Source organism: Desulfoconvexum algidum (genome assembly GCF_055382125.1).
This window is the reverse complement of the sequence record NZ_AP042394.1, coordinates 4,610,412-5,071,784: the sequence shown is the minus strand read 5'-3', so window position 1 is coordinate 5,071,784 and position 461,373 is coordinate 4,610,412. Positions and strand designations below refer to the sequence as shown.

At 45.2% G+C, this 461,373-nt stretch carries 397 protein-coding genes, 4 tRNA genes, 3 pseudogenes and 3 riboswitches (2 of these 407 running past the window's edge); of the genes and pseudogenes, 185 read left to right on the top strand and 219 right to left on the bottom strand.

What is annotated here, in order from left to right; all coding sequences use genetic code 11:
- Both gcvT and ACZ45G_RS22950 read right to left on the bottom strand, forming a co-directional pair.
- Positions 1-769, bottom strand: the 5' end (the start) of a protein-coding gene (gcvT, locus tag ACZ45G_RS22955; protein ID WP_464172838.1) for a glycine cleavage system aminomethyltransferase GcvT. The gene continues 1,883 nt to the left of window position 1, outside the view; 769 of the gene's 2,652 nt are visible here — the first part of the coding sequence; the start codon lies at positions 767-769; the stop codon falls past the left edge of the window.
- A 191-nt stretch (positions 770-960) separates the two neighbouring features.
- Positions 961-1,821 carry a universal stress protein gene (locus ACZ45G_RS22950; RefSeq protein WP_464172837.1) on the bottom strand — a complete coding sequence of 287 codons (861 nt, stop codon included), beginning with the start codon at positions 1,819-1,821 and terminating at the stop codon, positions 961-963.
- A 144-nt stretch (positions 1,822-1,965) separates the two neighbouring features.
- Here ACZ45G_RS22950 and ACZ45G_RS22945 point away from each other — a divergent pair, with 144 nt between their 5' ends.
- The 9 genes from ACZ45G_RS22945 (at position 1,966) to cobC (ending at position 12,322) form a co-directional block, all read left to right on the top strand.
- The gene (locus ACZ45G_RS22945; RefSeq protein ID WP_464172836.1) at positions 1,966-3,135 is read left to right on the top strand and encodes a diadenylate cyclase; all 1,170 of its coding nucleotides are present in this window, start codon (positions 1,966-1,968) and stop codon (positions 3,133-3,135) included.
- A 59-nt stretch (positions 3,136-3,194) separates the two neighbouring features.
- A complete protein-coding gene (locus ACZ45G_RS22940) occupies positions 3,195-3,422 on the top strand; it encodes a hypothetical protein (RefSeq protein ID WP_464172835.1) in 228 nt (75 codons plus the stop codon).
- A gap of 421 nt (positions 3,423-3,843) precedes the next feature.
- Positions 3,844-5,592 (top strand): FAD-dependent oxidoreductase, encoded by a 1,749-nt coding sequence (locus tag ACZ45G_RS22935; protein ID WP_464172834.1) that lies wholly within the window; start codon positions 3,844-3,846, stop codon positions 5,590-5,592.
- A complete protein-coding gene (locus ACZ45G_RS22930) occupies positions 5,589-7,424 on the top strand; it encodes a 2-oxoacid:acceptor oxidoreductase subunit alpha (RefSeq protein WP_464172833.1) in 1,836 nt (611 codons plus the stop codon). Before ACZ45G_RS22935 ends, ACZ45G_RS22930 begins: the two co-directional genes overlap by 4 nt.
- The gene (locus ACZ45G_RS22925; protein ID WP_464172832.1) at positions 7,421-8,473 is read left to right on the top strand and encodes a 2-oxoacid:ferredoxin oxidoreductase subunit beta; all 1,053 of its coding nucleotides are present in this window, start codon (positions 7,421-7,423) and stop codon (positions 8,471-8,473) included. Before ACZ45G_RS22930 ends, ACZ45G_RS22925 begins: the two co-directional genes overlap by 4 nt.
- Positions 8,470-9,426, top strand: a complete 957-nt coding sequence (locus ACZ45G_RS22920) for a cation diffusion facilitator family transporter (protein WP_464172831.1) — start codon at positions 8,470-8,472, stop codon at positions 9,424-9,426. Before ACZ45G_RS22925 ends, ACZ45G_RS22920 begins: the two co-directional genes overlap by 4 nt.
- 66 nt (positions 9,427-9,492) lie before the next feature.
- A complete protein-coding gene (locus tag ACZ45G_RS22915; RefSeq protein ID WP_464172830.1) occupies positions 9,493-10,359 on the top strand; it encodes a mechanosensitive ion channel family protein in 867 nt (288 codons plus the stop codon).
- 238 nt (positions 10,360-10,597) lie between these two features.
- Entirely contained in the window at positions 10,598-11,722 is a 1,125-nt protein-coding gene (locus ACZ45G_RS22910; RefSeq protein WP_464172829.1) for a DVU_1551 family NTP transferase, read from the top strand.
- 3 nt (positions 11,723-11,725) lie between these two features.
- A complete protein-coding gene (gene cobC / locus ACZ45G_RS22905; RefSeq protein ID WP_464172828.1) occupies positions 11,726-12,322 on the top strand; it encodes an alpha-ribazole phosphatase in 597 nt (198 codons plus the stop codon).
- A 58-nt stretch (positions 12,323-12,380) separates the two neighbouring features.
- Here cobC and ACZ45G_RS22900 read toward each other — a convergent pair whose 3' ends face one another.
- A complete protein-coding gene (locus tag ACZ45G_RS22900; RefSeq protein WP_464172827.1) occupies positions 12,381-13,424 on the bottom strand; it encodes an XdhC family aldehyde oxidoreductase maturation factor in 1,044 nt (347 codons plus the stop codon).
- A gap of 165 nt (positions 13,425-13,589) precedes the next feature.
- A complete protein-coding gene (locus ACZ45G_RS22895) occupies positions 13,590-16,307 on the bottom strand; it encodes a molybdopterin-dependent aldehyde oxidoreductase (RefSeq protein ID WP_464172826.1) in 2,718 nt (905 codons plus the stop codon).
- 805 nt (positions 16,308-17,112) lie between these two features.
- On the opposite strand from ACZ45G_RS22895, the gene ACZ45G_RS22890 reads away from it, so the two are divergent.
- The gene (locus ACZ45G_RS22890) at positions 17,113-17,496 is read left to right on the top strand and encodes a response regulator transcription factor (RefSeq protein ID WP_464172825.1); all 384 of its coding nucleotides are present in this window, start codon (positions 17,113-17,115) and stop codon (positions 17,494-17,496) included.
- Between the two features lie 20 nt (positions 17,497-17,516).
- On the opposite strand, the gene ACZ45G_RS22885 is transcribed toward ACZ45G_RS22890, so the two are convergent.
- The 10 genes from ACZ45G_RS22885 to ACZ45G_RS22840 form a co-directional block, all read right to left on the bottom strand.
- Positions 17,517-19,007 carry an ATP-binding response regulator gene (locus tag ACZ45G_RS22885; RefSeq protein ID WP_464172824.1) on the bottom strand — a complete coding sequence of 497 codons (1,491 nt, stop codon included), beginning with the start codon at positions 19,005-19,007 and terminating at the stop codon, positions 17,517-17,519.
- Positions 18,994-20,469 carry a two-component system sensor histidine kinase NtrB gene (locus ACZ45G_RS22880; protein WP_464172823.1) on the bottom strand — a complete coding sequence of 492 codons (1,476 nt, stop codon included), beginning with the start codon at positions 20,467-20,469 and terminating at the stop codon, positions 18,994-18,996. The genes ACZ45G_RS22885 and ACZ45G_RS22880 overlap by 14 nt, the downstream gene beginning before the upstream one ends.
- Before the next feature lie 97 nt (positions 20,470-20,566).
- The gene (locus tag ACZ45G_RS22875; protein WP_464172822.1) at positions 20,567-21,490 is read right to left on the bottom strand and encodes a methylenetetrahydrofolate reductase; all 924 of its coding nucleotides are present in this window, start codon (positions 21,488-21,490) and stop codon (positions 20,567-20,569) included.
- Between the two features lie 38 nt (positions 21,491-21,528).
- Positions 21,529-21,915: a 4Fe-4S dicluster domain-containing protein gene (locus ACZ45G_RS22870; RefSeq protein WP_464172821.1), complete on the bottom strand. Its 387-nt coding sequence runs from the start codon at positions 21,913-21,915 to the stop codon at positions 21,529-21,531.
- A gap of 63 nt (positions 21,916-21,978) precedes the next feature.
- Positions 21,979-22,680 carry a hypothetical protein gene (locus ACZ45G_RS22865; RefSeq protein WP_464172820.1) on the bottom strand — a complete coding sequence of 234 codons (702 nt, stop codon included), beginning with the start codon at positions 22,678-22,680 and terminating at the stop codon, positions 21,979-21,981.
- 93 nt (positions 22,681-22,773) lie between these two features.
- Positions 22,774-23,445, bottom strand: a complete 672-nt coding sequence (locus ACZ45G_RS22860; protein ID WP_464172819.1) for a methylenetetrahydrofolate reductase C-terminal domain-containing protein — start codon at positions 23,443-23,445, stop codon at positions 22,774-22,776.
- A gap of 46 nt (positions 23,446-23,491) precedes the next feature.
- Positions 23,492-23,911: a cytochrome c3 family protein gene (locus ACZ45G_RS22855; protein WP_464172818.1), complete on the bottom strand. Its 420-nt coding sequence runs from the start codon at positions 23,909-23,911 to the stop codon at positions 23,492-23,494.
- A gap of 280 nt (positions 23,912-24,191) precedes the next feature.
- On the bottom strand, positions 24,192-25,382 hold the full coding sequence (locus ACZ45G_RS22850; protein WP_464172817.1) for an MFS transporter: 1,191 nt from the start codon (positions 25,380-25,382) through the stop codon (positions 24,192-24,194).
- A 14-nt stretch (positions 25,383-25,396) separates the two neighbouring features.
- Positions 25,397-26,104 (bottom strand): cytochrome c biogenesis CcdA family protein, encoded by a 708-nt coding sequence (locus tag ACZ45G_RS22845; protein ID WP_464172816.1) that lies wholly within the window; start codon positions 26,102-26,104, stop codon positions 25,397-25,399.
- A 115-nt stretch (positions 26,105-26,219) separates the two neighbouring features.
- Positions 26,220-26,567 carry a TraR/DksA family transcriptional regulator gene (locus ACZ45G_RS22840; RefSeq protein ID WP_464172815.1) on the bottom strand — a complete coding sequence of 116 codons (348 nt, stop codon included), beginning with the start codon at positions 26,565-26,567 and terminating at the stop codon, positions 26,220-26,222.
- A gap of 245 nt (positions 26,568-26,812) precedes the next feature.
- Between ACZ45G_RS22840 and ACZ45G_RS22835 the strand changes: the two genes are divergently transcribed.
- The 10 genes from ACZ45G_RS22835 (at position 26,813) to ACZ45G_RS22790 (ending at position 32,806) form a co-directional block, all read left to right on the top strand.
- Positions 26,813-26,938: a VOC family protein gene (locus ACZ45G_RS22835; protein ID WP_464172814.1), complete on the top strand. Its 126-nt coding sequence runs from the start codon at positions 26,813-26,815 to the stop codon at positions 26,936-26,938.
- 698 nt (positions 26,939-27,636) lie between these two features.
- Positions 27,637-28,146 carry a thioredoxin family protein gene (locus ACZ45G_RS22830; protein WP_464172813.1) on the top strand — a complete coding sequence of 170 codons (510 nt, stop codon included), beginning with the start codon at positions 27,637-27,639 and terminating at the stop codon, positions 28,144-28,146.
- 18 nt (positions 28,147-28,164) lie between these two features.
- Complete coding sequence (locus ACZ45G_RS22825) at positions 28,165-28,509, top strand: ArsR/SmtB family transcription factor (protein ID WP_464172812.1); 345 nt, start codon at positions 28,165-28,167, stop codon at positions 28,507-28,509.
- A 67-nt stretch (positions 28,510-28,576) separates the two neighbouring features.
- Positions 28,577-29,644, top strand: a complete 1,068-nt coding sequence (locus tag ACZ45G_RS22820) for a permease (protein WP_464172811.1) — start codon at positions 28,577-28,579, stop codon at positions 29,642-29,644.
- A 34-nt stretch (positions 29,645-29,678) separates the two neighbouring features.
- The gene (locus tag ACZ45G_RS22815) at positions 29,679-29,912 is read left to right on the top strand and encodes a thioredoxin family protein (protein WP_464172810.1); all 234 of its coding nucleotides are present in this window, start codon (positions 29,679-29,681) and stop codon (positions 29,910-29,912) included.
- 28 nt (positions 29,913-29,940) lie between these two features.
- Complete coding sequence (locus ACZ45G_RS22810) at positions 29,941-30,339, top strand: thioredoxin family protein (protein WP_464172809.1); 399 nt, start codon at positions 29,941-29,943, stop codon at positions 30,337-30,339.
- A 3-nt stretch (positions 30,340-30,342) separates the two neighbouring features.
- Positions 30,343-30,489, top strand: coding sequence for a hypothetical protein (locus ACZ45G_RS22805; RefSeq protein WP_464172808.1), 147 nt, complete (start codon positions 30,343-30,345; stop codon positions 30,487-30,489).
- 120 nt (positions 30,490-30,609) lie between these two features.
- Positions 30,610-30,984, top strand: a complete 375-nt coding sequence (locus ACZ45G_RS22800) for a rhodanese-like domain-containing protein (RefSeq protein ID WP_464172807.1) — start codon at positions 30,610-30,612, stop codon at positions 30,982-30,984.
- A 76-nt stretch (positions 30,985-31,060) separates the two neighbouring features.
- Entirely contained in the window at positions 31,061-31,810 is a 750-nt protein-coding gene (locus tag ACZ45G_RS22795; protein WP_464172806.1) for a sulfite exporter TauE/SafE family protein, read from the top strand.
- Between the two features lie 288 nt (positions 31,811-32,098).
- Positions 32,099-32,806 carry a cytochrome c biogenesis CcdA family protein gene (locus ACZ45G_RS22790; RefSeq protein WP_464172805.1) on the top strand — a complete coding sequence of 236 codons (708 nt, stop codon included), beginning with the start codon at positions 32,099-32,101 and terminating at the stop codon, positions 32,804-32,806.
- A gap of 159 nt (positions 32,807-32,965) precedes the next feature.
- Here ACZ45G_RS22790 and ACZ45G_RS22785 read toward each other — a convergent pair whose 3' ends face one another.
- Positions 32,966-34,705: an IS1634 family transposase gene (locus tag ACZ45G_RS22785; RefSeq protein ID WP_464172804.1), complete on the bottom strand. Its 1,740-nt coding sequence runs from the start codon at positions 34,703-34,705 to the stop codon at positions 32,966-32,968.
- Positions 34,706-34,792: 87 nt separating this feature from the next.
- Here ACZ45G_RS22785 and ACZ45G_RS22780 point away from each other — a divergent pair, with 87 nt between their 5' ends.
- The 3 genes from ACZ45G_RS22780 to ACZ45G_RS22770 are packed head-to-tail and all read left to right on the top strand — an operon-like array spanning position 34,793 to position 36,545.
- Positions 34,793-35,359, top strand: coding sequence for a (Fe-S)-binding protein (locus tag ACZ45G_RS22780; protein WP_464172803.1), 567 nt, complete (start codon positions 34,793-34,795; stop codon positions 35,357-35,359).
- Positions 35,360-35,396: 37 nt separating this feature from the next.
- Positions 35,397-35,900: a rhodanese-like domain-containing protein gene (locus ACZ45G_RS22775; protein WP_464172802.1), complete on the top strand. Its 504-nt coding sequence runs from the start codon at positions 35,397-35,399 to the stop codon at positions 35,898-35,900.
- A 12-nt stretch (positions 35,901-35,912) separates the two neighbouring features.
- Entirely contained in the window at positions 35,913-36,545 is a 633-nt protein-coding gene (locus ACZ45G_RS22770) for a cation diffusion facilitator family transporter (protein ID WP_464172801.1), read from the top strand.
- 6 nt (positions 36,546-36,551) lie between these two features.
- Here ACZ45G_RS22770 and ACZ45G_RS22765 read toward each other — a convergent pair.
- Positions 36,552-37,441, bottom strand: a pseudogene (locus tag ACZ45G_RS22765) (ISAzo13 family transposase).
- A gap of 437 nt (positions 37,442-37,878) precedes the next feature.
- Between ACZ45G_RS22765 and ACZ45G_RS22760 the strand changes: the two are divergent.
- From ACZ45G_RS22760 to ACZ45G_RS22735, 6 genes are read left to right on the top strand one after another with little or no spacing between them, the layout of a single operon-like run.
- Positions 37,879-38,352: a cation diffusion facilitator family transporter gene (locus ACZ45G_RS22760; RefSeq protein WP_464179997.1), complete on the top strand. Its 474-nt coding sequence runs from the start codon at positions 37,879-37,881 to the stop codon at positions 38,350-38,352.
- On the top strand, positions 38,349-38,798 hold the full coding sequence (locus ACZ45G_RS22755; protein WP_464172800.1) for a MauE/DoxX family redox-associated membrane protein: 450 nt from the start codon (positions 38,349-38,351) through the stop codon (positions 38,796-38,798). The genes ACZ45G_RS22760 and ACZ45G_RS22755 overlap by 4 nt, the downstream gene beginning before the upstream one ends.
- Positions 38,795-39,478: an OS_HP2 family (seleno)protein gene (locus ACZ45G_RS22750; protein ID WP_464172799.1), complete on the top strand. Its 684-nt coding sequence runs from the start codon at positions 38,795-38,797 to the stop codon at positions 39,476-39,478. Before ACZ45G_RS22755 ends, ACZ45G_RS22750 begins: the two co-directional genes overlap by 4 nt.
- Positions 39,479-39,528: 50 nt before the next feature.
- Positions 39,529-40,812, top strand: a complete 1,284-nt coding sequence (locus tag ACZ45G_RS22745; protein WP_464172798.1) for a TolC family protein — start codon at positions 39,529-39,531, stop codon at positions 40,810-40,812.
- Positions 40,809-41,990: an efflux RND transporter periplasmic adaptor subunit gene (locus tag ACZ45G_RS22740; protein ID WP_464172797.1), complete on the top strand. Its 1,182-nt coding sequence runs from the start codon at positions 40,809-40,811 to the stop codon at positions 41,988-41,990. Before ACZ45G_RS22745 ends, ACZ45G_RS22740 begins: the two co-directional genes overlap by 4 nt.
- A 12-nt stretch (positions 41,991-42,002) precedes the next feature.
- On the top strand, positions 42,003-43,703 hold the full coding sequence (locus ACZ45G_RS22735; protein WP_464172796.1) for an efflux RND transporter permease subunit: 1,701 nt from the start codon (positions 42,003-42,005) through the stop codon (positions 43,701-43,703).
- Here ACZ45G_RS22735 and ACZ45G_RS22730 read toward each other — a convergent pair.
- Positions 43,660-45,180, bottom strand: a complete 1,521-nt coding sequence (locus ACZ45G_RS22730) for a MarR family transcriptional regulator (RefSeq protein ID WP_464172795.1) — start codon at positions 45,178-45,180, stop codon at positions 43,660-43,662. The two genes, ACZ45G_RS22735 and ACZ45G_RS22730, sit on opposite strands and share 44 nt — an antisense overlap.
- A 297-nt stretch (positions 45,181-45,477) precedes the next feature.
- Here ACZ45G_RS22730 and ACZ45G_RS22725 point away from each other — a divergent pair, with 297 nt between their 5' ends.
- From ACZ45G_RS22725 to ACZ45G_RS22715, 3 genes are all read left to right on the top strand, one after another.
- A complete protein-coding gene (locus ACZ45G_RS22725) occupies positions 45,478-46,968 on the top strand; it encodes an efflux RND transporter permease subunit (protein WP_464172794.1) in 1,491 nt (496 codons plus the stop codon).
- Between the two features lie 232 nt (positions 46,969-47,200).
- Positions 47,201-47,605 carry a thioredoxin family protein gene (locus ACZ45G_RS22720; protein ID WP_464172793.1) on the top strand — a complete coding sequence of 135 codons (405 nt, stop codon included), beginning with the start codon at positions 47,201-47,203 and terminating at the stop codon, positions 47,603-47,605.
- A gap of 158 nt (positions 47,606-47,763) precedes the next feature.
- Entirely contained in the window at positions 47,764-48,612 is an 849-nt protein-coding gene (locus ACZ45G_RS22715) for an alkaline phosphatase family protein (protein WP_464172792.1), read from the top strand.
- 89 nt (positions 48,613-48,701) lie between these two features.
- Here ACZ45G_RS22715 and ACZ45G_RS22710 read toward each other — a convergent pair whose 3' ends face one another.
- The 11 genes from ACZ45G_RS22710 to ACZ45G_RS22660 form a co-directional block, all read right to left on the bottom strand.
- A complete protein-coding gene (locus tag ACZ45G_RS22710) occupies positions 48,702-49,184 on the bottom strand; it encodes a hypothetical protein (protein WP_464172791.1) in 483 nt (160 codons plus the stop codon).
- 843 nt (positions 49,185-50,027) lie between these two features.
- Positions 50,028-50,789: an MBL fold metallo-hydrolase gene (locus tag ACZ45G_RS22705; protein ID WP_464172790.1), complete on the bottom strand. Its 762-nt coding sequence runs from the start codon at positions 50,787-50,789 to the stop codon at positions 50,028-50,030.
- Positions 50,790-51,309: 520 nt separating this feature from the next.
- Positions 51,310-52,626: an ISKra4 family transposase gene (locus ACZ45G_RS22700; RefSeq protein WP_464179995.1), complete on the bottom strand. Its 1,317-nt coding sequence runs from the start codon at positions 52,624-52,626 to the stop codon at positions 51,310-51,312.
- Between the two features lie 330 nt (positions 52,627-52,956).
- Positions 52,957-53,970, bottom strand: coding sequence for an ion channel (locus ACZ45G_RS22695; protein WP_464172789.1), 1,014 nt, complete (start codon positions 53,968-53,970; stop codon positions 52,957-52,959).
- Between the two features lie 457 nt (positions 53,971-54,427).
- On the bottom strand, positions 54,428-54,874 hold the full coding sequence (locus ACZ45G_RS22690; RefSeq protein ID WP_464172788.1) for a hypothetical protein: 447 nt from the start codon (positions 54,872-54,874) through the stop codon (positions 54,428-54,430).
- Between the two features lie 4 nt (positions 54,875-54,878).
- Positions 54,879-55,349, bottom strand: a complete 471-nt coding sequence (locus tag ACZ45G_RS22685; protein WP_464172787.1) for a hypothetical protein — start codon at positions 55,347-55,349, stop codon at positions 54,879-54,881.
- Between the two features lie 264 nt (positions 55,350-55,613).
- Positions 55,614-56,021 (bottom strand): PilZ domain-containing protein, encoded by a 408-nt coding sequence (locus ACZ45G_RS22680; protein WP_464172786.1) that lies wholly within the window; start codon positions 56,019-56,021, stop codon positions 55,614-55,616.
- Positions 56,022-56,424: 403 nt separating this feature from the next.
- Complete coding sequence (gene surE / locus ACZ45G_RS22675) at positions 56,425-57,180, bottom strand: 5'/3'-nucleotidase SurE (protein WP_464172785.1); 756 nt, start codon at positions 57,178-57,180, stop codon at positions 56,425-56,427.
- Between the two features lie 14 nt (positions 57,181-57,194).
- Positions 57,195-57,482 carry an integration host factor subunit alpha gene (locus tag ACZ45G_RS22670; RefSeq protein WP_464172784.1) on the bottom strand — a complete coding sequence of 96 codons (288 nt, stop codon included), beginning with the start codon at positions 57,480-57,482 and terminating at the stop codon, positions 57,195-57,197.
- A gap of 233 nt (positions 57,483-57,715) precedes the next feature.
- Complete coding sequence (locus tag ACZ45G_RS22665; RefSeq protein ID WP_464172783.1) at positions 57,716-58,102, bottom strand: hypothetical protein; 387 nt, start codon at positions 58,100-58,102, stop codon at positions 57,716-57,718.
- A 503-nt stretch (positions 58,103-58,605) separates the two neighbouring features.
- On the bottom strand, positions 58,606-59,064 hold the full coding sequence (locus tag ACZ45G_RS22660; RefSeq protein ID WP_464172782.1) for a hypothetical protein: 459 nt from the start codon (positions 59,062-59,064) through the stop codon (positions 58,606-58,608).
- A 147-nt stretch (positions 59,065-59,211) separates the two neighbouring features.
- On the opposite strand from ACZ45G_RS22660, the gene ACZ45G_RS22655 reads away from it, so the two are divergent.
- From ACZ45G_RS22655 to istB, 4 genes are all read left to right on the top strand, one after another.
- Positions 59,212-59,658 (top strand): hypothetical protein, encoded by a 447-nt coding sequence (locus tag ACZ45G_RS22655; RefSeq protein WP_464171866.1) that lies wholly within the window; start codon positions 59,212-59,214, stop codon positions 59,656-59,658.
- Positions 59,659-59,736: 78 nt separating this feature from the next.
- Entirely contained in the window at positions 59,737-60,057 is a 321-nt protein-coding gene (locus tag ACZ45G_RS22650; RefSeq protein WP_464171865.1) for a hypothetical protein, read from the top strand.
- 9 nt (positions 60,058-60,066) lie between these two features.
- Positions 60,067-61,545, top strand: coding sequence for an IS21 family transposase (gene istA, locus ACZ45G_RS22645; RefSeq protein ID WP_464171864.1), 1,479 nt, complete (start codon positions 60,067-60,069; stop codon positions 61,543-61,545).
- Positions 61,542-62,267 (top strand): IS21-like element helper ATPase IstB, encoded by a 726-nt coding sequence (gene istB / locus ACZ45G_RS22640; protein ID WP_464172781.1) that lies wholly within the window; start codon positions 61,542-61,544, stop codon positions 62,265-62,267. The genes istA and istB overlap by 4 nt, the downstream gene beginning before the upstream one ends.
- Positions 62,268-62,754: 487 nt before the next feature.
- On the opposite strand, the pseudogene ACZ45G_RS22635 reads toward istB, so the two are convergent.
- A pseudogene (locus ACZ45G_RS22635) lies at positions 62,755-63,644 on the bottom strand (ISAzo13 family transposase).
- Between the two features lie 638 nt (positions 63,645-64,282).
- Here ACZ45G_RS22635 and ACZ45G_RS22630 point away from each other — a divergent pair.
- Both ACZ45G_RS22630 and ACZ45G_RS22625 read left to right on the top strand, forming a co-directional pair.
- Positions 64,283-65,599: an ISKra4 family transposase gene (locus ACZ45G_RS22630; protein WP_464179935.1), complete on the top strand. Its 1,317-nt coding sequence runs from the start codon at positions 64,283-64,285 to the stop codon at positions 65,597-65,599.
- Between the two features lie 116 nt (positions 65,600-65,715).
- Positions 65,716-66,042, top strand: a complete 327-nt coding sequence (locus tag ACZ45G_RS22625) for a hypothetical protein (RefSeq protein WP_464172780.1) — start codon at positions 65,716-65,718, stop codon at positions 66,040-66,042.
- Positions 66,043-66,501: 459 nt separating this feature from the next.
- On the opposite strand, the gene ACZ45G_RS22620 is transcribed toward ACZ45G_RS22625, so the two are convergent.
- The 8 genes from ACZ45G_RS22620 to ACZ45G_RS22585 form a co-directional block, all read right to left on the bottom strand.
- The gene (locus ACZ45G_RS22620; RefSeq protein ID WP_464172779.1) at positions 66,502-69,165 is read right to left on the bottom strand and encodes an MASE3 domain-containing protein; all 2,664 of its coding nucleotides are present in this window, start codon (positions 69,163-69,165) and stop codon (positions 66,502-66,504) included.
- Positions 69,166-69,350: 185 nt separating this feature from the next.
- Positions 69,351-70,712 (bottom strand): bacteriohemerythrin, encoded by a 1,362-nt coding sequence (locus tag ACZ45G_RS22615; RefSeq protein WP_464172778.1) that lies wholly within the window; start codon positions 70,710-70,712, stop codon positions 69,351-69,353.
- Positions 70,713-70,996: 284 nt separating this feature from the next.
- Positions 70,997-71,470, bottom strand: a complete 474-nt coding sequence (locus ACZ45G_RS22610; protein ID WP_464172777.1) for a hypothetical protein — start codon at positions 71,468-71,470, stop codon at positions 70,997-70,999.
- 320 nt (positions 71,471-71,790) lie between these two features.
- The gene (locus ACZ45G_RS22605) at positions 71,791-73,107 is read right to left on the bottom strand and encodes an ISKra4 family transposase (protein ID WP_464179935.1); all 1,317 of its coding nucleotides are present in this window, start codon (positions 73,105-73,107) and stop codon (positions 71,791-71,793) included.
- A 1,158-nt stretch (positions 73,108-74,265) separates the two neighbouring features.
- Entirely contained in the window at positions 74,266-74,832 is a 567-nt protein-coding gene (locus ACZ45G_RS22600; RefSeq protein ID WP_464172776.1) for a hypothetical protein, read from the bottom strand.
- 363 nt (positions 74,833-75,195) lie between these two features.
- Positions 75,196-76,473 carry a peptidoglycan -binding protein gene (locus ACZ45G_RS22595; RefSeq protein WP_464172775.1) on the bottom strand — a complete coding sequence of 426 codons (1,278 nt, stop codon included), beginning with the start codon at positions 76,471-76,473 and terminating at the stop codon, positions 75,196-75,198.
- A 12-nt stretch (positions 76,474-76,485) separates the two neighbouring features.
- On the bottom strand, positions 76,486-77,349 hold the full coding sequence (locus ACZ45G_RS22590; RefSeq protein ID WP_464172773.1) for a biopolymer transporter ExbB: 864 nt from the start codon (positions 77,347-77,349) through the stop codon (positions 76,486-76,488).
- Positions 77,350-78,420: 1,071 nt separating this feature from the next.
- Positions 78,421-79,293, bottom strand: a complete 873-nt coding sequence (locus ACZ45G_RS22585; protein WP_464172772.1) for a PEP-CTERM sorting domain-containing protein — start codon at positions 79,291-79,293, stop codon at positions 78,421-78,423.
- 1,489 nt (positions 79,294-80,782) lie between these two features.
- On the opposite strand from ACZ45G_RS22585, the gene ACZ45G_RS22580 reads away from it, so the two are divergent.
- Positions 80,783-81,613, top strand: a complete 831-nt coding sequence (locus ACZ45G_RS22580; RefSeq protein ID WP_464172771.1) for a prolipoprotein diacylglyceryl transferase — start codon at positions 80,783-80,785, stop codon at positions 81,611-81,613.
- On the opposite strand, the gene ACZ45G_RS22575 is transcribed toward ACZ45G_RS22580, so the two are convergent.
- Positions 81,556-83,799, bottom strand: a complete 2,244-nt coding sequence (locus ACZ45G_RS22575; protein WP_464172770.1) for a putative transposase — start codon at positions 83,797-83,799, stop codon at positions 81,556-81,558. The two genes, ACZ45G_RS22580 and ACZ45G_RS22575, sit on opposite strands and share 58 nt — an antisense overlap.
- A gap of 937 nt (positions 83,800-84,736) precedes the next feature.
- Here ACZ45G_RS22575 and ACZ45G_RS22570 point away from each other — a divergent pair.
- Together ACZ45G_RS22570 and ACZ45G_RS22565 are read left to right on the top strand one after the other, a co-directional pair.
- Positions 84,737-86,215, top strand: a complete 1,479-nt coding sequence (locus ACZ45G_RS22570) for a transposase (RefSeq protein ID WP_464172769.1) — start codon at positions 84,737-84,739, stop codon at positions 86,213-86,215.
- Positions 86,216-86,775: 560 nt separating this feature from the next.
- Entirely contained in the window at positions 86,776-87,030 is a 255-nt protein-coding gene (locus ACZ45G_RS22565) for a hypothetical protein (protein ID WP_464172768.1), read from the top strand.
- A gap of 29 nt (positions 87,031-87,059) precedes the next feature.
- Here the strand turns inward: ACZ45G_RS22565 and hrpA are convergent, their stop codons facing one another.
- A complete protein-coding gene (hrpA, locus tag ACZ45G_RS22560; protein WP_464172767.1) occupies positions 87,060-91,157 on the bottom strand; it encodes an ATP-dependent RNA helicase HrpA in 4,098 nt (1,365 codons plus the stop codon).
- Positions 91,158-91,307: 150 nt separating this feature from the next.
- On the opposite strand from hrpA, the gene ACZ45G_RS22555 reads away from it, so the two are divergent.
- From ACZ45G_RS22555 to ACZ45G_RS22535, 5 genes are all read left to right on the top strand, one after another.
- Entirely contained in the window at positions 91,308-92,627 is a 1,320-nt protein-coding gene (locus ACZ45G_RS22555; RefSeq protein WP_464172766.1) for a (Fe-S)-binding protein, read from the top strand.
- 138 nt (positions 92,628-92,765) lie between these two features.
- Positions 92,766-93,524 carry a ParA family protein gene (locus tag ACZ45G_RS22550; RefSeq protein ID WP_464172765.1) on the top strand — a complete coding sequence of 253 codons (759 nt, stop codon included), beginning with the start codon at positions 92,766-92,768 and terminating at the stop codon, positions 93,522-93,524.
- Entirely contained in the window at positions 93,521-94,390 is an 870-nt protein-coding gene (locus tag ACZ45G_RS22545) for a ParB/RepB/Spo0J family partition protein (RefSeq protein ID WP_464172764.1), read from the top strand. The genes ACZ45G_RS22550 and ACZ45G_RS22545 overlap by 4 nt, the downstream gene beginning before the upstream one ends.
- Positions 94,391-94,414: 24 nt before the next feature.
- A complete protein-coding gene (gene ispH, locus ACZ45G_RS22540) occupies positions 94,415-96,124 on the top strand; it encodes a 4-hydroxy-3-methylbut-2-enyl diphosphate reductase (RefSeq protein WP_464172763.1) in 1,710 nt (569 codons plus the stop codon).
- 44 nt (positions 96,125-96,168) lie between these two features.
- Positions 96,169-98,496 (top strand): DUF342 domain-containing protein, encoded by a 2,328-nt coding sequence (locus tag ACZ45G_RS22535; protein ID WP_464172762.1) that lies wholly within the window; start codon positions 96,169-96,171, stop codon positions 98,494-98,496.
- Between the two features lie 17 nt (positions 98,497-98,513).
- Here the strand turns inward: ACZ45G_RS22535 and ACZ45G_RS22530 are convergent, their stop codons facing one another.
- Positions 98,514-99,404, bottom strand: coding sequence for an acyltransferase (locus ACZ45G_RS22530; RefSeq protein ID WP_464172761.1), 891 nt, complete (start codon positions 99,402-99,404; stop codon positions 98,514-98,516).
- Positions 99,404-100,897, bottom strand: coding sequence for a sigma 54-interacting transcriptional regulator (locus tag ACZ45G_RS22525; RefSeq protein ID WP_464172760.1), 1,494 nt, complete (start codon positions 100,895-100,897; stop codon positions 99,404-99,406). The genes ACZ45G_RS22530 and ACZ45G_RS22525 overlap by 1 nt, the downstream gene beginning before the upstream one ends.
- A 291-nt stretch (positions 100,898-101,188) precedes the next feature.
- Between ACZ45G_RS22525 and ACZ45G_RS22520 the strand changes: the two genes are divergently transcribed.
- The 3 genes from ACZ45G_RS22520 to ACZ45G_RS22510 all read left to right on the top strand — a co-directional run bounded on the left by ACZ45G_RS22520 (position 101,189) and on the right by ACZ45G_RS22510 (position 115,754).
- Positions 101,189-113,218, top strand: coding sequence for a beta-ketoacyl synthase N-terminal-like domain-containing protein (locus tag ACZ45G_RS22520; protein WP_464172759.1), 12,030 nt, complete (start codon positions 101,189-101,191; stop codon positions 113,216-113,218).
- Between the two features lie 263 nt (positions 113,219-113,481).
- On the top strand, positions 113,482-114,378 hold the full coding sequence (locus ACZ45G_RS22515; protein ID WP_464172757.1) for an SDR family NAD(P)-dependent oxidoreductase: 897 nt from the start codon (positions 113,482-113,484) through the stop codon (positions 114,376-114,378).
- 71 nt (positions 114,379-114,449) lie between these two features.
- The gene (locus ACZ45G_RS22510; protein ID WP_464172756.1) at positions 114,450-115,754 is read left to right on the top strand and encodes a phospholipase A; all 1,305 of its coding nucleotides are present in this window, start codon (positions 114,450-114,452) and stop codon (positions 115,752-115,754) included.
- A gap of 87 nt (positions 115,755-115,841) precedes the next feature.
- On the opposite strand, the gene ACZ45G_RS22505 is transcribed toward ACZ45G_RS22510, so the two are convergent.
- The 3 genes from ACZ45G_RS22505 to ACZ45G_RS22495 are packed head-to-tail and all read right to left on the bottom strand — an operon-like array spanning position 115,842 to position 119,101.
- Positions 115,842-116,195: a cytoplasmic protein gene (locus tag ACZ45G_RS22505; RefSeq protein ID WP_464172755.1), complete on the bottom strand. Its 354-nt coding sequence runs from the start codon at positions 116,193-116,195 to the stop codon at positions 115,842-115,844.
- The gene (locus ACZ45G_RS22500; protein ID WP_464172754.1) at positions 116,195-116,680 is read right to left on the bottom strand and encodes a PaaI family thioesterase; all 486 of its coding nucleotides are present in this window, start codon (positions 116,678-116,680) and stop codon (positions 116,195-116,197) included. The genes ACZ45G_RS22505 and ACZ45G_RS22500 overlap by 1 nt, the downstream gene beginning before the upstream one ends.
- Before the next feature lie 48 nt (positions 116,681-116,728).
- The gene (locus ACZ45G_RS22495; RefSeq protein ID WP_464172753.1) at positions 116,729-119,101 is read right to left on the bottom strand and encodes an aminotransferase class III-fold pyridoxal phosphate-dependent enzyme; all 2,373 of its coding nucleotides are present in this window, start codon (positions 119,099-119,101) and stop codon (positions 116,729-116,731) included.
- A gap of 583 nt (positions 119,102-119,684) precedes the next feature.
- On the opposite strand from ACZ45G_RS22495, the gene ACZ45G_RS22490 reads away from it, so the two are divergent.
- Positions 119,685-121,028 (top strand): GGDEF domain-containing protein, encoded by a 1,344-nt coding sequence (locus tag ACZ45G_RS22490; RefSeq protein WP_464172752.1) that lies wholly within the window; start codon positions 119,685-119,687, stop codon positions 121,026-121,028.
- Between the two features lie 126 nt (positions 121,029-121,154).
- Here the strand turns inward: ACZ45G_RS22490 and ACZ45G_RS22485 are convergent, their stop codons facing one another.
- From ACZ45G_RS22485 to ACZ45G_RS22475, 3 genes are all read right to left on the bottom strand, one after another.
- Positions 121,155-122,402: a uracil-xanthine permease family protein gene (locus ACZ45G_RS22485; protein WP_464172751.1), complete on the bottom strand. Its 1,248-nt coding sequence runs from the start codon at positions 122,400-122,402 to the stop codon at positions 121,155-121,157.
- 144 nt (positions 122,403-122,546) lie between these two features.
- Positions 122,547-123,392 (bottom strand): mechanosensitive ion channel family protein, encoded by an 846-nt coding sequence (locus tag ACZ45G_RS22480; RefSeq protein WP_464172750.1) that lies wholly within the window; start codon positions 123,390-123,392, stop codon positions 122,547-122,549.
- 68 nt (positions 123,393-123,460) lie between these two features.
- Positions 123,461-124,273 (bottom strand): aldo-keto reductase family protein, encoded by an 813-nt coding sequence (locus tag ACZ45G_RS22475; RefSeq protein WP_464172749.1) that lies wholly within the window; start codon positions 124,271-124,273, stop codon positions 123,461-123,463.
- Positions 124,274-124,556: 283 nt separating this feature from the next.
- Between ACZ45G_RS22475 and ACZ45G_RS22470 the strand changes: the two genes are divergently transcribed.
- Positions 124,557-125,927, top strand: a complete 1,371-nt coding sequence (locus ACZ45G_RS22470; protein ID WP_464172748.1) for an APC family permease — start codon at positions 124,557-124,559, stop codon at positions 125,925-125,927.
- 26 nt (positions 125,928-125,953) lie between these two features.
- Positions 125,954-131,038, top strand: coding sequence for an AAA family ATPase (locus ACZ45G_RS22465; protein ID WP_464172747.1), 5,085 nt, complete (start codon positions 125,954-125,956; stop codon positions 131,036-131,038).
- A gap of 35 nt (positions 131,039-131,073) precedes the next feature.
- On the opposite strand, the gene ACZ45G_RS22460 is transcribed toward ACZ45G_RS22465, so the two are convergent.
- The gene (locus ACZ45G_RS22460; RefSeq protein ID WP_464172746.1) at positions 131,074-131,739 is read right to left on the bottom strand and encodes a response regulator; all 666 of its coding nucleotides are present in this window, start codon (positions 131,737-131,739) and stop codon (positions 131,074-131,076) included.
- A gap of 199 nt (positions 131,740-131,938) precedes the next feature.
- A complete protein-coding gene (locus ACZ45G_RS22455; protein WP_464172745.1) occupies positions 131,939-132,541 on the bottom strand; it encodes a GNAT family N-acetyltransferase in 603 nt (200 codons plus the stop codon).
- Positions 132,542-132,678: 137 nt separating this feature from the next.
- On the opposite strand from ACZ45G_RS22455, the gene ACZ45G_RS22450 reads away from it, so the two are divergent.
- The 7 genes from ACZ45G_RS22450 (at position 132,679) to ACZ45G_RS22420 (ending at position 141,018) form a co-directional block, all read left to right on the top strand.
- Positions 132,679-135,132 carry a DNA polymerase II gene (locus ACZ45G_RS22450; protein WP_464172744.1) on the top strand — a complete coding sequence of 818 codons (2,454 nt, stop codon included), beginning with the start codon at positions 132,679-132,681 and terminating at the stop codon, positions 135,130-135,132.
- A 221-nt stretch (positions 135,133-135,353) separates the two neighbouring features.
- Positions 135,354-135,824, top strand: a complete 471-nt coding sequence (locus ACZ45G_RS22445; RefSeq protein WP_464179993.1) for a GspH/FimT family pseudopilin — start codon at positions 135,354-135,356, stop codon at positions 135,822-135,824.
- 20 nt (positions 135,825-135,844) lie between these two features.
- Complete coding sequence (locus tag ACZ45G_RS22440) at positions 135,845-136,330, top strand: prepilin-type N-terminal cleavage/methylation domain-containing protein (protein WP_464172743.1); 486 nt, start codon at positions 135,845-135,847, stop codon at positions 136,328-136,330.
- Positions 136,327-136,896 carry a PilW family protein gene (locus tag ACZ45G_RS22435; protein WP_464172742.1) on the top strand — a complete coding sequence of 190 codons (570 nt, stop codon included), beginning with the start codon at positions 136,327-136,329 and terminating at the stop codon, positions 136,894-136,896. The genes ACZ45G_RS22440 and ACZ45G_RS22435 overlap by 4 nt, the downstream gene beginning before the upstream one ends.
- Positions 136,893-137,456, top strand: a complete 564-nt coding sequence (locus ACZ45G_RS22430) for a pilus assembly PilX family protein (protein WP_464172741.1) — start codon at positions 136,893-136,895, stop codon at positions 137,454-137,456. The genes ACZ45G_RS22435 and ACZ45G_RS22430 overlap by 4 nt, the downstream gene beginning before the upstream one ends.
- A gap of 33 nt (positions 137,457-137,489) precedes the next feature.
- Positions 137,490-140,600: a pilus assembly protein gene (locus ACZ45G_RS22425; RefSeq protein ID WP_464172740.1), complete on the top strand. Its 3,111-nt coding sequence runs from the start codon at positions 137,490-137,492 to the stop codon at positions 140,598-140,600.
- 16 nt (positions 140,601-140,616) lie between these two features.
- Complete coding sequence (locus tag ACZ45G_RS22420; protein WP_464172739.1) at positions 140,617-141,018, top strand: hypothetical protein; 402 nt, start codon at positions 140,617-140,619, stop codon at positions 141,016-141,018.
- 46 nt (positions 141,019-141,064) lie between these two features.
- Here ACZ45G_RS22420 and ACZ45G_RS22415 read toward each other — a convergent pair whose 3' ends face one another.
- Genes ACZ45G_RS22415 through thrS form a run of 3 tightly spaced genes read right to left on the bottom strand, consistent with a single transcriptional unit; the run spans position 141,065 to position 144,514 of the window.
- Positions 141,065-142,165 (bottom strand): class I SAM-dependent methyltransferase, encoded by a 1,101-nt coding sequence (locus ACZ45G_RS22415; RefSeq protein ID WP_464172738.1) that lies wholly within the window; start codon positions 142,163-142,165, stop codon positions 141,065-141,067.
- 5 nt (positions 142,166-142,170) lie between these two features.
- Positions 142,171-142,620 (bottom strand): VanZ family protein, encoded by a 450-nt coding sequence (locus tag ACZ45G_RS22410; protein ID WP_464172737.1) that lies wholly within the window; start codon positions 142,618-142,620, stop codon positions 142,171-142,173.
- On the bottom strand, positions 142,604-144,514 hold the full coding sequence (gene thrS, locus ACZ45G_RS22405) for a threonine--tRNA ligase (RefSeq protein ID WP_464172736.1): 1,911 nt from the start codon (positions 144,512-144,514) through the stop codon (positions 142,604-142,606). The genes ACZ45G_RS22410 and thrS overlap by 17 nt, the downstream gene beginning before the upstream one ends.
- Before the next feature lie 82 nt (positions 144,515-144,596).
- Here thrS and ACZ45G_RS22400 point away from each other — a divergent pair, with 82 nt between their 5' ends.
- Together ACZ45G_RS22400 and dapF are read left to right on the top strand one after the other, a co-directional pair.
- Positions 144,597-145,730, top strand: coding sequence for a ribonuclease D (locus ACZ45G_RS22400; RefSeq protein ID WP_464172735.1), 1,134 nt, complete (start codon positions 144,597-144,599; stop codon positions 145,728-145,730).
- A gap of 75 nt (positions 145,731-145,805) precedes the next feature.
- Positions 145,806-146,657 carry a diaminopimelate epimerase gene (gene dapF, locus ACZ45G_RS22395; RefSeq protein WP_464172734.1) on the top strand — a complete coding sequence of 284 codons (852 nt, stop codon included), beginning with the start codon at positions 145,806-145,808 and terminating at the stop codon, positions 146,655-146,657.
- On the opposite strand, the gene ACZ45G_RS22390 is transcribed toward dapF, so the two are convergent.
- Positions 146,650-147,234, bottom strand: a complete 585-nt coding sequence (locus ACZ45G_RS22390; protein ID WP_464172733.1) for an alpha/beta hydrolase family protein — start codon at positions 147,232-147,234, stop codon at positions 146,650-146,652. The genes dapF and ACZ45G_RS22390 overlap by 8 nt on opposite strands.
- 595 nt (positions 147,235-147,829) lie before the next feature.
- Between ACZ45G_RS22390 and ACZ45G_RS22385 the strand changes: the two genes are divergently transcribed.
- The 7 genes from ACZ45G_RS22385 (at position 147,830) to ACZ45G_RS22355 (ending at position 153,445) form a co-directional block, all read left to right on the top strand.
- A complete protein-coding gene (locus ACZ45G_RS22385) occupies positions 147,830-148,543 on the top strand; it encodes a YkgJ family cysteine cluster protein (protein WP_464172732.1) in 714 nt (237 codons plus the stop codon).
- Positions 148,544-148,981: 438 nt separating this feature from the next.
- Positions 148,982-149,605 carry a hypothetical protein gene (locus ACZ45G_RS22380; protein WP_464172731.1) on the top strand — a complete coding sequence of 208 codons (624 nt, stop codon included), beginning with the start codon at positions 148,982-148,984 and terminating at the stop codon, positions 149,603-149,605.
- A 251-nt stretch (positions 149,606-149,856) separates the two neighbouring features.
- Positions 149,857-150,267 carry a hypothetical protein gene (locus tag ACZ45G_RS22375; protein WP_464172730.1) on the top strand — a complete coding sequence of 137 codons (411 nt, stop codon included), beginning with the start codon at positions 149,857-149,859 and terminating at the stop codon, positions 150,265-150,267.
- 238 nt (positions 150,268-150,505) lie between these two features.
- Positions 150,506-151,660 (top strand): glycosyltransferase family 2 protein, encoded by a 1,155-nt coding sequence (locus ACZ45G_RS22370; RefSeq protein ID WP_464172729.1) that lies wholly within the window; start codon positions 150,506-150,508, stop codon positions 151,658-151,660.
- Between the two features lie 482 nt (positions 151,661-152,142).
- Entirely contained in the window at positions 152,143-152,607 is a 465-nt protein-coding gene (locus ACZ45G_RS22365) for a hypothetical protein (protein WP_464172728.1), read from the top strand.
- Between the two features lie 10 nt (positions 152,608-152,617).
- Positions 152,618-152,827 (top strand): hypothetical protein, encoded by a 210-nt coding sequence (locus ACZ45G_RS22360; RefSeq protein ID WP_464172727.1) that lies wholly within the window; start codon positions 152,618-152,620, stop codon positions 152,825-152,827.
- 117 nt (positions 152,828-152,944) lie between these two features.
- Positions 152,945-153,445 carry a hypothetical protein gene (locus ACZ45G_RS22355; protein WP_464172726.1) on the top strand — a complete coding sequence of 167 codons (501 nt, stop codon included), beginning with the start codon at positions 152,945-152,947 and terminating at the stop codon, positions 153,443-153,445.
- A 501-nt stretch (positions 153,446-153,946) separates the two neighbouring features.
- Here the strand turns inward: ACZ45G_RS22355 and ACZ45G_RS22350 are convergent.
- The 3 genes from ACZ45G_RS22350 to ACZ45G_RS22340 form a co-directional block, all read right to left on the bottom strand.
- A complete protein-coding gene (locus ACZ45G_RS22350; RefSeq protein WP_464172725.1) occupies positions 153,947-155,155 on the bottom strand; it encodes a (Fe-S)-binding protein in 1,209 nt (402 codons plus the stop codon).
- Positions 155,156-155,175: 20 nt separating this feature from the next.
- Positions 155,176-157,647 carry an FAD-dependent oxidoreductase gene (locus tag ACZ45G_RS22345; RefSeq protein ID WP_464172724.1) on the bottom strand — a complete coding sequence of 824 codons (2,472 nt, stop codon included), beginning with the start codon at positions 157,645-157,647 and terminating at the stop codon, positions 155,176-155,178.
- 210 nt (positions 157,648-157,857) lie between these two features.
- Positions 157,858-158,754, bottom strand: a complete 897-nt coding sequence (locus ACZ45G_RS22340; RefSeq protein ID WP_464179991.1) for a rhomboid family intramembrane serine protease — start codon at positions 158,752-158,754, stop codon at positions 157,858-157,860.
- A gap of 77 nt (positions 158,755-158,831) precedes the next feature.
- Here ACZ45G_RS22340 and ACZ45G_RS22335 point away from each other — a divergent pair, with 77 nt between their 5' ends.
- The gene (locus ACZ45G_RS22335) at positions 158,832-159,665 is read left to right on the top strand and encodes a fumarylacetoacetate hydrolase family protein (RefSeq protein WP_464172723.1); all 834 of its coding nucleotides are present in this window, start codon (positions 158,832-158,834) and stop codon (positions 159,663-159,665) included.
- Between the two features lie 11 nt (positions 159,666-159,676).
- Complete coding sequence (locus ACZ45G_RS22330; protein ID WP_464172722.1) at positions 159,677-160,495, top strand: epoxyqueuosine reductase; 819 nt, start codon at positions 159,677-159,679, stop codon at positions 160,493-160,495.
- 73 nt (positions 160,496-160,568) lie between these two features.
- On the opposite strand, the gene ACZ45G_RS22325 is transcribed toward ACZ45G_RS22330, so the two are convergent.
- Positions 160,569-161,045: a Spy/CpxP family protein refolding chaperone gene (locus ACZ45G_RS22325; protein ID WP_464172721.1), complete on the bottom strand. Its 477-nt coding sequence runs from the start codon at positions 161,043-161,045 to the stop codon at positions 160,569-160,571.
- A gap of 267 nt (positions 161,046-161,312) precedes the next feature.
- On the bottom strand, positions 161,313-162,761 hold the full coding sequence (locus ACZ45G_RS22320) for a diadenylate cyclase (protein WP_464172720.1): 1,449 nt from the start codon (positions 162,759-162,761) through the stop codon (positions 161,313-161,315).
- Between the two features lie 282 nt (positions 162,762-163,043).
- On the opposite strand from ACZ45G_RS22320, the gene ACZ45G_RS22315 reads away from it, so the two are divergent.
- The 6 genes from ACZ45G_RS22315 (at position 163,044) to ACZ45G_RS22290 (ending at position 168,447) form a co-directional block, all read left to right on the top strand.
- Positions 163,044-163,523, top strand: a complete 480-nt coding sequence (locus ACZ45G_RS22315; protein ID WP_464172719.1) for an MmcB family DNA repair protein — start codon at positions 163,044-163,046, stop codon at positions 163,521-163,523.
- 45 nt (positions 163,524-163,568) lie between these two features.
- Entirely contained in the window at positions 163,569-163,916 is a 348-nt protein-coding gene (locus ACZ45G_RS22310; protein WP_464172718.1) for a hypothetical protein, read from the top strand.
- Between the two features lie 348 nt (positions 163,917-164,264).
- Positions 164,265-165,422, top strand: a complete 1,158-nt coding sequence (locus ACZ45G_RS22305) for an iron-containing alcohol dehydrogenase (protein WP_464172717.1) — start codon at positions 164,265-164,267, stop codon at positions 165,420-165,422.
- Between the two features lie 91 nt (positions 165,423-165,513).
- Positions 165,514-166,383 carry an AraC family transcriptional regulator gene (locus ACZ45G_RS22300; RefSeq protein ID WP_464172716.1) on the top strand — a complete coding sequence of 290 codons (870 nt, stop codon included), beginning with the start codon at positions 165,514-165,516 and terminating at the stop codon, positions 166,381-166,383.
- A 260-nt stretch (positions 166,384-166,643) separates the two neighbouring features.
- Positions 166,644-167,042, top strand: coding sequence for a rhodanese-related (seleno)protein (locus ACZ45G_RS22295; RefSeq protein ID WP_464172715.1), 399 nt, complete (start codon positions 166,644-166,646; stop codon positions 167,040-167,042).
- A 157-nt stretch (positions 167,043-167,199) separates the two neighbouring features.
- Entirely contained in the window at positions 167,200-168,447 is a 1,248-nt protein-coding gene (locus tag ACZ45G_RS22290; RefSeq protein ID WP_464172714.1) for an MFS transporter, read from the top strand.
- Between the two features lie 107 nt (positions 168,448-168,554).
- Here the strand turns inward: ACZ45G_RS22290 and ACZ45G_RS22285 are convergent, their stop codons facing one another.
- Together ACZ45G_RS22285 and ACZ45G_RS22280 are read right to left on the bottom strand one after the other, a co-directional pair.
- A complete protein-coding gene (locus tag ACZ45G_RS22285; RefSeq protein WP_464172713.1) occupies positions 168,555-168,959 on the bottom strand; it encodes an NINE protein in 405 nt (134 codons plus the stop codon).
- 231 nt (positions 168,960-169,190) lie between these two features.
- Positions 169,191-170,102: a proline dehydrogenase family protein gene (locus ACZ45G_RS22280; protein WP_464172712.1), complete on the bottom strand. Its 912-nt coding sequence runs from the start codon at positions 170,100-170,102 to the stop codon at positions 169,191-169,193.
- A 608-nt stretch (positions 170,103-170,710) separates the two neighbouring features.
- On the opposite strand from ACZ45G_RS22280, the gene ACZ45G_RS22275 reads away from it, so the two are divergent.
- From ACZ45G_RS22275 to ACZ45G_RS22260, 4 genes are all read left to right on the top strand, one after another.
- Positions 170,711-171,496: a NifB/NifX family molybdenum-iron cluster-binding protein gene (locus tag ACZ45G_RS22275; protein ID WP_464172711.1), complete on the top strand. Its 786-nt coding sequence runs from the start codon at positions 170,711-170,713 to the stop codon at positions 171,494-171,496.
- Complete coding sequence (locus tag ACZ45G_RS22270) at positions 171,493-172,029, top strand: hypothetical protein (protein WP_464172710.1); 537 nt, start codon at positions 171,493-171,495, stop codon at positions 172,027-172,029. Before ACZ45G_RS22275 ends, ACZ45G_RS22270 begins: the two co-directional genes overlap by 4 nt.
- A 246-nt stretch (positions 172,030-172,275) precedes the next feature.
- Positions 172,276-174,135, top strand: a complete 1,860-nt coding sequence (locus ACZ45G_RS22265; protein ID WP_464172709.1) for an ATP-binding protein — start codon at positions 172,276-172,278, stop codon at positions 174,133-174,135.
- Positions 174,122-175,477, top strand: coding sequence for a sigma-54-dependent transcriptional regulator (locus ACZ45G_RS22260; protein WP_464172708.1), 1,356 nt, complete (start codon positions 174,122-174,124; stop codon positions 175,475-175,477). Before ACZ45G_RS22265 ends, ACZ45G_RS22260 begins: the two co-directional genes overlap by 14 nt.
- Positions 175,478-175,537: 60 nt before the next feature.
- Here the strand turns inward: ACZ45G_RS22260 and tyrA are convergent, their stop codons facing one another.
- Positions 175,538-176,680 carry a bifunctional chorismate mutase/prephenate dehydrogenase gene (tyrA, locus tag ACZ45G_RS22255; protein WP_464172707.1) on the bottom strand — a complete coding sequence of 381 codons (1,143 nt, stop codon included), beginning with the start codon at positions 176,678-176,680 and terminating at the stop codon, positions 175,538-175,540.
- A 123-nt stretch (positions 176,681-176,803) separates the two neighbouring features.
- Between tyrA and ACZ45G_RS22250 the strand changes: the two genes are divergently transcribed.
- From ACZ45G_RS22250 to ACZ45G_RS22240, 3 genes are all read left to right on the top strand, one after another.
- Positions 176,804-177,664, top strand: a complete 861-nt coding sequence (locus tag ACZ45G_RS22250) for a DMT family transporter (RefSeq protein ID WP_464172706.1) — start codon at positions 176,804-176,806, stop codon at positions 177,662-177,664.
- Positions 177,665-178,029: 365 nt separating this feature from the next.
- Complete coding sequence (locus ACZ45G_RS22245) at positions 178,030-179,334, top strand: B12-binding domain-containing radical SAM protein (RefSeq protein WP_464172705.1); 1,305 nt, start codon at positions 178,030-178,032, stop codon at positions 179,332-179,334.
- A 33-nt stretch (positions 179,335-179,367) separates the two neighbouring features.
- Entirely contained in the window at positions 179,368-180,516 is a 1,149-nt protein-coding gene (locus ACZ45G_RS22240; protein WP_464172704.1) for a beta-ketoacyl-ACP synthase III, read from the top strand.
- 174 nt (positions 180,517-180,690) lie between these two features.
- Here the strand turns inward: ACZ45G_RS22240 and ACZ45G_RS22235 are convergent, their stop codons facing one another.
- Genes ACZ45G_RS22235 through ACZ45G_RS22205 form a run of 7 tightly spaced genes read right to left on the bottom strand, consistent with a single transcriptional unit; the run spans position 180,691 to position 186,699 of the window.
- The gene (locus ACZ45G_RS22235) at positions 180,691-180,969 is read right to left on the bottom strand and encodes a phosphopantetheine-binding protein (RefSeq protein ID WP_464172703.1); all 279 of its coding nucleotides are present in this window, start codon (positions 180,967-180,969) and stop codon (positions 180,691-180,693) included.
- Positions 180,970-180,984: 15 nt separating this feature from the next.
- Complete coding sequence (locus ACZ45G_RS22230) at positions 180,985-182,295, bottom strand: ABC transporter permease (protein ID WP_464172702.1); 1,311 nt, start codon at positions 182,293-182,295, stop codon at positions 180,985-180,987.
- Position 182,296: 1 nt separating this feature from the next.
- Positions 182,297-183,064 carry an ABC transporter ATP-binding protein gene (locus tag ACZ45G_RS22225; protein ID WP_464172701.1) on the bottom strand — a complete coding sequence of 256 codons (768 nt, stop codon included), beginning with the start codon at positions 183,062-183,064 and terminating at the stop codon, positions 182,297-182,299.
- On the bottom strand, positions 183,048-184,061 hold the full coding sequence (gene darH, locus ACZ45G_RS22220; protein ID WP_464172700.1) for a BtrH-related acyltransferase DarH: 1,014 nt from the start codon (positions 184,059-184,061) through the stop codon (positions 183,048-183,050). The genes ACZ45G_RS22225 and darH overlap by 17 nt, the downstream gene beginning before the upstream one ends.
- Before the next feature lie 5 nt (positions 184,062-184,066).
- On the bottom strand, positions 184,067-184,489 hold the full coding sequence (locus ACZ45G_RS22215) for a DarG family dialkylresorcinol biosynthesis protein (RefSeq protein ID WP_464172699.1): 423 nt from the start codon (positions 184,487-184,489) through the stop codon (positions 184,067-184,069).
- A complete protein-coding gene (locus ACZ45G_RS22210; RefSeq protein ID WP_464172698.1) occupies positions 184,486-185,532 on the bottom strand; it encodes a beta-ketoacyl synthase N-terminal-like domain-containing protein in 1,047 nt (348 codons plus the stop codon). Before ACZ45G_RS22210 ends, ACZ45G_RS22215 begins: the two co-directional genes overlap by 4 nt.
- Positions 185,533-186,699: a beta-ketoacyl-[acyl-carrier-protein] synthase family protein gene (locus ACZ45G_RS22205; protein WP_464172697.1), complete on the bottom strand. Its 1,167-nt coding sequence runs from the start codon at positions 186,697-186,699 to the stop codon at positions 185,533-185,535.
- A gap of 232 nt (positions 186,700-186,931) precedes the next feature.
- Between ACZ45G_RS22205 and ACZ45G_RS22200 the strand changes: the two genes are divergently transcribed.
- Positions 186,932-187,495, top strand: a complete 564-nt coding sequence (locus ACZ45G_RS22200) for a methyltransferase family protein (RefSeq protein WP_464172696.1) — start codon at positions 186,932-186,934, stop codon at positions 187,493-187,495.
- Positions 187,496-187,623: 128 nt separating this feature from the next.
- Here ACZ45G_RS22200 and ACZ45G_RS22195 read toward each other — a convergent pair whose 3' ends face one another.
- The 19 genes from ACZ45G_RS22195 to ACZ45G_RS22105 all read right to left on the bottom strand — a co-directional run bounded on the left by ACZ45G_RS22195 (position 187,624) and on the right by ACZ45G_RS22105 (position 208,403).
- On the bottom strand, positions 187,624-188,142 hold the full coding sequence (locus ACZ45G_RS22195; protein WP_464172695.1) for a DUF4410 domain-containing protein: 519 nt from the start codon (positions 188,140-188,142) through the stop codon (positions 187,624-187,626).
- Positions 188,143-188,311: 169 nt separating this feature from the next.
- Positions 188,312-189,781, bottom strand: coding sequence for a B12-binding domain-containing radical SAM protein (locus ACZ45G_RS22190; protein ID WP_464172694.1), 1,470 nt, complete (start codon positions 189,779-189,781; stop codon positions 188,312-188,314).
- The gene (locus ACZ45G_RS22185; protein ID WP_464172693.1) at positions 189,778-191,163 is read right to left on the bottom strand and encodes a lipid biosynthesis B12-binding/radical SAM protein; all 1,386 of its coding nucleotides are present in this window, start codon (positions 191,161-191,163) and stop codon (positions 189,778-189,780) included. Before ACZ45G_RS22185 ends, ACZ45G_RS22190 begins: the two co-directional genes overlap by 4 nt.
- On the bottom strand, positions 191,160-192,422 hold the full coding sequence (locus tag ACZ45G_RS22180; protein ID WP_464172692.1) for a B12-binding domain-containing radical SAM protein: 1,263 nt from the start codon (positions 192,420-192,422) through the stop codon (positions 191,160-191,162). The genes ACZ45G_RS22185 and ACZ45G_RS22180 overlap by 4 nt, the downstream gene beginning before the upstream one ends.
- A gap of 36 nt (positions 192,423-192,458) precedes the next feature.
- Positions 192,459-193,175 carry a beta-ketoacyl synthase N-terminal-like domain-containing protein gene (locus ACZ45G_RS22175; protein ID WP_464172691.1) on the bottom strand — a complete coding sequence of 239 codons (717 nt, stop codon included), beginning with the start codon at positions 193,173-193,175 and terminating at the stop codon, positions 192,459-192,461.
- On the bottom strand, positions 193,172-194,353 hold the full coding sequence (locus ACZ45G_RS22170) for a beta-ketoacyl synthase N-terminal-like domain-containing protein (RefSeq protein WP_464172690.1): 1,182 nt from the start codon (positions 194,351-194,353) through the stop codon (positions 193,172-193,174). The genes ACZ45G_RS22175 and ACZ45G_RS22170 overlap by 4 nt, the downstream gene beginning before the upstream one ends.
- Positions 194,350-194,811: an acyl-CoA thioesterase gene (locus ACZ45G_RS22165; protein ID WP_464172689.1), complete on the bottom strand. Its 462-nt coding sequence runs from the start codon at positions 194,809-194,811 to the stop codon at positions 194,350-194,352. The genes ACZ45G_RS22170 and ACZ45G_RS22165 overlap by 4 nt, the downstream gene beginning before the upstream one ends.
- A gap of 8 nt (positions 194,812-194,819) precedes the next feature.
- Entirely contained in the window at positions 194,820-195,614 is a 795-nt protein-coding gene (locus tag ACZ45G_RS22160; RefSeq protein ID WP_464172688.1) for a lysophospholipid acyltransferase family protein, read from the bottom strand.
- Between the two features lie 6 nt (positions 195,615-195,620).
- Positions 195,621-196,994 carry a beta-ketoacyl-[acyl-carrier-protein] synthase family protein gene (locus ACZ45G_RS22155; protein WP_464172687.1) on the bottom strand — a complete coding sequence of 458 codons (1,374 nt, stop codon included), beginning with the start codon at positions 196,992-196,994 and terminating at the stop codon, positions 195,621-195,623.
- Positions 196,915-197,658, bottom strand: a complete 744-nt coding sequence (gene fabG, locus ACZ45G_RS22150) for a 3-oxoacyl-ACP reductase FabG (protein ID WP_464172686.1) — start codon at positions 197,656-197,658, stop codon at positions 196,915-196,917. The genes ACZ45G_RS22155 and fabG overlap by 80 nt, the downstream gene beginning before the upstream one ends.
- On the bottom strand, positions 197,655-198,968 hold the full coding sequence (locus ACZ45G_RS22145; RefSeq protein WP_464172685.1) for a beta-ketoacyl-[acyl-carrier-protein] synthase family protein: 1,314 nt from the start codon (positions 198,966-198,968) through the stop codon (positions 197,655-197,657). The genes fabG and ACZ45G_RS22145 overlap by 4 nt, the downstream gene beginning before the upstream one ends.
- Positions 198,965-200,572 carry a phytoene desaturase family protein gene (locus ACZ45G_RS22140; RefSeq protein ID WP_464172684.1) on the bottom strand — a complete coding sequence of 536 codons (1,608 nt, stop codon included), beginning with the start codon at positions 200,570-200,572 and terminating at the stop codon, positions 198,965-198,967. Before ACZ45G_RS22140 ends, ACZ45G_RS22145 begins: the two co-directional genes overlap by 4 nt.
- Positions 200,554-202,983 carry an MMPL family transporter gene (locus ACZ45G_RS22135; protein WP_464172683.1) on the bottom strand — a complete coding sequence of 810 codons (2,430 nt, stop codon included), beginning with the start codon at positions 202,981-202,983 and terminating at the stop codon, positions 200,554-200,556. Before ACZ45G_RS22135 ends, ACZ45G_RS22140 begins: the two co-directional genes overlap by 19 nt.
- Positions 202,980-204,197, bottom strand: a complete 1,218-nt coding sequence (locus ACZ45G_RS22130) for a beta-ketoacyl-[acyl-carrier-protein] synthase family protein (RefSeq protein WP_464172682.1) — start codon at positions 204,195-204,197, stop codon at positions 202,980-202,982. The genes ACZ45G_RS22135 and ACZ45G_RS22130 overlap by 4 nt, the downstream gene beginning before the upstream one ends.
- Entirely contained in the window at positions 204,190-205,161 is a 972-nt protein-coding gene (locus ACZ45G_RS22125) for an LpxL/LpxP family acyltransferase (protein ID WP_464172681.1), read from the bottom strand. Before ACZ45G_RS22125 ends, ACZ45G_RS22130 begins: the two co-directional genes overlap by 8 nt.
- The gene (locus ACZ45G_RS22120) at positions 205,158-206,324 is read right to left on the bottom strand and encodes a DUF2062 domain-containing protein (protein ID WP_464172680.1); all 1,167 of its coding nucleotides are present in this window, start codon (positions 206,322-206,324) and stop codon (positions 205,158-205,160) included. Before ACZ45G_RS22120 ends, ACZ45G_RS22125 begins: the two co-directional genes overlap by 4 nt.
- 12 nt (positions 206,325-206,336) lie before the next feature.
- Positions 206,337-206,516: a hypothetical protein gene (locus ACZ45G_RS22115; protein WP_464172679.1), complete on the bottom strand. Its 180-nt coding sequence runs from the start codon at positions 206,514-206,516 to the stop codon at positions 206,337-206,339.
- Positions 206,517-206,545: 29 nt separating this feature from the next.
- Positions 206,546-207,895, bottom strand: coding sequence for a phenylacetate--CoA ligase family protein (locus ACZ45G_RS22110; protein ID WP_464172678.1), 1,350 nt, complete (start codon positions 207,893-207,895; stop codon positions 206,546-206,548).
- 94 nt (positions 207,896-207,989) lie between these two features.
- The gene (locus ACZ45G_RS22105; RefSeq protein ID WP_464172677.1) at positions 207,990-208,403 is read right to left on the bottom strand and encodes a hypothetical protein; all 414 of its coding nucleotides are present in this window, start codon (positions 208,401-208,403) and stop codon (positions 207,990-207,992) included.
- A 279-nt stretch (positions 208,404-208,682) separates the two neighbouring features.
- Here ACZ45G_RS22105 and ACZ45G_RS22100 point away from each other — a divergent pair, with 279 nt between their 5' ends.
- Genes ACZ45G_RS22100 through ACZ45G_RS22085 form a run of 4 tightly spaced genes read left to right on the top strand, consistent with a single transcriptional unit; the run spans position 208,683 to position 210,813 of the window.
- Positions 208,683-208,955, top strand: coding sequence for a phosphopantetheine-binding protein (locus ACZ45G_RS22100; RefSeq protein WP_464172676.1), 273 nt, complete (start codon positions 208,683-208,685; stop codon positions 208,953-208,955).
- 22 nt (positions 208,956-208,977) lie between these two features.
- A complete protein-coding gene (locus ACZ45G_RS22095; RefSeq protein WP_464172675.1) occupies positions 208,978-209,925 on the top strand; it encodes a beta-ketoacyl synthase N-terminal-like domain-containing protein in 948 nt (315 codons plus the stop codon).
- Complete coding sequence (locus ACZ45G_RS22090; RefSeq protein WP_464172674.1) at positions 209,926-210,522, top strand: acyloxyacyl hydrolase; 597 nt, start codon at positions 209,926-209,928, stop codon at positions 210,520-210,522.
- Positions 210,523-210,567: 45 nt separating this feature from the next.
- Positions 210,568-210,813 carry an acyl carrier protein gene (locus ACZ45G_RS22085; RefSeq protein WP_464172673.1) on the top strand — a complete coding sequence of 82 codons (246 nt, stop codon included), beginning with the start codon at positions 210,568-210,570 and terminating at the stop codon, positions 210,811-210,813.
- Between the two features lie 25 nt (positions 210,814-210,838).
- Here the strand turns inward: ACZ45G_RS22085 and ACZ45G_RS22080 are convergent, their stop codons facing one another.
- The 6 genes from ACZ45G_RS22080 to ACZ45G_RS22055 form a co-directional block, all read right to left on the bottom strand.
- Positions 210,839-211,207, bottom strand: a complete 369-nt coding sequence (locus tag ACZ45G_RS22080) for an ApeI family dehydratase (protein WP_464172672.1) — start codon at positions 211,205-211,207, stop codon at positions 210,839-210,841.
- Between the two features lie 35 nt (positions 211,208-211,242).
- Positions 211,243-212,007: a hypothetical protein gene (locus ACZ45G_RS22075; RefSeq protein WP_464172671.1), complete on the bottom strand. Its 765-nt coding sequence runs from the start codon at positions 212,005-212,007 to the stop codon at positions 211,243-211,245.
- Between the two features lie 21 nt (positions 212,008-212,028).
- Complete coding sequence (locus ACZ45G_RS22070) at positions 212,029-212,727, bottom strand: LolA family protein (protein ID WP_464172670.1); 699 nt, start codon at positions 212,725-212,727, stop codon at positions 212,029-212,031.
- Positions 212,728-212,772: 45 nt separating this feature from the next.
- Positions 212,773-213,198, bottom strand: coding sequence for a hotdog family protein (locus ACZ45G_RS22065; RefSeq protein ID WP_464172669.1), 426 nt, complete (start codon positions 213,196-213,198; stop codon positions 212,773-212,775).
- Positions 213,199-213,434: 236 nt separating this feature from the next.
- Positions 213,435-214,088, bottom strand: a complete 654-nt coding sequence (locus tag ACZ45G_RS22060; RefSeq protein ID WP_464172668.1) for an NAD(P)/FAD-dependent oxidoreductase — start codon at positions 214,086-214,088, stop codon at positions 213,435-213,437.
- Positions 214,089-214,149: 61 nt separating this feature from the next.
- Positions 214,150-215,073 (bottom strand): MBL fold metallo-hydrolase, encoded by a 924-nt coding sequence (locus ACZ45G_RS22055; RefSeq protein ID WP_464172667.1) that lies wholly within the window; start codon positions 215,071-215,073, stop codon positions 214,150-214,152.
- Between the two features lie 305 nt (positions 215,074-215,378).
- Here ACZ45G_RS22055 and ACZ45G_RS22050 point away from each other — a divergent pair, with 305 nt between their 5' ends.
- Positions 215,379-217,922 carry an amino acid permease gene (locus tag ACZ45G_RS22050; protein ID WP_464172666.1) on the top strand — a complete coding sequence of 848 codons (2,544 nt, stop codon included), beginning with the start codon at positions 215,379-215,381 and terminating at the stop codon, positions 217,920-217,922.
- Between the two features lie 50 nt (positions 217,923-217,972).
- On the opposite strand, the gene ACZ45G_RS22045 is transcribed toward ACZ45G_RS22050, so the two are convergent.
- Positions 217,973-219,262: an MFS transporter gene (locus tag ACZ45G_RS22045; protein WP_464172665.1), complete on the bottom strand. Its 1,290-nt coding sequence runs from the start codon at positions 219,260-219,262 to the stop codon at positions 217,973-217,975.
- Positions 219,259-219,696 carry a PaaI family thioesterase gene (locus ACZ45G_RS22040; RefSeq protein ID WP_464172664.1) on the bottom strand — a complete coding sequence of 146 codons (438 nt, stop codon included), beginning with the start codon at positions 219,694-219,696 and terminating at the stop codon, positions 219,259-219,261. The genes ACZ45G_RS22045 and ACZ45G_RS22040 overlap by 4 nt, the downstream gene beginning before the upstream one ends.
- Positions 219,697-219,930: 234 nt before the next feature.
- On the opposite strand from ACZ45G_RS22040, the gene ACZ45G_RS22035 reads away from it, so the two are divergent.
- On the top strand, positions 219,931-220,131 hold the full coding sequence (locus ACZ45G_RS22035; RefSeq protein ID WP_464172663.1) for a hypothetical protein: 201 nt from the start codon (positions 219,931-219,933) through the stop codon (positions 220,129-220,131).
- A 50-nt stretch (positions 220,132-220,181) separates the two neighbouring features.
- Here the strand turns inward: ACZ45G_RS22035 and ACZ45G_RS22030 are convergent, their stop codons facing one another.
- The 5 genes from ACZ45G_RS22030 to parS form a co-directional block, all read right to left on the bottom strand.
- Positions 220,182-224,519, bottom strand: a complete 4,338-nt coding sequence (locus ACZ45G_RS22030) for an acyl-CoA dehydratase activase-related protein (RefSeq protein ID WP_464172662.1) — start codon at positions 224,517-224,519, stop codon at positions 220,182-220,184.
- Positions 224,516-225,496 carry a GTP 3',8-cyclase MoaA gene (gene moaA, locus ACZ45G_RS22025; protein WP_464172661.1) on the bottom strand — a complete coding sequence of 327 codons (981 nt, stop codon included), beginning with the start codon at positions 225,494-225,496 and terminating at the stop codon, positions 224,516-224,518. Before moaA ends, ACZ45G_RS22030 begins: the two co-directional genes overlap by 4 nt.
- 207 nt (positions 225,497-225,703) lie before the next feature.
- Complete coding sequence (locus tag ACZ45G_RS22020; protein WP_464172660.1) at positions 225,704-226,309, bottom strand: TetR/AcrR family transcriptional regulator; 606 nt, start codon at positions 226,307-226,309, stop codon at positions 225,704-225,706.
- A gap of 243 nt (positions 226,310-226,552) precedes the next feature.
- The gene (locus ACZ45G_RS22015; RefSeq protein ID WP_464172659.1) at positions 226,553-226,984 is read right to left on the bottom strand and encodes an RES family NAD+ phosphorylase; all 432 of its coding nucleotides are present in this window, start codon (positions 226,982-226,984) and stop codon (positions 226,553-226,555) included.
- On the bottom strand, positions 226,984-227,361 hold the full coding sequence (gene parS / locus ACZ45G_RS22010; RefSeq protein ID WP_464172658.1) for a type II RES/Xre toxin-antitoxin system antitoxin: 378 nt from the start codon (positions 227,359-227,361) through the stop codon (positions 226,984-226,986). The genes ACZ45G_RS22015 and parS overlap by 1 nt, the downstream gene beginning before the upstream one ends.
- Positions 227,362-227,903: 542 nt before the next feature.
- Here parS and ACZ45G_RS22005 point away from each other — a divergent pair.
- A complete protein-coding gene (locus tag ACZ45G_RS22005; RefSeq protein WP_464172657.1) occupies positions 227,904-231,008 on the top strand; it encodes a hypothetical protein in 3,105 nt (1,034 codons plus the stop codon).
- 176 nt (positions 231,009-231,184) lie between these two features.
- Positions 231,185-232,879, top strand: coding sequence for a DUF294 nucleotidyltransferase-like domain-containing protein (locus ACZ45G_RS22000; protein ID WP_464172656.1), 1,695 nt, complete (start codon positions 231,185-231,187; stop codon positions 232,877-232,879).
- 307 nt (positions 232,880-233,186) lie between these two features.
- Here the strand turns inward: ACZ45G_RS22000 and ACZ45G_RS21995 are convergent, their stop codons facing one another.
- Together ACZ45G_RS21995 and ACZ45G_RS21990 are read right to left on the bottom strand one after the other, a co-directional pair.
- The gene (locus tag ACZ45G_RS21995; protein WP_464172655.1) at positions 233,187-233,402 is read right to left on the bottom strand and encodes a hypothetical protein; all 216 of its coding nucleotides are present in this window, start codon (positions 233,400-233,402) and stop codon (positions 233,187-233,189) included.
- A 409-nt stretch (positions 233,403-233,811) separates the two neighbouring features.
- On the bottom strand, positions 233,812-234,615 hold the full coding sequence (locus tag ACZ45G_RS21990; RefSeq protein ID WP_464172654.1) for a substrate-binding domain-containing protein: 804 nt from the start codon (positions 234,613-234,615) through the stop codon (positions 233,812-233,814).
- A 529-nt stretch (positions 234,616-235,144) separates the two neighbouring features.
- Between ACZ45G_RS21990 and ACZ45G_RS21985 the strand changes: the two genes are divergently transcribed.
- A complete protein-coding gene (locus ACZ45G_RS21985) occupies positions 235,145-235,300 on the top strand; it encodes a hypothetical protein (protein ID WP_464172653.1) in 156 nt (51 codons plus the stop codon).
- A gap of 456 nt (positions 235,301-235,756) precedes the next feature.
- Here ACZ45G_RS21985 and ACZ45G_RS21980 read toward each other — a convergent pair whose 3' ends face one another.
- Both ACZ45G_RS21980 and ACZ45G_RS21975 read right to left on the bottom strand, forming a co-directional pair.
- A complete protein-coding gene (locus ACZ45G_RS21980) occupies positions 235,757-236,047 on the bottom strand; it encodes a helix-turn-helix domain-containing protein (protein WP_464172652.1) in 291 nt (96 codons plus the stop codon).
- Positions 236,040-236,225, bottom strand: a complete 186-nt coding sequence (locus ACZ45G_RS21975; protein WP_464172651.1) for a type II toxin-antitoxin system RelE/ParE family toxin — start codon at positions 236,223-236,225, stop codon at positions 236,040-236,042. The genes ACZ45G_RS21980 and ACZ45G_RS21975 overlap by 8 nt, the downstream gene beginning before the upstream one ends.
- A gap of 128 nt (positions 236,226-236,353) precedes the next feature.
- Here ACZ45G_RS21975 and ACZ45G_RS21970 point away from each other — a divergent pair, with 128 nt between their 5' ends.
- Complete coding sequence (locus tag ACZ45G_RS21970; protein ID WP_464172650.1) at positions 236,354-236,590, top strand: hypothetical protein; 237 nt, start codon at positions 236,354-236,356, stop codon at positions 236,588-236,590.
- A 42-nt stretch (positions 236,591-236,632) separates the two neighbouring features.
- Here ACZ45G_RS21970 and ACZ45G_RS21965 read toward each other — a convergent pair.
- The 7 genes from ACZ45G_RS21965 to ACZ45G_RS21935 form a co-directional block, all read right to left on the bottom strand.
- Positions 236,633-236,719 (bottom strand) — tRNA-Leu (locus tag ACZ45G_RS21965).
- A 143-nt stretch (positions 236,720-236,862) separates the two neighbouring features.
- Positions 236,863-237,639: a glutamate racemase gene (murI, locus tag ACZ45G_RS21960; RefSeq protein WP_464172649.1), complete on the bottom strand. Its 777-nt coding sequence runs from the start codon at positions 237,637-237,639 to the stop codon at positions 236,863-236,865.
- A 32-nt stretch (positions 237,640-237,671) separates the two neighbouring features.
- Positions 237,672-238,403 (bottom strand): L-threonylcarbamoyladenylate synthase, encoded by a 732-nt coding sequence (locus ACZ45G_RS21955; protein ID WP_464172648.1) that lies wholly within the window; start codon positions 238,401-238,403, stop codon positions 237,672-237,674.
- A complete protein-coding gene (purD, locus tag ACZ45G_RS21950) occupies positions 238,396-240,159 on the bottom strand; it encodes a phosphoribosylamine--glycine ligase (protein WP_464172647.1) in 1,764 nt (587 codons plus the stop codon). Before purD ends, ACZ45G_RS21955 begins: the two co-directional genes overlap by 8 nt.
- Entirely contained in the window at positions 240,156-241,115 is a 960-nt protein-coding gene (locus tag ACZ45G_RS21945; RefSeq protein WP_464172646.1) for a D-alanine--D-alanine ligase family protein, read from the bottom strand. The genes purD and ACZ45G_RS21945 overlap by 4 nt, the downstream gene beginning before the upstream one ends.
- A gap of 16 nt (positions 241,116-241,131) precedes the next feature.
- Entirely contained in the window at positions 241,132-241,626 is a 495-nt protein-coding gene (locus tag ACZ45G_RS21940; RefSeq protein WP_464172645.1) for an SHOCT domain-containing protein, read from the bottom strand.
- Complete coding sequence (locus ACZ45G_RS21935; RefSeq protein WP_464172644.1) at positions 241,623-241,994, bottom strand: DnaJ family domain-containing protein; 372 nt, start codon at positions 241,992-241,994, stop codon at positions 241,623-241,625. The genes ACZ45G_RS21940 and ACZ45G_RS21935 overlap by 4 nt, the downstream gene beginning before the upstream one ends.
- Before the next feature lie 215 nt (positions 241,995-242,209).
- Here ACZ45G_RS21935 and ACZ45G_RS21930 point away from each other — a divergent pair, with 215 nt between their 5' ends.
- From ACZ45G_RS21930 to ACZ45G_RS21920, 3 genes are all read left to right on the top strand, one after another.
- Positions 242,210-242,809, top strand: a complete 600-nt coding sequence (locus ACZ45G_RS21930) for a GerMN domain-containing protein (protein ID WP_464172643.1) — start codon at positions 242,210-242,212, stop codon at positions 242,807-242,809.
- Positions 242,806-244,839, top strand: a complete 2,034-nt coding sequence (fusA, locus tag ACZ45G_RS21925) for an elongation factor G (protein WP_464172642.1) — start codon at positions 242,806-242,808, stop codon at positions 244,837-244,839. The genes ACZ45G_RS21930 and fusA overlap by 4 nt, the downstream gene beginning before the upstream one ends.
- Before the next feature lie 189 nt (positions 244,840-245,028).
- A complete protein-coding gene (locus tag ACZ45G_RS21920) occupies positions 245,029-245,538 on the top strand; it encodes a hypothetical protein (RefSeq protein ID WP_464172641.1) in 510 nt (169 codons plus the stop codon).
- 106 nt (positions 245,539-245,644) lie between these two features.
- Here the strand turns inward: ACZ45G_RS21920 and ACZ45G_RS21915 are convergent, their stop codons facing one another.
- The 7 genes from ACZ45G_RS21915 to ACZ45G_RS21885 all read right to left on the bottom strand — a co-directional run bounded on the left by ACZ45G_RS21915 (position 245,645) and on the right by ACZ45G_RS21885 (position 254,404).
- Positions 245,645-247,318 carry a Na/Pi cotransporter family protein gene (locus ACZ45G_RS21915; protein ID WP_464172640.1) on the bottom strand — a complete coding sequence of 558 codons (1,674 nt, stop codon included), beginning with the start codon at positions 247,316-247,318 and terminating at the stop codon, positions 245,645-245,647.
- A 29-nt stretch (positions 247,319-247,347) separates the two neighbouring features.
- Positions 247,348-248,760, bottom strand: a complete 1,413-nt coding sequence (locus ACZ45G_RS21910; protein WP_464172639.1) for a M48 family metalloprotease — start codon at positions 248,758-248,760, stop codon at positions 247,348-247,350.
- A 33-nt stretch (positions 248,761-248,793) separates the two neighbouring features.
- Entirely contained in the window at positions 248,794-249,327 is a 534-nt protein-coding gene (locus ACZ45G_RS21905) for a DUF3334 family protein (RefSeq protein WP_464172638.1), read from the bottom strand.
- A 222-nt stretch (positions 249,328-249,549) separates the two neighbouring features.
- On the bottom strand, positions 249,550-250,479 hold the full coding sequence (locus ACZ45G_RS21900) for an ABC transporter permease (protein ID WP_464172637.1): 930 nt from the start codon (positions 250,477-250,479) through the stop codon (positions 249,550-249,552).
- A 67-nt stretch (positions 250,480-250,546) separates the two neighbouring features.
- Complete coding sequence (locus ACZ45G_RS21895; protein WP_464172635.1) at positions 250,547-251,599, bottom strand: ABC transporter permease; 1,053 nt, start codon at positions 251,597-251,599, stop codon at positions 250,547-250,549.
- Complete coding sequence (locus tag ACZ45G_RS21890; RefSeq protein ID WP_464172634.1) at positions 251,592-253,145, bottom strand: ABC transporter ATP-binding protein; 1,554 nt, start codon at positions 253,143-253,145, stop codon at positions 251,592-251,594. The genes ACZ45G_RS21895 and ACZ45G_RS21890 overlap by 8 nt, the downstream gene beginning before the upstream one ends.
- A 146-nt stretch (positions 253,146-253,291) precedes the next feature.
- Complete coding sequence (locus tag ACZ45G_RS21885; RefSeq protein WP_464172633.1) at positions 253,292-254,404, bottom strand: BMP family ABC transporter substrate-binding protein; 1,113 nt, start codon at positions 254,402-254,404, stop codon at positions 253,292-253,294.
- 772 nt (positions 254,405-255,176) lie between these two features.
- Here ACZ45G_RS21885 and ACZ45G_RS21880 point away from each other — a divergent pair.
- The 3 genes from ACZ45G_RS21880 to ACZ45G_RS21870 are packed head-to-tail and all read left to right on the top strand — an operon-like array spanning position 255,177 to position 257,284.
- Positions 255,177-255,626 carry a Crp/Fnr family transcriptional regulator gene (locus ACZ45G_RS21880; RefSeq protein WP_464172632.1) on the top strand — a complete coding sequence of 150 codons (450 nt, stop codon included), beginning with the start codon at positions 255,177-255,179 and terminating at the stop codon, positions 255,624-255,626.
- A gap of 17 nt (positions 255,627-255,643) precedes the next feature.
- Positions 255,644-256,096 carry an OadG family protein gene (locus ACZ45G_RS21875; RefSeq protein WP_464172631.1) on the top strand — a complete coding sequence of 151 codons (453 nt, stop codon included), beginning with the start codon at positions 255,644-255,646 and terminating at the stop codon, positions 256,094-256,096.
- Between the two features lie 51 nt (positions 256,097-256,147).
- On the top strand, positions 256,148-257,284 hold the full coding sequence (locus ACZ45G_RS21870; protein ID WP_464172630.1) for a sodium ion-translocating decarboxylase subunit beta: 1,137 nt from the start codon (positions 256,148-256,150) through the stop codon (positions 257,282-257,284).
- 125 nt (positions 257,285-257,409) lie between these two features.
- Here ACZ45G_RS21870 and ACZ45G_RS21865 read toward each other — a convergent pair whose 3' ends face one another.
- The 6 genes from ACZ45G_RS21865 to ACZ45G_RS21840 all read right to left on the bottom strand — a co-directional run bounded on the left by ACZ45G_RS21865 (position 257,410) and on the right by ACZ45G_RS21840 (position 262,891).
- Positions 257,410-258,096 carry a TIGR01621 family pseudouridine synthase gene (locus ACZ45G_RS21865; RefSeq protein ID WP_464172629.1) on the bottom strand — a complete coding sequence of 229 codons (687 nt, stop codon included), beginning with the start codon at positions 258,094-258,096 and terminating at the stop codon, positions 257,410-257,412.
- Positions 258,097-258,268: 172 nt separating this feature from the next.
- Positions 258,269-259,990, bottom strand: coding sequence for an FAD-dependent oxidoreductase (locus tag ACZ45G_RS21860; RefSeq protein ID WP_464172628.1), 1,722 nt, complete (start codon positions 259,988-259,990; stop codon positions 258,269-258,271).
- 173 nt (positions 259,991-260,163) lie between these two features.
- Positions 260,164-261,159 (bottom strand): J domain-containing protein, encoded by a 996-nt coding sequence (locus ACZ45G_RS21855; protein WP_464172627.1) that lies wholly within the window; start codon positions 261,157-261,159, stop codon positions 260,164-260,166.
- Between the two features lie 32 nt (positions 261,160-261,191).
- Entirely contained in the window at positions 261,192-262,334 is a 1,143-nt protein-coding gene (locus ACZ45G_RS21850; protein ID WP_464172625.1) for a DUF362 domain-containing protein, read from the bottom strand.
- Positions 262,331-262,603 carry a GIY-YIG nuclease family protein gene (locus ACZ45G_RS21845; protein ID WP_464172624.1) on the bottom strand — a complete coding sequence of 91 codons (273 nt, stop codon included), beginning with the start codon at positions 262,601-262,603 and terminating at the stop codon, positions 262,331-262,333. The genes ACZ45G_RS21850 and ACZ45G_RS21845 overlap by 4 nt, the downstream gene beginning before the upstream one ends.
- Positions 262,604-262,891: an integration host factor subunit alpha gene (locus ACZ45G_RS21840; protein ID WP_464172623.1), complete on the bottom strand. Its 288-nt coding sequence runs from the start codon at positions 262,889-262,891 to the stop codon at positions 262,604-262,606. It lies immediately after the preceding gene.
- 263 nt (positions 262,892-263,154) lie between these two features.
- On the opposite strand from ACZ45G_RS21840, the gene ACZ45G_RS21835 reads away from it, so the two are divergent.
- From ACZ45G_RS21835 to ACZ45G_RS21825, 3 genes are all read left to right on the top strand, one after another.
- Positions 263,155-263,820: a hypothetical protein gene (locus ACZ45G_RS21835; protein ID WP_464172622.1), complete on the top strand. Its 666-nt coding sequence runs from the start codon at positions 263,155-263,157 to the stop codon at positions 263,818-263,820.
- A gap of 68 nt (positions 263,821-263,888) precedes the next feature.
- Positions 263,889-264,572: a hypothetical protein gene (locus ACZ45G_RS21830; protein WP_464172621.1), complete on the top strand. Its 684-nt coding sequence runs from the start codon at positions 263,889-263,891 to the stop codon at positions 264,570-264,572.
- Positions 264,573-264,575: 3 nt separating this feature from the next.
- Positions 264,576-265,826, top strand: a complete 1,251-nt coding sequence (locus tag ACZ45G_RS21825) for an IMP cyclohydrolase (protein WP_464172620.1) — start codon at positions 264,576-264,578, stop codon at positions 265,824-265,826.
- Positions 265,827-265,936: 110 nt separating this feature from the next.
- Here ACZ45G_RS21825 and ACZ45G_RS21820 read toward each other — a convergent pair whose 3' ends face one another.
- The 4 genes from ACZ45G_RS21820 to ACZ45G_RS21805 all read right to left on the bottom strand — a co-directional run bounded on the left by ACZ45G_RS21820 (position 265,937) and on the right by ACZ45G_RS21805 (position 271,566).
- On the bottom strand, positions 265,937-268,069 hold the full coding sequence (locus ACZ45G_RS21820; RefSeq protein WP_464172619.1) for an acetate--CoA ligase family protein: 2,133 nt from the start codon (positions 268,067-268,069) through the stop codon (positions 265,937-265,939).
- A gap of 11 nt (positions 268,070-268,080) precedes the next feature.
- Positions 268,081-268,845 carry an enoyl-CoA hydratase/isomerase family protein gene (locus tag ACZ45G_RS21815; RefSeq protein ID WP_464172618.1) on the bottom strand — a complete coding sequence of 255 codons (765 nt, stop codon included), beginning with the start codon at positions 268,843-268,845 and terminating at the stop codon, positions 268,081-268,083.
- A gap of 131 nt (positions 268,846-268,976) precedes the next feature.
- Positions 268,977-269,522 (bottom strand): nucleoside-triphosphatase, encoded by a 546-nt coding sequence (locus ACZ45G_RS21810; protein WP_464172617.1) that lies wholly within the window; start codon positions 269,520-269,522, stop codon positions 268,977-268,979.
- Between the two features lie 58 nt (positions 269,523-269,580).
- The gene (locus tag ACZ45G_RS21805) at positions 269,581-271,566 is read right to left on the bottom strand and encodes a ribonuclease catalytic domain-containing protein (protein ID WP_464172616.1); all 1,986 of its coding nucleotides are present in this window, start codon (positions 271,564-271,566) and stop codon (positions 269,581-269,583) included.
- A gap of 92 nt (positions 271,567-271,658) precedes the next feature.
- Here ACZ45G_RS21805 and ACZ45G_RS21800 point away from each other — a divergent pair, with 92 nt between their 5' ends.
- Positions 271,659-272,354 (top strand): Smr/MutS family protein, encoded by a 696-nt coding sequence (locus ACZ45G_RS21800; RefSeq protein ID WP_464172615.1) that lies wholly within the window; start codon positions 271,659-271,661, stop codon positions 272,352-272,354.
- Between the two features lie 45 nt (positions 272,355-272,399).
- Here ACZ45G_RS21800 and mltG read toward each other — a convergent pair whose 3' ends face one another.
- The 10 genes from mltG to ACZ45G_RS21750 form a co-directional block, all read right to left on the bottom strand.
- Complete coding sequence (gene mltG / locus ACZ45G_RS21795) at positions 272,400-273,419, bottom strand: endolytic transglycosylase MltG (protein WP_464172613.1); 1,020 nt, start codon at positions 273,417-273,419, stop codon at positions 272,400-272,402.
- Between the two features lie 140 nt (positions 273,420-273,559).
- The gene (locus ACZ45G_RS21790; protein WP_464172612.1) at positions 273,560-275,644 is read right to left on the bottom strand and encodes an RnfABCDGE type electron transport complex subunit B; all 2,085 of its coding nucleotides are present in this window, start codon (positions 275,642-275,644) and stop codon (positions 273,560-273,562) included.
- A 72-nt stretch (positions 275,645-275,716) separates the two neighbouring features.
- The gene (locus ACZ45G_RS21785; protein ID WP_464172611.1) at positions 275,717-276,292 is read right to left on the bottom strand and encodes an electron transport complex protein RnfA; all 576 of its coding nucleotides are present in this window, start codon (positions 276,290-276,292) and stop codon (positions 275,717-275,719) included.
- Positions 276,293-276,304: 12 nt separating this feature from the next.
- Positions 276,305-276,913, bottom strand: coding sequence for an electron transport complex subunit RsxE (rsxE, locus tag ACZ45G_RS21780; protein ID WP_464172610.1), 609 nt, complete (start codon positions 276,911-276,913; stop codon positions 276,305-276,307).
- A 27-nt stretch (positions 276,914-276,940) separates the two neighbouring features.
- The gene (rnfG, locus tag ACZ45G_RS21775; RefSeq protein WP_464172609.1) at positions 276,941-277,522 is read right to left on the bottom strand and encodes an RnfABCDGE type electron transport complex subunit G; all 582 of its coding nucleotides are present in this window, start codon (positions 277,520-277,522) and stop codon (positions 276,941-276,943) included.
- The gene (locus ACZ45G_RS21770; protein ID WP_464172608.1) at positions 277,515-278,483 is read right to left on the bottom strand and encodes an RnfABCDGE type electron transport complex subunit D; all 969 of its coding nucleotides are present in this window, start codon (positions 278,481-278,483) and stop codon (positions 277,515-277,517) included. Before ACZ45G_RS21770 ends, rnfG begins: the two co-directional genes overlap by 8 nt.
- Before the next feature lie 15 nt (positions 278,484-278,498).
- Positions 278,499-279,767, bottom strand: a complete 1,269-nt coding sequence (locus tag ACZ45G_RS21765) for a 4Fe-4S dicluster domain-containing protein (protein WP_464172607.1) — start codon at positions 279,765-279,767, stop codon at positions 278,499-278,501.
- 66 nt (positions 279,768-279,833) lie between these two features.
- Positions 279,834-280,082 carry a cytochrome c3 family protein gene (locus ACZ45G_RS21760; RefSeq protein ID WP_464179989.1) on the bottom strand — a complete coding sequence of 83 codons (249 nt, stop codon included), beginning with the start codon at positions 280,080-280,082 and terminating at the stop codon, positions 279,834-279,836.
- 217 nt (positions 280,083-280,299) lie between these two features.
- On the bottom strand, positions 280,300-280,761 hold the full coding sequence (locus tag ACZ45G_RS21755; RefSeq protein WP_464172606.1) for a SoxR reducing system RseC family protein: 462 nt from the start codon (positions 280,759-280,761) through the stop codon (positions 280,300-280,302).
- Between the two features lie 72 nt (positions 280,762-280,833).
- The gene (locus tag ACZ45G_RS21750; protein WP_464172604.1) at positions 280,834-281,145 is read right to left on the bottom strand and encodes a hypothetical protein; all 312 of its coding nucleotides are present in this window, start codon (positions 281,143-281,145) and stop codon (positions 280,834-280,836) included.
- 148 nt (positions 281,146-281,293) lie between these two features.
- Between ACZ45G_RS21750 and ACZ45G_RS21745 the strand changes: the two genes are divergently transcribed.
- Positions 281,294-281,369: transfer RNA gene (locus tag ACZ45G_RS21745), tRNA-Asn, on the top strand.
- Between the two features lie 725 nt (positions 281,370-282,094).
- Here the strand turns inward: ACZ45G_RS21745 and ACZ45G_RS21740 are convergent.
- The 16 genes from ACZ45G_RS21740 to ACZ45G_RS21665 all read right to left on the bottom strand — a co-directional run bounded on the left by ACZ45G_RS21740 (position 282,095) and on the right by ACZ45G_RS21665 (position 299,336).
- Complete coding sequence (locus tag ACZ45G_RS21740; protein WP_464172603.1) at positions 282,095-283,387, bottom strand: COG3904 family protein; 1,293 nt, start codon at positions 283,385-283,387, stop codon at positions 282,095-282,097.
- A 274-nt stretch (positions 283,388-283,661) separates the two neighbouring features.
- Positions 283,662-284,249 (bottom strand): PEP-CTERM sorting domain-containing protein, encoded by a 588-nt coding sequence (locus tag ACZ45G_RS21735; protein ID WP_464172602.1) that lies wholly within the window; start codon positions 284,247-284,249, stop codon positions 283,662-283,664.
- Between the two features lie 37 nt (positions 284,250-284,286).
- A riboswitch (cyclic di-GMP riboswitch) is annotated at positions 284,287-284,359 on the bottom strand.
- 327 nt (positions 284,360-284,686) lie between these two features.
- Positions 284,687-285,316, bottom strand: coding sequence for a PEP-CTERM sorting domain-containing protein (locus tag ACZ45G_RS21730; protein ID WP_464172601.1), 630 nt, complete (start codon positions 285,314-285,316; stop codon positions 284,687-284,689).
- Positions 285,317-285,337: 21 nt separating this feature from the next.
- A riboswitch (cyclic di-GMP riboswitch) is annotated at positions 285,338-285,415 on the bottom strand.
- A gap of 734 nt (positions 285,416-286,149) precedes the next feature.
- A complete protein-coding gene (locus ACZ45G_RS21725; protein WP_464172600.1) occupies positions 286,150-286,833 on the bottom strand; it encodes a PEP-CTERM sorting domain-containing protein in 684 nt (227 codons plus the stop codon).
- A gap of 649 nt (positions 286,834-287,482) precedes the next feature.
- The gene (locus ACZ45G_RS21720; RefSeq protein ID WP_464172599.1) at positions 287,483-288,175 is read right to left on the bottom strand and encodes a PEP-CTERM sorting domain-containing protein; all 693 of its coding nucleotides are present in this window, start codon (positions 288,173-288,175) and stop codon (positions 287,483-287,485) included.
- A gap of 836 nt (positions 288,176-289,011) precedes the next feature.
- Positions 289,012-289,782 (bottom strand): fibro-slime domain-containing protein, encoded by a 771-nt coding sequence (locus ACZ45G_RS21715; protein WP_464172598.1) that lies wholly within the window; start codon positions 289,780-289,782, stop codon positions 289,012-289,014.
- 26 nt (positions 289,783-289,808) lie between these two features.
- Positions 289,809-289,886, bottom strand: a riboswitch (cyclic di-GMP riboswitch).
- Between the two features lie 320 nt (positions 289,887-290,206).
- Complete coding sequence (locus ACZ45G_RS21710) at positions 290,207-290,473, bottom strand: HGGxSTG domain-containing protein (RefSeq protein WP_464172597.1); 267 nt, start codon at positions 290,471-290,473, stop codon at positions 290,207-290,209.
- Positions 290,463-290,981, bottom strand: coding sequence for a hypothetical protein (locus tag ACZ45G_RS21705; RefSeq protein ID WP_464172596.1), 519 nt, complete (start codon positions 290,979-290,981; stop codon positions 290,463-290,465). Before ACZ45G_RS21705 ends, ACZ45G_RS21710 begins: the two co-directional genes overlap by 11 nt.
- 428 nt (positions 290,982-291,409) lie before the next feature.
- Positions 291,410-291,646 (bottom strand): hypothetical protein, encoded by a 237-nt coding sequence (locus tag ACZ45G_RS21700; protein WP_464172595.1) that lies wholly within the window; start codon positions 291,644-291,646, stop codon positions 291,410-291,412.
- On the bottom strand, positions 291,621-293,015 hold the full coding sequence (locus tag ACZ45G_RS21695; RefSeq protein ID WP_464172594.1) for an AAA family ATPase: 1,395 nt from the start codon (positions 293,013-293,015) through the stop codon (positions 291,621-291,623). Before ACZ45G_RS21695 ends, ACZ45G_RS21700 begins: the two co-directional genes overlap by 26 nt.
- Positions 293,005-293,853 (bottom strand): hypothetical protein, encoded by an 849-nt coding sequence (locus ACZ45G_RS21690; protein ID WP_464172593.1) that lies wholly within the window; start codon positions 293,851-293,853, stop codon positions 293,005-293,007. The genes ACZ45G_RS21695 and ACZ45G_RS21690 overlap by 11 nt, the downstream gene beginning before the upstream one ends.
- Positions 293,843-294,568 (bottom strand): KilA-N domain-containing protein, encoded by a 726-nt coding sequence (locus ACZ45G_RS21685; RefSeq protein ID WP_464172592.1) that lies wholly within the window; start codon positions 294,566-294,568, stop codon positions 293,843-293,845. Before ACZ45G_RS21685 ends, ACZ45G_RS21690 begins: the two co-directional genes overlap by 11 nt.
- A complete protein-coding gene (locus ACZ45G_RS21680) occupies positions 294,531-294,779 on the bottom strand; it encodes a hypothetical protein (RefSeq protein WP_464172591.1) in 249 nt (82 codons plus the stop codon). The genes ACZ45G_RS21685 and ACZ45G_RS21680 overlap by 38 nt, the downstream gene beginning before the upstream one ends.
- A gap of 115 nt (positions 294,780-294,894) precedes the next feature.
- Positions 294,895-296,118 (bottom strand): hypothetical protein, encoded by a 1,224-nt coding sequence (locus tag ACZ45G_RS21675; RefSeq protein WP_464172590.1) that lies wholly within the window; start codon positions 296,116-296,118, stop codon positions 294,895-294,897.
- Positions 296,119-296,235: 117 nt separating this feature from the next.
- A complete protein-coding gene (locus ACZ45G_RS21670) occupies positions 296,236-297,453 on the bottom strand; it encodes a tyrosine-type recombinase/integrase (protein ID WP_464172589.1) in 1,218 nt (405 codons plus the stop codon).
- Positions 297,454-298,082: 629 nt separating this feature from the next.
- The gene (locus ACZ45G_RS21665; protein ID WP_464172588.1) at positions 298,083-299,336 is read right to left on the bottom strand and encodes an alpha/beta hydrolase; all 1,254 of its coding nucleotides are present in this window, start codon (positions 299,334-299,336) and stop codon (positions 298,083-298,085) included.
- Positions 299,337-299,974: 638 nt separating this feature from the next.
- Between ACZ45G_RS21665 and ACZ45G_RS21660 the strand changes: the two genes are divergently transcribed.
- From ACZ45G_RS21660 to ACZ45G_RS21645, 4 genes are read left to right on the top strand one after another with little or no spacing between them, the layout of a single operon-like run.
- The gene (locus tag ACZ45G_RS21660) at positions 299,975-300,343 is read left to right on the top strand and encodes a response regulator (RefSeq protein ID WP_464172587.1); all 369 of its coding nucleotides are present in this window, start codon (positions 299,975-299,977) and stop codon (positions 300,341-300,343) included.
- A gap of 52 nt (positions 300,344-300,395) precedes the next feature.
- Entirely contained in the window at positions 300,396-301,625 is a 1,230-nt protein-coding gene (locus tag ACZ45G_RS21655) for a sensor histidine kinase (protein WP_464172586.1), read from the top strand.
- Between the two features lie 3 nt (positions 301,626-301,628).
- Positions 301,629-302,651: a sensor histidine kinase gene (locus ACZ45G_RS21650; RefSeq protein WP_464172585.1), complete on the top strand. Its 1,023-nt coding sequence runs from the start codon at positions 301,629-301,631 to the stop codon at positions 302,649-302,651.
- Positions 302,615-303,349, top strand: a complete 735-nt coding sequence (locus ACZ45G_RS21645) for a response regulator transcription factor (RefSeq protein ID WP_464172584.1) — start codon at positions 302,615-302,617, stop codon at positions 303,347-303,349. The genes ACZ45G_RS21650 and ACZ45G_RS21645 overlap by 37 nt, the downstream gene beginning before the upstream one ends.
- Positions 303,350-303,468: 119 nt before the next feature.
- On the opposite strand, the gene ACZ45G_RS21640 is transcribed toward ACZ45G_RS21645, so the two are convergent.
- Together ACZ45G_RS21640 and ACZ45G_RS21635 are read right to left on the bottom strand one after the other, a co-directional pair.
- Positions 303,469-303,690 (bottom strand): hypothetical protein, encoded by a 222-nt coding sequence (locus ACZ45G_RS21640; protein ID WP_464172583.1) that lies wholly within the window; start codon positions 303,688-303,690, stop codon positions 303,469-303,471.
- Positions 303,691-303,847: 157 nt separating this feature from the next.
- Positions 303,848-304,810, bottom strand: coding sequence for a sulfite exporter TauE/SafE family protein (locus ACZ45G_RS21635; RefSeq protein ID WP_464172582.1), 963 nt, complete (start codon positions 304,808-304,810; stop codon positions 303,848-303,850).
- Positions 304,811-304,955: 145 nt separating this feature from the next.
- Here ACZ45G_RS21635 and ACZ45G_RS21630 point away from each other — a divergent pair, with 145 nt between their 5' ends.
- On the top strand, positions 304,956-306,062 hold the full coding sequence (locus ACZ45G_RS21630) for a TOBE domain-containing protein (protein ID WP_464172581.1): 1,107 nt from the start codon (positions 304,956-304,958) through the stop codon (positions 306,060-306,062).
- Between the two features lie 238 nt (positions 306,063-306,300).
- Positions 306,301-307,269 (top strand): hypothetical protein, encoded by a 969-nt coding sequence (locus ACZ45G_RS21625; RefSeq protein WP_464172580.1) that lies wholly within the window; start codon positions 306,301-306,303, stop codon positions 307,267-307,269.
- A 144-nt stretch (positions 307,270-307,413) separates the two neighbouring features.
- On the opposite strand, the gene ACZ45G_RS21620 is transcribed toward ACZ45G_RS21625, so the two are convergent.
- The 3 genes from ACZ45G_RS21620 to ACZ45G_RS21610 all read right to left on the bottom strand — a co-directional run bounded on the left by ACZ45G_RS21620 (position 307,414) and on the right by ACZ45G_RS21610 (position 312,604).
- The gene (locus tag ACZ45G_RS21620; protein ID WP_464172579.1) at positions 307,414-310,563 is read right to left on the bottom strand and encodes an efflux RND transporter permease subunit; all 3,150 of its coding nucleotides are present in this window, start codon (positions 310,561-310,563) and stop codon (positions 307,414-307,416) included.
- Complete coding sequence (locus tag ACZ45G_RS21615) at positions 310,563-311,918, bottom strand: efflux RND transporter periplasmic adaptor subunit (RefSeq protein ID WP_464172578.1); 1,356 nt, start codon at positions 311,916-311,918, stop codon at positions 310,563-310,565. The genes ACZ45G_RS21620 and ACZ45G_RS21615 overlap by 1 nt, the downstream gene beginning before the upstream one ends.
- Positions 311,919-311,980: 62 nt before the next feature.
- Positions 311,981-312,604, bottom strand: a complete 624-nt coding sequence (locus ACZ45G_RS21610; protein WP_464172577.1) for a TetR/AcrR family transcriptional regulator — start codon at positions 312,602-312,604, stop codon at positions 311,981-311,983.
- A 333-nt stretch (positions 312,605-312,937) separates the two neighbouring features.
- Between ACZ45G_RS21610 and ACZ45G_RS21605 the strand changes: the two genes are divergently transcribed.
- On the top strand, positions 312,938-314,470 hold the full coding sequence (locus ACZ45G_RS21605; protein ID WP_464172576.1) for a glutamate synthase-related protein: 1,533 nt from the start codon (positions 312,938-312,940) through the stop codon (positions 314,468-314,470).
- A 103-nt stretch (positions 314,471-314,573) separates the two neighbouring features.
- Here the strand turns inward: ACZ45G_RS21605 and ACZ45G_RS21600 are convergent, their stop codons facing one another.
- From ACZ45G_RS21600 to ACZ45G_RS21570, 7 genes are all read right to left on the bottom strand, one after another.
- A complete protein-coding gene (locus ACZ45G_RS21600) occupies positions 314,574-316,598 on the bottom strand; it encodes an NAD(P)(+) transhydrogenase (Re/Si-specific) subunit beta (protein ID WP_464172575.1) in 2,025 nt (674 codons plus the stop codon).
- Positions 316,591-316,875 carry an NAD(P) transhydrogenase subunit alpha part 2 gene (locus ACZ45G_RS21595; RefSeq protein ID WP_464179987.1) on the bottom strand — a complete coding sequence of 95 codons (285 nt, stop codon included), beginning with the start codon at positions 316,873-316,875 and terminating at the stop codon, positions 316,591-316,593. Before ACZ45G_RS21595 ends, ACZ45G_RS21600 begins: the two co-directional genes overlap by 8 nt.
- Before the next feature lie 38 nt (positions 316,876-316,913).
- Positions 316,914-318,080 carry an NAD(P) transhydrogenase subunit alpha gene (locus ACZ45G_RS21590; protein ID WP_464172574.1) on the bottom strand — a complete coding sequence of 389 codons (1,167 nt, stop codon included), beginning with the start codon at positions 318,078-318,080 and terminating at the stop codon, positions 316,914-316,916.
- Between the two features lie 44 nt (positions 318,081-318,124).
- Positions 318,125-318,565 carry a hypothetical protein gene (locus ACZ45G_RS21585; RefSeq protein ID WP_464172573.1) on the bottom strand — a complete coding sequence of 147 codons (441 nt, stop codon included), beginning with the start codon at positions 318,563-318,565 and terminating at the stop codon, positions 318,125-318,127.
- A gap of 289 nt (positions 318,566-318,854) precedes the next feature.
- Positions 318,855-320,222 carry a sigma-54-dependent transcriptional regulator gene (locus ACZ45G_RS21580; RefSeq protein ID WP_464172572.1) on the bottom strand — a complete coding sequence of 456 codons (1,368 nt, stop codon included), beginning with the start codon at positions 320,220-320,222 and terminating at the stop codon, positions 318,855-318,857.
- Between the two features lie 20 nt (positions 320,223-320,242).
- Positions 320,243-321,895, bottom strand: a complete 1,653-nt coding sequence (locus ACZ45G_RS21575; RefSeq protein ID WP_464172571.1) for a sensor histidine kinase — start codon at positions 321,893-321,895, stop codon at positions 320,243-320,245.
- Positions 321,896-321,980: 85 nt separating this feature from the next.
- On the bottom strand, positions 321,981-322,712 hold the full coding sequence (locus ACZ45G_RS21570; RefSeq protein ID WP_464172570.1) for a 4'-phosphopantetheinyl transferase family protein: 732 nt from the start codon (positions 322,710-322,712) through the stop codon (positions 321,981-321,983).
- A gap of 148 nt (positions 322,713-322,860) precedes the next feature.
- Here ACZ45G_RS21570 and ACZ45G_RS21565 point away from each other — a divergent pair, with 148 nt between their 5' ends.
- From ACZ45G_RS21565 to ACZ45G_RS21555, 3 genes are all read left to right on the top strand, one after another.
- Entirely contained in the window at positions 322,861-323,523 is a 663-nt protein-coding gene (locus tag ACZ45G_RS21565) for a nitroreductase (RefSeq protein ID WP_464172569.1), read from the top strand.
- Positions 323,524-323,579: 56 nt separating this feature from the next.
- Positions 323,580-323,957 carry a DUF711 family protein gene (locus ACZ45G_RS21560; RefSeq protein ID WP_464172568.1) on the top strand — a complete coding sequence of 126 codons (378 nt, stop codon included), beginning with the start codon at positions 323,580-323,582 and terminating at the stop codon, positions 323,955-323,957.
- A 436-nt stretch (positions 323,958-324,393) separates the two neighbouring features.
- Positions 324,394-325,017 carry a class I SAM-dependent DNA methyltransferase gene (locus ACZ45G_RS21555; protein ID WP_464172567.1) on the top strand — a complete coding sequence of 208 codons (624 nt, stop codon included), beginning with the start codon at positions 324,394-324,396 and terminating at the stop codon, positions 325,015-325,017.
- 319 nt (positions 325,018-325,336) lie between these two features.
- Here ACZ45G_RS21555 and ACZ45G_RS21550 read toward each other — a convergent pair whose 3' ends face one another.
- Genes ACZ45G_RS21550 through ACZ45G_RS21535 form a run of 4 tightly spaced genes read right to left on the bottom strand, consistent with a single transcriptional unit; the run spans position 325,337 to position 330,099 of the window.
- The gene (locus ACZ45G_RS21550) at positions 325,337-327,109 is read right to left on the bottom strand and encodes a DUF6178 family protein (protein WP_464172566.1); all 1,773 of its coding nucleotides are present in this window, start codon (positions 327,107-327,109) and stop codon (positions 325,337-325,339) included.
- Positions 327,099-328,868 carry a B12-binding domain-containing radical SAM protein gene (locus tag ACZ45G_RS21545; RefSeq protein WP_464172565.1) on the bottom strand — a complete coding sequence of 590 codons (1,770 nt, stop codon included), beginning with the start codon at positions 328,866-328,868 and terminating at the stop codon, positions 327,099-327,101. The genes ACZ45G_RS21550 and ACZ45G_RS21545 overlap by 11 nt, the downstream gene beginning before the upstream one ends.
- Before the next feature lie 3 nt (positions 328,869-328,871).
- Positions 328,872-329,453, bottom strand: coding sequence for a nitroreductase family protein (locus ACZ45G_RS21540; protein ID WP_464172564.1), 582 nt, complete (start codon positions 329,451-329,453; stop codon positions 328,872-328,874).
- A 4-nt stretch (positions 329,454-329,457) separates the two neighbouring features.
- Positions 329,458-330,099, bottom strand: coding sequence for an XTP/dITP diphosphatase (locus ACZ45G_RS21535; RefSeq protein WP_464172563.1), 642 nt, complete (start codon positions 330,097-330,099; stop codon positions 329,458-329,460).
- Between the two features lie 185 nt (positions 330,100-330,284).
- Here ACZ45G_RS21535 and ACZ45G_RS21530 point away from each other — a divergent pair, with 185 nt between their 5' ends.
- Positions 330,285-331,574 carry a CBS domain-containing protein gene (locus ACZ45G_RS21530; protein ID WP_464172562.1) on the top strand — a complete coding sequence of 430 codons (1,290 nt, stop codon included), beginning with the start codon at positions 330,285-330,287 and terminating at the stop codon, positions 331,572-331,574.
- Between the two features lie 9 nt (positions 331,575-331,583).
- On the opposite strand, the gene ACZ45G_RS21525 is transcribed toward ACZ45G_RS21530, so the two are convergent.
- A complete protein-coding gene (locus tag ACZ45G_RS21525) occupies positions 331,584-333,746 on the bottom strand; it encodes a hybrid sensor histidine kinase/response regulator (protein WP_464172561.1) in 2,163 nt (720 codons plus the stop codon).
- Positions 333,747-333,981: 235 nt separating this feature from the next.
- Between ACZ45G_RS21525 and ACZ45G_RS21520 the strand changes: the two genes are divergently transcribed.
- From ACZ45G_RS21520 to ACZ45G_RS21505, 4 genes are read left to right on the top strand one after another with little or no spacing between them, the layout of a single operon-like run.
- A complete protein-coding gene (locus ACZ45G_RS21520; protein WP_464172560.1) occupies positions 333,982-334,674 on the top strand; it encodes a GntR family transcriptional regulator in 693 nt (230 codons plus the stop codon).
- Positions 334,674-336,299 carry a glycerol-3-phosphate dehydrogenase/oxidase gene (locus ACZ45G_RS21515; RefSeq protein ID WP_464172559.1) on the top strand — a complete coding sequence of 542 codons (1,626 nt, stop codon included), beginning with the start codon at positions 334,674-334,676 and terminating at the stop codon, positions 336,297-336,299. The genes ACZ45G_RS21520 and ACZ45G_RS21515 overlap by 1 nt, the downstream gene beginning before the upstream one ends.
- Before the next feature lie 60 nt (positions 336,300-336,359).
- Positions 336,360-337,913, top strand: coding sequence for an FGGY-family carbohydrate kinase (locus ACZ45G_RS21510; protein ID WP_464172558.1), 1,554 nt, complete (start codon positions 336,360-336,362; stop codon positions 337,911-337,913).
- Entirely contained in the window at positions 337,910-339,601 is a 1,692-nt protein-coding gene (locus ACZ45G_RS21505; RefSeq protein WP_464172557.1) for an FAD-binding oxidoreductase, read from the top strand. The genes ACZ45G_RS21510 and ACZ45G_RS21505 overlap by 4 nt, the downstream gene beginning before the upstream one ends.
- Before the next feature lie 17 nt (positions 339,602-339,618).
- On the opposite strand, the gene ACZ45G_RS21500 is transcribed toward ACZ45G_RS21505, so the two are convergent.
- Both ACZ45G_RS21500 and ACZ45G_RS21495 read right to left on the bottom strand, forming a co-directional pair.
- Positions 339,619-340,860: an HD domain-containing phosphohydrolase gene (locus tag ACZ45G_RS21500; RefSeq protein ID WP_464172556.1), complete on the bottom strand. Its 1,242-nt coding sequence runs from the start codon at positions 340,858-340,860 to the stop codon at positions 339,619-339,621.
- Between the two features lie 13 nt (positions 340,861-340,873).
- Complete coding sequence (locus tag ACZ45G_RS21495; protein WP_464172555.1) at positions 340,874-342,079, bottom strand: DUF294 nucleotidyltransferase-like domain-containing protein; 1,206 nt, start codon at positions 342,077-342,079, stop codon at positions 340,874-340,876.
- A gap of 110 nt (positions 342,080-342,189) precedes the next feature.
- Here ACZ45G_RS21495 and ACZ45G_RS21490 point away from each other — a divergent pair, with 110 nt between their 5' ends.
- The 4 genes from ACZ45G_RS21490 to ACZ45G_RS21475 all read left to right on the top strand — a co-directional run bounded on the left by ACZ45G_RS21490 (position 342,190) and on the right by ACZ45G_RS21475 (position 346,280).
- Positions 342,190-342,606 carry an ATP-binding protein gene (locus ACZ45G_RS21490; protein WP_464172554.1) on the top strand — a complete coding sequence of 139 codons (417 nt, stop codon included), beginning with the start codon at positions 342,190-342,192 and terminating at the stop codon, positions 342,604-342,606.
- A 39-nt stretch (positions 342,607-342,645) separates the two neighbouring features.
- On the top strand, positions 342,646-343,737 hold the full coding sequence (gene aroC / locus ACZ45G_RS21485; protein ID WP_464172553.1) for a chorismate synthase: 1,092 nt from the start codon (positions 342,646-342,648) through the stop codon (positions 343,735-343,737).
- Between the two features lie 89 nt (positions 343,738-343,826).
- Entirely contained in the window at positions 343,827-344,090 is a 264-nt protein-coding gene (locus tag ACZ45G_RS21480) for a hypothetical protein (RefSeq protein WP_464172552.1), read from the top strand.
- 72 nt (positions 344,091-344,162) lie between these two features.
- Complete coding sequence (locus tag ACZ45G_RS21475) at positions 344,163-346,280, top strand: LOG family protein (protein ID WP_464172551.1); 2,118 nt, start codon at positions 344,163-344,165, stop codon at positions 346,278-346,280.
- Between the two features lie 30 nt (positions 346,281-346,310).
- Here the strand turns inward: ACZ45G_RS21475 and ACZ45G_RS21470 are convergent, their stop codons facing one another.
- From ACZ45G_RS21470 to ACZ45G_RS21460, 3 genes are all read right to left on the bottom strand, one after another.
- Positions 346,311-347,555 (bottom strand): EAL and HDOD domain-containing protein, encoded by a 1,245-nt coding sequence (locus ACZ45G_RS21470; RefSeq protein ID WP_464172550.1) that lies wholly within the window; start codon positions 347,553-347,555, stop codon positions 346,311-346,313.
- The gene (locus ACZ45G_RS21465) at positions 347,552-350,047 is read right to left on the bottom strand and encodes a glycogen/starch/alpha-glucan phosphorylase (protein ID WP_464172549.1); all 2,496 of its coding nucleotides are present in this window, start codon (positions 350,045-350,047) and stop codon (positions 347,552-347,554) included. The genes ACZ45G_RS21470 and ACZ45G_RS21465 overlap by 4 nt, the downstream gene beginning before the upstream one ends.
- A gap of 87 nt (positions 350,048-350,134) precedes the next feature.
- Positions 350,135-350,443 (bottom strand): isoamylase early set domain-containing protein, encoded by a 309-nt coding sequence (locus tag ACZ45G_RS21460; RefSeq protein ID WP_464172548.1) that lies wholly within the window; start codon positions 350,441-350,443, stop codon positions 350,135-350,137.
- A 333-nt stretch (positions 350,444-350,776) separates the two neighbouring features.
- On the opposite strand from ACZ45G_RS21460, the gene ACZ45G_RS21455 reads away from it, so the two are divergent.
- The 4 genes from ACZ45G_RS21455 to ACZ45G_RS21440 are packed head-to-tail and all read left to right on the top strand — an operon-like array spanning position 350,777 to position 361,422.
- A complete protein-coding gene (locus ACZ45G_RS21455; RefSeq protein ID WP_464172547.1) occupies positions 350,777-355,294 on the top strand; it encodes an amylo-alpha-1,6-glucosidase in 4,518 nt (1,505 codons plus the stop codon).
- A 1-nt stretch (position 355,295) separates the two neighbouring features.
- Positions 355,296-357,860 carry an alpha-glucan family phosphorylase gene (gene glgP / locus ACZ45G_RS21450; RefSeq protein WP_464172546.1) on the top strand — a complete coding sequence of 855 codons (2,565 nt, stop codon included), beginning with the start codon at positions 355,296-355,298 and terminating at the stop codon, positions 357,858-357,860.
- Positions 357,861-357,914: 54 nt separating this feature from the next.
- On the top strand, positions 357,915-359,414 hold the full coding sequence (locus ACZ45G_RS21445) for a glycogen synthase (protein WP_464172545.1): 1,500 nt from the start codon (positions 357,915-357,917) through the stop codon (positions 359,412-359,414).
- The gene (locus ACZ45G_RS21440; RefSeq protein WP_464172544.1) at positions 359,380-361,422 is read left to right on the top strand and encodes an alpha amylase C-terminal domain-containing protein; all 2,043 of its coding nucleotides are present in this window, start codon (positions 359,380-359,382) and stop codon (positions 361,420-361,422) included. Before ACZ45G_RS21445 ends, ACZ45G_RS21440 begins: the two co-directional genes overlap by 35 nt.
- A 61-nt stretch (positions 361,423-361,483) precedes the next feature.
- Here the strand turns inward: ACZ45G_RS21440 and ACZ45G_RS21435 are convergent, their stop codons facing one another.
- Positions 361,484-361,753, bottom strand: a complete 270-nt coding sequence (locus tag ACZ45G_RS21435) for an RNA recognition motif domain-containing protein (RefSeq protein WP_464172543.1) — start codon at positions 361,751-361,753, stop codon at positions 361,484-361,486.
- A gap of 334 nt (positions 361,754-362,087) precedes the next feature.
- Between ACZ45G_RS21435 and ACZ45G_RS21430 the strand changes: the two genes are divergently transcribed.
- Both ACZ45G_RS21430 and ACZ45G_RS21425 read left to right on the top strand, forming a co-directional pair.
- Positions 362,088-362,291 carry a cold-shock protein gene (locus ACZ45G_RS21430; protein ID WP_464172542.1) on the top strand — a complete coding sequence of 68 codons (204 nt, stop codon included), beginning with the start codon at positions 362,088-362,090 and terminating at the stop codon, positions 362,289-362,291.
- 219 nt (positions 362,292-362,510) lie between these two features.
- Positions 362,511-362,843 (top strand): STAS domain-containing protein, encoded by a 333-nt coding sequence (locus ACZ45G_RS21425; protein ID WP_464172541.1) that lies wholly within the window; start codon positions 362,511-362,513, stop codon positions 362,841-362,843.
- A gap of 16 nt (positions 362,844-362,859) precedes the next feature.
- Here the strand turns inward: ACZ45G_RS21425 and ACZ45G_RS21420 are convergent, their stop codons facing one another.
- Positions 362,860-363,780: an adenylate/guanylate cyclase domain-containing protein gene (locus ACZ45G_RS21420; protein ID WP_464172540.1), complete on the bottom strand. Its 921-nt coding sequence runs from the start codon at positions 363,778-363,780 to the stop codon at positions 362,860-362,862.
- Positions 363,781-364,056: 276 nt separating this feature from the next.
- Here ACZ45G_RS21420 and ACZ45G_RS21415 point away from each other — a divergent pair, with 276 nt between their 5' ends.
- Complete coding sequence (locus tag ACZ45G_RS21415; RefSeq protein WP_464172539.1) at positions 364,057-364,899, top strand: thioredoxin domain-containing protein; 843 nt, start codon at positions 364,057-364,059, stop codon at positions 364,897-364,899.
- 33 nt (positions 364,900-364,932) lie between these two features.
- Here the strand turns inward: ACZ45G_RS21415 and ACZ45G_RS21410 are convergent, their stop codons facing one another.
- The 3 genes from ACZ45G_RS21410 to ACZ45G_RS21400 form a co-directional block, all read right to left on the bottom strand.
- Complete coding sequence (locus ACZ45G_RS21410) at positions 364,933-365,268, bottom strand: antibiotic biosynthesis monooxygenase family protein (protein ID WP_464172538.1); 336 nt, start codon at positions 365,266-365,268, stop codon at positions 364,933-364,935.
- A 246-nt stretch (positions 365,269-365,514) separates the two neighbouring features.
- Positions 365,515-366,525, bottom strand: a complete 1,011-nt coding sequence (locus ACZ45G_RS21405; RefSeq protein WP_464172537.1) for a tetratricopeptide repeat protein — start codon at positions 366,523-366,525, stop codon at positions 365,515-365,517.
- A 9-nt stretch (positions 366,526-366,534) separates the two neighbouring features.
- The gene (locus ACZ45G_RS21400; RefSeq protein WP_464172536.1) at positions 366,535-368,541 is read right to left on the bottom strand and encodes a class I adenylate cyclase; all 2,007 of its coding nucleotides are present in this window, start codon (positions 368,539-368,541) and stop codon (positions 366,535-366,537) included.
- Between the two features lie 115 nt (positions 368,542-368,656).
- Between ACZ45G_RS21400 and ACZ45G_RS21395 the strand changes: the two genes are divergently transcribed.
- Positions 368,657-370,222, top strand: a complete 1,566-nt coding sequence (locus ACZ45G_RS21395) for an HDOD domain-containing protein (protein WP_464172535.1) — start codon at positions 368,657-368,659, stop codon at positions 370,220-370,222.
- Positions 370,223-370,318: 96 nt separating this feature from the next.
- Positions 370,319-370,606: pseudogene (locus ACZ45G_RS21390) on the top strand (ArsC family (seleno)protein); the annotation flags it as partial.
- A 105-nt stretch (positions 370,607-370,711) separates the two neighbouring features.
- Here the strand turns inward: ACZ45G_RS21390 and ald are convergent.
- Both ald and ACZ45G_RS21380 read right to left on the bottom strand, forming a co-directional pair.
- Positions 370,712-371,824, bottom strand: coding sequence for an alanine dehydrogenase (gene ald, locus ACZ45G_RS21385; RefSeq protein WP_464172534.1), 1,113 nt, complete (start codon positions 371,822-371,824; stop codon positions 370,712-370,714).
- Between the two features lie 37 nt (positions 371,825-371,861).
- Entirely contained in the window at positions 371,862-373,262 is a 1,401-nt protein-coding gene (locus ACZ45G_RS21380) for an aminotransferase family protein (RefSeq protein ID WP_464172533.1), read from the bottom strand.
- Between the two features lie 314 nt (positions 373,263-373,576).
- Between ACZ45G_RS21380 and ACZ45G_RS21375 the strand changes: the two genes are divergently transcribed.
- Entirely contained in the window at positions 373,577-373,870 is a 294-nt protein-coding gene (locus ACZ45G_RS21375; protein WP_464172532.1) for a hypothetical protein, read from the top strand.
- A 71-nt stretch (positions 373,871-373,941) separates the two neighbouring features.
- Here the strand turns inward: ACZ45G_RS21375 and ACZ45G_RS21370 are convergent, their stop codons facing one another.
- The 4 genes from ACZ45G_RS21370 to ACZ45G_RS21355 are packed head-to-tail and all read right to left on the bottom strand — an operon-like array spanning position 373,942 to position 376,681.
- The gene (locus ACZ45G_RS21370; protein WP_464172531.1) at positions 373,942-374,487 is read right to left on the bottom strand and encodes a 2-oxoacid:acceptor oxidoreductase family protein; all 546 of its coding nucleotides are present in this window, start codon (positions 374,485-374,487) and stop codon (positions 373,942-373,944) included.
- Entirely contained in the window at positions 374,487-375,311 is an 825-nt protein-coding gene (locus ACZ45G_RS21365; protein ID WP_464172530.1) for a 2-oxoacid:ferredoxin oxidoreductase subunit beta, read from the bottom strand. The genes ACZ45G_RS21370 and ACZ45G_RS21365 overlap by 1 nt, the downstream gene beginning before the upstream one ends.
- Before the next feature lies 1 nt (position 375,312).
- Positions 375,313-376,467 (bottom strand): 2-oxoacid:acceptor oxidoreductase subunit alpha, encoded by a 1,155-nt coding sequence (locus ACZ45G_RS21360; protein ID WP_464172529.1) that lies wholly within the window; start codon positions 376,465-376,467, stop codon positions 375,313-375,315.
- Positions 376,451-376,681, bottom strand: coding sequence for a 4Fe-4S dicluster domain-containing protein (locus ACZ45G_RS21355; protein ID WP_464172528.1), 231 nt, complete (start codon positions 376,679-376,681; stop codon positions 376,451-376,453). Before ACZ45G_RS21355 ends, ACZ45G_RS21360 begins: the two co-directional genes overlap by 17 nt.
- A 201-nt stretch (positions 376,682-376,882) precedes the next feature.
- On the opposite strand from ACZ45G_RS21355, the gene ACZ45G_RS21350 reads away from it, so the two are divergent.
- The gene (locus ACZ45G_RS21350) at positions 376,883-377,728 is read left to right on the top strand and encodes a glycosyltransferase family 2 protein (protein WP_464172527.1); all 846 of its coding nucleotides are present in this window, start codon (positions 376,883-376,885) and stop codon (positions 377,726-377,728) included.
- Here the strand turns inward: ACZ45G_RS21350 and ACZ45G_RS21345 are convergent.
- A complete protein-coding gene (locus tag ACZ45G_RS21345) occupies positions 377,723-380,257 on the bottom strand; it encodes a DUF342 domain-containing protein (RefSeq protein WP_464172526.1) in 2,535 nt (844 codons plus the stop codon). The genes ACZ45G_RS21350 and ACZ45G_RS21345 overlap by 6 nt on opposite strands.
- On the bottom strand, positions 380,254-381,000 hold the full coding sequence (locus tag ACZ45G_RS21340; protein ID WP_464172525.1) for a response regulator: 747 nt from the start codon (positions 380,998-381,000) through the stop codon (positions 380,254-380,256). Before ACZ45G_RS21340 ends, ACZ45G_RS21345 begins: the two co-directional genes overlap by 4 nt.
- A gap of 356 nt (positions 381,001-381,356) precedes the next feature.
- Between ACZ45G_RS21340 and ACZ45G_RS21335 the strand changes: the two genes are divergently transcribed.
- The 5 genes from ACZ45G_RS21335 to ACZ45G_RS21315 all read left to right on the top strand — a co-directional run bounded on the left by ACZ45G_RS21335 (position 381,357) and on the right by ACZ45G_RS21315 (position 386,833).
- Positions 381,357-382,118: a DUF6125 family protein gene (locus ACZ45G_RS21335; RefSeq protein WP_464172524.1), complete on the top strand. Its 762-nt coding sequence runs from the start codon at positions 381,357-381,359 to the stop codon at positions 382,116-382,118.
- A 49-nt stretch (positions 382,119-382,167) separates the two neighbouring features.
- On the top strand, positions 382,168-383,721 hold the full coding sequence (locus ACZ45G_RS21330; RefSeq protein ID WP_464172523.1) for an acyl-CoA carboxylase subunit beta: 1,554 nt from the start codon (positions 382,168-382,170) through the stop codon (positions 383,719-383,721).
- A 17-nt stretch (positions 383,722-383,738) separates the two neighbouring features.
- The gene (locus tag ACZ45G_RS21325; RefSeq protein ID WP_464172522.1) at positions 383,739-383,954 is read left to right on the top strand and encodes a hypothetical protein; all 216 of its coding nucleotides are present in this window, start codon (positions 383,739-383,741) and stop codon (positions 383,952-383,954) included.
- 92 nt (positions 383,955-384,046) lie between these two features.
- A complete protein-coding gene (locus ACZ45G_RS21320; RefSeq protein WP_464172521.1) occupies positions 384,047-386,062 on the top strand; it encodes a pyruvate carboxylase subunit B in 2,016 nt (671 codons plus the stop codon).
- A gap of 93 nt (positions 386,063-386,155) precedes the next feature.
- On the top strand, positions 386,156-386,833 hold the full coding sequence (locus ACZ45G_RS21315; protein ID WP_464172520.1) for a zinc ribbon domain-containing protein: 678 nt from the start codon (positions 386,156-386,158) through the stop codon (positions 386,831-386,833).
- 175 nt (positions 386,834-387,008) lie between these two features.
- Here ACZ45G_RS21315 and ACZ45G_RS21310 read toward each other — a convergent pair whose 3' ends face one another.
- From ACZ45G_RS21310 to rplU, 7 genes are read right to left on the bottom strand one after another with little or no spacing between them, the layout of a single operon-like run.
- Entirely contained in the window at positions 387,009-387,518 is a 510-nt protein-coding gene (locus ACZ45G_RS21310) for a type I restriction enzyme HsdR N-terminal domain-containing protein (protein WP_464172519.1), read from the bottom strand.
- A 12-nt stretch (positions 387,519-387,530) separates the two neighbouring features.
- On the bottom strand, positions 387,531-389,093 hold the full coding sequence (gpmI, locus tag ACZ45G_RS21305; protein WP_464172518.1) for a 2,3-bisphosphoglycerate-independent phosphoglycerate mutase: 1,563 nt from the start codon (positions 389,091-389,093) through the stop codon (positions 387,531-387,533).
- Positions 389,080-389,508 (bottom strand): ribosome silencing factor, encoded by a 429-nt coding sequence (gene rsfS, locus ACZ45G_RS21300; RefSeq protein ID WP_464172517.1) that lies wholly within the window; start codon positions 389,506-389,508, stop codon positions 389,080-389,082. Before rsfS ends, gpmI begins: the two co-directional genes overlap by 14 nt.
- Entirely contained in the window at positions 389,505-390,164 is a 660-nt protein-coding gene (gene nadD, locus ACZ45G_RS21295; RefSeq protein WP_464172516.1) for a nicotinate (nicotinamide) nucleotide adenylyltransferase, read from the bottom strand. Before nadD ends, rsfS begins: the two co-directional genes overlap by 4 nt.
- 3 nt (positions 390,165-390,167) lie before the next feature.
- Positions 390,168-391,163 carry a GTPase ObgE gene (obgE, locus tag ACZ45G_RS21290; RefSeq protein ID WP_464172515.1) on the bottom strand — a complete coding sequence of 332 codons (996 nt, stop codon included), beginning with the start codon at positions 391,161-391,163 and terminating at the stop codon, positions 390,168-390,170.
- On the bottom strand, positions 391,160-391,414 hold the full coding sequence (gene rpmA, locus ACZ45G_RS21285; protein WP_464172514.1) for a 50S ribosomal protein L27: 255 nt from the start codon (positions 391,412-391,414) through the stop codon (positions 391,160-391,162). The genes obgE and rpmA overlap by 4 nt, the downstream gene beginning before the upstream one ends.
- A 14-nt stretch (positions 391,415-391,428) precedes the next feature.
- Entirely contained in the window at positions 391,429-391,740 is a 312-nt protein-coding gene (rplU, locus tag ACZ45G_RS21280) for a 50S ribosomal protein L21 (protein WP_464172513.1), read from the bottom strand.
- Positions 391,741-392,106: 366 nt separating this feature from the next.
- Here rplU and ACZ45G_RS21275 point away from each other — a divergent pair, with 366 nt between their 5' ends.
- From ACZ45G_RS21275 to ACZ45G_RS21255, 5 genes are all read left to right on the top strand, one after another.
- The gene (locus ACZ45G_RS21275; RefSeq protein ID WP_464172512.1) at positions 392,107-392,652 is read left to right on the top strand and encodes a hypothetical protein; all 546 of its coding nucleotides are present in this window, start codon (positions 392,107-392,109) and stop codon (positions 392,650-392,652) included.
- Positions 392,653-392,676: 24 nt separating this feature from the next.
- Entirely contained in the window at positions 392,677-392,922 is a 246-nt protein-coding gene (locus ACZ45G_RS21270; protein ID WP_464172511.1) for a hypothetical protein, read from the top strand.
- A gap of 30 nt (positions 392,923-392,952) precedes the next feature.
- A complete protein-coding gene (locus tag ACZ45G_RS21265) occupies positions 392,953-394,917 on the top strand; it encodes a hypothetical protein (protein WP_464172510.1) in 1,965 nt (654 codons plus the stop codon).
- A complete protein-coding gene (locus ACZ45G_RS21260; protein ID WP_464172509.1) occupies positions 394,914-395,828 on the top strand; it encodes an ATP-grasp domain-containing protein in 915 nt (304 codons plus the stop codon). The genes ACZ45G_RS21265 and ACZ45G_RS21260 overlap by 4 nt, the downstream gene beginning before the upstream one ends.
- A gap of 62 nt (positions 395,829-395,890) precedes the next feature.
- Positions 395,891-397,030 (top strand): hypothetical protein, encoded by a 1,140-nt coding sequence (locus ACZ45G_RS21255; protein ID WP_464172508.1) that lies wholly within the window; start codon positions 395,891-395,893, stop codon positions 397,028-397,030.
- 65 nt (positions 397,031-397,095) lie between these two features.
- Here the strand turns inward: ACZ45G_RS21255 and ACZ45G_RS21250 are convergent, their stop codons facing one another.
- The 4 genes from ACZ45G_RS21250 to ACZ45G_RS21235 form a co-directional block, all read right to left on the bottom strand.
- Complete coding sequence (locus ACZ45G_RS21250) at positions 397,096-400,320, bottom strand: Npt1/Npt2 family nucleotide transporter (RefSeq protein ID WP_464172507.1); 3,225 nt, start codon at positions 400,318-400,320, stop codon at positions 397,096-397,098.
- Positions 400,320-401,177 carry a formylglycine-generating enzyme family protein gene (locus tag ACZ45G_RS21245; RefSeq protein ID WP_464172506.1) on the bottom strand — a complete coding sequence of 286 codons (858 nt, stop codon included), beginning with the start codon at positions 401,175-401,177 and terminating at the stop codon, positions 400,320-400,322. The genes ACZ45G_RS21250 and ACZ45G_RS21245 overlap by 1 nt, the downstream gene beginning before the upstream one ends.
- A 130-nt stretch (positions 401,178-401,307) precedes the next feature.
- Complete coding sequence (locus tag ACZ45G_RS21240; RefSeq protein WP_464172505.1) at positions 401,308-402,732, bottom strand: adenylate/guanylate cyclase domain-containing protein; 1,425 nt, start codon at positions 402,730-402,732, stop codon at positions 401,308-401,310.
- Between the two features lie 79 nt (positions 402,733-402,811).
- The gene (locus tag ACZ45G_RS21235; protein ID WP_464172504.1) at positions 402,812-405,181 is read right to left on the bottom strand and encodes a GAF domain-containing protein; all 2,370 of its coding nucleotides are present in this window, start codon (positions 405,179-405,181) and stop codon (positions 402,812-402,814) included.
- A gap of 278 nt (positions 405,182-405,459) precedes the next feature.
- Here ACZ45G_RS21235 and ACZ45G_RS21230 point away from each other — a divergent pair, with 278 nt between their 5' ends.
- The 10 genes from ACZ45G_RS21230 to ACZ45G_RS21185 all read left to right on the top strand — a co-directional run bounded on the left by ACZ45G_RS21230 (position 405,460) and on the right by ACZ45G_RS21185 (position 416,968).
- A complete protein-coding gene (locus ACZ45G_RS21230; protein ID WP_464172503.1) occupies positions 405,460-406,638 on the top strand; it encodes an aminotransferase class I/II-fold pyridoxal phosphate-dependent enzyme in 1,179 nt (392 codons plus the stop codon).
- Positions 406,635-407,612: a glycosyltransferase gene (locus ACZ45G_RS21225; RefSeq protein WP_464172502.1), complete on the top strand. Its 978-nt coding sequence runs from the start codon at positions 406,635-406,637 to the stop codon at positions 407,610-407,612. Before ACZ45G_RS21230 ends, ACZ45G_RS21225 begins: the two co-directional genes overlap by 4 nt.
- 139 nt (positions 407,613-407,751) lie before the next feature.
- Positions 407,752-409,755, top strand: coding sequence for a bifunctional UDP-4-amino-4-deoxy-L-arabinose formyltransferase/UDP-glucuronic acid oxidase ArnA (arnA, locus tag ACZ45G_RS21220; RefSeq protein ID WP_464172501.1), 2,004 nt, complete (start codon positions 407,752-407,754; stop codon positions 409,753-409,755).
- A complete protein-coding gene (locus ACZ45G_RS21215) occupies positions 409,748-410,662 on the top strand; it encodes a polysaccharide deacetylase family protein (protein ID WP_464172500.1) in 915 nt (304 codons plus the stop codon). Before arnA ends, ACZ45G_RS21215 begins: the two co-directional genes overlap by 8 nt.
- Positions 410,659-412,308, top strand: a complete 1,650-nt coding sequence (locus ACZ45G_RS21210; RefSeq protein ID WP_464172499.1) for a phospholipid carrier-dependent glycosyltransferase — start codon at positions 410,659-410,661, stop codon at positions 412,306-412,308. Before ACZ45G_RS21215 ends, ACZ45G_RS21210 begins: the two co-directional genes overlap by 4 nt.
- 17 nt (positions 412,309-412,325) lie before the next feature.
- Positions 412,326-412,697, top strand: coding sequence for an SMR family transporter (locus ACZ45G_RS21205; protein ID WP_464172498.1), 372 nt, complete (start codon positions 412,326-412,328; stop codon positions 412,695-412,697).
- 70 nt (positions 412,698-412,767) lie between these two features.
- Positions 412,768-413,949 (top strand): LPS export ABC transporter permease LptF, encoded by a 1,182-nt coding sequence (lptF, locus tag ACZ45G_RS21200; RefSeq protein WP_464172497.1) that lies wholly within the window; start codon positions 412,768-412,770, stop codon positions 413,947-413,949.
- Between the two features lie 2 nt (positions 413,950-413,951).
- Positions 413,952-415,028 carry an LPS export ABC transporter permease LptG gene (gene lptG, locus ACZ45G_RS21195; RefSeq protein ID WP_464172496.1) on the top strand — a complete coding sequence of 359 codons (1,077 nt, stop codon included), beginning with the start codon at positions 413,952-413,954 and terminating at the stop codon, positions 415,026-415,028.
- Between the two features lie 446 nt (positions 415,029-415,474).
- Entirely contained in the window at positions 415,475-416,464 is a 990-nt protein-coding gene (locus ACZ45G_RS21190; RefSeq protein WP_464172495.1) for a hypothetical protein, read from the top strand.
- Between the two features lie 192 nt (positions 416,465-416,656).
- Positions 416,657-416,968, top strand: a complete 312-nt coding sequence (locus tag ACZ45G_RS21185) for a DUF5076 domain-containing protein (protein WP_464172494.1) — start codon at positions 416,657-416,659, stop codon at positions 416,966-416,968.
- Positions 416,969-416,977: 9 nt separating this feature from the next.
- On the opposite strand, the gene ACZ45G_RS21180 is transcribed toward ACZ45G_RS21185, so the two are convergent.
- Positions 416,978-418,210 (bottom strand): radical SAM protein, encoded by a 1,233-nt coding sequence (locus ACZ45G_RS21180; RefSeq protein WP_464172493.1) that lies wholly within the window; start codon positions 418,208-418,210, stop codon positions 416,978-416,980.
- A gap of 236 nt (positions 418,211-418,446) precedes the next feature.
- On the opposite strand from ACZ45G_RS21180, the gene ACZ45G_RS21175 reads away from it, so the two are divergent.
- The 6 genes from ACZ45G_RS21175 to ACZ45G_RS21150 all read left to right on the top strand — a co-directional run bounded on the left by ACZ45G_RS21175 (position 418,447) and on the right by ACZ45G_RS21150 (position 424,990).
- The gene (locus tag ACZ45G_RS21175) at positions 418,447-419,466 is read left to right on the top strand and encodes an ATP-grasp domain-containing protein (protein ID WP_464172492.1); all 1,020 of its coding nucleotides are present in this window, start codon (positions 418,447-418,449) and stop codon (positions 419,464-419,466) included.
- Complete coding sequence (locus ACZ45G_RS21170; RefSeq protein ID WP_464172491.1) at positions 419,423-421,174, top strand: ABC transporter substrate-binding protein; 1,752 nt, start codon at positions 419,423-419,425, stop codon at positions 421,172-421,174. Before ACZ45G_RS21175 ends, ACZ45G_RS21170 begins: the two co-directional genes overlap by 44 nt.
- Positions 421,175-421,263: 89 nt before the next feature.
- Positions 421,264-422,238 carry an ABC transporter permease gene (locus tag ACZ45G_RS21165; protein ID WP_464172490.1) on the top strand — a complete coding sequence of 325 codons (975 nt, stop codon included), beginning with the start codon at positions 421,264-421,266 and terminating at the stop codon, positions 422,236-422,238.
- 61 nt (positions 422,239-422,299) lie between these two features.
- Positions 422,300-423,193: an ABC transporter permease gene (locus ACZ45G_RS21160; RefSeq protein WP_464172489.1), complete on the top strand. Its 894-nt coding sequence runs from the start codon at positions 422,300-422,302 to the stop codon at positions 423,191-423,193.
- A 4-nt stretch (positions 423,194-423,197) separates the two neighbouring features.
- Positions 423,198-424,172, top strand: a complete 975-nt coding sequence (locus ACZ45G_RS21155; RefSeq protein ID WP_464172488.1) for an ABC transporter ATP-binding protein — start codon at positions 423,198-423,200, stop codon at positions 424,170-424,172.
- Positions 424,169-424,990: an ABC transporter ATP-binding protein gene (locus ACZ45G_RS21150; protein WP_464172487.1), complete on the top strand. Its 822-nt coding sequence runs from the start codon at positions 424,169-424,171 to the stop codon at positions 424,988-424,990. The genes ACZ45G_RS21155 and ACZ45G_RS21150 overlap by 4 nt, the downstream gene beginning before the upstream one ends.
- Here ACZ45G_RS21150 and ACZ45G_RS21145 read toward each other — a convergent pair.
- The 7 genes from ACZ45G_RS21145 to ACZ45G_RS21115 form a co-directional block, all read right to left on the bottom strand.
- Entirely contained in the window at positions 424,977-426,668 is a 1,692-nt protein-coding gene (locus tag ACZ45G_RS21145) for a hypothetical protein (RefSeq protein WP_464172486.1), read from the bottom strand. The two genes, ACZ45G_RS21150 and ACZ45G_RS21145, sit on opposite strands and share 14 nt — an antisense overlap.
- Before the next feature lie 130 nt (positions 426,669-426,798).
- Positions 426,799-427,956, bottom strand: a complete 1,158-nt coding sequence (gene dsrP / locus ACZ45G_RS21140; protein WP_464172485.1) for a sulfate reduction electron transfer complex DsrMKJOP subunit DsrP — start codon at positions 427,954-427,956, stop codon at positions 426,799-426,801.
- 11 nt (positions 427,957-427,967) lie between these two features.
- Entirely contained in the window at positions 427,968-428,792 is an 825-nt protein-coding gene (dsrO, locus tag ACZ45G_RS21135; protein ID WP_464172484.1) for a sulfate reduction electron transfer complex DsrMKJOP subunit DsrO, read from the bottom strand.
- Complete coding sequence (gene dsrJ, locus ACZ45G_RS21130; protein ID WP_464172483.1) at positions 428,789-429,184, bottom strand: sulfate reduction electron transfer complex DsrMKJOP subunit DsrJ; 396 nt, start codon at positions 429,182-429,184, stop codon at positions 428,789-428,791. Before dsrJ ends, dsrO begins: the two co-directional genes overlap by 4 nt.
- Positions 429,184-430,836, bottom strand: a complete 1,653-nt coding sequence (gene dsrK, locus ACZ45G_RS21125) for a sulfate reduction electron transfer complex DsrMKJOP subunit DsrK (RefSeq protein WP_464172482.1) — start codon at positions 430,834-430,836, stop codon at positions 429,184-429,186. The genes dsrJ and dsrK overlap by 1 nt, the downstream gene beginning before the upstream one ends.
- A 3-nt stretch (positions 430,837-430,839) precedes the next feature.
- Positions 430,840-431,847, bottom strand: a complete 1,008-nt coding sequence (gene dsrM / locus ACZ45G_RS21120; RefSeq protein WP_464172481.1) for a sulfate reduction electron transfer complex DsrMKJOP subunit DsrM — start codon at positions 431,845-431,847, stop codon at positions 430,840-430,842.
- A 53-nt stretch (positions 431,848-431,900) separates the two neighbouring features.
- Positions 431,901-432,416, bottom strand: coding sequence for an RsbRD N-terminal domain-containing protein (locus tag ACZ45G_RS21115; protein WP_464172480.1), 516 nt, complete (start codon positions 432,414-432,416; stop codon positions 431,901-431,903).
- Positions 432,417-432,692: 276 nt separating this feature from the next.
- Between ACZ45G_RS21115 and ACZ45G_RS21110 the strand changes: the two genes are divergently transcribed.
- A complete protein-coding gene (locus ACZ45G_RS21110; protein ID WP_464172479.1) occupies positions 432,693-433,892 on the top strand; it encodes an adenylate/guanylate cyclase domain-containing protein in 1,200 nt (399 codons plus the stop codon).
- A gap of 635 nt (positions 433,893-434,527) precedes the next feature.
- Here ACZ45G_RS21110 and ACZ45G_RS21105 read toward each other — a convergent pair.
- The 8 genes from ACZ45G_RS21105 to ACZ45G_RS21070 form a co-directional block, all read right to left on the bottom strand.
- Complete coding sequence (locus tag ACZ45G_RS21105; protein ID WP_464172478.1) at positions 434,528-434,851, bottom strand: hypothetical protein; 324 nt, start codon at positions 434,849-434,851, stop codon at positions 434,528-434,530.
- A gap of 287 nt (positions 434,852-435,138) precedes the next feature.
- Positions 435,139-436,281 carry a hypothetical protein gene (locus tag ACZ45G_RS21100; RefSeq protein ID WP_464172477.1) on the bottom strand — a complete coding sequence of 381 codons (1,143 nt, stop codon included), beginning with the start codon at positions 436,279-436,281 and terminating at the stop codon, positions 435,139-435,141.
- Between the two features lie 298 nt (positions 436,282-436,579).
- Complete coding sequence (locus tag ACZ45G_RS21095) at positions 436,580-436,942, bottom strand: hypothetical protein (protein ID WP_464172476.1); 363 nt, start codon at positions 436,940-436,942, stop codon at positions 436,580-436,582.
- 8 nt (positions 436,943-436,950) lie between these two features.
- Positions 436,951-437,127, bottom strand: coding sequence for a hypothetical protein (locus ACZ45G_RS21090; RefSeq protein ID WP_464172475.1), 177 nt, complete (start codon positions 437,125-437,127; stop codon positions 436,951-436,953).
- Between the two features lie 66 nt (positions 437,128-437,193).
- The gene (locus ACZ45G_RS21085; protein ID WP_464172474.1) at positions 437,194-437,886 is read right to left on the bottom strand and encodes a hypothetical protein; all 693 of its coding nucleotides are present in this window, start codon (positions 437,884-437,886) and stop codon (positions 437,194-437,196) included.
- A gap of 25 nt (positions 437,887-437,911) precedes the next feature.
- Positions 437,912-438,163 (bottom strand): DUF6538 domain-containing protein, encoded by a 252-nt coding sequence (locus ACZ45G_RS21080; RefSeq protein WP_464172473.1) that lies wholly within the window; start codon positions 438,161-438,163, stop codon positions 437,912-437,914.
- Between the two features lie 111 nt (positions 438,164-438,274).
- Positions 438,275-438,367, bottom strand: a tRNA-Ser gene (locus ACZ45G_RS21075).
- An 8-nt stretch (positions 438,368-438,375) separates the two neighbouring features.
- Positions 438,376-438,463, bottom strand: a tRNA-Ser gene (locus tag ACZ45G_RS21070).
- Positions 438,464-438,600: 137 nt separating this feature from the next.
- Between ACZ45G_RS21070 and ACZ45G_RS21065 the strand changes: the two genes are divergently transcribed.
- The 13 genes from ACZ45G_RS21065 to ACZ45G_RS21005 all read left to right on the top strand — a co-directional run bounded on the left by ACZ45G_RS21065 (position 438,601) and on the right by ACZ45G_RS21005 (position 451,475).
- Positions 438,601-439,050: a hypothetical protein gene (locus ACZ45G_RS21065; protein ID WP_464172472.1), complete on the top strand. Its 450-nt coding sequence runs from the start codon at positions 438,601-438,603 to the stop codon at positions 439,048-439,050.
- Between the two features lie 7 nt (positions 439,051-439,057).
- Positions 439,058-440,725: an arginine--tRNA ligase gene (argS, locus tag ACZ45G_RS21060; RefSeq protein ID WP_464172471.1), complete on the top strand. Its 1,668-nt coding sequence runs from the start codon at positions 439,058-439,060 to the stop codon at positions 440,723-440,725.
- A 3-nt stretch (positions 440,726-440,728) separates the two neighbouring features.
- Positions 440,729-441,487 carry an SPOR domain-containing protein gene (locus ACZ45G_RS21055; RefSeq protein ID WP_464172470.1) on the top strand — a complete coding sequence of 253 codons (759 nt, stop codon included), beginning with the start codon at positions 440,729-440,731 and terminating at the stop codon, positions 441,485-441,487.
- Positions 441,488-441,502: 15 nt separating this feature from the next.
- On the top strand, positions 441,503-441,787 hold the full coding sequence (gatC, locus tag ACZ45G_RS21050) for an Asp-tRNA(Asn)/Glu-tRNA(Gln) amidotransferase subunit GatC (protein WP_464172469.1): 285 nt from the start codon (positions 441,503-441,505) through the stop codon (positions 441,785-441,787).
- Between the two features lie 49 nt (positions 441,788-441,836).
- Positions 441,837-443,309: an Asp-tRNA(Asn)/Glu-tRNA(Gln) amidotransferase subunit GatA gene (gene gatA / locus ACZ45G_RS21045; protein WP_464172468.1), complete on the top strand. Its 1,473-nt coding sequence runs from the start codon at positions 441,837-441,839 to the stop codon at positions 443,307-443,309.
- An 18-nt stretch (positions 443,310-443,327) separates the two neighbouring features.
- Positions 443,328-443,513, top strand: coding sequence for a hypothetical protein (locus ACZ45G_RS21040; RefSeq protein WP_464172467.1), 186 nt, complete (start codon positions 443,328-443,330; stop codon positions 443,511-443,513).
- Positions 443,510-445,414 (top strand): DNA mismatch repair endonuclease MutL, encoded by a 1,905-nt coding sequence (gene mutL, locus ACZ45G_RS21035; protein ID WP_464172466.1) that lies wholly within the window; start codon positions 443,510-443,512, stop codon positions 445,412-445,414. The genes ACZ45G_RS21040 and mutL overlap by 4 nt, the downstream gene beginning before the upstream one ends.
- Before the next feature lie 183 nt (positions 445,415-445,597).
- A complete protein-coding gene (locus ACZ45G_RS21030) occupies positions 445,598-447,247 on the top strand; it encodes an FG-GAP-like repeat-containing protein (RefSeq protein ID WP_464172465.1) in 1,650 nt (549 codons plus the stop codon).
- Positions 447,248-447,452: 205 nt separating this feature from the next.
- Entirely contained in the window at positions 447,453-448,499 is a 1,047-nt protein-coding gene (locus ACZ45G_RS21025; protein WP_464172464.1) for a hypothetical protein, read from the top strand.
- 52 nt (positions 448,500-448,551) lie between these two features.
- Entirely contained in the window at positions 448,552-448,728 is a 177-nt protein-coding gene (locus ACZ45G_RS21020; RefSeq protein WP_464172463.1) for a hypothetical protein, read from the top strand.
- A 270-nt stretch (positions 448,729-448,998) separates the two neighbouring features.
- Complete coding sequence (locus ACZ45G_RS21015) at positions 448,999-450,219, top strand: hypothetical protein (protein ID WP_464172462.1); 1,221 nt, start codon at positions 448,999-449,001, stop codon at positions 450,217-450,219.
- Between the two features lie 762 nt (positions 450,220-450,981).
- Complete coding sequence (locus ACZ45G_RS21010) at positions 450,982-451,236, top strand: ISAs1 family transposase (protein ID WP_464172461.1); 255 nt, start codon at positions 450,982-450,984, stop codon at positions 451,234-451,236.
- Positions 451,237-451,313: 77 nt separating this feature from the next.
- On the top strand, positions 451,314-451,475 hold the full coding sequence (locus ACZ45G_RS21005) for a hypothetical protein (protein WP_464172460.1): 162 nt from the start codon (positions 451,314-451,316) through the stop codon (positions 451,473-451,475).
- Positions 451,476-451,627: 152 nt separating this feature from the next.
- Here ACZ45G_RS21005 and ACZ45G_RS21000 read toward each other — a convergent pair whose 3' ends face one another.
- Complete coding sequence (locus tag ACZ45G_RS21000; RefSeq protein WP_464172459.1) at positions 451,628-452,275, bottom strand: hypothetical protein; 648 nt, start codon at positions 452,273-452,275, stop codon at positions 451,628-451,630.
- A gap of 33 nt (positions 452,276-452,308) precedes the next feature.
- Positions 452,309-453,760 carry an Asp-tRNA(Asn)/Glu-tRNA(Gln) amidotransferase subunit GatB gene (gene gatB, locus ACZ45G_RS20995; protein WP_464172458.1) on the bottom strand — a complete coding sequence of 484 codons (1,452 nt, stop codon included), beginning with the start codon at positions 453,758-453,760 and terminating at the stop codon, positions 452,309-452,311.
- A 170-nt stretch (positions 453,761-453,930) separates the two neighbouring features.
- Between gatB and ACZ45G_RS20990 the strand changes: the two genes are divergently transcribed.
- The 6 genes from ACZ45G_RS20990 (at position 453,931) to amrB (ending at position 458,460) form a co-directional block, all read left to right on the top strand.
- Positions 453,931-454,122, top strand: a complete 192-nt coding sequence (locus ACZ45G_RS20990; protein WP_464172457.1) for a DUF2065 domain-containing protein — start codon at positions 453,931-453,933, stop codon at positions 454,120-454,122.
- Positions 454,122-455,189, top strand: coding sequence for a tRNA preQ1(34) S-adenosylmethionine ribosyltransferase-isomerase QueA (queA, locus tag ACZ45G_RS20985; RefSeq protein WP_464172456.1), 1,068 nt, complete (start codon positions 454,122-454,124; stop codon positions 455,187-455,189). The genes ACZ45G_RS20990 and queA overlap by 1 nt, the downstream gene beginning before the upstream one ends.
- Positions 455,190-455,220: 31 nt before the next feature.
- Positions 455,221-456,351 (top strand): tRNA guanosine(34) transglycosylase Tgt, encoded by a 1,131-nt coding sequence (gene tgt, locus ACZ45G_RS20980; RefSeq protein ID WP_464172455.1) that lies wholly within the window; start codon positions 455,221-455,223, stop codon positions 456,349-456,351.
- A gap of 2 nt (positions 456,352-456,353) precedes the next feature.
- Positions 456,354-456,710 carry a hydrogenase maturation nickel metallochaperone HypA gene (hypA, locus tag ACZ45G_RS20975; protein ID WP_464172454.1) on the top strand — a complete coding sequence of 119 codons (357 nt, stop codon included), beginning with the start codon at positions 456,354-456,356 and terminating at the stop codon, positions 456,708-456,710.
- A gap of 104 nt (positions 456,711-456,814) precedes the next feature.
- Positions 456,815-457,483, top strand: a complete 669-nt coding sequence (hypB, locus tag ACZ45G_RS20970) for a hydrogenase nickel incorporation protein HypB (protein WP_464172453.1) — start codon at positions 456,815-456,817, stop codon at positions 457,481-457,483.
- A 47-nt stretch (positions 457,484-457,530) separates the two neighbouring features.
- Positions 457,531-458,460, top strand: a complete 930-nt coding sequence (gene amrB / locus ACZ45G_RS20965; RefSeq protein WP_464172452.1) for an AmmeMemoRadiSam system protein B — start codon at positions 457,531-457,533, stop codon at positions 458,458-458,460.
- Here the strand turns inward: amrB and gltX are convergent.
- The gene (gene gltX, locus ACZ45G_RS20960; RefSeq protein ID WP_464172451.1) at positions 458,445-459,848 is read right to left on the bottom strand and encodes a glutamate--tRNA ligase; all 1,404 of its coding nucleotides are present in this window, start codon (positions 459,846-459,848) and stop codon (positions 458,445-458,447) included. The two genes, amrB and gltX, sit on opposite strands and share 16 nt — an antisense overlap.
- Before the next feature lie 213 nt (positions 459,849-460,061).
- Here gltX and rpmF point away from each other — a divergent pair, with 213 nt between their 5' ends.
- From rpmF to ACZ45G_RS20940, 4 genes are all read left to right on the top strand, one after another.
- On the top strand, positions 460,062-460,247 hold the full coding sequence (gene rpmF / locus ACZ45G_RS20955; RefSeq protein WP_464172450.1) for a 50S ribosomal protein L32: 186 nt from the start codon (positions 460,062-460,064) through the stop codon (positions 460,245-460,247).
- Positions 460,248-460,275: 28 nt separating this feature from the next.
- A complete protein-coding gene (gene acpP / locus ACZ45G_RS20950; RefSeq protein ID WP_464172449.1) occupies positions 460,276-460,509 on the top strand; it encodes an acyl carrier protein in 234 nt (77 codons plus the stop codon).
- Between the two features lie 39 nt (positions 460,510-460,548).
- Positions 460,549-461,013: a ribose 5-phosphate isomerase B gene (gene rpiB / locus ACZ45G_RS20945; protein ID WP_464172448.1), complete on the top strand. Its 465-nt coding sequence runs from the start codon at positions 460,549-460,551 to the stop codon at positions 461,011-461,013.
- 109 nt (positions 461,014-461,122) lie between these two features.
- A protein-coding gene (locus tag ACZ45G_RS20940; RefSeq protein ID WP_464172447.1) for a serine hydroxymethyltransferase crosses the window boundary here: on the top strand, positions 461,123-461,373 show its 5' portion. It continues 1,000 nt past the right edge of the window; the window shows 251 of its 1,251 coding nt (coding positions 1-251); its start codon is at positions 461,123-461,125; the stop codon falls past the right edge of the window.

The following is a 461,373-nucleotide window of genomic DNA, read 5'->3' as shown; positions in this document are numbered from 1 at the left end:
GGGGGATTTCATTTTTTTCATGGTCGCAGCCCAGCTCATGGCCGTACAAGGGCAAAGCGGCTTCCAGGCGCAGGGTGTCCCGTGCTCCGAGACCAATGGGTGCTGCCCCTTCTTTCAAAAGCCGATCCCAGATTTCGAGGGCCTGGCTGTTTTCAACAAAGAGTTCAAATCCCAGGGGCTCTCCTGTATACCCGGTGCGGGCAAGGTCTACCCGGGCAGATCCAATATGGACTGTGGCCAGGTGGTTTCTGGCCGGTTCTGGCAAATTCCCCTGGGTGATGATCTTTTCAATAATGGTTTTTGAGGCCGGTCCCTGGAGGGAGATCATGGCGGTTTCAAAGGTTTGATCCACCATCGTGACTTCCGGGAAATCTTTGAGGTGGCTTCGGAAATGGGCCAGATCTTTTTCCCGGTTGGAGGCATTGACCACCAGAAGATATTCATCTGTTTTAAACCGGTATAGATAGGCGTCGTCAATGGCGCCCCCGGCCTCATTCTGGATAAGGGTATACTGGCTTTCAAAGAGATCAAGGGCGGCGGCATTATTGGTCAGTACATGCTGTAAAAAGGCCAGGGTGTCCTGACCTTTAAAGATAAGTCTGCCCATGTGGGATACATCAAAGATACCAGCTCGCTGTCGGCAGTCCATATGTTCTTTGATGATGCCGTCTGGATATTGAATGGGCATTTCCCATCCGCCGAATTCGACCAGGGTTCCGGAAAGTGCCTGGTGTTTTTCAAAAAATATGGTTCTCAGCAGTTCGCTCATAAGGGCTCCCACACATATAGTGTATTATTGATTCTTGTATTATCATTAAAATAGAAAACCGTAGTCCAAACTTAAGGGTCTGTCAATAATTAACAGGTTCGGGCAGGGGCAATCTCGAAAATTCCATAAAAAGGGGAATGGAAAACTGTGGGTGTGTTGGGACTGTCTACGTTAATGTAAAAAAACTTGGTTTAATAACAAATCCAAAGGGCTGCATCCTTAAGTTCCTTAAAGAGTGTTGAGCAGACCGGGCCTTTGAAAAGGCGCATGAAAAGATTTTTTTCCTTTCCAGAGCGGCCCAGGGCCACTGCGGCATATTGTTCTTTATCCACGGCATCAAGGATTTCTTTTGCAGCATCGCTTGATGACGATAGCGGGTTTCGAATCAATTCTTCGGGCACTCCGTGTCCGAGCAGGATTTCCCTGCTTTTTTTCAGTATGGAGTTTGCATCGGTCATTTCTTGGGAAATCAAAATATCCACACGATGTTGTTTTTCCAGCCCCACAACAAACCCCACGTGATCGGCCATCCGAAACGATGTTTCCGACCCGTCAAGGTAAAGAAGAACATTTTTTCTATCGGAATGGGATGACTGGCAAAGCCAGACCGGAAATGTAAAAGATTGATTGAAAAGATCCGTGCTGAAACTTTGCTCAAATGCCTCTTGCAGCATTGACAGGCCTCTGCGCCCGACAACAACTGCATCATAATTCCCTTTTTCGCCTTCCTGGATGATCTCGCCTACTGTGGAAAATTCTCTTTTTTTGAGTTTTGAGAAAATATTATCAGGAGAAAATCCCAGGCTGGCAAACTCTTTTCTGGCATCTGAAAGGGCTTTTTCCCCTATGGCTGCGGCCTTTTTTTCCTGTTCTTTTTGCCGGCGGTCTGTTTCAAAGTTTCTTTCCTTTCCCCATACAGCCGGAGGTTTGGCAAGGGAATAAAACAAGGTGGACTTGATATTTTTTTTATCAGAAAAGAAATTTGCGACAAACTGGACGCCAAAGAGTGCACTTTTTTTTTCAGAAACAGCAATTAAAAAATGTCTATCCATTGTGACCTCCCATGAAAAATTATACACTTGGTATCAAATTGTCCTGTGACCCCTGAAGGTTAAGAGAGTAACACGTTCGGTTTTTAAGTGGCAAGGAAAAACAAAGCATGGTAATGTTTGGCGATACATTGGGGAGGGGGAAATATGAATTTATGGGCAATATTATCCAACATCAGATTGCCGGATATGCTGGATATCCTTTTTATCACCATCATCGCGTATCAATTTTATGTCTGGTTCTGGGGAACACAAGCCTTCAAAGCCATTGTCGGGATTGTTGCGTTGAGTGGTGTTTTTATTATCGCCAACGCATGGGGGCTTTTTTTGACCACATGGGTCTTCCAGATATTATGGCAGGTGTTTGTCATTCTTTTGATTATTTTGTTTCAAAAAGAAATTCGCCAGATACTCGAACGGTTTAATCCGCTGAAAATATTTGGGATAAGGCAGGAATCAATATCAAACGACTGGATCCCCGGACTTGTCAATTGGGCCTTTGCAGCTGCTAAAAAAAAACTGGGTGCGGTTATTGTTTTTGAACGGTCTGAACGGGTCTTTGACTTGATCACCAAGGGTATTGTCATGGAATGTGACCCCCTTCCTGAAATTTTATATTCCATTTTTAATAAAGAATCTCCCCTCCATGACGGTGGAATCTTAATTTCAAACGGGAAAATTATAAAGACTTCCTGTTATCTGCCGCTGTCTGTTCGGGAAGACCTTCCCCAGGAATGGGGAACGAGGCATCGGGCCGCCCTGGGACTCTCAGAACAATGTGATGCAGGCGTTCTGATCGTTTCTGAAGAAAGAGGGGAAATCTCTGTTTTTATGAATAAAACCATTCAAAAAATCGAGGACCCAGAAGCCTTATCAACACTCTTGGCTGGGATGACCCCTGAACAAAAAGAGCAGCACCACAGCATAAAAGAAACCATAAAATTCTGGTTTACCCGGCGCTATAAAATTAAGGCCATTATTTTTACGGCGGTTTTTGTTCTGTGGCTGGTTCTTGCCGGTCAGCAGAATTTTGAAAGGGAGATTGAGATATCCATGCGGTATAAAAATATACCGGCCAATCTTGTGGTGGCCCAACCCCTTGATCAGAAAATTATCATAACCTGCCGGGGATTGAGAAAAGATGTCAGTTTGCTCAATGAGAATAACAGCAATGCTTTTATGGAGTTATTATCCGCACAGCCCGGGGTTTCCTCTTACAATATGAATCCTCGCAATATAAATCTTCCCAACAACAGGGTCCAGGTGGTTAATATTACCCCCTCCAAGGTTGAAATTACCTTGGTCAAAAAAGAATAGTCAATGGCGAAATCCGGGTTTGGGACGGACCCTGCCAGGAGGTGTTCTCCCCGGTTTGGGTGGCAACAGATGCAGACCCCAAGCCGTTTTTTATCGGTGAGTATCTGATGTTGACAGAAAAACAGGCCGTTAATGCCCTGTCCTTTGGGATGCCATGGGAGGAAGGGGTTTTCCTGACACCGGTGGCGGAAAAAGGCAAAATAGATTATTTACAGGCCCTTTGTCTGTCAGGAAGCAGTTTTTGCGCCATAGAATATGGATTATCGGGTAATCGGCTGTCCTTTTGAGACCATCTGTTGATACACCGGGATCGCTGTAACCCACAAAAGGAGCTTGACTTCGTTGGGGTAAACCCGTAATAATTTCTGAAGACCTCCTGTTGGCAGATGAAACGGAAATAGTGAATGTCTGGCGGAAGGCGGTTCTGGTAGGACTTTTTTAAAAAAAGACATTGCTTTTCTCTTTGATCACAACAAATAATTGAACCGAAATTATCCCATTGTTCACTCGGAGATTAGCACAAATCAATAAAAATTAAAGTGTTTCTTTTCGGTTTTGACCAAAAGCGTCGGAAGGTGATCGGCTTAAGGGGGAGCTTATTATTGGAATTGTGGATGCCCTTGTTAAAAAAAAGGCTTTCCAATCCCCCATATTGTGGTTAAAAATATAGAATGAATATGAAAACAGATACAAAGGGGAGAGAATGAATTGAATCCAACAGACATTAAAGATCCCGAATATTTTCATTGCGTGATTGATTGCCAGTTCGCTTGTCCCGCACATACCCCGGTTCCCGAATACATACGGCTCATCGCTGAAAAAAAGTATGCCGATGCCTATATGGTCAACTGGGAGTCAAATGTTTTTCCGGGGATTCTGGGCAGGGTGTGTGACAGGCCCTGTGAACCGGCCTGCCGGCGAGGCCGGGTGGAAGATGCGGCCGTGGCCATCTGCCGGTTGAAACGGGTTTGTGCCGACAATAAGGGCGATATAAGGGACCGGTTGCCGAAAATTCCCAAGAAAAAAAACGGAAAAAAAATTGCCCTGATTGGAGGCGGTCCTGCCTCTCTCACTGTGGCCAGGGATCTTTTGCTCTTGGGGTATACCATTGATCTTTATGATGACCAGGCATCGGGCGGCGGGTTTATCAGAAGCCAGGTGCCTTCCTTTCGGCTGCCCAAAAAAGTTCTGGACGAAGAGGTAAACTATATTCTCAATATGGGGGTCAACACCTATTTTAATACCTATATCTCCAGCATGAAAGATTTTCTGGACAAGGATTATGATGCCGTTTTTATCGGCACCGGAGCCCCCAGGGGACGTGACCTTGAACTGCCGGGCCGGCAGGCGGGAGGGGCTTTTATTCATATCGGCATCCAGTGGTTAGCATCGGTGCAGTACGGACACATCAAAAAAACCGGCTTCACCACCCTTGTTATCGGTGGCGGTAACACGGCCATGGATTGCTGCAGAACCGCCCGCAGGGTTGGCGGGGAAACGGTTAAGGTTGTTATTCGGGGGGGCCGTGACCGGATGAAGGCCTCTGCCTGGGAGATTGAAGATGCCATAAGTGAGGATATCCCCATATTGGAGTACCTTTCGCCAAAAGAATTTGTGGTGGAAGATGGTCGGTTGACCGGGATGAATTTTGAGCACGCTCCCGGCGGTCCGGCACCTGATTCGAAGCTTGTTTTTATTCCCTGTGATGAGGTGCTGCTTGCGGTTGGACAGCAGAACTCGTTTCCCTGGATTGAAAAAGAGGTGGGGATTATCTTTGATGATGCGGGAAGGCCCCAGGTCGATACGCTTACCTTTCAGTCCAATGTTGACAAGATTTTTTTCGGAGGAGATGCCGCCTTCGGGCCCCAGAATGTCATCACCGCCGTGGCCCATGGTCATGAAGCAGCCGTGTCCATGGATCTTTACTGCAAGGGAGAGGACCTTACCAAAAGACCCCTTCCCTTTACCACCCTGGACGGTCAGAAGATGGGACTCCACGATTGGATGTATCACAATGAGGTTTCCGAGGAGGAGCGGCAGGCGGTTCCCATGGTGTCAAAGGTTAAATCCATTAAGGACAGGCTGATGGAAGTTGAACTGGGTTTTGACCAAAAAATCGGTTTTACCGAAGCCCGGCGGTGTATTAATTGCGATATCCAGACTGTTTTTTCCGCCAAGGATTGTATCGAATGCGATGCCTGTGTGGATGTCTGCCCCACAACCTGTATCAACTTTATCGAAAACCAGGATGAGGATGCATTGCGAGCCTCTCTTGCCATTCCGGCCAACAACAGGTCCCAGGCGCTGTATGTCTCGGACCTGCTGCCCACGGGCAGGGTCATGGTCAAGGACGAAAATGTCTGCCTTCACTGTGGACTTTGCGCGGAGAAGTGTCCGACCACGGCCTGGGACATGCAAAAATATACCTACAATACAGCAAAGGCAGGGCAAAAATGATGAAAATTGAAGGTGTTAATGACTTTGTGATCCGGTTTGCCAATGTAAATGGATCCGGTTCCGCCAGTGCCAACAACCTTTTTGCCAAGGCGATTTTTCGGCTGGGGGTGCCGGTCAGTCCGAAAAATATTTTTCCGTCCAATATCCAGGGCCTGCCCACCTGGTATGAGGTGCGGGTCAATGAACAGGGCTATCTGGGACGTCGGGGGGGGTATGATTTTATTGTGGCAGTCAACGGGCAGACCCTGAAAAAGGACTATGAGGATCTTGCACCGGGCGGTTATTTTTTCTATGATTCCACCCGGTCGCTCCCTGATGATTTTTTGCGGGAGGATATCACCCTTATCGGTATCCCCTTAACCCAGATTTGCATCCGAGAAATTGAGAATCCAAAGCTCCGGCAGCTGCTCAAAAATATTCTCTATGTCGGGGCCCTGGCCCATCTGCTGGACATGGATTTTTCCGTGCTCACCGATTCCATCACCCGGCAATTTAGTAAAAAACCCAAATTGGCAGAACCGAACATCCATGCCCTGGAATTGGGATTTGAATATGCGGCCCAACATTTTGCCGATACCTGCAAATTGTCGGTGAAACGCAGCAAGAAACTCACCCGTCATATGCTGATGGACGGCAACACGGCTACGGGTTTAGGTGCTGTGTACGGCGGTGCAACCGTGGCTGGCTGGTATCCCATCACCCCGTCCACCTCTGTGATTGAAGCCTTTGACAAGTTTAGTAGCCGGTATCGGCTGGATGAATCCGGTAAAAAAAAGGCCGCCATTATTCAGGCAGAAGATGAGCTGTCTGCCCTGGGGATTGTCATAGGCGCATCCTGGAACGGGGCCCGCGCCTTTACCGCCACATCGGGCCCGGGGGTTTCCCTGATGAGTGAGTTTTTAGGGCTTGCCTATTTTGCAGAGGTCCCCGTGGTGCTGGTCAATGTCCAGAGAACCGGACCCAGCACCGGAATGCCCACCCGGAGTCAGCAATCGGATGTGCTGATGTGTGCCTATGCCTCCCATGGGGACACAAAACAGGTCCTGCTGTTTCCCTGTGATCCAAAGGAATGTTTTGAGATGTCGGCGGACAGTTTTGACCTGGCGGAAAGGCTTCAAAGTCCGGTGATACTCATGAGCGATCTGGATCTGGGCATGAACGATCATGTCTGCTTGCCCCTGGAATGGGATGACAATAGGCAATATGACCGGGGAAATGTGCTGGACGCGGCGCAGCTGGAAGCCATGACCGAACGTTGGGGTCGGTATCTGGACCGTGACGGTGACGGACTCTGCTACAGAACAATTCCCGGCACCCACCCCACCCTGGGGGCCTATTTTACACGGGGATCCTCCCATGACGAATATGCTGTTTATACAGAGGACAGTGATGCCTATGAACGCTGTATGAACAGGCTCACCAGAAAATGGCAGACGGCGAAAACCCTTGTCCCAAAGCCCCATATCAAAATATCGGACAAGGCCGGCACCTGTGGGGCTGTTTTTTTCGGAACGAGTACCCACGCGGCCTATGAAGCCGTGGACCAGCTGAAAGAGCAGGATATCATCGTCAATACACTACGGATTCGGGGCTTTCCTTTCCAGGATGAGGTCATGGATTTTGTTGACAGCCATGACCAGATATTTGTCATCGAACAAAATAGGGACAGTCAGATGCGCACCCTTCTGGTCAACGAGTGCGGGTTTTGCCCGGACAAATTGTTCCCCATCACCAATATCGATGCCCTGCCCATAACGGCCACCCTTATTGCCCGGTCTATCCAAGAAAAATTATCCACCCAAGTCCCCCCCCATCAAGGAGGTGTAAAATGAAGTCCCGCCGCTCCAGTTTTCGTCATCCCGACCTTCCCAAGAATGATCTCGGGTATACCCGGCGCGATTATGAAGGGGGAGATTCCACCCTCTGCGCCGGTTGTGGCCATGATTCCATCAGTAATGCCATCATCCAGGCCTGCTATGAGCTTTGTTTAGAGCCCCACAGGGTGGTCAAGATGTCGGGTATCGGGTGTTCTTCCAAAACACCGGCCTATTTTTTAGGCAAATCCCATGGGTTTAACTCGGTCCATGGCCGGATGCCCTCCATTGCCACGGGGGCCAACCTGGCCAACCGGGATCTTCTGTATCTGGGGGTTTCCGGTGACGGGGATACCGCTTCCATCGGCATGGGACAATTTGTCCACATTGCCCGGCGGAATCTGAACATGACCTATATTGTGATGAACAACGGCTGTTACGGGCTGACCAAGGGACAGGACTCGGCAACGACGGATCGGGGGTCTTCCAGCCGAAAAGGGCAGCCGAATCCATTTGAATCCATAGATCTGTGTGAGCTGGCCATTGCCCTGGGGGCCGGGTTTGTTGCCCGGGGATTTTCAGGGGACAAGGCCCAGCTGGTTCCCCTGTTGAAGGCCGCCATGTCCCATCGAGGTTTTAGTATGGTGGATGTGATTTCTCCTTGTGTAACCTTTAACAATACCGCCACCTCCACCAAAAGCTACCAGTGGGTTCGAGACCACATAGACGCCACCTCAACCTTTGACTTTATCCCCCCCCGGCAGGAAATCACCACTGAATATGAACCCGGTACCACCCAGGCGGTTACCTTTCATGACGGGAGCGTATTTCACCTGCACAAAAGCGATGATTCCCATAATGTCACCACCCGGCGAGCGGCCATTGATGCACTGGAATTACAACGGGAAAAGGGGCATCTGCTCACGGGCATCCTCCATCTGAATGAAACCCTTGAGGACACCCATGAAATCCTTAAGACCACGGACACCCCGCTGAATATCCTGACAGAAAAACAGTTGTGCCCCGGAGATAAGGCGCTTCAAGAATTGATTGAAACCTATAGATGACCCCTGAACTATTGGAACCTGAAATATTGAAGGGTAAAAGAACCGAGGTCAAGGAGCGCCAGAGAGCCGCTGAATCCGTTGTTAATATCGGCCTGTTCTTTAACACCATCCTTGCCGTTGTGAAAGTTTTTTCCGGTATTCTGGGGCATAGTCAAGGGCTGCTTGCCGATGGCATCAATTCCGTGTCCGACGTTATGTATTTTGTTGTGGTCAAGATCTTTGTTCGTCTGTCGGGAAAGCCTGCCGATTCTGAACACCCCTATGGTCATCATCAATTGGAGAGTATTGCGGCCCTGGTGGTGGGAGCCTTTGTTATTACCACGGGGGCGGCCATCTTTTGGGATTCGGTGAATTCAGCATTCGATCTTTTCGTGGGGGCCCCCCAGCAAAGGATCAGAATGTTTGCACTGGTGGTCGCCCTGGCCACGATTGTTTCAAAAATTTTTCTGATGCTTCACGCAAATCGTATCAGCCAAAAAATTAATAATATGGCCATCAAAGCCCTGGCCAGGGATCACCGAAACGACATTTTTGCTTCCATGGGTGCCGTGATTGGGATTCTTTTGAACCTGTTGGGCATCTCCTGGGGGGACCCCGTCGCAGGGGCTGTGGTGGCGATAATCGTCGCGAAAACAGGGATGGATATTCTTCGGGAAGCGTCTTCAGATCTCATGGACGATGTTCCCAGCAAGGAGATTGCGGCTCAGATTTATGACCTTCTTGATGGAGTGGGGGAAATTAAAGCCATCGAAGACATCCATGCACACAGGTTCGGTCCCTACCTGGTGGTGAATCTGACCATTGGCATTGATGGCGATTTGACGGTGAGACAGGGGGACCATATTGCCAGCACAGTGGAGAACAAGCTCATATCCGGTCTTGAAATGCTGCGCAAGGTGTATGTGCACTACCACCCTGCGCAGATGATTGAACCCACAGATGAACCTTCTTAGAACCAGCGCTTCCGTTTGAAATAAAACATTCCACATCGTTATCAAATTTGATGAAAAGGAAAACACATGGTATCAAAAATTTTTACCACCATCGATGTTCAGAAAATAACCACGCTTGTCATCGGCTATATTCCGAATCTGATGAGTGCCTTACTTCTTCTCTTCTTGTTCTGGCTGGCAAATAAACTTATCCAAAAAACCCTTGATGCCACATTGAACCGGATGAAAATTGAGCGGCAGGCCATCAATTTGCTGCTTCGGGGCGCCAGAACCGGCATTTATATTTTTGCCTTTTTGTCCATATCGGATCAGCTGCAGATTAACATTAAATCTTTGCTGGCAGGGGTCGGGGTGATGGGGCTGGCCTTGTCTTTTGCGGCCAAGGACACGGTGGGAAATCTTATATCCGGGATTGTCATCATCATCGACAGGCCGTTCAAGGAGGGTGACTGGATTGTAATCGGCGACATGCATGCGACGGTGACACAGATCCGTTTGCGCACAACGGTTTTGACAACCTTTGACAACGAGACCGTGGTGGTTCCCAACCAGCAGATGTCACAGGAGCGGATTATCAATTACACAATGACACCAAGGATTCGGGTTAAAGTTTCAATTGGCATTGCCTACAAGGAAGACATTGATGCGGCAAGGGCAATCTTGCTGGCACTGCCACAAAGCGATGGCCGGATCCTGAAAAAGCCTTCCCCTGTCGTGATTGTCACGGGGCTGGATGCCAGCAGTGTCAACCTGCAGCTAAGATTCTGGGTTGAGGACCCTGTAGAGCAATATGCATTTTTCTGGGAATACACCGAAAAAAGTAAGAAAGCCCTGGATGCCGCCGGCATAGAAATTCCCTTTCCCCATCTTCAGCTGTTTGTGGAAAAAACCGAGGGAATAAAGTATTTGGCACCTTCACGAAAAGACACGTAGATCCCGTTTGCAGGATAGGATTTTCCGGTTATCATAAGCGTTTCACAGGACTGTTTCACCATCAAAACGGTCGCCACGGCAGGCAGACATTATTTTGTGTTGCACAACTTCTGTTTTTGTGATTTGGTTCAATGGATGAGATTCATTTAACCAAAACAGACCTTAACAGAGTCTCTTAAACGACAAACAAATTTTTTATACCTTTTAATAGCGTTAATCAAAGAGATGGAAATTTACATTGAAAAACAGTAAGAACATATCAGCGATCATTCCCGTGGCCGGTCTCTCTTCCAGGATGAAGGCCTTTAAACCGCTTTTACCCCTGGGGAAAAGATCCATCCTTGAAACATCTATAAATTTGTTCAAGCAGAACGGCATAGCCGAGATTCTGGTGATAACAGGCCACAGATCAGCGGATCTTGAGAATCGCATCGCAGCAATGGAGGCAACCTGGATCTACAATTCCGACTTTCACCAGGGCATGTTTTCAAGTATCTTGACCGGGGTTAAAAATTTAAATAAGGAGTGTGATGCCTTTTTCCTGCTGCCCGCAGATATTCCAGCCATCAGGGCAAATACAATCCAACAGATGCTCAGGGCCTACAGGAGTGGAAATAAAAAAGTTATTTACCCCGTATTTGAAGGCTTAAGGGGCCATCCACCGCTCATATCGACCCAATTCAAGGAAACAATTGAAAACTTCAGCCAGGATGGGGGCCTGAGGGTCTGCCTTTCAGATCTTGAAGAAAATGCCATGGATCTTAGGGTGTGTGACAAAGGGATTCACATGGATGCGGATACCCGGGAAGATTACCAAGCGGTGCTTACAAAACATGAAAGAATCAACATCCCCGAACCTTGCGAGTGCATCTGCCTGCTTGAGAATAGTCCCTTGGCCGATGAAGGCGTCATAAGGCATTGCATGAAGGTTGCTGAGATCGCTGTCAAAATCGGCTCCAATTTTGATAATGACCCGCCCCTGTTTGATATGAATCTCATTGAGGCAGCAGCACTTCTCCATGACATCGCAAGAAAAGCACCGGCCCATGCCGTAAAAGGTGCCGAGATCCTCAGAAACATGGGATTTTCAGATGTTGCAGATATCGTTTTTGAGCACATGGATTTAAGGACAACTCTCGCCACTCCTTTAAATGAAAAAGAGATTGTCTATTTTGCTGACAAACTTGTGGTCAAGGATCAGCTTGCCATGGATTTTGAAAAACGATTCAAAGAAAAAAAGATGCTTTACTCTACCAATGCCGACGCTGTTGAGGCCATCAACGCCAGACTTGAAACAGCCTTGATAATCAAGGAAAAGCTGTCAAGAATTTTAAATAAAGAGATGATGGAGGTTCTGCAATAGAAGATGATTTATTTACTCAGACATGGTGAAATAACGGGTGCATCCACAAAACGCTTCATTGGCCAGACAGATGTGGGCCTTAGTCGGGCAGGCCTTGCCCAGGCCGGTTTCTGGCAAGACTATTTTTTAAAGATTCACATTGGCCGGGTTTTCACAAGCCCGCTTTCAAGGGCTGTTCGTACGGCCAAGATTGTATCCGGCCTTGAAATGAATCAGATCACGGTAAAGGATGAATTAAAGGAGATAGATCTTGGTCAATGGGATGGAAAGACATTTAAACAGATAAAAGAGAAATATCCGGACCAGTGGACAAAAAGGGGCAATGACCTGACAGGTTACAGGCCGCCCCTGGGAGAGAGCTTTTCCGACCTTTATGAACGAATTATTCCGGTTTTCCATGGAATATCATCCGAAAATCCAGGCAATATTCTCATTGTTGCCCATGCCGGGGTAAACCGGATGATCCTGTGCAGCCTGCTGAACAAGGATCTGAAAGACCTCTTTACCATCCCCCAGAAGTATGGGTGTTTGAATATGATCGGAAATGAGAAAAACAAGCTTCAGGTTCAAGAGGTCAATCTTGTTCCGGGAGAATTATAGATTCCCATTTGACACGGGGTAGGGCTTTCCCTGTTTGAAAGCCCCGGTCAGGAGATACTTATATGGCCAGAAAACGGGCCTGGATAAGTTCTGCCACAATGCTCACCGCAATCTCCTGGGGGGTCTGGGCCCCGATGGAAAGCCCGATGGGGGCGTAGACCTTGTCCAGCCTCTCCTGGGAGACACCCTGAGTTAGCAGATAATCAAAAATAACTTTTTTCTTGGATTTACTGCCGATCATGCCGATATAGGTGGCAGGGGTTTTAATGGCCTGCTTGAGTATCCTGCGATCGTAGATATGGCCCCGGGTCATGACCACGATATAACTGTCTTTGCCAATGGGAAATTTGTCAAAACAATTCTCAAAATTTTCTACAACATATACTTTGGCCATGGGGAAACGCTCTTTATTGGCAAATTGGCTGCGGTCGTCCATGACAATGATTTTGAATCCTGTTGTGTGGGCAAGCCTTGCCGTTTCGATTCCCAGATGCCCTGCCCCAAGGATGTAAAGGGTTCCGTTGAATTGGGCCGGCTCCACAAAAAAGGTTCCCTCTTCAAGGTTGATAAGACCCGGAGATCGCATCAGCTCAGCCTGTTCAGACAGTCTGACCATTGTCTGTTCGGTAAGCTGTAAACCACCCGTGCACTGGCTGCCCGAGATAATACAGCGCTGCATGTCAAAATTTTCACGGTTTTCACTGTCCAGCCGGCTGACCATGAAACCATCCCCGGTCTGACCCAGCATATTCAGAAAGCTTGCAAAGATCTCAAGATTGTCTTCACTCGCAGGCAGATACTCCAAAAGAAGGGTTATATTGCCGCCACAGACCATGTCCATGTCCGCGTATTCCTTGGAATCCAGGGTAAACTCCTGGATGAAAGCGCCTCTCCTGTTCTCAAATAATTTTTCGGCAAGCTCCTGCACACGGGCTTCCACCCACCCTCCGCCAATGGTGCCGCTAATATGGTCATCTTCATGGACAATCATTTTTGTTCCAGCAGATCTAGGTGCCGATCCCTGCTTGCTCAATATGGTGGCCATGACCACAGCTTTGCCCTGTTTTAAACTATTGTAAAGCTCTTGAATGTTCTTGCGCATCTTTGACTCTTTTTTTCTTTGCGTGTTCTCGGGTTTAAAAAAAGATTCTTAACAGATTTTTTTCCCTTATACAACACGGGGCGACTTCGCCGTGTGTCGAAGTCGCCCCGTGCTGATTTTTTTATGCAACCTTGTTAATTTGGCGTATATTATCGGTAACGCATGCTACTTGGGCATTGCTGCCAAGATTTTTTCAGGAAGGGCAGGCAGATCCCTGACCCGTGCACCGCAGGCGTTGTTGATCGCATTGATGATTGCTGCATGGGGAGCGGTCAGGGGCAGCTCGCCCGTTCCGGCTGCGCCAAATGGGCCGCGCTCACGGGGGGTCTCGATATACATGATCTCCAGATTATCAGGGATCTGTTTGATATACGGAAAACCCGCTCCGGTAAGGGTGGAGTGTTTTTTGATGTCTTCATAATCTTCGCTAAGGGCAAAACCGACCCCCTGGGCCACACCACCGTAGATCTGACCATCAACAATCAGCTTGTTGTTGATGCATCCGACATCGGCAGCAACCAGGATACTCTCAACCGTGGTTTTACCGGTTGCAACTTCAACGGCAACTTCTGTCTGGAATACGCCGTACATGTAGCCTGCAAGGGGATCTCCCTGGGCATTTTCATCACAATTGGTGCAAGGTGCTGACCATTTGCCGTGGAACTTGGTGTCAATACCGTCGGCCTTCATCTCATCATAGTTTCGGAAGGTGCTGTCTGGTTTTTGGGCTGCAGCAACCAGGGCCTGGCAACCATTGAGGATGGCCTGCCCGACAACCATCTGGGAACGACTGCCGCCGGCAGGACCGGCATTGGGGCAGACGCTTGTGTCGTTCATGACAAGCCGGATCTGATCCGGTGTGATTTTCATGGGCCGCAGGGCCTCATGGGCTGTACCGAGAACCCCGCTGTCAGCTCCCTGGCCATGGTCCTGCCAGGTGGCAAAGACCGTTATCGTATCGTCGGCATTAAGCTCGACATCAATCTCAGCAGTATCTGGCCCGTCAAGACCGCAACCGTAAACGCCGACGGCAACGCCCACGCCTCTCTTCATCTCCGGTGTGGAGTTGGCAACGGCTCTTTTTTTGGCAGCCTCGTACCTGGGACGAACCAGGTCAATTAAATCGGGCAGGGAGTGGGCGTCCGGCTCGCATCCCGTGGGAGTTGTGGAACCTTTGCGGTAAACGTTCTTATATCTGAGTTCCAGGGGGTCCATGTCCATCTTTTCCGCAAGCTCATCAATGAGTACCTCGGAGGGGAATTCAATCTCCGGCGCGCCGTAGCCCCGGAAGGCGGCTCCCCAGCAGTGGTTGGTGCAGACGGTGCGGCCTTCACCCCGCATGTTGGGAATATTATAACCAGCGCCGATGAACTGGGCGCCCCGGAGGGTGACCAGATCCCCGAACTCTGAATAGGGACCGTGGTCAACGGAAAAGTCGGTCTCCAGCCCCAGGAATTTCCCTTGCTTGTCGGCGGCCAGGCGCACATTGGTAAAGAACGGAGAGCGTTTGCCGGTATATTGCTGTTGCTGTTTGTAGGTGTATTCAAGATAGCAGGGCCTGCCTGTGGCAAGGGCTGCAACACCTATCATGGCTTCCATGGTCGGGCTGAATTTGTACCCAAAGGTGCCGCCGGTGGGGTTCTGGACCATGATCATATCTTCCGGCTCAACACCGATACCCGGGGCGATCATGTACATATGAAGATACAGACCGATGGATTTGGAATGGATCACCAGCTTGCCGTCCTCGTTCATATAGGCGAAACCCACATCGGGCTCGATGGGCATATGGGGCTGACGGCTTGTATAGTAGTCACCCTCCATGACATAATCGGCCTTTTCGAATATGGGAGCGGTATCCTCGCCTTTGGCAAGTTTCTGGGTATAATAGACATTGGGCGTTCCGGGATGGATCTCGATGGCGTCGTCAGCCATGGCCGCCGGAGCACTCATGTACTCGGGCAGCGGCTCAAGCTCAACCTTGACCATTGCGGCGGCAGCGTCCGCATGCTTTTTGGTGTCGGCGCATACAAGGGCGATGGCGTCACCATATTGAAAGATCTTTTCATCACAGAGAATGGGACGGTCCCAACCGTCGCCCTTGTTGGTGGGGAAGGTGATCAATCCTGAGATGCGGTTCTTGCCCTTGACATCCTTATGGGTAAGTATCTTGTGAACCCCGGGCATTTTTTCAGCTTCAGCGGTATCGATGGAAAGAATATTGGCATGGGAGACTTCTGCCTGGACCATGGCGATCTGCAAGGTGTCCTCGGGCATGAGAATTCCCTGATCCGCGCCGAACATCCATGTGCCCGTGACCTTTGCAACGGATGAGGGGCGAGGCATGCTGCTTCCCCATATGCGACCATCCGCAGGGATTTTGAAGGCAAGCTCCTCCTCGGTCATCTCACCGCGCAGCACCTTGCCTGCGTCAATGACAGAATCAACAATCTGCTTGTAACCTGTACAGCGGCAGGCATTCTTATATTTCTGGAACCAGTCGCGGATATCTTCACGGGAAGGATTTGGGTTGGAATCAAGAAGTGCCTTGGATGATACAATGAATCCAGGGGTACAGAATCCGCACTGGGCTCCGCCGTGGGCTATCCAGGCAAGCTGAATGGGGTGAAGGTTGTCAGGCGTACCAATACCTTCGATGCTGGTGATGGATGCACCATCGGGAACACGGGACATTTTTGTAATGCAGGAACGGATCAGCTTGCCATCCATGATAACATTACATGCTCCGCACTGGCCTGAGTCACAGCCGACCTTGACCCCAAGAACCATGAGCTGCTTGCGCAGTACCGTGGACAGGGAGTCTTTCGGGTTAACCAAAATCGTTCTGGGAATTCCATTAACATTGAGTGTCTTTTTTAACATTTAGGTTACTCCTTTATGGTTGAAATAAATTTTTGATATAATCAGTAAGGCACAATTGCACTTCTGAAGGTAATAAAGATATTTATGCAAATCCCCAACAACACCTCAGCACTTTCCAAACGGACAGGCAGGGTAGTGGCACTCAGGACAGTTCTCGCAGAATCCACCATGGCCAAGGGCCACGATATCCTGGACTGGAACAGTTTTCATGTTTTCTCCTCTATGAACCAACTCTTTTAATCAGAAGAGTTTGTCATGAAATTTCAATTTACATCATTGGCCCTTTCCAGGGATCGTCATCATGAAATTTTTTGTGATCATCGTTCAGACTCGTGAGGGTACAAGCCCTGTTATTCAAGTTCCATCCGAAACAAAACCTCTCAATAATTTAGATAGACCCATCGTTATATTTTGTCAAACTTTTTACTATTAAAGTATACTTATTGGGTATAAGCGACTTATAATAACCAAAAACAACCAAAAATAAGGAAAAGGCCGTCCCAACAGAGGTCCAAATTTACTGAATCAGCATTTCCGAAATTCCGATATGTTTTTCCAATTGGATAGGAATGAAGGGGGTGTCTTCCTTTGATTTCCAATTCACACAGTCTGGCAGGCGCTTCTGCCATGGACCTTGAAAAATCCGATATTCTAACCCTTTCCTGAAATCTTCTATCTGCTTTGTCGGGGGCGTTTCAGTTGTTTTGGCAGCCTCTGTCAATATTACAAATGGTATCGACACGGATTTATTATCATGTTATAAATTAAAACCATATTGGGGTAATAATATAAAGCGAGGATGAGTATGAGTACAAAAAGAATTTTGGTAGTGGATGATGAGCCGGATTTTGTCGCAGTCGTTAAAGAAAACCTTCGGCATGAAGGATATGATGTGGAAGTGGCATACAATGGCATTGAAGCCCTTGAAAAAGTGAAAGCCAACCCACCGGATGCCATCGTATTAGACGTAATGATGCCTGAAAAAAATGGGTATGAAGTCTGCACGGAACTTAAACATGACGATCGATACTGTGATATACCGATAGTTCTGCTGACGGCTGTTGCAGAGAATGTAACCTCCAGCCGCTATTCCCATTCAAGTGGTATAGATATGGACGCAGATGATTTTCTGTCAAAACCGGCATCACCGGAAGAGATATTGAAAAGTCTAAAAGCACTGATGGACTGATTAAATTATAGACGCAGGCATCAGTCTTTGTCTGCTGGCAAAAGCACGGTAAACTCACTGCCTTTGCCAACCTCGCTTTTGACAAAGATTTTTCCATTCAAGGCATCAACAAAGGCTTTGGCAATGGGAAGTCCTAATCCTGTACCATTAATGAAACGGGTGTCATCATCTTTAATGCGATAGAATTTTTCAAAAATTTTATCAAGATGCCGCTGTTCCATACCAAACCCATTGTCTTTTACGATCACCCGGATATCGGTATCCTTGGTATCAACTGAAACTAAGATGGTTCCCTTCTCCGGGGTATATTTTATGGCATTTTCAATCAAATTTCCAAAAACACTTTCAAGGGCAATGGGATCAGCGACCACCGGCGAAATTTTTTCTGCGGCAATATTGAATCGAATGGTCTGCTGCTTGTCTTTGGCCTTGCCTGCTAGAAATTCGACAATCTTCCCGATCATATCATCCAAATGGATCTTGACCTGTACCTGACCTTTATTTCCGGTTTCAATTTTTGAAATATCCAAAAGATCTGCGATCATGGTGATCAGGCTTTTGGTTTTTTCTTTTGCCCGGCCAAGGATGTATTGGCTGGCATCGGATGTGTCAAGATCATTGGCTTTGAGAACCATGGCAAGCTGTTCGTGAATGACCGATAACGGAGACCTCAGTTCATGGGAAACCTTGGCCACAAATTCAGTTTTGAGGCGATCAAATACTTTGATGGCTGAAATATCTGACAATGTCACCACCGCACCCATACACTCGCCATCTTCGCCCTCAATGGGCCTTGCCCGGGCAAGGACATATCTTTCTTCCGACAATGAAAATTCATAATTTTCCAGGGGCTTGCCGTCTGTCAAGCTACATCTGGAAACCCCCATGATATAATCACAAAGACCTTTATCAGCAATATAGTGTTCGATTTTTTTCCCGACGCACAGATCCTGTGAAAGGCCCAGATATGTTTTTGATAAAGGGTTCATAAGCACAACCTGACCGGACAAATTGGTGACCAGCAGACCATTGGGCAGGGTTTCAAGAATGGTCCTGATACGGCTTTGCTCCGTTTCAAGATCTGCCAGGTTTCGCTGCTGCTCAAGTTTTAAGCATTCTGCCTGCCGGGTAAGACGTATCTTTTCTATGGCCCTTGTAACATTAATTCTCAGCTGATCCGGCGTAAACGGTTTGGATAAAAAATCATACGCCCCCTTTTTCATGGCTTCAATTGCGGTTTCAACCTTACTGAACCCGGTGATCATGATCACAAGGACCGATTCGTGGGTTTTCCTGATCCGGGTTAAAACCTCAAGCCCATCCATACCGGGCATCTTGATATCACAAAGCACAATAGAAATTTTATTTTGTTCAAGAATTTCAAGCCCGGCTTTGCCGCTTTCAGCAATGAAGACTTTGCAGCCCATGTGCTGAAGAATTCGTTCACACCCGTCACGGATATCTTTTTCATCATCTATGACCAGAATGTCAATGGCATTATTGGTTTCCACTAGTACCGCCTTTTATGTCCGGGGGAAACAGCAACAACTCAATGTTGAATGTTGTACCGCAGCCGACCTGGCTTTCTGCATTAATTTTCCCCCCATGGTCTTCAACAATCCGGTAGGCCAGACTCAACCCAAGCCCTGTCCCTTTTCCCTGCTCTTTGGTTGTAAAAAAGGGATCAAATATTTTTAATAAAATTTCTTCCGGGATTCCGGTTCCAGTATCCCTGATTTTAATCATCACCCGGTCTTTTAAAGGCCCCAGTCGCGTGGAAATTGATAACACGCCTTCCCCATCCATGGCATCGGCAGCATTAAGGATAATATTCATAAAGACATGCTTTATTTTTTGAATATCAACCGGAATAAAGGGAAGGGATTCCTGAAAATCCTTTTCAATTGTAATATTTTGAAAAAGGGTTTGGTCTTCAACAAGCAATAAAGTTTTTGTCAAGGCATGATTAATATCCTGAAGATGCATTTCATTACCGGTTTGCCTTGAAAATTTCAACAATTCTTTCACAATATTGCTGCACCGCTGTGCATCTCGGAAAATCCGTTTCAAATCATTTTTTGCACCGACGGGCAGGTCGTATTCTTCCATGACAAGCTTTGTGAATAATGTAATACCGCCCAGGGGATTGTTTAATTGGTGAGCAATGCCTGCGGCAAGTTCCCCGAGAGAAGACATTTTTTCGGCCTGTAGCAGCTGGACCTGGGTTTTCTCAAGTTCAGCCTCCATTTTTAATGTATCCCTTAAATCATGAAAAAATCCAAGGGTTGCCGCTTCTTTCTCATCATGGTAGACAATGGCTGCATTCAGATTGATGGGAATGAATTCCCCTGTTTTTTTTTGAATATTCACCCGAAAGGATCGAAGTCTTCCTTTTTCTCCATATTCATCGCTTCTGAGCATGCGCATGACCTGTCTTGCTCCGTCATTGGGATAAATATCCCGAATATCCTTTTTTCCGACCACTTCATCCACTTCATACCCGGCTATTTCACAAGCTGCATCATTAAAAATCAGGATTTTTCCCGTCATATCCGACGCAATAACCCCGTCCACCGCACTTTTGATCAATCTATTTAAAAATTCATCGGACTGGTGAAGTTTTTTCTCCATCTTTTCCATGGTAGAGACTGGAAACTCCATGATGACAAGAGAAATGATTTTTTTGTTTGAAAAAATCGGATATGAATACAGGTAAGATAATCTTCCAGGAGAACAGGGTTCGTCATGGCATTTTTTTATGGCGGATTTACCTGTTTCAAGAACTTCTTTGGCCGGACAATTATAACAGGGGATTTTTCGATTGTAGAGTGCTTTATAGCAGAGTTTTCCCTGTATAAGTGATCCGGGGTCAGTCCGGTCCCGGTTGCCGGACAATATTTTAAACTCCGGGGAGATAACAATAATTGATGGCTTGATGGAATCAATAGCTTTTATCAGCAGATCCTGTTCCATACCAATCCTCTTATGGGGTCCTTATTAAACTTCAGGTCTTGGTAAGACCTTTACATTATTATCATAACACCATGATCCTAAATCAACAACGGCCTTATTAAACTTCAGGTCTTGGTAAAACTTTTGCCCTTTCAGCAATTTCCGGAACCTTGTGCTCCCATCCAATGGCCATTAAATGAACACCGGCCACCCCTTTCATTTCTTTAAATTCTTCGATTTGTTCACAGGCAATTTTAATCCCCTCATCCGCCACTTTTTTTCTGTCAACACCCTCAAGGCGCTTGATGGTCTCGTCGGGCACATCCATTCCCGGTACTTTGTCTTTCATGTATTTGGCCATACCAAGGGTTTTCAGGGGGGTTATGCCCGGGAGAATATATACTTTTTCTGTCAGTCCCATATCGTTGGCCATTCTTATCCATTCCCTGATCCTTTCCATGTTGTACACACACTGGGTCTGGATAAAATCCGCACCGGCAGCCACTTTCTTTGCCAGACGATGGATACGCCACTCAAACGGCTGGGCAAAGGGATTTGCAGCAGCCCCGATAAACATTTTCGGTGGTTCATCAATCTCATCCCCGCCAAGGAATTTGCCCTCATCCCGCATTTTTTTTACCATGCCAACAAGCTGGATAGAGTCAATATCAAATACGCCTTTGGCATTGGGGTGATCCCCGAATTTCTGGTGATCGCCGGAAAGACAGAGTATATTCCGAAGGCCAAGGGCATATGCCCCCAATATATCTGACTGCATGGCCAGGCGGTTCCTGTCACGGCAGACCATCTGGTAATTAGGTTCGAGGCCTTCGGCGGCCAGAATCAGAGCTCCGGCCCAACTGGACATCCTGACCATGGCGGTCTGATTGTCGGTAATGTTGACCATGTCCACCATCCCTTTGAGTGGTGCGGCTTTTTCCTTAATGACCTGAATATTGCTGCCCCGTGGTGGTCCAAGTTCTCCGGTAAAAGCAAAATGACCAGCGGTTAATATTCTTTCAAATTTACTTCCTGATTTCATTTTCAATGATCCTCATAATTTTTTTTATCAACAGCATTTTATTCTTTGTCATATTGTGGATAAACACCCTGACTTCTACAGATTCGCCTGGCCAGTGCAATCATTTCGGGTATATCAATTCCCATGGGACAGTAACAACGAGTGCACAAAACGCATCGTTCCCATACAATATCCCTTATTTCCCCAAGATCCAATTTGTCCACATTTCCTTTTTTTTTATATAACACACCCACTGAATTTAAAAATTTATATGACGGCATGTATTTGGGATCTTTATCATGGCTCATAAATAAAAAACAACTCTCCGCACAAAGGGAGCAGTGGGCACATGCCTTTAATGACAATTTCATCTTTGTCTTTTTTTCATCCAGTATGGCGCGTATTTCCTCGCTGTTAACGCCGGCAGTATTTTTTTTTCTAAACATTCAATTCTCCGGTCTGACAATCGTTTAATAAATAGAATCAGTTGAACAAATAAAAAATGCAGGTTACCAAGCCCTGTCTCCATTGCCGAGACTATACTCGCCGTCAATTTTAAAGCGGACGATCAACATAAAGATCATATGTATGAATTTGGTAAACGGCACCGCCATCAACATAAGTTCGCCGGATAAAATATGAAGCCCGATGACCAACTTGTAATTTGGAAAAAACTGTTCATACGCAAGAAATCCGCTGATAAAGGGAGCCGCAGCGAGGATCAAAAACAGGTAATCTTCAAAAGTTGTAATGAGTCGGACACGATATAACCATATTCTTCGGTACAGAAAAATCAAGGCACACAAGATTACAACCAGAGTCAGCCTGTGGGATATATTTTCCGGAAGGGATACCATACTGATCCCAAAGGCATTGTTCAGTAAGATATTGTGGCCCAAAACAAAAATGGGCAGGACCAATAACAAAACATGAAAGACCACAGTGACACTTGTCATAAACGGATTGACCCCGGCAATGGATAACTTGAATCTCAAATACCAGGACTTTTTGTTTTCAGGAGACGGGGGGGATGAAATAAACTTTCCGGGTCCTGCACTGAGACGTATTCTTTCGGGTTTGGACATCAAAGAAGAAAATTTAAAAATCTGAAACAGGGTTCCAAAGATGAATACAATAAAAGAAACCCACACCATGGGGCCTTTTAAAAAGTCATAGGCAAATGCCCATGAAAAAATGGTTGAAAATTCCATAATATAATTCATTTAACCGTTAGGGTTGACAGGATGGCCTGAACTGATTCTCAGACTGTAAAACCTATTACATTTTTTAGCCCACAAAATCCATCATCCCAGATATCGTTTTTCGTAAGGTTCCTGGATAATGGTTCTGGGGGTCTGATTCTGCCACTGCATGGGCGGTTGGATCTTCAGGATATCATCCAGGCGGTTTTGTGCTTTTAACCGATTATAGATCTCCTGCCATGCACAGGGTATTTCCGGGCTGATTTCACAATATCCATTATTGGTGCCACCGCACGGGCCGTTGAACAACCCTTTGGCGCATCGGGTCACAGGACAGATACCGCCGGTATACCCCAGAACGCAATGACCGCATGCCCTGCAGCGTTCTTCATACATACCAAGGGCTTTATCAATTCCAATGGAGACCGTATTAACCGCCGGGAAAACCGGAATCGTGGGAAAATATGCAGCCATATTCTGGACACCGGCGCCACAGGCCATTGAAAGGATACAATCGTATTGATCCGCCTTCCCTTCAAGCTCTTTTATAAATTCTTCATTGCACTGGCGTTCTATTGTATATCCATCAAACCGCTTGTGGATGTTTTCTTTCTTAAATGAACGATCAAGTTCAATATTTAATGCATTAACCTCTCGTTGACCTCCGGCAAGACAAACGGACACACACCCTCCGCAGCCGACGGTTAATATGTTTTCATATCCGTCTATGGCTGTTTTAATCTCCTGCAGAGGCTTTCTTTTTGCTTTTACCACTTTTTAATCTCCAAGTTAGCTGTTTTATAGTTAGCTGTTATTGGTATTATTTTTTCTGGATATGACATTCACCGCAAAGGGTCGGGCCTTTTTCTTCAGGCGTAAAGCTATACTGATCATGGCACCCCACGCATTGATGATGAAAGGCTTCTCTTCTCTCTACTTTTGATTGTTCCTGGTGACAAGAGGCACACGAAATATCAGGATTACCTTCTTCGAGATCAGATTCATCCATTACATTTTTTCCATTTTCCATAATATGGTGACACTCCAGGCATTCAAAACTCTCCATATGAAGTTCATGGGGAAATGCCACAGGACCGCGATTCTTCGTTCCGCCAAGTTCTATGTCCTCGGGGTAAGCAAATACCCCTGACACAAAGATATAACCGGAGACAAAGACACAACCCGCAAAAATAAGAAGACACTTCAAAATGACCAAGCTGACGTTGTTTTTATATGTCATTATTTTTTTTACTCCATAAAACCATTCTTATATTTCAAGCCAAGAGGTCTTGTATAAGTCATAATTTTTAAAAATTCAAATGTTTTTATTTGAGCCTTATTGACGAGGGCGGTAAGTTTGCGGAAGGATCTTTCAATCTTGCTGGGAATTTGATGTTGCGGATGGGCCGTGATCGAACAATAACAGGTTTTGGGACAAGTACACGTAAAGGATTTCAAGCCTTTAAACTGTTCGAAACTTGGGCAATGTTGTACGGAAATTAGACGGGCTTAGATTATTCTTATTTGGAGCCCTGTTGTTTTTTGGAGAAACCTATAAGAATGCACACCAGGGCCAGGAGGGTAGATCCTCCAGAGATGAGGCTGATTCCGGCAAGGCCGTAGGAGGACCAGATCATGCCCCCGGCAAAGGCGCCGGCCACCCGGCCCAGGCCTCCGATGGCATAGAAGGCAGACATGGTGGAGGCCCGAAGTTCCGGCACCAATTCTGTTGTCAGGCTCATGGCCGTTACATAGGTGAATTCAAAGAAGAAAAAAATAAGGAAAAGTCCGGTCAGCACATGGGGAAGGCCGGTATCAAGAATTGGCAGAAGAAAATAGGCCCCTGCACAGAGACTGACCCCTATGAGAATGGACCGTTTCAGGCCGATGCGGTCCGAGAAAAAAGCGGTGCAGCCTTCCCCGAGCATTTCTGAAATTCCGATCAAAATGGTGCTGAATCCGATGGATGCCAGGGAAAGCCCATAGGACTGCTCCAACCAGGCCCCGTAGATGACAAATAAGGTGTCACTGGCCAGGGCCATGAAAAAACCAAATAACAGAATACCCGCAACCTCCCGGTTTTGGACAATGGTTTTCCAATTGGACAGGAATGAAGGGGTCTTTTGATTCGAAATTTTTTTCTTTGATGGGGTTTTGGGCATTAATTTTAAGATCAGACCAAAGCAGACAAGAGACAGCAGGCCGATAATCCAGAAAGGGGTTTGCCAGGAAAACCGTTCTATGATGAGCCCGGCAACGGGTATTCCCAACAGGGTGGAACCTGCCCAGGCAAGTTCGGTGATGCCGATGACCCTTCCGCGCTGTTCAATGGGGACAAACTCGCCGATAAATGCCTGGAGGCTGGGATCAAAAATGCTTTTGCAAAGGCCGGATAGAAACAGGCAGACCACCAGGACCGAATACAAGGGGATAAATCCTGCTGCAAAGGTGCCAATGGTTAGAAACCCCAGGGCAAAGAGCATGAGCAGCTTATACCCGTATCGATCGGCAAAGGAGGCTCCCACCGGCCCCAGGAGTGCTGTGGCCTGGTTCACGGCGATGACAGAGGTGATGGCGGACAGATCCACTCCAAGCCCCCGGGCAAATTCAGGGGCAAAAGGGTAGATCATTCTTCTGGTAACATTCATTAATAACTTGGTGAAGGTGGTTATTCCGATAAAACCAAAAAATTGTCGGGAAGTCTGGGCCATGGCGGGAATTTTCTTTAAAAGAGGGCCAGGAGTTTAAACTGATCAAATATCAACAGAAGCCCGATGGCAATTAGCAGGACCCCAGCAACCTTGTTGATAATACCGATCAATCGGGTGGCCCTTTTCATGAACCCAAGCATGGAATTGATAAAGATGGATATCAGGATAAAGGGAAGGGCAAGGCCGGCAGAATAAACAGCTAAAAGCCAGACGCCCTTGAGAATGGTCTCCTGGTTGCCGGCAACAATGAGGATACTGCCCAGCATGGGGCCGATGCAGGGGGTCCACCCGGCACCAAATGCCATACCGATAACAAAGGTTCCCAGCAGATGAACGGGTTTTTTCTTGACATGGAATCGTTTTTCAAACTGAAATCCCTTGATGTTGATTATTCCTAGAAGGTGGAGACCAAATATCAGTACAATCCCCCCCCCAAGATAACGGATTACCCATGAATACTGGGAGGCAAATCCCCCAAGAAAGGAGGCTGATGCCCCGAACAGGATGAAAATAAATGAAAACCCGGCCACATAGGCAAGGGTGGACAGGATTACCTTCTGCCGGATTCCTTTGGCGTCAGTAGTCATTTCCTCCACTGACAGGCCGGTGATAAAAGAAAAATAGGCCGGTATCAGGGGAAGCACACAAGGAGAGAGAAAAGAGAGCAATCCGGCAATAAAAGCCGCTGGAAATGTTATGGTTTCCGTAAACACGAGTGACATCCTTAAATTTAAAATTTTTGTTTCCTAAACCCTAATCATCCCGACCAGGGGTTTCAAGGGGAAGGGGCTTGAACGCCTGATAATTGGTTTTCTTTATTTCTAATAAGGAGAAAATTCATCCTTGGTTGATTTTTTGGGCACACGGGACACACAATGATGCTTCAGGCATGATCAGTAGCCTTTTAAAGGGGATTGCTTCTTCACAGTTCATACAATATCCGAAATCAGGATCATCTATTTTTTTAAGGCATCTGTGGAGTTTATCCAGGGTATTGGTTGATTTAACCAGGGCGGCTTCATTCATGCTTTTGCTGTTTATGGCCTCCATCCGTGTTATTCTGCCAATGGCATTGTCCGGTTCCACTGGCTGTGATAATTTTTTGAAGGTTTCGATATTTTTTTTAAACCTTTCAATTTTTTCTATTATTGCCAGTCGGATGTTTGCTTTTTCTTTGGTATTCATTATGTTTTATATTTCGCCTTTTGGATTAAGCACGATAATACAAATAGCAAAAATCCGGATAAAATAACAGCGGATAAAATAACAGGCAGCAATTCTCGGTAACCGATACTTATTGCACCATACTCTGAAAAATTTATAGTTGCTGATTTTGAAAATTATTTGCCTGGGTTTGAGCTGCTGGAAAGTGTGTCTCCAATATTTATTGTCCCATAAATTAATAATCAAATTTTATAGAGGGGAAAACAATGACTTATCCGAGAACTTTTTCACACATTGGGTTGTCTGTAAAGGATCTTGACAAGGCTGTTGAGTTTTATACAAAAGTATTGGGGTGGTATGTTAGTGCCGCCAACAGAAATTATTGCCGATGAGTCTGCTATAGGAATCATGTGCAATGACGTTTTTTTAGTGTTCAAGATCCCGATGTAGAAGACTTAGCTGAAAAAATTGTTGAGCATGGCGGCAAACAACGAATGCCAGTACGTGAATATTATCCTGGTGAAAAACCTTATCGTATTATTTAAAATAAAACAGCAAAAATATATTGCTACCGGGTATACATATCGTTATATTCCATTTTAACTATATATTAAAGGATATTATAATGTCACACCACGATCAAAACAACCACGAATCATGCTGTCAAATAGCAGGCACTTGAGGGCCTCAAGGTTCTGCACCCTGATGAAGACAGCTCTAACAACGAATGCTCAGGGCATCATCACCATTTTAATGTGGAAGAAACCAGCGGAACAAGACTGTTAATCACCCTTGTTTTAAACTTGATTATACCCGTTATTCAGGTTATTGCGGGGGTTTTTGCACACAGCATGACCCTGATATCTGATGCCACCCATAACCTCAGGGATTTCATTTTCCTGTCCAGGCCTTACCACTTAACTAAAACTCTATTTTTAAGCGCTTCACCAGTCCGCATCACTATAAACTTAGGTGATTCGGAATATTTCTATCGGTTGGTAGCCTATCGTCTTGTCTTTCAAAAAATAACTTGACAAGTAATTTTCATATCGCTATATTCTATTTTAACGATATGAAAATAAGAGGATATATGGAAAAAGTTTTTCAAATCAGGATTGGCAAACATCAAACAGGGATTATTGGTCTTGAAGAGGCGCTCAAAGAAATGAGTGAAGAAAAACAAATTCTTTCAGACCAAAATATCGGAACCAGGATGGTAGAAAAACTATCTAAAAAAAATTATATTCCCTCTACGGTCATTGATGCCTATGAATCTGCATTTTTGTGTGAGTATAAAAAATTTATTGGCGAACCCGTTCCGAAAATATCGGTAGAAGGGATTGAAATTAAAGTATTGGGTGCTGGATGTTCTACATGTGACCGGTTGGAGCAGAACCTGATGTTGCTAATAGAAGAAATGGGACTTGAAGCAAGTATCGAACATGTTCGAGACCTTAAGGAAATCAGCCAATATGGGGTAATGGGATCTCCAGCGTTGGTGGTCAATGGGGAAATCAAAGCAGTGGGTTCAGTACCTTCCAGAGCAAGACTCAAAGAGTTTATTCAAGAAGCGCAAGTACGATTAAATGAACAGCTGTAGCTGTAATATGAGGAAAATATGAAAACATTTATTAGAGTGATGAAAGCATTGTCCGATCCTAACCGGGTTAAAATGATGAAAATGCTTCAAGTCCACCCTCTTTGTGTTTGTGAGATCAAAGAGGCACTTGGTATTGCCCAATCCACAGCCAGCAAGCATTTAAAGATTCTTGAAGATGCCGAACTGGTAAGGAGTTTTAAAGACGGGCTATGGGTAAATTATTCTCTTTCCGATGGCAGTGGGTCCCCTTATTCCGCCAGCATGATTGGTAATTTGAAACATTGGCTGGATAATGAATCTGAAATAAAAGAATTAAGCCAGATTCTTCCGGGCATTGATCGTCATGAAATTGTTGGGAAATAATTAGAAACAAAAAAATTACAATTTTACATCATTCAGTCACCATATATAAAGAAAAGTAGGAGAAATTATGGAACCAAAAACAACCCTCCCGGTTCAAAATGGGGGAAAAATAAACAAAATGATGGCCTTAAACCTGCTGATGGGGGCTATTGGAATATACCTGTGGTGGACAATTTATCGTGTGCTACCGGATCTGTCAAAGTGGCTTACATACAACTTGCTGCCAATCAAAGAGGGATCTCATCTGGGATCATCTGTGGAATTTTTCTTTTATGATACGCCAAAGGTCATGATGCTTTTGTTCCTGGTTGTTTTTGGAGTGGGCATCCTCAGAAGTTTTTTTACACCTGAAAAAACACGGGCTTTTCTTTCAGGGAAAAGTGAATTTGCTGGTAATATTTTTGCCGCATTATTAGGTATTATCACACCTTTTTGTTCCTGTTCCGCAGTACCGTTGTTTATCGGTTTTGTAACCGCAGGCGTTCCGCTTGGTGTTACTTTTTCATTTTTAATAGCTGCACCCATGGTTAATGAGATCGCTCTTGGCCTTTTATATGGACTTTTGGGTTGGAAGGTTGCTGCTATTTATTTGGGAACAGGTTTGTTTATCGCTATATCAGCGGGTTGGGTGATCGGCCGTCTTAAACTTGAAAATCATGTTGAAGACTGGGTAACCCAGACAAATGCAGCGAATTTGACCATGGAAGAAGAAAAGTTGACCTGGAATGACCGGTTTGTTTATGGATGGGATGCCGTAAAAGAAATTATTGGTCGTGTATGGATATATGTCATACTTGGTATTGCGGTGGGTGCCGGTATTCATGGTTTTGTACCTGAAGGCATTATGGCATCTATCATGGGCAAAGATTCCTGGTGGTCTGTCCCCTTGTCTGTAGTGATCGGCGTTCCCATGTATTCCAATGCTGCAGGTGTTATCCCGGTTGTTGAAGCACTTTTAGGAAAAGGAGCAGCTCTGGGCTCTGTCCTGGCGTTCATGATGAGTGTAATTGCCTTGTCCTTACCGGAAATGGTGATTCTAAGAAAAGTATTAAAACCCAAATTGATTGCGGTATTTGTGGGTGTTGTTGCCGGTGGAATTTTGTTTGTCGGGTATTTATTTAATATGATTCTTTAAAAAAAAACAATTTACAAATTAAAAGGAATTTACAATGGAAATTAAAGTTTTGGGGCCTGGTTGTGCTAAATGCAAAAAGACGGAGAAACTGGTTCAAGAAGTCATTAAAGAGGCCGGCATTGATGCCAAGGTTGAGAAAGTAAGCGACATGATGCAGATTGCTTCTTATGGCGTATTCGGCACCCCTTCAGTGATTGTGGACGGACAGGTAAAATGTACAGGAAAAGTCCCTAAGAAAGCAGATATTTTATCCTGGCTGCAAAAATAATTTTGTAAACGACGAACAGGAAACCATCATGTTGAAACCTTTGAATAAATATATTTTCCTTGCTGTTATTTCGGTTTTTCTTTTTGCTACGGCAGTATCGGCACACGATTTTTCCAAAGTGCCGGAAAAAGGAAGGGTCACAATGATAGATTTGGGAGCCAAAAAATGCATCCCCTGTAAAATGATGGCGCCGATTCTTGCCAAGCTTGAAAAGGCCTATGACGGTAAAGCAAATATTGTTTTTATCGATGTCTGGGAGAACCGGAAGCAGGCTCCCCGGTTTAAAATCAGGGCCATTCCAACCCAGATTTTTTTTAACGAAAAGGGAGAAGAAGTTTATCGCCATGTTGGGTTTCTGGATGAAAAGTCCATCATTGAACAAATGACAAAACTGGGCGTGGGAAAACCCTTGAAAAACAAAGGATAACCGATGTTGGATTCTATATTCTTAACGGTTATCCAATGGATGACCGGCGGCATTGGGATTGTTGCGGCAGGTATATGGTTTAGAAAACTTGCCAGAACCACTATCGCTGTTTTAGGCGGTTATTTTATTATCACGCCATTTTTGAATTAAACTGCCAATTTTGGAACCTAATAAAAAACATAATTTGCGCTGTCGGCCAGCCTTGTCTGGCTGGCCCACGGCATTTCAATCACCATACGACAACAACTACAAATTAAGGAGACTTATATTATGAACGATTTAAATCAGATATTTAAGGAAATGGATTTTCAGTTTTTCGGTTCCGGTGAGCACGGCATGAGCGTTGATGGAATGCGAAAAGTGCTCAACAACGATCATTTTGTATTTCTGGATGTCCGGTCAAACGAGGAAGTGAAATACCATTCTTTTCCCTTTGCCCTGCATATCCCATTAAATGAGCTGCCGGAACGCCTGGGCGAAGTCCCCAGGGACAAATTTGTCATCACTTTCTGCTCTTCGGTATTCAGAGGGGCTATGGCCTACACCTATCTTCTGGCCAACGGGTATGAAGAAGTGAAAGGGTTGACTGCCTCTTCAGAGGATATGGCCATGGCATTCAAACCCGGCCCCCTATCCAAAATGTAATGAAATTTTAATACCGGCAGTGCAAAAAAGATCAGCTGCCTGCCGGTATTTTTTTCATAGTAAAGGACACCTTCAGATGGAATCCCATATTGTAATCATTGTTTTTTTGTCGTTCAGCCTGAGCTTTCTTTTCGCCCTTGGCGGCGTAGGCTCTGCCGTTATTCTTATTCCCGCTTTATCCTGGGTCGGTGTTCCGTTTAACATGGCCAGACCCACTGGCCTTTTTGTCAACTGCGTGAGCATGCTTGGGGCTACCTGGTCTAATTTCAGGGAAAAAAAATTGGACGTAAAACTGGGGCTGCCCATCATTGCCTCATCCATTGTCATGGCACCGGTGGGGGCCTGGGCCGGTCATTTTTTGCCCACACAAACCCTGCTTTTTATTTTTATTGGCTTTTTATTTTTTTCCGGTTTAATGATGATTTTTTTTAAAGGCTCCAAATATGCGGACCAGTACCGGGAAGACCGTCCGGTTGCAGGCCCTCTGGGGGTTGGTGTGCTGGCTGGGTTCGTATCAGGGCTTCTCGGTGTTGGGGGGGGAGGCATCATTTCTCCTCTCATGGTAGTCCAGGGATTTAACCCCAAAAAAGTGGCCATGGTGACTGCCTTTTCCGTGCCCTTTTCATCGTTTTCGGCCTTTGTCACTTATGCGGCCATGGGATCGGTGTCTGTTAGAATTCTTGCTTTTGCAGGATTGGCCGCCTGGATCGGGGGCTATCTGGGGACCAAAGTGATGCAGAAAAAGATGAAGCCCCAGACTGTTAAACGAATGTTGGGCGGGGTTTTAATACTTATTGGAATTAAATTTCTATGGTCTATGGCCTGATGCTTTTCTTGACCCTCACAGCCAGCTTTTATCCGGTGAAAACACAAAAAAATTAAATTGAGGCGACACCTCAAACAGATACACCATATTAGAGGAAAACTAAATAATGAAACTGATTTTTAAAAAGTTGAGTGTATGAGTTGTCACTTTGATGCTGTTTTTCACGACAGGTGCTTTTGCCCAAGATTATTTAAATGTTCCGACTAAAGGGACGGTAACTATGATTGACCAAATGACAAAAATGGGCGTTACACCAAAAATAACTAAAAAAGGATAGGAGACAATTATATGCTTGACCAGGTGTTTATCACCGTGAATCAATGGATTACCGGGGGTACCGTGTTGGCCGCTGCAGGCTGTTTTATCTGGGGAATGATCTCAGTACTGCTCAGTCCCTGTCACATGGCCTCCATCCCGTTGATCGTCGGTTACGTCGGAGGACAGGATAAAATGGTCAATCCCCGACAGGCTGGCATTTATTCAGTTCTTTTTACGACAGGCCTGTTTTTAACCATTGCCATTATCGGAATTATTTGTGCCCTTTTAGGCCGGATGCTGGGGGATGTGGGAAATTACTGGCAGATTTTAATCGGCGCTATCCTGATATGGGTATCCTTGGGTATGCTGGGCGTGGAAAAATGTTCCATGTCAGGCTCTTTGTTGTACCGTCTTAAAGTCAAGGGGCTGACAGGTGCGTTTATTCTGGGGCTTGCCTATGGCATTCTTTCCGGGTCCTGCACCTTTGGGTTCATCGCACCGATTCTTGCGGTTATTACCGTTCAAGAGCAGGTGATGACAGGGATTATCCTGATCATACTTTTTGCAATTGGTCATTGTCTGCCGATTGTCATTGCCGGCAGCTCAGCTGCAGCCGTCAGGAAATTGATGGAAAATACCGCCTGGCAGGGAGCCGGTACATGGTTCCGCAAAGGGGCCGGTACCCTGGTTGGTCTTTTGGGCATCTATTTTGTCATTTATCCGTTTGTTACGACCTGATACCGCAAGCCGTAAAATGGTTCAAAAAACTGGTTTACTGGCCCAGCTTCTATAAAAATAATCAAATGAGATAAAACGGACATTCCGCACTCTTTGGTAACAAAATTCCTAATTTAACTCCGTGGTTTTTTTCATGAGCCTACCAATTCACCATGCTTATTATGAAAATTCAAAGTTCCACCAGCCATCTTGCAGATTTTCATACACGCTGAATGGAACTTTCAATAGTTTCAGTAACAGATGATGTGTTTTTGTTACTCCCTTAACCGTAGATTGTAAAACCCTCTCATCTTTTGTGATTAGAGCCAAGTGAACATTACGAAAGAAATAGCGAATATTATTCCAGGTCGGTGTCTTTGTTTTCATCCTTGACGGTAAAATTGGAAGACTTTCAATCTGCTCTTCTGCCATCTGTTGGCGAATGTTCCTTTCAATCAAGCTCACGATCATCAATGCAATAAAGTAGAGAAACATCATCGCTTCAATACGCTCATTTTTTTTCAAAAACACAGGAGCGACTTCCAAGACCGATTTCTTTGTATAAAAACGCTTTTCCAAAAAAGGCTGCGTCTTATAGATTTTTAAAATTTCTGCTGCCGGTAGAGTTGCATTTGTAATCAGCGGGAATATCCCATCGATTTTTGATGCTCGCTCAATTGCTTCTTTATCACGAGAGCACTTGATGTCGTAGGTAACTTTTTCACTGTCTTCATATTTAGTATTTGGGCCTATTCGACCTGGACCAATTTTAACTTTTTGGGTTGTTTTCTCTTCTATTATTTCAACTTTAATAAAATCTCCGGCTCCTTTGAATGCTTTCCTTGTTGCTTTTTCGATTTGTTCCTTGGTCTTTAAATAATATTTGTTGAGCCCGGGTAATAAGGCCTTCAAATTTTCTTCTGCCTTAATAATCCGCCTTTTTCGGGTTTTGCAGTCTTGTTTTTCCTTACTGCTCGAATGTACCCAAACCAAATGATAACCTTCCCAACTTCTCTCCTCAGAATAAGTCTGATAGGTTATCAATGCTCCTTTTTTGCGACTATACTTTGTAAAATATGCAGGTTGCCATTCGATATTTTCGCCTTGTCGGAGTCGGTCATAAAATGCACTGACTTCTTTACGGTTTTTTGGCATAATTGTGATGAACTTGCCATTGTTTTTTTCGATATGATGCATGTTATCTTCACTACAGAGTTTTGAGTCGGCTATATAATAAAATTCCTCATTTGCTAAAAATTTGCGTAAACTATCCCAGTTGAATATGTGGGTATTAACATCTGCTTGGTTTCCATTGAATACTTGATAACTTATCGGAACATGTCCATCCTCTGTGATATTTAGTCCAAATACAATCTGCTTGTAGTCTGGGCGATGATCTTTGTTATGACCGAAGTTCAGTTGTATCGCTGCTGGGCTTTGATTTTTATATGCACCTGCAAAGCTTACTGTAGTAGAATCGTTGTGGATTCGTGTTGTTATCAAATTATGAACTTTTATAGCTGATACTGATGTCTCTGACATCAAGCTTTGACGATCTGCTCTAAACAGAGCATCAAGGCAGCGCCCCAAACGATCATCATTATATTTGTCCGCATTCACCATGTTTTCTGCTTTGCCATCTATATGTTCAATCAACCATTCATCCACTTTGTATAGCGGTTTTGGCGCAACTACAATGTTCATTAGCATCATGCATAGCACTTGAGCGGGATTGATTTCACAACGGTTCTTATTGGGTACATATTTATCAAAAAGTTCATGCAATCTCAGCTCAGTTATGTAATGCTTAACCAGAGGAAGAACATCTACCTGTTTGACTTTTGTGTCCATTGTGTGCATAGATAATCTGGCCTTTTCATTAAAAGAATAAGTATCCAGATTATTATGAACTACTTTCATACGTTTGTCTAATTAATTTTGAAATTGATCTGTTTTTGTTCAAAGTCTGAGTTTATTTGATTTAAATCTCTTTTCCATGGGTGCGGAATGTCCGATAAAATCATTGAATTAATAACAAAGGAGTTACAAATGCTGCTCAAAGACTATGACCTTGAAATATTTAAATCCAAATGCCAGGCCGATGCCAAAGGGGTTCATTGCTTTGCCCACCTGAATCAGGATGTCAGTTGTGCACTGCCGTACCTGAATACAGCCCTGGGCGGTTTCGAATACCTAAAAAATCCGCCGACAGTCACCTTCCGTGCCCAGGGAAAACTGATCACGGTCCATGGTAACAAAATTGCCGTCAATGCCCTAAAAGATGAAGCAGAGGCCAAAAAAATTGTTGAATGGCTGAAAAACGAGATCAATGATGCCTGGGAAAAAAAAGACACCATAGAGCCCTGTTATACCGGTATGCCTCGGCCCGGAATCATAGAAATCTTAAAACTTTTGCCGAAAACCAATTGCCGGGAATGCGGTCAGCCCACCTGTATGGTCTTTGCCACCCAGGTGGCCCAGGGTGCCAAAAGCGCCGAAGACTGCAAGCCCATGGAGGATGAACAAAAAAACAAATTAGATACCTACATGAAACAATTTAACCTTGATGATTAATTATTTGATGATTAATTAGGAGAAGGGATTCTTTTCAATGCAATTTTTATATTCAGCCTATCAAATTAAACAGGCACTCTGGCAGATTTGCCTCATACTTATTTTTGCCGTTATTTTCGGGCTGGTTTCCAATACTGTGCGTAAACAACACCTGCCACTCATCGGAGACTGGTCAACCCAAGGCCGACTGACAACCGATAGTGGTGATACATTTGCCATACCATTTTCAGAAGCTGTAACCGCCTTTGACCAAAAAACCGCTTTATTTTTAGATGCACGGGGGGATGATCTGTTTAAGCAAGGCCATATCAAAGGGGCCAAAAATCTTGCCTGGCATGATGTGGATGACTATTTCATGGCCCTTGCAAAAGACCTTAAACCAACCGACAGGATCATCACCTATTGTGACGGGGAGGCCTGCAATCTGAGCCATGATCTGGCATTATTTCTAATTGATCTGGGATTTTTAAATACCAAGGTGCTTGTCAACGGCTGGACCCTATGGATAGACAACAACCTGCCCGTTGAAAAAGAGGAGTAAAAGGAAAATAAAATGACACACCCTGGACATAGCGAGCATGAAAAATGCTGCCAACCAACAGATACCGTGGGGCCTTTCAAGGTGCTGCCCCTTGATGAATCTGATCATTCTGATGAGTGTTCCGGCCACCACCACCATGTTAATATGGAAGAAACCACTGGGACAAGACTGTTAATCACCCTTGTTTTAAACCTGATCATTCCCATTATCCAGGTGATTGCCGGTGTTTTTGCACACAGCATGGCCCTGATTTCTGATGCCACCCATAATTTCAGCGATTTCATGGCGATTCTTATCTCTTATATTGCCTATAGAATCGGTAAAAAAGGGGCGACTGCCGAAAATACCTTTGGGTATCGCCGGGCGGAAGTCATGGCCGCATTATTAAACGTGATCATTCTGGCCGGTGCCTGTATTTTTATTCTATATGGCGCATTCCAACGGTTTTTAACCCCTGAAATAGTCGCAGGAAAAATTGTCATCTGGGCGGCATTGGTGGGGATTGTTGGAAACGGGTTTTCCGCCTGGCTGCTCCATCAGGATTCAAAACATAACCTGAATGTGAAAGGTGCTTTTTTGCATATGCTGGGAGATTTTCTGACCTCTGTGGTGGTGTTGATTAGGAATAAAAATAAAATAAACTGACTATAATTACCCTTTTCCCGGTATCGCTCTATAATTCCACTGCCCCAGACAATCATCAAAAACTATTCTCATGGTTTCTTTAAAATTATCAGCATATTTTCTCCCAGTTTTATAGATTTTTTTTATAATGTGGGCTTTAACTTTTAAACCCGTTAGTGTAGTCGTATTTTCAATCAGTTCTTTTATATAATCATGACTTTTTAGGATGACACCCTTTAAAGATCTTGTAATATGGGGGAATAGCCGATGCTCTACAGGATTCCATTTTGATGTATAAGGAGGAAAATGTGCCATCCTTATTTCTATTCCGATTTCATCTACAAGCTTCTGCAAGTCTTCTTTGAAGATATAGTGGCGGCTTGAATTGCTACCACCACCATCTGCAAGTATGAGGATGGAAGTACAATTCGAATATTGAAGTTTGCCATAAACTTCCCACCAGATCCTTATCGAATCACAGGCAAACTCACTTGTATCTTTACTAACCCCAATGTTTACATGGGCTTTGTTAAATTTTAAATCATAAATGGCGTGCGGAATTACTATCCCATCAGCAAGATATGGAAAATCATGATCATAGACTTCAATTACACCCGTAGTATATACATGGCCATCCCTGTATAAATTACCTAAAAGCTCTTTTTTTTTGTGTCCATACTGACAACCGGATTGCCGTCTTTGAGATATTGCTCTTTTAACTGGTTAATTTTTACAAATTGCTCATTACGATTTTTAGAAGTCCCAATGGGCTTATTCTTAAAGGCTTTTCGTTTTGTGAACCCGTGTTTTTTTAACAGCTTTTTAACCACAGTTACGCTGATAATAATTTCCGCCTCTTTCATTTTTACTGCAATTTTTTTGTGGCTCAAATTGGTCCAACGAATTCTTTCATCCATAGGATCCCCAGCGATATGGTCGTCAATAACTTTGAGGAAGACTTCGTCTATATTTTCAATTATTTCTATAACTGGTTTTCGTCCAGCCCCCTTCTTTCGAGTTCTGTCTTTTACAACCATTTCCGGTTTTTTTATTTCAGAGATACCGCGAACTAAGGTATTTCTACTGCAACCAAAAAGTTCAACGATATACGCTTTTCCACCTCTCGGTAATTTTAACGCTTCTATTGCAGCATATGCTCGCCTGTCTTTTTCTGACAGCGTCAAATAAGTCTTTTTGATAAGTTTTTCAATTTCAGCAGGATAAGGTGACAATGGTTTTGGACCAGGTGTTCTTTTTTTTTTCATTCACGGTGCCTCTTAAATTTTTGATAAAGATTGCACCGTAACTATCTCATACTATAATGTAAAAGTCTAGATTTTTATAAGTACTTGATATTTCACGTTATTTTGATCAGGTAATTGAATTTTTATTCCTTAGCGGTTTTGTGATGATGTATAAACCCTGGTACTGGCTTGACCCCTTACTGTCAGTCCTGATTGCCGTTTTTATTCTTAAAAATTGCTGGTCAATTCTAAAATCTTCAACCAATATTTTGATGAACGCCACCCCCAGCAGCCTGGATTTAAAGGATGTCCAGTCCCACCTTTTAGAGGTCGAAGACATAAAAAGCGTTCATTATCTCCACGCCTGGTTGGACAGTTCTTCAGGGATTTCATTTTCCTGCCACCTGGTCGTGCCGGATCAAATGGTCAGCCAGACAGAAAAATTATCCCAACGTATCCGACATTCGATTTTCCATAAATTCGGCATTGATCATCCTCTTTTGCAGTTTGAAACCGAATCCTGCGGGAATGGTACCCTGTTGTGTGAAAAGTTTGCCGGAGCCAAAAAGGAGACAGTAATTTGAATTCATTCTCCCGTTTTTTGTATCACTTTGTACGACTGTTACTCGGTGTGGTCTTTATTTATGCCAGTCTTGATAAGATCCTCCATCCCCAGGCGTTTGCCCAGGCCGTTTTCAATTACCAGATTTTACCGGACATTTTCATTAATGTGGTGGCCCTGGTCCTGCCCTGGCTTGAATTGGTCCTCGGGTGCTGTCTTATCCTAAACAAATGGATGCCCGGGGCAGTGCTGATCACACCCCTTCTTTTGGTCGGTTTTATGACGGCGATTTCCTATAATCTTTCACGGGGCCTGGACGTGGGGTGCGGCTGTTTTTCAAGTGCTCCAGGAGAAAACGCCATGAGCCGTCTGACCCTGTTGAGGGACTTTTTATTTTTGGCCATGTCCATCCTCCTTTTTGGCCTAACCTTTTTTCAAAAAAAACTGAAACCAGGAGCTGTACTATGAAAAAAATTGGTATATTGTGTATCGTCCTGCTGTTTTTTGCTCCGCCATTATTTGCCCAAAATACTCCTTCAGCAGAAGTCGCTGAAAGAAGCTTTCAATTTGAACCGGTTATAGAAGGGGACAAGGTTCACCATGAATTTATCATTAAGAATACAGGATCTGCCCCTTTGGAGATTCTTAAAATTGAATCCGGCTGAGGGTGCACGGCAGCTTCCAGTGAGAAGCAGATTCTTCCGGGCGAAGAAGGGAAAATAAAAGTTGTTTTGTCCACCAAAGGCTATGGTGACACGAAATTAAGAAAGACAATCAAAGTACATACCAATAACCCTTCCACAAGCATAATCCGGTTATCAATAAGCGGGGATGTCAAAAAATTTGTTCGGCTTGACCCAGGTCTCATTAGTTTGAAAGGCGCCCCCGGCAAACCTATTATAGCAAAAATGATCATCACCCCCACCCAGGGCAACGGGTTTGATATTGCCAGAGTAAGGGTCAAGGATGGCCAGTCTATTCGATATGACATAAAAAAAATCGAAGACAAAAAACCGTCCTACTATGAGTTGACCGTCGAAAATACCCGAAAAATACCGGGTCGGTTTTTTGACCTGATCATGATTGAAACGGATACGTCACCGAAACGGCAGATTAATATCCGGGTCTCGGGTTTCCTGTCCAATTAAGCTGGGTGTTATACAAATTAAATATTTTTTTATAGAAAAAGGACCAGCTGATGAACCATAGATTTTGTTTTCTCATTATTGTCATTCTCGGTGTGAGTCTGGCAAGGACAGGTTCGGCAGCAACGATTACCGAATTGCTTGAAGCCGTTGCAAGACAGCCGGCGGTTGCCATGAGTGAATTGGGGATACAGGAAAGCGCCCTGAACAAGCAGGCGGCAACGGATTCCCTGTACCCGAAATTCAGCCTTTTCGGCCGAGGGGAAATGTATAATTCACCCACCAACCTACGTCCCATGACGCCTACGGAGGTCGATACTGCAGCAGGTGAATCGATACCGTTTTCACGAAATATCCTGCGCTATGGCCTGGCAATGGAGATGCCGGTCTATGCCGCAAAAATATATGCCCTGGGGGAAAAATTGGATGCCTTGACCCAAAAGGCTGAAATTGAAAACCGGATTAACCTTGTCACTCGGCAGGCCCTTGTAATATCCATCAACAGTTCCTTTCAGTATCTAATCAACCATGATCAGGCTGTTTTAGCCCGGATCAAGTCCCTTGAAAAAACCCGGGATGATCTGACTCTCAAAGTTAAGAACGGCCGTAGCTCTGAAGCGGAATTGATGAAAATCAACAACACATTGATTGAGCTTTCCCAACAGGAAAATGATCTGCAGTCCATGGTATTGGATGTCCAACAGAACCTGAAGAAACTGACCGACATTAAGATATTCTTACCTGTCAGCATGGAAATGGACACTCTCTTAGAAAACAACTCCTTTATCGGCGTTCAAAAAGATGAACTCCAAGTGGCTGCCGCCCAGAAACAAATGGCAGTTGCAAAGGCTGCATATTATCCGGTGGTATCCCTATACGGTACTCTGTCCGGCAATGATGGAGAGGCGTACAATACAGGGGATGCCATTCACAGAGACTATCACAGTGCAGGACTGGTGGTGAGTTTGCCCCTTTTTGACAAAACCCTCAAAACGCAAAAGACCATTGCCGGGGTGCAGCTTGCAAAAGCCCGCAACCAGTTGGCCAATACAAAAATTGAGGTGAATGCTGTTTTTGAAAATCTTCAACAAAAGCTGCCCATTGTCGCAAGATCCCTAGAACTGGCAAAGCAATCGGTAAAAAACAATGAACAATTGCTCAAGATTGCCAAAATATCCTTTGATCTGGGGCGGACAACAACCGAAGACTACCTGGATTATGAGAGCCGGGTTTTAACCGCCCAGGCAACTTTGCACAATGCTATGGACGCAAAATGGCAGATCATCGCCCAACAGGCGATTCTGTATGGAATTGATTTGAGAGGAATTATAAAATGAAGAAAATATTTGCAGTCGTTTTAATAGCTGTGCTGGTTGTGGGGGGTATTAAACTGGTTAAAACACGAAAAGCCCAGTTGGCAAACATTGCACCGGCAAAAGTACTGCCGGTGGTAGTGGACACCGTAACCCTTGAAAAAAAACCGGTGACATTGACCCTGCCGGCCATGGGAATTGTGGCAACGGACCTTTCGGCAACCCTGTCCACCAAAATCAGCAGCAGGGTGAAAAAGGTGAATAAAAAGGAAGGGGATTCCGTCAAAAAAGGAGATCTTTTGGCCACCCTTGATGCCAGTGATCTTGTGGCCAAAAAACAGGGCCTTTCCTTAAAAAGACAAAGCCTGGGGTTTGAAATCAATGCAGGCCGGGAGAATATAAAGGCCCTTGAATCCTCCTTTGCATCGGCCCGGGAAACCCACTCCAGGACAGACGAACTTCTCAACGTCAAGGGAGCGTCCATGGAGCAATTCCGGGGAGAAGAGGCGAATCTTGCTAAGATTAAGGCCCAGCTGTCTGCCGCCCATAACACGATTTCGGTGCTAAAGAAAAACCAAGAAGCACTGGACCAGAATATTAAAGAGGTTGAAAGTCTGATCACCTATGCAACCATTATTGCTCCCATTTCCGGCACCGTGAGCAAACGCATGATCATGGACGGAGACATGACAGGTCCAGGGAAAGTATTATTTCAAATTTCCGCAGGGTCCGGCTTTTATATCAATTTGTTTTTACCCGACAGCGTCAATTCCCATGGCATTATTTTTCATGGGGAAAAACTGGCATTGGTTCCTAAAAACCAGGCCACGGCCACCGGACTGATCCAATATATAGCGGCCCTTTCCGACAGCACAGGATTTGTGGAAGGCCAGTATGTCAATGTCCAGGTGGTGGTATATCAAGGTGAAACTAGCCTTTTACCAATGGACGCTGTTTTAAATGTGGGGGGAGCCACATTTGTTTATGTCATGGAAGACAGCAGGGCCAAAAAAATTCGTGTCACCATCGTTGCCCGTGGCAGTGAAGGATTGGTGGTGGCAAATGATCTTTCCGGCAAGACAATTATTACGGCGAAACCCGATATTTTGTTGCGGGTATCCACCGGTGTTCCGATTCTGATATCTGAAAACCAAAAAGAAACGGTAAAAACAGATCTGACCCAACCCGCCCGGCAGGGATAGAGGAGAACACCTATGTTTGATTTTTTCTACAAGAGAAGCTATCTACTGTACAGTATTATTGCCGGTTTTTTTGTTCTGGGTGTTTATGGGCTGATCACCATGCCCAAAAATCTTTTCCCCGACTCTGAACGGCCCACGGTCATCGTCATGACCCAAGTACCCGGTGCTACGCCCAATGTGGTTGCAGCCAGCGTGTCAAAACCCATGGAACAGGAGCTTTCCACCCTGTCTCTCATCCGTCAGGTCAGCTCCACCAATATTGCCGGCATGTCCATTGTGACCGCAGAATTTGAGTATAAAAAAGGGCTGGATCCGGCGGCAGTGGACGTGAATAACGCCATCAACAAGGTGAGGGGGAAACTGCCCCCCGGCACAAATCCTTCCATCTATACGGCAGGCTCTTTTGTCCTGCCCGTGGATGTGTTTGCCCTGTCACCGGCCAATGGGGAGATGACCATTGAAGATGTGAGAAAAATCGTTGAAAGTGATATCAAACCGGCATTGCTCAGGAACAGTGATATCGGGAATGTAGAGGTATTCGGCGGCTTCCAGAGTGCCATCAGCATCAATATTGATCCCTTTGCCGCCAAATCCAACGGCATTGCCCTTTCTACCATTGCCGACAGAATCCGGGCCCTGGACCGGGACATTCCCATTGGATTTTCAAAGGGGGCGGATCGGTTCTATACCATTACCTTTTATGGGGAAAAGACCAGTGTTGAGGGGTTGAAAATGGTTCCAGTGGCTCTGAACGTTCGCCTGGGGGATATTGCCGATATTCGCTGGGAACACCAGAAACGATTTTCAGGGTATCTTGGCAATGGCGCTCAGGCTGTGGCCCTGGCCATCCAGCGGGCACCGGGAGGATCGGTTTTGACCACCAGCAAGGCTGCAAGAGCGGAAATTGAAAAACTTAAAATCCGGTATCCCAATATCCGTTTCCAGCTGTCAGACACCCAGAGAATATTGATTGAAACCGCCAATACCAATATGCTGGAGGCCCTGAGAGATGCGATTATATTTACCCTGCTGGTGATCCTTGTTTTTCTGGGAAATTTTAAGGCGGTCCTGGCGGCCCTGGCATCCATTCCCATGGTTTTTTTCGGCACTATTGCCATCATCTGGATGACCGGCGGTGAATTGAATCTCATTATATATACGGCGATTATTCTTGCCCTGGGTATGCTGGTGGATGATGCCGTAGTCGTTCTGGAAAATATTGAACGGCATCTCACCGAACTAAAAGAAGAATTATCCGTTGCCGTCGTTCGAGGAACCAAAGAGGTGATTTCACCTGTTTTTGCCGGCACCCTTGCCACCATTGCCATCATGTTCCCCTTTCTTTTTGTAGGTGATTTCCCCCAGCAGATTTTCAGGCCCCTGATTTCAACCCTCATCATTGCCCTTTTGGTTTCCTATTTTCTGTCCATTACCTTTATCCCCAGCATGTGTCTTTTCCTCTATAGAAACGGTACCCGAAAAAACAGAATAGAGATATGGCTTGAAAAACTGTATAAAAATACCTTCGGTCGTCTGGTCGGCCCCTATCTATTCATTTTAAAATTTTCAGCCGGCCGCTGGTCTCTGTTCCGGCGGATTGTCATGACCCTGGGAGTCGTAGCCCTGTTAGTTTCTTATCTCTTATATTCGTGTTTTTTTGGCAAAAGAATTATGCAAATGGCTCATAAGCCTTTGACAATTCAGGGATTATAACCATTGTTTTAACTTTCATCCCCATGGTAATTACTTGGCTTCCAAAACGAGTCAAATAGTATTTATAAGTGTGGGCAACTTTTTTGATCATACCGTGTGTATGCAATCTTTTTAAGGTTCTTGATACTTGACTGCTGGAGTAGTTTTTAAGCTTACTACGGAGATTTTTATTCTGGAAGCCACTGATTGTAAACTCACCGGACATTATTGTTTGCAATACGTTCATGTCATCTTCGTTGAAAAAGTTAAACCCCTTGAATGGCCGGTTGTTTTGAACAACGGTCTCTGAGATTTTTTTAAGTTTTTTTATACCAACACTCGGATCAACTATATCTGAAATGAATTTTAAAAAACGTTTGTTTGCATTCAATAATATGCCGGTTAAAGGCCCCAAACTGTATAGTCCTTTTTTCATACCTGTAAGTTTCATGGAGCTTGTTCCATCTCGATGTTCTACCTTTCGGTAGTGCCTAAAAAAAGAGACATCATTGGTCGTTGTTTCTATCCTGAGAATGATACCGTGTTTATCATACATTTTTATTGAGGTGGACCCCATTCTAAATTTGATGCATGTCCCCTCTATCCTTGTAGAAAAATTATTGCCCATTTCATCCTGATATTGTGGATCGAGTTTTCGGCCAAGAAAAGTAGCGATGTTTTCAGGTTTGACTGAATGAATAGCAGTACGGGTTAAATTTTCATAAATTAGTTTCAAATCTTCTTGACGTTTGAAAATAATATCGGTCGCATATTCAACCTGCATGATGCTCCAATGATAACCCATAGGAAAATGTTTGATAACCGGACAATAACGGTTTGCAAGTTCATTTAGCTTTTCATGTATTTGAACAATATTTAGAGCATCGCTGATTTTTTGAGCAGCTTCAAAGGATTCAGTTTTCATGATTGCATTGTCCCTTATTACACTTTGAATGCCTTTTCGTTTCATAGCAGCATCAAGGACATTATGGCCATTAAAATAAATTTGTAATCGAAACGGACACCATGTAGGAACCCTGACATAACAAAGGCCCAAATTATCATCAATAAAATAAAAATAATAATGCAAACATTTCCCCAAAATTGATTTCAGATATGTTTTGCCAGTTTTTTTATTGTGCCAAGGTTTGTAGGAAGGACATGCTTCCATGGCCGAAATAATATGAACAAGACCGGGATGATCACCTCTTTTTTTGATGATATCTTTTATTATTTTTTCTTTCCGAATTTTTCTCTTTGGAAGAAATTGAATCTGGATTTCATTATTTAAAGCAACTTTTTCAGCATTATTTCGGAGTTCTTCTTTGAAAGGTTCGGCAAATTTTGGGTAATCAAAAATTCTAACTTTATTTGAATAAAGATAACTGGTCATGCCTTTTGCGTAACAGATTCCGGGAACAGTACCTTGAATAATGACACGATCGTAACAATGTAAAACACCAGATATTTGTTTGGAGTATCTTTCTGTAAAAAGCATACTTGACCTCCTTTGGGTTAGGCACGGTTTCCAGTGGAGGTTTGATTGCCTTGTAAAGAGCGTATTTTTGATCATTTTTTACAAACTCTTGCCGAATGGAATGATAGAACAGCAACTGTTTGAGGGAGCGAAGCGAGAGAGTTTTGCTGTTCAAATGAAATGAGGGTAGAGTTTGTTAAAATGATCAAATCAGCGATTGCAAGGTGATCAGACCGGAACGGGTCTTGACCAAATTCTTCTTATTGGATATTCATTATACATTCGCTTATTATTAAATGAAACCTTTTTGGTTCTGGCTTGTCCAGGTTAGGAATCAGTGTCAAGACCATCATGCCCGTTATCGGGCGGGATTTAATGCCCCCCATGGATACCGGCATCATCAAGGCCCATGTCAGATTTTCCGCCAACGAAACCGTGGAAGAGGCGGAAAAACGGATCAGTCCCTTTCTTGACTGGCTCCATAAGATGCCTGAAGTGGTCATGAGCTCGGTAACCTTTGGGTCGGAACCCGGTGTTCTGTCAATGGGGTCAGGGTCCCTGCCCACCGAGGCCATCATGACCATTAATTGTGTGAACCGGTTTGAGAGGGAAAAAACGCTCTGGGCCCTTGAAGATGAGATCCGTGACAAACTAGCTACCCTGAAAAATGTCAAAGCAGTGGATGTCTATGATTTTGGTGCAACGCCCATGTCCAGCATTAAAGCACCGGTCAACACACGCCTTTTGGCCGAGGACTACCATCTTTTACCTGGGGCTGCCCGAAAAGCAGCCAAAGCCATGGGGCGTGTCAAGGGAATCACATCCACCGGCATCAGCTGGGACAATGATTTTACCGAAGTGGAATTGAAAATCGATACGAATCGGGCACTGGCCTACGATATGACGCCGGTTCAGATTGCCGCCCAGCTTCCCCTGGCAGGGATCCCAGTCGCCTTGAGCGGTAACCTGGTTTCCATGCAGACCCAGTTTGTCCGCCTCTATTTTAACCAGAATTTTGACGGCAACCTTGAAAACCTTCGCCTGATACCGATCCAGACCCCTAAAGGGCCTGTTCCCCTGGCCTCTCTTGCGACCATTGGGTATCGGTTTACCGCCAATAAAATTGAACGTAACCAGATGCTGTATTCCATTGATGTGACAGGATACAGATCAAAACGAGCCATTTCTTCCCTGACCGAAGATACGGTTAAGGCCTTGGAAAAAGAGGGGATAAAAGGGGTGGAGGTCAGCCAGCAGGGAGACATCTTCCAGATGGAGGACAGTTTCAAGCGCATGATTAAAGCCATCGGCATCGGTATTGTCCTGCTGCTCATGGCCTTGATCGCCATTTATCAGTCCGTACGGCTTTCCATTGTGATGATCCTTGTTTTGCCCCTTGCCATGATCGGTGCATCCTGGGGCATGCTGGTGTTCAACAAGCCCAGCTGTATGCCCAGTCTTGTGGGTATCATGCTTTTGTTCGGCATTATCATCAAGAACTCGGTACTGCTCATTGATTTTTACCAGGAATACCGCAAAAAGGAAGGTCCTTTTGAGGCGGCCATGGAAAGCGTGGCGGTCAGATTTCGCCCGGTGTTTATGACGGCATTTGGCACCATTGCCGGAATGATTCCCATTGCCTTTGAATGGGCTGTCGGGCTGGAACGGCTTTCTCCCCTTGCAGATGTGGCCGTGGGGGGGCTTCTGGTCGGAACGGTGTTGACCCTGGTTTATATTCCCATGTTTGCCTATAGTGTTGATGGTAAAAAAGGTCAAAAGAAACATGAAATGCCCTCACTGTCAATTTGATAACCCTCCCGGTATGCATTTTTGCGGGATGTGCGGAACTCCCAATAAACCGGCATGGCCGAAGCATGGTATTTGCCCCGGCCACAACAAAAAATGAAACTCACATGATTACAAGACCTTAGGTGAGAGTTTTATATAAAATATAAAGGAGGTTGTTCCAGATAGGGTTACTGGAGAGTTCAGCAGTTGAAAATTATTGAATAAAAAACCAAAAATAAGGAAACCTAAAATCATGACAAAGGAAAAACAAAGAATGAAAAAATTGAGTGTGTTGGTTGTAATGTTGATGCTGTTTTTTACATCAGGTGCTTTTGCAGAGGATTACTTAAACGTTCCTGTTAAAGGAAGAGTGACTATGATTGATCTGGGGGCTAAAAAATGTATCCCCTGTAAAATGATGGCACCGATTCTTGTTAAACTCAAAAAGGTCTACAAAGAAACTGCTGATATCGTATTTATTGATGTCTGGGAAAACAATAAACCTGCAAAGCGGTTTAAAATCAGGTCAATACCTACCCAGATTTTCTTTAATGAAAAGGGGGACGAGGTTTATCGGCATGTCGGATTCTTAGATGAGAAATCCATTGTTGAGCAGATGACAAAAATGGGAGTTCAAGCACCGGATCTTAAGCAATAAAGGATAGTTGTTATGCTGGATATTGTGATGGAAAGACCTTTGATTTGAGCCATGAACTGGCTCTTTTCCTAAAGGAAATGGGATTTTCCAATGTAAAAGTTCTGGTTAACAGCTGGACAGAAGGCAGGAAGTGGATCTTCCTGTGGAAGGAGCCTCATTTGAAAATTAAAAATAGATATTGGGTTGTATATCTGCTTATAGGATTCATCATCGGTTCGGTTACTCCCGGATTTTCTTTTGCCAAAGAAGTTCAAATCGTTTTAATCATTTCCATAGATGCTTTGCATCCAAAAGCAATTGATCCAAAAACATCTGCTAATATCCAGCAACTATTGGAGCAAGGCGTTTATACATTAGACGGCTTTAGTACGAATCCACCCCTGACATTATTATCACATGCGGCTATGTTTTCAGGGATAGGACCTGACAAAGGCGGTCGGACAGAAAATGCATGGCAATCAGGGCAGCCGGGGATAAAAGAAAAAACTATTTTTACCGATGCAAAAACTAAAGGCTTTTCCACAGGATTTTTTTATTCAAAAGAAAAATTAGGATATCTTGTTAATCAAGCAGTTGATCAGCATAAATTAGACTCAGATTTTTCAGTAGATAACGCCATGACTTTTTTCAAAGCAACTGAACAGAGACAATTTTGTTTTCTTCATATCAGTGGACTTGATCGAACAGGGCCTGTTGAAGGCTGGTTATCTCAGGGCTATATGGAGGAATTGTTTTTTATCGATGAAAGTATTGCCCCATTAATTGAAATGGTAAAATCAAAAGGAAACTATCTTATTATCATTACCAGTGATCATGCTGGACACAAAACGATTCATGGTAGCGATCACCCGGATGATGCCAAACTACCCCTGATAATGGTTTCTGATATTATTAATCTCACAAAATATCAGGGGCTTCAATACCATGTAACACAGCTCAAACCTATCTTAGAGTCAGTCCTTTTACCTCAAAACGATAATAAAATAGAAAAGGTTCCTGTAAAATGATTTTTAATGACGTTAAAAAACCTGTTATTCAACTTTTAATGACAGGAGATGTCAAAAAATTCGTCCTCCTTAAACCAGAAATAATCAGTTTAAAGAGAAAAGCAGGTGAATCCAGGACAGCACAAATGGAAATCACACCTACCTATAGCTGAAGAATTTAATCTCCTAAAGACTTTTGCAAAGGATGGGAAAGATATAACTTTCAGCCTTAAAAAAATAAAAAATAAGGGTCTTAAGAATATATCTAATTGATCCATTTTAGAATAGTTAGAAAGCGAGCTAAGTCTATAATCAAACACTCCAATTCTTTTAAGCAGGGTGTTTACTTCTTCTTCCAATAGTGCTGGCAAATCAAATCTAACCGGTACGTATGTGTATTCAAAATCAACAATCCAATATTTCTTATTCTTATGGATTTTTAAATTAGGAATTGAGCGACACCTATGTCTATCATTATGGGGTAAAAGGCCTGACCCCAATGACGTGAACTGGAATTTTAAAGACTCAGTCCAGGAAAATCTGGGAACCCCAATATGGGGTATATGACACTTTTTCAGTTTTGAATTTTTCATTCAACTTTATAACCCTGTGGCAGCAGTACAGGATGATTTTTCATATTTAAGTTGATATAATAACCGTAACCAATGTGGAATGACAGCTGACTTCCTAACCTATTATTTTTGACATTTTTAAGTTTTCATGTATCTTGTAACAATGGATAATCCCAATTTTGAAGAATTAAAACAGGTTATACACGAACATTGTGAGGAAACAGGCCTTAACTATGATGACTTCGTTGATATCTTTGGGCCTCAAATAATTAGCCCTGAAGCGTTCGATATATTCTTTGAGAATCCATTTAATTCTATTTCCAAAATGGCACAAGAAATGCGAATTGAGCTTCTGATTGATATATTAATTACTTGATTCCATAAGGGCTTATAAATTTGCTTGATACTATAAACATATCAAGGGCTTGTTGTTATTGCAATCAATCCCAACCCTGGCAGCTTTAAGCTTTGTCTTAAAGGGGTTTCCTGGGAATAGATGGCAATATCCACCAGAATATCTATCGGGCTCATTTGGAAAGATTTGTTGGGGTAATCTTTGTCGCCAAATAAATTGAATAATCGCTGCCAGTTTTGGTTATACTTGTTTTCCTATAAAGTTGAATCCATGTTTTCTGCGGTTTGGATTTAAGTAAAACAAATGGATCATTCAACTGATATTCGGTGACAAGTTTCGTCTGAGACAATTTTCCATAATGTTTTTTATAATATAATAAAAATTATGCCTTGTTTATACTCAAGATTCCAGTTCCCGAGTTTATCCACAAAAGAAAGTTGTAAAGGTATTAAATGTACTTTTTAACGCTGATTCATCGGACTACAATATGATGTTTTTTTTTGTGTCGATTATAGCCATACAGCCCAATCTCCATAGTCAAATGTTCCGCTGCCATGATTCAATTTACCTTCATCTTGCAACTGCTGGAAAGCATCACGCATTCTGGCCAGGATTTCAGGCTGAATATTCAAAGTGTGATGTGCGGGGAACACATGCTTCACCGGAAGAGCAGAAACGTGGGCCAGAGAATTGAGGTATGCTTCTGGATCGGTGGACGGAAAGAAAGCAAGCAGTGTGTCTTTATAAACCAAATCTCCTGTATAAAGATAACCGCTATTCTTTTCCCAAAAACACATATGGCCCGGTGAATGTCCGGGCGTATGCACTACTTGAACAATGCGGTTTCCAATATCGATTACGTCATTTCCCTTTAGCACTCTGGTTGGTTTACCCTGAAAGAATTCATATTTGAAAACATCAAAACCTTCCGGCAGATCACAGCGGTCAACAACCATGTCTTGAATCTGATCAATCGTCAGAGGAAATTCTCCGCTAAGCCAGTTTAATTCATCCTCATGGGCGTAAAAGTTTGGAAAATATTTATGACCACCAACATGATCCCAGTGAATGTGGGTAGCTACAGCGATTACCGGCTTATCAGTTAGCTTGATGACTTCTTCATAAATATTACAAATTCCAAGCCCAGTATCAATCAGCAGACTATATTCAGATCCATTCAGGAGGTAACAATGCGTTTCCTCCCAGTGGCGGTATTCGCTGATGATATAAGTTTCCTTATCAATTTGATCTATTGTAAACCAATTCTTCATTTGGCTCCTTCCTCATTACTATTCTTAAAAATGCTGTTTATTAATTTTTAGGCCGTTGTGCTGCGAACACCTAAATGATTATACGGCACCCGATATAATGAATATTTGAATGTTATCCGATCATTGAAAAATCAATTTAATTCGAGACTAACATGCCCAGATAAAAACTGTCCAGGGGAAATTTATTACACTAATTACCGCACTGGTAAGGGTTCTCCGAAAATAAGGTGGTTAATATTTTTGTTGATCGAGCGGGCTCAAGGATAAGTATCCGATGGTGGAGTATTCAATAGCTGGAATAATTAAGGATACCGATACAAATCAAAACTTTATTTGATCGAGATTCTGGTGAATGCTGATGCAAGTATCCGAAGATTTTTGATTTGCAGAAAAAGCGACACTGGAAGATCAAAGTATCGGCAAAAAATCAAAATTCATGACCACAATTAACAGACAAAAAACTCGCTTTTTTACTACCTCACAAGCCTACCTCAAAATGGTTGGGAGCATTACCTGTTTCTCACGAATTGTCTACAATGAGACGAAGTTTAGGTAGTTGTTTATGAATGCGACCCTGTTCAATCTGTCTTGTTCTGTTTTCCATAATTCGATCGAAGGTTTTATTGTATTTTGCACATCGTAGCTTCAAAATATTATTTGCATTTGTTGGATACCACCAAGCACCTGAACGTTTGAGGCGGACATTGGAGATAAACTTATTTGAACTTTCTATACCACCACTGCCAATGTGGTAACCTCCACGCTTCAATGAGCCATAATTGATCATCTCTATACGCTCGGTGAGGTATCGAACGGTTTTTTTAATTTGATCTTTGGCTGCATCTGATTTTGGTTTCATTCGTTTGATTCCGGAAATAATTCGATCTGCCTTGTTCAGGAAAAGACGAGTAAGCGTGGCCTCTACCCACTCCCGTGCTTTCTGGTTGCTTTTGCCGTATTGAGCATTGGCCAAGTCATTTAAGTATTCGCTGCAATGATAATAATCCAATACTTTTTTAGCATCAGGATAAATTTCCTTTGCTCGATTCCAAATCCAAGGTGCACCGTCTCCAATAAAACATATGCGGACTTTGTCTTCAGGAATCAACCCGGCCTGCTTGATTTCTAAAAGATCGTTCGCAAGTTCTTTATCACTTTTAATTTGATGCCAACTGATTAAATGGACCATATCTTTATTATCAAGCAGATATATGCGAAAACCTTTAACTTCTTTCCATTCGCCCTTACCTCTTTTTCCCTTTCTTGGACTTGGTTCACGACGGGTTGGTGCATGGGCACCGTCTATACCGATCATTAAAACAGGACGACGAAATCTACCTTCTGAAAGTACGTCAATTTTATGCTGAATCTCGACTTTATCAGGGCAAATATCCAGCAAATGTATATCATTGGCAATTTCATTGACAACATCGTGGGCATGGTGGTTACTCACTTTAATACCCGCACATCGTTCAAGGGCTTCAACGGATGTTTCATAAGGCATTTCGGCTGCTAACCACGCCTCTAATTCTTGGATATCTGACTGTATTTTCCTATTAGAAAGCCCCAATACATTATCCAAGGGATAAAATCCAAAGCCGCAGGGCTTACAGTAAAAATAAGGCCGATATAAAGTCACCGGTCCAACAAGCGTATCAATGTCACGTTTGACTTTTTCGGACTTAGCTTTAGTTTGCTGATGGCACTTCGGACATTGACAATATTGTTGCTCAAGCAGATGTCCATATTTTTTCTCGATGATTGCTAAAGCCGCTTGCCCCATTATTTCTGAACGGTTTGTAAAAAGGCTTTTCGATATATCTGTTATGGATTCCATTGAGTCATCCTTTTCGATCTGATCCAAACGATTACTGACGAATGATAAAAAGTTTAATTTCCAGCTTTCTGAATCTATAGGTGTGGCTTGAATTTCTGCTAACATGGGATTTCCTCCCTTTAAAAAATCAAGGTCTATTACCCATGGTACAATATTACAGATCGCAGTTGTTGTCTAATCGATCTACTCTTCGTGAAGAAGCTTTATCAGCAGTTATTGCCAATATTTATAAAATTTCCTCCTATTTTCATAGATTTCTGGGGAGAAACAGGTAATGCTCCCAAAATGGTTTAACCTTGTGTACCATTTTCTGGGGGAGGATCAAGATGATTATATGGAAGGCCAGGTGATGTTCACAGGCCTATTTTGTGCCATAAGCCAGATACCGTCTCCACCTGAGATTTTTTCGTCTGTTGTCGGGTTAACAATGGCACTGCCACCAGTCTGCATGGCAAATGTCAGATAGTTGTACTTTTCCTTGAAAAAGTTGTGAAGTGTCCACCATGAAATATCCTGTATGGAATCTGGAGCGATGATATAGTATATTTCCTCACCATCATCATTTCTTAACAGAGTCTGCAACGGGATGTGAACCTTGTCCTGCATGGCCTGAACCATCATCTCGGCAGTCATCTGCATGATGACCTGGAAATCACCAGAAACACTGGAAAAGGTATCAAGAGAGTCGGAAAATTTGCAACGAACTGTAATTTCGCAAGCATCTTTTTTTAACTTAAGGGCATTAATCAGTGCAAATAAACTTTCCTTATCAGTTCCGGTATGGATGATAATCCTCTTGGCCGCTTTAATGTTGGCCTTTTTAAGGGCAAGAATGGTGTCGGGTCGTCCTTTGACAAAAAATACATTCTCCAGATCCGGAAATGGGTGCCGTGAAATATCAGCCACAAGGACCACTTCCATGCTGGCATATGTTTCATCCCCCTGGATCTGTTCAATCAGTTGTTCGGTTTCATCTGTTATACCCACCAGCAATATATGATCGCTGTTTGTATACTCTTTTTCTCCATGCATTTTTTTATCTCTCCTTTCAATTAATGACGAGGCAATATGCGTAATAAATGCAGCACCAAGTCCGATTCCCATGGTGATGGGCATCAGGACCGCCACAATTCTTCCTGCATTTGAAAGCGGGAAAAGGTCCCCATACCCGACTGTTGTGCTGGTGACAATGCTCCACCAAAGCGCCTGGTCAAAATGGGTCAGACTGGAGCCAGGAGGCTCGACCAATGAGATAGAGACACTTGAGATCGATAAAAGAGCCAGATAAGCAAAAACAAGGGTTACTCCTTTTCGCTTTAATCCTGCCCGAAAAATATTTTTCATAAAATAAAGCAAGCTGTTTTCCCTCCAGTTATAATATTCTGTTTTTTGCCGGACGCTTTTGGGGTATGAAGTCCAGAGGCTCATCACTGGTGTGAATTTTCTGGATTTTTGTTGATGCGCCCTTATCACCCAAGTGACATATCAGGTTGTATCCTCGTACCTGAAAAAAATAAAACAGCAGAATAGACATGTGATGAATAATTTGATCATTACTCAAAATATTAACAAAATAAAAAATGGAACTCAAATCAATAATGGATTTTGATATTCCCCCGATCTTTTGGACACTCAGATAAACCACTTTTAGGTAAATTCATATCATACTGATGTGATCAATGATAATTATCCTAAGGTGGAGTATTAAACGGTCGGAATTGTCATGAATACCAAAAGAATACATCACAGGAAATCTGGATTGATGTTGATGCCAATCATGGAAGTATCTTCTTTTTATATATTACAGCCTTTTACACTTAAACTCGTGGATGGAAGCATCTAAAATATTACGTTCAAGCTGCATATCAGGCTTCCACCAAACTGCATGATCACGTTTCCTTTTTGTGAATTCTTGCTGTGCATTTATTATATTTTCTTGTGTTTTTTGCGTGAACATGGGGGATATTCCGGCAATAGACACAACATTTGCGTCATTGGTTAATCTATCTTTATCAAGGACACCTTTTTCATTGAAATGCAAATAATAATAAATCGCTCGTATAACCTCTGTCGGCTTTCTGTTTTCAAGCTTCACACCAATTTCTGCAGCCCGCACACGCTTTCCAGCAAACCTTTCCAATTTCTCTTCATTGGTGCATTCTAATAAACGTTCAAATTTATTGAGTGACACTCTAAAAATCTCAGAATCATCTGTAATAATAAAAAATCTTACTGATACAGAACTCATATGGCTATCCTTTTAAAGTAGACTCTTTAATCTTGATGGCCACAAACTTCCCACCCTTCTTTTTCTTAACAAGGCCAGCTTTCTTTAAGTGAAACATATTGTTTGAGATTTGTTTCCCGGTAAAGCCTGTCAATTTCATGATCCCCTTAGCATCTATGCCGGTCTTTCTGGATTGTATGGCTCTCAAAATTATTTCCTTGACCCCCTCTGGTTTTACTTTGGGTTTAGGAACCTCGGAAACAGGTTCTGGATTTACAATAGTTTCAAGACTCTGAGGTGCCTTTTCTTCAATAGGTGGCTTTTGGTTATCAGAAGTTTCTTTGGTAACATTCTCTTGCTTCACAGGAGCCTCTTTAACAGGCGGTGCCAAAACTGGTTTGGCTAATGCTAATAGGCCTTCGAGAAAGTTTCTGATAGGCGATTGTATGAGTTCAGAAAATTCTTTATCTAATTCGACTGTGAAATTTATCTTCATGTTGACTCCCTATAGATTAATGATATTATTTTCCTATCATTGCATTAAAAGGAAAACAAGGGAGAAGTTGACTCTGATTGCTGTGGGGTTTTCCCCAGAATATTCAAGCTGACCATTCAAAACCCCTAAAATGCAAAAATTAACACTCAACACTTATTATCCCTGTCGAGAGATTTCAGATTCTTAAAGCCTTCAGGATACAAAAGCTATTGGAAACGGCAATTCTGCAATAAATCGGTTCCAGTGAATGCAAGTTAAAATGAATCATTCCTGAGCAGCTTGTCGAATTTTCTGTTTTATTTTTGAGACGATCGCTGCGATCTGTTGCTGGGCTTCATCGGCCAGATCAATCCATTGGATACCGTATTTCCAGTTTTTTTCAGTATCGCTTGAGCTGTGAACGATGCGTGCGGTCAGGCCCTTTATTCGACTGCCTGGGATAATCAATTCAAAGTTTTCAATCAATTGCCCAGCCGTGAATGATGCCTGGTCTTTGTCATCAATATTGACACCTTCCGGACTGATGTCGACAACACGATATGTTTGATTGTCAAGCATGACAACAATATCATCTTGAAATTCCACAGGCACCCTGAAAGAATGGCGGATCGTTGTCGGGTCTGATCGCACATTATTTGAACCCGGCATTTTATTTGATGGTGTGTTGGCCATAACAGCCTCCTTTAATGAGAGATAAAGTGCTGAAGCAATTCTATTGGTCTTGATGCTTTGAATATTTTAGGATAAAAACATGCTTTTTGTAAAGGAAAGTATGGAAAAGCTAATAATTAACAACACCCTCTCAAATTAGATTTATATTAACTTGAAATTTCTGGATCGACCCCGCTCAAGGTTAAGTATCCGAAAGCGAGAGTATTCGGGGTCTGGAATAATTTAGGATACCAATTCAATTGTGAATTCTTTGGATGAAGGGATAGAGCGCAACCCGTATTAAGCCAGGGCTGTAAGGTTGTTTATGTATTGACCTCCCTCTGGACAAATCCCAAGCGGTGATCGTTGGCACCTACGCAATCGTTTTTATCATTGCATTAATCCTCTTTTTAAAATTGTTTTTTTAAGGTAGCTGGAGCGATTCTAATTCAGCCATTGTTTTATAATCGGTAATATCACATTGAATTGGAGTTATAGAAATATAGTTTTGTGATAATGCCTCCACATCTGTATCAGCTTCACCATTGACTTGATCTATATTGTCATACCAAAAATAAGATCTATTCTTTGGATCAGTTCTCTTATCAAAATGTTTAGATATATTATTTGAAGCCTGCCGTGTAATTTTAATGCCTTTGACATCATCAATTGGAATACTGGGAGCATTAATATTTAAGAATGTCCCTGGAGGTAGTCTGTAATCGTGAATTTTGTTTACTAACTGGGCAATAAATTGGGACATCCCTTGAAAATCAATAGTGTTTTCGGTCCTGAATATAGAAACAGCCATACTTAAGATACCATTAAATGTGGCTTCCCTTGCTGCTGCAACTGTACCTGAATAGTTGATATTAATCCCTGTGTTGCTACCCGGGTTAATCCCGGAAATTACCAGGTCAGGGGGATTGGTACAAAGTTCAAATAAACCCAGTTTAATGCAGTCTGCTGGTGTTCCTGAAATAGCATATATCTCATCTCCACTATCTAAGTTTATTGCTTCAATCCTCATGGGTTCATTAAGGGTAATCCCATGCCCCACCGCACTTTTTTCTCTATCTGGTGCAATCAAAATAACTTCGTGATGAAGTTTAAGAGTTTCATAGAGTACCAGAATCCCTGGTGCATTATATCCATCATCATTTGTGAGAAGAATTTTCATAATTTCCTATTTCCCTACAACTGTGTATTCAATTTATTCCGCAAAATCTCAGCACATTTAAACGTAACCGTTCTCCTCCCATCCAGCATCATATCCTTCCCAGTGGCTGGATTCCTTCCCTTTCGTGGTGCTTTTTCATTCACCAGAAATTTCCCGAATCCTGATATCATGACATCCTCTCCAGATGCCAAGGTGGCTTTCATTATTTCAAGAAGATGCTCGGCTGTGTCTTTTGCTTGAGTGGGCGACTGGCTAATTTTTTCTGAAATTTTTTCAATGATTGTTGTTTTGGTACAGGTCAATTTGGGTGTTGCTCCTATTCTACTTTTTGATGATAACTGTCCTTTTTTTGCTGTATATATTGCTATTGTGGAGATGCTGTCAAGAAATTGGTATCAGTCCTTGTTGCAATGCAAACAAAATACGTAGGGCGCAAGTGCTGCTGAACAAGATGCCAAAAGCTTCCCAGTTTGCTCACAAAAAGGCGCAGTCGACTATAATTTTGTAGACGATCTTTTTTGAACACCCCAAAATGTTAGAGAGCGATAAACAAACCTTCTTTTGTTTTCTCTACTTTTTTCTCTTTCTTCAAATGAAACATATTATTTGAGATCTGTTTGCCGGTAAAACCAGTTTGTTGCTGCAGATCTGTGGTGTTAATACCGTCTTTGTTCTTTTTGATAGTTTTGAGAATGGTAGCTTTCACTGATCTTTGCGGCTTAGCTTTCTTTTTGGGTTTTTTGGGTGCTGAATTCTTTGGTGGCACTGGTTTTGGTTCAATATCCGGTGTGTCTTCAACAGTATAATCAACCTTTTTAAACATGCCAATCAGATCATTGATTTGTGTTGAAATCTTTTTAAATGGGATCTGGAACAACTCAGCTGATTCTTTGTCTAATTCGATGGTAATGGCAATTTTCATTTTTCTCCCTCATATTTGTTGGTAAAAATATCAATTGATAAATTAAAATAATGCACTTAGAATAAAAAAACAATACAGTTACCTCCAATAAAATTGAACAGAATCTTCATTGATTTGATTATGCGTTTTCCCATATATTTGAATTTCACATCAAAGGCAGAAAGTTTTGTCTATAATATATGCGGTATTGTGGGGAACTTTTAAAAAAAGAAAGCGAGCCTTTCACGTTAAATTGCTCACCCAGGTATTATTGATAATTACCGCACAATGTTTCTGTTAGTTTTCCCTTGCTTTAACGGAGAAAAGTTGTGTACAAGCGTTTTAATTCGGCGTAAAAGTCCCGGCCATCCCAAATCCAACTTAGATTCCTCCTGAATATAATTTACCATCATGGACAGAAAATGTGGGATGGAAATTATCTCACCCGGATAATCTTATGAAAGAGCAAAAAAGCTGTTATCTGCCCAGTTGGACTGATAACAGCTTTAAAAATAGTTTTTGAATTATTCTTGAAAAGAATATGTCTCTGGGTCAGCTTCAGGGCTCAATTTGATAATATTCTCGCATTCAGCACTGTTGCATTTCAATGTCTCTTCAAATTCATCCGGAGTAAATTTTCGACGTAGTTGATTGATAATTCGAAGTGACGTATCATAGTGGCGCAACAATACTGTTGCTTTCTTATTTACAGCAACCAACTCCTCTTCAACAGCATGTAAAGCATTTAAAGATTGATTTTTTTCTTGCTCATACTTTACAATTTTTTCTTTTATTTTTGTGAAAAGTGATGATCTCTCATATAATGCTGCAATTTTAAGATGCTCTGCCTCATACTTGATTGGAAAATATGTTTTTTGAGTATCGGTAAGAAATTTTATATCTGTATTCCAGAATCCATCCCAATTCCAAAGAAGAGCAACAATAATTACTAACAGTGATAAACGAACTAAAATTGTGATCAAGATTTTAATTCCGCCCCAAAATCCGGGAATGTACTTCCCCGGCCCGATTTAATTCAATCCATCTAATTCCCTTAAAAATAAATTTTTCAAAATTTAATTTCTTCCATATAATTCCATTTCGTACCCAACGATGTTTACATGGAGGGAATGATGGATCCGATACCTTGTCCCGGTTGCGATTCGTTTTTTGTGCCAAGAAATAAACTACAGATTTTTTGTACCGATCCGGATTGCCAAAGGACCAGAAAAGCCCTATGGCAAAAACAAAAATTGGTATGTGACCCGGAATACAAAAAAGATCAAAAATTGGCTAATCAGAAATGGCTTCAGAATAACCCCTATTACTGGACAAAATATCGTCAAAGAAATCCGAAAAAAGCTGACAGGAACCGCTCTTTACAGAAAATCAGAAACTGTAAAATTCAAAAAAACAAGGTCCATTCCAAGGCATCAAGAACTATCGGTATTGCAAAGATGGACTCGAGCAAGTCCAGGAACCAAGGGCTTTTAGGCCAATATTGGCTTGTTCCCGTCGTTGCAAAGATGGACCCGGTAAAAATTTTTATCGCTACAGCCCCAGTCTGTTCGCCATAATTGCAAAGATGGACTCGAGGACTGGAGAAAAATTTTGTGTTACAGAGATCATGAACCCCATCAGGCCAGGAGGGCATCATGATAAGAAAAAAAGTGCTTATTCAAGACCGGATACGCCGTACCGGCAAGAGTTTTTGTTTTATCCCTCACCGTTTCCTTACAGACGGATTTTTACAATCATTGACCCGGCATGAGTTGGCATTATACCTGTTCCTTGTGTTGGCCTCAGACAAACATGGCCTTTCATATTACGGAGACAAAAGCATCTGCTCTAAACTGGGCCTTAAAGAACAAGACTATCTTTTTGCCCGCAGTTGCTTGATCCACAAAGACCTTATCGTTTATGACGGCACCCTGTTCCAGGTGCTTTCCCTGCCGAAAAGTGCCCATAAAATATAAGGAGGAGCAATGATTGACATGAGAATGATTTTTGAAATCCACCGGTTAAAAGATATGGGAATGTCCAATCGAGAAATCTCAAAAGCAATTGGCTGCAGCAGGAAAACGGTATCAAAGTATATCTCCAACCCAGAGTCGAAACCATCTAAAAGGAAAGCCCGGACGCTGAAACTGTCACCATACCACGACTATATCCGGGAAATAATAAACAGATATCCAAAGCTCAAAGCACCCGTTGTTTTACGTCAGATACAAAAAAAGGGTTTTGATGGCGAAATAAGCATTTTGAGGGATTTTCTGCGTAAAATCCGGGGACAGTCCTTAAAAAAGCAGGCGTATAGCCGATTTGAATCAGAACCCGGGCAACAAATGCAGGTTGACTGGGGGCATTTTGGGACCATCTCCTATGGAAAAACCAAAAGAAAGCTGTATGGGCTTGCCGTCATCGAATCCCACAGCAGGATGCTTTATGTTTCTTTTACCCATAGCCAGAAACAAGAAGCCCTTCATCAGGCTTTGTTTGATGCCTTTAAGTATTTTGGCGGCCCTCCGGAAGAACTTGTGGTGGATAACATGATCACAGCGGTGACTGAACGGACGGGCGCTCTGATACGTTTTAATGGCAATTTTCTTCATTTTTTACTCCCCCTTGGTATCAAGCCTGTGGCCTGCAATATCAGATCTCCCCATGAAAAAGGAAAAATTGAAAGAAGCATTCATTATATCCGGCACAATTTTTTGCCATTAAGAGAATTTAACAACCTGCCAGAACTCCAGTCCCAGGCTATGGAATGGTTAAACAATATTGCCAACACCAGGACACATAGTACGACAGGAGAAATCCCGGTAAAAAGACTTCAGAGATACCGACTTAAAAAGTTTCCGTATCCTGCCCCGGATTACAGGGAAATACACTCCTTATATGTCCATAAAGATTTTTCCGTGAGATTTGACTCCAATACGTATAGTGTTCCGGTTTGGACGATTGGTAAAACTGTTGTTTTGAAAGCAAATCAGGAAAAAGTATGGATGTATTACAAAACCCGATGTATTGCCGTCCATGCTCGGTCCTGGGAAAAAAAACAAAGGATCGAACTCGAATCCCATAAATCACAACTTCATAAGCTTAGAAAAAGAAGGCTTGCTGACAAAAACGTTCTTGCCTTTTTGTCTTTGGGTCAAACGGCGCTGGATTATTTGAATGAACTTGAAAAAACAAGGTCTCCATTAAAAAAGGACATCATCCAGATAATGACCCTGAAAGACAAATATGGAGACAGTTCAATAATTATCGCCCTGAACAAAGCATTGGATCTAAAATTATATGGTGCGGGTTATATCCAGAATATTCTTTACCAGGAGATGACACCCAAAACCTGTCATCCACCTGTGAAACTGAAAAGTGATACTCTCAACGAGATAAGACTTTGCTCCCCAAACCTTGCAGAATATGATGCTCTGGTACTCAAAAAAAGGAAAAAGACATGAATACCATTATAGAAAAGTTCAAAACATTAAGGCTGAGAAATTGTGCCAAAAACATAGAAAGCATCATTGAACAGGCGAACCATAAAAACCTGTCTCCCCTTCAAGCCATTGAACGGTTAATCGACATTGAAATAGAAGAACGAGATAAAGCCAGGATGGTATTAAGGTTCAAGCAGTCCGGGCTTGATACAAAGGTCACCATTGATCAATTTGATTTTAATTATCACAAGTCCCGACAGGCTCAAAAAAGTATAATCTTAAACCTTATGGATCTTGAGTTTATTGAGAAGAAAAAAGATATCATCATGATTGGCAATCCTGGCACAGGAAAAAGTTATTTGGCTAAATGTATCGCCTTTGCTGCGACCCAGGCTGGAATAAAAACGCTTTTCACTACTGCCATGGATATGATCAATCATTTGATAGCAGCGGAAGCGGATCATAATCTGCTCAAAAAACTTAAATATTATCAATCACCGGATACTTTAGTCGTAGATGAAATTGGGTACCTTCCGCTTGGCCAACAGGGATCAAATCTGATTTTCCAGGTAATCAGTGCAAGGCATGAGAAAAAATCTACTATGATTACAACCAACTTGCCATTTGCTCAATGGGGAAACATTTTTGACAGCACTACTGTTGCCACAGCGATTGCCGACCGTCTTGTGTACAACTCTGATATCCTTGTATTGGAGGGCCCAAGCTATAGAAAGAGGAATTAATCGAAAAAAATAAAAACTGAAAAACTGGTAATTTTTTAACCGGCATATAAGACCTCTTGATCGTTTTTTTTAGTATCAAAATGGATAGGTACGTCCTAACTCAGGTGTGGGGCATTCTAGAATCCTGGTTTTGGGGCAAAAACAAATTCCTGATCACACTAAAATACCATCTATGTAATAAAAAGCGCCTCTACTTTTGGGTGCAAGGGGATTTGATGATTTTTCAATTTTCTCTTCAGTCATTTTTTCCTCCTTTATAAACATAAATTCAATATTGAACCCCAAACCCTGCAGTCAGCAAAAAGAAGGATTTGTAAGGCATTAAGCATTTATTAAAAGCATCGAAAAATTCTCTATTAACTCCTAATTGTGATCCATTTAGCAGAAAAAACTTGATGTGAATGAATTCAGATATTCGAAAAGTGGATTGGAAATAGATGTCAACTCTTTTTAACTTAGGAATAAAAATAAAATAAACTGACTATAATTACCCTTTTCCCGGTATCGCTCTATAATTCCACTGCCCCAGACAATCATCAAAAACTATTCTCATGGTTTCTTTAAAATTATCAGCATATTTTCTCCCAGTTTTATAGATTTTTTTTATAATGTGGGCTTTAACTTTTAAACCCGTTAGTGTAGTCGTATTTTCAATCAGTTCTTTTACATAATCATGACTTTTTAGGATGACACCCTTTAAAGATCTTGTAATATGGGGGAATAGCCGATGCTCTACAGGATTCCATTTTGATGTATAAGGAGGAAAATGTGCCATCCTTATTTCTATTCCGATTTCATCTACAAGCTTCTGCAAGTCTTCTTTGAAGATATAGTGGCGGCTTGAATTGCTACCACCACCATCTGCAAGTATGAGGATGGAAGTACAATTCGAATATTGAAGTTTGCCATAAACTTCCCACCAGATCCTTATCGAATCACAGGCAAACTCACTTGTATCTTTACTAACCCCAATGTTTACATGGGCTTTGTTAAATTTTAAATCATAAATGGCGTGCGGAATTACTATCCCATCAGCAAGATATGGAAAATCATGATCATAGACTTCAATTACACCCGTAGTATATACATGGCCATCCCTGTATAAATTACCTAAAAGCTCTTTTTTTTTGTGTCCATACTGACAACCGGATTGCCGTCTTTGAGATATTGCTCTTTTAACTGGTTAATTTTTACAAATTGCTCATTACGATTTTTAGAAGTCCCAATGGGCTTATTCTTAAAGGCTTTTCGTTTTGTGAACCCGTGTTTTTTTAACAGCTTTTTAACCACAGTTACGCTGATAATAATTTCCGCCTCTTTCATTTTTACTGCAATTTTTTTGTGGCTCAAATTGGTCCAACGAATTCTTTCATCCATAGGATCCCCAGCGATATGGTCGTCAATAACTTTGAGGAAGACTTCGTCTATATTTTCAATTATTTCTATAACTGGTTTTCGTCCAGCCCCCTTCTTTCGAGTTCTGTCTTTTACAACCATTTCCGGTTTTTTTATTTCAGAGATACCGCGAACTAAGGTATTTCTACTGCAACCAAAAAGTTCAACGATATACGCTTTTCCACCTCTCGGTAATTTTAACGCTTCTATTGCAGCATATGCTCGCCTGTCTTTTTCTGACAGCGTCAAATAAGTCTTTTTGATAAGTTTTTCAATTTCAGCAGGATAAGGTGACAATGGTTTTGGACCAGGTGTTCTTTTTTTTTTCATTCACGGTGGGGAGCATTACCTGTTTCTCCCCAGAAATCTATGAAAATAGGAGGAAATTTTATAAATATTGGCAATAACTGCTGATAAAGCTTCTTCACGAAGAGTAGATCGATTAGACAACAACTGCGATCTGTAATATTGTACCATGGGTAATAGACCTTGATTTTTTAAAGGGAGGAAATCCCATGTTAGCAGAAATTCAAGCCACACCTATAGATTCAGAAAGCTGGAAATTAAACTTTTTATCATTCGTCAGTAATCGTTTGGATCAGATCGAAAAGGATGACTCAATGGAATCCATAACAGATATATCGAAAAGCCTTTTTACAAACCGTTCAGAAATAATGGGGCAAGCGGCTTTAGCAATCATCGAGAAAAAATATGGACATCTGCTTGAGCAACAATATTGTCAATGTCCGAAGTGCCATCAGCAAACTAAAGCTAAGTCCGAAAAAGTCAAACGTGACATTGATACGCTTGTTGGACCGGTGACTTTATATCGGCCTTATTTTTACTGTAAGCCCTGCGGCTTTGGATTTTATCCCTTGGATAATGTATTGGGGCTTTCTAATAGGAAAATACAGTCAGATATCCAAGAATTAGAGGCGTGGTTAGCAGCCGAAATGCCTTATGAAACATCCGTTGAAGCCCTTGAACGATGTGCGGGTATTAAAGTGAGTAACCACCATGCCCACGATGTTGTCAATGAAATTGCCGATGATATACATTTGCTGGATATTTGCCCTGATAAAGTCGAGATTCAGCATAAAATTGACGTACTTTCAGAAGGTAGATTTCGTCGTCCTGTTTTAATGATCGGTATAGACGGTGCCCATGCACCAACCCGTCGTGAACCAAGTCCAAGAAAGGGAAAAAGAGGTAAGGGCGAATGGAAAGAAGTTAAAGGTTTTCGCATATATCTGCTTGATAATAAAGATATGGTCCATTTAATCAGTTGGCATCAAATTAAAAGTGATAAAGAACTTGCGAACGATCTTTTAGAAATCAAGCAGGCCGGGTTGATTCCTGAAGACAAAGTCCGCATATGTTTTATTGGAGACGGTGCACCTTGGATTTGGAATCGAGCAAAGGAAATTTATCCTGATGCTAAAAAAGTATTGGATTATTATCATTGCAGCGAATACTTAAATGACTTGGCCAATGCTCAATACGGCAAAAGCAACCAGAAAGCACGGGAGTGGGTAGAGGCCACGCTTACTCGTCTTTTCCTGAACAAGGCAGATCGAATTATTTCCGGAATCAAACGAATGAAACCAAAATCAGATGCAGCCAAAGATCAAATTAAAAAAACCGTTCGATACCTCACCGAGCGTATAGAGATGATCAATTATGGCTCATTGAAGCGTGGAGGTTACCACATTGGCAGTGGTGGTATAGAAAGTTCAAATAAGTTTATCTCCAATGTCCGCCTCAAACGTTCAGGTGCTTGGTGGTATCCAACAAATGCAAATAATATTTTGAAGCTACGATGTGCAAAATACAATAAAACCTTCGATCGAATTATGGAAAACAGAACAAGACAGATTGAACAGGGTCGCATTCATAAACAACTACCTAAACTTCGTCTCATTGTAGACAATTCGTGAGAAACAGGTAATGCTCCCCCAATGAACTTACCTGGGAAGCCACCAAGATTATCTTTACTTACAGCAACAGATGGGTTATTGAAGAATTTTTCAGGAATGCCAAACAGCTTACCGATATGGAGGGAGCCACTATCAGGAGTAAACAAGGCGTAGCAATAGCGTTATGCCTGGTGTCCTGGATTGACTCCCTCCTACATTTTGAAAATTACAAGCAAGGCACTGCTGGGAAATTGTCAAAAGAATCATTAACGATTCCCTCAATAGTCCGTCAAGCACAATACGAAAATCTGAAGGCAATATTAGGTAAAATTCAGCAGGATAAGAATTTTATTCCAACGTGGTTAGCCGTTGAAGAAAAAAATATTATAAGAAAAAGGAAGAAAAACAATCAATTAGTCACTCTTGATCGGCATCAAGACGAAAAAATACTATTGTGTGCATGACAAATAAAATATCATTTGTATTTGTCAATATTTTTTTTTCGAAAACTCAAGTATACAGTGGTCATCTGTTTCTTTTCAAGGGGAAGGTTTCAATTCATGTACTCTGAACTATAGTTATATTCTTGTAATACAAAAAAGGGAGTGAAAGGAAAAATCATAATGCCATGGATTTTCGATCCACATTCCGGCGGAGTTAAAATTCCGAAGAAGACTAAGGAAATTACTGAAAAAAGAATCTTGACTCACACCCAGAAGCATTACGCTGGCAAATTTACACGTCTTGATATACGTTTTCGCAATCAATTTTGTTATATAGATGAATTTCGCATTAAAAGCTGAAAGATTTGTTTATACAAAATGTGGTATTGTAAGAAATTTTAAAGATGAGAGCCCTACACGTTAAAGTGCTCACCATGCCAAGACAAAGGACTTATAGACGATATAGTCAGTTCTTTAAATTTACAAATTTTTGGTCCCATCAAGTACCTGTTTAATCATTTTAGCCATTTCATATTTTACAACTGGTTTCATCAGAAAACCTTTTATTCCAGAAAATTGAGCATTTTCTTTGTTAATCTTCTCACTGTACCCTGTACAAATGATGATCGGAATATCAGATCTTATAGAAATCAACTCTTTGGCAAGCTGAATACCGGTCATATCCGGCATGGTCATATCTGAAACAATCAAATCAAAGGTATCAGGATTTGCCTTAAATGTCTCAAACGCCTCAACACTGCTTGTCTGAGGAAACACCTTGTAACCCAATCTTTCCAGCATCTGTTTTTCCATGGTGATGATTGCAGATTCATCATCCACAAGCAGAATTCGTTCAGTCCCGAAAGGCAAGGCCTCTGCCATCTGAATGCCATTGTCCCAAGATGATCGCCTAACCACTGGCAGATAAATGTAGAAATCTGTTCCCTTCCCAACCTTGCTGTAAACTTGAATCGCTCCTTTCAAACTTTTTACGATACCATGGATAACCGACAGTCCCATTCCTGTCCCCTTGCCTTGTTCTTTTGTGGTAAAAAACGGGTCAAACACTTTACCTGTCAGTTCTTTATTCATTCCAATGCCGGTATCAGACACGATCAAACAGGCAAAAGCACCGGGTTCTATGTCGGGGGATACCAGATCAAGCTCTCCCAACTCTACTTCTTGAAGAGATACTTTCAACTGCCCACCATCATCTTCCATGGCGTGAAAAGCATTGGTTGTAAGATTCATTACTATCTGATGGATTTGAATCGGATCCGCCTTGATAACCCCACAGTCTGCCTGGATAACTTGTTGAATATCAATTGTTGCCGGAACAGTGGAGCGCACAAGTTTTAATGCTTCTTCAACGATAGATTGCATTTTTATCAGTTTCAATTCCATATTTTCCTGACGGGAAAATGTCAGGATCTGCTTGACCAGGTCTCGTGCCCTCAAGGCCCCTGTATATATTTCAGAAAGATTTTCCCGGGTTGGGCTGTCGTTTGGAAAGTCCTCTAATAGCATTTCCGTATACCCCACAATGGGGGAAAGGATATTGTTGAAATCGTGGGCAATACCACCGGCTAAGGTGCCAATAGTTTCCATTTTCTGTACCTGTTGAAGGCGATCTTCCATCTGTTTTTTTTCTGTAATGTCCCGGATCACACCAAGAACTTTTACCGGGGTTCCAGCGTCATCTTTCAGAGTTTCCGCCGTGGATGTAATAAACCGTTTATCCGTCCCTGTGACAGGCTGAATTTCAAACTCAATATTGTAGGGTCTGTCTTTTTCTATCAGATCTAAAAGAGCCTGGTGGACCCGTTCTCGCTCCAGTATGCAGTTTTCAACCTGGTCTGTGGTAAAGTCGTCGCTGTCAGGACTGAAACCATAGATCCGCCTTGCCTCATCAGACCCCCAAAACTGTTTAGTTACAAGATCGTATTCCCAATTACCGACCTTGCCTATCTGCTGGGCCTTTTCATACCTTTGCTGGCTTTTTCTCAAGGCATCCTCGGTCTTTATACGTTCTGTGATATCCCGAAGGAAACAGACAAATTGACCGCCTTCATTTTCACGGTATTGGATACTGATTTCAACATCAAAAACAAGTCCATTCTTTTTACGGTGTCTGGACTGAAACCGATCTTCTCTTTTTTCAATGGCAGCCTGGATTCGGGCATTAATATCATCGGCCATTTCAGCGGCTTCCAGATCCAAAATCTGCATTTTCAGCAGTTCCTCTTTGCTGTAACCACTCATCTGACAATAGGCTTCGTTAATTTCCAATAATTTACCCCGATGATCCGTAATCCAGAAACCATCCATCGCTGTTTCTATAATCGACCGATGTGCTTCCTCGCTCTTTTTTAAATTTCTGAACAGCAAATCATAGGGCTGTGTCAATCCTGAATAGATGAGCGCTTTATAGATTAAAAAAAATGAAACCATTTTCATGTAATGGCCCACCAGATTAGAGAAACCATAGGCACTGATATAGAAGGTAAATGCCAGTTCAGCAACGATTGATGTAACAATGGAAGCGATCAGTAATTTTAATATACTGTTTTCAAATTCATTTCGATGTTGATACAATCGAATAACAGCACCCGATAAGATCAAACTGATAATGTACTCACTGATTATTTTGAAAGGGGTCAGCCCGGTGCCTTCAACAAAACAGACAGGAAAATTCCCGCTAAAAATGAAGATTAAAACTATCACAAAAATGCCCAGGTAAACAAAAAGTACACTATTTGCCTTCAGCGGACGGGAAAAAAATAAGGGTGCAAAGAATAAAGACAGGCTTTCCATGTATCGGGCACCAATCCAGAGCTGGGTGGGCAGGTTGGTACCAAATTCAGGAAAAACCCCCATCCCGCTATACGCAAGGGTGTGTGTCAGGTCCATCAATGCGATAAAAAGATAGGCTATCCCGAGGAACAACAGGTAATTATTTTCTAAAAACCTGCGTGAGTTCCAGGCAACGATGAATATGCCGCAGGCAACAACAACGCTGAATATTTCTGAAAGACTGTGAAAGAGTAGATAGTTGTATCGGCTTGAAAAATACAATCCGACAAGCAGGAATATACCGGATAAAATTTTTACCCACTTACGATCACTGATGTAGCCTGTTCTCATTATCCTTCCTTAAAGAGGTTACCTTGTCGTTGCATAAAAAAAGTAGAAATTATGGTGAGCCTTTATAAAAGCGAGCTGAGGCATCTGAAAATTTACAGGGTATATTGTCTTCAAATAATCGCCCTAAAAAAATGTCAAACCGGTTTAAATATAGACTTAAAAACCTTTTTACTATTTCAAAATTACTAAAGTTGTGAGCTACCATCCTGAAAATAAGAAAAAAATTTGCGGTCTTCGATTAACATGTGTTGACTGACCACCTGAATGGCAAGATAATCGAAAACTTCTGTTATCTCCAACTGCCCTTCCTTGTGGCGTTTAGCCATTGCCAAAGCTGTATCAGTCAGTGTCTGATGTATATGCCGGTGTTCCTCAACATTTGGATATGCGGATTGCTCAATAATTTGTTCCTCAGCTTTAAAGTGGTCTGAAACATCACAAATCAGTTCTTCGATATACTGCTGACAAATGGCTGTTTCCTGTCGGTCGATCATAGCTGTGAGCAATTTGTTTGATCGGTCAAATAAATTTCGGTGCTGTTCATCGATCTGTTTGTTCCCACATTCATAGGCTTTATTCCACTCAAGGCGGATAAAGCCTGTATGAAGAGCCTTTTCTTGCGTGTCACTCTCTGTGAGGGTGTCAACCAGCACTATACGGTTTCGACCTGTTGATTTTGCCCTATAAAGGGCTTCGTCTGATTGGTTCAACCGATAATCAAGCGAGTGCTCGTTTTTTGAAAAGGCGACCCCACCAATACTTATAGTTAATCTCACCACCCCTTTATCCGTTGTCAGGATATGATTTTCCACAGATCGCCGCAAACGTTCAGCGATCTGGTGACCTATAACTGCGTCTGTTTTGATCAGCAGTATACTGAATTCCTCGCCTCCGATCCGTCCAAAGATATCAAATGATCTTAGCTTGGAACTGCAAATTGCCGTTATCTGTCGGAGTGCCTCATCGCCGATGCTGTGGCCATAGGTATCATTAATATTTTTGAAATAATCAATATCCATCATCAAAAGAACCATGGGCTCATTATAGCGCCCGCCACGTAAAATTTCTCTTTCTGCGAGATCATAAAACCGTCGACGGTTACTGATTCCGGTTAACATATCTTCCGTGGCCTGCCGGACAAGTTCTTTTTCCAAAAGCTTTCTGTCTGTAATGTCCTGGATCTGAGAAATGAAAAACAAAGGAGAAGCCTTTTCATCCTTTACAAGAGATACACTGAGTAGACTATATATGGTGTTGCCGCCCTTATGAAAATATCGTTTTTCCATTTGGTAGGTTTCCAGCTCACCGGACAGTATTTTGTTTACATATTGCAGATCTTGCTCAAGATCGTCAGGGTGAGTTATATCCTGGAACGTCAACTCCATCAGTTCCTCTTCGTTGTAGCCGATCAGATCGCATAAAGCCTTGTTAACCATAAGCCAGTTGCCATCCGGAGCCACAAGAGCCATTCCTATGGAAGCAAACTGAAAGGCACTGAAAAAAAGTTTATCGCTCTTAAGCAGATCTTTGAAATTATCAGATTTCATAAATCCTCATGTGGTATAAATAGATTTCTCCAAATACTGGCCATCACAACCCATGGATATTCGTTGAGAATCACGTTGTTAATAATCTTTTATTGTTCGATTAATATGAGAATAACATATTTTAGTGTTCAAACCATTTAAATTCTTAAAATATTTGAATGGAGGACGATCTAAATCCGGTAGATTGTCTTTTTCTGATCTTTTCTATTTAGCCAATTGGAGTGAACCCCTCTTTTTAATATTTTAATGATAGTCTCTATCTTGAGAGTCTAAAGTTTTTACCGCTAAATTACCATAGATAGTTTGGTATCTTTGGGCTTTTTGATCTTTGACATAATTATTCGATAAATCGCGGTATGCTTGAAAGAGCAGAAATTATGGAAGAACTCTTCCTGGATTACAAACTTCACTGTTTCCTCAGATGGAATCATCGAAGTAATCGTTCTCAGCCAGCCGTTATATTGTTTCCAGATTGTTACGTGAAAGTTTAAGGATAATATTTGTAATATACCTGAGGCGATGCAACCAAAATTAACAAATCCTTCAATGGCGTTCATCGTTTCCGTGATTAATTTTTTTTCACGTAGACTATTGCAGGCAGATAGATCGCATTGGTTTTCATTTTTAATGTTTGGCCAGGCGCTTGTCCAAAAATGACAAAAGAAGGCCCCAATGACGTGTTTTACAACCTTGAAATTAATTTCAATTTTAAAGCGGTAGCTGTAGGCTGTAATAATATCCGTAGGCGATAACGTCAAATCAGAACACATGAGAATAAAAGTTGCACTGCCGTCGATAACAAGAACAAAGCGAACCTTATCTTTTATCGGTCTCCACAGTAGATCACAGCAAAGAAAAAATATCGTCCTATTATTGCCATAAACTTCAATAGTGGCTTTTTGGAATGAACCCAGTCTTTTCTCAAAAAGATCTTTTAATTTGAGTTTGACTCCATATTTCCTCGGAGCTCCGGGCCGACCTGTTTTGGGTGGAGGGTAATCATATGTGCCAATCGCTGACCAGTTGTTTTTGTTGCCTCTTTGAGAATCAAAAATACAGGGGGAGCATTACCTGTTTCTCACGAATTGTCTACAATGAGACGAAGTTTAGGTAGTTGTTTATGAATGCGACCCTGTTCAATCTGTCTTGTTCTGTTTTCCATAATTCGATCGAAGGTTTTATTGTATTTTGCACATCGTAGCTTCAAAATATTATTTGCATTTGTTGGATACCACCAAGCACCTGAACGTTTGAGGCGGACATTGGAGATAAACTTATTTGAACTTTCTATACCACCACTGCCAATGTGGTAACCTCCACGCTTCAATGAGCCATAATTGATCATCTCTATACGCTCGGTGAGGTATCGAACGGTTTTTTTAATTTGATCTTTGGCTGCATCTGATTTTGGTTTCATTCGTTTGATTCCGGAAATAATTCGATCTGCCTTGTTCAGGAAAAGACGAGTAAGCGTGGCCTCTACCCACTCCCGTGCTTTCTGGTTGCTTTTGCCGTATTGAGCATTGGCCAAGTCATTTAAGTATTCGCTGCAATGATAATAATCCAATACTTTTTTAGCATCAGGATAAATTTCCTTTGCTCGATTCCAAATCCAAGGTGCACCGTCTCCAATAAAACATATGCGGACTTTGTCTTCAGGAATCAACCCGGCCTGCTTGATTTCTAAAAGATCGTTCGCAAGTTCTTTATCACTTTTAATTTGATGCCAACTGATTAAATGGACCATATCTTTATTATCAAGCAGATATATGCGAAAACCTTTAACTTCTTTCCATTCGCCCTTACCTCTTTTTCCCTTTCTTGGACTTGGTTCACGACGGGTTGGTGCATGGGCACCGTCTATACCGATCATTAAAACAGGACGACGAAATCTACCTTCTGAAAGTACGTCAATTTTATGCTGAATCTCGACTTTATCAGGGCAAATATCCAGCAAATGTATATCATCGGCAATTTCATTGACAACATCGTGGGCATGGTGGTTACTCACTTTAATACCCGCACATCGTTCAAGGGCTTCAACGGATGTTTCATAAGGCATTTCGGCTGCTAACCACGCCTCTAATTCTTGGATATCTGACTGTATTTTCCTATTAGAAAGCCCCAATACATTATCCAAGGGATAAAATCCAAAGCCGCAGGGCTTACAGTAAAAATAAGGCCGATATAAAGTCACCGGTCCAACAAGCGTATCAATGTCACGTTTGACTTTTTCGGACTTAGCTTTAGTTTGCTGATGGCACTTCGGACATTGACAATATTGTTGCTCAAGCAGATGTCCATATTTTTTCTCGATGATTGCTAAAGCCGCTTGCCCCATTATTTCTGAACGGTTTGTAAAAAGGCTTTTCGATATATCTGTTATGGATTCCATTGAGTCATCCTTTTCGATCTGATCCAAACGATTACTGACGAATGATAAAAAGTTTAATTTCCAGCTTTCTGAATCTATAGGTGTGGCTTGAATTTCTGCTAACATGGGATTTCCTCCCTTTAAAAAATCAAGGTCTATTACCCATGGTACAATATTACAGATCGCAGTTGTTGTCTAATCGATCTACTCTTCGTGAAGAAGCTTTATCAGCAGTTATTGCCAATATTTATAAAATTTCCTCCTATTTTCATAGATTTCTGGGGAGAAACAGGTAATGCTCCCTTCACGGTGCCTCTTAAATTTTTGATAAAGATTGCACCGTAACTATCTCATACTATAATGTAAAAGTCTAGATTTTTATAAGTACTTGATATTTCACGTTATTTTGATCAGGTAATTGAATTTTTATTCCTTAGTATGTCAAATTACATATCAATGGAAACTATAAATGTCAATTATGAAATCTCAAAATGCCCATAATTTCAAACCTTTCAATATATAAACCCAGCCAGTACTTTATCCAATGCGAATCAAAACCATGATTGAGATATTCCTTAGCTCTGATTTTTTCTCATAGTCCGGTACGGATGATTTGGATGAGGATATGCGGTCTTACTGTTGGGCATTATTTGAAATAAAGGATTAAAATGCAGAATAGAGTTTTGGGTAATAATCACTTGACCGTTTCTTCAATAGGATTGGGATGTTGGGGTAACAATAACAAATTTCAAAGAGTTTATTTCCTCCTTTCCCGATGTTCCGGGCTTATCTTGACGCAATACTCTCCAATATAACGTAACGGGATTTTAATTCTTTTGATTTTGATTGTTCCCATATCCTGGAATTTAAGTTGTGAAATTTATTTACTTTGCAGCACAACACATATTATTATATGTTATTGTATTAATCGGGATATCAGAAGTGTTTCTATTGATTTTATATGGGGGGTGTGCGGGATAACCCATAAGAAAATTGCCAGCATGTTGGGAACCAACGTTAGGACCGACGAAAGATAGTGGCATAGGGGGACATGAGCCCCGACAAATTATATTGGGGAGTAGGTAACACTATGAGGCAAAAAGATTATAGCGATTCCTTTACGGATGAAGGGTTCTGGAACAAAATCACAAAAATACCAGGGGATGAACACCCTCAACGCTATTTTTTCAAAAGTTTATTGTAATCATTAATAAGCTTCTTGTTCTCTTCGAGTAATTTGTTGTATTTATTAGCTAAGCTATTGTATTCTGTTCGACAGTTTTCCCGTTTTTGGTTGCATTCATTAACAATCTTCTTGTCCTTTTCAAATAACCCGTTATAATTATTAATCAAGCTATTGTATTTTGTTTGAGTGTCTTCCAGTTCTTGGTTGCATTCATCAATAATATTCTTGTCCTCTTCAAGTAACCTATTATATTTATTAATTAAGCTATTGTATTTTGTTTGAGTGTCTTCCAGTTTTTGGTTGCATTCATTAATAACCTTCTTGTCCTCTTCAAGTAACCTGTTATGTTTTTCAGCTAAGCTATTGTATTCTATTTGATCGTCTTTCCGTTCTTGGTTGCATTCATTAATAATCGTCTTGCTCTCTTTAATTAGTCTGTTATGGTCATCAACTAATCTATTGTATTCTGAGTTTGAGACTTCGGCTTTTAAAGCATTTATTAAAGATAACGAAATTATCAATACAAACCCTAATAAAGAGATAAACTTAAAATATTTCATTTTCTCCCGCCTTTATTTTGTATAATTACTTAAACAGTTTAATATTGATCCTTTTTTAAAATTGTAGATACAAAATCATGCTGCATTCTCGTATGATTTTAGATTATACTTATCCAAATACAATTATTAGTGGAGAATGAATCTATTTCACATCTATAAAGAAATATTTTAACTGTAAAGAATATTAAACTATCCTTTAAATATATCAGACTCATCAACCGTCGTAATTGATGACATCCTAGCAGATACAAAATTTTTGCTTCTGCAAAGGCTTTCACCCTGATTCATGAGAACGACATTACAGGGCATTCTTTAAAATAAATTTGACTCTACATTTTTCCAGAAAAGAAATTTAATTATCATCTACTGACTGGTCAGTTTGATTTCAATTCGTCGGTTCTTTTGGTAGGCATCAGGCGTATCCGCCGTATCAATGGGATGGTATTTACTAAATCCGGCTGCTGCCATCCTATTTTCAGGGATGCCTTTTTGACTCAGAAAACGAACCACGGAAACTGCTCTGGCAGCGGATAATTCCCAGTTGGATGCAAATTTTTCATTTTGAATGGGAACTCGGTCTGTGTGGCCGTCGATGCGCAGTATCCAGTTGATCTTCTTTGGGATTTTTCTGGAAATCTGCAGCAGAGTATCTGCCAGGGTTGTAAGATGAACCCTGCCCTGGGCACCCAAATCCGTGGATCCGGATTCAAAAAGAAGACCTGCCTGAAGGACAAACCTGTCTCCTTGTATCAGTATGGCCGGATTGTTGCCCAATATTTTCTGAAGCTGCCCGAAAAATTCTGACCGGTATTTCTGAAGTTCATTCACCTTGCGAGCCAGGGCAATGTTTAATTGTTTGCCAAGTTCGACAATCTTTTCATCCTTTGTCTGACCCTGTTTTTTTGTCAGGGCCAATGCATCACTGATCATCTTCAGCTGGGTCTGAAGTTTGGTGATCTGGTCGGAAAGAAGCGCCACCTCTGCCCGGGCAGTTGCAGACAACTGCTTTTCCTGTGCAATGGCTTCTTTTTGTGATTCAAGCACGACAGACAGCGCCTGTATCCGGATATCCTGTTCTTCAATTTTTTCCTGGGCCAACACCGTCATTTCTGTTTTTTCCATCAGCCTTGCCGCCAGTGATTTTGAACGATCTCGCACAACTGAAATCTGATAATCCTTGTCAGCAAGGGACACTGCAAGACCTGCCACCTTCTGTTCCAGCTCATCCTTTACCCGGGTCAGTGCCTGGATATCTTCGTTCAAACTGGCAATAGCCAGCATCTGCTGTTTTATACGGGTTTTGTCCGTTTCTGACTGCGCTGAATACTCCGCAACCTGGGAACTGAGAATTTCTCTGTCTTCGGATAACCCTATGATAACATCAGACAATCGGCTGACCTCGGTATTCAGCTGGCTGGATTTTTCTCGTTCAAGCCCCAGGATTGTTGCCAATTCATTTATCTGTTCATGGAGTATCGCCAGTTCATTTTTCTGGCCATGAAGCACCTCGCTCAGCATGAACTGGGCCACGGTAAAAATCATCAACACAAAAATAACCACCATCAGCAGAGCTGACAGGACATCAACATATCCTGGCCAGGCTGTAATAGGACTTGAGATGCGCCGCCTTGTTAATGTCATTGCGCTCTCCTATTATTTTTTCACGGCAGAGTCGACCCCTGCTGATTCTTTCTGCTGGTTCACCAGGCGAGCCATGAATATGTTGTTCTTCCGGGTCTGATTGATCAATTCCCTGAGATGGTCACCGATATCTTTTAGCGCTGCAGCAGACAAGTTGGTGCCAACGTCCATTGTCTCTTCTGTATCGACCAGACGGGTGACCCCGGATAGCCACTCCTCCATTTCATTAAAAAACCGGTTCTGGGCATGGCCGGCCTGAATATCAACAAATCCCAGCACCAAAGAACCGCCCAACCCAAACAGGGATGAACTAAAAGCCGTGCCCATTCCTTTAAGCGGTTCTTCAAGACCTTGCTTTAGATGAGTGACAACTTTTATAAAATCCTCGGTTCCTACTTCCAGACCGCTGATGACTTGTCCCACAGTACCAATAGTCTGGAGCAGCCCCCAGAAAGTTCCTAAAAGCCCCAGGAATACCAGCAGGCTGATCATGTATTTGGAAATTTCTCTGGACTCATCCAGATGGCCTCGAATCCCATCCAACACTGTCTGAAGAGATAATGCAGACAAGTGGAACCGGTCCCGATGAATCGCCTCCAGATGCTTGGCAAGGGGAGCGAGTAATACCGGTTCTGTGACAGACAGACCAGGGTCTCCTGTACGAAAAATTTTTAACCACTTAATTTCGGGTTCCAGTCTTTGAATTTGGAAGATATTAATTCCAATACCCACACAAAGAGCTGCAAGTATAAGAAGATTAAAACCCCAATTTGCCATGAACGCCGTTTTAAGTGATGCCGATAGGAGAAGACAAACGCCCATCACGATCAAAAGATAAAGAATTGTCAAGAAAAGATAATGCCGCGGATTTGTCATAGGCACCTGCCCCTTAGTCTGATATATTATCCAATTTTATAGTTCTTACAATTATTAATTGCATTTGGAAGTTTCCCATTTTTTTATCAGAGATATAGCCGAAGCTGACCACATCTATCCAAAATCATATACAAAAATATGTTATAAAATAAAGTGATTAAGACAAAAAAATAATAAGTTATTGTTGAATGCGAGACCCATGTATGGTGTTTTGTAATTGTTAAAAAAACATTCATAAGAAGAGCTTCGCATACACATACTACATTTACTGTTCAACGAACTCAAGAAAGAATTCATTTGGTCCAGAAAAAAGGAAGAGCGTAGTTCATGGTTTATCTATACTTTGCTCGCAATTATAATTCCGCTTACCTCAAAGGCCTGAGGAGAGGTATAACCGACCCCACGCTTCCCCATATTTCACCCCTCAGTGCCAAAGGGTTTTAAAAACGATTTTGCCAGTGTACCCAGTCTGCATGGGGATTGCCGTGGCAAAGCGGCAGGGCCGACACCCAATGTGGAAAGCAAGTTGCCATTGCTTTTGGATGTGTGGTATGGCTTTATAGGCATAGGGCCTAATCAGCTTTGAAAAAGGGGGGAGTCATCCGGGGCTTCCTCTTTTTTTGTTTTGGGAAGAACTAATGCCCGGTTAGTTATGAATTAAGATTATTCCGGCATAATCATACAGGATCTACTATATCTCCAATATAGTTTCATGGGATCTTGGTTTATTTGCTGATTATCCTTCACATATAATTGAATGTTTCTTTACACAAATTTGAAACACTGGTACTGATTTACGGGCGAATCCATGTTTTTAATTGTTGCATATCGGATAACATTCCAAATTACATGATTTTGCAAGGCATTTCTCCTTATTGAAAACAAACATATGAATGCCGCGAATATGGTTCAGGAGGGCTCGATAACAAGAAAAGTATGAAAAATTATTAAGACCCTGAAATATGGCCCAGTCGGACACCGGCAAAACAGTTTTCAGGTATGCCTTAATCACCTTCCAGGCGCAGATGGGCAATTTTGCCAATCATTTTCGGTCATAGAGAAAATAAATTCTTAACCGTTAGGGAATGCTGTCACATTCTGCCCCTTTCGGGATACCCCTGCAAGCCCCATAATGCCCAAACCGAAAAGTAGTGCGGTGGCAGGTTCAGGCACAGCGCTTGACGTGCTCATCTGCAACCCGAACACCTCACTAATATAGTAGCTTCCACCGAAGTAATTGCTCAGATACCATGCCCCGGGTAAGCTTGTTGAGGATGTTAATTCATAATACTGCATGCCGTTGGACTCATCATCATAATCATCATCTGAATCGGTAACATATATGCCTATTATCCTACCGGACTCATCTGTTCTATATCCCCAGCATGTAATGGCATGATAGGTCGTCAAACCTGTCAATGTGAGCGAGACTCCGTATCCGTCTCCCAACAGATATGACAGATTACTTATATCGTGTCCATAGATCGTTGTCATCACAACGGAACTGCCAAAATAATCAGCAGTCCAGAAATCCCCTCCGTCAATGGTTTTAATCTGGTTTTCATAATTGCTGTAATAATTCCCGCTTGTACCCTCAAACCACCATTCCAAGGCATAATAAACACTGCTGCCTTCATTCGTCCAATTCTTTTGAAAGTACTCGAAAATGTCCTGGCTGCTGCTGAAGGTGTAACCATCCACATTGGCCCATCCGCTCCAGTATAGAATATTGGAAGCTGCAGCGGCCCAGCACATATAATCGTCATCAATATCATCAGAATAATCATTATCTGACGCACTGGTTTTATTTGCATCTGACCACCAATCACTCCAGGTGTCATAATCATCATAGACATAAAAACTGGTTGCTTGAGAGATGGATGTGTTCAATAAGACAGCTAAAAACAACGATGATAAAAATAACAACAGTCCTTTACGTTTCATCTTTTCCTCCATGTCGGGAAGCCTTGGCGACCCATCACAAAAAATTACTAGTTTGGATAAAAACAATTCTTACGATTATTGTTATTTAACCAGTTGGTTTTAGAACCGCAAGTCCATAGAGCTATCCACTTATTTTCCACATATTTACAACATATTTTCCACATATTTTCGATCTTCTATGGGTCGGGCCACTCCGTTGCCATCCCTGCATTTCTCTATTATTTTTCTGCATTTTCAATGGTGCATTTTGAAAAGGTACCGGACAGTCATAAAGTCGGACCGCCAAAAGCCGATAATGGTGCTAAAATTTTTAGGTGTACCAAAAGAAAAATCAAAATTTGTGTGCAGGCTAAAGACAAAGCATATGTTGCAGAAAATAAACACAAAGAATATAAAAAGCAGGATAGTTAACAAAAACATGTTATGGTCAAGCCGCAGATGTTCATGTTAAAATTCAATCTTATATCCTGACAATCATAATCAAGGCATTTTCACCTAATGTGATTTATAATATATAGATCACATTGTAGCAGATCCTTGGAAAATAATTTCCGGGGCCTGGACCAAAATCCGGTTACTCTCCAATAAAGAACATTCCAGCAACTTCTCCTACAATCAATTATATTTTCACTATAATTGATTTGATGAAATGCCTTTACAAGTAAAAAAAATGTTGATATTGAATTCTTGAACAAGGTTTTTTATTAATTTGGTCGGATATCAAATTTACATATATGTTTTACTATCAATATCTTGAAAGCTGTATGGGCAACCGGTTAATTGCTTATTAGCGCCATAAAATAATTTGATGAAATTACAGGATCATATTTCAGTACTTACTGAAAATGCCAATAACTCTCTTCTGCATGCATTTGATGATTTCTTTGAATTGAGCCATAGAAGCCAAAATATTAAAAACAAGTTCACCCAATACCGTGAAAACGGATTGATCTTGCAATATGCAAAGATGCTGCTGTTTTTTTATTAGGTCCAAATGGATTTTTTGGCGGTTTCTGGGATGTTGAGAAAATTATATTTTTGAGCTTTTAGGGTACATTTTTTTTGTGGGTATCAGTCCCTTTTGAAAAAAATATTATAAATGGGAATAATATATTTTATTTATAATAAGAAATGCTTTTTACTTTAAAGACTGAATTTTATTGTTATTGACGGTGGGGGAGAAATATTCCATTAAATCATCTTTTATGCTACTGTACTTTGAGTTAAAATCAAACTTATGAGGGTTAAATGAAAAAATATATTTTAATAGTTCTTTTTGGTTTTGCATTGATTCTTTTCACATTTACCGTCTCCAATAGCTTTGATAATGTAGATTATACAAGTTATGAAAATCAATTTCAATCGACTGCTTGTGGAACGTGTGGCGGTATGTGTGGAGATTGTAACAACTGTGCATGCAGTATGTGTGGAGATTGTATGGGAAGCTGTTGTTCCTCGTCCTCAAAGTAAAAATGACTGAATTTTAAAAATGGGTAATATATTTGATAATCAAAATTTTTATTTTCTTTCAATAGTTAAATTTAATCTATTTTCAAATGGATATATTATTTTTTTTGGTTTTGGTTTTTTTCTATTTTTAATATCTATAATTTATGAATCACAAAAAGTTAAAATAAAATTTCAACTCATAATTTTATTACTTGTATCATGTGCAATAGGGTTACTTTCCGCAAGATCAGTCAATCTTATCAAAGATTTTATTATTTATGGTTTTAACTGGGAAAAATTATTCTCAGGCGGTATAGCATATATAGGATCATTATATGGTGGGCTCCTTAGTTTATATTTTTTTATTAAATGGAAAAAGTATAAACTTTTTCCATTTATGGATATTGTAGCATTGTTTATCCCACTCGGACATTCTTTTGGAAGAATCGGATGCTTTTATGCCGGATGTTGTTTCGGGAAACCAACATCCTGTGCAATTGGAATAAAATATCCATATATGTCTTATCCTTATCAATACCAGTTAGAATATAATTTCATCAAAGAAACAGCATCAAGTTCTTTGCCAATTTATCCAGTCCAATTGTTTGAATCTTTTGGTGAACTTACATTGTTTTTATTTCTTTTATATATCTATAAAAGAAAAGATAAGAGAACTGATGGAATAATTGTAATATCCTATCTAACTTTGTATTCAGTTATGAGATTTTTTTTAGAATTTATTAGAGGGGATGATCATATTCAGGACTCTTTACCTCTGGGAAGAAGCGGTGGCACCTTGACCCGGCCACTTTACTACCCACCGTCTTTACTCATAAGTTCATACGTCATAAGCATGTCTGTTCCAGGATAACAAACCTCAGCTGTATTGAGTTCATCGAAAAGTTTGGCGAGCGCTGCATTCGAAGCTGGTCTTGAAGCACTATGGACCCGAACATGCAGAATATTTTCTTCCGGTTGCGGTAAAATATCCGCTTCTGTGACATACAGATCCTGCAATAATCTACGGGCCGCAGCAAGATCAATCGTCTGGGCTTTTAAAATATTTGCCATCGCGCTTTCTGCTCGATATGCAATCATTTTGACAGTATCCGTTAGACGTTTACGGCCTTGAGGAAGGCGGTAAAATTTGTCATCTTCAGGCAGCTCGGACCATGTGATATGTTTTGGTTCTTTTTTTAATTTCATTTTCAGCTCGTCAAGCTCGGACTCGTACAGTTCTATTTGCTCCAATAGATCCGATTTTTTTGTCACCCATTTTTGATAGGTTACAGCATTATCCTTAGTTTTGGGGTGCAAGGACATTTCGGCAAATCGGGCAAGTCGATACCGAAGCTTATTCTGGATTGAATTGCGAGATTTATCCAATACTCGCCAGGAAGGATTGACCACCCGTTCGGTGTCAGGAAGTTCCTCTGTCCCATATTGCTGAAGAAGGTCAATAGCAAAGTGTTGCATCATATACCGGAAAAAGTTTTCCTGGCACCAACGGCTGAACATGCGAGCCCCTAATTGGGTGTAGGAAAGTTCAAAAGCGGTGCTGATCATACTGGTCTGATGACCGGACTCGGTGAGTTTACGTATTTCACGCATCCACATGGCATTTTTATCTGATCCGACTAAGCTTCCCATTTCAGCCAACTTCATGGTAACTGTCTCTCCATTTGGCATGGACACTTTTTGTTTGGTGAACCATTCCACCGGCCAGTCTTCACCAGGATGTTTGTGATAGGTCATACAGCCGATACGATGGTCCAACCACATTTTTTTTAAAAAAGCCGGGCTGTATCCCTCTCTATCAAAAACAAGGATCAATCGGCATTGTTGTGGGTTGTCACTCAACATCTGCTCACTGGGTTGCGCAGGTACATCCCTAAGCAACCTTGGAACAATATCTGATTGAAGAGCTTGAAGAAGCCCGGGATCTACCGGTTTATCCACAACAAAAAAGGGCCTTCCTATGGCATCATTGACCCAGTAGTCCGTCGTGCCTCTTAAGCATAACCGCTCACGGGAAACAAATCTCCGGGGTGGTTTGGTCAGGCCTCCGTGGTATACTCGGACATGCCCATCAATGTATAGAGTGCCTGATGAATTTGTGTCTGAATCCATCCAATGCCTGCTTAAATGAGCAGCCCATAGTTCTGCCGTATTCCCGGTACTTAAATCATCTATTTTTTTTCTTAAGCAGCGCACTTCCGGAATACGGTCCAGGCCCAGTAGTTTTCCAAATTCTCCTGGTGCTTGTCCCCTTATTTTTTCCATCGTTTCAATACGGCAAAGACCAGTGAACGCCAACAATAAAAGGATATGGAATGTCGTATAATATCCTTTGACAGCACCAAGAAGCTGTTCTGCTCCCTCCAACAGCCCGTTAGCAAGCAATGCCGGCAAAGCGCATAGAACGCCTCCATTGGGTACATCCAGACAAGGCTCAAAACGAACAGGCGCTCCTTCACAGACTCCGAATGCCGCCGATACCCTTTCCTCCAACCGGGTACAGGCCGTACCCATTCCATCGGCAGCAGCTGCATCAACAACAGTACGCTCTGATTTGTTCGTGGCCGGTTCGAATTTCTTTTTTGCCAGCTCTGCAAGGCGACCATCATTGATGGCTTTGCGAAAGGTATCTCGTTTAATCTTAAGTTCTTCAGCGATCTCCTTTCTCGCAAACCCTTGATCAAGAAGGCTCTGGGCTTTTTCAAGCACTTTAGGCGTTAAAACTATTCCGCCTTTAGTACGACCCTGGTGGTTAATAAAAAAGGCTTCAAGCCCACCAGTTCTCAGTTTGTTTTGAGCACGAATAACACTGCGTTTGGATACATCCAAAGCATTAATCACTTCTATCTGCCGACAGGCACCCGATTCTATCAACTGTGCAATTGTCAGTCGAAACATGGTTTTATCACCCGCCATATGGTAATAGATTGAATGCACACCTAAAAAATAAGTCCACCGACCATCTTTTTTCAAAATGCTGACTTTGTGATTAATTTTGGTCATATCAAGAGAAGTAAGCGGTAGTAATAATTGTACCATATCACCTTCCTCCAGTATCATCTTTTTTGATAACTCCGGCATTAAAGTGACATCTTTTATTTCCCAAGTCAAATACTAATTTTCTACCAGAACTAAGATGACTAATAGTCTGAAATAATAGAGAATTTGCTTGAAACATAGTAAAAATCCTCTTTTCCTAAATCAAGAGTCCTGATATTAGAGGTATGTTTGGTTTTTTTTCAACTACTCAGTACTTATGTTTTGGAATTATTTTTATTTGTATACTATTATCTAAAAAATATATTTCTCAACAACTCGCATTCAACACGACAAAGAGTGGGGTTCCGAAAAAAGATTCTCAGAATTTTTAGCAAAATAAGAAATGAAATTCAATTTGTTTGTTTGTTTGTTTGTTTGTTTGTTGTAGAGAGTGAGCAAACTAAATTTGAGAACAATAGGCGATTGTAAAAAAAAATCAACTTAAGTTTTATAAATTTTTGTTTTGATCATTTCAAAGAGACATAGAAACTTCTAAGAATCCTAAAAAAATATATATATTTGTCAATTTTTATATCAAGTTCCTCTTTTATTACGATATGCGTAATGACCTTGAAGCTAAGTTAAGGTTCTATATTCGGGATACAAGATATATAATTTTTGCAAGAAAAATAAACCGGTTGACTGGCAGTTTTTAAGTTCAACTTTATTTCCTGACAAGTTTCATTTAAGATATTTTCCTGTGTTAAACTCTATAATATATAAAAATAATAGCAACACTTCATTTTTAATAAAAAGTCTATGATTTTTCTTTAACTATTAAAGGGTGTTGAAATCGATTTATATTTTTATTAATTATTTATAATAAATTCAATTTGTTATATTGAAAAAGCCTCTGTTTTCGTGTATAGTTTTTATTCGCCAAAACAAAAAATTAATACAAAAAAACAGAGGCAATATGCATAGAAAAAATATCAGATTGACAATAACAAAGCAATTAAAAACTGAGCATCCAGACTGGAAAAAAATGACCAGGAAATCCAAAAAAACACTGCTCCAACAAATTATGGATGAAGCAGTTAATAATTATGATTTCTCTCAGACACTGGACATCCCCATTGAGGAGCTCACTGGAGTTGAAAATCAAATGCCATCTGGAGGAATCCGCAGTATCCCTGAGATGGCCGACTATATTAAAAATTTTCACAGCGATAATCTTTTTGACTTTGATAAGCGAAGAAAACCATATAGCGAAATCGTTGATCAGGAGTTGCAATTTATTGACCAACTTTTAGATGACCAGATTATCAATAGCTTCATTGCACCGGATGGCTATTCAGCGGCACATAGAGAGATTCAGCCTTATCAATTGTTCCGAATGGAACTTTTGAAAATCATCAAATACCCTGAAATCAGTTACAGGAAATTTTGCAGCGATGAGTATTTTGGCAGAGAAAGAAAACAAAACAGACGATTTGTAAGGTTGCCTTTAAATACAAAAGATCAAGTCCACCATACAGAGTTGTGTCATTTTCGGACTGACTTACTTTTCAAACAACTGATGAATGTCTTTGTGTACTTCCTTTATTATTTTTATCAATCCGGTTGCCTTGAAAATACGGTCATTCATGGCGTTGATTCGACCGAACTTCCTTCTGAAATCAACTATCCCATTTGTACAGTCGAGGTCAACGGTAAAAAAATACGCATATATTCAGATCCTGATTGTGATTGCGGACAACGCAGGAAGAAAAGGGACAAATCATACTTTGTTATTGGGTATCGACTTCATACGCTAACCGCTATTAACCCTTCAACCGGGCATAGTTTCCCATTGGTATCTATTGTCGGAGCAGCAAATCATCATGACAGTCTGTTCTTAAAACCATTGATCAAGCTTGCGCAGGCAATCGGTATTGATATGAAACTGATAACCGCCGACCAGGCTTATCATGATAAGGATGGCTCGATACTTGAGGGAACCGGTGTCTATGTTGTAGCACCACCATCTGAAAAAGCAAAACTTCCTGAGAATGTTTTAGAATCTCCATTGAGAGTTACCTGCAATGATTTTTGTGAGATTCCAATGAGGAGTCTGGGCGCTTCACAGGATGGCCACGAGTTCGGATGTGGTTCAGAGCCAGGTGATTGTATCTTTGAATCAATTTGCACGAAATCAAGGATAATTGACTTTGATAAAGGGCACTTTCAGCCCATGCCTTCTTTTCATAATGCATCTCAACAAGCCATGGATATCAGAAAAAATTGTGAAAGACCTTTTAACCTGATGAAAAAGCGAGAAGGTCTTGAAACGACAAGAGTAAGAAGCCAACATGGCGTTGTTGTCCGTTCAGCATTTACGACCATAGTAACATTGTTGATTGAAATGGCAGGAACACGACATAAACCAAAAAAGCAAGAAAATGGACAAAAGGAGTTATTCGCTACCACGGGATAAAAATTGAATCTGAAAACATAAATATTGGTACAATTCTTCTGAGATAACTGCTCGGACTGTTTTGGTATCGCCTGAATTATACAAAGGGCCGCTCAAATTTGAGATTTTAAAAGGCTAAAAACAAAATCAGGTAAAATAGCAAAAGATTTGAGCAAAAAAAATTGAAAAATTGGTTGAGATTTAATAGGGATATTATATTTCTGTTTGATTTTGAACGGTTTCAACACCCTTTATTAGCGTTTAATGATGGTATATATTTGGTTACCGGTTGTGATTTCACAACCGGCAGGACTGGAAGAAGTAGTGTGGGGTGGTTGGTTCGAAGCCTTGGGCAAGCTTTAAAAAAGTGGAAGTATAGTTCTTTTGTCAAAAACTACCACCACTACATATGTGTATGTGATTTTTTTCATCCCAATATATTAACTCACCGAGAATTGCTTAATAACAGGAGAGTTAAAATCAGCTTTCTGAGAATGAGCATATCTGATATACCTATACTAAATTTTATTTCACAGACAGGTGCTTATACCGGCAGGCCAATAAACCGACGGGCGATTAAAATGATGATTATCACCACCACCACCGGAGAAAAAATTGACACGGATAGCTTAAGTTCCGAGGAGCGGCATATCCTGCAAAAGCTTTTTGCCTGGAAATCCCTGGTAGATTCCGTGGCCCTTTTCAGGGAGAAAAAGAAGGAGGCCTTGAAAAACGGCTGGAATAATTCAGGACCTGTATCCGAGAGTCGGGCGCTATCTCTTGTGATTGCCCATCTGGAAACCCAGGTCCGGTTGCGGTTGCAAAAGACTACCTGACCTGTACTTTAAGTCGCCGGTCCATTGGCCTATATCATGGTTGAAATGGAGATCAATTCTTTGTCCAATTTTTTTGCGGATATTTTAACGCGTGTTTTTAGCTCCTGGGCAAAAACGGAAATCTTATATTCTTCTAAAAGCCAGTAAAAGGATTCCACGGAGTGGGCTTTCTCCTTGGAAGAACGTTCAGACAGGGAGGCCAGAAGGGTATTTAATTTATGGGCAAACGGGGCGATTAAAAGGGCTTTTTGACCTTCTTTGACAGGGTTGTCCACGGCCCGCTGGGCTCGGATACGGATGCAGGCAAGATACCGGGGCAGCTGTTCCACTCGTTCCAGGGTGTAAAGCTCCAGAAAGTTTGGGGGCGTCAGGTTTTTTAATTCAGTGAACAACAAGGAGAGCATCTCAAAGCTGGCAGGCTTTTTCTGGTATTGAAGGGATAATTTCTGGACCAGGGAAAAACAGGCCTCATATTCCCTGCCCACCGCTAAAATGGTGTTCAGCTGTTTTTGGGTTTTGGTATATAACTGGGGCCGGATCTTGGCAGCATGGGCCTCAAAATCGGTTTTAGACCGCAAATCCTTTTCAAACAGATCTTTTACGACGGCATCAAAAATTGTTTGATTGAATTGGACAGATCCGTTGAAATAGGGAGCAATTTCTTTCAGATCCGTGGCAGTTCGTATATCTTTTTTAGTGGCTTTGAACTCATCTGGGAAGGTCAGTTCAAACAGCTTTCTGATTCCGCGAACATGGTTGTCCTCTGCCAATTGCTTGGATTTGAACAATCGCAGAGAAAGGCTTTCGTCTTTTTGTTCAATCCTAAGGCCCGGGTAAATTTTCTGGATAAACCCGTCGGCCTGGGTTAGGGAAATAAAGGGCACAAGGTCGGGAAAGGACCAGTCTTTGATTTGGGTTCGTTCGTGTGTTTGGCAGGCTTTTTCAAATTCAATATTTGTGTTGGGGCGCTGGGCTGCGAACTGGCCTAAAATGGACAGGTCCCGCATGGATTTGATTTCCCTGTTTTTTTCATCCCGGATGGAAATGCGCATTCTTAAATGGTCCGGCAACTTTTCTTCGGACCATAGGGTTGCCGGGATGGTCAGATGAAACCGTCTTTGGATAAATGAAGAGAGCAGGGTAAAAAGCGGTTTGTCTTCCCTGACCATTTCTCGTGCAATAAGGGCGGCCGTGTCCAGAACCGGTACCAGACGGACCCGGTAGCTTTTGGGAAGGTTTTTAATCAGGGCTGCAATTTTTTCCTCAAACAGACCTGGCACCAGTTGGTCCACGCTGTGTTTTGACACAAGTGCTGCGCAGTCTGCCGGCACTGTAAGTGTAACCCCGTCGGTTTTTGCACCGGGGTTAAACTCATATTCCAGGCCAAAATTGCCCTGTTCCATGGCAAGAGAGTCCGGGAACAGGGCCAGTTCCTGGTCATCCACCTGGGAGCGTTGAAGGTCGCTAAGTGTCATGCACAAAAAGGTGTCATCCTTTTGGTCCTTGAGAAATTTTTTAAAGGTGTTGGTATTGAAAAAGGGTCTGGGCAGTCGGGAGTGGTAAAATCCATAGATGTCTTCTTCTGAGGCCAGGATATCTTTTTTACGGGTTTTATTTTCCAGGGCTTCCAGGCTTTCAATCAATTGCTGGTTATGGACCATGAATTTCAGGGGCGGATGGATTTCTCCCTGGACAAGGGCGTGACGGATAAAAATTTCACTGGCCTCATCCGGGTTCACACGGCCATAGGCTATTTTGCGTCCGGCTACGATGATGAGCCCGAACAAGGAGACCTGTTCACTGACCATGACCTCCCCTCGTTTTTTTTCCCAATGGGGTTCAAAATAGGTATGGGTGCACAACTCCTTGCCCACCTCTTCCAGCCAGGCTGGATCTATATTGGCAATTCCCCGGGCAAAGAGCTGGCTGGTTTTGACAAATTCAGCCGCTACAATCCATGGGCCTGCCTTGCCGAAAAGCCCGGATCCCGGGAAAATCATGGCCTGCTGGCCCTTGGCCGCCATGAAAATATTTTTTTCTTTTTTATGGGCAATACCGCCCAGGTAGCCAGCCAGCAGGGATTTGTGCAGGGCAATGTACAAAGGGCCGCCCAGGTTGAATTTCTTTGATTTCAGGTCCTTTGTGCCAATGGAACCTTCAAGACTGGAATTCTCAAGGACAGATACTTCCAGGGCAGCCCCTCTGGCGCAAGGGTCTGCTTTGATGCCATGCTCTTTGAGCATGCGGCTGATTTGGCGGTGGATGTCCTGCCACTCGTGGAGGCGCTTAAAGGAAAGATAATGGTCCGCACAGAAGGCTCTCAGCTTGGACCGGGACTTTAAGCGTTTTTCAGCTGCTTTATAGGCGTTCCAGATATTGAGGAGGGTGATAAAATCAGAAATAGGGTCCTTGAACAGGCTGTGTTTCTGGTCGGCTGCCTGTATTTTATCGGCGGGCCGCTGGCGGACATCGGAAATGGCAAGGGCTGTAACAATGATGGTTGCTTCCTTGAGGCACCCCAGCGTTTGAGCTTGGATTAATATCCGGGAAAGTTTCGGGTCCACCGGAATCTTGGCCATGACCTGGCCGATCTGGGTCAGGCGGTATGGTTTATTGTCATTGGGTTGCCCGGGTTTTATTTTTTTTGGGTTTGTGTTTTTTTGGATGGCACCCAGTTCCTGCAGGGTATCAAACCCGTCCTTTATGCTCTTGAAAGCCGGGGGATCAATAAAGGGAAAACTAGCCACATCCCCCAGGTTCAAAAAAATCATCCGTAAAATCACTTCAGCCAAATTGCTTCTCAGGATTTCAGGCGAGGTGAAAAAAGGGCGCCCGTTAAAATCATCTTCGTCATAGAGTCTGATGCAGACCCCGTTTTCAACCCTGCCGCATCTGCCCTGCCGCTGGTTGGCCGAACTCTGGGAAATGGGGCTCACCGGAAGAGCGGTTGTCCGGGTTCGGGGGGAATAGCTGGGGATCCTTGCAAGCCCTGTATCCACCACATATTTGATGCCGGGAATGGTCAGCGATGTTTCGGCCACATTGGTGGAAACAATGATTTTCCGCCCGGCTCCCGTTGAAAAAATTTGGGACTGCTCTTTGGCTGATAATCGGGCAAATAAGGGCAGGGCCTTGACACCGGCCTGGTTTTGCCCCCGGATCAATTCCAGGGTTTCCCCGATATCTTGTTCAGTTGGCATGAAAATAAGAATATCCCCGGTCCGGGATCGGGCGAGCAAGCGGTTGGCCGCTTCTGCGGCCGCTTCCACATACCCTTGGTCTTCCCCGTTGGCATTTTTGTCATCCTCCCCTGAAACAAGGGGCATATAGAGGGTTTCCACAGGATACATCCGGCCGGAAACCTCTATGATGGGAGCGTTGTCAAAGGCCTCGGAAAATTTTTTTGTATCAATGGTGGCAGAGGTGATGATCAGTTTGAGATCTTTGCGCTGGCCTACCAATTTGCGCAGAATCCCCAGGGTAAAATCAATGTTCAGGCTTCTTTCATGGGCCTCATCCACGATGAGGGTATCATATTGGGTTAAAAATCGGTCCTGCTGGGTTTCTGCCAAAAGAATGCCGTCGGTCATGAGCTTGATATAGGCATTGTCCGGTGTTTTGTCATCAAACCTGATTTTATATCCCACGGATTGGCCGAGCTGTTCATTGAGCTCAAAGGCAATGCGCTTGGCCACATTGATGGCGGCAATACGTCTGGGTTGGGTGCAGCCGATCATTCCACGTATCCCCCGGCCGGCCTCAAGGCAGAATTTGGGAATCTGGGTGGTTTTCCCGGATCCGGTTTCTCCGGAAATAATGATGACAGAATTTTTTTTTATGGCCTCAATGATGTCGTCTTTTTTTGCGGTAATGGGCAGGTCGGGATCAAAGTTAAGTGGGGGCAGGCCCTGTTGCCGGATCTTGCTTTGGTGAACAGAATCTTGAACTTTTTTTAACAGTTGCTGACAGGCTTTTGTATTGTTTTCAAGGGGTTTGCTTGAGGGACGTGATTTTTTTTTTATTGTGCTCAGTGCCCTTTTAATGATATATTGATCTTTGCCCATTGCTTTGGGAATAAGGGTCTCTATTTTTCTGAGGATATTCATAAGGTGAAAAGAATAGGTCACTAATAAAAAATGTCAAATTTTAGGGGTTTGAAAATTTTTTATTGACATGGGTTTAATAATAAGAGACAAAATACATTGCTCCAGAGATAGGGCATCGTAAAATAAAGTAAAATTACTTTAAATACTTAGACAGATAGGGGGAAAAATAGCATGGGAGATACAGCTATTAAAATTGGAGGCGCCCGAAAGAGCATCTTTAAAGATAAGGTGATGGAGCTTCTGCCGGAAGGCGGAAACTTGAACGCTTGCCTGACCTGCGGTGCATGTGCATCCGGGTGTCCGGCCACCGGCCTGGACGGAATGGATCCGAGGAAATTTCTTCGGATGGCGGCACTGGGTATGGATGAAGAAATTTTGAGCTCTAAGTGGGTATGGATGTGTTCCATGTGTACCCGGTGCATGTATGTATGTCCCATGCAGATCAATATACCCCAGCTTGTTTTCAATGCCAGGGCAACCTGGGCAAAGGAAGATAAGCCAAAAGGGATTGTTGGCTCCTGCGACATGGCCTTGCGAAATGATACCTGTTCTGCCATGGGTGCCACAGAAGAAGACTTTGAATTTGTTATTGGGGATGTTCTGGAAGAATACCAGGAATCACAGCCCGAATTTGCCGAAATGAAGGCAGACGTCAACCGGGAAGGTGCCTATTATTTCCTAAACCAGAATTCCAGGGAACCGGTTACCGAACCCGATGAAATGGTCCCCTTGTGGAAAATCATGCACCTGGCCGGTGCCGACTGGACCTATGGCACCAAGGGCTGGGCCGCAGAGAATTATTGCATGTTTTCCGCGGACGATGAAAGTTGGGAAAAAATTATTCGAATCAAGGTAAAGGCGGTGGAGGACCTGGGCTGTAAGGTCTGGCTCAACACCGAGTGAGGGCACGAACTCTTTGCAGTCCTGGCAGGACTGAAAAAATTCAACATCCCTTACAACTTTGAAGTTAAAAGTATTATTCAACTCTATGCCCAGTGGATCAGAGAAGGCAAACTCAAGCCTTCCTCGGACTGGAACAAGGAACGGCAGATCAAATTCACGGTACAGGACCCTTGCCAATTGGTCAGAAAATCCTTTGGTGATCCGGTTGCCGAAGAATTAAGATATGTGGTCAGGGCAGTAGTCGGGGAAGAAAACTTTGTTGACATGACCCCTAATAAGTCCAATAACTTTTGCTGCGGCGGCGGTGGCGGATTCCTTCAATCCGGATTCACCGAGCAGAGACGGGCATACGGCCAGACCAAGGCCAACCAGATCCTGACCACCAAGGCACCCTATTGCATTACGCCTTGCCATAACTGCCATGCCCAGGTCCATGATATGGCCGAGGTTAACGACCATGCATGGGAAACCGTCCACTTGTGGACATTGCTCAACCTTTCCCTTGGTATTCTTGGTCCCAATGAAAGAACATATCTTGGGGAAGATTTAAAGGATGTGGATGTATTCCATCCTGAATCTGAGATGTAATTGTAAGATTTAATACAGATATAAAACCCGGTAGCGACGAACAAAGTTGCTGCCGGGTTTTTTTATAAGGACAAAGGGGTCAGATTGTTTGGGTTCTGTTTGCCTCGGTGATTTAATTGTGATAAGGAAATTAGAACTATGACTCAGATTATCAGTATTGCAAATCAGAAGGGGGGCGTGGGCAAGACCACTACAGCAGTAAACCTGTCAGCCGCCCTGGCCACATTGGGAAAACGGGTGCTGCTTGTGGACTGTGACTCCCAGGCAAATGCCACCACAGGGATGGGGATTGATAAACCCTCCCTTGAAGCCTCTTTGTACCAGGGACTCATCGGAGAGGCCCTGGTTGATGAAATCATTCTTCCCACCATGCTGCCCAAACTTTTCATCATTCCGGCCAATGTTGATCTCATCGGGTTTGAGATAGAGATGGTGGCATCAGACCTTCGGGAGGCGAAGCTTAAACAGCTTTTGGAATCGGTGCAAGATCGATTTGAATACATTATCATCGATTGTCCTCCCGCTTTGAGCCTTCTTACCCTGAATGCCTTTACAGCCTCCCATTTTGTATTGATTACCCTGCAAAGCGAATTTTTTGCACTGGAGGGATTGGGCCAGCTTTTGGACACCATCAAGCGGGTGAAGTCAGCCTTTAACCCGGGATTAAAAATTAAAGGAATCCTTTTGACCATGTTTGATAAACGGACCAATCTGGCCCAAAATGTGGTGGAGGATGCCAAGCAATATTTCAAGGAGATGGTATTTAAAACTAAGATACCTCGGAATGTAAAGCTGGGGGAAGCACCTAGTTATGGCCTGCCGATTATTCTGTATGATAAGCAATCACAGGGGTCAAAAAGTTATCTATCCTTTGCCAGGGAGTTCCTAAAACGATGATGAAAAAGAAAAAGAAACACACCGGTCTGGGGCGCGGGATATCGTCGCTGATTCCGGATTTTGGTTCTTCGGAAACCGGTTCTGATTTTTTCTATTGCCCCATTGAGAAGATAATCCCCAACCGGTATCAGCCCCGGCTGGTGTTCAGCCAGGAAGAGCTGGATCGGCTGAGAGATTCCATTGCCCAACAGGGTGTTTTGCAGCCCCTGCTGGTCCGGCACATGGGCGACGGATATGAACTCATTGCCGGGGAACGCAGGCTCAGGGCTGCTGAGTCAGCAGGTCTTGACCGTGTCCCGGTGGTGATAAAGGACCTGACAGATGAGCAGGTTCTGGAAGTCTCGATCATTGAAAATATCCAGAGGGAAAACCTTAATGTGCTGGAAGAAGCAGAAGCCTATTTCCGCCTCATTGACGAGTTCAAATATACCCAGGAAAAGGTGGCCAAGAAAATTGGGAAAAACCGATCCACCATTGCCAACCTCCTAAGGCTTAGAAGTCTGCCCCAGGAAATAAAAGACAGCCTTATTGCTGAAAAAATCAGTATGGGTCATGCCCGGGCGCTTCTGGGGGGAGGAACCCTGGAAAACCAGCTTTATCTTTTCAAACAGGTCCTGGCACGGGGGCTTTCTGTTCGGGAAACCGAGCGATTGGTTAACCAGGCCAAGCAGGAACCCAAAAAATTGGCCGAAAAAATATCCGCCCATGAAAAATTATTTCTGGAAGCGGCATCCACCCAGATAGCCACCCGGATAAAAAGTCCGGTGAAGATCAAAAAAAATGGTGACCAGGGCAAAATAGAAATTAAATTCAAATCAAAATCTGAATTTGACCGTCTCGTGACATTGTTGAGCCAGATTCCATGAGCCATATTTTATGAGCCATATTATATGAAAATTACCGTTGCAAAGACGGCGGGTTTTTGCATGGGCGTCCGGCGGGCAGTGGATATGGTCCTGGACGCATCAAACCTTGCAGGGGAACCCATATTTACCTATGGGCCGTTGATCCATAATCCCCAGGTTTTGGAAATGCTGGAAAATAAAAATATTTCCCGAATTGAGACCATCCCGGAGCGAGGAGAGGGCATTGTCCTGATCCGGGCCCATGGGGTCCCGCCGGAAGATGAGACGGCCTTGAAAGAAGCAGGGTTTACCGTTCTCAATGCCACCTGTCCCCGGGTGGTCCGTGTTCAGGAGATTATCAATCGATATGCCAAAAAGGGGTATGCCACCATCATTATCGGAGACAAAAAACATCCGGAAGTGGTGGGTCTTCTAGGCTATGCCCGGGGAAATGGCTATACCGCCACCTCCATGGAACAACTGGCTGCCTTGCCTGCCTTTGAAAATGCGGTGGTGGTTGCCCAGACCACCCAAAATACCGTGTTTTATGAAAAGATAAAAGCATGGTTCTCCCAAAATGCGCCCCATTATAAGGTGTTTGACACCATTTGCGGGTCCACGGAAAAACGACAGTCCGAGGTGCGGCAGTTGGCCCTGGAAAATGATGCCGTTATTGTGGTGGGGGGAAAAGCGTCGGGGAACACCAGGCGCCTTGCCCAGGTGGCCATGGAAACCGGCACCCTGGCGACTCATATTGAAGATGCCTCTGAAATTGATTATAAGTCCCTGGGGTCGGCAAAGCGGATTGCCATTACAGCGGGTGCATCCACTCCCAACTGGATTATCAAGGAGACCTGTGAACGGGTGGCAGCGAACGTGCAAAAGCAGCGCTCTTTTATTCGGCACATGGTGGGGTTCAGGGATTTTTTGCTCAAGACCAACCTTTTGCTGGCCCTGGGTGCTGCTGGGTTGACCTATGCCTGCGCCAGTATCCAGGGGTTCTCCCAGGTTATTGTTCATTCTGCCATTGCCATGCTCTATGTGTTGTCCATGCAGATCCTAAACAACATCATTACCATTAAATCAGATACCTATAACCATCCCCAGCGGGCGGTATTTTACAAAAAATATCAAACCATTTTGAAGATAGCTGCCCTGGGGTCCGGGGTAGCCGGACTCTATCTTGCCTATACCACGGGCCTTGTTTCCTTTTTTATCATGCTGGTAATGAGTCTTCTGGGCCTGTTCTATAATCTAAACATTCCTTTTGTCTTTGGAAATAAGAAAATTACCCGGATTAAGGATGTGCCCGGATCCAAAACCATTCTCATTGCTATTGCCTGGGGAATCGTTACCAGCCTGCTGCCGGCAATTGTGAATTCAGGTCGGTTTTTGCCTACTCTTGTCACCTTTGCCTTTTCCACGGGTTTGGTCTTTGCCAGAACTGCTTTCTTTGATGTGTTGGCCATCCAGGGGGATCGGATAACAGGAAAGGAAACCCTTCCCATTTTATTGGGTGCCCAAAAGAGTTATAGGCTAATTCAATATGTGCTGACCTTTGAAATTTTTATTGTTCTGCTTGCCCACGGACTGGAATTATTTGGCAAGAATGCATTTTGGCTTGCCCTTGTTCCTCTTTTTATGCTTTTATTGATCAGATTATATAAGAAAGACAGCCTGTTATCGGGTCGGCAATATGAGGTTTTAATCGAGTCTTCGTTTTTGTTTGCCGGGTTAGTGGCAGCCTTTATTTGATAAATTACTGGGAGCAAGGTATGACAAACGGGCAGGGAAAAAAGATGAAATCTCCGTTGATTGGCCTTTTAGCCGTAAAAAATCAATTGATCACAAAAGAGGAATTGGAAATCGGGCTGCACCAATGTGCCGGTTCCATTGATCTTAAACAAGAGTTGAAAGAATATTTTCTCGCCCACGAATTGGTGTCTGCTCAAAATATTGAACGGCTCGTCCGGGCAGCAAAAACCCTTGAAATTCGCCAAAAAGAGTATAAGTTTGGTGCCATTGCCATTGCCAAGGGCTTTATCAACCAAAGTGTTCTGGACCTGGCTTTGGAAGAGCAGCAATCTTCCATCCGGAGCAAAAAAAAACCCAGCCTGATCGGAGATATGATGGTGGCGGCCGGGTTGATGACGGTAAAACAACGGGATTATATTCTTAAATTACAAAATCGGGTGACAGCACCCAATAAAAAAACAGAATCCGACCCAAAAATCATTTCTGCACAACAGCCTTTGGAAAATCCTCAGGAGAAGCAGCCTCAGGAGAAGCAGCCTCAGGAGAAGCAGCCTCAGGAGAAGCAGCCTCAGGAGAAGCAGCCTCAGGAGAAGCAGCCTCAGGAGAAGCAGCCTCAGGAGAAGCAGCCTCAGGAGAAGCAGCCTCAGGAGAAGCAGCCTCAGGAGAAGCAGCCTCAGGAGAAGCAGCCCCAGGAGACGCAACCCCAGGAGAAGCAGCCCCAGGAGAAGCAGCCTCAGGAAAAGAAGGCTCAGGAAAAGAAGGCTCAAATAAAAGAAGCGAGTGCCCTGCTTGAACCCGAAATCATTGCGGGGGGTATCAAGCTGCAGATTTCCAGAGATTTTATGGCCGCTTTTATTTCAAAATCAGACCAGTTTAACTCGGACATCCTTGTCATGGAAATCAAGGAGGCCTTGTTTGAACATGACATTGTGAATGGTATCGTTGTGGATGACATGATAGACGGTTTTATTAAATCTTCAGGGTTTAAAACCCAGTTGTTCAGGGTTGCCAGGGGGGTTAAGCCTATTTCTGGGCAGGATGCAAAACTGGAGTTCTTTTTTAATACAGACTACCTTAAAGCCGGTGGTCTTGATGCCGAGGGGAATATCGACTTCAAGCAAAGAGGGGCGGTTCCCCATGTGGAGGAAGGAACGGTTCTTGCTGAAAAAATGCCCATGGTTTTGGCCCGTCAGGGGCAAAATATATATGGAGATGAGTTAGAAACCCTGGCTGGTGAGGATATTGCCCTGCGGTTTGGAAAAGGAGCTAAATTGTCCGAGGACGGCCTTAAGGTTCTGGCCGAAGTTCGTGGATATCCCAAATATTCCCTGTCCGGGGTGATTTTTGTCCACAATGAATATACAACCTCCGGGGATGTGGACTATGAAACCGGACATATTGATTATGATGGCAATGTAAACATTAAGGGGTGTATCAAATCCGGGTTTAAGGTTCGGGGCAATGATATTAAAACCATTGAGCTGGACGGTGGCATTGTGGAGGCAGAGGGAGATGTGGTGGTGGCAGGCGGTATAAATGAAGGAAAAATTTATGCCAGGGGAAATGTGTTTGCAAAATTTATCCATAACTCCGAGATTATTTGTATGGGCAATGTCCAGGTTGGCAAGGAAATAGTGGACTCCACGATTGAAAGCGGCGGGTCCTGCGCCATTGAAAACGGCAAGCTGATCTTTTCTGAAGTGGCTGCAAAGATGGGGGTTAGTGCCAGACATATCGGGACGGAGATGGCCGGACCCAGCCGGATTAAAGTCGGTCAGGATGCCTTCACAGAAAAGGAACTTGGGAAAAATAAGATCAAAGTTCGTGCCCTGCGAGAGACTTTAGAAAAGTTACAGGGAAAAAAGGACACCCTAAAAGAGCAAAACGCTGAACTTCAGAAGCAGATCACCAAGCTTGCCCATGTTCAAGATCGGTCCCAGCTTGAACAAAGGGAAGTAGAAGCGAAAATGGCTGCCCTTGAAAACGCAAATCTTCTTGGGGAATTAAAAGAACAATTTGCACAATTAAAGGCGAATGCCCAGAATGCTGAGAAGAATCTAGACCGGTGTTTTGAAAAGAGTGAGGCCATTGAAGAAGCGATTGAAAAAATTGATAAGGAGATCGCTTTTTGGGAGGGGAAAATTGAAGACTTGACCCAAGAAAAAAAGAATCTTGTCCAGTGGACCAAGGAAAATCCCGGCAATGCATTGGTAACCTGTGACGGGTTGATTCAACCAGGAACCGTTATTTCTGGAAAGCATAGTGAGATGACGGTTGACAACGTCATCCGGCGGGCAAAGGTACGAGAAGTTCTTTTTACGGCAGGCGCTGAAAACAGACAGGTTTACGAAATGCAAATTCAAAATTTATAAACCACAGCCCTAAGGAGTTAGTCTGTTTGGATCAGGCCGATTCTCTCATCTTTCTTTATCCATATTCTGTTCAGCCATTCACAAAAGATTGCCCGGTCTTTCGGGTCATTAAAATAATCTCCTTTCAGGGCGGAGTTTACCTCCAGCACTTCAAAATCAATAATAATCTTTTGGGTTTTGCCGGATATAAAATCCCAGAAATTGGGGGTTTTTCCGGGGTATATGATCGTCACGTCAATGATTTTGTGAAGATAATCCCCCATGGATCCCAGGACAAATGCAATTCCACCGGCTTTGGGGTTGAGCAGGTGGGCAAAGGAGGTATTTTGTGCCTCTTTTTTTTGAGTTGTGAACCGGGTGCCTTCCACAAAATTCATAATGGATGTGGGGGTGTGTTTAAAGCGTTCACAGGCCTTTTTCGTGCTTTCCAGGTCCTTGCCCCGCAGGTGGGGTTTTTTGTCCAGGATTTTTTTTGAATACCGTTTCATGAAAGGGAAATCAAGTGCCCACCAGGCAAGGCCTAGAAAAGGAACCCAGATGAGTTCTTTTTTTAAAAAGAATTTGAGCATGGGGATTTTCCGGTTCAAAGTTTTTTGGAGTACCAGAATGTCCACCCAGGACTGGTGGTTGGCCATTACCAGATACCATTCTGTTCGTGTTAGTTTTTCAAGCCCCCGGATGTCCCAGTCAATTTTAGAGAACAAATCTGAATTCAAAGAATTTATACCGATCCACAAGGTTGCAATGGCGATAAGAATTTTATCCAGGATCACAATGACAGGGGGAAAGGGAAGGATAAATTTAAATAGAGATAGAAAAATTAACGGAAGGGTCATGCAAATGGTATTTATCATGATCAGGAGGAAGGCTAAAATTCCTTTGAGGGGGGAGGGTAAGAAAGAAAGCATCAGTTGTTGAATCCTTTTTTTTGGGTCTCTATATGTTTTTTTATGGTCCGCCGGTCAAGCCCTGTTTTTCTGGCAACCTTTTCATAGGTACCAAGGGTATCATAGAGCAGTTTGCAGTATCCTGCAACCAGATCGGAGACGGCAATGGTTTTTTCTTTTATCCCTCGTTGAAGTGTCGTGGAAAGAGACACTTCTGCCGGATCTATGATCTCTTTGCCCCTGTAATCTTTTTTAAGCAATACGCTCCTGACACATTGCTCAAGTTCCCTGACATTGCCTGGCCAGTGATAGTTCTTTCCCAGCCGGCGGTCAATGATTCTTTTTACCTGTTGGGTCAATTTTTTTGAATGCATACCGGTCATGCGGTGGATGGTGAAATTCAAAAGGTCATCCAACTCCGATGGAGACTCTTTGATCCGGGTCCGTAAGGGAGGGACCTCTATGATATCTGAACAGAGCCGGTAATAAAAATCATCCCTGAAAATTTCACCCTCCATGACCGCTCGTTTGGGCCGGTTGGTGGCGGCAATGACACGGCCGTTAAACCGTAAAATGGTATGGGCCCCCACAGGGGAGAAATGCCGTTCCTGCAGAACCCGCAGCAGTTTGATCTGCACATGGTTGGGGATCTCTCCGATTTCATCCAGCAGGATGGAACCGTGGGGACTGCACCTGTCAAAAACCCCCTGATAGTCTTCAATTGCTCCTGTGAAAGCCCCCTTGGTATGACCGAATAATTCTGATTCCAAAAGGGTTTCCGGGTATTGGGAGAGATTCAGGGAGGAAAAGGCCTGGGTAAAACTTTCGGCAAAACAGCCTCGTTTGATATCAAAGGGAATAAAGCCGCTTCGGCCGATGGCCTGAGCTGCTGTCCCTTTACCGGTTCCGGTTTCCCCTAAAAGCAGGGTGGAAAAATCCTCCATCTTGTTCCATAAAAAACTGTCATAGAGTTCAATGCTATGGGTGAAGACATTATACCAAAGGTTTTTTTTCAGGGTGCGCATGCAGGGGCTGCTGCCCACAAGGGAGTGGGAAATAAAATAAAATGCCCGCCGCAATTGATAGGACAGGGCAAAATAATGGTAAAAGGTCTTTATATCAAACCCTTTTTGAATGACCATCTGTTTGGCATCTTCAACAAAGCTCACCTTGACCGGTGTGTCCTGGGCATTTATCTGGTCTTTGATTAATTGATCAAATTGGTCCCTAAATTTATGGAAGATATCAAATAAATAGACCACCCGAAGGATCTCCTTGTCCCCATCCTGGTAGTCATTGATATTCCCCTTATTGTCTGTTTCCAGTTTTTTTAAACGCCTGTCCACTTCCCTGACGCATTTGTCCTTACTTTCCCTCCTTGTGGCAGAAGGAAATAGCCCGGCAATTTTCTGGTCTAATCGTTCCCTTAACTCGCTGAAAGGGTTTGCAAAGGCAGCATTGTGGACTGTTTTGAAAAATTGTCTTTCTTTTTGGTCCAGGTTTATTTTTTTCAAGAGGCCTCCATTGGAGCCTCCATTGGAAGGTCCAAGGTTAAATCATCAAAGTTTTACAATACAATCCTGTGCAATTTTGTACATGTGGCATACATAAAATGCAAGAAAATTTATGGATCATAAATGTGATGCGATTGATTATTTTTAGAAATTACTTTTATTTCAGGATGTTAAGAAAAAAGACAGGGGTGGCACACTCCTTGATAAAGAATAGGGTTTGAGAACCAAACGTTTTCCTTTGGCAGGAGCCAAAGAACACGGATACGCAACCCCCTATATGGAGCCATATTTATGATTACAAGAATACTGAATTCAAGACTGCCTTTGATGATTTATACACCGGTAAAGGTATTTGATGCCAGTTATTTTCATGCCATTTACCGGTCTGGTGCCCTTCCGGTTTTTGATACAGAGTTTTTAAGCCGCGAGGATATCCTTGAAAAGGCCCAGCTGCTTGCCCGGGAACCCTTGAGCTTTGGACTGCGGCTGGCTGCCCATGACCATGAGACCATTGCCGCTTTAAAACAAAAAAATATGGCCAACCTTGATCTTTTGATTGTTCCCCTTTCCAAACAAGACGAGGTTGCTGATTTTTCCCATTTTGGTGATACAAAGATTGTTCCTGAAATTAAGGATATCCATCTCATTGAAAAAATAGGGTCGATTGATCCCCACGGGCTGATCCTGCGGGGCAACGAGGCCGCCGGAAAGGTGTCTCGATATTCTTCTTTTATTCTCATGCAATGGTATTTGAAACACAGTGATCTGCCTGTTTTTATCCACGGCGGGGTGGGTCGGTATACGGCTGCCGGTATGCTTGCAGCTGGCGCTTCCGGGTTTGTGATGGATTCCCAGGTGCTTCTGGCAGACGAGGCACCGGTTTCAGATAATTTCAAAAAGCTTTTGGCCACAGTGGATGAGGGAGATTCCACTGAAATTATTTTCCAGGACCGAGAGATCTATCGGGTCTTTGCAAAACTTGGCACCAAAATTGTTAAGGACCTCAAGCAGGAGGCGGTTCTGGTTGCCAATGAAATGGATGGGGAACGACAGATTTATAAGTCCATCACCAACAATATAACCGCCCTGAACAACCCGGATGTCCCATTTGTCCAGTCCCTGTTTTATCTGGGTCAGGACGGGCTTTTTGCCAAGGAGTTTGCCAGGGAATCCACCTGTCTTGAATCCATGGTAACTTCCTTTTTTACAACCATTGGGGAAAATCTTGATTTTATTGACCAGCATGATCCGGTTGTGGCAGATTCTGCCTTTGCAAAGGATCAGTCCACAAAGTATCCGCTGATTCAAGGACCCATGGCCAATATTTCGGATAATGCAGATTTTGCCGCCATGGTATTGGAAGCCGGCGCTTTGCCCTTTTTTGCCGTGGGCAGCCTGCCAGCATCCCTGGCCGAGGATATGATACAAAAGGGAGCCAAAAAACTGAGTAATTTTGGTGCCGGTCTTGTGGGCATTGAAGCCTTTAACCCCATGGTCCACAAACATCTGGACATGGTCAAGCGCTACAAGGTACCCTATGCGCTTTTTGCAGGCGGTATTCCCTCCCAGGTGGTTGAATTGGAAAAGGCCGGCACTAAAACCTATATGCACACCCCATCGGTCTCCATGATGGAAAATGCTTTGGACGCCGGGTGCCGCAGGTTTATCTTTGAGGGGGGAGAAGCCGGTGGCCATGTGGGGTCTTTGTCCAGCATGGTTCTCTGGGAAGCCGCCATCTCAAACTTGATCCAGTCTCGCCGGGATTTATCTGACCTGTATCTGGTTTTTGCCGGTGGGATTACCACAGCCTTTGCCTCTTTTTTCATCTCGGGCATGGCCTCGTTTCTGGCTGCCCGCGGTGCGAAAATCGGTCTTCAAGTGGGAACCGCCTATCTGTTTTCCAATGAGATCGTTGAAACCAAAAGTATGAAAAAACAATACCAGGACATCATTATTGAAAAAGATGAAACCGTGGTCATCGGCAGAAGTCTGGGGCTGGCATCCAGAACCGCTCCCACCCAGTTTGCACGCAGTATGGTGGAACATGAAGCTCAGATGATTGTTAACAAAGAAGGGTTAACCCAGAGAAAACGATCCTTTGAGAAACGCAATATCGGATCGCTTCTCATCGGAGCCAAGGGGTTCTTGCCAGATTTTAAACGTAAGGGTGAAGAACATTACACCTGGTTTGAAGGCCAGGAACATCGGGAACGAGGTAATTTTCTGGTGGGGGACAGTCTGGCCTTTTTTAAGGGCCCTGTTTCCATTCGAGAGATCCATGACCAGTATTTTGACGGCAAGTCTCAATTGTTCAGACACATCAATCAACTGGAAGTTTTTTCCAGCCGGAAAAACAAAATTAAAGATGAGATTGCCGTGGTGGGAATGGGCTGTACCCTTCCCCATGCTGACAATCCAGATATGCTCTGGGACAATATTTTAAACAAGCGCTATTCCATCAGTGAAATGCCGGAAACCCGTTTTGACAGGTCGTTATATTATAATCCAGACCGGAAGGCGGTAGACACCACCTATACCATCCTGGCAGGGCAGGTGGACCATTTTGAATTTGATTGTGAACGCTTCGGATATGCCGAAAACAAGGAAAAACAGCTGTCCAGAAGTCAGAAGATGGTACTTGCAACCGCTTATAAAGCCGTGGAAAGTGCAGGTCTTCTGGGGGCGGATGACCGTCTTGTAACCGATGATCCAAAGCGGACAGCCGTCATCATTGCCACCTGCCTTTCCAATGAGCTGGGAAATGATCTTCAGCTCAAATACTGGTATCCAGAGGTGGTCTCCATGCTGGAGAAAACCCCGGCCTATACCGCTCTTTCCGATGGTGAACGAGAAAAGATCAAACAGGCCCTTCAAGAAGGTATAGAAGGGGAAAACAAGGGCTATGATCCGGTCCACGGAATCCTTTTGAACATTGAAGCTTCCAGGATTGCCCGGCACCTGGGGGCCCGCGGTGTAAATTATATCGTGGATGCTGCCTGTGCCTCTTCTGTTACCGCCCTTGAGGCGGCAACAGGAGAGCTTTTGTCCGGCGACCATGACCAGGTTATTGTGGGCGGGGTCAATACCCATCTGGCACCGGAATCCTTTATTGGATTTGCCAAGATGGGCACCCTCTCTGCAAAAGGGTCCTATCCCTTTGACAGTCGTGCCGACGGGTTTGTCCTGGGGGAAGGGTCCGTGGTTTTTGTCTTGAAACGGATGAAGGATGCCATCCGGGATAAAAATAAAATTTTCGGGGTGATCAATGCCATCGGGGGCAGTTCCGATGGAAAGGGCAAGGCCATTGCCGCACCCAACCCCAAGGGTCAGGTCATGAGTCTGGAACGCTGTTTTGAAAATATTCGGCCCGATATTCTTCCCGATGACATCGGCTTTATTGAAGCCCATGGTACCGCCACCACAGTGGGGGACCAGGTGGAGCTTCAAACCCTGTCCACCATGTATCAAAATTCCCATGCCGGGGTCAGTTCCGTCAAATCCCAAATCGGCCATCTTTTGGGGTGTGCCGGGTCTGTTGGCTTGTTAAAGGCCTTGTTGGCAGTGGAAAAAGGCGTGCTGCCGCCCAATGGGCAGTTTAAAACCCTGGCTGAAAATCATGATTTAACGAGTTCATCCCTGTACATTGTAGAAGATGCCAAACCCTGGGAACCTGAGGACGGCAAAAGCCGTAAGGCCGGGGTTTCTTCCTATGGATTCGGCGGTATCAATTATCACATGGTTGTGGAAGAGATGACAAAGGGGTATGCGCCCATGAAGCGGGATATTTTTTCCGACACTGCCTATGATTTTAATGAGGACAGGATTGTGGTGGCAGGTCTCGGGGTCTTTCTTCCCGGTGCCAGTAATACCGAAGAATTTTGGGAAAAATTATGCTCCGGGGAAAAACAGCTCTCCTCTATCCCTGCAAGTCATTTTGACAATGATGCCTATGCTGCCTTTGATAAAAATTCCATTTATCGGTTGCCCAAGGTCAAGGCAGGGATAGTAAAAGATTATCAGGTTAACAATCTTAAATACAGAATGCCTCCTAAAATGGTCAAATCCGTTGAGCGGGGACAGCTCTTTGGATTGGAAGCTGCCAGCGAAGCCCTGGAATCTTGTGGGCTGTTGGAACATGCAGGTGCTGCTGCAAGAACCGGGGTTATCCTGGGGACCATTGCCGGGGAACGCCAGAGTAAAAATATTATCCGTGTGAGGAAAAACTTCATTGGTAATCTGATTAAAAATTGTTCAGCCCTGGATGCAAATATTGCTCAGATCGTGGGGCAGGAGATGGTCGATGCCATCTGCACTTCGATTCCGGAAAATAATGAAGATACTACTCCAGGTCTTTTGTCCAATATTATATCCGGGCGGATTGCCAATTATTTTGGCCTCAACGGTCCCAATTATGTCCTGGACGCTTCCTGTGCCTCTTCCACCATTGCCATTCGAAATGCCACAAGAAATTTGAAACAAAAGGATCTGGATTTTGTCCTGGCAGGAGGCGTTGACTGCAACCTATATCCTGCTGTGCTAATGGCATTTAAGCGCCTGGGCCTTTTGTCCGAGGGGGATTGCAATTATTTTGATTCAAGGGCAGACGGCTATGTCATGGGGGAGGGGGCGGCCATCCATGTCCTGACCACCTATAAACGCGCCCGAGAAGCGGGCATGGAAATTTTGGGGGAAATTAATGAATGCACGGTGGGTTCCAGTGTGCCCGACCATCTATTGGCACCCTCGGAAAAAACCTTTGTTTCCGTCATCAATGAGGCCTATCAAAAATCAGGGATCCGCAAATCAGATATCAACCATCTGGATCTGTTTGCCTTTTCCAATGTTTTTGGGGATATGATTGAAAAACAGGTGACACAAGCTTGTTTTAACCATGAAATGCACTGCGGTAACATCAAACCCCAGTTCGGGTATTTCAAGGCGGCCAATCCTGCGGTTGCCCTTGCCAAGCTTGTCCTCATGAATACCAAGGGAACGCTTTTACCGGACTTTAATTATGATTCAGAGCATTCCATACTCAAGGGGTGCAAAGTTTTGAAACCCGCCACCACAGCAATCCCCAGGACTCCTGGTCAACCTTTCCGGTTTGCCGCCAATGTCAACGGCATTGGTGGAAACCACTGCCATTTGATAATGAGCTGTCTGCCCAGGGTTTTAGAACAGCCGTTGTCGGTCCCTGTTCTGTCTGCAAGTGTTTCGTCCGTTATGGGTCAGCAAGTGATGGGTCAGCAAGTTGGCCAGCCAATGATTGGCCAACCCACTATCGGCCAACCAATGATTGGCCAACCAATGATCGGCCAGCAGGTGATTGAGGCTGTGTACAAACCTGTTCCCACAGATGACATCGTACTGGGGGGCGCTTCCCATTCCGCAGATCACAAGGGGAAAAAGCTTCGCATGGTGGCCCTGCTCTCGGGCCAGGGTGCCCAGAGGCCTGGTATGATGAAAGAATTGTTCGAGGCCGATGACCACATTCGATCGGTCATGGAAAAAGGCGAGGCCATCTTCAAAAGTATTCGGGGATATTCTTTGCTGGAGATGATGTTTGAAGAGGATGAGAAGCTTAATTCCACCCAGAATACCCAGCCCTCGGTATTTCTCTCCTCGGCTGCTATCTGCAGTCGTTTGGCCATGGAAGGGTTCTCCCCGGATTATTTTATCGGCCATAGTGTGGGGGAATACACGGCTCTTTTTTGTTCGGGGATGTTGGGATTTGAAGATGCCATGCGTTTGATCATCAAACGTTCGGACCTCATGTACGAATCTACCCTGAAAAATCCCGGTAAAATCATGGTGGTTTTTAAAAATGAACGAGAAACAGCCGGTCTGATTAGAGAATCTTTTGTGTCCGGCATTTATATTACCAACAAGAATAGTGAAAAACAAACAGCCGTGTCCGGCAAGGCCGAGGCTATTGAAAAATTTTGCCAATACCTGACAGGGCAAGCAGTGGTCTATAAAAAGCTCAATCTCACCGGTGCTTTTCACACCCCCCTGCTCAAGGAAGCCTCGGACAAATTGAGAACCTATCTTTCATCCGTGCAGTTTAACGATACCCGGTATGGAAAGATTATTTCCAACACCCTGGCCCAGCCCTACCCGGAACGAGCGGAAGAGGTAAAAGATTTGTTGGCAAAACAGATTGTTTCTCCGGTGGAGTTTATTGCCTCCATTGAAAATGTCTATGTCTCGGGCAAAACTCATTTTATTGAAATCGGGCCCTCAAGGCTTCTTGTCAATTTGCTGAAAAATATCAATGTGGGAGAGTATGGCACGGCTGTGTCCGTGGACGCAAAGCTTGGTGAGGTTGCCTCCTTTGAAGCCTGCCGTCAATACCTGTTGTCCTGCAACGCCCTATTTGAGCCCAAGACCATTGTGCATCCGGAGCCAGACCCGATGATCGCCGCCCATACAACTGCCAAAGAGGAGTTACCCATCATAGAAATGTCAGAAGACTTTGATACATTTAAACAAAACAACCAGACCTTGATTGATAGAATTTTGTACAAGGAATTTCAGCACCAGAAACGCAACTCAGCGGTTGAGTCCATGGAGCGGTTTGGTTTTAACACCCACAAAATTTTGATTTCCGGCGTATCAGTGGGGTTGCCGGGCAAGGCCCGTAAGGTGTTTGCAAAGGATAACTTTGATGCCATTCTCAATGGTGAAAATTTTATTGAGCCCCTCACGGCAGATGCCATGGACCGATTGACGGACAAAAATATCACCAAGCTTTTCAAACAGCCCGATGGCAATGCCAGGTTTGTCCAGATCACTAAAACAGAGGATGTCATCCATCTGGCAGGACAATTGGGATATTTTAACCTCACCGATGAATACGGCATCAAGGAACAATATGACATGGTCATGGCCATGGGCATCGCAGCAGGGATTGAAGCCCTCAAGGATGCCAATATCCCTCTGGTCATGCAGTATAAGAAAATGAAGGGCGGCAAGACCATGATACCCGCAGGCTTTGCCCTGCCAGAAGAGATGCAGGAGGAAACCGGGGTCATTATCACCTCTTTGTGGCCCAATGCAGAAACCCTGATCGATGAACTTGAAAAATATTATTATGAAAAATTGTTCCTCAAGCCCTATGAGGAATTTGAAAAGATCTATTATTATCTCATGGAAAAGGTAGGGGATATGGAGATCAAGGAAGAACTGACCGAATGGTTCTTCAAGGCAAAATCCCGGAAACGGACCGATTTGGACACCTATAAGTTTGACAGAAGCTTTGTGGCCAACTATTGTCCCCTGGGATCTGCCCACCTGGCTCAGATCATCAAGGCCAAGGGACCCAATACCCTGGTCTCTTCCGCCTGCGCCTCCACCACCCTTGCCATGGGTATTGCCGAGGACTGGATCCGGGTGGGCCGGTGTAAACGGGTGCTGGTCATTGGTGGTGACAATGCCACCTCCTCCCGCCAGGGACAATGGGTGGGTTCGGGGTTTTTGTCCCTGGGAGCTGCCACCATTAAAAAAAGAGTCTCAGAAGGGGCCAAACCCTTTGATGAGGACCGGAACGGAACTATCCTGGGGGCCGGTGCCGTGGGGCTGGTCATTGAAGACCAGGCAAGTGCTGCCAAGCGCGGCATGAACGGCCAGGCGGAGATCCTTGGCACCCACATTGCCAATTCCGCCTTTCATACCTATAATATTGACGTTCCCCACATGGCCAGTGAAATGAAAAAATTTATCACCAAGGTGGAGCGACAGACAGGGCTTACCAAGCAAGAATATGCTGACAAGCTGCTATTCATGTCCCATGAGACCTATACCCCTGCCAGGGGAGGGTCTGCCGACGCAGAAGTAACGGCCCTGGAAGCCACATTTTCCAAGTATCTGCCCAGGATCGTTATTTCAAATACCAAGGGATTTACCGGTCATACCCTGGGGGCGGCTATTGAGGATGTGGTCATGATCAAGGCCCTCCAGCGACGCAAGGCGCCTCCCATTGCCAATCTTAAAAAAATCCCCAGTCATTTCAGAAAGCTCAATTTTTCCGGCCAGGAGAAAATTGATAGTGAATACGGATTGCATCTTGCCGCCGGGTTCGGATCCCATTTTGCCTTTGTTTTTGTCAAACGGGTGGAGGAGAATCCTGTCAAGGGCAACCGGGTCTATCATCGCTGGCTCAGGAAAATAACCGGTTCTCAAAAGCCGGAACTCAAAGTGATTGACAATACCCTGTGTGTGGTGGCCGGGGACCCGGAAACAGGGCCCACACTGCCGGACAGTCCTGAAAAGAAAAGGCAGGTTCCGGAACCGGGCCGGATACCGGCCATGGCATCCGCACCGATGAGTGCTGTGGCAGCAAGCCTTCCTGCCGTCCCGGTATCCTCAGTGCTGGAACCTGCAGCAGTACCCATCGCAAAGGTAAAGCAGATCATCGCCGAGCAGACCGGGTATGCAGCGGATATGCTGGAGGATGATCTGGATCTGGAAGCGGACCTGGGGATTGATACGGTAAAACAGGTGGAAATTTTTGCCAAGATCGCATCGACCTTTGATTTTGGTGTGCCCGAAGATCTGAAACTTCGGGATCTGAACACCATTGAAAAATTAGGGGCCTATGTGGCTGGTCGGGTGGATATCCCCGCACCCGTTGCTTCTGTCTCTCTTGAAGCGCAGGTATCCGCTCCCACAGTTGCAGGAGCCGGTCCTGCCCCTGCCATTGAAACGGTTAAAGAAATCATCGCCGAGCAGACCGGGTATGCAGCGGACATGTTGGAGGACGATCTGGATCTGGAAGCGGACCTGGGGATTGATACGGTAAAACAGGTGGAAATTTTTGCCAAGATCGCATCGACCTTTGATTTTGGTGTGCCCGAAGATTTAAAGCTTCGGGATCTGAACACCATTGAAAAGCTGGCCGCCTATATTGGCACGCGGGTGGATGCCCCTGCCGTATCCCCGGCCCCCCTGGCGGCTGAGCAGCCTTCTGGTTCACAATCCCGGGTAACTTTGGCTGGTGCGGACAATGCTGGTGCGGACAATGCTGGTGCGGACAATGCTGGTGCGGCCAATGCTGGTGCGGCTAAGGCCATTGACACGGTGAAAGAAATAATTGCCGAGCAGACCGGATATGCAGCGGACATGCTGGAGGATGATCTGGACCTGGAAGCGGACCTGGGGATTGACACGGTAAAACAGGTGGAGATTTTTGCCAAGATCGCATCGGCCTTTGATTTTGGTGTGCCTGAAGATTTAAAGCTAAGGGATCTAAATACCATTGAAAAGCTGGCCGCCTATATTGGCACGCGGGTGGATGCCCCTGCCGTATCCCCGGCCCCCCTGGCGGTCGAGCAGCCTTCTGGTTCACAATCTCGGGTAACGTTGGCTGACGGAGTCATGGTTGTATCCCCTGCTATTGCGGCCCCTGCTGGTGCTGAGAATGCCATTGAGACTGTTAAAATGGTGATTGCAGAGCAGACCGGGTATGCCACGGACATGCTGGAGGAGGACCTGGACCTGGAAGCAGACCTGGGGATTGACACGGTAAAACAGGTGGAAATTTTTGCTAAGGTTGCGTCCACCTTCAATTTTGGTGTGCCCGAAGATTTAAAGCTTCGGGACCTGAACACCATTGCCAAACTTGCCGGCTATATTCATCAAAGAACCCGGGCGGTCACACCCCCGGAAAAAGAGGCCATACCGGCTACGGGGTCCGGAACCAGTACGGCGGTTTCTTCCTCTGATGCTGATAGTGCCATGGTTGGGGCGACAATTGATGAAAGCGCATCCAAAGAAGACAGGTTTCCTGATGTTACCTCGCCTATCAAACGCCTGGTGGTGCGGGTGGATGAGGCCAAGATACCCAAATCCTCCGGTAAAACGTTTAAGGGAAAGAAAATTATAGTCTCCCTGGACAGCCACGGGTTTGCCTCTGCTGTCATCAAGAGAATAAAGGGACTTGGCGGTAAGGTTATCACCATGGGCGCTAAAAACAGCAAGCGCCCTGTGGACCTTGATTTGGATCTCACCGATATACGGGGAATGGAAGACCGCCTTGCAGCCTTTAAAACCAAAACTCCCGAGGTGAATGGGTTTATCCACCTGGCACCATTGGATTATTATTTTAACGGCAAGGATGGTTTTGCATCGGACCAGGAGCTGAACACCACCATAAAGTCAGCCTTTGTTCTGATCAAGAGCCTGTTTGAGACCCTGGATAACCGAGAGAATATCATGGGGACGATTACTTTTGATTCTGTTATTTTTCCCTATATGGCAGGAGAAGAAATGGGTGAGATTCATCCCATGTTTGCCGGGTTGTCCGGCCTCATGAAAACTGCCAACAAGGAGATGCCCGATACCCTGGTCAAGGTGGTGGATTTTTCCTATAAGCAGCCCAAAAAGAACATCCCGAGAATTGCTGATTTGTTTATTGGCGAGCTTTTGTCCCGGGACACAAGATGCGAGGTGGGGTATAAAAATAAAAAACGCTATGTCCTTTCCCTGCACCAGAGCATTGCCGACAGGACCGAGCAGGTGGTCTCCAAAAATGACACCCTGCTGGTAACCGGCGGCGCCGGGGGGATTACCTATGAGATATTAAAAAAGGTGGTGGAAACCTATGGGGTCAATCTGGTCATTCTGGGTTCCAATGATATCTATGCCATGGAGCCTAAATATCTGGTGAAGTCATCCACCCAGCCGGAACTCATGGCATTGCTTCGAGGTGATATGCCCGGGGTGAAACCCGTTGAGATCAAACGGGCCCTGGACCGGTTGATTCGAGGGCGCCAGTCCATTGAGAACATTGAATACTTGAAGTCTCTGGGAGTTCAGGTGGATTACAAATGTGCGGATGTTACGGATTTGAAGGCCGTGAAAAAAGCGATGAATTCCTGTGAGCGCATTGACGGAATCATCCATGCAGCCGGCATGGAAATGAGTCAGTTTATTCCTAAAAAAGAGCTCCGGGCCTTTGAGTTGGTGGTGGATGTTAAGGTCAAGGGTATGCGCAATCTGCTGGAAGCTGCCAAGGATCACGACTATAAATACTTTTTTACCTTTTCGTCGGTTACCGCCCGCTTTGGCAACCAGGGGCAGGTGGATTATACGGCTGCCAATGATTTTCTTGGCAAGACCCTGTTTTTGGAACGTCAGCGTCATCCGGAGAGAACCTATAAGGTCTTTGCATGGACAGCCTGGGGCGGGGTGGGAATGGCCACCAATCCAACGGTGAAAAAGGTTCTGGAAGACCGGAGGATTCAGTTTTTGCCCATGGACCAGGGGGTGAAATTTTTCATGGCCGATCTTCTGGACAAGACAGAATCTGAAATGGTCTTTTCCGGCCTGGATTATGATTTTGACATTGATGGTCTCCTGGGGGATCCTGCTGATCGAGCTTTTCCCTTTCTGGAGAATATTGTCGAACAGACTAACTCGAGTGTGACCTATTCCCGGGTTTTGGATCTGAAACACGATCTGTTTCTCAAGGATCATACCATGGGGGATGTTCCTCTCTTTCTCGGGTCAACGGGTATCGAAACAATGGCTGAGGTGGCATGCTCATTGTCCGGGGACAATAAACATTTTACAAGTTTGTCTGATTTCTCCATTCCCTATGGAATCAAATTGCTCAAGGGACGTCCAAAGGAGTTGTTGATCCAGGGAAAGCAAACAGCTGAGGGTGCCATTGAATGTAATATTTCCTCTGTGTTTAAAAATCCTTTGGGAGTTATCATGGGAGAACCCAAACTTCATTATCAGGGGACCTATGGGTTTTCAAAAAAGAGGCTTGCCCCCAAGAAAATCGATCTGCCGCAATTTTCTCCTGTTGACCTTGACGGGGATATAGATACCCTGGTGTATCATCCCAACCGGCTGTTCATGTTCGGGCTTTTTGGCACCATCATGGATATTAATTCCTTTGACGGGACGACACTTGTGACAACTCTTCGAGACAACAGTCAATCCGAGTTTTTTAAAGGGGTGAAAGATCCCAGGTTTGTGGCGGCTCCGGTTCTGGTGGATGCCATGTTCCAGACCGGCGGTCTGCTGGAGTTTTTTACCAGCTCCAGAACCGTGCTTCCCTCCAGAATCCATTCCCTGAATTTTTATGGAAATATCCAAAAAAACAAGGATTACTATTGCATCACCCGGAAGATCAGCTCGGGAGAGGAAACCAATACCTATGATCTGATCCTGACCGATGACAAGGGCAATGTGTCCGTGGAAATCCTAGGGTTTGAAATGGTGAAACTCAATCAGCTGGCAGAAGAGGACAAGATTGCAGACAAGGTTTCCTTTGTCTCTGGCGCAAAAGAAAAAGGAAAAATTGTGTCATAATAATACTTTTTAAGTTTTAAAACTATAAGAGGCTGCCTGGAAAATTCCAGGCAGCCTTTTATTTTACCGGCAGATTAAACCATTGACATCTGTTTTTCATTATCCTAGATTGTTACCCCAAGAGGGGCAATCTATAAAATCCATACCCTTTATATTTTTTGAACGAAATTTCAGTCGATCATAACAGAGGTGTATTCATTACCGACATGGCAACAAACAAGATTCCTGTTATAATGGTAATATAATGGAGCAATGAGAGAATTATGGAAATCGGATTTGAAAACAGGGTGGCAATTGTTACCGGTGCAGGTGCAGGAATAGGCAGAGCCTATTGCCTTGACCTGGCGAAAAGAGGGGCAAAGGTGGTGGTCAATGATGTGGGGAAAACCCCCCAAGGTGAATGGACTGCCGACGGTGTGGTGGATGAGATTCGCAGGGCCGGGGGAGAGGCCTTCGCAAATCATGAATCCGTGGTCGGTATGAAGGGCGGTAAAAAAATAGTTGAGACGGCCCTGGATCATTTTGGAGGGGTGGATGTTCTCATTAATAACGCCGGTATTTTAAGGGATCGGACCTTTATAAAAATGACGGAACAAGAATGGGATGAGGTTATAGGAGTTCATCTGAAAGGGGCCTTTTGTGTGACCCAGCCGGCTGTAAAATACATGAAGGAAAATCGATACGGACGGATCGTCTTTACGGCCTCTTCGTCGGGCATGTACGGGAATTTTGGCCAGTCCAATTACGGAGCTGCTAAGATGGGGGTGATCGGGCTGATGAACACCTTGAAGCTGGAGGTGGGAAAGTACAATATCAGGGTTAACACGGTTGCCCCCAATGCTGACACGGGCATGACCCGGGGTGTGTTTTCCCAAGAGGTGGCAAAAAGAATCCGTCCGGAATTTAATACCCCCCTGGTGACCTATTTGTGCTCCCGGGAAAATGAGGTATCCGGCCAGGTGTTTACCATGAGCGCCGGATGGTTTGCCCGCTCTGCCATGGTTTCCGGCAAGGGCGTTTGTGTCGGCGACGCCCGGCGACCTATTTTTGCCGAAGAGATAAAGGCGCGGTTTGACGAGATCATGACCATTGACAAAGCCAGGGAATTTGAGGACTGTGGTGGTATTTATCAGCTGGGGCGTCCCTTGACCGGCCGTTGAATTGGAATGGGCCTGACCCATTGACAATATGTCTGACATGTGTTTAACACAGAGGATATTTCTAACAACCAATGATACGTATCCCAGAAATGAAAGGACATTCAGACGTGGCAGCAAATGTTATAGCGACCCTTTTGCGGTCTAAACGAAAGAGCCCTGGGCTGGCTCTCTTATTGGTGTTGGCTATTCTTGTAATGGGTGCAAAAATTTCTTTTGCCGCTATTCAGGAGCCGAAACTGATACTGGTGGCACCCCAGGCATCTGAAAATTCATCCATAATGGCAGGAAACCCGATCTTTTTCTTTGTATATTTTACCAATCCCTTTCCACGACCCCTTTCCATCGGGGCATATACGAGACTGGAATGCCAAATCGTTGGCAAAAATAAAAGGGTGGAGGTGATTGCCCTGCCGGTTTTACCCCTGGATACCAGCCAGGAGATGATTCCGGGCAATGGGTTTTTAAAACGGGAATATCGGGTGAGCCTGCCCCGGTATATGGACGGCCATATTTCGATTGGACTCAAGGAATATGGGGCCAACTTAGCCATGTTCCATGCCAAGGTATTTGTTCCGGGAGAATCAGATGACAGTACTTCCCAACAAGCATCCCTGGCCGAGATGTCCAATGTTTTTCAACCATTCTTAAAGAATTTATCCACTTACAAGCCCTCCTACTTTCTGTTTGGTGTGGATCCGGGGCTTGAGAAAAGCAGCTTTCAGTTCAGTTTTAAATATCGACTCTTTGATTTTAGCGAAGGGGAGTTTTTTAAAGAAAAGTTATCATTATTGGAGAAACTTCACCTGGGATACACCCAGCAATCCTTTTGGGACCTGGGCTCAGAATCAGCACCCTTCAAAGATTCCCGGTATATGCCTGAAATTTTCTTTCTGGACAACAAGATAGATTTGAATATCCCTTGGGTTTCCGGGTTTGGTTTCCAAACAGGGTTTCAGCACGAATCCAATGGCCGGGGAGGCGAAGATTCCCGGAGTACCAATTACGGATATATACAGCCGATCATTGTATTTCCTCTCTGGGATGAAACCCATCTGAAACTGGCCCCAAAGGTGTGGGTATATATCGGAAACGATGATGTGACCAACCCGGACTTGGCCGATTACAGAGGGTATTTTGATATTGAAGCAAAAATTGGCAAGCCGCTGGGGTTAGGCCTTGAAACCCATTATCGGCATGGGAAGAAAGGGCCCACCTTGCAGCTGGACTTGTCCTATCCCATGAACCGATTGCCGTTTTTGAGTGGTCTTATGGATGTGTACCTCCATGCCCAGTATTTCACCGGATACGCAGAAAATTTGCTGGAGTATGATCAAAGAGCGGATGTTTTCAGGCTGGGTTTTTCCATTGTCAGGTGATCATAGGGTTGTTTGTCCTGTTCCTAAAAAAAGGAAAGGCAGTTCCGTTTTTATGGGAACTGCCTTTTTTGTCTCCGCCATTTGATTTTAAAAGGTGATCACCTCATACCCTTCTGCCATGAACCCGCCCATGGAGGGATGGCCTGACATCTCACCGATCAAGGGGATCTCTTCTTTTTTTATGGCCTCAATAGCGCCAAGTTTTGTGGCGCAGGCCTTGCAGGCCCCTGCGAAAAGTCCCAACCCTTTGGCTTTCTGGTACAAGGTTGATAAAAAATGGCCGGGCTGGCTCATCTTTTCCACCAGGGTGACGGCATCTCCTTCAATAACAATCAACCCTTCTTGTCCCCGCTCATACAGGTCAATCCCGTTGAGCAAAACATGTACAAAACAGAGGGGATCCCCCCTGAAGGCAAACAATACAATTTTTTTCTGACTCATTATTTTTCTCCTTTCATGACTTTTAGCATGGATTCCGGCAGATGAACCGCCACCACTTTTCCCTTGGCGCATATTTTCCCGTCGGCCATTATAGTTGATTCAATGATTACTTTTTTTGGGGTTACTTCAACGACAACACCCCTGACTTCCAGTTGAGCTGCGATGGGAGTTGGGGCCAGGTAATCCACATGGAGGGATGCGGTGACAAACCGTATGGCCGGCATTGTATCCATGGCCCGGCCCTGTGCTCGGTAGGCAGCGGCCGCAGCGGTGCCCGTAGAGTGGCAGTCAATTAAAGAGGCGATTAAACCGCCGTAAACAAAGCCGGGAACCGCTGTATGCTTTGCTTCCGGTTGGAACAGGGCAACGGTTTCTTCCCCGTCCCAATAACTTTTGAGTTGAAGGCCGTGGGTATTGTGCCGGCCGCAGCCGTAGCAATGGCTCAGTTCTTCCGGATAATAATCCTGGAATGCTTTGTCTGTCATGGGCATGGATCTCCTTTTAATAAGAGGGTTAATTTTGATTTAAGGAGTTTAGTACGAATTAAAGGAGATGGCAAACGAGTTTTGCATTCGATTTTGTTCCATATCTGTCAGTTCGTCGTCTAAAACTCTCAAGAACATGTCGGCATCTTCCAGGGTTATGACCATGGGGGGTTTTATCTTGATGACATTGGAAAAGGGGCCATCGGTTCCCAGGAGTATGCCCCTGTTTTTAAGACGGTTGACCATGTCAGCGGCTTCTTTTGTTGCAGGTGTCAGTTTCTGGCGGTCTTGAACCAGTTCAATGCCGATGAAAAGTCCTATGCCCCTCACATCTCCCACCAGGGGATGGGCGGTTTTAAGGGCTGTTAATCCCTCGATCAGATGGTGCCCCACTTTTTTTGCATGCATCTGGAGACCTTCTTCTTCAATGACGTCCAGAACAGCTTGGCCAATGGCGCAGGAAACCGGGTTGCCCCCAAAGGTGGCAAAAAATTCCATGCCATTGGCAAAGCGGTCGGCAATCTCCCTGCGGGTGACCACGGCAGACATGGGGTGGCCATTGCCAATGGGTTTGCCCATGACAACGATATCCGGCACCACCTCCTGGAGTTCAAAGGCCCAGAAATGGGATCCCACCCTGCCAAAGCCTGTCTGGACCTCATCTGTTATGCACAGGCCCCCGGCGTTTCTTACATGGGCAAAGGCGGTTTTGAAATAATTTTTTGGCGGGATCACCTGGCCGCCGCAGGAGAGCAGGGATTCGGTAATAAATCCGGCAATGGGGCGGTCAATTTTTTGGATGATCTTGCCCACCTCATCCCCATAGGCCCTGCCCGTCTCTTCGCCCTGGCCTTTATACGCCCCCCTGTAACCGTCGGCTACAGGAACCACATGGACCCAGGGTTCGGGACGGCCTTTGCCGCCCCTGCCCATGAACTTATAGGGGCTGATGTTGATCATGGCCTCGGTGTGACCGTGGTAGGCCCCCTCCACCACCAGCATATCCTGGTTGCCGGTGACGGTTTTGGCAATGCGAACCGCCAGTTCATTGGCTTCGCTGCCGGAATTGACAAAGAAACAGGTGTTAAGTTCCCGGGGCAGGGTGTGGCACAGTTTCTGGGCATAATCGGTGAGGCCGTCATAGAGATAACGGGTGTTGGTGTTGAGCTTTGCCATTTGGTGCTGGCCCGCCACCACCACCCGGGGGTGGCAATGACCCACATGACATACATTGTTGTACAGATCCAGGAAGGGACGGCCATGAAAGTCATAGAGATACTGGCCCTTCCCCTGGATTATTTTTAATGGTGTCGCATAGGAGGCCGTAACAGATGGGGCAATGCATTTTTGACGGTGTTCAACCAGTTCGGGAATGGGTTTACCCCTGTCGTCATAGGGGGTCAACTCAATTTTTGAGGCCAGGCGGATGGCGGCCTGGGCCGGGGGAATACCGGCAAAAAATGCCAGTTTTCTCCAGGCCCGCTCTTCCGAGACAAACCAGCTCGCCCGGGCGGGATCGATGCGGCGCCGCTTTGCAGAGATAATAACAGATACGGCCAGGCGGGTGCACATGAGGGGGAACAAAACTTCAAGTTCCTTCATGGACAGGGCTCTGACCCGGTGATAGGCCCCCACAACTATCGAGGCCGCCTCCAGGGGGTCTTGTTCATCCAGGGTGACATAGGCCAGCGCGATGGCCAGATCACAGATGGTGGGGTTTTCCAGACAGTCTCCAAAATCCAGTATCCCCTGGATAAGGGTGTCGTCTACCAGTAAATTATCGTCATTGATATCTCCATGGATGAGGGAACGGGGCAGGTCAGGGAACCTTTGCATGGCAATGGCGGCATAGGAATGGAACACCTGTTCCAGTATTCTGCGGTGCTGGGGATCTTCCACCAGGGAGATTGAGGTGCGGTGCTGTTGGGCCCTGGCAAGGTCCCAGTGGTGGGTTCGCCGGGTATCTGGGTGGATAATGGTTTCCATGGCGATATTGACTTGGGCAATGGTGCGGCCAAGATCCTCAAACCGTTTTTCGGTAGCGGGAAGAAGGTCACACCAGGCCTGTCCCGGGACAAATTCCAGAAGCCTTCCCCTAAGCTGCCGCCCCCTGTCCGTCAAAAAACGGGCTTCAATCTCCCCGGTTTTGGTGGGTATCACCCGGGGCAGTCTTGCTTCAAGCCCTGCATCAATGAGGCGCTCCACCGCCAGGTACTCTATTTCGATCATTCCGGAGGTGGTATCTTCGTCGGCCAGTTTGAGCACAAACCGGGTGTTCTCTTGTGTTTTGACCAAATAGTTTTCATTTTCTCCGGCCAGCCGGGTAAGGGTTCCGCATATCCCATATTCATTTTTTATCAGGGTTGCGATGGCATCGGCCATCTCTTTTGTCCTGGCATTTGGTGAACTGATTTCCTGCATGGTCTGGTTTCCGATCTTAATGTTGTAATTTAGGCCTCGGTGCCGGTTTTCTCCTGGAAAAGATGAACGTCCTGCTGGGGAAAGGCGATACTGATGCCTTCCTGATCAAAGGTGAGTGTTCTCTTTTTCATCAGGTCAAAATAAACATCCCAATAGTCATTGATGTCTATGGATAATGGATAAGAACTTGCTTTTTGTCAAGGAAAGTACGGAAAATTATTAGACGTTCGAAATATGGCCGGAGCATTGTATTTGCAACCGCCATTGAACCTTGGATTTATAAGTTCTCTTCTCACCAATCAGGCCTGGTTTGGATAAAATCGGGCCTGTTCATCATACACCAAACAATCCGGAAAATTTTTTTTAGCGCCGGGACAATTGGAAGGGGCTAAAAGTCGGGTCGTAAAAATTGCTTGTTTTTTAGCGATGAATAGGTTTATATCCCAGGTGGTTTTACTAGGCCTGCTTTCTGATCTGATATAGGGAGTACAAAAGAGTTTCAGACAGATAGTTGAGGGTTGGATGCTTACCTCTGATTTTTATGTTGTTTTGGCAGAGGGATAAGGAAAGAAGAGATGTGAGAATGGAAAATAGTATGGTGGACTTTGACCGAGAAACCTATGTGGAGATCCAACGAACCAAAATACTGGTGAAGAATCTTTTTGCGAGTATGCCCACAAGCATTATCAATCCCATAATTCTTGTGGCGGTTCTTTGGGATGTGATTCCGCGAGACAGGCTAATTTCTTGGTGTTTACTCAACATTTTGTTTGTTCTGGTTCGGTACCTTTTAATCTATTTTTACCGGCGAGGATTCAGACAAAAAAACTATATTTTCTGGCAGAGGGTATTGTTTTCCTCTTTTATTGTCGCCGGCCTCCTGTTCGGGTCGGTGGGTCTTTTCTTTATAAATAGCAACCAGCTTGAGTACATGGTTTTCCTTTATTTTATTGCGGGGGGGATGGTGGCCGGCAGCCTTGGTTCCTACCATAACCACCTGGCCATGTTTTTTTCCTATTCCATAAGTGTCTTTATTATTCCCACCGTTATCCTTTTTACCCTTGGAACACATATCACAACGGCTATGGGAGTGCTTGGGCTTATTTTCTTTGCGATCATGTCGGTTAACGCAAAGAGGATGAATACCGATTTAAGGGTGTTCCTTGTATTGCGGTTTGACAACAATCTGCTCATTGAACAATTCAATAGGGAAAAGCTCAATAGTGAAAAACTTAACCGGGAGCTCCTTGTGAAGAACGATGAGCTTAAAAAGATTTCCAGGCTTGATCCCTTGACCGGCCTTAAAAACAGGCATTATCTCTTTGATATTTTAAAGCCGAGGGTTGAAAATGAAATCAATTCCCTGTGGATGGAGAAAACCGGGGCGAATAAAAGGAAAATATCCGACTCAAGTGGGTATGGGGTTATCAGCATTGATATCGATTATTTCAAGAAGGTCAATGACAGTTATGGGCACGATTCCGGCGATATGGTGCTCAAGCAGTTCAGTGACAGGCTTTGTGAAACGGTCCGGCAGGATGATGTGGTGGGCCGTATTGGGGGGGAAGAGTTTATTATCCTCCTGAAGGGTACCAGGGAAAATAACCTCTGTGTTCTTGCCGAAAAGATTCGTCTCCATGTGGCAAACTCAGTTTTTAAGGTGACAGACAGTCGTGATATTCGCATCACCTGCTCCCTGGGTTTTGTTTTTTATCCATTTTATAAACATCATCCCGGCAATTTGGGGATTGACCATATTTTTTATCTGGTTGATCGGGCTCTCTATGTGGCAAAGGAAAATGGGCGGAATCTTGCGGTTAAAGTGGCCTGCACCGAAGGGGACAGCCGGGACAAACTTCTTCTTGAATCTATTACCGCAGACTTGAACAAAGCCATTGATGCCGGGCAGGTTCTATTCGAATTTTGACCTGTATTTAAAGATAATAAAGAGGGCCGGATCGAACTTTTCTGCGGCCCTCTTTATTATCTTTTATCTTGTTTTTTTCTATCTGTTTCCCCAGGAAAAGAGGACTTCAGATTAAGTTGATTGTGATCAGTATTTGCGCTTTTTCCCGGGGAGAATAAGGTTCAGAAGAACTCCCAGAATACCGGCAAGACCGATGCCCTGAAGGGTGAACTCACCGGCTGAAAAACTCATGCCGCCAATACCGAATACCAGGATCAGGGCAACGATGGAAAGGTTCCTTGATTCCATGAGGTCTTCACCTGATTTTACCAGTGTGTTCAGGCCGATCACCATGATGGCACCGAACAAAAGCAGCATGATGCCCCCCATTACAGGCGAGGGGATGGTCTGGAGGAATGTCCCGAATTTGCCCACAAAGGCAAGGGCGATAGCTGTGATGGCGGCCCAGGTCATGATTCCCGGATTGAAAACCCTGGTCAGGGCGACGGCGCCGGTTACCTCGGAATAGGTGGTATTGGGTGGGCCACCCAGCATGGATGCCATGGTTGTGGCGATGCCGTCCCCCATCATGGTCCTGTGGATCCCGGGGTCCTTAAGATAATCCTTACCGGTGATGGAACCGATTGCCAGAATGTCACCGAAATGCTCGATGGCAGGTGCGATTGCAATGGGAACAATATAGATTATCGCCTGGAGATTCCATTCGGGAAAGGTGAAGTTGGGAAGGGCAAACCAGGGGGCCTTTGCGACGGTGCTAAAATCGACGATACCAAAAATAAGCGCGGTTATATACCCTGCAATAATGCCGCAGAGAATGGGGATTAATTTAAAGACCCCCCTGCCCAGAAGGGAAACCAGAACCGTGGTGGCAAGGGCCACAAGGGATACGGTGAGTGCGGTGCCTTCGGGAAAAAGAACCACAGAGCCGTCTCCGGCTTTTCCCATGGCCATGTTAACGGCAACAGGGGCAAGAATGAGACCGATGACCATTATTACAGGACCTGTCACCACCGGGGGAAGGATATTGCTCAACACTTCACTTCCCCGCCACTTGATCAGAAGGCTCAGCAGGATGTAGACCACGCCGGCAGCCGCAAGGCCGCACATGGTACCGGGAATTCCCCAGGTTTGGACCCCATAAAAGATCGGCGGAAGGAACGCAAAGGAGGAGGCCAGGAATATCGGAACCTTCCCCTTGGTGATGACCTGAAATATCAATGTGCCGAATCCGGCGGTAAAAAGGGCCACATTGGGATCAAGTCCGGTGAGAAGAGGGACCAGAACCAGTGCGCCGAAGGCCACAAACAACATCTGTGCTCCCAGCAGTGCATCTTTGGGTCTGAAGCTGTACGTCGTTGAAGAGGGGGTGTCCATTTAGATATACTCCTATGTTGAAATTAGTCTCATTTCCTGCCTTTATTATAGTCAAATCCACGCAACATATCACATAATTCAAGTGAGCGTATACCCCTTTTCTGGTTTTTTTTTCAGCCTGAGCACAGATCTTAATGGTGTAATTTAGGCCTCGGTACCGGTTTTCTCCTGGAAAAAATGAACGTCCTGCTGGGGAAAGGGGATACTGATGCCTTCCTTATCAAAGGTGAGTTTTATTTTTTCCGTCAGATCAAAATAAACATCCCAATAGTCACTGGTTTTTACCCAGGGCCGGACCACAAAGTTCACGCTGGAGTCGGCAAGTTCTGATACGGCGATTTTCGGGGCAGGGGTTTCGAGTATCCGATTTTCGGTTTTGAGGACTTCACCCAGTACCTTTTTTGCCTTTAAAACATCATCCCCATACCCGATGCCGATGGTCAAGTCCACCCGGCGGGTATCATTGGCCGTGACATTGGTGATAACATTATTGGTGATATTAGCATTGGGAACAATGACCCGCTGGTTGTCCGGGGTGTTCAAGGTGGTGTTGAAAATATCAATACTCATGATATTTCCTGTGACCCCGCCCACGGTGGCAAAATCCCCGACCCGGTAAGGCCGGAACAGGATCAGCATGACCCCTGAAGAGAAATTGGACAAGGAGTCCTTCAGTGCAAGGCCAATGGCAAGGCCGGCTGCACCCACAATGGTTAAAAATGAGGTGGTATTGATCCCCAGCTGTCCGGCAACGGCAATTAATAACACAATCAGCAGGGAGTAATAGACAATGCTCTCCAGGAAACGCGTCAGGGTGACATCCACCTTGTTTTTTTCCAATAGCTTGATAAACAGCTTGGTGACTTTTTTTGCCAGCCATTTCCCAATGACAAAAATTAGAACAGCCGCAATTATTTTCATGGAATAGGCGGTTACCCAAAGGGTAAGGGTGTCGATAATTTTTTCAATGTTCAATGAAGAAAGATCCATTTTTAGCTCCTTATGGTTTCATTTTAAGTTTATCTGTTTTTGCCTTATGGACATCAACCAAAGAAGATTTATCCAAAAAATCCTTTGGCAGATTTGTGAACATGGTCTCCGATTCTGGTAATCCTTTCTGTTTCTTCTGGGGTGAGCGGTCCTTTGTCCAGGGCTGTCAATGCGGTTTGCATCTGGTCCATATTCCTGGGGCCGCAAAGACATATGTTGACCCTGGGATCGGACAGGGAAAACCGATAGCAGTCACTGGCACTCAAGGGGGATTCCCCCGGGGGCATATGTTTTGGCTGGAGCAGGTGGCCCCACCGGGTGGCGGTATAGGTGACAAGGCCGGGTGGGGTACTTTTTTCAAAGAGGGGAAAAGATTCTTTTTTTGCTCCTCTGTGGGCCGGGTTATACCGGATATGGAAGAGGTCAAATATCTTCTTTTCGGCCAGTTCCGGAAAAAGGGAGCGGTTGTGACCGGACAGTCCGATGAACCGGCAAAGCCCTTGTTCTTTCATCTTCAGGGCAAACTCCATGAGTCGGTTGGAGGGGGCAGAATTATGCCACCCCAGCATGAGAATATCGGCATGGTCAATCCCCATGCTCCCAAGGCTTTGCTTGAACCATATTTCTGTCATGAGCCCAAACCTGGCATAGGTTTGAATACTGACAACCATTTGGTCCCGATGCCCCTGGCGGCCCAGGTTTTTAACGGCCTGTTTCATCTGGGAACGGCGCCTGCCTGACCCGGAATAAAAATAATTGCATCCCTTTTCAAAGGCCTTTTCGTAGGCAGCGGCAGGGGCGCCGTAACTGCCGGCAAGTCCCAGACGCCCCACCGCAAGGTTGGTTTTTCCCAAAATTGAAAATTTAAAATCATCATCCATGGAGGGGTTTCCTTTTGGAAAATAGGGAACACATTCGACTGTTTTTCTTATGATCTTTTATTTGCCTATATCATAAAGCCAATAAATTGTATATCCATATAAAAGGGGGGAAGGCTTAGAATTCTTAATTCACCTATAATCGGGTGATACCCATGTATGTTCCTGGCATCAAAATCATTGATACCTGCTTTCCACTATGGCATAAATAATTTAATGGCAGATCCTAGGGAAAGCAGACTGGGATTTGCCAATAGCCTTCGGACTTTTACCCAAAAGGTTAAACATGAACAATTCCGGATTAAAACCTGCACTCGGACTTGCAGCCGTTTCGTCGATCGCAATCGGATTTATGATTGGCGGCGGTGTATTTGTCTTTACCGGCATCGCCCTGAGGATAACCGGGCCTGCCCTGCCGTTGGCCTATGGGCTGGCTGTCATACCGGTGTTTTTGAGTATCCTTCCCATGGCCATGCTGGGATCTGCAATCCCTACAACCGGTGGCAACTATAAATATCCTTGCAGGATGTTTTCGCCCTGCATTGCTTTTGTCGGCGTATGGACCTATGCACTGACCTCTTTTTTCGGGCAGATTCCTTTATTGGCCAATGGGTGTGTCACCTATATTCAGTCATTTTTCCCCGGTATCCCCTCCCTGCCAGTTGCCCTGGGGTTGGTCACTTCCTTTTATATTATCAACCTGCTGGGTGTCAAATTTGCTGCGATTATCCAGGGTATCCTTGTCATTATCCTGATAACAGCCCTGCTCGTTTATGGGGGCACAGGAATTTTTGAATTAAACCCCATACGGTTCAATAATATTTGCCAAAAAGGGGTGGGCAATATTCTGCTGGGAACTGCCCTGCTCACCTTTACCTATCTTGGGGCCAATGGCATTATCGAATTGGGCGGTGAAATCATTGATCCTGGAAAAATTATTCCAAAAGCGTTTATGATCTCTTTTCCCATTGTTGCAGGGATTTATATTCTTGTGGGAATAACCACCGTGGGCATGGCAGGCTCTGAAATACTCAATGAATCAAAAGAGCCTCTAATTGCAGTCAGCAATATAATGTTCAAAGAACCTGGCAGGGTGTTTTTTATTTTTGGAGGAGCCATTATTGCTCTAACAACCACCTTAAATGCAATTTTTATTACCGGCACAAAATCTTTTTTGGTGATTATTCAGGACAATCTGTTCCCTGAATCCTTAGGCAAAATCAGCCATGGGTTTAAAACACCATACCGGGTTTTGACGCTTTTCTGGATTCTTTCCGCACTGGGTATTATATCCCAACTTTCTTTGGAAACCCTTGCATCCTATGCCTCTTTGGGTGCATTGGTAATCATGGTTCCCATTCAGTTGGTGGCCCTGAGGTTTCAAAAAAAACACCCGGATTATTATGCCGCTGCATCCTTCAAGCTAAAGGGTCCATGGCAGTTTATCTGTCCTTTGACCGGTATTTTCATGGCGCTTTTTTTTGGCCTGATAATCCTTGTTGATCTGGCTTCATTTTACAAAACAGGGGGATTTATACTGTTTATGCTTTCCGGAGCTGGTTATTTTTATTTGCGAAAACGATATCTTCTCGGTAAAGGAATCGACTTAAATAAATTAAAAAACAAACAAGACTGGCAGGGCGCTAATCCTATGTAAAAAATATATTTTATCAGGATTTAAGAATGATAAAAATCGCTGGGTTTAAAATATTAGAAAAAATTTATGCGAGCCAAAAAATGGTCTTTTTTACTGCCTGCCCCATTTCCAGTTCAAAAACAATTTTGATAAAAATTGCGAACGCCGAGGCCCATAATCATCTTTTAGAAACAGAATATAAGATCACCCGGAATCTTAATCCAAAAATTGTTGTTAAGCCCATTGAAATTCAATCTTGCAACAAGATAAAATTTCTGGTTCTTGAAGATTTTGAAGCCAAACCCCTTGGTATATCCGACACAAAATACATGAAAATGCGAGATTTGATAGGTCTTTTCATCGATATTGCCCGGTCTCTTTCTCACCTCCATGAATCAAATATTATCCACAATAATATTAATCCGGATAACCTCTGGTTTAACCCGGTAACCAATAAACTGAAAATCGGGGGTTTTTGTTTTTCAAAAAACGAGAATTTTCAAACAAAAGTTCCCCTCCAACACCTCCACCAACACCAGATTGCCCAGCCTGACTTCGGGTATATTTCTCCTGAACAAACAGGCAGAACCAGTCTTGATGTAACCCGTGCAACCGATTTCTATTCATTGGGATGTACCCTTTATCATCTGTCAACGGGAAGGCTGCCCTTTGTCAGTAAAGACAAACTTGAATTAATCCATTGTCATCTTGCCAAAACACCCGGGATGCCACATCACATAAATGAAAATATCCCGAAACCGCTTTGTGCCATTATTATGAAGCTTTTAGAAAAAAACCCTTTAGACCGGTATCAGAGTTGTTCGGGGCTTCAAAAGGATTTTGAAATCTGTATGACCCTGATGAACACTAAAAATCAAAATCATAATTTTCAACCCGGCCGGGGGGATCTTACGTCAGATATCTGCTTTTCAGACAAGCTCTATGGCAGAAGCAGGCAGATAAAAAAATTAACGAACGCCTTGGCCGGCAAGGGCAAAACCAGGTATCCTTTGATCCTGATTTCGGGCGAAGCCGGTGTGGGCAAGTCCGCCCTGGTGGAACAGGCCTGGAAACAATTGGACTCCAAGGCATATTTTGTAAAAGGAAAACACGAAAAAACACATCAAAGCAGAGCAGCTCAAACGGCACTTGAGTCTGTGATCGTGCAGATCCTCGGGGAAGGAAAAACAAAGGTCAAGAAATGGAAAAATAAAATCATCATGGCCTTGGGGAACTCTGCACAGCTGATAATTGATTTTGTTCCCATGTTGGAATTTATCATTGGCAAACATCCTCTGGCCATGAAGCTGACGGCCCTTGAAAGTGATACCCGGCTCAATAATCTGCTTTGCAAATTTATTGAAACCATTGCATCCAAAGAACAGCCCATGATAATATTCTTAGATGACATGCAATGGGTTGAGCAAGAAAGCATCCGGATACTTGAGATCATCAACGCCCGCCCCATCAAAGGGTTGTGTCTCATCTGCGCTTACAGGGATCAGGAAACCTACGAGCAGCATCCTTTTATCCGAACGGTCAATAAAATAAAGAAAAATAAGGTTCCGGTGCTTGAAATCAACCTTAATCCACTGGATATGGAGACTCAAAATTACTGGATTTCAGATCTTTTTGGCAAAAGCATGCCTGATATCCTGCCTTTTTCCACCCTTTTGTTTGAAAAAACCGATGGGAATCCATTTTTTATAAAATCTTTTCTCGAGTACCTGTCCAGCACAAAACTTTTATACCAGACCCCCAACCGCACATGGGATTGGAAATTCAAACAAATCAGCCAGGTTCCGGCAACAGATAATGTGGGTAATTTTATGATAAAAAAAATAACCCAGCTTAGCTTTGAATCCATTGAGTTGTTAAAAATAACTTCCTGTCTTGGTTCCTGTTTTTCCATAACCCTCATGGAAACTATTTATGCCAAAGAGAATAAAAGGTTTAAAGCGGCACTTCACCCCCTCATAAACAACGGCATTATGATTCAACACCAAAATGATCTGAGGTTTGTCCACGATATTGTCCAGGAGTCTGTTTATTCAATGATGTCCCGGGATGAACAGATAAAACTGCATTTGAGTGCCGGAAGGCAGATGCTGAAAATGATGCCTGAAAGTGAAATTGACAACCAGATTTTTATGATTGTCGATCAAATGAATTTCGCCCGCAGCATTATCGGGGAAGCGCAAGAACAATTGAAACTTGCCGGGTTGAATTTGAAGGCCGGACAAAATAAAATGGAATTGTCTTCATTGGAAGCTGCCGACACCTATTTTAAAACAGGCATTTCTCTGCTGCCGGGAGATGCCTGGCACACAAACTATATGCTTGCGCTGTCGCTTTTTTCACAGCGGTGTGAAATTTTGTATGTTCTGGGCAGGTATACACAAGCTGATTTTCAATTTAATCAAGTCCTGAACCATGCAGAACAACCGGATCATTTGTTAAAAATATTTGAAGCAAAAAGCACCTATCTTATGCAGGCGTATCAAACACAGGAAGTCATTGATACCGGGCTTACCATCCTGTCAAAGTTAGGCTACAAAATATCGCCTAAATTTAACCGTTTTCAGTTAATCAAAGAAGTGCTGCTTTTTAAAAAACAATTATTGGGCATGAAAATCGGCGATATTATTGATCTGCCGGAAATTACAGATCCCAGAAAAACAGCCATTATCAGAAGCCTTATCATCATATCAAGGGCATGCGCCATAAACGGGCATCCTTTTGCACACATTGCCCTGTTTCGATCCATGCGGTTTGTCTTGACCAACGGGTTAACGCCATATGCCGGATACGTGTTTTCATTCTATGGCACCGTACTGAGCAATTTGTTGTATGATGTAAAAAAAGGATATGCATTTGGCAAGCTCTCCATGGAGATCGTTGAAAGATTCAAGGCAAAGAAACAAAAAATTTTGACCCGCCATTTGTTCACTGTTATTTCCATGAACCGTCTGGGACAAACAAAACATCATTTGGACCAATTGTCAAAAATCGTAAAGACCTCCCTGGAAGCAGGATTGTTCATGAATATTTTCAATCTCCATGCGATGTATTATTTTTTAAATTTTATTTCCGGCACTAAACTTGAAGATATTGAACACCATATGCGGGTAAGCCGCAAAGAGATCCGCGAATCAAGCCAGATCCTGTGGATTCACAATTTGGAATTACTCTTCCAGGTTGTACGGGTTTTAAGGGGAACCACCCGCAAATTATTTTTACTGGACACCCCTTTGGACATCTATGATGAAAATTTTTCCCAACAATGGGAAAAAGCCAATATCATCCCAACGATTTCAGATTATTTTTTGTATCATCAAATTGTATCATATTTTTTGCAGGATGGTAAAAAATCCCTGGAATATGCAAAAAAAGGGGCGTTGTATTTTAAATCCTATGTATCCCTCAGCTCCCAAATGACCCATCTCTTTTTTTATTCTCTCGCCCTTCTTGAACATTGTAATGAGACGAATCCCGGTTCGCACGCCTTGTATATAGGAAAGGCACGGCAAAATCAGAAATTTTTCAAAATGATTTTCAAGCGGGCACCGGAAAATAATCCCCATATGTTTTTTTTACTTGAGGCTGAAATTGCCAGGGTAAAAAACCAATTTGAACGAGCAGCCTGTTATTATGACAGGGCCATGACCTCTGCCAAAGACGCAAGATATCTCCATGTTGAGGCCATAAGCTGTGAACTGGCCGCAAAATTTTTTCTCAATAAAAAGCAAGGTTATCTTGCCCGCTCCTTGCTTTTAAAGGCAAAACGGCTCTACAGGGAATGGGGGGTAACACCAAAGGTCAGACAACTTGAAACCCAGTATGGCCTGATATTAAAAGAGGATCGGACGGATAAGCTCCGGATCAATGATACGGTTGAATTCAAAGATGTGGATATTTACTCGGTTCTAAAGGCCTCCCACATTATTGCCAGGGAGATTAAACCCAAAAAATTGATGCGACTACTGATTCAGTTGATCTTAAAGAATTCCGGTGCCCAGAGAGCATTCCTACTCCTTTATTCTGATAATCAGCTAAAAATAGAAGCCTTTGCCCAGACCCATCCGGATTTTGTTAAAATTTTCCAGGGAATTCAAGTTGAACAAGCCGGCCAAATGCTGGCCAGTGCCATCGCCTATTCTTCTTTTTTATCCAAGAAAAGCATTATTCTTGATAATGCCTCCCTGGATAAACAATTCAATTATGATCCCTATATAATTGAAAACAAACCCCTCTCTATTTTGTGCACACCTATTATCGGTAAAAAAAGTATTCAGGGGATATTATATCTGGAAAATAACCTGATGATGGGGGCCTTTACAAAACAGCGCCTTAAGATCCTTGATATTCTCAACACCCAGGTTGTAATTTCCATAGAAAATTCAAGGCTTTATGAAAAACTGCGAACTCAGATCAAAAAACAGATGGTTTCGACAAAGAAAATTCAAAGCCACCAGGCACAATTGCGAAGGATGTCATCCCAACTGGCACAGACGGAAGAACGGGAGCGAAAGGCAATTGCAGACGATCTTCACGATAGTGTTACACAAACCTTGGCCATGAGTGTTTCCATGATTAATAGCATTCACCACCTTGACGACAAAGAAAACTTTTTAAAACTGGAAGAAACCCAAACCCTGTTAAAACAAGCCCTGGCAAACATCCGATCCCTTACTTTCCAGCTCAGTTCTCCCATACTATACGATGTCGGACTAGAACCCGCATTGGAGTGGTTATGCGAAGATTTTTTCCAAAAACACGGATTGCACATCCAATTTGTGCATCCAGCCGGCAGGATCACGCCCTTTGATGAGACCACAAAAATCACCCTGTATAGAGCCGTCCGGGAGCTGATTATAAATATTATCAAACATGCACACACCCAAGAGGCTGTCCTCAGCGTATCTGCCAGGGATGGATATTTCAATATTTGCATGGAAGATAAGGGGGTTGGATTTAATACGGCTCCGACAATTAAAAATGACGGGTTTGGACTCTTCAGTATTACCGAACGAATGCGGGCACTCAAGGGCAAAATTCATATCCTTTCCACACCGGGAAAAGGGTCCAGGATAACGATTGAGGTGCCTATCTCAATGCCCCCTAAAGCATAAGGACTTCCCCAATTTAAAAAAAATATAGGTTTGTGTCAAATATCAAGGGATGTAATTCCATGCCGAATAGCAAATTTTGTCAATGCCGGGATATTGTCCAAATCAAGCTTTTTCATGATATGGGCTCGATGTGAATCAACTGTTTTTTTACTGATATAAAGTTGCTTTGCAATATAGGCCTTGGTTTTACCTTCGGCAAGCAATTGGAGAATCTCTCTTTCCCTTGATGTGAGGGTATTAAATATCAATTGTTCATTTTTATCACAGGTGTTGACGGCTGACTTAACAATGTGTTCCATGATATCCGAAGAAAAGAAAACCTTCCCGGAAATCACCATTCGGATAGCGGTTAACAGTTCTTCGAACAGGTTTGTTTTAAGCAGGTACCCCCGAGCACCGGCGTTAATCATGGATAAAACAAATTGCTTTTCAGGATGCATGGACAAGGCAATGATTTTAGCATCCGGGTGTAATTTAAGAATTTGTTTTGTCGCCTCAATTCCGTTTAGATCCGGCATGGAAACATCCATGATGACAATGTCCGGCCGATATTGCTCAACCAATTCAACCGCCAGTCTTCCGGTATCCGCTTCTGCAACAACCGTCATGTCTTTTTCCTGGCCAAGAGACTGCCTTAGTCCATGCCTGACGATATCGTGATCATCAACAATTAAAATGGATATTGTACTGGCATAAGACATTGTTCATTCCTTTTAAAATGTCAGATATATCCCATGGTGCACCAGATTTTAGGATCAGCTTGTAGGAGAAGCTTGTAGGAGAAGTTGCTTGGATTTCTAAAGGTTTAACACCTTAACGTATATAAATTAAAATAATATTCTGAATTATATCAAATTTTTGTTGAATATTGCAATAAGATAATTCTTCATTCCCAATGAATCATTTGGCCTCCCTGACCATGATGGTATAGTATGAGTCCGTGACAGGTTCACGAACGGTTTTGGCTTCATAAAACCCCAACCGCTTGTAAAACCCAAAATTTTTCGGGGTAAAGGTTTCAAGATAGGTGGCAGCCCCTATTTCATCTGTTTTTTTAAGAACCGGCAGGACAAGATCAAGTCCTAGCCCTTTGCCCTGGAGGTTTGGGGATATCCCCAAAATAGATAAGTACCAGAAGGTTTCAGACACCACTTGCTTGGATTCCTGTGTCATAAAGTCCACTATCTGGCAATAGGTGTCAAGACTTTCCATGCCCAGGTGATCCAATAAAAATTGTTTTTTTTCTTTGGCAATTTGCAGGCCTTGGGCTTTGTCAACCGGTTTTGACCAGAGGGAGGCCCCATGGGCAAGGTCTTTTGCCAGGCATAATTGGCCATATGTGCGGGCTTCCTGCATGGAATAGTCCAGGTATCTGAGCATGGCTTTTTTTGCCCTTGCCGGATCACTTGCGGCCCTTTGTTCCAGGGTGATATAAAAGGGATCTTCTGTCAGCGCTTCATACAAGGAACTGGCAATGGCTTTGTTCATAAAAAAATAGGTCATGGGGCTGGCTTTCCTGAAGCCTTGTTCGGGTTAAAAATTTTGTCCGGGTCTTATGGACACAGAAGGGTTCCATATCATTTTTTTACGGGGTTGGCCAAAAAATTCTGGACCGGACCCAGGAAATCCCCTGTAAAACAGTGCAGGATTTGTCTTTTCTTTTATCAACTGGTATTAAAACCGGCATGGGACTTTACAGGGGATACATACTCACACGGGAGTGTATGGAGGCCGGAGGCAGTCATCGCCTTCGCTATACAGGGATCTGTGACCAGGGTCCCTTTGAAATTGTTATTTCCAAGAACCGGCCCCTGTTTTTCATTGAGCGGGATACGCTTCTTCCGGATCTTTTTTGGGGGGTTGAACGCAGACAGGTAACGCTTACCTCCTTTGACGGCAAGCCTGTGGATGCCCTGTATTTTAAGACCCAGAATCTTTTGTACAAAGCCCGGAAAATTCTCCAGGAAAAGGGCATCAAGACCTTTGAAGCGGATTTGCGTCCTGAAGAACGATTTTTAATGGAGCGGTTTATCCAGGGGGGCATCCAGTTTCAAGGGCCCTGTCATTCCACCGGTAAAATTTTAAAATTCATGGACCCCAAAATTTGCAAGGCCGAATTTCACCCTTGTTTTTCAATTTTCTCCCTGGACATAGAAACCGGGCAAAGAGGAGAGCTATACTCTATCGCCGTCCATTTTACGGGTCGGGCTTCTTCGGCCGGGAAAAAGATCAAAACCGGCATTGTCCTGATGAAGGATGACCGAGCCCCCCAAAAAAATGGACCCCAGGGGGGTTCCAGGCAAGTTCCCAATGAACAAGACCCTCTGCCCGGGTATGACCATGAAATTTTGCCCCATGACGGCAAGCTGTTTCGCATGTCCTGTGAACGAGAGATACTCGCAGCCTTCCTGGACATCATGACCCTTTTGGACCCCGATATTATTATCGGCTGGCATGTCATCGGCTTTGACCTTGTTTTCCTCGAAAAAAAATACCAGTCCCGAGGACTGAAATTTTCCCTGGGAAGGGACCATGGGCCTCCCAAAATCAGAGAAGCTCAGAAAGGCAGATTCTCCGCCCACATCAATGGACGGATCGTCATTGACGGGCCGCCCGCCATGAGGAATGCTTTTTATTTCTTTGAAAATTTTCGACTGGAAACCGTGGCAATTCAAATTTTGGGAATTGGAAAAGAGATTGGAGAGAAGGGCGACAAGGTCGCAGAGATCGAACGCAGATTTCTGGAAGACAAAAAGGGACTGGCCCACTATAATCTCATGGATTGCATTCTGGTTTCTGATATTTTCGAGAAGACCGGTCTGATTGATCTGACCTTTAAGCGGGCCGTCATCAGTGGAATGGCCATGGACAGGGTCGGCATGTCTGTGGCAGCCTTTGACCATTTCATGCTTCCCTCGATCCATCGCAAGGGGTTGGTTGCCCCCAATGTTCAAGATATTCAAAGCCAGGGGCATAGTTCCGGGGGATGGGTCTTTGCAAAAACCCCGGGGTTTTATGAACATATTGTGGTCTTTGATTTCAAAAGTCTTTACCCTTCCATTATCCGAACCTTTAAAATAGACCCCCTGTCACGGCTAAAGGCTGATATCCATCCCCTTAATACCCCGGTAAACATTTCTTTTTCCCGGAAACTGCATGTGCTGCCCGATTATATTGCAACGCTTCTGGACAAAAGAGAACAGGCAAAAAAAATGGATGATCCCCATCTCTCCCAGGCCATAAAGATCCTTATGAACAGCTTTTATGGCGTTATGGGAACACCGGGGTGCAGATTTTATAATCCCGGTCTTCCCCGGGCGATTACCGGCACGGGCCAGTGGATATTGAAAACAACCCGGAACTTTCTTGAACAGCAAGGTTACGGCGTTCTATACGGGGATACGGATTCGGTATTTGTGCAGCTTAAACCCACACAAGTATCAGATTGTGACGGTGCCGCTAAAAAACTGGCCATTGATATGAATGAATTTCTGACCAAAAAACTGACCGATGAATTTGACCTGGTCTCCCATCTGGAGATTGAATTTGAAAAACACTTTACCCGTTTTTTTCTCCCTGCCATCCGTGGCGGGGGAGGCGGGGCTAAAAAACGGTATGTCGGGCTTGTGAAGAAAAACAATAAAGAAAAATTGGTGTTTACCGGCCTTGAATTTGTCCGATCCGACTGGACGCGGTTTGCAAAGAATTTTCAATATGACCTGTTTTACAGGATTTTCCATGACCAGGAGGTCACCCAGTGGATCCGGCAAATCGTTTCAGAGGTGAAAAACCATCTCCACGATGAGGATCTGGTCTATAAAAAACGGTTGACCAAGTCACCCAAGGACTATGTCAAGCTGGTCCCTCCCCATGTGAAGGCCGCACTTCTTTTGAAAGACAAAGGGGATAACCTAAGAGAAATTTACTACGTCATGACACTGAGGGGCCCCATACCCATGGATCTTCCCCACGATGACCTTGACTACAATCATTATATTCAAAAGCAATTAAAGCCCATTGCCGACGCCGCACTCTTGTCTCTTGACCAAAGTTTCACCCAAATCATGGGAGGCCGTCAAATGACGCTCTTTTAATCCAATCCAATGGACGGTTCAAACGTATGTCAAAGAGAAGGGAATCGTGATATGAGCAGAACCCCTTGTAATAATAATTGAGACGACAAGGGACTGCAATTTTTTTTCTGAATATTCCCTCAATCCCCCCTCAATTCCCCCTCAATTTTATCACATTCTTCTGTTACCCTGTCTAAAAAAAATGATGTTTCAAAAATTTAGGAACAGGAAAAGTGAAAAATATGTCGGGTTTTACCATTCTGGAGTTAACAATTACCATGGCTATTTTTTCCATCCTTGCCGCAATAGCCATTCCCAATGTTATCGCATGGAGGAATAATGCCCAGTTTAACGGTGCGGTCAACACCCTTGTGGGTGATTTGGCAGTGGCAAAACAGTCAGCGATCCGGAACAATGCAACCGTTGTCATCAATTTTACCGACAGTGGTTACATTATTTTTGTTGATGACGGAAGCGGGACGGGAACTGCTGACAACGCCATCCAGGAAGGAAATGAACAAATTTTAAGGGATCGAACCCTGTCGGGTGGTGTGGTGATTGATCTTGATGCCACAACATTTGAGGATGATATTGTCCAGTTCAATGGAACGGGAAGATGCGACACATCAACGGTGGGAACGGTTGCTATTTACCGGGGCAGCGAACAAAGCTTTGTTTCTGTTAACCGGCTTGGACGGATAAGCGCTATTTAAAACAGATCTGGAGCACAAAGATGAAAAGGCCAGCTTTCGGAATTTCAAGATGGAAAGAGATGAAAGGATTCACCATAATAGAAGTCCTTATGGCAATGGGCATCATGGCAGTTGGTCTTTTAGCGGTTGGCGCAATGCAGATCTCTGCTGTCAGAAACAACAGAACCGGCAACACATATACCCAGGCCACAGCCTTGGCCCAGTCACAGATGGAACTCATTAAAGACGGCGATATCGATGATTCCGATGACATCCTGAACCCGGATACTTACCCGACAACCACCGCGGACTCTGACAATCCATTAGATGAAAACGGACTGGCCGGAGGCATCTACACCCGGTCCTGGACAATAGATACCTATTTGGAAGACACCGATGGTGACGGTGTCGGTGATACCCAAAGTAATTATGGCAGAACGGTAACCGTCACCGTCACATTTCCATTTGTGGGCAGGGGGACAAGATCGGTTACCTTAAGCTCGGTAACAACAGGGGATGGATTATGATGCCAAACACCAACCGACACAAGGCTGAAACCAGTATTTTATCTAACAGCGGGTTTACCCTGATCGAACTGCTGGTCGCCATGGCAATAAGCTCAATTGTGTTGACGGGGCTCATTTCGGTGTACACCAATCTGTCTCGGTCATACGCCACTGAAACCTCACGGGTAACTGCGCAGCAGGACATTCGCTCGGCCATCAACTTGCTGGCCCAGGATATTCGTATTGCCGGCCTGGACCCATTGGGCACTGCCGGGGGCGGATTTACAGTGACCGATACAGATGATATTGAATTTATCGCCGACCGGGACTATGACGGAGCCATAACCTCAGGCAACATGGAACGAATCCGGTATTATCTTGACGGGACTGAGCTTATCCAGAGAATGGACGATGACGCAGACACGGATGAAGTGCTGCTGGACAACGTTAGCGCCCTGAGCTTTGTCTATGACGATACCACCACGCCCACAACGGTGGTCATCGACATGACGGTTGAGGAGCCGGCAGGTCGCACAGGGACTGTCACACGTACATTGACAAAACGGGTGAAAATTAGAAACCAATGATTATCAAACTTAACCTGGGAAAGAAGACCATGGATTTTTTTCTGATCGAAAAGACGCTGAAAAATGAAGAAGGAATGGTGATGATTTTCAGTCTGATGGTGTTGTTAATATTGACAATTGCCGGTGTTGCCGCCATCAACATATCCAACAATGAAACCACCATTGTAAGAAATGAACAGCTTGCCGCTTCGGAGTTTTACGAAGCGGAAACCGGCATTAACGATGCCCGCATCAACTACGACAACTGGCTGACCGATGAGTTTCTCAGCACATCGGAAACCTCAGCAAACAGTACATTTGATTCAATCTCAACCGATGATGATGGCGATCCCCTGGCAACCATCCAGGCTCGATGTATTGAAGGGACGGCAACTCCCGTCTTCGGCACTGACAATGTGGCAGATAACATACCGGCCATTTCCCACACTGACACACCGCCGGATAGCTCGGGATACAGTGTGCTATCTTTTGAAATTCGCCGTTACAGCATTACTTCGACATCCAATGACGGCAACACCGTTGCCCAGACAGGAGTTTGGAAAGTGTTTAACAAGTATTAAACACCTGTTATTTGAATAATATAAGGATACAAAATGAAGACATGGATTTCCATACTCACGTTAACCATAATGATGGTGACGCCTGCGCTTTTACTCCATGCGGATGACACTGCCATCTACGGTTGCAGCAGCGTTTCAGTAGAGCCCAACATTCTCATTATTTTTGACACCTCGGGCAGTATGTCCACCGAGGATATACCGTCGGAATATTATGACCCGGACACCACCTATTCAGGATCTTATTCATCAAACGTCGTATATCGGTATGACAGGAGAAGCTGGACTATCTTTGCCGACGATGTGGATGAGCTTTCCTGTGCCACTGTCAAAGATGCACTTGAAACCGACGGTGTCACCGAGGGGGCTATTTATGAAAGCAGGGGTGATTATGCCTGCGGTGGAACAGATAAATATCTTTGTTTGGGAAATTATCGGAATTATGACGCCAGTACCAGCGGTGAGATGGGTTCAAGAATCGATGTGGCCAAGGAGGTCATCACTAACCTGATAGAAAATACCGATGATGCGCGATTTGGGTTGATGCGCTTCAACTATAGTCAAGGCGGGCGGGTTATTGTGGGCATTGAATCTGTCACCGACAATGATACATTCAAAACTGAACTGACCGATGCGGTGGACGATTTGACAGCAAATGGGTGGACTCCCCTTGCCGAAACCCTGGCCGAGGCCGGGCTTTACTACGCCGGCCAGGAGAGCTGGTTTAACAAGTATGGTGATAACACAGACGATGTCCTGACCGCTTCCAATACATACACAAGTCCCATGGAATACAGGTGTCAGAAAAACTATATCATCCTGATGACCGACGGTGCACCCACGATGGACAACGATGAGAATTTGGAAACAGGATCTTATATCAACGGTGACACCATCGGTGATTATGACGAGGATTCAAATGCAGGGGATTCCACCTCAGACACCAGCTCGGATTATCTGGACGATGTGGCCAAGTACCTCTATGACAATGACTGTAATCTTGACCTGGGGACGGGAGATGACTCCTATGAAACCCAGAATATTACCACTTACACCATCGGATTCCAGACCGACCTGCAACTTCTTGAAGATACGGCTGAAAACGGGGGAGGGACCTATTATAATGTCAGCAGCATCTCCGGGTTATCCGAGGCCTTTGAATCCATCATGAGCCAAATCTCGGAAGTCAATACCTCCTATGTTGCTCCAGTGATTCCGGTCAGCCTTATGAATTATGCCTATGCAGGAGATTATCTTTATCTGGGATTTTTCACACCGACAGATGACGGCCGGTGGTCAGGCAACGTGAAGAAATACGAGCTGAACGACGATGGAGATCTCCTTGATGTTAACGGCGATGATGTCTTGGATGAGGATGGAACTATCCTGGACACCGCCCAATCCTACTGGTCCACCGAAGAAGACGGATCAGATGTTACCCAAGGTGGTGTCGGTGCTTTACTTATGGATAATGCAAATCGAAATCTTTATACCTATCTTGGAACAGAGACGGACCTTACCCATGGGGACAACGAGTTTTCCACAGACAATTCAATTTTGACCTATACAATGCTGGATGCCGCCGATGACACGGAAAAAGATGAGATCATCACGGACATTATCGGGTTGGAGAGCGACTGGAAAATGGGTGATGTCATCCACTCCACACCCGTCGTGGTCGCTTATGATACAGACAGCGATGGTGAGAAAGACGAATCCTATATCTTCGTGGGCACCAACGGTGGTGTCATGCATGCTTTCAAGGACAGTGACGGCAGTGAGACGTGGGGCTTTATTCCTCCGGGACTGCTGGGGAACCTTCAATTGCTCTCGGACAGCATGGAAGACCATGACTACTATGTGGATGCCGCACCCGTTCTCTATGATGATGACACGAACAAAACCCTGTTTTTCGGCGAACGCCGGGGGGGCTACGATTACTACGCAATTGATATCACTGACCCTGATGCCCCCGAATATAAATACACCATCGGTCAGAGTTTTCTGACAGATACAGATTCTAATATCGACGGCGAAGAAGATGGCACGGATGTAACCCTTGGACAGTCTTGGACCACTCCCAGTGCACATTCAATGAAAACCGGGGAAGACTCATATGATCAAGTATTCCTGATGGCTGGCGGGTATGATGAAAATCAGGACCTGGATACACCCGATTCCGTGGACACGGAAGGGAAGGCCGTCTTTGCAATCGATATTACCGATGGCTCATTGAGCACCCTGAATTTCAATTGCGTTAATTTTTCCGACATGAACAATTGCATCACCAGCGTCATGGGGTTTGATTCCAATGGAGATACCTATACAAACCGGATTTATGCGGGAGATCTGGCCGGTAATATATGGGCATTTGAAGATGATGACAGCGACTCTACCGATGATATCTCCGGCGGAGATGGCACCTGGAGCGGTCGGAAATTATTTTGTGCCAGTTTCCTTGACAATGTGCAGCGTAAAATTTTCTACGCTCCGGATGCTGTGCTTGAAAATGGTGAAGACATGATATTTTTCGGCACCGGTGACCGGGCCGATCCCAAGGAAACCGGTGTGGTCAATAGAATATACGCCATTCGAAATGACTGGGAAGATTCAAGCTCTTTTACAACATTGACCGAAGACGATCTTGTGGATGTCACTGAAAACTTGATTCAGATGGGAACCGATGAGGAAAAAGCAACTGTTAAAGCGGAATTGGAAAGCAGTCGGGGATGGTTTTTTGAACTGGAAAATCCTGGGGAAAAAATTATATCTTCGGTCATTGTTTATAATTCGGTCCTGTATTTTACAACATATGAACCGGAAGACGAAAGTGATGAGGATGATTCTGATCCCTGCGATGAAACCAGTGGATACGGTACCGCCAGATTCTACGCAGTTGATTATGAAAACGGCGGCGCAGTGTCAGACTATGATTCGACAACAGAAACCGATGGAGACGGAAACACAGTAACCTATGGCACAAGTGACCGCAGCATGGTTATCGGAAGTTCCATTGCATCTTCACCTGCCATCGCTATTTTCTCTTCAGGTGCAGTCATCTACGTTGGTGTTGAAGGGGGTATTGAGACAATCGACGCGATCGAAGATCTGAGCATGAATCACTTCTATTGGCAACAGATATTTTAAAAAAAAGGGGAGAACCATGCAACGCAACAGACGAATAACCGTTTTGACGGTGGCAATGGCAGTCATTTTCTTGGGTACCTGGGTTTTTTGCAGCCCGGATGTTTATGCACAGGCAGACGAATCAGCACTGTTCTCAGGTTTTGCCATCGATCCCCAAGGGGTTATCCCCTTTAAGCTCGTTGGAACTATTATGGAAATCAATCAAGGCGACAGTCCCAATCTTGTTGTGGCCGAGAAAACTATTTTGATCACCGAGTATGAATATTTAAATGAAATACAGAGCACAAAACTGATTAACAACAGCGGTAATACCATTGAGATTACTGATTTTGAAACAGGGCAACGGGTGATTGTCATTGGTCTGAAGTTGCCCGACGAAACCCTTGTTGGTGAACAAATTCAGATAAAACCTAAATAAAAGAGATGAGATGCAACCAAGACTCTGGTAAGAATTTTCATGGAGGTTATCCCTTGGGGGGAAGGTTTTTACAAAGAAAATGTAGGTTAAAGGGGTCATCGGGGATTTCAAGGGCTTCCACCCGGTCAAACCCCGCCTGGGCCAGAAGTGCCAGGGCCTGTTCTTTTCCCCACATCATGCCAAGGCCCCGGCCCTTGTCATTGAGCCCTATGGGCATGCAGTGCATGAGGCTGACGGTATACAAAAAGGGGCCCATGGGATGATCCAGGTTGTCGCCAAGCCGGGTGGCGGCCTTGATGTCTACCATGGAAAATTGTCCGCCGGGTTTGAGCATGGCCCGGATGCCTTCAAGGACTGTTAAGGGGTGGGACTGGTCGTGGATGGCATCAAAGGCGGTGACATAGTCAAATTTTTGGAAAAAGGTCTTGTCCCCTTTTATTTGAGCGGCATCCAAGACCGAAAACCTGGCATTGGGAAGGTTCATCTTTTGGGCGGATTCAGTGGCACTTGCGATGGCGCCGCCATGATTGTCCACTCCCAGAAATTGGGAGTTGGGGAAGGCTTTGGCCATAAGGTTTAAGGCAACCCCTTCTCCGCATCCAATATCACATACTGTAAGACCCTCTTTTAACCGGTCCACCAAGGCGCCATTGTCCACCGAGGGCAAGAATATCCGGATCAGCACCTGTTCGTGTTTGGCATTGGAGAGTTGGGACATAAATTGTTGAAACCTGGGATAATGGTCAAAGCTCACGCCCTGGCCGGTGAGAAACCCTTTCTGGACCGCTTCCATGGCGCAGGTCGTCAGCAGGGGCGTCTCCTGGGTATAGACGCCCAGGTTATTGTTCCCGGCCCTGCGGGTCAGGACATCGGCATGGGCGGGGGGTAAATAATAGGTTTCTTCTGGATTCTTTTTTTCGGGGGGATCGGCGGACAGGACAATGATCTCACCGGTTACCATGATGCCCAGCCATTCTTTTAAGTATCGCCGGTCAAGGGCGGTGGCAGCGGCCAGGGTATCCAGGGTGGCGGGTTTTTTGATTTCATCCATCACATCAAATATCTTGAGGGAATATCCCAGTGACAGGGCCAGGTTCAGGGCACCCTGGTTGAGAATCTGGACGATTTTATCTGAAAAATCATTCATCTTGTTTAAGAATCCTTTTTACCGTGTAAAATGTCAAAATAGAAACAGGCCCCCAGGATACTGCCCAGAACATCTGCAGCAAAGTCCCAGACCGAGGCGGTCCTTTCCGGCACAAAGGCCTGGTGGATCTCATCGGAAAGCCCGTAAAGACAGGCAAAGAGGATGGCCATAATCTTAAGTTTCGTCCTATTGAAAAAGGGCTTTTCTTGGTGCAGGTTCCGGGCGGCCAGAAAGGCTAAGAATCCATAGGCCCCCATGTGCATGAGTTTGTCATCATGGGGAAACCATGGGACAGAAGACAGGGAGGGAAAAGAGGACTGCCAGAAAAGAAAAATACAAAAACCAATTAAGGGCAGCCGGTAATAAAGATTCAGCTTTAAAAGGCAAGCGGGGACAGGGCTGTCCCCGCTTGAATTCTGGTGGTCACAATGATCGATCTTAGAGGATGGCTTCATCCAGGGTTCTTTCCTTGATATGATGGGTGACCTTTGTTACCAGATCATCCATAGAAATCCCCATTCTTACCTTGCCGTCCAGGGTGCGAACAGACAGGGTGTCGGTCTCTCGTTCCTTGTCCCCGATGGTGATGATCAAAGGAATGTAATTGACCTGGGCTTCCCGGATTTTCTTTTTCAGGGTTTCGTTTCGTTTGTCCACCTCACACCGGATTCTATGGGACTCCAAGGCTTTTTTTATGGTGTCTGCATAGTCTGACAATTCCTGGTTAATGGGCAATAAAATTATCTGGACCGGTGCCAGCCATAGGGGGAATTTGCCGGCAAAATGCTCCACTAAAATACCGAAGAACCGCTCCATGGATCCGTAAATCACTCTGTGGATCATGATGGGACGGTGCTTTTCATTGTCCTGACCCTTGTAGCTGAGATCAAAACGTTCGGGCAGGGCCATGTCCAGCTGGACCGTGCCGCATTGCCAGGTACGCCCTAGGGCATCCTTGATGTGGATATCAATTTTCGGGCCGTAAAAGGCACCGTCTCCTTCATTGATGACATAGTCCTGGCCATATAGCGCCAAGGCAGACTTCAACCCGTTGGTGGCCTCTTCCCACTGGGCATCCTCGCCAATGGATTTTTTAGGCCGGGTGGACAGTTCCAGGTGAAAGGTCAGGCCAAACCGTTTGTAGATTCTTTCTGCGAGCCTTAATACCCCGAGAACCTCTTCGTCGATCTGATCCGGGGTCATAAAAATGTGGGCATCATCCTGGTGAAATGCCCGGACCCGGAAAAGACCGGAAAGCGCCCCGGATAACTCGTGGCGGTGGACCAGGCCCACCTCACCGGCCCGCAAGGGCAGGTCCCGGTAGGAATAGGCTTTTGTCTTGTAAAGGATCATGCCCCCGGGGCAGTTCATGGGCTTGATGGCATATTCTTCATCATCAATCACCGAGGTATACATGTTTTCTCTATAGTTTTCCCAGTGACCGCTCTGTTCCCAGAGTTTTCGATTGAGCATGATAGGTGTCTTGGTTTCCACATAACCGGCTGCCCTGTGCTCGTCCCGCCAATAGTCGAGAAGAGCATTCCACATGTCCATGCCCTTTGCATGGAAAAAAGGCATGCCAGGCGCTTCGTCATGGAAGGAAAACAGGTCCAGCCGGGTTCCCAGTTTGCGATGGTCCCGTTTTTTGGCTTCTTCGATCAAGTGAACATATTGATTGAGTTTTTTCTTGTCGAAGAAAGAAATACCGTAGAGCCGCTGGAGTTGCTCCCTTGTCTGGTCTGCCCGCCAATAGGCACCGGAGATTTTTAGCAGCTTGAACCCTTTTATCATACCGGTATGGGGAATATGGGGTCCCCGGCAAAGATCGACAAATTTTCCGTTCTGGTAGAGGGAGATTTCCTGGTCGTTAAGTTCATTGATCAGTTCGAGTTTAAAGGGATTATCCGCAAAAACTTTCAAGGCCTCTTCCTTGGTCACCACCCGGCGTTCAAAGGTGTTTTTGGCTTTGATGATTTTTTTCATTTCCGCTTCAATGGTGCTTAAGTCATCTTCGGAGATGGGGGCCATGTCAATATCATAGTAGAATCCATCCTCCACCACGGGACCTATGGTCAGCTTGGCTTCCGGGTAGAGGGTGAGCACGGCCTCGGCCATGACATGGGCCGAGGAATGTCGCAGGATCTCAAGACCCTCCTCGTCATTGGCTGTTATAAAGCTGACAGAGGCATCTTCTTGGATGGGCAGGCTCAAATCCAGGAGACGCTCCCCTATTTTTACAGCCACACAATTTCGGGCAAATCCTTCGGAAATGCCTATTGCAATCTCCATTCCCGTGGGGGCGGCGTCAAATTGTTTTACGGCATTATCTGGAAATGTTATATTAATCATTTTATTTCCCATTGTAATTAATTGGTTTTAAATATAAAAATAAGAATTTTAGAAGAAGTGATGTAAACAATCAAGGGAAAAGATGTTGAATTTTAAGTTTATTGAGTCAGATGGGGAATTGGAAACGGTCTGCAAGGGTCTTGGCAAGGAAAAAATAATCGGTGTGGACCTGGAGGCAGACTCCATGTATTGTTTTAAGGAAAAAATCTGTTTGATCCAGATTGCAGGAAAGGACCAGGCCTTTTTGGTGGATCCTTTTTTGATCTCTGATTTTTCCCCCTTTGTCGCATTGCTTGAAAATCAAGATATTGTTAAAATATTCCACGGGTCTGATTTTGACGTCAGAAGTATAGACAGGGAAATGGGATGTCGCATTGAAAATCTTTTTGATACGGAAATTGCCTGTCGGTTTTTAAATGTTCGTGAACGGGGTCTTGGTGCCCTTTTAAAAGAGCAATTTAATGTATTTGTGGACAAGAAATTTCAAAAAGTGGACTGGTCCCGGCGGCCGTTAAAAGACGACATGATTACCTATTCCGTGGGGGATGTCGAACATTTGATAGCGCTCCACGACCGCATAAAAGAGCGGCTTGAAAAGATGAACCGTTTTGCCTGGGCAAAGGAAGAATTTGAGGCCCAGGCCAGTGTGAAATATGAGTCCAACCATAAACTGCCCTTGTTTAAAAAATTTAAGGGTGCCGGGAAAATGGACAACCGGACCCTGGCAATTTTGGAAAACCTGCTCCAGGTTCGCATGGACGCGGCAGAAAAAAAAGATCTGCCCCTGTTTAAAATCATGTCCGCCCAATCTCTTCAGGCCCTGGCCACTCATCGTCCCAAGGCCATTGATACAATGGTTTCTATCAGGGCCTTGAGTAAAAAACAGGCAGACATGTACGGCAGTCTGTGCCAGGAAGCCATCTCTTCTGCCCTGGCCCTGTCCCACGGGGAATTGCCCTCCTATCCTAAGACCCGCCTGCCCCGGAAAAGCCCCCAGGTGTTAGAGCGTATTGACATTTTGAAAAAAATGCGGGAACGCTTAAGCGTCTCCCTTGGCATGGAACCGGGATTTTTGATCAACAACGCTCTGATTTCAGCCATTGCTTTTGAAAACCCACGGACACAAGCGGATCTTGGGCGGCTGGATGCCATGCGGAACTGGCAGGTAGAAGCCCTGGGGGATGAGATTATTAAACGCCTTGGCCAGTGTAACTAAATTGCCTGGAACAATGAAAAAAGTATCACTTGAAAAAAAGTCTTAACTGAAAAATAGTCTTAAAGGAAACTGCATATGAAACTCGATTTTTCCAAGATGGAAGGCCTTGGCAATGATTTTGTGATGTTGGATGATCGAGACAAGCGGATTGAAGCGAGCATTTCCTACTCGGACCTTGCCAGAAAATTGTGTGATAGGCATTTTGGTATCGGGGGGGACGGCATTATCCTGGCTCGGGAGTCCTTGGACCATGATATACGGTTTGTGATCATCAATTCCGATGGAACCGAGCCTGAGATGTGCGGAAACGGTATGCGGTGTTTTGCCAAATATCTCTATGAGAAAAAAATACTGACCCACCGCTCCATGCGGGTTGAGACCCTTGCCGGAACCGTTATCCCCGAGGTTGTTGTGGATGAGAGCGATCAGGTCTCCTCGGTGAAGGTGGACATGGGGGTGCCTGTTTTGTCCTGTAAGAAAATCCCCTTTGTCTGTGACCATGAAACCGGCATTGAGGAATCCATTGAAACCCCTTTTGGCACAAAAATTGTCACCACTGTGTCCATGGGAAATCCCCATGCCGTGGTTTTTGTGCCGGACATTCACGGGGTGGATGTTGAAGGAATCGGTCGCGCCATTGAAACCCATGGCAGGTTTCCTGAAAAAACCAATGTGGAATTTATTGAAACGGTCAGTGACACAGAACTTAGGATGAAGGTCTGGGAGCGGGGGGCCGGTATCACCCTTGCCTGCGGCACCGGTGCCTGCGCATCTCTTGTGGCGGCAACCCTCACCAAAAGAACCGGTCACCGGGCTCTTATCCACCTAGATGGCGGGGATCTGGAAATTTTTTGGGACAAGGAAAGTGGTCATATTTTTAAAACCGGTCCGGCCACCCTGGCTTTTGAGGGCAGTATTTCTATTTGATTGTCAGCTTGGGTTCTTTCCGATTGAGTATTTCAATGTAGGTCTCGTACAAAGCCGCATCAAAATTTTGGGAGCGTTCATTCATAAATCCGTGGAGACCCCTAGCCTTGTGGCAGGAAACCTTTGGGGTCTCTTTAAGCTCTGAAATCAGGTGATCCACATCAAAATGGGGTTCTGATCGAGGCCAGATAAGCCGGGTGTCACAGGCCGGCTGGCGTCGGGTGTGCTGCCGGATTTGGGAGCCATAAAACCCAATGGCCTGTTGGATGCCGGCAAAGGCAGGGTCGGTGGATAAACTCCAGATGGCCGCAGCCCCCACACTGAACCCAATCAGGATTTGGGGCAGCCTGCCCGTCTTTAGGTGATCAGACTTTAGGTGATCTGTGATTTTTTTTGCATAGGCAACAAGGCCCACCCGACCTTTGAAAAAGGCATAGGCCGCTGCCTCATCCCTGAAACTTGTCTTGTTGTCATAGGGATCAATGATCTTGATGGTGCCAGCATCTAATCGCCCGGCCAGCCGGTCCAGGGACGGGGTGTGTCCGAAAATATCCGTTGCTATCAAAATATCCATCATAATGGCTAATACATTATTTATGGCAATTCATAAAGGGGCGCAGACTATTATCAGCAATTATCTCGATACCGATACTTATTGCACCATTCTTTGAAAAATTTGATCTGAACATTATTGGTGGGAGTCCTAACCGGCCGGTGAAGATTGCAGCGTACTGATTGAACAATTTCTACAGGTTCTTGTAGCTGCGGGTTATGATTTTTGGTAGACCAATATAATTTTCTCCAACCACAAGATCTTGTGTCAGGTTTCGATTTAGAAAAACTGTGGACTACTTAATAATAGTGTGTGCCTCTGAATTTGGCACTGGAAAATTCCTTTTTTGACGTAGTCCTCAGTGAAAAAATTTAAAGTGCCGATATAAATTGGAACTAATCACTGATAATGTCTTCGATCCATAGTGGAGTCATCTCATATCCCATTTTTTTTTACCGGCAGATATTTTCTTTATTCCTGTATTTTTTTTACCGGTATTATTCAAACAAAATCAGATCTTTAAAAATCGAACATTTGATGTCTCCGCCTGAATCATGTACCTTTTGACAGTGAATCCGCCCGGAGTTATGAATAACCTCTTTTTAAGGACTAATTTGCCATGGGTAGAAAAAATCTAAAATTTGTTTCTATTTCTGAAGCCGTAAAAGAGTTAAAAAACACCCTGATGATGCAATCTGAACTAAAAAAACAAGAAGAGATCAAACCGCTAATTGAGGGTTTCGGAAATTTTGAGATTCGAAAAGACCGAATAAAGATGCATCCATTAGATTTTGTCGATCGTAATGGGTTGTGGATAAAATCAGATAGCAGCGAACAATTCTATTACGGTGTCGACCTGGTGGAAATTTTTATAGATTTGGTAAATTCTATGCCGCCAGAAATAATTGCAGAGGTATATTCAAGGATTGAGATGGTAAGTGCAAAAGTTGCCAGACACCCTAAAACTGATGGCACCGGGATTTTGGTTGAAACTGGAATGGAAAAATTCGAATGCATCCAATGTGGTCATTGCTGTCTTGATTTGTCAGATGCCTTTGAGACGTCTGTTCCTGACTCTGATGTGCTACGTTGGGAACGGGAAAATCGATATGACATTTTGGATTGGGTGGTTTCATTTGTAGGATTGAATGATATTTGGGTCAATCCGAAGACCGGCGAACCAGTAGATCGCTGCCCTTGGTTAAGAAAACTCCCTAAAAAAGATAAATATATCTGTAGGATTCATGAAACCAAGCCCGACCATTGTCGAAATTTTCCGAAATCTAAAAGACATGCTATAGATAATGACTGCAAAGGATTTTCCGCAGAATAACCGTTTAACAGAGCCGAAGTGCTTGATTTATAAATGCCTGGAGGCCTTGCTTGATCACCAGTTATGAATACCAGATAGGAAGGACTCTCAGAAATAGTGATCGCCTTTTCTGGCAAGTCTTTGGGCGGTTAATAATAGACATAGTCTACACATTGAAATCTTCATGATAATGATACAAATCAAAACCATCTTCCGATAAAAAATAAAGTCATAATGAAAGTATTTCTAACTCAAGCGATTTTTAAGATAGGCTCTTTTACCCCATCAATTTGATTATATTCCAGTGTCCAAGCGCTATTGGCAATTTATAACTGAATATTATCGACCATGCAGACTTTTTTTGTGATAAAGATAGTAAAGCGATGTTTGGGCTGGAAAGCCTTAAATAGGGCAATATGGGCCGTGGAGCTGTGAAGTACTAAATGGAGTTCGTGTTTAATGAAAAAAATGTTCTCGAACGAAATTGTTTTCTTGGTGGTTGCCATGTTGGTTGCAACGGTAGCCGTTTTATTATCTTACCGTTCCAAATTCCATGGGCCGCTTTCAGGCGTCGCCGCTGATTGGGGGAATTTCGGATCTTATCTAAACGGGGTTTTGAGTCCAATACTACTATTTTTAACATTGATATACCTTGCCAGGACCTTACAGTCCCAAAGGGATTTACAAGCGGATCAAAAAAAAGAATTTGAAACCGCTAACGAAAACCAACAAAACCAGATCGAAGAACTGGAAAAAGCGAATCAGCAGCAACAAGTTGCGGCCCTTAGAACAGAGCTTGTCAAATTCATAAACAATGAAATCGATATAGAGGAAAAACATAAGTCGAACCTTAATGACCGACTGCAAAAAACTGCAGGGAAAAAGTGGATTAACGAGAGTGAAGTTAAGGAGGTTGAAGGCTTGCCAGGGCAGCTGACAGAGAGTTTCAATCGAAGATTAAATTTAAGGAATATAGCAACTTGTTTGATATTAAATAAGTTTAACACCGCTGATGAGTTAAGAGAATACTTCAACAACCGCTATGAAAATTTTGTAAAAAAATTTGGCAGAACATATACATAGTTTTCGGTTGATACATAGAGTCAGTTTTTTAATATAGAAAATTGCTTCTGAAAATAAGTGGATTCCTGGCTATAGTTCCCTTAAATTAAAATGCTGGGAATTAAAAAAACTGAGTTTTCGAAAACAATCTATAACCTCCAATAAACTTACTTCAGATTTTATACATTATCAATAGATGATTTTTATGGATGGGATTAAGGTATTGAAGATTACTTCTTGACAAAAAAGAGTTTCGACTCTATTACAAAATTATGAAAGAAAAAGAATTTCGTTTAGAATTATTAAAAACACGTTTAGAAGCGCAACACAATTTAACTTTAGATGTTTTAAAAGCAGGCACAATTTTTATTGTAAGTGTTGGTTTCCTTATTAGAGAGGCATTTACTTCATCTGCTACTAAAGATAATAAGATAGCTATAGCAACAGCTTTAATATTGATATCTACATCGTGTCTTATTGGAAATTTTTTGATATACAGAACGAATAAACATATAGATTCTGATATTGTTAAACTGTTAGAATCATGTGAGATAGGATTCCCTCTACTATCTTTTCAATCAGGAAAAATGAAGTCCGGCCTTTTTGTGGCTTCATTAATCGAATTTGCATTATTAGTAGGTTCAATATTCTGGCTTTTGCGTACCATGCAAATTTTATTTTAGCATCATAACCCAGCAATACTCATATTACCTCAATTTTTGGACTGATCATCGATTTTATTTTCCAATTATTATATAGTTATATTATCTTAACCATTTTGGAATTTTGGAAAGAACTATTGTCAATAAATGACTTGCCAATAAATGGTTAACTGTTTTAAATCACACAACCAATTAAATTTTTGATATATTAGGCAAATGATTTTGAAAAACATAATTCCTCAAAATTAGGATTTGATTAATGGCTCTTTTATTTTGGTTAGCGATAATTATTCTTGTTCATACTATTATCTGGTTTTTAAAAATTGCCTTAGGAATGAGGCAAATGAAAGACATTAAAGATATTCAACAGATTCAACAGGAAGATATCCCAATAGTTTCTGTCATCATCCCGGCATGTAATGAGGAAGACACTATTGTAACTGCTTTGAAGTCTCTTATAGCACTGGACTATACCAATTTAGAGATCATTGTGGTGAATGATCGTTCAACAGATAATACTAATGCTGTGATAGATTCGATCAAAAGTAAATATCCTAATATAATACTCCATAAAATATCTGAACTACCTAAGGGCTGGATAGGAAAGAGTCATGCCCTGCATTATGCTGCTGAAATGGCACACGGTGAATATTTTCTCTTTACCGATGCTGATATTATAATGGAAAAGACTACCCTTTCCAGAGCGATGCATCATATGCTCACCAATAAGTTGGACCATATGAGTATAGTATTTGGATCTATTGCCCATGGAGGACTTTTGAACACCCTTTTTATCGATGCTGGTTTTGACTTGATGCTGAACTTCAAACCCTGGAAGGTTAAAGACAAGAATAGTAATAAATACATAGGAGTGGGAGCATTCAATTTAGTCAAAGCTTCCGCTTATAGAGCAATAGATGGTCACTCGGCCTTTGCAATGCATCCTATCGATGACATCATGCTTGGAAAAGTTCTTAAGCAACACGGGTTTTCTCAAGACTGTCTTCTTGGTCAACAATTTGTTCAGGTAAGATGGTATGCCACTGTCCAGGAATTTATTAATGGTGTAATGAAAAATACTTTTGCACTTTATCATTTCAGTTTGATGAAAGTAATCCTCCATATCTTTTCTATTTTTATGTTTAATATTCTTCCACTCTGGGCATTTTTTTTCTCTTCTGGTACCACACATATTCTTTTTGGTGTTGCGGTGATTGTCCGTATTGTACCGTTTGCAAATATATCGATTAAGGTAAAAATATCCCCCTGGTATTCTGTATGGTCACTTGTTTCTCCTTATTTCAAAATATATATTATAACAAAAGCTACTATAAGTACCATATTGAATAAGGGAATCACCTGGCGAGGAACACATTACTCGATAGATGAATTAAAAGCGACATTAGGCCTATAATGATTGAAGAAATGATATATCAAAAAGGGATAGAATACCTTAAAGCCCTTGATGTTCAACCAGAGGTATCCATTTCACCGTGATAGTATCGGCCGAAAAAAACACTCTCATTTTCATGCGATGAGGTGCTGAAAGTATGATATAATATCCTGACAGATCAAATCTATGAATTTTTAAGCGGTTACTACTGGCTATAATCAAGACCCAAAAATCCCCTCAATAAAAACCGGACGTATAGACAAAGTCTGCACCATAGCAGAATGGATATCCCCTTCCTTTTATCTCCAATAAAGAACATCCCTGCTTATCTTTCCTGATTAAATTATATTTCCACCAAAGTTGATTTTTGAAATATCTTTACAGACATTAGAAATATTGGTAAGGAATTTTTAAATCGATTTTAAAAAATTGGTTAGATATCATTAAAATTAACAAAATTTACTGACCTGCACATCAACCGGTTACATGGCAAGGTAACAATAATGAGTCTTTTAAGTAAATTATTTGGAAAGAAGAACCCTGATTTTCACAAGCCCAATAGCGAGCCAAAAACTTCAGGTGAACTAATAACTGAAATTACTGATGGTGCAAATTTAGTTGAAGGCAAACCAACATGGGAGTTAGCAGAAGACAAAAAGCATGATATAAATTATATGAAAAAATGCTGTGATGCAGAGCTAAATACTATGAATAAGGCTGGAATGGTTCCTGCCCCATACTATTTTGAAAGAGTAGCAATTTTGTCGAGAAAAGAAAAAAATTATGAGCAAGAAGTTGCTTACTGCGAAAAATATATTGAGGCTGTTGAGGGCTTCTACAAAGCAAATAGAACAGAAGGCATTGCGGAAGTAAGAAAAGGTCCAAGATACAAAGCAATACTAAAGCGTTTGCCGAAGGCTAAAGAATTGATAGAAAAGAACACCAGCAAAAAGGCTATCAGGCAATGAGGATAATTACATGATTCGGGTAACAATTAGATTTGTAGATGGTAGCCTTCAAGAGTTCACAGAAACCAAAAGCTTTTTATTGAGGCTTGCTGAGTTGAAGGAACAAGGTTATGAGGGAAAGAATCTGGTAAATGAGCTAATAACAGATGATTGGGGTACTCCGCCTCTTTTTGTTCAAATAATGGGTTCAGGAATTGATTTTCAAATACCATACAGTTGAGGAATTGTCATTTAACAATCACATATAGCCTACCCACAAAATCGCCGGAAAGGATTTCGGGGACTAACGCTCAGAAACCTTTCAGCTCAACCGTTATGTCTACAGAAGGAGAAAGTAATGTACTCCAAAATTAATAAAATTTTATATTTGATTTTTTTGTTTTCGTGCTTTCACGGCAATGCGTTCAGTAATGAGTTTGAATCATTTTCTGCTGAGTCAATAAAAGCCACAAAGATGTTGAGATGTGTTGATTCTGAAACAACCCCGGCATCAAATGGTTTAGGTGCTTTGTATGGATGTATTCAGGGAGATGCCAAAACAGTGAAATGGTTCATAAATGAAATTTCAAATACAAATCGTGTAAAAAATATCAAATTCATGTGGAATGATTGGTCTAAAGATAGGGGATATGGAATTCACGCTGATAAAAATAAAGCACAAGAAGCATTAAAAATACTGATAAAATTGTATGCTCCCCAAAAAGGCAAAGAAATTGAAAATGCCTTCTGGGGAAACACTGAAAAAACGATTGAGACAAAAAAATTCACTCTGAAGTATACTTATTATAATGGCCCAGCAATTGACGAACGTTTGATTTTGGTTACAGGAAAAGAATAGCTTATAAATTATTAAGATTTACCTAAAGCCTTACATAACAAGTTATGCAGTGGATCTGAACTCCAACGTTCAACTATATTTCCTGATAATCTTAATCAAACCCATCTTCCTATATTCAACTCAATATATCAAATTGACTGAACACTTCTGGCTACAGTCCTGCCTTTTGAGATTTTAAAAAGAAGAGTGGACTATCCCTGTTAGTCCGGATTTTATTCAAAGTTTTCCAACCACCATATGTAGTACCCCGAATTTTTTAATCCCAAAGCCCAACAGTAAACTTATTTGAAGACTAACGTTCCCTGACGGTGCCGGGTAAAGGGACATTCGTTGGAGACAAAAAGTCCTGGCTTAAAAAGCCTATGCTGTTATTTCCTTTACGAAAAGCATGTCTAAATTTTTGCAGAAGTCCTTTTTAGATATCTATATATTCACTCACCATATTTACTCACCGAGAATTGATTGATTCTTATCTGAATGCCATTGTCTGTTCGTATATGGCTACAGGATCAGGGATTCCGAAGCAAGGGAGGCCACGGTATCTACCTTTATTCCCAGCTCAAAATGAGTGGACAATTCATCCAGTTGGCGGTGGCAGGAGAGACAGGCCGTGGCCAGATGATCACATCCAGCGGCCTGCATCTGATCTGCCTTGGGTTTGCCCGTGATCATCCGTTTTTTGGTGCTGGTGCTGTCCTGGAGAAGACCGCCTCCGCCGCCGCAGCAAACCCCGTCCGCCCGGTTGGGGGTTAGTTCCGCCACCCCGTCACAGCACAGGGCTAAAAGTTCCCGGGGGGCGTCATAGCCTCCTGATTTTCGAGCAATATTACAGGGATCGTGATAGGCGATTTTATAGGGGTGGAGGGTCGGGTCAAATTTAAGAACCCCTTTTCGGGCATATTCAAGCGTTAATTCCGGAATACTTATGACCGTGAAATTGGGTTTTCTGCCGATCAGTTCGGGGAGTAAAAATTTGAGTACGTGGTAGCCATGGCCGCATTCGCTTAAAACAAGGGTTTCAATGCCTAAGCGTTCTGCCGGTTCCACCACCATGCGGGCGATTTGCTGGGCAATATCGTCCTTGCCCACAAAATATCCCCAATTGGTGACGTCTGTGTGAAAAGAGGACATGGTCCAGGGTTCCTTCATGGCATAGAAGAGTTTTCCCATGGCCGACAAATGGAGCAGGTTACTGACAAGTTCTCTGGGATTGGGCAGGTAGAGAAATTTAGACCCCGGGATATCATGGGGGATGGTGGCGTTTGGATCCTCCATTTCATCCGCGAATTCTTCAGACACCCATTCAACGGTTTCCACAAATTCTTCTCGGGTCAGCCCGTTGACATCCCCTGTTTCCAGCCGGGATTTGATGCCCTTTTCGATGTCGATCGGAATTTTGTCTGCTGCAATTGCAAGGCTTCTGGCTTTTCGGACCACCAGGTCCATGGAAATGCCCATGGGGCACCCCTGGGTGCATCTATTGCAGATCAGGCAATCCCAGAGCATGCCGCTTTCCACTAGGGCTTCATCCAGTCCCAACGCTGCCATGCGGACCATCTGCCGGGGGATGGGGCCCCCTGGTCCGTCAAACCAGGTGCACCGGGAATTGCAGGCACCGCAGGTCAGGCATTCGGATATATTGTCTCCTAAATAGAATTGGTTGAGCCCTTGGGTCAGTTTTGATTCGGTTTTGATCGTTGTCGTTTCCATATAAGATAACCCTTCTCCTTTTATGCCTTGGAAATAATGCGTTCAAATTTGTGGGATTCATTGGCTGCTAAAGGTTTCCATGCAACGCTTCCCGGGGGTATCCCGGGCATTCTTGCCATGGTGTCAACCGCTAACCTGGCCGTGGTGCTGCCTTTCGTGGATCTGCAGTTCCCGTCATGGCATCCGCTGACAATAATTTTTGAAGCCCCGTTGAGCATTGCTTTTAAAATCATGTCGCAGGAGATTCGGCAGGTACAGGGAAGGGAGATCAGCCGGGTTGTTTTTGGAAGCACCATCTTGTCTGCGGCCAGGGCAGCAGACCGCTCACAGGCAAATATCACCACCTGGTCTTTTTTCTTCTTGTCCGCAACTCGGTTTGCAACCTGGTCATTGGTAAATTCTTCGGATTCAATGGCATAGGCCGGGCAGTTGGAATAGCATAAATGGCAGGAGAAACAGGCATCTTCCACGATTTGGGGCCGCATTTTTTTGTTGAGAATAATGGCGGCATGGGGGCAGATCCGGTAACAGGTCAGGCATTTGGCACAGAGTTTTTCATTGATTGTAACCCCTGTCTTTTTGCGGGGCGCATTCTGGGTGCAAAGGGAGGATAAAATATCTTTAATTTCTGTCGTAAGCTCATGCTCATCCACCTCATCATGGCCGGTTCCGGCAAAAAAGAGTCCTTTTCGCGGGCTTTGGGTAAGCCGGTGTCGAACATTTGCCGATTGTAAAAATCCTTCCCGGTCCAGGGAAGAGCGTAGTAATTTTGCAATGGCCTCAAACCCTTGGCAGGGACGGATATTTCCGGGTAATACCAGGCAGTCACATTCCAGGGTCAGGGAAACGGCGGGCAGGGTGGCTTCTTTGAGACGGATGTGAAATCCTGTTTTCTGGGCTTTTATTTCAATATCCTCCGGGGTATTGAACCTGAGAAAGTGGATGCCTGAGCGTCGGGCCTGGTCATAGAGGTGTTGGCCCAGAGCGCCGTGGACCAGCATGTTGTTCATTAGCAGGGTGATTTTTTTTCCGGCTTGTCTTGCGGCCATGGCCAGTGTGAGTGCCTGGCGGGCCTCGGTTTTGAATTCCGGACCAAAATAATCCAGGAGGATCAGGCTTTTTTCCGGCAGTTCCTTGGGGGCTATTTGTCCAAAGGAGTTCAGGTCCATGGCGGCTTGAAAGTCGCCCCTGCCGGCATTGGGGGTGGTGCAGGGTTCAGGAGCCGCAATGATGGCACCGCAGGTGAATGTCGCTTTATTGCCCTGGTCTTCAAAATAGATGGAGAACTTTCCTATTGTGCCGTCCAGAGCCAGAATCCTGGCCTGGGGAAGGCAGCGGCTGCCCCGGGGGAGGGATGTTTCCGAGCCGGCACCAAAGGCATACACCGGGTATCCCCGGGCGGCCACGGCCTTTGCAACCCTGGCGGCCTGGGGTCCGTCTCCAAGAACCGCCACCTTTATATCAGGCGGTTTGGCAAGACCCAGGTCTTCTATCACCTTTGTTCCGGCAATTTTGCCCTCCTGGACGGAGGCCAAAATATCCTTGGGGCCTCGGGCACACCCCACAACATAAAGATCATCGGTAAGGGCGGCATCCTTTGTATTGAAAAACCCCCAGCCATTGGGAACAACTTCCAGGAGGGCGGCGGTTTCGTTTAACCCCGGGGCCGGCGCCATGCCCACGGACAACACCACCAGATCAAATTGTCTTGCGATCCTTGCGTGGGTGGTCCTGTCTTCGGTTATCATGGTTAATCCATGGGTGTCTGGGGTTTCCAGAATTTCGGCCGGAACGCCCTGGACCAGTTCAATTTCCCTGGAAAACTTTTTAAGGGCCTGGCGGATTTCTTTGCCGATGATTTGAAGATCCATGTAAAAAAGGGTGATGCGGGCATCTGGGATTTCATGGAGTATTTTTCGGGCATGGCGCAGGGAAACCTTGCAGCAGACCTGGGAGCAATAATCCTTTCCCAATTCCCTGTTCCGGGATCCCACACATTGGACAAAGGCAATTTTTGGGGATGGGGTCTCGTCTAAAAGAGTGGCCAGTGTTTCTTCTTTGAGCAGAGAGTTGAGTTCTGCAGTAGTGATGACCTTTGGGCTCGTTTCCCAATGAAGGGAGGGAAGGGCGGCCGGATCAAAGGGTGAGAATCCGGTGGCCATGATCACCTTGGCAGCCACAATGGTCTTGCCCGAAGTCAGGAGGGCTTCAACGCCCTGGTCGGTTCTCCTAAGGGCGGCGATTTTTGTTTTTAAATGAAGGGAGAGGTTTTCCTGTTCTGCCATTTTTTGGGCCAGTGCCTGGCTTAGACAGGCACCGCAATTTTTGCAGGTATCCGTGGCCATGCAGGACCACAGCGCGGCTTTGCCGCCAAGTTGTTCCTGTTCTTCCACCAGGTGAACGGACAGATCTTGATGCTTCAGGGAATGGGCAGCCGCCATCCCGGCCACGCCTCCCCCCAGAATCAGAATGCTGGGAGATCGTTCTTTCATATTTTCCTCCAATATCTAAAGAATACGGGTCCAATAGTGCATGGGGTGGTTAAGTTTTTTAAGGCGACAGTTTCAGGTGTTGGTTCTCAGCGGTATTTTCAGCAACGATTTAAAGGTGTATCAAATTTCTTAGCACAGAATTTAGCAAAATTAAAAGAATTTAATAAACAAAATTGAATAAATTATTGGAAATAAAAGGGTTATCTTGTTTTAAAATCCACTTAAGATTGCCGATCCCAGTAGGGTAAACACTAAAAAAAATGCCACAGGTTCCATTATTCCCGGCCTAAAATTTTTGCGTAACACTTTGGAAAGGGGGAAAAATAAAAAGCCCCAGAAAATACCTGCCATGAACCCAAACACATGGGCAGAGATATCTGTGTTTTCTCCCTGGCTGAACAGGCCCACCAGGGTGGCGCCGGCAAACAGGGGAATCAGGCGGTTTAATTGAAAGGGGCGATTGCTGTTGAGCATCTGATACGCAGCAAGGGCACCTGCCGCTCCCATGACGGCTGTGGAGGCGCCAATGGATAAAAGAGCGGTTTGATGAAAATATGCATTGACCAGGTTGCCGCTGGTGCCGGCACACAAAAGAAGAAAGGGGCCGGTGCCATATCCTGCCAGGCTGATCAGAGGGGCCCCAAAGATGAGGATACCGGCCAGGTTGCCCAATATATGCTGCCCGTCTGAATGGAGAAAGAGGGCTGTGATGGCTCTAAAGGTCTCCCCCTGGCCAATGTACAGGGAAGAGGCACCAAATTTTAAGATCATCTCCCTGTGGATGCCAAGTTTCAGGCAGGCCAGATGGACGGCAACGAGCAGTGCCATAATGACATAGGCGGCAGGGGTGTTAAAAGAAGAGATTTCAACCTCCTGGATTTTTTTGGGGAGGCCGAAAAATTTGTTTTCCCGGAAATATTGATCCACACTTTTAACCGCACCAACCTTTTGCTCCCGGGATACCAGGATATCAAATTGCCAGTGGCCGGATTTACCCATAGTTAATTGCTTTTCAACCCGGGCACCAATGTTCTGGGAAGCCAGGATGAGCAAAATTAAATCGGCTTTTTTTTGGGGAAGATTTTTAAAAATTCTTTCCATTTCCATGGGTTTCACGCATACTATCCAATAACAAAAATTTGGTTACCCCCTCTGTTTATCCCAATAATAGGAGAAAATAAAGCATGCAGATAATTCGATTCATGACCCAAGATAAAAAAATGGCCTGGGGAACCGGCTATGACGGTCATAGGGCCACCCTTTTAAAAGGAGATATTTTTTCAAAGTTTTCCGAGACAGGCCAGCCAATATCGGTCCAAACGCTCCTTCCCCCCATCCAGCCGACGGCTATTTTTTGTATTGGTCTTAATTACCGGCTCCATGCTGAAGAAACCGGTGTGGCATTGCCCGAGTATCCGGTGGTATTCATGAAAAATCCCGGTTCTGTTATCGCCCATGGAGACGCCGTTCAGATTCCTTCCTCCTGTGCAAAAATTCCCGAGGTGGATTACGAGGCAGAGCTTGGGGTGGTCATTAAGTCCCCTGTCAAAAACGTGTCCGAGGCCAGGGCCCTGGACCATGTGCTGGGGTATGTCTGTGCCAATGATGTGTCTGCCCGGCGGTGGCAAAAAAATGGGGGTGGCGGCCAATGGGTAAAAGGGAAAAGCTTTGATACCTTCTGTCCCTTTGGACCGGCTCTGGTTACCCCGGATGAGGTGGGTGACCCCCAGGATCTGAGGGTCGAATGCATTCTCAATGGAGAGAGGTTGCAGAAAGGCCATACCAGCGATATGATTTTTTCCGTGGCCCGGATTATCTCTTATCTGTCCCAGTCTGCCACTCTTTTGCCCGGCACCCTTATTTTAACGGGCACCCCCTCTGGTGTCGGTTTTACCCGGAATCCTCCGGTCTATCTTACCCCCGGGGATGTGATGGAAACACGGATTGAAAAGCTGGGTGCCCTGGAAAACAGGGTGGTATCTGAAAATACAGAGGATGTAGGGATCACTCAACGATAAAGGCGTGTTCTATGAATGAACAGATGTTGTTAGCTTCGTCTGCCATCCTTGGCCGAGCAAAGGAATTGGGTGCTTCCCTGGCCGGGTTTGCATCGGTGGATGGGTTGAAGGCAGCCCCTTCTTTTACCTTTGCTCCGAAAATGCCCAATGCGGGTGAATACCTGGAAACCTGGGGAAATGACCTGGACCTTAAACCAGGGGAGACCGCCTGGCCCGAACATGCCAAAACTATTTTGGTCATTGGTGTTGCGCATCCTGAAGACAAACCGGAAATGGATTGGTGGCTGGGTCTGAAAAATCCCCCTGGCAACCGCATTCTTATCAACCTGGTAAAAAATCTGTGTGCTTGGATAGAAAAAAACCAAGGCATCAAGACCTTTCATCTGCCCTATCGCGTGGAAAAAGGGGGTACCTATCTTAAGGATGCTGCTGTCCTGGCAGGTCTTGGCTGTATCGGGAAAAACAATCTTCTGGTCACCCCTGAATTTGGTCCAAGGATTCGTCTTCGCGCCTTGACCCTTGACCTTGAGCTGCCCTCCACCGGGCCTGGGAATTTTGATCCCTGCCTTCAATGTGAACAATTCTGCCGCAGTGCCTGCCCTCAAAAAGCCTTTGGGAACAAATTTTATGCACGAGATGAGTATGACCAGGACATTCTCCCGGGCCGGGACGGCAGATTTTGGAGACCCACCTGTCAGGTCCAGATGGACCTTGATGAAATTGCTCTGGGAAATCGACCTGTGGATGGAGTAGATTCCAGTTTGCCAACCCTTAAATACTGCCGAAATTGCGAGTTGGCTTGTCCTGTGGGTAAAAAAAAGGCGTCATGAAATGAAAAAACGCCCGGGAAGAAGGCGATAAAACTTCCCGGGCGTCTATGGAAATAAGAACTATCTGGAGGAACTATTGGCGGCATCCTTTGGCCTTCTTTGGGCAGTCGCCATTGTTGCCTTTACCACCAAATCCGCTACGACCGCCCATGCCGAACCCAGTGAGTTCAGGGGCAATCTTTTTGGCTGCCAGCTGGAAATCAATGCGTTTGGTCTGCATCTGGGTACGAAGCTTTGTGACGGCCTCGGCCAGGGCATCGATCTTGGCTCTGTCAGGGTCAGAGGTTTCCATGAGCATGCGCATTTCCTGGTGTTTGACCATCATGGCAGATCTGGTCTCATAGGTATCATCGATAAATTTTTGCTTGAGCGCCGTTAATCCGTCCCGTTGTTCCTGGGACAGGTCATTCCAGACATTTGCATTATAGCCTTGTCCAGAACCGCCGCAACCCTTTCCATCTCCTTTGTTCCCGTGGCCCCATGAAAATGCGCTGGTGGCCAGAAGGGCCACTGCCAGTAAAGAAGTGATGACTATCATTGATTTTTTCATAACATGCTCCTTGTTTAGATTAAATGTGCTGATCATTATTGATCGTTCTGAATATTATAATAGCAACCCCTGTGCCAGAAGGATTATTTTTTTATAAGATACTTAAATTAAAAGGTAAAATAAGATAATTAAATCTTTGGGGATAGGGCATGTCCAAGGGAGTGTGTATCGTTTTTACCCGGGGAACCTGGATAGGTGTATATAAATTACTCAGTTTCCATGACTTTATACGCCGGAAATCAAGGGTTGCCCCCCGGGCAACTCAGATCAATAATACGCAGAATCAGAGGCGACCACCCATTTTTTCAGCAGCTGCGGTGTGTTGCAGAAGATGGATGGTTTCAAGTGCCATTTGGTATCCAGTACAATGCCGTCCATCATGACGGAGACAGGAGAATCCGAAGATACCACGATGGCAATGACCTTCTCATGTTCTGCCGTGAAGCGCAGGGCTGAATTGAACCTTGCGCCCCGGGCCCTGTGCTCATAGGGTATATAATGACCATCCAGAAGACAGGCAAAACCGTGAAGTTTCAAATCAGCCCCGATATGAAGTGCTCCGTCCACCCGGGACAGGGATTTGGCCAGTTCGAATTCGTCAGGATTTTTAAGGTCAAGTGGGTGTTCAAGACATTGACTCGAGATAGAAACAGGGGGGGTATTCAGGTCAACAACAATGGCGCATCCGTGTTGCAGCCTGACGGCATTGTGGACAATGTCGGAAATCGTTTTAAATAAGATGGACACATCTTCAGTCTCCATATCTGAATCCAGCAAAATCTCTTCTACCTGTACAAGTTTTGCTTTGCGGGTGGTTGACTGGAAACAACCATCGGAAAAAGAGCAGACGTTATCGTCGTTCAGCGCTAAAAATCCGTATGACCCCTCAAAATTAGCCGTAATCGAAAAATCAGGACTGTCACCCTTGATAATGCCGATGATTGTTTTTTCATCGGCCACCAGTTTTCGTTCCGAGTTTTCAACGGTCTGCAACAGCTTTCTAATATGCTTGACATCTTCCAACACAGGTCGTTCTGCTTCTGGAAATTTTGCAATGAACTGCAGTTTGGATAGAGAGCATTCTTCCACGAAAATCAGTTTGCCTTTTGGCCATGACCCTTCTTCCGGGGTCCTGGATATCTTGAGCACGGCCTCTAAAATAGGATAGACCCTCATCCGTGTGTCCCATCCGATCAATACATTCATTTCATCCACTAGATAGTCCCGGACCGCATGGGTGGCATACTCTTTTAAGAAACCTCCTGAAATACCTGTATACAGGGCTTCTTCATTGGCAACATCATGGGAGAACCGCCAGACAGCCTGTTCTATCCACCTTTCCGTAGGGCCGATGGAACACATGTCCGGATGATGTTCAGTAAACCACATCTGGTAGACAACCGTGCTGGACCGCCCCCCATATGAAATCAGTCCGGCGAGTTCCAGGTTTTTTTCCGGGATCAGGTTACTAAATTTTTTTTTATCATACCCGATGGCGGTTTTTTCCCGCCACGCATCCGAATCAATATACAATTCCTTGAATTTTGGTTCATGACCCGCCAGCAGGTTTTGCGGATCATAAATGTATATGGGATCTTCGGGTTTAATCGCGTAAATCACTGCGGTCCGACTCGGCCCTGAAAAATGGGTCAGCCCTTCCTGCATCCCCTCGGCGGTTTGTTTAATACACATGTGGATAAAGGCAAATTCATTCATACGCAGCTTCTCCTTGACTGATGAGCAACTCACTCCATCGGGGCAACATTTCACTAAACAGTCATAGCGCAATTGAATTCATAAATCAAAAATTCCTTTAAAATTAGTTACCCCTTTTGTTTGATTTTCCGGGAGAGGATCACTTTATCCTTGTATACGGATTTTATATTCACTATATCTTTGCGGGTACGATTGAATTTAAGAATAGCGGTTACAAAATATATATGATGAGACGTCTGCTATTGAAATATTTTTTAGTCTATGATTGCATAGGTAGGATAAATGCCACCCCAAATTACCACTCCTGAAATGGAAATTGCCCTAGCAAACTACTTTGGCTTCCGGAAAAATCTAATTGTCCCGAATGTTAAATGGGGCCTGCGGTTAAACAATAAACCGATGCATGAATGCGATCTTTTGCTTTTAACCAAAAGCCGATATCTTTGGGAGGTTGAAATTAAAGTGAGTAAGGCGGATCTCATTGCAGATAAAAAAAAGGCCCATGGCCACATCAACGGCAATGTAAAGCGCCTTTACTTTGCTGTGCCCCACTATATTGAGGGGTATCTCGAACATATACCGGATCGGGCGGGGATTATCCTGGTGAACAAACCCAGGACCCGGCTGTCTTGTAAAGTTGTTCGGCCGGCTAAGAACGAAAAGGGCTACCAACTCTCCGATAAAGAGGTGTTAAAGATGGCTAGGCTTGGGGCTATGAGGATCTGGAATCTTAAACAAAAACTAAAAGACACAGTCGCCTGAAATGTTTCAATACATATGGGGTATCCAATAAGCAGGAGATTTAAAATGAAGATAGTTTATGTCAATAAAAAACATCAGTGTCGAATGGTAACCCTTGATGAAGCCGAAAATCGATTCTGGGTAAAGCCAAACTTGAGAGAACGACTCATTGAGAAAAGAAAGGTTGGTTTTGATTTAGATCAGCTTGAATCGATAGAAGAAATGCCCAATATTGCCGAAAAAGTTTCTTCAGCTTTTCCTCTGGTATATCTATTAATGAATTTTAAAGATAAAAGACAAGTGGCGGTCGGCGTTGATGAAAAGGGTCTATACGCCATTACGGCTGCGTTAAAAATAGCCGAGCAAAGAGGAAGTGACACTGTTTCAGATTCTTTGGTTTATACATCTCTATAGAAAATCAGATGGGCAATTATTGTTGGCTTTTGATTCTCGCATTTTCCTGTTTTAAGATCAATTCTGGAGGAGGATCAACTTCTCTGGGAGATAGATGAATAATTTCGCTTTTTCTTTTGTATCCAGGAATGGGCATTTCATCGTTTTGATTTTTTGTTCAACTATCTGTATTTAAATAAAAAAGAATAAAACTATCTGTCTGCCTTTTCTGATACAATTAAAAATAAAGCAGAAATAGGCACAATCTTGATAGGATTGTGTCTGGTCATCTTGTGGAAAGGTCTTAGAATATACACACAATGATTCAAATAAAGAATCTAACCCAAATAGATGAGAGACGGAGGAAATATGCTTAATTTTGATTTTTATAACCCCACCCATATTGTTTTCGGAAAAGACCGGCTGAACGAATTGGACGAATTGGTACCCAAGGATGCTCGGGTTCTTATTACATACGGTGGTGGCAGTGTTAAAAAATTTGGAACCCTTGAAAAAGTGTCCCAGGCCCTGGGAAACAGACCTATTTTTGAATTCGGTGATATTGAGCCCAATCCTAAATTTAACACCTTGATGAAGGCTGTGGATATCGTCAAAAAAGAAAATATCGATTTTCTTTTGGCAGTGGGCGGGGGGTCTGTCATGGATGGGACAAAGTTTATCAACCTGGCTTCTAATTACGAAGGCGATGCAAAGGACCTTCTGACCCATGGGTTTAATCCCGTTCCTGTGAAAAAAGCCTTTCCCATCGGAACCGTGGTGACCCTTCCGGCCACAGGATCTGAGATGAATAACGGTGGGGTTATCAGCTATGAAGGTGGCAAATTCCCTATTTTCAGCCCTTTGTCATTTCCCAAATTTTCCATCCTGGACCCTGAACTGACCTACACCCTGCCGTCAAAGCAGGTGGCAAACGGTGTCGTGGACACCTTTATCCATACGGTGGAACAATACGTCACCTATTCCGTTGATGCCAGGTTTCAGGACCGGACCTCGGAGGGTATTCTCCAGACCCTGGTTGAAATAGGAAAAACCACCATTGACAATCCAGAGGACTATAATGCCAGGGCCAATTTGGTCTGGTGTGCCACCATGGCCCTGAATGGCCTTATCGGTGCCGGTGTCCCCCAGGACTGGGAAACCCATATGATCGGGCACGAATTGACAGCCATGTTTGGTCTGGATCACGGATTGACGCTGGCCATTCTTCAGCCGGCCGTGTGGAAGGTGAGACGGGAACAAAAGAAAGCTAAATTGATCCAATATGCCCAACGGGTTTGGGGGATCGCTGATGGCAGTGATGAAAAGATCATTGATCAGGCCATTGACAGGACCGAAACTTTTTTCCAGAGCCTGGGGCTGAAAACCCGACTGACCGATCATGGAATAGATGAAACTAAAATTCCAGATATTATTAGAGCTCTTGAAAAACACGGGATGACAGCCCTTTCCGAAACAGGGGACGTGACCCTTGAGGTATCGGCCCAAATCCTTAAAGAAGCGCTTTAAGACGATGGGTCCTGTTCCAGAAATTTTTCTGGAACAGGACCCTTGTAATTGACTGCGTTCCCCCTGTATAATTGCCCAAAAGGAGAATTCCATGGATACCATTCCGATTATTATGAATCGTCTGGCCCGGGTAGAAGGGGTTAACATGACCAGACTGAGTCAAGCCAGGATATACAAGGCCTCCCAATTTCAGCCCAGACAGCCGCTGTGCTATGATCAAGGGGTCATCATTGTGGGCCAGGGTACCAAAAAGATCTTTATCGGAGACAAATCTTATGAATACAATCCGGACAACTACCTGGTCCTGTCCGTACCCTTGCCGGCAGAATGTGAAACCCGGGCAACACCGGAGTCACCGTTGCTCTCCCTTATCCTGGATCTGGATATTCCCCTGATCAAAGACCTTATCAACCAAATCCCGGAACCTCCCTTGAATCAATTCTCCGGAATCAAAACCCAGGGCCTGTTTCTGGCAAAGGCTACCTTGGCAATAAAGGATACTACCTTTCGGTTGCTTCAGGCCCTTGAATCTCCTTTGGAGGCAAAGGTCATGGGGCCTTCTATTTTCCGTGAACTCATGTTCAGAATTGTCTGTGGTGAAAACGGGGCCGCTCTGGCGGCAATATCCATGCAAAATACCAAGATCTCACGAGTGGACAAAGCATTGAAACAGATTCATGGCAATTATGACCGGCCCATGGATGTGGATGAATTGGCCGACCTGGTCCACATGAGCCCATCTGCTTTTCACCGAACGTTCAAAGAAGTGACGGCATCCTCGCCCATACAATACATCAAAAAAATCCGCCTGGACAAAGCCAGGGACTTGCTTACGGCCCAGGGCCTAAGGGTGAATGAGGCTGCTGCCCGTGTGGGTTATGAAAGTCCCAACCAGTTCAGTCGTGAATTTAAACGCTATTTCGGAGCCAGCCCGATGTCTTTTATCCCAGCCCAGGCCTGACCCTTGGCTGGAAAGTGCAACAAGAAATCTGATGTGGTCAAGCCGTATAGGCTAATAATACTTGAGTACCCTCGAAAATATTGAAAGTAAGTCTCACCTGCCTTTTTTGCCTTGATCTATACCACTTTGTGATATAATATATGATTTGTTGTATGCAAAACCGAGCTGATTAAAAAGCCAGCCTAAGAGAGATGTATCGCATATCATTTGGATTCTCTATGTAAGGTTCGTTTTTTCTCTGCTAAACCAAGGAGTTCATTATGAAAAAAATTTTATTTTTGTTTATTCCATTTGCTGCCATGCTGGTCTTCTCTTCGTATTCAGGGGCGGCTTCTGTCTCTGTCATCACCAAGGAGACCCTGAAGAACTGGATGGATAAGGGGGAGCTCACCATTCTGGATGCCCGCCAAGGAAGGGACTGGGGATCTTCTGAATTTAAAATCAAGGATGCCCACCGAGCAGATCCTGGGCAATTCATGGCCTGGAAAAATAAATACCCCAAAAATCAAAAACTGGTCTTATACTGCGCCTGAACGAATGAAGCCACCAGTGCCAGTCTGGCACGAAAACTCATGACGGAGGGGTACACGGATGTTCATGCGCTAAAGGGCGGATGGCGGGAATGGTTCCAGGCTAAATACCCAGTGGATGAAAAATAAGTATTCCAGGTAAGAAAACACGGCGTGATTTTTTTTGTAATGAAGGCTAAATGTAAGCCTCCTCTTGTCTATTATATTGCTATTTACAACATAACATATAATATTGAGCCTATAATTTAAGCGCATATCAAAAAAAATATGAAAATATGAAAAATTGATGAATCGAACACCCCCATCAGACTTGACACCCGCAAGAGCTTTTTCAATTGTGGCTGCCATGTGTATTGCTCAAGTCCTTGGAATGCTCGGTGTATTTGCCTTTCCGGCCCTACTTCCCCATTTCATTCACCTCTGGGATCTGACAAATAGTCAGGCTGGATGGATCAGCGGCATCTACTTTGTGGGATATTCTATTGCAGTCCCTGTTTTGACAAGCCTGACGGACCGCATTGATTCACGAAAGATTTACATTGCTTCCTGCTGTGTCGGCGTGATTTCCAACATAGGATTTGGTGTTTTCAGCCAGGGTTTCTGGTCCGCCCTCATATTCAGAGCTTTGTGCGGCTTAAGCCTTGCCGGCACCTTTATTCCGGGTCTGAAAGCCCTTGTTGACCGTCTTGAAATTCGATACCTGCCGAGGACAATCTCCTTTTATACAGCCTGTTTCGGCCTTGGAATGAGTATTTCTTTTTATTATGCAGGCGTAATATTCAAATGGTTAGGATGGAAACCTGTATTTTTCACCGCTGCTGCATCTTCCGGAATTGCCCTCATTATATGCCTGATGATCCTGGCTCCCAAGCCGGTTGAGAAATCCAAAAGTTCATTACGGGGTATCCTGAGCACCCTTAATTTTAAGCCGGTATGGCAAAATTATCCGGCACGAACCTATATCATTGCTTATATGTGCCACATGTGGGAAATGTTTGCAGCCCGTTCCTGGATGGTGGCCTTCCTTGCATATGCCGTTTCTCTCCAAGCCTATCCCACCCCCTTCATGGCGCCAACCACGGTTATGGCTGTTGCTGGAATTTTCGGAATGATTGCCAGTATTTTTTTTGGAGAACTTGCCGTGAAATTTGGCCGTCGCAGGATCGTATCTATTGTAATGACGATTTCAGGCCTATTCGGTTTGAGTCTTGGATTTCTGGTAGACCTTCCTTTTCCAGCCCTGGTATGCCTGTGCATCGGTTATACTATCTTTTTCCAGGGAGATTCTGCAGCCATCCATGCCGGTGTCATTACTGCAGCCAACCCAGACCGGCGGGGTGCTACAATGGCGCTACAGTCCCTGGCAGGATTTATGGCCGCATCCCTATCCCCTATTGCAGTAGGATTTATCCTTGATCTAACAGGAGGTGGTAACAGCACCATTTCCTGGGGGCTTACCTTCGGGGCTATGAGCATTTCCGCTTTTTTAGGTTTATTTTTGCTTTTTAAAACTCAAAACAAGGATAATGCCTGAGCGGCGATGGTACATCGTTCATTGCGGGTGATATCTGTCATGATGCAATTTCCTGCAGCCTTTCGGTTATAATATCAAAAGTACAAACACATATCTTTGAAATTTTTTTATGTATATGCAATTTTCTGGTTTTCCATGGATATCTGATCATTCAGGGTCCAGAAATCATACAGAACACCAAGCCCAAATATTCCCCCGGTAAAAAGGTAGAGAAGTCCAGAAATCCATTTTCCCATATACATGCGATGGATACCAAACAAACCCAGAAATGTTAGAAATATAAATCCAAGAGAGAAGTCAATATCACCTGCAACGTATCTGAAATCTGCTTGTTCATCCATGGACGGAATCAAGAAAAAATCAACAATCCATCCTATTCCAAGCAAACCCAAGGTAAAAAAATAGAGGGTACCTGAAATAGGTTTCCCATAATAAAATCTGTGTGCCCCAATGAATCCGAATATCCATAAAATATACCCGATTGATTTTCTATGCGTATCGTTTCTATGCATTGTTTTCCCTTTTTATAAAAATTAAAAACTATATTTCATTTATAGGATACAAGTAGCAAACAGTGTGCCAAAATCAAATTAGCTTTAATATCAATAGTATATCCCACAATAGGGGAAAATTAATGGTCATCCTTCTCACAATAAATGGTAAAAAAAACCTATTAGTGGTAAAAATACCCACATGGCCCGCAACACCCTGGGATGAATTAAGCATGAGGAGGTTTTTTTTGGCTAACCTTTGCCCAGCATGGCCTTGAGTATGTGGCTCATCATGGCGGGATTTTCCTTTAGTCGCCGGGTAGAATACCCAAACCAATGCTGTCCAAAAGGGACATAAACCCGAACTGAATGGCCTTTTCCCACAAGGGCCTGGCATTGTTTGGGGGTAACGCCGTACAGCATTTGAAATTCATATCCGGATTTGGGCACATTATACTTGTCAATGAGCGTCAATGCACCCTGAATCAAATATTTGTCATGGGTCGCAATCGCCGGATAGACCTTGTTTCGAAACATGAGTTCAAGATCTTCCAGGTAGTGGGTGTTGATCTCACGGTAGTCTGTATAGGCAATGGACGGGGATTCTATATAAATTCCCTTGCAGAGCCTAAAGTTCAGATCTGAATCATCAGACCTTAAATCCAGCATGTTTTCAAGATCAGATCGGGTTCGTTTCAAATAGGCCTGTAACACGAGTCCTACATTTTTTGGAAATTCTTTTTTAAGCCGCCTGAAAATCTCTATGGAATCATCCACACATGGGGAGTTTTCCATGTCAATTCGGATAAAATTTTTGTGGTATGCTGCTTTGATAACCAGATCCCGAATGAGAGCATAGCAGGATTCCTTGTCCAGCAAAAGGCCGAACATGGTGGGTTTTATGGAGTAATTGCCAATCACATCGGTTTGCTCCACCGCGGTGATCAAGTCCAGATATTCATCCCTGTTGACCCTTGCCTGGTGCATGTTTTCAATGAATTCGCCTAGGATGTCTAGGGTAACCATTATTTTCTTTTGGTTCAGGGCTTTGGACGCATCAATGGCGTCTTGTATGCTCTCTCCGGCGATATAGGTTTTTGAAAATTGCCAGATGAATTTCTGGGGAAAATAAGGGAGGGTATGACTTATAATTTTATTTAGCATTATAGATTCCTCAACAGTTTTTTAGAGCTATCCATGTTCTAACTGATAAATCTAATATAAGGATGACTTATTCTATTTTCAAGTTCCCAGGTATCTCCATACCCAGGTATCTCCATACCCAGGCAGATGCTTTTTTGACCTGGAATTTCAGTCAACAATAATAAAAAAAGAAGAAAGGGCCAGGCAGCTAAAAGCTGCCCAGCCCAAATTTGTCAGCATCATTCAGAACATCAGGATCAGGATCAAGATCAACAACAATCAGAATACCAGAATTAACAGCTCAGGCAGCAGCAAGAAAATCAACTTCAGCAACAACGAATGCACAAACGGAAGATACAATAAAGGTTCGGAAAGGCAAGGTCAAGAGGAATATTTAAACTTTTTGAGGTCCCAACAATTATTTTTTTTCAGTCCTGTTTTTTTCAAAGCCATGAATAGTCATGCTCTATAAAGGCTCAGGAGTAAAAGATATCCGCAGAAAAATATTTGTTATATTTCATCCGCCAGTTTTCATGTTATATTGGCTTAACTCGCTCTCCATTTTTTTTGGGAGAGGATCAACATCGTTTTTTTTGAATATATACACAAAAGTTGAGCCCTGATATTTTATGAAAATAGCAGTCCCAAGCACCGAACCGACCCTCGAAGGCTACGTGGCCAACAAGATAGGAACAGCAGCGTATTTGCTGATCATCGAAACCTACGATATGTCCTTTGAAGCCATAGATGCGCCATCCCAGTCATCAGGGGCTGGAGCTGGTGTGCGGGCCCTGTCCCTGGTCATGGATAAGGGCGCCCAGGTCATTCTGGTTGGCCATATCTCTCCATTTATTGTCAGTGGATTTGCGGATCAGGGCATTAAGATCGTCACCCAGGTCTCAGGCAAGGTAGGCGAGAGCGTCAAAAATTATATGGATGCTCTGGACACCCGTCAAAACAACCATGATCCCCAGTCTGAAACACCCTCATCCCAAGATCAATGGAGGGTAGCCATGGATATGGGGTTGCGCCAGTTCAGGGCATTCTTACCCATGGTCACGGGAGTGGTTCTTCTCCTGGGGCTGTTTCAGGGGTTTATTTCTGAACAAAAGCTTGTTTCCCTGTTTTCCGGGACTGTTCTTCAGGATTCATTCTGGGGGGCCTGCATGGGAAGTGTCCTGACCGGAAATCCGGTCAACAGTTATGTCATCGCTAAAAGTCTTTTTAGTATGGGGGTGGGGATTTCCGGGATCATGGCATTGATGCTGACCTGGGTCAATGTCGGGTTGATTCAGTTGCCCGCAGAGGCCAAGGCCCTGGGCACAGGGTTTGCCCTGGTCCGCAATATTGCCGGATTTATAATGGCCCTAATCGTCTCTTGTGTGATTTCCATGTTTGCAGGAGGTTGGATATGAATCAAAAAAAACGGTTTATTTTTCAGCGGATGATGGCCATGATAAGGCCGTGGCTGTTTCCCCTGGGCGTTGTATGCCTCTATGGTATAGGCCTTCTGCTTGCCCCTGAGAACACTGAAAAGGCATTTGACAAAAGCTGTTCCATCTTCAGGCATCTTGCTCTGCCCATATGCCTCTGTCTTATTATGATGGTGGCGCTGAACCGATTTTTATCCCCTAAAACAGTGACACAATTTTTAGGGAAGAGTTCAGGTATCAAAGGCCTGTTCATATCCTCTTTGGCGGGTATTTTATCCATGGGCCCTGTTTATGCCTGGTATCCCCTGTTCAAAAGCATGAAGGAAAAAGGCACCACCAACTTCCACCTTGCTAATTTCATAGGTTGCCGTTCAATCAAACCGGTTCTCCTGCCGGTATTGGTGGGATATTTGGGGTGGCGCTTTGCCGGGGTGTTCGTCCTGGCCTGCCTTGCAGGGGCATTCCTGGTAGCCTGTATCGTAAGTCTGTTCTGTTCTGAGTCTCCCCCCAACTGATATTCGGGTTCAAGGCCCACTTGATAAATCAGCTCCAGTCATCTTCTATGGGGTGGTCATATTCTTTTTTCTTGCACAACCAATCTTGGAAGGTACAATTAGAATCATATGTTTTGTATACTTTTTACCCGATACCGGGTATAAAAGTGAGTATAATTTATACAGCTCGTCTGGGGTGAACGCTGAAACCCACTGATTTTTAAGCAAATAGGAAATGGTATCGTTTTTGCAAAGAAGATAACCGTTATGAAACTATTTAATAAAAAAAATACCTCTTTTATTTCTCCGTTTATGATGGCAGGGGTTTTGGTGGTGCTATTGCCCATTTTTGCCTTTATGACCCTGGATCGCATGGAAAGACAAAAGGAGTATATAAAGGATCGGTTATTGATTAAGGGGATTTCTCTGATCAGAACCTTTGAGGCCGGAACCCGGACCGGGATGCTGACCATGCAGTGGGGGGCTAAGAGAATTCAGTCCATGCTGCTGGAAACGGCTATTCAGCCGGATATTGATTATATCATGATCACTTCAAGGTCCGGAGAAATCCTGGCCCACAGCGATGCCACCCAGGTGGGCAAGATCTTTGATGCCATGCCGGATATCACGGCTGTTCAGGGGGACACCCTTCTGGTCGCCCATCGGACCCGACAGATCGAGGATCGCCCGGTTTTTGAGGTGTTTAAGCGGTTTACCCCCCTGACCATTGGATTCCGGAATAGGCATAAACCCATGCACGGTATGGGACGAGGATACAGGGAGGGGAAACCTGGGAAATATGGGGGGGCGCCTTTGGAGGTACGAGGGGATGGGGATTCCCCAATGGATTGCCCGGAAAAGCCCTGCGTTGAACCCAATTTTTCCGGGATGACCGAGCATTATATATTTGCAGGCCTTTCCATGGCCCGGGCCAGCCGGGCCCAGGCGCATTTGCGAAAGCAGACCATTGGCCGGGGATTCCTTTTTTTTCTGGTCGGGTGCATTGGCATGATCGGTCTCTTTTCTTTCCAGGCCTATCGATCTGCCAAGGCGTCCTTGACCAGCGTCCAGGCATTTTCCGATAATGTGGTCCAGAATATGCCAGCAGGTCTGGTGGCCATTGATCAGGGCCACAGGATCACTTCCATGAACAGGGCGGCCAAAGAAATTTTTGGACAGGTGCCAGAAAAACCCTTTCCACAGATGATTCAACTGGTCGCTGAGATGGAGACCCTGGGGAAACCAGTTTCCCGGGAAGTGACCCTCCGGAAGGGAACCTCCAGGGCGGGAACCCCTGGAGAACTGCGGCTGGATATGACGGCCTCGCCTATTTTGGACGATGAGGAGCATGTTTTGGGGTTTTTGTTTTTGTTCCGGGATATGACTCAGCTGAGGGAATTGAAAAAAGAGGTGGAAACCACCCGCCATCTTGCGGCTATTGGTAAACTTGCCGGGGGTGTAGCCCACGAGATCAGAAACCCCTTAAGTTCCATTAAAGGGTTTGCCACCTATTTTGGTAAACGGTATGCGAACAATTCCCAGGACAGGGAGACTGCACAGATAATGGTTCAGGAGGTGGAGCGCATCAATCGGTCCATTACCCAGCTGTTGGAATTTGCCAAACCCATGGCCGTGGAGAACAGGGTGGTCCAGGTGGATGATTTGATCTCCCACTCCCTGAAACTGGTCCGCCATGACCTGGACAAAAAATCCATTGAGGCCATTGTTAATATCCAGACCGACAAGACAAGTTTTCGGACAGATCCGGACCGGATGAACCAGATTCTGCTCAATTTATATATGAATGCCATCAATGCCATGGAAGTGGGGGGGAAGCTTACGGTGGATCTATTGGCCTTACCCGATGGCAATGGTCTTGAAATCCATGTGACCGACAATGGGGCTGGCATTGACAAAGAACATTTGGATGAGGTGTTTGATCCCTATTTTACCACCCGGCCAGAAGGGACGGGTCTGGGCCTTTCCATTGTTCACAGAATTGTTGAAAACCTTAAAGGAGATATCCGGGTGGAAAGTGACAGGAAAAAGGGTAGCCGGTTTATGATCCGGTTGCCTCGTATTGTCCAGGAAAGCCCGAAGGAAGAGGAACCATATGACCAAAAATAAAATACTGGTGGTGGATGATGATGCCGCCCATGCAAGGATGCTCAAAACCCTGATGACCGATTGGGGGTACCAGGTTTTTCTGGCGGGTGACGGGGATGTGGGGGTGGAGATGGTCAGGGCTGAGGCCTTTGATATGGTGCTTTTGGATATGAAGATGGTAAAGATGTCGGGCATGGAGGCCTTGCAACTGATCCATGGGTATAATCCTTCTCTGCCCGTGATCATCATGACGGCCTATTCCTCGGTGGACACGGCGGTCAAGGCCCTGAAAATAGGGGCCTATGACTATCTGACCAAACCCCTTGATTTTGACAAGCTCAAACTCACCGTTGATAGAGTTCTTGAGAGAATATTTTTGAAAACAGAAAATAAATCTTTGAAAAACAGGCTGAAGCAGGCGGCTTTTGCCCATGATATCCTGGGCAAGAGCCCCGCCATGGCAGCTCTTTTGGATACCATTCACATGGTGGCACCCACCGACGCCAATGTATTGGTCACAGGGGAATCTGGAACCGGAAAGGAGTTGGTCTCCTCAGCGCTTCATTATAACAGCCCCCGAAAGGACCAACCCTTTATCCGAATCAATTGCGCCGCCATCACGGAAACCCTTTTGGAATCGGAATTGTTCGGCCATGAACGAGGGGCGTTTACCGGGGCCGACAGGCGAAGAAAGGGCAAATTTCTCCTGGCAGATCGGGGGAGTATCCTTTTGGATGAAATCGGGGAGATGAGCCTGGCCATGCAGGCCAAATTATTGCGGGTGATCCAGGAAAAGGAATTCACCCCCGTGGGCGGTGACCAGAACATCCGAGTAGATGTCCGGATCATTGCCGCCACCAACCGGGACCTGAAGACAATGGCAGCCAATAGGACATTCCGGCAGGATCTCTATTATCGGCTTAATGTGGTTAGTATTGATATTCCGCCCCTGGGGAAGCGGCCCGAGGATATCCCGGAACTGGCTCTGCATTTTTTAACCCGGTTTTCCCGGAAAAATAAACGCGATATCCAGGGGTTTTCCGCCGATGCCATGGACGCCATGATTCGATATTCCTGGCCGGGCAATGTCCGGGAGTTGATGAATGCAGTTGAACGGGGGGTGGTGCTGTCCCGGTCCGATTATATCTGCAAAGAAGATCTTTCCTTTATTATTGCCGAGGATTCCAAAGAACCAATTTTGGGCGCGGGTCTTGAAAATATTTCCCTGTCAAAGGTAGAGGAAAGTGCTATCTTATCCACCCTGGAATCCGCTGGCGGGAACAAGAGCGAAACAGCCCGGCGCCTGGGAATCACCCGAAAAACCCTGCTGAATAAATTAAAACAATATGGTCAAGAAAATTGAAATGACCCGACAGGGAAAAAAGAGGGGTATTAAATCCCGGTTCTATCAGAACCAGGTTTGTCAAAACCGTTCGATGAGCTTGTCAATGAGAAAGGTGCTCTCCCGCATGGCCTGATCACTGAAGGGGCCGAACCACTGGGCCACATGGGCAAACTGGTCAACAAACAACTGCTTGTTGTTTGTTTCCAGCATTTCCACATGGCGGCTAAGGGAGAGAATAAATTTCTTTAACAGGGACCGCCGCTCCTTGGTGGCAAATATAATTTCAGCATACAAGGCAGGGTCCTGGGCAAAAAGCCGGCCCACCATACCCAGCTCCAGGCGGTAAATGGGGCTTGAAAATTCCAGGGTTCGTGACAGTTTTGCCTTGCGGTGGCAGAGAAAGTCACCAAAGCAGAAGGTGGCAAAATGGCGCAATGCCTGGACAATTTCCATGATTTCATCATGCTCCTCGGGGGTGGATTCGACAATCACCGCTCCCCACAGGCCCAATTGCTCTGTAAACCACTTACTGGCAGCTGGGTCCCTTCCCGGGGTGACCACGATGATCTGTTTGTCAAGACAGCTCATGGTGGGGCCGAACAGGGGATGAACCCCCAATACAGGTCCTTTGTGGGCCGACAGCATCCGGGCAACCGGTTCTTTTTTTATGGAGGTCAGATCTGCCAGAAGGGCCTTGGACGGTAGAAAGGGGCTGATTCTTTCAATGACCTGGACTGTTCGTTCAATGGGGACACAGACCAGTGCCAGATCAATGTCTTTGCAAAGGTCACGGGCATGATCCCAGTTGTGTTCTGCTAGAATTTTTACCTCGTATCCTGATTTAATAAACAGACTTGCAAACAGGCCTCCCATCTGGCCTTCTCCCCCAATGACAAGGACTTTGGCATCTGGGAGAACCCCTTTTACTTCCATCTTCTGGGTCTGGTTTACCCGGGACTGACGGAGGATTACCCGGTAAAGATCTTCCATGAAATCAGGATCCATTCCATGGTTTTGTGATTGAAGCCTGAGTCTGGAGATCAGATCTTCCTCCCTTGCCGGGTGGTATACGGGGATGCTGTGGACTTTTTTCAGGGCCACCACCTTTTCCACCTGGGCCTGGCGCCGGGCAAGCAGAGATAGAATGTTGGCATCTATGGCATCGATTTCATCCCTCAGGGGGATAATCTGGATTTGAAAGTTTTTATTGTCTTTTTTCATTTTATATGTTCTTTACAAAATTATTTCCGCAAGGGATTGAAGTATCATCAAAAGGTATCAATTTCAAGAATGATTAACAAACTTAAATTTACCCAAACCCTTAATTTTTAAAAAATAAACCCAATGGACACCAAAACAATCATGGGATGTCTGGCAGTGTTCGGGTCAGCTTTCTGCTTTTACCTGGCCACGGTTATCATCAAATGGTCCAGCATGGCCGGGCTTAAAATTGATTCTTCCCTGTTCACCTTTGCCCGTTTCATTATCGGGTTCGCCACGGTTCTCCTGGTCATGGGAATAGGGGGACATAAAATCAAGATTGTCAAAAAACGCCTGCTCATCGGCCGTGCCCTTGGCAATTGCCTGGCTGTCTATTGCTTTTTTAAGGGGGTTGAACTGACCTCGGTTGCCCAGGCCAATATTTTAAACATGACCTATCCCTTGTTTATTGCCATTTTTTCATGGATATTTTTCAAGACCCAACGGGACCCTGTGGCAATTTTCATTGTGATAATAGCCTTTGCCGGGGTGTGGCTTATATTGGCCCCTGGCAAGATGGCCTTTGATTATAATTCTTTGTGGGGCATCGGTTCCGGTGTCAGCGCGGCCGTTGCCATCATGTATCTGAACCTGTCTCGTCAGGTCCATGATACCCATACCACACTTTTTTTCATGTTTGGTGTGGGTACGGTGATCGTGTTTTGCCTTTTTTACAACCAGATGCGCATCCTCACTATTGAGGAATTAAACTATCTTTTTTGGTGCTCCGCCGTTGCCATTGCCGGTCAATATCTTTTGACCGTCGGATTCAAGTATGTCTCAGCCCTTGAAGGGGGGATCATCTCTTCCACCCGGATTTTACTGGCAGCCATGTTAGGTCCTTTCATTGCCATGGATCCTTCCTTATCCCTGTCCGGATGGATCGGGGCCTTTTTGATTTTTGTCGCCAATGTGTACCTGGCCACAAGAAAGGCAAAGGCATAGGATAGGGCCATGCCGGTTTATTCCATTATTAAGACACTGGTTATTTGGGTCTGTTGATAGCCTTGTCGGAAATATCGACAGCAGTGATTCCATCTAAAGTAGAGGAAATCATGTCCAGCGAATAATGAATAAAATAAATTAAAACTTGAATTAATTTAAACAAATTGTTTTATATTAACTTTTTTGCCACCACATAAATACGATTAGGAAATATCCCGGATGAAAAAAGCACCAATCCAAAGACAAGGTTCCCACGGATCAATTGAACTGCCCCAATGGTTATTGAAATCGGCCAGGGTATCGAAAGAAAATTTATTTTTTCATAGGCCCAACAGTTTGTCCATAATGAAAAAGGGGGATGGCGTATGAAAATATTATTAATAAATCCGCCCAATTTAGGGAGAAGTATTCCCGAAGAGCAATATGGAATCACTTCCATAAAAGCCATTTTTAAAGGCGAGCCCCTGGCACTTGAAGTCCTTGCCGGCAACCTGTATGACCATGATGTGGCCATACTGGATCTCAAAGTTGAGCCTGCATCTGCCCTCATGGAAACCATAAACCGATTTGCGCCCGATCTTGTGGGTATTACTTGTGTCACCTGTGAAGCAGATGCCCTTATTGCCATTGCCCAACAGATAAAAAAAGAGACGAAGCAGGATGCTCCGGTAATTGTAGCCGGTGGTCACCACGCCTCCTGTGATCCTGATTATTTTAATGTGAAAGGCATTGATTACGTTGTCTGCGGTTTGGCAAAAAAAAGCTTTAGAGATCTTGTCACTGCCATTGATACCTCGCAGCAGGTCCGGATTCCGGGGATAGCCAAAACCTGCCCCGGCACTCGTCTTAACTTAATCCCCAGGCAATATACCATTGAAGATCTGGTGGACGAACATCCCCCCCGGTATGACCTTGTGGAAGACTATCGGGATACCTATGTGATGGGCGGTATAGGAAAAGCAGGTTTTGTGGTCACTGCATTTGGTTGCGTTCATTCCTGCGCATTTTGCTCTATTCCGACCATTACAGGGGGGCGCTACCTGACCCATTCCATTGAAGCGTCCATTGACTGCATGAAACGCCTGAATACCGTATCTTTGATCCGTTGTGTTGATGCCAATACCTTTGGAAATATTTCCTTTGCCAGGAAATTTGCCGCTGCCATCATTGCATCGGGAGTGAAAAAACAAATTGTGGTCGATGTGAGAGCCGACACGGTTGTAAATCACCCGGATGTAATCGACTTGTGGCAGAAGGCAGGCCTTGCGGCTGTTGTTATTGGATTTGAAGAAATAGACAACCAGCGGTTAAATCAATTTAATAAAAAAAGCAGTGTCGAAACAAATATTAAGGCCCTCAAGCACCTAAAAAAAACTGGGCTTAAGGTTATCGGTGATTTCATTGTCTCCCCGGATTATGGCCGGTCTGATTTTAAAGCCCTGGAAGACTTTATTGACACCCATGAAATCCAATTGCCTGTTCCCTCAATTTTGACGCCCATCCCCGGAACTCCCTTGTATCAGCGCATGAAAGATGAGATTGAGATTTTTGATCTGGCCTATTATACATTCTCAAATGCTGTGACACGGACAGCACTTGAAAAAGAAGAGTTTTATACCCTGTATGCCGGACTTTTTAAAAAATTCCACAGCCATATTACCCAAAATTAATTGCAAAACAATCGTAATCAAAGGAAAGAATTAATGACCCAGAATGCTTATATTACAGACCTTTCAAGCTTTCTTCCCAATGCCCCTGTTACCAATGATCAAATAGAGACGGTGCTTGGTAAAATAAAGGATATCCCCTCTTTGACCAAGGAAAGAATGCTTGCCAATAATAAGATTGAAAAACGGTACTATGCCATTGACCCTTTGACGGGCAATTTTACCCACACCAATGCTCAGCTGACCGCCGAAGCGGTTAAACGGCTGATGCCCTATGATGGATTCGGCTTGGATGAGATCCAGGCACTTTGCTGTGGAACCACAAGCCCTGACCTGATAATGCCGGGCCATGCCATGATGGTGCTTGGAGAGCTCGGAATTAACCCCTGTGAGGCCGTGTCAACGGCGGGTATTTGTCTGGCCGGTATGTCCGCTCTTAAATATGCCTACATGTCTGTTGCAAGCGGTGCCTCTGCCAATGCCGTTAGTACAGGGTCTGAACTTTCCTCTTCTTTCATGCGGGCCAATTTTTTTACCCCGGCCGTAGACCCCAATGCCGACATTCAAAATCAACCGATTCTGGCATTTAATGCGGATTTTCTTCGCTGGATGCTGTCTGATGGTTCAGGTGCGGCATTTGTTTCCAAGATCCCTAATGCAGATGGTATTTCTTTAAAAATCGAATGGATCGATTCTCTTTCCTTTGCAGGGGAATTGCCCACCTGTATGTATGCCGGTGGCAAACAAAACGAGGATGGCTCTATTTTTGGGTGGAGGGAGGCTTCTTCCAGTGTTGATGCAGCAAAGCAAAACTTGCTGGCTGTAAAACAGGACACCAAACTTCTTGGAAGTCAGATTGTAAAAACCATGGGGAGAACCCTTGGACAGGTGGCCAAAAAACGGGGGATAACACCCGAAGATATCGACTGGTATCTGCCCCACTATTCATCCCATTATTTTAGGGCAAAATTTTATGATGTCATGAAGGAAATTGGGTTTGAGATACCCTATGACAAATGGTTCACCAATCTTCCCTATACCGGCAACACAGGGTCGGCATCCATTTATATTATTATGGAAGAATTGTTTAAATCAGGCAGATTAACACCCGGTGAGAAAATTTTGTGCTTTATTCCGGAAAGCGGACGATTTTCCCACTGTTTCATGCTGCTGACAGTGGTATAAATTAAACGGTTTTTTCGGTACAAAACCTAGGCCAAAAGACAATTTTTAACGGTGATCTTAGGTGATCCTATAAAATGGGTGTTTGGGGAATATTTATCTCCTCAAACACCCATTGGCAAAATATAATTTAGAACAAGAAGGGCGAAGTTTTTTATCAGGATAGGATGGCGGGTATCAAATACTTGGCGTTTTTTTTGATCGGATAAAATCTGCCAGAGACCTGAGAGATGACAAAATCTGGCGGCCCTGATCCTGACCCTGGAGCCGGATACCGTATTTATCCTGGATCATGACAACTATTTCTACAGCATCCAAAGAATCCAGTCCCAGAATGGAGTCCGGCCCGATAAGTGGGGTTTCAAAAGATAGGTTCTCGGGAATATCTTCCCGGATATCACAGATATCAACAATGGCATTCAGCAGTTCTTTTTCCAGCAGTCCTTTTTCCAGCATCCGTTTGTATCTTCCTTATTTTTTAAATTTCATCACACCCTGTGCAATGGCTATGGTAATGGCGGAAAAGCCAAAAAGGCAGGCCGCATTCGGTACAACCGCTTCAAATTGTTTTCCCCGCAAAAAAATATCGTAAAATCCATCCAGGGCCCAGGCAAGGGGCGAGATATTGCTTATCACCTGCATGGGTTCAGGCATCAGATATACCGGCACCATGACCCCCCCAAGGGCGGCTGCAATCACAATGGATGTGGGTCCTAGAACGATGGCCTGTTCAAAGGTTCTGGCCACACTTCCCAGCAAGATACCATAGCCTGTGGCGGCCATGGCCGTAGCCAGGACAATGAGGGTCACAGCCGGCAGCTGATTGCCCATTGAAAAAGCCGGAAGACCCATTGAGGGGAGTACAAATTTTCCAATGAGAAAAATCATGAAAAATTGAACCAGGCATACAAGGAGGTAGGCTAAGATTTTTCCGGTCATCAGGATACCGCTGGAAACCGGCATGGTATTTAAGCGGTCAAGGATTTTATTGTCCCGTTCTTTGATCAGGGAACCTGACAGGGGAACACAGATAAAAAAGATCCCGAACAAGGCCCAGGCCGGAACATTCTGCTGTACCGATGTGGGCATGGTAATAAAGCCAAATTCCGTTGCCCATATTTCTGAAATATCAAACCAGGGCGAGTTGTCCTCTATCTTTGTCTTTTTTGCGCTATTGTTCTGACCTGGAGATAGAAGAGAGAGCACATGTTCTAATTTGATCTGGTATTCCATGCACAACAGCACCTTTGATACCGCCGTTAAAACTGCTGCCCGAAATCCCCCCTGCACAGAAGGGTCAAAATAGAGAATGATGGATTTTTCAGGCCCCTTGTCAGGCGTATTTTCGAGCTGGCTGTCCTTGGCCGGCCCGTTTTCTTTTGGTGGCGTGTTAAGATTGTCTCTGCCGGTGGCAAGGTCAATAAATTGACGGGCTTTTTGGATGGAAAATGCCGAGCATCCCTGGGGGATAACAATACTAAATTGGAACTCGCCCCTGTTGACAGCCTGTTTTGCTTGGGCCCCGGTGATAATTCCCAGATCAGAGGCCATAACGACCTTGATGTTTTCGGATTTGGAGGCCCCCTTGGATATAAACTGGCCGATAACCCCCTTGTCATTGTCCAGGATCAATAACTGGGTGGTTGGATTCAACACTTTTTCCTGGACCAGGCAGATGATCAGCACCAGAACAGACGGCATGAGAAATAACAGTGCAATCCCTGTGCGGTCACGCAGCAGCAGAATCAGTTCTTTTTGAAATGCGGTCAGTAATTTTCTCATATCAATCACCAAGCCGCTTTCCGGTGATGGACAAAAATAAATCTCCAAGATTGCGGCAGGAAGGTTCTTTTTGAACAAGATTGGCAGGAGATCCTTCGGCAAGGCAGATCCCCTTGTTCATAATCAATACCCTGGAACATATGTTTTGGGCCTCTTCCATATAATGGGTGGTGTAAACGATGGTGCTGCCCCTATCGCTCAGGGACCGGATCTGCGCAAGCAAGGTGTTTCTTGAATGGACATCCATGCCCACGGTGGGCTCATCCAAAAAAATAAGAGCAGGGTCATGAAGAATGCCGCAGGCAAGGTTGAAGCGGCGTTTGATACCACCGGAGCAGCGGCTGATGCGCTGGTTTTCATATGCTTTAATATCAAATGTTTCCAATGCCGTGGATATTTTTTGCGCCAGTGTTTTTTTATCAAGGCCATACATGGCACCGAAATATTTCAGGTTTTCTTTTCCGGTAAGCTCATGGTAAAGGGCAATTTCTTGTGGCACCAGGCTAATGTGTTTTCTGGCCTCAACCGGTTTTTTTTGAATATCGATGCCGCAGATTTTAACCTGTCCCCTGCTGGGTTTCATCAGAGTAGACATGATAGAAATCGTTGTGGTTTTACCTGCGCCATTGGGGCCGAGAAATCCGAAGATTTCTCCTTTTTCCACGGTAAAATCCAGGTTGTTGACCGCAGGGGTTCTGGCGCCTTTATAGCGCTTACCAAGGCCATTCACCTCAAGAACCGGTATGGAATGATCAGCGGACAATGTCAATCAGCTCCTTAAAGGCTTGGGTTTCAATGTCGGCACAGGTGTATAAGGTCTCTTTCATGGCCTGGAAAGAATCCTCGGCCTTTGCTCGGCCTTTGCAATTTTTTGCCGCCTTTACGGCAAATCGCCGCCAGGTATCTCCCGAGGCTGTTAATTGTTCGGACACCGCAAGTAACCTCTTGTCACCCAGAATGGGGGCTGCCTCCTGGAGAAAGGCGGAGTACATAAACCGAAAACCGCCGCCGCCGGTGCCGATTTCTTCTTGCATCCGGATCAGTTGGCCTAGAAGGAGGATGGTGGTGGTATGATCAAATTTTTTGGGCCAGTTCTCCAGTCGGTTTGCTAAAAAGCGTATGCCCCGGGCACCCAGAAAGGGAATCGGGGTTTTTACCATGGCTTTTGCCGCGCCTTTTATACTATTAATTATAGCTGGCTCAAGTTGCAGATGATCCGGAACCTTTGTGATTTGATACATGCTGCCCTTAGGGGCCAAGGCTCCCTTTGCAAAACGGGCAATGGCAAGATCCTTTGCCGGACACTCCACCATGGCGGGGAAAACAGGATCGCTGATCAGGTAATTGTTCCCCTGTTTGCCAATGACAACTATATTGTGCATATTAAAATGAAACCGCAGGGAAGGCGGAAAATAAGGAAGCCAATAACCGCCGGTTCTGCACCCAACTGGATTACCCTTTTCAAGTTCCCGGTCAAGGGCATCCATGGCCTTTGCTGCATTGGAAAATTTTTGCCATTTGACCGACATCCCAAGGGATTTGGTCACCCCTTTAAAAATGTTGCCCACAGGACAACGAAAGGTTGTCAAGGGCAGTTTGTTCACCTTGATGAAGGGCAGATATCCAAAAAATATCCCCTGGCCAAGGCCAAAGGTCATTGCCTCTGAAAGGGTCTGACCGGTATTCTTAAATTCATGGTTGATCAGGTTTGCCGTAACGCCGCATTCACAATGGGCAGACTGGGTATGTACAAAATCAAGTTTCATTAAGCCTATTTACCTGTTGATTGACTGTTATGGGGTAGGGCAGATCCAAGGTCGGAAACACAAAGATCAAAAAGATCTGCATAGGCCTTAAGGGTTTTTTCCTTTAACCGTTTGAAGACAGCAGGTTTTAAATGTCGTTTTACCTGCCAGCGATAGAGTCCCATGTAATTGGCAAGCAGTCCGATATCCATTTGGTGCTTTGCCATATAATAGGCTATGGGGCTTTTATGGCCTTTGTTTATTTCGCCAAGGGCCAGTTCAATCTCCTGGTCTATAACTTGCCAGGCCTGTTTGTTGGCAATGTTTTTTGGCTCCCAGCCGATACTTGGGACAAGGGTATATTTTCCCTCATTGTCCACAGCATAGCAAAGCTCATGTCCGTAATTTTCTATGATCCCCGGGTCCTGGGGTACATTTTTCTTTTTCATGGCAATTGTAACTCATTCTTATTTGATTTCAGGGTAATTTTTCCCGAAAGGGAATTCCCGGGTGTTATACACAAAATGGTATTGGGATCGAAATTTTGTTTCCCGCAGGATTGTTGTGTCATTTTATTGAAAAGTGTTTTCTTTTTAAGCCCAAGACAGGCGGTTCCCATATCAAGGGCAGCAGCAGAAGGGAAAGTTCCATATAATGTGTCCTGGCAGATATATGAAGGATCTAAGGCCATGTCATTGCCGGCGCCATATCCAGGGCGTCCCATGATCACAAGCCGGTTCTTTGCAAAAAAGGGAGTTTTGTTTTGATCAAAAATATCCACTTTGGCAAGTTGGGCATATCCTGTTTCATTACAGACGCTTGACTTGGACAGCACAAAAAAGCACCCGCCTTCGCCCAGGGTAGGCGGTTGAGTGTTCTTGGCGGCATACAAATTTGCGGCAGCATATCCCAGAACATCGCAGTATTCGTCAACCCCTCCCACCAGAACCGATTTCGTCCGCCCTTCTTCTATCCAGAGCATGGCGGTCAACAATGCCGATGAAAACGACAGATCAAACTGGCTCACAGAAAGGCTGGGCCCTTTGATACCAAAAGAAATGGAAATATAGGCAGCCGCAGCATTGTGAACGGAATTGGAAAAAAGAGTCGGTTTGCTCAATTGATCCCCCTTGTCGAGAAAGGAAGACAAAAAAGAAAAACCGGTTTCCAAAGCACCATATCCTGTGGCAAGAATAATGCCGGTCTCTTCAAGTTCTTTGGGGGAAAGCTTGGCATCTGCAATTGCTAACCCTGCTCCAAGCAGGGCCATACGAGATAGATGGTCTATCCGCCGAAGCTTTTTAGGGGAGATAAATTCAATGAGTCGTGAGGTGTCTGCCTTAAAACAGGCAAGGGTCATCAATTGTTTATTTTTTTCAATGGTTAGCATTTCAGGCGTGATATCACAGCGACCATCAATGCGTCTTTCCAATTGGCAGATTCCCGCTCCAAATCCCCCCAAAGGACCGATGCCCCGCACCTGAATATCCATTTAATCTTGCCTTCCTTCAATGACCAAAACAGAATTGTTTCCCCCAAAGGCCAGGGATTGGGAAATCCCAATGGATCCGTTTATTGCCAGGGTCTCAGAAACTGGGGAGGCAGGCATATCCAGGGCAGGTGTTGCAAATCCGACACTTGGGGGAATTTGTTGTTTGTTGAGACAGGCAAGGGTATAAATAGCCTCAATGGCCCCGGCCGCTCCAAGGGTGTGACCGGTACATCCCTTTGTTGAAAAAAAAGGGATCCCTGCAAGTGCTCTTGCCAACACAATGCTTTCCACCCTGTCATTTTCCAGGGTGCCGGTACCGTGGGCATTGACAAAGCAAATCTCTTGTTTGTTCGTCTTGCTAAACCCCAATGCCTGATCAATGGCCGTTTTAAGGCCACGTCCGTCGGGGTGGGGAGAGACAAGATGATATCCGTCACATGCTGAACCATAACCTAGTATTTTCCCGAGAACCCTGTGACCATTTTTTTTTGCCATATTGACTGATTCCAGGACCATTATTCCTGCTCCCTCGCCCAGATTCAGGCCAGCCCGGTTTTTGTCAAAGGGCTTCGAACATTCAGGGTCCAGGATCATCAGAGAGGCAAACCCATTATAGGAAACCTTGGAAAGCTCATCTGCACCACCGGCAAGAACAATGTCGCACAGGTCCTGGGAAATCCATGAAGATGCAATTCCAATGGCATCTGTTCCTGAAGAACAGGTGTTCACAACGGTCTGAACCGGCCCGTTTGTTCCATATTCCCGCGCCAGGCAGGCCGCTGGGTTGCTGGAAAGAAAACGGTGTACCGGTCCTAATTCAGGAGACCGCAGAGATCTAAAGTTATCGTAAAAATCAATGGCATTGGGGGTGCTGCCCACCGAGGTTCCGATACAGATCCCGATTCGTTTGTTGAGAAAATGATTTTCACCGAGACCGGACTGGGATATAGCCTCTTGAGCTGCGGCAAGCATCAGGGAACAGGTACGACTCAACAGAGGATCCACAGGCCGGTTTGGGTCGCCCCTTTTTTTTTGAACTTCAAAAACCGGATATGGATGGACATGGTCCGTGGAAAACCGTTGGGGAGCAGCAAAATTACGAACCGCATTAAATAAGGATGTCATATTGTCTTGGAGGGTATCCCCTGCACCAGATAAACATCCCATCCCCGTTATAACTGCTTTGCTTGTTTGACGCATCATTAATATGGCACATGCCTGCCTTTAGTATAAAGCAGACCCTTAGTCTCGCCTCCTAAATTGTGTAGCAAATTTTCATTAGCGGCGCATGATACGAAAATTTTAAGCCCTTCACAAGGGGGAAAATTAAACAATTGACTGGGATTCTCGAAAGGGATAGGCTCCTATTCTTTTGTTAAACTATTTGAGGAAGATAATTTTGGAAGTCATAATTGCGAACCGCATTGCTTTGTTTGTATTTGGAACACTTTTTTTTATGATCGTGTCCAAAAACCCTCTAAAAAATGTGCGGTCCCATGGATTTTATCGTTTTTTTGCGTTCGAAGGGATTTTAACGCTTGTTTGTTTGAACCTGCCCTTTTGGTTTTATGATCCATTATCCTATCTTCAGTTGCTCTCTTGGTGTTTTTTGAGTGTTTCAGCGGCACTTGTCTTTCAAGGGCTTTACCAGTTAAAAACAAAAGGGGGTTCGAGAAGAGCAAACGCCCAGGCAGAGAATTTCGCTTTTGAAAACACAACCAGGTTGGTGGTAACCGGGACATATAAATACATCCGGCATCCCATGTACAGCTCATTGCTTTTTTTGGCCTGGGGAACATTTTTAAAACATATATCCCCTTTTGGTGGTGGCCTGGTTTTCGTTGTCTGTGCCTGCCTGCTGGCCACAGCCAAGATTGAAGAAACGGAAAATTGTACCTATTTCGGTCCTGCTTACTCCGACTATATGAAACGCTCCCGAATGTTTATTCCATTCTTTTTTTAAGGCTGCCCTATGTATACCGCTAAAAGGATTCATTTTTTTTGATTTTTGGAGATAGCAGCAGCATCCTGATCGAGGCCAAAGAGAGCTTTAACCTGCTGAAGCTCTCTTTGACCGCGGGTGTGCCTATATTATTTATTCAAAATTGAGTTGAGTTGGGTGATGGCATTACGGTTAAGGGTCTGGGCACAATAAGTGCCTCCCTTACTTGATCCAACGCCGTCATCCCAGGTACTAAGGACAGTGCCGGCGCTGTCCAGCAACTTGTAATGCAGGTCCAATGAGGACCCGCCTGCGCCAAAGCCGACAAACGTTCTTGCGGCTCTGTTGCCGGGATTAAATTTGGCCACGTCGATGATCATCAGATGACCGGGGCCTTTAAAATCCTGCCGGGACTTGATCAGGTTTGCCTTATATCCGCTTCTGTTCAATTGTTTGATGATATCCTTATCCATCCAGACACCCACACGCTGAAGTTCAACAATCTGATCCTGGGTCATATCCTTTGTATCCCCACGCAATGATAGGACTGATATATTTCCGGCCGCACTGTTGTTATCGGATTTGTTTATTTTCTTGGGACCACCGCAACCAATGGCAAGGGTGACAAAAAGGACGAGTGAACAGAACAAAGGTAATCGTTTTAGCAAGAGAATTCTCCTTAAAATAATATGAATAGTACAAAAAATAATAGGGCTTATGTGCCGCGGAAAAAAAGATAGAATGATTAATGGATATTGTCCAGAAAAAATTGATAATCAGGTCATTTTGCTTTGGCCAAATCAAATCGTGGCAATTAAAAATTAGTCAACCCGGTTCTCATTTGCCGGGTTTGTCATTTGATGCCATCCTTTTATTACTCTTGGCAAATCTGAGAAATCCGGTCAAATCTTTTAAGAATCTTTTCCAGGAATCAGGGGATTTCCATAGCATGGCAATATACCCTGCCAATACCGGGATTCGTTGGAAATGGGATTTGTAAAAATCAATAAAGAGAACTTCCATCCGCTCTTTGGTGATTCCCTTTGGTATAAAGAGAAATTGCATGCAATCCATTTTTTCCCAATCTTCATCAAACTCACCCAGGTCACTTTCCTTTGCCGTGATTTCTTTGTGGATGGGGGAGCCGGGAAAGGGGGTGAACTTGGCCAGATTGAAATCATCCAGAGGAAGTGAATACACATATTTCCGGCTTTTTTGGATGCTGGCTTCTGTTTCCCCGGGCAGTCCCATCATCAAAAGGCCTTTTACCCGGATACCCGCCTTTTTAATCAGAAGAATCTTGTCCCGCATCATTTCCAGGTCCGGGTTCTGGCGGTGCTGTGCCAGGAGATCTTCATCACCGGTTTCAATTCCAAGGCTGATCATCCAGCAGCCGGCTTTTTTCATGAGCTGTAACAGCTCAAAATCAAGGTGCTCTGCCCGGGCTGCACAATTAAAGGTGATCTTTAAATCGTTTTCAATTATGAGCTTTGCAAAGGCGATTACCCGGGCACGGTTAAAGGTGAACTGGTCATCATAAAAGTTAATATGTCGGATATTGAACTGCTCTTTTAAATATTTTAAATGGGCATACAAATAATCGGCAGAATTGTATCGAAAGCTTTTCCTGAACACGGATCTGTCACAATAGGAGCACGAATAGGGACAGCCCCTGCTGGAGATGCAACTGGCATTGGGTACTTTGGGATAATTGAAAATTGGCAGTTTATAAACATGGGGGTATCCGGATAATTTTTCATAGGCAGGAAAGGGCAGGGTATCAAGGTCCAGCATTTTTTTTCGGAATCCTGTGAATATTGCCTGGTTGTCATCTGTTCGGAAAACAAGACCCTTGACAGTTTTAAGATCGGCCGTTGGTGTGGTGAGCAGTTCTTTTAAGGTTTGTTCTCCTTCTCCCACCACGATATAATCAATGGACAAATATTGCTGAATCAAGCGCTCCCTGAGAGCTGAAACATGGACACCGCCAAATACAACCTTGATGCCTGGATCGTGTTTGGCGGCAAGCGCTGCTATGCGGATCCCATCAAAGAAACTGGAGGTGGTGCAGGAAAATCCAATGAATTCGGGTTTCTCTTTTTTTAAATATGCCAGGATCAAATCATCGGAGTCCGGGTGGGCATAGCAGTCAATGATGTGGTTGGAAATAGCGGCTTGATCCAGAAAGGCGGCAATGCTGGCAAGCCCTAAGGGGGGCATGATATTGGCCATTCTGGACACATCGGTTTTGGCCTTGGCCGCACTATAGCCTAATGGATGAACCAGCAGAATTTTAGGGGATATCATGATACCCTTCTTTTTCTTTTGCGTTTGGGGCTTGTATTAAGAATCATATCCCATAGCAGCCCCTTAAAACCGAAAGCCTGTAATGCTTTCATTCGCATTTCTCCTTTTTCCGGCGGAAAAAACCGGCCCTTTTTTTTGTGAAAGGCCGTTTCAATGGCGGAGTTCATTTTGTCCTGGTCAACCAGGGGTGATACATAATATCGGGGGGTTAACAGGGTGTCGTTTTTGTCCAAAACGCCCTGGGCTTTTGCAATTTCAGCAATACCTGTGTTGGGAAGGATCCGTATCCCGGAAAAGATAAAGACCACACTTTTCTCAAGCTGTTCAATGTTTTGCAGGCTTTGGGTGATGGTTTCAGGCGTTTCTCCGGGACCGCCAAACATGAAAAAATGGGCACAGGGAATGGCTGCCTTGGAACAGGCCTGGTTAAAGGCCAAAATATCTTCAAAGGTAAAATTTTTGTTAATCCCTTTTAAGGTAGTGTCACAGGCTGCATCCGATCCTACTTCCATGGCATAGAGTCCCGAGGCCTTTAATAGTTCCAGTTCCGATTTTTGGGTTTTTTGTGGTCTGAAATAGGCAGCCCACTTCATGGTGCAGTTTTTTTGGACCATGAGTTCGGCAATCTTCAGATAATCCCCCTGGGGGTCGTTAAATATTGAATCCGTGAAAAACAGTGTGTCTACATTGAATTGTTTTTTCAGGCGGATCAAATTCTCCACCACAAACTCAGGGTCCTGTTTTCTGAACTTTTTGCCTTCGATCAAAGGGTATGAACAATAGTTACACCCGTAGGGGCATCCCCTTTTGGTCTGGTAGTTGACCATACCGCTTTTGTCCACATAATAGTCCAAAAGTGATTTGTCATAGAGGGGGGAGTAAAAATCAGGTGCTTCCATTGGGTTCTTGTCCGGATGGATAATCCTGGGGGGATTTTTTCGTTTAATAAGGTCGTCAATGAGACGGTTAAAGGTTATTTCACCTTCTCCCACCACTCCATAGTCTGCCTTGGATAATTCAAGTATGTTTTCAGGCATGATGGAAACAGCTGGGCCCCCTATGATCACCGGTGCCTGGCAGACCGCCTTGATTTGTGAAACCAGATCCTTTAAGCCTGCAAGGTACCAATTCTCCTTGGTGGCCAAAGAATCCACATTGTCAATATTTCTCACAGAGATCCCCACAAAATCAGGACTAAATTTTTCCAACTCTCGGCAAAGGGCATCATTTTTGTTGCCGGTTTCCTGGTTACACAGCAGGTCAAATTGTTTTGTTTCATGGCCCTGGCCCGTCAGGGCAGACGCAATAAGGGCCATTCCCAGGGGATAAACCGGAATTGGGCTGGTACAGGTGTTGGCGGATATTAATAATATTTTGCTCATTGACCGGCCTTTATCTTAAAAGATCTTTTTTTCCTGGGGTTGTATCGCCGATAGGTTCCGTCCAGGATTTCTCGTTTGATAACCTTGAAAAATAATTCTCCCATTTTGGTCTGGAGGCCGCTATCCTCATAAAAGGAGTCCCATGCCCAGTTGTAGAGTTCCTCCAGCTTTTCACAGGACAATAGTTTGGGTTGGAACACGGCCTTGGCACAGGTATAGTCCAGCCATTTGTTGCTGAGGATTCTCCCCTGTTTTTCGAATTTTTCCCGGATGGGAGACTTGGGAAAGGGGGTTAAAATGGTGAATTCAGCCATATCCAATTTGATTTGGGTCAAAAAATCCACCAACTTTCTGATGGCTGTTTCATCATGGTCATCCGTGCCAAGAAGGATGGTGCCCTCCACCCCGATTCCGTTGTCATGAAGGCGCTCAATTCGGTTCTTAATGACATCTGAGGTGTCAACAACCGCCTGGTATACATACCAGCACCCGGCATCGGCGGCCAGTTTTAAAACCTTGTCATCATCCATCAAGGGGTGGGAAACCCATTTTTTGTTCAAGGGCTTCATGGCAGTGAAAAGTTCGATCAGCCACTCCTTGTCATAGGCAAGGGAGTTGTCCACAATGAAAAGCCGGTTGTTGGGAATGGATTCCATTTCTTTAATAACTTGCTTTACCGGCCGGGGTCTAAATTGTTTGCCCCCGAGAAATCCGCTGCAGCAGGGAAAACAATTAAACTTACATCCTCTGGATGCGTGGACAAGGTCCAGCATCTGGGTGCCCCTGTAATTGTAAAGATCCCTTTTTAAAATATCCCGTCGGGCTGTTTTGACCGTTTCGATGGGGGGAAAATTATTCATATAGTCATAGACTTTTTGCAGGCGGTTGTGTCTAAAATCCTCAAACACCTGTTCCATACGGCCTTCCGATTCTCCTAGGAAGACTGAATCTGCATGTTCCATGACTTCCTGGGAGTGGAGCATGGTGGCAATGCCGCCAAACAGCACGGGGATTCCCATTTTTCGGGCGTGGTCGGCAATCTCAAATGCCCGGGGAAGCTGGCAGGTGAGCAACACGGACAACCCCAGCATATCGGCAGTTTCATCCAGTTGAAACTTTTGGACATTTTCATCCACAAAGGTAAGCTCAATATCCTCGGGCACTGTGGCGGCAAAAACAACCGGCCCATGGGGGGGGAGATGAAATTCAGTTTGTTTCTTAAGTTTAGGCCAGGACGGATATACCAATTGCAGTTTCATATTTGTTTTCCTTGTGCGTATTTTTGTGTTGCAGTTTTAATTTGTTTTTTTTGCCAATATGTTTTTACCAAGATCTGTCAGGCTGTTTATTGTTTTATTTCCATGGGAAAAAATGTTTTGGGTTTTGTTTTCAGTGATACTACCGTGGCCGGATTTAGATTTCTGTTTTTCAAAGACAAAAAATAGTGCTCCGGGTTCCGGGAACGCGGTGTTAATGGGGCCCACACCTTTAATGTTTGAATTGCAAAGACCACAGACCAGGGCGTCGCATCCTCCGTCTTCCAGTAGGTCCAGCCCCAGGGACAATCCCTGGAGTCCATTGGGGATTTCTTCTTCAACCATGAAGCTTTCTCCGGTCAGGCCGTGATAGATGGTTGCCTCTCCCAGAAAACAGGAGGGCAGTGTATAGGCAAAGAGTGTTGGACTGGGTAGGATTCCTTTTTCCCGGGAAAGGGTGGCCTGGTAAGTGATATCTGTTTCCAGGCAACCTGCGACCGAAGATGCGATCACGGCAATGTTTTTTTTGGATTCTGATCGCACTATTCCGGCATCGGCCAGGGCAAAGGTAATGGCGGCAAACCCAACCTTGGAAAAAGGATCCATCCGGCCAAAGGCTTTATGGGGCCGGTCCAATATTTCTTTTCCCGATATTCTGGGTAGGCCATGGGGCTTTTTTGAACAAAGAACCTGGCCGGGATACCCCCTGGAGAATTCGGACACCCATCCCATGCCCCTTATTATTGCATGGTTCATGGTGCCACCCCGGAGAGGATGAGGGCGGCATTGGTACCGCCAAATCCTGAGTTCATGGTCAGGACTGGTCCTTTTCCAAAGGGCCGGGCCTGGGAACTGATAATGGTTTGGGCCCCTGGTGCCGGTTCCATAAAGCCCAGGGTTCCGGGCAGGATTCTGGTTTTAAGCAATTTTATGCAAAGGGCTGTTTCAATGGCCCCACCCGCTCCCAGAGTATGGCCAATGGCGCCCTTTATGGAATTGGCCATGATGGTTGGATCAAATAAATCTTTTAGAACCGTCAGTTCCATTTCATCGTTATGCCGGGTGCCGGTGCCATGGGTATTGATGGCCTGGATATCTGAAAATGAAATGTTGGCTTTTTGGCAGGCCTTTTTAATGGCCAGCTTCAGGCCAATGCCATCCCGGGCGGGTGCGGTCAGGTGGCTGGCGTCGTTGGCCACTCCCCAGCCCGATATTTGGGCCAGTCCTGTCCTTTTTCCGGCGTTCAATTTTTTTTTGTTCATGAGCAGTATACCGGCGGCCCCTTCACCCATGGTCAGCCCTTTCCTGTTTTTGTCAAAGGGGGCGGCAGGATCCGGGGACATGGCCCCAAGGGCTGAAAATCCTGAAAAAATAAATTCTGATACCACATCCATGGCGCAGACAAGTACGGCTGTTTCCCTTCCGCTTTTGATCATGGCAGCTCCTTTGGCCAGGGCAATGGTCGAGGATGCGCAGGCGGCGCTGATGTTGAACCCGGGCCGGGTAAGGCCAAGCTTTTGGGAAATATATATAGGAAGGCTTGAAACCAGGAGACCTTTGGGCAGAAGGGCCGTGTTTTGGGTAATCGTTGGCAAAAGGTCAATCCCTGCCTTTGTGGAAGCTGTAATCAGGCAGGTGGAAGGATCAATGGGGCCCAGCTTGCTCAGGAGTCGGTCTGCCAGGGAAAATATCAAGGGGGCCGGATTCTCCAGGGACAGCTCTTTTGGGATTAAATTTGGAATCAGTCCGGCCCAGGGGCTTTTGTAGGGACTTGTGTCAAACCGGGGGGGATCCGATTCAGGGTGACCCGGCAGACCGGGGGCCGACATATGGGTGAGGCCGGATTTTTTCTGGATCAATCCTTGGTAGAGGGTGTCAAGATCATCTCCCAGGGCAGTGATGGTTGCAGCTTCGGCAATATACACCTGGGTCATTTGATTTCGCCTGCCTTCCATTGGTCACAGAAGTGTTTGTAAAAGTCGGGCTGGGTCAAATGTAGTTCATAGTCTGTGTTGAGCATCATTTGCACGGTATAGCCGGTTGCAGCAATTTTTCCCTGGGGGTTTTTGATGATATATTCGCTGTTGATTCTGGACGCTTCAGAATAATGGAGAATGCCTTGTATGGTGATCTCATCCATAAATTTTAAAGGCCTGATAAAATCCACATGGGCTGTTTTGATGGGGGCAAGAATACCCTGGCCAAATAGATCCATATACCCAAGGCCATAGCGTTGCCCCAGGTGAACCCGGGCATCTTCAAAAAAGCTGGTATAATGTCCGTGCCAGGCAATGGTGAGCATATCCACTTCCTCAAATCGGATGCATCGTTTAACACTTCCCGTCAGGGGAGCAGGATCCTGGGGATTTCGTTTAAAATAGGGTTTTTTCATGGGATTCTTTACAAGCCCTCCATCTGGGTTAGGTGTTCATCCATCTGCTGTTTAACTCTTTTTTTCAGGTGTTGGTGTTTCATCTCTCCCTGGAATTGATCCGGGAAAACAGGATTCAAAACTTTCATTTTTATCCTTGCCGGGGTCAGGTAAAATTTTGCCTTGGGCAGCAGGTCCTGGGTGCCTGTCAGGCAGACCGGTATCACCGGGGTATTGGTCTGAGCTGCCAGTTTAAAGGCGCCGGAATAAAAATGGGTCATCTCCTTGGTGGTGCTTCTGTGGCCTTCGGGGAAAAAAAGGACAAACCCCTTATTTTCAAGGGTGGCCCTTGAAGTGGCTACAGATTTCTCCCAGGAAAATTTTTCAATGTTCAGGTAGCCGGAAAGATTCATGAACAGATTGTAAATGGGGATTTTAAAGGGCCAGTCCCGAACCGCAAAGCAGACATCGCTGACCGGCAGCATATTCATGCAATAGGTGTCAAAAAAAGAGCGATGGTTTACCACAATGATTCCGGATTCGGGAAAGGGGGAAATATCAAATTGGGGGGGATCAAAGATGACAAAGAACCCGGTCAGAAACTGCCAGACCCTTCCATAAATCCAGATACATTTACGGGTCAGGTATTGGGTGGACCAGCCCCGGATAAATTTCATGAACAGGAAACCAAAGGGAAAAAGGCCGATTCCCAGTATCGTCCAGATCAAAATCAGGGGAAGAATGATCAAATTCATCAGAAAAATGAAAATAGCCGTTGCCAGTCTGTTTTGTAAAGTATGGGTATAAAAATTATATAAAACCATGGGAATTTAGGTGTCCGATTCATTATCCGAATTAATTTTTAATGCAATGGCTGCATTGGTGCCGCCAAAACCAAAGGAGTTGGACAAGGCCCGACGGATTTTAGCCGGCCTTGTCCGGGGAACGACGTGGATGGGGGGACATCCCTCACTGAGCCCTGTAAAATTGATGTTGGGGGCAATAAAATTGTTTCTGGCCATGAGAAGGGTATAGATGACCTCACTGATTCCCGACATCCAGCATTCATGGCCGGTCATGGATTTGGTGGAGGAAACAGGGGTCTTCGGGCCGAACACCTTGTGGATGGCAGTGGCCTCTGCCAGGTCCCCGGTCCGAGTGGAGGTGGCATGGGCATTGATATAGTCAATTTTGTCAGGGGGTATGCCTGCATCTTTGAGGGCATTTTTCATGGCGTTGACAGAGCCTTTGGCCGAGGGTTCTGAAAGGGTTTTTCCAATGCCGGATGAGAATCCATAGCCCTCAACAATCCCGTAAATGGTTGCCCCCCGGGCCAGGGCATGGTCCAACTCTTCAATGATGATGGAAGCGCCTCCCCCCCCCGGGACCAATCCATTTCGGTCCTTGTCAAAGGGCCTGGAGGCAGCCGTGGGGGTCTCCACGGAGGAGGAAAATGCATTCAGGGCGTCAAAGCTTGCCATGGCCATCCAATTGGTTTCCTGGGCACCGCCTGCAATGATAATATCTTGCATTCCGCTTCTGATAAGCATCAGGGCCTGACCGATCACATGGGCACCGCTGGCGCAGGCAGCACTCATGGTCCAGTTGGCTCCCCGGGTGCCAAAGTAAGCGGCAAGGTTCATGGTAATGGTGGAGTTCATGGTCCGAAAAATATAACCGGAGCCAATATAATGGGTCTCATTGTACTGTCTGGCAATATCAATGGATTCAACCCCGGCTTTGATGGTGCTGTCATTGCCGAAAATCACCCCGCACCGGTCGTTTTGTATATGGTCCGTTAAAAGGCCGGCGTCTGCCACGGCTTTTTTGGCGGCTGCAATGGAAAAAAGGGCCGGCTCGCACATGGTCCGCAGGTTTTTCCGGCTCAGGTTCAACTCTTGGGCAGACACCTTTGGCACCAAGGCGGCCAGGGGGGATTTAAATCCCAGGGCCTTTCTGTTTTCATCAAAGGCAATCCCAGATTGGCCGTTTTTCAAGCTCGAGGTGACCGCTGCAAGGTCTGTCCCCAGGCATGAGACAATTCCCATACCCGTGATGGCGGCTGTTCTCAAATTTTTTTTCTCCCTTGTATCTGTCCATTCTGCGCGTTCATATGGGGGAACATTAACAGATACCGCCGTTAATGCCCAGCACCTGGCCTGTAATATAGGCGGCCTTGCGTGAACACAAAAAAAGAACGGCATCTGCCACCTCTTCGGGACGGCCCAGGCGTCCGGCCGGGATGGACTGGGTAATTTGATCCAGGGGCAGTCCTTCCACCATTTCGGTTTCAATGAACCCCGGGGCCACGGCATTCACTGTGATATTGCGTTTGGCAATCTCCTTGGCAAGGGCCATGGTGGCACCGATGAGACCTGCCTTGGATGCCGAATAATTGACCTGGCCTGCCTGGCCAACCTGGCCCGAGGTGGAGGAGATGTTGATGATCCGGCCATATCGTTTGGACAGCATTTTTTTTACCACCAGGCGGGTCACATTAAAAAAACCAGTGAGGTTTGTATCCAGAACCCGCTGCCAGTTTTCTTCCTTCATCCATACCATGAGCATATCCTCCCGGATACCGGCATTGTTTACCAGAATTTCTATCTTGCCTTTTTCCGCGATGATTTTTCCAATGGCAGCTTCTGATGCCTCTTTGTCTGTAACGTCAAAGGGCAGCAGGGCACCGTCTCCCCCCTGTTCTTTGATTTGGTCAAGGGTTTGTTGGGCTGCTGTATGATTTGAATGGTAATTGAGATAGACAAATCTGCCCGAGGCGGCCAGGGCCATGGCGATGGCCCGGCCGATTCCGCGGCTGGCACCGGTTACAAGGGCGGTCTCCTGGGAATCACTTGATATCTTGCTCATGGAAGCTCCTTTTTATTAGGGTCATTTTTATCCTGATATTTTTTATCCTGGTATTTTTTAAAAATAAGGGTGGCATTGATTCCCCCAAAGGCGAAATTACTGGTCATGACGGTATCAAGGGGGGTTTCAATAATCTTTTGTACATGACAAATTCCGGCACAGTCGGGGTCAATGGTCTCAAGGTTGCGGGTGGGGATGATAAGGCTGCGGGCCATCATTTCCAGGCAGAAAATGGCCTCCATCACCCCGCTTGCCGCCAGGGTGTGACCGGTATATCCCTTGGTGGCGCTCACCGGGATTTTGTGGTTCCCGAGCATGGAAATGGCACGGGCTTCGGCCGCATCTCCCAGGCGGGTGCCCGTGGCATGGGCATTGATATAGTCAATGTCCTGGACCTTACAGCCGGCGGATTCCAGGGCTCCTTCCATGCACTGGGCCATGCCCTGGGCCCGGGGGGTTGTCATGTGGGCACCGTCACAACAGGTATTGTATCCGATGATTTCTCCCAAAATTTTAGCCCCCCTTGTCCGGGCGTGGTTAAACTCTTCTAGAATAAGGGTGCCGGCACCTTCGCTGACCACCAGCCCGTCCCGGTTCGCATCAAAGGGTCTAGGGGTGGCACAAGGTGTTTTACCAAATTTTCTGGAGGCGGCATTTAATACATCAAATACCCCGGCCGTGGAGGGATGAAGGTCATCTGCGCCACCGCAGATCATAATTTTTTGATGTCCGTTTTTAATGATTTCATAGCCTTCCCCAATGGCCTGGGTGGAGGTGGCACAGGCGCAGCAGGGGGAGATGACCCTTCCTTTTATTCCCAGGGTAGCGGCCACATTGGCTGCCACGGAATGGTTCATGATTTTCATGAAAGCCGTACCTTCCAGTCTTCCAATCCCCCCTGTTTCCTGGAAATCATTGAACATGGTTTCAATGGTTCCCCCGGAGCCTGTGGTGGATCCCATGGCAACGCCGGTCTGTTTTGATGGGATCTTTAACTGTGATGAATTTAACTGTGATGGGTCAGATCCTGGCTGAAGGAGATCAAGACCTGCCTGGGCAAGTGCATCCAGGGCGGTCAAGGTGGCCATCACGGCCATGGGGCCCATGGTTCTGCGGTCTTGCCGCTTGATTCGTTTGGGGTCATAGCCCTGGCAACAACCCGCAATGGAGACCTTTAGATCCTTGATCTTTTTCCAGGCAGGGATGTGACGGATGCCCGATTGGTTCTTAACAAGGCTGTTCCACACCTCTTCCACCTGGTTACCGATGGGGGAGATGATTCCCATGCCGGTGATGACTACCCGTTTCATTGAATATCCCCCTGGCTGATCTGTGGTGGGTCTGGTATCGGCTGGTTGAGTATTTTCTGGGTTAAATAGGATTTCCCGTAAAAGCCGTGGCAGAGGTTGACGCTGGCAACAATGGCGCCGTGGATCCCGCAGAACCCGACGCTCTGGCCGGTTAAGAAGAGGTTTTTCACCCGGGTGGCCGGACTGAACATACCTTCCAGAAAGTGTTGGGCGCTCTTTTTAATGCCATAGGCAGATCCTTTGGGGGTCAAGGTATACCTCTCAAAGGTGGTTGGCGAATAGGTGTCTGTTATCTGGGCATGGTGTCCGGCGGTAGGGTAGATATGGGTGATACGTTCCATGATTTTTTGCGCCAGTCGCTCTTTGACGTTTTCATACTCTTTTTTTGATTTTTGATAATATGCTTGCATTTGTGCTGATTCTTTGTGGTTTATTCCGATCAGGGCGGTGACGGCCAAATTTTTTTCTTCGGGTCCCCCTGGTTTTGTCTGTTCAGCCGCTACAAAGGACGGCAATGCACTTAAAAAGACCATTTCCGGCAGGCCCATTTTCAACAGGTTATTTTGTTGATAATGGGCATTCACATCCCATGAATTATAAATGTATGTGTCATTTCCGGCCACAGGGCAATTATTTTTTTCCCAGGCCATGGCCACCCCGAATATTCCCGTGGTGCTTTTTGCGGTTTGGAGCCGTTTTCTGTACACAGGCCGGAAGGCGTCCTGCGGGCACAGATCGGGCAGCAAGGAGGGGTGTCCCGAATAAATAACCCTGTCTGAGAACAGGGTTTCTCCGGTGGAAAGTGTTACACCGCAGCTTTTTTTGTCCCGGATGAGGATGGTGCTCACTCGTGCGTTTGTGCGGATGTTGCCTCCCTGGGATTCAAGGCTTTGGACCAGGGCCCGGGCAAGGGGGGTTTTGGCTTCATTGATCCGAAAGCTTGCATTCAGGTATGAGTCGGAAATAAGAAAATGGGTCAGAACCGGGCATTCAAAACTGGACATCCCATAGAGGGGGTTGTTGGCACACAGCAGACTCTTTAGTTTGCCATGGATTCCAATGGCCGTAAAATAGTGGTCAAGGGACCCCGTGTACTGAAGGGATAAATCCTTTTTCGGGTTTATTCGGGGGTCATACAGATGAATGCCTGCGATGACCTTTTTCAGGTCTTTAAAATACTGGGAGATACTCGTTTTTCGGTCTGGGAAATCTGTGATCAATTGTTGCTCAAAGGCGTAATGGCCCTGGGGAATCTCGTATGTTTTGCCGGGAAAATGAAACTTTTCAAAACAGGTGGAAGAGAGGGGGACCAGGTCAAGCCTTTCCATAAGGCCCAGGTAATTAAAATAATGCCACAGGGGCTGATGGGGAGCAAGGGAGCCCAGGCGATGTACCCCTGTAGGAAAGGTCATTCCCTTCCTCGTATAGGTCTGGGTCAATCCACCGGGAATTTTATGCTGCTCCAACACCAAAACTTTTTCCCCTTCCTTGGCCTGGATGATGCCGGCGGTCATGCCGCTGACCCCGGATCCGATGATGATGGTATTAAAGTGATTTTTTTTCATTGCCGGCATTTCCATTGATGTCATTTCGGGTCGCTCCATTTTTCCACCAGAAAGGGAATCAGTGCCAGTGACAGAACCAGACTTGCCAGCATCCCGGTCAGTCCGGCCACCCCGATTGAATATAGGGCATTGTGCTGGGCAAAGGCAAGACAGGTAAAGGCCCCGATGGTGGTCATGGCACAAATGATTACAGCCCCGGCAGTAATCTGGCTGTCCCCGGGGGTTTTATTGAGTTCATGGTGAACCAGAAATATGGAAAAATCGACCCCCACCCCAAAGACAAAAATGATAAAAAGAATACTGATAAGGTTCACACAAATACCGAGAAGTCCCATGATTCCCGCCGTCATTATGGCACTTAAAAAAACAGGCGTGATGGTGATCAGGACAAGTTTGATTCTGCCCAGGAAGACAAAGAGGGTCAGGATCATTGCACCTGCTGCTAAAAGGAACAGTCGTTTGAATTGACTGGCCACAAGTATTGTGATTTTGTCAACAAAGTGGCGTTTATCCAGAAACCGGGCCTGGGGAAGTTTTGTTTTGATCCGGGAAACGATATCCGGTATTTTGGATTTGTCCTTTATGTTCAGGGTGGTGAGGGCCAGCACACTGTCTTTTTGGAAGATGAGTTTTGATTTGATCAATGGGTCCAGTACCGTGGGGGTAAAGTCCTTTCGGGTAAAGGGGGTTTTGGGGGCCCGAAGGTCTTCAAAAAAAGGGTCAAAGGCATCCATTGAAAATTTATTGACAAGGGATGCTGCGGCCAGTGTTTTTTCAAGAGCGTCTATTCGTTGATTTGGCAAAAATTTCTGGAAATTTTCATATTGGCGTTTTCTTTGGGCCTTTGAGGGGAAAATATCTGACAAGGAGGCAATTTGATCCACCTGGTCTTCCATTCCCTTGAGCAGTTTAAAAAGTTCATCATTCTTTTCTAAGGCCTGTTCAAGGGTTTTGCCCTCAACCAGAACCACCGAGGGAGAGGTCCCACCCCAGGTGGCCAGAAACTTGTCCATATCCTTCTGGGTCTCCGGGGTCAGGTGGTTGAGAGCGGAGACATCCCCTTCAAATTTGAAATTTTTAAGCCCTGTGAGGCTGAATCCAAAGGCCAAAAGGCAGATAAGGCTGATCCATAAAAAATGTTTTTTGCGAAAATCCATTAGAAAATCACAGGCTTTTACCAGGGATACCAAGGGTTTTTTGGGCTTTTGGGGTAAAAACAGGACAAAATATTTTAATACAAAAATGGCAAACAGGGCTGCCCCCAGAATTCCGGTAATGGTAAAGAACCCCATTTGGCGCTGGCCGGGAAGAGAAGAGAAGATGAGGCAGCCAAAGGCGGCCATGGTGGTCGCAGCTCCGGTGGCAATGGGCTTTTTTAGTCGGGAAATGATGGCATTTGTATGGGCGGTGCCAAGGGTATCCACACTGAAAAGGATGTGAATCCCGAAATCAACGGTGATGCCCAGGAGCACTGCTCCGCACCCTATTGCAATGGCAGATATCTCATGGGTGAAAAAGGAGAGAAGGGCGCTGGCAAAGGTGAGGCTGACAAGGGTGGGAACAAAAATCAGGAGCACATAGCGGAACCTGCCGAAAAAGAAAAATCCAATGACAAGAATTCCGGCTGACATGACAAGGATGGCCTTTTTTACATCTGCCTGGATCGTGGCTGAATTGTCCAGGGTGGCCACATGGTTTCCTGAAAATCCGATGTGGATCTGGTTTTCAAAGGCCGTTGTGACCCTGGCTTTTTCCCGGTTTAGAAAGGCAAATAGTTTGGCGCTCTGCCGGGTATCCACGGCGGGGAAGGCCGGGGATGCCATGATGAGCAGACAGGTTTCGTCCTGGCTGATAATTCGGGATCCGCTGATATGGATGCCCGAGGCCTCGGCCTGGAAAGCCGCAAGTTTCGACAAGATGATCTCATCCAGCCCAAAGGGGTCACGGGTGAGCTGGTCAGCGGAAAACATCCCTGTCGGATCCAGGAGCTTTTGTTTGATGGTTGGCAGCAATGTTTGAATATATTCCGGGGAAAGGCGTGAATCAATTTTCTTCAGGTCTGTCTCATCAAAGAGCCAGTATTTATTTTGACTGACAAAGTCCAGAAGGTTCATCACGCTTTTCTGGGAGAACTGATACACAATTTCTTTGAAAAAGGGCGATTCACCAATGGCCCCATAAAAGGCATCACCCGCTTTTTTAAGGGTGTCAAGGTCATGGGTTTTGGTTTCAATCTGGATGTACAGGGTTTCGGCAGCAGGCACATGGTCGATGATATACTTGAAATCTGCCACCCCGGGGTCGGAATCTGGAAGCATGGAGGTGATTTTTTCATCCAGGTTCAGGTTCAGGGTAAAGAAGAGGCAGACAAGATAAAATATACCGGTCAGGAAGATGATTATTTTTTTGGGGTCTATGGGATTCATGGTGGGCGCTTGTCTTTTGTTCATGGGAGGGAAAAAATCAATGCGGCGTTATTCCCCCCAAAGGCAACGGACTGGGACATGGCAGCCGTACACGAAACTGCCTGGTTGTTTTCCACGGGAGAAATGGCTGCTTTTGGATCTCTGGTTGAAAACCCCATGCTTTTCGGGATGATCTGGTGGGTCAGGCTGTATAGGGTGAAAATGGCCTCAATGGCACCGGCCGCTCCCAGGGTGTGGCCGGTATACCCCTTGGTGGAAAAAAAAGGAATCCTTGGCAGGAGCTGTTCAAATACCGTCATTTCAACCTTGTCATTTTCCTGGGTTCCCGTGCCATGGGCATTGATAAATCCGATGTCCTCCGGGGTAAAGCTGCTGTTGAAAAGGGCTTGGTTAATGGCAGTTTTCAGCCCCTGTCCGTCGGGTTTGGGAGCTGTCAGGTGATAGGCGTCACAGGCAGATCCATATCCTGCCACCCGGCAGTTGTTTCTGTCTTTCAGGGGAGATTTCTTGTGGAGGGGTTCAAGGATAACCACCCCTGACCCTTCCCCGAGATTTAGTCCCTTTCTATTGGCATCAAAGGGTTTGCAGGGAGCGTTGTCGGTGATCATCAGGGAGATAAATCCGTTATAGGTTACCTTGCACAATTCGTCGGTGCCTCCGGCAATGACAAGGTCACATAGATCTGCGGCCAGCCAGGAGGCACCGACACCAATGGCATCGGTGCCAGAAGCGCAGGCATTGACAATGGTTTGGGTGGGTCCGTCCAGGTTGAATTCCCTGGCAATGCTATCTGCCGGGTTGGAGGCTAAAAATCGTTTGATGGGGTCCATGCCCGGGTCATTTCCCTGTTTGTACTGGATATAAAAGGAATCATTGTTCAGGGCGCACCCGACGGTGGTACCCATGCAAACGCCCACCCGTTTGTGCCTGAGGTCTTTGGGATGGATTCGGGCATCTTCCAGGGCCTGGGCAGCCGCTGCAATCCCCATGCGGGCCGTAAGGGTCAGGTATTGATTTTGTTTTGAGACCCAGTGGTTCACGGGTTGTGATTCCCCAGAGTCTGATCCCAGAGAATTCGGAAGACTGAAAACAGGGTATTGGATGGGATGATCCGTGGAAAATTGTATGGGGGGCTCCGGGGCACCTATATTGGCAAACATATTTTTCATGCTCTGGTCAAGGCTTGTGCCAAGGGCGCAAATACATCCCATTCCCGTTACCATCACCTGCCTATACATCCCCTTCTCCTTTTAAATCGTTGTTTCCACCCTGCTTCCCAAAGGATTCTTCCGGCTCCCACATATCATAAAAATTAAAAAACTGATACGGATGATCCTGGATAAAGGTTTCCAGTGATTGAACAAAGGCCTGGATAAAAGGAACCATTTTTTTCTTTTCTTTCCCCAGTTTTGGCGGAATTTGGATGATTCGGGGAAGGGTGATTTTATAGGTGTCCGGCCCTGATTTGTAGGAGTGGAGAATGACAATGGGTTTTTGGGAAATGGAGGCCAGTTTATAGGCACTATAGGGAAACAAGGCCTTTGCGTTTAAAAAATCCATTTTAAGGGACAGGTCTGTATTTCCGAAGATTCGGTCTCCCATTATGCACAAAATTTCATCTTTTTTAAGGACGGAAAGCATTTCAATGGAGCCGCCAAGAAATTGTGCGGGGTTGATGATATTAAATTTTTTTTCCTGGTTGCCGTGTTCATAATAATGTTTGTCAATGTCCTCTTCGCTCTGGAGCATGAGCAGGTTCACCGGCCGGTTCAAATGGGCCAGGGCTGACATGGCTAACTGCCAGCATCCCACATGGGACATGAGAATGATAAACCCTGAATCAAGGGATTGGATGGTATCGAACTCTTCTCGATTTTCAAAGGATGCCAAAAATGTTCCAGGCCCGAGTATCCCTAAAATCGCTCGGTCTATCAGTGTCTTCCCTAAGCTGAGCACCCATTGATATCGGTGGAAAAATTGTCTGAACCGGCTGGCTGAGGGAAACCGTTTTTTCAAGTAAGGGGCGCATTTTTGTTTAACCGAAGGGAAAAAGGCAATATAATAAAACACAACAAAATATAGACAAAAATAGGCCAGGGGCCGTGCCATTCGCCGACCGCCCAGGCGAATCATGCCATAGAAAATATGATGTCCCATCCGGGAGCCCAGGCGCTTGTTGTCCCATTTGGAGTTCTGGTTCATTGGTTCTCCGGTTTTCCTGACAGGGCAGTTGCCGTTAAAAAAATAAGGCCAAAGCAGAAAAAGGCCAGAATCGGGGCAAGGACAAGGGCACCCAGGCAGTATTCATAAAATCGTTCAAGAAATTGGTTCCCAAGGGTTTCAAATGAGATGTCCGTTAAAAATTTCCCCCCATGGGTAAGAAAGTATCCTGTCTCAATGCAAAGGGCCGGTACAAGGGGGGGCATGCACAGCTGGCCTGTGCCAATTGCCACCACCTTATTGAGTCTGAAAAAACCGGTTACCATGAGGATGGAAAGCATATGGATGCCGATCAGGGGCAGGGTGTTCAAAAAAACCCCCACTGCTCCTGCCAGGGCCATGTCAAAAGGAGATATCGCATGGGCTAAAAAGCTGCGGATGGAGTTTAACGGATGGAAAATTGAAAATTTTAGTTTGTTTTTTTGTTCCAAAATTTTTTTATGGGGCCAGGGGATAAAGGAGCGAAGGGTGAGCCTGGTATTTAAATGGGTGAGTCTGGCATTGTCCACAAATAATTGAAAATGGCTGATCCGTTCTCCCTTTGGTGGATAATAAACACAAATATTAAGATCCTTGATGGGGACATTGGCCCAGGATGCCTTTACCAAAACTTCTATTTCAAAATCATACCGGGTCTGGGAAAGATTGAGCTCTCTGAGAACAAATAAAGGATAGGCTCTGAACCCGGACTGGGCATCCCCTATGGGCTGGCCAGTCTGTAGCCTGAACCAGAAATTGGAAAATGCCCTGCCAAATTTGGATGCCCGGGGGATGGCGGGGTCTGAAAAATCTCGTTTTCCCACAATTATGGCACAGGGATCGTGTAAAACGGCCTGCTTGAACGATAAAAAATCTTCCGGTAAATGCTGGAGATCGGCATCCATGGTCACCATATGGGTATAGCCCTGGCGATCCGCTTCCTTTGCCGCTGTCATCAGGGCAGCCCCCTTTCCCAGGTTTCGGGGGTGAAAGATCACCTGAACATTGGATGTTTTAAAATGATCCGGGCGAAGGTCCCGGCTGCCGTCATCAATGACAAGAATATCTTTGTGCAGTTCCTGGCAGCGCAAGATGACGTCTAAAACGGTTTTCCCATGGTTATACACAGGAATGACAATCAGTATTTTTTGGGCAACAGCATTCATGGAGATGGCTGGTTATTTTTCCCCATTATAAATGGAGATATCATCAAACAGCTGACTTGAAAACAGCAGTTTGCGAAAGGTTACCAGGCTGATGACGTGCTTGGCATTGCTGACCATACCAATGCCAATAGCAACAATCTCTTTATAACTAAGGTCATTCCCTGTGAGAATAACCGTGGACTCGGTTGTCATGTTTTATTTACCCCTTAAAGCCATCCCTTTTATCTTAGATCAAAAAAGGTCATTCTTTTGCGTTTTTTATCAAATTGATAGACCTTTTTGTCTGCATCCTGTCTGGTGATTTTCTTGATTTCAGGGACGACCCGCAGTTTTGCCTGCAAGATCTCTTTGATCCATGCGTCAGACTCATTTTCATGGGTGAAAGAGGCAAAAAGGGTGATCCGGTCTGTCCCGTCAACGTTTTTTTCTGCCTCGATATAGCCGCCATAAAATCGTTCATCCCCTTCAAGGGCTGCAAGCATGGCATTGGGATATACGGTGGTGCCTTTGTATTTGAGCATTTGATTTTTTCGTCCCAGGACAGGGGCCAGACGCTGGGTGGTCCTTTTGCAGGCACATTTGTCCTGAATCAGGTAGGAAATATCCCCGGTTTTGAACCGTATCAGGGGCATCCCCGTGACCCCCAGAGGTGTGACCACCACCTCTCCTTTTTCACCCGGCATTACCGGTTGGTCGTCTTTTCCTAGGATCTCCACAACAATGAGCTCCGGTCGTGTGTGACCGCCTGATCTGGCCTCACATTCACAAAAGGTGGTGGCCATTTCCGAAGAGGCATAGGTGGAATATATCTTTGCACCCCACATGGCCTCAAGTTCCCGGGCAATGGGAAGCAGGCTCAGGGTTTCATCTTTTGTGGGTTCACCAATGGCAATGAGTTTTTTAACACTGCATCCCTTTGGATCTTCATGATTTGTCAGTGCATATTGTCCAATTTTATGGATCAGGGAGGGCACCCCCACAATTACGGTGACAGATGTGAGTTTGATCAGCTCCCAGTGCTGGGCAGCACTTCCAGATCCTGCCCTGACCATGCTTGCTGAAAGTTTTGTCCCCCCCAGGAAATATGCCATTCCCGCCATGAAACACCGGTCCAGGGCTGCACAAACCAGGAGGGTGTCTGTTTCGTTGACACCGGTCATGGCAAGGGCCAGTTCTTCATTATAGGCAAGTCGGGACAGATCCATGGATGTCTGGGGAATCAGGGTGGGGGTGGCACTTGAGGTGGCCGAGGTGAGGCAGATATCCACAATTTTTTTTTTATCCACACACAGCAGGGCCTCGGACTGCAAAAGATCTTCCTTATGGGTAAGCGGCAGCCGACCGATGTGGGAAAGGTCTTTAATCTGTGTGATATCAATCTTTTCCCGGGCATATACCTCCTTGTAAAAAGGGGAGTGGGCCAGGGTATACGCCAGATGTTGTAAAAACAGCCGGTTTTGGACTGCCAGAATTTCTGCCGGATCTGCAAATTGCAGATGGGCATATTTTTGGGCAACACAATCCACCAATAGGGGATAGGTTTCCCCATGCTTTTTTGTTGGTTGATTCATTTGTATTTTGATTTAATATCCTCGGTAAATTTGCCTAAACCTACCCGAAAAAAAGAACAATTATGTTTCCGGGCCGGTCTTTATGAGTTCATTATTAATATAATTGTTCAAGGCTTTGTTTGGCATATTTTTTTAATTTTCTGTTGGTGCTTTTTTCAAGTATTTTTGTCAAAATTGGCTTGTATTTTGCCATTCCAGACGATGCCAGCGCTTTGCACATCCAGGCCATCTCATCCACATGGTGGCGGTTGCTCATGTCTTGGGTGTATCCATTTAAGAGGACTTGTTCCACCTTGTCGAAAAGAGCAGGATCGGTCAGCTGGGATCTTGTGATCCGTTTTGCTGCGTCGGTTCTGGTTTTGACCGAACCTGATTCTAGTTGGGCAATATAGGTATTTACCTTTGATGTTTGATCCGCTGTTGCAGATATCGGTATATTGGATAAAAGAATTCCCGCGATGCAAAGGGAAAAAAATATTTTTTTGAAATTAAAAATAGTGGCGTTCATATCTGTCTCCTTTGTAATAATATAATTAAAAATAGAAGTATTCTATTAATAGGGCTCTTTTTATCCATGGACGGGTTCCAAGTCAAGGATTAGTTGTTTGGGACAAGGGCAGTGGTTTTTATTTTTGGACTCGCCCATATGTATTGATAGAGAAAAAATTAAATGGTATGGTGTCTCTTTTTTGAAGAGTATAACGGTAAAAAAAGTTGATCATAATAACCAGGGTTGCCTGATTTGATTCATATCTCCGGGCAACGGACAAGGCATTTAAAGGAAGAAATGGATTTAAAATATAAACTCAAGGAAATGATCATTGAGGAGCTTCAGATCGAAGACCTTACCCCGGAAGAAATCGAAGATGATACCCCATTGTTCGGGGAAGGACTGGGGCTTGATTCCCTTGATGCGGTGGAATTGGTGGTCCAGCTTCAGGTCTATTTCGGGGTTGAAATCAAGAATATTGAAGAGGGTCGACCGGCATTGCAGTCCATAAATACCCTGGCCCAATTTGTCCAGGCAAGGCAGGACAAGTCTACGGTCAAAGAGGTTTAGCCTGAAGCTTGCCGTACATGGTATGGGAAGGACCCATGCCTTTGATTGGACTCCCGGGGGGATGGGTGCCAGTTATGGGATGGATTCTCCCCTGGATGATCCGGCAAGTCCTGTGGCAGGTGAAAACCACGCATTCGAAGCAGACACATCATCCCTGACCGATTTTGTGCCCAAGGGAAAATTGAGGCGGCTTGATCACTACTCGAGAATGGCCTTACTGGCCTGTGGTCGGGCTATAAAAGATGTGGCCCCCTCTTTTTTCCCCAGAGAACGAACCGGGGTGATACTGGCAACAGGCTATGGCGCGCTCTGTTCTACCTTCTCGTTTTTGGATTCCTATATTGAAAAAGGGGATAAACTGGCCTTTCCCACCCATTTTTCCAATTCGGTTCACAACGCCGCCGCCGCCCATATTTCCATTTGTTACAACATAAAAGGTCCCAGCCTTACGGTAAGCCAGCTTGATATGTCCTTTTTTTCAGCGCTTATTACCGCGGGATCATGGCTTGAAACCGGGAAGACCGATGCGGTTTTAGTCGGAACAGCAGACACCTATTGTAACGTGATGGGGTATTGTATCAACAAATTTTCCAGATCCCGGAAGAAAACTCCCTATTCCTTTGGCGAAGGCGCTGTTTTTTTTCTGGTGAGTCGTGCAACCCATACCCGGCCTGTATATGGGTATATAGATCAGGTCACCATGGGGCAGTCACTGAATATGGAGATTCCCTTGGACGTGGACATCATATTCACGCCCTCATCCACTGATACCTGTCATGCCGTGCCAGAGAAATTGCGGGCCGGACATACCAGGGGACTTAAGGTGCGCAGGCATGGCTTTTCACCCACGGACAGCAGTATGGATGCTGCATATGCCCTGGAGGGAAAACAAAGAACCTGCTGCATAAAAATGGGTCAGAACGGCGCCTGGGGGAAACTGATGATTACCCCGGCCGATGGGGAGAAATAAATGATGGGCAGTCTTCATATAAAGCAAGGGACAGGTTTCTTTTTGGTCTTGATGGTTCTTATGGGTTTTATAGCGAACCCCGGACTTGCCCAGGAAAAGACAGTATTCATACCTCCCATGACGGGGCTATCCTTGAACCTGGGGTATACCTATGATCCCTGTGATAATATCTGGTTTTCCCAGGCAACCTTTATTAAACTATATGATTATGATCAGATCTGGCCCCACAAAGCCCCTGCTGCATTAAAATTCAAAATTGAAGCAAGCCTGGGTACTTCTCATCTGGATAATAGTGATATACGCTTGAATACAGGTGCCGCAGTGCTGGCACTTTACTACCTGGACCGCTTTGAGACCGGTTCCATAAAACCCTATGTGGAAGCCGGCGTGGGAATTATCTATACAGATTATCAGGTGGATGGTCAGGATTACCGGTTTAATTTTAATCCCCAGGCAGGTCTGGGCATGGAAATTAAACGGAAAAATGCAACCCCCTTGTTTTTAGGGGTCAGACTCCACCATATCTCAAATGGCGGGTTAGGGTCCTCCAACCGGGGTCAGAACTCCGTTGTTTTTCTGGCTGGACAATATTTTTAATTGATTGGCGTCCCTTTAATCGGGACAAGGAGAGTCGTTTTTTCGATGGACAGAATTATTAAGATTGTAAATAAGGTGTTGGAAGAAGAATTTGAAATTGATTCAGCCCTGTTAAAACCCGGGGCATTGCTTTATGAGGATATCGGCCTGGACAGCTTGGATGCGGTTGATCTCATCGTTATGGTTGATAAGGAACTGGGGGTTAGAATCGAAGAGGATGACGCCAGATCCATCAGAACCCTGGAAGATATATACAAAATTATTGACGAGCTGCTAAGGGAGAAACAATAATTTAAAATTTATCACTGCTCCGGTACTATTTTTTTTGTAAAATTAAATTTATTTTCCCGGCTATCTGACCCTCTGTTTTAAGTGTGGCCGTAACTGAAAGTGACTCATCGGAAGGGGTTAACCGGATTGACAGGTGAATGGGAATGTCGGGATGTATCAGGCGTGCAAATTTTGTTTTTTTGATTGATCGGATCCAAAAAAGAGTGCCATGTGCCAGCTCCACAGCAACCTTCACCATTTCAATCTGGACAATCCCCGGTAGAATCGGGTTTCCTGGAAAATGGCCGGTAAAAAGATCCAAATCACCGGGAAAACAAAATTGGGCTGTGATCTGTTGATTCTGAATGCCGGAGCAGGCAACGAGTGAATTTTTTAAATCAGTGGTCAGGTTCATGATCTTGGTCTTCTTTTCTAAGGGTAATATGCTGGTTAATCCTTGGTGCCTGATGTTCTTGTGGCGTTAAAGAAATATTGGCTGTTTATTTTCAGCTGATAATTGAGGGTCTGGTTTTCAATGGCGATAAATGACGGATATTTTTTGGTATTTTTTCTATCATAGATATAGCCAATGGTATAAACTATTTTGTCGTTTTTGAGGCGCCTGTATCCGGTCAATTTATAGTTGTTCTGCACGGGATCGCTATCTTGCTGTGGTTCTTTTTTAAAAAGATATTTTCTGGAGATTCCCCCCTGGTTTTTCGAGAGTAAAAGCGTATTGTCCTGGTCCATGTATAATTTTGGAGATGACAGGGGGGGGGATAAATATAAAGTTTCAAGATCTTTTACCACGGATTTTTCAAGCCAGCTAGTTTTTAAATATTTTGTGTTTGACTGGATACGGGTTTTTTCCCCTTTTGTATGAATTTCAAAAAGCGTACCGCCCATATCATTCTGGGCGATTAAATGAAGCTGTTTTTGCCGTCTGTTCACCGTGAGATAACCGTTCAATACATAGGTTTTTCCCAAAAGGGTGAGGGCAACATGGTGCACTGCCTTAAATTGGTTTGGGTATAGATGACAAACAGCCTGGTTGAGTTCTGCGATAAGTTCGGGATTCTGGATTTTAGCCAGGGCGGTTTCTGATATTTTAGGTTTGGGGCTGCAGCCTGCCAAAATAATTAACAGTGTCAACAGGGCCATGGAAAGCTTTTGTTTCGCTCCAGGGGTCAATCTTTTTTTTGGGGGGGCTATCATTTTTTAGCTACCATGTCTGGTTTACCATGGTTCAACCGGATGGGGGGTATCCAGGTTGCCGTTAAATAGATTGTCCGCCACTTTTTCGTTGAGCCGATCATGGTGGAACCGTATTTTTGTAAAGTCTTTTCCTGTCTCATGGATGATAATATAATCAAGTCCGTTTAACTCCTTGTTTAATCCTAGTTCAAAGGAGTGTATAAATTTTTTAAATTCATCGCTTTTCGGGGTCAGCAGAATGGTAATCCCGGGCCTGGAAAAGCCGGATATCTCATACAGGTTGCTGTCGTTGAACCTGCCACTCATCCATGCCGTAATATGGTTCATGATCATGCCCAGGATCTCCTTGTTGCCGGGATTGATTTTTTTCCAGGTGCCGTTAAAATATTCGTATTTATACACCTTTCTACCATTGACCATGAGGGAGGATTTAAAGGGGTCTGTGAATTCAAGGCGTAATTTGTCGGGCCGTTTGAAAAGACAGAATCCTTTTGAAATAATAGTTTCAGAAAAAATGGAGATATTTTTTTCCTGGGTTAACAGGGTTTTCATGGTTTTTACGGCTGTAAAATTTTTTTCGGCATCCACAAGTATCCGGGTCAACCGGTCCGGGGGGATGGGATCAAGGTTCTGGGCAAGTCCTGTTCCCATGCTGCCAAGAACCATGGGCACAACAATGAGCAGAATCAAAAATAAATATTTTTTTATCGGTAGAATCATGGATGTCTTTTTCCTCAATCGAAAGCTTGTACGCATAAACAGTGTTTAGCCGGGCTCATTCTCAGGGTTATAAATTTTGATCTGGCCATTGGCCATAAGTTTTTCGTTGATCTTAATTTCCCCGTTCATTATTTTAAAGGGTCCGATCTGATCTGTTTTTTTAATGAATATAGAAATTCGTGTATTCTCGGGAACCGGATGGAAAAAATGAAATGCATCCACGCTGACCAGCATGCCCATTGAGGGTTTTTCATTTTTTTTCTGCAATGTCTTATATCCATAGTGGGCTGCCACCGTCTGGGCTAGGCATTCAATGAGAATGCTGTCAAGCACGGTTCCGTTGTCGCACCCATAGTCATTGGCAAGGAATGTTTTTTCAGATAGGGCTGAATCATCGTTGATTCGTTTGTATCCGTCAATCATTACCATGGGGTGTCTGTGGGGGATAATCCGGGTGATCTCTTTATACATACACTTCTCTTTGTCTGGGGGTGATTGTTGTTTTTCATGGCGATTCCATATTCCCTAACCTTAATATCAGAATAGAGAAAAAAAATCATTATTAAAGGAAACCCCAGCTGTCTGACCATGGTTCCCTGTCCCGGGGTCATGTTTCCCTGGGACGGGGAGTGATTTCCCTGGGGGATTTTCCCTGGGGAATCGTGTGGGCTTTCATGGAACCCTCTATTTACAATGGGTTATAATGGTTAGAGGGCTTCCTTAAAGGGTTCAAGTCCGGTTCGCTCAATCATTTTACCCAACCGCTCGCCTCTTTTAGCATTGGCGATATAATACTGGACAACCTTGTCCACCGCCGCCATGGCCTGGTCATCATCAAGGCCTGTGGTAAGTTCTTTGCCGATCCTGGGCAGCATGCCCACGTTCCCACCGATGGTGAGGGTCCAGCCCTCGGGAAAGCCGATGAGGCCGACATCTCTCACCCAGGATTCAGAACAGCTCAGTTTGCATCCGGACACCGCCATTTTAAATTTGCTCGGCAGTTCAAGGGCATGGTAGCGTTTATCCAGTTTCATGCCGACCCCAATGGCATCCTGTTTTCCCAGTTTGCAAAAGGTATTGCCGGGGCAGGTTCTGATGCTCCTGACACACATGCCGACGGCTGCTCCATGGTCCATTCCCAGATCTTCCCAAACCCGGTCAATATCTTCTTCTTTCAGGCCTACAATGGCAATGCGGGTAGCGCCGGTGAGTTTGATGGCTTGGGCATTATAACGTTCAGACACATCTGCAATTTTCCTCAGCAGGTCCGGGGTGACAATTCCGCAGGGGATATGGGGTGCAATGGCATAGGTTTCATTATCCTTCTGGGGGATGGCCCCTTTTTCTCCGATTTTTAACATGGTTTCTCCAGTTTATAGGGTAATATCTAAAAGCATAATTTAAAAGCGCCTGAAGCAGATGTCAAGGGCTGGGAGTAAATCCTGACTTTTTAGCTGCATGCTGTTTTGCAATGAACCGTGTCATCTGCCCCAGAACCACGGCCATGATTTTTTTGGGCAGAAAATAGCCCGAAGCAGTGGTTGAGACAGCTGTTAGCAGCGCTTCAACCGTTTTTTGTTCGTCCCGGGTGCTGTCATAGATTTTTTCAATCATCTGTCTCATTATCACGGCATCTGCCATGGATTGTTTTATGAATTTGTTGCCGGCAGGCTGTGTCAGGGCCCCATAGTGTTCGAAAAGATGAATGGCCACCTCGTATTTGGCCATTTTTTTCAGGCTCTCCTGGTAAAGATCAAAATTGGAGTTGGCCGCAGCAAACACCCTGTCCCCAAAAAGGATGCCCGCAGAATCAGATGCGGAAAGCACCTTTTCCCCAGGGATATAAATGGCCATGGAGCAAGAAGAGTGCCCGGGAACATCAATGATCTCAAAATCAAGATCACCGCAGGAAAGAACATCTCCCTGGACGACGGTTTCATCAACTTCAATGGTTTTGATATCAAGGCTTTCACGAAGAGGACCCTGTTGATCTTTTTTGGGCAGCATCATCTGATTGAACCCAACAATGCCGGCCACCACATCCTCCCGTGCGAGGAGTTCCTTGGCCCGGACAGAGGCGGTTACCTTTATCCAGGGCCACTGCTGTTTTAAAAAAGGGGCAATGCCCACATGGTCAAAATGGGAATGGTGGAGGACCAATCGGCGGATCTTTTCAACTTCAATATTGGCGGCCTTGATCTGGGCCATCACATCCGGAACAATATAGGTCATGCCGCCCCCGAGGATGGCATATTCATCCTTGCCATCCACCAGATACACACAGGACTCATTTCGCCCTAGCAGGGTTATTCGGTCATTTACAACGCCTGGCTGTTCAATTCTCATTGGGCTTACTCCTGGGGTAAAATTTAAGTTTCATCAAAAAAAACAAAACAATGGTCACAGACATATTAAAAAGCCGCGTGGAAAACAAGTAGAAAGCGTGATCCAATAGAACAGGTTGTTTCCCAATGGTATTGATATTTCTTTACATAAATTTTAAATATTGGTACGGATTAAAGGATTCATCGGGCGAAAAAAGCCCTGGGGTTGATTTGTGGTTTTAATTGGCATTGCTCCCAAGCAAGCCTTCGGTGATGACCTGCCGCTATTTTGCCGAATCGAAATTTCAATGGAGAGAATAAAAAGATATGGCAAGTATTGATGGGGATAAAGGGTCGGGTAAGCTGGGTACCTTTGCCGGTGTTTTCACTCCCAGCGTCCTTACCATCCTGGGCATTATTTTATTTTTGCGGCTGGGGTATGTGGTGGGCAGCGCCGGCCTGGGTCAGGCCCTTGTTATTATTGCCCTTGCCAATACGATTTCGATTCTGACCAGCATCAGCCTGTCGGCAGTGGCAACTAACCTCAAGGTCAAGGGCGGAGGGGATTATTACCTGATCTCCCGGACCCTGGGGATGGACTTTGGCGGTTCCATCGGCCTGGTATTGTTTTTGGCACAATCGGTTTCCATCGCCTTTTACTGCATCGGGTTTGCCGAAGCCGCGTCGGTTTTCTTCACAGATCCGACGGCCATGACCACCCGGCTGATCGCCTTTGGTGCGGTTTCCTTTCTTTTTATTTTTGCCTGGCTGGGTGCGGACTGGGCGAGCAAGTTTCAATTTGTTGTCATGGCCCTGATGATTGCCGCATTGATTTCATTTTTCTGGGGCGGGTTTGTCCACTGGGATTCAGCATTGCTAAAATCCAACTGGTTCAATGGCGAAAACCAGGTTCCGTTTTGGGTTCTCTTTGCCATTTTTTTCCCCGCAGTTACGGGTTTCACCCAGGGCGTGAGCATGTCCGGGGATCTGGCAGACCCGGGCAAAAGCCTGCCCCTGGGGACCTTTCTTGCCGTGGGGATTTCACTTCTCGTCTATTTTGCCACCGCCCTGGTTTTCTCGGCAGCCATGCCCAATGCTGACCTTGCTGCCAATTATGGTGCCATGAAATCTGTTGCCAAGTATGGGTTCCTCATTGATGCCGGTGTAATTGCCGCCACCCTGTCATCGGCCATGGCGTCATTTTTAGGAGCCCCCCGGATTCTCCAGTCCCTGTCGGCCGACCGTGTCTTTTCCTTCCTGAATCCCTTTGCCAAGGGCCATGGCCTTTCCAACAATCCAAGACGGGGCATTTTGCTGTCGGCTGCCATTGCCTTTGCCGTGATTGCCCTGGGTCAATTGAACCTGGTGGCCCGTGTGGTTTCCATGTTTTTTCTGATCTCTTACGGCTTGCTGAATTATGCCACATTTTTTGAAGCCCGTGCTGCCAGTCCGTCGTTCAGGCCCCGATTTAAATGGTTTTCACCCTCCTTAAGCCTGGTCGGATGTTTGATCTGTGCCGGTGTCATGCTGGCCATTGATGTTAGAAGCTCGGCTGCCGCCATTGCCGTGTTGTTTGCCATCCATCAATACCTCAAACGCACTGCCGGACCTGCTCGATGGTCGGACAGCTCCCGTGCCTATCATATCCAGCAGGTGAGAAACCACCTGCTGGAGGCAAAAAAGTATCCGCCCCATGATCGGGATTGGCGGCCCCGTCTTTTGATTTTTGATCATGGGGAGAACAAGCGCGAAGCACTGCTTTCTTTTTCTTCATGGATTGAAGGGGGCGCCGGATTTGCCACGGCCCTTCACGTTTTTGAGGGAGAAGGCGCAGTTGCCAGAAAAAAATGCAATGACATCCTAAAAGAACTGACCGGTTTCATTGCTGACAGGCAATTGTCAATTTATCCGCTCACCGTATGCGCTCCGGAATTTACCGATGCGCTGGGCATCCTGATCCAGGGGGCTGGGTTCGGCCCTATAACACCCAATACCATTGTCCTTAACTGGTTCAGCTATCCCGGTGATTCCATTCCCAGTCGTAACCAATATCACTATGCGCAACAGTTAAGAACGGTGTTTCGTTTCGGTCTTAACCTGGTGGTGCTGTGGACGGGTGCCGATACCTGGGATCGTCTCGGCCAGACGCCTGTTGAGGGCCGTCATATAGATGTCTGGTGGAAAAACGATGCCACAAGCCGCCTGATGCTGCTCTTCGCCTATTTGATGAAGCGGACAAAACCGTGGAGTGGCGCCACCATCCGTGTTCTGACACAGGGTACCGGTTCCAACGTTGAGATTGAGAAAGAGGCCTTGGGTCAGATTCTTGAAGATGTGCGCATTGAAGCCAAGGCCGTTGTCGTTTCTTCGTTTGACCCAAAAATTGTTGTGGAGACTTCCCAAGATGCTGCCATGGTCTTTTTGCCCTTCATCCTCAAGGCAAACCAATTGACCGATGCCACGGGCAAATCATTTGATCTTTCCTTACCCCGACTGCCCGTTTGTGCTCTGGTGCTTGCTGCCCAAGATATTGATCTGGATTCCGAACCTGAAGAGGGTCCGGCTGCCTTGATAGCGGCTGCCACCGACGCTCTGGAGACGGCAAAGAAAAAAGCTGTAAAAGCGGAAAAACATGCTGACAATGCCCGGGAAACTTTGGCGGCACTGAATCTCAAACTCACCCGGCTCGAGGATGGTGTCTCGGGATCAATTCCATTGGAAAAACACAAAGAACTGAAGAAAAAACTGGACACGGCAGAAGCCGATGCCAAGAAAGCAGTTCGCCACGCTGTTAAAGCGAAGGTAAAAGCAGAAGATGTGGCAAAAACAGCTGAAGAGGTGATTGACGAAACCATTTCAAAGAAACCATGAAAAAGGAGTGCAATGATCATTGATTGCCAGTATGATTTTTTTAAAAAAAATCATAAGGTTTTTGGCGCGTTGGGGACCCACTGGACATCTTTGGTTTTGATAACGGATGGGATAAGCCCCAGCGTGACGATAAAGACAAAAACCATGACAGAGTTGAACAGGATCAAGCTGTCGTAGTTGCTCAAGAATAATCCCTTAAAGATCCAGGTTTTGCTTAAAATGCCGTACTCAATGAGTTTGCCGCTGATCACACCTGAAATAGCAGCTCCTCCCCATTGCAGGGACATACAAAGAGAGATGATTACAGATTTATTCTTTTCAGGAGCAAGTGCCACCATTTCAGATGTAAGGGCAATGGAGGAGGATGCCTGAATCAACCCGAGACCAAAGGTGAGAAAGCTGAAATAGTATACCGGGGGGATGGGAACCACTCCCCTCAATATAACCAGAAATAAAAATAGAAAATATGAAAAATGAACCACAAGGAAGACCATTTTTGTCCCGAATTTATCCACCATTTTTCCACCGGTATAAAACCCGACCATGGATCCCAGGAAAAGCATGGTTCCCATTTGGACAATGGTGTCATCGGAAAAATTCAATACATTCTTTTCAAGCAATCCCATGGTGACGGGCCAGGTGCCTGTGGCAAGCATTAATAAAAAACAATATGCACAAAATGGCATGAACCCCGGCACTTCCGGGATGCCGGCAACTATTGATAAGATAGACTTTTTTCCGGACCTGTTTTTTTCTTTTTCCGGAATTTTTGAATAGAGAAATATTTGAAGAATGAGAAGGCAGGTGAAAAAGGTCAAAATAATCTGATAGGTTCCAAGGGATGTATTCCTTTCCAAAATAAAGGTGAGGACAAAGGAACAGCCAATTGCAAAAATTTGCCAGGAAACCCGTAAGGTTCCGAAGAAAGATCCTCGTATTGCTTCGGGAATCAAGGGGCTTAAAAGGGCAAACCACCCTGATAAGAGTGCAGATATACCAATGCTGAACAAGAGAATTCCGCAGACAATAAATTTTATCGATAGCGGTGTATCAAAAAATCCGGCCAATGTGATAAAAGAAAAACCCGCGATCGTCAGGATAATTCCTGATATCCCTATTCTTTTCTTACCGTATCGGTCTGCATAATAAGCAAATGGAACCGATAGGCAAAACATAATACCAGAAGGCAACGACAATAAAATTAATACATCGGAGCTTTTTAATCCCAGTTTTAAAAAATATGCGAGTAAAAAGCCATTTTTGAAAAAAAGCTGGGGCATGATGCTTGCTGACACAGAAAGAACAATCGTCATCATGATTTTATTTTTAAATATGTTCATGCACCGTAACCTTTTGCTTGGCTAAGTGGCATTTTGCTGCGAACAAACACGCCATTTCCCCTGCCTAATTCGTTGCCGGTTGAATCATAGACGATTGATTCAGCAATAAATTGGGATTTGTTTTTATTAACAACTTTTCCGACTGCCCTTAGGCTTCCTTCTGAAACAGGTCTTGTAAGATAAATTGTGAAAGAGGTTGTGAGTACAAATACTTCGGTCTCATAAGAATTTGCAGCAAAAAAAGCGGCATCATCTAACATTTTGAAGTAAACAGAGCCATGCACGGCGCCACCGGAGTGGTGGTATTGTTCAGACAACTCTATCTTAATTTCAGCCGCCCCCTTTGAAACAGTCAAAGTGGGTTTATATATTTTATTTATCGGAGCGGCCGCATACATATTTTCTAAAGCCCTGAAGTGATAATTCTCTATCATTTTTGCTCTCCAATGGTGCATAATTATACAGGTCTGTTTGGCTTGCAAGTTGGAACAATGTCCAACGGGATAAATTAAAAATTTGAGTCAAGAATGGACTATCAATATTTCCAATACCTGTAAAGTTATTTTGAATAATCAGCTTTCGTGTGATCAACGAACTCTTTCTTTCCAGCAGAAAAAGGTCTATTTTATTATGTAACGATAGAATCCATAGAATAAAAGGAGGTTTAAATGAAAGGTGCTTTTCTTATTATAATGCTGATTGTTCTTCTTATTGTGGGCGGATTGGTAATGAAGAATATGAATTCTGAAGTTGATGGTGTCCAAAAAATGGAGACTGTCCAGAAAGCCAAGGATACAGTAAATCAAGTTAATAAAGTAACTGATGCATTAAAAGAGACGCTTAATAATGCTGGCAGTATTAAAGAGTAATTGTTCCGAATCTTGATAGTCTCTTTGCATGGGTCACATATCAATATTGCCTATGCGGCATTGTGGATATGTTTCGTTGCCTGTTTAATACCAATAGGTTTCATGGGGGTGTGTTTTGTTGACGAGGCATTCGTAACAAGCTCCTTGGTTATGTGTATGAAAAAAGCCAATCGATTCTGTATGTTGGCATCACTATTGCCGGCATCCATGTCGAGGGCGAGGTAGTTCAGATCAGGGTAAAGGCTTGCCAGTTTCTTTGAGATACCTTTGCCTACGACATGATTGGCAATACATCCGAATGGCTGAAGACAGATGATATTTTGTATACCCGAGTCTGCCATTGTCACAACCTCACCGGGCAACAACCAGCCTTCTCCGGCCTGATTGGCGAGGTTAATTACACTTTTAGCTTTTTGTGATAGTTCTTTTGCCGACTGAATCGGGTCTAAATCAAATTTGAAATTTGACATTATTTTATTGGTTTGCCCAATCTTAATATCGACCAGTCGTTGCACAAAGGACAGCCCCATACGATCCAGAAGATTTGATCTCTCGATATGATGGGCATGATTGAACGGAATGTTAACAAATGTTTGCATGAAAAAAGTAATCAACAACGGCATGGTCACCTGAATGCCTTCATTCATAAGCTGGTTGACAATATTTGAGTTGCTGAACGGATTGTATTTTACGAAGATTTCGCCCACAATACCAGCTTTTGGGTATTCACCCCTATGGGTTTTGATCCTGTTGAAATCACAAACGGCATTTTTTAAAAGATCATCCCCTCGTTTAACAGCCCATTTGCCGATATGACGGCGTGTAGTGTCGAGATGTTTCTTGAGCACCATCAGGGACTCTCCCTTTACCACCTCTCTGACAGCCGTGACGTGGTACATACGGATGAGTTGGTCTACCACCAATAATCCTGAAAACATCAAACTGATCACCTTGGGTCTGTTTAAGGAAAAACCCGGCTGGTCGTTTGCGCTGTGTTTGTTGAAAGATATGGATACAACAGGGATATTATCGTATCCCGCATGGAGCAACGCTTTTTTCAAAAGGGACACATAGTTGGTAGCCCGGCATTGTCCACCTGTTTCGGTCAGGGCTAGGGCTGTTTCTTCTAAATTGTATTGACCGCTTTTTATGGCTTTGATGATATCCCCGATGGTCACGATGGCCGGATAACACATATCGTTATTCACGTATTTAAGTCCCATACGGACAGATTCTTTATCCGGGGGCGGCAGGATCTCCACCTGATAGCCCATGGGGATAAAAGCCGATTGTGCGAAAAGTGTATAGAAGGGTGAAAAATCCGGCACCAGGATCTTGCGGCGCCGATCTTCTTTCTTGAAAACCGGGAGTTTGGTCCGATTGCCAACTGGTTTTGGCTTTGAACTTTCTATCCGGGATTCAACCAGGGATCGGACTCGCAGCTTTGCTGAACCAATACTGGCAATCTCATCAATTTTCAAGACGGTAGGAATCTGTCCATAGGTCTTAAGAATCGCCTTTACTTCGTCAATCACCACTGCATCCGGTCCACAGCCAAATGAGTTGAACTGCAAAAACGCAGCACGGGGTTCGCGACCTGCCCAGTGCGCTGCACGGTAAAGGCGGTTGGAATATTCCCATTGATCGGCAACTTCCAGGGTTTCTGGTAAATCGATGGTGTCCAGCGGCAAGGCATCTTCGGTCAGCACGTGAATCCCCATGCGGCTGATCATATCAGGAATATCATGATTGATTGCGGTATCAATATGGTAGGGACGTCCTGCAAGCACGATCAAAAAATTTTTATCAGTTCTGGCTTTTTCAATGGTCTGCCTGCCTGCCGTCTGTATGGCTTCCCTGAAATGAATCATGGCTTTTTGGGCCTTGACAAGGGCCCGGCGGGCTCTTGTTCGAGAAACATTGAAACGGCGGGCATAATCTATACACGCCTTTTTCAACAGGGTCTTATCATGAAAGTTGATAGGGGGGCTATCCATGGGAATCCCCTGATTCCCGGGATTGATGGCGCTGTTGATGACATCCGGATAACCGGTCACCACCGGGCAGTTGAAATGGTTGGCCGAATCCTTGAATTGTGTATTTTCAAAAACCACCCGGGGATAAAAGATGCGGTCTACCTTGCGCGAAATAAGGTCGAGGATATGGGCATGCATAAGTTTTGCAGGATAGCAGATATTATCTGACATGATGGTGGTTGCACTATGGGTAAGGATATCGTTGTCACCCAGGGAAGATCGGACAACATTGAAACCGATTTCGTTGAAAAATGTGACCCAGAACGGGTAATTTTCGTAAAAATTCAGGGCCATGGGGATACCAATGGTCATGGCCCCTGCTTTAACCGAAGATTTCGGTGTGTTCAGCAACAGCTTGCGTTTTTCTTCAAAAAGGTTGTCACCCGGCCTGACGACCGTATCTTTGTTGGTAAAAATGCGTTCACAGCGGTTACCGGTATAATACTTTCGACCATTGGGAAATTGTAAAATTCTCACCTGGCAGTTATTGGTGCATCCCTTGCAAGTGATGCATTTTTCTTTTACCTCGTCACTGGTTGTCAGATGATGAAACAAGGGGGGCTCCCCCAGTGTTGTATCTGTTAGATTCCGGGCATTTTTCCGGGCGGTAATTGCCGCCCCGTAGGCACCCATGTACTCAGCAATATCAGGCCGAATTACTGTCACTCCCAGCAATTTTTCCATGGCCCTTAACACAGCCGGGTTTTTAAATGTGCCGCCCTGCACGACAATTCTATCCCCCAAATCAGTGGCGTCGGATATTCTCAGCACCTTGTGCAGACAGTTCTGGATGACTGAATATGACAGTCCGGCCGCCACATCGGCAACATCATTGCCCTGGCGTAATGCCTGTTTTACGCTGGAGTTCATAAACACCGTGCACCGGCTGCCCAAATCCACCGGGTACTTTGCCGTGCATGCCAAATCACCGAACTTAGCAGCAGAGTACCCTAAAGAATCAGCAAAGGTCTCGATAAACGAACCACACCCGGATGAACAGGCTTCATTTATTTTGATATCCTTAATCATGCCATCCTGAACCGTTATGGCTTTCATATCCTGGCCTCCGATATCAAGGATAAAAGAGACCTGTGGGTCAAATTTTTTTGCGGCATGGTAATGGGCCAGTGTTTCCACCATGCCCTGATCCACTTCAAAGGCTGCCCGGATCAGTTCTTCGCCATATCCGGTGACGACGCTTTGTTTTAGTTTTACCGGGATTTCCAGCGCATCGAGCTTTTGTTTTAGCTTTTTTAACCCCTGACCCACACTTTTGATCGGATTGCCCTGGTTGTTTTGATAGTGCTGAAACAAAATTTCATCCGATTCGTTTACGGCAACAATTTTGGTGGTAGTGGAACCGGCATCAATACCCAAAAAAATATTTTTCCCCGCAGCGGTATGCAGAGGAGCCTTGGGGGTTTGGTGTCCTGCGTTGCCCTGGTTCCATATTTCCAGCTCTTTTTTATCTTTGAACAGCTTTTCGTGCTGGGCGGTTAATTTCACATGGGACGCTGTCTGTTGTAAAATATGGTAGAATTCTTTTAGTGGTTGTGTCCTGGCGTTGCTCAAATCAAGGGTCAGGGCGGCACCATACGCAGGATAAACCCTTGACGCTTCCGGCAGGATCGACTCCTCTTGGGTCAGGGCCAGAACTTTTAAAAAAGAATTTCTCAATGATCGATAGTAATGCAGCGGGCCGCCGACCCATACCGCCGGGCCTTTGATTTCGTGCCCTCTGGCCAGTGAGTTGACCGCCTGAATGGCCACCGCTTGAAAAATAGAAGCGGCTATCTCAGTTTTTGAGACGCCGGTGTTCATGAGGTTTTGAATATCCGTTTTGGCAAAGACGCCACAGCGGGAGGCGATGGTGTGAATACGACTTGCCTTTTGTGCCAGCAGATCCAATTTTGCGGTGGAGATGTTCATCAGGCTGGCCATCTGGTCAATAAACGCTCCTGTACCACCGGCACAATTACCATTCATGCGTATATCCGGACGATTGTTATGATCAAAAAAGATCATTTTGCTGTCTTCACCACCGATGTCGATAAGCATTTTGCAATCTGGGTATTGCGCCTGGACTGCCTTTGAAGCTGCCACCACTTCCTGCACAAAAAAGGTGCCGGTACGCTCGGCTAACCCCATTCCAGCAGAACCGGTAAAGGCCGGGGTCAGGTCTATATTCCCTACAATCTTCTGCAAGCTGTCTAACATTGATAACAATGTGCCGATGATATCGCCTTTATGACGACAATAATCAGCATGTTTAATTCTTCCCATTGAATCTATCAGAGCCAGTTTAGCAGTTGTCGATCCAATATCTACTCCTATACGAAAGGAAGTGCTCATCCTCCGATACCGTTCATTGTGCGGGTGCATTTACGCCTGTTGGTGGGGCCCATCCCATGGTCCTTGGGTTTTTCTAAAATCGTTTTTTGGATAAGTTCTGTTAACTGATGGTCGTCCTGACCTTGCCGTAACGCGGTTTTTAAATCGGTTTCCCGATCTGAAAACAGGCAGCCGCGTAAATGACCGTCCGCAGTGAGACGCAATCGGTTGCAGGTCCCACAAAAATGATGACTCATCGCGCCAATCACACCGATTTCTCCCTGGGCTCCTTCCAAAATATAGCGTTGGGAAGGGCCATCCAAGGCGCTGGAACTCACGCGCTGAATCGGCCCGAGGGTGGAGATCTGATCCAATATCTCTTTGCTTGACAGGAACGCCTGTGATTCCCAGGAATTGGTTTCAGCCCCTGGCATCAGCTCGATAAAACGAATATGGTAAGGTTTGTTCTGGGTCAGGCGAGCAAAATCTAAAACCTCATCATCGTTGACCCCCTTCATCGCCACCACATTTATTTTGATGGGATGCAGCCCCGCGGATACCGCCGCCTCAATACCTTCCCAGACCTGGGTAAACAGATCCCTCCGGGTAATGCGTTTAAAACGTTCAGGCTTAAGTGTATCCATACTGACGTTGATTCGGCTGATCCCGCATTGACCCAGGTCTTGTGCTAACTCTCGCAGGAGTACACCGTTGGTTGTCAAAGTGACTTCCTCAAGACCCTGAATGTCACACAGGTTTTTTAAAAAGCTCACCACTCCTTTTCGAACCAGGGGTTCACCCCCCGTCACGCGGACCTTTCGGATTCCCTGCCCGACACATAATTTAACGAGTCGGATCATTTGCTCATAGGTCAAAATTTCACTATGAGGCATGAAGGAAACTCCAGATTCCGGCATGCAGTAGATACAGCGCAGATTACAGCGATCCGTGATCGAAATGCGCAGATAATTTATCGTACGATGGTATTGATCTTTCAAATCAACCTCCAGTATTTTGAAAATATGGTTCAGATAAACATGCCATGTGTTCTCCAGTCATTCATACTATATAGTATGAACAATAGTTACCAAGAGGTATGCTGTCAAGTTGCTTTTTGACAGCAGAAAACCAACAGGACTAAAGCAGTTGAAAACTATAATGAAACCAGTGTGTTTTTTGCAGTGAGGGTAAAAAAAATAATTAAACTATTTGTCCCTGGGGGAGAATTTACAGCCGGCCAGAAAAAAATCGACAACCTTGTTTACGTGTAAAACCATCTCATCTTCTGACGGAATGCCCTGTATGCCAAGGAGAATCGGCATGCGAATGCTCAATAACATTTCAAAAAAGAGATTGGCCAGAAATTTTGTATCATTGGTTTGAGGTATCTGTTTTTGAAGATAAGAAATAAATATTTCAAAGCCATGAATTTTTTGTCGGGTTTCATAGAAAATTCGCGAAAGTTCTTTGTCTTTACGCCCCTCTGCAACAATCAAACGAATAATATTTAATCGTTCCTTCTTCATGTGAAATTGTAGAAAAACTTTGCCAAAATCAAAAAGTTCGATCTTAATGTCCCTATCGCCAAAAACATAGTCTCGCTTATCACTGCCGATAGCAGCTTCCAGGGTTGCTTTGAACAAATCCATTTTTGAAGGAAAATATCGGTAAATGGTTTGCTTTGTTATTCCCGTTTTCTGGGCGACCTTGTCCATGCTGGTAGCTGTAAATCCTTTCCCAAGAAAAAGGGTCTTGGCGGAATTGACAATTATCTTTCGTTTATGCAAATAATTTTCCATCGCTTTGGACATGGCGACTCTCCTTGATATTTTTCAGGACTTAATATTCTTACTGCAAAGTAATTTATAGTCATACTATATGGGATGTAATTTAGTTATCATGAAGTATGATTATGCATGAATGAATAGTTAAAGTCAAGGCAGCTTTTAGATTGAAAGACAAGGGTGATACAATTTTTTTTCAGGCAGTTGCCAGAGGTTCTGTTGACTTAGGGGTGTCCTATTTGGCGTGTTTTTTTTATCGGTGAGCCCGTGTCAGGGAGAATATGATGACAATTTAATATTTTGGAAATCCGGGTGATGAGGATTGAGGATGTAGTTGTATTCTGAAGGGACAATTACACTTGGGACTTTAAGAACTGGCGCAGAGTTCTCTCTTGCCCAAAGGTCACCCGCTTCCATTGAGGATGGTGAAATTGGGTCGTGATTCCAACCTTCCGGTAAAGACGCTAACTCTTTAACGAATTCGGCTGGGAATTCCACAGGGAAAACGCTGTATTTTTTCAGGTTGACATCTCTATCAAGATGAACATAAAGTTCCAGGGTTGCCAAAGCGATGCTTTCAGAAGTATACACAACAGAAGTTCCGACACTGTTCCATCTACCACCAAATAATTTTGCACCTTCTCCGGAGAATGTTTGCAACTCTCTGTTTTGAGGCACCATTCGCCAACAGACAATACTCATTAAGAATAGACCCCATATTCAATACGGCCAAGCAGATTTTCCACTTCTCTTGCGCCGATATCCGTTTCAGTGAAGTCAATTGGGGCAATCCCCCCAAGTGCTTTTGCCGGCGATTTTATCCAACGTTTTGCTATGGCTTCATTCTGATCGAACACCTCCATAGCTCTCCGGAAAATTCTATCGACACGCATGATCCGTTCGGATTCAATCGGTTTTAATCTACCGGCTTTTTTTCGGATTGCAAGGGTGCTTATTGAAAGACCAACAACTTTGGCTAAATGTTTTTCTGTGATATCAAGATTGGAAGTAAGCGCTGACATTTCAGCTATCGTCAACCCTTTTTTGATCTGAGAAATTTGGTCAATAATTGAATTCATATTTATCACATTCTCCTTCGAGTAATGATTTTGGAATTATGTTATTCTATAATTGGGATGATGTCAATGCCCTTAACTCGCACACGGGATTATCTGCAAGCATTTCCCAAAGGGGCAGAAGCCTACGCGGTTTTGCTATCGATTTTTGTTATCTGTAAATTGAGAGGTCTTGGCTTTCCCATGTACATGAAAAAAAGTTTACAGAATTATATCAAAACAGGAAAACCAATGCTATTAAGGGAATATAGCGCGGCCGAGGAAATGGATTTAGCTGCATGATTTCGGATGTAAGCCTACTCACTCTGAAGTCAGTTTGAGCTTACAATTTTTCTTATATATTTCTTGACAAAAAGCAAGTTCTTATCAGTTTAAGTTTTGTTTACAAACAATACCGTAAATGGTATGTTCATGCCAATCGTATCCTCTGTTTTTTTCTGCTGAAAAATTGGAATGTCCTAAAGTGATTTTTCTGATCTGGTATTTTTCTGATATCCAAATTTTTAATTTCCAATCATAACAAAATCATCAAGAGAAACAAATATATGCCTAAACAACAGGGAACTATAGGTAAGGTGACATTGCCGTATATAGGAAAGGTTATAGATAGGCACGGGTTGTATAACAAACTGAATGAAGCCTTGGCCTTGCCCGTGGTATGGATCAGCGGCCCGGCGGGGGCCGGAAAAACATGCTTGGCGGTAAGCTATATAAGTTCAGTGATGAAAGGCAAAACATGCCTGTGGTATCAAATGGATCCCGGTGATGCTGATCCTGCTACCTATTTTTACTATCTCGGAATGGCGGCCCGGAAAGCGGTGCCTAAAAGCAGGAAACAATTGCCCCTTTTTACTCCTGACTATGGATTCGACATTGAAGTGTTCAGTATCAGGTATTTTGAAACCCTGTATTCAAAACTTAAGGCGCCGGCGGTTCTGGTCTTTGATAATTTTCAAGACGCCGGTACTAGTGCACTTTTCCATACATTAATCAAACTGGGTATTTCAAGAGTGCCCAAGGGTATCAACATCCTTGTTTTAAGTCGCACAGACCCCTGGGGCGGTTATATCGATCTTACGGCCAAAAATTTAATTGCCCGCATCGCCTGGGAAGACCTGAAACTGACATGGGAGGAAATACACGATATTGCATCTTTCCGGACAGAGGAAAAACTTCAGGAATCAGTGATAAGTGATATCTATACCAAAACCAACGGCTGGGCAGCTGGAGTGACATTGATGCTGGAAACTGCCAAAGTTTGTCCGCTTCCTGAATATGTGGGCTCCGATGAATCTCTTGAAGATATATTTGATTATTTTGCCGATGAGATCCTGAGCAGAGTGGATCAGGAGTTCAAGGAATTTCTGTTTAAAACCGCATTATTCCCCTGGATGGATATTGATTCAGCTAAGGCCATTACTGGGAATTCGGCTGTCCCCACCCTTTTTTCAAAACTTACCCGTAGCCAGTATTTTATTACCCGGATTTACCGGCCCAAAGTTGCCTACCAATACCATCCCTTGTTCCGGTCCTTTCTTTTGTCACGTGCCAGAGAGTATTATTCCCCAGAAGTGATGGACCGTTTAATTGAAACGGCTGCCAACTTTTTGGAAAGCAGTGGCGAATACGAATCGGCTACAAAAGGATATGCCCAGATTCAAGACTTTGATTCAGTCATCCGGTTGATCTGCGCCAACGCATATGGGCTTTTTTTTCAGGGTAGATATGCCGTCATTCAGAACCTTCTGGCCCTGGTTCCGGACCATATGTTAAATCAGCATCCCTGGCTGTTATTCTGGAAAGGTGCCAGCCATGTTTTCATGAAACCCGAAAAAGGCCGCAGATATTTTGAAACTGCTTTTGAACTGTTCCGGAGCGCCGGAGACGATGCCGGTTCCCTCCTGTCATGGGCTTGGGTCATAGATGCAGCAGTTATGGAATTTAAAACCTTTGAATATTTTGATCCTTGGATAGAAGCATTTGACGCTCTTCGGGACACTTATAACCGTTTTTCGGACGAGGCAATCAAGGCAAGGGTGGCGGGCTGCATGTTCAAGGTCCTGTTTACCAGCCGGCCCTGGGACATGGAACTCGAATACTGGGCGGAAAATGGGATTAGCCCTGAGAATGCGCCTGATGCCCTGTACAACAATATGACGATTTGGTGCCTGTTGCTGAACCATTACCTGGCTGAATCGGGAGAGTTTGAAAAGGCTGCCCGGGTTCTTGAAAAAATCAGAATGATCAAAAAGGCGAAGGGGCACTCTCCACTATCCATGAGCCTGGTGTTGTATTCGGAAATATATTGGGCGTCAATGAACGGTATTCCCCGGGAAGCCATTTCGCTGGTTGAAGAATACCGTCAATTATCTAAAAATTCCGGGATAAAGGTCATGAGTTTTATCATTTTCGGGCTGGAAATTGTCGCTTTTCTGGATATCAATAACCTTGACAGAGCAGCCGTATTAATTGACAGTATGGAGCCTTTGGTCATGGACATGAAGCCATGGGAAAGAAGCCTTTTCTACGCTCAAAAGGCCCGTTTTTTTATGTGCAAAGGCGATTATAGCAGCGCTTGTGTGTTTGCGGGCATGTCTTTTGAATTGTCGGAAAAAGTCAGAAAAGACATGCCAAAAGCGATGACGCTTTTGCTGGATATTCAGGCCGCCCACAGTATAGGGAAAACCAGTCGCTGCCAGTTTAGTTTTTCCCGCCTGTCTGATATCGTCCAGAATCCTGATAGCCTGCTTCATTATATGACACTGATGGTAAAAAGCTGGATAAGCTTTGACTCCAATGACGAAAAAACAGGCAGAAAAATCCTGGAAGAAGCTCTTGCCCTCGGCAGGACCAGGCGGTATGTCCCTGTTGGAAGCGACATTCCAAAAGTGACAGCTTTTCTTTGCGCCAAAGCCCTTGAATACGGAATCGAAACCGAATATGTACAGTGGATAATCAAAGCCAAAGAACTGGTTCCACAAGGGCCAGCAATTCATTTTGAAGCTTGGCCCCGCCCGCTTCATATAAAAACCTTGGGCAGGTTTGAAATATACAGGAACGGAAATATTGTTTCATTTTCCCGAAAAGCCCAGCAAAAGCCGATAGATATGCTCAAGGCCATCATCGCCTTTGGGGGCAGAGCGGTTTCTAAGGACCTTATTTCTGATGAGCTTTGGCCAGACATGGACGGTGATAAGGCCAATCAGTCATTCACGGTTACCCTGCATCGGTTGCGAAAGTTGTTGGGCCATCCAAAGCTCCTGGTCCTGTCTGGGGGCCAAATTACCCTGCAACAGGAACTGGTCTGGGTGGATGCTTTTGCCTTCAGGTACATGACAACTGTCAAACCAGGAACGGACGACGCTGGCGCCGAAACATGGAGGCGATTGATGGGCCAAATCCTGAAAGTATATAAGGGGCCGTTTCTGGATGTTGAGGAATGGAGTCCGGCGATTATTGCCCAACGGGACCGGCTCAGGCAGTCATTTCTGACCATAGTCACCACAGGCGTGGTATTCTTTGGGGATGCGTGCGATTTCAAACAAGCAAAAACTTTGTGCAAGGCCGGCCTTGAAAGGGAGCCCTTATCTGAATCCCTTCACAAAAGACTTATGGCCTTCAATCGGATGTCCGGGTACCCCACAAAATAAAAAAATAAAAAAATTCCCTGTAACCTATCTGTAATTCTTAATGTTCTATATTTTTCCCAAGGTTTATCCATTAAAAGGCTATGGGCAGGTCTGATTTTTCATCCAGGTTTGCCCACAATAGATCATGATAGAAACGAATCTGTTCGGTACGTTCTTTCATGTAAAGGAGAGATAGTATGGGGATTAGAACACTTATGAGAAAAAGCCTAGTGACAAACTTATTTTTTTCGGATTCCGAGTTCCCAAAAAGGGAGGGCCAGGAATCCGTTCGCACGGATTCGTTATTATATGATATTGCCCGGCAGTGCAGGGAAAATTTGGGAATTATATGTTATATCTATAACATTAACGGCGATCATGGGGGCTATATTCGTTCAGGGCCGGGATTAAAAAATGCATTGTGTTTTATACTGAACCAGCTGAAAAAAAAGACCGGTGAAACAGAATTTTTTATTACACTCAAGATTAAAAGCCAGGTAGTTTTACTTGACATCAGCTGGAGTGGAAAAACGATCTCTTCCGAAGTGGTCCGGCAGTGGGAAAACCTGGTGGTTAATCACGATAGTTTATTCGGCCATCTCTGCTTGGCAGAGATAATGAACTTGTACCAATCAAGTTTTTGGGCTGAGGTTGCCCCGGTAGGGGAAACCGGAACAGCCCATGTAATAGCGTGTATGCCCCGATTAGAACACTCCGTACCGGAACCACGGCGGGAATCGGGATGGGAAGCAGCTCAAATTTTCAGGACGGTTTTGATGCCCCCAGACGTTGCCTCCTATGGTGTCGGACAATCCTGCGGGATCACTGCCGCAACCATAGTTGCCAATATTTATCAAACGAGGACAAGCAAAGAGGTGATGAGAATCTGCCCCCGGCTGCCGGATTTGATCCGAGATAGTCTTGAGGTGGGAGCCTCGGTAACTGAGACCACAGATTTGATCACGGCAGTTTCCGATGCAGTGGTGGAAAAATTTATTTCCCTTGCTATGGTTGAGACTGGGCCTGCACCAACCGATTTTGCCTTTGTCTGCCTGGGCAGTGAAGGTCGATGCGAACAGACCCTGAAAACCGATCAGGACAATGCCATTCTGTTCAATGATCTGGGAAAGGGGGAATCCCTTGTGTCTTTTCAATCCTATTTTTTAAAACTTGGGGAAAGGGTCTGTTCCTGGCTGGACAAGGCTGGATACAACTTTTGCAAAGGCGGAATCATGGCGAATAACCCCAGGTGGTGTCAACCCCTGTCTGTGTGGAAAGATTATTTTTCTTCATGGATCCATACTCCTTGTCCCGAGGATCTCCTCCATGCCTGTGTTTTTTTTGACTTGCGGTTCGTCTACGGCAAGGGCAGCCTGGCTGACAAACTGTCAACTCATCTGTTTAAAGCTTTGTCCGGTTGGCCTGGATTTTTTAGAGACATGGCTGAACATGCGGTTTATTTTTCCCCTCCCATTGATCTGTTTGGCCGGATTCGCGTGAACACCAAGGGGGCGAATAAAAATTGCATTGACCTTAAAACCACGCATTTGCTAATGGTTGATTATGTCCGCATCTATGCCCTTAAACACGGAGTCAGGGAAACCGCCACCCATAGCCGGCTTTGCCAATTATATAAAAAAAAAATTCTGACTTTACAAAAATACCATGCCCTAATAAAAATACATGAATTTATGATAGAATTGCGTTTTAGGGCCCAGATAAAAGGATTCGGGGAGCAAGAAGGACGGCCCAGAAACTGGATTAACCTGGACCATATTTCAATATTTGAACGGCAGAAACTAAGGCAAGCCTTAAAGCAGATTAAATCCCTTCAGGCTCATCTCCAGCTTGAATTTATGGGAACCACATCTCCGCAGGCGGTCTGGTTTTGACCTAAATAAAAGCACACTTTAGGGGGATATGCAGCTAAAATAGCCCCCCCCCCAAAAAAAAGAATAGGTTAATGCTAAATCGCACACGGGATTATCTACGGTCATTTTTTAGTTTAAAATTATCGACATCGGGCCTCTCAAATTTTGTTACCTGTAAATTGACAGGTATTGGCTTTCCCATGTATATGAAAACAAGTTTACAGTATTATATCAAAACGGAAAAACCAATGCTATTAAGGGAATATAGCGTGACCGAGGAAATGGATTTGGCTGCATGATTTCGGATGTAGGCCTACTCACTCTAAAATCAGTTTGAGCTTACGAAAAATTTATAGATCTGAAATATGTACCCAGCCCAGGCAGGAAAATTTTTATTCATCTCGTCGGACACTTCCTTTAATGCCTTGCCCCAGTGGCTGATCGTGGCATTTTCTCCGGCATACCGGGCGGAATATATTACCCGGAGCACCGTCAAGGGCTTCCACACAAACGCTTGAACAGGCAGATGATATTTATTTGCCATCAATCATTTCCCTCAAGGAGTCCACTTACATAGTCTTCGATTGGGAGGTAAACTGTTTAAAAAATGGTTTGGCGTTCTTTGTTCAGATATGACCTGGGATTATGGGGATAGGGAGATTGCGCATGATGAGGATTGAATTGAAATAGAAAAGAGGACTGAATGGATCTGACGCCTGCATATTTTGCAGACTTGTTCGAAAAAGTTAATAATTTCAGGGGGAAGTTTATTTTTGCGCGGGCCAGTGGACAGGCACAACATGTTGTGCCTGTCCACCGCGGGGGGCATATTTCGGGGTTTTATACTTTTCTTGACAAAAAGCATCTTCCTATCATTTTAAACGGGGCATTCCTAAAACAAAAGCCCCCTTTTAGGAGGCTTCCTGAGGCCTCCTCCTGTGCGGGAATAGGATTCACTGAATGGGCAGCATCCCATTGCTCCAGATCATGGCTTGCGCGGTATCGGACTGGATGAAATCCACAAAGGATTTGATGGATCCCTTTGGCTGTCCCTTGGTTACCAGGTAGAAGGTCTGGTAAAGGGGGTATTCTTTATCACTGGGTTTTTTCCCGTCCAAGGTCAGTGTCTTGATGGAATGGTTTCTGATCTGGGCTCCCAGGAAGGAAAACGAGACCGCCCCGGCCGGCAGGGATTCAATGGCCTCAAGTACACGGGAGGGCTGAGAGGTTGTATAATCATATTCGATTTCTTTGTGGTGCATGACTTGGCGGCTGAAAAACTTATGTGCACTGGTATCCCGGTCTGTAACTACAAGCGTGATTGGGATATCAGGCCCGCCCAGTTCCTTCCAATTGGTGATGGCGCCGGAAAAGATTTCCTCAAGCTCAGTTCTGGTGATGTTTTCCACAGTCAGGGACTTGTTGGCAATAATGGCCAGGGGATTTTTGCAGAAGGGGACTTCAATTAATCCGTGGTTTTTGTGGTGTTTGTGGAGGGCCTGTGTGGTGGCAGCGATATCGGTCATATCCTGCATGATCCGGTGGGCACAAGAGTAGGAGGATGCAAGGGCCAGGTCCACGGGGATGCCCGTAACTTTGGTAAAGGCCTCCAATTCTGATTTTTCAAAGGCATCATATACCTGGTGCGAGCAGTTGTACTGAATGGGGGTGGTTTCTGCCATTGCCATGGATACCAGGGACATGATAATAGATACGGCAATTATTGCCATGTTTGTTGAAATGGTTGTTTTTTTCATGTTTTTTCTCCTTTTTTAAATACCTTTGCCCATGCCTTCATAAGTACAGCCAAAGGTTATGAACGGTTTTAGGGTTTTTGGCCATACCCCCCCCCTTTTTTGCAGAACCTAAACCCTGCCCGGTCTTTTAACCGGGTCAACATCAAAAGCAGTCCATCAATAAATTCCTGGGAATTAATACTGATAAAAATGATTTAGCCCACATCCCATACCTCCTTTTCATGGATGTTCCCTATGCAAGTATAAAAAATGATGGATTACAGATAGGTTACAGATAAAATTTTTTTCAGAAAATTTTAAACAGTTACTGCAGAACGCAGTCAAAATCGATATGTCATGCTCAATCCGAAATAATGAGAACGGCTTTTGTATTCAGTGAGCGGGTATTCTCGGGTGTTCTTGTCGGACCAAATTAAGTGTTTGAAATCTCATGGGGCCTTTTCTTTAAGGGGCAATTTTTCTTTGTTGAACCCCCTTGTTTTGTATATACTGGATGGATAATAAAAAAGATGGATTACCCGGAGGAACCATGCGAATTGTAACCAGCCATACCAACACCGATTTTGATGCCCTGGCTTCCATGGTGGCCTGCACCTGTTTGTACCCCGCACCATTGCCATCCATCAGGATTTACTGCGTATACGCCCCCGGAAAGAGCTGGACCTTGAGCTTGTGGATTCCCTGATTGTGGTGGATACCAATAACTGGAAACGCCTGGACCGAATGGAACCCCTTTCCCAGAGAGAAGCGTTGGATATCATTTTCTGGCCCATCTTTTTATAAGTGTTTTGGCTTATCATTTGGTTCATACAATCCGTTATCGGCTAAAGAAAAATGATATTACCAGTAGTTGGTCTGAATTGAGAAGGCAATTAATAGGTCAAAATCGAGTCACAATTTCTATGCAGTGCAAAGATGGTGATGTTGTGCATGTGAGAAAAAGTATCCGTCCTGAACCAAGACAACAGAAGATATATTCCGTTTTGGATATATCTTCTCATCCTGGCAGAACGATTAAGAAAACAATAAACAAATGTAGTGCCATACCAAAGGATTTAAAAAACTAAAATACTGTAATCATGTGACTTATTGATTCAACCTCGAAAAGATGGGTTAAACATCTAATATTATAAGGCACCAATTAAACTGACTCTAAATTAATTTTCAAGCGGCAGCCTACCGCTTTGGAATATTTTTTCAAGGTTTCCACTGATGGAGAATGTCGTTTGCTCCCGCTCCCTGATTCAATTCTTGCCACGGTCGGTGCTTTCGTATTCATAGCTTTGGCAACATCCTCCTGAGTCGTACCGGCCTCTTTCCTTGCTCTGAGTAATTCATCCAGCAAGACGAATTCATCCTCAAGGGAATCATACTCTGCCACAAAAACAGGGTCTTCCTTCCATTTTTCTATCATCTTATCGTGATTAGTCATTTTTGACTTCCTTTAGCCTTTGCCTTGCTATCTCAAGATCTTTCTTGGGCGTCTTTTGGGATTTCTTTATAAACTCATGCAGGATCAGTATCTCGCCTTTCACAATGGTGCAGAAGAACGCCCGGCCGTTACCCTCTTTCCCCCTGGAACGGATCTCAAAAAGACCCAGCCCTGTCAATGGTTATACTGATACCATTGTGTACTGATGAGGTTTTTATGACCCCTATAAGTTGCCAAAAGCGGTAACTTTACACCCAAATCTGCACCTTGTCGGTACCAACTCTCAAGCATAGGGACTGCAAAAGAATGTCGCCAGAAATCCAAACGTTTGGATTTTTTTTTCGTCACACATTCAATACAAATATGAGAAAAGCCGGTGTTGCCGAATCAGTGATAATGGAAATAACTGGTCATGTTACCAGAGAAATGTTTGATAGATATAACACTGTAGACGAAGTCGATATGAAGCAAGGCATTAATGATTTAGATAATTTTTTTAAAAGTGTTGACCAAAACGTTGACCAAGACATCTCAAACAAATAAAGAAGGGTTTAACCGAAAACGGCTAAACCCTTCTTTTAAAGCTGGTACCGGAGGCGAGACTTGAACTCGCAAGGGCTTGCGCCCGGAGGATTTTGAGTCCTCTGCGTCTACCAATTCCACCACTCCGGCATGGAAGTCTTTTTTTAAAGGATAATCTGAGGTTTGTCAATAAAATTATGCGGCCTTGGTGTATTGGCCAAAAGTTGAGAATATCAGGTGCTGGGGTATCCTGGCAAATATGCCATGCAATATCAGTACTATCTGGTTTTGTATTAAATATTGACTTGCTCAAGGATGTAAGGGGTTTTTATTGCGTGGTCGATAAAGGTTTGGGCGATTTTTTTGTCCCCTGATGTATAGAAATGGAACAGGGGATGATGGTTTTCGTTTGAGGCCAGATCAAATTGGGTCAACAGTCTTTTGGTCTGATTTGCAACGGCATCGGCGGGGTCAATGATGGTGATACGATTCTTTGTCACCTGTTTAATCATTTCCATTAAAAAAGGATAATGGGTGCAGCCCAGCACAAGGGTGTCCACCCCTTTGTCCATCATGGGCAACAGGTATTGGGATAGAAGGCACCGGGCGCGATCACTGTTCTGGGTTCTTTGCTCGACCAGCTCGACCAGGCCGTATCCGGGTTGAACAAAAACTTCCAGGCCGGTTGCATATTTTTTAAAGGTTTGTTTGAAACGCCTGCTGTTAAGGGTGTTTTCAGTTGCCAGGATACCGATTCTTTTGGTTTTGCTTTGCAGTGCAGCCGGTTTTAATGCCGGTTCCATGCCGACAAAGGGTATCTTATATTCTGACCTGAAACTGTCTATGGCCACAGCTGTAACGGTGTTGCAGGCAATAACAATCAATTTGCAATCTTGTTCTAGAAGAAACTCAATATTTTTTCTGGACAAAGAAAGGGCATCTTCCTTTGTTTTGGATCCATAGGGACAATTGTGGCTGTCGGCAAAATATTGAATCGATTCATGGGGAAGACGTTTTTTGATTTCCCTGAAAACACAAAGCCCACCGACACCGGAATCAAAGATACCCATGGGACAATTTTCCTTGGGTTTTTCTGGTGGTTTCATGTGAGAGGGGAAAGGGCTTGAAAAATTTTGATGCCGGAAATCATTCCCTGGCGCAGGATGCGGACGGGATCACAGGTCACATCCACGATGGTGGAGCCAATACCCCCCTTGAGATGGCCTGCATCTAAAATCAGATCTGCCCCCCGGACCATGGCTAAAGGAAGCTGGCTGATCCGGCTGCAGGCAGGCTGGCCCGAAAGATTGGCGCTGGTGCCGGTAATGGGTCCCTGGACCTGTTTTACCAGGGCACGGGCCACGGGGTGAACCGGAACCCGGATGCCGATTTTTTGTGTGTGGGCAGTGAGAAGGGGGGATACCCGGTCGGCGGCCTCAAAAATAAGGGTTAAATTACCGGGCCAGAAGGTGTCCATGAGAATCCGGGCCGAATTGGGGATGTTTTTTACAAGGGGGCTCAGATCTTTGGGGGTTTGGATCAGGACAAGGATGGGGTTATTTTTGGGGCGCTGCTTGAGATCGAAGATTTTTTGGACGGCCTTGGGGTCCAGGGCATTGGCTGCCAATCCATAGAGGCATTGGGCCGGAAAGATGACAATCCCCTGGTCGCGGATGATCTTTCCGGCTTCAATGATGGCGGCATGGTCCGGGGGGACAGACTCCAGCGGGTCTTTTGGAGGGTCCACCCGGACGATTTTTGCCTTGTCCGATTTGATTCGGGTTGGTTTGACTCGGCCAGGTTTTATTGGGGCCGGTTCTGTTTTTCTAGGCAAATGATCGGGCCTTTTTTGTCACCTTGTCAGCCATTTCCTGTTTAAATGCAGCCAGTTTTTCCGCCATTGCAGGATCGCTGACACCTATGATCTGGGCGGCAAAAATACCGGCGTTTTGGGCACCTGATTTACCGATGGCCATTGTGGCTACGGGAATGCCCGGGGGCATCTGGACCGTGGCCAACAGGCTGTCCATGCCCTGAAGAGCGGATGAATCAATGGGAACGCCGATGACGGGCAGGGTGGTGTGGGCGGCAATGACACCGGCCAGATGTGCTGCATGTCCGGCACCGCAGATCAAGACGGCAACCCCACGGCTTCTGGCTTCTTTGGCCAGTTGGGCCGCTGCATCCGGGGTTCTGTGGGCCGAGGCAACGGTGACATAATAGGGGATATCAAATTTTTTCAAAATAGACAGGGTTTTTTCCATGACGGGAAAATCTGAATCACTGCCCATGATCACCCCGACCTTGGGGGGGATGGACAGGCGTTTCAGGGCCTTGGCCCCGATGTCTCGTCTGTAAAAATGGTCTTTGAAGGAAATCTTTGCACATGCCTCATAGGCGGTATTAATGGCCTCTTCCACGGTGTCCCCCAGGGAGGTAACGCCCAGGACCCGGCCGCCGGCAGAAACAACGGTATTTCCCTCAAGGCCGGTGCCTGCATGGAACACCACGGTATTTTTAACCGCATTGGCTTGTTCTATTCCCAGGATTTCATGGCCTGTTTCATAGGAACCGGGGTATCCCCCCGAAGAGATGACCACGCACATGGCGGCCCTTGGATCAATTTTAGTGGTATGGTTGTGCAGGGTGCCGTCACAGCAGGCTTCCATCAGGGGGACCAAATCGTTTTCAAGGCGCATTAAAATGGGCTGGGTCTCGGGATCTCCCAGGCGGGTATTGAACTCGAGCACCTTGATCTGATCCTTGTCCACCATGAGGCCGGCATAGAGAACCCCTTTAAAGGGGGTGCCTTCCTTGGCCATCCCCTGGATGGTGGGGATCATGACTTCCCGCATGGCTTTTTCTCTGAGCAGGTGATCCAGGACAGGGGCCGGGGAATAGGCGCCCATGCCGCCGGTGTTGGGGCCTTCATCATTGTCAAACACCCGTTTGTGGTCCTGGGATTCGGGCAGGAGCAATACGGTCTTGCCATCGGAGAGGGCGATAAACGAGGCTTCTTCTCCTTTCATGCATTCTTCCACCACCACAATGGCACCGGCCTCCCCAAATATATTTTGGGTCAGCATGTCGTCAATGGATTGATAGGCCTCGTCCAGGGTGGCACAGATGATGACCCCCTTGCCGGCGGCCAGTCCGTCGGCCTTGACCACGCAGGGGGCGCCCATGGCCTTGGCATAGACCTTGGCCTTGGCTGCATCGGTGAATGCTTTGCCCATGGCACAGGGAATATTGTACTTGCGCATGTGATTTTTTGAAAAGATTTTGGATCCTTCTAGCTGGGCTGCGGCCTTGCTGGGGCCAAAGGCCACAAGACCCAAGGCTTCAAATACATCCACAATCCCTTTTACCAGGGGACCTTCAGGACCGACCACGGTGAGATCGATCTGATTCTCCTTGGCAAAGGCAGCCAATGCGTCAATATCCTCGGCATTGATGGGGACGTTTTGGGCCAGGTCGTGGGTACCGGCATTGCCCGGGGCGCAATAGATTTTTTCAACCAGGGGACTTTTGGATATTTTCCACACCAATGTGTGTTCTCTACCGCCGCTGCCTATGACGAGGATTTTCATCTTGCTCTCCTTAAATTTGTTCGTTTGTTTTCTTCAATGGCCAATTGGATTAATTTGTCCAGCAATGCTGAAAAGGAATACCCGCCTACCTGTGCCGACTGGGGAAAGAGGCTGGTGGCGGTCATGCCCGGAATGGTATTGGTTTCAAGGACGGACAGTTCGCCATTTCTTAAGATCATGTCGGTCCGGGAGTATCCTTTTAGAAACAGGGCTTTATGGGCCAGGATGGCAAGTGTCTGAACCCTTAAGCGGGTGGGTTCATCTATGCGGGCCGGACAGATTTCCTGGGTTTCTCCTGCCACGTATTTGGCCGTATAGTTAAAGAATTCATGGGAATCCCCTGGTATGATTTCAATGACCGGCAAGGCTTGCAGGTCATCATTGCCCAATACCCCGCAGGTCAGTTCCACTCCTTTGACATAGGTTTCAAAAATCAGGGTGTCATCATGTTCAAACCCCAATTTGATGGCGGGTTCAAAATCTTGTTGACTCTTTACAATGGTCATACCCACACTGGATCCAGCGCAGGCAGGCTTTACCACCAGGGGAAGGCCCAGGCTTTTGATTACCTCGGGAATGTTGATCTTGTCCTTTATATAAAAGGAAAGATAGGGCGGTGTCGGGACCTTTGCGCCGTCATAGAGGCGTTTTGCCACAAGTTTGTTCATGGCAGCGGCAGAGCCCAGGACGCCTGCCCCCTGGTAGGGGATGTCCAAAAGATCCAAAAGCCCCTGGACCGTGCCATCCTCTCCAAAGGGGCCGTGGAGAATGATCAGGGCTGCATCCAGGATGGGGGCATCCATGACAAGTTTGGGCAGATCGGTTTTAGGATCATACCGGGTGATCTCGTAGCGGGTTTTGTCAAGGGCCTCAAATACCTGGGTGCCGCTGTTCAAGGAGACCTCTCTTTCCGAAGAGACGCCGCCGGATAAAAGGGCCAGTCTGATTTTTTTCATCTTACGCTCCTTAACCTTATCCCTGGATAATATTTTGTCTTGCGGTTTCAAATTCTTCTTTGCTGATCAATTCTTTGGCATAAAGCGTATTCAATTCCAGCATTTTGCGTTCTGCCTTGTCCGCTGAATTCTCAATGAGGTGGGTATCGGAAACGCGGTGACCTGAATCGTGATCAAGGAGCAGGTTGTTATTTTCCTTGGCCTTTATCTTAAAAGAGGCCAGGCCTCCCAGCAGTTTGACTTCAACGGTTCTGTCCTGGAATTCAGGGGCGGACAATACGGTTCGAAGATCCGTGGAGTTCTCCCGTATTCTTCGGTAGATGATCCAGGCAACTAACAGCACCAGGATGGCAAGACCGGCCATTATATAGGGCAGATAATGGTATACGCCCTTGAAAAGGACCACTGACATGCCGACGCCTGCCAATAGAAATACGTGCAACAGCAAAATAAAATAAGCTGTAAAAATACTTTTAAAGAGTCCCTCTTTGTCTGCTTTTGGAATTTTCATGATAATCTTTTTATTATATTTTCCCTGTATTCATCGGTGAGCAACGGAAAAGAATGTGATTCTCCCCTGGTTGTGCTCAGTTTTGTTAAAAGATAGTTGAGCTTTTTTTGAACCTTTGACCTTTCCTTGGAATCGTATTCGGTTTCCCCAAGCAATTGTTCTAGCTTGGTTATCTTTTTTCTTAGTTCGACTTCCGGGGGCAGAAAACCAGCATTTTTAAGGATTTTATGGGCAAGCCGCAACTCTTCTGGGACATGCTGGTCTTCGAAGGCAAGGGGTTTTCCCTGGCCCTCAAGATTGTCAAAGATCCCATCTTTTTGGGCCTTTTTTATTCTTTGTTCCACAAGTGCTTCAAACCCGGGGATCATAATACCTCTGGTTGCTCCTGGTTGAAAATAGTTGAAAAAGTTCAGTTAAAAAAATATTTGGTTCTAATATTACTTTTATAAGACAAATATTATTTTGATTTTGACCGTTGATTTTATTAAACCTGCCCCTGTTTTGCAAGCTATTTTCTTGACACACCAGAGGTGATGCTGTATTAATTTCCATCTAAATTAATGGAGTTATGGACCGTGTGCCCATGAAATTTAAAAGAAATCGACTTGTTTTTTTTGTTCTGCTGGGGTGTCTGACCATTTGTGGCCCTGGCGCCGGGGCAAACCAGGACACGATCGTCCAGAGCGATCTGGGTCCGGATAACTTTAAATCGGATGATTTGAAATCAGATAGCTTGAACCATGAAATTATAGATACCAGGCTGTTTGACGGGTTTTTGTATTTTGCTGATCCGGGAAAAGGGGTGTTAACGGCTTTGCCCAAACAATTTCCTTCAAATTTGAACGCCCATGAATTGGGACAAGATATCCTTGGGGCATTGATGGCAGGGCCTCCTAATTCGGATCTGGCGTCCACTTTTCCAACAGATACAAAGCTGATTGCCCTTTTTATCTCCGAGGAGGGAAGGGCTTGGGTGGACTTGGGGATAGGGGACGGGCGTTTGAAAAACATGGACACCGTTTCAGAGCTATTGGCCATTTATTCAATCGTGAACTCCCTGGCATTGAACATTCCCGGGGTGAAACAGGTGAAACTACTTGTGAATGGATCTGATGTGGCAACCCTCGGGGGACACGTCAGTCTTAAATATTTTTATAAACCAAATATGTTGATTGTAAAATGAGCAAACAAAAAAAGATCTCAAATATTAGAAATATCGGAATCATGGCCCATATTGATGCGGGCAAGACCACTGTAACCGAAAGAATCCTGTTTTATACGGGTAAATCTTACAAAATAGGTGAGGTTCATGACGGTGAGGCCGTTATGGATTGGATGCAGGATGAACAGGACAGAGGGATTACCATTACCTCTGCTGTGACCACCTGTGAATGGCATCAGTCCGTAATCCAGATCATCGATACCCCGGGGCATGTGGATTTTACCGTGGAAGTGGAACGGGCGCTGCGGGTATTGGATGGTGCCATCGGTGTTTTCTGTGCAGTTGGCGGGGTGGAGCCCCAGTCTGAAACCGTATGGCGACAGGCAGACCGTTATTCCGTGCCCAGGATGGCCTTTATCAATAAAATGGACCGAACCGGGGCTGATTTTTTTGCAGCGGTTGATTCCATGATTGAAAAACTGGGTGCCAACCCCGTGGTGATTCAGCTGCCCATGGGGGCGGAGGATCGGTTTCGGGGGGTTATTGACCTTGTTGATATGCAGCAGATCTGCTGGGATGATGAAAGCCTGGGGGCTGAATTTACCATCTCTGATATTGATCCTGAATTTGAAGAGTTGGCACAAGAATACCGGGAGAAACTGCTGGAAGCCATTTCTGAGCAGGATGATGATATCATGGAATTATACCTGGGGGAGCAAGAGGTCAGCCGTCAGGATCTGGTAACGGCCATCCGGAAGGCGACCATTAAAAGATTGATTGTGCCGGTGCTCTGCGGCAGTGCTTTGAAGAATAAAGGGATTCAGCCCCTGCTCAATGCGGTTGAATTGTTTTTGCCAAGCCCCAAGGATGTTCCGCCCATAAAGGGAATTCATCCCGAGACAGGGGAGGAATTGATATTTTTACCTGAAAAGAATGCCCCCCTGGCCGCCCTGATTTTCAAGGTATCCATGATTGAGGGCAGAAAACTTTCCTTTGCCAGAATTTATTCAGGGAAACTTGAATCCGGATCCGAGGTGTTTAATCCGCTTCTAAACAAAAGTGAAAAATTATCCCGGCTGCTCAGGATGCATGCCAATAAAAGAGAACGCATTGATCAGGCTTCGGCCGGAGATATCATTGGTATTGTCGGGCTCAAGGAATCGGGTACCGGCGATACCCTGTGTTCCCAGAAGTTTCCTGTTTTCCTTGAAAAAATGGAATATGAGGCACCGGTTATTTCCATTGCCATTGAGCCCAAGACCCATTCAGATCAGGAAAAAATAGACAGTGTACTGGAAAAATTTACCATTGAAGATCCCACCCTTAAGGTGAGCCGGGATGAAGAAACCGGCCAGACCATTCTTTCGGGCATGGGGGAACTTCATCTTGAAATCATTATTTCCCGGATGCTCAAGGAATTTAACACCAAGGTCAACGTGGGCAGTCCCCAGGTGGTTTACCGGGAAGTGATCACCGCTCCTGCAAAGGGAGAGGCTGTTTTTGAACGGGAGATTACCGGAAAAGCGCATTATGCCAAGGTGGCCATCCGTCTGCTGCCTTTGGAAAGGGGCGAAGGGGTTACCTTTACTTCCAATGTCACACCAGAACAGATACCCGAACAATATGTGGCGGCCATTGAAACCGGCATTCGGGAAAGTCTTGAAGGCGGATTCTTAAAGGGGTATCCCCTGGTGGATGTGGGGATTGTGCTGGAGGATGGTGGCTTTGAAGAGGGTAGAAGTTCGGAACTATCTTTTTCCGTGTGTGCATCAATGGCCTGTAAAAATGCTTTGAATATTGCGGCTCTGGCACTTTTGGAACCCATCATGTCAGTGGAAGTCTTTGTGCCGGACAATTACATGGGAGATGTCATCTCCGATTTGAACGGCCGTGGTGGTAAAGTAGAATCCATCAATCCCAAGGCAGGTATCCAGGTGATTAAAGCCGTGGTTCCCCTGTCGAAAATGTTTGGATATTCCACGGCAATTCGGTCTGCCACCCAGGGCAGGGGGACCTTTACCATGCAGTTTTCAGCCTTTGATAAAGTTTGATTTGGGGTTGCGTTATAGCGCATCACCTTTCCAATCTGGAAACCCGATGATACGGGTGGTTTTTTTATTATGAAAAATAGATGTCTAATTCTTGTTTGTTTGATTCTGCTGATAAACATTTTCGGTAGTTCACAACTCTTTGCGTCCGATGAAATTAGTATTGCCATTCCCCATAATGTGATCACCAATATGATTGAAGCCGCCCTACCATTGAACCTTGAACGAGGGCCATATGTAAAAGGTGAAGTATGGATTCATGCCATTGATAACCTCAAAATTGGCTCTAATAAAGTGACCTTTGACCTTGATATCCGTGGTAAAAACATTAAACTTGAAACGCATTTGGGCAATCAGGTCCTGTTGATGGATATCGGAAACTTCAATACTGCTTTTAGCTGCAACGCTTCTCTGCGGTATGATGCAGGCAAACGATTGCTGTATATTACTCCCCATATTTTGCAAAAACCCAATAAAAATAAAGTGAATAAAATAGCGGACAACTTGTTAAAAGCGCTATTACTTATCAACGGCGTGGATTACCCAGTTGAAATTCCAAAGATTCAGCCCCTTACTACCCAAATCAGCAGTGAGCAATTTCGCATTGACCTGGATATTGCCAATATTTATACTGAAAATGATAGGGTATTTATCAGTGGTCAACCCCAGTTTAAAAAAATAACGCCGTCTTCCCCAGAATAATCTGTTCAGAATAATCTGTTCAGAATAATCTATTTAAAAATTTACAGCTTTTTTATCCTTAATCAATCAATTGTTTTTGTGCACGTGTGCACTTGTGAACAGGGCATCAGGGTTCAAGCGTTTTGTCAAAGGCAATGGCTTTTTCTTGTGACAGCAGCACGTCCTTCATGCTGAAGATGAGCATTCTGCAGGACTGGGTAAAAAGGCGGTTTACCAGAAACAGCGTGGACAGATCAAGGTGTTCCTCCGTGTTCTCCGATGAGGTCTGGACAATTTTGCGGATAAATAATTTATCCGCAAGCTCGATATTTACAAATGATTTAACAATCGTGGTGTACTGCAATTGCTCGTCGTTTAATGAAAGGATCTCATTGATCTCATGGTACAAGATAACCAGCCGTTTCCTGAACCGGCCATACTGGCTGTTTAAAAATGCGGAGTCAGATGATTCAAACTCATCAAAATCAGGTCGGATACCCTTGAAGTTTTTTGCTGAGTTCATGATATTTCTGGATGCAAGAATTGCCCTTTCCAGGTCCTGGGCGACGGCCTTATCCAGTTTCTGGGTCTGAATAAGAGAATAGTAGGCAATAATGCACGAATGCAGTTCCTTTATGTTATTGTAAAAATCTTCATTTGAAATCTGTTTTTTTTTGCCTGTTTCAAAGGGCAGTGGTTTTTCAAAAACAAGGGTCTTGTCAATATGAAGGGATCTTAAGGTATATAGCTGGCATTCCTGCAACAGGTGAATAATTTCATTTTTCAGGGCGATAACAGCCGATTCAACCTCTTCTGCCGGGGTGTTGGGGATATGAACACACAACTGTGCCTTTCGCTCGGGAAACAGTCTAATAAGAAATCCTGTCATCACCTTGACCATCGGCAGAAAGATAATTACGCCGGTGATGTTAAAAATAGTATGAAACAATGCCAGTCCCACAGGGCCATTGACGGTGACATCAATAAATATTTTTACGATCATCACTATTACCGGCAATGCAGCAAAGGCAAAGACACCGGTCACAAGATTGAACGCCAGGTGGCTGCCGGCAACTCGTTTTTTAGGTGGGGAGCCGCCGATGGCGCCCAGAAGAACGGTGGCGGTTGTACCAACATTGGCACCGATAACCATGGCCGCTGCCATTTCAAATGTCATCAACTGGCTGTTTAACGCGGCAAGCGTGATGGCGATGGTTGCTGCACTTGCCTGCATAAGTGCTGTGATAACGGTTCCAATAATCAGGCACATCCACAGGGCCATATCCTGAAATTGTCCTGGATTAAAATTTTGTGCGAAGTTCTCCACACTGGTTTTCATGTAATCCAGACCCAGGAACAAGAAACCAAAACCAATCATCAACCGGTTGATGTGATAAAACCGGGTTCCCGGTTTAAATAAAATCAATCCGGCAGCCCCCACACCGATAAAGGGAAGGGCAAATGTTTCTATCTTGATTTTAAATCCCAGGGTGGCCACAATCCATGCCGTAAGGGTTGTACCGATATTGGAACCGAGGATCACACCAATGGCATTTTCCATGTTCATAATACCGGCACCTACAAAGGCAAGAACCATAAGGGATACAGCGGAACTACTCTGCAACAGTGCGGTGACCAATGTCCCGTTTGCAATGGCTTTTAACCGGGTATTGGTATAATCACGGATGATTCGTCGAAATGCCTTGCCGGATAGATCCTTAACTGAATTTTCAAGCAACTGCATACCAAACAGGAAAATCCCCAGTCCTGCCAGTAACTTCCAATAATCAAATTCAAACATGGAGACTCACAAACATAAGGGTTCTTGGATTACCTCTTGGCTTTGAGCTGGCCTGAAATCTGGTCAAGACGTTTTTTGGCATCTTCCTTTGTTTTAGGGTCTTCCAGACTATCAATTGCTCGCTTCAGCTGAAGGACAGCGTTTTTTAAATCCATGGATTCTGAATAGTAGACCCCCAGGTAATAGTGGGACATGGGGTCGTTTTTCTCCTGGGACATGATATCGGCCAGGTGATAATAAGCACGGGGAAAGGCCTCTGGCCGTTCATCCAGCACCTGTTTTAAATTCTTTTCAGCAGAAAGGGTCTCTCCGGATTCAAGCTGGGCAATGGCAAGATAATACCTGGCCCAAAGCCCCATGATGGGGTCTTCTTTGACTCCCTGGAGGACACTTATGGCAGTCTCTAATTTTCCGTCATCAATATAGATTCGGCCAAGTTCCATCAGGATCATGGGTTCAAATAAGCGAATGGACAAGGCTTTTTTCAGGTAGGAGATGGCCAGATCCCGCTGATTTTTTCTGGCGTATAACAGCCCCATTCCATAAAGGAGGGCCGGGTTTTCGGGTTCGCTTTGTAATTGGGTTGCCACTCGGTTGAAACTTGTGTCAAGGTTTCCATAAAGTCCCATCAGCCGATATTTAACCATGCTGAAATCAAAGGTTTTAGGGGGTGTCTTTATTTTTTTGGCCGGGGTGTAATTTTCCAGGATTCCGGCAAGATGGATAATTCGGTTTCCCGTGCCCGGATGGGTTTTGAAATAATCCGGAACGCCTTCCATTCCGTGATAATCGGCGGCTCGCATTTTGGTAAGGCCGGACAGGAGACCTTGGGGAGAATAGCCGGTTTCTTTTAAAAACATGAAGGCATTCTGGTCTGCTTCGGTTTCATTTTCCCTGGTAAAGGCAAGCATGGCCGATTGACCGGCTGCGGCGGAGCCCATGGTTAATGCCGAGGCAGCCTCTCCTCCTCCCCCGGCTGCTCCCACGAGGATTCCCGCCAGCATGCCGGCCATGCTGCCGTAATTCACCCATTTGGACCGGTCAATGGATTGGGAAACATGCCGGTTTACGGCATGCCCCATTTCATGGGCCATGATCCCGGCAAGCTCGTCAATGGTATCCAATGCAAAGAGCAGTCCCTTATAAATGAAAATATTGGCGGCCGGGCTGGCAAAGGCATTAAAGGAATCATCATTGACCAAATAAAAGGTAAAGTCAAAGGGTTGGAAGGGAAGGCCCGACAGGATATGGTAGCCCACGGTGTTGATCATGTGCATGGCAATAGGGTCATGGAGAATAACCCGCTGTGATTTCATCATTTCCATGAATTCTTTGCTGAGTTTTTGTTCTTCCAGAATGGAAATGGCAGAAACCGGAGCACAGGTTGAGCAAATGAAAATGAGGATGAAACAGCCGAATAAAAAACGTTTGGCAAATTTCATGTTTATATCCTATACGCCTTTAAATTAAGGGAATTAGATCTGGATAAATTCTGTATGTTCCATGGCAATTTCAATGCGGAAACTATAGTTGCCAATTTTAAAGGAAAGCCGTCTGTTTTCTGCATATTCTGCATCAATGACAAGGGTGATGGCTGAGTTCAGGGTCAGGGCCTTGGGCTGACCAAACACGGCATTCAGTTCAAAGGCTTCTCCCACTTCTTTGACAACCTGGCCCATGATCTGATTGGTGATTTCTCCGATGCTGTCGGTGACTTCCGCAGAGGAGAGGCCTGTCGCCAGTTCAGTTTCAGGCATTCCCATGGTCAGCATATATTTTTCATAGATTTCATAGGCGGCATCGGCTGAAAAATTCATGATAACAAGCCCGATATAGTCCCCGTCAAACTGAACAAAGCAGGTCAGATCCGGTTTCATGGAAACCCTGGGGACCTTCTGGATGGTGGTTGAATAGGTGACCGCTTGCTTGGTGTTTGTTTCAAGTGTCTTCTGGGCAGTCCTAAGGAATATTTTGGATATTTCGTCAATGGACAGGATTGGTTTTGACATGACGGCTCCTTTTTGTTTCAAATGGTATGTTTATAAGTATCAAGAAAATCAGGGCAAAAGTCAAAGGGTTTTATTATCTTTCCCCCCGTTTGTAAGGGGCGGACAGCATGGACAGGAAATTGGGTGAAATGGACAGATGGGATCCGGCCAGGGCTGAAAATCCTTCACCAATAATGACAGTAAATTCCTAGTTCCGAACACCGGTGAAACCGTCAATTCATTTTATCGTTCCTCACGGAAGTATGGGTTTCCAAGTTCGGCAGGAGGTGCATTTTCTTTGGAATCTCTGATTGAGACGAGAACCAGAACTAGGGTCGTGAACACATAGGGAAGCATATCAATGATATATTGGGAAAAATTAATGTCAAACTTTTGAAGTCTGAAGCCAATAATATCAAGTCCGCCAAAAAGAAAAGCCGCATAAATTGCCCGATAGGGGTTCCACTTGGAAAAGATAACAAGGGCAATCGCAATCCAGCCCCTTCCTGCAGAAACATTTTCCTGCCAAGAGGGGATATAAACCAGTGAGAGATATGCCCCGCCGAGTCCACAGAAGGCTCCCCCTGCAAGCGTATGGATATATTGGTATAGGGAGACAGATATCCCGGCAGCATCTGCAGCAGCGGTATTTTCCCCCACGGCCAGAAGGTTCAGGCCCATCCTTGTCCTGTAAAGGTAGACCCCAGTCAGTATGGCAAGGACATATCCAATATAAACAAAAATTCCCTGCCTGAAAAAAATTTCCCCGATAAATGGTATGTTCCCCAAAATCGGTAGGGGGGTCTCGACAAAGAATTTTTTCATTGGGTCGGCAATGACTTTACCCATGAGATTCTGGCCCAGAAAACTTGAAAACCCGGTTCCAAATATGGTCAGAGATAATCCAGCCACAACCTGGTTTGCCCTTAGGGTAATCGTCAAAAAAGCAAAAATTGAAGCACCAAAGGCCCCTGACAGCATGGCAGCAAAAATTGACAGGTAGGGATTACCGGTAGCCAGTCCCACTTTAAAACCGATCACGGCTCCCATGAGCATCATGCCTTCAACTCCCAGGTTCAGTTTGCCTGACTTTTCGGTGATGATCTCTCCGAGGATTGCAAATAAAAGAGGGGTGCCTGCAACAACAGCTGCTGTTAAAAAAAGAGTTAACATACCTATTTCCAGTTTAAATAAACGTCATGGTTAAAAGCCTCTATCATGGATATGCACAATTACCTGTTCAGGCATCCTTTCTAAAAATCAGCTGGTACCGAATAAAAAATTCACTCCCAAGGACAAAGAAGAGTATCATACCCTGGAGGATTTCAGCTGCGGAATTGGGAATCTGATAGGCCAGTTGAATAAAAGATCCTCCCTGGACCATGGCGGCAAACAGAAAAGATACGCCGATGATGATCGGCGCAGACAACCCGGACAGCCAGGCCGTTATAATGGCGGTATAGCCGACACCTCCGCTGAGCTCCACAGACAGGGTTCTGCTGACAGCCGAGGCCTCAATCATTCCTGCAATACCACAGATTCCGCCACTGACGATCATGGTGGTCAAAATGATTTTGCCCACATTCATACCCGCGTATCTTGCCGTATTTTCACTTTCCCCAATAACCGCTATCTCGTACCCCCGCTTTGTGTGGTTGATAAAGAACCAGACCACCACAACGATTATCAGGGCAATGACCCAGCCCATATGAATTCCCCAAATTTTTGGAAGAACGGCATTCACACTAAAATTTGGAATTTTCGGAAACCCCATGGCATTGGGGTCTTTCCAGGGCCCATACTGAAGATAGGTAATCCACTTGAGGGCAATATAATTCATCATCAAAGTAAAAATGGTTTCGTTTGTATTAAACCTGGCCCTGAAAAAAGCCGGTATCAAAGCCCAAAAGCCTCCTCCAATAAATCCGGCCAGAAACATCATGGGCAATAATAAAAAACTGTTTAGGCCGCTAAACGTCAGCGCCACCCAGCTTGCCAGAAAAGCGCCCATTATGATCTGACCTTCGGCACCAATATTCCAGAATTTCATCTTAAAGGCCACCGCAATCCCCAGTGAGGTGATTATCAATGGAATGGATTTGATGATGGTTTCAATAATTCTGTATTTCGTTCCAAAAGCTCCCTTAACAATGGAAATATAGACATCAATGGGGTTGTGGTCCATGATCAGAATAAACAGCGCAGATGTCAGCAGTGCCAGAACCACGGCAATGATTCTGATTGAGATGGCTTTTTTTTTGGAACAATGTCCCCTGTTAACCATTCTAATCATGCAAGACCCCTTCTCCGGTAAATTCAGTTTTTTGAAGATCATCAAAGGATTTGCCGGCCATCATGAATCCAATTTCCTCCCTGGTAACCCTGTCCGCCTTTACAGTTCCTGTTATCTTTCCATTGCACAATACAATAATCCTGTCACACAGTTCCATGAGTACATCCAGATCTTCACCCACATATAAAATTCCCACACCCTTCTGTTTCTGCTCATTGATAAGATCATATATAAGATGGGAAGAGCTGATATCAAGGCCTCTGGTGGGGTAAGCCGTTATAAGGATCCTGGGGTTTGAATCAATCTCTCTTCCAAGGAGGACTTTTTGGATATTGCCACCGGAAAGCAGCTTTACCGGATGTTTAATCCCCGGGGTATAAATATTTAATTTCTCAACCATTCTGGTTGCCTTTAAAGCAGCTGGTTTTCTGTTCAGAAAAAAACTTCTCTGCTTATAATAGTCCCTTAAAATGGTATTGTTGACGATATCCATGGAAGAAACAAGCCCCATGCCAAGTCTGTCTTCGGGGATAAAACTCATGCTGATCCCTTTTTTAAGAATCTGGCGGCAGGTTCTGCCAAGAATATTCTCATCCTTATAGACAATTTTCCCTGCAATATCGGGCTGAAGTCCCACAATGGCCTCGCATAGTTCCTTTTGGCCGCTGCCGGCAACACCGGCCACCCCGAGGATCTCTCCTGAATTTAATGTAAAGGATATCTCTTTTATCTTTGCCACCTTCTCATTATCAAAGACAGAGAGGTTTTCTACCGACATGAGTTTTCGGATCTCACCCCCGGGAACCCTGGCGATGGAAAGATTGACAGCTTTGCCCACCATTAAATCAGTGAGACGCCTGGGAGAGGTCTCTGAGGTCTTTACCGAGCCCACATTCTCCCCTTTGCGCATGACAGACACCCAGTCACTTATGGCCATGACCTCGTTAAGTTTGTGAGTAATGATAATGATGGCGCAGTTCTCTTCTTTCATTTTCCGAAGAATATCAAAAAGCCTTTCAACCTCCTGGGGAGTTAGAACTGCAGTGGGTTCGTCTAAAATCAATATATCCGCCCCCCTGAACAGAACCTTTAAAATTTCAACATTTTGTTTTTCGCCCACGGACATATTGTAAATTTTTTTATCTGGCTCCACATTCAACCCGAACCGGTCACTTATTTTCCTGATTTTCTCCGCAAGTTTTATCCGATTTATAAAAAAAGGGATATCCTGACCCAGAATAATATTCTCAGCAGCGGTCATCACATCAACTAGCTTAAAATGCTGATGAATCATCCCTATTTTAACTTTTATGGCATCCTTTGGAGAGTTAAAATTAACTTCCTCCCCTTTAACAAGGATCGCTCCCTTGTCAGGTCTGTAAATACCAGACAGCATATTCATAAGCGTTGATTTGCCGGCCCCGTTCTCACCCAGAAGCGCATAGATTTCCCCTTTTTTAACCTTAAAGGAGACATCTTTATTGGCCACAACAGTACCAAAGGTCTTTGTAACTTCAGCCATCTTAACAAAGGTATCAGAACCCATTGAAAATTTCCGATTTTAAATAGTTCTTAACAAAACTGACCCATGGGTGGTATTCCATGGGTCAGTTTAAGGGAATGATATTTACAGCGGCCATTGGCAAGTTCAGGGATAAACTGCAGCCTATTCCAAATAAGGCCTGAAAAAAATTACTCGTTTGATTTTATTTTGCCGACAACGCCTTCAACAAACCAATCCATTGTAAGCATTTCCTTGTCGGACATGGTTGTATTTTCGCCGACCTTCACGTTACCTGCCTGGTCTTTGATGGGACCTGAAAAAACATGAAAGGATCCGTCTTTAATTTTTGCAGTATAGGTTTCAACTTCCTTTGCTGCAGCTTCTGGCGCATTTGAGGTGAGATCAGCCAGTCTTACGGTATCATCTTTTAACCCTCCCCAGAAACTATGGGTTTTCCAGGTTCCGTTCTGAACGGCCTTAACCTGGTCTATGAAATAGGGAGCCCAGTTCCAAACCGGCGCTGTCATATACGCTTTGGGCGCCATATCTTTCATATCTGAATTGTATCCGATTGAGAAAACGCCCCTCTCCTCAGCTGCCTGCTGGGGACCTGCGGTATCCTGATGCTGGGCAATAATATCACAGTCTTCATCAAGAAGTGCCTTGGCAGCCTCTTTCTCCTTTGCGGGATCATACCAGGTATGGGTCCATCTTACATTTACACTTGCCTCGGGGTTAACCGCCTTAACTCCCAGGGTAAACGCATTGATGCCCCTGATAACTTCAGGGATTTCAAAGGCAGCCACATAGCCAATTTTATTTGTTTTTGATTTAAGCCCTGCAACCAGTCCGGAAAGGAATCTTGGTTCGTACATCCTACCAAAATAATTGGCCATATTGTCAGTCTGTTTATAGCCGGAGCAATGGCAGAATTTTACATCGGGAAACTCTTTGGATATTTCTTCAACATAGTCCATATACCCGAAACTTCCGGCAAAAATAATTTTGGCACCCTGATCAATCATATTTCTTATGATTTCTTTAACCTCAGGACCTTCAGGGCAGGACTCCTTATAGATTGTTTTTACACCCAATGTTTTTTCAAGTTCCAGACGGGCCTGATCCTGGGCAAAGGTCCATCCGCCGTCACCAATGGGTCCGACATAGATGAAACCAACGGCCATTTGCTCTTTAACCGGAGCTTCTGCTTTTTTTTCAGCATCCTTTTCTTGTCCGCATCCTGCAATTACCAAGCACAATACCGCCACAAGTGCCAAAAAAACTCTAAACCCTTTTTTCAAAATCGACCTCCTTTAAAATAATCTTATTTTTTCGAACATTTCTTGATTAAACAGTTCTCGTTTCGGTCAAAAGCCAGTTCCAAAATTTAGATGAAAAGATACCATTTTTGTATTTTTTTTCAAGTGTTTTTATTATATTAGCTCTATATTCAAACCATGGGAAATACAATAAGAAAAACCAATTCCCAGGATAGGGTTTCTTGCCTCGGCCCAAGAGGGTACCCCATAAAAAATGGTTGCGGATCTATTTTAGGCTCCACAGTTACTTTAAACTGGCTGTGGCAAAGCAGATGAAGTAAATTTGGCTCGCCTGGAACTAGAGGTACAAAAAAGGAGATTGGCTTTAATTTATTACGCATGAGCCTCTTGCAGAAAAACCGAAATTCACTGGAAATAATTTATGAAGATCCCACCTTCATGTCATTGGTTCAGCTAATTCGAACCGGAAAAATACTGGTTGCCGACTGGGCAAGCCGATAATTTATTTTTTTTAAAAAAATGAGTGCTGCTGGATGGAATCCATGGGTTCCAGTGCAGGCTGACCGGAAAGGATATCGGCTACATCTTGAGGTTGAATCGACACCCTTATGGCAAATATCCAGATGGCGGAATGGACAAAGTATGTGACAAGGAGGACTTATGATTGTGTCTGGTGACCATATTATAAAGGACAACCAAGGTAATTTTTTTCTATCGACAGGAAGAATAAAATATGATTGAATGAATCTTTTTTGGGTAACGCAAGACTTAAAAACTATGCAATGAGGGCGTTATGGGCAGTATATCAGATATATTACACAGATCGAGCGTTTTCAATTCCCTGGACAAGACAGATCTTGAACAGATCATCCCCCTTTTCGAACGAAGGGAATTGTACACAGGGGATATCCTTAGCACAGCAGGAACCACGGCCCAGTATTTTTTTATACTGGAAAGCGGGACCCTGCTTCTGGCAATGGAGAAAGGTAAATCCGTTGTGCTGGCAACCCCTGGGGATTTTATTGCTATGGAGCTTTTAAGCGACAGGGGCAGATATAAGACCACCACGACCGTCCTGGAAGATGGCATGGTGTTTATTATTCCCAGGGTAGCCTTTTTAGACCTTATTCAAGAGGATACCCCCGGAGCCGGTGTTATTATGCAGGCCTGGCAGGTATTCCTTGATCAGACTGCGCCATTTGCAAAAAATATAGCGGACATTGATGTCCCTGCAATTTTTTAGGTTAAGGAGGTAAGGGTTTGTACGGAATAGAAGCAATCAATGCAAACAATGGATGGGCCATTTCGGCAGTGGGAATCACCATTGTGTTTTCAGGCCTTGTGCTGCTCTCCTTTGTGATCGCACAACTTCACAAGGGATTGGACTTGTATGAAAATCCCCGGAAAATAAAAGGGTGGTTTTCCCTGAAAAAAAAGCCGGTAAAAGAATCGGACAACTCCTTAGAAACAGAGGAAATACTGCTTGTCCTCACCGAGGAACAAAAGGAAATAGCCAAGCAATTTGCCCTTTTGGTCAGTATCCTGGAAGATCATTTTTCATTGCCCCGGCTCCTTGAGCTTGCCCGGATCAGCGGGGTGAAAAATTTTCATTCAAATTTGAATATACTTCTCAAGTCTGACATTCTCTTCCCGGATAAAGAAGGGTTTTTCTGCTGGGACCAGGATCTGTACATCGAAACCATTTCACACTAGATTTTATAATTGGGCCAGCCCGAAAGATAATGACACCCAAGAGGACATAAAATGGATACCCTATTTTTAGAATTTTTTCAGAACACCGGTTTTTATTTATGCGACTACCGGAACATCATCATGATCATCATCGGCCTGGGGTTTATTTATCTGGGAATTGCCAAGGATTATGAACCCCTGCTACTGGTTCCCATCGGATTTGGGATGCTCATGGGTAATATCCCCATCTTTAAAGGATTGGGGCTTGGTATCTATGAAAGCAACTCTGTTCTCCACTATCTTTATTTCGGGGTGACCCAGGGAATCTATCCCCCCCTTGTCTTCCTGGGCATCGGGGCCATGACGGACTTTTCTACCCTTCTGGCAAGGCCCATACTCATGCTGCTGGGTGCGGCTGCCCAGACCGGGATTTTTATCACTTTTCTGGGGGCTCTGGCCCTGGGATTTCTTCCCAATGAAGCCGCTTCCATAGGGATCATCGGCGGGGCAGATGGTCCTACTGCCATCTTCCTCACCGCAAAACTTGCCCCCCATCTCATCGGTCCCATTGCCGTGGCTGCCTATTCCTATATGGCGCTGGTTCCTGTGATCCAGCCGCCCATCATGCGACTTTTGACCAGCCGTAAAGAGCGGCTTATCCGCATGGAAGAACCCAGAGAGGTCACCAAAAGGGAAAAAATGATCTTTCCCATTGTGGCTTTTTTGCTCTGCTGCTTTCTGGCGCCTGCTGCCTTGCCCTTGCTTGGCATGCTTTGTTTTGGGAATGTGCTCAAGGAAGCTGTGGTAACAGAACGCCTTGCTGTCACTGCCCGGACCTCCATCATTGATATTGCCACCATTCTTCTCGGGGTGACCGTGGGGGCCAGTACCCAGGGGGATGTATTCTTGACCTCCAAATCCGTGGGAATTTTTATCCTGGGTGCGGTTTCTTTTTGTATTGCCACGGCCTGCGGGGTGCTTTTTGCCAAGTTCATGAACCTGTTTTTGAAAAGCAAGATAAATCCATTGCTGGGAGCTGCCGGTGTATCCGCCGTTCCTGATTCCGCCCGGGTGGTGCAGATTGTGGGGCAGCAGGAGGATCCCACCAATTTTCTTCTCATGCATGCCATGGCACCCAATGTGTCCGGGGTAATTGGATCAGCCATTGCTGCCGGGGTTCTCTGGAGTCTTATGGCCAAGGCGATGTAGGGCGTATCACATTGGCAAGCCCGTTGTATCTGGGTACCGTGTATCCGGGTACCGGAGATGGGCAATCTGGAACTGCTCCATGCTGCTATGTAAAAAATAAAAATGACCCGATAAAGAGAATATTATCAAGCGATTCCAGGCCATTTTAACAGCCAGGGTTCTTTAAAATTTTCCAGTGCAGCACCAAACCTTTCATCCTTAAAAAAAAATGCGTTATCGGGCAAATTTACATAACAATACGAAGTGCCCATATAATCAAAGCGTAACGCATAGGAATGCAGGTAGCCCCGATCGTATTTTTTACTCTCACCTCGGTAATACAAAGGATCTCCCAAAACCGGTGCACCAATACTTTTTAACGCCACACGAAGCTGGTGGGTTTTTCCTGTCAGAGGTCTTAAGATAAACAGCCTGAGACCGTCTCCATATGCTTTGCTGAAAAAATGGGTCTGTGCCGGATTAACCTTAGTTCTTAACAATCTCCATGCTCCGCGCCGCCCTCGTTCCAGATCCCCGGAAATCAACCCCTGGTTTTTTTTTGGTTTCTTATCGGATAACGCCAGATAATATCTCTCAATTTGCCTGTTTTGAAACAGCAGGGATATCCCCCTTGCCGCTTGTTTATTTTTTGCAAATAAAATAAGGCCTGATGTCATACGGTCCAGACGGTGTACTGGGAACAGGTTCTTTTCTTTTTCTATTTTTCTGACATGGTTGATGAGGGATTCACCGTCAACCGATGTATGAAAATCAACTCCCTGGTTTTTATCAATTACAAAAAAATCTTTATTTTCATCTATTAAGGTATACATAAAAGTCCTGAATTTGTATTTTTAAAACACATTTTCAATGAATATATTAACGAGACTGATTGAAGAATGGTCGCAATGTTTCCTGAATTAAAAATAAGTGCCCCAAGGAGGGTTTCTTTGGGGCACTTATTGATTCAGATGGTGTTCTATCTAAATATATAGAATATTCCTATCAGGATACAAATTCAGGGGCTACTGCCGCCAGAACGGCATAACCGCCCTGAATATTTTTGGTATTGGTAAATCCGTTCTGGGTGAGTATAATCTGGCATTCATAGGACCGGGCTCCGGTGCCGCAGAGCAGGCACAAGAGGTCATCTTTTGGCACTTCAGAGATCCTGTTCCTAAGTTCTGGCTGGGGAATACTGATCCAGCGGTCTTTATAACGTTCAATAAAGGGGGCGGCCTCTATGGCATCCCGGACATCCAGAACTCTGATTTTTTTTGCCTTGAATTGTTCTACAAAATCAATCACATCAATGGGAATATTTTGTTTTTCTAAAATATTGTCCAGGGCATTCCCGGCATTGTTGATGATGTCCATGGCCGATGCATAGGGAGGCGCATACCCGGTTTCAAGGACACAGACATCATCCACATTAAGGCCTGTCTGAAAAAGGGGGGCAATGGAATCCACCCTGGACTTAATGGCATCTCCCTGGTTCCCAACGGCCTCTATCCCCAGAACTTTTCGGGTTTTGGCGTCTGCGATCAGGGTGATGAACATCATCCGGGACTCGGGATAAAAATGGGCCCGGTCGTGTTGGGCCACAATGGCATGGACGGGGTCAAACCCATTGGCTTTAGCCTGGGCTGCCGTGAGCCCTGCCGTGGCAATTGCCATTTCAAATATTTTAATGCAGAAGGTCCCTACGGTCCCTTTGAACTGGCTGGCCCTGCCATGGATGTTGTTGGCAATGATTCTGCCCTGGCGGTTGGCCAGGGATCCCAGGGGCATGGTCATGTTTTCACCGCTGACAAGGTTGCGAAGTTCCACACAGTCTCCCCCGGCATAAATATGGGGATCCGTGGTTCGCATACACCGGTCTACCAATAATGCACCGGATCTGCCCACGGCAAGCCCTGCCTCTGCCGCAAATTGGGTATTGGGCCTGACGCCGGCGGACATTACCACCAGATCACAGTCCAGGACCCCTTCGGCTGTATCCATTGAGGTTTCTACGGAGGTCACCCCCGAGGCAGGGCTGCCATTGATTCGTAGCACCCTTTCTGCGAGCATCACCTTAACCCCGTTTTGTTCAAGCTGGTTTTCAGCAATCTTTGAAACATGCTTTCCCAGGGCAGCCGGCAGTACCTGATCCGCCATCTCAACGATGGTGGTTTCTACCCCCCAAAGATCGGTGAGGGCTTCAGCCATTTCAATTCCAATGGCGCCAGCTCCGATGACAACCGCTTTTCCTACCTGGCCTTTGGAAAGAATATCCTTGATATCTCTGGCGCTATGGAGATTGGAAACGGTAAACACCCGGGGCAGGTCAGCGCCGGGGATGGGAGGCCTGAAAGGGCTGGCCCCGGTGGCAATGACCAGTTTGTCATAGGCCAGGGTTTCTCGTCTGCCATCATCAAGATATCGGATTTCCAATTTTTTCCCCTTCCGGTCGATGCTGGTGGCCTCGACCTGGGGGATAACCTGAATACCTTTGGTGTTTTTGAAAAATTCGGGGTCCCGCAGGGCATGGGAGGTGGTGGATTGGAGCCCTTCAAGATCGGCGATATCCCCGCCCACATAATAGGGAATGCCGCATCCGCCATAAGAGATCAGGTTGTCCCGGTCAATGACCGTGATATCAGCCTCCGGGTCCAGTCGTCTTAGCCGGCAGGCCACCTTGGGTCCCAGGGCCACTGCGCCAACAATAATGATACGTTTTGTCATGATAATTCCTTTCTTCACCGGGTATAGGCTGGTTTCTGCTCTTCCCCGGGTGATGGTTTTGTTACCTGTTCGTTTTTACTTATATTGCACGAGGTCTGTCGTTGCGGCGTATAAGGTAACACGTATTGATGAAATTTCAATTGAAAGGGAAAATTATTTTTGGAGGGGGTTAATTATAGTTTTCCAACCAGGACCTGGTAAGCATTATTGATTTCAACGAATTGGTCGTGGGATCCCCCTCTGTCCGGGTGGTGTTCCCTGGCAAGTCGTCTGTAAATTTTTCTTAATCCGCGTTTGTTCAGGTTCTTAAATTCTTCCTTGGTGATCTTAAAAATGGACCGGGCCTTGCGACCTGAAAAGATTTTGGGCGTTGGCGGGTTAAAGGAACGGTGGCGGGACCTAAAGGCCCTTTCCATCTCGTCCAAAAGGAGGGTATGGGCATAGTCATTATCAAAAAACATGATGAGATACCGGACCATATAGGCATGCAGATGGGAGGTCAGGCCAAACAGACGCTTGTTGATCCGGCATATTTCTTTTAAAAAAAAGCTTTCCACCTTGTGTTGATCCAAGGCCTGGGGCATTTGTTTGGCCAGGGCTCCCTGGAAAAAAGATTGGAGATCAAAAATGGTGTACACATAGGACTTGAGGTTCGAGGATTCCAGTGTTTTTTCTTGGGGCATGAATCCTTGTTCTATTTCATCCCGGGATTTTTTTTGCAGATCCTTGAATAAAACTGCCGGCATGTTGGGCAGGGGGCCCTGGTCCATGTTTCCAAATTTTAAAAAATGGGTGCGCCGTTTGTCAAAGGCATGGGTGAGGCATAATATTTCTTGTTTCTCTGCTGTGGTAAGCCTGGGGTTCCCAGAAGACCCAGAAGACCCAGGTCTGTTTCGGAAAAACGCGACGGCTTGTCTGATATCCGGGCGTACCCAGGGCCAGAAAAGTTCTTCAAGGGTGTCCGGATCAAATTTTTGGCAGGCGCAAGATATTGTCTCTTCTAAATTTTCATCAATGTACCATGCATTGCCGCCGGGGTAATTTATCCATGCCCCGGGGAAGGGACCCAGGTCAAAGAGATCGTGATGGACCTGTTTCTTTCCTGAAGAAACCGATTCCCTGAGAATATAGGTAGTTTTTTTCCAGGTTTTGACCAACGCAATATACATGTGTAAAGGACCCCTTTGCTTTTGGGTTCTTCTTAATGGCCGGAATGGGTTTTATAGGCCAGGGTTTTGATTTTCTTAAGGGTATATTCCCGTGTTCCCAAACCAATTTTTTCAGCATAGTCCAACTGGTGTTCCCAGTCCACCGAAGGGTATAATCCTTTGAATTTGTCTTGTCCGGGATCAAGATTGCAGGTTAAAACTGAGCCGGGCAGGGCCCTCTGGTTGTTGACAAGATCTGCACTGGCCTGGTCAATTGCAACGGGATCCGTGGATACCACCACGCCGATATCACTCACAATCGGAGATTCTGAATAGGGAAGGCAGTCGCATTTAGGGGCAATGTCCATGATGAAATTTATAAACAGGGCCTTGTTTTGTTTGTTTTTCAATACGCCCAGGGTGTATTCCATCATTTTTTCCAGGAAGACCGGAACCGTCTGGTTCCAATTGATATTGATGGAGCCTGTGGGACAGCGGACAATGCATTCACCACACCCGATGCAAAGGGTTTTATTGATATAGGCTTTTTTCTCTTTAAGGGTTATGGCTTGCCCCGGGCAGTGCTCGGCACAGTGGCCACAGCCGATACAGGTCTTGCGTTTGATCCTGGGGCTGACATTGGAATGCTGGTCCAGTTTGCCCCTTCGGGAGGCACATCCCATGCCCAGGTTTTTAAGGGTGCCGCCAAATCCCGCCAATTCATGGCCCTTGAAATGGGCCACAGAGACCAGGCCGTCTGCCGTGATGATCTCAGACCCGATATATACACTGCTGCAATGTTTCAAATCCACCTGGACCCGGGTTTCACTCGTTCCCAATAGTCCGTCTGCAATGATCACCGGTGCTCCATCCATGGAAGAATAGGAAAAACCGTTTTCAACGGCTGTTTTGATGTGGGATAGGGCATCGGACCGGGACCCCACATAGAGGGTATTGGCGTCGGTGAGAAAAGGGGTGGCCTTTGCCTCCCGGATGGTCTGGATAATTTGTCGGATATAAACGGGCCGGATAAAAGAGGTGTTCCCCTGTTCTCCAAAATGGATTTTTACGGCCGTCAGGTCTTCTTTTGACAAAATTTTTTCAATGCCGGCTTTTTTTACCAGGCGGGCCAGTTTCTGGGGAATGTTTTCCCGGGATGTGGCGGTCAGGTCCATAAAAAACACATCGGCGCTCATGGGATCATTTCCTCCTTGGGGGCTCGCTTGATCAGGGTGGATATTTTTTTGGGGCGTGGCAGCTTTTTAATGTACAGTTCACACTTAAGGGCCTGGCTCTTTGTCATTTCCGAACTTGCAGCCACAAGTGTTACCGGAAGTCTTCCCTTTGTATATTTTGCCCCCTTACCGGCATTGTGGGTGTCGATTCTGGCATTAAGATCATTGGTAATACCGCAGTATAAAGACAGATCCGCACATTCTAATAAATAGACCTGCCAGTCTCTCACCTAAGCTTCCCCATTGATTTGGTCCCTGAGTTTCCCCGCACATTTAAAGGTAACCACCCGCCTTTTTCCCAGCATCATGGATTTGCCGGTGGCCGGGTTTCTTCCCTTGCGCTGTGCTTTCTCGTTTACCTGGAATTTACCAAACCCTGAAATCATCATATCTTCTCCAGATACCAGGGTTCCTTTGATTATTTCAAGTAAAATTTCAATGGTATCCTTTGCCTGGGCGGGCGTAAGATCATTCTCTTCGGAAATTTTTTCAATAATGGTTGTTTTGGTACAAGTCAATGTGGAATGTTTCCTTTATCAAGTTGTTAAAATTTAATGGAATAATTACTTATATTGGAGAGGAATGTCAAGGAGTATAGGGGCTGTAATATCAACTTTCATAAAAACCGGGTCTGCCCAATGGGTTTGATTTAATATAATTTGAGGAGAACCAGGAGCGGTTTTGTCCGGGGTATGGCCGATATTTCCTGATTTTCCGCCTTGACATTGGAATCCACTATCGGTTAATTATAAAATTTTAAAAGGATGTAATGGGGTTTTGTATGGAATCGTTTGTCCCTTCTCAAAAGATCGGAAAAATAAAAAAGATATATCAGCTCTATGAAGAGGCCATGAACGATACCCGTGTGGTGTGCAGACAAGGGTGTTCAGACTGCTGCACCTGTAATGTTATCGTTACCAGCCTGGAAGTTAGATTTTTGTTACAATCTTTGGATTCAAAGGGTCTCGCAGATTTGAAGCAACGGTTGGAAGAAAATTTTCCCAGGAAACGATATATCCCTAAAATGACCACCAACCAGTTTGCAGCTTTTTGTATGTCCGGCCAGGACATACCTGAAGAAGAAAATAATCCGGACTGGGGGAAATGTCCCCTGCTGGAAGCAGATTGCTGTACCCTATACCCGGCCAGACCTTTTGGCTGCCGGAGCATGATGTCCCAGGTCTATTGCCGGGAAACAGGGTTTGCCCAAGTGCCTCCCCTGACCTTGACCATTACCAATATTTTTTTGCAATATATTGAGCATTTGGATCACCAGGGATTTTCCGGAAATTTGTCGGATATGCTGGTCCTGTATCTGAAAAATCCTGAAAATTTTGAAAAAAATCAAGACTGCATCGAAAACATGAAAATGAAGGTGCTGCTGGTCCCGCCTGAGCACAGGTCTTCTGTGGGCCCCCTTCTCAAACAAATGGCAGCCTTGACTTAAACCATTTAAATATATAAATTCCAATCTCATAGGCTGACTAAATTTTATATAATAGTAAAGGATAGATAATGGGAAAAAATGTAGTAGATAGGATTGATGACCAGGTAAAGATCCGCACCATCTTAGTGAGTGTGTCAGACAAATCAGGGCTGGAAGACTTCATCCCCGGTCTTTTGGCATTGAATCCAGGGATTCGGATTCTGTCAACCGGCGGAACCCATGGGCGAATCAAGGAAATTTTAGGGGATAAAGCCGGCCTTTGCCTGGAACAGGTTTCAGAATATACGGGGCAGCCTGAAACCCAGGGGGGCCTGGTGAAAACCCTTGATTTTAAGATTTATCTGGGGCTGTTAACGGAAACCTATAATGACGCCCACCAACGAGATTTGAAAAGAACCGATGCCCTTGCCATTGATATGGTGGTGGTCAACCTTTATCCCTTTAGTGAAACTATTGCCAAAGAGGGCGTGACCGTGGAGGATGCCCGGGGGAATATTGATATTGGCGGACCGACCATGATACGGGCATCTGCCAAAAATTTTATCCGGGTGGCATCGGTGGTGGATCCTTTGTCCTACCCTCATATCCTGGCCAGGATGCGAGATCAGAACGGTTCTCTATCCTTAGAAGACCGGTTTGAGCTGTCCAAAAAAGCCTTTGAACATACGGCCGGTTATGACACAAATATTGCCAACTTTCTTGCCCAAAAGACCATTACCCAAGTACAAGCGTGCTATACATCAGGAGAATAAGCCATGTCCAAAGATTTGAAACAAATGTACAAGACCATCATGGACGACCATTTTACCCCGGGGATGGAAATCTCTTTTGTGGACGGGGATCAGCGCCAAACCCTTTGCTACGAAAAGGTCTCCTGGGTCATAGACGGGGTGAACAAGGGGCTTCGTTACGGGGAAAACCCGGGACAGGAAGCCGCCTTGTACCGGCTTGTCAACGGGAATCTGACCCTGGGAAAAGCCACGACTATTCTGCCGGGAAGACATCTGGTATCGGACATTGAACTGCTCCAGTCGGGAAAACATCCGGGCAAGACCAATCTGACCGATGCCGATAATGCCCTGAATATCCTCAGATATTTTACCGATACGCCCTGTGCCGTGATTGTCAAGCATAATAACCCTTGTGGCGCTGCCCGGGCAGACAGCCTGGAGCAGGCCTATGCCAAAGCCTATATGGCGGATCGCATTGCTGCCTTTGGCGGGTGTATTGCCCTGAACAAAGCAGTTGATATCGCAACGGCCCAGGCCATTGCCAGTCAGTATGCGGAAGTTGTGGTGGCGCCTGACTTTGAGGAGGGCGTCCTGGAGATCCTGGGTGCCAGAAAGAACCTTCGGGTGATCAGGATCAACGCCATGGACAAGCTTCAATCCTATATTGGTGATCGGGTGATTGATTTTAAGAGTCTTATGGACGGCGGTATTGTGGCTCAGTGGTCCTTTGTGCCGGAAACATTGAAAAAACAGGATTTGGTCACGGCGGTAACCGAATACAAAGGGGATACCTATAAGGTCAACCGGGAACCCACAGACCAGGAATATGAGGACATGCTCTTTGGATGGCTGGTGGAATCGGGCATCACCTCCAATTCTGTCATCTATGTAAAGGACAACGCCACCGTGGGAATTGGTACCGGGGAGCAGGACCGGGTCGGTGTGGCAGAAATCGCCGTTGACAAGGCCTATCGAAAATTGTGTGACCGGTATTGCTTTGAACGCCATAAGATCGGCTTTGCCGATTTGACGGATCCGGACAAGCGGGCACAAATTGAGAGTGATGTGGCCGAGGTGAAGGGCGGTCTTGAGGGATCTGCCATGATCTCCGATGCATTTTTCCCCTTCCGGGACGGCATTGATGTGGGACTCAAACAGGGGATAAAAGCCGTGGTTCAGCCAGGCGGCTCAATGAATGATTACCAGTCCATCACTGCCTGCAACGAGAACGATGCCACAATGGTTTACACCGGACAAAGAAGTTTTAAGCACTAGAAAAAAATAGGGGTCAGGCTTGCTTTGTTGCACTTTAAGCAAAGCGCAACAAAGCAAGCCTGACCCCGTTATTTAAGCCTGACCCCGTTATTTAAGCCTGACCCCGTTATTTATTTTTTTAGTATAATTCTGGCATCCACCACATCCAGCCCCTGTTCATAGAGAATCACGGGATTTAAATCCATCTCTTCAATATCTGGATAGGATTCAATCAGTTCAGAACAGATGGCTATCAGTTTTCTGAGTGATTTTTTATCATACCCGCTTTGGCCCCTGACCCCGTCCAAAAGAACCGAAGAACGGGTATCTTCTATCATTTTTCGACAGGAGGCAGTGGATATCGGCAACACCCAGAAGGTCACATCCTTCATGATTTCAACCATGATTCCTCCCAGTCCGTACATGATGACCGGTCCGAACAATTCGTCTGTTTTGGTCCCGATGATAATCTCAAGCCCCGTTTGGGCCATGGGGGAAACCAATACCCCCCGGATGTCGGCCTTTGGATTATAGGCCAGAGCGTTTTCCATGATTTGTCGAAATCCGTTTCTGACTTCGTTTTCCGACCCAAGGTTCAGTTTTACCCCCCCGGCATCGCTTTTGTGCAGGATATCCGGTGATACAATTTTTAATACCAGATTCTTAGATATCTTTTTTGCAATTTCCCAGGCCTCGTCTTCCGTTTTAGCCACCTGTCCCACATCGGTCTGGGCCCCGTGGAGTTTGATCAGGCTTTTTGCTTCATGCTCTAACAATACATGGCGGCCTTCCCGTCTGGCAGTCTCAATAATAAGATCGCCTTCTCGTTTGGCTTTGGCTTTCCAGTTAAAAACAAAACTGGTTTTTGCATGGTATGATTTCAAATAATTGCCATATTGACACAAAGCGGCCACACACTTACAGGAAATATCCAGGGAATCATGGACCGGTATATCATAGTGGCGCAGCAGATCCAGGGCCCGGGACTCGTGGGAACTGTAAAGGGAATGGACAAGGATTGGTTTATTCCTCTTTTTGACCATGGCGCCGAAGCGATGGGCAGCCGCTTCCTCCCCAATGGCCAGGCTTTTATCAAACCGGATACCATATCCCCCAAAAAGACCGACCACAAGTATGCCGCCGACATTGGGATCCTTGATGATGATTTTGACACAATCGGCAAACAGGCTGGGGTCCGCATCTGTCCCCCCTGCCACATCAACCGGATTGACAACAGATGCTGCTTCGGGCAGGATTGCCCTCAATTGGGCCTGGGTTTTATCCGATAATTGGGGCATATTAATCCCATAATCAGACAAAAGATCTGCTGCAATGGTGGCGTGCCCCCCGCCGTCGGCAAGAATAGCAATGGAATTGTTTTTAACGGCAGGCTGGCTTGAAAGGGTTTCTGCCACGGGAAAGAGTTCATCGGAATTTTCAATGACAATAATACCGGCCCTGGCATAGGCCGCTTTTGCCACCTCACTTACGCCAGCAAGGGAACCTGTATGGGAGCCGGCCGATCTTTTGCCCGTGGCCGATCGTCCGCTTTTCAAAAGAACAATGGGCTTTTTAATGCTGGTTTTATAGGCTTCCTGCAAAAATTTGCGCCCCTCGCTCATGCCCTCCACATACATGAGAATCACTTTTGTGTCGGGATCATTCCTGAAAAATTCAAGATATTCGTGGAACTTAATATCGGATTCGTTGCCGACACCCACATAGTAGGTAAACCCTTCATGTTTGCGGATGGTGGCTTCGGTGATAAGCGTCAGGGCCATGTTCCCGCTTTGGCATAGCAGGGCGATATTTCCCAGGGGTGCATTCTGGATTCCCACAAGGTTCATATTTGTTTTAAGGTTGATCATGCCCGAGGTGTTGGGTCCGATAAACCGGATGCCATTTTCCTGAGCTGCCTTGACAACTGCTTGTTCCAGCTCTTTGCCCTTATCCCCAAGTTCCCTGAACCCCCCGGCGATGATGACGGCTCCGGCAACTTTTTTTTGGCCGCATCTTTTTAAAATGGCCGGGATGGTCCTGGCAGGGGTGGTAATAAGCGCAAGATCCACAGGTCCTTCAATGTCCATAATATCTTTATAGCAGGTAAGTCCCAATATCTTGTCTTCTTTGGGATTTACCGGGTAAATTTCGCCTTCAAACCCGTCTGCAAGAAGGGTTTTAATGGCTTGGTATCCCCGCTTTGTTTTGTTCTTGGACGCACCGATGATGGCAACGGATTTTGCATTGAGCACTTTATCCAACATGATATTTTCCTTTATTTTTTTCTTTGCTCAAAGGTATCCAAAGAAAGCTCTCTTTCCTTGGTTGACACACAGGCCAGACAGGCTTCAATCTCATAATCCATCAAGGCTTCAAGGCTGCTCTCTCCACCCGCCATGAGAAACCCTTTTTTGATGAGTTTCAGGGAAAAGGATGAATTAGCGACAATTTTATGGGCCATGGCCATGGCTTCATCCATTAAGTCATCCAGGGGAACTGCTTTGTTCACCAGCCCGATTCTCGCAGCTTCAACCCCTGTAATATTTTCGGCGGTAAACAAAAGCTCCCTTGCCTTGCCAGGTCCGATCAGATCCTGAACCAGGCGAAATGCGCCGCCTGTTACAGATGAGGTGACCCTTGCCTCGGGAGATCCGATGAGGGCTTCCTCGGCTGCAATCCTGATATCACAGGCAAGCGCCAGCTCGTACCCGGAGCCAAGTGCATACCCGTTAATGGCGGCAATGGTGGGTTTTTCAAATCGGATTATTTTTCTGGACGCCTCCTGGAGGGATTCAAGGTAAGCTCTGTAATCTTCAATGCTTCTTTCCTTGGAGTCCTTCAGGTCAGCCCCGGTTGAAAAGGCCCTGCCGGCACCTGTGATGATCAACGCTTTAATCGCTTTGTCTTGTTTGACATCCTCAAGGGCATCCTGGATCTCAACCCAGAGTTGGCGGTTCATGGCATTGAGCACCTTGGGGCGATTCAGCTGGATCAGTCCGATTTTGTCTTTTTTTTCGTAAATAATGGATTCGTAATTCATGGAACTCACCTATTGCAAATGGGGTTTTAAAAAAAAGTGAAAAAGAACGGGTGTAGATTAGGCCATGGAATATGGGATTGCAAGGAAATTCGGGCTATGCACAAGATAATGTACACGTTGAACAATTTTTGTTAATCAGAAAAAAAGGAATTATCAATATATCGGGTGATTTTTTGAGCGGCATGGTCTTTGTCCAGGATATCAAGGTCAATACACAGGCAATCTTGTAAACCGTATTTTTCGACGATATCATTGAAAACTCTTTTTTTAACCGTGCACACAAGTATTTTTATCTTCGAGTGGATAGCTGCCTGTAATATTTTTTCAAATCCTGCACCTTTGAGTTCCAGCTTGCCAAGTTCGTCAATAAAAAACATTTCCGGGCAACGGGATAGAAGCGTGTCGGTAAAGCTGTTGTCCAGGAAATTTTGGGTATCCTGATTGAAAAAATATCCGTTGTTGTTTTTTCTCGGAGTTGCCCAGGGGTAGGTTTCGAGTTTTCCTATCCGGTAAAGTACATACCCTGAAGCAAATTGGGCAGAATTATGTATCCTTTCAGGCGCCTTCGCCAAAAATCCATCGATCTGCCATTGGGGGGAAAACCGTCCTGCCAACACCTCCAGAAAGCTTGTTTTTCCGCTGGTAACAGCCCCTGTAATTAAAATAACTTTTTGCATACAACTTACCGGTTTTTTTTAAATTTCAGGTTTTTCAAAATTTCAGGCAGCAAGCTATTCAGGCCGCAAACAAGGACAGCTGATTTCTCCGGGCATCTGCGTGCTGGATGGTCACATGGAGGATATCTCCCACCTTGAGTTTAAGTCCTGAATGGGGGAGCCTGGCTTCGAGCATGAATTCTTTGAGGAGAATATTATAATAATCCCGGTGGCAGTCCAAAACAAGAGTCTCAAAACTTTTCCCCCTCATGGTTTCAAGATATTTGATCAGCCAATATCGTTTTCGGGCTCCCTGGATTCGGCCTGAGTTGGCCATGGGTACCGCAATGGTCTGGAGAATCTCTTCCAGCTCTAATTTTGAATAGGCCTTTCCAATGCCGAGAATTGACTTGATCTGGCGCTGGGTCAGCAGGTCATGGTAGCGTCTGATGGGGGAGGTTGCAGTGGCATAGGCCTTTACCCCGAGTCCGGCATGAAGTTCGGGTTTGATGCCGATAATGGCCCGGCTCAATTGTTTGCGCTGCAAAAAGTTGGGCATAAGGGCGGTTTCAATCCCTTTGAATATCCGCTGCCGGGGAGGCGCCTGGGACCTGAACACCGCCGGGACGTTGTGGTCGGCTAAAAATTCAGCCATGAGGGAATTGGCCAGAATCATCATCTCCGATACCAGCATCCGGGAGGGGTTTTCCCGGTCTATCTTTGCATATCGGATCTCTCGGTTATCTTCCAGCCAGACATTTACTTCGGGAAGGGTAATCTGGATGCCGCCGGCTTTAAGCCGTTTTTCACGCAGGAGGGTGGCTATTTTGTACAAACTTGTGATGGGATCATTTTTCCCGTTGAGCAGGTTGGCTTCTGTATAGCTCATCTGTTTATGAACGCATATAATGCTGGGAACAATTTTGTATTCCAGGATTTCGAAAAAACGGTTCATCTTAACCAGGGTGCTGATGCCCGGTCTTGTTTGACCTTCTTTCAGGCTGCAAAGGTCTTCTGACAGGGAGGGCGGGATCATGGGCAGTTTGTCATCGGGCATATAAATGGAACTGGCCCTATACCGTGCTGCCATGTCAATGGGATCTCCGGATTTAATATAGGCAGCCACATCAATAATGTGGATTCCCAGGCGGTATCCGTTTTCCGTATTTTCAAGGCTGATGGCATCGTCGTAGTCCTGGGTGGACTGACCGTCAATTGTGATCAAAGGAATGTCGGTCAGGTCTATGCGCTGGGGGTCTTTGAATACATGGCTCTGGGTTTGACTCAGTTTTTTTGTAGCCCCAAGCACGGTGTCGGAAAAGCGTGTGGCAATCTGCATGGCCAGAAGATCAATGTTTTCATCAATATCCCAGATGCCGGCATTTACAAAAATTTTAAACAATTGTTCCGGTGCACTCAGGTCTGATTTTTTCAGCATTTGTTTTGCAACTGCGCTAAAATGACTGTCGCTGCCCTGGAGATAATAGGATTTAAGGATCTCTATCACCCCCGGATCTACCGGTATCGGTGTTTCAGGAAGTTGGTCCGCCTGCATGAGGGTCAGCCATTGTGCGCCCTTGGCGATGAGGCCTTCCCGTCTCGCCCCTTCTTTTATCTGCCTTTTTTTGCCTTCCACCTGCTCCGGGCTACAGGGGGTGAAAATAGCATTATTGACTTTAAAATAGAGTTGGTCATTAAAAAAGGCACGGACCACTGCTGCTTCATGGTCCGGTGTCAGGGGAGGATCAAAACAGAACAGGGTCATGGCATCCAGATCAATCTCTTCGGGTTCATCATGGAAAATTTCCCACAATTCCCGGATATCAATAGTTTCAGCCAGCCGTTTCCTGGTTTCCGTCGCTTGTTTCAGGTGATTGACAAGGGCAGTTTTGGACAGGGCTGTATCCAGGCTCAGCTGTGAGATATGGGAGAGTCTTTTTTCGGAAAAATTGACCTCCCGGCTATTCTCATTGAGTAATCTGAGCTTGCCTTTTTTCTCGCTTAAGATGACCGCTGATACAATTTTTTGTTGATCTATATATTCTACAATGCACCCAATATTCATGGATCAGACCATAACAGGATGGCTAGGTAAAGTCAAACATAAGACTGGGGTGTGGCCTTGAAAAAAAATGCCCTTTGGGATAGAATAGGCCCATGACAAAACAGGATAAAGCTCCCAAAAAAAATAGTAAAAAAAATACAAAAAATGATTTGCCGGTTCTGGATTCAGATGAGGATCTGTTTTCAGCATTCATGGCCCCTTCATTGAGCTGTTCAGCGGATAAAAAGAAATCCCAAAAAGGCCTGGCAAGCCCTAAACTGAATAAGCATGGACTGCCCGTGATTGAAGAGTTTGAAACACAATTTCTTTCAAATGATCAGGACCTTGAGTCCAAATCCATTTTCGATGAATCAGGGGGATCAGCACCCCCAAAAGAATCGGGTGAACTGGAAGAGCCGGAAGAAAATTTTGCGCTACTTTTAGAGGCGTCCTTAAAACAAAAAATAACGCCTGTTAAAAAGAAATCCACCCCCATGCCCATCAAAAAAAGACTTAAACGGTACCCCTCCCCCGAGGCACAACTGGATCTTCATGGATTTACAGCCCTTGGGGCGCAGCTCAAGGCCAAAGCCTTTATTTCAACCTGTAAGCACCAAGGATATTTTTCCCTGCGCCTCATTGTCGGCAAAGGGCTTCATTCTGATTTAGGGCCGGTGCTACCCGATGTAATTGAGGACCTGCTTAAGATCATGAAGGATCAGAATATGGTTCTGGCCTATGAATGGGATCAACAAAAAAAATCCAAAAGTGGTGCCCTGGTCGTCTATCTTAAACAATTTGATGATTGAAGAGATGTTCCAAAGTTAACAATGCTAAAAATTTTACCCGCTCGTTTATTGGTTGAGCTGATATTTTCTTACCGCCCTGTTATGTTCTGACAAGGTTTTTGAAAAATAATGGGTGGTGTCATTCTTTGATACAAAAAAAAGATACGCAGTCGTCTCCGGATAGAGTGCCGCTTCTAATGCCAGGGCTCCTGGGTTTGCAATGGGGCCCAGGGGCAGGCCTCTGAGTTGATAGGTGTTGTAAGGGGTCTTTCGTCGTAAATGTCTCGTTCTTATTCTGCCGTCAAAGTCTTTATCCCCGTAAATGACGGTGGGATCACTTTCCAGGCGCATGTTTCGTTTGAGGCGATTGTGAAATACAGAAGAAATCAGGGGCCGCTCAGACGCATCACCGGTCTCTTTTTCTATAATGGATGCCAGGGTTACTATTTCGTGGACGGAAAAACCCAGGTCCTGGGTTCTTTTGTTCCATTCCGGGGTGTAAATTTTGTGAAAGGTGGCTACCAGCGTTTGAATCACCTGCCGGCAGGTGGTCTGTTTTGGGAAAAAATATGTGTCCGGGTATAGATAGCCTTCCAGGGAATGGGAATTCACCTTCAGGGTTTTGATAAAATCGGTATCCCGGCAAAGGGACAAAAAGGGTGTGGCATCGCAAATGTTTGCTCGTTGTACCAGCAGTGCAATCTCATCCATATTCAGTCCTTCCGGGATGGTCAGCCGGTAGAGGCGTACCCTGCCCTTGAGGAGTTGATCCAGTATCAGGGCCGGAGGAATATGGGCAGAAAGCTGGTATTCACCCGCCATAAGCCGGGTGGCGGCCTGTTTATATCGAACATAAAGTTTAAATAGGGATTGGCTGGTGATAAGTCCCTGATTTTCAAGGTTGGCAGCAATCTGTCCCAGACTCTGACCCGCTGTGATGGTAAAGGTAATCTGTCGTTCCTGGGAGGTGCAGGGTGTCGCTATGAAGTGCTTCATCTGAAAGATAAAAAGAGACAAAACTACACCGGCCACAAGCAGAATACCGGCCAGGATTATCCCCATAATTTTTAACTTTGGGTGGGTCATAGATATCCTATCTCATAGTATCCTATCTTAGAGCATTTTAGCCCAGTCAATAAAAAAGGGTATCCAAGTGATTTTGGGATACCCGCTGGTAATGGGCACAAGAGATCTGCCCTTTGGGGCAGATCTCTTGTGCAGTTGTTTTATTTAGATATGGGGAAATCAGAATCCTGATTATAACAGATTCTGCAGCAATTAAGACAGCGAGCTGCTTCCTTGAGGGCAATTTCCTCTGGAAGAACAAGGTCCACTTCCACCATGGAATCCAGTCGTTCTGACACAGGGAGTTCCGGCATCTTTGCCCGTTTACTGTGTTTGATTCCATCCACATGGGTAAAAATGGATTCATGAATCCGTTTTTGCTGGAGTGAATCCTTGACAGGTTCCACTGGCTCTCCTTTCAAGAAAAGGTCAATGGATCTTGCCGCCCTTCGTCCACCGCCGATGGCACTCACTACTAGAGAGGGGCCTGTGGCAGCATCTCCGGCCGTAAAAATATAGGGGATGGAGGATTGGAGGGTGGCGGGATCATTGTCAATGGTATTCCACCGGGTTAACTCCAGTTCCTTCATCCGGGCATGGGGATCTTGATTTTTAAAGGAGGCTTCCGGGGACTGGCCAATGGCTGAGATAACCATGTCCACATCCAGCAGAGTTTCAGATCCTTCAATGGGTTCCGGACGACGGCGGCCGGATTTATCGGGTTCTCCCAGCTTCATTTGCAGGTATTCGAGCTGGCTGCAGTGTTTGTTTTCATCTGCAACCACCCGGGTGGGGGCAGCCAGGAATACAAAATCAATGCCTTCTTCTTCCGAGGCCACAATCTCCACCTCATTGGCCGGCATTTCTTTTCGGGTTCGCCTGTAAACCATGTAGACTTTATCTAATCCCAGCCTTAAAAGGGTTCTGGCACAGTCAACTGCCGTGTTCCCGCCGCCGACAACCGCAGCGGTTCTGCCCAGTTCAATTTTTTCCCCTCCAGCGATTCGCTGTAGAAAATTAATACCGGTAAAGCAACCCTCCAGATCTTCGCCTTCAATACCCAGGGAATAATCTTCCCAGGCACCCACCCCCAGGAAAACCGCTTGATACCCCGCGGCCATGAGAGACCCCAGGCCAAAGTCCACCCCAAATTTTAGATAGGGAAAGTGTTTGATTCCCAGGTCCAGAATTCCCTGGATTTCCCAGTCTAATACTTTTTTGGGAAGCCGGTATTCGGGAATCCCATACCGGAGCATGCCGCCCAATTTGGGCATGGCTTCAAAAATATTTACCTGGTGTCCGATGCGGCGTAAAAAATAGGCACAGGAGAGCCCGGAGGGGCCACCCCCTATGACAGCAATTTTTTTGCCGGTATCCGGTGCGCAGGTGATGGGGATCCTGCTGCCCGTATTCATTTCATAGTCTGAAGCAAAGCGTTTGAGCTGGTTAATGGAAACAGGTTCGTCTTCAATTCCTCTGCGGCATTGATCTTCGCAGGGGTGGGGGCAGACCCTGCCACAGGCAAGGGGTAAGGGGTTTCTCATTCGAATCGTCTGAACAGCCTCCTTGTATTTGCCTTGCTTGATCTGGTTGATGTACCTGGGGATATTGATCTCTGCCGGGCAGGTTTGGGAACAAGGTGCCAGGGGATCATGTTGCTGGTTAAACTTCATGAGTTTTTCAGAAAGGGTTTTGACTTCGATAATATTTTTGGGACAGGCTTTTTGACAGGCTCCGCAGCCAACACATTTGTCTTCATCCACAACGGGATGACCTTCGGGCCCCATGTGAACTGCATCAAACTGACAGGCCTTGACACAGTCGCCAAGTCCGATGCAGCCAACTGTACAGAGCCGTTTGCCGCCGAAAATAACGGCCATGGCCTTACACGAAGAAACCCCCATGTAATGGTATTTATCCTCGGCCCGAAAGCCGCCTTCACACATATTGTAGGACAAGGGACTTTCTGCAGATCCTGCATCAACCCCCATGATTTTGGAAACGGCTTCCACGCCTTCCTTGTTGTTGATAACGCAGAGACTCGGCAGTTCCTTGCCGCTCACAATGGCTTCTGCCGCTGCAGAGCAGCCAGTATAACCGCAACCGCCGCAATTGGCACCGGCCAGGCTGTTTTCGACTTGTGCAATCCTGGGGTCTTCATACACATAAAAAACCTTGGAAGAAAGACTCAGTACAATACCGCAGACGGCACCGATACCGAGCATGAACAATAAAGCTGGAATCATATTATCACCTTGATTTAGTTAGAGCATTCTCCCATAGGACCCTTTTGGGGGGAGAAAATATTCCAATACGTTTTAAACCATTCCTTTAAATGACATGAAAGTAAGCGCAATTATTCCTGCGGTTACAAGGCCGATGGAAGTATCCTGCAGACATTTGGGTACCCGGGCAATATTAATCCGTTCTCTTACCCCTGCAAACAAGATAAGCGCCAGGCCAAACCCAACGGCATAGGCAAAGGAGGATACGGCTGTTTCAAGAAAGGTATAGTCCTCTTTGATATTGATCAGGCAAACCCCCATGACCGCACAATTGGTGGTAATCAGGGGAAGAAAAATCCCTAATCCCGCATAGAGGCCGGGGATGCTTTTTTTCAGGAACATTTCCACAAACTGAACCAGGGATGCAATGACCAGAATAAAGGAAACGGTTCGTAAATATTCAACATTCAACGCTTTTAGCAGGTATACATCCACAATCCAGGTAATGAGACCTGCCATGACCAGAACAAACACGACGGCCATTGCCATTCCCACGGCGGTTTCCATTTTTTTGGATGTCCCCAGGAAGGGGCAGTTGCCAAGAAACTGGGCAAGGAGAATATTATTGATAAAAATACAACTGATTGCCAGGACGAATAAATCACCCATGTTTATCTCCTTTTATTTTTTACCGATGAGGTTCATTAGGCAGAGCATGAGTCCCAGGCCTACAAATGCGCCGGGGGCTTCGATCATGAACTGGAAGGGAAGAAAATTGGCGCCCATTTCAAAAACAGGGGTGCCGCCCCAGATGGTGAGGGTACCTGCGCCTAGAAGTTCCCTGACAGCACCGAGGGAAGCAAGGGAAAGGGTGAAGCCCATTCCTATTCCCAATCCGTCTGCAACGGAAAGCATGGGACTGTTTTTACTTGCAAAGGCTTCCGCCCGTCCCAATACGATACAGTTTACCACGATCAGGGGGATGAAAATACCCAGTTTCAAGAATAGCTCATAGGTATATGCCTGCATCAACAATTCCACAATGGTTACAAAGGTGGCAATGATGACAACATAGCAGGCAATTCTGACCTTTGACGGTATGATGTTGCGAAGAAGGGAAACCAATAGGTTTGAAAAAATAAGAACAAAGGTGGTTGCAACCCCCATTCCAATACCGTTTTCAACGGATTTTGTGACGGCCAGGACCGGACAGAGTCCCAGAACCAGCCGGAAAGGTGGTATCTCAGCCCAGAGTCCTTTTGTAAATTCTTTTGCTAAGGATTGTGCCATAATTCATATCTCCTGAATATCTAAGGCTTATTTTATCTGTTTCATAATTTCAGGTTTCAGCTTCTGGTAGAGTTCTTTTGCCTGAATTGCTGCAATGCTGACGCCCTTTGAGGTAACCGTGGCGCCGGACATGGCGTCTATTTCTCCATTGTTTCCTTTTAAAGCAAAGTTCGCATTAAGGCCTTTCCCTGTAAATTGGTCCACAAAGGAAAGATCTGATTTTGCCCTTGATCCAATACCCGGAGTTTCCGCATGGGTGGTTACACGGGCCTTAATAATCTGGTCGGTGCCAAGATTGATACCCACCATGAGACCGATGGGGCCCCCAAAGCCAACGCCCTTTGTTTCAAAAGCAATTGCCTTTGAACCGTCTGCCAGGATGCCGGGAAAAATCTGGAGTTCACCCTCGTCTGTAGGGATGTTGAATCGTTCTGAAAGAGGATCATTGGTGGCGTCGGGAAAAATTTCTGCAATGGCGGGTGCCTTTTGAAATTTTAAGACCTGGTTTTCAATTTGTACGGCGGTTCCCGATTGTACGGTGGCAAGAAGCCCACCGGAAAAAGCAGTCAATGCTGTCAGCACAAGGATCATATTCATCATTTCACGCATTGTTACCTGCCTTTCCCAAAGCCTTGGGCCTAATGTTATCAACCAGGGGACTTACAAGGTTCAGCAACAGGATGGCCAATACAGTGCCGTCCTCATATATGCCGATGTTGCGCATGAGAATGATCATTGCAGCGGCAGAAAATCCATATATAAACATGGGGATTTTGTTGACCGGGGAAGATGAGTTTTCAGTGGCCAGAAAAAAAGCGCCCAACAGGGTATAGCCGGAGAAAAGATGAATGACAGGGCCGCCATAAACTTGAGGATTTGCCATGTTGAAGCAAAAGGCGGTTACAATGATGCCCAGAATAAAGGAAATTGAAATTTCCCAGCGGATATATCCTCTGAGTATCAGGTAGATACCGCCGAGGATAATTCCCAACCCAAAGGTGGAGCCGATGGCGCCCACCTGTTGGCCCATGATCAGGTTCCCTGTGGGGAAAAGACCGGCAATGGCGGCGGCTCCCTGGAATTTCAGGGCGGCCAGGGGGGCCAGGGCTGTGAAGCCAAAATCGTAATTCACATAGGCCGCATCAAAATCAAACATCACCTTCCAAGAGAGCATGAGAAAGGACATGCCGATGAGGGCCGGGTTAAAGGGGTTGGCACCGATACCGCCAAAAATCATCTTTCCGATGACCACAGCGACAAAGGTTCCCACCACCACCAGCCAAAAGGGAGAGGTTGCCGGTAGCATGATGCCGAAAATCATACCGATGACGGCCGAATCCAGATCTCCCACGGTGAGCGGTTTTTTTGCCAAAAGGTTCATGATCATTTCCCAGAGCATGGCTGTGGAAATTGATAAGGCCACAACCCCCAAGGCCGGGGCACCAAACTGAATAATGCCAAAAATGGCTGCCGGAAGCAGGGCAAAAAGGATATTCAGGTTCATTTTAAAGAGAGAGTCTCCGTCATGCCAGAAGGGAGCATGGGAGACGGTTAGTTTATTGGTTGTCATTGATAGTCTCCATTTCTATGCGTCTGCTCGAAGGGTCAGCAGCTCATGTTTCCCAAGCCGGATGTATTGATACAAAGGAATACGCGCCGTACAGACATAGGCACATAGTCCGCATTCAATGCAGGACTCAAGATCAAACCTGTCCGCCGCTTCTTCATATAGATTCGCTTCCAGATAGCGAACCAGCAGGTTCACCGGAATATTAACAGGACAGATCCGGATACAATTGCCGCAGTTTACGCAGGGGTAATCTGACAATTGGGGAATGATGTCCCTGTCCTGAATAATGACGGTGTCCATGTCGGCAAGTACCGGATGGTGGACCGTAAATGTTGCAAATCCCCGCATGGGGCCACCAATGATAATCCGGTCTTGTTCATTAACGTGGATATTGAAACGGCTGAATATTTTACTCAAAGGGGTACCGATTGTGGCACGAACCCGGTGCCGGGTGCCGTCTTTACCGATAAGGGTTAAAATCTTATCAAATACGGCCTCTTTGGTTTTATAGACCCGGGCAAGGGAGACAAGGGCCTCGGCACGGATAAAGCAGACGCCTTTGTCTTCAGGGGTCTGGCCAGCCGGCAAAACTATATTTAAATGGTCCTTCATGATCATGGCCGGCAGGGTGGATGGATAGGAATTACCGGTTTCTATTACCTGGATGGAATCAAAATTTACCCGGGTTCTGAGCGCTTCCGGGATCGTAATACAAATCTTGGGCACCCGGGTCATGGCTTTCAGGATGTTAGCGCCTGCTTTTATTTCATCCGGGTACATCAACCCTACAAATTGGTTGGTGGTGGACAAAAGATCCGTATCTGCACAGGTGATGACAATGGTGGAGATTTTTATGTCATCATTGGCAAGGATTTCAAAGGGAAGTGCGCCTGGGAGCTTGCGTAAAAACTGGTCTGCAAATCCGATATCCTCTATTGTATCCAGCTTGATGGTGTCGGCCTCACAAGACTTTGGGTCTGGTTTGATAATAATAAAGGTGGCAATTTTGCCGAAATCATCGGAATAGGTGTCAAAGAGGGTTATGGTCCCTGCAACAGGAGATATCGTGTAGGCAGTGCTGTCATCGTAGAGTCTTAATTTCTCTCCCTTTTTGACGGCATCTCCTTTTTTAATCAGGGCCTGTTTTGTGCTGTCAATTTCTTCGGATAGCAAGACAGATAAGCTTGCCGGCAAAGGGATTGACTCCGGCTCTTTTAGATCCGGCTCCACCAGATCATAGAACAGCCTGGGTTGGTTTAAAGAAAAAAAAGATCGTTTAATCATAATAAGTCCTTGTTTGGTAAATAGCTTAGATCATAAACTTGCCTAGAAATTTGTAATAATCCTAGGTTAAAGGTTATGACACGAATTACATTCTACCGGACCTGCGCCATACTCTTCATGGCATCCCTTGCACTGTGTATGAAATGCATCAGCTATAGATGGTAAGTCTTCATCTCCGGTTTCTTCATGGCACTCGCTGCAGTTGTAGGTATCATCATCTTCAATATTATGATGGCAGTCCAGACATTCCAAGCCATAGGCGTCTGTGTGCGAAAGGTGGGTGAATAGAACTTGACCAGCTTTATTTTGAAACATTAAACGTACTGGATTATCCGGGGCAGGGGATGTGAAAGATGCGTAGCATACAATTCCTGTGATCAATAGAACGATCATAATTAATAGCGCTACTTTTAGGTCTCGTTGTGATGCCATAAATTCTTCTCGCAATTTAAGGGTTAGAGTTAAGCGACAAACCCACAACTGGCAGCGTTTATATTATATTGAAGCTATCTTGGCAAGGAAAAAATATATTTTATGAGACCTGACAGTTCCCTGAATCCGGGTGTCTTTTTTTTCGAACAAGGAAGGGCTTGAATTCCTCTTTTTGGGTAAGAGAGGTTTGTGTTTTGCGGATAAAAAGGAAGGCTGCGCCAAAAAACGAAAAGCCAAGGATCATGGCACAAATTGAGTTGTTCATTCCAAGAATCGGTCCCAGACGGTCTCCGATGACGGCACCGGTTATCAATAAAAGGATGGGAAATACATAGAGAAGAAAACTTAAAATAATCATGGGTTTTGTTTCAATCCCAATGACAACCTGGTCTCCTGTTTGAACGCCCAGCGTATTCTTGAGCTCTAGGGTCATCTCTTTTGAATGGTGATTTTCTCCACAGCTATCTTTGGAGGAACAGCCTTCACATGCGGCGGATCGAATGGTTTTAATCCAAACGGTTGAATGGTTGCTTTCGGTGACAATTCCATTTTCAGTGATCATGATAAAATTTCCAGTTTCAGTTCAGGTTGGGTGGCGGTGAATATCAGGGAATAAATAAAAATGCATCCCTACTTATGCAATAATGTTGACAATTTGTCTGGTTGCCTGGGCCGTGGCCGGGCTTTGACTTTGGCCTGATTCGTCGTCTGAAGTATTGTCTGACAGGGGTGTCCCTATAGAAGGTTGGGCTGTTTCTGCAGCCAACATGTCTTGGGCTTCCTGGGTGATATTGACTTCAAAAGCCTGTTGGCTCGTTGTCTTCTGGTTCAGATCCGCTTCCGGGGTTGTTGGGTCCTGGGCCTTAAGAAGGGTGCTGTCAACCGGCGGCTTGACCGATTCATTAGTTATGTAAGCATTGGAAGCATTTATGTTGCTGATATCCATGGGGTTTCCTCCTGAGTGTAATGTATCAATATGGATAGAGAATAAGCCTATAATCCACGGATGTCAAATTTTTTGTCATTTGTGCTTGACAAAAAAAAAGGGCTGATATATATACACCGAGTCTTGTTTGAAGTTTGCAAGACACTGCTCCCCAGTAGCTCAGTTGGCAGAGCAATTGGCTGTTAACCAATGGGTCCGCGGTTCAAATCCGTGCTGGGGAGCCAACCCAATAAATACTATCCCGATAAGGTAACTTATCGGGATTTTGTATTTTCAGATATTTTACACACATTTTACACGTTTTGTCTTTTCTTCTTATCAATTTGCCGGTTGGGTTCTAACTCTGACTCCGTCAATTAAGGTTCAAATCCTTATCACCCAGCCACTTTAACAGCAGAGGTTTTCAGCTTTTTGGTTGAAAGCCTTTTTTGCTTTGTGGGGCAATTTAATACACATATAATACATTTTCTCTGATAGACCTGTATTTTCTTATAATTTATTTCCCAGCACCTTAATACCGGGGAAGCCTGGATTGCGACCTACTCCATGAAAGTATCATTTTCAAATCACATACATATACGACTAATATCAAGCAAGGGGTAGGGGTGTCCAACCACGGGATAAGATTTTGGTTCGCGCCTACACTCTTTTTTATTGGTCACAGCTTGTGACTAAACTTGTGACCAGTTTTTCTTTAACCCGATCTTTGACTTTATCAGCAGGGTTATTCATTTGCATATAAAATGTCGTCAAGAACTATCTATTTAGTTATTTCTCTTTTGGGTCCGCCTTGAACACCTTACTCATAAAGTAAATTCCCAAAAGGAGACATGGTAGATAGAACCATACTGATAAATTTAAAAATTCAACCAAGGCCATCCCTCCATACACACACACTATAGCGGGAAGAATACGCATATCTTCAGGTGTCATTCCCAACCATTTTTTTTTATTTTTTTTCATCGATTACAAGAACCAAAGAAGACCCAGATGCAAAACCTGTCTCATATTTAAGTTCGGCGGTATATTTATCCATAATCCAAGACCATTTGTCAGAATTTTCATTAATTTTGCTATTTCCCCAATTTTCTTCAAGAGTTGACACAACAAGATGAATGAAATCCTTAGACGGATTTGGTGGACTCGCCAAAATTACTAAACTAACTACACGCGGTTCCGATAGTAGAGAATCAGACAAGCTGATACTGGGTGCGTTTGCAGTAGCATTGCGCTTCAAAGAGTGTAAGCTAATGATTTCTTGGTTCTCTTCCTCAAATTTTTCTTCGCTTAATAGATCATAGAATCGTTTTCCAATATACTTGGGAGCAAGAGCCCATTTTGAGAAATCATGATTTTTGTAATCGGTGGGGTTTTCACCAAAGTACTTAGTGTAGGCTTCAAATCGACTCTGCTTATTAACTTTAATCGCGCACTTTCTTTTCTCGCTATCTTTTTTCAGTAGTGCATCAAAATCATCAGATTCTGCTGTTGTAAAGCTCCCTGGTGACCGATTAAGATAATCCTCAAATCGTTTTCTCTCATCCGCCAAAAAAAGAGAACATTTGTTGATTATCCATTCATGACGGTATGGCAACTCTAGCCAAAAATAGGTCTTTATCGTTTTGTCATCAAGCAAGAGAGTTTTGTCTGATGGAGTTCCAAGCACATCCTCCTGAATATGGCCTGGGACCCCCATTTCTTCCATATACGTTCGTGCACTTTGCTGCAAAGCATCAAATTCCCTTTTGGCATCGGCCTGTGAAAGTTCCCCAAATTTACCTTTTCCAAAGTAAGGGCGATGGACAGCCAAATATGTGCCACCTCGATGAACGCCCCCAATATGTATAAAGAATCCTGCACTCGCACATGTGCAGTTTCTGGGGTCTTTTGGAGTGGCGAATGAGTCTTCGCAAGTAGCACGTCCGATCGAATCACGCATTGGCACCTGTGAAGACAACTCAAGCGCTCGCATGGCCCTCCCAATTTTCATCGCCTCATAAAAATCACCACCAGGGGTAAACAAATACACACCGCTCACTTTGCCTTGGTTTTCTTTAGCTATACTTATAAATGTGTCGGAATCCCCTGGCTTGATATTACCTTCAATTACGATAACACGGTATGAGCCAGAACCAACAATAAGCGGACGAATATTCGCTGCCAAAACTTCTTTTGGCAACACTGCAAGCACTATCATTAAAAACGAGTATATTATGAATAATTTGAAAGTAGACGTGGTCATTGTTTAACATTTTTCATTAAAAGTTATGTATGGCTTGATGGCCTCAGTCTGGCTATGTGCGCTTTTGAAAATACTTTTTGATATGTTGAAAGAAGGGAGCGCGACAGTATGAGTAATCCTTGGGGGCTGGAAACATTGAATGTCTGGGCAAATGAAATGGATTTGGAAATTAATATACATAGCACCATAAAAATAATGGAAATAATCTTTGACACTGTTCCCTCCTTTATTTTCAATAAAATTATTTGAAATATATTTAAGGTTCGTGTTAGTGCTATTTCTTCCTGCTGACTCCTGCATGACCGAGAAGACCGAGAGCGAATAAGAGCATTGTTGCTGGTTCTGGAACTGGGTTTACTTCAGCTACTTGTCCACTGCGAACAGCTAACCATCCACTATAACCATTATTGTCCATAGTACTGGTAATTGCGTAACCAGCTTGCATACTGAATACAAAAGCATTTCCAGAATCATATTGTGTGCTAGTCCAGTACCAATTAAAAGAGGATAAGTTATCAAAATTACTAGCGTATCCTGCAGCCGTTTTCTCAGAATAAAGATCAGTCAACTCACCTACTGATCCAAGATCCCAGTTGCCTCCAGCTGACCAAGTTACATCATAAGATGCGTTAATATTAATGGTCAATGCTGATCCTGAATTGAGTCCGGAAGCCCAATTGTCTTGAGTGTACCAAGTAGCATAGCTATCTGTATAATCCAACCAAATCAAACTATCATCATTGTCCCAAATAAGATTGTAATTTGATCCTCCGTAAGTTGCTGTGCCGATAGTGATTAATGTAGCATTTGCAGAGCTGTAAAGTAATAAGAACAAACAACATAATAAAAAGATTCGTTTCATCCTTCCCTCCTTTAAAATAAAAAAACCGAATCACCTTAATGGCAACCCGGCTATCATATCGACCCGTGGCTTTCCGTCCCTGTTTTTCAGCAGGTTTGGTTTTGTCATAAATATTATTTACTTACGATTCCTTAGTAAATTAAAACAGGTTTGTAAATAGGGGAAAACCTTAGTTTTAAAAACTTATTGGTCTGTAGATTGTCCAGAATTATTTTCGCAAGGGAATTTCCCAGGACTATTTGCCCTGGGGGAGCAAATGAATTGCCGGGTGGTGTGTTTTATATATATTATAAAAATTAGTGCGGGGAAATGCTCGGGTATGACGCCCTTGGCTCATAAAATGGAATTAGAACTCAAAGAATAATGGGAAGATACAACAGAAAAAGACAGAGCCATTGCTGGCCCTGCCTTTTCAAATGATGTATTATTGCTTGATACTATTGTTTTCTTCTGGCTACTCCTGCAAGGCCCAACAGCCCAATACCAAAGAGCATCATTGTGGCTGGCTCGGGAACGGGAGAACTATTTACTCTCACATTATCAAGTCCCCATGATTCATCCCCAATTGACTGTAGTCCAGACCCGAAAAAATTTAAGGTAAGATTATCTCCAGAATGCAAAAAAGTGATAGAGATATCTCTATAAATATCATCTGTCCAACCATCGTTGTATCCAAAATCACCCCACTCGGATACTTCATAGGGGAAAGTTGCGGTTGTGTTTGATGTACTTCGTTTAACAGTCCAGCTATTAGTGTAATCCCCGGATATATTAAAATAATCAAGTCCCCACTCTATATTATCTCCATCCCAGGAATCCATTGCAAAAAAATCAAACGTCAAAGTAACCTCTTGAGTACCAACTCCAAGACCATCTAAATTCAGAGTGGCTGTTGAATTTCCAAGTCTACCTAAAAAACTACTAAAATAACTATTGGTCGAAATTGGAAGTTCACTTGGTGTCCATTCTGCTCCAAGACCATTCTGAAAATCTTGAGAATAATTAAAAGCATAAGATGAAGTCACAAAAACTAATAGCAAAGATAATACTAAAAATATTTTTTTCATATAAAAATTCCTTTGTCGATTCATTGTAACCAGACGATCTCCCATTGAGACCCTTTGGCTTTCCGTCCCTGCTTCACAACAGGTTTGGCTTTGTTAATATCATTAAAGAGCAATCTTTATTCCAACGATGTGATCATAATTAAAATATTTTCTAAGTCTCTGATTTTATTTATACATATTTTATGAAAATAAATTCCATATTAATAGGGAAATACAAATTCATATGAAAATGGGTAAAAAATATAATAATATATGTAAAAAATATAACAATATATGTAAAAAATGTAACAATATCATGGCATTTTTCAGAAAATTCTTAATATCGTTCCCATAAGCCTTTTCAACCTTCTGAAAACTTTCAGTCTTTGATGTGATTCACCTATATGGAAAACAGCATGACCAAATAAATTAAGATCCCATGAAACTTAATTGGAGAGTAACCGGATTTTGATCCAGGGCCGTGGAAGAGCTTTCCAAGAATCTGCTAAAATGTGATGTATATATTATAAAAATTACAGTAGCAGAATGTCCAAGAATGATTCCTGCGGTTCATATATTTGAATGGAAATGGAAAGTTCTAATTTGGAAAACCTGGCATACCATATATAGGGGTTCCCAAATATTGTCAGAACTGAGCCCTATGAATACTTATAGTCGCTGAATGATTCCGGGCAATCCTAATTTATATACGAGCCTCTTGAAGTACAGTCTTTTCTCTCAGGAGAGACACTGGGTAATCATTCTATGATAGTAGGTCTCCCATATTTTTCCCAAAAAAAAAGACAGGATCGTTTAGAGAGCCTGCCTTTTCATGATGTATCGATTTGAATCTACTATTTTTTTCTTCTGCTGACACCTGCAAGACCTAAGAGACCAATGCCGAAAAGCATCATTGTGGCTGGTTCAGGGACAGGCGCACCAGGGTGATCTGATTTTGATCCATAATTCAACCAAACACTGTCAACGATGAACTTAGCTGATGATCCTGGTGCAGAATACAGAAGGGGCTCGTCGTTCTTAATACTAACGCCAGCATCCATAGTAACAGATAAGAATTCCCATTCACCTATTTTTGTTGATAGGGCGCTTCCAAATCCGCTATCATTACTTCCATTCCATATTCCTGCTTGTCCTTCAATCACATATACCCACCCACTAAAAGTAAGTTGTTGGGATGTATCCCATCCAAGAGTATGAAAGGACTCTAATGTAAAACCTCCAGACCAGCTACCAGCTTCAATATATAGAGCTGAGTCTCCATCAAATACAGTGTCTGTTACCAATTTTGTAGTTACAGTTGTGCCCGTTCCCGCATTGCTCCATTGTTTCCAATTGGCAGCTGCGGATTGTATATTATGCCCTGTGACAGCGACACCAACATCAACACCAATGGTAGCAGTTTCAAAACTTCCATTATTCAATAGATTTCCTGTTTGATCTATTGTTGTTGCATTAGATGCAACCGCAAAGCCAAATAAAAACAGGGCTAAAAACAAAACAATTAACTTATTCTTCATAACTTCTCCTTTTGACAACACATTAATAAATTTAACAAACAAAATGAAAATACAGCCCTCATTGGTCTAATATAACTTTATTGTCGCATCAAAAAGGCCATATTTTTTTCAATATATGTCCAAGTTGCTGCAATTTATAGACCATTTTATTTTAAGGTGAAGAAGCCTATAAAATAAGATTTAGACCATTTTTATGAATTTAATTTCTCAGTAAAAAATGTAATATTGTGAGTAAATATTTTCCTAAGGGTCTTCCCTTAATTTTTAATACAACTACCTATGTACGCTTTCTATATGAAAGAGGACTTGAAAAGATAATACAATGCATATCTATTTATTCAAGGGGGTTTTACAGAGTGCTGATTGGTTGTTTGATCATGGGTAGACTGGTAGGGATAGATAATTCCGCAGAGACAAACAGATCTTACTCCTGATTCACCAAATAGAAAAGGCAGAGTCCTTTTACAGACCCTGCCCATTTTTTTTGTGTGACTAAAGACTATCTCAATTTGGTAGTTCTATCAGCATCAGATCTCCGATCTTTACCAGATCTTTTTTCTGGAGAATACTCGGAATATGTGAATACCCTTCTATCAATGCCTAAACGTCTACAGTCGTTGTCCCATACAAGTTTTTCATTCGCCTGCATTTATTGTTTTCTTCTGCTTACTCCCGCAAGGCCGAGGATGCCAATGCCAAAGAGCATCATTGTGGCAGGCTCAGGTACTGGAGCTGCGGTACTCCCGAGATAAAATTCACCAAAAAATTCATTATCAATACCACCCACAATTTCGGTAATTTGTACTGAATTAATTGCAACGCTTGACCAGGCGCCGAAAAAATATGCTTCGTTATCAGGAGCGTTAAATTGGAAAGATTCAAATATAACATTGCTGTCATTATAGAGATCAACTTTAAACACAGAGTCCACGACATCAGCCGCAGCAACGTTTACAGTGCCTGTAGTAGGTTCTACGAAATTAAAGCCAAACGCATGAATTGAAGGGGTTATATCTATAGAAACATTCAGATTTTCAGTGCCCGAAATTGCGATGTCCGCCCCTGTGAGAAGACTTGTCCAGTCATTAAAAGACCCAGCATAACTTGAGGATATCATTCCGTCTGTTCCGAAGTAAATTGAATTTCCTGCTGAAAAAGTAAGGTTATTCAATGTTTGAGAAGTTCCTACATTACCTATGTCGGGAATGGCACCATTGCTTATTGCACCAGTGGCTGTAGTAAATTCCCCTTGATCATAATATGTAATGGTGGTCGCAAATGCATTCCCCAATAATAAAAATAGTAGTAACAAAATGGACAAGGGTGCAAACAACTTTCTCATAAAACCTCCTAAAAAATTTCAATAGTTTTTATTAAGGACAAATTGTCTCCCTTTGAGACCCTTTGGCTTTCCGTCCCTGCTTCACAACAGGTTTGGCTTTAATATATAATTATTTATTTCTCATGCATAAATCATTCCTGTTTGGCGATTGCGAAGACCCTCTTTTGTATAGACTCTTGTTTGGTAAGGTCTAACAGCGATATTTTTTTAACTGAATAAAAATCAGCAAAAATCCTGTATCAAATTTGATAAAATTTGATACAAATTAATCATGACTTTAGGAAGTTATTGTGTTTTTTTAGGAAATATTTTTCCTAAGTGTTTTACCTATATTTATGATAAATGCGATGGATTTGGATATACAGGATAAGAGGGTGAGTTTAGACTTTTTAGAGAGTGGCATTCAAATATATAGGAAAATATTACAGTTAAATGAATCAAAATCCTAATCAACTTTATTGGAGATTCACTTTACAGCAGCTCAATCCTGAAAGATGTTTTTCAAAATCAGCAGCTATAAATTTGTTATATTATAGAGTAGAATATGAAAGAATGGCTTCTGGCCTATTCGATAGATCATATAATGTAATATCCATTAACGAATCACAGAGAAAATAAAAAAAAAGGCAGAGCCAACTTAATGACCCTGCCCATGGTTTCCAACTAAATTATTGCCTTAATTTACACCGTCTGTCTTTACATGATCTTCTGTCTTTACCAGACCTTCTTTCAGGGGAATAGTCGGTATATAAAAATACCCTCCGTCCATTCCAACGTCTGCCATCATTATCCCGCAATACGGTATTTGTTTTCATGACATTTGTATCTATGTAGACTTACTGACGTTTCTTTCTGTTTACTCCTGCAAGTCCTAAAAGACCAATTCCAAAGAGAAGCATTGTTGCAGGTTCTGGAACTGGATTGCTTTCAAGGGCGATTGAAGTGGATATTGTGAAGTTAGATTGAGTGGTATGCCGTTCTGCAAAAAACAAATCAAAAGCATAGTTTTCACCTATAGTAAGAGATAATAATGCCTCTGTATCTAAGTCTACATTACCATCTTCTTCACCGTGTACACCACCCAAGTCAACCACAAGCTGGTCATCAATGTATACCCACATGTCATCATCACCTATAAATTCGAAAAACTCACCACCTTGATAAGTAAATTCTGTGTGCATTTCATACGTGAAATGATAGTTATGACCGTTGGTAATTTCATTCCCTAATTCACCGTCGATGGGAAAAAATGAATTGTTACTATAGCTATAAACATTTCCAGACCCACCATTGTCAAGAGTTATTGCATAGCTACCCGTCACGCTTGCTGAACTATCATTGTACCATTCGTTAAAAGATGCAATACCATTGATACCGCCAGATGCTTTATCTCCCCCCCCAGACCCTATATAATCTGGATTATTAGATCCGTTGAGATTTGCACTGACAAGCCCAGTTTGCAGTCCTGAAATGGTTCCTTCCATATCAACATGATTAATACTAAAATCTCGAATTGTACCTGTCAATTCTATAGTTGTACTATAGGCCGAAGCACCAAAGCAAAACAAAAAGAATACGGTCATTAAAAAGATGTAAATTCGTTTCATATTAAACCTCCTATCTTAATTGTCTCTATGGCAACCTGGCTATCTTCCTACAAGACCCTTTGGCTTTCCGTCCCTGCTTCACAACAGGTTTGACTTTATCCTAACTATACAAAAAAGCAAGAAATGTACCAATTTTATTACATCACAATAGTCATGTTTGATGATATTTACGGTAATTTAGGATTATTTTTTACTGAGAAATAAATGTACGAAATGGAAAATAAAGTAACAAGAATTGATTAAACTTTTTCTATTGATGAAGTGCATGAAATCCTTGCCAAATTTTTAAAAAAATCCACTATATGGAAAATGGAACAATTTTTTTATTAAAAACTCCATTACCTTATATTGGAGATAGAGCAGATTCTAAAAAGTAATTATTCAGTTGTTTTTTACATCAGAGAGTTGATTTTCGACAATTGGCTTATACACCATCAAATAGCTCTTTAGAATCCTTAATCAACTGTCGGACATATCTTCTATCAGCTATTGCCTTTTTGGTGTAATGCCCATGTTTAAGCGCATTCTTATTGCCTTTGGGTGGCCCTGTGGACTTGCCACCATGCAGCCGACACCGTCCGTTTGCCATGGCAGGTTGCTGGCAGGGTTGCCCGGTCCTCTTACTTCTGGCTCCACATTTGGGAACATCCTTAAAAGGGTTGCAGACATGGGGTTGATCTTCATTTTTCATTGCTTACCCCCTCCCCCTGGTGAACCTCTCCGACTATTGCCTGTCCCCCTTCATGGACATGGACGTGTTCAACGGTCATACGCTGTCGACCCTTGTTACGGTGTTTATCCAGGGTTTCAAGCTGCTGATTATATACACGCATCAGTTTTATGGCTATGTTCATGATTGATGATTGAATCTTTGTTGATCCCCTGTTCTCTGGAACATTTGCCAATTGAAAAAAATGCATTGCCTGTTGAAAAGTAGCCACCATATTATTTATCAACATTCCTTCAAATCCATCTTTAGGCTTCAGTTCTATCATCATTCCCATATAATTAACCATAGTCCCTTCATGGTCATCTGGATTCAAGCTGGAAGCAACTTTAATTCCTAATTGGACAAGACTAAGCGATGCTTCTTCCCCTTTGAATCCTGAAAAATCCCAGAAATCGGACTTATTTTTTTTAGTAACCTTTAACGCTTCAGGCTTGTCGGTTGTGTTTGCCACATCTTTTGATTTGCCCATTATTCCCCCTTTGGCTGCCATGGTCTCAAATGATGTAGAGGACAATTAACAGCAGTGCAATATTTCACCTCTGGTTTCTGGAAACAGCAACAGTCAAAACATTTGGCATTAATCGCAGATCTCAAACTCTTGGGGTTCTGTTTTGCTTTCTCCATGGGATCTAATGGTACTGATTTCTCAACCAAACCAAGATTTAACTTCTGCCGATACTCTTCCGCCCCTTGCTTTAATTTTAAATTTACGGTCATTTTGTCCATGCTCCTGTGATGTTAAAATTTATTTCAACTTTTCCGAGTGCTGGCAACTTTGGAAAAGATATCTCGTTTTTTACACACTCTCCCGGCAGTACTCCTGAAGAAAATTTTGCTGTAATTCCTATTTAAGAAGTCCCACCTCCTCTTAAGAGGGGTGGACCCATTAGGGGTGGTTCACTCACTCTTATAAAGGGTAGTGACCACCCGACCACCCCATGAATAGGGGCTTTCAGGGTGGCCACTGGTGCTCAGTAAAGTGACCACCCCACCAAACCTGAAAACCCTTAATACCAGGTCTTTTAGGGTGGTCGCTTTTTTAAAGTGACCACCAAGTGACCACCCGACCACCCGAACACCAAGTGACCACCCCCACAATGTGGTATTTTTAGTTTTCAAGTGTACGATATTCATAGGTCTGACTCCCATCTAAAACAACTGATTCACGCCTAATAAGACCATTCTCCGAAGCTATTTTTATATGATTTTTAGCAGCCGTTTTTCCCAAACCGGCAAAGTCTTGATAAACTTTAGCCAGGGCATTGGCTGATTTAGCATAACCTCCCATGTCTAAAAGTGCCTGTGCCACTGCATTTGCTTTTTCCGCATCTTCCGGGTTCAACTGTTCATCAATCCGTTTGAAGTGTAAATGCCGGTCCATTTGGACCAGGAAAGGGCTGAACATCTGAAAGTTGTTGGCCTTTTCATGGGTGATTCGAATAACCGGGATTGAAGCAACCCGTTGCCCAGTGGCCATGCCATCAGCACCTACTTCCGTGATTCGATTTTCAGCAATAAACTCTTTCTTTAAACTTATCCGATTACGAAAAAAATCATTAATAGCAGTGGTTCCCCGATACCCTGAGCCGTCCTTCTTGTCGTGATGTATTACGATGAGAGTGCATTTTACCTGCTTACAGACACCATCCATGGCATCAAGGGCCGGTCTCATCTCAGCAGCATTATTCTCGTCACTGGCACCTGTAAAGCTAATCAGGGGGTCTACACAGAGGATATCAATCTTCACGTTATTTTCCGTTTCAATTTTCTTGATAAAACCAACAAGGAATTTACAAAACTTTGGATCAAGAAAGACCACCCCGGAAATGGTAGTGTCTTCATATTGGGACAGAAAGAATATATTTTTCAAACCATCCCCCAGGTTAGATCCACTGCACATACTTTTTAATCTTTGGTAAGCAGAAACCCGGCCATTTTCGGACCCGATAAAAAGACTCACCCTCTGTTGTGAAATCATGAACTCCCCCAGGAAACCATCCAAGGAGTCTTCAAATCTGTTTGAAAAAGCAGCTATGCTCAGCAGAACAAACTGAACAAACATTGATTTTCCAAGGCCACCACGAGAATGGATAAGGCAAGATTCTCCCTGAGCGATAAATCCAGATACTATCCATTCAAGTTTCATCGGTATGGCAAGGATATCTTCACCACTCAGGTATGATATGGGTGCCCACTCCTCTTTTTTGCCTGATTCCCGGGTGGGAGTTTTTGACCAGTATTTCCCAAAATCCACACCATATTTTAAGTCAAGGTGGGCCTTAACATCCTTCCACCCCCTTTCTTTGCAGCTCTGGTGCTGGCACTTATATGCAACTGCCCCATTCCCATATTGAAAAACACAGGCATCATTTTTAGTATGGGACGTATCAAAAAAACATTCTGCAAGCTCAAACCGGGTACAGGGAGAACCTTGATATGTAGATTCTTTTTGTTTGTGTACTGTACCGATATCCTTGAGAAGCTGTGCAACATTAAACCCCATAGAAACCTCCCAGGTCATCAATATAAGATTCCCGATGAACCAAGGCTTCCCGGTATTCGTTCCCTGGGACCTGATCTCCTTTCATGGCCTTGGTGCCGTAAAGCTTCCAGATTCGAGCGGGATTGTATACCGTAGTATCAACTGTCAAAGAGGATGTACTAAACATCTCGTGAGCAGTTCCCAGAAAATTTCTGATAAACTCCTTCGAGTCATCATTGACCGGCATGTCTTTAGGCAATGGAACAAGAATATGGGCACCATTTCCGGACACTGCCGTTATCAGTGCTGAATATTCCGTGGTATCAATTATCCATTCAGCTATTGTATTCCGAAGCTCAATGGCCCCCTTTAGTTCAGTATCAGAGGATGATATTCCTGAAGGTCTTTCTGGATCAATATCAATTGGTATCCACCTGTAAAAAAGGACATTATTATCCGAGGTGGTCAAATCGGTTGGTTTCAGCTTGTTATAGGCCCTTCCAATCAATCTTGGATCAATGACCTGCAATGTAAAATAAATATTATTAAGCTGATGTTGAATGGCTTTTTTGATCGCATTTTCAAATAATTTGAAGCGGTCAAAATATCCAGCAACCGTGCCTTTTGCAAAACCGGACCAGGCGTGAGATTTTCCCCAAACATTCAGGATTCTGACTTCAACAACTTCACCGGATTTGACAAAAATAGAAAATATTTCTTCTTGCAGGAGATTGTATTTTTGTTTGCAATTCAGTGTTGCTGTGGTATTCTGTTCTTGGATTTTATGTAGTCCTTCGTGTCCTCTGATATGCTTGCTGGCTTCAGAGGGCATTTTTTTTTGAATTTCATTATATCTCAAGGCATTTCTCCTTTTCGTGGCCGACCAAAAACAGGCCGCGCTTATGGCATTTCTCCAAATTCTCCTTTCTTTCTTTATAGGCCATTCCAATTTCAATTAAGCCCGTGTTTATGATTTGAAGCCTGGATATTTCAGATAGCTGTTCGGTGTCTATATACTCCCTGATATCTTCAACTCCATATTTTTGTTTGAAATCTTTGGACCTCATCCCAAGGACAATCTTATTGATCATGTCAATTTCATTGGAATAATGATAACTTTTTACCGGATCATGAGCATTTAAGACAGCGTTCGTCATTGGTAAAAAACCAGTCTTGGATTCAAGGCGCCGTTGCTTCCAATCCCGTTCTTGCTGGAGCCGCGCTATCGTCCATTTGTCAAGGCGAACACCGAAGACAGGGTTTAACCATCGGGCATACTGCAAGGCCAAATCTTTGTGAAAATAAGTGCCACCGCACTTTCCGCGTTTTGTGGAGATAAACGTGTCTTTTTTGTAATTACCCTCTGACAGGGTAATTAAAGCATCAAGGTATTCCTTGTTTTGGCTCTGCTTCCAAAAATCATCTGGCCTTTTTCCGAACGGTTTTGCCATATCAGTCGCGTTGAAGGATATTTCATCGTTTTCTTTTAATAGAGAGACATCGGCTGGAAATATTGCCTTGCCTACGTTCACAATCTCATATTTTGCTTTCATGAATATCTCCTTTGCCTTCAATAAAGGCAGAGGGACCAACACCTTTAGAATCAAGGTTCTGAATATGCCCTTTCCGGTATGGTAGGCCATATCTTTCCGCTAGGTCATTCCAACGATGACGCCAAATGATTTTGGGCATATCATCTACAACAATTGACCAATCCGTGTCTGGGAACCGGTTTTCTAAGAATTTCTTAACTGCTTGTCGTGGATAGTGAATTGCGAGTGCCATAAAAAAACCTCCATGTATTTTGTGTTTAACTTATGTTCACACTTAAATATCATGAAGGTAAAACAGATGTCTTGCCTATGAAAATACTTTATAAAGACTAAAAAACGACTACTTTTTAGACAACTCTTTTCTTTAATTTGCTTGAACGCTGATACAAAGATTGATAATCGGTACTAATTTTTTTGTCTATAAACACTTCGGGCATTATTCTTTGTATAATGTTTAATATTAGCTTTCCTTTAATATCTCGGGTTGGATTATTTAGATTATCGATTTCACTATTAATATCTTCTGGTATTAAAATTTTATAATTCTGTGGTCTTTTTCGAAAAGCCTCCTTGACATCTTCACTGCAAGTCTCAAACGTACCTTTATTTTTTAATTTTAAAACTTGCTTCAAACTATTATATAAAATATCGGTTTCTTTTCTTGAGTTCAAAAGAAGATCATCAAATAAAACAGCATCTATTAGGTTAGATTTGCTTACATTACCTTTAACCCAAGAATATTCAATCTCTCCGGATTTAGAAACTTTTTTAACAAAATCCAGCTCTGGTGGTATTTCAAACAGATCTTTTTCTTTTACAAATTCAAGAAATTCAAATGGTAAAACCAGCAAATCTGTAAAATTAATTTCCCAATCTTTTGATTTTGCATCGTTTTTGTTAAAATCAATAGGTCTCAAAGATCCTACTTGAATAGCGCTAATATAAGGTTCAATATCTTCAACTTTAACAGTTTCCTCAACCAGAAGTTTTTTATGTGAATAAAATGTAAATGCCAAAGGAATCCGAAGCAAAATAATGCTCTCTCCAAGAGTCCAGCAATCACGTCTTTTCATCTTTTCATATGCTTTCTGTCGACTTATTGGCTGAAATCCTGGTTTGACTTGTTTATAATTGAAGTTAGATTTATTAATGTTTCCATCAGGGTCAACCCTCCAACAGTAGCCTGTTTTACTATCACCAGCGATACATAAGTCTGAGGGCACCCCTGATACTTGGGAATCGAAAATCCACTCGATATAATCACAGGGGTGAAAATATACCATATCTAAATTTTCTGAATCATTTTTTTGACAAAATTCTGGGCAATATTTTTGGAGAAGCGTAATTTGTTTTTTTTCGGTAATATTTATCACATCGAAAGATTGAATCTTTCCATTGTTAAAATCAACAACAGACTTTTTATATATTTTTCTGACTTTTTCAGGCAACCGCAACCAATTATAATTTAGTGAAGCTGGATCAATACGACAAACGATAAAAGCGGCATCTAACGGATTCCAGCAGTCTTGAGATTTATAAAATTTAAATCTATCTTCAGTTAAGTCTTTCATATTATTCACTCCTGTTTGTGAACACCTGATTTAGGCCCCCCCCCCCCGGGAAAAATGGTTCAGGAAAACCACCCGTTCAAATCGGTTAATTACTCCGTTTCTATCCCGGAGAAAGTGTTATGCTTGTTTGGGAAAAGGAATAACCTTAGCTTTGTTATCCATTCTATTAAAAATATTTGTGGCCTTTTTTAAATTCTCCGGTGCCAAGTGTGCATACCTTTGAACCATCTGAAATGATTTATGCCCCATAAGTTTTTGGAGTGTGTACAGGTCCATACCATCTTGTACTTGCCATGAGGCAAATGTATGGCGTAAGGTATGGTAAACAACTTTCTCCCGGTCATCTGTTACACCTGTATTAAATCCAAGGTCTTCAACCACTCTTGGAAATGTTTTTGATATGGATTTTATCCTGTTGCCATCACTATTTGGAAAAACTAAATCTGTATTTTTGTTTTTATAATTCTTTTGTAGCATCTCTTCTACGGCATCACTCATATAAGCATATCGGGATTCAGTGTTTTTGGTATCAATGATATGAATCATCCCATTGTCAAAGTATATGTGATTCCAAGCAAGTCTAAATATTTCATTTGCTCTCATCCCGGTATGAAGGCTTAACAAAGCCATATCATGAATCTGATCGCTTTTTTTTATTAATGCTTTCAGCAAGGTTTCCGTTTCAATAGTTTTAAGAAACCGCACACGTTGATTGTTTAATTTTTGAAATTTAATTTTTGAAACAGGATTCGGACCGGGAAAAATGTCTAAATGGATTGCCCGATTAAATACCTGCCTGATATTTGCAAGGATATGCTGAACCGTTTTTGGGGATTTGCCGGCTTTTTCCATTTTTGCTTTTAATTTCTCAAGATCAAAAATTGTTATGTCTTTTAATGGTTTCTCCCCGATGGCTTTCTTTATCCAGATTTTATAAAAACTCTTTTCTGCATCCCAACTTTTTTTGTTTTCAGAAAAGGGCTTGTAATAACTTGTCCAGAAATCTGAAAAAGTTATATTTTCTTTATCTTCTTTTGTTGCCTGCTTGATTTTGTCTGCTTTCTTATTTTCATGCAGGGTAATTTCTTCTTTTAACGTGACAGGACCTTCCCCGGTTTTCATATTGTGTTTATATTCATCAAGTTTGTCTGACACTTTTTTGTCTGTCCAGCCTTCAGACTCAAAACCAAAGCCCATGAATTTTCGTTTTCCTTGAACCTGATAAGAACCAGAAAAATATCTATCCAGTTTAACGCCGTGCTTTCGGGTTTTATGTTTGTAATATCTTACCCCTGGGTTGTTGCCTTTTATCCAATTAATTTTTTCTGAAATCATTTTTCAAGCCTTTTACAATGGTTGTGTAAAATTATTGGGTTGATTTGTTTAACCAATGGGTCCGCTATTTACACACATTTTACACGTTTTTTTGATTATGGCAAGTGAAATTAAATGATAGAGAAACAAACTAAAAATTTTGTAATGCCCTACAGTAATGCTTTTATGGTGTGATTGTGTTATATTTTGTGAAGTTAGCTGAAACCTTAAAAAATTAGCTGTTAACCAATGGGTCCGCGGTTCAAATCCGTGCTGGGGAGCCAACCCAATAAATACTATCCCGAGAATTTAGGTTCTCGGGATTTTTTTTTATTTCAGGCCAATTTAATACACATTTAATGCGTTTTTCTATTTTTACCCCGAAAAAAAACCCTATCGAAATAAAAAACCCTGCCAAAACATGACCGGGCTTTTTGCTGCTGACATTACATAGAATTATTTTTATCAAGGATAATCCCCTCCCCAGCTCACCAGGGAAGGGAGTAACATTGTATTTGTTGCTTTTCTTTCCACTCTTCAAGTTCTTCAGGAAATGCAAACCAGAATTTTTTTCCTGGAATCTTGAATGCCGGCCATTTATAATCCGCAGACAAATTGGATGGTTTCAACACCCTTTTTTACATAGCCAATTACAAATTCTTCAAATTGTCAGCTAGGATCTTATTGAATAAGGTAAGAAAGTCATTATCTTCAAGTGTTCCCGCATGGTGGTTATTAAAAATATACAAACGTGTCGATTCTGCCTGAAGTTTCAAAGGAACCTGGCTTTGCAGAGGAACCACTCCATCACCACTGTCTTTTGTTGTATATGAGACTACTAAGTGATAGGGAATCTCCAGTGGCCAGTTCCATTTGTGAAGGTCGTTCAAAAATTCACTGCCCGGCTCGACATCACGCCAAGAGGGAATGACGATAGGTGAATATTTTACCCCTGTAGCCGCAGAAGGCATTCCCCCCATAGGACTATTGACTGTCATCACCAGTTTTAACCTTTTTAAATTCCCCGGGGCATGGTGTACATATTTCTTCACAAAAGAACGAGCAACCAGTCCCCCCATGCTGTGAGCAATTACATAAAATTCAGGAAAATCGTACTTATTCTGCAGACGAGAAACTGCTTCAACAACATAGTCACTAATCATGTCCAGCCGAAGACCGGAAGGATAATAAACAACCCAGGGCTGAAAAGATCTTTTATCAATATCACTGATCATCTTTTTAAAATTTGTAGGTCCACCCATAACACCATGAACAAAAAGCACTGGCACTTTTCCTGTCTGATATTCCTCAAGAAAGAATACGCCGCCTTCAGCACGATCAAGAAAATCAAAAGGTTTCCAAAGTCCCATCTCATAATTTTCCTGGGTAAACCTGGGGTCATCCAACTTAACGACCTCACCGATATTTGTCCAAATAGCCGTAATCTTGGAAATCGGCTTTATCTCAGCTGGTATTTCAGGAGCAGGCCCGGAAATTGTTATGGGTTCAAGTGTTACCGTCTGCTTAGATGCAACGTCAATTATTGAAGGACGGCCGTAATAATTGCCATGCTCTTCTGTTTGATATTGGCCGTCATTATTGACATCAATAAATGCGGCAATATAGTGCTTACCAGGAAGCACGGAGAAACCAAAAGTGCCATTTTTCGAAATAACAATCTGATGTTTAAGAACAGGAATGCCTTGTTCGTCATGAAAGTGCAGAACAACAACAGAACCTTTCTGGCTGCTGCTCAAAGTGATGGCTCCTTTAATAAAACCACTATTCTCAACAATCTGTGTCTGGCTATGAATTTTATTTAATGAACATCCTGAGACAATAAACAAAACGAAACATCCCAGCGTTAATGCCATGCTTGTCTTAAACCCGTTTGATAGCTTCATTGCGTTTCCTCTTGTTTTTTTGCAAAAATAGGGCTCTATCTTTCGATCACCTTCTAAATATTTTTGTAGACTGTTTGAATATAAAAGAAAATCCCCCGAAGGAGGGGAAAAGGGATCCCCCACAATGGGGGGCATCCCTTTTTTAATTGTGACTCGATTTTAACCTATTAATTGCCTTCTCAATTGTAAATGATTATTTTTTCAAAACTCAAGTTTTTCCCTGATTTACAAAAGATGTTTTTTGAATAATTCTATAAAATGTGATGGCAAAGCCTTTAGGAGGAACCTCCGCTGTCATTGCATCCTTTTCCTTTTCCCAGGCCCGACTCACCATCGGGCCTGTTGTTTTATATCTCTCCCCGGATTATTCCTTGACAGATAAGTCCCTACAAGAATAATGTTCAACCCTAATAGCTGTAATAGACAGAATAAAAAATAAACCCGTTTAAAAAAATCGGGAAAGAAAGAGTGGTAACGAATCGGACCATGCCGGGGGCATTAAAAAAAAATAGTGGAGACGGCGGGAATAAAACGGTTTATTATGAAGCCTGTGATGATTGCGTCATTGTCAGAGCAGGTACAGCAGCTACTAAAAGTGAACCCGTCCATAACCTAAGGTTTAACAAGGGAGAAAGAATATGTCCCAGGCACCCAGATTGTTTTTGATACTTGATGATGAAGAAAGCATTCGCCAGAGTATTGCCGCATTCATGGAAGATGAAGGTTACCGGGTCTTCCAGGCGGAAAGCAGTGAACAGGCCCTTGAGATTATTCGGAAGCATTCCATTGACGAGGCCGTGGTGGATATCAGACTACCGGGCCAAGACGGCAATAGCTTTATGCTCGAAGCCATAAAAATCCGGCCCAAAATAAAATTTGTGGTGCACACAGGTTCTGCAGATTATATTCCTCCCAAAGCCATACAGGCCCTTGGGGTAACTTTGGACAAGGTTCTTATAAAACCAGCAAATGACCTGAATTTAATTTGTGATGCCTTGAAAAAATAGAGCGAGAGCGGGCGATTCTCTTTAAATCGTTAAGAAATGGAATATATGTATCATGGATGAAACCAAAGGGAAAAAAATTCTTGTAATTGATGATGAAGTCTATATTCGGGACAGTGTCATCGGTTTTCTGGAAGACTTTGGGTTTGAAGTCATCGAGGCTGAGAACGGCAAAATCGGCCTGGAGAAATTTGCCAATGAACAGCCGGACCTAATTTTATGCGACCTTCGCATGCCGGAAATGGACGGCCTTGAAGTTCTTGCCCATGTGACCCGAAAAGATAAAAATATCCCCATTATTATTGTTTCCGGGGTGGGAAATATTTCTGATACAGTGGAGGCCCTTCGTCTGGGGGCCTGGGATTATATTATCAAACCCATCCAGGATATGAATGTTTTGTCCCATGCGGTGAATAAAGCCTTTGAACGTAAGCATTTTATTGAAGAAAAAGATAGGTACCAACGAGAACTGGAACAGGCAAACAAGGAATTGAACCTGTCCCTTGAATCCCTTGAACTGACAAGAGATCAGCTGGTTCAATCGGCAAAAATGGCAGCCCTGGGAGAGCTTGTGGCCGGGGTGGCCCATGAGATTAATACCCCGGTGGGGGTTGGGGTGACAGCCGCTTCTTTTCTGGATGGCAAAACCCGGGAATTCCATAAACTGTATAAAACCGGGGAATTGAAACGAAGTGAACTTGAAAATTACCTTACCATCGTTGAAGAGGTGTCCAATTCCATTCTGATTAACATGGAGCGTGCGGCGGAACTCATTTCCAGCTTTAAACAGGTGGCGGTTGACCAATCCAGTGAAAATCGCCGTCGTTTCAATCTAAAGGAATACATGGATGAAATCCTTTTAAGTCTGGGACCTCGGTATAAAAAAACCGGTCATGTGGTCCAGGTAACCTGTGAGCCTGACATAGAGCTGAACTCTTTTCCCGGTGCGTTTTCCCAGATCTTGAGCAATTTAATCATGAATTCATTAATCCACGGATTCAATGGGTTAGAACACAGGGCCATTGATATTGACATTACCTGCAAAGAGGGACAGGTGATTTTTGTTTACCAGGACAATGGGCACGGTATGGACCCACAACAAAGTGAAAAAATATTTGATCCGTTTTTTACCACCATGCGGGGAAAAGGCGGGACCGGGCTTGGCATGTCCATTGTGTTTAACCTGGTGACCCAGACCCTCAAAGGAAATATGAAACTGGAAAGTGAGGTCGGCCAGGGGGTCACTTTTACCATGACCTTTCCCCGGCGCTGGGATGACGCTTAAGCGATGCAGATTCTAAACCCTTCAAGGTGGTATCTTCATCCGGTTTTTATCTTTGCCTGTTCCATCTTTGCCCTGGCCACCTTTCTGGTGCTCACGGTGAGTCTTTATATGGAAATAACCTCCGCCCTGGAAGTGGTCATTTTAAAATTTAATATTGACCCAAGGTCTGTATTTCCATCAAAAACCGGTATGACGATTCTGGTGCTCAGCCTTTTGATCACAGTAGTTCTGGCCGGTATCTTATTGGCCTTTATTTATTACCAGAAAACCGTCAACCTGTTCAGGCTCCAGCATAATTTTATTTATAATTTTACCCATGAACTCAAGACGCCTGTGACCTCTCTTCGAATCTATCTTGAAACCTTTATTCGTCACCCTCTGGAACCCAACGATATCCGAAAATACTCTGAGAATATGCTCGAAGACATTAACCGGCTCACCGAGAATATCAACCGCATCCTAAACCTGGCCAGAATTGAAAGTCAGAATTTTGGATCGGAAGTGACCCGGGACAGCCTGGTGACACTGGTACAAAATTTTTGTGATAAAAATGCTTCTATTTTCCGGGACTGTGATATCAGCATTGAAAATCCTTCCAAGGGGCGGTTTGAATATCCGGTTAATCTTTTCTTATTTGAAATGCTGCTCATGAATATTATGTCCAATGCCATTAAATATAATGAGGCTGATCAGCCAAAACTTGTCATCGTATTTAAAAGTTTTATACAAAAAATCACCATTGATTTTATTGACAACGGGATTGGTGTGGACAAGGAGGATGCAAAAAAGATTTTTCATAAATTCTATAAGTCGGGCAATGAAAACGCCAATAGCCACACCGGGTCGGGTCTGGGACTTTATCTTGTCTCCAGTATTGCCATGATACATGGGTGGCGGGTATCGGTATTCAGTGAGGGCAAGGGAAAAGGGTCTAGATTTACCATCACCATTCCACGGGCAAGCATTGCCAATGTCAGGGAGAAAAAAATATGGAAACGACTGAAAAAAAGCGTATTCTGGTCATAGAAGATGAGGCCCATATTGCCGATGGGATCCAGTTGAACCTGAACCTTCAGGGATATGGGGTTTCCATCGCCAGTGACGGTATTGACGGGCTTGAACAATGGCGTTCCTGGAAACCGGATTTGATCGTCTTAGATATCATGCTGCCTATGATTGACGGCTTTTCCATTTTAAAGACCATTCGCCAGGAGGACGAAAAAATTCCGGTTCTGATTCTTTCTGCCAGGGGGGACACAAAGGACAAGGTAAAGGGGTTGCGCTATGGTGTGGATGATTATTTGTCCAAACCCTTTGATTTGGAAGAATTCCTGCTCCGGGTAGCCCGCCTGATACGAAAAAAAGACTGGTATGAAGGGCACAAGTCTGAGAAAAATGCCGGACATACTCTGTTTAAGGGTGACGCTTACACCTTTGGTGAAAATCGGATTGATTTTATTACTTTTAAAGCAAATTGTGTCGCCGGTGAGATAATTCTTACCGAACAAGAGGTGACCCTGCTCAAAATTTTTATTGCCAATAAGGGCAAACCGCTTTCCCGGGAAATGTTGTTGAATGCCGGGTGGGGGTATTCCAGTGACACCACCACAAGAACGGTGGATAATTTTATTGTACGGTTTCGCAAGTATTTTGAAAAGAAACCAAAAAAACCGGTTTATTTCGTGAGCCGGCGGTCTGTGGGATATATTTTTGATCACGAGTAGGAATGTTACCCGTTAAATTATTGACGGGATAAAGGCCTTGAGGGGGATAGGTATCGAAGGGATCGCAAGTAAATTAAATTAATAATTATCTTAATCACAACCGTAAAAAAAATATAAATCTACTTCGTGGGATTCTCTTTGCTTGGTGGGCGAGGGCCACAAGGATCACAAACAATTCTTACAGTAGTTCCATCTTTTGGGATGGGTGCTCCGTATCTCCGATAATATTCATCTAAAACCTGATGTATTTGGTTTTGCTCCATTTCAAAATAGTTCATAACTTCGAACGTAATATTTCTAATCGAGTCTTTATAAGTACTTTTGATGGTTGGATTTTTCATGGCTTAATCCTTATATATTTTATGAAGTATTGCAAAAAAAATTATCCAAAAGTTGAAACCGATTGCCCCACATTGCTTCTGTTATTGAACACTACAGAGAATTTTAATTTATTAGGAATTGTAAACGATTCGATGCTCGTTAAACCTTTGCTTTAAATTAATTTCCCCAAAATACTGCGACATATTTTATGGCTGTAAAAATAATGATACCTGCTAACATGGACTTGATAACCTTGGCCGGGACAAATTTTTGACAATACGCCCCAAGATACATTCCCGCCATCCCACCGAGACCAAATAAAATGCCCAAAAGCCAATCCGGTGCTACCGAGATATTTGGATAGAAAGGGGCGATGATTTGATAAAAAATCACGCCAGCTATAGAGGTTATGAAAGTTCCCATTAGAGCTGCACCTGCCACCGTAAAAATTGGTAATCCAAAAAATGTCACGAAAAAAGGGGCGATGATGGAGCCTCCGCCAATGCCATAAATGCCGCCCACAATACCAACAATGAAGCTAAGGATGGCAATACCCCAAAACGAAATATCAAATGCTTCATCATAGAATGTGTAGCCTATCCGTCTTAGGTTGAAGTGTGTAACCGTCACTGGCTTTAAGACCATTGGATCACCAACTCCAAGACCCGCTACCTTATTCCGATGTCTTCGTACCATTTTTTGAAATTGTTGTTCACTGCTGACCTTGTCGGAATTGCCAGTATTTTTTCTCAGCAAATCCTTCATCATTCTGAACCCGATATAAAACAAGACAGTAGCAGCAAATAGTTTAAAATGAATCGGATTTGGAAGATAAGCCACACGGACCCAAGCCCCTATGAATACACCCGGCAGAGTCCCGAATACAACAACCCATGTTAGTGGCCACACCATCCGACCTTCCTTACAATACCGGTACACGCCACTTGGGATGGCCACAATGTTAAACACCTGATTGGTTGCGCTGACCGAAGGATTTGTGTAGCCAAGAAATGACATTTGGAATGGCAGCAGGAGAAAAGCCCCTGACACGCCTCCCATGGATGTAAAAAATGAAATTATGAATGCTATTAATGGAGGGATCCAAAGGGCAATCTCGATTCCGGCGGTATGAAAAAGCATCTGACCTCCAAGCAAAAATGCGCTTGACACACTATCACTATTAAATTAATATTCGTGTTAGTTTAGCGCATGGGGTATTGATTGTCAATAAAGCTTCATCCCAATATTTTCATATACTTTTTACAATAGTCAATCTGGAGATTTAATGACGTCAAAGACTACAGATCCCTCCTTGTCTTATCCGTTGATGCCACCACAACAAGGTACTCAGCAGGGAAGTCTCTTTTTAATTCCTGACGGAAGGCAATATTTAGATTCAGTTCAATTACACCGATTGGAGCAATCCTTTCGGGAATGGGTGGAAAATTCTCAACGAGCAGATATCTGCTTGGCCCGCCGTCGCATTTTGATGATTTTTTTGTTGATCCGTTACACCGGCGCTAAGTTGAATGAGGTTCTGGCTCTGAATCTATTTAAGGATATTGATTTTAAAAATCATTTAGTTCATTTTTGCAACAAGAGCCCGGGGGCAAAAACGGAGAATAGGAAAGTTCAAATTTCCTTAACACTTGTCTTGGAGATTCAAGAGGCGCTGGCCGAGCCTGTATTTAAAGAATTTTTGAAAAATCGATTTGATGTTGATCCGGGTTTTGCCCGTCGAAAATTTTACGAACGGGCTGAAGCCTGTGGCTTTCCCAAAAGCATTGCGGGTCCTGAGATGATCCGGAAAGCCAGAGGGGGAGAGTTGCTGCAGGGGAATATGCCGCTGCCGGCAATTCAGAAAATGTTAGGGCATGCAACTCCCGATAGGACAACGTCTTATGCATCCTTTTCAACAGATGATATTCAACAGGTGATAAAGCTCTTTATCGAAAGAGAGTCATCACGCAAAACAAGTGCTCGGAATTCATTTTTTGGCAAGATCCAAACCCTCCTGAAGGGAACGATTCTAACCGAAGTAATTTTGACAACTATTAGTGGCCATTCAGTTACCGCTATTATCACCAACAACAGCCTGGAACAGCTTTCATTAAAGGAAGGACGACTGATCACCGCAGAAGTCAAAGCACCTTGGATCATTTTACAAAAAGGAGAAAAAGAACCAAGATCTAGTGCCGAGAATAAGTTTAATGGAATCATAGAACATATTAACAAAGGGAGAGTTAATACAGAATACACCGTTCGTATTGCAGACGGGACATTGCTTTGTTCATTAATTTCCACGAAAGGTGCACAACAGCTTGCCCTTGATCTCAATGATTATGTTTGGTCCGTATTCAACGGCTTTGCCGTTGTGCTGCATGCGGATTGAAAACTTAACAAATGTAGAAATTTTAATCTGGCAAAATTGAACGGAATCAACTATATCTTCAAACAGAGTTGAACAGATATCATAATAATTATCATGCAGGATGAAAAATTATTTAAGATAGTTTTTCAGCAGGATAGGTGAGAAAAAACTAAACTTGATCGATAATGAACCCTTTATGTAAGACTTTGGATTGCGAATTGAAATTAGGCAAAAAATATTAATTAAAGGAGATTAAAAAATGACGACAACCGACGAAACTGAAAAAAAACCATTATGGGTAGGCATTGAGGAAAAATTACTTGAGCTTAACCCAGGAGAACTCTCAGGGCAAGCCAAGGAAGCAGCGATTCAAAAGATTGTGGGCGAGCTTGATAATGAAGGGTTTAATGTTTCCAAAAGCGGCGGCAGGATGATGCAGTTGAGATGGGCGATGGATGAGATGCTGAAAGTTGGAAGGCCGCTGATGAAGGATTTCAACGAGGCCATTGCAGCGCTTTCACTGGAAGACGTGCTCAATCCGTATTCAGCCACCAGTAACCTTATCGCCAACCTTGGTGAAACTTGGAAAGAACTCAAGAAAGTGGAATGCAGACTGGACATAATCCAGATTGTCCAAGAGACAAGACTTGATTTGCTTGTAAAAAAAGCAAAAGAAATGTCTGAAAATGAAAGTATCCGATACCTCATTGGAGAACTATTAGAACGCGAAGTGATCGTGGAGAAATTAGGCATTACAGAAGAAAAACTGGCCGAGGTGGAGGCTGAAATTGCAAAGGAAAAGGCAGAAAGAGAGAGAGTGGCAGGTCTGCTGGAAAAGGTTGACGGCAAATCAGACGAAGAAAAGGTGAAGCACTTAATTACAAACGATGTCGCAGAGGAATTGATCCTAGAGATGGCAGCAGTTGACCAGGCTACTATTAACAACGCCAAAAAAGCCATGGAAGAGGAAATCAAGGAGCAACAAAGGTTAGCAGAGGAAGCAGCAGCAAAGAAAAAGGCAGAGGCTGCAGGTCCTTCTTTGGAAGATATTACCCCGGAGGATATGATTGACCACATCGATTCTATTCGTGAAATAATGGAATTTAGCGAAGTAGAGAAAGAAATCAGGACAATGTGTGAACAAAGCGCTATCCCACAGTGCCTTGTTGACATTGCCGTTTCTGATCCTGACAAACTGGATGAACTTGAAAAAAATGCAGAAGGATAATATTGTCAGACAATAGCTTCACCTGACCCTAAAAGCATATAGCTCTGGGGTCAGGTGAACATTCCATTGTTAGAACCCGAAAGATGAAGCGCAATTTTTTCAGGAGAGGCTCAGTTGTATGATTGTCCACCTGAGATACGTTTGTCAGTGTTGTTTGCCTTCACCCCGTTTTCTGTGTTTTCCCAATGCCTTATAGACCATTACGTAGAAAAGTGGTGCGAAAAATATTACCAGAAAGGTAGACGTCACCATTCCTCCAAGAACACCGGTGCCGATTGCTCTTTGTGCGCCCGATCCGGCTCCGGTAGCAAGTGCCAGGGGCAGGATGCCGAAGCCAAAGGCCAATGAAGTCATGATGATGGGACGCAGTCTTAATTTGGCTGCCTCCAAGGTTGCATCCACAAGCCCTGCACCTTCATCAACTCGGGCTCTTGCGAACTGAACGATGAGGATGGCGTTTTTTGTGGTCAGGCCCAGGGTGGTCAACAGTCCGATCTGAAAATAGACATCATTGGGCATTCCCCGCATTGTCGAAGCAATCACACCGCCAATGACACCAAGGGGCAGGCACAGCAGAATTGCAATGGGAATGGGCCAGCTTTCGTACAGGGCTGCCAGACACAGAAAAATCACAAAAATTGAAAATGCATATAAAAGAGGTGCCTGGGAGCCAGACATTCTTTCCTGATAGGACAATCCAGTCCAGTCATGGCCAATCCCCGGGGGCAATTTTGTCACAAGCTCTTCCATGGCCTCCATGGCTTCCCCTGAACTGTGCCCCGGTGCCGGCTCCCCCCAGATATTAATGGAGGGGAAGGCATTAAAACGCTCCAGCTTGGGAGAACCCAGTGCCCAGTGTCCGGAGGCAAAGGAGGTAAAAGGGACCATTTTGCCCATGCTGTTTCGCACATACAGTTTTTTCAAATCTTTGGGCAGCATACGAAAGGGGGCATCTGCCTGGATAAAGACCCGTTTAACCCGTCCTGCCTGGATAAAATCATTGACATAGGCACTGCCAAAGGAGGCTGAAATAACATTGTGGATAGAGCTGACGGGAACCCCCAGGGCACCGGCCTTGTCCCAATTTACATCAATGTGGTATTCGGGCACATCCTCCATACCATTGGGCCGGACCCTGATCAATCTCGGGTCCTGTGCTGCCATGCCAAGAAGTTGATTCCGGGCTGCTATCAGTTTTTCATGACCCAGGCCGCCGCGATCCTGCAACTGGAAATCAAATCCGGTGGCATTGCCAAGTTCCAGGACCGCCGGCGGTGGAAAGGCAAATACCATGGCCTCTTTTATCTGTGAAAAAGCGCCCATGGCCCTTCCGGCAATTGCTTCGACTTTCAGGTCAGGGCGCTGGCGGAGATCCCAGTCCTTGAGTTTGATAAATCCCAGGGCCATATTCTGTCCTGCACCACCAAAACTAAACCCGGAAAGTGCCATGACGGACTCCACACCTTCTTTTTCCTGTATTAGAAAATGGTCCCGGACTTTATCTATGACTTTTTTAGTCTGTTCCAGGGTGGAGCCTGTCGGAAGCATGACCTGAACAAATAAAATACCCTGATCTTCATTGGGAAGATAAGACGTGGGCATGCGGTTGAACAGATACCCCATGGCACCCACGATTAGAACAAACAAGAACAAATAACGTAATTTTTTGGCCAGAATATTGCCTACTATTTTGACATACAGATTTCTGATGGAAAAAAAGAAACGATCAAACCATCGAAAAAAGGGGCGTAGAAAAAAAATGGCATTATCTGAGGGTTCATGACCCTTGGGCACTGATTTGAGAAGTGTGGTGCAGAGAACCGGGGTCAAAATCAGAGCTACGACAACCGAAAGCAGCATGGAAGCGATGACCGTCACAGAAAATTGCCGGTAGATAACGCCGGTGGAACCGGGAAAGAATGCCATGGGGGCGAATACGGCAGAAAGCACCAGGCCAATACCGATCAAAGCACTGGTGATCTCACCCATGGACTTGGCTGTGGCTTCCTTGGGAGAAAGTCCTTCTTCAGTCATGATCCGTTCGACATTCTCCACTACGACAATGGCATCATCCACCAAAAGTCCGATGGCAAGAACCATGGCAAACATGGTCAGCATGTTGATGGAAAATCCGAAAAAGCCTAAAACACCAAAGGTTCCCAAAAGCACTACGGGTACTGCAATGGTGGGAATCAGGGTGGCCCGAAACGTTCCCATAAAAAGATACATGATCACAAAAACCAGCACAACCGCCTCAACAAGTGTTTTGACAACCTCCTCAATGGCGACCCGGGTAAACGGGGTCGTGTCATAGGGGTAAATGATTTTCATGCCCGGAGGAAAATACCGGCTCATTTCTTCCAGTTTTTTCTTAACGGAATTGGCGGTATCCAGGGCGTTGGCACCGGCCGCTTGGCGTATACCCATGGCAGCAGAGGCTTTCCCATTGTATTCAGCTGTAACATCATACCGTTCAGCCCCCAATTCCGTTCGTCCAATGTCTTTGATTCGGATCACCGATCCGTCTGGATTGATGCGGATAGGAATGTCGGCAAATTCCTCCGGGGTCTGCAGCAGGTGCTGGACAATAATGGCGGCATTCAGGCGTTGACCTTGTATGGCCGGCATCCCGCCGAACTGGCCGGCAGAAATCTCCACGTTATAGGCTCGAAGTGCCATGATGACATCTTCCATGGTCAGGTTATAGCTGATCATCTTGTCCGGGTTGACCCAGACCCTCATGGCATACTGGGAACCGAAATTTTCAACTTCACCCACACCGGGTACACGGGACAGGATTTTTTCCAGATTGGATTGGGCATAATCCCTTAAGTCATCACCGGTCATGCTGCCGTCTTCTGAGATCAGACCCACGATGATCAAAAAATTCCGGGTTGATTTACTGACCTTGACCCCCTGGCGCTGCACCACATCGGGAAGGCTGGCCATGGCCAGCTGAAGCTTGTTCTGGACCTTGGACCAGGCCAGGTCGGGATCGGTTCCCGGGGCAAATGTCAACTCGACCCGGGCAGAGCCGGAAGAAGAACTGGTGCTGGAGAGGTAGAGCATATCACCCAGACCGGTCATTTTCTGTTCTATGATCTGGGTCACCGTGTTTTCAACGGTCTCCCCTGAAGCCCCGGGGAAATATGCATCAATGGCAATAGAAGGCGGTGCAATGGGAGGATACTGGGATATGGGTAAATTGTAAATTGCCAGTATGCCGGCCGCCATAATGACGATGGCGATGACCCAGGCAAAAACCGGGCGGTCTAAAAAGAATTTTGACAGCATCAGTCACCCCCGTCTGTAGGCATTTGTGAAGAAACGTCCTGATTTATCATGGGGTCCTTGGTTTTTGTTTCTTTAAAGGGGGTAACCTTCACCAAGGTGCCCGGCCGTAACATCAGCAGCCCCTCGACAATCAACTGGTCGCCGGGAGCAAGGCCTGCTGAGACCAGCCATTTGTCGCCGATGGCCTGCTCAAGGGTGAGCGGGCGAAATGCGGTTTTGTTTTCCGCATCCACGATCAGTGCAAAGGGATTTCCCTTGTGATCCCGGGATACTCCCTGCTGGGGAATCAGTATGGCCTGTTCATTAACCCCTTCTTTAATAATGGTCCGGACAAACATGCCGGGTAAAAGAAGGCCTTCGGGATTAGGAAAAACAAGTCGCATAATAACAGACCCGGTTGTCGGGTCCACGGTGACATCACTGAACTGCAGCGTTCCTTCCAGAGGATAGGCCATGTCGTTTTCCAGAATAAGGCTTACCGTATTCGGGTTGTTCTCATCAAGGGTAAGGCGGCCGTCAGTAAGCAGGTGTTTCAATCGGAGCAATTCAGTGGTGGATTGGGGCACATCCACATAAATTGGGTCCAGTTGTTGAATACTTGCCAGGGGAACGGGCTGATACGCGGTCACAATGGCACCTTCTGTTATGTTGGATCTGCCGATACGGCCGTCAATGGGGGCGGTAACACGACAATATCCAAAATTAATTCTGGCGATTTTAACAGCAGCTTCAGCTTGATGGATGGTTGCCTTGGCTACAGCAACTGCTTGCCGGCTACCATCCATACGGGCTTGGGCTGCTTTAAGCGAGGCATTAGCCACTTCAGCTGCGGTCACGACTTGATCACGTTCACTTTCGGAGACAGCATTCGCAGTGATCAGTTTTTCAACTCTTTTTCGGGTCAACATCGCAAGTTTCAGGGTAGCCTTTTGTCTTGTGACGTCGGCCATGCTTGTGTTTAATGAAGCCCTTGATAGATCGGCTGATTTTTGCATGGCAGCAAGGTTCGCCAGGGCATTGTCAAGTACAGCTTGAAAGGGAGCGGGGTCAATCTGATAAAGTATCTGACCGGCCTTAACGTCCGAGCCTTCCGTAAATAGTTTTTTTTGAATGAGACCATTCACCTGGGGACGGATTTGCGCAATTTTGTAAACAGATGTCCGGCCAGGCAGTTGGGTTTCCAACTCTATTTTTTGGGTGGCTATGGTTATGGTGGAAACCACCGGGACAGGGCGATGCTGTTGAGCCTGTTGCGGGTTGTCTTTTGGCCCTCGATCGCATCCTGTTGTTAAAAGGCTCAATAGCAAAATAATAAAAAGGGGTATTAATTTTGATGCCGGATTATTTTTCTGCATGTAGGATCTCCAAAATAGGATTAATAATAAATATTATTCAATTGACAGGGCCATCATCGGGATTACGGGCTGATAAGCCCCTTCATGAAAATATCCAGTATTTGATTTGGATCCTCCGGATAGGGATGTTGTTCCGGGGTCTCCAGCCAGAGGAAAAGGAATGCATTGGTAATGCTCTCAAGGCAGACAGCCAGATGGTATGGATCGGAAATTTTCTTGAATCTATTTTTTTGAATGCCGCTCTCAAAGACCTGGGCAAGCTTTTTTAAAAAAATATTATATTGTTCGCGGATTTCTGAATCAAGGCCTGCCATAATATTGAAGCTCGTTCCCCGGGTTTCGGCAAAATAAAGGCGAATCATAGAACTATTGGAACGAAATACCCGGCCCTTAGCTTTGATATATGCCTCTAGCTGTTCAACCTCGTTATTGCCCTCTTCTATCGCCTCCATAAGGGATTCATGGAAGCGGTCAGCCTGTTCTAAAACAAGGGTTTTATAAAGGTCCTCCTTGTTTTTGAAAAATTTATAGAGGGTCCCGATGGCAAACTCAGATTTTCCTGCAATATCGAGCATGGACACGTTGTGATACCCTTTTTCTGAAAAAAGATCGAGAGCTCCGGCAAGCATATCCTGACGCTGCCTGAGTTTTTCTTTTTCCCGGCGGGAAAGTTTTTCCCCCTGCATTCTTTACCCCCCTGTTAAAATCAATGTTCTTGACCACACGATGGACATGAGGTCATCATATATATAGTGACGTAATATTCATATTATAGAAGTAATCGTAACATTGTCAAACTGTAATAGATCCAAACCATGAAAATATCTACCCGAGATTGCTTATGTTATTGAACGCTTTTTTTCAAGACTCTCCCACGACCCATGATACCCTCATTAAACACGAGTAGGTTTGTCCGAATTTGTAAATTATATTGCCTTTTAATATTGTTAGTTATAACGTAATTTTTAAAATAATATATGAATAGCTAAACTAAAAAATTTAAAAAAAAGAGAATTAAAATGTCTTATTCACCTAAATTAAGTTCAGGGTTTACCTTTTCGAAAAACCGAAGCACTTTCATCTCCCCCCAATCTGGAATGTGTTCGTTTTGTACTCAAGATTGTACAGGGACCTGCGAGATTGCGCAGGCAGCCGTGCTGGGCGCACAAACCGTGTATCCAACAACAACCGGCACCAATCAAATCGCTTCGGAAAAAGATTACCCCATTGATTTTTCCCATTTTAACATCAACGGACGGGTGTTCGGCGCCCTGGGAGCCAAAGAAACCCAGGAAGAAGCAAATATTTTTAATGTAAACCTGGAGAGGACTTACGGGACATTTAATCCGGTTAAGATTGCCATGCCCGTCATTCTTCCGGCATTGATTAAACTCAATTGGCAGGATTATTTTGCCGGGGCGGCCATGGCTGGAGTAACTTGCGTGATCGGGGAACATGGCAGAAACAATGACCCGAATTTACGAGTGGAAAATGGAAAAGTTACGGATTACCCCTTACTGGAAAAGGCCCTGGACTGTTTTCGTAAATATGACCGGGGGTATGGTCAGATTGTTCTCCAAAGCAATGTGGACGATGACCTCATGGGGGTTCCGAAAATCGCCATCGAAAAATATGGCGTCACGGCCATTGAAATCAAATTTGGCCAGGCGGCAAAGGGGACCCAGCCGGTTATACGGGTGAAAAATATTGAAGCGGCTTTGAAACGCCAACGCTTAGGTGATGTGGTCATCCCGGATCCTTGTGACCCTGTCGTACAAAAAGCATATGAGGATAGGGTCTGTCCCAATTTTTACACCTATTCCAGACTGCCCCTGTGGAATGAACGCTCCCTGATTACTCACATTACAGCGCTCAGGGATCTAGGTGCAAAAAATATTTATTTTAAAATGGCGGGATACGACAGAAAGGATATAGAACGGGTTCTTCGGATTGCCTGTGAGGCAAAGGTGGACATGGTCACCTTTGACGGTGCCGGAGGCGGCTCTGGATACAGCCCTTCCAAAATGATGAACGAATGGTCCCTGCCTACGGTCTGCCTGGAGGATGCTGTTGTCCGCATTTGCGATCAATTGAGAGCAGAAAAATTTTGTCCACCCGCAATCATTATGACCGGGGGTTTTGCCAGTGAGGATCAGGTTTTTAAAGGCTTGGCTTATGGGGACGGTCATGTTCTGGGAATTGGCCTGTGCCGTGCGTCCATGGCGGCTGCCATGACCGGTAAAACAATCGGTGATCAGATAAAAAACAAGAATGTGCCGGAAAGATTTAAACCATATGGCTCGACAATTGAAGAAATATTTTGCGATCTTCCGGATTTAAGAGCTCTTTACGGTACCGTGGCCAATGAATTTTCCACCGGGGCCATCGGTGTTTTTTCCTATCTCAATAAAATTGCCTTCGGGTTAAAGCATTTTGCTGCCCTGAACCGGAAATTCAACCTGGATCTTCTGGATAAAACCGACCTCATCCCTCTGACATCAGAGGCAAGGGCGTTGATGGCAAATGAGTGGTTTTTGCCCATAGAAAAATAGTCTATTAAAAAAGGGGCGAGTGTAAGGGCTGTTATTTGGGGATTATCCCCATATCCTTTTACCAGCCATCATTAAGACCGGTAAGAGGATATGTCGGGTTAAATTAAGGGTGTGTTTTTAAGGCCTCAATCAAATCATTTGCCGTTGAAGCCGCATCATTGAGCAGCAGTATTGCTTTTGGATTGTCATATAAAGTATTTTCTACCCCGGAATAACCCGGTTTTGCGTCAAAATTGCAGATAATTATTTTTTTAGCATCATGGGCCATTAATATAGGCATTCCTGAGATAGGCGTACCTTCCGTATTGATTGCTTCCGGGTTTACCACGTCACAGGCACCAAAAATAAGAACCGCATCTGTTTGTGAAAACTCAGGATTGATTTCATCCATCTCGTAAAGATTATCATAGTCAACTTCTGCCTCAGCAAGAAGCACATTCATGTGTCCGGGCATTCTTCCGGCAACCGGATGAATGGCAAATTTTACTTGTGCACCCATTGATTCAAGGCGTGTTGCCAGCTCAATCACTTTGAACTGTGCCTGTGCCAGCGCCATGCCATATCCTGGGATAATAATAACTTTTTTGGCGGATGATAATGCCATTATGGCTGATTCCAAAGGACTCTTGTGATCATTTTCATCCTTGTCCTTTGAAGAGTCTTCAATTGCAGGGCTTGCCTCTGAAAGACTGTCAACCAATTGCTGGACTGTTTCTTTGGCATTTCCAAGGAGCATAATTGTATTATCATTTTTATACAAAGGATTCTCAACACCAGAATATCCGGGTTTCGCATCTATATTACAGCATACAACATTCTTTGATTCATGGGCGAGCAAAATGGGCATGCCTGATATGGGTGAACCATCTGTTTTTATGGCGGCAGGATTAACCACGTCACAGGCCCCGATAACCAGGGTAAAATCAGTGTCCTTGAATTCCGGGTTTACATCATCCATTTCTTCGAGAAGATCATAGTCAACCCCAGCTTCTGCAAGAAGAACATTCATGTGTCCTGGCATTCTTCCGGCAACCGGATGAATGGCAAATTTCACATCCTTGCCCAGGGCAAGCATTTTATTGGAAAAATCAATCACTTGGAATTGTGCCTGGGCCACGGCCATGCCATACCCGGGCACAATAATGACTTTTTGGGCATTGCGGGCTAGTTCAACTGCGGTTTGAAAAATATTTTTTTCCGCGGAAGGCACCTGGATTTCTTTTTCAATGGAAGGATCCGGGACTTGTCGTTTAACAGGATCAGAAACCGGGTTCTGTTTTTTAGCTTCCGAGGAGTTTATCCGGGATTTTTCAAGGGGAACAAAAACCCTGAAAAGGCTTCGATTCATAGCCTTGCACATGACATGGGTCAATATTGACCCAGAAGCTGCTACCGTGGCCCCACAGGAAATCAACAGCTTGTTTTCGATAATCATGCCGCAAAGGGCAGCTGCAAGACCTGCAGTTGCATTTAAAAATGAAATCACAACTGGCATGTCAGCTCCGCCAATACGAATGGTAAAAAGAATTCCAAACAAAATTGACAATAGAATAATGAGGATATAAATGAATATCCTGGTGCCAGCTGGCACAAACAATGCCGCAATAATCAATACAAGAATGGCCCCAAGGTTCAGCATGACCAATAATGTGTGTTTTGGCAGTATTTTTTGGGCCTGGCCAAGCTTGTTTGAAAGCTTTCCTCCGGCGATCATGCTGCCGCTGAAAGTCAAGGACCCAATGGCAAGGCCCAGAAGCCCGGATATTTCATTCATCAGCCCTAAGTGTTGAGATCCACGCATCAGTTCGGCAAGGGAAAGAAAAAAAGCCGCAATCCCTCCAGCGCCATGCTGAAAGGCAACCATGGCAGGAATCTGGATCATGGTGATTTTTCTGGCCACCCAATATCCTAGGCTGGAACCAATTACCAGGGCAAATAGCATAATATAGGGGTACTGGGTTCCGTTTCTATAAAGAATCAGAGCTGCAGCACAGGCCAGGGCAAAAGCAGCCGTAAGGTTGCCCAATTTTGCCCTGTGGGGCCAGCGGAACAGCCAGATACCAAGTATAAGGATACCGATTACACAAAAATCCAGGAGTAGATTCATGGTAGAATATGTTTCAGCCATTATTTTTACCCCCTAGTGGTTTTTTCTTGAATAACCGTAACATCCTATCCGTAATTGCAAAGCCCCCCACAAGATTGAAGGCGGCCATGACAAAAGCGATTGATCCTATTACCTGTTCGGTTCTGGTTGATGAAACTGAGAAAAGAATCAAAACACCCAAAATGGTTACAGCGGATATTGCATTTGTCATGGACATCAACGGTGTATGAAGCAATGTGGGTATCCTGGAAATCAAAAAATACCCCACCACAAAGGAAAACAGGAAAACGCCTAGCATCAATAAAAGATTTGTCATTATTTGCTCCTGGAACTTTTTTAATGATCATTCAGTCCAAGGGCTTTGCGAGTTCCCTGGTGATAAAGTTTGCCTTTGTGTGTAACAAGGGAACCTTTGATGATTTCATCCTCCATGTTAAAGTCGGTTTCTCCGTTTTTAAACAGGTTCTCAACAAAATAATAAAGATTATTGGCATAGAGCCATGAAGAATGAACCGGTAGTGACCCCGGTATATTTTTAATTCCACAGATGTAAACACCATTGTGAATTAATTCTTTTCCCGGATCCGTTAAAGCGCAATTTCCACCCTGGTCAATGGATACATCAATAATAACAGATCCAGGGTTCATTGATTCAACCATTTCTCGGGTAATGATATGTTGAGCAGCTTCCCCCGGGATAAGGGCACTGAGCACAATGATATCAGACTCTGCAACTAAGGGTGCCAATGCTTGTCTCTCTTTTTCAAGCCATTCCTGAGGAAGGGCTTTGGCATATCCTCCTTCTCCAATTGCAAGTTCCGGTGGTACATCAAAACCAACCGCTTTTACGCCCAGGCTTTCAGCTTCTTTTCTTGCATCTGGCCGGATATCAATTGCTTTTACAACACCCCCAAGCCTTTTTCCTGTTGCAATTGCCTGAAGCCCGACAACGCCGGCACCTATTACCAAAATCTTGGCAGGTTTTATCATTCCAATGGAGGTCCCTATCATGGGGATGAATTTTGGGAAATTGGCTGCAGCAATAATGATGGCTTTATAACCGGTTATGGCACTCATGGATGTCAAGGGGTCCATACGCTGGGCCCTTGAAATTCTGGGAATGCCGTCCATTGTGAATGCTGTGATGTTTTTATCCTGGAGTTTTTTTACCGCCCCATGGTTTGAAGGGGCTGCAGGATGCAAAAAAGTTATGAGAATTTGGTTTTCTTTAAGCATGTCCATTTCATGTTTATTGAACTGATCATTAAACAAAGGTTCCTTAACTTTTAAAATGATATCGGATCTGTCAAAAACCTCGACTGCATCAGCAGCAATTTGTGCCCCGGCTTTGAGGTAGGCATCATCATCTGTAAAAGCGCCTGCGCCTGCCTTTGTTTCAACAAGCACACCAAATCCCAATTTTTTAAATTTTGCAACAGTTTCCGGGAGTGCTGCAACCCTATTCTCTTTGAGCATTATTTCTTTTGGTATTCCGATCAGCATGTTGTGATTCCTTTTTTTTTTGATTTATTATTTTTTTGGATTATTTAAATGGCTTCCTTGATTTGATTCCTAGCGGTTTGCAAAGCATCGTGAAATTTCGGCGGTTCAGGAGAGGCAAGCAAAGCATCCATATTTGTTATGATTTCCATAACAAATTGTTTTAAAATATCTCGGTCAAAGGCTTTGTTGTTGACGATAATAGCAATCAGTTTTCCAAGGCTATCTGTCGCCAGAATCCTGACATCATAATAGAGATCTTTGCGGTTTATTATTGAAAAAACTTCTCTTGCAAGATCAAGGTTCGGGTTCTCAATATGAGGCAAAGACTCAATAGCAGCTTCTCTCAAGCGCCAGTTCTGGTCAAAACGAAGCAAGCGAATCAATTCATCCTGGTGATTGTCAAGTTCTTTGCTCTCTGATAATTTTGTTAATTTATCCAGAACAATTCCCCAGTCAGTTAAATTTCCGAAAATATAATTTTTCATAAGTACTCCAGCTTTCTTAAACATTATTATAAGCCAGCTTTACAAAGCCAGCTTTACAACGCCAATAAATGATATGAGCTTGAGAATTCTCATCAAAGGGCTGGCGATGTAAGCTTCCTTATTTAAGCAGATCAGCAAAGAGTGTACCAATGGGATAAATCATGGATAACCAACTGTAAATACATGAATTATCTGTTAAGAAGGTCCTATGATCAAAAAGAGGGTGTGGTGCAAAGTGCAACGAGTGTCGCAGATTGCACCGCCTTAAAAGAAGAGGAATAAAAATTTTTCAACGGTTATTTGAGTTCATCTCCAGGCGATTCATTATCCGCCACAGCGTTGATCGGTCGATGCCCAATAACTTAGATGCCTGGGTTTTATTTTGGTGAGTTGTTTCCAGAACTTTAATGATATGCTTTTTGCTCAATTGTTCCAGAGAATTTATATCTTTAGAAAAAGATTTCATATCTGAAATCAAAGGAGGCATTGTCAAAGCGGGGGGTAGGCTATCTGGTGTGACTTCTTGACTGACTTCAAAAAGCGTTGCCCTTTCAATAATGTTTTCAAGCTCTCTGACATTTCCGGGCCAGGCATAATTTTCCAATAAACGGAGAACTTCTTTAGATATACGCGTTATACTTTTATTGTTTTGAGCTGAGTACTGTTTTAAAAAATGATGTGCCAGTATTCCGATATCCCCTTTTCGTTCCCTTAAAGGCGGCAAGTCAATAATAACAACGTTCAGCCGGTAGTACAGGTCTTCCCTAAAGCTGCCCTGTTCAATCATGGCCTCAAGGTTTTTGTTTGTTGCAGCAATAATTCTTACAAAAACTTTTTTCCTTTCAAAGGATCCAACCGGCTGTATTTCTCCGCTTTCCAATACGCGAAGAAATGTCTGCTGAAGTCCTGTTCCTATATCCCCAATCTCGTCAAGAAATACAGTTCCCCCATTTGCGGCTTCAAAGAGTCCTTGTTTATCGGAGACAGCACCTGTAAATGCCCCTTTTACATGACCAAACAATTCACTTGATAGAAGATTTTCATTGAGTGCGGCACAGTTGACCGGCAGGTAAGGCTTTAACGCCTTGTCACTGTTAAAGTGCAGGGCCCGAGCCACCAGTTCCTTGCCTGTACCGGTCTCTCCCCGGATAAGAACAGTTGTTTTTGAATCCTTGACACGGTTGATGGTTTTAAAAACCATCATCATTGCTTCACTGGTTCCGATGATATTGTCAAATGTATATTTCTTTTCAAGTTGACGCTGCAAACGGATATTGCTTAGAAATAATTCTCTTTTTTCCATGATTTTTTTAATGACAAGCCTTAGCTCTTCCAAATCAAAGGGTTTTAAAATATAGTCCTCAGCCCCTTCTTTCATGGCAGAAACAGCTGTGTCAACCGTACCGTATGCTGTTATAATAACAAACAAAATATTGGGATCATATTTTTTTGTGGCGCTCAAAAGTTGTCTTCCATCAATGCCGGGAAGTTTGAGGTCGGAGATGATCAGATCAAATTGAGTATCTCTTATTTTTTCAAGGGCTTTTTCCCCGGAATCAACTGACTGCACAAAATACCCCTCTTTTGAGATAATATGCAACAACCCCTGGTTCATTTTTTGATCATCTTCAACTATTAAAATTTTGTACCCTTTCATAGGATCTCCCGTGATAAAAACTATTCAGTCGGTAATTCAACGGTAAATATTGTGCCTGAATTGATTGAGTTGTGACGGGTTGAACTGATTACTTTGATGTCTCCCCCCAATTTTCTTGCCATTTCATAGCTGACGAACAGGCCAAGGCCTGTTCCTTCTCCTTGTTTCTTAGTTGTAAAAAATGGATTAAATATTTTGATAAGTTCATCCTTGGCAATTCCCGGGCCCGAGTCAGCAATCTCTATTTTTATCATTTTCAAAACCTTCACGTAACGGGTCTTCAATTTTATTTTTCCCCCATCGGGCATGGCTTCAATGGCATTTGCAACAAGATTGGTCAATATGGCCTGTATTGTACTTGCATCGGCTTTAATATCAGGCATTCCTTTCTCCAATTCTATTGTTACTTCAATTTTGTTAGACGCACAATGAGGGCCCGCTATATCCATCAGTTTCCTTAAAATTTTATTACCATCATTGGTTTGAGCATCACTTTGGGAATGACGGGAAAAATCAAGGAGGTTTCTTACAATTTTACTTCCCTGCCTGACTTCATCAACTACTGTAGAGAGCCTTTGTTGGATTGTCTCTATTCCGATGCCAGATTCTTCCAATTCTTCTTTGGCAATTTGGGTATAGAGTAGCGCATTGGCCAGAGGCGTATTTAATTCATGGGCAAGACCTGAGGTCAAGAGGCCCAGAGATGCAAGTTTTTCTTTTTGAATTACTTGAAACTCCAGTTCTTTTTCATACATGTATTTGGATTTTAAAATGTTTACGATTACAGTTGAAATAAAAAAAGCAAGACCGAAAACAATAATTGCGGTTAGTACGCCATAAATAATAACCTCCTTTTCCAGGGTATTGATACGATTTAAAATTTCAGCCATGTCCTGATCGGCGATAGCATACCAAGGGAAAGCATCAACTTTCTGATATGCCTGTAATACACGTTCTCCTCTATAATCGATTGTTTCATATAGCCCATGATTTTTCCCATCTATAGCTTTGATGGGAATATGGTCTACAAGTGCTTGTGCTCCGAATCGTGATGCAGACAAAAATCTGCCTTCTTTGTTTATTAGATAAACTTCACCCGTCGCTTCTATATTACTTTTTCTCAGCAGATTTTCCACAAGTCTGAAATCAACCAAAGCGCATAAGTGCTGACAAAGTTCTCTAGAACCCTTGGGTACCGGTGTACAAATTTTAAATGCTGGAATTTGTTTTTGCCCGGAATTAAACATAAAAATATTATCAGCCCTTACCCCCAGTAATAAATTCTCTGATTCACGCATGGAATTTAATTCTAGGGAATCTGAAACATTCAGAGTGGAAAAAATCGACTTCCCGGATTTGTCCAGCAAATAAAATCCAAGATAAGGGCTGTATTGTTCTTTCATTTGTTCAAAATGTGTTTTAAGCATTCTAGGATTAAAATCAAAAATACAAATAATATTGGATAAATTGCTTAATTCATTTGTTCTTTCCACCATGAACCCTTTTATGGCCTCGGCATTTCTTTTGGACAAACTTTTTAAGTAGGAAGATGCTTTTTCTTCAATCTGTGTTTCTCCCTGGGATATTACTTTGTATCCAAGTGAGGCCAACGGCACCAGTGATACAAGCATAAAGGCAACTATAAGGAGTATTCTGAGTTTTTCAAAATTCATTTTTTACGCCTTTTCAAAGGAAGTTTAAAAGCCCATACATAAGGTTGGGAACACATAATGGCATGACAATGACAACCGTTCATACTCAAATGTGTGGATCTGCCACAATGCTTAATATGTATTGGTCCTCAATTGTTCGAGACCAGGAATTTAAGCGTTGTTTTTTTTTCTGGTGAAAGATTTCCTCTCCAATGATCTCCACCATGTGAAGGTTTTCATTAAATCCCATTTTTATATATTTTAAAAAGGCTTCCTTTAATGTCCAGTGACGAAATATTTCATGGGCGGTCTGGGTCATGTGATGAATTTCTCGCGGGGTGAATGCGGTCTTCATAAAAAATGTGCCCGGCATTTTTCCGATTTGTTCAATGTCAATTCCCATGGTGGTTCGGCGATTTTGACCCAGGCTCACTGCGGTATAATCACCACTGTGGGAGAGGGAAATAGGGATGTCTGGATACGCATTGAGAAAGGGGGCGCCTTTCTCCTGGTAGGAAATCTGAATATTTTCAAGGGGAATCGTGGAATCTAATGTTTCCTTGACAAGGGTTTTGAGTGAGAATCTTCCGCAAATCCATTCCACCTGTTTTTTTTGCGCTTTGAATCCATTGACCGTGGCAAGTTCCTCTGTTGATAAAAACGCAAGTTTAAAGTTATTTGGCCCAAAAGACAGGTTTGCCATGGTTTTATAGCGGGGATCAGGTGGGGTACAAAAAATTAAATCAACGATAGCGGGGATTTTGATATAGCGGACGGTTATCCCCGGTTGTGGGGAAAATGTGTTTTGAAATAGAGTGTCGGTGTGCAAAGTATTCATTTTTTATATATACCGGATCCTTCTCTCGTTGAGAATCAAAAACGGGTTACAAATATTTCCTTGAGTATTATGGCCATAAATCCTATTCTTTTCAAGTTTGTTTAAGGTCAGATTGTCAATTAACGATAAACTAAAGAGAAAAACCGCCATGTCTTTAACTGAAGTGTTGGAAAATCGGTTTTCCGTGCGTGCCTTTTTGGATAAGCCGGTTCCCGAAGAAATTTTAAAAAAAATATTCACCGTTGCCCAATTGGCGCCGTCCAATTGTAATGTTCAGCCCTGGCAGGTATATGTTGTTTCCGGAAGCCAAAAGGATGCGCTTAAAGACAAATTAACCGAGGCCTTGATGAGCGGTAATCCACCCAATCCAGATTTTGACTGGGGGATACGTTATGAGGGGATTCACCGGGACCGCCAGTTTGAGTCGGCCAATGCCCTTTATGGCTCAATGGGTATTGAGCGCAGTGATAAAGAGGCCAGAATGATGGCCCTGATTCGAAATTGGACTTTTTTTGATGCCCCCCATGTGTTGTTTCTTACCATGGAAAAATATCTCAACATCATGGGGGCGGTTGATATGGGGATCTATGCCCAAACACTGACATTGCTGATGAGCGAGCAGGGTATTGCCAGTTGCTTTCAAGGCGCATTGGGGCAATTCCCCGATTCCGTGAGGGCTTTCTTAGATATACCCGATGAACGGGGTATCCTTTTTGGTATGTCATTTGGCTATGCCGATGAAAAGGCAACGGTAAACACGACCCGGACAGGTCGTGTTCCCGTTGATACCTCTGTGATGTTTTGCGGATAAGCATTGCTGCAAGCTATATTCACCCGGCCCCTTGGGAGTATTTTTCCCCAAGGGGTATGATTTGTTATTTCAGGGGTTCCGGTGCCAGCAGAAAATGGGGTATAAACCGGGGATCCATTTGGCCTTGGGCAACATTTACCGCCTGCAAAGTCACCCGGGTGGGAGAACTCATTGGTCGGGAAGTGGCTGAAAATCTTAATATCAAATTTGGGGTGGTCGACCTGTCACTTGCCCCCACACCAACCGTGGGAGACAGTATCGGAGAAATATTTCAGGCCTTGGGACTCACCCACATTGGGGTTCCAGGTTCCACTGCAGCCCTTGCCATGCTCAATGATGCCGTTAAAAAAGGCGGGGCCTTTGCAAGCTCCCATGTTGGGGGGCTAAGCGGAGCATTTATACCGGTGAAAAGGTTTATTTTGGTGGTCTTCTAGGCGAGATCATCTTTTTCTTCCAGGGCCAGGGACCAGATGTGTATGTCATGGATAATCATCGGTTGGCTTTATGGTGTTGGTTGCGTCATATAGAACTTGGAATGGAATTTATTGCATATGGATGAACATTCTGATATATAACCTGGCGCCAAACCTGACCGGGAAACCTTAGTGCTTTTTCTATAAGGGCGGTACAAACTTCAAACTGCCTCAGCCGGCAGGTTAGCTTAACCGTTCACTTAGCCAAGCTTGTGAACTGAACTAAACATTATTTGTTTTTAAGGATAATTATCGACTGCCTTCGAGTATATTGAGTTTTATTACAACAAAAACGGAAAAATTCGACATTGGGGTATCAAACCACTGATCAGTTTGAACTGATCTATAATACCAGCTATCTTCTTTTAACCATTACTATTCTTTAGGAAAATTGATTATGGATAATCGCAAGAAAATTCTCGACCGAGTGTTAAACGCAACCAACAAGGACGAACTGAGAGAAACATACAGTGAGTGGGCAGATGCCTATGACCACGATCTAATCAACGAAATGGGCTACGTCGCTCCGACAATTACCGTTAACGAATTTCAATGTCACTTACATGACAACCAGGTTACCATTCTTGATGCCGGATGTGGGACTGGTCTGGTTGGTGCACTTCTTAGCAAAAAAGGATACCAGAATATAGATGGCTTAGACTACTCCCAAAAAATGCTGAAAAAAGCGGAGGAAAAAAAGGTCTACCGAAACCTCACCCAAGCAGATTTAACCTCCTCACTGAATATCCCAGACAATCAGTACGACGCTGTTATTAGTGTTGGAACATTCACCTGCGCACATGTAGGGCCGATAGCGTTTAACGAGTTGCTTAGAGTCACAAAACCTGGTGGATACATATGCTTTACTGTACGCGAGATAGCCTGGGAAGAAGATCAATACCATCTTAAGATGAATGTTCTTGAAAAAGAGGGGCGATGGAAGTGTATAAAAGCTGACACCGCAAATTATATTGAACAGGAAGGTTCCCAATGCAAAGTCTGTGTTTATCAGGTCACTTGATTGCATATCAATAGTATAACCGATAATCTGAGGCGTTGGGTAGAGCAGTAAGTTTTTATCGCGCAATCCCGGAATATGAAGTTAGGTTCGACGAATTTGGACATGGGCGGATTCATGATATTGTTATTTTCGGAACTACCATTTCTTAGGATTCTTGTCGGGCCAAGAAAATAGCTTGAAAATATAATATTATCATAGAAACACGACCCGGACAGATCGTGTTCCCATTGATACCTCTGTGGTGTTTAGCGGATAAGCATTGCCGCAAGCTATATTCACCCGGCCCCTTGGGAGTATTTTTCCCAAGGGGTATGATTTGTTATTTCAGGGGTTCCGGTGCCAGCAGGAAATGGGGTATAAACCGGGGATCCATTTGGCCTTGGCTAACATTGCCGTATTCTTCTCCAATTTCCTCTATGAGATTGGACAATACTTTCAAGAAAGGTTCGGGCAGGTTTTCTTCATCTTTATTCCCAGAAATATTAAGGGCTTCTGACACCCAAAGGGCCAGATCATGGGCCTTGAGATCATCAATTTTTCCCGGGGTATCCGAGGAAAAAAGGGCGGCAAAAAAAGGTTTGAACACCTTTGGCTCAATGGGGTTCAAGCTGCATTCGAAGCCTTTGTCCAGACCGAGCCTGTTCCTGGCCCAGAGGGTCAAGATTAAACTTTTATAGGTGAGGAGCCCATAGGTAAAGGAATCGATATCTAAGGGCAGTTGCCCCAGTATCTTGTCCAGGTGGATGATCTGGTTTAATATAGTGTCTGTTGCGTTGATATCGGCGAGACGTGTAAAATGCCGGTACAATTCTCCTTTTTGGTAATTATCATAGAACATGGGGCGGTCCAGGAGAATCCCCCCGATCACCCCGAGATAATCTTCTGTCAGAAAACTCAAGGGCAGGTTCTTTTCCTTCATAAAACTTGTTTCATACCATTTTCTGGCACGGGTTTTAAGCTGGATCCCTGCCCGTGAACCGGTTCGGAAAATATCTTCAAGAAAATATTTCAGAAGGGTATCCCGGGCTGCTTCAATTGTCGGCTCGCCTTTTATAATGATTTCAATCCCCAGGCTCAGGTAAGCCGTGGCCTTTTGAATAATTTTTTTAATGTCGTCGGGATTTTTGATTTTGATCCTGTCTGCTGAAATGATTTTATTGCTCAGGGCCGCAATTTCCGATTGAAGGGGGAGCATAAACTCCGGGTCTAAAAGGGTCAGGGCTCTGACAAAAAGAGTGTCTCCCTCAATAAACTGGGTAAACAGCTGGGGGGGCAGGGGCAACTCCGGGTCAAAGGTCGCTTGAGATCTGATCTTTGAAGGTCTCGTTCTAAGGGATGCCACATCCGTCGGCTGGTAAATGCCAATGGCCTCATGGCTGGGTAAAAATCCCTTTTCCGCCAGGCGAATGTTTTTGAGCCGGAACTGCTCTTCTTCGGTTTCAGCCGTCAGCACGGCACAGGTTTCCAGCATCAGGCCGTGGAACACAGACAGGTCCATCTCCGCCAGGGATCGCATCATTTTCTCAATGAGTTCCGGTGCTGTCTGGGCAAGCACTTTATCCATTTCTTCTGACCCGTCGCTCGGCATGTCCGGATCTGTCTTGTGGGGAAACCTGAAATAGAATTTATCATCAAGGGTGACATAATCATCAAAATCCTCCGGGGTCCATTCATCATGCTCCCGGATAAAGATGGTCATGTTTTTAAAGAGATAAAATTCGAAATAATCCGGTTTTTCTTTGATGATCCAGCGAAGCAGACGCTTGGGGTCTGCCTGGAACAGCAGGTCAAAGGCCTGGGTCATGGTGTGGATATCCAATCTATCATCGTCCCACACTTCCACGTCCAGTATATATTCCCATTGGGCAGAGGTGGCCATGGCCAGTATGGGCAAAAAATCTTCTCCGCCGATTTTGTGCATGAGAAAATAAAGATCCTGGTCTGGAAAGGACTGGACCAGGGTGGCAGGAGACGGTGCCTCAAGAATCATGTCCAGAGCTGTTTCTGACTGACTTGTCAAAATTACCTGGCGCTGGGCGGAAAGTTTTATGGCCCGTTGTTCTAAATTGGCCAATTGGTTCTTATTGTTCATGGTGTTTGCTCCTAGGGGGTGTTAATCTGGTGTTACAAATATTGATATAATGGTCCATGCCCGGTTCCTTGCGAAAAGGGGTAAAAAAGGGCAGGGCCTCTTTAAATTGTGCCTGGTTCATGAGGCATACCCCCATGCACACGCTTAGGTCCTTGTTGCCGGGAAAATGGTCAAGTCCTCGTGCAAGGCGGCTCGTTGCCTGGCTAAAATTTTTTTGTTTCTGAAGCAGCAGGGCAATTCCCATGAAGGCCCTGGGGTGGGGTGAATAGGACAGGGCCCTTGTGAAAAGGTGTTCCGCAACTTTATCGATCTCTTTTGTCCGATTTGCCTGATCTGTCTGGTTTGCCTGGGGATCTTGTGCGTATTCCCCATGGGAAAAGGTCATGGCAAGTCTGGATAGAAAATCTGCGTGGAAGGGGTAGAGGGCTTTTTCATCCACCAGGTCAATTTCCTGGGCAAATTGGGGAAGATTTTCAGAAAAAGTTTTTCTGAGCCTGTCTCCAAAAGCACAAACTCGGGGGAGATCAAGGGTATCATCCAGTTCAAACCAGGGCAGGTCTTCGATGGGTTGCTGCCAGATCTCATCGGTGACCAGGCCTCGCTTCCGGGCATGGTCATAGAGGTGGGTGCCGGGGAAAACCACCAGCATATAAAATACCGTGGCCAAGGGTTTGAGTTGCATCATAAGCTCGCAGCTTGCCTGGATGGTTTCATCGGTTTCTCCGGGAGAGCCGTAGATAAAATAGGCCCGGGGCAGGATCCCATGGGATCGGGTCAGGGAAAACGCTTTAATACACGCCTCGTTGGCGACGGGTTTGCCTAAGATTTTCTTGATCTTCTGGGAACCCGATTCCACCCCGAAACTGATTTGAAGGCAGCCAGCCCGGCGCATCCAGAACAGCAGCTCTTTGTCAATATAGTCCACCCGGGAGATGGCATTCCAGGTGATATGAGGGGCGGCATCAATAAGAATTTTACAGAACTCAATCACCCGTTCCCGGTCCATGGTAAAAGTATCATCGGAGATATAGAAATGGGTGACTCCCTTTTGGGCCAGGGCCAGGAGTTCTTCGGCAAACCAAAGGGCAGAATGGCGCCTGATTTTATCGTTTCCCCAGAATTTTGGGGAACCGCAAAAGGTGCACTTCCCCGGACACCCCCGGGACATGGACAGGTGCTGGTAGACAAAATAGGCGGAGGGGTGGACCAGAGAATCCAGGTCCTGAACCGGATCAGCCGGTCCTGTCTCAATCATTCGGCCGTTTTCCCAAAAGGCAATCCCCTTAATTTCTTTGAAAAAGGATCCTTTTACAGGGCCGTTTTTTATTGGCCGGGCTTTTGCCAGGGCCTGTACCAGGGATAAAATTGTGGCCTCACCTTCTCCTTTCACCATGATATCAACCTGGGGGCACACCGTGAAGAGATGACCCGGCATAAAGGTGGGGGCAGGTCCGCCAAACACGATACAGGTTTGGGGCAGAAGCTTCCTGGCTTCCTTTGCACAGGCAACGGCATTAATTCTTGTGGGGTTGGTCACGGAAAACCCGATGAGATCCGGTTTTTCCTTTTCAATCATTTCCTTAAAGGTCTGGAGTGTCTTCTTGCCTGAGCTTAAGGGGGCCAGATTGAGAATGCGGGCGTCAAATCCTTTGTCGAGCAGGAGGGCTGCCATGTAATAAAGGCCAATGGGAACAACCCCTGCGTCTTCACCTGTGATTCTTTTGTCCAGACAGGCAGGATTTACAAACAAAATCTTCATGGGTTACCAGGTGCTGACAATAAGGTCAGACAGCTTCCTTTTGGGGACATGGTGAACCTGGTTTTCATCCCTGAAGTATCGGATATCGCCGCTGTCATTCACCGCGTCTATTTTTACGGTTTCAACGGGTTTGCCAAGGGCAATGACCAGTTTGATTTCCAAGTGGTCATCAATGTTAAGAAAATTGACCAGACGTTTGATATGAATGGACCCGAACATACAGCCGGCAAGTCCCTGGGCCCTGGCACCCAAAAGAATGGTCTGGGCGGCAATTCCATGGTCGCACCAGAATTTGTCTGCCACAGTTTTGTCCCCCATGACCACAATATAGGCCGTTGGTTGTTCCTCTTTTTTGGGTCCTTTCCAGTCGGTTAAATAAGCGGCCCATCCCAGGCAGGAAAAAATCTCATTGTTCGTTTGTTCACTGGTGGAAAGAATATATTTCAAGGGCTGTTTATTGCCGGCAGAGGCACAGTGCCGGGCCAGGTCTACCAGCTCTTCCAGGGTTTGGGGCTCAATTTTATACCCATTGTCAAACCGTCTGCACGACCGGTTTTCTTTGACCAGTTCTCGAAAAGATTCCATGGCCTTATCCTTTACAGGGGGTGCGGTCAAATTGGGGCATACTCATTTCCAGCCATTCTATTATTTTGTTCATTTCATGGGCCACTTCCTTTAATGCCTTGCCCCTGTGGCTGATGTCCCCTTTTTCTGCAATGGAAAGCTGGGCAAAGGTTTTGTTAAGCTCGGGGAAAAAAAACAGGGGATCATATCCGAATCCATTCTCACCGACAGGTTCTCGGGTAAGAACTCCTTCACACCGGCTCTCATAGGTCAGGGCCGTCCCTGTGGGCACGGCAATGGAAATGACACATTCAAAGGCGGCCTTCCGGTTTTCTTCGTCCTTTAATGCGTCCAACAATTTGGCCACATTCTGGGCATCCGTGGCGTTTTCTCCTGCATACCGGGCGGAATAGACACCTGGAGCGCCGTCAAGGGCTTCCACACAGAGGCCGGAATCATCTGCCATGGCAGGAAAACCCAGCACCTTTGCCGTGAAAGATGCTTTTTTATAGGCATTGTCGTCAAAGGTTTCACCATCTTCGATTATTTCGGGGATGGGGCCAAAATCGCTTAGGTCTTTAATCTCAATGGGAAAATCCTTGAGTAATTCTCTGAATTCTTTTGTCTTTCCTCGGTTGGTTGTGGCAAGTACAATGATTTGTTTCACTGGTGGTACTCCATTTTATTTTGGTTAAAATTACGTTTAATTTATGGGCTAATATAAGTATCGGGTCAGGTTTTGTAAAGTAGTGTTGGAAATTCAAGGGAATTGAATTTGTTTTTTTTTCATGGTATGGAGAAAAATGATTCCCCTTGGGGTGAAGCAAGTGTGATCCAATTAAGGAGACCCAGATGCAAATTGTGACCAGCCATACCAACACCGACTTCGACGCCCTGGCCTCCATGGTGGCCTGTACCTGTTTGTATCCGGGGACCATTGCTATTTTGCCATCCCATATCATGCCCGGGGTCAAGGCCTTTCTTGCCATTCACCAGGATCTTTACCGCATCCAACCCCGGAAGGAACTGGATATTGAAAAGGTATCCTCCCTGATTGTGGTGGATACCAATAACTGGAAACGCCTGGACCGCATGGAGGGGCTTGCCGCCAGAGAAAATCTTGAGATCATTTGTTGGGACCATCACATGGAAGGAGTGACCATCCACGGACATCCAGAATTCCGGGAAGAGGTGGGGGCCACGATTACCCTGCTGCTCGAGGAAATCCAGCGTCGGGATACACCGGTTACCCCCATGCAGGCCACCTTGTTTCTATTGGGAATTTATGACGATACCGGTTGCCTTACCTTTTCCTCGGCAACCCACAGAGATGCCAGGATGACGGCGTTTTTGCTGGAGAATGGGGCGGATTTGAACATTGTTACTGCCTATCTTGCAGACACCATTGACGATTCCCATTCCCAGGTTTTTTCTGATATGCTGGCAAACGCCCGAATCATTGAGATGGAGGGGCTTAAAATTGGTATCTGTGCCCAGCCGGTAAAAAGCGGTCTGACCATGCTGGCCTCTCTGGTGAGCAAATACAGGGAATTTAAGGGACTGGATGCAGTCATTGGTATTTTTCTCACCGACCGGAATAAATCCATGGTCATTGCCAGGGCCAATGCCCAGAGCATTGATGTGGGAGCCGTTGTAAGGGCGCTGGGGGGCGGGGGGCACCCGGCAGCCGGTTCTGCCGTGGTTAAGGGGATGGAACTTGAAACAATTGTGGCAAAGGTTGAGCAATTGATTCAGGATGCCAGCCAAAAGGAAATCTGTGTACAGGACCTTATGTCGGATCCCAGGCGGTTTATGGTGGAATCCTCCCTGACCATGGCCCAGGCCCGCAAGGTCATGGTCGAAGAAAAATTAAAGGGTGTCCTGGTCTGTGACCATGGGCAATTTCTGGGCAGTTTGTCTGCCCAAAGCTTTGCCAAGGCTGAAAAATCAGCCCGCATGGATGCATCGGTAAAAGGATTCATGAAGCCCCGGGTGATGACCGCGGCACCGGGGGAAACTGCCAGGAAAGCGCTTGATTTAATGAATCTGTCCGATGACGGACTCCTGCCGGTGGTTGAACAAAACCAGCTGACAGGTGTGCTGACCCGGGGGAACCTTATCCTTCATATCTATGATATTTGACCGAAATATTTACACACGGGCCAACTCTTTCTGGACTGCCAACCCGATTTTTTCTATGGTATAGGGTTTTTTTATATACTGACCCGCCCCCAGTGCAAGTGTCTTTTGTACCTGATCGCTTTGGGAAAAACCACTGGCGATGATGGCTTTCTGGTCCGGTTTGAACTGACGGATTCGGCGAAAGGTTTCAAGGCCGTCAATACCGGGGTCCATGATCATATCCAGAAGCAAAAGATCGGCTTGGTTTGATTCCAGGTATTGGATTGCCGCTTCTCCGCTGGCAACAGACACGGCTTGGTATCCAAGTCTTTCCAGGAGACTCTTTGCAATCTGTCGTTGGCCCGCCACATCATCAACAATGAGTATCATTTCCTTGTTTCCCATGAGTGCCTCCCGGTGGGTTCCATCCGGGGGGGATTCAATTTTGTCATTGGTTGCGGGGAAATACAGGTCGAACCGGGTTCCTGAATCTTTCTGGGATACAACATCAATATAGGCGTTATGATCCTGGACGGTTCCCCAGACAACGGCCATGCCAAGTCCTGTGCCGCTTCGTCCCATTACTTTTTTGGTGAAAAAAGGTTCAAAAATACGGTTTATGTCCTCGGGGTCAATTCCCGTGCCCAGGTCTTTAACTGAGAGAACGACATAGTCCCCTGGATGGACCCTCTCATATCCCCTCACGGGTTTGTCCAGGTGACGGTTGGCCGTTGAAATTCGGATGGTTCCGCCGTCAGGCTGGGCCTCGGCCGCATTGGATATAAGATTCATGATGGTTTTTTGAAGGTGGACAGCAGACCCTTTTAAGAAGGGAAACCCTGCAGATAGATTTGTTTCCACACTAACATGGGGATGAAAGGAAAGAATTTTTTCATATTCCGGTGTTCTTAAAAATTGTTCAACAATCTCATTGAGATCGACCACTTTCCGGGTAATCACCCCTCGCCTTGACAGGGTCAAAAGGTCCTGGACAATTTTTGCGGCCCGGAGTCCAGATGACTGGATGATCCCGAGGGAATCGGCCATGGGGCTTTCTTTGGGTAGATCCATTAAAAGAAGTTCCGGATAGGTGACAATGCCGGACAAAACATTGTTGAGATCATGGGCCACCCCTCCGGCCAGCAGTCCCAGGGCTTCCATTTTCCGGGACCGGTTCAGGCGTTCCTCCAGATCTTTTTCCTTTTTTACCATTGCTTTTTGATCTGTAATATCCCTGAGAATACCAATGATCCTTTCTTGATTTTTGGTTTCATCCCGAATGAGCTTGGCATTGACAGAGAAGGTTTGAATTTGTCCGCCTTTATGGGGGAGGCAAATCTCATGGTCATGGATATGACCTGTGGCAATCAACCGTTCCACGATTTTTTTTCTTTTGTCGGAGAGGTGGTAAATTGTGTCAAGGGACTGTCCTTTCAGTTCTTTTTGGGAATAGCCGGAAACTTGGTTCACCGAAGGGCTGACCTCGAGGATGATGCCATCCAGGGTGGTTTCAAAATAGACATCCAGAATATTTTCAAATATTTGGCGGTGTTTTTTGTCCGAGATAGCCAGGTTTTGCAATGAAGAGTGAAGACCGTTTAATATGGTGGTAACCGACAGGGTGGCAAGGATGTTCAACAGCATGAAATTTAAACAGATGACCACCCATTTTTCCCCCGAGTTGTGTGTGGATAGGTGCCAGGCCTTAACGTTAAATTGGGATAGAAGATCCGTGAGATTGAGCTGGATTAAGATACCGATTCCGGCAATGGTGACCCCATTGATAACCAGTGCCCAGGAAGCGGATCTGGATCCCAGCAGCACTCCGGTCAGGATAGGGACAAAAAATAGCCAGACCGGGCCTGCACCAAAGGGTCCCAGGGTGAGAATCAGGATCATTCCCAGGCAATAGGAAATCACCGAGATACTCATGGCCCTGAAGGTATAGGAAATGTCGGGCTTAAGAAAAAGTCCCAGAATAATGCAGAAAAACAGGGTGTCTGCGACAGCGACAATCCATAATTTTTCTCTTATGGATAGGGCCACGCTGGGGACCCAGGTAATAAATCCCAGCACCACACTGACCAGAAGCAGGTTCAAAAGGACTTTTTCCTGCCAGAAATGGATTCCGTCCCGGGGAGTAAGGTGCCTGGGAGTTGTCAGCGTATAAATAAGCGTTTTTATTTTATTCATTATGTGGGGTTGTTCCTTGGGTGCATAAAAAAGTGATTTTGTCGTATTCGTGGGTCTGGTATTTAAAGCGTATGCCGGATAGTATCGCAATGGATTGGATTCGTAAATATAATAGTGTGATTTGTTACGATTATATACCGGTTTTAGCAAGAATTTTCAGGCGGCATTGACTTTAAATATTTCAACTGGTATGACCTCTTACCAGAAGTTAAAAAAAATTTTATATAGGATACCAATGCCAAAATTTGAGGGGGTTCAAAAACCTGTAAAACCGGCCCAGTTTGCCGAAACCCAATTGTTGGAAGCCATTTTAGAGGGGCGCTACGGACCCGGGGATCTCCTGCCGGCGGAAAGGGTTCTTGCCAAGTTTCTGGGAGTGACGCGTCCCACCCTGCGGGAAACCCTCCAGCGGATGTCAAAGGAAGGTTGGGTCACCATTGTCCATGGCAAGTCCACCCGGGTGAATGATTATCTGGCTTCGGGAGGACTGGGGGTATTAAATACCCTGTCCCGGTTTAACCATCATCTTTCAGCGGATATGATCGCCCATCTCCTGGAGGCCCGGACCCTTATTTTTCCGGGGGTGGCCCAAAAGGCGGCGGAAAAGGATCCGGTTGGGATTCAAGACTTTTTGGGGTCCAGGGCTACCCTTGATATGGATGCTAAAACCTTTGCCGATTATGATTGGGGGCTTCAGATGCTCATGGTAAAAATTACCCAAAATCCGGTGCTGGGAATGATGTTTAACGATTTTGCACCTGTCTATCATCGGCTGGGGCAATTGTATTTTACCCATCAAATGGCCCGGAAAATGTCCCTGGAATATTATGGGGCTTTGGGGCTGGCCCTTCAAGATAAAGAGGCCTTGATCCGAGGGCTTGTGGAACGAACAATGGCCCGGGCCCAGATATTTTGGCAGGAGATCTGATGAGAAAAGATAAGATGTCCATTGAAAAAAACTATGACCTGGTCATTGTGGGGGGCGGTGTCACCGGCGCCGGTGTTTTTCATGCGGCAGTCCAGCGAGGATTTTTCCCATTGCTGGTGGAGGCAAATGATTTTGCCTGGGGCACCTCGAGCCGATCCTCAAAGATGGTCCACGGGGGGTTGCGCTACCTTAAAGAGGGAAAATTTTTATTGACAAGGTCAGCTGTCAGGGAACGGCAGCGGCTCTTGTCTGTGTACCCGGGCCTGGTGGACCCTTTAAATTTTATCATGCCCCTCTATGACGGCCATGGGCCCTCCATGGGAGCCATGAAGTTTGGATTGTCCCTCTACAGCCTCATGGCCGGGGAAAAACAGCATGAAATTTTTTCCAGGGATCAAATTCTTGGGCGAGTGCCAAAGGTGCGCCAAACAGGCCTTTTGTCTGGTGTGGGGTTTAAAGATGCCCAGGTGGATGATGCCAGGTTGGTGCTCCGGTTGATCTTTGATGGTTGCGATCAAGGCGGGCATGCCCGTAATTATACCCGCGCAACCGCCATTGAACGTAATGCCAGGGGGGATGTGGTCGGGGTTCATTTAAAGGACGCTGATACCGGGCACAATCGTCTGGTCAAGACCCCGGTGGTAATAAATGCCACGGGTGCTTTTGCTGAAACCCTTCATCCATCGCCGGTGAAAGGCTTTCACATCCGCCCCTTAAGGGGGAGCCATTTGATATTTCCAGGGGAATTATACCCCATGGACCGGGTGATCAGTTTTATCCATCCACAAGACAACCGGGCGGTATTTTTGTTTCCCTGGGAGGGCTGTCTATTCCTTGGGACAACGGATGTGGACCATCGAGGAGATGTCACAAAAGAGCCCTGTATCACCATGGCGGAAGCCCAATATTTAATGGCGGGGTTGGCCCATATCCTGCCCGACCTTAAGGTGTGTCTGGATGATTGTATTGCCTCAATTGCCGGCGTAAGACCCATACTGAGTAAAAAAAAGGTTGCTGCCTCCAAGGAGTCCCGGGAACATGTGGTCTGGAAGGAGGGCGGGCTTATCACTGTCACCGGGGGCAAGCTGACCACCTTCCAGCTTCTGGCGGGGGATGCCATGAAGGCGGCACAAAAATATTTGCCCAGGTATCCTAAAAACAAGCCCGGCCCCGGGGAAGTATCGGGAGCCGCACCAGGGTTGGAAACAGGTCTAAAAGATGGGGGGGCAACAAAATTTGTGCCGGGTCTTGGACAAGGCAGACTATCTCCCAAAGTAATTTTGCGCCTTTGGGGACGATATGGTGCCAGGGTTTCGGACATGGCTGATATTTGCCGTGAAGAGGACTTTACTCCCATTGGCAATACCCAGACGTTGTGGGCCGAGCTTTGCCACGGTGCCCGCCACGAACAGATCCGTCACCTGTCAGACCTTTTGCTCCGGCGGGTGCGCATCGGCCTTTTTTTACCCCATGGAGGTATGAATATAATGGCTGAGATCCAGGCAAGGATCCAGCCCTTTCTCCATTGGGATGAAGCACGATGGACCCGGGAAAAAAAGGCCTATGAACGCGTGTGGCAGGAGGCCTATGCCCCGCCGGGCCGGAAAATAAAACTTCCAGAATAAATTGTTTAAAAAATTGAATAAATTTATAAACACATACGCTAAACCCAAGGAAGGATGGCCATGGAAACAAAAACGATTCTGGCAATTGATTGCGGCACCCAAAGTCTTCGGGCCCTTGTTTTTGCCGAAGACGGGGTGCTGTTGGCCCGGGAGCAGGTGTCCTACACCCCCTATGTCAGCCCGGAGCCTGGCTGGGCAGAACAGGACCCGGACATCTATTGGACGAGTCTGGTCGCAGCCTGCCAGGGACTGAAAAAGAAATACCCTAGTCTCTTTGCCGCCATTGCCGGGGTGGGGGTAACCTCCCAGCGGGCCAGCATGATCAATGTGGACAAGACAGGTCGTGTGCTGCGGCCGGCGATTATTTGGCTGGACCAGAGAACGGCACGCCCTGTTTTTGGGGCAAAGGGGCCTTTGAATTTAGGGATTAAGCTAGTGGGCCTTGAAAAAAAACTCATGGACATCCAGACCCAGGCCAAGGGCAATTGGATACGCCAGAATCAGCCGGGAATATGGGAAAAAACCCATAAATACCTCCAGGTATCCGGTTTTTTAAACCATCGCCTCACCGGTGTGTTTGCCGATTCAGCCGCCAGTCAGATCGGTCATTTGCCCTTTGATTATAAACGGCAAAAATGGGCCGGAAAATGGGCCTTGGCCCGCCGGGTCTTTCCCATTGAGTTTGAAAAATTACCCCTATTGATTCAGCCGGGGGATCCCATTGGGACCCTAACAAGGGCGGCTGAAAATCTGACGGGCTTACCGCCTGGAATCCCGGTGATTGCCTGCGGTTCTGACAAGGGATGCGAAACCCTGGGTGCCGGGGTCATCCATCAGCGAATGGTTTCCTTAAGCTTTGGCACCACGGCCACGGTCCAGACCACCTCTAAACGCTATTTTGAAACAATTCCGTTCATGCCCCCCTATCCGTCGCCTGTGCCGGGATATTATAACCCAGAGGTAGAGATTTTCAGGGGGTTCTGGATGATTTCCTGGTTTAAGCAGGAATTTGCCCACAAGGAAGTACAAGAGGCGCATAAATTGGGAATTGCTGCCGAGGAAGTTTTGAACCAATGCCTTGAACGGACAAGCCCCGGTGCCATGGGGCTTGTGGTTCAACCCTATTGGGGCCCCGGCCTGGACCACCCTGACGCCAAGGGCGCCATGATCGGATTCGGGGATGTCCACACCAAGGATCATGTGTATCGGGCGGTGATTGAAGGCCTTGGATTTGCCCTTTACGAAGGCATGGAAATGATTCAAAAACGGGGTAAGACACTGGTTGAAAAGGCGGCGGTTTCCGGCGGGGCATCCCAGAGCGATGAGATTTGTAAAATCACCGCCGATATTTTTAACCTGCCCATGGTCAAGGGAGAAACCCACGAAACCTCTGGCTTGGGGGCTGCCATTCTCACGGCAAAGGGTCTGGGCCTTTATGCCGGGATTGACGAGGCCGTCGCCAATATGGTTCGGGTAAAAACGGTTTTTGAACCAGACCCGAAAAATGTCATCATTTACAGGCAATTGTACACCCAGGTTTACCAGAAAATGTACAAGGCCCTGGCTCCCTTATATTCACAAATTCAAAAAATTACAGGATACCCGAAAAGATGAAAAAAAATGTTGATTTTACTCCCCAATGGCTTGAAACTGCTCCCCAAAAAAACTCCTTTCGGTCCATCTTGAAATGGGGTGACAAACAGGCCTTTAAAAATCCCAGTAAAGGTTTTTTGGAGGTGATCAAACAGGCGTTGAATTTAAGTGACACCGATTTTACAACCATGGAGAAGACAGGGAACCAGGCCGTAAAAGAGTCCTTGCCCCTGAGTTTGTCCCAGGATAGCCTGGCAGATCTGGAAAAAATTGTCGGCAAAGAAAACCTTTCAATTGCCGCCTATGATCGTCTTAAGTACACCAAGGGAAAGGCCATGGAAGATATCATGTGCCTTCGCCAGGGCCAGATAAAAGATATTTGCGATGTGGTGGTTCATCCCCGGCACAAACAAGATGTCGTTTCCATTGTCCGTTTTTGCCATGGTCAAAAGATCCCTGTCCATGTCTATGGCGGCGGCAGTTCTGTCACCTTTGGCCTGGACTGTCCTAAGGGCGGGGTGACCCTGGTCCTTTCCACCCACATGAACAAACTTATTTGCTTTAACGAAACCAACCAGACCATTTCCGTGGAGCCGGGCATGATGGGTCCTGTTTATGAAGATCTGCTCAACCATGCGCCCCAAAAACTATCCGCAAAAAAATCCTATACCGGCGGTCATTTTCCCCAGAGTTTTGAGTTTTCCTCCGTGGGCGGATGGGTGGTGACTTTAGGGTCGGGACAGGCCTCATCCCTTTATGGAGATGCTGGGGATCTGGTGATTAGCCAGGAATATGTTACCCCCAGTGGCAGCTTTAAAACCCTTGATTACCCTGCCACGGCCACAGGCCCCAAATTAAATGAGATCATGAAGGGTTCAGAGGGCTGTTTTGGGGTCCTGGTATCAGTGACAATGAAAGTGTTTGAATATTTGCCGGAAAATAACCGGCAGTTCACCTTCATGTTCCCTTCATTTGAATCGGCTGTTGCGGCAGGGCGGCAGATCAGCCAGGGCCGGTTTGGCATGCCCGCTATCCTACGGATATCCGATGCCGAAGAGACCGATGTGGCCATGCAGATGTATGGACTTGAAGGGGGGATCCTGGATAAATTTATGGGGCTTAAGGGCATGAAAAAGGGCCGGCGGTGCCTGATGATGGGGCAGACAGAGGGGGAACGCTCCTTTGCTGCCACTGTATTGCGCCAGGTAAAAAAGAGGTGTCAAAAAAACCAGGGGTTCTCTCTTACCGGATATCCCATGCGAAAATGGTATAAGGGGCGGTTCTCTGATCCCTATATGCGGGATGCCTTGAATGATTATGGGATACTTATTGACACATTGGAATCTTCGGTCACCTGGGAGAATCTGCCGTCCTTGCATAGAAAGGTGAGAGAGGTGGTCAAGGCCAACCCCCATGGCAATACTATTTGCATGACCCATGCCTCCCATTTTTATGCCCAGGGCACCAACCTTTATTTTATTTTCATCACTAAAATGCCGGAACTGGCCGAATTTAGAACCTATCAGCAGTCCATCATTGACAGTATCGAGGCGGCCGGCGGATCACTGAGCCACCACCACGGGGTGGGAAGAATGATGGCGCCCTGGATGGAGCGTCATTTAGGAAGAGAACAGATGGCGGTTCTTCGGGCCATCAAGACCCATCTGGATCCCAATGGCATCATGAATCCCGGTGGTCTTGGACTTTAAACCCGGGGCCTTGTTTCCTAAAAGCTTCCGGGAAAGGGATTTGACAGTTTTTTTTCAATTTGATTCTGTTCTGCCAGTTGGACCATGTTTTGCTGGAGAATATCCAAACAGGATGCAATGGTCTCCCGGGTATCTATAACCCGTGGGTTTTCCTGGATCATTTTAAAAAAGGCCTGGACCACTTCCGGGTCAAATCGGGTTCCCACTCCCTGTTTAAGAGCGGTGAGTGCTGCGGATAGATCCTTCTTGGGGATGTGGGGCCGGCCGGTGATCATGACTTCAAAGGCATCGCACACCGTGATGATCCTTGCGCCCAAAGGAATTTCTTCCCCTTTTTTCCCCGCGGGATACCCACTGCCGTTGAACAGTTCATGGTGGTTGCGCACCAGGGGTTCAATATCGCAAAAAAAGGTGAGGGGCCTTAAAATATCTGCCCCCAGACAAGGGTGCTCCCGGATGGTGGACATCTCTTCTTTTGACAAGTTTCCCAGACGTTCCAGAAGCGTCTTCTGGGTCCCTATTTTTCCAATGTCATGGAGAATACCGGCCTGGAAGATCTGTCTCACCTTTTTTTCGTCCAGACCCATTTTTCGGGCTGTCAGCTCGGAAAATCGGGCCACGCGTTGGGAGTGGCCATGGGTGACCGTATCCTTGGCTTCAATTGCCAGGGCAAAGCCTTCCACAATCTGCTGGTACATGGTTTGGGTTTTTTGGTCGTATCCCATGGCCTTTTCCAGGGAAATGGCCCCTTGTTCTCCCAGGGCGGTTAACAATTCTAACTCATGGGGGGCAAGGGTTCTGGGGCCTGTGAAATAAACGGCCAGAAGTCCGGACAAGGGGCCGGTGATATCAAAAAACATGCCGGTGACAGAAGAGATTTTGTGTTTTCCCAGGCGTTCCAGATCCGGAATTCTGGTATCATTCCTGGCATCGGTGATGCAGATGGGGTTGTCTTTTTTTCTATCAAAGATGGTCATCAGGGTGGGATAGTCCACCCGGGACAGGCTTTGATAATCAAATCCGTGGAAAACCTGGGTTTCAATGACCTGCTTTTGTTGGTTGAGTATCCAGTAGATACACCCCTTGGCAGACATTACATCGACAATATTTTCCACAATACAGGCAAGAATTTCCAAGGTCTCGGTGTTGGAATGGATTTTTTTGCTGATTTTGGCCAGAAGTTTGAAATAGGAATGATAGGGGGTTGCACCTGGTTGTGGTGTGCTGGGGGTATTTTGTTTGTTGAGGCAAAATTTCATTTTGAATATATTCCTAATTAAAAAAATTCATCCAGGCCTGGTTATAGGTTTTGTGAATCCGTTTTTGCAGGCGGGCAACTGCATCCAGGGAATCGGTAAAACCCTTTGAATCATCCTGGTTAAGTGTTGAAACATCAATGCAATTAATTGGCAAGTCTCGTTTGTCCCGGCGGCTTAAATGGTTGGTAAATTTTAATCGAGCCAAATGCTTGAATGCCTTGGCATATTGATGGGTTTCCCCTGGGGGTAACACCTGCTCTTCGCCCAGTAATTGAAACCGTTTGAGGGTGGAGGGAATTTGAATCCTATGGTTTAAGGCCAGAATTCTTGCCCCATTGGTTAAATGGACCAACCCCCTGGTTTTGAGATTAAAATAGGCCTTGCCACTTTTTCCTCGCTGGGTTCGGATCCGTCCAAACAGGGTTTTGGGGGAGGGAAACAATTGGTCATCCCGGGCCAAAAAGTGGCTGACACTTGTATTTTTATGAAATAGATCAAATACCCGGACCTGGACCATTTGTGCCAGGCGTTTATCCCCGTAAATCGCTCTGAAATCCAAGAGGATGGTCAGCTGCCGCAGTTCTCGGGCTTCAGTTGACCCCACCCATTGATCCAGGGCGTGAAGCCATCCGCCCACAGAACGTCGCCACACGGAGTTGATGGCCATGACATCGCCGGTACAGCGTTTGAAACCGAATTGATCCAGGTGTGTTACAACGCGTTTTGCCAGGGCTAAAAAGTATAGGTCTGTTTCCATGGTCTTTTCAGGGGAAGGATCTGCATAGATCAGACCATTGTCCTGATCTGTTCTCACCACCTGCTCCTGGCGGGCATCTGATCCCATGCTGATCCAGCAAAAAGGGCAGGGGGGTGTCATATGTTCAACCGTTTCTAACTGTTTGATGGCATTCTGGATGATCTGGCAGGTGACCTGTTCATTGAGAAATGAAATTATTTCCATGATGGTTTCAATGCCTATCTGTCGACCTAACTGTCGATGGGATTGGTCTTGGATTTTTAGAAGATTCCGGGTGAGATTATCCAGTTGATCTCCCCATTGATTCAGGTCCCGATGGAATCGGGGGGTATGAATGCCTGAAACAATATTTGAAAATTGGGTGAAAAGGCGGGGCCAGTTTGTTAGGGCTGCCTGGAATCTGAGAATGTCAGTTTTCTCCATCAGGGGTGCCAGGATACTTCCTCCTTTTACGCTCTCCACAAGGTTTTCATTGACTTCTTTTCCCATAAACTATAAAAAAAAAGGATAAAAATCAAGATCATTATGGGGTAGATAACCTTGGAATATAGAGCGCTTCAAAGGCGTGTCCTTTGAACAAAACGTTGAGTCTTTCTGCAAGTCTGGAGAATCTGGAATTTTTTCTGGCCCATGTCCGAAGCTTTGTTGCGTCCTGTGGCGTGGATGCTAAATTATTGTATCCCGTGGAATTGTCCCTGGAGGAGGTATTGGTAAATGTTATCAGTTATGCCTATCCAAACCAGGAAAAAGGCAATATCGAAGTGAGCTGTTCATGGGACAGTCAGCAGGGCCTGGTCATTCAGATTATGGATTATGGTACCGCCTTTGATCCCCTTGAACGATCAGATCCTGACACGGGCCTCTCCCTTGATGATCGACAGATCGGTGGGCTGGGTATCTTCCTGACCAAAAAAATGATGGACAAGGTGATCTATGAACGCCACCAGGGCAAAAATATTCTTACCATGATCAAGCAACCCCACGGTTAGGGGCGATTTTTATTTTAAGATCAGTCATTGAGGAGAGCCATGTCAAGTATATTCGGAAGGGTGTTCAGGGTATCCACTTTTGGGGAATCACATTGTAGCGGGGTGGGTGCAATCGTTGACGGATGTATTCCCGGGATGTCTCTTTTGGAATCAGATATTCAACCCCAATTGGATCGTAGAAGACCGGGTCAAAGTTCGATTTCAACAGATCGAGATGAACAAGATCAGGTCACCATCCAATCTGGCACCGAAAACGGAAAGACATTGGGAACCCCGATCTCCTTGTTTGTTCCCAACCAGGACCATCGGCCGGCAGACTATTCTGAAATGGCAGATATCCCCCGCCCTTCCCATGCAGATTATACCTACCAGAAAAAATATGGTATCAGGGCATCTAGCGGCGGCGGCAGATCCTCGGCAAGAGAGACCATTGGAAGAGTCTGCGCCGGTGCAATCGCAGAAAAATTTCTTAAGGAAACCGCTGGAATTGAAATCGTTGCCTGGGTGAGCTCTGTGGCAGACATAGAATCCCAGGAGCCAGATTTGCAATGCATTTCAAGAAATGATGTGGACAAAACAATCATTCGCTGCCCGGATTATCAAGCCGCCGCAGCCATGGAATCGCTTATTAAACGAACAAAGGATGCCAAGGATTCTCTGGGAGGAGTGGTCACCTGTATTTGCAGAAATATCCCGCCGGGTCTTGGGGAACCTGTTTTTTTCAAACTTGAGGCCATGCTGGCCCAGGCAATGCTTTCAATCCCTGCAACAAAAGGCTTTGAAATAGGCTCAGGTTTTGCCGGTACCCGAATGAAAGGATCCCAGCATAATGATCCCTTCGTATTAAAAAAGAACAGGATTGGCACCAAGACCAATTTCAGCGGGGGGGTCCAGGGGGGGATATCAAATGGCGAACCCATACATATTCGAGTTGCATTTAAACCACCCGCAACAATCGGTATGGAACAGCAAACCATAGATTTTTCAGGGAAAGAAGCTATTCTGACAGCCAAAGGGCGCCACGATCCCTGTGTGGTTGCCAGAGCTGTTCCCATAGTAGAAAGCATGGCTGCCCTTGTCCTCGCCGATTGTGAAATGTTACAACGTTCCCGGAGAGTCCTTTCTTGTTGACCTTTGTGCGGGCGGGATATAAAATTTTATGAATGATTGGGTTATGCTGTATACTATATTGAATCATTTTGTATCATGTGGAGGGTAAAATGGGAAAAGATATCAACGAAGAATACCAGGAAAGAACAGAAAGAAAATTTGTCGCAGAAGGGGAAATGAAGGCTGTTTTTTCACGGTTAGGCGATCAGATTGCACAGGACCAGGGGTATGAAGATTTACGGGGTATGGATGCAGTTTACCGGTATTTAATTGATAAATATAAATGGCTTCCCCATCAGGTGAGAAGTCTTTCCCTTGAAGATTTGTCATTGCTTTTTGATGATTATGATACAACAAAAAAAGCAAGTTCTTAAGATAACCCTTGTACAAAAATATACGGATAGGTGTGGCCTGTTTGATTTTTATCCTTTAAGAAAGATGCTGCCATGGAAATACCTCAGATCATAAGCCCGGACGGTCATATCAATGCGATTCACCCCAGGAAAAAAAGGGAGAACTTTTTAAGAGCAGAGTTTTTATTTCCCTTTGTCTCCGATTATATCTGTGGTGCCCTCAGGGAAGGCAAACCTTTTATTTTCTCGGGAAGAAGCGGGAATGCCCAGATCGGCATCAAGACAGCCCAATTTCCCCAGGATAAATTGCCACGGATTGAGGCATCTGATATTTTTTTGGAAGGCCAGATCCAAAATTTAAACCCTTTGCTGGGCGCTGCCCTGGACCTGTTTAAAAAAGGGGATGAAATAGGGCGCCTTGCGGTGATGGATCCCGAGTTGAGAATCCAGGATGTCCGCCATTATCTTCATAAGCGGCTTTTTGTGGGGCGATTGGTTGGCAAGGGCTATTATGAAGGGTTTGAAATCTGCCAGGAACAAGATCCTTTAACGGGCAAAACCTGTGACTATATCAGCATGGAATTGGAACCCTATCAATATTGTTTTGAGCCTTCTGCCATGAATCCCTCCAGTATCAATGCCGTGATAAAAAAGGGCAGAAGCGCCTTGAGTCGCATCCGTTCCAGAATGCCTCTTGATCTTAAAAACAGCCGGTTACAGCCTGGGGAATTGTTTGTGGGGGCCATCAAAATATCCCTGGGAGATATCTACGGGATCATCGATTCAGTGCCAGAACCTATATCTGAAAAGATTGAGCATCTGCCTGCCTGGATACTGGACCCTTTTCGGACCTTCAGGGATCGCCAGGTGGAACTTTACCATTTTGGTACCAAGGCCATTGCCCTGGACAAAATCCGGATTCGAATCCGGTTTTTCAGAACCCGGAACCCTTTGACGGTTCCCCTGGAAAAAAATAAGGTCAAGGAAGGCTATCGGCTCTGTGATCTTTTGACCAATGCGGAAGTTTCCACACTCTTTAACGCCATTGGTAAAACCTCTTTGGGCATGATTCTGAACAAGGGAAATTTTGTTCAGATTCCCCAGGCCTTAAATCCCAATGGGGAGGCCCAGCTTGAGATTATCAAGAATGCCTTGCTTGAAAGCACCTATCGAAAAGCCAGGCCACAGGCGTCGGCGGGTGAGGAGGACAGATTCCAGGAGACCCTGGAAAAGCTGTCTGTTCTGGGAGGGGTTAATTCCCGTGTTTTTATCGGAAGGCAGTTTCCTGCCCTTGAAGTCATTGATGCCTTGAGGCGAAGCGGCTTGAGAACCTTTTTGATTGATATGAACAACCCTTCCTTTGAGGATGACTATATTAAGAAAATGATCAAACTGACCCATGCCGGTCATTCCGGATGTGAGTTTTTACGCTATGATTCTGATACCGATAAATTATACAGTTTTTACCATGGCTGTTTCATGGAGCCAGATGACAGGGAACGCTTTGATCGGGTCAGGTATTGGCTGGCGTTTTACGGGTCCCATACACAAGAAGCTGACAATGGTCTGACCATCGATTTGATCAACCGGCTGGCCATCCGGCTGGGGTATGAAATGGGGATTGTCCACGGCGGCGGTCCCGGGCTTATGAAAGAGGCCAATGATCTGGCCCGGCAGCATAACATCATGAGTGTGGGCATTGCCATTGACCTGGAAGGGGAACACCAGGCATCCTTGACCACCTGTGACGGGTTGATTAAATACAAGGAGGGGTTGCGCCTGGCCCGTCAGGACCATATACAGAAGCTGAGCAACCTGCCCATTGTCAATACCGGCGGGTATGGAAGCGCTGAAGAACTGGCCATTACCATCACTTCCATGAAGATCCATGAAAACCCCCTGGCACCGATTATTCTGCTGGATCCGGATAATTTGTGGAAACATGCCCAAAAACAGACCGATGAAATTGCCCGGTTAAAATATGGGCCTGCATTTACCCCCCGTTTAATTAAATCCTGCAAAAACGCCCAGGAGGCGGAGCTTACATTGATTCGATTTTTAGGCAATCCCGATGATTGGTACCTGAAGAATAAGATTCCCGCTGAAAGTGTTGAAAAAGCCAGAATTAAGGCGGGCCGCATCCGCAGACAAACCCTGTGCCAGGAAACGGTGGAGGTGTTTGAAAAAACCAATTACAGGCTTAAACAATAAAATTATTTCTGGAAAATTATTTCTGGAGAATTATTTCTGGATTTCACATAATTTGGCGGCCCAGTCTATGGAGCCGCCATATGCCAGTTTTACCTTTTTTGTATCAAGGCCGAGCTGATTTGTCATGGCGTCGCTTTGGTCAAATTCACCCTCTTCAAAATATTGAGCCAGCTTTAAAAACGGAACGTATTCATTGTTGTCTTCCATACAAAGCGCACCTTTAAGTTTGTCCGCCAGTGGAAGATGCTTTACGATTTCTCGCATGGGCCGGTTCAGCAGGGCGTCCAGCAGTGAAAACATGCCCAGCAGGGCGAGTGAATCCGGTTCAAATCCCCAAAAATCATGATCCAGACCGATTTGTTCTAAAAATTTTCCCCTTTGGGCAGAAAGGAAAATCAATTCAGAGGCCTGCTGGCTTTCTGATACTTCGGCAAGGAGCATAACCCTGAGCCAGTTTTTCAAATTATGCCACCCCAGCATGGTAATGGCATCTCGGATGGAATCAATTTTTTGACGAAATCCAAAGGATGCTGAATTGAGGTGAGAGAGCAGTCGGTAGCTGATGGCCACATCCGCCTGTATGGTGGCGGCCAGTTTTGAAAAATCGGGATCTTTTTGCTCCATGGCTTCCATGAGGTGGAACTTGGAAATTGTTCCCGATAACATTTTTTTAACCGACACATCTTCAGGCTGCTTGAAAAAAGAGCCTTGAAACAAAGAAAATCCTGCCCTGCGGCAGACATCAAATCCTATTTGGTCATGGACCCGGTTTGCCAGTATCAAGGCACCATAGGGGGCTGTCTTAGTACACATGCGGGTCAGGACCGGGGCCCCCATGCCGGAAATATCCAGGGAGATGATATCTGCCGGTTCAAAAATATCCTGGCAGGTCGTCTGGGTCCAGTTGACCGTTATCAGGTAACCATTGGTCTTGAGTTTTTCCAATGTTGGCGCCAGTGAATCCAAGGGTCCCGGATCTGTGATTTTAATCACAGTCCGGCCGGGCGGAAGGGCATAGGCAAGATTATCAACAAGGTTCTGTCGTGAAAAATTTACCATGACCTTTTTTTCCTTGTCCAGCATCTGCTCAATTGCCAGGGAAGTGCCTGCCGCAAGATCTGCAGTCATGGGTTCATTTTGTTTGGGGATAACTTTTTTGTCGTCCCCGGGCAGGTATACCAGTTCATATCCCCAAAGATTTTTTTTGTCGTCAAAGATGGGAAGCCTGGCAAAGGTAGCCAAAATTAAATTGCTGTCACTTTTTTCGTTGTTCATCGATCCTCCGCATCAATCTGGTTTGTTTTATTGAGGGGGGATGCTCCCCAGATCGTGTTTGCATATTCCAGAACGGCCCGGTCACTGGAAAATTTTCCCATATTGGCGGTGTTCAGGATGGACATTCGGGTCCATTTTTCCTGATCTTGAAAGGTTGTGGCTACCAATTGCTGTGCTTGAACATAACTTGCAAAGTCAGCCAGTACCAGGTAATAGTCCCCCTGGTCCAGAAGAGACCGGGTAAGGGGTTTGAACAATTGGGGTTCCTCCGGGGAAAAATAGCCTGAATCAATCATGTCAATAATTTCTTTAAGTTCGAGATTCCCTTGGTAATATTTTCTGGGATCATATCCGGTCTGTTTCGTTTTAATCACTTCATCGGCGGTAAGCCCGAAAATAAAAATATTGTCCTGTCCAACCTCTTCCATTATTTCCACATTGGCACCGTCCAGTGTTCCAATGGTCAAGGCCCCGTTTAATGCAAACTTCATATTGCCGGTTCCAGAAGCTTCAAGCCCGGCTGTGGAGATCTGCTCGGAAATATCCGCCGCTGGAATTAGTTTTTCCGCCTGGGAAATGCAATAATTGGGCAGAAAAAGGACACTCAGTTTCCCTTTGGTCCGGGGATCTTTGCTAATGGTTTGGGACACAGAGGTGATCAGTTTGATGATGAGCTTTGCCTGGAAATAGGCGGGTGCCGCTTTCCCTGCAAAGAAAAAGGTACGGTGAATGTCTGTAACTTCATTATTTTGCCGGATACAATTGTAGAGCCGGATCACGTGGAGGATATTGAGAAGCTGTCGTTTGTATTCATGCATCCGCTTGGCATGGATATCAAACAGGGTATTGGGATTGACCCCCATCCCGGTTTTCCTCAGGGCATACCGTGCCAGCTGTTTTTTGTTTTCCAATTTAATTTTTTGCCATTTGGATTGAAAGGATGCATCGTCTGCAAATGGAATCAGCTGTTTCAGGTGGTCAAGATCGGATATCCAGGCTGGCCCCAGGACAGAAGTGATGAGGGCTGAAAGACCGGGGTTGCATTGATAAAGCCATCGTCTCGGGGTGATCCCGTTGGTGATGTTTTTGATCCGGTCCGGATAAATCCGGTTAAAGTCTTTGAACAGAGCGGTTTTTAAAATAGTGGAGTGCAGAGCGGCAACCCCGTTCACACAATGGCTGCCGGTGATAGCCAGGTGGGCCATCCGGACCTGTTGAACTGCCCCTTCCTGAATAATGGACAGACTGGTCAGCAAACCCGGCTCATCCGGGTACTTCGTTTTCAAGGTATCCAGAAACCGTTGATTGATTTCATAAATTATTTCCATGTGCCTAGGTAAAGTTTTGCTCAATAATCCAACGGGCCAGGTTTCCAGGGCTTCGGGAAGTACGGTATGATTGGTGTAGGCAAATGTTTTTTCACAAACAGACCATGATTCCTCCCAGTCAAGCCCTTCTTCATCCATGAACAGGCGCATAAGTTCGGGAATCGCAATGGCGGGGTGGGTATCATTGAGCTGAATGGCGGCCCAGTCGGAAAACCCGGAAAAAGACTGGTGATCCTCCTTGTACTCTAAAAGGATATCGCGCAATGTGGCGGCAACAAAAAAATACTGCTGTTTGAGCCGAAGTTCCTTGCCTGTTTCCATTTCATCGCTGGGGTAGAGAACCTTGGAGATGGATTCGCTCATGACCTTTGCTTCTACGGCCCCCATATAGTCTCCCCGGTTGAAAAAATCAAGATCAAGGTTCCGGCTGGATCTGGCGGTCCACAACCGCATGTTGGTGACAAAACCATCATCAATGCCGGGCACCATAATATCACAGGCCATGGCCATGACATCTTTTGTGTCCACCCAGCGGTACCGTTTCCTTCCGTGAATATCTGTATAAGGCTCAGACCGGCCGTAGAACCGTATTTTGTGAATTTTTTCAAACCGGAGGATTTCCCAGGGGTTTCCCCGGCGCATCCAGTTATCACTTTTTTCCTGCTGATAACCGTTTTTCATTGTTTGAAAAAAAATACCGAAATCATAGCGGATGCCGTAACCATACCCCGGCAGCCTCAGCCGTGCAATGGAATCCATATAACAGGAGGCCAGGCGGCCAAGTCCGCCGTTCCCAAGTCCTGCATCCCATTCCACCTCTTCAAGGATATTGAGGTCAAAGCCAAGATCTGACAGAACCTTTCGGGCAACCTCATCCAATCCCAGGGAAACCAGATAATTTTTGAGAAACCGGCCCGGCAAAAATTCCAGGGAAAGATAAAATACCCGTTTGGAAAGAGTGTCCCTGCAGGCCTTCTGTGTTTTGATCCATTGGTCGATCAACCGTTCTTTTATGCTGAAGGCAAGCCCCATATAGCAGGAATACCGGTTCATCTCTTCAGGATCAATCCCAAGATTGAATCGAATATGATAAAAAATATCTTGTTTTAATTGATCCGTCTCGGAAACAGATTCGGTCCCATGGCGGGTTTGGTTTTGATTCATTTGGGCCTCCTGGCTGTTTTATGCCTTGCCTGCTGATCCCAGAACACTATTGATTTTATGCATGTACAATTGTTTTAAAGATTCCTGTCATACACTGACAACGCAGTTATCGCAGTCCCCAAAGGAAGAGTGAACATATCTGTCTGCATCTGGGTCATTCTTCCAGATGATTCGGTCAAAGAAATACCTGAATTGATATTCCCTGCCTGTCTTAAGGTCAAGGGTCGCGACAAAGCCGCCTTTTTTCAGAGGTTTCATGGGGATTCTTGTTTTATGCCAGTTGTTGAATTCGCCAACCAGGAAAATAGATTTTGCATCCAGGGCTTCTTCCTTGGACAGCCGGAATGTTACCTTGCAGACAGGGCGGGTTTTTAAATATGATTTTTTGATGCTCAATTTGTCACCTCTCGGATTAAATTGTTTGAGAAAGTTTTTGGACGCCGTGGTGAACTGAACTGTCCTTTTGCAGATGTTTTTTTAAAAAATGAGGATGCAGATCATGGTTTTTTGTGAATTACCGGGTGCCAAGTCTCATGGACAAAAAATATCAGACGATTCATTAAAACGCAATGGAAAAGTAAATATCCTGGGCCTAGGTTTACATGGAATGACCCATGGTTTTTTACTAAGGTTATGTACAAAAGAATTAACCTATGTCATATTTATTTTACACAAAAAATTGTGGATAACAAAATTGAGGCAACTCATATTTAAGGCAGGGCATTCTTCATGGAAAGACTGTCAAATATCGTTCAATTTCCTCCTCCCGGAGAGTCAAGGGTTATGTATTGCGGGGATTGTGTTACCTTTACCTTGACACTGCCGGCCAAGGTCAGGGGAAGCGCATGGGTGAGAACAAATCTCGGGTCTGCTGCCATTTCAAGAAGAGAAATTATTCACCGGGTGGAGCGAGATGAAATAAAGCTGGGGGAAGCCTGGGTTGATATTGAAATGGTATGGGAGAGCGATCTTGTATATAAAATTGTTCTTCCCCTGCACCAGACAGGATTTTTCCAGGCAAAATGTTTTTTTCTGCCGGAAAAAAGCAATACGCCTGTCTGGCCGACCGGGGATAATTGTATTTTCAATGTGGAGCCGGCCGGTACCTGTTGTGCCAATATTATTTACAATGCCTTTGTTCGGCAGTTCGGCAGATCCAAATCCGGCAGATCCCAATCCGGTGTGACCCAATCCGGTGTGACCCAATCCGGTGTGACCCAATCCGGTGTGACCCAATCCGGTGTGACCCAATCCGGTGTGACCCAATCCGGTGTGACCCAATCTGGTGTGGCCAATTCTGATGTGATTGAGGAAAAAGAGCTGTCGCCCCTTATCAAACGCTTAGATGAAAAAGGGTATACGGTTATCCCTGAATCCGGTAAATTCAGGGATCTTAAACGAGAAGTGGGGTTTATTTTTTCTGATCTTGGGTGCCGTGTTCTACACTTGCTGCCCATACATCCCACCCCCACCACCTATGCCAGAATGGGGCGATTCGGCAGTCCCTACGCCGCCCTGAATTTTACGGAAGTTGATCCGGCCCTGGCGGAGTTTGACCCCTTGGCAACGCCCCTTGAGCAATTTATGGAGCTGGTGGATGAGGTTCATTCGCATAATGGGTACCTGTTCATGGACATTGCCATTAATCATACCGGATGGGCGGCATCCATCCATGAAACCAACCCGGAATGGCTGGTCCGGGGAGAAGACGGACGGATCGAGGCCCCGGGTGCCTGGGGGGTTGTCTGGGCGGATTTAACAAAACTGGATTATTCAAACAGAGGGTTATGGCGCTATATGGCCAATGTTTTTTTGCTCTGGTGTCACCGGGGGGTGGATGGGTTCAGGTGTGATGCCGGTTATATGGTTCCCCTTGATGCCTGGGAATATATTGTGGCCAAGGTAAGACGTGAGTATCCGGAAACGCTTTTTTTTCTGGAAGGGCTTGGGGGGCACATGGAGACAACCTGCGATATATTGAACCAGGCTAATTTTAACTGGGCCTATTCAGAGTTGTTCCAAAATTATACCAGACAGGAAATATCCGCTTACCTGCCAATTGCCTACGATATATCCGACACCAGCGGCCATATGATTCATTTTGCAGAAACCCATGACAACAATCGGCTGGCATCTGTTTCAAAACGATATGCAAAATTGAGGACCTCCCTTTGTGCCCTTTTTTCTGTGTGCGGCGGGTTTGGTTTTGCCAATGGGGTGGAGTGGTTTGCGACCCAGAAGATTGATGTACATGAATCGGGCAGCCTTAACTGGGGGGATCCAGTAAATCAGGTGGATCATATCTCACGGCTGAACCGGATATTAACCACACACCCCGTCTTTTTCGGACACACCCGTCTCACCCTGATTCAGAAAAACCAATCCCAGTGCCTGGTGCTGCTTCGTCACAATCAAGCATATGACAAAAAGCTTTTAATTCTGGTGAATCTTGATTGTGAAAATTCCACCCTGGCATCCTGGAAAAGTGGGGATGCCGGTATCAAAGAAACCATCCTTCATGATCTGCTGTCAAACCGTCAGGTCAAACCAGATGAGCTAAAACCAGACAACATAGAACCAGATGAATCCGATGACCTTTGTGTGATACGTCTGGCGCCGGGAGAGATTCTGGCCCTGACCCCTGATGCGGCAGATCTATGTCTGGTTGAGCAAAGCGAGGAGAACACCCCCCGGATACCGGATCGGGTTTATCTGCAAAAGTTATGCGCAAAAGTGCTGTCCATTCATACCATATTTAAAGGGTATCAAAATTTTATGGGGGTCGATGTCGATGGAGAGGCAAGGCTTTTGGCCGATAATCCTGTTGAATTTATTCGTTCTTTTAACCTGGATTCAAAGGAGAGCCGGGTGATTGTGTTTGAGGTTAAGCGGGATCTGAAACGGCAATTGATGATCCCGCCGGGCTTTTTTCTTTTGATCCGATGTGAAATCGGTTTCAGGGCGGAAATTTTGGACACCTTCCGATCCGATACCACCCAATCCGATAAAGGAAGGTCCACTAAAATTTCCCGGGGATGTGAGGAAGGGATTCCCTTATCCGGGGACCGAGGCTATTTTGCCCTTTTCTCCCCAAAGGACATAAAAAATCAGCACAAAGATTATTCCTTGAACCTGAGGATATTTGAACCCGGTGGCACACGGATTGAAACGGCGTATTTGCTATATCTTGCCTGTCTGGAATCTTTGTATATGAGTTCTTCATTTACCAGAAAGGAGATTGTAAAAACCCCGTTTCTAAAATTATTGGGCACCACCCGAAGAGGGGGGATGATGCGGGCGGCTGCCTGGTGGGGCAGGCTCGACAGCCGGTATGATGCAATCCTTGGTGCAAATATGGATAAAACCATGCCGGAAAACAGGTGGATGGTGCTGTCAAGATGCAGGATCTGGGCTATTTTCCAGGGGTATTCAAGGGAGCTTGTACCCGATTGTCTGGAGAAATTTACCTTTTCCTATGACCATGGCGGGCGCTGGCTGTTCCATGTTCCCACATCCGAAGGCAGGTATTATGCCCTGGAGCTGTATCTTTCCATCGATCCCCAAGAGAATCATATCAGCCTGTCCTTGGTGAGAAAAAATTGCCCTCAAGACAATTTATCGTTTCTGGATGATGATAAACCTGTGACCCTTATCATCCGGCCGGATATCGAAGACAGAAGTTTCCATGAAACCGTTAAGGCATTTAAAGGGCCGGAACAAGAATGGCCTGCTGCCATATCCGCCATTGAAAAGGGGTTTGTGTTTTCACTTTCAAACGGGAAATTCCTTAATGTGAGCATATTAAAAGGCAGCTTTATTCCTGAGCCGGAATGGAATTACATGGTCAACCGCCCCCTGGAGGCCCAAAGAGGGCTTGATCCGGAATCAGATCTTTTCAGTCCGGGTTATTTTAAAGTTTCCTGCCTGGGAGGGGATACTGTTTTGCTCAATGCCGCTGTGGTTGAGAGCCGGCGAGCGCTTGATTTTGACAATCCGATTAATCGCTGTGAATCCTATTGCTTTGAAAAGGGCATGCCCCTTGCCCAAGCCGTTTATAGGAGCCTGGATGCCTTTCTTGTGGATCGCGGGCCAGACAAAAGTGTGATCGCCGGATATCCCTGGTTTTTGGATTGGGGAAGGGACAGTCTGATATTTTGCAGGGGATTGATTGAATTGGGCCGGTTTGCCGATGCAAAATCCATATTGCGGCTGTTTGGCCGGTTTGAAGACAAGGGCACGCTTCCCAATATGATTTGCGGCAAGGATGCGGCAAATATTGAAACCTCGGATGCACCCCTGTGGTTTTTTGCCTGCTGTAAAGACCTGATTGAACGGGAGCAGAGCAAAGATTTTTTAAATGAAAGACTGGGAGACCGCAGGGTCAAAGAGGTTCTTTTATCCATTGCCCATTCTTTGATAGAAGGCACCCGAACAGGGGTGGTTGCGGACCCTGAAACCATGCTGCTCTACAGCCCGTCCCATTTCACCTGGATGGATACCAATTTTCCTGCCGCATCTCCCCGCCAGGGATATCCCGTTGAGATCCAGGCATTATGGTATAATGCACTGGTCCTGCTGGCAGGGGTGGATTCTCCCCATAAGCGGGATTGGGAGGAGCGGGCAACGCGGGTTCAAGGTTTTGTCCAGACGCTTTTTTACGATGAGGCCGCGGGTTTTTTCTCAGACTGCCTTCATTCCGACGGCCCGGTGGGTGCAAAAAAGGCGAAGCCCGATGATGCCCTGAGACCCAACCAGCTTTTTTTGTTTACCCTTGATGTGATTAAAGATAAAAATATTGCCCAAACCTGTGTTGAAACATGCCAGCAATTGCTGGTGCCAGGAGGGATCAGAAGTCTTGCCGACCGGCGAGTTGAAACCCCCATCCCCATAATTTATAACGGCAGGTCCATAACAGATCCCCATTTCCCCTATTTCGGGCAATACAAAGGGGATGAAGATACCCAGAGAAAACCGGCCTATCACAATGGTACCGCCTGGACCTGGCCGTTTCCGGTTTTTTGTGAAGCCTGGGCAGCGGCCTTTGGAAAAAACAGCCACTCAACCTGCCTGGCGTGGCTTGGCAGTGTGATCGGCCTGATGAGAAGAGGGGCTGCCGGATATATCCCTGAAATTTTGGATGGGGATTTTCCCCATGTGCCAAGGGGATGTGATGCCCAGGCCTGGGGAGCAAGTGAGGTTGCCAGGGTCATGTACAAGTTATCAGATGAAGGTGAGGGAGATAGATGAAATGATGAAAGAGATGCAAATTTATAAGGTATATCCTGCGATCCCAGAAGAACTGTCCTTTCTGGACTATTTGGCCCATAACCTGTGGTGGTGCTGGAACCATGAGGCCATTGAACTGTTTCAGAGAATAAATCCCCTGCAATGGGAAACCATAGGGAAAAATCCTGTGGCTTTTCTTTCCAGTATATCCCAGAGACGATTTGAGGAGCTCTCAACGGATGAAAGTTTTTTGGGTCACCTTGAACGGGTAAAGGCCAAGTTTGAACGAATGTTTTCCCATGTGTCCCAAATCAAAGAGATTGATTTGGACCCCAAAGAGACCATTGCCTATTTTTCCATGGAATTTGGCCTCCATGAATCCCTTCCTTTCTTTGCCGGTGGATTGGGAATTCTTGCCGGTGATCATTTAAAAGCGGCTTCCAGTTTGGGAATTCCCTTGACCGGTGTGGGGTTGCTGTTCCGGGAAGGGTATTTCAGGCAGTTCCTTGACCATACCGGTTGGCAGCAGGAAACCTATCCCCTCATTGATGTGTTTGACCTTCCCGTCCAGAAATTAAAAGACAGCTCAGGCATTGAAATAAGAATCGAAATCCCCGGCCCTGATGGGGTGATCCATGCCTGTGTCTGGCAATTAAAAATAGGTAAAATCCGGTTGCTGCTGCTGGATACAAATCTTGGAGAAAATTCAAAAAAAGTCAGGGAGATTACCTCCCGACTGTATGCCAGCCATGGCGAGACCCGGGTTGCCCAGGAGATATTGCTGGGGATTGGTGGGATCAAGGTGCTCAAAACCATTGATATGTTTCCCAGCGTTTGTCACATGAATGAAGGGCATTGTTCCTTTGCCGGCCTGGAACGGATTTCCATTATCATGGACAAGTATCATCTGGATTTTCAAGCTGCCATCCAGGTGTGCACGAGAAGTGGTGTTTTCACCACCCATACCCCTGTGGCTGCAGGCCATGATGAATTTCCAAAAGAGCTGGTTTTGCCTTATATTTTGCCCTATGCTGAAAAGTTTGCTATTTCAGCAGATGAACTGCTGGCCTGGGGAGAGCCCCATGGCAGTGAAGATACGGGTAAATTTTCCATGTTTGTGTTTGGGGTTCATTTTGCAGGCTATATCAACGGTGTCAGCCGTCTGCACGGGCTTGTGGCCCGACGGATGTGGCAGTCCCTGTGGCCGAGGCGGTATGTGGAAGAAATCCCCATTTCCCATATCACCAACGGGGTTCATATTTGTTCCTATCTTTCCCGGAATAAAAATACCCTGCTGGAGCGGTACTTGTCTTCGGACTGGTCCGACAGGCTGTCCAATCCGAATCTGGCCCCACGGATAGACCATATTGAGGATGCAGATCTCTGGCATGCCCATGAACTGGATCGATCGAATTTAATCAGAAAATGCCGGCAGTTATTATTGAAACAATATGAGCGGCAAAATGCACCCAGAAATGTGTTGGATGAAGTTGCCGGTGTCCTGGACCCTCGCTGCCTGACCATCTGTTTTGCCCGGCGGTTTGCAACCTATAAGCGGGCCGGCCTTTTGTTTAAAGACCCCCAGCGGCTGACAAGACTCATAACCGATGAGAACAGGCCCATCCAGTTGATTTTTTCCGGCAAAGCCCACCCCAATGATACCCAAGGTAAGGAGATCATAAAGACAATTGTTGAGTTTGCAAGGGACCATGATGTCAGGCACCGGGTTGTTTTTATTGAAAATTACGATATTAATATTGCAAGATATATGGTTCAAGGATGCGATGTATGGCTCAATACGCCCAGAAGACCCAATGAAGCATGCGGCACTTCGGGCATGAAAGCCTCTGCAAATGGCGGGTTGAATCTGTCCATCCTTGATGGCTGGTGGTGTGAGGGATTCAGGGAGGATAGGGGATGGCGGATTGCAAACACAGATGTTTATGAGGATAATGAATATCAAGATGAGGTTGAAAGTCAGGCCCTGTTTAATCTTCTTGAAAATGAGGTGGTGCCCAAATATTATGACAGGCGAAGGGGCAACCCGCCCTTAAAATGGATAAAGATGATGAAAGAGGCCATGAAAATGGCCCTCATTGATTTTTCAAGCGACCGGATGGTCCGGGAGTATGCAGACCGGTTTTATGTGCCGGCAGCCAGAAATTTTAAACGCTTAACAGATGATTCCGCCGAGAAAGCCAAGGCGCTTGCCCAAAGTCAGTCTCGGCTGATATCCCTGTGGAGCGGTATTAAATTAGCAAAACCAAGGCTTATAACAGAGGATGATTTTACCGTGGGAGATACCTTTAGAATTACCATTAAGGTTTTTCTGGGGGATCTTGTGCCCGAAGAGGTTGAAGTCCAGATTTACCACGGCAAAATTAAATTTTCAGACAAGCCCGAAGGTAGCAGGACAGAAGTCATGTGGCTGCAGGAAACTGTCTCCAAGGGCACCCACATTTATGCCTGCACCATTACCTGTTCTGATTCCGGCCGATTCGGGTATACGGCACGGGTGATCCCGAAAGGTGATGAAATTCTCAGCAATACCCCCGGTCTTATCACCTGGGCCCATGGAGAGGCGTAAAATGACCTGTATTTTTTTAGTTTCAGGCATATCTGAACCCTTGGGAGAAGAACAATGACACAAAAACCAAGAATCTTGATCGTGACACCCGAGGTGAGCTATCTGCCCGAAGAGATGGGAGAGTCATCGGGCTATTCTGCAAAGGCCGGTGGTCTTGCCGATGTGTCGGCTGCCCTTATAAGTGCATTGTTTGATTTTAATTGTGATGTCCATGTGGCCCTTCCGGATTATCGGTCTATTTTTCACGGATTCACCACCAAGACACACAACAAAGAACTTGCAAAAATCCGTAAAAGCTTGGATGAAGAACGAATTCATCTGGCGGCAGACCGGGCCTTTTATTATCTTGATAATATTTATTCAGGATATTCGGACAAGGACCTTAAGGTCTCGTTGGCATTTCAAAGGGAAGTTATTAACAACATTATTCCCCGGGTTGAACCCGATATCATCCATTGCAACGACTGGATGACCGGCCTAATCCCTGCCATGGCAAGGCAGATGGGAATTCCCTGTCTGTTTACGATTCATAATATTCACACCCTGACATCCACCATGGCGGAAATTGAGGACAGAGGGATCGACGCCGCCTCTTTCTGGCATTGGCTGTTTTTCAAAACGACACCTCAAAACTATGAAGAAAGCCGGGACTGGAATCGGGTCGATTTTTTAACCTCCGGGATATTTGCAGCCCATTATGTGAATACAGTGAGCCCCACCTTTTTAACCGAGATTGTTGAGAACCGCCATCCCTTTGTGGAAAACTGCATCCAAAATGAGCTGAGCCATAAATATCATGCCGGATGTGCCACGGGAATACTGAATGCACCTGATCCGGAATTCAACCCGGCGGTTGATCAGCTGGTCCGGTATAATTATGGGCCGAAAAATCACCGGCAGCAAAAAGCAAACAACAAAGCATATCTTCAAAAGATTCTGGATCTTGAAATCGATGAGGAAGCCGCCCTGTTTTTCTGGCCGTCCAGGCTCGATCCAGTGCAAAAAGGGTGTCAGCTGCTGGCGCAGATTATGTATGATATTGTCGCCCAGTACTGGGATGCCAATCTTCAAATTGTCTCTGTGGCCAATGGAGAATTTCAGAAACATTTCCATGATATTGTCCGGTTTCACGGCCTGGCTAAACGGGTTGCCGTTTGCGGATTTAACGAGGGGCTGTCACACCAGGCATTTGCTGCCAGCGATTTTTTGTTTATGCCCTCTTCCTTTGAGCCCTGCGGTCTTCCCCAGATGGTGGGCGGCATCTACGGGGCCCTGCCCATTGTCTACGATACCGGGGGATTGCATGATACCATCCGCCAGCTGGATACTGAAGCAAACACGGGGAATGGATTTTTATTCAATACCCATGATGCCAACGGGTTTAAATGGGCCATAGACAAGGCCATGGAGTTTCATCGTTTTGATCCGGCCCTAAAAGAAAGCCAGCGCAACCGGATTATGATTGAGAGTGTGCTTGAATTTAACCATAGCAGGTGCGCGGAAGCGTATATTAACCTATATGAAAAAATGCTTAAACGGCCATTTATTGTCTGATCCCGGAATCTTCAACGATCCCTACCTTCTCATCCATGCAGACACCATATCTTCAAGGAGACTTGTGTGCATTGCACTTGGGGATAAAATAAAGCAGGTGAACAGGGGAGGATTGACAGCGTTTGCAGATTACCACAAGCGGTTCGGATTTCATTTTGAAAAAAAATTTGAGGAAGGTGAATGGGTTTTCAGGGAGTGGGCACCCAATGCCAGTGAAATCTTTATCCTTTGTGATAAAACCGCCTGGCAGAAAAACACAGCCTTCCAGCTTGAGAGAAAAGAGAACCATATATTTGAAAGACGGTTTCCAAAGGCCGTATTTTCCCACAAAGACCTGTTTAGGCTCAAGGTGGTATGGCTGGGAGGGGAAGGGGATCGAATTCCCACAGCTGCAACCCGGGTGGTTCAGGATTCTTATACCCATATTTTTAATGCCCAGATCTGGGAGCCTGAAAAATACCAATGGGCGATAACAAAATTTTTACCCCCCAAAGAACCGCTGCTGATCTATGAAGCCCACGTCGGAATGGCATTGGAGGAGGGCAGAATCGGAACCTATAAAGAGTTTGAACGAGGTGCTCTGCCCCAAATAGCAGCTGCCGGGTACACGGCCATTCAATTGATGGCCATTCAGGAACATCCCTATTATGCGTCCTTTGGGTATCATGTGGCCAACTTTTTTGCCCCCTCATCACGATTCGGCACCCCGGAAGAATTAAAGCACCTGATTGATACAGCCCACGCAAAGGGCATCAAGGTGTTCATGGATATGGTTCATTCCCATGCCGTCAACAATGAAGTGGAGGGTATTGCAAAGTTTGACGGAACAGGTTTTCAGTTTTTCCATGACGGACCCAGGGGGTATCACCGTCAATGGGATTCACGGTGTTTTAACTATGGTAAGCCCGAGGTATTAAAGTTCCTCTTGTCCAATTTAAGATTTTGGATTGAAGAGTTTAAAATCGACGGATTCAGGTTTGACGGTATCACCAGTATGCTTTTTGAGGATCACGGCCTTGGACGGGCCTTTAACGGCTATGAAGATTATTATGGGCAGGATGTGGATGGGGACGCGCTTGCTTATCTTTATCTTGCCAATTGTCTTGTCCATGAACTTAAGGAAGGGTTTATCACCATTGCCGAAGATGTCAGCGGATATCCCGGGCTTGCCGCTCCCATTTCAAAGGGGGGAACCGGGTTTGATTATCGGTTTGCCATGGGAATTGCGGATTTTTGGATCAAATTATTAAAGGACACTAAAGATGAACAATGGCACCTTGGCACCCTGTGGCATGAACTGACAACCAAAAGAAGCGAAGAAAAGACCATCTCCTATGCCGAATCCCATGACCAGTCACTGGTGGGTGATAAAACCCTTATGATGCATCTGATGGGCCAGGAGATCTATACTGCCATGGAAAAGGAGAATGACAGTACTAAAACCCTTCGGGGAGTGGCCCTGCACAAGATGATCCGTCTTATTACCATTGCTCCGGCCGACTCCGGTTATTTGAATTTCATGGGAAATGAATTCGGGCATCCTGAATGGGTGGATTTCCCTTCTGAGCGCAATCACTTTTCCTTTCATTATGCCAGACGCCAGTGGTCATTAAAACGTGACCCGGGCCTTTTTTATTCGAGCCTTTTTGAATTTGATAAACAAATGATTCATCTGGTCAAGGATCAGGATTTGTTCTCTTCATCCCATGTGAACCTTCTGCACCTCCATGAAGAGAACAAGGTCATTGCCTTTGAAAGGAAAAATTTGATTTTTATTTTTAATTTTCACCCGTCCAATTCCTTTTCCGATTATCTGTTGGATGCCCCGCCCGGTGAATACCAAATGGTTTTGGATTCCGATCAAATTGCCTTTGGCGGACGAGATCGGCTTAAAAAGGATCAGGTTCATTTTACCCTTGACCCCATAAAATTTGGGAATAGAAATCTATTAAGCCTTTATCTGCCGACACGAACGGCAATCGTTCTGAAACAAAAGCCCAGGTCCTGAAAAAAAGTGTTTCCAACCCTAGGGTCGTTTTATTCAGGCCGGGGGAATATCGGGTAAACCGTTAAAACCTTTTCTTCTGGCGTTTTTTGTTGTTTTCTTCTACCTGGGTGATTTTTAGAATGCGCCCCTGAACGGCATTCCCATTCAAGGCTTTTATCGCTTTATCTGCGTCGGAGTTGTTTGGCATTTCCAGAAATCCGAACCCCTTTGACTGTCCTGAAAATTTATCCGTTACAAGCTTAACACTTGCCACCTCCCCGAATTCAATAAAAAGATCCTTTAAATTTTTTTCCGTTACGCCAAAAGCAAGATTTCCAATATAAAAATTCATTAACCATCCTTATTAAATATGTTATGGTAAATACCTGGTCAGCCATCCTAAGGGCAATCCCCCTACTGGCAGAAGAGCATAATCATTGATTCCCGGATTGTAAACAAAATAAAAACAGGGAACCCTTTTTTTAAAACATACTATTTGCTGTTTTAAGAAAAAATATTAATTTAGAGCTTGACTTTTATCGACATTTCTATATTCTTACTCAACTTGCGCTGTTGTATGTGAAGCGCTTATGTTTCATCCTAATGGTGTGTATTCCAAAAATAAAATGGTGTGGCACTAAAGTTTGAAATTCGTATTTTTTTTATTACAATAGGAGATTGCCAATATGGCTAATGGTACTGTAAAATGGTTTAACGACTCTAAGGGTTTTGGTTTTATTGAACAAGAAAACGGCGGGAAAGATGTTTTTGTGCATCATTCCGGCATTAATACAACAGGTTTTAAATCCCTGAATGAAGGGGACCGTGTTTCATTTGATATTGAAGAAGGACAGAAAGGTCCTGCTGCAACAAATGTAACCGTGCTCTAGTTAGCCGTCTTACTTAGCTAAAAAAGTCATCTTGGTGACTTGAAAAAATAAAAGTCCCTGAACAATATCTGTTCAGGGACTTTTTGTTTTGTACCCTTGGTATTTTGATTGTTTTTTCGCTGCCAAATAGATGGGTTTTAGGGTTCCTATTTGACACAGGCCTTTTAATGGCATAATAGAGTGCAAAAGAAACCAATGGTAAATCAAAAGGGAGATCATATGGAGATAGAAAAGCGGGTTGAAAATGGCAGATGTGTAATTGGGTTGAAAGGACGGTTGGATGCAGTGACATCTCCTGAATTGGAACAACGCCTTGGTGAAATCATTGAAGAGGGAAATTTAAATATCGTCTTGGACTTAACCGGGCTTGAATATGTTTCCAGTGCTGGACTACGGATTTTTCTGGTTGCAACTAAGAAAATAAAGGTTCTCAAAGGTGAACTCTGTCTGGCAGGTCTTTCCGGTAATATCAAGGAAGTGATTGAAATATCGGGTTTCCCTTCTATTATGCCCTGTTATGACACCCTGGAAGAGTTGCCTTCACAAGGATAGCCTTGCCTTGGTGCCGTTAAGAAATTAATACCTCCCGGACCTGGATTGGCTTACTGACATTCTTCAGCGCTTGTTCCCGTGGGGTGCCCAGGCTAAATTTTTGTTTAATGTGCTCGGATGTCTGGGAGGTGACCAGAATTTTACCACCCGTTGCAATGGCACATACCCGGGCCGCTATGTTGGTGACAGCTCCAGAAGCCGTATAGGTCCAACGATCACCTGCAATGCCTTTGAATCGAGTGGAGCCCACCGAGGCAGCTCCTGAGTTAATGCCCATGTTCACTGAAACGGGTTTATATTTGCCCTTCAGGGATTCATTGATGTGCATGGTTCTTTTATGGATGCCGACAGCCGCACAAACTGCATTCATGGCATGGGTTTGGGGGGTGGCATCCTGAAACAGAATCATGAGGCCGTCTCCTGCGGTTTCATTAATATCCCCGTTGTTTTCAACAATGATATTTAAAAATTCACTGAAATAGGTTTCAATCAGATAGTTCATCTTTTGTCTGGAATTATTTTCACTCATTTTCGTATATCCAGCAATATCGAGAAAAAGTACGGAAATATTTTTTTCATGTTTGTTCAGATCCGGATTCTCAGGGTTGTCCTTGATCAGGTTCTGGACCGACCTGGGGACAAATTTGCTCATATGGCTTTGGATGCTCTCCAACATTTGGACTCGATGGAGGGTGTCTTCCAGTTTTTGGTTTTTTGTTTTGAGTTGATCCAGCAATTGTTCCAGGTTTAATTCCCGGGCTTCCACCTGAACGATCATCATGCCAAAGGCTTCGGCCAATTGGGATACCAAAGTTGGATATTTGTCCTGATTGGTGAGTTCCATAAGGCTGTCTGTCTGGTCATAGGCCCCCATGGATACTTTTTTTGCGGCATTTAATAAGATTTCAAACAAAGCATCGCTTGTATCCGGTTTCATGATAATGCCCCAATTTTTAAGGTTCTGTAAAAAAAATCTTCTGAATATCTATTATACCTTTTTAAGACGCCATATCAAGGTTTATCCATATCCTTACCGTAAAATTGTATATCCGGATTCTATTCGGTTTAAGATCGTTTTCTATTCGTTAGCCGGGTGTTTTTAACCCCTATATTCTTTTTAACCCTTGTCAGTTTTAAACGGTTCATGGTAATAAATAACCCAGAAAATTTTGATGAATCTCAATAAAAAAAAATTTAAAAAGGATACGCTAAAGTGAGATGGTTATTGGTGTTTTTTGGGTTGCTGGTATTGGGCTCTGATGCGGTTGCTTTGCCTGCTTGTACCCATGTTGATATGGATTGGCTTTCCTTACAGGCTCCCTTGCCGGGGAATGCAAAAATCGTATATAAAAAAGATCTGGGCGGATTGTGTGAGGTCGTTGTGTCCCTGGATGGGGAGCTTGTACCCCTCTATGCCGGGGAAGATTTCCTCCTGGTTGGAAAACTTTTCAAGAATAAAAAACTTATTACCCGGGAAACCTTGGCTTCCTTGGCGGATGTTGCCGAAAAGGAGCGGATAAAAGCCAATGAAATAAAGGCGCTTGAGAAGGAAAAACGGAAGACATTTTTTCAAAAAAACCTGAGCATTTTGGAGGATTTAACCCTGTTTTCATTTAAGCCGGGTAAGGCCGACACTTTTTTGTATGTGGTCACAGATCCCAACTGCTCCTATTGCAAGCGACTGATGCCGGACCTTGAAATTCTTGCCATGGAAAACCACCTTGAAATCAAGGTGGTTCTTTTTCCAGTTCTGGGTCCTAAAAGCCGTGAAATGGCTGTTCAGGCAATTTGTGAGTCCTATTCCTACCAAGATTATGGACAGATCCAGTTCCAGGAGGGCACATTGGGTTGTCGCCAGGCGGATCGCTATCTGGAAAAAGTCATGCCTTTTTTTTCCAGGACGGGTCTCTCATTTGTTCCGGTGGTGATATCAGGGGACGGCACCTGGATGGTTGAAGGGAACGATATCGCACAGGTGAAAGCCCATCTTGGTATTGACTGTGAGGAGGGCACGGTAAATTCTTCCAATGGGTGCGCCCCGGTTCCTGATAAATAAGCGTCTTTTTAAGACACTGGTTTCACCCGTTTACTATTGTTGATTTTCCCTGGGACGAAATTTGGGAACAATGCCGCCCACGATGGGTTCATAATATCGGTAAATGGTTTTTTCCCCCAGCAATTCATCTATTTTTCGCTGGATGGCCTGACGTTCCTGGCTGTGCATCCATTTGTTCCAGTCTTCCAGGGTATGCCAGGTGCTCATGATCAGATATTCCCCTTCACAGTCCAGGCAGCTAAAGGTCTGGTCTGTGAGGAATCCCGGCTGAACAGTGGCTCGGGACCTGAGTTGCACGATAAAAGGGGCCAGTTGGGCTGCCATGGCTTCATCTTTAACCAAGCGTTTGATAATAATGGAAACGGCCATAATGCACTCCTCTTTGTAAAAAAAATAAGTTTAAAAAAACAGGTTTAAAAGACAATGAATTGTGATAAAAAATAACAAGACTGGGTCAGAAAGAATTAAAAAAATACCATTGATAGAAAAATTGAACCTTCAGTTTCAATTTCATTCCAGGAGTATTCGTAGAATTAGTTTACCAATTTGACGGATTTGTTGTCAAATCATATTAAAAATATTCTGGAAATATTTACCGGTCCAATGTAGAACAAGTCAGACAAGACCCAGGTCAATGGCCTTGATGACCTGTTTGGCTTCCTCAAACCCATGGTCCTTGTCAAGAGCTGCCTGGAAATAGACTTTGGCTTTGGTGGTATTTTTCATGTCCAGGTAGAGTCGGCCGATATTGTAATAAATATAGGGTTCATCCGGGTGGACTTTTAATGCTTTTTTGTACTGGCGCAGGGCCTGTTCTACATCCCCTTTCTTCCGGTGGAGTACCCCCAGGGTATTAAATACGTTCAGCGAATTTGTTCCGGCTTCAAGAATTTCATTGAGAATGTCTTCGGCTGATCCGAGTTTGTCCGTGTCCATGTATATTTCTGCTGCAACCTGGAGGCATTCTTCACATTTCTGGGCATCTCCAAGTGCCTTGTAGGCCCTTCCCATGGCTTCATAGGCTTTGACAAAAAGCCTGTCCAGCTGGGTGGCCTTGGAAAAGGCTTCAATGGCCTCAGAGTGCTGTCCCTGGGAGGTCTTGATATATCCTATATTAAAATAATACTCAGGATTTTCCTTCTGGTTAACAAGGGATTTAAATACCTCCAGGGCCTGGACAAATTCCTGCTTTTCGATGAGATCAATCCCCTTTTCCAGGCTTTCTTCCACCTGGAGGACCATTGGGTCTTTTATCTTTTCAATGGCCCGACAAAGTTTGTCTCGCATCCCTTCCTCGTTATAGGGAATGACAAAAAGACCGGTTACACCGATCTGTCCGGCCTTGATGACCTTGATCTTGGTAAAGGCGCTGTGGGTTAGGAAAAAGGGTAAATCTGCAACGGATTCTTCCCTTCTAAGGATCTTTAATAGGGCGATTCCGGACATGTCTTCCATGTCATAGGAAGAGATGACACAGTCGATTTTTTTTGATTTTAAAAATGCCCAGGCATTGCCGCCGCCCTGGGCGGATAGAATATTGTCATACCCGATTTTTTCCAAGGTTTGGGTCAGATCGGTTCTTTCTCGTTCATTTTCACTGACCACCAGGATGGATTTGTCTTGCATATTTTTTTCCTATAATCTGTCCAGCAAAGGACGGTTTTTATCTTGTCCGTGACGGCGATAGCGCACAGCCGATTTGGCCGCAAGATGTTGTTTGATTTCAAACACAGCTTCCGGGTCATGTTTCTTTGCCAATTGGAAAAAATAGTGCCGCAGATTGGTTTCTCCATATTCATAAATTTTATCGGCGATATCCTCGTATCTATCCCCTATGTTTTTGTTTGTGTCAAGGGTCAATGTATCCAAAAACAATTCTCCCCAGGTATTTAAGGCCAGAAATTCTGCCTTTTCCAAAGGGTGTTCTCCTTTTTTTTCCGAATATACCAGCAAAATCATTAGTTTCGACCAGGAGGGGGAATATTCAAAAATATCATCGGACAAGGGTTTGACAGGCTGAAGGGCCAGGTATAATTTGTCCGGATCCACGGGGTGGGTATGGCTTTCAAACAGGTGCAGGGGAACATCGATTTTCATTGCACTTTGGGACCTGTCATAGAGTTGGTTCTCAAGAATCCATCCCAAGAGACCCAACACAGACGGGGCTTCATGGAGTTTTTCGGGATGGGGCGCAAGGTTCAGGCAACCAGACAGATGCCAGGCGCCGAACCGTTTTTGCTGGAGAAGAAACAATTGCAATTTTTGCTGTTTCAAATAGGTGGAACACTCAAGAATCTTGCCGTTGGCGTTGTTTAATCTTTCCTGGTTTTTATGGATAAGAATTTTAAAGTTTCTTTGTTCCGGGTCAGGGATTGCCTCCCCGGTTTCGTTGGGATACTTTTGCTGAACTTGCTTTGCCATCTCTGCCAAGCGGCTGATGATGGTTCGTTCAAGGAGCAATTTTTCCGGCTCTGCCCAGCGAGTATAGGAGAGCAACTTGCTGACCTGGGCTGGGCTCAGATTCCAGTTCCGGATATACCAGTCCAGCAGTTGCCGTTTGGGAGACCCCATTTCCGGTACACAAACTTTTGGGTATCCGCACAGCCTGAAAAAGATAGCATTTTTGATCAGGTTCAGTCCCTTGGGATACTGTTCCTGGTGAAATTTAATGATCCGGTCAAAAAGCATTTTATAGGGGTCTGCATGGTAATCATCAATGCCTATTTCCGCATATCTTGCCTTTATTTCATCACATAAAGGGCCTATATTCCCTTGACCAAAATCCGTTGAAAAAATCATGGATGCTTTTATCAAGGCCTTTACAGGGTCAAACCGGGCCTTGCAGACATGCCATAAAAGACCTTTTAACATATCCTGGGGCCCGGGTTTTTCAACGGGGCCCAGATCAATGAATCCCTTTGAAATATCGGATAAATTGCTGATGGACGAGATGTTTTTGACAAGGGCGGCATAGGTTTTCGTATCGCACTGGCTGGGCAGAATGGTCCAGAAGGGGATTTTCCCGGCAATCATTAAAAAGGTCCGATAGAATTCTTCTTTTAAAAATATTTTCGGGGCCGTCAGGGTTTCCGGGTCGTTAAACCGGGCATAGCAATTTTTTTTTATGTCTTCCTGGTCCATGATAAAAAAAGTAACTTCCTGATCATAGGTTTCTCTGCTGAATTTAAGGATCTGGTCCAGTTTTTTTTCAAGGTTGTAATATCGTTGCTCAGAGAATTTTTTTTTGTCAATGATGACCCAATAGTCGAAATCGGATCCTGCCGACTGGGTAAAGGTACCCAGGCTGCCGATGTGATAAAATCCTTGCACACAAGGGTCTTTTGTCTGGTGGCAAGGAAGGACATTTCCCTTAAGTAAGCGCTGTTTAAGCACTTCGTTATAAAAACCGGATTGTTCAAAATTGTAAATTCCATGGGCAATGGTATCGGAATCAATGAATCCCGGGAATTCCTTGAGATTGACATGGATATAAAAAGGAATGTTTATGAAAAGCTCAAGCTTAGGTCCGCTAAGATATCGCAGCGCCTCCCGCATCCGGACAATATTATTGTTGGAAAAACTGGATTTTAGGTGTAAAATCCGGTTTTCCAGCTTTTCTGTATTCTTTTTTTTATGGACCATGTCCCTGCCTGTTTCAAAATTGAATTGAAAATAACATTTAAAAAGCTTAGGATAGCCAATGCATTATATGGGTTAATCATCACTATTTTCAAGCTTGTTTTTGAATGGAGTCCCAATGGACCAACCAGCTCCCCCCCATGGGGGTATAGAATTGGATGCGATTTGCTTGCCGGGCCTTGGCCGGGAAACCGGGGCAGGGGATTGGGCGGCAACCCCGTCCGACGCATCTGATCACTCTCTTTTTGTAACCTCTATTTTTAAAAAAATGGTGGCCCAGGATTCGTTTCTATCCTTTTCCCGTCAGGTCAGCAATGTGAATAAAATTTTGACCATGAAATATTCCTCGGCCCAGGATATCGCTAACGTGATATTAAAAGATATGGCGCTGACATCAAAGGTACTCAAATTGGTGAATGCGTCTTTTTATCGGCATTTCTCTAGTAAAGGGATCTCCACCATTTCAGAGGCCATGATCATTCTGGGTACCGATGAAGTCCGGTCGGCCGCCGCCGGGTTAAAGATTTATGAAATGATGAGTGGCCTTGCCAATGCAAAAATTCTTAAAGATAAATCGTTAAAAGGGCTTCAAAGGAGTATCATGGCGAGGCAGATTGCCCTTGAAGGAGGATTTAAAGATGCAGATTCCCTCCAGATTTCCGCCATGATCTATGATTTGGGGGAGTATCTAGTGGCATTGTTTGCCCCGGATAAATATATCCAGATTGAGGTGGTCATGGATGATGATGATACGCTTTCCCTGCAGGCGGCGTCAAAATCCATACTGGGACTGTCCTATAGCGATCTTGGCAGACTGGTGGCGTTAAAACTCCATTTGCCGGAAAACATTGTCAATGCCATTCGACCGGTGACAAATTTCAGTGTGAAAGGGGACAAGATCAGTGAGGGAGATCGTCGTCGGTACGCCTGCGCTTTTACCAGAGAAATTTGCGATATCCCCATGGACACACGGGATCAATCAATGGGCCAGATCATGGAGATTACTGCCAAATACAAAGGGGTTTTGGCGATTGGCATGTCAAAGGCGTTGGAACTGGCCAAAACCTCCCGGGACAAGATGATTAAACATGCGGCCCTTCTAAATATCGATCCAGGCCAGGACAAGGCGATTTCCAGATTTCCTAGTGTAAAAAATATGGACAGCCTCACTGCCGGCTTAAAAAAAATACAAGAAAATCTGCACAGCCAGCTCAGCATTCATGAGATTTTTACCAAAATCGTGGAAACCCTTTTTGAAAGTTTCTATTTTACCCAGGTCTGCATTGCCATTAAAAAAAAAGAGACCCAGACAATGGATGCACGGTTTGCCAAAGGAAATAAATCCCAGGAATTTCTTAAGCGCTTTTCATTTAAACTCGAGAACCGCCTGGATATATTTAACCATGCGGTTTTGAAAAATAGAGACGTTATTGTTAAGGATAACCGCGAAAAAAAATATAAAAAGAAGATTCCTTCCTGGTATATGGATCTTGGGGAAAATGAGCAAGCCTTCGGTCTTGCTGTTTTTCCCGTATTTGTTGGTCAAAAAATTATTTCCATGATTGTTGTGAGCTGGGATAGCAATGCCCATTCCATGAATCAGAAAACTCTTGATTATCTATCGGTGTTTAGAGAACTTATGGTGAAAACATTTACCCTCCATGCACGAAAGCAGAAACGTTAAACCCCCTGTTCCCGATTAAATCTTATCCGATAAAAGGAGAATTACATGGACATTGAATGGGCCTATATCCGCAAAGGCTGAGTATCCTGTAAAAAAGCCCAAATGTATTTTGAGCAAAAGGGGATACATCCCTTGGAGTTGATGGATGCAAAAAAAGAAAAAATTGACCGTGAAATGGCCTGGGAATTGATACAGACCCGGCAGATGGTCTTCATTGGAAAGGGGAAAAAGCTGCTTTCTCTTGAACCGGAATCACACAAGGAAGAAATTTTAAAGGCTGTCATGGGCCGGTCCGGCAATCTTCGGGCACCGGCCATAAAGACAAAGAAGGCTTTTTTTATTGGTTACAATGACACGATCTATGGGGCATTGGAAGGGAGTTGAATAGGGGTAATAAATTATGCCCCTAGAATATTAGATATATCCTAGGGGCACAGGGCTGGCATTTGCTGTGTACCTATCAGGTTCACAGTAATTTTTTGGTGTTGGTTAAAGAAAATTTTCAATGGGTGTGTAATCAAGGCCAAAGGCATCGGCAACCGCTTTATAGGTAACCTGGCCTTTGATGACATTGGCACCCCGTTTGATTTCCTTGTTTTCCTGCATGGCTCGTTTCCACCCCTTGTTGGCGATTTCAATGGCATAGGGAAGGGTGGCATTGGTCAGGGCTGCGGTGGAAGTTCTGGCAACAGCACCTGGCATGTTGGCAACACAATAGTGGACAACCCCATCTACTTCAAAGGTGGGGTCTGCATGGGTGGTGGCTTTGGAGGTTTCAAAACATCCGCCCTGGTCAATGGCAACATCCACAATTACAGACCCTTTTTTCATTGTTTTAAGCATCTCACGGGTCAATAGCTTCGGTGCCTTGGCACCGGCTACCAGAACTGCACCGATAACAGCATCTGCCCTGGCGACCAATTCGGCAAGAACGGCTGCATTGGACATGAGAGGAAAGCAGTTGGCAGGCATGACATCATCCAGGTAGGCAAGCCGTTCCAGGTTGGTATCCAGGATATAGACTTTTGCCCCCAGGCCACAGGCCATTTTGGCAGCGTTAATCCCAACGATACCGCCTCCGATAACCACTATAGTAGCAGGTTCAACCCCGGTTACACCCCCCAGAAGAATACCCATCCCTCCCTGGGGCATTTCCAGGTATTTGGCTGCTTCCTGGGCGGCCATTCGACCGGCCACCTCACTCATGGGAACCAGCAGGGGAAGGGCACCATTGTCTCGTTCAATGGTTTCATAGGCAATGTCAATGGATTTGCTTTTGATCAAAGCATTTGTCTGCTGCTCATCGGCTGCCAGATGCAGGTAGGTGAAAACAATCTGATCCTCACGAATGTAATCATACTCAGATGGCTGGGGTTCTTTTACATGCATGACCATGTCGCATTTCTCAAACACCTGGGCTGGGGTATCTGCCATGGCAGCACCGGCCGCAACATACTCTGCATCAAGGAAACCGGCTCCGGCTCCTGCATTTTTTTCAACCAGAACATCGTGGCCGTTTTTTTTCATGGCAATAACACCGGCAGGTGTCATGCAAACTCTATTTTCTAGTACTTTTATTTCTTTTAAAATTCCTACGAACATGGGATGTCTCCTTGATTTAAATAGGGTGTTACAATTATTATTTAAATGTTTTTTCAATGGCCGTTGCCACAGCTGCCACAATGGTATCTGCCTGTTCTTTGGTGATGATCAGGCAGGGGGCAAAGTTCATGATGTTGTTGAGCCCGTGAAAGCTTGAGTTGGTCCGTCCAACAATCACGTTTTGGGCCATCACATTGCCCATGAGCTGCGCCATCTGATTTTCGGAAATGGGTTCCTTGGTGGTTTTGTCCCTTACAAACTCAATGCCGGCAAAAAGTCCCTTTCCCCTGACATCTCCCACAATATCATATTTTCTCAGTTTTTCAAGTTGTTCATTGAGATACGCTCCAACCTTCACGCTGTTGTCCAGAAGGTTTTCGTCTTCAATGATTCGTGTGCTTTCAAGGGCAGCTGTCAGGGCTGCTGTGCATCCCCCGTAAGTGGAGATGTCCCGAAAGTAGTTGAGTCGGGTCCCAGGGTCACTGGGGTCGTTTAAGAAAGCATCATATACTTCTTGTTTAACCACGGTGGCGGAAAGGGCGCCATAGGAACTGGCAAGACCCTTGGCCATGGTGATGATTTCAGGATCCACCTCATAGTGCTGGTGGCCCCAGAAGGTGCCGGTCCTGCCAAATCCGCAGACCACCTCATCCATGATCATCCAGATATTATATTTTCTACAAATTCTTTGGAGGATGGGATAATACTCTTTGACGGGTATCAGGATTCCGCCGCCGGCTGTGATGGGCTCTACAATCATGCCGCCGATGGTGTGGGCTCCCTCTTTGAGGATAATCTCCTCCACCTTTCTTGCACACTCGATGTCACAATTTCCATAGGTCTTGTCATAGGGACAGCGATAGCAGGTGCAATGGGGAAATTCCACAAACCCCTCCACAAAGGGACCGAAATTTTCTTTTCTCTGGGCCTGGCCCGTGGCGCTCATGGCACCGATGGTGGTACCATGGTAGTCCCGGTCCCGGTACATGATTTTGTATTTACCCTTTCTGGCAGGATCGATGTGGGATGCCTGGCGAATAATTTTGAAGGCTTTCTCATTGGCTTCCGAGCCGGAATTGGAAAAATAAACTTTGTGGTGGTTGGGCAATTTTTCCAAAAGTTTTTTGGCAAATTTAATGGCGGGGATATTGCCGAACACCCCGGTAAAATAAGGCATCTTTTTGAGCTGGTCACAGACAGCTTGGGCAATGGAGTCCCGGCCGTAGCCAACCATGACGCTCCAGACACCCCCCGAAGTCGCATCCAGGTACTGCCGACCCCGGATATCCTTGACCAAAAGGCCCTTTCCTTCCACAATAATCATCTGTTCCTGGGTTTCAAAACATTTGTGGGGTTTTAAATGATGCCACAGGGCATCTTTATCGCCTGCCACCATCTCTTCAACATCATAGTCAAGCCAGTTATCTTTATCGGGCATTGGGACCCCCCTTTTATACTCATTTTTTTATGATTTTCGTTTTGGAATTAAGTTGTCGGTGCATCATTTGTAGTCTTCACCGGCAACGGGGTGTGTATTTCTGATATCTGATATGTGATACATCAGACATCAGAAGGGTGTCAAGAAAAAAATGCTGGTTCAAATTCTCAAAGATTTTTCTGTCTCCCCGGGTCCTAATCTTAAGGACCGGTTGCAGCTATTTTGGGGGGGGGAAAACTGGAACCTTTAAAAAAAAGAGGTTGAAAACAAAGGGGAAGTGTGGCAGGTGTAATTTAAAAAAAGGAGAAAGACTTATGGAACTTCACGTAAATGATATTTTAACCCGGATTACCCGGTACAATTTGATCCGAAAGGGTCGGATGATTTATATTGATGTTCATCAGAAAATCCAGGGGAATCTGGCCGGGGACTTTATCGCTGTTCCCAATCTGGTGAATATTGTTGCCAAGCCGGAACATCAGGGGGCCGGCAGCTCCGAGCAGGATGCCTTGGAAGGCTGTTTAAAAAAAATAAAGGGACTCAATATCGAAGATTTGTTCCCGACAACAGGCTCCGGGCAAGCCCCGGCAGCACCCAAAAAAAAATAAAAAAAGCCTAAAATAAAAAAACACCTGGTGACAACTTTTGCACCAGGCGTTTTCCGGGATTGGTATCTGGCCTATAGTGCTGCGGCTTCACCCATTTGAAACCCCAGTTCCAGGGCTTGTTTGTTCATCGTCATAAAGTCCTTGGGAATGGTGGTTTCCAGAACTTTGAGGATGGAGTCAGGTTTTACCAGCTGGGAGATTCCAATGAGGGCACCCAGCATACAGATGTTAAAGACGATGGGTTTTTTGATTTTTTCCATGACCGTCTCATACATGGGCAGGCAGATATGTCGTGCATCCACCTTTTTTTCAATGGTAACATATTTTGAATCTACCAATAAAAGCCCCCCCGGCCGAAGGATCGGGGAAAATTTATTATAGCTTTCCTGGGTCAGGCAGACCAGAATATTGGGCTGGTTCACCTTGGGAAAATTGATCTCCGCATCAGAAATAAGTATATCGCTCCGGGTGGAGCCCCCCCTTGCGGCTGCCCCGTAACTCTGGGACTGGACAGCATTTTTCCCTTCAAAAATAGCAGCCGCCTTGGCAAGAATAATGGCTGCCGTAATCACACCCTGTCCGCCTGAGCCTGAAAAAACAAGTCTTGAACGTTCCATTATGCGTTTCCTTTCATTGCGGTCTCGATGATGCGGTCATATGCCTCACAATATTCAGGCCTGTCCGTATCTTCAACAAAGATACCCCGCTGTATCAGGTTGGGATTTTTTTCCAGTTTTTTGGATCCGATTTTGGTGGTATTATTTTTATACCCTTCCATCATCTGGACCGCATCCCCTTCCTTGTTTTTTCTGCCATAATGGGTGGGGCACTGGGTCAAAATTTCAACAACGGAAAAGCCCTTGTGCATGATGGCTTTTTTAAGGATATTCTTGGCTTCCGTGGCATGGAACACCGTGGATCTGGCCACAAAACTGGCCCCTGCACCTTTGGCAAGCTCAACCACATCAAAACTGTTGTCAATGTTAGTATAGGGGGCGGTGGTGGCTTTTTTGCCAAGGCCTGTAAGCGGCGAAAACTGGCCGCCGGTCATGCCGTATATCCTGTTGTTCATGACAATGGCCGTGATGTCGATGTTCCGCCGGGCCGCATGGATAAAATGGTTTCCGCCGATGGCCAGTGCATCTCCGTCTCCCATGGGCACGATGGCCTTGAGGTGGGGCCGGGACAACTTGACACCCGTGGCAAAGGTCAGTGCCCTGCCGTGGATGGTGTGCAGGGAATGGAAATCAACATACCCGGATATCCTTGAGGAGCATCCTATCCCTGACGTCATGACTATTTCGTTCTTGGAAAGCCCCAGTTCATGGATTGCCCGAAGCAACGAGCCCAGTACAATTCCATGGCCGCAACCCGGACACCACATATGGGGGAAAAACCGAGCTCTTACATAATCTTTAAAATCAAATGGTGTATCGTTCATCTTAAACCCCCTTGCCTTGAATCATTCTCAGGACAGTTTTGATATCGGTGGGTGATATCAATTGGCCGTCAATCCGGTTTGCCAGGAATACATTGTTGGGATTATCCACAGCATTTTTAACCTGGGTGATCACCTGGCCCATGTTCATTTCAACCACGATGACCGCCTTGGCATTGGCACATTTTTCCCGGACAATATCCGTGGGAAATGGCCAAAGCGTTTGAAGCTCCAGAACTCCGATTTTCACCCCCCTTGCCCGTCTGTTCTTGGCAAGGTGAATGGCAGAGCGTGCCGAAGACCCAAAGGAAACCAGGACATATTCCGCATCATCCAAGAAATATTCCTTGTACATGGCAATGTCATTGACAGAGTTTTCGATCTTATCCACCAAATGGTGTAAAAGGCCGTTGACCACGGCAGGGTCGTTGTTGGGAAAACCCCACATGTCATGGAAAAGGCCGGTCACATTGTACCGGTGCTCCGCCCCAAAATCAGACATGGGCAGCCGGCCGTCCTCACGGGGAAGATAGGGATGGTAATCCACATCTTTACCAACCGCGGTTCGTAACCGGTCCACCACGGGTATCTCTCCTGGTTCCGGAATGACAAGCTTTTCGCGCATGTGGCCGATGGCTTCATCCAAAAGTAGAACAACCGGGGTCCTGTAAGTTTCTGCCAGGTTAAAGGCTTCCACCGTTATCTTAAACACATCCTGGTGATTGGATGCGGTAAGGGCGATGATGGCGTGATCCCCATGGGTTCCCCATCTGGCCTGGTTTACGTCTCCCTGGCTCACATGGGTGGGGTTGCCTGTGGAGGGACCGCCCCTTTGAACATTGGCAATGACACAGGGGATCTCTGCCATGCAGGCATAGCCCAAAGCTTCTTGTTTCAGGGAAAACCCTGGCCCCGAGGTGGCGGTCATGACTTTGTTTCCCGTAAGGGAGGCACCGATGATGGCGCCCATGGAGGCGATTTCGTCTTCCATCTGGATGAATTTTCCGCCCTGCTTTGGAAGCCTTGCTGCAAGCTGCTCCATGATTTCAGTGGATGGGGTGATGGGGTATCCTGCAAAAAAATTGAGGCCGGCATACAGCGCTCCCTCAACACAGGCTTCATTTCCCTGGACAAACCTGATGTTATTCTTGTGAGTCATTTTCCCCTTCCTGCTCTTTTATGATTTGAATTGCTAAATCAGGGCAACGGAGCTCGCAGAGCATGCACGCTATGCAGTCTTCCGGTCGTACCGCATCCACCTTTCCGTTTCTGTCAAGTTCAAGGACTTGTTTGGGACAGAAATGAACACAGATACCACACCCTTTACACCATTCTTTGTCAATTACATGTGTGACAGATTTGCCTTTTGCCATAATATCCTCTTAATAGATAAACCTACTCAAATTTAAGGCTTTCATTATGTGATTTGAATTCGGTTGTCAAGGATTACCGATATTTAAAATGAATGGAATTTATTATTTTGTATTTCTTCAAAAAAAGCAAGACAAAAAAAGCACTTACCCCAGAAACAATAAGGATTTACCAGATAAAAAGGGCATGGTATAAGGTGTCCCATGGAGTCAATTTACAAAAAACTTGTCAGTGTAATCATCCCAACATTCAACCGGGCCTGGGCTTTAAAAACGGCAATCGATTCGGTCCTGGCACAAACCCATGATGAAATCGAAATTATTGTCATTGATGACGGATCCACGGACACTACCCCGGATCTTCTGGCAGGGTATGGCAATCAGATCCAGGTGTTCGTCCAGAAAAATCGTGGGGTGAGCGCTGCACGCAATTTTGGGATTAAACGAAGTCATGGTGAATTTATTGCGCTTCTGGATTCCGATGATGCCTGGGAACGAGATAAAATTTCCTGTCAAATCAATTTTTTTGACCAGAATCCCGACGCTCTTATCTGTCAGACAGAGGAAATCTGGATACGCAGGGGCAGACGGGTCAATCCCAAGGTCAAGCATCAAAAACCATCGGGTATGATTTTTGAGCCTTCTCTTTATCTGTGTTTGGTGAGCCCCTCCGCCGTGATGATCCGCAAAAAACTGTTTGAATTAAAGGGGGGCTTTAATGAAGACTTTCCAGTGTGTGAAGATTATGATCTCTGGCTTCGCATCGCAATAGACACTCCCATTTTTTTGATTGACAAACCCTGCACCATAAAGCACGGCGGACACGAGGATCAATTGTCGGCCCATCATTCCCAGGATAAATATAGAATCGCTTCCATTGTGGGGCTGATTCAATCCGGATCTCTTTCCAGGGAACAAGAATTAATGGCGGCAAGTGTTCTAGAAAAAAAATGTTGGATTTACGGCAATGGCTGTCTGAAAAGGGGGAGGACCGAGGAGGGGCAGTATTATCTGGGACTGTATGAATCCCTTGTTGGGAAGAATTTATAAATCCGAGACATTCATTTTATAGAAATATTGGCCGTCTTCCATCATGGATTTTTCCTGAATCTGGGATCTGGACAGATCCTCTCGCAGGGTCATGCTGGAATTGGGGCCTTGGATAATGGTGTCCTGGGTGATTTTTCCATTGATGAGGAGCCGGGGAAGAGGGGGGTTTTTATCGGCAAACTCTTTGAGACCTTTTTTTTCAAGAACATATGTTTTGTTTTGTCGTTCAATATGATTTAGTTGTTCTTTTAGTTGTTCTATTTGTTTGGCATAGAGGTCTTGGGTTCCAAATATTTTATTTAATTCCTGTTCTGCCGTTTCTGCTGTTTCAGATAATTTTTTTATCTGAAGGGTGGCTTTCTGCAAGCCTGCCACATCATTGTCCTTTTTTAAAAATGGAATGGCCTGTGTGATTTCTTTGGTTTCGTTCTGGGCTTTTTCCTGGATCTGGGCTCGTTGAGTGATTTGCTCATACAGTCCCTGGTCCTGGGTTTCGATTGATTGTATTTTTTCCCTTATTTCCTGCAAAAGAATCAAGGCTTTTTCCAGCCGGGCATCAATTTTTTGGAGCTGTTTTTGTATGTGTTCATCCACACCGATTTTTAAGAGGGCTGGTTTGGATGAACTCGTTCCTATTTTGCCGGCGTCAATCCCTTGTTTTGCGATTATTTTTGAAGAAATGATATGCCCGGCAGGATTTTGGCAGGCACCGGAGATGGTGATGTCTGAATCAATAATCTCTCGTTGGATGATAAGGTCGCCAAATCCTGCGACAATTGAATGGTTGATAAATTTTGCATGGACATTGCCCACCGAGGTAATTGTTGTTTCTGTGATACCGGCAGAGATATACAGATCACCGGACAATTCAATTGTTGCGCCTTCTATTTCCTGGGCGGTAAGACTGATGCCTTTGACCGTGAACCCTTCTTTGACGATTCCCTTGACAATGATATTTCCATTGAAATCAATGTTGCCGGTTTCAAAGTCAACATCGCCTTTTATCATCAATTCTGGATTGACCGTGATATTGCCCATGGCGTCCACATGGGGCTGACCGTCTATGGCTGCATATATGGCAAGCTCGTTTTCTTCCTTGATTTCGGTGCCGCTGCCAAAAATAAAAATCGGATCCAGGGCCTTTTCAACAAGGATAGGGCTGCCAAAGACGTTCATTCCTTCTTTTCCTTCCTTTGCCGGTGTTTTTTCTGCAAGGAGGTCGCCTTTATGAATATAGGGGATTGCGCCTCGATCTCTGAAATCGATGGTGCCGTCGCTCTGTAATTTCCCGGGGTTTATAAAATCGTTTTCAAAGTGAAATTTTACGTGGCCATCTTCACTGGCAATAGGCGCTTTTCCCCTTGCCACCACAAACGGTTGCTCTCCTGTTTCCAGATTTGAAATCCAGGCTTCGATGGCTTCATCTTCAATAATGCCAAAGCAGATTTCCTGGTCGCCTATATAATTTTGAAGGCTTGGAAGGGTTATCATATCCGGAAGGTCCATCCCTTTGATCCTTTGAATGGATGCCGTTGTTTTATCCTTTGAGATTGCAATTTTAAAATATGTATTTAAGGAGGTTTCTTCCCCATCTTTCTCTTTGCTGATTTTTTTAAGAGAGTCGCCAGTTACGGGTTCTGGCTTTGAGGTAAGGGCTGTTTTTAAGATTTTTTGGATAAGATCCGCTGGGACAGCCTGGGCAGTGGTTCCAGCATCGGCAGTAGCGATAGCAGCGATGGCGTTATTTCCCGGCAATGTTGTCTGGTCTTGGGGTAAAATAAGGGATTGTAAATTAAGGACAACTGGATCAAGGTTTGTTTTTGAAGCGATGCTGTTAAATAAGGCCTTGATATAATCGCAAAGTATGAAAAATTCACCTTCAAGAGATTCAGGGGTCACCGGGCTTTTGTTTTGGCCTATTCGGTCCCCAAGGGTGATATTCTGATCCTTTAGTTTGAGGGCTTTTCTCAGGTTGGAGCGGTGCATGAGGATTTTTGTTTTTTTCCCATCAATGAGTTTCTGGCAGGTCTCGCCTTTTTTTTTCATTTTATGGGCAATTTGAAACAGCTGTTTGTTCTGGTGACGGGTGATTCGTTTTAATTGCAGGCGTTTCATGGCCCGTTGAAATTGGGCCAGACAATGTTTTGTCTGGTTGATGAGATCTTCATCCTGGAAGGGATAAATAATGCAGGAATTAATACCTCCCTTGTTAATGGCCCGGATAACCATGTCCGGCTCGTCTGCCGGTACCATGAGCATGCGTTGGGTCATGGGGGAAATTGCTTTTGCATGTTTGTGTATGTCATCTCCTTCCATCTTGGGTAATTTGAAGTTGGAGATAAACAGGTTGAAGGGTGTGTTTTTGGATTCCTCCAACCGCTGGAGGGCTGTCTTTGAGACATTTTCGCAATGGACATCCCAGCCTTGTCTGGTAAGGATTGTCCTGGCATGGTCGCAGATTGTCCCATTGCTTTCAAGGATGAGAATTTTGGGTTTTGCCGAAGGGATGGGTTTCGGTGGATCCGTCATGGAACCCTCCTTTTATCAAGGGGAGGCATTTCAAATCCGTTTACCAGGGCCAGGTCATTAACCTCGTTGAACAATGCGGTTATGGTTTGTGCGAACAGATCGTTGAGCATCCCCTGACCCTTTTCACCCAAGGGGGCGACAATTGCCTGCAACTCTTCCATGATCATGGAAGGGGTCAAGTTTGTATGGGGGGTCAATTCTTTGAGTTGTGTTTCAATGGCTTCAATCTCAGTGTCAATGACCAGCAATTTTTTGGCATGGGTTGTTGCCGTTTCCATGAGATCACAATTTAATTCATATAACTTGGCATTTTGTTTCTTTGCGAGGGTGATAAGGGCCTTATCTTCCAGAAACCGTTCATATTGCCTGATACCATATTGAATGGCCTGGAGCATTTCGTCGTCTTTCCAGGGTTTTGAGATATACCGCTGGACAGCGCCTTTATTAACAGCATTGATAATGGTCTGCATGTCTGAATGCCCAGTTATCAGAAACCGGATGGTTTCTGGATTAATTCGCTTGGCATGTTCAAGGAATTGGGTGCCTGGCATGCCAGGCATTCGTTGATCTGAGATAATCAGAGAAAAGGGCTGGTCCGCTGTTTTAAGACTCTCCAAGGCGGATTCACCACTGTCGACATATACGGATTCAAGTTTTTCTATTTCAAGAAGGCGGCCAATGGCTTTGCCGATCAGGGCTTCATCCTCAACAACCAGTACCCTGTGTTGATACCCCGACATCATTTATTATCCTTTAAAATACAGTTTTGGCACAGGGTGGTAAAAAATATACAAATGGCAGAACCGGCCCATGGCATTATCTGACTAGTAAATTGTCTTTTTGTTAACATACCAGATTAACCTTGCATTGATGATAAAAATGTAAGAAAATCACGATGTTCATATATTAACGTCTATTATTTTTAAAAGCAATGATAAAGGCTGCTGTTTTATCCTCTGGGCCTGCTCCCGGGTTAAAATAAAATAAGAATCGCCATGGATCTTACTTAAGTTACTTGACAAGAGATGTACTGATTTATTAGGCTTGACCCAAGCATCAATAAGGGCATGCCGTGCCATTATATAAAGGAGTTTACCCCATGACCGATACCAGTAATCATTTATCTCTCAGTAAAGAAGAAAAAGCAAATTTTGTAGTTGACATGTTTACCCGAATAGTGGTTCATTATGGGCTTTGGTTTTCAGAGGTCCAGCACCAGATGGGCATGGAAAAAGCCCTGTGTGTTTTGGATAAGGCAACCAAGAATAGTGTGGGAATCGGAATGAAACGTCTGTCAAGGGAATTGGGTTTTGAAATAGAAAACGGTGTGCCCAAGGCGTTATTGAACCTTGACGAGGATGCCATGGACCGCTTGATGGCGGCAGTGGGGAAAAATTGGCTTGTCAATGACGGGGTCTGGTTCCAGGCAGTGGAGTTTGAACATGGGATGAATGATGCCAAACGGTGTAATGATTCCTGCTGGGCAAAGTTCTCCCCCTATGAAGCCCATGCCATTAAGAAATTTTTAAACCTGGGCCATGCCCCGGGGCTTGCTGGATTGAAAAAGGCCTTGAATTTCAGGATGTACTCGGTCATAAATACGCAATCAATTGTTGACGAGGGACCCAAAAGTTTTGTATTTCAGATGAATAAATGCCGGGTCCAGACGGCAAGAGCAAAGAAAAATTTAGATGACTATCCGTGTAAATCTGCAGGCCTGGTGGAGTATGCCTATTTTGCAAGTGCCATGGATCCAAGAATTAAAACCCAGTGCATCGGTTGTCCGCCCGACGACCATCCAGATGACTGGTTTTGTGCGTGGCGGTTCAGCTTATCGGAAATAGCGCCAGAAAAAATATAGCCCAAAAAAAACAAAAGAACAGCTTAAATATAAAGGAAGGGATGAATCTATGGGAGCTACAGCAGATAAGATCCAGGAACTTAAGTTAAAAGAAAAAATTATCCTCGAAATGGGAGGCGAAAAGGCCTTGGCCAAACGCCGGGAAAATGGAAAACTCAATGCCAGGGAACGGCTTGACCTCCTGTTTGATCCGGGCAGCTTCAGGGAAGTGGATATGTTTGTCACCCACCGGTGCACCAATTTTGGGATGCAAGAAAAGCAGATTCCTGCCGATGGGGTGATCACCGGCCACGGACGGGTGGATGGCCGAATCGTTTTCGCCTATGCCCAGGATTTTACGGCCAGGGCCGGTTCCCTGGGAGAGATGCAGGCCAAAAAAATCTGTAAGGTGATGGACCTGGCCTTGAAAACCGGGTCTCCCATCATCGGGATGAATGATTCGGGAGGCGCCAGAATCCAGGAAGGGATCGATGCCCTGTCCGGGTATGGGGAAATCTTTTTCCGCAATTCCGCGGCTTCCGGGGTGATCCCACAAATTTCTGCCATCATGGGACCCACCGCTGGCGGGGCGGTTTATTCTCCTGCCATGACCGATTTTATTTTCATGGTCAAAGAATCCAGCTATATGTTTATCACAGGCCCCAATGTGATCAAGGCGGTTACCGGAGAAGAGATCTCCTTTGAAGCGTTGGGCGGGGCCATGACCCACAATGAACGCTCCGGTGTGGCCCAGTTTGCCTGCGAATCCGACGAAGACTGCATTTTAAATATCAGAAAAATGCTGTCCTATCTGCCTTCCAATAATATGGAAGATCCGCCAATGACGATTCCAACCGATGATCCCAATCGCAGAGACGCGTCCCTTGACACCATCATTCCAGACAATCCAAATCGGTCCTATGATATAAAGGATGTCATCACCTCCATTGTGGATGAGGGAGAATATTTTGAGCCCCACCAATATTTTGCCAAAAATATTGTGATCTGTTTTGCCAGGCTCAATGGTCGCCCCATCGGTATCATTGCCAACCAGCCAAATTTCATGGCCGGGTGCCTGGACATAAACGCATCGGACAAGGCCACCCGGTTTATACGGTTTTGTGACAGCTTTAATATTCCCATGCTCACCATTGCCGATGTGCCCGGATATCTGCCCGGTAGCGACCAGGAATGGGGGGGGATTATTCGCCATGGGGCCAAACTGCTCTGGTGCTATTCAGAAGCCACGGTTCCCAAATTATTGCTGATAACCCGCAAGGACTACGGGGGATCCTATCTTGCCATGTGTTCACAGCACCTGGGGGCAGACATGGTCTTTGCATGGCCCACGGCCCAAATTGCTGTCATGGGCGCTGAAGGGGCGGCCAATATCATCCATGCCAGAGAAATCAAGGGAGCCGATGATCCCGTTGCCAAACGGACTCAGAAAATTGACGAATACAATGAGCAGTTTTCAAATCCCTATTGTGCGGCGGCAAGAGGCTATGTGGATGCCGTGATTGTGCCGTCGGAAACAAGGCCCCGGCTCATTGATGCCCTGGAGGCCATGGCCACAAAAAGGGAAATGCGGCCGGCTAAAAAACATGGTAATATTCCGGTATAAGGAAAGGGGAATAAAGAATGGATAAGAAAAAATTAGCAGCTGCCATGGCGGCTGTCACCACTTTTATAAAAACCGGTGAAGCTGCTGCGGGTCAGAATTTGGCATCCGTCGAAGGGGTTCCCCAGGAGAGACTCCCGGCAGGACCTGCTCCCCAGATGAATATATGGGGGATGAACGGTCGCCAGGCATTGATGCAGGCCGGCACCATGATGCAGCTGCGAATGTTTAAATAGGGTTGCTTTAACAAAAGCTTTTTTAATAAAAGCTGCCACCAGAACAAAGATAATTATTTAAATAATAGTGATATTTTTCAGGAGAAAATCAAATGAGTGATCATAATCAAGTCAAAATGGCCCCAATGCACTATGACAAGGACAGGCCTGCAGCCGCAAATCCGGTAAAAGTTCAGGACCTGTCCCTTCGGGATGGTCATCAGTCTCTTTTTGCTACCCGGGGCAGAACAGAAGACATGATTCCCGTTGCGGAAAAAATGGATGAGATCGGTTTTTGGGCCGTTGAGGTCTGGGGTGGCGCCACCTTTGACACCATGCACAGGTTTTTGGGTGAAGACCCCTGGGAGCGGCTGAGGACCTTGAAACGTTATTTTAAGAAAACCCCCTTTTCCATGCTGCTGCGGGGTCAGAATCTTGTCGGCTATCGAAACTATGCCGATGATGTGGCCAAGCTGTTTGTGAAAAAGACCGTTGACAACGGGCTGGAAATTTTCAGAACCTTTGATGCCCTGAATGATTATCGGAATTTTGAAACCGTGGTGCCGGTGATAAAAGAATGTGGTGCCCATTTTCAAGGGTGCATCTGCTATACCCTGACCGAAGCCCGCCTGGGGGGAGAGGTCTACAATCTGGACTATTATATTCAAAAAGCCAAGGACCTTGAGGACATGGGGGCTGACAGTATCTGCATCAAAGACATGGCAGGTCTCATGTCCCCCTATGATGCCTATGAACTGGTCAAGGCATTAAAGGCCAATGTCAAACCCCTGATTCACCTCCACAGCCATTTTACCTCGGGCATGTCCCCCATGGCCCATCTCAAGGCCATTGAGGCCGGGGTCGATATCATCGACACCTGCATGACCCCCTATGCCTATAGAACCTCCCATGCCGCCATCGAGCCCCTTGTCATGTCACTTCTGGGAACCAATCGGGACACCGGATTTGATATCAAAGCCCTTGCAGAGATCAATAACATCCTGGAAAAAGAGGTGCTTCCCAAATACAAACATCTGCTGGATGATACCAAGGTCTCCATAATCGATATCAATGTATTGCTCCACCAGACGCCTGGCGGTATGCTGTCAAACCTGGTAAACCAGTTGCGGGAGATGGATGCCCTGGATAAAATTGATGAGGTCTATAAAGAGCTGCCCCGGGTGAGAAAAGAATTGGGCCAGGTCCCCCTGGTTACCCCCACCAGCCAGATTGTGGGAATCCAGACGGTCAACAATGTGTTGTTTGATACCAAGGAAGAACGGTACAAGATGGTGACGGCCCAGGTAAAAGATCTGTGTTACGGCCTCTATGGTAAAACCTCTGTCCCCATTGATCCGGTGGTTCAGAAAAAAGCGTTGAAGGGATATGACAGGGGAGAGACACCCATTACCTGCCGTCCGGCACAAGTGCTGGAGCCGGAGCTTGAAAAAGCCAGAGAACAGATCGGCGATCTGGCCATGGATGATGAGGACCTCATCCTCTACGCCCTGTTTCCTGTGACCGGCAAAAAATATTTGCTGCAAAAATATGGTAAGGAAGAAGTACCGGAAAACCTCAAGCCCATTACCCTGAAGGATGTGGAAAAACAGACGGAAATGCTCAAAAAGGCAAAGGCAGGGCAGCTGGTAGAACGAACAACTGCCGACACCATCCCGGAAAAAAGTGAATATGCCAGAACATTTAATGTCTTTGTCGAAGGGGAATACTTTGAGGTGGGGGTGGATGAAGTCGGGGGAGCGCCCGTTATCACCTACGCAGCACCTGCTGCTGCCGCTTCCGCGCCTGCTGCACCAGCCGCAGCCGCTCCGGCACCTGCCGCGCCTTCAGTTGCACCGGTACCGGCGGCTCCGGCAACTCCCGCTCCCAAACCGACCCCCAAACCAGCTGCTGCATCGGGAACCCCGGTGACGGCTCCCATGCCCGGTATGATCATCAAGTATGAAAAAAATGTCGGTGATGCGGTCAATGAAGGGGAAACCGTTGTGGTGATTGAAGCCATGAAAATGGAAAATGCCCTGCCGGCTCCTGCCAGCGGTGTGGTGGTTGCAATCAATTATAACAGCGGCGATTCTGTAGCCAAGGGTGAGGTTCTTGCCGTTATTGAATGATCTTGACAAGACAAGGCTTATGCTTATTTTGGGTGTCTGAAAATATGCAGACTACCAAATAGGAGATAAGAATAATGGCAGGAGATAAGAATAATGGCGTTTGAAACAAAAGAAGAACTGTTAGAAAAATATATAAAAATGGACAAACCCCATTGTCCCCATTGTGATCGGGAAATGACCCTTTGGGAAGTTCCCCAGCATGCAGTTTCCGATGGGCTGGGCTGGGGGACTCCCTATCTGTTCATCTGTTTTAATGATGAGTGTCCCTCCTACAAGAAGGGCTGGGATCACCTTCAGGAGGCCATGGAACAGACGGCATCCTATCGGTGTATTAATGAGCCGGGTCAGAAAAATTTTGAATATATGCCCGTATTCAGCCCCGTGGGTGCAACGGGACAAATCCTGGATGATGCCGTTCTCATTGAGCAGGAAGCCAAGAGAGAGTTGGCCAAACAGACCTTTTCCCTATTGACCGATTATTATATGTCAAAGGACTGGGATGAAATTTTAAAGGTTCTGCTGGACCCCAAAATTCCGCCCAAGGCCAGGCTTAAGGCCGCAGAGATGGTAGGTGAACTAGGGGATTCAGAGGCAGCAGAGCATCTGATCAACCATAAGTTCCCCACACCGGTTCTTGTGGCAGGGGTACAAAAAGCCATTGAGCAGCTCCATGAGCGGCATTACACAAGGGAGTGTCCCTATTGTGCGGAGATTATTAAGAAGCGGGCCACCGTTTGTAAACATTGCAACAAAGAAGTTCCACGGGCATAGAGGCTTAGGGATAGAGACAACAGCTTTAAAACAAATATAAATCGGAAACAAAAAAAACAGGGCAAGGGGAGAAGAAAAATCTTCTTTTTATTGCCTTGGTTTTTTTTATTGCCCTCGCTTTTTTTATTGTCAACGATTACAATATCTGATTTTAATTGCTATCTGGTTTTAATTGCTATCTATTGATTTTCTCCATATTAAAGGAACGGTAGATGATCATTTCCAGTTTTCTTTTTTCAGGGGCATAAATAATATCTTGAATGGATGCCAGGCGGCGTTCGGCCGCTTCCCTGGAGGGGATCGCATCAAGCCCCTTGCCGATGGTTTTTCCGGAAACCGTATCCATGATAACAGCATCTCTGGCATCGGTGGAAACGGCAAAGGGAACCTGGAATTCATATACCAGCCGGGCCCCGGACAGTATTTCGCGTTCATAGGATCCAATGGAACCTGCCACACAGGTGACTGCCATAAAAGGTCTGGTCTTACAGTAGACAATCAGGTCAATGACAGAGACATAGTCTTCTCCCTTGAACTGAACGATAAGGGATTCATCCACGTAAATTTCTTGTTTACTGAATCCTTTTGTTTCTACTAAAAATTTTTCAAAGATCTGGCGGCTGGCTTCAGACCCCACATTGTCAATTTCTCGTCCGGTAATAAAGTCTCTGATGGGTTCAAACATAAAAATTTTCGCTTATATTAAAGAGGTTCCTGTCATTTGTGCTGGTTGGGGGATGCCGAGGGCTTTGAGGATCGTGGGGGAAATATCGCCCAAAATTCCGTTTAGAACCGGGGTCCCTTTGAACCTTTCCCCTGCCAGAATAAAAGGGACTGGGTTCAGGGTATGGGCGGTATGGGGGGATCCATTCTCGGCAATCATCTGTTCACAATTTCCATGGTCCGCTGTGATAAAGGCGGTACCATTGGTTTCCCATATGGCTTCTACTACTTTTTGTACACACCTGTCCACGGTCTCACAGGCCTGTATGGCAGCATCTAAAATGCCGGTATGACCCACCATGTCCATGTTGGCAAAATTTAATACAATGAATTCAAACTTTTTGGATCGGATTTGTTCACACACGGTTTCGGTTATTTCATTGGCAGACATGGCAGGTTTTAGGTCATAGGTGGCAACCTCCCTGGGGGAAGGGATCATGATCCGCTGTTCATCTTCAAAAACCGCCTCATTTCCTCCATTGAAAAAATAGGTGACATGGGCATATTTTTCTGTTTCGGCAATCCTGAGCTGGTGAATTCCCTGACGGCTTAACACTTCTCCGAAAACATTGGCCAAATGCTCAGGGGCAAAGGCGGTTGGAAGATGAAAGGTCTGGTCATACCGGGTCATGGTCACAAAAGAGGACAGGGCTGGGTGTTGCTGCCGTTTAAATCCGTCAAATTTATCTTCAATAAAGGCCCGGGTGATTTCCTTGGCCCGATCCGACCTGAAATTGAAAAAAATCAGAGCATCTCCATCCTGGATGATACCTTCCTTTTCTTGGCCTTTGCTGTCGTTGGCAACGTTTTGAAAAAAAACAGGCTTTATAAATTCATCGGTCTCTTTGGCATCATAGGCATCCTGGATCGCTTGGATGGGGTCCTTTGCCTGTTTGCCTTCCCCTGCGGTATAAAGACAATAGGCTCGTTCCACCCGGTCCCATCGGGTATCCCGGTCCATGGCCCAATAACGGCCGCAAATACTTGAGATCTCTCCTATTCCCACAGCGTCAAGGTGGGCCTGGAGCTGTTTGATATAGGTGATGCCGCTTTTGGGGGAGGTGTCCCTGCCATCAAGGATGGGATGGATATAAAGATTTTTAATCCCGTTTAGCTTTGCCATGTCAATGAGGGCAAACAGATGGGAAATATGGCTGTGAACCCCGCCGTCGGACAAAAGGCCCAGAAGATGCAACCTCTTATTTTTTTCCCTGGCAGTTTCCATGGCGTTTTTAAGTTGCGAGTTATCAAAAAAACTTTTGTCTTGTATGGCGGTATTGATCCGGACAAAATCCTGGAATACCTTGCGCCCTGCTCCCATGTTCATGTGTCCAACTTCTGAATTGCCCATGGTACTCTGGGGCAGACCCACGGCATTGCCGGAACAGGCGAGCCGGCTGTTGGGAAAGGTTCTAAGAAGCGTGTCCAGGAAAGGAGTGCTTGCCTGGGCAAAGGCATTCCCTTGTCTTGTGGGGCTAATCCCCCACCCATCCAGGATCATCAGAATATTGACCGGGCTGTTTTTAGTCGTCGTCATCTTCGTTGTCTCCGGCATCATTATCGTCTCCGGCATCATTTGGATCAAGGATAGAGCCGAACCGGGATAGATCAATTCTCGGGGCATCGCTCCACAGCCCTTCCAAGTCGTAAAAATCTTTTGCTTTGGACTCAAATACATGGATGATGATATGGCCGTAATCCAATAGTGCCCATTCTCCTTCCTTGATCCCTTCCATACCCAACACCTTGATTTCTTCTTTTTTCAAGGCCTTGATGATATGTTCGGCGATGGAGGTCACTTGTCGCCCTGATCCGCCTTCAACAATAACGATCATGTCGGTATAGGAGGTCATTTTACGGACATCAATTGCGGTGATGGATTTGGCCTTACGTTCGAAAATAGGGGTGAAATAGGGGGTGTATTCTTCTGTCGGGTCCATGGGGGGTGTCATTTATATAAATCCTTTTGTTTGATAATGTTCTCGACATTTGCCGGGACAAGTCCGTTGATGGACTGGTTCTTTTTTACCCGTGCCCGTATCATGGTTGAAGAAATGTCGATTTTCGGGACATTGCAAATACGGACCGGCTGTAGGTGTTCATGGGTAAACTGGGTCTGACCGTTATCTAATTTGTACCCTTTTGAAATGTGTTCGTCAATAAAGGATGCAATGGCATCTATCCCGGTTTGGTCTCCCCTGAGCATGACAATAATAGGAATTGCTTGGAAAATCAGCGCCTGTTTTTTCCAGGTAATGATATCAAAAAATGCATCTGACCCCATTAAAAGGGAAAAATGAAGCATAGGATCATGGTTTCCTTTAAGGGTGGTCTGCTTAAAGGCATTAATGGTATCAATGGTAAAGGATGGGCCTTTTCTTCTCAATTCGATATCAGAGGCATAAAATCCTTCCCGGTCTTTTGCCCAACCCCGTACCATCTCCATCCGATCCCGGGCCGGTGCCAGATCGGTTCTTGATTTGTGCGGGGGCGTGGCAGAGGGGAATAAAAATATTTTTTGAAGGTGAAGGGCCTGCTTCACATATTTAATAATACCAATATGACCATTATGAAGTGGATTGAAGGTCCCTCCAAAAAGTCCTGCCATGATTTACTCTTTTTGAAGTTTGGAGGCGAGCAGTTTGACCAATGATTTTACACCCTTTCCGGTAACTGCTGAAATGGTAAGAACCTGAAGATTCGGCAGGGCTACCTTAAAACTGTCCACCCGATTTTCGACGCCGGTAAGATCCATCTTGTTGAGTACCACAATCTGGGCTTTTTGGGCCAATTTTTTGCTGTACATGGTCAGCTCTTTGTTGATCAGGTTAAAGGCTTCAAGGGGATTTTCCGGGTCAATTTCTCCCACATCAATGAGATGAATTAAAATTCCGGTCCGTTCAATATGCTTTAAGAATTTGATGCCAAGGCCGATGCCCTCATGGGCACCTTCAATGAGCCCGGGGATGTCTGCCACGGCAAAGGGTTCCCCAAAAGGGGCTTCTACCATGCCCAGTGTCGGGGTAAGGGTAGTAAACGGGTAATCTGCAATTTTGGGTCTGGCAGAGGACATGGAGGAGATCAGGGTGGATTTGCCTGCATTGGGAAGCCCCACAATACCCACATCCGCCAGAAGCTTTAATTCCAGTTTCAATCTTCTTTCGATTCCGGGAATTCCCGGTTGGGAAAACCTGGGCGCCCGGTTCGTGGCGGAAGCAAACCGCTTGTTTCCCTGGCCGCCCCGGCCACCTTCGGCGATAATGTATTCCGCATGTTCAAGGGTCAGATCAACAATGGGCTCAAGGGTGTCTGCATCGGAAACCAGGGTACCGGGAGGAAGATCTAAATATGTATGATTTCCGTTTCCGCCATGCTTTTGCTTGCCAAGTCCGGGAGCCCCGTTCTTGGCATGGAATAATTTTTGACGGCGATAATCATAGAGCGTCCGTTGTCCCGGGTCCACTCTAAGAATTACATTGCCGCCATTACCACCATCACCGCCGTCAGGACCTCCAAACTCAATGTAGCGTTCCCTTCTAAAACTCATGCAGCCGGGGCCACCTTTACCAGAAGTGACGGTAATGATTGCTTCGTCTACAAATTTCACGCTACATAAACGCTGACTTTTTTCTTGTCGCGACCTTTTCGTTCAAAGGTCACCACACCGTCCATTTTAGCAAACAGGGTATAGTCTTTGCCCATCCCCACATTGTTACCCGGATGGATTTTAGTGCCAACCTGTCTTACAATAATCGTCCCGGCTGAAATCATTTGTCCGCCGAATTTTTTAACGCCTCTGCGCTGGGCATTTGAGTCCCGGCCGTTTTTGGTACTACCTGCTGCTTTTTTATGTGACATCTTATCCTCTCTTCCTAGGCTGAAATAGATTCGATTTTAATTTCTGTATAATGCTGTTTATGGCCTTGCATCTTCCGATAGCCTTTCCGGCGTTTATACTTGAAAACCAGTTGTTTTTTACCCCGTCCCTGCTCAACGATGTGTGCCTTTACGATGGCATTTTCAAGCTTGGGGGTTCCAAGGGTAACCATTTCACCGTCTGAATACATGAGGACATCATCGAATTCAATCTGAGAACCTTCAGAACCTTCAAGTTTTTCAACTTTTAGAATCTGTTCTTCATGAACCTTGTATTGCTTTCCTCCGGTTCTGATAACTGCGTACATGTTAAACTCTCCTTAATTATTTCAATACTTTTTGCAATTTCAAAAAACTCTTAATTTTATAATCATTTCTTAAATTTGTCAATATTTATTTGTTTTTTTATGGCAGTCTGACAATTAGTCTGTATGTTAGCTTGAGACTATACCTTTTTTTGGACCAGGGGTCCAGTTAAAATTATCTATAGGATAAGCAAATCAAAATCATATGTATGGATTTTGAACAATACCAGCAAATGACATGTCTTGGCAAACATAACCACCGCATGTGGAATTTAGTTCCTTGGCCTTGACTTCATTTTAAACTTTGAATACAAATAGTGGTATCGTGCGTTATCAATCCAACCGCTGATTTAAAGAAAGAGGAATGCCATGAGATATAGAGTTGCCAGGTTTGCCATAGGGATTATTGTCACCATGATGATAGCCGGTTTTGGATGTTCGGCTGTTGTCTATGAATATGCCAGTAATCCGGTATCAAGGATGATTGAAACCCAGGCCTTTACTGCCAGCTTTGCGCCTGCCAGGGAAGATGCCGGTTATTTTTCATCCTTTCTGCTGGAAATTGAAAATAAATCAGATGATTCCATTGAGATCGACTGGAATAAGACCCTGTATATCCATGATGAAAAAAATCGGGGCGGGTTTGTGTTTAAGGGGATTGAACCGGCCCAGGTGCGAGAAAAGCGTATTCCCAATGAGGTTATTCTCCCAAGAACCCGGTTTTCAAGGCAGCTGTTTCCCATCGCAAAAATTGCCATGGCTGAAAGGAAAGACTATTCTGCGGGCAAGGACAAACCAGGGCTTTATGGCGGTAAACTCCCACCCGGGGAAAACAGCATTGTTCTATCCATTCTGGACCAGGGAAAATTGATCCGAAAAAAAATATCGGTTGTGATCAAGGAACAAGTAAAATAAAAGAATAGCCAGGAGTGCAAAAAGATGAAAAAGATAGTGTTTTTAGGATTGATGGGTGTCTTGTTCTTGTGCCTAAGCGGCTGCTACCAATATGTAGCCGAGCACCCGGAAAAATCAAAGGCCCAATTTTATGAAGACCAGAGGGACTGTGAAAAAAAGGCCAGGGCCTATTCAATGGAAAGATTGCAAGATTACAGAGAAGGCGAGGAAATCGACCATGCCCGTAGATGTATGCGTGATAAGGGGTGGCGGTATCACTTCCGTAAATAAGGTATTAACTTTTAAAGTCTATTGGTGCCTATGATATCACCGACTGTTTTATTGATTCATCCACCGGCGGCAAGCCCGGTATATCCTTGTTGGGATGCTGTCGTAGTGGCAGGAAGTCTGTCTGGTTGCGGGCTTAATCCCTGTCATTATGATGCAAACCTTGATTTTTACCGGGAATATCTTTTAAAAAACAGGGATGAATCGGTCTGTGAAACCCCTGGGGATATCGATAAACTTGCAGGGAAAGAATTTTATGACCTCCCTTTTTTTATAGGGTGTAAAGATAAAATTAACACCTGTCTGACCCTGATTTCCCACGATCCTTTGGCTGGTTTGAAGGGGGAGGCAGATTCGAACCCCTTTGTCCCGTTGTGTGAACAAGGTCTTGCAAGAAAAATTTTTCAGCACGATCCCGGAACCGTAATCTTTTTTATTTCTTCCCAGGATCAAGCGGTTGCCGCGAAGACAATGGCCGCTTACATTAAATCCCGATATCCCGGGGTCGGGGTCCTGGCAATGGCAACCATCAGATTGGAGCGGTTAGATTCCCAATACTTTGACCATCTCATCTGGAATCAGGGCAAAAGGAGCATTGTCTCATTGATCGATTATTTCAACCAGACCCATGGTGCAAAGATTGATCCGTACAATAGTTTGCCGGATTTTGACGGGCTTTCCCTGGACCCATACCTGACCCCTGAACGGGTGGTTCTGGTTGATCCGTTTTTTTTCAAAGATTCTTTTTTACTCGCAGATTTTTTGGAAAATCAAGTCCGCTCCCTGGGGGTCCAGGGGTTTGTGTTTGTTGCCGGGGCAGGGGAATACGTGACCTCTAAAATCCAGGGAACAAAAGACGCAGTTTCCCGGAAAGGGATGTACCTGCATCTTGCCCACTGGTTTTCAATAAAACAGTCCACTGTATTTTTTAGTATGCAGGTCCGGATGGGGGAAGCCTTTCCGGAAGATGAAAATAAATTGTCTGATCTTTTTTCAGCCGGGCTTAGACTGATCCTCTGGGAAGGAGAAACAAACAGCACCAACATATGTGAAAAAACATTGTGGAAAACATCCAAACAAGGCATTTGGAATCATGTGTCATGGCCGGATCTGTTCAGGGGAAACAGCCAGGCAAAATTTATTGTAAACAATCCCAACATTGTTCATTCCTTCCAAGATCCAAATTGTGCTGTAAATCAAGATACTGACCAACGTTTGAATCAAGGCAGTTCGTTCAATCCGGCAATGCCCCATGGGCTCATGGACTATGCTGGGGTTCAGCCCTTGCCGGGGATCCCCTTTTGGAAAGTTCTCGGGGATACCAGCTGGCTGTTGGTGTACCTGGGTCAATTTAGCCGGAAGTCATTGGGGGGGATCCGGGTTGACATGACAAATCATGGGGTTATTTGCCTTGGCACCCAGATGCAGTTTTTTTATCAATCCCCATCAGACCTTCCCCCGGGGGTTTTGGATGAAATTTGTAAAATGGTGGAAGCCGGGGGCTCCGTGGACACCACCCATGTCAGGTCCAATCTTGAGAGGGCCCATAAGATCGGGTATGCCATGGAAAACGGGGTGATCATTGGAAATTCCAGTTTAAAACACCCCAGAGCCGTCTTTATACAACGGCTTAACAAGATAACAGGGGGTGATTTTTCTAATTTTGTGGAAAGGGGATATACCTCGGTAAGGCCGGAGTATCGTTCCATGGGGGTGGGGGCTAAATTATTGGAAGGGCTTACCCAAAGGGCAAAAGATTACAAGGTTTTTTCCATTATCAGCGAGGAAAATCTGGCCACCCAGAAAATTGCGCTTCGGAACAATACAAAGAAAATTTTGACCTATTTTAGTGAAAAACTAAAAAAGGAAATGGGGGTATGGATGCCAGAAGAGATGATTGACAACCCAGTGGACAAATCCGTGGACAAATCCGTGGACAAATCCGTGGACAAATCCGTGGACAAATCCGTGGACAAGGGCAGGGGACAAGGAAATTGATCATCGGAATAATGAGTGTCAATGGCGTTGATTTTCATCCCAACAAACGGTTTATTGAAGCTGCAATCCATTCGGGTCATAAGATCCAGCTTATTAATCCCTATGCGCTTATCTGTACCATGGACATGGGGGACAAAGGGTTTGCTCAGTCGGCTAATTTTTCCATGGACCTTCCGGGCTTAGTTCCCCATGTGGTTTTGCCCCGGCAGGGATCGCCCATGGGGGAATACGGCTTTGTCTTGCTCCGCCATTTTGTGAAAATGAAAATTCCCCTGGTCAATGGCATCGAGGGGGTGACCATTGCGAAAAATCAGTATATAACCCTCCAGACCCTGGGCGGTGCTGGGATTAAAGTTCCCGATACCTGTTTTATTACCAGGGCCGCTTGTTTTTTTAAAGCCGTCGATCATCTGGGTGGGTTTCCCGTTATTGCCAAACAGGTGGACGGCATGGGCGGAGACGGGGTGGTCAAGATTGAAACCCGGACCCAGGCAGCATCATTTCTTGATGCCCATCTCAATGCGTTGAAGGGGATGCTGGTGCAAAAATTCATCCCTCCGAAAGACCGCCAGGATGTCCGGCTGTTGGTGGTCGGTGGCCGGTTGGCCGGGGCCATGGTCCTTGCGCCCTTGCCCGGGGATTTTCGGGCCAATATCCATCAAAATGGCCGTGCAACTGCCATTGATCCGCCAAAGGAATGGGTTGACCTGGCCGTTGAAGCCGTCAGGGCCTGTCGTCTTGAAATCGCCGGGGTGGACATGATTGTTGAAAAAGGGGGGCGGCCCCTTGTGGTTGAAGTGAATTATTCTCCAGGTTTCAGGGGATTGGAGGCAGCAACCGGGCGAGATATCGCCCAGGAGATTATTGAGTATGTGACCGTTGTCACCCTGAATAAAAAAATTGCGAGATAAAAAGTACCACCCAATGGCCCAATCAAAATAAAAAATAAGAAAAAAAGAGAAAAGAAAAGCCAATGAAAATTTTAGATTTTAATTTGACTCGCGATTCTGACTTTGTAACAGCCTCAGCCCGGGTGATCTTTGAAGACTGCAGTCGGCCTGAACAAACCGTATATATAAAAACCCCCCTTGCCTTTGCCCAAGGGTTTGGGGCCAACCCGGATGCATTCTTAGTGGGGTGCCTTTTGCCTGGTCTTCATCTGGGCGAACGAAGGATTTTTATGGATCAAAAGATTTGTCCCTTTCTCAAGGAAGGGATAGGGGTTGCCATGAATATTTTGTCCCACTGGACAAAAGGGCCAAACGGCCGCCGGTATTCCCCCATCGAGATCGAGGCAAACCCCCGGGGGAATATACCAATTTTGAGCCCTCCCAGGGCCGGTATGGTTATGTCCGGCGGCATGGATTCCCTTGCCGCCCTTCGGTTAAACCGGCTTCATTACCCCAAGGCCCATCCCGGGTATGTCCGAGACAGTTTTTTTCTTCACGGTTTTGATATCGGCGGTGTGGTTGAGCGGGGAAGCAAGTACCATGTGTTTGATCGGGCCATGGAGGCAATTTCAAAGATTACAAGGGATGCAGACACGCAATTGATTCCGGTTTATACCAATATCCGTCATTTGTGTGATGAGCGGGAGTTGTGGCTGGACAGTTTCTTTGGGGCCGTTCTGGCCGCCATGGCCCATACCTTCAGCAATAGGATAAACCTGATGTTTATCGCATCTTCCTATGATATTCCCAATTTGCACCCCTGCGGTTCCCATCCCTTGCTGGACCCGGAATATTCCAGCTTCGGGGTGAGACTTCGCCACCGGGATTATGAGCTGTCCCGGCTGGAAAAAATAAAAATTGTCTCTGGCTGGGATGTGGCATTTCAAAATTTTCGGGTCTGTCTTGCCAATGTCCCGGACCATTTGAACTGCGGGCGCTGCGAAAAATGTATCCGGACCATGACAGAACTCACCGCTTTAGGGATGCTGCACAAGACCCGGGCCTTTGAGGCGGATGAGGTGACTGTGGAAGATATTGAACAATATGATATTACGATTCGGGTCCGGCCGCCCTTTTACAGGCCCCTGATTCCTCTGCTCAGAGATCAGGGCCGGGATGATCTGGCCGATACCATTGAACGATTGCTAGAAAAGGAAACATGAAAAAAACAGGCCTGTTTTTGGGAGTGGGCAACCGGCAACTTTTGTTCTGATTCATGCCGATATTTCTATTGAACCTTTTTTGGGATTTTACCGTGGAGATCCCGGATGCGCAGGCTTAACACCGAGCATATCTGCAGCGCTATCCGGGGGAATTCCATGACGGTTTCTTTGAATTCTTGCTTGTGGAGGATGAGGAACTGGGACGGCTCAATGGTTCTTATGGTGGCTGATCTGGGGGCATTATCGATCAATGCCATTTCCCCAAAGGCCCCGCCGGGTCCAATATGATCCAGCATCACTTCTTTGCCATCGGTCTGGGCCATGATCACTTCCACTTGTCCCTTGATGATGAGAAACACGGTTTCCCCCACATCTTTTTGTTTGATGATGGTTTTGCCTTCGGGATAATCCAGTTCCTTTGTTACTGCGGCAATGGCGGCAAGTTCGGCAACACTCAGCCCGGAAAAAATTTCAATTTCCTTTAAAAGAAGTATTTTTTCCCCCAGGGATATTTCCGTGGATTTAATTCTATTGGGATCATTTGAAGTTTCCTTGGGTTTATTTAAAATCATTTGAACTTCCTTTGAAATATGTTTATTGATCGAATGTTCCAACCCATTCAACATTTTTTGTGCATCGGTGCGGGTGGGATTTTCATTGATCAGGTTTAATCCCATGAGGACATCCACCCAGTCTTCAGAGGTCAGCAGGGTTGAAAGAACCTCTTTTCCTTCCGGATCCAGTTTGGGGATTTTTACGAGATGTTTTCCCTCTGACAGAGCCATTGCCGGGGTGGGGCTTTCAAGCAGGGGAAGCATGGCGTTAAAGGTTTTCCGGTCCAGAATATCGCTGAGCAACTCTATGGCATTGGCCCTTTGCCGGGTGTCCGGGGAAAAAATTCCCCGCCAGGCGGTTTTCATCCTCCCTGTCTGGTCATGGATGGCAAGGACCCGGATAATATTTTCAAGGACCACATCTTTTTTTTGCAGCAGATGTTCAATGGTAAGATCGCGTATCTTACTTTTGGAAAGATGGGTTAGATTTTCTTCCATGGCAAGGTAGGTATAGCTTTTGTTCAGGCTTTTCTTGGCAAACATCAGAATTTCAAATTCTTTAATGTCAAGGGTTTCCAAGAGTTCAAACACGCCCCTTCGAATCCGGGTGCTGGGCATTCCTAAGGATTCAACCAACAGTTTGTTGTTTTGAAAGGCAGCGGTCCGTATCTTTTCCTTGGCAAATTCATGGATGGGATCGGTGTTGTCTCCTAAAAGAAGGATGGCTTTTTTAAGCGAGAAATCATCATTGATTTCCAGGGCATCCAGGGCCGCTGTCCTGACATCGGGCCGGTCATAGGCGAGGTAGGCGAAAATAACGGCATTCAATTCCCTGGCCCTTAACCGGGACAGGGCTCTGATGATGTCCGGAATGATGGGATCAATCTTTTTTTCCGATAATATGGTCAGCAGGCCGCGAACATACTCCCGGTCATTGCTCAAGCCGGCACTGATAATGCCCGATTTTCTAAGGTTTTGGTCATCTGCCCCAAACCAGGTTTCAATCATGGGCCTGTGCTTTTCCGGGTCTCTTGAATAGAGGCAGGCAGCTGCAAATCCTCTGACAACCGGGTGGTTATGTTCAATATACAAGGTTAAATCCGTCCGGTTGATGGCCCGGATATCATTCTGGCAGACAAGTTTCAGGATGGCAATGGTAACCTCTGGTTTGTCTGGATCCAGGAATCGGATTAACGCCTTGGCGGCAGCGGCACGGGATTTTTCAGAAATCATTTTGATCAGGGCCAGTTGGGTTGGCGGGTCCTGTTCTTCAAGATTATGGAGGATATGGGTATCCAATTTTATGGGAGAAAAATTTTTCAACAGGGTGCCATACCAGATGGCATCCTTGCCCCGGGCAGCCAGAAAAGAGGTTTCAAGATCCGATAACACCTTGTCTTGGTTAAAAATACTTCCCAGTTCCTCTTGGTCAAGGCTCTTGATGTCCAGGAGGTTATTTGAAATCATCTCCTTGAGGATCATGGCATATTTGGATTTTAAGACAATGGGCGCTGCCATCCAGGCCAGCACAAAGGGCAGGGCCACAAGGGTCAAATACCGGGGGTGGAAATAGGCGCTTGAGATCAGAATCAGGGTGGAGCCTGTAAACAGGGCCAACCTTACCACGGTCCCCCTTAAAAAAGGACGGATCATGTTCCGGTAGGATTCTGGAAAAAGTCCGATTAAAATAGAGTTTGCCGGCATGTTGATGGTGGTTCGCAGGATATTGGTGGACATCCTGGCATACATGGCCGAGAACATATCAAACCGGAAGAGAAATGCAAAAAAAGCAATCATATAGTTAAAGGGGTGGAACATAAGGGCCACGGGCAGGCCCCATCGCCCGTATATCCTCCCCACAAAGAGCAGGATGATGAGACTTATGGTATACAAGCCCCCCCGAAAATAACTAAAGAACTGAATCATGGCTGCTTCTGAAGCAAATTGGTCATTGATGGCATAATTAAACTGATAGTTCATGATGGGGATGACCACATTGGGCATAAAGGTCAGGACCAACACGATTTTGATCAGCACTGAGTCCTTTAGCAAGGGGTATACCGCCTTGAATTCCTGGATCATGGAGGGCTTTTTTTCGACACCTTCCCCTTCTTTTTGAACTTTTTCCGGAAAGATCAGGGTGGAATAACTTCGTCCCATTGCCTGGACAATACCAGCCCCCATAAGGGTGGTGACAAGATACAGGTACAGCAGGTTGTCCAGGTTAAAGGTTGTTGCAAAGAAATTGGTTCCGAAACTGCCTAGGATTAGGCCGATCACCCCGCCTGCCGTCAGGAGAGGAAACAGTCGTTTGGACTGCCGCATATTGAAAAGATCATTGCATAAATTCCAGAACAGCAGGGCCTGGAGCAGTTCAAACTGGCTTTTGAGCATGAAAAGCAATGGATACAACAGGTCAAATCCAAAGGGGATGAGCAGCCGGATAAGGGTTACAAGGATCCCGGATATAATAAACACATAGGAGAGCAGCCTGGCGCCGGGCATTTTTCCTAGAAAAGCCGATAAAACACCCGTGATAAAAAAAGTGACCACGGCATTGAGCATATTGACAATGGGCAGGTATTCAACCCCATATCGTTTTAAAAAGGCAGTCTCGGCATAGTTGTTTAAGATGATGCCGGAACTTCGAATGATAAACAGCAGGGCCATTGTCCACAGCAGGAGGCTGATTTCTTCTTCATATATTTTTAGCAGGCTTAGGAGCTTTGTGCGCATTAATTTGCCTCACGGACGAGTCGGAATCCGGTGGTGGAGAATTTTGCACCGGGATGGGCATAGGTCCGGTTGGCACTTCGAAGATAGCGTCCGTATTTATACCAGCTGCCCCCTCTCCTGATATGGGAATTGGAACCCACAGGATTATATCCCTTGAATCCGGGGGCGGACCTGCGGGGAATATATTTGTCGGAACACCATTCCCATACATTGCCGTGCATATCATAAAATCCCCAGGGATTGGGGGCAAATGTTTTGACCGGTGCCGGGCCATGGGCGGCAATCTTTATGGAACGTAAATAAAGGGTACATTCGTCATTTTTTTTGGGGTTATTGCCATACATGGCCTTGGAGCAGTCTATGGCATCTCCCCAGCTGTAGGCGGTGGTTGTGCCGGCCCTGCAGGCATACTCCCATTCTCTGTCCGTGGGGAGGCGGTAAACCCCCACTCCCTTTTTATTGAGCTTATCGATATATTTAAGACAATCATAAAAGGAAACCCGGGTGACCGGCATATCATCGGTCCCGTTGCGTTTTTTGAACCATTTTTTCCCCATGACGGCTCGCCATTGACCCAGAGTCACTTCGGTTGTTTGCAGATAAAATGCCTTTTCAATCGTTACGGACCGATGGATTTCATCGGTATCACGAAATCGTTCTGTGTCAGGGCTGCCCATCATGAAAGTTCCCGGCTCAACCAGGACAAAGGATATCCCCATGGGAGTCGTGAGTGTTTTTTCCTGTGCCATGCCGGGCTGGGCAAGGAATATCATCACCCAGAAAAATGCTAAAAATGCCCTTGCAATTTTATTCTGATATCCTATAAGGCCTGAATAAAAAACAGATGAAAGCGTCATGGTGATTCTAAAATCCTTAAATAGTGATGGGCTTAAAAATGCGTCGAAGAAAAAAAGCTGTAAAACATCCAATTACAATTTGCCTTTCTTGTCAAGGAGAAAAGAAGGCGCAGGGTGGTGGGCGAATCCATCAAACAGATGTTTCTTTCATCCATTTTCTGATGATGTTTTTGTCATTTTCACCCATGGCTGTAATGCTGAATTTTGTGCAGAACTGGTTTTGTTCCATTTGGGTCGAGGTGCTTTTGGCATAGATATCATCAAAACAATGGGCCTCAACACAGAAGTTAAAGTTCAGTTTAATGTCTGTGTACAGGTCAATGGGTTGGTCTGTTGTTGCATAAATGTTGCTCTCATCCATTGTGATTGTCTCTCCTAGGATGGGCAGGGAGCTTACCCGTTTATCCCGGATGGTCCAGTACTGAAAGGGGAGTTTTATGGCAAGCCTTGCATCAGAAGGAATAGATTCTTTTAGTGCGACTTTGTAATCTTGGGTTTCAATGGCTAAAACGGAGTAAAAAACCAAGGGTTTTTTCATGCCTTTCATCATAATATGCTGAGCCGGCATCACCTTTGTTGTCGGTTTTACCTGGCTGTGGGTGGATTCGCCAATGAGCACCTGGCCGCCGATGCTGTTGGCTTCGATCCGTGATGCCCGGTTTACGGCATCTCCGACGATTCCGTATTTCATCCTGACTTCGGAACCGATATTTCCGACAATGACGATGCCGGTATTAATACCAATACCCATTTCAAGGCAGGGATATCCCGATTCAAGAACACCTATGTTTAATATTGCCAGACAGTTTTGCATCTCAATGGCACAGGCAATGGCCCTTTCCGGGTCGTTGCCATGGCTTTTTGGGGCACCAAATACAGCAAGAATTGCATCTCCGATGATTTCATCAATTATCCCGTCGTATTTTAGAATTATTTTGGACATCTTTTCAAGGTAGCGGTTGAGCAATTGAACCATCTCTTCTGGGTCCCTGTCCTCTGACAGGCTGGTAAATCCCCTTAGGTCCGACATCAACACCGTGACCTCTTTTCGAGTGCCGCCAATTTTGTGCCCTTCCGGGGAGGCCAGGATTTCATCCACCACTGTCTGGGAAAGATACCGCCCAAATGTTTCTTTGATAAAATTGACCAGGTGCAATCGTTCTTCGGAAACCGCCAGGATCTGCTTGAGCATGGCAGCTCTTGAAGTGACTATGGTTTTGATTTCATCCGGGGAATCATCTGCCAGATCTATTTTCTCGGCCTTGGTATAATCTTTTTGGATCTCTTTGTTGGCGGCTGCAAGGGATTCAAGCGGTATAATAATTTTATCTTTGAGAAATTTTTTTAAGGTGACCATCATAAAAATAATGATAATTCCCACCAGAAGGATAATCCTGATGGCATACCAGAAGAGATCAGAGGGCCCGGCATCTTCGGTGAACCATCTATAAAAAAGAGAGTAGACCAGCAGGACAGCTTCAATAAAGAGAATTCGCCAGAATACCCCCATTAAAAGGATTTCTCTGACCCCATTTTTTTTATTTTTTCCGATCATGGGTAGATTTTTTTCCTCACAATTTAACACTGACAGGTTCAACTACTGCAGATTTCCAAAGCAGGGGGGACGGCAGTCTTTATCCTGTTTTCATCTCAATAATATTATTGCTGACCATGGATTTCAGGTTTACCCCAACCCTGAGGGCTTTTAATCCCCGGACATCCGGTAAGTCATCTATATCCAGCATTTCAAGATCATTGTCAAGCTTACCAATGCTCATGAGAAAATTAATATGCTGTCTTATTTCTCTGCCCTCGGCGGGGGTGGAATACACCACGGCAATTCTTCCGGGTTGGGTGAGGCGTTCCCCTGATCCTTTTATCAGGGCTTTGTCCAGGCGGGATTTTATGATTTCCTGACGGACATCATAGGCACCATCTACATCAAAGCGTTTTTCATCAAATCGGAATCGAATGGAGAGCGGCGTGTGATTGACCAGAATCAGGTGGCAGGTATCCAAGGGCACTTTTAATTGGGGTTGTATTTTTTTTGTATGCCAGGCAAGGCCGCAGGCCAGAATCAATTGCCACAGGGTCATGTCTTGGACATGGAAATTGGCAAGTCGCTGGCTTTGGGTCATGGCGGCACCAATATACATCATGTAATCCACGCCATCGGTTTGGCGTTTTTCAAAATAATGGGGAAAATCCGTCTGGATCAGGCTGTCTTCTTGTTCTAAAAATCTTGAAAGCACATGGTTGAGCTTTGATACGCTCTCTTCATAGTCTTTGCGTTTATTGTAGATCATCCCGGCCACAGGATCAAGGGAATGGGTGTAAGCCTCTATTTGACGGGCAATATCATCTCCCAGTCCCACAAGGTCTTTAAATATGGGTGCTATTTCTTTATTCAGGAGTGAAAAAACTGAATTTTCGTCGCTGGAGGTAACCCCTTCTGAAATTTCCTGGATTTTAGTTTGAATCCGGTGTTTATATTCTTTTAAAATTGGCCAGGGGCGAAGGCTGGAACCCGTTTCCATGATACCAAGGGCAAGGGAGAGTTGATCGGTCAGGTCCTGCTGGATTCCCTTGTTCCGGGCCAGGGAAGATCCCCTTATGTCGGATTGTCCAAAGAATGGCACCACATCCTTGAAAATGATAGGTTCCATTTGAGAGGTGGTACTGCCCTGGCGCAGACGCTCCATATGGCTGATGGCCGCTTGTTCAAACCGCCATTCCACCGAGGGGTGAACCGCCGTGCATTTTTCCTTGATAATCGTTTGAACGTGCTTGTCCAATTCATCCATTCCCCTTTTCAGGGCCACGCAAAAAATGGGGGTGACCTGCTGCAAGAGCATGGCATCAATGGGCCCCAGTTCATTGGGGGTGGTGGTAAAGACTTCCAGGATGCCAATGATTTTCCCCTGGTAGGATAAGGGAGACAGCAGCATGGAGCGGATGCCGGAAGCAACTGCCTGTTGTTCCACTGGAACCAGGTCAGGCTTCTGGGCGAGATCCGGTACCCTAAGGACCGCATTGTTCCTGGCTGCCTGCATCCAGACAGATCCTTCTACCTCGTTCAGGTTTACATGTTGGGAGTTGGAAAAGAGGCAGTTGATATTGGAGCTACAGTCATTTTTGATGATCATCACCTGATCCCCCTGGAGGGCAGCGATTCCAACCGCAAGTTCTGGCCGTTGGAATAATACCTGGAGCCTGGATTCCATGTGCTTGATGCCGTCGGAGGAAAAAATGGCGTGCTGGTCAATCAAATCCCTTTCAAGGGCAGAAATCACCTCGGATTCTGTTACATCCAGAGCCCGCACAATGGCAAAGCCTGTAAATTCAAATTGGGCAAGATCAATGTGTTTGGCCAGGATATCCAGATTTGTAAGATTGTTTGTGATGTCTTCACGGTCTTTTTTTGACAATTTTTTCGGGCTGCCCAAGGGGGTTATCTGGACAAACTGAAAATCTGCAGTCACCCCGAAATAGCGGGCCAGGCCGTTTTTTTCATCGGGTACAATTTTAATGTCCACACTTTCAAGCCGTTGGCAGCTAAATCCGTATATTCGTTCCAAGATGAGAAAATAAATTTTTGATAATTTTTTTTGGATTTCAGCTTTATTGGTTTTCTCCAGGCTGGCCTTTACAAAATTGTCATTGTCAAGGAAGAGTCGCCGGAACTCAGGGGTCACAAAAAAGGGCTCCAGGGTGCAGGGTGTCAGCGCCCCCATAATGTCCCGGTTAAAGGAGGCCGCCGGAAAGACGGGGCTCATCAATGGTCTGATGATATCCTGGTATTTATTTAAGATGCCAATATCCTTTATGGGGCCCTGGAGTTCAGGAATATGGCGTAGTTTTTGGGTTAAGTCCCCAAACATGGACCGCATATGGGTACATTCCGGTACCAGTGTTTTTTCCCAGAAAGCAAGCAACGGATCAAGGCTGACCCGTCCTCTGAGTGGTTGGGCACTGACCGGTTGGACTGGGGGTTGTTTTTCCATGGAGTCCCTCCTTAAATATATCGAAATAAAATAATCATTTGAAAAATAATGTCAACACAGCCCGATCCGGCTACTGGATCAACTGCGGTCAAATTGAATGTTCCTAAAAACCATTGCCCCCAGGAAAGGAAATCCTGGGTGGATTTCCTTTGGTTAATGACAAAAAATATAGAAAAATATGAAAATATATCATACTATATCCGACAAACTATTTGAACCGCTAAAAACAAGGGTGCTTAAAAACAAGGGCGCTTAAAAATAAGGATGCCTAAAAAAATATGACACACAAAAAAACAAATTCCATACAAGAGGACGATTTTTTACCATTTTCAAGACCCTCCATTAATGCCCAGGATATTCTGGCCGTGAATGAAGTGTTAACATCCGGCTGGATTACCACTGGATCGAAAAATGCTGAATTTGAAAAAAATATTTGTGATTATACGGGCAGCCCCCATGCCGTGGCGCTTACTTCGGCGACAGCGGGGATGCATCTTTTATTAATGGCCCTTGGTATCGGAAAAGGGGATGAGGTGATTACCCCTTCCATGACCTGGGTATCAACGGTGAACCTTATTACCATGGCAGGGGCAACCCCTGTTTTTGCTGATGTTGATAAAGATACGCTCATGATAACCAGGCAGAGCGTGGAGGCTTGCATGTCAGAACGAGTGAAACTGATTATCCCGGTTCACTTTGCCGGGGCGAGTGTTGACATGGATCCCTTGAGACAAATTGCCAACGCCCATAAAATAAAGATTATTGAGGATGCTGCCCATGCATTGGGGACCTCCTATAAAGGGGTTCAAACAGGGGCCAGTGGTACCAGCGTTTTTTCCTTTCATCCCATAAAAAATATCACAACCGGTGAGGGCGGGATGATTTGCTCGGATGACAAAGATCTTGTTCAAAGGATACAACGGCTTAAGTTTCATGGCCTGGGGGTTGATTCCTTTGACAGGACCACCCAGGGAAGACTGCCCCAGGCCGAGGTGATTGAACCGGGGTTTAAATACAATTTGCCGGATATGCTGGCAGCCCTGGGCATCTCCCAGTTAAAACGGATCGAAGCGTTCAACAAAAAACGCGAAGCCCTTGCACTTTTATACCTTGAACTATTAAAGGATGTTGAGCAAATTATTCCCCTTGCCCCCCCCCGGGAGGAGACAGGGCATTCATGGCATCTTTTCATTGTAAGGCTTGATATTGAAAAAGCCTCAATGACAAGGGATCAGTTCATGGAGGAGCTCAAGAAAAATAATATCGGGACAGGGCTTCATTTCAGAGCGGTTCATCTTCAAAAGTATTACCGGGAGACCCTTGACATACCGCCTGGTGCATTGGTCAATACCGAATGGAATTCCCAAAGAATTCTTTCTTTGCCACTTTTTCCGGATATGACAGACAAGGATGTCCATCGGGTGGTGACTACAATTAAAAAGGTCTTGAAGAAATGAAGGAAAATTTGTTCGTTTCAATTGTAATTCCGGTATTTAATGAGGCAGCCAACCTTGCGGAACTCATTGAAAGATGTATGGGGGCGTGTGAAAGAATAGACGCTCCCTGCGAAATCATCCTGATTGATGACGGCAGCCATGATGGATCTGCCGATATCATATCTGCCGCTGCAAATCAGGACAACAGCATTATCAAAGGGGTGCTGCTCAATAGAAATTATGGGCAGCATTCGGCTATAATGGCAGGGTTTGAACAGGCAAAGGGGGAGATTGTTGTCACCCTTGATGCGGATCTGCAAAATCCGCCCGAAGAGATTCCCAATCTGGTGGATCAAATAAAAAAGGGCTATGATGTTGTGGGGAGCGTCAGGGCGAATCGGCAGGACAGCAGTTTTAGAAAATTATCCTCTTTTATCATCAATAAAACAGTCCAGAAAGTGACCGGCGTCATGATGAATGATTACGGGTGCATGCTCAGGGCATACAAAAAACATATCATAGATGCCGTTCTCAGCTGTCCGGAAAGAAGTACCTTTATTCCTGTCTTGGCAAACAGCTTTGCCAGATCCACAACAGAGATCATGGTGACCCATGCGGAACGCTCCAGCGGGGATTCAAAATACAGTTTCTTAAAACTGATCTCCCTTCAATTTGACTTGCTGACCTGCATGACAACCTTTCCCCTGAGGTTGTTAAGTATTATTGGCGGGATGATTTCTTTTCTGGGGGTGGGCTTTGGCATCTTTTTGATGGTGATGCGGTTAATGTTCGGGGCGGTTTGGGCGGCAGACGGCGTGTTTACACTGTTTGCCGTTTTATTTGTTCTCATTGGAGCCCAGTTCCTTGCCCTGGGACTTTTGGGCGAATACCTGGGCCGTGTTTACAACGATGTAAGGGCCAGGCCGCGCTATAGCGTTTGCAATGTTGTGGATAAGGACAGCCAGAAACCATCAACGACAGCTATGGGTAAATAAATCTTGCCCGACAGGGAAATTCCTAAAATTATCATCGAACCTTGATTCACATCAAAAAAAGATTAGAGTATAGTGAATTATTAGAAACAGATTAGATATAGTATAAATAATTTTAAATTTTAAAAAAGAGATTTTAAATATGAAAACCATTGTTTTTGCCTACCATGACATCGGCTGTAGCGGGATTAAATCATTGCTAAAAAATAAGGTTGATATTGCAGCTGTTTTTACACATGTGGATAACCCGGATGAAAATATATGGTTTGGATCTGTGGCAGATCTTTGTGCGGAAAATAATATCCCCGTATATGCACCGGAAGATGCAAATCACCCCATTTGGGAAGAAAAAATCAAAGCCCTTGCACCGGACATTATTTTTTCATTTTATTATCGGAGTCTTTTGGGCGAAAACATATTAAACATCCCTGCCCAGGGGTGTTTGAATCTGCATGGATCCAAACTGCCGGCCTACCGCGGACGGGTTCCCATTAACTGGGCAATTATCAACGGAGAAACCCAGACTGGCATTACCCTGCATTATATGACAAAAAAGCCCGATGCCGGCGACATCGTTGCCCAGGCAGACATTGATATTTTAGCCTCGGACACGGCACACACCCTCCACCGCAAAGCGGCCCAGGCACTGCCGGCGCTTATGGATGAAGTGCTGCCGCTGATCAAGGAAAACAGGCATCAAAGGAAAGCCCAGGATCCAGCGTTATCCTCCTATTTTGGTAAAAGAACACCCAGGGACGGAGAGATCAATTGGGATACAGCTCCTGATGTCATTCGAAACCTTGTCAGGGGGGTCACTAAACCCTATCCCGGCGCCTTTTCCTTTGTCGGTACCCGGAAAATTATTTTCTGGGATGTCTCTGTGTCCACGGTAAACCATGATATGGCAGACCATGATGCCGCTCCCGGAACCATCCTGTCCTTGTCTCCCTTTGAGATTGCCGCCAGCCAGGGTGCCATACGGGTAAACGCGGGCCAGCTGGAATTGGGGATTACCTTGAACGGAGAGCAGCTAGCCAAAGAACTGCGGCTGACCTGTGGCATGAAGTTCGGTGCCAACATAAGTGTTGAGATCGAAGCCTCCCGAAAAAAACAGGTCCTCATCCTCGGGGTAAACGGGTTTATCGGAAATGCCTTAAGTGAACGCCTCCTTGAGAGCGGCCAGTATGAAGTTCACGGCCTGGACATGCATTCCAACAGCATTGAAAGACTCATGGGCCGACCTGGTTTCAATTTCCATGAAGGGGATATCTCCATTCACCGGGAATGGATCGAATACCATGTAAAAAAATGTGATATCATCCTTCCCCTTGTGGCCATAGCCACCCCGGCGGAATACACCCGAAATCCCCTCAAGGTTTTTGAGCTTGATTTTGAGGAAAATCTTCGCATCGTTCGCTATTGTGCCAAGTACAAGAAACGGATTTTATTCCCCTCCACCTCCGAGGTCTACGGCATGTCCGATGACGAGAACTTTGACGAGGATACTTCAAAACTGGTTCTGGGGCCCATCCGGAAACAGCGGTGGATTTATTCTTGCTGCAAACAGCTTCTGGACAGGGTGATCTATGCCTATGGCCAGACCGAAGGGTTGAAATTTACCATTTTCAGACCCTTTAACTGGGTAGGGCCCAGACTGGACAGCCTCTCCTCTGCCCGCATCGGAAGTTCCCGGGTCATCACCCAATTAATTTTGAACCTTGTGGAAGGCACCCCCATCCAGCTGGTGGATGGCGGGGAACAAAAAAGATGCTTCACCGATGTCAAGGATGGAGTTGAATGTTTGTTTAGAATAATTGAAGATCAAGACAATCGGTGCAACCATAAAATTATCAATATCGGGAATCCGGACAATGAGGCATCCATCAAAGAGCTTGCCCATACCCTTGTGGACAAATTTGAAAAGCATCCCTTGAGGCATCATTTTCCCCCCTTTGCCGGGATCCGTGAAATTGAAAGCAAATCCTTTTACGGCAAAGGATATGAGGATGTTCAGCACAGAAAGCCCAGTATTGCAAATGCCAAGAAATTTTTGGAATGGGAACCCCATGTTCAAATGGAGCAGTCCATAGAGGAAACCCTGGATTTTTTCCTTCGCCAGGAAGTGGGAGGCAAGGATATTGCCTGAGACCGTCCTTGGCCTTAGAATTGATGTGGACACCCATCGGGGCACCCAAAAGGGTGTCCCCAATTTACTGAAAATTCTTGAGTTGCACAGAATCGCGGCATCCTTTTTTTTCTGTGTGGGCCCGGATAACATGGGGCGGCATATCTTCAGGTTGTTGAAGCCTGATTTTTTGAAAAAAATGCTGCGGTCCAGTGCCCCGAATCTTTATGGGTGGGACATCCTTTTAAAGGGGACTGTTTTACCCGGGCCTGTTATCGGGAAAAAATGTGCTGATATTATCCGCGCAGCAGCTCTTGCGGGCCATGAAATCGGTCTCCATGCCTGGGATCATTATAAGTGGCAGGCCCACATCCTCAACATGGGTCAAGAGCAAATTTTTGAGGACCTGGCCCGGGGGTGTGAAAGCCTGGAAGCCATCACCGGGAAACCTCCCACCTGCTCTGCATCTCCCGGCTGGATCTGCAATGATGAGGTGCTTAATATCAAAGAACGCCTTTCTTTCTCATTTAACAGCGACACCCGGGGATCCCATGTTTTTCTGCCGATCCTGGAAAAAAATAAGCTGGGCCTGCCCCAGGTTCCGGTTACCCTGCCCACCTATGATGAGATCATCGGCCGTAACGGTCTCAGCCATGCAACCTATAACCCATTTTTGCTGTCATTGATAAAACCGGGCCAGCTGAATGTATTAACCATACATGCCGAAGCAGAAGGGCTTTATTGCCGGGATCTTTTTGAGGCGTTTATCAAACAGGCCGTTGCCCAAAATATTTCCATCCTTCCTCTGGGACATCTGCTTGCTAAATTTCCGCCCGAAGATCAATGCCGTGTCATTCAAAAAGAAATAAGGGGCCGTCAGGGCAAGGTTGCCTTTCAATCAAGCGGAACCAGGATAGAGACCCCATGAAAAACCTCATTTTTCTCATCTTGTTCGTTTTTTTATGCCTCTATGTTCTTCCCCTGGGGATCAGACCCCTGATGATTCCCGACGAAGTCCGCTATGCTGAAATTCCCAGGGAAATGATGGTTTCCGGAGACTGGATTGTTCCCCGGCTCAACGGCTTGCTCTATTTTGAGAAGCCGGTCATGGGATATTGGCTCAACGGGCTTGCCATGAAAATTTTTGGAGAAAATGAGTTTTCAGTCCGTATCACCTCTGCCGTCAGTGCAGGGGTGTCTGCCCTGGTTATCTTTTTTTTAACACGGCGGTTTTTAAACAGCAGGCGAATGGGCATTCTGGCAACCAGTGTTTTCCTGACCTTTTTTATGGTGTACGGACTTGGGGTGTTCAGTCTCCTTGACGGGATGTTTTCTTTTTTTCTTACGGCATGCATCGGCTTCTTCTTTCTGGCCTGGTCCTGCCGGGACCAGCCTTTTTCCCATCGAGGTTACATGGTCATTGCCGGTGTCTTCTGCGGATTTGCTTTTTTAACCAAGGGGTTTCTTGCCTTTGCCTTACCCATCAGTGTTATCGTCCCCTTCCTTTTATGGGAACGAGACTATAAAAGAATCTTTTCCATGTCATGGATACCCATTTTGGTGGCACTTGTCGTCATATTGCCCTGGGCGGTTCTTGTCCACTTGAACGCACCGGATTATTGGAATTTCTTTTTTTGGCATGAGCATGTCAGACGATTTCTTTCCGGGGGTGCCCAGCATAAAGAATCCTTTTTTTTCTTTTTCCTGGCGCTTCCGGGAATCCTGTTCCCCTGGACATTTTTGGTGCCTGCAGCCATTGCAGGTCTTTGGAACGATAGATTCAAAACCCCCCTGTTAAGATATGCCCTTTGCTGGTTTGTCTTTCCCTTTCTTTTGTTTTCTTGCTCTTCAGGAAAGCTTGTCACCTATCTTTTGCCCATTTTTCCGGCCCTTGCCATTCTGCTGTCAACGGGTCTTGATGCGTGTTTTAATACCAGGAAGACCCGTTGGTTTGACAAGGGGGTGATGGGGCTAATGGGGTTTGTGGGGCTTCTTATCATCGCCCTTGTTATTTTGCAAACCGGCATGGTAAAATCCCTGGCTCCCTTTGCCTATGCAGATCAATGGAAAGGATGGCTGTTTTTTGCGGTCTTAATTGTATTTTTTGGGGTGCTCAAAACAAGTTTAACCGTCCGAGACCCTGCAAAAAAAATACTTTTGGTTGCGGCGGCTCCTTTGTTGTTATATCTTTTTGCTCCTTTTCTTGTGCCGGATAAAACGGTTTTGCGAAAAAACCCCGGGGCCCTTATCCAAAGGAATCAGACCCGGATCAATAAAGAAACCCTTGTTTTCTCACCGTCAACACCGCTAAAGGCGGTTTGCTGGTTTCTTAAACGGGAGGATATCTTTATGCTGGGCCGTGGTGAGTTGGCCTATGGCCTCGAACAAAAGGGTTCCCAATCCCGATTGCTGACCTATAAACAATTTTATAAATTGGTTAGGGAAAATGCGGGAAAACAAAAAATGGCTTTGATTGCCAGTCAGACAATGTATGATGAGATCAGCACAAATCTGCCCACGCCGGTGTTTTTAGATTCCACCGGCAGCAACGGATTTGCGTTTATCCTATTTTAAACGAGTGGAGACCCCGGATGAATAAATATATCCCTTTGATTATTGTCGGCGTATTGCTCAATGCCTTTGCCCAGATTTCAATAAAACAGGGAATGAGGGTGATTGGATCCTTTAGCTTTTCCCTTGAAAATTTTTTTCCCATACTGATACGGGCCAGCGTGAATCCCTTTGTTCTTGCCGGTTTGACCTGTTATGTCATCAGTGTGATGGTATGGATGATGGTGCTTTCCCGGGTGGAGGTCAGTTTTGCATACCCCTTGTTAAGCATCGGGTATGTGGTGACAGCCTTTGCCGGGTTTTTGTTTTTTGATGAAAACATGGGCATTGTCAGGTGGCTGGGGGTGATTATTATTTGTCTTGGCGTCTATCTCATCACACGGACAGGTTAGGAATAAATGACAAAATTTAAATATCTTTTGGCACGGGCCAAGGCTGCCATGTCAAAATTTATTCATTGGGGTGAGATCAATTAATACCATCAATAAATACATTTTCAGGGAATTGTTTTTTCCCTTTTTAAGCAGTCTTTTTTTTCTGACATTTGTATTTTTAATGTCCAGGATTCCTGAAATCACGAATATGGTGATGAACTATAATGTCCCGGTATCCTCTGTTCTGGTGCTGCTTGGCTTCAAACTGCCAAGGTTTTTGGAATTCACCATTCCCATGTCCGTCACCATTTCCATTCTCCTCACCTTTATGCGGATGTCAGGGGAAAATGAAATTCTTGCATTAAAGGCTGCCGGCGGTTCTTTATATAAACTGCTTCCCCCGGTTCTGGTTTTTTGTGTTTTAGGAACCCTTTTAACCCTGTGGGTTACCATCCTTGCCTTGCCCTGGGCAAATACGTCTTTTAAACTAAAAAGTATTGAATTTGCCCAATCGAGTATTGATATGGCATTGCAGGAGCGGCAGTTTAATGCCCAGGTGGATGACCTGATGATCTATGTTGCCCATGTGGATGTCAAAACCCATGGGTTGGAGGATATTGTCATTGAAGACAGAAGAACAAAGGGGATGGTCAGTATCTCAACCGCCCCGTCGGGGAAAATTATTTCCTCGGAAAATAAGCAAGTCTATACCATTCGCCTCTATGATGGTGCTATCAACCAGGTAAAACTTGAAGAGGGGTCTGTGAATAATATAAAATTTGGCGGATATGACATCGTTATTGACCTGGCTGCCTTGGACAAAAATATCGGTAATACCAGCAAACGGCTTGATGAAAGAAGCCTTGGGGATTTGATTCAATTTATCCGCTCGGGAATAAAGAACCAGACCAAGTTAAATGAAGCCTTGATGGAACTCCATGAAAAATTTTCAGTTCCCTTTGCCTGTCTTGCCCTGGGCCTTTTGTCCTTTCCCCTGGGAGTGCAGTCCAGTTCCACCCGGAAATCTTCGGGGCTCAGTCTGGGGCTTTTTTTCTTCTTATTATATTATTTGCTGCTGGCCGCCGGATGGTCTTTGGGAGAAAGCGGCGCCTACCCAGCATTTTTAGGGATGTGGATGCCAAATGTGGTGCTGGGCAGTGCCGGTATCTATCTGTTGATCCGAAATGCAAAGGACAGGCCTGTCCGGCTGCCCAAATTTATGGTGACATCTGCCCATGTCCTTAAACGCTCGTTCACAAAGAAACCTTAACCATGCCCTCTTTGCATAAATACCTGTTAAAGGAATTGTTCAAATTATTTTTTATTATCCAGTCCATTATCCTGGTCCTGTTTGTTTTTATTGAATACCTGTCCAAGATGGATCGCTTTTTAAATTCCGATATTACCCTGGTGGGTGCCCTGTGGTATGTGATTCTGGAAATTCCCTTCATGTTTGTGCAGGTAGCCCCTGCCAGCGTGCTTTTGGCCAATATCTTTGTTTTCGGGCTGATGAACCGGAACAATGAACTTCTGGCGTTGCAATCCTCAGGGATTTCCACCTATCTGCTCATAAGGCCGGCTCTTTTTTCAGGTCTGGTATTGGCGATTACCATGTTTCTTCTGGGTGAAATTCTTGTGCCCATATCCATGATAAAAGTTCACCATATCAAAAACACCGTCATACAAAAAAATAATAATATTGCCCAGACCAGGAAAAATATATGGATCAAGTCGGATAAAAAGCTGATCCATTTTAATTTTTATAATAGGATAAACAAGTCTGTTTCAGGCATCACCATCATCTCCATGGGCGAAGGGTTTCAGCCGGAATACAGGCTTGATGCGCAAACAGGCCATTACAAGGACGGCAACTGGATATTTGAAAAGAGTATCCAGCAAATCTATAACCATGAGACACAAGAATATGATGTTCTACAGTTTGACACCAAGACGGTTCAAGTAGATATCAAACCTGAAGATATAGGGCAACTGGTCAAAAAATCTGAAGCAATGGGATTTTTCGAGCTAAAAAGATATGTTGAAAAAGTGGAAAACGAAGGATACGATGCCACTACCTATGTGGTGGATCTCTATGGGAAAATGGCATTTCCCTTTATCTGTTTTATAATGGCCCTGACAGGGGCTGCCACGGGCATGAGACCTTTTTCAAGGCAGAGTCTTCCCCGGGCCATCACCATCGGCATCATCATCTCTTTCATGTATTGGTTTGTCCATGGATTTTTCATGTCTCTTGGATATGGCAGCTCCCTGCCGCCAATTCTTGCGGCCTGGCTGGCAAACCTTTTCTTTCTGTGCTTTGGCATCATTTATCTTTTAACAACGGAATAGCTCAAACCTTACTTTTTTGGGCCAAACACCTATACGGTGAGATAAAGACTGCTGATAGGGTATGGGGTAATATGACATGTTTTCAGCTGGTTCCGGCAGGAGGAGAGGGAAGATTTGCTCCTCATTCTCTCGGGACGTCCGTGTCCCGGTTCGAGGTAAATGCTGATCCACCGCATCCATGCGGACCGCAGCATTTAAATTTGGCTCAAACCTCACCCCACCTCTTGCCTCTGTATCCGTAATTTTACCGAGCATGGCAATCAATCATTCCTCTTGCATTCTTTGAAAGGAAATGATTATCTCCTATAAAACTGATTGTAGCGCTATGCCTTCGAAAAAAGTTCTATTCACTTGCCCTGATATTATGGAAATTTGCTAATATTAAGGCAAATAGGTTTGATATTAAATGATAAATCTGTAATTTTAAAAAAACGAGAGTAATCATTATGGCAATTTTTAGATGCAACAAATGCGGACATATTCGAGAAGTGGGAAATGATTATATCGGAAAATCTGTTAAATGTCCGAAATGTGATAATGCTGCAACCATTTACGATACGATTGCTTTCTTTAACGCATTGATAAAAAAGCATATTGCCCAAACAAAGGAATTGCACAAATTACGTAAAGAATTGACCAATGATAACTCCGCTCAAGAGACAGTTGAGACCTTTACATTGGAAGGTATCGATATCCATAACACAAATGTTTTCACTCAGGACAATAGCTTTGTCCCAATAATTCAGTGGTTTGAAAAACAAAATATTCAAGTTCAAATCAATCCATCTGCTGTCGATACGACGGGCTTTTTTGATGAAATTGCGTTGCTTATCGGCAACAATTTTAGTGTGCTAAATTTTGTGGCCAGCCAGATAAAATATATCCAAAATAAAGGCTTCACAAATGTCAAACTTGAACTTTCAAAGAAAAATCAAAAAGAAATTCAGCAAATAACATCTTTTTGTAAAACTCTACATGAGTATTCATTTGTGGCAAGATATCATTATCAAAAAAAAGATAAAATCATTTATCTTACCCTTCAAACGGCTCCGAAAATCCGAGAATTTTTTAACGGAATTTGGATGGAATGGTTTGCTTTGATGAAGTTGTTAGAATTTTTCCTTGAAAAAAAAATAACACCTGCATGTTCCAGAAACCTTGATATCTCTTTTTCAGGAGGTAATTCTAATGAGCTTGATATATTCTTTTTAACTGAAAATGAAATTCCAATTTGCATCGAGTGCAAATCAGGAGAATTTCGCCAAGATATTAATAAATATTTATCATTACGAAAGCAGCTCAATATAGGAAAAAATCAGTTTGTTATTTGTGTTTTTGGTCTAAGCCAAGAACAAGCACAAGGCATGACAAGCATGTATGAGCTAACATTTGTAAATGAGAATACTTTAATAAATCATTTGCAAACGGTTATTTAGCATAGAGTTTTAATATTTATTAAGAAAGCTACTGGTTAACAATTCGGGCATTTGATTACGAACCATTGATAAAAAAAGGCTTGTCAAAAGACTTGGGTTAATCAATAGCAACGCCCAGAACGAAATTTTAAATATCCTGCAAGAGCTGTTTGCCAGGTAACTGTTAATGCAGAAACATTAAGGAAAAAATAAATGAATGAATTACAAATACCCGAAGGTGTTCAAGATGATCCAAATGCCATGGAAATGATTCGAGTCTGGATCGGAAACAAAGATATTCAAGTGTCTATGCTTTTAGGAATGTGGGAAGAAGCATCAAATTTTGAAATGGATGAAAGAGATGCCTGGGGTGAGTTATTGGCAGATTTGATCCGCCATATTGCAAACGGACTCACCCAAAGTCACGATTATCAAAAAGATGCATCTGAGATGAGAATTGCCAACTCACTAATACGCCATTTGGGATACGGTGCAAATACCATTCAAGGGGAAATTCAAGATTGATAACGATTGCTATAATTGTCCTTTTTTCAGGTTTTTATAGCCTTCCAGCTTAATTTTTTTTGCATCGCATTTTTCTTTGATGATATTGGCAGCAGCCATGTTCAGCTCTTTTTGTTTGTCATCCACCCTTACATTGAACCCGCAATTAAAGGGGCCCAGCCGGATGGTGTCTTGAACCCCGTCATAGGTGTCGTAAATTTTTGTGTAGGGGTGGGCAAACAGCCACCGGAGCTGGAGGGTGGTGACGGCCTGTTCCGACAGGTTGTCCATGAAACCTTCCAGGTCTTTAAGGTCTCGTTCAATCAGATTGTTCCAGCCCAGGATCACATTGGCGTTGACCTTGAAGCCGCTTTGCATACAAAAATCAAGGGTTTCGAGCACCTCATCCATATGGGTTCCCTTGTTTAAATATTTCCACATGCGGTCCGATGGGAATTCAATGCCAAACCCCAGGGTGCTGGCTGGGATGTCTCCGTCAAGCTGTGCCACCACCTGTTTTAAGGCAGCGGTTTCCGCTTTTGCTGCCCGCATGAAATACCGGTATTCAATCTTGTCGCCCTTGGGAAGAAGGGGAAGGATCTGTCGTATATGATCCGGGGTGATGGAGCCGGTATTGAGCCTCACTATTTTGTGCCCGGTAAAATCCATGTCCTTGAATTCGAGGTTTATTTGTTGCCTTTTTCTGAAGTGTTCCATGCTGTGCTGGGCAATGGAGCAAAAGGGGCATTTTTTCCAATAGCATAAATTTTCCAGGGTATAGGAAAAATAAACCCGGCTGTCTTGGGGGATGACCTCCGGGACCTCAAACTTCCAGGTCCCGGAAAATTCCGGTACGCCAAACAAAGACTCAATGGATTGGCCGGTGAGGGTCAGGTTGGGGGGCAATTGACCCTCCACCTTGAAATGGACAGATTGCCAGCCCTCTTTGCCGGTACATCTTTCCGAGGCAACAGGTCCCCCCACAATAAAAGAGATATCAGGATATTGGGTTGCCCAGATATAGGCCTGGTAAAGATGGTTCACATAACTGGCAGAGACATAGACGGTTCCTTTGTGTATGGGCAAGGGGAGATGCCCATAGGTATTTTCATCATACCATTTGTCATAGTCTTGTTCATGTTCCATCCAGAGAAAATCTCCTTTGCTTTTACACAGGTCAAAGGTATCTGAAAATCCGTTGCACAGGTCAAACCAACCGCTGTTGGTTTTGCCGTAAAATTGTATGAACAGGGTATCGCTCATGTTTTTTATCCCGTATGTTGGCTTTTGATTGTTCCTGAGGTTTTTATTGCCAGAGTATTCAAGATACACCAATCGAGACCTTTTGTCCCGGGGTTTATGAAAGGGTGATTAAAGTTTGACAATCCCATCGGGTTGTCATAAAAAGAAGAGATCTTCATGAAAGTATTTTGTCAGCAGGTTTAGCTTGGTCAGTGGCTTTGAGTCAGAAACCTTTAATCGGGAGTTGTGGCAGAGAAATGATGGAAATCGGTTTTTTGATGGATGATTTGCGGCAGATTGATCCGGTTTGGGAGACCACTGCCTATATTATGTATGAATGCAACCAACGGGGACATTCCGTCTATTTTTTAGAACCCCACGATGTTTATATTCGTAAGAATAAAGTGGTTGCCAGAATGCGTCAGATCACAGTGGAACAAAATCTTCCCATTACCGAATACTGGGGCCAATTGATCCAGTGCCTGGACAGGGAAGAGTTGATTTTTGAAAACGTAACAGACCTGGATGTCCTTTTTTTGAGAAAAGACCCCCCCCTTGTTTACGAAACCATGGAGTTTCTGGGGCCTGTCAGTGACAAAGTTTTCATGATTAACAATATCATCGGTCAGATCAATGGAAATTCCAAGGCCTATAGCTTGAATTTTCCGGATATTATTCCCCAAACTCATGTGTCAAGGGATCCTCGAAGATTGCGAAAAATCATAGATGATTTTGGCGGTGACATGGTGATAAAACCCTTGCACGGGCACGGGGGACACGGGGTTATCAAGGTCAGCAACCGGGAGCCTGAGAATCTCAATTCCCTGATCAATTATTATGTGCAGGCGGGAAAACCCTATCCGGAACGTACCCCGATCATGGTCCAGGAGTATATGAAATCGGTGAAGGATGACGGGGATGTCAGGATTTTGCTGCTCAACGGTAACATTTTGGGCTCCATGGGCAGAAAATCTATTTCCGGTGATTTTAGAACCAATGTCCATGCAGGTGCCCAGGCCTTTAAACATGAGGTAACGCCTGCACAAATGAATATCTGTGAAAGAATAAAACCCAAATTAATTCATGATGGGCTGTATTTTGTGGGAATTGATGTGATCGGAGACAAACTGGTTGAGGTCAATTGTGTGAGCCCCGGGGGGATTCCCCGGATTAACCTGTTTAATAATGATAAGCTTGAGTCAACCCTAGTGGATTTTATCGAGGAGAAAATTATTGCGTCAAAACAAGGGAACCAATCGGTTAAAGTGGCGGGCTGAATTCTGTTTTAACCTTTTGTTGCTGGGCGTACTGCTGGTTGCAATTGCAGGTTTTTTTTCTTCCTGCCAAAAATCGGGTGACCCCGCACTTTTGAGGATAGGTCTTCCTGAAGAACCCCGGTCCTTGAACCTGTGGCTGGGGACCGATGCCAACTCCCGCAGGATTTTGTCCCAGATCTATCAGCCCCTCTATCATCGTCATCCTGAAACCCTTGAAATCATTCCCTGGCTGGCCAAGGAAATGCCGGTTTTTGATCAGGGGGCTCTGAGCTATACGGTGAAGCTTCGATCTGCCAAATGGTCCGACGGGTCAGATTTTACAAGTGATGATGTGTTGTTCACCAAACAATTATTTTTTGATTTTAAAATTCCCAGATATTACAGCAAATGGAATATCATTAAAAAAATTGAAGCCCCGGATGCCCATACGGTTGTCTTTTATCTGAGCAAACCCTCTGCTATTTTCATGTCCCGGGTCATGACAGCCCCCATGGTCTCCAAGCGAGAATGGGAAGCAGTTGCCAGGGAGGCTTTGACCAAGGAAAAACCCCTTCGTTCCCTCCAGGATCATGCCATTGAGAAGCCGCTTGGAACAGGTCCTTTCACCCTGGTTGAACATAAAAAAGGGGCTTATATTCACATGCAGAAAAATCCGTATTTTTTCGGCACAGGCCAGAAGATCGGCAATCATCTGCTGGGCCCCTATGTGGACAGCCTTTTATTCAGAGTTTACGGCACCTCGGATGTGGCTATCCTTGCCCTTAAAAAAGGGGATATCGATTATTACTGGGGCGATATTCAGCCGGGCTATATCAAGGATCTCAAGGAACAGACCAATATTGACCTGTATTTTAATAAAAAAAGTGCCTTGTATTATTTGGGATTTAACTTAAGAAAAGTCCCTTTTAACGACAAGGCCCTTCGCCAGGCCGTTGCCACGGTGGTCAACAAGGAGTTTATCTTGACCCGGATTTTACAGAATTTTGGGACTCCCATGCATTCGGTTGTCCCTTCTGGAAACCATTTCTGGTACAATCCCAACGTCCGAAAATACGGACAGGGATTGGACCATGATCAGCGGATCAAACTGGCCCATGAAATGCTCAAAAAGGCCGGGTATTCCTGGGACACCCCGCCGGTGAACGAAGAGGGTAAGATTGTTGCCCCCTCTGATATCCTGTTGCCCTCGGGGGAAAAAATGGAGAAATTTGTTATCCTGACCCCCCCTGCCGACTATGATCCCAAGCGGGCCTTTGCCGGTACCATGGTTCAAGAATGGGTCAGGGAATTGGGACTGCCCGCCTCTGCCCGCCCCATGGCCTTTAGTTCCCTGCTGGATACGGTTAAGGGGAAACACGAATTTGATGCCTTTATCCTGGGCTATGGACGGCTGGATCTGGATCCGGATTATTTGCGATCCTTTTTTAATTCTGAAAATGACAAACCCCGGGGCTGGAATATGAGCGGATACCATAACCTTAAGTTTGATAAGATTTCCGAAGATCAGATGGCCCTGATTGATACGAAAAAACGAAAGGAACTCATCTGGAAGATGCAGGAGATGGTTCTTGAAGATATCCCCTATCTGCCCCTGTACAATCCCCATATCATTGAAGCCACCTTTAACGAACGCTTTAGGGGGTGGGTGGCCAAGGTAGACGGCATTGGCAATGTTTGGTCCATGTGCGTGGTCAAACCCGTCCAGTGATATTTTTTTCGGACATGGGGCCGGATGATATTGGATACAATGATATTGGATACAATGATATTGGATACTATGATATTGGATAATAGGACATGAGAAATCAGACCTATATTTTGAGTAAATTAGTTGAAATCGCAGTCATTTTCTTTGTGATTATGACGGCATTGTTTTTTTTGTTCAGGCTTTCTCCCGGGGATCCCATCTCAAAGGTGGTGGATCCCATGCTGACGCCCGAAGATATGCGGTACCTCATCGAACAGATGGGTCTCGATAAGCCCATGTGGGAACAATATGTGATTTACCTGAAAAATTTTTTTACCGGTAATTTCGGGGTGTCCTTTCACTATGGAGAGCCTGTTTTTAAAATCATCAAGGAAAGGCTGGGGTGGACCATTTTATTGTTTACTTCTTCCACCATTCTGGCAGCATTTGCCGGGGTTTTTTTGGGGAAGATAGCGGCCTGGAACAAGGGAAGCCGATTGGACAGTGTCATGTCCATATCTGCCCTTGTTTGCTACACCCTGTTTATCCCCTGGTTTGCCCTGCTGCTGCTCTGGGTGCTGGGCTTCAAACTGGGGATTTTCCCCCTTGGCGGTATTTTATCCCCGGAACTTTGGGTGGGGAACGCTTCCTGGTTTGTTAAGGTTTTGGATATTATTCACCATATGATACTGCCGCTTTTGACCCTTTTTATCATCAACCTTGGCTCTTATCTTCTGCTCATGCGATCCTCCATGCTCAGTGTGCTCAGAGAAGATTATATCATCACCGCAAGAGCCAAGGGTTTGAGTGAACGGGTGATCCGCAACAAGCATGCTGCAAAAAATGCAGCCCTCCCCGTAGTGACCAGTGTGGGTTTAAGTCTTGCTTTCTCCATTAACGGGGGCGCCCTGACCGAACAGATATTTACCTGGCCCGGCATAGGAAGGGAGCTGATCTTTGCCGTGAGCAACAATGATTATCCCCTGGCCCAGGGCTGCTTTCTTCTGATCGCCCTTGTGGTGCTTACGGCCAATTTGATTGTGGATATTCTCTATGCCTATCTGGATCCGAGGATTACCTATTGAACCCTCCAGGACAAAATCAGGATAAAACCCGTGCAAAAGTGGTAGAAGAAAAGGTGTGATTATGTTGAAAACCCATTATATTCGACGCTTTTTAAAAAGCTGGAAAATTTTTATTCAAAACCCCCTGGGGAAAACAGGTGTGATCATTTTATCTATTTTCATGCTCATGGCCCTGGCCAGTTTTATTGTGCCCCATATAAATCCCATGTATGATCCCATGACGGGTATTGACCCCGATATCAGGGTTTCCACGGGTCCCAGTCTGACCCATCTTCTGGGAACGGACAATGTGGGCCGGGATCTGTTTGCCCAGCTGCTGGAAGGGGCAAAGGTGGCCTTTATCGTGGGGTTGTCCAGTGCATTTTTTAGTATTGTCATTGGGACGGTGGTCGGGATGGTGTCGGGATATGCCGGGGGAATGCTGGATGCCTTTCTCATGCGAATGGCCGATATTATCATGGTGATGCCCTCCCTGGTTATTTTGCTGATCCTGGCCTCTTTATTCGGTCAGTTTAACATTTGGATTATTGTGTTTATCATTGCCATCATGCGGTGGCCCGCGGTTTCAAGGGTGATCAGATCCCAGACCCTTTCATTGAAACAGCGGCCCTTTATTGAAGCGTCCCAGGTCGCCGGGGCCTCCCATCTGCGGATTATTTTTCGTCATATCATGCCCAATGTGCTGCCCCTGGCTTTTCTTTATATGACATTTCGGGTCACCTCGGCCATCCTTGTGGAAGCCGCCCTTTCTTTTCTAGGGTTTGGGGATCCCTCCCAGGTCAGTTGGGGGATGATGCTCCAATGGGTTTGGAAATCGGGTCATATGTTCCAGGCACCCTATTGGCTGATTCCACCGGGATTGAGTATTTCCCTGCTGACACTGGCGTTTTATCTGCTGGGCCGTGCCATGGACGAAGTTCTGGACCCACGCCTAAGAAAGGAGGGGCAGTCCTAAACCAATGGCATTGCTATCCATAAAAAATTTGACCATCGGCTACCAGACAAAGACAGGAATAATCAAGGCGGTTGATGATATCTCCTTTGAGCTTGAACGGGGCAGACCCCTCGGATTTGTCGGCGAATCCGGTTGCGGGAAAACCACTCTGGGCATGACGCTCATGGGGCTTTTGCCAGACAATGCCCTGATCCTGGGCGGCAGCATTGGGTTTCAAAACAAGGATCTGACCCAATTAAATGAAGATCAATGGCGAAGGGTTCGGGGCAAGGAGATTGCCATGATTTTCCAGGCCGCTATGAATGCGCTTAATCCGGTCATGCGGGTGGATGAACAGGTCATTGAAGCCATTGTGACCCACCATCCCGAGATTTCGTCCAATGATCTGGAAAATAGGATAAACGAATTGTTCGACCTGGTTGAAATTCCCCGGGCCCGTATGAAGGATTTTCCCCATGAATACAGCGGGGGCATGAAGCAGCGGGTGATCATTGCCATGGCCCTGGCCTGCAAACCAAAACTCATCATTGCCGATGAACCTACCACCGCCCTTGATGTCATTGTCCAGGATCAGATATTAAAAGAGATAAAGATCATTCAACAGGCCATGGATACCGGTTTGATTTTTATTTCCCATGACATTGCCGTGGTGGCATCGGTTTGTGAGGATATCTGTGTGATGTATGGGGGACAGATTGTGGAAACAGGAACCAAGCAAGAGGTGTTTGCCTCCCCCTGTCATCCCTATACAAAAGCCCTGCTCGGATCCTATCTGAGCCTTGACAATCAATACTCAGTCATTATCCCGGATATGAGAGAAGCCCCTGATTTAACCCTTGAAAATGGGTCTTGCCGGTTTGCGGTTAATTGTACCCGCTGCTCCAGTATCTGCAAAATAGGGATTCCCCATTGGATGAATATTTCAAAAACCCATCGGGTCCTTTGCTGTGATGAAACCATTACCGGAAAAAGCCAATGAGTAAACTAAATCCGAAAAAGTCTCCCTTGATCGAAATGAAGGGGGTATCCAAAGAATACACTCCCAGGAAACAGTTTTTTTCCAAATCCCAGAACAAGGTGCTGGCCTTGAACAGTATTGACCTTTCCATTGAAAAGGGAGAAATATTCGGATTGGTCGGCCAGAGCGGCAGCGGCAAGACCACAACCGGCCGCCTTCTGGTCAGGCTGGAAGCGCCCACCTCGGGAAATATTTATTTGAACGGCAGTCCCATAAATCGCTTAAAAGGCGCTGCCCTGAAAGCCTACCGGTCAAAGGTGCAGATGATTTTTCAGGACCCCTACCAGTCATTGAACCCTCATTTGTCAATTTCAGATACGATTTTAGAACCCCTGGTGGTCCATGGCGTCGGCAATTCAGCTGCCCAAAGGGAGAAGGTGCTGCATACCCTGGAAATTGTAGGGTTAACGCCGGGCAATGATTTCTATGACCGGTATCCCCATCAGCTTTCCGGGGGCCAGCGTCAGCGGGTCGCCGTTGCAAGGGCCATTGTGCTGGATCCGGACTTTATCGTGGCAGATGAACCCACCTCCATGCTGGATGCCACCATTGCTATCCAATTGTTCAAACTGCTCACCGATATCCGGAAATCCTTTGATATGACTTTTTTGTTTATCACCCATAATCTGGCCGCTGCAAACTATTTGTGTGACAAGATTGCCGTGATCCATGAAGGACATATTGTGGAGGTGAATACGGCCGACAAGATTATCCAGCACCCGGAACACCCCTATACCAAACGTCTTATCCAGGTTCAGCCCGGATTTAACTTTGGCTGATGACCGGGACAAAACGGTCTGCCAGGGCATCATATTTTGATGGACAAGCGGTGGTGAAATCTGAAATAGATTTTTCATGGCGGCCAATGAGAAGGGCGGTTGCATAAAATCGAAACAGCTCCCAGGGGTTGGTTTGGGAGTAGAAAAATTGTGAAACAAGGGGGTGCTGTGCCGCCGGGGAACTATATTTTTTTTGCAGCAAGGTTATTTCCTCCCCAAGGAGAAATGCGATGATGCCAGTCTTTACGGGGTGTCGTTCCACAAAACAAGCAACGGCAGCCAGAAAAAATGAGAGGGCGCAGCGCTTTGACTCTGCTACCACTGACCTGTTGCAAAATTCCAGGTGGGCCGCAAGTTTTTTTCCATAGAGCTGTTTTTTGTCAGCATCCAGGGTTCCATATTCGTCGGGTAAAAATTCTTTTTTCAGATGCCGCATCACTGAAGGGATCATTTTTTTTCGTTGGCGCCTGGGCGTGTCTTCAAATATGGAAAAATACTCCCGAAGACTTCTCATACCAGGTGGCGTTAGGGCATCGGACCCATTATCAAGTAAAATATTTTCTACCTGGACATCCAAAAGTTTGGACAAAAAAAATGGTTTTTTTTCTTGTCCAATAACTTCAAGGGGTTTGAAATAATCCACCAGCAAGGCCTGTCTGCCAATCTTCTTTACGGGGAAGAAGGGTGTTTCCCGTGTGACAGACAGTTTTTTGTGGCCAAAGGGATGAAGACCACTTGTAAAGGTGGGGATGATGATGCAGGCCCCTTCAGGGGTTATCTCTGTTCCATATCCATCGGTGATGGAGGGTTTGACAGAGATAAAATCTTCGTCTAACCCCGCCGGGATGAGCAGCTCCTTTGAGGCATGCTGTTTGGGTATAATCTTGTTTATCTGGGCTTCCAGGGCGTGGATTCGTTTGCGGTTCCGATCGGTCTGGCTGACGGAAAGATTGATATTCATTTTTAACAGGGTTTTTAAAAGGGCTTCTTTCCCCCTTGGAATTTTGGTCAGCAAACTAAAAGCAGGAGGGGCGTCCAGACCTGATAAAATATCCCCTATATCATTGGAACCGTCTGCCCAGTCCAGGGGATCTGACGCTCCATACAATGCAAGGTTGGTGTTCCCGGAAGTTGTGAGTTTTTTCAGGATGGTTTTTGTGGCATCCTTGGAAAAATGGGACCGGATTTTGGGCAATGCCCATTCATTGCAACGTCTGCAATAATTGCTGCACCCCGAGGTCATCTGGAAGGTGATGGCATTGGTAAATAACAGTTTTTCCTGCCAGGGCAATAGATGGAGACTGGTTCTCCAGTTGTCATAGGCCACAACCCCCGGGTGGGCGGACTGTTCCCGTACATTCTTCCGGATTATAGATTGCAGTTTTTGGTAGGTGTCCAAAATTTTATTGGAACAATGGGCAAGGAGAAAGGGTTTAAATTGTTTGAACGCCACCTGAATCTGGCGCAGATATTTTTCATCTGTTTCACCGAGGCCGTCTGCTTTTTTTTCGGCGGTTTTTGATATTAATTCATAAATGATTTCTGCCCGGGAAGCATTGTGGGCATACACAGCCGCAAGGAAATCATTTTTTTTCTCTTCAAAAAAAGAATCGGGGCAGTCAGAAAAAATGGTTGTCTTTAGTGAAGTTGAAGGTGCTTTGGGCTTGTTTTGTTTCATGATTTCCAATGATCCTGTTATAAAACAGAGGTGCTCCTGAAAAAAAAACAGGGGAGCTTCTTTAAAAGAAAGCTCCCCTGTTTCATGCGCTATGGTTTTTGTAACTGCTATCCTGTTATTATTTAAAGGATTAGCCGCGAACCTCTTCTTTAACCGTGGTTGCAAGCTTGTACAAAATGGTCAGAACCAGAAAGCCCGTGGCATAGACGCCCAGGGTGATTATAACTTCCTTGCCCGTGGGACCGTACTCTGTTACATGGTGCAACGGGGAGGGGACAAATCCGCCGGATATCATACCCAGGCCCTTGTCAATCCATGCGCCAAAAACGATCATGGCACAGGTGACCGGCAACAGTGTTTTATTATTTCTCAATTTCGGGATAATCAGAAAAATGGCTCCGGTTCCCATGAGGGTCAGGCTGGTCCACATCCAGGGGACAAGTGCAGTGTACCCGTGATATCCGAACAACAGATACTGCATGTGTACCTTATGGCCGGGGATATTGGAATAGTAAACAACAAAGACTTCACATAAAAAGAAGAACAAATTGGTAATGATGGCCCAGCAGACGATCTTTGACAGGGTCTGCATGGCATCCCAGCCCGGATCAAACTTGGTGAATTTTCTGATAATATAGCAAAGGATTATCAAAAAGGCCGGTCCTGCTGCAAAAGCAGATGCCAGGAACCTGGGTGCCAGAACCGCGGTCAGCCAGAACCCACGTCCTGGAAGGCCACAATACAGATAGGCTGTTACCGTATGGATGCCGATGGCAAAGGGAATGGATAAGTAAATTAATGGTTTTGTCCATGCCGGTGGCTCAACCTGATTTCTTTCCGCTTCCAGCACCTTCCATCCAATGACAATGTTCAAAAAAAGATACCCGTTCAGAACCAGCATGTCATAGAAGAGCATTGACCTGGGGGATGGATATAACAATACGTTCAGCATCCGGATGGGCTGGCCTAAATCCACAACAATAAACAGAAGACACATGACCAGCGCGGCCACTGCCAAAAATTCACCCAGGATGGTGATTCTGTGAAATTTTTCATAGTCATGGAGATAAAAGGGAATGACCACCATGACACCCCCTGCGGCAACTCCGACAAGATAGGTAAAATTGGCAATATAAAAGCCCCAGGACACATCCCGGCTCATCCCGGTGATCATCAGCCCGTTGGTGAACTGGTCTATGTAAACCACTGCCCCTGCTCCCATTACAGCGAGCAGAAAGACTATCCATAACCAATAATGCTTACTTCCTTTAATAGCTATTTCAAGCATACTCGCTCCCCTTACATGACATAGTAAACAGAGGGCTCTGTACCCAGAGACTGTTTACGTCTGATTGTATAATTTTCATTTAAAAGTACCCGAACCTCGGATTCAGGATCCTCGAGATCGCCCACTATAATTGCACCTTCAGAGGCTTCTACGCAATGGGGTTGTTCCCCTTTGGCCAAGCGTTCCGCGCAAAGATTGCATTTTTCCACCACCCCTTTGGTACGGGTGGGAAAGGTTGAAACCGTCTCGTCAATAAACGGTCTTGGATCCCTGAAGTTAAAGCTTCTTGATCCATAAGGGCAGGCCGCCATACAAAACCTGCATCCGATACAACGGTGGTAGTCCATCAGGACAATACCGTCTTCTCTTTGGAATGTCGCCTGGGTCGGGCATGCTTTAACACAGGGGGCATTTTTGCAATGGTTACAGGTCGTTAGAAAGGGAAGATCATGAAATTTTTCCGCCAAAAATTCATCTTCCTTGTCAGGAAATGCATTGTGAAATGGCTCTTCCCATATCCACTTGACTTCCTGTTTGTGGTTGACAGGGCGGGTGTTTGGGAATTTTTTTGTGTCCACTTCATGGTTGAAATCAGGCACGTTGTGGGCTTTGTGACAAGCCGCGACAATATTTTTAACCACTTCATCGTTGAGCTTATTGGTATCGATTACCATGCCCCAGCGATGGGCGGTGAGTGCTTCTTTGTTTTTGCCTTTCACCACCTGCGCAGTCCCATGGGAATCAGATGCAGCAAAATTAATTGCCGGAGCAGCACCCAATCCGATGGCAGCAATACCTGCTACTTTAAGAAAGCTTCTTCTGCTCTTTTCCATCATTTAATCTCCTTGGGGTTTGTGTGACATTCCCAGCAATAGGGATCTACCGATGCATAGGTATGACAGCTGTCACAAAATTTTTCTTTGTCTTCATGGCATCCCAGACAGGAGTTTTCCCCTGTGGAAAGGCTCATATTATAGGTATGGCCATTTTCCGCCGTATACAGTCTGTCTGCATCCCTGACAACGGAATCTCTCCATTCGTCCAGCAAAGACATGTGGTTGGCTCTCATCTCATATTTGTCCAGCACACATTTTTTGGCTTCCTTGGCCTTGGCGGAAAGTAAGGGCTCGGGTGCTGCCTGGGTGGTGGTCACCATATTGAACCAAACCGGAGTCAGTACGGCTATGACAAATATCACAAGTCCTGCGATAATGTAATTTTTATTCATTATTCCTCCTCCTCCTCGAAACCCGGTAATGGTTCCATTCTCAGATCTTGGGTTCTATTGGTTTCACCTGGGAGAATCAAGGCATTTCCCACCAATTCATGGATCCCGTATACTTCTGCTTCCGGAACCCAGTATTCACACAGGGTGGAAAGGGCAGCCCTGTCAATGGCACAAATGGTGGCCAGCGTGTTAACACCGTATTTTTCATGGACATGTTTGAGGGCATTGGCACGGGGAAGCGCCCCTGCCATTCTCAATTCCATGTTTTCTCCGGCATTAAGGCCTGCTCCGGAACCGCAGCAAAAGGTCTGCTCACGGATGGTGTTGGGGGGCATTTCATAAAAACTATCACAGGTGTTTTCGATGATATAACGGGGTTCATCCAAAATACCCATGCCCCTGGCCGGGTTACAAGAATCATGGAAGGTCACGATGCGGTTGGCATTTCGAGATTTGTCCAGTTCCAGCTTACCGTGTTTGATTAAATCGGCTGTGAACTCGCAGATATGAACCATTTTGGTGGATCTGGCATTTTCAAAAACCGTTCCTGTGATGGGGTTTACCGGTACTTCCATGAAATCGGCAGGGCCGTTCATGGTATCCATGTACTGGTTAATAACCCGCCACATGTGGCCGCATTCTCCACCCAGTATCCACTTAACGCCCAGGCGTTTTGCCTCTAAATACATTTTGGCATTGAGGCGTTTCATGGTTTCGTGGGAAGTAAAGAACCCGAAGTTACCACCCTCCGAGGCATAGGTACTCCAGGTCACATCCAGGTTGTATTTATCTTTGAGATATTTGAACAGGATAAGATACCCCTGGCAGGTGTATGTCCCTGGATCGGCAAATACGTCGCCTGAAGGGGTTACAAAGAGGATATCCGCCCCTTTTTTCATATATGAAGGCTCACAATTGACGCCGGTGATTTCTTCAATATCTTCCACAAAGAAATCGAGCATGTCCTTGAAGGCATGGGGCTGAATGCCCAGGTGGTTACCTGTCTGATAGCAATTGGAAACAGGGGTGGCAATCCAGTCAATGTTCAGGCCGATGAGGTTAAAAAGCTCCCTTGCCATGATGGTGATTTCCGCTGTATCAATTCCATAGGGGCAGAAAACAGAACACCGGCGGCATTCGGTACATTGGAAAAAATAGTACCACATCTCCTTGAGTACGTCCAAGGTCAAGGGGCGACCGCCGCCAAGGCGAGCACCTCCTGGAATTTTGGCAAGAACTTTTCCAACAGTGGTAAAATCATTCCTATAAACGCTTCTTAAAAGCTCTGCTCTCAGGACCGGCATGTTTTTGGGATCGCCTGTGCCCAGAAAGAAATGACATTTGTCGGCACAGGCCCCGCAACGGACGCAAACATCCATGAATATTTTAAAGGTCCGAAAACGTTCCAGTCTTACCTTCATACCCTCATGGATAATCTGCTGCCAGTTTTCCGGCAGTTTCCAGTCTGCATCCAGGGGATTCCAGGATCTGGCATTGGGCAGTCCCAATGTTTCAACACTTTCAGCTTTTGCCGCATAACAATACATCCCGGGTCTGATCTGGACAGATTTGGTGGTGTCCATCCAATTGCCTGATCCCGGTCTATAATCTATCTTATCTAATGCTTCATCCGGTGTAAGTTCGTCAGACATTTATTACTCCTTCTTATCCACCGGCAGTCCGGCTTCAATCATTTTTTCTCTGAAGTGATCTTCATACTGTTCATAGGTATGGACTTCCACATCATAATTCCAGGGATTTATGTGTCTTATGGCCCGGGAATTGTTGGCCATGTTTCGCGTGGAGCTTAAAAATACGCCGCCTGCGTGCATGAGCTTGCTTGCCGGGAAATATGCGAAAAGAACGCTTACCATAAAGACATGACCATAAAAAAGACCGCCCACCCCTTCAGGGATGACCGGTGCAAAGGTTGCAAGGCCCATGGTAAGAGTTTTGATGCCGATGATATCCACCTTGGTGAAATATCTCATGGCAATACCCGTAGCGGCAATGCCGATGATCAGGAACAAGGGGAAATAATCTGCTGCCTGTGAAATATAGGCAACCTTGGCATCAAAAATTCTTCTGCTCAGCAAAAACAAGGTGGCTGCCAGCAGGACCACACCGGACAAAAATAATCCAGGCAGGCCTATTTGAACAATACCGTCAACGTATTCGAGCCAGGTGAGACACGAGGGAACCGGGGAGGTAAAAAACCTGAAATGCCTTAGCACAACGACCAGAAAAGAATAATGGAAGGCAAGGGCTCCCAGCCATAAAAAAATTTCCCATGAATAGGACAGCCGGTTGGATACATTCCGGTTAAATGCTGCCTTTGTGTTACGAAATAGGGACCTGAAAAGAAAAATTTCAAGTACCATCCTCACAAAAACGCCGGAGGCTGTATCAGGGTTGTCAATGCAGTTCTGTTTTATCCAGGGTAAGGATTTCTGCTGGCCGCAGGTTGTGGGAATCCTGAACGGAACTGCAGATGCTGCCCATCCCATGACCTTGACAATAAAGCCAATCAGAAAGGTAAGAACTGCAAGGTAGGGAAATACTATCCCAAAGAACCACTGCAGTCCTGCTCCCTCAACCCCAGTGTAGGCCACTAGGAAGAGCAGAAAAACAGCTGTAAGGGGGATCAAGTACTTTTGATTCATCTTATAACCACCTCGTTATTTTTGTATGACAAACCTAAATTTTGTCATACATGTTAAGATTTTTTAGAGCCAAGGAGGTCTTCTTCCGTGAGCTCTGCTACTAAACCTGCCCTTTCAAATGCCCTGTGAATGCGTCTTTTGCTTTCAGTTGACTTTAAAAGGAATATTTCTTCTTTACATTTCATGAACTTATCAAATCCTGCCAGGGCAATGTGATCCACCATGTGGTCAAATTGTCTCAGCTGGGACTGGTCCAGGAAATTTTCACCTATTTTTTTGAGGGCAAATATAAAACTGACCGCATCCGAGGCATCAAATGCCTGGACTGCCCTGATCCGAATAACGGGATCCAATGCTTTTTCAAGGGTTTTTTCCGTATAGGTTTGACAAATCAAATCCAGAACATCCTCAAGGCTTTCCCGGGTGACTGCCCCCACGGGGTTGTCAAATCGGTTGGAATCTTTTCCCAGAATTCTGGCGCTGTCTTTTGGGTAGGTATTAATGGTGGCCGTGAACCATTCTTTTAAGAAAAGGTTCTTATTCTTTTTGATCGTCTGTTTTATATCCATTTTTCTCAACTTTTATATATTAAGCAATCTATATCCATAATTGTTAGAAGGATATAAACTTCCTTAAATTTTATGTCAAGGGTAAAAGCGGTTTAAACTGCAATCACAAACCGATTCCAAACCATGGGTGTCGGCCCTGTCCTGGCAGTGTTCCATGTTTTTAGACCTGCCATTATTCGGGTATCCACAAAATTGGTAAATTATGGTATCCTTTCTATCAAATGGGTAAATATAATATATTTAGACTTGGGCGATTAATCTTAAGGGACAGGTGTTATGATGGATCGATATTATAAGGAGCGGTTTCAGGCTCAGCAGCGCCTGATCAGAAAGATTGCCCCCCTCATGGAGGTCAATGAAATTATTGAAACGGTCAGGGATGAGCTTCGGGCTTTGATCCCTACTGCCATGGAAGTTTGTATCCTTTTGCTGGATCCCGAAGCCAAGAAGTATACAAGTCCCCTGCAATGTGCTCTTTATGAAAGGCCTGTGGACTGTCAGTCCTGTAAGCGGGACAGACCTGCGGTTAAAAAAGCCATTAAAAATAAAAAAGCCGTGGTGGTTTCCCAGAGTGAACCGGTCAGAAGGCTTGATAACTCACTTGTGTCCGTGGGTCCGGAATATGCCATGCCCGTATTCGTGGATGGAAGGGTCCTTGCCGCCATCAGTGTGGTGATTCAACCCCTGACCCGCTATACCCGAAGAGATTTTTTTCTGATCAGAGATTTTGCCGACATCCTGGGGACCATCATTTTGAATGCCAAACGCCAATGGGAGATGACCCAGGAGAAAATTTCCATCAGCCGGATGCTGACCAACCTGTCTCCCTTTGTCCCCGAATCGGTGCGGCAGATGGTCCATAAAAATCCCGACCTTTTAACCCGGGCGAAGGAACGAAAAGATATCAGCGTTCTATTTTTGGATCTGGAGGGCTATACCCGGCTGTCCACAAGTCGCCCCGAGGTTGAAGTCAATGGGATTATTGAACGAATGTTTTCAAGTTTTGTGGATCCCATTCACCGTTCCCACGGGGACATCAATGAAACAGCCGGTGATGCCCTTATGATTATTTTTAAAAACCATGATGCCAGAACCAATGCCATTAATTCGGTGAAGGCTGCCTTTGAGATTGCGGATCGGAATAGAACCATTAACCAGTCTCTTTCAAAGGAGATGGATTCAACCATGGGTCCAATTGATGTGAATATTGGCATTAATTCCGGTTCTGCCCTTGTGGGGATGACCCGGTTTACAGGGGTCTTGGATACCCGCATGACCTATACGGCCAGCGGAACAGTTACCAATATAGCCTCCCGTCTTTCTGATTATGCCAAGGGAGGGGATATCCTCATCGGGGAAAATACCCATGGATTGATCCAGGGACTATGGCCAGCATACGGTCTGGGGCCTGTGATCCTGAAAGGACTGGACGCGCCGTTACAGGTTTTCTCTTTGCTCAGGTCGCCTGGCAATTGATTTGATAAATTTTTTTGCCGCCATATCAATACGGGTAAGTTTAAACTTCGGCAAAGTGATATTAATTCGGCAAATTTTTGTTGAGAGCAAAGAAAAAGGGTTAAAAACCGAAGTCTTTAACCCTTGTATTCTTTGGTAATGGCGGAGAAACAGGGATTCACGTCTATTAAATTTTTTTCCCGCCTAACTATCCGTAATTACTTTAAATTTTCAGACCTGCCCAAAAGTCGTTCGCTTCGGAGTGTGTAAGTCCGGTGTGTAAGTATCCAATTGGATACTTACCACATACCTTTCCCAATATACTGATCCCGTTTACATCTCTGAATTGATTTACGATGATTCAGACTCCCAGGTTCCAGCCTTTGACTATTGGAGCTGATTTTTTTTGAAATTGAATTGTGGAATTACTGGTGAATTATGCCCAAAATCATCAGTAATTTGATAATTTTCGATCTTTTTCAATAAAATCCAGACTATTTCCATCCCCCCTCTTAATGCCTATGTTTTATTTCAGGAATGTTTTAACTCAACCAGGCACTGGCACAACATGTTGTGCCAGTGCCTGGTTGAGTGCATATTTCAACTCTTTAATAATTTTTTCATACTTTTCTGGACTAAAAGCATCTTCCTATCTGTTAGGTCAATTGTTCAACGATGCCGGTTTCATCTGTTTCCAGGTAGTATACGCTTAAACCAATCCCCTCTAATATTAACGTTTTTGCCGTATCCATGCTTCTCAATACGTCAGCGGCGGTGTTAAAAAGGCTTCTGAAATTCTGGGTGCTTATTTCTTTTGGCATCAATATGGCATTGGCTTCTAAATTTGATCGGGAAATCCTTTTTATCTGAATCGGATGGTTGGCGATGTACGATTCAATGCCATGATAACTGCTTGCCATTGATGGTGCTGTTGTGGGGTTATCTTTTGAAATTATTTTATTTGCAGTTTGATCTATCACGTCAACAGTCACCATTTTATGAGGATGTTTGATCTTTTACCCAACAGGATCCAATCCTTATATAAATAATGAGGCAGAAAAACAATATAAATAGCGCGCGAGCGGAAAATTTAAAATGTGGCATTGCCAGGAGATTTCGGCATATTTTTTTTGCCTTGTATCGGGTGATACGGGTCTGTAATACACTCAGGTGCTTTTTTCGGTACCCTTTCCGAAGTGATGCTTATCGGTATTTTCCGTAATTGTTGAGTAGACCAAAAATAAGGACGAAATAAATATTTAACCTTTTATTGAGGCTTTAGGGAAATTAAAACTGCGACATCATCACCCTTTGGCGTTATGTCTTGGTCAAAATTACTATCCCTTTTCCGATTAGATCCAAACGAATAAAAAATCACAACTTTTTTTTCTCTATTGTAATAAATCCAGTAAGGGCTGTTCCATGTATCTAAATAATATTTTTTAGAACCGGTTGAATTTTTTTCATTCCCCAAAAATCGTGATTTTTCAAGAAACCGAAAATAGTTCTGCTCAATCGCTGTATAGACGCGTTTGTGAACCTTTCTCTTCTTAAAAATTTTTTGTTTTTTAGTCAGTGGATCAAGAAAATCATCTTGAATTAACGCCAATTCATTTTGTATAGTAGCCTCAGTATCCACAAGAAATTTGTTACTTAATGACTTTAATAGCGGCGCGGTAATTACCCCGAGCAACGCAATAAAAAAAATCATAATAGACAGCTGATATGTTTGGAAAAAGGGGTGTTTTTTAATTGTGTTTAAGCAATATGTATCAAAAATATGTATCAAAAATATAAACCCTAAAAACATTTCACAGGCTTCGCCTGTGAACTTGATAGGATAAATCTGTTCCATGATAATAACCATTACAAAAAATGGCATCATGTAAAAAGCCGGAAAATGTCTGCTTAAATTTTTAGCTGAAACAAAATACCGAGTGAAGACAGGAAAAAAAATACCATATGAAAAAGAAATTAACATTACCAGATGTTTACTTTCAACAGATATTCCCCAAATTCCATTTCCCTTAAAAAGATTGTGGATATTTAACTCTTGCTGATAATTTTTCTCTAAGAAAAAATCAGGCGGTTTAAATGCAAATATACGTTGTCCCCAAGAAATTTCCTCCCCTGCGACAACAAGGCAAAACATGGCAATTATTAGCGGAATTAAAAAATCGGGTGAAACCCAACCATAGGTTTTTTCTCGAATGGCAAAGTATAGATGGATTAGAATAATGATACCAGAGAAACTAAACAAATAAAAAGTGAGCCATTCTGCGATATAGTCTTCCTGCATTAGGGCATAAAATATTTTTGGGAAATAAGTACCAAAAAAAAAGATCAAAGCAGAAATAAAAATAAGTAAATAGACTCGAGATTGCGTTCTGGATTCTGTGTTTACGGTCATATTCTCCTGCGTATGTTAAACCCTATTGTATAGCTTTATTAAAAAAAAACATAGTCAGTATCATGCACAATTATTCCCATGCTATAACGTATGAAGTCGTTAATGCAGATCATTATTTAATAGAAGTTTAACGTATAATATCATTGTAATCGCATTCTATTTATGTGTGTGGGGATTTTATAGTTCTGTATCAATTCCTGTCAAGACAAATTTTAGGATCTTCAAGCAAAGTTCTTGCATTATAACTCTTCAATACAATGCATTAAAGGCAAAGATAAAAAAAGGTAAGATAGGGCTTTTAAACGCCTATTTTTTTCTGAAGGGCATATGCCTGCATTACATCATCCGCAATCCGGATTCCTTTTACCGCCATGCTTCCGGCTTCGGGGTGATGCTCAATATAAACGACAATATAGCTAAAATCATCAGGAACAACAATGCCGCTATCCGCATGATAATCATGCCAGGTGCCTGATTCCCGATAAATTTCAACGTTTTTTCTACCATACAGTCCTTTGACGAATTTATGCTTGATGGCGGGTTTGCCAAATATTTTGGCGAACAAAGGCCCGTGTTTAGAATCAATAATAGAGCCGGTAATTGCACCATAATAAAAACGAGCTGCCTGCATGGCTGTTGCACCGTGGGAAATGTTATGCAATGGATCTCCTATCCTGACGGACCCTTTGCCATATTCTTTTCCCACCCATAAGCCACCGCCACATTCCGGGTCATATAGTTTCCCATGAAGTCACAGGTTGCGGTCAGGATGGTCTTTATCTGATCATTATTGAGGCTTTGAACCTCTATGTTATCATCTGGTAGACTCATTCGGGATTTGGGCATAGGCGAATCCTTGAGATAGATTTTGTCTACGGCATAGTCCATAAGCTGGCCGATAAAGGTTAAGTTTCAGACCAAGGTGCTTTTCCCTATTGTGGGTAACCCGGTTGCTGGTAGGTCTTCAACCCTTATTTGGGGATGTCGGTTTGTCCAGTAAGCAGGGCTTTTTAGTAAAGTTTCCCGATAGTCTACCATGATAGCTCTGGTGATCGTCCCTACGTGTATATCCCCCAGAATTTTAAGGACTACCTTTGTGGTTGTCTGGTATGCTTTATGAGTAGCTATGTCCCAATTGGGTTTTGTCTCAGGGAATTTTTCCATGAATTCACTGAGGAGTGGCCCATGATCGACAGGCTTAGGTGTGGTGTTTGCTGGAGTGGGGGAGGGTGCAAGTATCCCTGTTTGAATTGATGGTGCAGGGATGTGATCATTTAGCACCTCCTCAAGATCGTCTTTAAATTCCCCATGGAGATTCTTTTCATAACGATCAAGCCCTTTGATTTCTGCCCGCATGAGACCATGACATAGTCTTGAATATTCAGGAGTGCTTTTGTCAATATCATCAGGTGCAAGACCCTGTTTGATTAATAGCGCGTCAACTGTCTTTTCAATTTCCGAATAATCTCCTGCAATAAGTTTGTGCCTGAGTTCTTTCCTGGTATAGTACATCCACTGGTATTCAGCAGCACCCTCTGACTCCGGAGGAAGTTCCCTGTCATATGCACCATAAGGCACCGGGGTGTCATACTGCTCAAACAACATTTCCTTGTGGCCTTTGATTAATTTGTCAATCTGTTCGCTTTGTAAGCTTCATGTGGTCCAAATAGGCTCCCTGCATGTCTCTAAATAATAGTTGAAATTGTCCAGCCAAGTATCTGGCTTTATTTTTAGCAGCAGATAAATTACCTGTTTCAAGGGAATATCTCAACTCTTTTTTGGATACGGCTGCCTGTAGATCCTTTGGGATTTTCATCCTGAAGCAATAGGAGTAGGGATTTCTGACCAAATACGAAGGGGAGCTGCCTGTCTTGATTTTCATCCTCCATCTTCACAAGTGTGTAAGTGAAGTGTGTAAGTGGGGATGGATTGAAAATATCAGGCTCTTAAAACAACAAAAGCCACTGTGATTACAGTAGCTTTGATGTTATAATGGCGGAGAAACAGGGATTCGAACCCTGGATGGAGTATAACCCCCATACCCGCTTAGCAGGCGAGCGCCTTCAGCCAACTCGGCCATTTCTCCGTATTGTTTGGCGGAGGAGGTAGGATTCGAACCCACGGACCCGTTAAGGTCAACGGTTTTCAAGACCGCCACTTTCGGCCACTCAGTCACTCCTCCTCAATTGAACCAGGATTTTATATCACCTTGCCGGGAACAGGTCAATACTTAACTTATGTTTTTAAATGATTGACAGGGGGAATAGTTGAGCTATATTAAGAAGTTTTAGGTTAACGATATATATTAGGAGAGTGTAAATGAAACAGAAAATCAAGTTTGAAAAGAATATTAAAGAGGGAATTCTCACCATTATAGAGTTCAGTGAAGTTGATCCGGGTGTTGTGATGCTGCTCCATGAAGAGGAATACAGCCTGGAAGAATTGATCCAGGCATCCAAAGAAGGGGTGGACTCATTTTTGGGGCTGCTTCGAAGACGGAGCTTTTTCCCTGCCAGAGATATGGCGGTAAAACTTTTTGATGGCAGTGTTGATTTCTTTAAAGATGCGGGTGCTGAAAAGCTTGTTATTGAATATAATGATATTGAAGCCTTTCCCGGTGAAGAAGCATTTGTTCTGGATGATGATGTTGAGCTGGATGCGTTGCTGGAAGAAGATGGTGATTCAAAAGAAGATGAGATGAAAGAAATTGATTCTGAAGACGATACCCCGCAATTTAAGCCAGAAGATACCTCTGAACACGAGAATTAAAATAAATATGAAAACAAAAATTAAACAGATTGTCCTGGAGGCTGCCCAACGAGCGTTTGAAAAGGGGGAACTGTCCTCTGATCAGATTCCTGATATGGAGATAGAAGCCCCGAAACACAACGCCCAGGGAGATTTTTCAAGCAATTTTGCCATGGTGTCGGCGGGGCTCCAGCGAATGGCGCCGCAAAAGATTGCCCAAATCATCGTTTCAAACATGGAATCCCTGGAGTGTATTGAAAAGATTGAAGTGGCAGGCCCGGGTTTTATTAATTTTTTTCTTGCCAATGCCGCATGGCATCCGGTGGTGGACCAGATTCTGGAGCAAGACAAACGCTTTGGTGCATCAAAGATGGGAAAAGGGCAAAAGGTCCAGGTGGAGTTTGTCAGTGCCAACCCCACGGGCCCGCTCCATGTTGGACATGGCAGGGGGGCAGCTGTCGGGGATTCTGTGGGAAATATCCTCGCCTTTGCCGGGTTCGATGTTCAAAAGGAGTACTATATCAATGATTCCGGTCGGCAGATTCGAACCCTTGGCACCTCTGTATGGCTCAGGCTTTTGGAGAGGGGCGGCCAAGAGATTGAATTCCCCGATGATTGCTACAAGGGGGAGTATATAAAGGATCTTGCCCAAAGGGTTCTGGACAAAGAGGGCAAGGCTTTTTTGGATCAGGCGGAGGATATCGCCATTCCCCTGTGCGCAAAATTTGCAGCCAATGAAATATTGTTGGGCATAAAATCGGATCTAGCTGATTTTGGTGTTTGCTTTGATCAGTGGTTCAGTGAACAAAGTCTCTTTGATTCAGGTCGGGTGCAAGGGGCCATTGAGGCCTACCGGGCAGAAGGGTTGATCTATGAAGAGGAGGGGGCGCTTTGGTTTCGCACCGAGGATTTCGGGGATGAAAAAAACAGGGTGGTTGTCAGGAACAATGGTCTGACCACCTATTTTGCCTCTGATATTGCCTATCATAAAGAAAAATATGAGCGAGGCTTTGATCGGGTGATTGATGTGTGGGGGGCAGACCACCATGGCTATATAAAGCGCATTGATGCTTCTGTGGTGGCTTCGGGCCGAAAAAGTGAACAATTTGAGGTGATCCTTGTTCAGTTGGTCAACCTGTTGCGGGGGGGCAAGCCGGTTCAGATGTCCACACGATCCGGGGAGTTTGTTACCCTGAAAAATATTGTGGATGAAGTGGGAAAAGATGCGGCGCGGTTCATGTTTTTGAGCCGCAGTTATGATTCAGGTCTGGAGTTTGATCTTGAATTGGCCAAACAAAAAAATTCCGATAACCCGGTCTATTATGTGCAATATGTCCATGCCAGGATCACGGGGATTCTTTTAAAGGCAAAAGAAGAGGGGCTGATCAAGGAGATTGAGTTTCAACAAGGAGAACATCTTGGATTGCTGACCACCCAAGAAGAGATCAACCTGATTAAAATTCTGGCAGGATTTAGCGAGCAGGTTGAAAAAAGTGCCGACACCCTTCATCCCCATGTGATTTTTACCTATTTGATGTCCCTGGCATCGGCATTCCATGGATATTACAATAAACACAAGGTGATAACAGAAGATAAAAATCTTTCCGGGGCAAGGCTCTCTCTGGTTCTGTCGGTCAAAAAAGTCATCCGAAACGGGTTAAGTCTTTTGGGTGTTTCGGCTCCGGAAAGAATGTAGCAGATGTCGGTTTTTAAGGGGGCGTCTTTAAGGGGGATTTTAAGGTATTTTGTCTATGTATTTGTCGGGGGATGGATGTTCTTTCTGGGCATTCTGGTCGGCAGGGGAAACGCTCCTGTGACATTTGATACAAAAAGTTTTCACACCCGCCTGGAAACCATTGTTCAGTCCTATGAAAAGACAGCGCCTGAAAAAAAATTGGATCTTCAGTTCTATGATGCCCTTAATAAACCTGCCCGCCAGGAAGTGATGGGGAAAAAAAACACTCCCAATGAGATTGTTCCCAAGAAGGAAACCGGGCGTTTGGTGATCCAGGTGCCGATAGTTGAAAGGGTTCCTGTAAAAACCAGTCGGAAAGCCGCCACTCTGAACAAGGCAGCTTTCGACAAGCCCCTGTTTGAAGGCAAGGTGCCTGCCAAGCCCCTGGCCAAGGATAAGCCCCCGGCCAAGGACAAGGCATCCCTTGGCAAAATCTTGGTCCAAAAAGAAAAACAGAAGCCAGCAACGGATGCAGGGGCGTTGGCAGCACAGGGCAGGTACACCATTCAGGTGGCGGCCTATAAATCATTTTCAGATGCGGTCACCCAGATGGCGCTTCTGGAAAAAAAAGGATTTGCCTCCTACCGAACCCTGGGAAAAAAACAAGGGGTTACCTGGTACCGGGTAAGGGTGGGGTTCTTTGCCACCCGAAAGGCGGCAAGTTTGTATGCCCAAAAATTAAAACACGCCAAAATTGAGGCAATGATTATAAAGAAGGAATAAGGATGAAGATATCAGATGAAAATATCAACGGATGAAATTGAAAAGATGGCCCACCTTGCAAGGCTTAAGATTGATGATCCGCTAAAAGAAGCGCTGTCCGGTCAGCTCAGTCATATTCTCGATTATATAGATACGCTCAAGGATGTAAATGTGGAAGGGGTGATCCCTGCCTCGGGTGCTGCGTTTTTAAACAATGTATTAAGGGAAGATGTCCTTGGGGACTCCCCTGGACCCGAGGTAACCCTTGCCAATGCCCCGGAGCGGGACCAAGATTTTTACACGGTGCCCCGGGTTGTATAATAAGGTTAGCATTTATCTCCCCTGCATTTATCTATAAGGAACAATTTGAATGGATTTACATACACTGACCATTGCAACGGCACAAAAACTTTTATCCCAGGGGAAAATTTCTTCTGTTGAACTGACCCAGGCTTTTCTTGACCGGGTTGACCTGCATGAGGATCGCATCGCAGCCTTTATCACCCTGGACAAGGAGGGGGCTCTGGTCCAGGCCGGATTGGCCGATGAACAGATTGCCGCAGGGAATCAGGCACCTTTTACCGGCATTCCCATTGCCTTGAAGGATCTTTTGTGCACCCGTGGGGTAAAAACCACCTGTGGTTCAAAAATACTGGGCAACTTTGTCCCCCAATATGATGCCACTGTGGTGGAGAAATTAAAAAAGGAAAATGCCGTTCTCATCGGCAAGACCAACCTGGATGAATTTGCCATGGGGTCTTCCACGGAAAATTCGGCTTTCAAAATTACCCGGAACCCCTGGAACCAGGACCATGTGCCCGGCGGATCCAGCGGCGGATCTGCCGCTGCCGTTGCTGCCCAGTTTTGTTGCGCCGCGTTGGGGACAGACACCGGCGGATCCATACGACAACCGGCTTCCCATTGCTCGGTGGTGGGGCTTAAGCCTACCTATGGAAGGGTTTCCCGGTTCGGTTTGGTTTCCTATGCCTCTTCTTTGGACCAGATCGGTCCCATCACAAGGGATGTGACCGATGCAGCCCTGATGATGAACCTGATTTGCGGCAATGATCCAAAGGATTCCACCAGCGCCAGGCAAGCGGTCCCGGATTTTACACAGGCCCTGGATCAATTTGAAAAAAATTCCCTCAAGGGAATGAAGGCTGGAATTCCCAAGGAATATCTCGGGGTGGAGGGGATTGATCCCGAGGTGTCGGTCATGTTTGACCGGGCCAAAACCATTCTTGAACGTTTAGGGGTTAAAATTGTTGAGATATCCCTGCCCCATACCCCCTATGTGGTGGCAGCCTATTATATCATTGCCCCCTGTGAAGCCAGTTCAAATCTTGCCCGGTTTGACGGGGTGCGGTATGGAATCCGGGACAACGAAAGCCAGGATCTCATTGAGATGTATAAAAAAACCAAATCCAAAGGGTTCGGCCCCGAGGTCCAGCGCCGGATCATCATCGGCACCTATGCCCTGTCTGCCGGATATTATGATGCCTATTACGGCCGGGCATCCCAGGTGAGAACCCTGATCATGGAAGATTTCTCAAATGCCTTTGAAAAATGCGATCTCATCCTTTCCCCTGTGGCGCCAACTCCTGCCTTTAAAATAGGTGAAAATACAGGGGACCCTTTGACCATGTATCTGAGCGATATCTTTACCCTGTCTGCCAACATGGCAGGGGTTCCCGGAATTTCTGTTCCCGGGGGATTTTCTTCCAAGGGACTTCCCATGGGGATACAGATGATGGCAAAGCATTTTGATGAGATTTCCCTTTTAAGGGCCGGCTTTGGATTTGAGCGCGCCCTTGATTTGAAACCCGGGTTTCCCACCCTTTAATTAATAAAGGAGGTATAGATGACCACTATCCAGCCCCAGGGAGAGGCATTGAAAAAAGCGATCCAATGGATTTCCCAGGCGAGAAAAAAGGATCCCGATATAAATTTGGCCATGCTTGTGGACAAAACCGCATTTAAGTTTGATTTAAGCCCAAAGGATTCTGAGTTTTTGCTGCGGTTTGTAAAGGCCGAAACGGACCCATGAGTAAAATTCGAATCCTGCCCGAAATCCTGTCCAACCAGATTGCCGCAGGGGAAGTGGTCCAGCGGCCATCTTCTGTGGTAAAAGAATTGGTTGAAAACTGCATTGATGCCAAGGCCACAAGGATTAGCGTGGAAATTCAAGGCGGGGGCAAATCCTTGATCCGGGTTTCCGATGATGGATCGGGTCTTGGAAGGGATGAGGCGATGCTCTCAATTGAGCGGTATGCCACCAGCAAGATTTTCACCAAGGAAGATCTGTTCGCCATTGCAAGTTTTGGCTTCAGGGGAGAGGCCCTTCCCTCCATTGCATCGGTTTCAAGGTTTACCCTTGTTTCCAGAATAGCGGATTGCGATATCGGAACAAAAATTGAAATCGCCGGGGGCAAGCTTGTCAAGGTGTCAGACGAGGGGGCACCCGTCGGTACCCTGGTGGAGGTGAAACATCTTTTTTTCAATACACCGGCCCGGAGAAAATTTTTAAAGGGGGATGCCACTGAAACCGGCCACATTGCCGATACCGTCGCAGGGTTGGCCCTGGGCAACCCCCATATCGGGTTTAGGCTGTTTGCCAATAAAAAACTGGTAAAAAATTTCCCCCATGGCCAGGACCTGTTCCAGCGGTCTTTGCTGGTGCTGGGCAAGGACGTGACCCACAAGCTTTATACCTTAAAGGGGGGTGAAGGGGATATCGCTGTATCCGGGGTCTGTTCCAATCCCCTGGTCACAAGGAGCACCTCGGGCCGGATCTATCTGTTTGTCAACAACCGCTTGGTCTATGACAGGGGGCTTGTGGCAGCAGTTTTCAGGGGATACCAGGGGCGGATCATGAAGGGGCGTTTTCCCATGGGCGTTGTGTGTGTGGGGCTGCCCTTTGACCAGGTGGATGTCAATGTCCACCCGACCAAGCGAGAAATTAAATTTTTAAGTCCCCAACCGGTTTACCGGGCCGTGGGGCGGGCCGTTGAAACCGCCCTGGTTGAGGCCCAAAAAGATCTGATCTCCTATGCAAGGAGTGCGGGATCGGGTGAACTTCTGGCCCATGGCAGCGCCCTGAATCAAAACGTGGCGCAAAACCCAGGGCCAAACAGAAACTTTTCTATTTCCGATGAAAAAATTGAAATAGCACGGCCCTATGAATTTGCCCATGAAGGATTAAAAAATAGGCCGGCAGACAGGGTGGCCCAATCAACCCTTGCCTGGGGACGCCCCTTCCTAGGCGAAGCAAAAAAAACAATGTCCGGGATAAAACAAGAGCTGCCGGGATCTTTTCAGCCCATAGAATCATTGTCCGAAGAGGGCCTGGATGAAAAGAGCAGAATTAATCAATCGCATAGCCCATTCCATGTTTTGGGCCAAATTCTGGGTACCTATATTGTTGCCCAAAAAGAAAATTCCCTGGTGGTGGTTGACCAGCATGCCGCCCATGAACGGGTGGTCTATGAAGTCTTAAAAAAACGCCATTACACCCTGGGGGTCCAGAGCCAGGATCTTTTAGTGCCAGAAGTTTTGGAATTAACCCATGGGGAAGCCGATTGCCTGACCGCTATTCTCGACGCCTTGTCCGGTATGGGGCTTCGCATCGAGCCCTTTGGCGGGACCTGTTTTGTGATAAAGGCGGTTCCCTCTCTTTTAGGGGAAAAAGAGTTAAGGCCCCTGGTTCTTGAGCTCATTGAAACCTTTCAAGAAGACAGCCGTTTAGATGAGATACAAGATGCCTGTCTTGTCTCCATGGCCTGCCATTCTGCCCTGCGGGCCCATAAACAGATGAGCCACCCCGAAATGGTGCGTCTTTTGGAAGATCTGGAGAGATGCGACAATCCCTTGCATTGTCCCCATGGCCGTCCCACCATCATCAGTTTTGATGAACTTCAATTAAAAAGGTTGTTTAAAAGACTTGTTTGATGGGGGGGGATGGGGTATATAATGCCGGGAATTTACACATAATTTTATAAGTTTGCACGTCGGATACGAGTGCAGGACGATATAACAAAACAATTGCAGAAAAAGGGATGTCAAAGATTTGGCAGTCTCTTCTGTGGTGACGATTAAGACCTATTATCAAGATCTACTATTTTAAGGAGCAGTATGTTGAAACCCAGTAATCGGATAAAAAAAGGGGGGCTGTTTCTGACAGCTGTGTTCATCCTAACGATGTTGACCGTCAATATCGGTGTCTGTGCCGCCCCACCCAAACGAGTGGCAATTTTTCCCTTTACCATGAATTCTCCCCAGGATCTGGGTTTTTTGCAGAACGGGCTGTTTTCCATGCTGTCCTCCCGGCTCGCAGATCCGGGTAAAGTCGATGTGCTGGACAGGGAAACCGTTAACAAGGCATTGGCCCGGGCAAACCAATCCGATGCCACAAAAGGGGCCTTGAACGAGTCTAAGGCCAGACTCCTCGGTGCTGATATGGGGGTGGATTATATTCTTTTTGGCAGCTTGACCCATTTTGGTGAAAGTGTAAGTCTGGATGCCAGCATGGTGGATATCAACGCCAAGAAGCCCACCCTCGCCTTTTTCGAGCAGAGCAACAATATGGGGGATGTGATTCCCCTGGTCAACAGCTTTGCCGGGGACATCAACCAGAAGATATTCAACCGGAATATTTCCAATGAACTTTATGCCCAGCCGGTTCCCCAGGAGCCGGCAGCTCCGGGTGCTTTGCAGCATGCCGGGGGCGGGGCCGTTACCGGCGGCGGGCTTATGGCCATGCAACAGGGCGGCGCGAAGGGGTTCAGTACCCATCTTAAATTTGACGGGGTTCTCGGGGCCATGGCTGTCGGGGACCTGAACAATGACGGCCAGGTTCAGGTGGTGGCGGCCACGGACAGCAACCTTTTCCTTTATAAACTAGTGGAAAACCACCTTGTCGAAACTCAAAAGCTTGAGTTTGCAAGCACCAACCGTATTGTTTCCCTGGAGGTGGCCGACATTAATAAAAACGGGTATCCGGAGATTTTTGTCACCAGTCTGACCATCCACCTGGACGGGCTTCAATCCTTTGTGGTAGAATACGACGGCAGTAATTATATTACCAAAGGGGACAGCGAATCCATCTACTACGGGCTGATAAAAACCCCGGAGGGTACACAGGTTCTCCTGGGCCAGGACATGGGGCGAAGCCCGTTTAACGGCAGGATTCAAACCATGATGGCAACAGGGGATTCCTATGTAAAGGAACGACGAATCCGGACCCCCCGAAATGTTTCTGTTCTGTCCTTTGCCCGGGGAGGGGTCACCTCCGAGGATGCCGATGAATATGTCATGCTCAATGAGCACGGCCGGCTGGTCCTGGCAAACAACAGCGGCAGTGCCGATTGGGACAGTACAGAAAAATACGGCTTTACGGGACATGTTTGGCTCATGCCCAAGCAGGATAGCGATGCCTCCTACCGGGATCGGGTTTATCTCCATCCCCGGATCATGTTCCACGACATTGGTGGCGATGGCAAGAAAGAGCTGATTGTCGTGAGGAACAACGAGCTTGGGGGCGGCTCCTTTGGCCGGTATAAACGATTCAAGAACGGTCATCTTGAAATCCTTGCCTGGAATGGTATTGCCATGGCCCCGGTATTCCAGACCATGCCGGTACAAGGCTGGATAAGCGATTTTGCCATTGCAGACCTTGACAACGACGGGATGGATGAACTCATCGTGTCCGTTGTTACCAAGACCAAGCTGGCATTACTTTCAAGTGATAAGGCCTCCAATATTATTTCCTATAAGCTGGAGTAAAGGTGTTTTTTTTTTCGGGGCTTTAGGGTATGTCGTGATCAGGGAAATCCTGAATTCCACAGAAAATATAAAAAAAGTATTGACAAAGATAGTGAAACTGCTTTAAACAGTGTACTAATCTCTGGTGTGGCCGATTAAAAGGGTCGTTCATGCCAGGGTTACGTTCAGGCGTTGAATATTTGTTTTAAATAAAAAAGGAGAAAAGATGAAAAAATTAATGGTAATCGTTGCAGCTCTTGCAATGATCAGTGGTACTGCCTATGCGGCAGATTGGAATTTTTACGGATCAGCCCGTGTTACAACTTTTTATTCAGATCTTGATATGGCTGATACAGCTAATATCAGCCTGGGCCTTCAGGGCAATGCCCGTATCGGCGCCAACGTTAAAGTTAGCGACGAACTGACCGGTCGTTTTGAATATGGCGCAGGAAGTGGAAATGCCAATATCCGTCTGCTCTACGGAACATGGAACTTTGGTTCCGGTGCTTTTAGAGTTGGTCAGGATTACACTCCCCTGTACCTGCCTGTTTCCAACCAGGTTTATGGCTCTGATAATGGACTTGGCGGATGGGGCGAGCCCTACCCAGGTCGTAAAGCACAGTTGAAACTGATGTTCGGTGGTTTTGACATTGCTTTGGTTGCTCCCAACTCTGATTTGTATAGTTCTGAATTAGATGAAGACAGCGAGGAAACAGGCGCAATTACCGGTGACGAGATCAAAATTCCCCAGATCCAGGCTGCTTACAAAATGTCCATGGACAACTGGAACCTCGCATTAGGCGCAGGTTATGCAAAATTTGATGCTGGTACTGATAGCGTTACTTCCTATGTTCTTACTGCCAGAGCTGGTATTACAATGGCTGGTTTTAAAGTGGGTGGTGAGATCTTCGGTGGACAGAATGCAGGAAACCTGGTAGCCATCGACGTGAATGATGGTGATAGCGGTAGTGGTCTTGCTGTATTTAATGGTACATCCTATATTGATAATGATGCCTTTGGTTTTGAAATTGTACTTGGGTATACCGTCAATGACATGTTTGGCCTTGAGGCCGGTTACGGTTATACAAAAACTGAACTTGATACCACTGGTGAATTGGGAGACAAAGACGATGTTCAGTCTTGGTATGTTCAGGCTCCCATCACTTTGGCTCCCGGTGTTTTCATTATTCCTGAGGTTGGTCAGGTCGACTACAAACAAACTGGTCAGGAAGAAATCACTTATTACGGCGCCAAATGGCAGATCAATTTCTAATTATGATCTAGCTCGATCATAATTCATTCATACGCCTGAAGGAAACGGCCTGGTGACAATCACCAGGCCGTTTTTTTTTGTCTCCCCCTCTCTCCATAGTGAAGCGCCCATCCCCACCGATACATTCAATCCCCCCTATCCTTCCTATCTCATCCCTGTGGCATCTATCACAAAGATCAGTACAGAGATTGCCTTAATTTTTCTTGGCTGTCCTCTCCATTTGGGATAACGTCTCCCCCTATATTGGCATTTATATTGTCCGGTATGCCGGTCTTAAAATCTGGTGGGTTTGAAAAAGTAGCAAAATGTGTTCAATTTGTAAAAAAATGTTGCAAAAGAGGTTGACAAGGGTTACATCAATTTATTAAGTGTAATTGTAAACAGCGTTTATAGAACAAACGCTTGGTCTCCCGTAAAAAAAACAGGGGTTTAAAAGGAGCTCTCTGTTTTTTAATTCAGGTGGGAAATTGATTCTTAACCCTCAATTAAAGGAAAAAAGATGAGAAAATTAATGGTTGTTGCTGCCTTGCTTGTGTTGTTTACAGGGTCAGCAATTGCGGCTGACTGGAATTTTTACGGATCAGCCCGTGTGCAAACTACTTACACTAGTTTTGATAACAGTCCCTTTTCCACCCCGTCAAGTGTTTTATCCGATACTTCGACTTATTTTGGTACTGCTATTCCTTTGTCCGTTTTTGGAGCGGCGAAGGGGAATAATACAAACAATTACGAACAAAAGCTTTACGGTAATGCACGTGTCGGTGCCAAGGTAAACGTTGGTGATGACTTATACGGCCACTTTGAGTTTGGTGCACTGGGCAGTACTGCCAATATTCGTATCCTCTGGGGTGAGTGGACTTTCGGAGCTGGTAAGCTGGGGATTGGCCAGAATTATACCCCCCTGATTATGCCCTATTCCAACCAGACCTACAGCATTAATGCCTTTAACAAGGGCGACCACAACATGTCCACCTTTGGTATGCTCTACGGCAGCCGGAAGCCAATGATTCGCTTGAAATTCGGTGGTTTTCAGATTGCTGCGGTTGAAAACAAAGACCGGGTTGCCGTGAAACTGTTAGATACTGCTACTGGTTATTCTATACCTTATTTTGATGCCCCGGAGACAGAAGTCACGTTTCCCTCTATCCAGGCCAAGTATAAATATGATTTCAGCAATGGCCATATTGCAATGGCAGCCGGTTACCAGACCTTTGACGTTGTAAGCGCAGCCAAGGACACCAGTGTGGATTCCTATATTCTGGCCTTGGGCGGACGCTTGAATTTTGGCGGTATTTATGTAAAGGGGAATGTCTGGGGAGGCCAGAATGTGGGTAATATGGCGGATATCCTGGTTAGCGGGGCCCTTTTTTCAACAACAGGCAATGCCGCTTCAGGCACCTTTGACGGTGCTGGTTGGGGCTATGCACAATATGATACCGCTGCAGATACTATAACGGATAATGATGCCCTGGCAGCCCTCCTGGTTGTGGGTTATGAGATCCGGAAAGGCCTTTACCTGGAAGCGGGTTATGGCTATGTAAAAACTGAACTTGACATGACGGGTTCTGAAAAAGACGATGCAGTAACCTACTACCTTCAGTCCACCATTTTTCTGGCTCCCGGGGTTTTCCTCACACCTGAAATTGGTCGGGCGGATTTTAAACAAGCGGATCAGCCGGATGCAACCTATTTCGGGATCAAATGGCAGATCAATTTCTAATGTAATAAAACTTCGCGCTTAACCCCATACCACCTGAATGGATAAGAAAAGGCCTGGTGATCTGATGATTGCCGGGCCTTTTTTCTTTATCTCCAAACCATTTGATATCAGAAGTCCTCGTATCTTTGCCTGGCTCAATCCAGCCTGCCCCCTTCCCCGCTATTTTTTTGTGTCCATCACTCAATGACCTCCTTGAAACGGCAGGGCAATCGCATGTAACTTTTTTATAAATATTTCATACCCGTTCAGGACAATTCACCTTTCCTTCGCGGAATGGAAATGTTGACAGGCTCTATGCCGGGCTACACTTGTGGTGGAAAAACTCGGTTCCCTCAAACAATTCCCACCACTTAACGTTCCGCCCAGCAGACCCTGTACCAACAAGCCCAAAAATGCTCATTCAAGGCAAACTGTCCTGAACTAGTGACCACAGCACAATTATAATCCTTGGTAATCGAAAGTTTAATTGAATGAATTAATTAGTTGTAAGTCCCTGATATTAAAACAAATATGTCCGAATAGACTTTCTGTCATTTTTATTATAAGTATTGGTAACAATACCAAGGAGTTGCCAATGACTGAAAAACCAATTGATTCTTTTTTTGAAAAAATGAATCCCAATGAATTCCAAAATAGTTTCATGCGCTGGATTGAATCTGTAACATAACAGACCAAAGGTCAGGTCATTGCCATAGATGGTAAAACTTTGAGACGTTCCCATGACAAATCAAATGATAAAAAAGCCATTCACATGATCAGTGCATGGGCATCATCAATCAAGTGGTTCTTGGACAATTGAAGACTGAGGAAAAATCAAATGAGATCACAGCAATTCCCAATTTATTAAAACTGCTCGATATTTCAGGGTGTATCATAATGATAGATGCCATGGGTACACAAAAAAAGATCGCCAAAAAAATAACAGATAAGGATGGAGACTATATCCTTGCCTTGAAAGAAAATCATAAGACGCTTTACAATGAGGCCATATTGTTTTTCGACAAAATGGAACTATGAAAAAAGAAGGCTATACATACGATTAGCATACAACAGTAGATGGAGGTCATGGCCGGATTGAGACACGCAAATGTGTAATGACTTCCGATATCGAATGGCTTGAGGATAAAGACAATTGGTCTGGATTGAAATGCATCGGTATGGTGGAAAGTACCCGTGAAATTAAAGGAGAGTGCAGTCAGGAAAAATTGAATGCAGCTTTGGACCCGAAATATCTGGAGGAAGTCATGTTCGGGTGACCAGTGCCCGGTACCAACGCCATAGGGACCTTATAATATTTACTTGCGTTGGCCCTGTTTGAAACGGGAGAATAGGTTGTCTGCTGGAATGTGAATATCTGCTGCTGTGCACCAGGTGCCTTGCCCGGATGCACAGCAAGGGGGTGAAACGCTTAGAAGATGTATTTCCAGACCTTCCAGCCGGGACCTTTATCCTGCTGAACCGCCGGAACCTTCATGAGGTGTTCGGGATTTTGCCGTTTTAACTTGTTGATATTGGCCTGTTTCTCCTGTTCCATTTGTTCATAGGTAACCGTGGAGCGGTTAAAGGCCTCTTTGTTGATGGTAGCAGCGATCCTGTCCACCTTGTCAATGAGGTCGTCATTGACCTTGGATTGTTCAAAAAATGACATGAACCGTTTGTTTCGGATGTCGTAAACCTGGGCATCAATGCTGAAGGACCCGGCAAGTTTTGTGACACTGCCCGTCAGGACATAATCGCTGTTGGTGGTTGCGCCTATTTTAGTCACCAGTTGATTGCCTGTAAGCTGTTGGCCGGTACTGGTTTTAAGGTTTGACAGATCGGTTTGGATTTGAGTTTTCGGGATGACTGTCACATGGTCCTGCCAGGAGAGCCGGGAATACAGCATGTTAAAGATGCCCTTTTGAACATGGGAGAGATCCTCGGCTGCATTCACAGTAAAAGGGAGTATGGCCATGGTCTTGATTTCATTTGCCCCTGCCGTTTGTAGTGTGGCGGTCAATGACAGGACAAAGAGGATCGCAGTCCAGAAAAAACGATGGTGGGTGGTTGCTTTCAAAATAGGGTTTCCTTCGGGTTAGGAATTAATCAATTAGGATCTGGCCAATTGGTCTTTGTCCAATTTGGACTTAATAAGGGGGGTGACAATTTTCGGATCTGCCTTGCCCCGGGTTTGTTTCATCACCTGTCCCATGAAAAAACTGAAGAGTTTGGTTTTTCCGTCGCGATAGGCAGCGGCTTCTTTTGGGTTGTCGATGATAATGGCTTCCACTATTTTTTCAAGTTCTGTCTGGTCAGACATCTGTTCCAGGCCATTCTTTTCTACAATTTCTTTGGGATCCTTGCCGGACGCTGCCATTTCTTCAAAAACGGTTTTGGCGGCATTGGCATTGATACTCCCTTGTTCAAGGAGTTTCAAAAGGCTGGAAAAAGCCGCAGCTGAAACCTTTGACTGGGTAATATTGAGTCCCTTTGCATTGAGCATGGCCAAAAGGGTGGTCATGGTCCAGTTGGCCGCCTGCTTGATGTCGGTGAGTCCCTGGATGGTCTCTTCAAAATAATTGGCCAGATCAATGGTGGCGGTCAGCACCTGTGCGTCATAGGCGGACAGGTGAAATTGGTCAACAAAACGGGCCTGCTTTTGTTCGGGCAGTTCGGGCATCTGATCGGCCACGGATTTGATCCAAACCTCATCCACAATCAGGGGAACTAGATCCGGATCGGGGAAGTATCGATAATCGTGGGCTTCTTCCTTGCCCCGCATGGAAGTGGTTTTGTTTTTGCTGGGGTCCCAGAGGCGGGTTTCCTGGACAACGCTGTTTCCTTCTTCCAACACATAGGTCTGGCGCAAGATTTCGTAGTTGATGGCTTTTTCGACATTTTTAAATGAATTGAGATTTTTCAGTTCCGCCCGGGTGCCAAATTCTTCCTGGCCCACGGGCCGAAGGGAAATATTGGCATCGCATCGAAAACTTCCCTCTTCCATGTTGCCGTCACACACATCAATGTATTTTAAGATGGCATGCAGTTTTCTCAAGTAGGCCCCGGCTTCCCTGGCCGTGCGGATATCCGGCTCACTGACAATCTCAATGAGGGGAACGCCGGTGCGGTTCAGATCCACCATGCTCCTGTCACCAATGGGATCATGTATGAGTTTACCGGCATCTTCTTCCATGTGAATCCGGGTGATGCCGATGGTTCGTTTGCCCCTTTCTTCGGTTTCTATGTCCAGGTGTCCGTGCTGGGCAATGGGGGCGGCAAATTGGGTTATCTGATATCCCTTTGGAAGGTCCGGATAAAAGTAATTTTTTCGGTCAAACCGGCTTTCCCGGGCAACTTTGCAGTCGGTTGCAAGAGAGGCTTTGATGGCAAAGGTGACGGCCTGCCGGTTGAGCACCGGCAATACCCCGGGCATGCCGGTGCAAACAGGGCAGGTGTTGGCATTGGGGGAGCGTCCAAATTGAGTGGAGCAACTGCAAAAAATTTTTGTCTTTGTTTTTAATTGGGCATGGACTTCAAGGCCGATGACAGGTTCAAATGCCATAAATATATAGGTTCCTTTGGTATTATATTTGGTTTTCCAACAATAGCCTTTCTTTATAACCTTGATATTTTGAATAATCAATATAATTTTTATTGCAATACCAGATCTAAAATTATAAAAGAAGGGTTTATTGATTTTATAACCGCAGGAAATAACAGGGGATAGTCTGTATGAAATTTTTTTTGAGTGTTATCGGCATGGTCATGATTGTTGAAGGCCTGCCTTATTTTGCTTTTCCTGGTAAAATGAAGGCAACGGTTCAAATGATCCTCACCCTTGATGATGCGCATCTTCGGCGGTTTGGGTTTTTCCTGATGCTGGCAGGCTTAGGTCTTGTTTACCTTACCATGGGGGCCCATTAATGTATCAATTGTCCGACTATGATTATGAGTTGCCCCAGGAGCTGATTGCCCAGGTTCCCTGCCAGGAAAGAAGCGCTTCCAGATTATTGCATGTTCACCGTAAAAAGGAAGCGGTTTCCCACCATCAATTTTTTGACCTTGCCACACTCCTTTGCCCAGGCGATCTGCTGGTGGTGAACGATACCCGGGTGATTCCGGCAAGGCTTGTGGGGAAAAAAGAGACCGGGGGGCGTGTGGAAGTGCTGATCATTGACTATGCAGGCGGTGTGAAAGCTTTGGAGGAAACTGGTTTTTTCCAATGTGATTGCCTGGTAAAGGCCTCAAAAAATCCAAAGCCCGGCACAATTCTCCATTTGGGGGATAAGATTATAGCCGAGGTGATAAGCGTCCGGCAATATATTTCCCAAATCAAGTTTTTCGGGGGTAAGGATTTTATCGATGATCTGAAAAGGTCCGGGCAGATTCCTCTGCCGCCTTATATAAAAAGGAATGATGGAAATGGGGAGGTGTCCCAAACGGATGCAAAAACCTACCAGACGGTCTATGCCGCAAAGGAAGGGGCGGTGGCAGCCCCTACGGCAGGGCTGCATTTTACCCGATCGCTTATGGCGGACCTTGAAACCCGTGGGGTTGAGATTGCCAATGTTACCCTCCATGTGGGGTATGGTACCTTTGTTCCGGTCCGGGTGGACGATATCCGGGAACATCAGATCCATTCTGAATATTATGCACTTTCCCCTGAAACTGCTCAAAAAATTAACCAGGCCAAGCAAGAGGGAAGAAGGGTGATTGCCGTGGGCACCACCTCGGTTCGGACTCTGGAATACCTTGCCGATGACAAGGGGGAGGTGACCCCTGGCATGGGAAGCTGTGATTTGTTTATTTATCCGGGGTATACCTTTAAATGCGTGGATGCCATGGTCACCAATTTCCATCTGCCAAAGTCCACCTTGCTCATGCTGGTATCGGCCTTTTATACCAGGGAAAAAATGATACAGGCCTATGAAACCGCAATTGGAGCGGATTATCGATTTTTTAGTTATGGCGATGCTATGTTCATAGAATAAAAGCAGGTTCATCGAATAAAATAAGGAATTTATGTTAGATTTTAGGTTAATAAAAACATCAAGACAAACCAATGGGGCTGACAGCAGCCGGGCCCGTCTGGGAGAATTGATTACAGACCATGGGGCCATACAGACCCCGATATTCATGCCCGTGGGCACCCAGGGGTCTGTCAAGGGTATTTCCAAGGAAGACCTTGACCATTGCGGCGCCCAGATTATTTTGGGTAATAATTATCATTTGTATTTAAGGCCGGGGCCGGATGTTATCGAACACATGGGGGGGCTTCACAAATTTACCGGCTGGAAGAAACCCATGCTCACCGATTCCGGTGGGTTTCAGTTTTTTTCTTTGGCCAAGCTGGCCAAGTTTAGTGATGAGGGGGTAAAATTTCAGTCCCATATTGATGGGTCCCGCCATTTTTTCTCTCCTCAGAAAGCTGTAGAGAACCAGATGATCCTGGGATCTGATATCATGATGTCCCTGGACTGGTGCATGGGACATCCGGTCACCGAACGTCAGGCCATGGAAGCCCTGGTCAAAACCACCAACTGGGCCCAAAGAGGCTATGATTTCTGGCAGTCAAAGGGGGGAAAGAACAATCTTTTCGGCATTGTCCAGGGAGGGATGTTCAAGAACTTGCGGTCCCTGTCCGCCGAGCAGATTACCGGGATCGATTTTCCCGGATTTGCCATTGGCGGCCTTTCTGTGGGGGAACCCACCGAGCTGATGTATGAGATGGCAGACCATACCCTGCCGCTTTTGCCTGAAAATAAACCCCGGTATATCATGGGGGTGGGCACCCCTGAAAATCTGGTGACGCTGGTGGATATGGGCTGTGACATGTTTGATTGCGTCATGCCCTCCCGCAACGCCAGAAACGGCCAGTTGTTTACATCAAGGGGGACCCTTAATATTTACAACGCAAAATTTAAGATGGACAAGGCGCCCATAGATGAGACCTGTCAATGCTACACCTGTCAAAATTATTCAAGGGCTTATCTTCGACATCTTTACAAATCCCGTGAGCTTTTGGCCTACCGGTTGAATACCATTCATAATCTTTATTATTACCTTGACCTCATGGCTAAAATGCGAGATGCCATACAAGAGGATCGGTTTTTGGAATTCAAACAAGATTTTTTCGCAAAAAGGAGAATTTAAATATGCATGAAATGGGCATTGCCGAAGAATTATTTAAAATAGCAATGGATGCAATCCCCGAGGATATGACAGACCCCAAGGTCGAGATTCTTAATTTGAGAATCGGTAAGCTGGCCTCTGTGGTCGAACACAGCCTGACCTTTTGTTTTGAAATTATTACCAAGGATACCCCCCTGGAGAATGCCAGGTTGGTGATTGAATCGGTGCCGGTTAAAATACATTGCAAGGTCTGCCACCAGGAGTGGGAAGTGGACAGCCCCATGTTTAAATGCCCGAACTGCGAGCAAGGGGAAGTGGAGATGATCGCCGGAAGGGAGATCGAGATAACCTCCATTGAATTGGCCGATGAGAAGGCCTGATTCCAGAGACCTGATTCATAAGGCCTGATCCATAAGGCCGGGTTTGGGGATTGGAAGTTAAGGGTGGTAAGGTGTAAATTTGGAACTAAAACAAGGAAAGAACCATGGAAATAAATATTCAAAAACGGGTACTTGCGCAAAATGAAACAGACGCCGATCAGAACAGGGCCTTTTTTAAGGAAAAAAATGTATTTGTCCTGAACATGATGTCTTCTCCGGGATCAGGCAAAACAGAAACCCTGTGTAAAACCCTGGGACATCTGATGCCAGAAATCAGGGTGGGGGTGATTGTGGGGGATGTCTGCACCACCAATGATGCAGACAGGCTTGCCGTCACCAAGGCCAAGGTCATCCAGATCAATACGGATCAGTTTGGCGGAGATTGCCATTTGGCAGCCCACCTCATAGATGCCTCGGCAAGAAAGCTGGGGTGTGATGACCTGGATCTGCTCATCGTGGAAAATATCGGCAACCTGGTATGCCCTGCGGAATTTGATATTGGAGAGGATGCAAAGACGGTTGTCCTGAGTGTCACCGAAGGAGAAGATAAACCCCTGAAATACCCCCTCATGTTCCAGGTGGCGGATATCGCTATTTTGAACAAGGTGGATCTGTTGCCTTACCTTGACTTTGATGCGGCCCTGGCCGTGGATAATATGAAAAAGGTTCATCCGGGCATGCCCGTGTTCGAGATTTCCGCTAAGACAGAAGTCGGGTTTGAGCCCTGGCTTGAATGGCTCAGGCAAAGGGTAAAAGAAAAAACAGCCCGATAGATATAGGGCCAGATAAACTTAGGCCCAGATAAGTACAGGGGGTGACCATGGGAAAAAAACAGGCCGCTTTTGCCGGTACCTGGTATCCGGGAACTGCCCGGGAGTGTGAAATAGCCATCCGGCAATTTTTAAACCAAGGACAGGGACGGCTTAAAGGCGATTTTATCGGCGGCATTGTTCCCCATGCCGGCTGGCATTTTTCCGGCAGTATTGCTGCCAGGGTGATAGCGTCCCTCCAGTTACCAGATGCCACCCTCACAGATGTGGAGGCAAATACGCCGGATACAGATGAACCGGATACAGATAACCCGGATACAATGGGCGCCATTGACACCATCCTTTTATTTGGTGCCCATATGCATCCACAATCTGATTCTTTCATCATGACCCGGGGGGGGATAGAAACCCCTTTTGGCGAGATGGAGGTGGATGGCGAACTGGCTGAAAATATTGCTGCCGGCATCAATATCCAAAAGCGAGCTCCTGAAAAATTTCCCGATGACAATACCCTGGAACTCCAATATCCCTTTATTAAATATTTTTTTCCCAGAGCCAAAATTGTGGTGGTTGGTGTGGCCCCTTCGAAGATTGCCGCCCTCATCGGCGGCAGAGCCGTGGAAGAAGCCAACGCCCTGGGCCGTTGTATTCGGATAATCGGTTCCACGGACATGACCCATTACGGCCCGGATTTCGGGTTTACCCCGGCAGGGTTGGGAGAAAAGGCCGTTGAATGGGTGGCAACGGTAAATGATAAAAATGCCATTGCCGTAATGAAGCAAATGGATACAGACAAGATTATTGCCCAGGGGCTGATTCATAAAAACATGTGTTGTCCCGGGGCTGCTGCCGCAGCAGCTGCCGCCTGCAAAAAAAAGGGCGCAGTCAAGGCAATTGAGCTTGACTACGCCACTAGTTTTGAGCGCTCCCGTTCAGACAGTTTCGTGGGATATGCAGGTCTTGTTTATGGGCGAGCCTGAATAAAGGCGACGGCCGTTCTGATGCGCAAGATTGTTTTGTCCTTTCCCAGGGCCAACAGCATTTCAAATATGCCCGGGCTTACGGTGGTGCCGGTGATGGCCACCCTCAGGGGTTGGGCAATTTTGCCGAACCCAAGACCGGTCTCTTCCATCAGGGTTTTAAACATAGTTTCAAGCGGTTCCTGGCTGTAATCAACAAGGGATTCAATGGCGTTGGCCGCCTTTGTCAACAGTGCGGCTGCTTCAGGTTTTAAAAATTTATTGATAGCTTTTTCATCAAACTCAACCTCATCTCGATAATAAAAAACAGCTGATTTTGCCATTTCTACCAGTGTTTTACTTCTGGGCTGGAGGGTTTTGATGACAGCTTGTGTAAAGGCATCATTTTGGGCCTCAATGCCCAGGTTCTTCAAATGGAACAAGAGATGCTCTCCCAATTCTTTGGGGGATTTTTTCTGGATATGTTTGGCATTCAGGGCCATAAGTTTGTCAAGATCAAACATGGAAGCAGACCGGCCCAGGTGCTCCAGGTCAAATTTTTCAATCAGGTCAGCCCGTTCAAAAAACTCCTGGTCTCCATGGGACCACCCCAGGCGGACCAGATAATTGATCATGGCATCGGCCAGAAATCCCATCGTCCGGTATTCCCCCACGGACATGGCGCCGTGGCGTTTGCTCAGCCTGGCTTTGTCCGCCCCGAGGACCATGGGGACATGACCGAACAGGGGCAAATCAGCCCCCAGGGCCTGGTAGATCAATATCTGTTTGGGGGTGTTGACCAGATGATCATCCCCCCGGATAATGGTGTTGATATTCATGGTCAAATCATCCACCACCACGGCCAGGTTGTACATGGCCACCCCATTGCTTCTCTGGATGATGAAATCGTCGATTTCAGCATTCTGAAAGGCGGTGTTTCCCTTGACCACATCCTCCACAAGGGTGACCCCCGTGGCAGGCGTTTTCAGTCTTACCACTGTATTGTCGGACTTGGGAAGGTTAAGGTTTCGGCAATGGCCGTTGTACTGGGGGTTTTTCCCATTTGCCCGGGCTTCTTCGCGCATGGCATTGACTTCATCTTGCGTGCACGAACAATTATAGGCATGGCCCGAGGCCACTAATCGTTCAATGTACTCATTGTAGATATCATATCGCTGGGTCTGGAAATAGGGGCCTTCATCCCAGTCGATCCCAAGCCATTCAAGGGATTGCAGTATGGCCGTAACCGATTCTTCTGTAGACCTTGCTTCATCTGTATCTTCGATTCTTAAAATAAATTTTCCCTTGGTTTTCTTTGCATAAAGCCAGTTGAACAAAGCGGTTCTGGCGCCGCCAATGTGAAGGTATCCGCTGGGGGAAGGGGGAAAACGTGTGATTATTGGTTTCATATATGCTCCAAAATTAATAAAATATTCATCTGTAAATTCGAACGCTTAAGTATCACAAAACCCGTCATTGGGCAATAGGGAGAAGGCCAGGATTTTATTACCTTGACAGTTTTTGGAAATTGGGGTAAATATGTTTGTTTTATGTGTTTGGCGGATAATACTGGTGATTTAAGTAAAATAACAAGTAAAATAATATAGTTAGGAGAGAGACCCATGGCAGTACCAAAACAAAAGAGTTCCAAAGCAAGAGGCCGGAAAAGAAGAACACACTACAAACTGAGCGCCCCGACAATCACAACCTGTCCAGAATGCCAGGAACCCAAGCTTCCCCACACAGCTTGTCCCGAGTGCGGTGCCTACAAGGACAGAAACGTTAAAGTCAAAGCAGACGAAGCATAAAAAACAGCAAAAAAAAGGATGCTCTGTTATGACGATTGAGACCAAGGTGCGGAAAGTGATTGCAGAAAAGATTCCTGATATTGACATAGAAGATGTGGTGCCCGAGGCGTCTCTGATTGAAGACCTCGGAGCAGACTCTTTGACAATCGTCGAGCTTGTCATGTCCATGGAAGAAATTTTTGATATTGAAATAGATGATGATGCGGCAGAAAAACTTGTGACGGTTCAGGATGCCATTGATTTTATCAAGACAAAATCCTGAGGCGCAACAGCAACGGCGCTAGAGCAAAGGAAGCAAGCAATGGATAAAGAACCGGCTGCCAATAATTTTATTGGCAATTCCATTATTATTGGCAGTGACCATGGTGGCTTTGAATTAAAGGAAAAGATAAAAGCGTTTCTTTTGAGCAAGGGCTTTACGGTTGAAGATGCCGGGCCAAGCGGTACGGAATCTGTCAGCTACGTTGATTATGGGAAAAAGGTGGCCGGCGCGGTTTCCAGGGGTCAGTTTTCCAGGGGAATTTTGCTTTGCGGAACAGGCCTTGGTATGTCCATGGTGGCCAATCGGTTTCCAAAAGTTCGGGCGGCCCTGTGCTCGGATCTCTTTTCCGCGCGCATGAGCAGGCTTCACAATGATGCCAATATCCTGGTGATGGGCGGGCGGATTATCGGTGATATTCTGGCCTTTGAGCTGGTCAAAACCTGGCTTGAAACTGAGTTTGAAGGTGGCCGGCATCAAGACAGGATTCAGTGTATTGACCTTTAATTCAGTGACATTAACCAGTGGTATTAAATGGATATGAGTGTTTTGTGCCGTATTGAAAAAGCAGTGTAATTTTAGGTTGCAGTCCTGGATTCCAGGAGGGGCTATAAGAATGGGAAGTATTGAGACAAGTGATCTGGAAATAGCCAAGATCATCGAAAAAGAATCAATTCGCCAGGAGTATGGGTTGAACCTCATTGCTTCTGAAAATACGGTAAGTCCTGCTGTGATGGCGGCGCAAGGGTCCATACTGACCAATAAGTATGCAGAAGGCTACCCTTCCCGGCGGTATTACGGGGGGTGCGAGTTTGTTGACCAGGCAGAAGAATTGGCCATTGAAAGGGTGAAGCGGCTCTTTGGCGT

Bases quoted from the DNA above. Each gene is read 5' to 3' on its own strand.
- ACZ45G_RS22270 (WP_464172710.1), top strand. From the start codon at position 171,493: ATGAATCAAAAAAAACGGTTTATTTTTCAGCGGATGATGGCCATGATA.
- ACZ45G_RS21605 (WP_464172576.1), top strand. From the start codon at position 312,938: ATGTCTTATTCACCTAAATTAAGTTCAGGGTTTACCTTTTCGAAAAAC.
- ACZ45G_RS21425 (WP_464172541.1), top strand. From the start codon at position 362,511: ATGGAGATAGAAAAGCGGGTTGAAAATGGCAGATGTGTAATTGGGTTG.
- ACZ45G_RS22465 (WP_464172747.1), top strand. From the start codon at position 125,954: ATGATAAAAATCGCTGGGTTTAAAATATTAGAAAAAATTTATGCGAGC.
- ACZ45G_RS22775 (WP_464172802.1), top strand. From the start codon at position 35,397: ATGCAATTTTTATATTCAGCCTATCAAATTAAACAGGCACTCTGGCAG.
- ACZ45G_RS22370 (WP_464172729.1), top strand. From the start codon at position 150,506: ATGGCTCTTTTATTTTGGTTAGCGATAATTATTCTTGTTCATACTATT.
- ACZ45G_RS21040 (WP_464172467.1), top strand. From the start codon at position 443,328: ATGACCACTATCCAGCCCCAGGGAGAGGCATTGAAAAAAGCGATCCAA.
- ACZ45G_RS21380 (WP_464172533.1), bottom strand. From the start codon at position 373,262: ATGCCCGATAAAGATAACTGGCTTGACTATGATGTTGAAGAGATGGTG.
- ACZ45G_RS21805 (WP_464172616.1), bottom strand. From the start codon at position 271,566: ATGAATATTGGGTGCATTGTAGAATATATAGATCAACAAAAAATTGTA.
- ACZ45G_RS21595 (WP_464179987.1), bottom strand. From the start codon at position 316,875: ATGCTAGGCGTTTTCCTGTTTTCCTTTGTGGTGGGGTATTTTTTGATT.
- ACZ45G_RS21705 (WP_464172596.1), bottom strand. From the start codon at position 290,981: ATGGGCAAATCAAAAGATGTGGCAAACACAACCGACAAGCCTGAAGCG.
- ACZ45G_RS22350 (WP_464172725.1), bottom strand. From the start codon at position 155,155: ATGGAAACGACAACGATCAAAACCGAATCAAAACTGACCCAAGGGCTC.
- ACZ45G_RS22580 (WP_464172771.1), top strand. From the start codon at position 80,783: ATGGGTAATATATTTGATAATCAAAATTTTTATTTTCTTTCAATAGTT.
- ACZ45G_RS21405 (WP_464172537.1), bottom strand. From the start codon at position 366,525: ATGCAAGACAAATCCATCCTGGTGGTCAGTGAAAATGAACGAGAAAGA.
- ACZ45G_RS22485 (WP_464172751.1), bottom strand. From the start codon at position 122,402: ATGGACACCCCCTCTTCAACGACGTACAGCTTCAGACCCAAAGATGCA.
- ACZ45G_RS22720 (WP_464172793.1), top strand. From the start codon at position 47,201: ATGACAAAGGAAAAACAAAGAATGAAAAAATTGAGTGTGTTGGTTGTA.
- ACZ45G_RS22145 (WP_464172685.1), bottom strand. From the start codon at position 198,968: ATGAAACGGGTAGTCATCACCGGCATGGGAATCATCTCCCCCATCGGT.
- ACZ45G_RS21765 (WP_464172607.1), bottom strand. From the start codon at position 279,767: ATGATTAAACGATCTTTTTTTTCTTTAAACCAACCCAGGCTGTTCTAT.
- ACZ45G_RS21650 (WP_464172585.1), top strand. From the start codon at position 301,629: ATGCAGATTCTAAACCCTTCAAGGTGGTATCTTCATCCGGTTTTTATC.
- ACZ45G_RS22125 (WP_464172681.1), bottom strand. From the start codon at position 205,161: ATGAACCAGAACTCCAAATGGGACAACAAGCGCCTGGGCTCCCGGATG.
- ACZ45G_RS22415 (WP_464172738.1), bottom strand. From the start codon at position 142,165: ATGAATGATTTTTCAGATAAAATCGTCCAGATTCTCAACCAGGGTGCC.
- ACZ45G_RS21710 (WP_464172597.1), bottom strand. From the start codon at position 290,473: ATGAAAAATGAAGATCAACCCCATGTCTGCAACCCTTTTAAGGATGTT.
- ACZ45G_RS21670 (WP_464172589.1), bottom strand. From the start codon at position 297,453: ATGATTTCAGAAAAAATTAATTGGATAAAAGGCAACAACCCAGGGGTA.
- ACZ45G_RS21915 (WP_464172640.1), bottom strand. From the start codon at position 247,318: ATGTTTGAATTTGATTATTGGAAGTTACTGGCAGGACTGGGGATTTTC.
- ACZ45G_RS21265 (WP_464172510.1), top strand. From the start codon at position 392,953: ATGATATCACCGACTGTTTTATTGATTCATCCACCGGCGGCAAGCCCG.
- ACZ45G_RS21770 (WP_464172608.1), bottom strand. From the start codon at position 278,483: ATGACAACCAATAAACTAACCGTCTCCCATGCTCCCTTCTGGCATGAC.
- ACZ45G_RS21580 (WP_464172572.1), bottom strand. From the start codon at position 320,222: ATGAAAGGGTACAAAATTTTAATAGTTGAAGATGATCAAAAAATGAAC.
- ACZ45G_RS22705 (WP_464172790.1), bottom strand. From the start codon at position 50,789: ATGAAGAATTGGTTTACAATAGATCAAATTGATAAGGAAACTTATATC.
- ACZ45G_RS22250 (WP_464172706.1), top strand. From the start codon at position 176,804: ATGGACACCAAAACAATCATGGGATGTCTGGCAGTGTTCGGGTCAGCT.
- ACZ45G_RS22770 (WP_464172801.1), top strand. From the start codon at position 35,913: ATGACACACCCTGGACATAGCGAGCATGAAAAATGCTGCCAACCAACA.
- ACZ45G_RS21575 (WP_464172571.1), bottom strand. From the start codon at position 321,895: ATGAATTTTGAAAAACTCAGAATACTCCTTATAGTTGCCTTTATGCTT.
- hypB (WP_464172453.1), top strand. From the start codon at position 456,815: ATGGAAATAAATATTCAAAAACGGGTACTTGCGCAAAATGAAACAGAC.
- ACZ45G_RS22285 (WP_464172713.1), bottom strand. From the start codon at position 168,959: ATGCATAGAAACGATACGCATAGAAAATCAATCGGGTATATTTTATGG.
- ACZ45G_RS21740 (WP_464172603.1), bottom strand. From the start codon at position 283,387: ATGACCACGTCTACTTTCAAATTATTCATAATATACTCGTTTTTAATG.
- ACZ45G_RS21350 (WP_464172527.1), top strand. From the start codon at position 376,883: ATGGAGTCAATTTACAAAAAACTTGTCAGTGTAATCATCCCAACATTC.
- ACZ45G_RS21680 (WP_464172591.1), bottom strand. From the start codon at position 294,779: ATGGCACTCGCAATTCACTATCCACGACAAGCAGTTAAGAAATTCTTA.
- ACZ45G_RS21630 (WP_464172581.1), top strand. From the start codon at position 304,956: ATGACGTCAAAGACTACAGATCCCTCCTTGTCTTATCCGTTGATGCCA.
- ACZ45G_RS21155 (WP_464172488.1), top strand. From the start codon at position 423,198: ATGGCATTGCTATCCATAAAAAATTTGACCATCGGCTACCAGACAAAG.
- ACZ45G_RS22740 (WP_464172797.1), top strand. From the start codon at position 40,809: ATGAAGAAAATATTTGCAGTCGTTTTAATAGCTGTGCTGGTTGTGGGG.
- ACZ45G_RS22840 (WP_464172815.1), bottom strand. From the start codon at position 26,567: ATGAATACCAAAGAAAAAGCAAACATCCGACTGGCAATAATAGAAAAA.
- arnA (WP_464172501.1), top strand. From the start codon at position 407,752: ATGAAAACCATTGTTTTTGCCTACCATGACATCGGCTGTAGCGGGATT.
- ACZ45G_RS21895 (WP_464172635.1), bottom strand. From the start codon at position 251,599: ATGATTAGAATGGTTAACAGGGGACATTGTTCCAAAAAAAAAGCCATC.
- ACZ45G_RS21080 (WP_464172473.1), bottom strand. From the start codon at position 438,163: ATGAAAATCAAGACAGGCAGCTCCCCTTCGTATTTGGTCAGAAATCCC.
- ACZ45G_RS21620 (WP_464172579.1), bottom strand. From the start codon at position 310,563: ATGCTGTCAAAATTCTTTTTAGACCGCCCGGTTTTTGCCTGGGTCATC.
- ACZ45G_RS22100 (WP_464172676.1), top strand. From the start codon at position 208,683: ATGGATTTAAAATATAAACTCAAGGAAATGATCATTGAGGAGCTTCAG.
- ACZ45G_RS21810 (WP_464172617.1), bottom strand. From the start codon at position 269,522: ATGCAAAAAGTTATTTTAATTACAGGGGCTGTTACCAGCGGAAAAACA.
- ACZ45G_RS21370 (WP_464172531.1), bottom strand. From the start codon at position 374,487: ATGGAACGTTCAAGACTTGTTTTTTCAGGCTCAGGCGGACAGGGTGTG.
- ACZ45G_RS22135 (WP_464172683.1), bottom strand. From the start codon at position 202,983: ATGAACAAAAGACAAGCGCCCACCATGAATCCCATAGACCCCAAAAAA.
- ACZ45G_RS22110 (WP_464172678.1), bottom strand. From the start codon at position 207,895: ATGAATCAACCAACAAAAAAGCATGGGGAAACCTATCCCCTATTGGTG.
- ACZ45G_RS22320 (WP_464172720.1), bottom strand. From the start codon at position 162,761: ATGAATGAATTTGCCTTTATCCACATGTGTATTAAACAAACCGCCGAG.
- ACZ45G_RS21500 (WP_464172556.1), bottom strand. From the start codon at position 340,860: ATGAAATTTTGCCTCAACAAACAAAATACCCCCAGCACACCACAACCA.
- ACZ45G_RS22915 (WP_464172830.1), top strand. From the start codon at position 9,493: ATGGTATCAAAAATTTTTACCACCATCGATGTTCAGAAAATAACCACG.
- ACZ45G_RS21270 (WP_464172511.1), top strand. From the start codon at position 392,677: ATGAAAAAGATAGTGTTTTTAGGATTGATGGGTGTCTTGTTCTTGTGC.
- istB (WP_464172781.1), top strand. From the start codon at position 61,542: ATGAATACCATTATAGAAAAGTTCAAAACATTAAGGCTGAGAAATTGT.
- ACZ45G_RS21760 (WP_464179989.1), bottom strand. From the start codon at position 280,082: ATGTTTCAAAATAAAGCTGGTCAAGTTCTATTCACCCACCTTTCGCAC.
- ACZ45G_RS22365 (WP_464172728.1), top strand. From the start codon at position 152,143: ATGAGTCTTTTAAGTAAATTATTTGGAAAGAAGAACCCTGATTTTCAC.
- ACZ45G_RS21625 (WP_464172580.1), top strand. From the start codon at position 306,301: ATGACGACAACCGACGAAACTGAAAAAAAACCATTATGGGTAGGCATT.
- ACZ45G_RS22210 (WP_464172698.1), bottom strand. From the start codon at position 185,532: ATGGATATTCAGGTGCGGGGCATCGGTCCTTTGGGGGGATTTGGAGCG.
- ACZ45G_RS21180 (WP_464172493.1), bottom strand. From the start codon at position 418,210: ATGAGCGATACCCTGTTCATACAATTTTACGGCAAAACCAACAGCGGT.
- ACZ45G_RS22585 (WP_464172772.1), bottom strand. From the start codon at position 79,293: ATGAAACGTAAAGGACTGTTGTTATTTTTATCATCGTTGTTTTTAGCT.
- ACZ45G_RS21735 (WP_464172602.1), bottom strand. From the start codon at position 284,249: ATGAAACGAATCTTTTTATTATGTTGTTTGTTCTTATTACTTTACAGC.
- ACZ45G_RS22245 (WP_464172705.1), top strand. From the start codon at position 178,030: ATGAAAATATTATTAATAAATCCGCCCAATTTAGGGAGAAGTATTCCC.
- ACZ45G_RS21640 (WP_464172583.1), bottom strand. From the start codon at position 303,690: ATGAAAAATCCAACCATCAAAAGTACTTATAAAGACTCGATTAGAAAT.
- ACZ45G_RS22005 (WP_464172657.1), top strand. From the start codon at position 227,904: ATGCCTAAACAACAGGGAACTATAGGTAAGGTGACATTGCCGTATATA.
- ispH (WP_464172763.1), top strand. From the start codon at position 94,415: ATGAAAATTACCGTTGCAAAGACGGCGGGTTTTTGCATGGGCGTCCGG.
- ACZ45G_RS22595 (WP_464172775.1), bottom strand. From the start codon at position 76,473: ATGACATTAACAAGGCGGCGCATCTCAAGTCCTATTACAGCCTGGCCA.
- murI (WP_464172649.1), bottom strand. From the start codon at position 237,639: ATGGGTATCTTTGATTCCGGTGTCGGTGGGCTTTGTGTTTTCAGGGAA.
- ACZ45G_RS22340 (WP_464179991.1), bottom strand. From the start codon at position 158,754: ATGGAAATGGAAAGAATTTTTAAAAATCTTCCCCAAAAAAAAGCCGAT.
- ACZ45G_RS22185 (WP_464172693.1), bottom strand. From the start codon at position 191,163: ATGAGCAAAATATTATTAATATCCGCCAACACCTGTACCAGCCCAATT.
- ACZ45G_RS21470 (WP_464172550.1), bottom strand. From the start codon at position 347,555: ATGAACAACGAAAAAAGTGACAGCAATTTAATTTTGGCTACCTTTGCC.
- ACZ45G_RS21675 (WP_464172590.1), bottom strand. From the start codon at position 296,118: ATGAAAGACTTAACTGAAGATAGATTTAAATTTTATAAATCTCAAGAC.
- ACZ45G_RS22380 (WP_464172731.1), top strand. From the start codon at position 148,982: ATGAAAAAAATGTTCTCGAACGAAATTGTTTTCTTGGTGGTTGCCATG.
- ACZ45G_RS21420 (WP_464172540.1), bottom strand. From the start codon at position 363,780: ATGAAACCGGATACAAGCGATGCTTTGTTTGAAATCTTATTAAATGCC.
- ACZ45G_RS21250 (WP_464172507.1), bottom strand. From the start codon at position 400,320: ATGCGCACAAAGCTCCTAAGCCTGCTAAAAATATATGAAGAAGAAATC.
- ACZ45G_RS22035 (WP_464172663.1), top strand. From the start codon at position 219,931: ATGAAAGGTGCTTTTCTTATTATAATGCTGATTGTTCTTCTTATTGTG.
- ACZ45G_RS22565 (WP_464172768.1), top strand. From the start codon at position 86,776: ATGATGATTATCACCACCACCACCGGAGAAAAAATTGACACGGATAGC.
- ACZ45G_RS22215 (WP_464172699.1), bottom strand. From the start codon at position 184,489: ATGAAAAAGAAAAATGTACCCCAGGACCCGGGGATCATAGAAAATTAC.
- ACZ45G_RS22495 (WP_464172753.1), bottom strand. From the start codon at position 119,101: ATGCAGGAAATCAGTTCACCAAATGCCAGGACAAAAGAGATGGCCGAT.
- ACZ45G_RS22795 (WP_464172806.1), top strand. From the start codon at position 31,061: ATGGAATCCCATATTGTAATCATTGTTTTTTTGTCGTTCAGCCTGAGC.
- ACZ45G_RS21150 (WP_464172487.1), top strand. From the start codon at position 424,169: ATGAGTAAACTAAATCCGAAAAAGTCTCCCTTGATCGAAATGAAGGGG.
- ACZ45G_RS21320 (WP_464172521.1), top strand. From the start codon at position 384,047: ATGAGTGATCATAATCAAGTCAAAATGGCCCCAATGCACTATGACAAG.
- ACZ45G_RS22015 (WP_464172659.1), bottom strand. From the start codon at position 226,984: ATGAGTATTGTCTGTTGGCGAATGGTGCCTCAAAACAGAGAGTTGCAA.
- ACZ45G_RS22855 (WP_464172818.1), bottom strand. From the start codon at position 23,911: ATGACATATAAAAACAACGTCAGCTTGGTCATTTTGAAGTGTCTTCTT.
- ACZ45G_RS22085 (WP_464172673.1), top strand. From the start codon at position 210,568: ATGGACAGAATTATTAAGATTGTAAATAAGGTGTTGGAAGAAGAATTT.
- ACZ45G_RS21340 (WP_464172525.1), bottom strand. From the start codon at position 381,000: ATGATGTCGGGGTATCAACACAGGGTACTGGTTGTTGAGGATGAAGCC.
- ACZ45G_RS22360 (WP_464172727.1), top strand. From the start codon at position 152,618: ATGATTCGGGTAACAATTAGATTTGTAGATGGTAGCCTTCAAGAGTTC.
- ACZ45G_RS21870 (WP_464172630.1), top strand. From the start codon at position 256,148: ATGGATACCCTATTTTTAGAATTTTTTCAGAACACCGGTTTTTATTTA.
- ACZ45G_RS22290 (WP_464172714.1), top strand. From the start codon at position 167,200: ATGAATCGAACACCCCCATCAGACTTGACACCCGCAAGAGCTTTTTCA.
- ACZ45G_RS21515 (WP_464172559.1), top strand. From the start codon at position 334,674: ATGAGAAAAGATAAGATGTCCATTGAAAAAAACTATGACCTGGTCATT.
- ACZ45G_RS21615 (WP_464172578.1), bottom strand. From the start codon at position 311,918: ATGCAGAAAAATAATCCGGCATCAAAATTAATACCCCTTTTTATTATT.
- tgt (WP_464172455.1), top strand. From the start codon at position 455,221: ATGTTAGATTTTAGGTTAATAAAAACATCAAGACAAACCAATGGGGCT.
- ACZ45G_RS22375 (WP_464172730.1), top strand. From the start codon at position 149,857: ATGAAAGAAAAAGAATTTCGTTTAGAATTATTAAAAACACGTTTAGAA.
- mltG (WP_464172613.1), bottom strand. From the start codon at position 273,419: ATGACCCACCCAAAGTTAAAAATTATGGGGATAATCCTGGCCGGTATT.
- ACZ45G_RS22605 (WP_464179935.1), bottom strand. From the start codon at position 73,107: ATGGAATCCATAACAGATATATCGAAAAGCCTTTTTACAAACCGTTCA.
- ACZ45G_RS22890 (WP_464172825.1), top strand. From the start codon at position 17,113: ATGAGTACAAAAAGAATTTTGGTAGTGGATGATGAGCCGGATTTTGTC.
- dapF (WP_464172734.1), top strand. From the start codon at position 145,806: ATGAAACTCGATTTTTCCAAGATGGAAGGCCTTGGCAATGATTTTGTG.
- ACZ45G_RS21330 (WP_464172523.1), top strand. From the start codon at position 382,168: ATGGGAGCTACAGCAGATAAGATCCAGGAACTTAAGTTAAAAGAAAAA.
- ACZ45G_RS22745 (WP_464172798.1), top strand. From the start codon at position 39,529: ATGAACCATAGATTTTGTTTTCTCATTATTGTCATTCTCGGTGTGAGT.
- ACZ45G_RS22020 (WP_464172660.1), bottom strand. From the start codon at position 226,309: ATGTCCAAAGCGATGGAAAATTATTTGCATAAACGAAAGATAATTGTC.
- ACZ45G_RS21540 (WP_464172564.1), bottom strand. From the start codon at position 329,453: ATGGAATCTTTTCGAGAACTGGTCAAAGAAAACCGGTCGTGCAGACGG.
- fusA (WP_464172642.1), top strand. From the start codon at position 242,806: ATGAGCAAACAAAAAAAGATCTCAAATATTAGAAATATCGGAATCATG.
- ACZ45G_RS22425 (WP_464172740.1), top strand. From the start codon at position 137,490: ATGAAGACATGGATTTCCATACTCACGTTAACCATAATGATGGTGACG.
- surE (WP_464172785.1), bottom strand. From the start codon at position 57,180: ATGAAAATTCTTCTCACAAATGATGATGGATATAATGCACCAGGGATT.
- ACZ45G_RS21400 (WP_464172536.1), bottom strand. From the start codon at position 368,541: ATGGTCCATAAAAAAAAGAATACAGAAAAGCTGGAAAACCGGATTTTA.
- ACZ45G_RS21025 (WP_464172464.1), top strand. From the start codon at position 447,453: ATGAAAAAATTAATGGTAATCGTTGCAGCTCTTGCAATGATCAGTGGT.
- ACZ45G_RS22545 (WP_464172764.1), top strand. From the start codon at position 93,521: ATGATGAAAAAGAAAAAGAAACACACCGGTCTGGGGCGCGGGATATCG.
- ACZ45G_RS22075 (WP_464172671.1), bottom strand. From the start codon at position 212,007: ATGATAGCCCCCCCAAAAAAAAGATTGACCCCTGGAGCGAAACAAAAG.
- nadD (WP_464172516.1), bottom strand. From the start codon at position 390,164: ATGGCAGGACTTTTTGGAGGGACCTTCAATCCACTTCATAATGGTCAT.
- ACZ45G_RS22945 (WP_464172836.1), top strand. From the start codon at position 1,966: ATGAATTTATGGGCAATATTATCCAACATCAGATTGCCGGATATGCTG.
- ACZ45G_RS21465 (WP_464172549.1), bottom strand. From the start codon at position 350,047: ATGAATCAAAACCAAACCCGCCATGGGACCGAATCTGTTTCCGAGACG.
- ACZ45G_RS22820 (WP_464172811.1), top strand. From the start codon at position 28,577: ATGGAACCAAAAACAACCCTCCCGGTTCAAAATGGGGGAAAAATAAAC.
- ACZ45G_RS22235 (WP_464172703.1), bottom strand. From the start codon at position 180,969: ATGCTGGAAAAAGGACTGCTGGAAAAAGAACTGCTGAATGCCATTGTT.
- ACZ45G_RS22300 (WP_464172716.1), top strand. From the start codon at position 165,514: ATGGATACCATTCCGATTATTATGAATCGTCTGGCCCGGGTAGAAGGG.
- ACZ45G_RS21530 (WP_464172562.1), top strand. From the start codon at position 330,285: ATGCAAATTGTGACCAGCCATACCAACACCGACTTCGACGCCCTGGCC.
- ACZ45G_RS21005 (WP_464172460.1), top strand. From the start codon at position 451,314: ATGACTTCCGATATCGAATGGCTTGAGGATAAAGACAATTGGTCTGGA.
- ACZ45G_RS22685 (WP_464172787.1), bottom strand. From the start codon at position 55,349: ATGAAGATAAATTTCACAGTCGAATTAGATAAAGAATTTTCTGAACTC.
- ACZ45G_RS21085 (WP_464172474.1), bottom strand. From the start codon at position 437,886: ATGTTGTTTGAGCAGTATGACACCCCGGTGCCTTATGGTGCATATGAC.
- ACZ45G_RS22810 (WP_464172809.1), top strand. From the start codon at position 29,941: ATGTTGAAACCTTTGAATAAATATATTTTCCTTGCTGTTATTTCGGTT.
- ACZ45G_RS21645 (WP_464172584.1), top strand. From the start codon at position 302,615: ATGGAAACGACTGAAAAAAAGCGTATTCTGGTCATAGAAGATGAGGCC.
- ACZ45G_RS22920 (WP_464172831.1), top strand. From the start codon at position 8,470: ATGACCCCTGAACTATTGGAACCTGAAATATTGAAGGGTAAAAGAACC.
- ACZ45G_RS22390 (WP_464172733.1), bottom strand. From the start codon at position 147,234: ATGATGGATATTTTGATAGCAACGGATATTTTCGGACACACCCCGTCC.
- ACZ45G_RS21505 (WP_464172557.1), top strand. From the start codon at position 337,910: ATGAAAAAAAATGTTGATTTTACTCCCCAATGGCTTGAAACTGCTCCC.
- ACZ45G_RS22785 (WP_464172804.1), bottom strand. From the start codon at position 34,705: ATGAAAGTAGTTCATAATAATCTGGATACTTATTCTTTTAATGAAAAG.
- ACZ45G_RS22175 (WP_464172691.1), bottom strand. From the start codon at position 193,175: ATGAACCATGCAATAATAAGGGGCATGGGATGGGTGTCCGAATTCTCC.
- ACZ45G_RS21800 (WP_464172615.1), top strand. From the start codon at position 271,659: ATGACAAAACAGGATAAAGCTCCCAAAAAAAATAGTAAAAAAAATACA.
- ACZ45G_RS21935 (WP_464172644.1), bottom strand. From the start codon at position 241,994: ATGATCCCCGGGTTTGAAGCACTTGTGGAACAAAGAATAAAAAAGGCC.
- rsxE (WP_464172610.1), bottom strand. From the start codon at position 276,913: ATGGCACAATCCTTAGCAAAAGAATTTACAAAAGGACTCTGGGCTGAG.
- ACZ45G_RS22420 (WP_464172739.1), top strand. From the start codon at position 140,617: ATGCAACGCAACAGACGAATAACCGTTTTGACGGTGGCAATGGCAGTC.
- ACZ45G_RS21355 (WP_464172528.1), bottom strand. From the start codon at position 376,681: ATGGCAAAAGGCAAATCTGTCACACATGTAATTGACAAAGAATGGTGT.
- ACZ45G_RS22000 (WP_464172656.1), top strand. From the start codon at position 231,185: ATGGGGATTAGAACACTTATGAGAAAAAGCCTAGTGACAAACTTATTT.
- ACZ45G_RS21860 (WP_464172628.1), bottom strand. From the start codon at position 259,990: ATGACAAAACGTATCATTATTGTTGGCGCAGTGGCCCTGGGACCCAAG.
- ACZ45G_RS21585 (WP_464172573.1), bottom strand. From the start codon at position 318,565: ATGAAAAATTATATTTTCGGAAATTTAACTGACTGGGGAATTGTTCTG.
- ACZ45G_RS21315 (WP_464172520.1), top strand. From the start codon at position 386,156: ATGGCGTTTGAAACAAAAGAAGAACTGTTAGAAAAATATATAAAAATG.
- aroC (WP_464172553.1), top strand. From the start codon at position 342,646: ATGTCAAGTATATTCGGAAGGGTGTTCAGGGTATCCACTTTTGGGGAA.
- ACZ45G_RS21325 (WP_464172522.1), top strand. From the start codon at position 383,739: ATGGATAAGAAAAAATTAGCAGCTGCCATGGCGGCTGTCACCACTTTT.
- ACZ45G_RS22735 (WP_464172796.1), top strand. From the start codon at position 42,003: ATGTTTGATTTTTTCTACAAGAGAAGCTATCTACTGTACAGTATTATT.
- ACZ45G_RS22315 (WP_464172719.1), top strand. From the start codon at position 163,044: ATGCCACCCCAAATTACCACTCCTGAAATGGAAATTGCCCTAGCAAAC.
- ACZ45G_RS21430 (WP_464172542.1), top strand. From the start codon at position 362,088: ATGGCTAATGGTACTGTAAAATGGTTTAACGACTCTAAGGGTTTTGGT.
- ACZ45G_RS21815 (WP_464172618.1), bottom strand. From the start codon at position 268,845: ATGAATTACGAATCCATTATTTACGAAAAAAAAGACAAAATCGGACTG.
- ACZ45G_RS22600 (WP_464172776.1), bottom strand. From the start codon at position 74,832: ATGAAATATTTTAAGTTTATCTCTTTATTAGGGTTTGTATTGATAATT.
- ACZ45G_RS21850 (WP_464172625.1), bottom strand. From the start codon at position 262,334: ATGAGCGCCGATGTGTTTTTTATGGACCTGACCGCCACATCCCGGGAA.
- dsrP (WP_464172485.1), bottom strand. From the start codon at position 427,956: ATGCTTGAAATAGCTATTAAAGGAAGTAAGCATTATTGGTTATGGATA.
- ACZ45G_RS21825 (WP_464172620.1), top strand. From the start codon at position 264,576: ATGTCCAAAGATTTGAAACAAATGTACAAGACCATCATGGACGACCAT.
- ACZ45G_RS21635 (WP_464172582.1), bottom strand. From the start codon at position 304,810: ATGCTTTTTCATACCGCCGGAATCGAGATTGCCCTTTGGATCCCTCCA.
- mutL (WP_464172466.1), top strand. From the start codon at position 443,510: ATGAGTAAAATTCGAATCCTGCCCGAAATCCTGTCCAACCAGATTGCC.
- ACZ45G_RS22170 (WP_464172690.1), bottom strand. From the start codon at position 194,353: ATGACCCAGGTGTATATTGCCGAAGCTGCAACCATCACTGCCCTGGGA.
- ACZ45G_RS21755 (WP_464172606.1), bottom strand. From the start codon at position 280,761: ATGATCACTGAAAATGGAATTGTCACCGAAAGCAACCATTCAACCGTT.
- ACZ45G_RS22690 (WP_464172788.1), bottom strand. From the start codon at position 54,874: ATGAGTTCTGTATCAGTAAGATTTTTTATTATTACAGATGATTCTGAG.
- ACZ45G_RS22620 (WP_464172779.1), bottom strand. From the start codon at position 69,165: ATGAGAACAGGCTACATCAGTGATCGTAAGTGGGTAAAAATTTTATCC.
- ACZ45G_RS21455 (WP_464172547.1), top strand. From the start codon at position 350,777: ATGGAAAGACTGTCAAATATCGTTCAATTTCCTCCTCCCGGAGAGTCA.
- ACZ45G_RS21365 (WP_464172530.1), bottom strand. From the start codon at position 375,311: ATGAACGATACACCATTTGATTTTAAAGATTATGTAAGAGCTCGGTTT.
- ACZ45G_RS22680 (WP_464172786.1), bottom strand. From the start codon at position 56,021: ATGGCCAACACACCATCAAATAAAATGCCGGGTTCAAATAATGTGCGA.
- dsrM (WP_464172481.1), bottom strand. From the start codon at position 431,847: ATGAATCAAAAGTACTTGATCCCCCTTACAGCTGTTTTTCTGCTCTTC.
- ACZ45G_RS21555 (WP_464172567.1), top strand. From the start codon at position 324,394: ATGGATAATCGCAAGAAAATTCTCGACCGAGTGTTAAACGCAACCAAC.
- ACZ45G_RS22090 (WP_464172674.1), top strand. From the start codon at position 209,926: ATGATGGGCAGTCTTCATATAAAGCAAGGGACAGGTTTCTTTTTGGTC.
- ACZ45G_RS21100 (WP_464172477.1), bottom strand. From the start codon at position 436,281: ATGACCGTAAACACAGAATCCAGAACGCAATCTCGAGTCTATTTACTT.
- ACZ45G_RS22805 (WP_464172808.1), top strand. From the start codon at position 30,343: ATGTTGGATTCTATATTCTTAACGGTTATCCAATGGATGACCGGCGGC.
- ACZ45G_RS21910 (WP_464172639.1), bottom strand. From the start codon at position 248,760: ATGAAATTTGCCAAACGTTTTTTATTCGGCTGTTTCATCCTCATTTTC.
- ACZ45G_RS21310 (WP_464172519.1), bottom strand. From the start codon at position 387,518: ATGTTTGAACCCATCAGAGACTTTATTACCGGACGAGAAATTGACAAT.
- ACZ45G_RS21715 (WP_464172598.1), bottom strand. From the start codon at position 289,782: ATGAAACGAATTTACATCTTTTTAATGACCGTATTCTTTTTGTTTTGC.
- ACZ45G_RS21900 (WP_464172637.1), bottom strand. From the start codon at position 250,479: ATGTTAACTCTTTTTTTAACAGCAGCTGTTGTTGCAGGCACCCCTCTT.
- glgP (WP_464172546.1), top strand. From the start codon at position 355,296: ATGATGAAAGAGATGCAAATTTATAAGGTATATCCTGCGATCCCAGAA.
- gltX (WP_464172451.1), bottom strand. From the start codon at position 459,848: ATGAAACCAATAATCACACGTTTTCCCCCTTCCCCCAGCGGATACCTT.
- ACZ45G_RS22430 (WP_464172741.1), top strand. From the start codon at position 136,893: ATGATTATCAAACTTAACCTGGGAAAGAAGACCATGGATTTTTTTCTG.
- ACZ45G_RS22520 (WP_464172759.1), top strand. From the start codon at position 101,189: ATGATTACAAGAATACTGAATTCAAGACTGCCTTTGATGATTTATACA.
- ACZ45G_RS21010 (WP_464172461.1), top strand. From the start codon at position 450,982: ATGGGCATCATCAATCAAGTGGTTCTTGGACAATTGAAGACTGAGGAA.
- ACZ45G_RS21655 (WP_464172586.1), top strand. From the start codon at position 300,396: ATGGATGAAACCAAAGGGAAAAAAATTCTTGTAATTGATGATGAAGTC.
- ACZ45G_RS22865 (WP_464172820.1), bottom strand. From the start codon at position 22,680: ATGGAATTTTCAACCATTTTTTCATGGGCATTTGCCTATGACTTTTTA.
- ACZ45G_RS22550 (WP_464172765.1), top strand. From the start codon at position 92,766: ATGACTCAGATTATCAGTATTGCAAATCAGAAGGGGGGCGTGGGCAAG.
- lptG (WP_464172496.1), top strand. From the start codon at position 413,952: ATGCCCTCTTTGCATAAATACCTGTTAAAGGAATTGTTCAAATTATTT.
- ACZ45G_RS22330 (WP_464172722.1), top strand. From the start codon at position 159,677: ATGAATGAACAGATGTTGTTAGCTTCGTCTGCCATCCTTGGCCGAGCA.
- ACZ45G_RS22530 (WP_464172761.1), bottom strand. From the start codon at position 99,404: ATGCTTTCTTTCTTACCCTCCCCCCTCAAAGGAATTTTAGCCTTCCTC.
- ACZ45G_RS21725 (WP_464172600.1), bottom strand. From the start codon at position 286,833: ATGAAGAATAAGTTAATTGTTTTGTTTTTAGCCCTGTTTTTATTTGGC.
- ACZ45G_RS22160 (WP_464172688.1), bottom strand. From the start codon at position 195,614: ATGGTTTTATATAATTTTTATACCCATACTTTACAAAACAGACTGGCA.
- ACZ45G_RS22615 (WP_464172778.1), bottom strand. From the start codon at position 70,712: ATGAAATCTGATAATTTCAAAGATCTGCTTAAGAGCGATAAACTTTTT.
- ACZ45G_RS22780 (WP_464172803.1), top strand. From the start codon at position 34,793: ATGTCCGATAAAATCATTGAATTAATAACAAAGGAGTTACAAATGCTG.
- ACZ45G_RS21785 (WP_464172611.1), bottom strand. From the start codon at position 276,292: ATGGGTGATTTATTCGTCCTGGCAATCAGTTGTATTTTTATCAATAAT.
- purD (WP_464172647.1), bottom strand. From the start codon at position 240,159: ATGAAAATCCTCGTCATAGGCAGCGGCGGTAGAGAACACACATTGGTG.
- ACZ45G_RS21545 (WP_464172565.1), bottom strand. From the start codon at position 328,868: ATGAAGATTTTGTTTGTAAATCCTGCCTGTCTGGACAAAAGAATCACA.
- ACZ45G_RS22845 (WP_464172816.1), bottom strand. From the start codon at position 26,104: ATGTCACTCGTGTTTACGGAAACCATAACATTTCCAGCGGCTTTTATT.
- ACZ45G_RS22850 (WP_464172817.1), bottom strand. From the start codon at position 25,382: ATGGCCCAGACTTCCCGACAATTTTTTGGTTTTATCGGAATAACCACC.
- ACZ45G_RS21230 (WP_464172503.1), top strand. From the start codon at position 405,460: ATGACACACAAAAAAACAAATTCCATACAAGAGGACGATTTTTTACCA.
- dsrJ (WP_464172483.1), bottom strand. From the start codon at position 429,184: ATGAATAAAAATTACATTATCGCAGGACTTGTGATATTTGTCATAGCC.
- queA (WP_464172456.1), top strand. From the start codon at position 454,122: ATGTATCAATTGTCCGACTATGATTATGAGTTGCCCCAGGAGCTGATT.
- ACZ45G_RS21145 (WP_464172486.1), bottom strand. From the start codon at position 426,668: ATGAAACAAAACAAGCCCAAAGCACCTTCAACTTCACTAAAGACAACC.
- ACZ45G_RS22630 (WP_464179935.1), top strand. From the start codon at position 64,283: ATGGAATCCATAACAGATATATCGAAAAGCCTTTTTACAAACCGTTCA.
- gatA (WP_464172468.1), top strand. From the start codon at position 441,837: ATGGATTTACATACACTGACCATTGCAACGGCACAAAAACTTTTATCC.
- ACZ45G_RS22445 (WP_464179993.1), top strand. From the start codon at position 135,354: ATGTCGGGTTTTACCATTCTGGAGTTAACAATTACCATGGCTATTTTT.
- ald (WP_464172534.1), bottom strand. From the start codon at position 371,824: ATGTTCGTAGGAATTTTAAAAGAAATAAAAGTACTAGAAAATAGAGTT.
- ACZ45G_RS21435 (WP_464172543.1), bottom strand. From the start codon at position 361,753: ATGAATTTTTATATTGGAAATCTTGCTTTTGGCGTAACGGAAAAAAAT.
- ACZ45G_RS21730 (WP_464172601.1), bottom strand. From the start codon at position 285,316: ATGAAAAAAATATTTTTAGTATTATCTTTGCTATTAGTTTTTGTGACT.
- ACZ45G_RS21160 (WP_464172489.1), top strand. From the start codon at position 422,300: ATGTTGAAAACCCATTATATTCGACGCTTTTTAAAAAGCTGGAAAATT.
- ACZ45G_RS22895 (WP_464172826.1), bottom strand. From the start codon at position 16,307: ATGTTAAAAAAGACACTCAATGTTAATGGAATTCCCAGAACGATTTTG.
- ACZ45G_RS22275 (WP_464172711.1), top strand. From the start codon at position 170,711: ATGAAAATAGCAGTCCCAAGCACCGAACCGACCCTCGAAGGCTACGTG.
- ACZ45G_RS22280 (WP_464172712.1), bottom strand. From the start codon at position 170,102: ATGCTAAATAAAATTATAAGTCATACCCTCCCTTATTTTCCCCAGAAA.
- ACZ45G_RS22835 (WP_464172814.1), top strand. From the start codon at position 26,813: ATGACTTATCCGAGAACTTTTTCACACATTGGGTTGTCTGTAAAGGAT.
- dsrK (WP_464172482.1), bottom strand. From the start codon at position 430,836: ATGTCTGACGAACTTACACCGGATGAAGCATTAGATAAGATAGATTAT.
- ACZ45G_RS21855 (WP_464172627.1), bottom strand. From the start codon at position 261,159: ATGTATATTGCGTTGGTCAAAACCTGGAAAAAAACTACCTATATTCTC.
- ACZ45G_RS21055 (WP_464172470.1), top strand. From the start codon at position 440,729: ATGTCGGTTTTTAAGGGGGCGTCTTTAAGGGGGATTTTAAGGTATTTT.
- ACZ45G_RS22500 (WP_464172754.1), bottom strand. From the start codon at position 116,680: ATGACAGACAAAGCATTCCAGGATTATTATCCGGAAGAACTGAGCCAT.
- ACZ45G_RS21475 (WP_464172551.1), top strand. From the start codon at position 344,163: ATGGAAATACCTCAGATCATAAGCCCGGACGGTCATATCAATGCGATT.
- ACZ45G_RS21970 (WP_464172650.1), top strand. From the start codon at position 236,354: ATGTCGCCAGAAATCCAAACGTTTGGATTTTTTTTTCGTCACACATTC.
- ACZ45G_RS22050 (WP_464172666.1), top strand. From the start codon at position 215,379: ATGGCAAGTATTGATGGGGATAAAGGGTCGGGTAAGCTGGGTACCTTT.
- ACZ45G_RS21015 (WP_464172462.1), top strand. From the start codon at position 448,999: ATGAGAAAATTAATGGTTGTTGCTGCCTTGCTTGTGTTGTTTACAGGG.
- ACZ45G_RS22345 (WP_464172724.1), bottom strand. From the start codon at position 157,647: ATGAAAGAACGATCTCCCAGCATTCTGATTCTGGGGGGAGGCGTGGCC.
- ACZ45G_RS21335 (WP_464172524.1), top strand. From the start codon at position 381,357: ATGACCGATACCAGTAATCATTTATCTCTCAGTAAAGAAGAAAAAGCA.
- ACZ45G_RS21210 (WP_464172499.1), top strand. From the start codon at position 410,659: ATGAAAAACCTCATTTTTCTCATCTTGTTCGTTTTTTTATGCCTCTAT.
- istA (WP_464171864.1), top strand. From the start codon at position 60,067: ATGATTGACATGAGAATGATTTTTGAAATCCACCGGTTAAAAGATATG.
- amrB (WP_464172452.1), top strand. From the start codon at position 457,531: ATGGGAAAAAAACAGGCCGCTTTTGCCGGTACCTGGTATCCGGGAACT.
- ACZ45G_RS21880 (WP_464172632.1), top strand. From the start codon at position 255,177: ATGGGCAGTATATCAGATATATTACACAGATCGAGCGTTTTCAATTCC.
- ACZ45G_RS21865 (WP_464172629.1), bottom strand. From the start codon at position 258,096: ATGTATACCTTAATAGATGAAAATAAAGATTTTTTTGTAATTGATAAA.
- ACZ45G_RS22435 (WP_464172742.1), top strand. From the start codon at position 136,327: ATGATGCCAAACACCAACCGACACAAGGCTGAAACCAGTATTTTATCT.
- ACZ45G_RS22925 (WP_464172832.1), top strand. From the start codon at position 7,421: ATGAAGTCCCGCCGCTCCAGTTTTCGTCATCCCGACCTTCCCAAGAAT.
- ACZ45G_RS21790 (WP_464172612.1), bottom strand. From the start codon at position 275,644: ATGATTCCAGCTTTATTGTTCATGCTCGGTATCGGTGCCGTCTGCGGT.
- ACZ45G_RS22130 (WP_464172682.1), bottom strand. From the start codon at position 204,197: ATGTATAGGCAGGTGATGGTAACGGGAATGGGATGTATTTGCGCCCTT.
- ACZ45G_RS21565 (WP_464172569.1), top strand. From the start codon at position 322,861: ATGTCTTTAACTGAAGTGTTGGAAAATCGGTTTTCCGTGCGTGCCTTT.
- ACZ45G_RS22040 (WP_464172664.1), bottom strand. From the start codon at position 219,696: ATGATAGAGAATTATCACTTCAGGGCTTTAGAAAATATGTATGCGGCC.
- ACZ45G_RS22730 (WP_464172795.1), bottom strand. From the start codon at position 45,180: ATGCTTTTTACAGAAAGATACTCCAAACAAATATCTGGTGTTTTACAT.
- ACZ45G_RS22230 (WP_464172702.1), bottom strand. From the start codon at position 182,295: ATGAGAAAATTACTGACCGCATTTCAAAAAGAACTGATTCTGCTGCTG.
- parS (WP_464172658.1), bottom strand. From the start codon at position 227,361: ATGAATTCAATTATTGACCAAATTTCTCAGATCAAAAAAGGGTTGACG.
- ACZ45G_RS22515 (WP_464172757.1), top strand. From the start codon at position 113,482: ATGGAAATCGGATTTGAAAACAGGGTGGCAATTGTTACCGGTGCAGGT.
- rpiB (WP_464172448.1), top strand. From the start codon at position 460,549: ATGGATAAAGAACCGGCTGCCAATAATTTTATTGGCAATTCCATTATT.
- ACZ45G_RS21750 (WP_464172604.1), bottom strand. From the start codon at position 281,145: ATGGATATCAGCAACATAAATGCTTCCAATGCTTACATAACTAATGAA.
- ACZ45G_RS21255 (WP_464172508.1), top strand. From the start codon at position 395,891: ATGAAAATTTTAGATTTTAATTTGACTCGCGATTCTGACTTTGTAACA.
- ACZ45G_RS22115 (WP_464172679.1), bottom strand. From the start codon at position 206,516: ATGACAACCGAGTCCACGGTTATTCTCACAGGGAATGACCTTAGTTAT.
- ACZ45G_RS21665 (WP_464172588.1), bottom strand. From the start codon at position 299,336: ATGAAGCTATCAAACGGGTTTAAGACAAGCATGGCATTAACGCTGGGA.
- ACZ45G_RS22325 (WP_464172721.1), bottom strand. From the start codon at position 161,045: ATGAAAAAATCAATGATAGTCATCACTTCTTTACTGGCAGTGGCCCTT.
- ACZ45G_RS22055 (WP_464172667.1), bottom strand. From the start codon at position 215,073: ATGAGAATTGAACAGCCAGGCGTTGTAAATGACCGAATAACCCTGCTA.
- ACZ45G_RS21905 (WP_464172638.1), bottom strand. From the start codon at position 249,327: ATGTCAAAACCAATCCTGTCCATTGACGAAATATCCAAAATATTCCTT.
- ACZ45G_RS22310 (WP_464172718.1), top strand. From the start codon at position 163,569: ATGAAGATAGTTTATGTCAATAAAAAACATCAGTGTCGAATGGTAACC.
- ACZ45G_RS20990 (WP_464172457.1), top strand. From the start codon at position 453,931: ATGAAATTTTTTTTGAGTGTTATCGGCATGGTCATGATTGTTGAAGGC.
- ACZ45G_RS22355 (WP_464172726.1), top strand. From the start codon at position 152,945: ATGTACTCCAAAATTAATAAAATTTTATATTTGATTTTTTTGTTTTCG.
- ACZ45G_RS21610 (WP_464172577.1), bottom strand. From the start codon at position 312,604: ATGCAGGGGGAAAAACTTTCCCGCCGGGAAAAAGAAAAACTCAGGCAG.
- ACZ45G_RS21520 (WP_464172560.1), top strand. From the start codon at position 333,982: ATGCCAAAATTTGAGGGGGTTCAAAAACCTGTAAAACCGGCCCAGTTT.
- ACZ45G_RS22590 (WP_464172773.1), bottom strand. From the start codon at position 77,349: ATGACAAATCCGCGGCATTATCTTTTCTTGACAATTCTTTATCTTTTG.
- ACZ45G_RS22665 (WP_464172783.1), bottom strand. From the start codon at position 58,102: ATGAAAATTGCCATTACCATCGAATTAGACAAAGAATCAGCTGAGTTG.
- ACZ45G_RS22060 (WP_464172668.1), bottom strand. From the start codon at position 214,088: ATGTTAAAAATCGGAGAAAAAGGGGCCATCCCCCAGAAGGATAATGAA.
- rpmF (WP_464172450.1), top strand. From the start codon at position 460,062: ATGGCAGTACCAAAACAAAAGAGTTCCAAAGCAAGAGGCCGGAAAAGA.
- ACZ45G_RS22695 (WP_464172789.1), bottom strand. From the start codon at position 53,970: ATGAAAAATATTTTTCGGGCAGGATTAAAGCGAAAAGGAGTAACCCTT.
- fabG (WP_464172686.1), bottom strand. From the start codon at position 197,658: ATGAGCAAGATATCAAGTGATTCCCAGGAGACCGCCCTTGTAACCGGT.
- tyrA (WP_464172707.1), bottom strand. From the start codon at position 176,680: ATGAAAAAAGACAATAAAAACTTTCAAATCCAGATTATCCCCCTGAGG.
- ACZ45G_RS22535 (WP_464172762.1), top strand. From the start codon at position 96,169: ATGAAATCTCCGTTGATTGGCCTTTTAGCCGTAAAAAATCAATTGATC.
- ACZ45G_RS21030 (WP_464172465.1), top strand. From the start codon at position 445,598: ATGTTGAAACCCAGTAATCGGATAAAAAAAGGGGGGCTGTTTCTGACA.
- dsrO (WP_464172484.1), bottom strand. From the start codon at position 428,792: ATGATGGAAAAGAGCAGAAGAAGCTTTCTTAAAGTAGCAGGTATTGCT.
- ACZ45G_RS21525 (WP_464172561.1), bottom strand. From the start codon at position 333,746: ATGAATAAAATAAAAACGCTTATTTATACGCTGACAACTCCCAGGCAC.
- ACZ45G_RS22490 (WP_464172752.1), top strand. From the start codon at position 119,685: ATGGAAAATAGTATGGTGGACTTTGACCGAGAAACCTATGTGGAGATC.
- ACZ45G_RS22335 (WP_464172723.1), top strand. From the start codon at position 158,832: ATGCAGATAATTCGATTCATGACCCAAGATAAAAAAATGGCCTGGGGA.
- cobC (WP_464172828.1), top strand. From the start codon at position 11,726: ATGATTTATTTACTCAGACATGGTGAAATAACGGGTGCATCCACAAAA.
- ACZ45G_RS21820 (WP_464172619.1), bottom strand. From the start codon at position 268,069: ATGTTGGATAAAGTGCTCAATGCAAAATCCGTTGCCATCATCGGTGCG.
- argS (WP_464172471.1), top strand. From the start codon at position 439,058: ATGAAAACAAAAATTAAACAGATTGTCCTGGAGGCTGCCCAACGAGCG.
- ACZ45G_RS21440 (WP_464172544.1), top strand. From the start codon at position 359,380: ATGAAAAAATGCTTAAACGGCCATTTATTGTCTGATCCCGGAATCTTC.
- ACZ45G_RS21590 (WP_464172574.1), bottom strand. From the start codon at position 318,080: ATGCTGATCGGAATACCAAAAGAAATAATGCTCAAAGAGAATAGGGTT.
- ACZ45G_RS22165 (WP_464172689.1), bottom strand. From the start codon at position 194,811: ATGAAAAAACCCTATTTTAAACGAAATCCCCAGGATCCTGCTCCCCTG.
- ACZ45G_RS21175 (WP_464172492.1), top strand. From the start codon at position 418,447: ATGATGGAAATCGGTTTTTTGATGGATGATTTGCGGCAGATTGATCCG.
- ACZ45G_RS22510 (WP_464172756.1), top strand. From the start codon at position 114,450: ATGATACGTATCCCAGAAATGAAAGGACATTCAGACGTGGCAGCAAAT.
- ACZ45G_RS22030 (WP_464172662.1), bottom strand. From the start codon at position 224,519: ATGAGCACTTCCTTTCGTATAGGAGTAGATATTGGATCGACAACTGCT.
- ACZ45G_RS22120 (WP_464172680.1), bottom strand. From the start codon at position 206,324: ATGAATGCTGTTGCCCAAAAAATACTGATTGTCATTCCTGTGTATAAC.
- gatB (WP_464172458.1), bottom strand. From the start codon at position 453,760: ATGGCATTTGAACCTGTCATCGGCCTTGAAGTCCATGCCCAATTAAAA.
- ACZ45G_RS21940 (WP_464172645.1), bottom strand. From the start codon at position 241,626: ATGAAAATTCCAAAAGCAGACAAAGAGGGACTCTTTAAAAGTATTTTT.
- ACZ45G_RS22880 (WP_464172823.1), bottom strand. From the start codon at position 20,469: ATGGAACAGGATCTGCTGATAAAAGCTATTGATTCCATCAAGCCATCA.
- ACZ45G_RS21235 (WP_464172504.1), bottom strand. From the start codon at position 405,181: ATGGAAAAACAACCCCCAGTCCAACCGGTCAGTGCCCAACCACTCAGA.
- ACZ45G_RS21090 (WP_464172475.1), bottom strand. From the start codon at position 437,127: ATGCCCAAATCCCGAATGAGTCTACCAGATGATAACATAGAGGTTCAA.
- ACZ45G_RS21995 (WP_464172655.1), bottom strand. From the start codon at position 233,402: ATGGCAAATAAATATCATCTGCCTGTTCAAGCGTTTGTGTGGAAGCCC.
- ACZ45G_RS21700 (WP_464172595.1), bottom strand. From the start codon at position 291,646: ATGAATATCGTACACTTGAAAACTAAAAATACCACATTGTGGGGGTGG.
- ACZ45G_RS21445 (WP_464172545.1), top strand. From the start codon at position 357,915: ATGACACAAAAACCAAGAATCTTGATCGTGACACCCGAGGTGAGCTAT.
- rpmA (WP_464172514.1), bottom strand. From the start codon at position 391,414: ATGTCACATAAAAAAGCAGCAGGTAGTACCAAAAACGGCCGGGACTCA.
- ACZ45G_RS21375 (WP_464172532.1), top strand. From the start codon at position 373,577: ATGGAACTTCACGTAAATGATATTTTAACCCGGATTACCCGGTACAAT.
- ACZ45G_RS21550 (WP_464172566.1), bottom strand. From the start codon at position 327,109: ATGAACAATAAGAACCAATTGGCCAATTTAGAACAACGGGCCATAAAA.
- ACZ45G_RS21360 (WP_464172529.1), bottom strand. From the start codon at position 376,467: ATGACTCACAAGAATAACATCAGGTTTGTCCAGGGAAATGAAGCCTGT.
- ACZ45G_RS22650 (WP_464171865.1), top strand. From the start codon at position 59,737: ATGATAAGAAAAAAAGTGCTTATTCAAGACCGGATACGCCGTACCGGC.
- ACZ45G_RS22400 (WP_464172735.1), top strand. From the start codon at position 144,597: ATGTTGAATTTTAAGTTTATTGAGTCAGATGGGGAATTGGAAACGGTC.
- ACZ45G_RS21835 (WP_464172622.1), top strand. From the start codon at position 263,155: ATGGAATCGTTTGTCCCTTCTCAAAAGATCGGAAAAATAAAAAAGATA.
- ACZ45G_RS22470 (WP_464172748.1), top strand. From the start codon at position 124,557: ATGAACAATTCCGGATTAAAACCTGCACTCGGACTTGCAGCCGTTTCG.
- ACZ45G_RS21345 (WP_464172526.1), bottom strand. From the start codon at position 380,257: ATGACGGATCCACCGAAACCCATCCCTTCGGCAAAACCCAAAATTCTC.
- ACZ45G_RS22105 (WP_464172677.1), bottom strand. From the start codon at position 208,403: ATGAACGCCACTATTTTTAATTTCAAAAAAATATTTTTTTCCCTTTGC.
- ACZ45G_RS21185 (WP_464172494.1), top strand. From the start codon at position 416,657: ATGAATGAATTACAAATACCCGAAGGTGTTCAAGATGATCCAAATGCC.
- ACZ45G_RS22825 (WP_464172812.1), top strand. From the start codon at position 28,165: ATGAAAACATTTATTAGAGTGATGAAAGCATTGTCCGATCCTAACCGG.
- acpP (WP_464172449.1), top strand. From the start codon at position 460,276: ATGACGATTGAGACCAAGGTGCGGAAAGTGATTGCAGAAAAGATTCCT.
- ACZ45G_RS21190 (WP_464172495.1), top strand. From the start codon at position 415,475: ATGGCAATTTTTAGATGCAACAAATGCGGACATATTCGAGAAGTGGGA.
- ACZ45G_RS22575 (WP_464172770.1), bottom strand. From the start codon at position 83,799: ATGGTACAATTATTACTACCGCTTACTTCTCTTGATATGACCAAAATT.
- ACZ45G_RS21830 (WP_464172621.1), top strand. From the start codon at position 263,889: ATGGGAAAAAATGTAGTAGATAGGATTGATGACCAGGTAAAGATCCGC.
- ACZ45G_RS21110 (WP_464172479.1), top strand. From the start codon at position 432,693: ATGATGGATCGATATTATAAGGAGCGGTTTCAGGCTCAGCAGCGCCTG.
- ACZ45G_RS22260 (WP_464172708.1), top strand. From the start codon at position 174,122: ATGACCAAAAATAAAATACTGGTGGTGGATGATGATGCCGCCCATGCA.
- ACZ45G_RS21560 (WP_464172568.1), top strand. From the start codon at position 323,580: ATGATTTGTTATTTCAGGGGTTCCGGTGCCAGCAGAAAATGGGGTATA.
- ACZ45G_RS21275 (WP_464172512.1), top strand. From the start codon at position 392,107: ATGAGATATAGAGTTGCCAGGTTTGCCATAGGGATTATTGTCACCATG.
- ACZ45G_RS22410 (WP_464172737.1), bottom strand. From the start codon at position 142,620: ATGAAGCCATCCTCTAAGATCGATCATTGTGACCACCAGAATTCAAGC.
- ACZ45G_RS21510 (WP_464172558.1), top strand. From the start codon at position 336,360: ATGGAAACAAAAACGATTCTGGCAATTGATTGCGGCACCCAAAGTCTT.
- gpmI (WP_464172518.1), bottom strand. From the start codon at position 389,093: ATGACGACGACTAAAAACAGCCCGGTCAATATTCTGATGATCCTGGAT.
- ACZ45G_RS22155 (WP_464172687.1), bottom strand. From the start codon at position 196,994: ATGCCGTTCTTTTTTTGTGTTCACGCAAGGCCGCCTATATTACAGGCC.
- ACZ45G_RS22710 (WP_464172791.1), bottom strand. From the start codon at position 49,184: ATGAAAAATTCAAAACTGAAAAAGTGTCATATACCCCATATTGGGGTT.
- ACZ45G_RS22095 (WP_464172675.1), top strand. From the start codon at position 208,978: ATGGGAAGGACCCATGCCTTTGATTGGACTCCCGGGGGGATGGGTGCC.
- ACZ45G_RS22080 (WP_464172672.1), bottom strand. From the start codon at position 211,207: ATGAACCTGACCACTGATTTAAAAAATTCACTCGTTGCCTGCTCCGGC.
- ACZ45G_RS22875 (WP_464172822.1), bottom strand. From the start codon at position 21,490: ATGAAATCAGGAAGTAAATTTGAAAGAATATTAACCGCTGGTCATTTT.
- ACZ45G_RS22475 (WP_464172749.1), bottom strand. From the start codon at position 124,273: ATGGATGATGATTTTAAATTTTCAATTTTGGGAAAAACCAACCTTGCG.
- ACZ45G_RS22800 (WP_464172807.1), top strand. From the start codon at position 30,610: ATGAACGATTTAAATCAGATATTTAAGGAAATGGATTTTCAGTTTTTC.
- ACZ45G_RS21890 (WP_464172634.1), bottom strand. From the start codon at position 253,145: ATGGGTTCTGATACCTTTGTTAAGATGGCTGAAGTTACAAAGACCTTT.
- rnfG (WP_464172609.1), bottom strand. From the start codon at position 277,522: ATGCGTGAAATGATGAATATGATCCTTGTGCTGACAGCATTGACTGCT.
- ACZ45G_RS21920 (WP_464172641.1), top strand. From the start codon at position 245,029: ATGATTGAAGCCGCCCTACCATTGAACCTTGAACGAGGGCCATATGTA.
- rplU (WP_464172513.1), bottom strand. From the start codon at position 391,740: ATGTACGCAGTTATCAGAACCGGAGGAAAGCAATACAAGGTTCATGAA.
- ACZ45G_RS22700 (WP_464179995.1), bottom strand. From the start codon at position 52,626: ATGGAATCCATAACAGATATATCGAAAAGCCTTTTTACAAACCGTTCA.
- ACZ45G_RS22830 (WP_464172813.1), top strand. From the start codon at position 27,637: ATGGAAAAAGTTTTTCAAATCAGGATTGGCAAACATCAAACAGGGATT.
- ACZ45G_RS22305 (WP_464172717.1), top strand. From the start codon at position 164,265: ATGCTTAATTTTGATTTTTATAACCCCACCCATATTGTTTTCGGAAAA.
- ACZ45G_RS22205 (WP_464172697.1), bottom strand. From the start codon at position 186,699: ATGGGATGTTTATCTGGTGCAGGGGATACCCTCCAAGACAATATGACA.
- ACZ45G_RS22240 (WP_464172704.1), top strand. From the start codon at position 179,368: ATGACCCAGAATGCTTATATTACAGACCTTTCAAGCTTTCTTCCCAAT.
- ACZ45G_RS22455 (WP_464172745.1), bottom strand. From the start codon at position 132,541: ATGACCTATTTTTTTATGAACAAAGCCATTGCCAGTTCCTTGTATGAA.
- ACZ45G_RS21570 (WP_464172570.1), bottom strand. From the start codon at position 322,712: ATGAATACTTTGCACACCGACACTCTATTTCAAAACACATTTTCCCCA.
- ACZ45G_RS21600 (WP_464172575.1), bottom strand. From the start codon at position 316,598: ATGGCTGAAACATATTCTACCATGAATCTACTCCTGGATTTTTGTGTA.
- ACZ45G_RS22815 (WP_464172810.1), top strand. From the start codon at position 29,679: ATGGAAATTAAAGTTTTGGGGCCTGGTTGTGCTAAATGCAAAAAGACG.
- ACZ45G_RS22480 (WP_464172750.1), bottom strand. From the start codon at position 123,392: ATGGATCTTTCTTCATTGAACATTGAAAAAATTATCGACACCCTTACC.
- ACZ45G_RS22460 (WP_464172746.1), bottom strand. From the start codon at position 131,739: ATGTCTTATGCCAGTACAATATCCATTTTAATTGTTGATGATCACGAT.
- ACZ45G_RS22950 (WP_464172837.1), bottom strand. From the start codon at position 1,821: ATGGATAGACATTTTTTAATTGCTGTTTCTGAAAAAAAAAGTGCACTC.
- ACZ45G_RS21480 (WP_464172552.1), top strand. From the start codon at position 343,827: ATGGGAAAAGATATCAACGAAGAATACCAGGAAAGAACAGAAAGAAAA.
- hypA (WP_464172454.1), top strand. From the start codon at position 456,354: ATGCATGAAATGGGCATTGCCGAAGAATTATTTAAAATAGCAATGGAT.
- ACZ45G_RS21980 (WP_464172652.1), bottom strand. From the start codon at position 236,047: ATGACTAATCACGATAAGATGATAGAAAAATGGAAGGAAGACCCTGTT.
- ACZ45G_RS22625 (WP_464172780.1), top strand. From the start codon at position 65,716: ATGGAGGGAGCCACTATCAGGAGTAAACAAGGCGTAGCAATAGCGTTA.
- ACZ45G_RS21985 (WP_464172653.1), top strand. From the start codon at position 235,145: ATGCGAATTGTAACCAGCCATACCAACACCGATTTTGATGCCCTGGCT.
- ACZ45G_RS22505 (WP_464172755.1), bottom strand. From the start codon at position 116,195: ATGAGTCAGAAAAAAATTGTATTGTTTGCCTTCAGGGGGGATCCCCTC.
- ACZ45G_RS22440 (WP_464172743.1), top strand. From the start codon at position 135,845: ATGAAAAGGCCAGCTTTCGGAATTTCAAGATGGAAAGAGATGAAAGGA.
- ACZ45G_RS21165 (WP_464172490.1), top strand. From the start codon at position 421,264: ATGAGAAATCAGACCTATATTTTGAGTAAATTAGTTGAAATCGCAGTC.
- ACZ45G_RS21065 (WP_464172472.1), top strand. From the start codon at position 438,601: ATGAAACAGAAAATCAAGTTTGAAAAGAATATTAAAGAGGGAATTCTC.
- ACZ45G_RS22065 (WP_464172669.1), bottom strand. From the start codon at position 213,198: ATGTATAAAGAGATCACCCGGATTATCCCCCACAGACACCCCATGGTA.
- ACZ45G_RS22045 (WP_464172665.1), bottom strand. From the start codon at position 219,262: ATGAACATATTTAAAAATAAAATCATGATGACGATTGTTCTTTCTGTG.
- ACZ45G_RS21930 (WP_464172643.1), top strand. From the start codon at position 242,210: ATGAAATTTAAAAGAAATCGACTTGTTTTTTTTGTTCTGCTGGGGTGT.
- ACZ45G_RS22870 (WP_464172821.1), bottom strand. From the start codon at position 21,915: ATGTTTAGAAAAAAAAATACTGCCGGCGTTAACAGCGAGGAAATACGC.
- ACZ45G_RS22180 (WP_464172692.1), bottom strand. From the start codon at position 192,422: ATGAAACTGCAATTGGTATATCCGTCCTGGCCTAAACTTAAGAAACAA.
- ACZ45G_RS21395 (WP_464172535.1), top strand. From the start codon at position 368,657: ATGGACCAACCAGCTCCCCCCCATGGGGGTATAGAATTGGATGCGATT.
- thrS (WP_464172736.1), bottom strand. From the start codon at position 144,514: ATGATTAATATAACATTTCCAGATAATGCCGTAAAACAATTTGACGCC.
- ACZ45G_RS22265 (WP_464172709.1), top strand. From the start codon at position 172,276: ATGAAACTATTTAATAAAAAAAATACCTCTTTTATTTCTCCGTTTATG.
- gatC (WP_464172469.1), top strand. From the start codon at position 441,503: ATGAAAATATCAACGGATGAAATTGAAAAGATGGCCCACCTTGCAAGG.
- ACZ45G_RS21945 (WP_464172646.1), bottom strand. From the start codon at position 241,115: ATGAAAAAAATCAGACTGGCCCTTTTATCCGGCGGCGTCTCTTCGGAA.
- darH (WP_464172700.1), bottom strand. From the start codon at position 184,061: ATGAAACTTGATTTTGTACATACCCAGTCTGCCCATTGTGAATGCGGC.
- ACZ45G_RS22070 (WP_464172670.1), bottom strand. From the start codon at position 212,727: ATGATTCTACCGATAAAAAAATATTTATTTTTGATTCTGCTCATTGTT.
- ACZ45G_RS21115 (WP_464172480.1), bottom strand. From the start codon at position 432,416: ATGGATATAAAACAGACGATCAAAAAGAATAAGAACCTTTTCTTAAAA.
- ACZ45G_RS21205 (WP_464172498.1), top strand. From the start codon at position 412,326: ATGAATAAATATATCCCTTTGATTATTGTCGGCGTATTGCTCAATGCC.
- ACZ45G_RS22790 (WP_464172805.1), top strand. From the start codon at position 32,099: ATGCTTGACCAGGTGTTTATCACCGTGAATCAATGGATTACCGGGGGT.
- ACZ45G_RS22385 (WP_464172732.1), top strand. From the start codon at position 147,830: ATGGGTAGAAAAAATCTAAAATTTGTTTCTATTTCTGAAGCCGTAAAA.
- ACZ45G_RS21240 (WP_464172505.1), bottom strand. From the start codon at position 402,732: ATGATCGGAAAAAATAAAAAAAATGGGGTCAGAGAAATCCTTTTAATG.
- ACZ45G_RS21660 (WP_464172587.1), top strand. From the start codon at position 299,975: ATGTCCCAGGCACCCAGATTGTTTTTGATACTTGATGATGAAGAAAGC.
- ACZ45G_RS21225 (WP_464172502.1), top strand. From the start codon at position 406,635: ATGAAGGAAAATTTGTTCGTTTCAATTGTAATTCCGGTATTTAATGAG.
- ACZ45G_RS22655 (WP_464171866.1), top strand. From the start codon at position 59,212: ATGATGGATCCGATACCTTGTCCCGGTTGCGATTCGTTTTTTGTGCCA.
- ACZ45G_RS21695 (WP_464172594.1), bottom strand. From the start codon at position 293,015: ATGGGGTTTAATGTTGCACAGCTTCTCAAGGATATCGGTACAGTACAC.
- ACZ45G_RS21720 (WP_464172599.1), bottom strand. From the start codon at position 288,175: ATGAGAAAGTTGTTTGCACCCTTGTCCATTTTGTTACTACTATTTTTA.
- ACZ45G_RS21410 (WP_464172538.1), bottom strand. From the start codon at position 365,268: ATGGCCGTTTCCATTATTATCAAACGCTTGGTTAAAGATGAAGCCATG.
- ACZ45G_RS22930 (WP_464172833.1), top strand. From the start codon at position 5,589: ATGATGAAAATTGAAGGTGTTAATGACTTTGTGATCCGGTTTGCCAAT.
- ACZ45G_RS22900 (WP_464172827.1), bottom strand. From the start codon at position 13,424: ATGCGCAAGAACATTCAAGAGCTTTACAATAGTTTAAAACAGGGCAAA.
- ACZ45G_RS22190 (WP_464172694.1), bottom strand. From the start codon at position 189,781: ATGATATCCCCTAAAATTCTGCTGGTTCATCCATTAGGCTATAGTGCG.
- ACZ45G_RS22140 (WP_464172684.1), bottom strand. From the start codon at position 200,572: ATGGAGCGACCCGAAATGACATCAATGGAAATGCCGGCAATGAAAAAA.
- rsfS (WP_464172517.1), bottom strand. From the start codon at position 389,508: ATGACACCCCCCATGGACCCGACAGAAGAATACACCCCCTATTTCACC.
- ACZ45G_RS21990 (WP_464172654.1), bottom strand. From the start codon at position 234,615: ATGAAAAAAACAACCATTTCAACAAACATGGCAATAATTGCCGTATCT.
- ACZ45G_RS21245 (WP_464172506.1), bottom strand. From the start codon at position 401,177: ATGACGCTTTCATCTGTTTTTTATTCAGGCCTTATAGGATATCAGAAT.